At 69.7% G+C, this 448147-nt stretch carries 443 protein-coding genes, 4 tRNA genes, 3 rRNA genes and 32 pseudogenes (1 of these 482 cut by a window edge); 255 read left to right on the forward strand and 227 right to left on the reverse strand.

All coding sequences use genetic code 11. The features are described 5' to 3' along the window. Positions 1-175: 175 nt before the first annotated feature. Together ACRAWB_RS11355 and ACRAWB_RS11360 are read left to right on the forward strand one after the other, a co-directional pair. Positions 176-823, forward strand: a complete 648-nt coding sequence (locus tag ACRAWB_RS11355) for an ROK family protein (RefSeq protein WP_431353425.1) — start codon at positions 176-178, stop codon at positions 821-823. 69 nt (positions 824-892) lie between these two features. Next, positions 893-1381 (forward strand): YajQ family cyclic di-GMP-binding protein, encoded by a 489-nt coding sequence (locus tag ACRAWB_RS11360; protein WP_363806851.1) that lies wholly within the window; start codon positions 893-895, stop codon positions 1379-1381. Here ACRAWB_RS11360 and ACRAWB_RS11365 read toward each other — a convergent pair. Then, positions 1368-2363, reverse strand: coding sequence for an alpha/beta hydrolase (locus tag ACRAWB_RS11365; protein WP_431353426.1), 996 nt, complete (start codon positions 2361-2363; stop codon positions 1368-1370). The two genes, ACRAWB_RS11360 and ACRAWB_RS11365, sit on opposite strands and share 14 nt — an antisense overlap. 77 nt (positions 2364-2440) lie before the next feature. Between ACRAWB_RS11365 and ACRAWB_RS11370 the strand changes: the two genes are divergently transcribed. Then, the gene (locus ACRAWB_RS11370; protein ID WP_431353427.1) at positions 2441-2671 is read left to right on the forward strand and encodes a hypothetical protein; all 231 of its coding nucleotides are present in this window, start codon (positions 2441-2443) and stop codon (positions 2669-2671) included. Positions 2672-2908: 237 nt separating this feature from the next. On the opposite strand, the gene ACRAWB_RS11375 is transcribed toward ACRAWB_RS11370, so the two are convergent. The 4 genes and pseudogenes from ACRAWB_RS11375 to ACRAWB_RS11390 all read right to left on the reverse strand — a co-directional run bounded on the left by ACRAWB_RS11375 (position 2909) and on the right by ACRAWB_RS11390 (position 6782). Continuing rightward, a complete protein-coding gene (locus ACRAWB_RS11375; RefSeq protein WP_431353428.1) occupies positions 2909-4279 on the reverse strand; it encodes an FAD-dependent oxidoreductase in 1371 nt (456 codons plus the stop codon). A gap of 30 nt (positions 4280-4309) precedes the next feature. Next, positions 4310-5363, reverse strand: a pseudogene (locus ACRAWB_RS11380) (polyprenyl synthetase family protein). A gap of 194 nt (positions 5364-5557) precedes the next feature. After that, a pseudogene (locus ACRAWB_RS11385) lies at positions 5558-6331 on the reverse strand (demethylmenaquinone methyltransferase); the annotation flags it as partial. Positions 6332-6395: 64 nt separating this feature from the next. Continuing rightward, positions 6396-6782, reverse strand: a complete 387-nt coding sequence (locus ACRAWB_RS11390) for an SHOCT domain-containing protein (RefSeq protein ID WP_431353429.1) — start codon at positions 6780-6782, stop codon at positions 6396-6398. A 125-nt stretch (positions 6783-6907) separates the two neighbouring features. On the opposite strand from ACRAWB_RS11390, the gene ACRAWB_RS11395 reads away from it, so the two are divergent. After that, positions 6908-7762, forward strand: a complete 855-nt coding sequence (locus ACRAWB_RS11395; protein ID WP_431353430.1) for a polyphosphate kinase 2 family protein — start codon at positions 6908-6910, stop codon at positions 7760-7762. Here ACRAWB_RS11395 and ACRAWB_RS11400 read toward each other — a convergent pair whose 3' ends face one another. Beyond that, entirely contained in the window at positions 7763-8989 is a 1227-nt protein-coding gene (locus ACRAWB_RS11400) for an isochorismate synthase (protein WP_431353431.1), read from the reverse strand. Between the two features lie 291 nt (positions 8990-9280). On the opposite strand from ACRAWB_RS11400, the gene ACRAWB_RS11405 reads away from it, so the two are divergent. Together ACRAWB_RS11405 and ACRAWB_RS11410 are read left to right on the forward strand one after the other, a co-directional pair. Beyond that, a complete protein-coding gene (locus ACRAWB_RS11405) occupies positions 9281-9814 on the forward strand; it encodes a GntR family transcriptional regulator (RefSeq protein ID WP_431353432.1) in 534 nt (177 codons plus the stop codon). Then, positions 9814-10515 carry a GntR family transcriptional regulator gene (locus ACRAWB_RS11410; protein ID WP_431353433.1) on the forward strand — a complete coding sequence of 234 codons (702 nt, stop codon included), beginning with the start codon at positions 9814-9816 and terminating at the stop codon, positions 10513-10515. The genes ACRAWB_RS11405 and ACRAWB_RS11410 overlap by 1 nt, the downstream gene beginning before the upstream one ends. Before the next feature lie 4 nt (positions 10516-10519). On the opposite strand, the gene ACRAWB_RS11415 is transcribed toward ACRAWB_RS11410, so the two are convergent. The 4 genes from ACRAWB_RS11415 to ACRAWB_RS11430 all read right to left on the reverse strand — a co-directional run bounded on the left by ACRAWB_RS11415 (position 10520) and on the right by ACRAWB_RS11430 (position 11707). After that, positions 10520-10786, reverse strand: a complete 267-nt coding sequence (locus ACRAWB_RS11415) for a glutaredoxin family protein (RefSeq protein WP_431353434.1) — start codon at positions 10784-10786, stop codon at positions 10520-10522. Positions 10787-10862: 76 nt separating this feature from the next. After that, positions 10863-10961 (reverse strand): 30S ribosomal protein bS22, encoded by a 99-nt coding sequence (locus ACRAWB_RS11420; protein WP_003792170.1) that lies wholly within the window; start codon positions 10959-10961, stop codon positions 10863-10865. A gap of 70 nt (positions 10962-11031) precedes the next feature. Next, a complete protein-coding gene (locus ACRAWB_RS11425) occupies positions 11032-11244 on the reverse strand; it encodes a helix-turn-helix domain-containing protein (RefSeq protein WP_431353435.1) in 213 nt (70 codons plus the stop codon). Positions 11245-11281: 37 nt separating this feature from the next. After that, positions 11282-11707: an ArsR/SmtB family transcription factor gene (locus ACRAWB_RS11430; protein ID WP_431353436.1), complete on the reverse strand. Its 426-nt coding sequence runs from the start codon at positions 11705-11707 to the stop codon at positions 11282-11284. A gap of 83 nt (positions 11708-11790) precedes the next feature. Here ACRAWB_RS11430 and ACRAWB_RS11435 point away from each other — a divergent pair, with 83 nt between their 5' ends. Together ACRAWB_RS11435 and ACRAWB_RS11440 are read left to right on the forward strand one after the other, a co-directional pair. Continuing rightward, a complete protein-coding gene (locus ACRAWB_RS11435) occupies positions 11791-13227 on the forward strand; it encodes a TrkH family potassium uptake protein (RefSeq protein ID WP_431353437.1) in 1437 nt (478 codons plus the stop codon). Next, on the forward strand, positions 13220-13891 hold the full coding sequence (locus tag ACRAWB_RS11440; RefSeq protein ID WP_064110725.1) for a potassium channel family protein: 672 nt from the start codon (positions 13220-13222) through the stop codon (positions 13889-13891). Before ACRAWB_RS11435 ends, ACRAWB_RS11440 begins: the two co-directional genes overlap by 8 nt. A gap of 14 nt (positions 13892-13905) precedes the next feature. Here ACRAWB_RS11440 and proC read toward each other — a convergent pair whose 3' ends face one another. Then, a complete protein-coding gene (gene proC, locus ACRAWB_RS11445; RefSeq protein ID WP_431353438.1) occupies positions 13906-14751 on the reverse strand; it encodes a pyrroline-5-carboxylate reductase in 846 nt (281 codons plus the stop codon). A 23-nt stretch (positions 14752-14774) separates the two neighbouring features. On the opposite strand from proC, the gene ACRAWB_RS11450 reads away from it, so the two are divergent. Then, positions 14775-15737: a cation diffusion facilitator family transporter gene (locus tag ACRAWB_RS11450; RefSeq protein WP_431353439.1), complete on the forward strand. Its 963-nt coding sequence runs from the start codon at positions 14775-14777 to the stop codon at positions 15735-15737. After that, entirely contained in the window at positions 15734-16435 is a 702-nt protein-coding gene (locus ACRAWB_RS11455; RefSeq protein WP_431353440.1) for a glutamine amidotransferase, read from the forward strand. The genes ACRAWB_RS11450 and ACRAWB_RS11455 overlap by 4 nt, the downstream gene beginning before the upstream one ends. Before the next feature lie 22 nt (positions 16436-16457). Here the strand turns inward: ACRAWB_RS11455 and tadA are convergent, their stop codons facing one another. Continuing rightward, a complete protein-coding gene (gene tadA, locus ACRAWB_RS11460) occupies positions 16458-16925 on the reverse strand; it encodes a tRNA adenosine(34) deaminase TadA (protein ID WP_431353441.1) in 468 nt (155 codons plus the stop codon). Positions 16926-16963: 38 nt separating this feature from the next. On the opposite strand from tadA, the gene upp reads away from it, so the two are divergent. Both upp and ACRAWB_RS11470 read left to right on the forward strand, forming a co-directional pair. Next, positions 16964-17596, forward strand: a complete 633-nt coding sequence (gene upp / locus ACRAWB_RS11465; RefSeq protein ID WP_064110720.1) for a uracil phosphoribosyltransferase — start codon at positions 16964-16966, stop codon at positions 17594-17596. A 381-nt stretch (positions 17597-17977) separates the two neighbouring features. Continuing rightward, positions 17978-18724 carry a winged helix-turn-helix domain-containing protein gene (locus tag ACRAWB_RS11470; protein ID WP_431353442.1) on the forward strand — a complete coding sequence of 249 codons (747 nt, stop codon included), beginning with the start codon at positions 17978-17980 and terminating at the stop codon, positions 18722-18724. Positions 18725-18809: 85 nt separating this feature from the next. Here ACRAWB_RS11470 and ACRAWB_RS11475 read toward each other — a convergent pair whose 3' ends face one another. The 4 genes from ACRAWB_RS11475 to ACRAWB_RS11490 all read right to left on the reverse strand — a co-directional run bounded on the left by ACRAWB_RS11475 (position 18810) and on the right by ACRAWB_RS11490 (position 22334). Further along, a complete protein-coding gene (locus ACRAWB_RS11475) occupies positions 18810-19637 on the reverse strand; it encodes an ABC transporter permease (RefSeq protein WP_431353443.1) in 828 nt (275 codons plus the stop codon). Beyond that, complete coding sequence (locus tag ACRAWB_RS11480) at positions 19634-20680, reverse strand: ABC transporter ATP-binding protein (protein WP_431353444.1); 1047 nt, start codon at positions 20678-20680, stop codon at positions 19634-19636. The genes ACRAWB_RS11475 and ACRAWB_RS11480 overlap by 4 nt, the downstream gene beginning before the upstream one ends. Before the next feature lie 112 nt (positions 20681-20792). Beyond that, on the reverse strand, positions 20793-21467 hold the full coding sequence (locus ACRAWB_RS11485; protein ID WP_431353445.1) for a PadR family transcriptional regulator: 675 nt from the start codon (positions 21465-21467) through the stop codon (positions 20793-20795). A 66-nt stretch (positions 21468-21533) separates the two neighbouring features. Then, complete coding sequence (locus tag ACRAWB_RS11490) at positions 21534-22334, reverse strand: class I SAM-dependent methyltransferase (protein WP_431353446.1); 801 nt, start codon at positions 22332-22334, stop codon at positions 21534-21536. Between the two features lie 317 nt (positions 22335-22651). Here ACRAWB_RS11490 and ACRAWB_RS11495 point away from each other — a divergent pair, with 317 nt between their 5' ends. The 3 genes from ACRAWB_RS11495 to ACRAWB_RS11505 all read left to right on the forward strand — a co-directional run bounded on the left by ACRAWB_RS11495 (position 22652) and on the right by ACRAWB_RS11505 (position 26176). Beyond that, on the forward strand, positions 22652-23116 hold the full coding sequence (locus ACRAWB_RS11495; protein WP_431353447.1) for a MarR family winged helix-turn-helix transcriptional regulator: 465 nt from the start codon (positions 22652-22654) through the stop codon (positions 23114-23116). A 130-nt stretch (positions 23117-23246) separates the two neighbouring features. Further along, positions 23247-25679 carry a transglycosylase domain-containing protein gene (locus ACRAWB_RS11500; RefSeq protein ID WP_431353448.1) on the forward strand — a complete coding sequence of 811 codons (2433 nt, stop codon included), beginning with the start codon at positions 23247-23249 and terminating at the stop codon, positions 25677-25679. Continuing rightward, positions 25676-26176 carry a TetR/AcrR family transcriptional regulator gene (locus ACRAWB_RS11505; RefSeq protein ID WP_431353449.1) on the forward strand — a complete coding sequence of 167 codons (501 nt, stop codon included), beginning with the start codon at positions 25676-25678 and terminating at the stop codon, positions 26174-26176. The genes ACRAWB_RS11500 and ACRAWB_RS11505 overlap by 4 nt, the downstream gene beginning before the upstream one ends. Positions 26177-26183: 7 nt before the next feature. On the opposite strand, the gene ACRAWB_RS11510 is transcribed toward ACRAWB_RS11505, so the two are convergent. The 4 genes from ACRAWB_RS11510 to ACRAWB_RS11525 all read right to left on the reverse strand — a co-directional run bounded on the left by ACRAWB_RS11510 (position 26184) and on the right by ACRAWB_RS11525 (position 30528). Then, the gene (locus ACRAWB_RS11510; RefSeq protein ID WP_431353450.1) at positions 26184-26627 is read right to left on the reverse strand and encodes an SRPBCC family protein; all 444 of its coding nucleotides are present in this window, start codon (positions 26625-26627) and stop codon (positions 26184-26186) included. Between the two features lie 74 nt (positions 26628-26701). Next, positions 26702-28402 carry a glycoside hydrolase family 13 protein gene (locus ACRAWB_RS11515; RefSeq protein WP_431353451.1) on the reverse strand — a complete coding sequence of 567 codons (1701 nt, stop codon included), beginning with the start codon at positions 28400-28402 and terminating at the stop codon, positions 26702-26704. 9 nt (positions 28403-28411) lie between these two features. After that, positions 28412-29320 carry a Gfo/Idh/MocA family protein gene (locus ACRAWB_RS11520; protein ID WP_431353452.1) on the reverse strand — a complete coding sequence of 303 codons (909 nt, stop codon included), beginning with the start codon at positions 29318-29320 and terminating at the stop codon, positions 28412-28414. Further along, positions 29317-30528 carry an ROK family protein gene (locus ACRAWB_RS11525; protein ID WP_431353453.1) on the reverse strand — a complete coding sequence of 404 codons (1212 nt, stop codon included), beginning with the start codon at positions 30526-30528 and terminating at the stop codon, positions 29317-29319. The genes ACRAWB_RS11520 and ACRAWB_RS11525 overlap by 4 nt, the downstream gene beginning before the upstream one ends. Positions 30529-30667: 139 nt before the next feature. Between ACRAWB_RS11525 and ACRAWB_RS11530 the strand changes: the two genes are divergently transcribed. From ACRAWB_RS11530 to ACRAWB_RS11585, 12 genes are all read left to right on the forward strand, one after another. Continuing rightward, positions 30668-31420: an amino acid ABC transporter ATP-binding protein gene (locus ACRAWB_RS11530; protein WP_363806805.1), complete on the forward strand. Its 753-nt coding sequence runs from the start codon at positions 30668-30670 to the stop codon at positions 31418-31420. A gap of 66 nt (positions 31421-31486) precedes the next feature. Next, positions 31487-32425 (forward strand): glutamate ABC transporter substrate-binding protein, encoded by a 939-nt coding sequence (locus ACRAWB_RS11535; RefSeq protein ID WP_431353454.1) that lies wholly within the window; start codon positions 31487-31489, stop codon positions 32423-32425. A 92-nt stretch (positions 32426-32517) separates the two neighbouring features. Then, positions 32518-33162 carry an amino acid ABC transporter permease gene (locus ACRAWB_RS11540; protein WP_431353455.1) on the forward strand — a complete coding sequence of 215 codons (645 nt, stop codon included), beginning with the start codon at positions 32518-32520 and terminating at the stop codon, positions 33160-33162. Beyond that, on the forward strand, positions 33159-34112 hold the full coding sequence (locus ACRAWB_RS11545) for an amino acid ABC transporter permease (RefSeq protein WP_431353456.1): 954 nt from the start codon (positions 33159-33161) through the stop codon (positions 34110-34112). The genes ACRAWB_RS11540 and ACRAWB_RS11545 overlap by 4 nt, the downstream gene beginning before the upstream one ends. Beyond that, a complete protein-coding gene (locus tag ACRAWB_RS11550; RefSeq protein ID WP_431353457.1) occupies positions 34105-35100 on the forward strand; it encodes an asparaginase in 996 nt (331 codons plus the stop codon). Before ACRAWB_RS11545 ends, ACRAWB_RS11550 begins: the two co-directional genes overlap by 8 nt. Beyond that, entirely contained in the window at positions 35097-35954 is an 858-nt protein-coding gene (locus ACRAWB_RS11555; protein ID WP_431353458.1) for a copper homeostasis protein CutC, read from the forward strand. The genes ACRAWB_RS11550 and ACRAWB_RS11555 overlap by 4 nt, the downstream gene beginning before the upstream one ends. Continuing rightward, complete coding sequence (locus ACRAWB_RS11560; RefSeq protein ID WP_431353459.1) at positions 35951-36853, forward strand: ROK family protein; 903 nt, start codon at positions 35951-35953, stop codon at positions 36851-36853. The genes ACRAWB_RS11555 and ACRAWB_RS11560 overlap by 4 nt, the downstream gene beginning before the upstream one ends. A 139-nt stretch (positions 36854-36992) precedes the next feature. After that, positions 36993-37448, forward strand: a complete 456-nt coding sequence (locus ACRAWB_RS11565; protein WP_431353460.1) for a MarR family winged helix-turn-helix transcriptional regulator — start codon at positions 36993-36995, stop codon at positions 37446-37448. Between the two features lie 20 nt (positions 37449-37468). Next, complete coding sequence (locus ACRAWB_RS11570; protein WP_431353461.1) at positions 37469-37891, forward strand: organic hydroperoxide resistance protein; 423 nt, start codon at positions 37469-37471, stop codon at positions 37889-37891. A gap of 1 nt (position 37892) precedes the next feature. Continuing rightward, complete coding sequence (locus ACRAWB_RS11575) at positions 37893-38870, forward strand: zinc-binding dehydrogenase (protein ID WP_431353462.1); 978 nt, start codon at positions 37893-37895, stop codon at positions 38868-38870. Between the two features lie 44 nt (positions 38871-38914). Continuing rightward, complete coding sequence (locus ACRAWB_RS11580) at positions 38915-41047, forward strand: S9 family peptidase (protein ID WP_431353463.1); 2133 nt, start codon at positions 38915-38917, stop codon at positions 41045-41047. 13 nt (positions 41048-41060) lie between these two features. Beyond that, positions 41061-41678, forward strand: coding sequence for a GyrI-like domain-containing protein (locus tag ACRAWB_RS11585; protein ID WP_431354506.1), 618 nt, complete (start codon positions 41061-41063; stop codon positions 41676-41678). Here ACRAWB_RS11585 and ACRAWB_RS11590 read toward each other — a convergent pair. Continuing rightward, on the reverse strand, positions 41675-42499 hold the full coding sequence (locus ACRAWB_RS11590; protein ID WP_431353464.1) for an aldo/keto reductase: 825 nt from the start codon (positions 42497-42499) through the stop codon (positions 41675-41677). The two genes, ACRAWB_RS11585 and ACRAWB_RS11590, sit on opposite strands and share 4 nt — an antisense overlap. 59 nt (positions 42500-42558) lie before the next feature. Between ACRAWB_RS11590 and ACRAWB_RS11595 the strand changes: the two genes are divergently transcribed. Continuing rightward, on the forward strand, positions 42559-43101 hold the full coding sequence (locus ACRAWB_RS11595; protein WP_431353465.1) for a type 1 glutamine amidotransferase domain-containing protein: 543 nt from the start codon (positions 42559-42561) through the stop codon (positions 43099-43101). Positions 43102-43119: 18 nt separating this feature from the next. Here the strand turns inward: ACRAWB_RS11595 and ACRAWB_RS11600 are convergent, their stop codons facing one another. After that, positions 43120-44796 (reverse strand): cell wall-binding repeat-containing protein, encoded by a 1677-nt coding sequence (locus ACRAWB_RS11600; protein WP_431353466.1) that lies wholly within the window; start codon positions 44794-44796, stop codon positions 43120-43122. Between the two features lie 209 nt (positions 44797-45005). Here ACRAWB_RS11600 and ACRAWB_RS11605 point away from each other — a divergent pair, with 209 nt between their 5' ends. Next, positions 45006-45287 (forward strand): hypothetical protein, encoded by a 282-nt coding sequence (locus ACRAWB_RS11605; protein WP_064110694.1) that lies wholly within the window; start codon positions 45006-45008, stop codon positions 45285-45287. A gap of 60 nt (positions 45288-45347) precedes the next feature. Here the strand turns inward: ACRAWB_RS11605 and ACRAWB_RS11610 are convergent, their stop codons facing one another. The 3 genes from ACRAWB_RS11610 to ACRAWB_RS11620 are packed head-to-tail and all read right to left on the reverse strand — an operon-like array spanning position 45348 to position 46592. Beyond that, positions 45348-45758, reverse strand: coding sequence for an SRPBCC family protein (locus tag ACRAWB_RS11610; protein ID WP_431353467.1), 411 nt, complete (start codon positions 45756-45758; stop codon positions 45348-45350). After that, complete coding sequence (locus ACRAWB_RS11615; protein ID WP_431353468.1) at positions 45755-46102, reverse strand: ArsR/SmtB family transcription factor; 348 nt, start codon at positions 46100-46102, stop codon at positions 45755-45757. Before ACRAWB_RS11615 ends, ACRAWB_RS11610 begins: the two co-directional genes overlap by 4 nt. A 4-nt stretch (positions 46103-46106) precedes the next feature. After that, positions 46107-46592 (reverse strand): hypothetical protein, encoded by a 486-nt coding sequence (locus tag ACRAWB_RS11620; protein WP_431353469.1) that lies wholly within the window; start codon positions 46590-46592, stop codon positions 46107-46109. 118 nt (positions 46593-46710) lie between these two features. Between ACRAWB_RS11620 and ACRAWB_RS11625 the strand changes: the two genes are divergently transcribed. Continuing rightward, a complete protein-coding gene (locus tag ACRAWB_RS11625) occupies positions 46711-47859 on the forward strand; it encodes a zinc-dependent alcohol dehydrogenase (RefSeq protein ID WP_431353470.1) in 1149 nt (382 codons plus the stop codon). Positions 47860-47872: 13 nt separating this feature from the next. Further along, entirely contained in the window at positions 47873-48439 is a 567-nt protein-coding gene (locus ACRAWB_RS11630) for a hypothetical protein (RefSeq protein WP_431353471.1), read from the forward strand. A gap of 148 nt (positions 48440-48587) precedes the next feature. Here ACRAWB_RS11630 and ACRAWB_RS11635 read toward each other — a convergent pair whose 3' ends face one another. From ACRAWB_RS11635 to ACRAWB_RS11645, 3 genes are all read right to left on the reverse strand, one after another. After that, positions 48588-50561, reverse strand: coding sequence for an ABC transporter ATP-binding protein (locus ACRAWB_RS11635; protein ID WP_431353472.1), 1974 nt, complete (start codon positions 50559-50561; stop codon positions 48588-48590). 1 nt (position 50562) lies between these two features. Further along, entirely contained in the window at positions 50563-52296 is a 1734-nt protein-coding gene (locus ACRAWB_RS11640; RefSeq protein WP_431353473.1) for an ABC transporter ATP-binding protein, read from the reverse strand. Positions 52297-52412: 116 nt separating this feature from the next. Beyond that, on the reverse strand, positions 52413-52967 hold the full coding sequence (locus ACRAWB_RS11645) for a dihydrofolate reductase family protein (RefSeq protein ID WP_431353474.1): 555 nt from the start codon (positions 52965-52967) through the stop codon (positions 52413-52415). 100 nt (positions 52968-53067) lie between these two features. On the opposite strand from ACRAWB_RS11645, the gene ACRAWB_RS11650 reads away from it, so the two are divergent. Further along, complete coding sequence (locus ACRAWB_RS11650; RefSeq protein ID WP_431353475.1) at positions 53068-53859, forward strand: MBL fold metallo-hydrolase; 792 nt, start codon at positions 53068-53070, stop codon at positions 53857-53859. A 10-nt stretch (positions 53860-53869) separates the two neighbouring features. Here ACRAWB_RS11650 and ACRAWB_RS11655 read toward each other — a convergent pair whose 3' ends face one another. Continuing rightward, complete coding sequence (locus ACRAWB_RS11655) at positions 53870-55501, reverse strand: RecQ family ATP-dependent DNA helicase (RefSeq protein ID WP_431353476.1); 1632 nt, start codon at positions 55499-55501, stop codon at positions 53870-53872. 38 nt (positions 55502-55539) lie between these two features. After that, positions 55540-56055 carry a DUF2231 domain-containing protein gene (locus ACRAWB_RS11660; protein ID WP_431353477.1) on the reverse strand — a complete coding sequence of 172 codons (516 nt, stop codon included), beginning with the start codon at positions 56053-56055 and terminating at the stop codon, positions 55540-55542. Between the two features lie 97 nt (positions 56056-56152). On the opposite strand from ACRAWB_RS11660, the gene ACRAWB_RS11665 reads away from it, so the two are divergent. Next, the gene (locus tag ACRAWB_RS11665; RefSeq protein WP_431353478.1) at positions 56153-57121 is read left to right on the forward strand and encodes an SDR family NAD(P)-dependent oxidoreductase; all 969 of its coding nucleotides are present in this window, start codon (positions 56153-56155) and stop codon (positions 57119-57121) included. 16 nt (positions 57122-57137) lie between these two features. Here the strand turns inward: ACRAWB_RS11665 and ACRAWB_RS11670 are convergent, their stop codons facing one another. Further along, positions 57138-58148 carry an SDR family NAD(P)-dependent oxidoreductase gene (locus tag ACRAWB_RS11670; RefSeq protein WP_431353479.1) on the reverse strand — a complete coding sequence of 337 codons (1011 nt, stop codon included), beginning with the start codon at positions 58146-58148 and terminating at the stop codon, positions 57138-57140. A gap of 166 nt (positions 58149-58314) precedes the next feature. Here ACRAWB_RS11670 and ACRAWB_RS11675 point away from each other — a divergent pair, with 166 nt between their 5' ends. Together ACRAWB_RS11675 and ACRAWB_RS11680 are read left to right on the forward strand one after the other, a co-directional pair. Beyond that, positions 58315-58539, forward strand: a complete 225-nt coding sequence (locus ACRAWB_RS11675) for a hypothetical protein (RefSeq protein WP_363806774.1) — start codon at positions 58315-58317, stop codon at positions 58537-58539. Between the two features lie 75 nt (positions 58540-58614). After that, positions 58615-58980 (forward strand): hypothetical protein, encoded by a 366-nt coding sequence (locus ACRAWB_RS11680; protein WP_431353480.1) that lies wholly within the window; start codon positions 58615-58617, stop codon positions 58978-58980. 2 nt (positions 58981-58982) lie between these two features. On the opposite strand, the gene ACRAWB_RS11685 is transcribed toward ACRAWB_RS11680, so the two are convergent. After that, entirely contained in the window at positions 58983-59984 is a 1002-nt protein-coding gene (locus tag ACRAWB_RS11685) for a quinone oxidoreductase family protein (RefSeq protein WP_431353481.1), read from the reverse strand. A gap of 7 nt (positions 59985-59991) precedes the next feature. Beyond that, the gene (locus tag ACRAWB_RS11690; RefSeq protein WP_431353482.1) at positions 59992-60285 is read right to left on the reverse strand and encodes a GNAT family N-acetyltransferase; all 294 of its coding nucleotides are present in this window, start codon (positions 60283-60285) and stop codon (positions 59992-59994) included. A 167-nt stretch (positions 60286-60452) separates the two neighbouring features. Here ACRAWB_RS11690 and ACRAWB_RS11695 point away from each other — a divergent pair, with 167 nt between their 5' ends. The 3 genes from ACRAWB_RS11695 (at position 60453) to ACRAWB_RS11705 (ending at position 61719) form a co-directional block, all read left to right on the forward strand. After that, complete coding sequence (locus ACRAWB_RS11695; RefSeq protein WP_431353483.1) at positions 60453-61232, forward strand: dienelactone hydrolase family protein; 780 nt, start codon at positions 60453-60455, stop codon at positions 61230-61232. Next, positions 61229-61618 carry an MmcQ/YjbR family DNA-binding protein gene (locus tag ACRAWB_RS11700; RefSeq protein WP_431353484.1) on the forward strand — a complete coding sequence of 130 codons (390 nt, stop codon included), beginning with the start codon at positions 61229-61231 and terminating at the stop codon, positions 61616-61618. Before ACRAWB_RS11695 ends, ACRAWB_RS11700 begins: the two co-directional genes overlap by 4 nt. 28 nt (positions 61619-61646) lie before the next feature. After that, positions 61647-61719, forward strand: a tRNA-Arg gene (locus tag ACRAWB_RS11705). Between the two features lie 318 nt (positions 61720-62037). Here ACRAWB_RS11705 and ACRAWB_RS11710 read toward each other — a convergent pair. Beyond that, positions 62038-62643, reverse strand: a complete 606-nt coding sequence (locus tag ACRAWB_RS11710; RefSeq protein WP_431353485.1) for a hypothetical protein — start codon at positions 62641-62643, stop codon at positions 62038-62040. Between the two features lie 258 nt (positions 62644-62901). Between ACRAWB_RS11710 and ACRAWB_RS11715 the strand changes: the two genes are divergently transcribed. Beyond that, positions 62902-63522 carry a DUF433 domain-containing protein gene (locus ACRAWB_RS11715; protein ID WP_431353486.1) on the forward strand — a complete coding sequence of 207 codons (621 nt, stop codon included), beginning with the start codon at positions 62902-62904 and terminating at the stop codon, positions 63520-63522. A gap of 32 nt (positions 63523-63554) precedes the next feature. After that, a complete protein-coding gene (locus tag ACRAWB_RS11720) occupies positions 63555-63941 on the forward strand; it encodes a hypothetical protein (RefSeq protein ID WP_431353487.1) in 387 nt (128 codons plus the stop codon). A gap of 267 nt (positions 63942-64208) precedes the next feature. Here ACRAWB_RS11720 and ACRAWB_RS11725 read toward each other — a convergent pair whose 3' ends face one another. The 4 genes from ACRAWB_RS11725 to ACRAWB_RS11740 form a co-directional block, all read right to left on the reverse strand. Continuing rightward, entirely contained in the window at positions 64209-64499 is a 291-nt protein-coding gene (locus ACRAWB_RS11725) for a hypothetical protein (RefSeq protein WP_431353488.1), read from the reverse strand. Between the two features lie 115 nt (positions 64500-64614). Further along, a complete protein-coding gene (locus ACRAWB_RS11730; RefSeq protein WP_431353489.1) occupies positions 64615-65871 on the reverse strand; it encodes an arginine deiminase in 1257 nt (418 codons plus the stop codon). A gap of 19 nt (positions 65872-65890) precedes the next feature. Further along, positions 65891-67375 carry a basic amino acid/polyamine antiporter gene (locus tag ACRAWB_RS11735; RefSeq protein ID WP_431353490.1) on the reverse strand — a complete coding sequence of 495 codons (1485 nt, stop codon included), beginning with the start codon at positions 67373-67375 and terminating at the stop codon, positions 65891-65893. A gap of 40 nt (positions 67376-67415) precedes the next feature. Continuing rightward, on the reverse strand, positions 67416-68462 hold the full coding sequence (locus ACRAWB_RS11740) for a LacI family DNA-binding transcriptional regulator (RefSeq protein WP_431353491.1): 1047 nt from the start codon (positions 68460-68462) through the stop codon (positions 67416-67418). A 110-nt stretch (positions 68463-68572) separates the two neighbouring features. Here ACRAWB_RS11740 and ACRAWB_RS11745 point away from each other — a divergent pair, with 110 nt between their 5' ends. From ACRAWB_RS11745 to ACRAWB_RS11760, 4 genes and pseudogenes are all read left to right on the forward strand, one after another. Continuing rightward, complete coding sequence (locus ACRAWB_RS11745; RefSeq protein WP_431353492.1) at positions 68573-69496, forward strand: carbohydrate ABC transporter permease; 924 nt, start codon at positions 68573-68575, stop codon at positions 69494-69496. Then, positions 69496-70437: a carbohydrate ABC transporter permease gene (locus tag ACRAWB_RS11750; RefSeq protein ID WP_431353493.1), complete on the forward strand. Its 942-nt coding sequence runs from the start codon at positions 69496-69498 to the stop codon at positions 70435-70437. Before ACRAWB_RS11745 ends, ACRAWB_RS11750 begins: the two co-directional genes overlap by 1 nt. A gap of 51 nt (positions 70438-70488) precedes the next feature. Beyond that, positions 70489-71835 (forward strand): ABC transporter substrate-binding protein, encoded by a 1347-nt coding sequence (locus ACRAWB_RS11755; RefSeq protein ID WP_431353494.1) that lies wholly within the window; start codon positions 70489-70491, stop codon positions 71833-71835. Positions 71836-71902: 67 nt separating this feature from the next. Then, positions 71903-73665, forward strand: a pseudogene (locus ACRAWB_RS11760) (glycoside hydrolase family 35 protein). 114 nt (positions 73666-73779) lie between these two features. Here the strand turns inward: ACRAWB_RS11760 and ACRAWB_RS11765 are convergent. Both ACRAWB_RS11765 and ACRAWB_RS11770 read right to left on the reverse strand, forming a co-directional pair. Then, positions 73780-74316: a hypothetical protein gene (locus ACRAWB_RS11765; RefSeq protein ID WP_431353495.1), complete on the reverse strand. Its 537-nt coding sequence runs from the start codon at positions 74314-74316 to the stop codon at positions 73780-73782. Positions 74317-74413: 97 nt separating this feature from the next. Then, on the reverse strand, positions 74414-75316 hold the full coding sequence (locus ACRAWB_RS11770) for an SDR family NAD(P)-dependent oxidoreductase (protein WP_431353496.1): 903 nt from the start codon (positions 75314-75316) through the stop codon (positions 74414-74416). Here ACRAWB_RS11770 and ACRAWB_RS11775 point away from each other — a divergent pair. After that, entirely contained in the window at positions 75282-75869 is a 588-nt protein-coding gene (locus tag ACRAWB_RS11775) for a TetR/AcrR family transcriptional regulator (protein ID WP_431353497.1), read from the forward strand. The two genes, ACRAWB_RS11770 and ACRAWB_RS11775, sit on opposite strands and share 35 nt — an antisense overlap. Here ACRAWB_RS11775 and ACRAWB_RS11780 read toward each other — a convergent pair. Continuing rightward, on the reverse strand, positions 75825-76595 hold the full coding sequence (locus ACRAWB_RS11780) for a COG4705 family protein (protein ID WP_431353498.1): 771 nt from the start codon (positions 76593-76595) through the stop codon (positions 75825-75827). The genes ACRAWB_RS11775 and ACRAWB_RS11780 overlap by 45 nt on opposite strands. 87 nt (positions 76596-76682) lie before the next feature. Here ACRAWB_RS11780 and ACRAWB_RS11785 point away from each other — a divergent pair. Then, positions 76683-77372 (forward strand): annotated as a pseudogene (locus ACRAWB_RS11785) (FadR/GntR family transcriptional regulator); the annotation flags it as partial. A 67-nt stretch (positions 77373-77439) separates the two neighbouring features. On the opposite strand, the gene ACRAWB_RS11790 reads toward ACRAWB_RS11785, so the two are convergent. From ACRAWB_RS11790 to ACRAWB_RS11835, 10 genes are all read right to left on the reverse strand, one after another. Continuing rightward, positions 77440-78273: an amidohydrolase family protein gene (locus ACRAWB_RS11790; protein WP_431353499.1), complete on the reverse strand. Its 834-nt coding sequence runs from the start codon at positions 78271-78273 to the stop codon at positions 77440-77442. Further along, positions 78270-78608, reverse strand: coding sequence for an L-rhamnose mutarotase (locus ACRAWB_RS11795; protein WP_431353500.1), 339 nt, complete (start codon positions 78606-78608; stop codon positions 78270-78272). The genes ACRAWB_RS11790 and ACRAWB_RS11795 overlap by 4 nt, the downstream gene beginning before the upstream one ends. Further along, positions 78605-79783, reverse strand: a complete 1179-nt coding sequence (locus ACRAWB_RS11800; RefSeq protein WP_431353501.1) for a mandelate racemase/muconate lactonizing enzyme family protein — start codon at positions 79781-79783, stop codon at positions 78605-78607. The genes ACRAWB_RS11795 and ACRAWB_RS11800 overlap by 4 nt, the downstream gene beginning before the upstream one ends. Before the next feature lie 28 nt (positions 79784-79811). After that, on the reverse strand, positions 79812-80717 hold the full coding sequence (locus ACRAWB_RS11805; RefSeq protein ID WP_431353502.1) for a carbohydrate ABC transporter permease: 906 nt from the start codon (positions 80715-80717) through the stop codon (positions 79812-79814). A 2-nt stretch (positions 80718-80719) separates the two neighbouring features. Next, on the reverse strand, positions 80720-81661 hold the full coding sequence (locus ACRAWB_RS11810; RefSeq protein WP_431353503.1) for a carbohydrate ABC transporter permease: 942 nt from the start codon (positions 81659-81661) through the stop codon (positions 80720-80722). 1 nt (position 81662) lies between these two features. Then, complete coding sequence (locus tag ACRAWB_RS11815; protein WP_431353504.1) at positions 81663-83036, reverse strand: ABC transporter substrate-binding protein; 1374 nt, start codon at positions 83034-83036, stop codon at positions 81663-81665. Positions 83037-83124: 88 nt separating this feature from the next. Further along, the gene (locus ACRAWB_RS11820) at positions 83125-84075 is read right to left on the reverse strand and encodes a sugar kinase (protein ID WP_431353505.1); all 951 of its coding nucleotides are present in this window, start codon (positions 84073-84075) and stop codon (positions 83125-83127) included. Beyond that, complete coding sequence (eda, locus tag ACRAWB_RS11825) at positions 84072-84677, reverse strand: bifunctional 4-hydroxy-2-oxoglutarate aldolase/2-dehydro-3-deoxy-phosphogluconate aldolase (RefSeq protein ID WP_431353506.1); 606 nt, start codon at positions 84675-84677, stop codon at positions 84072-84074. The genes ACRAWB_RS11820 and eda overlap by 4 nt, the downstream gene beginning before the upstream one ends. Continuing rightward, a complete protein-coding gene (locus ACRAWB_RS11830) occupies positions 84674-85435 on the reverse strand; it encodes an SDR family oxidoreductase (RefSeq protein WP_431353507.1) in 762 nt (253 codons plus the stop codon). Before ACRAWB_RS11830 ends, eda begins: the two co-directional genes overlap by 4 nt. Further along, a complete protein-coding gene (locus ACRAWB_RS11835; RefSeq protein WP_431353508.1) occupies positions 85432-86448 on the reverse strand; it encodes a zinc-dependent alcohol dehydrogenase in 1017 nt (338 codons plus the stop codon). The genes ACRAWB_RS11830 and ACRAWB_RS11835 overlap by 4 nt, the downstream gene beginning before the upstream one ends. A gap of 130 nt (positions 86449-86578) precedes the next feature. Between ACRAWB_RS11835 and ACRAWB_RS11840 the strand changes: the two genes are divergently transcribed. Next, complete coding sequence (locus ACRAWB_RS11840; RefSeq protein ID WP_431353509.1) at positions 86579-87583, forward strand: aldo/keto reductase; 1005 nt, start codon at positions 86579-86581, stop codon at positions 87581-87583. Positions 87584-87711: 128 nt separating this feature from the next. Continuing rightward, positions 87712-90318: a right-handed parallel beta-helix repeat-containing protein gene (locus tag ACRAWB_RS11845; RefSeq protein WP_431353510.1), complete on the forward strand. Its 2607-nt coding sequence runs from the start codon at positions 87712-87714 to the stop codon at positions 90316-90318. Positions 90319-90375: 57 nt separating this feature from the next. Here ACRAWB_RS11845 and ACRAWB_RS11850 read toward each other — a convergent pair whose 3' ends face one another. The 5 genes from ACRAWB_RS11850 to ACRAWB_RS11870 form a co-directional block, all read right to left on the reverse strand. After that, a complete protein-coding gene (locus ACRAWB_RS11850; protein ID WP_431353511.1) occupies positions 90376-91593 on the reverse strand; it encodes an ROK family transcriptional regulator in 1218 nt (405 codons plus the stop codon). Beyond that, positions 91590-92384, reverse strand: a complete 795-nt coding sequence (locus ACRAWB_RS11855) for a substrate-binding domain-containing protein (RefSeq protein WP_431353512.1) — start codon at positions 92382-92384, stop codon at positions 91590-91592. Before ACRAWB_RS11855 ends, ACRAWB_RS11850 begins: the two co-directional genes overlap by 4 nt. An 82-nt stretch (positions 92385-92466) precedes the next feature. Beyond that, the gene (locus ACRAWB_RS11860) at positions 92467-93255 is read right to left on the reverse strand and encodes a carbohydrate ABC transporter permease (RefSeq protein ID WP_431353513.1); all 789 of its coding nucleotides are present in this window, start codon (positions 93253-93255) and stop codon (positions 92467-92469) included. Next, on the reverse strand, positions 93248-94228 hold the full coding sequence (locus ACRAWB_RS11865; RefSeq protein WP_431353514.1) for a carbohydrate ABC transporter permease: 981 nt from the start codon (positions 94226-94228) through the stop codon (positions 93248-93250). The genes ACRAWB_RS11860 and ACRAWB_RS11865 overlap by 8 nt, the downstream gene beginning before the upstream one ends. Before the next feature lie 2 nt (positions 94229-94230). Continuing rightward, the gene (locus ACRAWB_RS11870) at positions 94231-95607 is read right to left on the reverse strand and encodes an ABC transporter substrate-binding protein (RefSeq protein ID WP_431353515.1); all 1377 of its coding nucleotides are present in this window, start codon (positions 95605-95607) and stop codon (positions 94231-94233) included. Positions 95608-95824: 217 nt separating this feature from the next. On the opposite strand from ACRAWB_RS11870, the gene ACRAWB_RS11875 reads away from it, so the two are divergent. The 5 genes from ACRAWB_RS11875 to ACRAWB_RS11895 all read left to right on the forward strand — a co-directional run bounded on the left by ACRAWB_RS11875 (position 95825) and on the right by ACRAWB_RS11895 (position 100671). Beyond that, positions 95825-96592, forward strand: a complete 768-nt coding sequence (locus tag ACRAWB_RS11875; protein WP_431353516.1) for a VOC family protein — start codon at positions 95825-95827, stop codon at positions 96590-96592. Further along, complete coding sequence (locus ACRAWB_RS11880; protein WP_431353517.1) at positions 96589-97539, forward strand: aldo/keto reductase; 951 nt, start codon at positions 96589-96591, stop codon at positions 97537-97539. Before ACRAWB_RS11875 ends, ACRAWB_RS11880 begins: the two co-directional genes overlap by 4 nt. A 37-nt stretch (positions 97540-97576) precedes the next feature. Further along, a complete protein-coding gene (locus ACRAWB_RS11885; protein WP_431353518.1) occupies positions 97577-97939 on the forward strand; it encodes a tautomerase family protein in 363 nt (120 codons plus the stop codon). A gap of 2 nt (positions 97940-97941) precedes the next feature. Further along, a complete protein-coding gene (locus tag ACRAWB_RS11890) occupies positions 97942-99324 on the forward strand; it encodes a GH1 family beta-glucosidase (protein ID WP_431354507.1) in 1383 nt (460 codons plus the stop codon). A gap of 216 nt (positions 99325-99540) precedes the next feature. Continuing rightward, positions 99541-100671, forward strand: a complete 1131-nt coding sequence (locus ACRAWB_RS11895) for an MFS transporter (protein WP_431353519.1) — start codon at positions 99541-99543, stop codon at positions 100669-100671. Here ACRAWB_RS11895 and ACRAWB_RS11900 read toward each other — a convergent pair. From ACRAWB_RS11900 to ACRAWB_RS11910, 3 genes are read right to left on the reverse strand one after another with little or no spacing between them, the layout of a single operon-like run. Then, entirely contained in the window at positions 100668-101570 is a 903-nt protein-coding gene (locus tag ACRAWB_RS11900; RefSeq protein WP_431353520.1) for a helix-turn-helix domain-containing protein, read from the reverse strand. The genes ACRAWB_RS11895 and ACRAWB_RS11900 overlap by 4 nt on opposite strands. Positions 101571-101621: 51 nt before the next feature. Continuing rightward, a complete protein-coding gene (locus tag ACRAWB_RS11905) occupies positions 101622-101888 on the reverse strand; it encodes a DUF3072 domain-containing protein (RefSeq protein ID WP_431353521.1) in 267 nt (88 codons plus the stop codon). 60 nt (positions 101889-101948) lie between these two features. After that, positions 101949-102881: a LysR family transcriptional regulator gene (locus ACRAWB_RS11910; protein ID WP_431353522.1), complete on the reverse strand. Its 933-nt coding sequence runs from the start codon at positions 102879-102881 to the stop codon at positions 101949-101951. A 70-nt stretch (positions 102882-102951) separates the two neighbouring features. Between ACRAWB_RS11910 and ACRAWB_RS11915 the strand changes: the two genes are divergently transcribed. Both ACRAWB_RS11915 and ACRAWB_RS11920 read left to right on the forward strand, forming a co-directional pair. Beyond that, positions 102952-103872: a DMT family transporter gene (locus ACRAWB_RS11915; RefSeq protein WP_431353523.1), complete on the forward strand. Its 921-nt coding sequence runs from the start codon at positions 102952-102954 to the stop codon at positions 103870-103872. A 48-nt stretch (positions 103873-103920) separates the two neighbouring features. Next, positions 103921-104121 carry a hypothetical protein gene (locus ACRAWB_RS11920; protein WP_431353524.1) on the forward strand — a complete coding sequence of 67 codons (201 nt, stop codon included), beginning with the start codon at positions 103921-103923 and terminating at the stop codon, positions 104119-104121. 6 nt (positions 104122-104127) lie between these two features. Here the strand turns inward: ACRAWB_RS11920 and ACRAWB_RS11925 are convergent, their stop codons facing one another. The 4 genes from ACRAWB_RS11925 to ACRAWB_RS11940 all read right to left on the reverse strand — a co-directional run bounded on the left by ACRAWB_RS11925 (position 104128) and on the right by ACRAWB_RS11940 (position 106829). Continuing rightward, positions 104128-104658, reverse strand: coding sequence for a hypothetical protein (locus ACRAWB_RS11925; RefSeq protein WP_431353525.1), 531 nt, complete (start codon positions 104656-104658; stop codon positions 104128-104130). Positions 104659-104670: 12 nt separating this feature from the next. Next, positions 104671-104946 (reverse strand): hypothetical protein, encoded by a 276-nt coding sequence (locus ACRAWB_RS11930; protein WP_431353526.1) that lies wholly within the window; start codon positions 104944-104946, stop codon positions 104671-104673. A gap of 42 nt (positions 104947-104988) precedes the next feature. After that, positions 104989-105642: a class I SAM-dependent methyltransferase gene (locus ACRAWB_RS11935; protein ID WP_431353527.1), complete on the reverse strand. Its 654-nt coding sequence runs from the start codon at positions 105640-105642 to the stop codon at positions 104989-104991. A 212-nt stretch (positions 105643-105854) separates the two neighbouring features. After that, the gene (locus ACRAWB_RS11940; RefSeq protein ID WP_431353528.1) at positions 105855-106829 is read right to left on the reverse strand and encodes an EamA family transporter; all 975 of its coding nucleotides are present in this window, start codon (positions 106827-106829) and stop codon (positions 105855-105857) included. Between the two features lie 91 nt (positions 106830-106920). Between ACRAWB_RS11940 and ACRAWB_RS11945 the strand changes: the two are divergent. Next, positions 106921-107444: pseudogene (locus ACRAWB_RS11945) on the forward strand (CGNR zinc finger domain-containing protein); the annotation flags it as partial. Positions 107445-107448: 4 nt separating this feature from the next. Here the strand turns inward: ACRAWB_RS11945 and ACRAWB_RS11950 are convergent. From ACRAWB_RS11950 to ACRAWB_RS11965, 4 genes are read right to left on the reverse strand one after another with little or no spacing between them, the layout of a single operon-like run. After that, complete coding sequence (locus ACRAWB_RS11950; protein WP_431353529.1) at positions 107449-108390, reverse strand: EamA family transporter; 942 nt, start codon at positions 108388-108390, stop codon at positions 107449-107451. 4 nt (positions 108391-108394) lie between these two features. After that, positions 108395-109714, reverse strand: coding sequence for an LLM class flavin-dependent oxidoreductase (locus ACRAWB_RS11955; protein WP_431353530.1), 1320 nt, complete (start codon positions 109712-109714; stop codon positions 108395-108397). An 8-nt stretch (positions 109715-109722) separates the two neighbouring features. Further along, complete coding sequence (locus ACRAWB_RS11960; RefSeq protein ID WP_431354508.1) at positions 109723-111039, reverse strand: O-acetylhomoserine aminocarboxypropyltransferase/cysteine synthase family protein; 1317 nt, start codon at positions 111037-111039, stop codon at positions 109723-109725. A gap of 58 nt (positions 111040-111097) precedes the next feature. Further along, the gene (locus ACRAWB_RS11965; RefSeq protein WP_431353531.1) at positions 111098-111748 is read right to left on the reverse strand and encodes a DUF1345 domain-containing protein; all 651 of its coding nucleotides are present in this window, start codon (positions 111746-111748) and stop codon (positions 111098-111100) included. 113 nt (positions 111749-111861) lie between these two features. On the opposite strand from ACRAWB_RS11965, the pseudogene ACRAWB_RS11970 reads away from it, so the two are divergent. Further along, positions 111862-113753 (forward strand): annotated as a pseudogene (locus tag ACRAWB_RS11970) (FAD-binding monooxygenase). Positions 113754-113756: 3 nt separating this feature from the next. Here ACRAWB_RS11970 and ACRAWB_RS11975 read toward each other — a convergent pair. From ACRAWB_RS11975 to ACRAWB_RS11990, 4 genes are read right to left on the reverse strand one after another with little or no spacing between them, the layout of a single operon-like run. After that, positions 113757-114326 carry a hypothetical protein gene (locus tag ACRAWB_RS11975; protein WP_431353532.1) on the reverse strand — a complete coding sequence of 190 codons (570 nt, stop codon included), beginning with the start codon at positions 114324-114326 and terminating at the stop codon, positions 113757-113759. Continuing rightward, entirely contained in the window at positions 114319-115536 is a 1218-nt protein-coding gene (locus tag ACRAWB_RS11980) for a glutathionylspermidine synthase family protein (RefSeq protein WP_431353533.1), read from the reverse strand. The genes ACRAWB_RS11975 and ACRAWB_RS11980 overlap by 8 nt, the downstream gene beginning before the upstream one ends. Positions 115537-115596: 60 nt before the next feature. Continuing rightward, positions 115597-116307: an IclR family transcriptional regulator gene (locus ACRAWB_RS11985; RefSeq protein ID WP_431354509.1), complete on the reverse strand. Its 711-nt coding sequence runs from the start codon at positions 116305-116307 to the stop codon at positions 115597-115599. 28 nt (positions 116308-116335) lie between these two features. Further along, entirely contained in the window at positions 116336-116806 is a 471-nt protein-coding gene (locus ACRAWB_RS11990) for a hypothetical protein (RefSeq protein ID WP_431353534.1), read from the reverse strand. A gap of 228 nt (positions 116807-117034) precedes the next feature. Between ACRAWB_RS11990 and ACRAWB_RS11995 the strand changes: the two genes are divergently transcribed. The 3 genes from ACRAWB_RS11995 to ACRAWB_RS12005 are packed head-to-tail and all read left to right on the forward strand — an operon-like array spanning position 117035 to position 118487. Further along, positions 117035-117703 carry a glycoside hydrolase family 6 protein gene (locus tag ACRAWB_RS11995; RefSeq protein ID WP_431353535.1) on the forward strand — a complete coding sequence of 223 codons (669 nt, stop codon included), beginning with the start codon at positions 117035-117037 and terminating at the stop codon, positions 117701-117703. An 11-nt stretch (positions 117704-117714) separates the two neighbouring features. Continuing rightward, a complete protein-coding gene (locus ACRAWB_RS12000) occupies positions 117715-118053 on the forward strand; it encodes a glycoside hydrolase family 6 protein (RefSeq protein WP_431353536.1) in 339 nt (112 codons plus the stop codon). Further along, entirely contained in the window at positions 118050-118487 is a 438-nt protein-coding gene (locus ACRAWB_RS12005) for a hypothetical protein (protein ID WP_431353537.1), read from the forward strand. Before ACRAWB_RS12000 ends, ACRAWB_RS12005 begins: the two co-directional genes overlap by 4 nt. A 6-nt stretch (positions 118488-118493) precedes the next feature. Here the strand turns inward: ACRAWB_RS12005 and ACRAWB_RS12010 are convergent, their stop codons facing one another. From ACRAWB_RS12010 to ACRAWB_RS12040, 7 genes are all read right to left on the reverse strand, one after another. Further along, positions 118494-119372, reverse strand: coding sequence for an alpha/beta fold hydrolase (locus ACRAWB_RS12010; RefSeq protein WP_431353538.1), 879 nt, complete (start codon positions 119370-119372; stop codon positions 118494-118496). Positions 119373-119415: 43 nt separating this feature from the next. Continuing rightward, positions 119416-120048, reverse strand: coding sequence for an HAD-IA family hydrolase (locus ACRAWB_RS12015; RefSeq protein WP_431353539.1), 633 nt, complete (start codon positions 120046-120048; stop codon positions 119416-119418). Between the two features lie 80 nt (positions 120049-120128). Beyond that, positions 120129-121259: an NAD(P)/FAD-dependent oxidoreductase gene (locus ACRAWB_RS12020; RefSeq protein ID WP_431353540.1), complete on the reverse strand. Its 1131-nt coding sequence runs from the start codon at positions 121257-121259 to the stop codon at positions 120129-120131. Between the two features lie 5 nt (positions 121260-121264). Then, positions 121265-122281 carry a Gfo/Idh/MocA family protein gene (locus ACRAWB_RS12025; protein WP_431353541.1) on the reverse strand — a complete coding sequence of 339 codons (1017 nt, stop codon included), beginning with the start codon at positions 122279-122281 and terminating at the stop codon, positions 121265-121267. Further along, positions 122278-123048: an amino acid ABC transporter ATP-binding protein gene (locus tag ACRAWB_RS12030; RefSeq protein WP_431353542.1), complete on the reverse strand. Its 771-nt coding sequence runs from the start codon at positions 123046-123048 to the stop codon at positions 122278-122280. The genes ACRAWB_RS12025 and ACRAWB_RS12030 overlap by 4 nt, the downstream gene beginning before the upstream one ends. After that, the gene (locus ACRAWB_RS12035; protein ID WP_431353543.1) at positions 123045-123833 is read right to left on the reverse strand and encodes an amino acid ABC transporter permease; all 789 of its coding nucleotides are present in this window, start codon (positions 123831-123833) and stop codon (positions 123045-123047) included. Before ACRAWB_RS12035 ends, ACRAWB_RS12030 begins: the two co-directional genes overlap by 4 nt. A 21-nt stretch (positions 123834-123854) precedes the next feature. Next, on the reverse strand, positions 123855-124721 hold the full coding sequence (locus ACRAWB_RS12040) for an ABC transporter substrate-binding protein (RefSeq protein ID WP_431353544.1): 867 nt from the start codon (positions 124719-124721) through the stop codon (positions 123855-123857). Positions 124722-124907: 186 nt separating this feature from the next. Here ACRAWB_RS12040 and ACRAWB_RS12045 point away from each other — a divergent pair, with 186 nt between their 5' ends. After that, positions 124908-125996, forward strand: coding sequence for a LacI family DNA-binding transcriptional regulator (locus tag ACRAWB_RS12045; protein ID WP_431353545.1), 1089 nt, complete (start codon positions 124908-124910; stop codon positions 125994-125996). An 18-nt stretch (positions 125997-126014) separates the two neighbouring features. On the opposite strand, the gene ACRAWB_RS12050 is transcribed toward ACRAWB_RS12045, so the two are convergent. Further along, the gene (locus ACRAWB_RS12050; protein ID WP_431353546.1) at positions 126015-126230 is read right to left on the reverse strand and encodes a hypothetical protein; all 216 of its coding nucleotides are present in this window, start codon (positions 126228-126230) and stop codon (positions 126015-126017) included. Positions 126231-126315: 85 nt separating this feature from the next. Here ACRAWB_RS12050 and ACRAWB_RS12055 point away from each other — a divergent pair, with 85 nt between their 5' ends. Next, complete coding sequence (locus ACRAWB_RS12055; RefSeq protein WP_431353547.1) at positions 126316-127266, forward strand: helix-turn-helix domain-containing protein; 951 nt, start codon at positions 126316-126318, stop codon at positions 127264-127266. On the opposite strand, the gene ACRAWB_RS12060 is transcribed toward ACRAWB_RS12055, so the two are convergent. The 4 genes from ACRAWB_RS12060 to ACRAWB_RS12075 all read right to left on the reverse strand — a co-directional run bounded on the left by ACRAWB_RS12060 (position 127239) and on the right by ACRAWB_RS12075 (position 128685). Next, the gene (locus ACRAWB_RS12060) at positions 127239-127508 is read right to left on the reverse strand and encodes a hypothetical protein (protein ID WP_431353548.1); all 270 of its coding nucleotides are present in this window, start codon (positions 127506-127508) and stop codon (positions 127239-127241) included. The two genes, ACRAWB_RS12055 and ACRAWB_RS12060, sit on opposite strands and share 28 nt — an antisense overlap. A 132-nt stretch (positions 127509-127640) precedes the next feature. Continuing rightward, positions 127641-127814, reverse strand: coding sequence for a CsbD family protein (locus ACRAWB_RS12065; protein WP_431353549.1), 174 nt, complete (start codon positions 127812-127814; stop codon positions 127641-127643). A gap of 90 nt (positions 127815-127904) precedes the next feature. Continuing rightward, entirely contained in the window at positions 127905-128372 is a 468-nt protein-coding gene (locus ACRAWB_RS12070; RefSeq protein ID WP_431353550.1) for a MarR family winged helix-turn-helix transcriptional regulator, read from the reverse strand. A gap of 7 nt (positions 128373-128379) precedes the next feature. After that, positions 128380-128685 carry a hypothetical protein gene (locus tag ACRAWB_RS12075; RefSeq protein ID WP_431353551.1) on the reverse strand — a complete coding sequence of 102 codons (306 nt, stop codon included), beginning with the start codon at positions 128683-128685 and terminating at the stop codon, positions 128380-128382. Between the two features lie 135 nt (positions 128686-128820). Here ACRAWB_RS12075 and treY point away from each other — a divergent pair, with 135 nt between their 5' ends. Both treY and treZ read left to right on the forward strand, forming a co-directional pair. Further along, positions 128821-131085, forward strand: coding sequence for a malto-oligosyltrehalose synthase (gene treY / locus ACRAWB_RS12080; RefSeq protein WP_431353552.1), 2265 nt, complete (start codon positions 128821-128823; stop codon positions 131083-131085). Next, complete coding sequence (gene treZ, locus ACRAWB_RS12085) at positions 131082-132800, forward strand: malto-oligosyltrehalose trehalohydrolase (protein WP_431353553.1); 1719 nt, start codon at positions 131082-131084, stop codon at positions 132798-132800. The genes treY and treZ overlap by 4 nt, the downstream gene beginning before the upstream one ends. On the opposite strand, the gene ACRAWB_RS12090 is transcribed toward treZ, so the two are convergent. Next, positions 132785-133177, reverse strand: a complete 393-nt coding sequence (locus ACRAWB_RS12090; RefSeq protein ID WP_431353554.1) for a nuclear transport factor 2 family protein — start codon at positions 133175-133177, stop codon at positions 132785-132787. The genes treZ and ACRAWB_RS12090 overlap by 16 nt on opposite strands. Before the next feature lie 66 nt (positions 133178-133243). Here ACRAWB_RS12090 and ACRAWB_RS12095 point away from each other — a divergent pair, with 66 nt between their 5' ends. From ACRAWB_RS12095 to ACRAWB_RS12115, 5 genes are all read left to right on the forward strand, one after another. Continuing rightward, positions 133244-133723: a MarR family winged helix-turn-helix transcriptional regulator gene (locus tag ACRAWB_RS12095; protein ID WP_431353555.1), complete on the forward strand. Its 480-nt coding sequence runs from the start codon at positions 133244-133246 to the stop codon at positions 133721-133723. 142 nt (positions 133724-133865) lie between these two features. Beyond that, positions 133866-135902, forward strand: coding sequence for a glycogen debranching protein GlgX (glgX, locus tag ACRAWB_RS12100; RefSeq protein WP_431353556.1), 2037 nt, complete (start codon positions 133866-133868; stop codon positions 135900-135902). Then, a complete protein-coding gene (locus ACRAWB_RS12105; protein WP_431353557.1) occupies positions 135902-136759 on the forward strand; it encodes a serine/threonine-protein kinase in 858 nt (285 codons plus the stop codon). The genes glgX and ACRAWB_RS12105 overlap by 1 nt, the downstream gene beginning before the upstream one ends. Before the next feature lie 23 nt (positions 136760-136782). Further along, positions 136783-138540, forward strand: coding sequence for a glycoside hydrolase family 15 protein (locus ACRAWB_RS12110; RefSeq protein ID WP_431354510.1), 1758 nt, complete (start codon positions 136783-136785; stop codon positions 138538-138540). 47 nt (positions 138541-138587) lie between these two features. Then, positions 138588-139058: a GNAT family N-acetyltransferase gene (locus tag ACRAWB_RS12115; RefSeq protein WP_431353558.1), complete on the forward strand. Its 471-nt coding sequence runs from the start codon at positions 138588-138590 to the stop codon at positions 139056-139058. Positions 139059-139064: 6 nt separating this feature from the next. Here the strand turns inward: ACRAWB_RS12115 and ACRAWB_RS12120 are convergent. Together ACRAWB_RS12120 and ACRAWB_RS12125 are read right to left on the reverse strand one after the other, a co-directional pair. Further along, positions 139065-141406 (reverse strand): annotated as a pseudogene (locus tag ACRAWB_RS12120) (ATP-binding cassette domain-containing protein). Positions 141407-141442: 36 nt separating this feature from the next. After that, complete coding sequence (locus ACRAWB_RS12125) at positions 141443-142012, reverse strand: dihydrofolate reductase family protein (RefSeq protein WP_431353559.1); 570 nt, start codon at positions 142010-142012, stop codon at positions 141443-141445. Between the two features lie 47 nt (positions 142013-142059). On the opposite strand from ACRAWB_RS12125, the gene ACRAWB_RS12130 reads away from it, so the two are divergent. Beyond that, positions 142060-143070, forward strand: coding sequence for a PHP domain-containing protein (locus tag ACRAWB_RS12130; RefSeq protein ID WP_431353560.1), 1011 nt, complete (start codon positions 142060-142062; stop codon positions 143068-143070). 3 nt (positions 143071-143073) lie between these two features. Here the strand turns inward: ACRAWB_RS12130 and ACRAWB_RS12135 are convergent, their stop codons facing one another. The 3 genes from ACRAWB_RS12135 to ACRAWB_RS12145 all read right to left on the reverse strand — a co-directional run bounded on the left by ACRAWB_RS12135 (position 143074) and on the right by ACRAWB_RS12145 (position 146121). Next, positions 143074-143772, reverse strand: a complete 699-nt coding sequence (locus ACRAWB_RS12135) for a hypothetical protein (protein WP_431353561.1) — start codon at positions 143770-143772, stop codon at positions 143074-143076. Between the two features lie 139 nt (positions 143773-143911). Next, positions 143912-144412, reverse strand: coding sequence for a MarR family winged helix-turn-helix transcriptional regulator (locus tag ACRAWB_RS12140; protein WP_431353562.1), 501 nt, complete (start codon positions 144410-144412; stop codon positions 143912-143914). Positions 144413-144435: 23 nt separating this feature from the next. After that, a complete protein-coding gene (locus tag ACRAWB_RS12145) occupies positions 144436-146121 on the reverse strand; it encodes an MDR family MFS transporter (protein ID WP_431354511.1) in 1686 nt (561 codons plus the stop codon). A gap of 228 nt (positions 146122-146349) precedes the next feature. On the opposite strand from ACRAWB_RS12145, the gene ACRAWB_RS12150 reads away from it, so the two are divergent. From ACRAWB_RS12150 to ACRAWB_RS12165, 4 genes and pseudogenes are all read left to right on the forward strand, one after another. Continuing rightward, the gene (locus ACRAWB_RS12150) at positions 146350-147045 is read left to right on the forward strand and encodes a phosphatase PAP2 family protein (protein ID WP_431353563.1); all 696 of its coding nucleotides are present in this window, start codon (positions 146350-146352) and stop codon (positions 147043-147045) included. A 70-nt stretch (positions 147046-147115) separates the two neighbouring features. After that, positions 147116-147808 carry a M23 family metallopeptidase gene (locus tag ACRAWB_RS12155; protein ID WP_431353564.1) on the forward strand — a complete coding sequence of 231 codons (693 nt, stop codon included), beginning with the start codon at positions 147116-147118 and terminating at the stop codon, positions 147806-147808. 88 nt (positions 147809-147896) lie between these two features. Then, positions 147897-148025 carry a hypothetical protein gene (locus ACRAWB_RS12160; RefSeq protein ID WP_431353565.1) on the forward strand — a complete coding sequence of 43 codons (129 nt, stop codon included), beginning with the start codon at positions 147897-147899 and terminating at the stop codon, positions 148023-148025. Next, a pseudogene (locus tag ACRAWB_RS12165) lies at positions 148010-148525 on the forward strand (RNA polymerase sigma factor); the annotation flags it as partial. The gene ACRAWB_RS12160 and the pseudogene ACRAWB_RS12165, both read left to right, overlap by 16 nt. A 224-nt stretch (positions 148526-148749) precedes the next feature. Here the strand turns inward: ACRAWB_RS12165 and ACRAWB_RS12170 are convergent. Continuing rightward, a complete protein-coding gene (locus tag ACRAWB_RS12170; RefSeq protein WP_431353566.1) occupies positions 148750-148923 on the reverse strand; it encodes a hypothetical protein in 174 nt (57 codons plus the stop codon). Positions 148924-149391: 468 nt separating this feature from the next. On the opposite strand from ACRAWB_RS12170, the gene ACRAWB_RS12175 reads away from it, so the two are divergent. Next, positions 149392-150012 (forward strand): LamG domain-containing protein, encoded by a 621-nt coding sequence (locus ACRAWB_RS12175; protein ID WP_431353567.1) that lies wholly within the window; start codon positions 149392-149394, stop codon positions 150010-150012. 179 nt (positions 150013-150191) lie between these two features. Next, positions 150192-150473, forward strand: a complete 282-nt coding sequence (locus ACRAWB_RS12180; protein WP_431353568.1) for a hypothetical protein — start codon at positions 150192-150194, stop codon at positions 150471-150473. 13 nt (positions 150474-150486) lie between these two features. On the opposite strand, the gene ACRAWB_RS12185 is transcribed toward ACRAWB_RS12180, so the two are convergent. Next, the gene (locus ACRAWB_RS12185; protein ID WP_431353569.1) at positions 150487-151605 is read right to left on the reverse strand and encodes a S1C family serine protease; all 1119 of its coding nucleotides are present in this window, start codon (positions 151603-151605) and stop codon (positions 150487-150489) included. 423 nt (positions 151606-152028) lie between these two features. Between ACRAWB_RS12185 and ACRAWB_RS12190 the strand changes: the two genes are divergently transcribed. Next, positions 152029-152253, forward strand: a complete 225-nt coding sequence (locus ACRAWB_RS12190; RefSeq protein WP_431353570.1) for a hypothetical protein — start codon at positions 152029-152031, stop codon at positions 152251-152253. A 129-nt stretch (positions 152254-152382) separates the two neighbouring features. Beyond that, complete coding sequence (locus ACRAWB_RS12195; RefSeq protein ID WP_431353571.1) at positions 152383-154674, forward strand: helix-turn-helix transcriptional regulator; 2292 nt, start codon at positions 152383-152385, stop codon at positions 154672-154674. Positions 154675-154726: 52 nt separating this feature from the next. On the opposite strand, the gene ACRAWB_RS12200 is transcribed toward ACRAWB_RS12195, so the two are convergent. Together ACRAWB_RS12200 and wecB are read right to left on the reverse strand one after the other, a co-directional pair. Further along, entirely contained in the window at positions 154727-155293 is a 567-nt protein-coding gene (locus ACRAWB_RS12200; protein ID WP_431353572.1) for an RNA polymerase sigma factor, read from the reverse strand. A 93-nt stretch (positions 155294-155386) separates the two neighbouring features. After that, the gene (wecB, locus tag ACRAWB_RS12205) at positions 155387-156553 is read right to left on the reverse strand and encodes a non-hydrolyzing UDP-N-acetylglucosamine 2-epimerase (RefSeq protein WP_431353573.1); all 1167 of its coding nucleotides are present in this window, start codon (positions 156551-156553) and stop codon (positions 155387-155389) included. 100 nt (positions 156554-156653) lie between these two features. Between wecB and ACRAWB_RS12210 the strand changes: the two genes are divergently transcribed. After that, a complete protein-coding gene (locus tag ACRAWB_RS12210; RefSeq protein ID WP_431353574.1) occupies positions 156654-156944 on the forward strand; it encodes a GNAT family N-acetyltransferase in 291 nt (96 codons plus the stop codon). Here the strand turns inward: ACRAWB_RS12210 and ACRAWB_RS12215 are convergent. The 5 genes from ACRAWB_RS12215 to ACRAWB_RS12235 all read right to left on the reverse strand — a co-directional run bounded on the left by ACRAWB_RS12215 (position 156904) and on the right by ACRAWB_RS12235 (position 161800). Further along, entirely contained in the window at positions 156904-157275 is a 372-nt protein-coding gene (locus tag ACRAWB_RS12215; RefSeq protein ID WP_431353575.1) for a hypothetical protein, read from the reverse strand. The genes ACRAWB_RS12210 and ACRAWB_RS12215 overlap by 41 nt on opposite strands. Positions 157276-157335: 60 nt before the next feature. Further along, positions 157336-158484: an ROK family transcriptional regulator gene (locus ACRAWB_RS12220; protein WP_431353576.1), complete on the reverse strand. Its 1149-nt coding sequence runs from the start codon at positions 158482-158484 to the stop codon at positions 157336-157338. A 67-nt stretch (positions 158485-158551) separates the two neighbouring features. Then, entirely contained in the window at positions 158552-159418 is an 867-nt protein-coding gene (locus tag ACRAWB_RS12225; protein ID WP_431353577.1) for a carbohydrate ABC transporter permease, read from the reverse strand. Continuing rightward, positions 159415-160389: a carbohydrate ABC transporter permease gene (locus ACRAWB_RS12230; RefSeq protein ID WP_431353578.1), complete on the reverse strand. Its 975-nt coding sequence runs from the start codon at positions 160387-160389 to the stop codon at positions 159415-159417. Before ACRAWB_RS12230 ends, ACRAWB_RS12225 begins: the two co-directional genes overlap by 4 nt. A 4-nt stretch (positions 160390-160393) precedes the next feature. Next, positions 160394-161800: an ABC transporter substrate-binding protein gene (locus ACRAWB_RS12235; RefSeq protein ID WP_431353579.1), complete on the reverse strand. Its 1407-nt coding sequence runs from the start codon at positions 161798-161800 to the stop codon at positions 160394-160396. Between the two features lie 121 nt (positions 161801-161921). Between ACRAWB_RS12235 and ACRAWB_RS12240 the strand changes: the two genes are divergently transcribed. From ACRAWB_RS12240 to ACRAWB_RS12260, 5 genes and pseudogenes are all read left to right on the forward strand, one after another. Next, on the forward strand, positions 161922-162974 hold the full coding sequence (locus tag ACRAWB_RS12240; protein WP_431353580.1) for a zinc-dependent alcohol dehydrogenase: 1053 nt from the start codon (positions 161922-161924) through the stop codon (positions 162972-162974). Continuing rightward, on the forward strand, positions 162974-163771 hold the full coding sequence (locus ACRAWB_RS12245; protein ID WP_431353581.1) for a sugar phosphate isomerase/epimerase family protein: 798 nt from the start codon (positions 162974-162976) through the stop codon (positions 163769-163771). The genes ACRAWB_RS12240 and ACRAWB_RS12245 overlap by 1 nt, the downstream gene beginning before the upstream one ends. After that, positions 163768-165048, forward strand: a complete 1281-nt coding sequence (locus ACRAWB_RS12250) for an MGH1-like glycoside hydrolase domain-containing protein (RefSeq protein WP_431353582.1) — start codon at positions 163768-163770, stop codon at positions 165046-165048. The genes ACRAWB_RS12245 and ACRAWB_RS12250 overlap by 4 nt, the downstream gene beginning before the upstream one ends. Continuing rightward, entirely contained in the window at positions 165045-165806 is a 762-nt protein-coding gene (locus ACRAWB_RS12255) for a ThuA domain-containing protein (RefSeq protein WP_431353583.1), read from the forward strand. Before ACRAWB_RS12250 ends, ACRAWB_RS12255 begins: the two co-directional genes overlap by 4 nt. Further along, a pseudogene (locus ACRAWB_RS12260) lies at positions 165803-166926 on the forward strand (glycerate kinase). The gene ACRAWB_RS12255 and the pseudogene ACRAWB_RS12260 overlap by 4 nt, the downstream one beginning before the upstream one ends. A 13-nt stretch (positions 166927-166939) precedes the next feature. On the opposite strand, the gene ACRAWB_RS12265 reads toward ACRAWB_RS12260, so the two are convergent. The 4 genes and pseudogenes from ACRAWB_RS12265 to ACRAWB_RS12280 all read right to left on the reverse strand — a co-directional run bounded on the left by ACRAWB_RS12265 (position 166940) and on the right by ACRAWB_RS12280 (position 170602). Next, the gene (locus tag ACRAWB_RS12265; RefSeq protein ID WP_431353584.1) at positions 166940-167989 is read right to left on the reverse strand and encodes a lipoate--protein ligase family protein; all 1050 of its coding nucleotides are present in this window, start codon (positions 167987-167989) and stop codon (positions 166940-166942) included. 9 nt (positions 167990-167998) lie between these two features. Further along, positions 167999-168217 carry a hypothetical protein gene (locus ACRAWB_RS12270; RefSeq protein WP_431353585.1) on the reverse strand — a complete coding sequence of 73 codons (219 nt, stop codon included), beginning with the start codon at positions 168215-168217 and terminating at the stop codon, positions 167999-168001. Between the two features lie 71 nt (positions 168218-168288). Then, positions 168289-169623 carry an alpha/beta hydrolase gene (locus ACRAWB_RS12275; protein ID WP_431353586.1) on the reverse strand — a complete coding sequence of 445 codons (1335 nt, stop codon included), beginning with the start codon at positions 169621-169623 and terminating at the stop codon, positions 168289-168291. A gap of 104 nt (positions 169624-169727) precedes the next feature. Then, positions 169728-170602 (reverse strand): annotated as a pseudogene (locus ACRAWB_RS12280) (alpha/beta fold hydrolase). 73 nt (positions 170603-170675) lie between these two features. Between ACRAWB_RS12280 and ACRAWB_RS12285 the strand changes: the two are divergent. From ACRAWB_RS12285 to ACRAWB_RS12315, 7 genes are all read left to right on the forward strand, one after another. After that, on the forward strand, positions 170676-171107 hold the full coding sequence (locus tag ACRAWB_RS12285) for a MarR family winged helix-turn-helix transcriptional regulator (protein WP_431353587.1): 432 nt from the start codon (positions 170676-170678) through the stop codon (positions 171105-171107). 5 nt (positions 171108-171112) lie between these two features. Then, the gene (locus ACRAWB_RS12290; protein ID WP_431353588.1) at positions 171113-172411 is read left to right on the forward strand and encodes an MFS transporter; all 1299 of its coding nucleotides are present in this window, start codon (positions 171113-171115) and stop codon (positions 172409-172411) included. A 20-nt stretch (positions 172412-172431) separates the two neighbouring features. Next, complete coding sequence (gene pip, locus ACRAWB_RS12295) at positions 172432-173385, forward strand: prolyl aminopeptidase (protein WP_431353589.1); 954 nt, start codon at positions 172432-172434, stop codon at positions 173383-173385. Positions 173386-173389: 4 nt separating this feature from the next. Next, complete coding sequence (locus ACRAWB_RS12300; protein ID WP_431353590.1) at positions 173390-174040, forward strand: nucleoside/nucleotide kinase family protein; 651 nt, start codon at positions 173390-173392, stop codon at positions 174038-174040. A gap of 18 nt (positions 174041-174058) precedes the next feature. Continuing rightward, positions 174059-174304: a glutaredoxin family protein gene (locus ACRAWB_RS12305; RefSeq protein ID WP_064110614.1), complete on the forward strand. Its 246-nt coding sequence runs from the start codon at positions 174059-174061 to the stop codon at positions 174302-174304. 64 nt (positions 174305-174368) lie between these two features. Further along, the gene (locus tag ACRAWB_RS12310) at positions 174369-175340 is read left to right on the forward strand and encodes an aldo/keto reductase (RefSeq protein ID WP_431353591.1); all 972 of its coding nucleotides are present in this window, start codon (positions 174369-174371) and stop codon (positions 175338-175340) included. Between the two features lie 31 nt (positions 175341-175371). Beyond that, on the forward strand, positions 175372-176232 hold the full coding sequence (locus tag ACRAWB_RS12315) for an aldo/keto reductase (RefSeq protein WP_431353592.1): 861 nt from the start codon (positions 175372-175374) through the stop codon (positions 176230-176232). A gap of 16 nt (positions 176233-176248) precedes the next feature. Here the strand turns inward: ACRAWB_RS12315 and ACRAWB_RS12320 are convergent, their stop codons facing one another. The 5 genes and pseudogenes from ACRAWB_RS12320 to ACRAWB_RS12340 all read right to left on the reverse strand — a co-directional run bounded on the left by ACRAWB_RS12320 (position 176249) and on the right by ACRAWB_RS12340 (position 179658). Further along, a complete protein-coding gene (locus ACRAWB_RS12320; protein ID WP_431353593.1) occupies positions 176249-176506 on the reverse strand; it encodes a hypothetical protein in 258 nt (85 codons plus the stop codon). A 215-nt stretch (positions 176507-176721) separates the two neighbouring features. After that, positions 176722-176958, reverse strand: a pseudogene (locus ACRAWB_RS12325) (winged helix-turn-helix transcriptional regulator); the annotation flags it as partial. A 4-nt stretch (positions 176959-176962) separates the two neighbouring features. Further along, positions 176963-177418 (reverse strand): VOC family protein, encoded by a 456-nt coding sequence (locus tag ACRAWB_RS12330; RefSeq protein ID WP_431353594.1) that lies wholly within the window; start codon positions 177416-177418, stop codon positions 176963-176965. Positions 177419-177475: 57 nt separating this feature from the next. Next, a complete protein-coding gene (locus ACRAWB_RS12335) occupies positions 177476-178135 on the reverse strand; it encodes an MOSC domain-containing protein (protein WP_431354512.1) in 660 nt (219 codons plus the stop codon). Between the two features lie 38 nt (positions 178136-178173). After that, a complete protein-coding gene (locus tag ACRAWB_RS12340; RefSeq protein ID WP_431353595.1) occupies positions 178174-179658 on the reverse strand; it encodes a peptide MFS transporter in 1485 nt (494 codons plus the stop codon). Between the two features lie 138 nt (positions 179659-179796). Here ACRAWB_RS12340 and ACRAWB_RS12345 point away from each other — a divergent pair, with 138 nt between their 5' ends. From ACRAWB_RS12345 to ACRAWB_RS12355, 3 genes are all read left to right on the forward strand, one after another. Then, positions 179797-180231 carry an Lrp/AsnC family transcriptional regulator gene (locus ACRAWB_RS12345; RefSeq protein ID WP_064110605.1) on the forward strand — a complete coding sequence of 145 codons (435 nt, stop codon included), beginning with the start codon at positions 179797-179799 and terminating at the stop codon, positions 180229-180231. Positions 180232-180324: 93 nt separating this feature from the next. After that, positions 180325-181059 (forward strand): response regulator transcription factor, encoded by a 735-nt coding sequence (locus ACRAWB_RS12350; protein WP_431353596.1) that lies wholly within the window; start codon positions 180325-180327, stop codon positions 181057-181059. Beyond that, positions 181056-182483: a sensor histidine kinase gene (locus ACRAWB_RS12355; protein WP_431353597.1), complete on the forward strand. Its 1428-nt coding sequence runs from the start codon at positions 181056-181058 to the stop codon at positions 182481-182483. The genes ACRAWB_RS12350 and ACRAWB_RS12355 overlap by 4 nt, the downstream gene beginning before the upstream one ends. 17 nt (positions 182484-182500) lie before the next feature. Here the strand turns inward: ACRAWB_RS12355 and ACRAWB_RS12360 are convergent, their stop codons facing one another. Both ACRAWB_RS12360 and ACRAWB_RS12365 read right to left on the reverse strand, forming a co-directional pair. Then, the gene (locus ACRAWB_RS12360; protein ID WP_431353598.1) at positions 182501-183334 is read right to left on the reverse strand and encodes an aldo/keto reductase; all 834 of its coding nucleotides are present in this window, start codon (positions 183332-183334) and stop codon (positions 182501-182503) included. A gap of 19 nt (positions 183335-183353) precedes the next feature. Next, positions 183354-186998, reverse strand: coding sequence for a proline dehydrogenase family protein (locus ACRAWB_RS12365; RefSeq protein ID WP_431353599.1), 3645 nt, complete (start codon positions 186996-186998; stop codon positions 183354-183356). An 85-nt stretch (positions 186999-187083) separates the two neighbouring features. On the opposite strand from ACRAWB_RS12365, the pseudogene ACRAWB_RS12370 reads away from it, so the two are divergent. Together ACRAWB_RS12370 and ACRAWB_RS12375 are read left to right on the forward strand one after the other, a co-directional pair. Beyond that, positions 187084-188672 (forward strand): annotated as a pseudogene (locus tag ACRAWB_RS12370) (phytoene desaturase family protein). Positions 188673-188756: 84 nt separating this feature from the next. Continuing rightward, positions 188757-189308 carry an SRPBCC domain-containing protein gene (locus ACRAWB_RS12375; protein ID WP_431353600.1) on the forward strand — a complete coding sequence of 184 codons (552 nt, stop codon included), beginning with the start codon at positions 188757-188759 and terminating at the stop codon, positions 189306-189308. 7 nt (positions 189309-189315) lie between these two features. Here ACRAWB_RS12375 and ACRAWB_RS12380 read toward each other — a convergent pair whose 3' ends face one another. Continuing rightward, positions 189316-190278 (reverse strand): DNA-3-methyladenine glycosylase family protein, encoded by a 963-nt coding sequence (locus ACRAWB_RS12380; protein ID WP_431353601.1) that lies wholly within the window; start codon positions 190276-190278, stop codon positions 189316-189318. 86 nt (positions 190279-190364) lie between these two features. Here ACRAWB_RS12380 and ACRAWB_RS12385 point away from each other — a divergent pair, with 86 nt between their 5' ends. Then, positions 190365-191735, forward strand: coding sequence for an FAD-binding oxidoreductase (locus ACRAWB_RS12385; RefSeq protein ID WP_431353602.1), 1371 nt, complete (start codon positions 190365-190367; stop codon positions 191733-191735). A gap of 15 nt (positions 191736-191750) precedes the next feature. Here the strand turns inward: ACRAWB_RS12385 and ACRAWB_RS12390 are convergent, their stop codons facing one another. After that, on the reverse strand, positions 191751-192296 hold the full coding sequence (locus ACRAWB_RS12390; RefSeq protein WP_431354513.1) for a thioesterase family protein: 546 nt from the start codon (positions 192294-192296) through the stop codon (positions 191751-191753). Between the two features lie 104 nt (positions 192297-192400). Next, on the reverse strand, positions 192401-193123 hold the full coding sequence (locus tag ACRAWB_RS12395) for an SDR family oxidoreductase (RefSeq protein ID WP_431353603.1): 723 nt from the start codon (positions 193121-193123) through the stop codon (positions 192401-192403). 96 nt (positions 193124-193219) lie between these two features. Here ACRAWB_RS12395 and ACRAWB_RS12400 point away from each other — a divergent pair, with 96 nt between their 5' ends. Further along, the gene (locus ACRAWB_RS12400; protein ID WP_431353604.1) at positions 193220-194116 is read left to right on the forward strand and encodes a LysR family transcriptional regulator; all 897 of its coding nucleotides are present in this window, start codon (positions 193220-193222) and stop codon (positions 194114-194116) included. On the opposite strand, the gene ACRAWB_RS12405 is transcribed toward ACRAWB_RS12400, so the two are convergent. The 3 genes from ACRAWB_RS12405 to ACRAWB_RS12415 are packed head-to-tail and all read right to left on the reverse strand — an operon-like array spanning position 194109 to position 196617. Then, positions 194109-194441 carry a nuclear transport factor 2 family protein gene (locus ACRAWB_RS12405; protein WP_431353605.1) on the reverse strand — a complete coding sequence of 111 codons (333 nt, stop codon included), beginning with the start codon at positions 194439-194441 and terminating at the stop codon, positions 194109-194111. The two genes, ACRAWB_RS12400 and ACRAWB_RS12405, sit on opposite strands and share 8 nt — an antisense overlap. 24 nt (positions 194442-194465) lie before the next feature. Continuing rightward, positions 194466-196265, reverse strand: a complete 1800-nt coding sequence (gene menD / locus ACRAWB_RS12410; RefSeq protein WP_431353606.1) for a 2-succinyl-5-enolpyruvyl-6-hydroxy-3-cyclohexene-1-carboxylic-acid synthase — start codon at positions 196263-196265, stop codon at positions 194466-194468. Beyond that, positions 196258-196617 carry a PLD nuclease N-terminal domain-containing protein gene (locus ACRAWB_RS12415; protein ID WP_431353607.1) on the reverse strand — a complete coding sequence of 120 codons (360 nt, stop codon included), beginning with the start codon at positions 196615-196617 and terminating at the stop codon, positions 196258-196260. Before ACRAWB_RS12415 ends, menD begins: the two co-directional genes overlap by 8 nt. Positions 196618-196659: 42 nt before the next feature. Between ACRAWB_RS12415 and ACRAWB_RS12420 the strand changes: the two genes are divergently transcribed. Further along, complete coding sequence (locus ACRAWB_RS12420) at positions 196660-196959, forward strand: DUF4229 domain-containing protein (protein ID WP_431353608.1); 300 nt, start codon at positions 196660-196662, stop codon at positions 196957-196959. Here the strand turns inward: ACRAWB_RS12420 and ACRAWB_RS12425 are convergent. The 3 genes and pseudogenes from ACRAWB_RS12425 to ACRAWB_RS12435 all read right to left on the reverse strand — a co-directional run bounded on the left by ACRAWB_RS12425 (position 196947) and on the right by ACRAWB_RS12435 (position 200031). Continuing rightward, positions 196947-197930: a 1,4-dihydroxy-2-naphthoate polyprenyltransferase gene (locus ACRAWB_RS12425; RefSeq protein WP_431353609.1), complete on the reverse strand. Its 984-nt coding sequence runs from the start codon at positions 197928-197930 to the stop codon at positions 196947-196949. The two genes, ACRAWB_RS12420 and ACRAWB_RS12425, sit on opposite strands and share 13 nt — an antisense overlap. 26 nt (positions 197931-197956) lie before the next feature. Further along, positions 197957-199110, reverse strand: a pseudogene (locus tag ACRAWB_RS12430) (AMP-binding protein). Positions 199111-199119: 9 nt separating this feature from the next. Continuing rightward, positions 199120-200031 carry a 1,4-dihydroxy-2-naphthoyl-CoA synthase gene (locus ACRAWB_RS12435; protein ID WP_431353610.1) on the reverse strand — a complete coding sequence of 304 codons (912 nt, stop codon included), beginning with the start codon at positions 200029-200031 and terminating at the stop codon, positions 199120-199122. 56 nt (positions 200032-200087) lie between these two features. Between ACRAWB_RS12435 and ACRAWB_RS12440 the strand changes: the two genes are divergently transcribed. After that, positions 200088-201080: an o-succinylbenzoate synthase gene (locus ACRAWB_RS12440; protein WP_431353611.1), complete on the forward strand. Its 993-nt coding sequence runs from the start codon at positions 200088-200090 to the stop codon at positions 201078-201080. A 6-nt stretch (positions 201081-201086) separates the two neighbouring features. Here ACRAWB_RS12440 and ACRAWB_RS12445 read toward each other — a convergent pair whose 3' ends face one another. The 11 genes from ACRAWB_RS12445 to ACRAWB_RS12495 all read right to left on the reverse strand — a co-directional run bounded on the left by ACRAWB_RS12445 (position 201087) and on the right by ACRAWB_RS12495 (position 214673). Further along, positions 201087-202106 (reverse strand): HAD-IIA family hydrolase, encoded by a 1020-nt coding sequence (locus tag ACRAWB_RS12445; protein WP_431353612.1) that lies wholly within the window; start codon positions 202104-202106, stop codon positions 201087-201089. Next, positions 202081-202923 (reverse strand): hypothetical protein, encoded by an 843-nt coding sequence (locus ACRAWB_RS12450; protein ID WP_431353613.1) that lies wholly within the window; start codon positions 202921-202923, stop codon positions 202081-202083. Before ACRAWB_RS12450 ends, ACRAWB_RS12445 begins: the two co-directional genes overlap by 26 nt. Beyond that, entirely contained in the window at positions 202833-203576 is a 744-nt protein-coding gene (locus ACRAWB_RS12455) for a hypothetical protein (protein WP_431353614.1), read from the reverse strand. Before ACRAWB_RS12455 ends, ACRAWB_RS12450 begins: the two co-directional genes overlap by 91 nt. A 347-nt stretch (positions 203577-203923) precedes the next feature. Then, positions 203924-204039: ribosomal RNA gene (gene rrf, locus ACRAWB_RS12460) — 5S ribosomal RNA — on the reverse strand. A gap of 133 nt (positions 204040-204172) precedes the next feature. After that, positions 204173-207286: ribosomal RNA gene (locus tag ACRAWB_RS12465) — 23S ribosomal RNA — on the reverse strand. Between the two features lie 410 nt (positions 207287-207696). Then, positions 207697-209220, reverse strand: a 16S ribosomal RNA gene (locus ACRAWB_RS12470). The 16S, 23S and 5S rRNA genes sit together here, the layout of an rRNA operon. A gap of 697 nt (positions 209221-209917) precedes the next feature. Beyond that, the gene (gene ccsB / locus ACRAWB_RS12475; RefSeq protein WP_363806585.1) at positions 209918-210985 is read right to left on the reverse strand and encodes a c-type cytochrome biogenesis protein CcsB; all 1068 of its coding nucleotides are present in this window, start codon (positions 210983-210985) and stop codon (positions 209918-209920) included. Positions 210986-210994: 9 nt separating this feature from the next. After that, positions 210995-212623 (reverse strand): cytochrome c biogenesis protein ResB, encoded by a 1629-nt coding sequence (resB, locus tag ACRAWB_RS12480; protein WP_431353615.1) that lies wholly within the window; start codon positions 212621-212623, stop codon positions 210995-210997. Continuing rightward, positions 212607-213347, reverse strand: coding sequence for a cytochrome c biogenesis CcdA family protein (locus ACRAWB_RS12485; RefSeq protein WP_431353616.1), 741 nt, complete (start codon positions 213345-213347; stop codon positions 212607-212609). The genes resB and ACRAWB_RS12485 overlap by 17 nt, the downstream gene beginning before the upstream one ends. A 1-nt stretch (position 213348) precedes the next feature. Then, positions 213349-213963 (reverse strand): peroxiredoxin family protein, encoded by a 615-nt coding sequence (locus tag ACRAWB_RS12490; RefSeq protein ID WP_431353617.1) that lies wholly within the window; start codon positions 213961-213963, stop codon positions 213349-213351. Continuing rightward, on the reverse strand, positions 213960-214673 hold the full coding sequence (locus tag ACRAWB_RS12495) for a histidine phosphatase family protein (RefSeq protein ID WP_431353618.1): 714 nt from the start codon (positions 214671-214673) through the stop codon (positions 213960-213962). Before ACRAWB_RS12495 ends, ACRAWB_RS12490 begins: the two co-directional genes overlap by 4 nt. Before the next feature lie 152 nt (positions 214674-214825). On the opposite strand from ACRAWB_RS12495, the gene ACRAWB_RS12500 reads away from it, so the two are divergent. Beyond that, on the forward strand, positions 214826-215587 hold the full coding sequence (locus ACRAWB_RS12500) for a JAB domain-containing protein (RefSeq protein ID WP_431353619.1): 762 nt from the start codon (positions 214826-214828) through the stop codon (positions 215585-215587). Here ACRAWB_RS12500 and aspS read toward each other — a convergent pair. Then, complete coding sequence (aspS, locus tag ACRAWB_RS12505; protein WP_431353620.1) at positions 215517-216839, reverse strand: aspartate--tRNA(Asn) ligase; 1323 nt, start codon at positions 216837-216839, stop codon at positions 215517-215519. The genes ACRAWB_RS12500 and aspS overlap by 71 nt on opposite strands. Positions 216840-216903: 64 nt before the next feature. Here aspS and ACRAWB_RS12510 point away from each other — a divergent pair, with 64 nt between their 5' ends. After that, complete coding sequence (locus ACRAWB_RS12510; protein ID WP_431353621.1) at positions 216904-218088, forward strand: acetyl-CoA C-acetyltransferase; 1185 nt, start codon at positions 216904-216906, stop codon at positions 218086-218088. A gap of 35 nt (positions 218089-218123) precedes the next feature. On the opposite strand, the gene ACRAWB_RS12515 is transcribed toward ACRAWB_RS12510, so the two are convergent. From ACRAWB_RS12515 to ACRAWB_RS12525, 3 genes are read right to left on the reverse strand one after another with little or no spacing between them, the layout of a single operon-like run. Beyond that, positions 218124-219251: a bifunctional 2-methylcitrate synthase/citrate synthase gene (locus tag ACRAWB_RS12515; protein ID WP_431353622.1), complete on the reverse strand. Its 1128-nt coding sequence runs from the start codon at positions 219249-219251 to the stop codon at positions 218124-218126. Positions 219252-219308: 57 nt separating this feature from the next. Next, positions 219309-220208, reverse strand: a complete 900-nt coding sequence (gene prpB, locus ACRAWB_RS12520; RefSeq protein WP_431353623.1) for a methylisocitrate lyase — start codon at positions 220206-220208, stop codon at positions 219309-219311. Between the two features lie 3 nt (positions 220209-220211). After that, positions 220212-221783, reverse strand: coding sequence for an MmgE/PrpD family protein (locus ACRAWB_RS12525; RefSeq protein WP_431353624.1), 1572 nt, complete (start codon positions 221781-221783; stop codon positions 220212-220214). Between the two features lie 31 nt (positions 221784-221814). On the opposite strand from ACRAWB_RS12525, the gene ACRAWB_RS12530 reads away from it, so the two are divergent. Next, a complete protein-coding gene (locus tag ACRAWB_RS12530; RefSeq protein ID WP_431353625.1) occupies positions 221815-222453 on the forward strand; it encodes a LysE family translocator in 639 nt (212 codons plus the stop codon). 47 nt (positions 222454-222500) lie between these two features. Here ACRAWB_RS12530 and ACRAWB_RS12535 read toward each other — a convergent pair whose 3' ends face one another. Both ACRAWB_RS12535 and ACRAWB_RS12540 read right to left on the reverse strand, forming a co-directional pair. Then, on the reverse strand, positions 222501-223031 hold the full coding sequence (locus ACRAWB_RS12535) for a YbhB/YbcL family Raf kinase inhibitor-like protein (RefSeq protein WP_431353626.1): 531 nt from the start codon (positions 223029-223031) through the stop codon (positions 222501-222503). A gap of 35 nt (positions 223032-223066) precedes the next feature. Next, a pseudogene (locus ACRAWB_RS12540) lies at positions 223067-223863 on the reverse strand (polyprenol monophosphomannose synthase). A 147-nt stretch (positions 223864-224010) separates the two neighbouring features. Between ACRAWB_RS12540 and ACRAWB_RS12545 the strand changes: the two are divergent. Both ACRAWB_RS12545 and ACRAWB_RS12550 read left to right on the forward strand, forming a co-directional pair. Next, complete coding sequence (locus ACRAWB_RS12545; RefSeq protein WP_431353627.1) at positions 224011-224898, forward strand: rhodanese-related sulfurtransferase; 888 nt, start codon at positions 224011-224013, stop codon at positions 224896-224898. Positions 224899-225009: 111 nt separating this feature from the next. Continuing rightward, positions 225010-226596 (forward strand): cation:proton antiporter, encoded by a 1587-nt coding sequence (locus ACRAWB_RS12550; RefSeq protein ID WP_431353628.1) that lies wholly within the window; start codon positions 225010-225012, stop codon positions 226594-226596. Positions 226597-226683: 87 nt separating this feature from the next. Here the strand turns inward: ACRAWB_RS12550 and ACRAWB_RS12555 are convergent, their stop codons facing one another. After that, positions 226684-228111, reverse strand: a complete 1428-nt coding sequence (locus ACRAWB_RS12555) for an LssY C-terminal domain-containing protein (protein WP_431353629.1) — start codon at positions 228109-228111, stop codon at positions 226684-226686. 45 nt (positions 228112-228156) lie between these two features. Between ACRAWB_RS12555 and ACRAWB_RS12560 the strand changes: the two genes are divergently transcribed. From ACRAWB_RS12560 to ACRAWB_RS12575, 4 genes are read left to right on the forward strand one after another with little or no spacing between them, the layout of a single operon-like run. Continuing rightward, positions 228157-228933: an isocitrate lyase/PEP mutase family protein gene (locus tag ACRAWB_RS12560; RefSeq protein ID WP_431353630.1), complete on the forward strand. Its 777-nt coding sequence runs from the start codon at positions 228157-228159 to the stop codon at positions 228931-228933. Positions 228934-228969: 36 nt separating this feature from the next. Further along, positions 228970-229992 carry an MDR family oxidoreductase gene (locus ACRAWB_RS12565; RefSeq protein ID WP_431353631.1) on the forward strand — a complete coding sequence of 341 codons (1023 nt, stop codon included), beginning with the start codon at positions 228970-228972 and terminating at the stop codon, positions 229990-229992. A 36-nt stretch (positions 229993-230028) separates the two neighbouring features. Then, positions 230029-230427, forward strand: a complete 399-nt coding sequence (locus tag ACRAWB_RS12570) for a DUF1304 domain-containing protein (RefSeq protein WP_431353632.1) — start codon at positions 230029-230031, stop codon at positions 230425-230427. A gap of 18 nt (positions 230428-230445) precedes the next feature. Further along, positions 230446-230835 (forward strand): DUF1304 domain-containing protein, encoded by a 390-nt coding sequence (locus ACRAWB_RS12575; protein ID WP_431353633.1) that lies wholly within the window; start codon positions 230446-230448, stop codon positions 230833-230835. Positions 230836-231083: 248 nt separating this feature from the next. On the opposite strand, the gene ACRAWB_RS12580 is transcribed toward ACRAWB_RS12575, so the two are convergent. Continuing rightward, complete coding sequence (locus ACRAWB_RS12580) at positions 231084-231470, reverse strand: hypothetical protein (protein ID WP_431353634.1); 387 nt, start codon at positions 231468-231470, stop codon at positions 231084-231086. 108 nt (positions 231471-231578) lie between these two features. Here ACRAWB_RS12580 and ACRAWB_RS12585 point away from each other — a divergent pair, with 108 nt between their 5' ends. The 6 genes and pseudogenes from ACRAWB_RS12585 (at position 231579) to ACRAWB_RS12610 (ending at position 236535) form a co-directional block, all read left to right on the forward strand. Beyond that, entirely contained in the window at positions 231579-232760 is a 1182-nt protein-coding gene (locus ACRAWB_RS12585; protein WP_431353635.1) for an ROK family transcriptional regulator, read from the forward strand. 138 nt (positions 232761-232898) lie between these two features. Beyond that, complete coding sequence (locus ACRAWB_RS12590; RefSeq protein ID WP_431353636.1) at positions 232899-233687, forward strand: substrate-binding domain-containing protein; 789 nt, start codon at positions 232899-232901, stop codon at positions 233685-233687. Next, on the forward strand, positions 233684-234013 hold the full coding sequence (locus ACRAWB_RS12595; protein WP_431353637.1) for a D-xylose-binding protein: 330 nt from the start codon (positions 233684-233686) through the stop codon (positions 234011-234013). Before ACRAWB_RS12590 ends, ACRAWB_RS12595 begins: the two co-directional genes overlap by 4 nt. 129 nt (positions 234014-234142) lie before the next feature. Beyond that, positions 234143-234972 (forward strand): annotated as a pseudogene (locus ACRAWB_RS12600) (ATP-binding cassette domain-containing protein). Beyond that, the gene (locus ACRAWB_RS12605; RefSeq protein ID WP_431353638.1) at positions 234969-236255 is read left to right on the forward strand and encodes a sugar ABC transporter permease; all 1287 of its coding nucleotides are present in this window, start codon (positions 234969-234971) and stop codon (positions 236253-236255) included. Before ACRAWB_RS12600 ends, ACRAWB_RS12605 begins: the two are co-directional and overlap by 4 nt. A 43-nt stretch (positions 236256-236298) precedes the next feature. Further along, positions 236299-236535: a hypothetical protein gene (locus ACRAWB_RS12610; protein ID WP_431353639.1), complete on the forward strand. Its 237-nt coding sequence runs from the start codon at positions 236299-236301 to the stop codon at positions 236533-236535. A gap of 117 nt (positions 236536-236652) precedes the next feature. On the opposite strand, the gene hemL is transcribed toward ACRAWB_RS12610, so the two are convergent. The 11 genes from hemL to hemE form a co-directional block, all read right to left on the reverse strand. Next, positions 236653-237969 carry a glutamate-1-semialdehyde 2,1-aminomutase gene (hemL, locus tag ACRAWB_RS12615; protein ID WP_431353640.1) on the reverse strand — a complete coding sequence of 439 codons (1317 nt, stop codon included), beginning with the start codon at positions 237967-237969 and terminating at the stop codon, positions 236653-236655. Next, complete coding sequence (gene hemB, locus ACRAWB_RS12620) at positions 237966-238892, reverse strand: porphobilinogen synthase (RefSeq protein WP_431354514.1); 927 nt, start codon at positions 238890-238892, stop codon at positions 237966-237968. Before hemB ends, hemL begins: the two co-directional genes overlap by 4 nt. Before the next feature lie 96 nt (positions 238893-238988). Beyond that, positions 238989-239783 carry a uroporphyrinogen-III synthase gene (locus ACRAWB_RS12625; RefSeq protein ID WP_431353641.1) on the reverse strand — a complete coding sequence of 265 codons (795 nt, stop codon included), beginning with the start codon at positions 239781-239783 and terminating at the stop codon, positions 238989-238991. Further along, positions 239780-240781 carry a hydroxymethylbilane synthase gene (gene hemC / locus ACRAWB_RS12630; RefSeq protein ID WP_431353642.1) on the reverse strand — a complete coding sequence of 334 codons (1002 nt, stop codon included), beginning with the start codon at positions 240779-240781 and terminating at the stop codon, positions 239780-239782. Before hemC ends, ACRAWB_RS12625 begins: the two co-directional genes overlap by 4 nt. Continuing rightward, on the reverse strand, positions 240778-241959 hold the full coding sequence (locus ACRAWB_RS12635) for a ferrochelatase (protein ID WP_431353643.1): 1182 nt from the start codon (positions 241957-241959) through the stop codon (positions 240778-240780). The genes hemC and ACRAWB_RS12635 overlap by 4 nt, the downstream gene beginning before the upstream one ends. Then, the gene (gene hemQ, locus ACRAWB_RS12640; RefSeq protein WP_431353644.1) at positions 241956-242687 is read right to left on the reverse strand and encodes a hydrogen peroxide-dependent heme synthase; all 732 of its coding nucleotides are present in this window, start codon (positions 242685-242687) and stop codon (positions 241956-241958) included. The genes ACRAWB_RS12635 and hemQ overlap by 4 nt, the downstream gene beginning before the upstream one ends. 49 nt (positions 242688-242736) lie before the next feature. Next, complete coding sequence (locus tag ACRAWB_RS12645) at positions 242737-242952, reverse strand: DUF3618 domain-containing protein (RefSeq protein WP_431353645.1); 216 nt, start codon at positions 242950-242952, stop codon at positions 242737-242739. After that, on the reverse strand, positions 242942-243361 hold the full coding sequence (locus ACRAWB_RS12650) for a phage holin family protein (RefSeq protein WP_431353646.1): 420 nt from the start codon (positions 243359-243361) through the stop codon (positions 242942-242944). The genes ACRAWB_RS12645 and ACRAWB_RS12650 overlap by 11 nt, the downstream gene beginning before the upstream one ends. Positions 243362-243397: 36 nt before the next feature. Continuing rightward, positions 243398-243706, reverse strand: coding sequence for a hypothetical protein (locus tag ACRAWB_RS12655; protein WP_431353647.1), 309 nt, complete (start codon positions 243704-243706; stop codon positions 243398-243400). 34 nt (positions 243707-243740) lie between these two features. After that, complete coding sequence (gene hemG / locus ACRAWB_RS12660; protein WP_431353648.1) at positions 243741-245294, reverse strand: protoporphyrinogen oxidase; 1554 nt, start codon at positions 245292-245294, stop codon at positions 243741-243743. Next, positions 245291-246427, reverse strand: coding sequence for a uroporphyrinogen decarboxylase (hemE, locus tag ACRAWB_RS12665; RefSeq protein WP_431353649.1), 1137 nt, complete (start codon positions 246425-246427; stop codon positions 245291-245293). The genes hemG and hemE overlap by 4 nt, the downstream gene beginning before the upstream one ends. An 81-nt stretch (positions 246428-246508) precedes the next feature. Here hemE and ACRAWB_RS12670 point away from each other — a divergent pair. From ACRAWB_RS12670 to ACRAWB_RS12690, 5 genes and pseudogenes are all read left to right on the forward strand, one after another. Next, a pseudogene (locus tag ACRAWB_RS12670) lies at positions 246509-247815 on the forward strand (glutamyl-tRNA reductase). 20 nt (positions 247816-247835) lie between these two features. Next, entirely contained in the window at positions 247836-248459 is a 624-nt protein-coding gene (locus ACRAWB_RS12675; RefSeq protein WP_431353650.1) for a GNAT family N-acetyltransferase, read from the forward strand. Between the two features lie 75 nt (positions 248460-248534). Next, complete coding sequence (locus ACRAWB_RS12680) at positions 248535-249923, forward strand: glycine--tRNA ligase (protein ID WP_431353651.1); 1389 nt, start codon at positions 248535-248537, stop codon at positions 249921-249923. Between the two features lie 29 nt (positions 249924-249952). Next, positions 249953-251230 (forward strand): alpha/beta hydrolase, encoded by a 1278-nt coding sequence (locus tag ACRAWB_RS12685; RefSeq protein WP_431353652.1) that lies wholly within the window; start codon positions 249953-249955, stop codon positions 251228-251230. Positions 251231-251241: 11 nt separating this feature from the next. After that, positions 251242-253806 carry a bifunctional lysylphosphatidylglycerol flippase/synthetase MprF gene (locus tag ACRAWB_RS12690; protein WP_431353653.1) on the forward strand — a complete coding sequence of 855 codons (2565 nt, stop codon included), beginning with the start codon at positions 251242-251244 and terminating at the stop codon, positions 253804-253806. Between the two features lies 1 nt (position 253807). Here ACRAWB_RS12690 and ACRAWB_RS12695 read toward each other — a convergent pair whose 3' ends face one another. Continuing rightward, the gene (locus tag ACRAWB_RS12695; RefSeq protein WP_431354515.1) at positions 253808-254863 is read right to left on the reverse strand and encodes a PrsW family glutamic-type intramembrane protease; all 1056 of its coding nucleotides are present in this window, start codon (positions 254861-254863) and stop codon (positions 253808-253810) included. Positions 254864-254992: 129 nt separating this feature from the next. Between ACRAWB_RS12695 and ACRAWB_RS12700 the strand changes: the two genes are divergently transcribed. The 3 genes and pseudogenes from ACRAWB_RS12700 to ACRAWB_RS12710 all read left to right on the forward strand — a co-directional run bounded on the left by ACRAWB_RS12700 (position 254993) and on the right by ACRAWB_RS12710 (position 258452). Beyond that, entirely contained in the window at positions 254993-255394 is a 402-nt protein-coding gene (locus ACRAWB_RS12700) for a hypothetical protein (protein WP_431353654.1), read from the forward strand. Between the two features lie 16 nt (positions 255395-255410). Beyond that, positions 255411-257383, forward strand: a pseudogene (locus tag ACRAWB_RS12705) (M13 family metallopeptidase). A gap of 160 nt (positions 257384-257543) precedes the next feature. Continuing rightward, positions 257544-258452 (forward strand): serine hydrolase, encoded by a 909-nt coding sequence (locus tag ACRAWB_RS12710; protein WP_431353655.1) that lies wholly within the window; start codon positions 257544-257546, stop codon positions 258450-258452. Between the two features lie 6 nt (positions 258453-258458). Here ACRAWB_RS12710 and ACRAWB_RS12715 read toward each other — a convergent pair whose 3' ends face one another. The 5 genes from ACRAWB_RS12715 to ACRAWB_RS12735 all read right to left on the reverse strand — a co-directional run bounded on the left by ACRAWB_RS12715 (position 258459) and on the right by ACRAWB_RS12735 (position 263311). After that, positions 258459-258932 carry a GbsR/MarR family transcriptional regulator gene (locus ACRAWB_RS12715; protein ID WP_431354516.1) on the reverse strand — a complete coding sequence of 158 codons (474 nt, stop codon included), beginning with the start codon at positions 258930-258932 and terminating at the stop codon, positions 258459-258461. A 16-nt stretch (positions 258933-258948) separates the two neighbouring features. Further along, complete coding sequence (locus ACRAWB_RS12720; protein WP_431353656.1) at positions 258949-260643, reverse strand: ABC transporter permease; 1695 nt, start codon at positions 260641-260643, stop codon at positions 258949-258951. Next, a complete protein-coding gene (locus tag ACRAWB_RS12725) occupies positions 260640-261581 on the reverse strand; it encodes an ABC transporter ATP-binding protein (RefSeq protein ID WP_431353657.1) in 942 nt (313 codons plus the stop codon). Before ACRAWB_RS12725 ends, ACRAWB_RS12720 begins: the two co-directional genes overlap by 4 nt. 54 nt (positions 261582-261635) lie before the next feature. Further along, a complete protein-coding gene (locus ACRAWB_RS12730) occupies positions 261636-262628 on the reverse strand; it encodes a hypothetical protein (protein ID WP_431353658.1) in 993 nt (330 codons plus the stop codon). A 65-nt stretch (positions 262629-262693) separates the two neighbouring features. Beyond that, positions 262694-263311, reverse strand: coding sequence for a hypothetical protein (locus tag ACRAWB_RS12735; RefSeq protein ID WP_431353659.1), 618 nt, complete (start codon positions 263309-263311; stop codon positions 262694-262696). Positions 263312-263383: 72 nt separating this feature from the next. On the opposite strand from ACRAWB_RS12735, the gene ACRAWB_RS12740 reads away from it, so the two are divergent. After that, entirely contained in the window at positions 263384-264724 is a 1341-nt protein-coding gene (locus tag ACRAWB_RS12740) for an MATE family efflux transporter (protein WP_431353660.1), read from the forward strand. A gap of 19 nt (positions 264725-264743) precedes the next feature. On the opposite strand, the gene ACRAWB_RS12745 is transcribed toward ACRAWB_RS12740, so the two are convergent. Both ACRAWB_RS12745 and ACRAWB_RS12750 read right to left on the reverse strand, forming a co-directional pair. Further along, entirely contained in the window at positions 264744-265955 is a 1212-nt protein-coding gene (locus tag ACRAWB_RS12745; RefSeq protein WP_431353661.1) for an amidohydrolase, read from the reverse strand. Between the two features lie 23 nt (positions 265956-265978). Further along, positions 265979-267049, reverse strand: a complete 1071-nt coding sequence (locus tag ACRAWB_RS12750; RefSeq protein WP_431353662.1) for a LacI family DNA-binding transcriptional regulator — start codon at positions 267047-267049, stop codon at positions 265979-265981. Between the two features lie 70 nt (positions 267050-267119). On the opposite strand from ACRAWB_RS12750, the gene ACRAWB_RS12755 reads away from it, so the two are divergent. Continuing rightward, positions 267120-268385 (forward strand): MFS transporter, encoded by a 1266-nt coding sequence (locus tag ACRAWB_RS12755; protein ID WP_431353663.1) that lies wholly within the window; start codon positions 267120-267122, stop codon positions 268383-268385. A gap of 169 nt (positions 268386-268554) precedes the next feature. Here the strand turns inward: ACRAWB_RS12755 and ACRAWB_RS12760 are convergent, their stop codons facing one another. Next, on the reverse strand, positions 268555-269601 hold the full coding sequence (locus tag ACRAWB_RS12760; RefSeq protein WP_431353664.1) for a lactonase family protein: 1047 nt from the start codon (positions 269599-269601) through the stop codon (positions 268555-268557). 58 nt (positions 269602-269659) lie between these two features. Between ACRAWB_RS12760 and nucS the strand changes: the two genes are divergently transcribed. From nucS to ACRAWB_RS12780, 4 genes are all read left to right on the forward strand, one after another. Then, the gene (gene nucS / locus ACRAWB_RS12765; protein ID WP_363806523.1) at positions 269660-270355 is read left to right on the forward strand and encodes an endonuclease NucS; all 696 of its coding nucleotides are present in this window, start codon (positions 269660-269662) and stop codon (positions 270353-270355) included. Beyond that, a complete protein-coding gene (locus ACRAWB_RS12770) occupies positions 270355-270780 on the forward strand; it encodes an SseB family protein (RefSeq protein ID WP_431353665.1) in 426 nt (141 codons plus the stop codon). The genes nucS and ACRAWB_RS12770 overlap by 1 nt, the downstream gene beginning before the upstream one ends. 37 nt (positions 270781-270817) lie before the next feature. Then, positions 270818-271495 carry an HAD hydrolase-like protein gene (locus tag ACRAWB_RS12775; RefSeq protein WP_431353666.1) on the forward strand — a complete coding sequence of 226 codons (678 nt, stop codon included), beginning with the start codon at positions 270818-270820 and terminating at the stop codon, positions 271493-271495. 97 nt (positions 271496-271592) lie between these two features. Then, a complete protein-coding gene (locus tag ACRAWB_RS12780) occupies positions 271593-272042 on the forward strand; it encodes a hypothetical protein (protein WP_431353667.1) in 450 nt (149 codons plus the stop codon). A gap of 93 nt (positions 272043-272135) precedes the next feature. Here ACRAWB_RS12780 and ACRAWB_RS12785 read toward each other — a convergent pair. Next, positions 272136-274039, reverse strand: a pseudogene (locus ACRAWB_RS12785) (BglG family transcription antiterminator). Between the two features lie 161 nt (positions 274040-274200). Here ACRAWB_RS12785 and ACRAWB_RS12790 point away from each other — a divergent pair. The 10 genes from ACRAWB_RS12790 (at position 274201) to ACRAWB_RS12835 (ending at position 283042) form a co-directional block, all read left to right on the forward strand. Beyond that, the gene (locus tag ACRAWB_RS12790) at positions 274201-274509 is read left to right on the forward strand and encodes a PTS sugar transporter subunit IIB (protein ID WP_064110532.1); all 309 of its coding nucleotides are present in this window, start codon (positions 274201-274203) and stop codon (positions 274507-274509) included. A gap of 64 nt (positions 274510-274573) precedes the next feature. After that, positions 274574-274840 (forward strand): HPr family phosphocarrier protein, encoded by a 267-nt coding sequence (locus tag ACRAWB_RS12795; RefSeq protein WP_064111988.1) that lies wholly within the window; start codon positions 274574-274576, stop codon positions 274838-274840. Positions 274841-274842: 2 nt separating this feature from the next. Continuing rightward, a complete protein-coding gene (ptsP, locus tag ACRAWB_RS12800) occupies positions 274843-276519 on the forward strand; it encodes a phosphoenolpyruvate--protein phosphotransferase (RefSeq protein WP_431353668.1) in 1677 nt (558 codons plus the stop codon). Between the two features lie 27 nt (positions 276520-276546). After that, positions 276547-278160, forward strand: coding sequence for a PTS mannitol transporter subunit IICB (locus ACRAWB_RS12805; protein ID WP_431353669.1), 1614 nt, complete (start codon positions 276547-276549; stop codon positions 278158-278160). Beyond that, positions 278157-278594, forward strand: a complete 438-nt coding sequence (locus tag ACRAWB_RS12810) for a PTS sugar transporter subunit IIA (protein ID WP_431353670.1) — start codon at positions 278157-278159, stop codon at positions 278592-278594. The genes ACRAWB_RS12805 and ACRAWB_RS12810 overlap by 4 nt, the downstream gene beginning before the upstream one ends. Further along, positions 278591-279763 (forward strand): mannitol-1-phosphate 5-dehydrogenase, encoded by a 1173-nt coding sequence (locus ACRAWB_RS12815; protein WP_431353671.1) that lies wholly within the window; start codon positions 278591-278593, stop codon positions 279761-279763. Before ACRAWB_RS12810 ends, ACRAWB_RS12815 begins: the two co-directional genes overlap by 4 nt. A 133-nt stretch (positions 279764-279896) precedes the next feature. Further along, on the forward strand, positions 279897-281033 hold the full coding sequence (locus tag ACRAWB_RS12820) for a type III polyketide synthase (RefSeq protein ID WP_431353672.1): 1137 nt from the start codon (positions 279897-279899) through the stop codon (positions 281031-281033). A gap of 13 nt (positions 281034-281046) precedes the next feature. Beyond that, a complete protein-coding gene (locus ACRAWB_RS12825) occupies positions 281047-281574 on the forward strand; it encodes an isoprenylcysteine carboxyl methyltransferase family protein (RefSeq protein ID WP_431353673.1) in 528 nt (175 codons plus the stop codon). Next, the gene (locus ACRAWB_RS12830; protein WP_431353674.1) at positions 281571-282611 is read left to right on the forward strand and encodes an NAD(P)/FAD-dependent oxidoreductase; all 1041 of its coding nucleotides are present in this window, start codon (positions 281571-281573) and stop codon (positions 282609-282611) included. Before ACRAWB_RS12825 ends, ACRAWB_RS12830 begins: the two co-directional genes overlap by 4 nt. A gap of 149 nt (positions 282612-282760) precedes the next feature. Then, a complete protein-coding gene (locus tag ACRAWB_RS12835; RefSeq protein ID WP_431353675.1) occupies positions 282761-283042 on the forward strand; it encodes a ParB family protein in 282 nt (93 codons plus the stop codon). Between the two features lie 283 nt (positions 283043-283325). Here the strand turns inward: ACRAWB_RS12835 and ACRAWB_RS12840 are convergent, their stop codons facing one another. From ACRAWB_RS12840 to ACRAWB_RS12850, 3 genes are all read right to left on the reverse strand, one after another. Continuing rightward, the gene (locus tag ACRAWB_RS12840; RefSeq protein ID WP_431353676.1) at positions 283326-285326 is read right to left on the reverse strand and encodes a beta strand repeat-containing protein; all 2001 of its coding nucleotides are present in this window, start codon (positions 285324-285326) and stop codon (positions 283326-283328) included. Positions 285327-285419: 93 nt separating this feature from the next. Next, complete coding sequence (locus tag ACRAWB_RS12845) at positions 285420-286391, reverse strand: hypothetical protein (protein WP_431353677.1); 972 nt, start codon at positions 286389-286391, stop codon at positions 285420-285422. A 51-nt stretch (positions 286392-286442) separates the two neighbouring features. Continuing rightward, positions 286443-287645: an MFS transporter gene (locus tag ACRAWB_RS12850; RefSeq protein WP_431353678.1), complete on the reverse strand. Its 1203-nt coding sequence runs from the start codon at positions 287643-287645 to the stop codon at positions 286443-286445. 105 nt (positions 287646-287750) lie between these two features. Between ACRAWB_RS12850 and ACRAWB_RS12855 the strand changes: the two genes are divergently transcribed. Then, positions 287751-288185 (forward strand): MarR family winged helix-turn-helix transcriptional regulator, encoded by a 435-nt coding sequence (locus tag ACRAWB_RS12855; protein WP_431353679.1) that lies wholly within the window; start codon positions 287751-287753, stop codon positions 288183-288185. Positions 288186-288218: 33 nt separating this feature from the next. Here ACRAWB_RS12855 and ACRAWB_RS12860 read toward each other — a convergent pair whose 3' ends face one another. After that, on the reverse strand, positions 288219-288722 hold the full coding sequence (locus ACRAWB_RS12860) for a hypothetical protein (protein ID WP_431353680.1): 504 nt from the start codon (positions 288720-288722) through the stop codon (positions 288219-288221). 46 nt (positions 288723-288768) lie between these two features. Here ACRAWB_RS12860 and ACRAWB_RS12865 point away from each other — a divergent pair, with 46 nt between their 5' ends. Further along, entirely contained in the window at positions 288769-289131 is a 363-nt protein-coding gene (locus ACRAWB_RS12865; RefSeq protein WP_431353681.1) for a nuclear transport factor 2 family protein, read from the forward strand. Between the two features lie 9 nt (positions 289132-289140). Here ACRAWB_RS12865 and crcB read toward each other — a convergent pair whose 3' ends face one another. From crcB to ACRAWB_RS12880, 3 genes are read right to left on the reverse strand one after another with little or no spacing between them, the layout of a single operon-like run. Further along, positions 289141-289518 (reverse strand): fluoride efflux transporter CrcB, encoded by a 378-nt coding sequence (gene crcB / locus ACRAWB_RS12870; protein ID WP_431353682.1) that lies wholly within the window; start codon positions 289516-289518, stop codon positions 289141-289143. Further along, on the reverse strand, positions 289515-289961 hold the full coding sequence (locus ACRAWB_RS12875; RefSeq protein ID WP_431353683.1) for a fluoride efflux transporter FluC: 447 nt from the start codon (positions 289959-289961) through the stop codon (positions 289515-289517). Before ACRAWB_RS12875 ends, crcB begins: the two co-directional genes overlap by 4 nt. Further along, positions 289961-290485, reverse strand: a complete 525-nt coding sequence (locus ACRAWB_RS12880; protein ID WP_431353684.1) for a universal stress protein — start codon at positions 290483-290485, stop codon at positions 289961-289963. Before ACRAWB_RS12880 ends, ACRAWB_RS12875 begins: the two co-directional genes overlap by 1 nt. An 88-nt stretch (positions 290486-290573) precedes the next feature. Here ACRAWB_RS12880 and ACRAWB_RS12885 point away from each other — a divergent pair, with 88 nt between their 5' ends. Genes ACRAWB_RS12885 through ACRAWB_RS12900 form a run of 4 tightly spaced genes read left to right on the forward strand, consistent with a single transcriptional unit; the run spans position 290574 to position 292999 of the window. Then, positions 290574-291002 (forward strand): phage holin family protein, encoded by a 429-nt coding sequence (locus ACRAWB_RS12885; RefSeq protein ID WP_431353685.1) that lies wholly within the window; start codon positions 290574-290576, stop codon positions 291000-291002. Further along, positions 290999-291277 (forward strand): hypothetical protein, encoded by a 279-nt coding sequence (locus ACRAWB_RS12890; protein ID WP_431353686.1) that lies wholly within the window; start codon positions 290999-291001, stop codon positions 291275-291277. The genes ACRAWB_RS12885 and ACRAWB_RS12890 overlap by 4 nt, the downstream gene beginning before the upstream one ends. Further along, the gene (locus ACRAWB_RS12895; RefSeq protein WP_431353687.1) at positions 291267-292322 is read left to right on the forward strand and encodes a YihY/virulence factor BrkB family protein; all 1056 of its coding nucleotides are present in this window, start codon (positions 291267-291269) and stop codon (positions 292320-292322) included. Before ACRAWB_RS12890 ends, ACRAWB_RS12895 begins: the two co-directional genes overlap by 11 nt. A gap of 20 nt (positions 292323-292342) precedes the next feature. Then, positions 292343-292999 (forward strand): NUDIX domain-containing protein, encoded by a 657-nt coding sequence (locus ACRAWB_RS12900; protein WP_431353688.1) that lies wholly within the window; start codon positions 292343-292345, stop codon positions 292997-292999. A gap of 9 nt (positions 293000-293008) precedes the next feature. On the opposite strand, the gene ACRAWB_RS12905 is transcribed toward ACRAWB_RS12900, so the two are convergent. The 3 genes from ACRAWB_RS12905 to ACRAWB_RS12915 all read right to left on the reverse strand — a co-directional run bounded on the left by ACRAWB_RS12905 (position 293009) and on the right by ACRAWB_RS12915 (position 296727). Next, entirely contained in the window at positions 293009-294049 is a 1041-nt protein-coding gene (locus ACRAWB_RS12905) for a hypothetical protein (RefSeq protein WP_431353689.1), read from the reverse strand. A gap of 334 nt (positions 294050-294383) precedes the next feature. Beyond that, complete coding sequence (locus ACRAWB_RS12910; RefSeq protein ID WP_431353690.1) at positions 294384-296060, reverse strand: hypothetical protein; 1677 nt, start codon at positions 296058-296060, stop codon at positions 294384-294386. 7 nt (positions 296061-296067) lie between these two features. Continuing rightward, positions 296068-296727: a response regulator gene (locus tag ACRAWB_RS12915; protein ID WP_431353691.1), complete on the reverse strand. Its 660-nt coding sequence runs from the start codon at positions 296725-296727 to the stop codon at positions 296068-296070. 139 nt (positions 296728-296866) lie between these two features. Between ACRAWB_RS12915 and ACRAWB_RS12920 the strand changes: the two genes are divergently transcribed. The 4 genes from ACRAWB_RS12920 to ACRAWB_RS12935 all read left to right on the forward strand — a co-directional run bounded on the left by ACRAWB_RS12920 (position 296867) and on the right by ACRAWB_RS12935 (position 299211). Further along, positions 296867-297484 (forward strand): hypothetical protein, encoded by a 618-nt coding sequence (locus ACRAWB_RS12920; protein WP_431353692.1) that lies wholly within the window; start codon positions 296867-296869, stop codon positions 297482-297484. 78 nt (positions 297485-297562) lie between these two features. After that, positions 297563-298300 carry a YcnI family copper-binding membrane protein gene (locus ACRAWB_RS12925; protein WP_431353693.1) on the forward strand — a complete coding sequence of 246 codons (738 nt, stop codon included), beginning with the start codon at positions 297563-297565 and terminating at the stop codon, positions 298298-298300. Further along, positions 298297-298983 carry a copper resistance CopC family protein gene (locus ACRAWB_RS12930; RefSeq protein ID WP_431353694.1) on the forward strand — a complete coding sequence of 229 codons (687 nt, stop codon included), beginning with the start codon at positions 298297-298299 and terminating at the stop codon, positions 298981-298983. Before ACRAWB_RS12925 ends, ACRAWB_RS12930 begins: the two co-directional genes overlap by 4 nt. Positions 298984-299070: 87 nt before the next feature. Next, on the forward strand, positions 299071-299211 hold the full coding sequence (locus tag ACRAWB_RS12935; RefSeq protein WP_167552380.1) for a hypothetical protein: 141 nt from the start codon (positions 299071-299073) through the stop codon (positions 299209-299211). Here ACRAWB_RS12935 and ACRAWB_RS12940 read toward each other — a convergent pair. Then, the gene (locus tag ACRAWB_RS12940) at positions 299208-299345 is read right to left on the reverse strand and encodes a hypothetical protein (RefSeq protein ID WP_363806481.1); all 138 of its coding nucleotides are present in this window, start codon (positions 299343-299345) and stop codon (positions 299208-299210) included. The two genes, ACRAWB_RS12935 and ACRAWB_RS12940, sit on opposite strands and share 4 nt — an antisense overlap. A gap of 87 nt (positions 299346-299432) precedes the next feature. Here ACRAWB_RS12940 and ACRAWB_RS12945 point away from each other — a divergent pair, with 87 nt between their 5' ends. Both ACRAWB_RS12945 and ACRAWB_RS12950 read left to right on the forward strand, forming a co-directional pair. Continuing rightward, complete coding sequence (locus tag ACRAWB_RS12945) at positions 299433-300620, forward strand: MarP family serine protease (RefSeq protein WP_431353695.1); 1188 nt, start codon at positions 299433-299435, stop codon at positions 300618-300620. Between the two features lie 41 nt (positions 300621-300661). Then, positions 300662-301680, forward strand: a pseudogene (locus ACRAWB_RS12950) (NADPH:quinone reductase). On the opposite strand, the gene ACRAWB_RS12955 reads toward ACRAWB_RS12950, so the two are convergent. Beyond that, positions 301664-302911 carry an MFS transporter gene (locus tag ACRAWB_RS12955; protein ID WP_431353696.1) on the reverse strand — a complete coding sequence of 416 codons (1248 nt, stop codon included), beginning with the start codon at positions 302909-302911 and terminating at the stop codon, positions 301664-301666. The pseudogene ACRAWB_RS12950 and the gene ACRAWB_RS12955 sit on opposite strands and share 17 nt — an antisense overlap. Positions 302912-302999: 88 nt before the next feature. Between ACRAWB_RS12955 and ACRAWB_RS12960 the strand changes: the two genes are divergently transcribed. From ACRAWB_RS12960 to ACRAWB_RS12980, 5 genes are all read left to right on the forward strand, one after another. Further along, positions 303000-303545 carry a TetR/AcrR family transcriptional regulator gene (locus tag ACRAWB_RS12960; RefSeq protein ID WP_431353697.1) on the forward strand — a complete coding sequence of 182 codons (546 nt, stop codon included), beginning with the start codon at positions 303000-303002 and terminating at the stop codon, positions 303543-303545. A 31-nt stretch (positions 303546-303576) separates the two neighbouring features. After that, positions 303577-304317 carry an AzlC family ABC transporter permease gene (locus ACRAWB_RS12965; RefSeq protein ID WP_431353698.1) on the forward strand — a complete coding sequence of 247 codons (741 nt, stop codon included), beginning with the start codon at positions 303577-303579 and terminating at the stop codon, positions 304315-304317. Continuing rightward, positions 304314-304619, forward strand: a complete 306-nt coding sequence (locus ACRAWB_RS12970; RefSeq protein ID WP_431353699.1) for an AzlD domain-containing protein — start codon at positions 304314-304316, stop codon at positions 304617-304619. Before ACRAWB_RS12965 ends, ACRAWB_RS12970 begins: the two co-directional genes overlap by 4 nt. Before the next feature lie 62 nt (positions 304620-304681). Beyond that, positions 304682-305617 (forward strand): S1C family serine protease, encoded by a 936-nt coding sequence (locus ACRAWB_RS12975; RefSeq protein WP_431353700.1) that lies wholly within the window; start codon positions 304682-304684, stop codon positions 305615-305617. Positions 305618-305649: 32 nt separating this feature from the next. Continuing rightward, positions 305650-306051 carry a hypothetical protein gene (locus ACRAWB_RS12980; RefSeq protein WP_431353701.1) on the forward strand — a complete coding sequence of 134 codons (402 nt, stop codon included), beginning with the start codon at positions 305650-305652 and terminating at the stop codon, positions 306049-306051. Between the two features lie 114 nt (positions 306052-306165). On the opposite strand, the gene ACRAWB_RS12985 is transcribed toward ACRAWB_RS12980, so the two are convergent. The 4 genes from ACRAWB_RS12985 to ACRAWB_RS13000 form a co-directional block, all read right to left on the reverse strand. After that, entirely contained in the window at positions 306166-307260 is a 1095-nt protein-coding gene (locus ACRAWB_RS12985) for a substrate-binding domain-containing protein (RefSeq protein ID WP_431353702.1), read from the reverse strand. A gap of 62 nt (positions 307261-307322) precedes the next feature. Beyond that, the gene (gene mmsB / locus ACRAWB_RS12990; protein WP_431353703.1) at positions 307323-308666 is read right to left on the reverse strand and encodes a multiple monosaccharide ABC transporter permease; all 1344 of its coding nucleotides are present in this window, start codon (positions 308664-308666) and stop codon (positions 307323-307325) included. Positions 308667-308668: 2 nt separating this feature from the next. Beyond that, the gene (gene mmsA, locus ACRAWB_RS12995) at positions 308669-310216 is read right to left on the reverse strand and encodes a multiple monosaccharide ABC transporter ATP-binding protein (protein WP_431353704.1); all 1548 of its coding nucleotides are present in this window, start codon (positions 310214-310216) and stop codon (positions 308669-308671) included. 98 nt (positions 310217-310314) lie between these two features. After that, positions 310315-311505 (reverse strand): ROK family transcriptional regulator, encoded by a 1191-nt coding sequence (locus ACRAWB_RS13000; RefSeq protein WP_431353705.1) that lies wholly within the window; start codon positions 311503-311505, stop codon positions 310315-310317. A gap of 97 nt (positions 311506-311602) precedes the next feature. On the opposite strand from ACRAWB_RS13000, the gene ACRAWB_RS13005 reads away from it, so the two are divergent. From ACRAWB_RS13005 to ACRAWB_RS13040, 8 genes and pseudogenes are all read left to right on the forward strand, one after another. Beyond that, a complete protein-coding gene (locus tag ACRAWB_RS13005; protein ID WP_431353706.1) occupies positions 311603-312244 on the forward strand; it encodes a LysE family translocator in 642 nt (213 codons plus the stop codon). Between the two features lie 21 nt (positions 312245-312265). Beyond that, complete coding sequence (locus ACRAWB_RS13010; RefSeq protein WP_431353707.1) at positions 312266-313081, forward strand: shikimate 5-dehydrogenase; 816 nt, start codon at positions 312266-312268, stop codon at positions 313079-313081. A gap of 78 nt (positions 313082-313159) precedes the next feature. After that, a complete protein-coding gene (locus tag ACRAWB_RS13015; protein ID WP_431353708.1) occupies positions 313160-313402 on the forward strand; it encodes a DUF6458 family protein in 243 nt (80 codons plus the stop codon). Positions 313403-313424: 22 nt separating this feature from the next. Beyond that, a complete protein-coding gene (locus tag ACRAWB_RS13020) occupies positions 313425-313877 on the forward strand; it encodes a MarR family winged helix-turn-helix transcriptional regulator (RefSeq protein WP_431353709.1) in 453 nt (150 codons plus the stop codon). Between the two features lie 38 nt (positions 313878-313915). Then, positions 313916-314314, forward strand: a complete 399-nt coding sequence (locus tag ACRAWB_RS13025; protein WP_431353710.1) for a MerR family transcriptional regulator — start codon at positions 313916-313918, stop codon at positions 314312-314314. 133 nt (positions 314315-314447) lie between these two features. Further along, positions 314448-314705, forward strand: coding sequence for a hypothetical protein (locus ACRAWB_RS13030; RefSeq protein ID WP_431353711.1), 258 nt, complete (start codon positions 314448-314450; stop codon positions 314703-314705). Between the two features lie 38 nt (positions 314706-314743). Then, positions 314744-315297 (forward strand): annotated as a pseudogene (locus ACRAWB_RS13035) (dihydrofolate reductase family protein). Positions 315298-315387: 90 nt separating this feature from the next. Then, positions 315388-317322: a PKD domain-containing protein gene (locus ACRAWB_RS13040; protein WP_431353712.1), complete on the forward strand. Its 1935-nt coding sequence runs from the start codon at positions 315388-315390 to the stop codon at positions 317320-317322. A gap of 6 nt (positions 317323-317328) precedes the next feature. Here ACRAWB_RS13040 and ACRAWB_RS13045 read toward each other — a convergent pair whose 3' ends face one another. Then, a complete protein-coding gene (locus tag ACRAWB_RS13045; RefSeq protein ID WP_431353713.1) occupies positions 317329-318261 on the reverse strand; it encodes a hypothetical protein in 933 nt (310 codons plus the stop codon). A 157-nt stretch (positions 318262-318418) separates the two neighbouring features. Between ACRAWB_RS13045 and ACRAWB_RS13050 the strand changes: the two genes are divergently transcribed. From ACRAWB_RS13050 to ACRAWB_RS13065, 4 genes and pseudogenes are all read left to right on the forward strand, one after another. Further along, positions 318419-319240, forward strand: coding sequence for a hypothetical protein (locus tag ACRAWB_RS13050; RefSeq protein ID WP_431353714.1), 822 nt, complete (start codon positions 318419-318421; stop codon positions 319238-319240). After that, positions 319237-319695 (forward strand): phage holin family protein, encoded by a 459-nt coding sequence (locus ACRAWB_RS13055; protein ID WP_431353715.1) that lies wholly within the window; start codon positions 319237-319239, stop codon positions 319693-319695. Before ACRAWB_RS13050 ends, ACRAWB_RS13055 begins: the two co-directional genes overlap by 4 nt. Then, a pseudogene (locus ACRAWB_RS13060) lies at positions 319692-320269 on the forward strand (DUF3618 domain-containing protein). The gene ACRAWB_RS13055 and the pseudogene ACRAWB_RS13060 overlap by 4 nt, the downstream one beginning before the upstream one ends. An 80-nt stretch (positions 320270-320349) precedes the next feature. Further along, a complete protein-coding gene (locus tag ACRAWB_RS13065; protein ID WP_431353716.1) occupies positions 320350-321402 on the forward strand; it encodes a YihY/virulence factor BrkB family protein in 1053 nt (350 codons plus the stop codon). Here ACRAWB_RS13065 and ACRAWB_RS13070 read toward each other — a convergent pair. From ACRAWB_RS13070 to ACRAWB_RS13090, 5 genes are all read right to left on the reverse strand, one after another. Further along, positions 321399-322142 (reverse strand): GGDEF domain-containing protein, encoded by a 744-nt coding sequence (locus ACRAWB_RS13070; RefSeq protein WP_431353717.1) that lies wholly within the window; start codon positions 322140-322142, stop codon positions 321399-321401. The two genes, ACRAWB_RS13065 and ACRAWB_RS13070, sit on opposite strands and share 4 nt — an antisense overlap. Beyond that, positions 322139-322702 carry a PAS domain-containing protein gene (locus ACRAWB_RS13075; RefSeq protein ID WP_431353718.1) on the reverse strand — a complete coding sequence of 188 codons (564 nt, stop codon included), beginning with the start codon at positions 322700-322702 and terminating at the stop codon, positions 322139-322141. The genes ACRAWB_RS13070 and ACRAWB_RS13075 overlap by 4 nt, the downstream gene beginning before the upstream one ends. A 70-nt stretch (positions 322703-322772) precedes the next feature. Then, complete coding sequence (locus tag ACRAWB_RS13080; protein ID WP_431353719.1) at positions 322773-323534, reverse strand: EAL domain-containing protein; 762 nt, start codon at positions 323532-323534, stop codon at positions 322773-322775. A gap of 79 nt (positions 323535-323613) precedes the next feature. Next, positions 323614-324201: a GNAT family N-acetyltransferase gene (locus ACRAWB_RS13085; RefSeq protein WP_431353720.1), complete on the reverse strand. Its 588-nt coding sequence runs from the start codon at positions 324199-324201 to the stop codon at positions 323614-323616. Then, complete coding sequence (locus tag ACRAWB_RS13090; protein ID WP_431353721.1) at positions 324198-324899, reverse strand: hypothetical protein; 702 nt, start codon at positions 324897-324899, stop codon at positions 324198-324200. The genes ACRAWB_RS13085 and ACRAWB_RS13090 overlap by 4 nt, the downstream gene beginning before the upstream one ends. Positions 324900-325012: 113 nt before the next feature. On the opposite strand from ACRAWB_RS13090, the gene ACRAWB_RS13095 reads away from it, so the two are divergent. From ACRAWB_RS13095 to ACRAWB_RS13120, 6 genes are all read left to right on the forward strand, one after another. Then, a complete protein-coding gene (locus ACRAWB_RS13095; protein ID WP_431353722.1) occupies positions 325013-326401 on the forward strand; it encodes an APC family permease in 1389 nt (462 codons plus the stop codon). A 93-nt stretch (positions 326402-326494) separates the two neighbouring features. Continuing rightward, positions 326495-327880 carry a ferredoxin reductase family protein gene (locus tag ACRAWB_RS13100; protein WP_431353723.1) on the forward strand — a complete coding sequence of 462 codons (1386 nt, stop codon included), beginning with the start codon at positions 326495-326497 and terminating at the stop codon, positions 327878-327880. Continuing rightward, positions 327877-328389 carry an FMN-binding protein gene (locus ACRAWB_RS13105; protein WP_431353724.1) on the forward strand — a complete coding sequence of 171 codons (513 nt, stop codon included), beginning with the start codon at positions 327877-327879 and terminating at the stop codon, positions 328387-328389. Before ACRAWB_RS13100 ends, ACRAWB_RS13105 begins: the two co-directional genes overlap by 4 nt. Then, entirely contained in the window at positions 328386-329138 is a 753-nt protein-coding gene (locus tag ACRAWB_RS13110; protein ID WP_431353725.1) for an FAD:protein FMN transferase, read from the forward strand. The genes ACRAWB_RS13105 and ACRAWB_RS13110 overlap by 4 nt, the downstream gene beginning before the upstream one ends. Before the next feature lie 104 nt (positions 329139-329242). Further along, positions 329243-329854, forward strand: a complete 612-nt coding sequence (locus ACRAWB_RS13115; protein ID WP_431354517.1) for a response regulator transcription factor — start codon at positions 329243-329245, stop codon at positions 329852-329854. Then, entirely contained in the window at positions 329851-331062 is a 1212-nt protein-coding gene (locus ACRAWB_RS13120; RefSeq protein WP_431353726.1) for a sensor histidine kinase, read from the forward strand. Before ACRAWB_RS13115 ends, ACRAWB_RS13120 begins: the two co-directional genes overlap by 4 nt. A 58-nt stretch (positions 331063-331120) precedes the next feature. Here the strand turns inward: ACRAWB_RS13120 and ACRAWB_RS13125 are convergent, their stop codons facing one another. After that, the gene (locus ACRAWB_RS13125; RefSeq protein WP_431353727.1) at positions 331121-333382 is read right to left on the reverse strand and encodes an FUSC family protein; all 2262 of its coding nucleotides are present in this window, start codon (positions 333380-333382) and stop codon (positions 331121-331123) included. Positions 333383-333445: 63 nt separating this feature from the next. Beyond that, positions 333446-334486 carry a DNA topoisomerase IB gene (locus ACRAWB_RS13130; RefSeq protein WP_431353728.1) on the reverse strand — a complete coding sequence of 347 codons (1041 nt, stop codon included), beginning with the start codon at positions 334484-334486 and terminating at the stop codon, positions 333446-333448. Between the two features lie 520 nt (positions 334487-335006). Here ACRAWB_RS13130 and ACRAWB_RS13135 point away from each other — a divergent pair. Together ACRAWB_RS13135 and ACRAWB_RS13140 are read left to right on the forward strand one after the other, a co-directional pair. After that, positions 335007-335224: pseudogene (locus tag ACRAWB_RS13135) on the forward strand (helix-turn-helix transcriptional regulator). A 12-nt stretch (positions 335225-335236) separates the two neighbouring features. Beyond that, on the forward strand, positions 335237-336226 hold the full coding sequence (locus ACRAWB_RS13140; protein ID WP_431353729.1) for an NAD(P)-dependent alcohol dehydrogenase: 990 nt from the start codon (positions 335237-335239) through the stop codon (positions 336224-336226). Positions 336227-336272: 46 nt separating this feature from the next. Here the strand turns inward: ACRAWB_RS13140 and ACRAWB_RS13145 are convergent. Beyond that, a tRNA-Leu gene (locus ACRAWB_RS13145) sits at positions 336273-336355 on the reverse strand. A 142-nt stretch (positions 336356-336497) separates the two neighbouring features. On the opposite strand from ACRAWB_RS13145, the gene ACRAWB_RS13150 reads away from it, so the two are divergent. The 7 genes from ACRAWB_RS13150 (at position 336498) to pknB (ending at position 345377) form a co-directional block, all read left to right on the forward strand. Next, positions 336498-337214 (forward strand): FhaA domain-containing protein, encoded by a 717-nt coding sequence (locus ACRAWB_RS13150; protein ID WP_431353730.1) that lies wholly within the window; start codon positions 336498-336500, stop codon positions 337212-337214. Further along, a complete protein-coding gene (locus tag ACRAWB_RS13155) occupies positions 337211-337807 on the forward strand; it encodes an FHA domain-containing protein FhaB/FipA (protein ID WP_431353731.1) in 597 nt (198 codons plus the stop codon). The genes ACRAWB_RS13150 and ACRAWB_RS13155 overlap by 4 nt, the downstream gene beginning before the upstream one ends. A gap of 3 nt (positions 337808-337810) precedes the next feature. Beyond that, a complete protein-coding gene (locus ACRAWB_RS13160) occupies positions 337811-339061 on the forward strand; it encodes a Stp1/IreP family PP2C-type Ser/Thr phosphatase (protein ID WP_431353732.1) in 1251 nt (416 codons plus the stop codon). After that, positions 339045-340445: an FtsW/RodA/SpoVE family cell cycle protein gene (locus ACRAWB_RS13165; RefSeq protein WP_431353733.1), complete on the forward strand. Its 1401-nt coding sequence runs from the start codon at positions 339045-339047 to the stop codon at positions 340443-340445. The genes ACRAWB_RS13160 and ACRAWB_RS13165 overlap by 17 nt, the downstream gene beginning before the upstream one ends. Position 340446: 1 nt before the next feature. After that, the gene (locus ACRAWB_RS13170; RefSeq protein ID WP_431353734.1) at positions 340447-341901 is read left to right on the forward strand and encodes a peptidoglycan D,D-transpeptidase FtsI family protein; all 1455 of its coding nucleotides are present in this window, start codon (positions 340447-340449) and stop codon (positions 341899-341901) included. Then, positions 341898-343604: a serine/threonine protein kinase gene (locus tag ACRAWB_RS13175; protein ID WP_431353735.1), complete on the forward strand. Its 1707-nt coding sequence runs from the start codon at positions 341898-341900 to the stop codon at positions 343602-343604. Before ACRAWB_RS13170 ends, ACRAWB_RS13175 begins: the two co-directional genes overlap by 4 nt. Positions 343605-343682: 78 nt before the next feature. After that, on the forward strand, positions 343683-345377 hold the full coding sequence (gene pknB / locus ACRAWB_RS13180) for a Stk1 family PASTA domain-containing Ser/Thr kinase (RefSeq protein WP_431353736.1): 1695 nt from the start codon (positions 343683-343685) through the stop codon (positions 345375-345377). A gap of 21 nt (positions 345378-345398) precedes the next feature. On the opposite strand, the gene ACRAWB_RS13185 is transcribed toward pknB, so the two are convergent. Next, complete coding sequence (locus tag ACRAWB_RS13185) at positions 345399-346037, reverse strand: anthranilate synthase component II (RefSeq protein WP_363806426.1); 639 nt, start codon at positions 346035-346037, stop codon at positions 345399-345401. A gap of 156 nt (positions 346038-346193) precedes the next feature. Beyond that, positions 346194-346964 (reverse strand): class E sortase, encoded by a 771-nt coding sequence (locus ACRAWB_RS13190; RefSeq protein ID WP_431353737.1) that lies wholly within the window; start codon positions 346962-346964, stop codon positions 346194-346196. 109 nt (positions 346965-347073) lie between these two features. Between ACRAWB_RS13190 and ACRAWB_RS13195 the strand changes: the two genes are divergently transcribed. Continuing rightward, the gene (locus ACRAWB_RS13195) at positions 347074-347334 is read left to right on the forward strand and encodes a cell division protein CrgA (RefSeq protein WP_064110473.1); all 261 of its coding nucleotides are present in this window, start codon (positions 347074-347076) and stop codon (positions 347332-347334) included. Between the two features lie 211 nt (positions 347335-347545). Here ACRAWB_RS13195 and ACRAWB_RS13200 read toward each other — a convergent pair whose 3' ends face one another. The 3 genes from ACRAWB_RS13200 to ACRAWB_RS13210 form a co-directional block, all read right to left on the reverse strand. Further along, positions 347546-347761 (reverse strand): rhomboid family intramembrane serine protease, encoded by a 216-nt coding sequence (locus ACRAWB_RS13200; RefSeq protein WP_431353738.1) that lies wholly within the window; start codon positions 347759-347761, stop codon positions 347546-347548. Continuing rightward, a complete protein-coding gene (locus ACRAWB_RS13205; RefSeq protein ID WP_431353739.1) occupies positions 347659-348210 on the reverse strand; it encodes a rhomboid family intramembrane serine protease in 552 nt (183 codons plus the stop codon). The genes ACRAWB_RS13200 and ACRAWB_RS13205 overlap by 103 nt, the downstream gene beginning before the upstream one ends. Before the next feature lie 214 nt (positions 348211-348424). Beyond that, the gene (locus tag ACRAWB_RS13210; RefSeq protein WP_363806421.1) at positions 348425-348964 is read right to left on the reverse strand and encodes a peptidylprolyl isomerase; all 540 of its coding nucleotides are present in this window, start codon (positions 348962-348964) and stop codon (positions 348425-348427) included. Positions 348965-349087: 123 nt separating this feature from the next. Between ACRAWB_RS13210 and ACRAWB_RS13215 the strand changes: the two genes are divergently transcribed. Both ACRAWB_RS13215 and ACRAWB_RS13220 read left to right on the forward strand, forming a co-directional pair. Further along, positions 349088-349669: a hypothetical protein gene (locus tag ACRAWB_RS13215; RefSeq protein ID WP_431353740.1), complete on the forward strand. Its 582-nt coding sequence runs from the start codon at positions 349088-349090 to the stop codon at positions 349667-349669. 75 nt (positions 349670-349744) lie between these two features. Next, positions 349745-349951 (forward strand): PspC domain-containing protein, encoded by a 207-nt coding sequence (locus tag ACRAWB_RS13220; RefSeq protein WP_431353741.1) that lies wholly within the window; start codon positions 349745-349747, stop codon positions 349949-349951. On the opposite strand, the gene ACRAWB_RS13225 is transcribed toward ACRAWB_RS13220, so the two are convergent. Then, on the reverse strand, positions 349942-350364 hold the full coding sequence (locus ACRAWB_RS13225) for an NUDIX hydrolase (RefSeq protein WP_431353742.1): 423 nt from the start codon (positions 350362-350364) through the stop codon (positions 349942-349944). The two genes, ACRAWB_RS13220 and ACRAWB_RS13225, sit on opposite strands and share 10 nt — an antisense overlap. Positions 350365-350412: 48 nt before the next feature. On the opposite strand from ACRAWB_RS13225, the gene ACRAWB_RS13230 reads away from it, so the two are divergent. Continuing rightward, entirely contained in the window at positions 350413-351276 is an 864-nt protein-coding gene (locus ACRAWB_RS13230) for an Fpg/Nei family DNA glycosylase (protein WP_431353743.1), read from the forward strand. Here ACRAWB_RS13230 and ACRAWB_RS13235 read toward each other — a convergent pair whose 3' ends face one another. Then, complete coding sequence (locus tag ACRAWB_RS13235) at positions 351277-351711, reverse strand: rhodanese-like domain-containing protein (protein ID WP_431353744.1); 435 nt, start codon at positions 351709-351711, stop codon at positions 351277-351279. A 92-nt stretch (positions 351712-351803) separates the two neighbouring features. Between ACRAWB_RS13235 and ACRAWB_RS13240 the strand changes: the two genes are divergently transcribed. Next, on the forward strand, positions 351804-352268 hold the full coding sequence (locus ACRAWB_RS13240; protein ID WP_431353745.1) for an Lrp/AsnC family transcriptional regulator: 465 nt from the start codon (positions 351804-351806) through the stop codon (positions 352266-352268). Between the two features lie 13 nt (positions 352269-352281). Here ACRAWB_RS13240 and ACRAWB_RS13245 read toward each other — a convergent pair. The 10 genes and pseudogenes from ACRAWB_RS13245 to dnaA all read right to left on the reverse strand — a co-directional run bounded on the left by ACRAWB_RS13245 (position 352282) and on the right by dnaA (position 363190). After that, positions 352282-352354 (reverse strand) — tRNA-Ala (locus ACRAWB_RS13245). Positions 352355-352365: 11 nt separating this feature from the next. Next, positions 352366-352442: transfer RNA gene (locus ACRAWB_RS13250), tRNA-Ile, on the reverse strand. A 50-nt stretch (positions 352443-352492) separates the two neighbouring features. Then, positions 352493-352906, reverse strand: a complete 414-nt coding sequence (locus ACRAWB_RS13255; protein WP_363806414.1) for a DUF3566 domain-containing protein — start codon at positions 352904-352906, stop codon at positions 352493-352495. Continuing rightward, positions 352896-355445 (reverse strand): DNA gyrase subunit A, encoded by a 2550-nt coding sequence (gene gyrA / locus ACRAWB_RS13260; RefSeq protein ID WP_431353746.1) that lies wholly within the window; start codon positions 355443-355445, stop codon positions 352896-352898. Before gyrA ends, ACRAWB_RS13255 begins: the two co-directional genes overlap by 11 nt. Positions 355446-355488: 43 nt before the next feature. Further along, a complete protein-coding gene (gene gyrB, locus ACRAWB_RS13265) occupies positions 355489-357492 on the reverse strand; it encodes a DNA topoisomerase (ATP-hydrolyzing) subunit B (protein ID WP_431353747.1) in 2004 nt (667 codons plus the stop codon). A 122-nt stretch (positions 357493-357614) separates the two neighbouring features. Further along, positions 357615-358091, reverse strand: coding sequence for a DUF721 domain-containing protein (locus tag ACRAWB_RS13270; RefSeq protein WP_431353748.1), 477 nt, complete (start codon positions 358089-358091; stop codon positions 357615-357617). A 4-nt stretch (positions 358092-358095) separates the two neighbouring features. After that, a pseudogene (gene recF / locus ACRAWB_RS13275) lies at positions 358096-359264 on the reverse strand (DNA replication/repair protein RecF). 7 nt (positions 359265-359271) lie between these two features. After that, positions 359272-360159 (reverse strand): phosphogluconate dehydrogenase (NAD(+)-dependent, decarboxylating), encoded by an 888-nt coding sequence (gene gnd / locus ACRAWB_RS13280; protein WP_431353749.1) that lies wholly within the window; start codon positions 360157-360159, stop codon positions 359272-359274. 37 nt (positions 360160-360196) lie between these two features. After that, positions 360197-361342 (reverse strand): DNA polymerase III subunit beta, encoded by a 1146-nt coding sequence (gene dnaN, locus ACRAWB_RS13285; protein WP_431353750.1) that lies wholly within the window; start codon positions 361340-361342, stop codon positions 360197-360199. 414 nt (positions 361343-361756) lie between these two features. Further along, entirely contained in the window at positions 361757-363190 is a 1434-nt protein-coding gene (gene dnaA / locus ACRAWB_RS13290; RefSeq protein WP_431353751.1) for a chromosomal replication initiator protein DnaA, read from the reverse strand. Positions 363191-363636: 446 nt separating this feature from the next. On the opposite strand from dnaA, the gene rpmH reads away from it, so the two are divergent. The 8 genes from rpmH to ACRAWB_RS13330 all read left to right on the forward strand — a co-directional run bounded on the left by rpmH (position 363637) and on the right by ACRAWB_RS13330 (position 370996). Further along, a complete protein-coding gene (rpmH, locus tag ACRAWB_RS13295; protein ID WP_064110460.1) occupies positions 363637-363774 on the forward strand; it encodes a 50S ribosomal protein L34 in 138 nt (45 codons plus the stop codon). A 70-nt stretch (positions 363775-363844) separates the two neighbouring features. Beyond that, a complete protein-coding gene (gene rnpA, locus ACRAWB_RS13300) occupies positions 363845-364279 on the forward strand; it encodes a ribonuclease P protein component (protein ID WP_431354518.1) in 435 nt (144 codons plus the stop codon). Next, entirely contained in the window at positions 364182-364529 is a 348-nt protein-coding gene (yidD, locus tag ACRAWB_RS13305) for a membrane protein insertion efficiency factor YidD (protein WP_431353752.1), read from the forward strand. The genes rnpA and yidD overlap by 98 nt, the downstream gene beginning before the upstream one ends. Continuing rightward, positions 364522-365490, forward strand: coding sequence for a membrane protein insertase YidC (yidC, locus tag ACRAWB_RS13310; protein WP_431353753.1), 969 nt, complete (start codon positions 364522-364524; stop codon positions 365488-365490). Before yidD ends, yidC begins: the two co-directional genes overlap by 8 nt. Positions 365491-365503: 13 nt before the next feature. Then, a complete protein-coding gene (locus ACRAWB_RS13315; protein ID WP_431353754.1) occupies positions 365504-366085 on the forward strand; it encodes a protein jag in 582 nt (193 codons plus the stop codon). 14 nt (positions 366086-366099) lie between these two features. Continuing rightward, the gene (rsmG, locus tag ACRAWB_RS13320; protein WP_431353755.1) at positions 366100-366726 is read left to right on the forward strand and encodes a 16S rRNA (guanine(527)-N(7))-methyltransferase RsmG; all 627 of its coding nucleotides are present in this window, start codon (positions 366100-366102) and stop codon (positions 366724-366726) included. Positions 366727-369140: 2414 nt separating this feature from the next. Further along, on the forward strand, positions 369141-370034 hold the full coding sequence (locus ACRAWB_RS13325; RefSeq protein WP_064110456.1) for a ParA family protein: 894 nt from the start codon (positions 369141-369143) through the stop codon (positions 370032-370034). After that, positions 370034-370996, forward strand: coding sequence for a ParB/RepB/Spo0J family partition protein (locus ACRAWB_RS13330; protein ID WP_431353756.1), 963 nt, complete (start codon positions 370034-370036; stop codon positions 370994-370996). Before ACRAWB_RS13325 ends, ACRAWB_RS13330 begins: the two co-directional genes overlap by 1 nt. Here the strand turns inward: ACRAWB_RS13330 and ACRAWB_RS13335 are convergent, their stop codons facing one another. From ACRAWB_RS13335 to ACRAWB_RS13360, 6 genes are all read right to left on the reverse strand, one after another. Then, on the reverse strand, positions 370997-371953 hold the full coding sequence (locus ACRAWB_RS13335; protein WP_431353757.1) for a D-alanine--D-alanine ligase family protein: 957 nt from the start codon (positions 371951-371953) through the stop codon (positions 370997-370999). It abuts the gene before it with no gap. A gap of 34 nt (positions 371954-371987) precedes the next feature. After that, on the reverse strand, positions 371988-373313 hold the full coding sequence (locus ACRAWB_RS13340) for a PLP-dependent aminotransferase family protein (RefSeq protein ID WP_431353758.1): 1326 nt from the start codon (positions 373311-373313) through the stop codon (positions 371988-371990). A 138-nt stretch (positions 373314-373451) separates the two neighbouring features. Further along, complete coding sequence (gene trxA, locus ACRAWB_RS13345; protein WP_020076187.1) at positions 373452-373778, reverse strand: thioredoxin; 327 nt, start codon at positions 373776-373778, stop codon at positions 373452-373454. A 14-nt stretch (positions 373779-373792) separates the two neighbouring features. Then, a complete protein-coding gene (trxB, locus tag ACRAWB_RS13350) occupies positions 373793-374779 on the reverse strand; it encodes a thioredoxin-disulfide reductase (protein ID WP_431353759.1) in 987 nt (328 codons plus the stop codon). A gap of 82 nt (positions 374780-374861) precedes the next feature. Continuing rightward, positions 374862-376469: a murein biosynthesis integral membrane protein MurJ gene (gene murJ, locus ACRAWB_RS13355; protein WP_431353760.1), complete on the reverse strand. Its 1608-nt coding sequence runs from the start codon at positions 376467-376469 to the stop codon at positions 374862-374864. Further along, positions 376462-378702 (reverse strand): DUF6049 family protein, encoded by a 2241-nt coding sequence (locus tag ACRAWB_RS13360; RefSeq protein WP_431353761.1) that lies wholly within the window; start codon positions 378700-378702, stop codon positions 376462-376464. Before ACRAWB_RS13360 ends, murJ begins: the two co-directional genes overlap by 8 nt. Before the next feature lie 95 nt (positions 378703-378797). Here ACRAWB_RS13360 and ACRAWB_RS13365 point away from each other — a divergent pair, with 95 nt between their 5' ends. From ACRAWB_RS13365 to dnaB, 6 genes and pseudogenes are all read left to right on the forward strand, one after another. After that, entirely contained in the window at positions 378798-380222 is a 1425-nt protein-coding gene (locus tag ACRAWB_RS13365) for a CCA tRNA nucleotidyltransferase (RefSeq protein ID WP_431353762.1), read from the forward strand. Positions 380223-380438: 216 nt separating this feature from the next. Further along, a complete protein-coding gene (gene rpsF, locus ACRAWB_RS13370) occupies positions 380439-380810 on the forward strand; it encodes a 30S ribosomal protein S6 (RefSeq protein ID WP_018189014.1) in 372 nt (123 codons plus the stop codon). Positions 380811-380814: 4 nt separating this feature from the next. After that, positions 380815-381320: pseudogene (locus ACRAWB_RS13375) on the forward strand (single-stranded DNA-binding protein). 81 nt (positions 381321-381401) lie between these two features. Continuing rightward, positions 381402-381665: a 30S ribosomal protein S18 gene (rpsR, locus tag ACRAWB_RS13380; protein WP_018189012.1), complete on the forward strand. Its 264-nt coding sequence runs from the start codon at positions 381402-381404 to the stop codon at positions 381663-381665. A gap of 11 nt (positions 381666-381676) precedes the next feature. Then, complete coding sequence (gene rplI, locus ACRAWB_RS13385; RefSeq protein ID WP_064110448.1) at positions 381677-382129, forward strand: 50S ribosomal protein L9; 453 nt, start codon at positions 381677-381679, stop codon at positions 382127-382129. Positions 382130-382482: 353 nt separating this feature from the next. Beyond that, entirely contained in the window at positions 382483-383856 is a 1374-nt protein-coding gene (dnaB, locus tag ACRAWB_RS13390; RefSeq protein ID WP_363806387.1) for a replicative DNA helicase, read from the forward strand. 29 nt (positions 383857-383885) lie between these two features. Here the strand turns inward: dnaB and ACRAWB_RS13395 are convergent, their stop codons facing one another. From ACRAWB_RS13395 to ACRAWB_RS13410, 4 genes are all read right to left on the reverse strand, one after another. Further along, entirely contained in the window at positions 383886-384479 is a 594-nt protein-coding gene (locus ACRAWB_RS13395; RefSeq protein ID WP_431353763.1) for an SDR family oxidoreductase, read from the reverse strand. After that, positions 384416-384715, reverse strand: coding sequence for an SDR family NAD(P)-dependent oxidoreductase (locus ACRAWB_RS13400; RefSeq protein ID WP_431353764.1), 300 nt, complete (start codon positions 384713-384715; stop codon positions 384416-384418). Before ACRAWB_RS13400 ends, ACRAWB_RS13395 begins: the two co-directional genes overlap by 64 nt. Then, positions 384712-385785, reverse strand: coding sequence for an alkene reductase (locus ACRAWB_RS13405; protein ID WP_431353765.1), 1074 nt, complete (start codon positions 385783-385785; stop codon positions 384712-384714). Before ACRAWB_RS13405 ends, ACRAWB_RS13400 begins: the two co-directional genes overlap by 4 nt. Positions 385786-385914: 129 nt before the next feature. After that, on the reverse strand, positions 385915-386793 hold the full coding sequence (locus ACRAWB_RS13410) for a DUF5996 family protein (protein WP_431353766.1): 879 nt from the start codon (positions 386791-386793) through the stop codon (positions 385915-385917). Positions 386794-386904: 111 nt separating this feature from the next. Between ACRAWB_RS13410 and ACRAWB_RS13415 the strand changes: the two genes are divergently transcribed. Beyond that, the gene (locus tag ACRAWB_RS13415) at positions 386905-387429 is read left to right on the forward strand and encodes a hypothetical protein (protein ID WP_431353767.1); all 525 of its coding nucleotides are present in this window, start codon (positions 386905-386907) and stop codon (positions 387427-387429) included. A gap of 150 nt (positions 387430-387579) precedes the next feature. On the opposite strand, the gene ACRAWB_RS13420 is transcribed toward ACRAWB_RS13415, so the two are convergent. Further along, positions 387580-388089, reverse strand: a complete 510-nt coding sequence (locus ACRAWB_RS13420; RefSeq protein WP_431353768.1) for a Pr6Pr family membrane protein — start codon at positions 388087-388089, stop codon at positions 387580-387582. 97 nt (positions 388090-388186) lie between these two features. On the opposite strand from ACRAWB_RS13420, the gene ACRAWB_RS13425 reads away from it, so the two are divergent. Together ACRAWB_RS13425 and ACRAWB_RS13430 are read left to right on the forward strand one after the other, a co-directional pair. Further along, positions 388187-388789, forward strand: a complete 603-nt coding sequence (locus ACRAWB_RS13425) for a DUF308 domain-containing protein (RefSeq protein WP_431353769.1) — start codon at positions 388187-388189, stop codon at positions 388787-388789. A gap of 26 nt (positions 388790-388815) precedes the next feature. Further along, positions 388816-389118: a hypothetical protein gene (locus tag ACRAWB_RS13430; protein ID WP_431353770.1), complete on the forward strand. Its 303-nt coding sequence runs from the start codon at positions 388816-388818 to the stop codon at positions 389116-389118. A gap of 6 nt (positions 389119-389124) precedes the next feature. Here ACRAWB_RS13430 and purB read toward each other — a convergent pair whose 3' ends face one another. Both purB and ACRAWB_RS13440 read right to left on the reverse strand, forming a co-directional pair. Further along, on the reverse strand, positions 389125-390504 hold the full coding sequence (purB, locus tag ACRAWB_RS13435) for an adenylosuccinate lyase (protein ID WP_431353771.1): 1380 nt from the start codon (positions 390502-390504) through the stop codon (positions 389125-389127). Positions 390505-390573: 69 nt separating this feature from the next. Next, positions 390574-390960: a phage holin family protein gene (locus ACRAWB_RS13440; RefSeq protein ID WP_431353772.1), complete on the reverse strand. Its 387-nt coding sequence runs from the start codon at positions 390958-390960 to the stop codon at positions 390574-390576. A 103-nt stretch (positions 390961-391063) separates the two neighbouring features. On the opposite strand from ACRAWB_RS13440, the gene ACRAWB_RS13445 reads away from it, so the two are divergent. The 13 genes and pseudogenes from ACRAWB_RS13445 (at position 391064) to ACRAWB_RS13505 (ending at position 402732) form a co-directional block, all read left to right on the forward strand. Continuing rightward, the gene (locus tag ACRAWB_RS13445; protein WP_431353773.1) at positions 391064-392173 is read left to right on the forward strand and encodes a histidinol-phosphate transaminase; all 1110 of its coding nucleotides are present in this window, start codon (positions 391064-391066) and stop codon (positions 392171-392173) included. A gap of 4 nt (positions 392174-392177) precedes the next feature. Continuing rightward, positions 392178-393317: a pyruvate dehydrogenase (acetyl-transferring) E1 component subunit alpha gene (gene pdhA, locus ACRAWB_RS13450; protein WP_431353774.1), complete on the forward strand. Its 1140-nt coding sequence runs from the start codon at positions 392178-392180 to the stop codon at positions 393315-393317. A gap of 398 nt (positions 393318-393715) precedes the next feature. Beyond that, positions 393716-394674 (forward strand): annotated as a pseudogene (locus tag ACRAWB_RS13455) (alpha-ketoacid dehydrogenase subunit beta). 45 nt (positions 394675-394719) lie between these two features. Beyond that, positions 394720-396126 carry a dihydrolipoamide acetyltransferase family protein gene (locus ACRAWB_RS13460; RefSeq protein WP_431353775.1) on the forward strand — a complete coding sequence of 469 codons (1407 nt, stop codon included), beginning with the start codon at positions 394720-394722 and terminating at the stop codon, positions 396124-396126. A gap of 98 nt (positions 396127-396224) precedes the next feature. Continuing rightward, complete coding sequence (locus tag ACRAWB_RS13465) at positions 396225-397130, forward strand: metal ABC transporter solute-binding protein, Zn/Mn family (RefSeq protein ID WP_431353776.1); 906 nt, start codon at positions 396225-396227, stop codon at positions 397128-397130. Beyond that, positions 397127-397987 (forward strand): metal ABC transporter ATP-binding protein, encoded by an 861-nt coding sequence (locus tag ACRAWB_RS13470; protein WP_431353777.1) that lies wholly within the window; start codon positions 397127-397129, stop codon positions 397985-397987. The genes ACRAWB_RS13465 and ACRAWB_RS13470 overlap by 4 nt, the downstream gene beginning before the upstream one ends. Further along, positions 397984-398876, forward strand: a pseudogene (locus ACRAWB_RS13475) (metal ABC transporter permease). Before ACRAWB_RS13470 ends, ACRAWB_RS13475 begins: the two are co-directional and overlap by 4 nt. A 6-nt stretch (positions 398877-398882) precedes the next feature. Further along, positions 398883-399299, forward strand: a complete 417-nt coding sequence (locus ACRAWB_RS13480) for a Fur family transcriptional regulator (protein WP_431353778.1) — start codon at positions 398883-398885, stop codon at positions 399297-399299. Between the two features lie 140 nt (positions 399300-399439). After that, positions 399440-399676, forward strand: a complete 237-nt coding sequence (gene rpmB / locus ACRAWB_RS13485; protein ID WP_018188988.1) for a 50S ribosomal protein L28 — start codon at positions 399440-399442, stop codon at positions 399674-399676. Positions 399677-399678: 2 nt separating this feature from the next. Next, a complete protein-coding gene (gene rpmG, locus ACRAWB_RS13490; RefSeq protein ID WP_285114818.1) occupies positions 399679-399846 on the forward strand; it encodes a 50S ribosomal protein L33 in 168 nt (55 codons plus the stop codon). Between the two features lie 2 nt (positions 399847-399848). After that, a complete protein-coding gene (gene rpsN / locus ACRAWB_RS13495) occupies positions 399849-400154 on the forward strand; it encodes a 30S ribosomal protein S14 (RefSeq protein ID WP_431353779.1) in 306 nt (101 codons plus the stop codon). A 211-nt stretch (positions 400155-400365) separates the two neighbouring features. Beyond that, on the forward strand, positions 400366-400650 hold the full coding sequence (locus ACRAWB_RS13500; RefSeq protein ID WP_018188985.1) for an HU family DNA-binding protein: 285 nt from the start codon (positions 400366-400368) through the stop codon (positions 400648-400650). Positions 400651-400821: 171 nt separating this feature from the next. Beyond that, positions 400822-402732: a cytochrome c oxidase assembly protein gene (locus tag ACRAWB_RS13505; protein WP_431354519.1), complete on the forward strand. Its 1911-nt coding sequence runs from the start codon at positions 400822-400824 to the stop codon at positions 402730-402732. On the opposite strand, the gene ACRAWB_RS13510 is transcribed toward ACRAWB_RS13505, so the two are convergent. Then, a complete protein-coding gene (locus tag ACRAWB_RS13510) occupies positions 402729-403772 on the reverse strand; it encodes a hypothetical protein (protein WP_431353780.1) in 1044 nt (347 codons plus the stop codon). The genes ACRAWB_RS13505 and ACRAWB_RS13510 overlap by 4 nt on opposite strands. A 94-nt stretch (positions 403773-403866) precedes the next feature. On the opposite strand from ACRAWB_RS13510, the gene ACRAWB_RS13515 reads away from it, so the two are divergent. Together ACRAWB_RS13515 and ACRAWB_RS13520 are read left to right on the forward strand one after the other, a co-directional pair. Then, positions 403867-405180: an ATP-dependent DNA helicase gene (locus tag ACRAWB_RS13515; RefSeq protein ID WP_431353781.1), complete on the forward strand. Its 1314-nt coding sequence runs from the start codon at positions 403867-403869 to the stop codon at positions 405178-405180. Between the two features lie 16 nt (positions 405181-405196). Then, positions 405197-405550, forward strand: coding sequence for an FHA domain-containing protein (locus ACRAWB_RS13520; RefSeq protein ID WP_431353782.1), 354 nt, complete (start codon positions 405197-405199; stop codon positions 405548-405550). Positions 405551-405574: 24 nt separating this feature from the next. On the opposite strand, the gene ACRAWB_RS13525 is transcribed toward ACRAWB_RS13520, so the two are convergent. Next, positions 405575-405934, reverse strand: a complete 360-nt coding sequence (locus ACRAWB_RS13525) for a hypothetical protein (RefSeq protein WP_431353783.1) — start codon at positions 405932-405934, stop codon at positions 405575-405577. 214 nt (positions 405935-406148) lie between these two features. Continuing rightward, positions 406149-406562, reverse strand: a complete 414-nt coding sequence (locus ACRAWB_RS13530; RefSeq protein WP_431353784.1) for a DUF4383 domain-containing protein — start codon at positions 406560-406562, stop codon at positions 406149-406151. A 451-nt stretch (positions 406563-407013) separates the two neighbouring features. Between ACRAWB_RS13530 and ACRAWB_RS13535 the strand changes: the two are divergent. Then, positions 407014-407993 (forward strand): annotated as a pseudogene (locus ACRAWB_RS13535) (serine hydrolase domain-containing protein). 3 nt (positions 407994-407996) lie between these two features. On the opposite strand, the gene ACRAWB_RS13540 reads toward ACRAWB_RS13535, so the two are convergent. The 5 genes from ACRAWB_RS13540 to ACRAWB_RS13560 are packed head-to-tail and all read right to left on the reverse strand — an operon-like array spanning position 407997 to position 411178. After that, positions 407997-408380, reverse strand: coding sequence for a flagellar assembly protein FliW (locus ACRAWB_RS13540; RefSeq protein WP_431353785.1), 384 nt, complete (start codon positions 408378-408380; stop codon positions 407997-407999). Continuing rightward, positions 408377-409249 carry a flagellar hook-associated protein FlgL gene (gene flgL / locus ACRAWB_RS13545; RefSeq protein ID WP_431353786.1) on the reverse strand — a complete coding sequence of 291 codons (873 nt, stop codon included), beginning with the start codon at positions 409247-409249 and terminating at the stop codon, positions 408377-408379. Before flgL ends, ACRAWB_RS13540 begins: the two co-directional genes overlap by 4 nt. A 14-nt stretch (positions 409250-409263) precedes the next feature. Then, on the reverse strand, positions 409264-410490 hold the full coding sequence (gene flgK, locus ACRAWB_RS13550; protein ID WP_431353787.1) for a flagellar hook-associated protein FlgK: 1227 nt from the start codon (positions 410488-410490) through the stop codon (positions 409264-409266). Next, entirely contained in the window at positions 410454-410687 is a 234-nt protein-coding gene (locus ACRAWB_RS13555) for a flagellar basal body protein (RefSeq protein ID WP_431353788.1), read from the reverse strand. The genes flgK and ACRAWB_RS13555 overlap by 37 nt, the downstream gene beginning before the upstream one ends. Further along, entirely contained in the window at positions 410687-411178 is a 492-nt protein-coding gene (locus ACRAWB_RS13560) for a flagellar protein FlgN (RefSeq protein WP_431353789.1), read from the reverse strand. Before ACRAWB_RS13560 ends, ACRAWB_RS13555 begins: the two co-directional genes overlap by 1 nt. A 390-nt stretch (positions 411179-411568) precedes the next feature. On the opposite strand from ACRAWB_RS13560, the gene ACRAWB_RS13565 reads away from it, so the two are divergent. The 21 genes and pseudogenes from ACRAWB_RS13565 (at position 411569) to ACRAWB_RS13665 (ending at position 431228) form a co-directional block, all read left to right on the forward strand. Further along, positions 411569-412393 (forward strand): sigma-70 family RNA polymerase sigma factor, encoded by an 825-nt coding sequence (locus ACRAWB_RS13565; protein ID WP_431353790.1) that lies wholly within the window; start codon positions 411569-411571, stop codon positions 412391-412393. 82 nt (positions 412394-412475) lie between these two features. After that, positions 412476-413321 (forward strand): flagellin, encoded by an 846-nt coding sequence (locus ACRAWB_RS13570; RefSeq protein ID WP_431353791.1) that lies wholly within the window; start codon positions 412476-412478, stop codon positions 413319-413321. 84 nt (positions 413322-413405) lie between these two features. After that, complete coding sequence (gene fliD, locus ACRAWB_RS13575) at positions 413406-414791, forward strand: flagellar filament capping protein FliD (RefSeq protein WP_431353792.1); 1386 nt, start codon at positions 413406-413408, stop codon at positions 414789-414791. Continuing rightward, the gene (gene fliS, locus ACRAWB_RS13580; protein WP_431353793.1) at positions 414788-415219 is read left to right on the forward strand and encodes a flagellar export chaperone FliS; all 432 of its coding nucleotides are present in this window, start codon (positions 414788-414790) and stop codon (positions 415217-415219) included. The genes fliD and fliS overlap by 4 nt, the downstream gene beginning before the upstream one ends. 4 nt (positions 415220-415223) lie before the next feature. Next, a complete protein-coding gene (locus ACRAWB_RS13585; protein ID WP_431353794.1) occupies positions 415224-415511 on the forward strand; it encodes a hypothetical protein in 288 nt (95 codons plus the stop codon). 356 nt (positions 415512-415867) lie between these two features. Then, complete coding sequence (gene flgB, locus ACRAWB_RS13590) at positions 415868-416209, forward strand: flagellar basal body rod protein FlgB (protein ID WP_363806347.1); 342 nt, start codon at positions 415868-415870, stop codon at positions 416207-416209. A gap of 22 nt (positions 416210-416231) precedes the next feature. Next, positions 416232-416624: a flagellar basal body rod protein FlgC gene (locus ACRAWB_RS13595; protein WP_431353795.1), complete on the forward strand. Its 393-nt coding sequence runs from the start codon at positions 416232-416234 to the stop codon at positions 416622-416624. Beyond that, on the forward strand, positions 416624-416929 hold the full coding sequence (fliE, locus tag ACRAWB_RS13600; protein ID WP_363806346.1) for a flagellar hook-basal body complex protein FliE: 306 nt from the start codon (positions 416624-416626) through the stop codon (positions 416927-416929). Before ACRAWB_RS13595 ends, fliE begins: the two co-directional genes overlap by 1 nt. Continuing rightward, complete coding sequence (fliF, locus tag ACRAWB_RS13605; protein WP_431353796.1) at positions 416929-418530, forward strand: flagellar basal-body MS-ring/collar protein FliF; 1602 nt, start codon at positions 416929-416931, stop codon at positions 418528-418530. Before fliE ends, fliF begins: the two co-directional genes overlap by 1 nt. Then, positions 418527-419536 (forward strand): annotated as a pseudogene (fliG, locus tag ACRAWB_RS13610) (flagellar motor switch protein FliG). The gene fliF and the pseudogene fliG overlap by 4 nt, the downstream one beginning before the upstream one ends. A 405-nt stretch (positions 419537-419941) precedes the next feature. Further along, a complete protein-coding gene (locus tag ACRAWB_RS13615; protein WP_431353797.1) occupies positions 419942-420130 on the forward strand; it encodes a hypothetical protein in 189 nt (62 codons plus the stop codon). A 5-nt stretch (positions 420131-420135) separates the two neighbouring features. Then, a pseudogene (locus tag ACRAWB_RS13620) lies at positions 420136-421439 on the forward strand (FliI/YscN family ATPase). Between the two features lie 429 nt (positions 421440-421868). Further along, positions 421869-422531 carry a C40 family peptidase gene (locus ACRAWB_RS13625; protein WP_431353798.1) on the forward strand — a complete coding sequence of 221 codons (663 nt, stop codon included), beginning with the start codon at positions 421869-421871 and terminating at the stop codon, positions 422529-422531. Beyond that, positions 422528-423991 carry a flagellar hook-length control protein FliK gene (locus ACRAWB_RS13630; RefSeq protein ID WP_431353799.1) on the forward strand — a complete coding sequence of 488 codons (1464 nt, stop codon included), beginning with the start codon at positions 422528-422530 and terminating at the stop codon, positions 423989-423991. The genes ACRAWB_RS13625 and ACRAWB_RS13630 overlap by 4 nt, the downstream gene beginning before the upstream one ends. Positions 423992-424003: 12 nt before the next feature. Then, entirely contained in the window at positions 424004-424465 is a 462-nt protein-coding gene (locus ACRAWB_RS13635; protein ID WP_431353800.1) for a flagellar hook assembly protein FlgD, read from the forward strand. A 33-nt stretch (positions 424466-424498) separates the two neighbouring features. Continuing rightward, positions 424499-425670: pseudogene (locus ACRAWB_RS13640) on the forward strand (flagellar hook protein FlgE). A gap of 99 nt (positions 425671-425769) precedes the next feature. Continuing rightward, entirely contained in the window at positions 425770-426519 is a 750-nt protein-coding gene (locus ACRAWB_RS13645) for an ABC transporter permease (protein ID WP_431353801.1), read from the forward strand. Positions 426520-426646: 127 nt separating this feature from the next. Then, positions 426647-427657, forward strand: coding sequence for a hypothetical protein (locus ACRAWB_RS13650; protein WP_431353802.1), 1011 nt, complete (start codon positions 426647-426649; stop codon positions 427655-427657). Beyond that, positions 427657-428649, forward strand: coding sequence for a hypothetical protein (locus tag ACRAWB_RS13655; protein ID WP_431353803.1), 993 nt, complete (start codon positions 427657-427659; stop codon positions 428647-428649). Before ACRAWB_RS13650 ends, ACRAWB_RS13655 begins: the two co-directional genes overlap by 1 nt. Beyond that, positions 428604-429587: a SpaA isopeptide-forming pilin-related protein gene (locus ACRAWB_RS13660; RefSeq protein WP_431353804.1), complete on the forward strand. Its 984-nt coding sequence runs from the start codon at positions 428604-428606 to the stop codon at positions 429585-429587. Before ACRAWB_RS13655 ends, ACRAWB_RS13660 begins: the two co-directional genes overlap by 46 nt. 135 nt (positions 429588-429722) lie before the next feature. Continuing rightward, positions 429723-431228: an alpha-N-arabinofuranosidase gene (locus ACRAWB_RS13665; protein ID WP_431353805.1), complete on the forward strand. Its 1506-nt coding sequence runs from the start codon at positions 429723-429725 to the stop codon at positions 431226-431228. Between the two features lie 13 nt (positions 431229-431241). On the opposite strand, the gene ACRAWB_RS13670 is transcribed toward ACRAWB_RS13665, so the two are convergent. The 3 genes from ACRAWB_RS13670 to ACRAWB_RS13680 are packed head-to-tail and all read right to left on the reverse strand — an operon-like array spanning position 431242 to position 433230. After that, positions 431242-432084 carry a flagellar motor protein MotB gene (locus tag ACRAWB_RS13670; protein WP_431353806.1) on the reverse strand — a complete coding sequence of 281 codons (843 nt, stop codon included), beginning with the start codon at positions 432082-432084 and terminating at the stop codon, positions 431242-431244. Position 432085: 1 nt separating this feature from the next. Then, positions 432086-432904 (reverse strand): motility protein A, encoded by an 819-nt coding sequence (locus ACRAWB_RS13675; RefSeq protein ID WP_431353807.1) that lies wholly within the window; start codon positions 432902-432904, stop codon positions 432086-432088. Continuing rightward, entirely contained in the window at positions 432904-433230 is a 327-nt protein-coding gene (locus ACRAWB_RS13680) for a flagellar FlbD family protein (RefSeq protein ID WP_431353808.1), read from the reverse strand. The genes ACRAWB_RS13675 and ACRAWB_RS13680 overlap by 1 nt, the downstream gene beginning before the upstream one ends. A 136-nt stretch (positions 433231-433366) precedes the next feature. Between ACRAWB_RS13680 and ACRAWB_RS13685 the strand changes: the two genes are divergently transcribed. Together ACRAWB_RS13685 and fliN are read left to right on the forward strand one after the other, a co-directional pair. Next, positions 433367-434251, forward strand: a complete 885-nt coding sequence (locus ACRAWB_RS13685) for a flagellar motor switch protein FliM (RefSeq protein ID WP_431353809.1) — start codon at positions 433367-433369, stop codon at positions 434249-434251. Positions 434252-434254: 3 nt separating this feature from the next. Next, positions 434255-434971: a flagellar motor switch protein FliN gene (fliN, locus tag ACRAWB_RS13690; protein WP_431353810.1), complete on the forward strand. Its 717-nt coding sequence runs from the start codon at positions 434255-434257 to the stop codon at positions 434969-434971. Positions 434972-434975: 4 nt separating this feature from the next. Here the strand turns inward: fliN and ACRAWB_RS13695 are convergent, their stop codons facing one another. Together ACRAWB_RS13695 and ACRAWB_RS13700 are read right to left on the reverse strand one after the other, a co-directional pair. Continuing rightward, a complete protein-coding gene (locus ACRAWB_RS13695; RefSeq protein WP_431353811.1) occupies positions 434976-435119 on the reverse strand; it encodes a hypothetical protein in 144 nt (47 codons plus the stop codon). Continuing rightward, positions 435086-435910: an AsnC family transcriptional regulator gene (locus tag ACRAWB_RS13700; protein ID WP_431353812.1), complete on the reverse strand. Its 825-nt coding sequence runs from the start codon at positions 435908-435910 to the stop codon at positions 435086-435088. Before ACRAWB_RS13700 ends, ACRAWB_RS13695 begins: the two co-directional genes overlap by 34 nt. 275 nt (positions 435911-436185) lie before the next feature. Here ACRAWB_RS13700 and ACRAWB_RS13705 point away from each other — a divergent pair, with 275 nt between their 5' ends. Genes ACRAWB_RS13705 through ACRAWB_RS13725 form a run of 5 tightly spaced genes read left to right on the forward strand, consistent with a single transcriptional unit; the run spans position 436186 to position 442686 of the window. After that, a complete protein-coding gene (locus ACRAWB_RS13705; protein ID WP_431353813.1) occupies positions 436186-437478 on the forward strand; it encodes an MFS transporter in 1293 nt (430 codons plus the stop codon). Between the two features lie 3 nt (positions 437479-437481). Further along, positions 437482-439155, forward strand: coding sequence for an amidohydrolase (locus ACRAWB_RS13710; RefSeq protein WP_431353814.1), 1674 nt, complete (start codon positions 437482-437484; stop codon positions 439153-439155). Beyond that, positions 439145-440770: a thiamine pyrophosphate-binding protein gene (locus ACRAWB_RS13715; RefSeq protein WP_431353815.1), complete on the forward strand. Its 1626-nt coding sequence runs from the start codon at positions 439145-439147 to the stop codon at positions 440768-440770. Before ACRAWB_RS13710 ends, ACRAWB_RS13715 begins: the two co-directional genes overlap by 11 nt. A 10-nt stretch (positions 440771-440780) precedes the next feature. Further along, positions 440781-441752: an agmatinase gene (gene speB, locus ACRAWB_RS13720; RefSeq protein WP_431353816.1), complete on the forward strand. Its 972-nt coding sequence runs from the start codon at positions 440781-440783 to the stop codon at positions 441750-441752. Further along, positions 441745-442686 (forward strand): NAD(P)-dependent oxidoreductase, encoded by a 942-nt coding sequence (locus ACRAWB_RS13725; protein ID WP_431353817.1) that lies wholly within the window; start codon positions 441745-441747, stop codon positions 442684-442686. The genes speB and ACRAWB_RS13725 overlap by 8 nt, the downstream gene beginning before the upstream one ends. Before the next feature lie 63 nt (positions 442687-442749). Here the strand turns inward: ACRAWB_RS13725 and ACRAWB_RS13730 are convergent. Beyond that, a pseudogene (locus ACRAWB_RS13730) lies at positions 442750-443489 on the reverse strand (formylglycine-generating enzyme family protein). A gap of 64 nt (positions 443490-443553) precedes the next feature. Here ACRAWB_RS13730 and fliO point away from each other — a divergent pair. The 6 genes and pseudogenes from fliO to ACRAWB_RS13760 all read left to right on the forward strand — a co-directional run. Beyond that, positions 443554-444063, forward strand: a complete 510-nt coding sequence (gene fliO / locus ACRAWB_RS13735; protein ID WP_431353818.1) for a flagellar biosynthetic protein FliO — start codon at positions 443554-443556, stop codon at positions 444061-444063. Continuing rightward, complete coding sequence (gene fliP / locus ACRAWB_RS13740) at positions 444060-444887, forward strand: flagellar type III secretion system pore protein FliP (protein ID WP_431353819.1); 828 nt, start codon at positions 444060-444062, stop codon at positions 444885-444887. Before fliO ends, fliP begins: the two co-directional genes overlap by 4 nt. Next, a complete protein-coding gene (locus ACRAWB_RS13745; protein ID WP_363806324.1) occupies positions 444884-445159 on the forward strand; it encodes a flagellar biosynthetic protein FliQ in 276 nt (91 codons plus the stop codon). The genes fliP and ACRAWB_RS13745 overlap by 4 nt, the downstream gene beginning before the upstream one ends. Continuing rightward, positions 445159-445920: a flagellar biosynthetic protein FliR gene (locus ACRAWB_RS13750; protein WP_431353820.1), complete on the forward strand. Its 762-nt coding sequence runs from the start codon at positions 445159-445161 to the stop codon at positions 445918-445920. Before ACRAWB_RS13745 ends, ACRAWB_RS13750 begins: the two co-directional genes overlap by 1 nt. Continuing rightward, positions 445917-447008 carry an EscU/YscU/HrcU family type III secretion system export apparatus switch protein gene (locus ACRAWB_RS13755; RefSeq protein ID WP_431353821.1) on the forward strand — a complete coding sequence of 364 codons (1092 nt, stop codon included), beginning with the start codon at positions 445917-445919 and terminating at the stop codon, positions 447006-447008. Before ACRAWB_RS13750 ends, ACRAWB_RS13755 begins: the two co-directional genes overlap by 4 nt. A 59-nt stretch (positions 447009-447067) precedes the next feature. Continuing rightward, positions 447068-448147, forward strand: a pseudogene (locus tag ACRAWB_RS13760) (flagellar biosynthesis protein FlhA); it runs 914 nt beyond the window's last position.

A 448147-nucleotide genomic window follows, 5' to 3' on the forward strand; every position in this document is an offset into this window, starting at 1 on the left:
AGACCACGATCGCCGCGATCGTCGCCTCCGTCGACTCCCTCATCGACCAGCTCGGCGAGGACGCCGCGCACCTGACGGGCGTGGGCGTCTCGGTGTCGGGCGACATCGACACCAGCACGGGCACCGTCCGCCACTCCCCCTGCTCGACTGGACCCAGGTCGCGCTCGGCAGCGAGTTGGAGGCGCGGATCGGTCTCCCCGTCACAGTGGAGAACGACGTGCGTGCGCTCGCGAAGTCCGAGCACTGGTTCGGCGTGGGCAAGGACGCGACCTCGTTCGCGATCGTCACCATCGGCGCCGGGATCGGCTGCGGCATCTACGTGAACGGCGACGTGGTGGTCGGATCCCACGGCGTCGCGGGCGAGATCGGCCACCTGCCGCTCGCGTCGTCGGACGCGATCTGCGTGTGCGGTCGGCGAGGCTGCGTGGAAGCGGTGGCATCGTCGCACGCCATCCTCGAGGCGGTCCGCAGCGGACGCTCCGAACCCGACCTCACCCTGGCCGACGCGATCCGCCTGGCGCATGAAGGGGACCCGGCCGCCGTCGAGGCCTTCGAGCGCGCTGGCACCGCGATCGGCGCCGCGCTGGCCGCCACCGTCAACCTGTTCGGTCCGGAGGTCGTCGTGATCGCCGGCGAGGGCGTGATGGACTACGACCTCTACGAGCGCCGCTTCCGCGAGGAATTCCTCGCGCACGCCTTCGGCGCCGCGGCGAACTGCCGCCTGGTGGTGCGCCGCCACACTTTCACGGACTGGGCGCGCGGCGCGGCTGTCGCCTCCCTCCGCGATGCGATCGCGGTGTCCGCCGGGTCACACGTCGAGTGACGGCGCTTTAGACTCGAACTGCCCGCATGCGGGCTCCGTTCCAGCAAGCCACCGATTGGGGAAGAGAAGATGGCAGACTCCTCGTTCGACATCGTCAGCAAGGTCGACAAGATGGAGGCGGACAACGCCGTCAACCAGGCCCGCAAGGAGGTGGACCAGCGCTACGACTTCAAGAACGTCGGGGCGTCGGTCGAGTGGAGCGGCGAGAAGGTGCTGCTGAAGGCCAACACCGAGGAGCGCGTCAAGGCGGTGCTCGAGGTGCTGGAATCCAAGTTCATCAAGCGCGGCATCACCCTCAAGTCGCTCGACACCGGAGCCCCCTACCCATCGGGCAAGGAGTTCCGCATCGAAGTCGGGCTCAAGAACGGCATCGAGCAGGATGCGGCCAAGAAGATCAACAAGATCATCCGCGACGAGGCGCCCAAGAGCGTGAAGTCGCAGATCCAGGGCGACGAGCTGCGCGTCAGCTCGAAGAGCCGGGACGACCTGCAGGCGACCATGGCGCTCCTCAAGAACGCCGACCTCGACGTCGCCGTGCAGTTCGTCAACTTCCGCTGAGGTAGCCGCGCATCCACCGCTCCACCGCCGCGTACGCCGCGCAGCGGACAGGTGGAGCCGACAGGAACACGTCGTGCAGCGCATCCTGGACCCACGACACCGTCACCGTCGGCGCGAGGCCCAGCGCGCGCTCGGCGATGTCGCGCACGACGAGCACGACGTCCGACTTCAGCATGTCGGGCGTCCAGTACGGCAGCAGCGTCGACCGCGCCGAGAGCAGCGTGAGCACCGGCGCGTCGATGTGCAGGCCGGCGGCGACGCGGGCGTGCCCGGCGAGCACGGCGGTCAGCCAGGCCGGGTGGACGCGGAAGCCGCGCACCGGGCGCCAGGCCAGGTCGTAGTCCCACTCGCCGTCGAGGGTGCGTGAGACGGTGCGGGTGTAGAAGCCGAGATCGACGTTCGGCATGGTCGCCTTCGGGTCGATGCGGGCGCGGAGGTCGACCAGCGGCGTCAGGGCCGCCCGGCCCGCCGACCGTGCCTGGAACTCCAGCCACGGGCTGTTCAGGATGAGCGCCTGCGCCCGTCCCGGATGCCGGTCGGCCCACAGGCTCAGCGTCAGCCCGCCGGTGGAGTGGCCGACGAGGATGAGGCGGCGGCGCCCGCGCGCGTCCTCCCCGTGGCCCATGGCGTCGAGGGCCGCGGCGATGTCCTCGTCGTAGATCGCGAGGTCGTCGACGAACCCGGGCGTCTGCCCCTCGCGGAGGCTGCGGCCGTACTTTCGCAGGTCGAGCGCGTGGAAGCGGGCGCCCTGGTCGTGCCAGAACCGCGCCAGCTCGGTTTGGAAGAAGTAGTCCGACCAGCCGTGCACGTACAGCACGTCGGCGTCGGCGGCCGGGCCGCGGTGGAGGTGGAGACGCGGCGGCGGCGAGTAACGCACGAGGGTGGCGACGACCTCACCCTCGGCGTCCCGCCCGAGCGGCAGCGTCAGCTGCTCGAACGGCGCTCCGAGGATGTCCGGGCGCCATTCGTGCGTGGTCGTCATCCCCCCAGCGTGCCAGGCGCGGGGCGATGGCGACTACTGCCTAGTGCGTGGGCCGCTGGGCTCCGTACCGTTCGGGCATGACCGTCGACGCCCAGGCATCCCCGCTGCGGGCGCGGCGCATCCCCGCCGGGATCGCCGTGCCCGTGGTCGCTCTGGGCGCGGACGCCGACATGCTGCTCGGGACGCGCGTCCTCCCGCGGCCGCGTGGCTGGCGGTGTTCGGGGCGCTCGCGGTGGCCGCTGCGGTTGCGCGGCGGCGGTCAGCGGGCCCGGCGATGCGGGTGCTCGAGCCGTCGGCGATGGCGGTGATGTGGGCGCTCGCCCTGTTCCATCGGGCCGCGCCGACCGCCGTATCGGCTCACGCCGGGCACGGCGGGGCGTGGCTCCCGGTCGTGCTGACGGCGGCGCTCGTCGTGCTGTGCGTCGCGGTGCCTGGCCGGCAGCTTCCGGACGCTGGCGCGGGGCCGGTCGGGTCGTGCGTGGCTGGACGCAGCATCCATAACGGGGATGTGCGTGGCCGCCGCCGTCATGCTCCTGTGACGGCGCTCAGTCGACGGCGGGGACCCCGTTGGAGACGCGGACCATCTCGTCGCGCGGCACGACCTTGATGCGCGCGCGGCCCTGCTCGGCGCCGAGCGACTGCTCGTGGGCGTCGAGGTTGTGCCAGCCGTCGAGGTTCGTGTATTCCACACCCCGCTCGCGCAGAAGGTTCTCCACAGATTCCTCGGACGGGTCTGCGGGGGACCACCAGTTGCCCTGATCGTTGATCACATGCTTGATCGTCTCCATGGCATCCGACTTCGTGTGACCGATGAGTCCGACCGGACCGCGCTTGATCCACCCGGTCGCGTACACGCCGTACATGCGCTCGTTGTCACCCTTGCGCAGCACCTGGCCCTCGTGGTTCGGGATGACGCCGTGCTTGCGGTCGAAGGGGATGCCGGGCAGCGGCGAGCCAAAGTAGCCTACCGCGCGGTAGATCGCGTCGATCTGGAGCTCGCGGATCTCGCCGGTCCCGCGCACGCCGCCCTCGCCGTCCGGCTCCGTGCGCTCGTAACGGAACGCGCGGACGTTGCCGTGGTCGTCGCCGACGACCTCCAGCGGCTTGGCGTAGAAGTGCAGATGCAGGCGGCGGGAGGCGCTGCCGACCTCGCGCTGCCGCCACTGCTGCAGCACGCGGTCGATCACCATGACCTGCTTGTTGCTCGCGATCGCGGCCTTGGACTGCTCGTCGTAGTCGAAGTCCTCGTCGTACAGGATCATGTCGACATCGCGCAGCTCGCCGAGCTCGCGCAGCTCCAGCGGGGTGAACTTCACCTGGGCGGGGCCGCGTCGACCGAACACGTGCACGTCGGTGACGGGCGAGCTCTTGAGCCCTTCGTAGACGTTCTCGGGGATCTCGGTGGGCAGCAGGTCGTCGGCGTGCTTGGCGAGCATGCGCGAGATGTCGAGCGCCACGTTGCCGTTGCCGATCACGGCCACCGACTTCGCCTCCAGCGGCCAGGTGCGCGGCACGTCCGGGTGTCCGTCGAACCAGCTGACGAAGTCGGCCGCGCCGTAGGAGCCGTGGAGCTCGATCCCGGGGATCTCGAGGTCGGCGTCGCGGACGGCGCCCGTGGCGAAGATGACGGCGTTGTAGTGGCGCTTGAGGTCGTCGAGCGTGATGTCCTTGCCGTACTCGACGTTGCCGAAGATGCGGATGTCACCGCGGTCGAGCACTTCGCGGAGGGCGGTGATGATGCCCTTGATGCGTGGGTGGTCGGGGGCGACGCCGTAGCGGACCAGGCCGTAGGGCGCGGGCAGCTGCTCGAACAGGTCGATCGAGACGTCGAAGCCGCGCTCGGCCTTCAGCAGGATGTCGGCGGCGTAGATGCCCGCCGGGCCGGCGCCGACGATGGCCAGTCGCAGTTTGGTCATTCGTTGATTCCTTCTGGTGTTCCGTACGGCTCAGCTGGAGCGCTCGACGATGGTGTCCGCGAACCGGACGAGGGCCTTCTTCACCGGGCCGTCCGGCAGGGGCGCCAGCGCCTCGACCGCCTCGCGCGCCCAGCGGTGCGCCTCGTCCAGCGTCTGACGCGTCACGTCGTGCTCGCGCAGCGCCGCGATCGCGTCCATGGCGGCGGGCGTGACCTCGCCGTCCTCGGCCGAGCCGATCACGTCCCGCTCGAGGCGTTCGAGCAGGGCGGCGGCGTCCGCGTCGGAGGCGGCGCGCTCGCGCAGCCGCAGCACCGGCAGGGTGGCGACGCCGGCGCGCAGGTCGTTCCCGGGGTCTTGCCGGTCTCGGCGACGCCCTCACCGGAGAGGTCGATGACGTCGTCGATGAGCTGGAAGGCGACGCCGATCTTCTCACCGAAGACGACCACCGGCTGCTCGTAGGCGCTCGGCGCGTTCGAGAACACGACGCCCATCTGGGCGGCGACGGCGATGAGCGAGCCGGTCTTGTCCGCGAGCACCTGGATGTAGTGTTCGACCGGGTCGTCGCCGTCCTGCGGGCCGATGGTCTCATGCAGCTGCCCGAGGCACAGCCGCTCGAAGGTGTCGGCCTGGAGCTGGATGGCGCGCTCGCCCAGCGCGGAGACGAGCTTGCTCGCGCGGGCGAAGAGCAGGTCGCCGGTGAGCACGGCGACCGAGTTGCCCCAGACGAACTGAGCGCTCGGGACCCCCGGCGCATCTGCGAGTCGTCCATGACGTCGTCGTGGTAGAGCGAGGCGAGGTGGGTGATCTCGACGGCTTCCGCGGCCTGGATCACGTTCGCGTTGGTCCCGTCGCCCAGCTGGGCGGCGAGGAGGGTGAGCATCGGGCGGACGCGCTTCCCGCCGGCCTCCAGCAGGTAGCGCGCGGTGACATCAGCGAGGCCGTCCGCGAAGTGCATCTCGCGGTGCAGGCCCTCCTCGACCAGGGCGAGGCCGTCGTCGACGGCGTTGGCCAGCTCGCGGTCCTCACCGCGGACGAAGATCCGCTCGGTGAAGCCCAGTTGGCCGGTCAGCGACGGACGCCGCACGGCCGGGACACTTCGTGGCACTACTCCCCCTCGGACGGGACGGTGGACGCAGAGGATTCGGAACCGGCGGACGCGCCGGATGCCGGGTCGGCCTTCGGCTTGGGCGCGGGTTTCGGCTTCGGCGCGGCCTTCGGCTTCGAGGCAGCCTTCGGCTTCGGCGCGGTGGATGCGGCGGCCTTCGGCTTCGGCGTGGTGGATGCGGCGGCCTTCGGCTTTGCGGCTGCCTTCGGCTTCGCCGCCGGCGCCTCTTCGACAGTGACCGGTCGCTCCGGCTTGAAGCCGCGGTGCAGCGCCACGATGCCGGCCGTCAGATTGCGGTACGCCACCCGCTCGAATCCGGCCTCGCGCAGCCATGCGGCGAGCGCGCGCTGGTCGGGCCATGCCTGGATGGACTCCATCAGATACTCGTACGCGGCCGGGTTGGAGCTGGCCACACGGGCGAGCACGGGCATCCCGTACTTGAGATATGCCGAGTACCCGGCACGAACGGGAGAGAGAGGAGGCTGCGAGAACTCGCACACCACGACGCGGCCGCCCGGCTTGACGACGCGGTAGAACTCGGCGAGCGCCTTCTTCGGGTCGACGATGTTGCGGAGGCCGAAGGAGATCGTCACGGCGTCGAACGAGTCGTCCTCGAACGGCAGCGCGGTGGCGTCCGCCTGGACGAAGCGGACGAACGGGTTGTCCGCCTGGCGCTGCCGGCCGACCTCGATCATCCCCTCGGAGAAGTCGGCGGCGACGACGGAGGCGCCATTGCGGGCGAGCGACGCGCTGGACGTGCCGGTCCCGGCCGCCACGTCGAGGATCGTCTCACCGGCGCGCGGGTCGACGGCACGCGTCGTCGCCACGCGCCACAGCGCCGCATTGCCCACCGACAGGACGGCGTTGGTCCGGTCGTAGCGCGTCGACACCTGGTCGAACATGGCGGCGACCTGGGCGGGCTGCTTGCTGAGGTCGGCCTTACTCACTCCACCAGCTTAGGCTGCGGCGTCCGACCGTTGCAGTCAGGGGCCCCGAACGCACGCCGAACGCTCAGAACCGCTGCCCCAGCGCCTTCGCGCGCAACGCGTCGAACTCACCCTGGGAGATGACGCCCTGATCGAGCAGCGTCTGCGCCTGCTGGATGTCCGAGGCGGGCGTCGCGGACGCCGTCGGGTGCTGCCCCCAGCTGTCGTCCTCCGGAACCTTCCCATCGCGCGCCATGTTCCGCTCCGCCATCCCGCGTCCCCGCGCGATGAGGTACACGAGCACCGCGAGCACCGGGAAGAACACCAGGAAGATCACCCACAGCGCCTTCGCCCAGCCGTTCAGGGACGGATCGCGGAACAGGTCCACCAGCACCAGGAACAGCAGCATCAAGAACGCGACGAACGCGAAGATCCAGAAGGTGTACAGGAACACACTCCAGAACGTGTCCATTGGAGACCCCTCTCATCGCGCACACCGTAGTGCCGCGCACCGGCGCTCGGCTAGCGGGGATTTTCGCCGGGCCACAGCGGTCGCGGCGGGTCTACCATGGGCGTCCCGGCGACGAGGAGGCGGCGATGGGCGACAAGAGCGACTGGACCGACGATCCCTACGAGCTGCTGAGGGTGAAGCCGGGCTTCACCCTGGCGGATCAGCCCACCGACGCGACGCCGGGATTCCGCGGCGACAAGGCGGACGGCGAGAAAGTCCTCGCAGAGGACGCCGGCGTGCTGGCCGGCCTCCAGGAGTTGCTGTTCGCCTGCGGGCGGGAGGGCGAGCCGCGCTCTGTGCTGCTCGTGCTGCAGGCCATGGACACCGCGGGCAAGGGCGGCATCGTGTCCCACGTCATCGGGTCGATGAATCCGGGCGGCGTCCATTACGCGGGCTTCGGCAAGCCGACGCCCGAGGAGCTGGCGCACGACTTCCTCTGGCGGGTCTGGAAGGAGGTCCCCGCGGCGGGTCAGGTCGGCGTGTTCGACCGCTCGCACTACGAGGACGTCCTCATCGGCCGCGTCCGCGAGCTCGCCCCTCCGGAAGAACTGGAGCGGCGCTACGGCGCGATCAACGCGTTCGAGAAGGAGCTTGCGCAGTCCGGCACCACGGTGATCAAGGTCATGCTGCACCTGAGCAAGGACGAGCAGAAGAAGCGCCTGACCTCGCGGCTTGAGCGCCCGGACAAGTACTGGAAGTTCAACCCCGCCGACGTCGACGAGCGCCTGCTCTGGGACGACTACCAGGAGGCCTACCAGGTGGTCTTCAACCGGACCACGTCTGCATACGCGCCATGGTTCGTCGTGCCCGCCGACCACAAGTGGTACGCCCGCGTCGCGGTGCAGCAACTGCTCATCCGGGCCCTGTCCGACCTCGACCTGGAGTGGCCGAAGCCGGACTACGACGTGCAGGAGCAGCTGCGCCGCCTCGCGGAGTCCTGACTAGCCGAAGGCCTCGACGATCGGCCGGAACTTCATCGTCGTCTCGGCGAGCTCGCGGTCGGGGTCCGAGTCCGCGACGATGCCGGCGCCCGCGTACGCGGTCAGGTCACCGCTCGGGTCGACCTGCGCGCAGCGGAGCGCGATCGCCCACTCGCCGTCCCCGTCGCCGCCGACCCAGCCGACCGGACCGGCATAGCGCCCGCGGTCGAAGGGCTCCAGCTCGCGGATGAGCGCCAGTGCCTCCGTGCGCGGGGTGCCGGCGACGGCGGCGGTCGGGTGCAGCGCAGCGGCCAGATCGAGGGAGCTCGATCCGTCGCTCAGCATCCCGGCGATGTCGGTGGCGAGGTGCCAGAGATTGGGCAGCTTGAGGGTGAACGGCTCATCGCTCGCGGCGAGGTCGGCGCTGTGCGGGCGCAGCGCATCCATCACACTGGTCACCGCATAGCGGTGCTCGCCCTGGTCTTTGGCGCTGGCGACCAGCTCAGCCGCCGCAGCGGCATCCTGCTCGGCATCGGGGCCGCGCGAGATGGTGCCGGCGAGCACGCGCGCCGTGACGGTCCCGTGGTGCACGCGCACCAGCGTCTCGGGCGACGAGCCGACGAGCCCGTCGACCGCGAAGGTCCAGCAGTCCGGGTAGCCCAGCGCGAGGTCGACGAGCGCGCGCCGTAGGTCGGATTCGACGGGCAGGTGGCCGCGCAGGTCGCGGGCCAGCACCACCTTCGAGAGGTCGTCCTCGCGGATGCGCTCGACCGCGGCCGCCACGGCCGACCGGTAGCCGTCGTCGCCGAGCTGTCCGGGCAGGAGGCTGAGGCGGTACTCATCGCCGAACGCGGTCGGGCGCGGCAGCGCCGGCGCGACCGGGTCGCCCGCGCGGCGGATCCGGGTGACCCAGCTGCGGCTGCCGCGGCGACCGATGACCACCTCGGGGACGATGAGGGTGCTCGTCGCCGCGCTCTCATCGTCGAACGCGAAGGTGCCGAAGGCGACGAGCCCGGTGCCGGGGGTGCGCACGGCGTCGTCGACTGAGGCTGCCGCGGCGACCTCGCGCCACGCGGCCGAGGCCTGCTGGATGCGGTCCGGCCCGGTGAACTCCAGCCTCAGCACCTCGCCGATGCCGGCCATCCCCTCTCCCTTGCGCAGCCACACGAGGGGCGTGCGGGAATCGAGGAAGGGGATGAGCTGGCGGACGTCATCGAGGGGTGCGGTCTCGGCCTCGAGGACCGTCACGCCAGTCTCCCGCCGAGCGGTCGGGGCTGATCTCACCGGACCAGCCTACGCCCGCGGGACTGAGCGCCCGGTGGGGGAAGGATGTGCATGGGATGCACGCTTTCGACACCCGGTACATCAGCGCCCGACCTGAGCGACCGGGATGTAACATTCATCTATGCCCGTGCCCGTGACCGGAGCTGCCAGCCCCCGGCGGCTCATCCGCGACGAAGTCTTCGTGCGCCTCCTCGACGCGATCGTCGACGGCGACCTCCTCCCCGGCGAGCAGCTTTACGACGCCGAGATCGAACGGTGGGTCGGCGTCTCGCGCACCCCGTCCGCGAAGCCCTCAACCAGCTCGCCACGATGGGTCTGGTCGAGATCCTGCCGCAACGCCGCACCCGCGTCACCCCGATCGAGCCGGAGCGTTTGCGCGACCTCGTCGCCACCGTCGGCGTGCTCGTCGCGGGTGTCGTCCGGGATGCGACGCCGCTGCTGACGGACGCCGACCGCGACGAGCTCCGGTCGGCCGCCGACGGCGACCCCGCGTCTGTCGTGCGTACGGGGCTGTCGGCCGACGGCTTCCTCGGCGTCTTCGTGCGCCGCCTCGACAACGGCACCGTCGCGCGCCTGCTCAAACGGCACCTGCCCGAGGTGCAGCGCGCGCTCAACGCCGCCCCCTCCGAGGCCGCCTTCCAGAAGGCCCGCTCCTCGGTGTCGACCCTCGCCGACGCCGCCGTGGCGGGCAAGGCCGACAAGGCCGGCCGCGCCGCCACCGAGCTGTTCGACACCGCGCTGGTCACCCTCGCCGACGAGTTCGCCGCATCCCAGAAGGAGCTCCGCTGATGCCGCTGCCCGCGAACGACACTGCCCCCGTCGAGCGTCGGTTGCTGCGCGACGTCGTCTACACACGTCTCTACGACGGCATCCTGGACGGCACCCTGGAGCCGGGCGAGACCCTGCTCGACGAGAAGCTGACGGCCTGGCTCGGCGTCTCGCGCACGCCCATCCGCGAAGCGCTGATGAAGCTCGCCGACATCGGACTCGTCGAGATGGCGCCCAACCGCTACACGCGGGTCGCCCCGATCGACCTCAAGGCGATCGACGAGGCCATCTACGCCACCGGTCTGCTCCACGAGCACGCGGCGCGCACGATCGTCCCGACGCTCGACAACGCGGCCGTCGCCAAGCTCGACAAGGCCCAGAAGACGGTGCGGAAGGCCGCGAAGGCCCGCGACCTCCCGGCGCTCGGCCACGCATTCAACGACTTCTTCCTCGAGCTCGAGCGGGCCGGCGGCAACGACGTCCTCGTCTCCATGAGCGAAGGACTCAGCCCGCAGCTGCTCCGGTACATCTCGGCGTGGCAGACGCCGTTCGGCATCGACGACCTCCCCGAGGCCCTGGCGGGCATCGCGGCGGCGGCGAAGGACCGCGACGGCGCGAAGGCGGGCGATCTGGTGAAGGCGCTCTACGCGGCGCCGCTCAAGCAGTTCCTCGACGACTATCGCCGCAAGGACGCCGACATCGAGCGGACGCCCGTCTTCTGACCGATCAGGACGCCGCCTCCAGCAGCGCGGTGCGTAAGCGGGACGGGTCCACGCGCCAGTAGGTGTGGACGCGGCCGTCGATGAGCACGACCGGGATCTCCTCCACGTACTTCTCGTACAGCTCCGCATCCTGCAGGATGTCACGCTCCTCGACCCCGACCTCCGGCTCGCCGGACGGCAGATCGGCGATCACGCCGTGGATGACCTCCCTCGCGTCGTCGCAGAGGTGGCAGCCCGGTTTGCCGATGAGGGTCAGGGAGACGCTGGACACGTCTCCACTCTATGCACAGGACACAGCAAAAAGCGCCGGGCCGATCGGACCGACGCTTGAGCTGCAGGCCGGAGGCCTACTTCTTGTTGCGACGCTGGTGGCGCGTCTTGCGAAGAAGCTTGCGGTGCTTCTTCTTCGCCATACGCTTGCGACGCTTCTTGATAACGGAACCCACGTGGACCTCACAAAGAATCAGGGGCATGCCGCGGGGCGCGCGGCGACACGAAGTGACAGTCTACCCGACGTCACGCCGAGTCCGCGACGCCGCCTTCGTGGACGGTGGCCGTCTGCAGCAGATGCGCGACGGCGGACTCCGGAACACGGAACGATCGACCGAAGCGGATGGCCGGCAGTTCGCCCGCGTGGACCATGCGATAGACGGTCATGCGGGAGACGCGCATCATGTCGGCCACCTCGGCGACCGTCAAGAAGCGCACGTCCTTCAGATCGTGTGCCATCGTGTCCCTTTCCTGACCGCCATGGTACCCGGCGGGGTCAGTCCCTGCGCCACTTCTTCGGCGTCACGCGCTCGGTCGCCGAGGTGACGCGGTGGCGGGTGTCGGCGAGCACCTTGCCGACGGAGCTGGCGAAGTCGCGGGTCTCCTGGGCCAGCTGGACGCTCAGCTGGAGGTCGTCGTCGGATGCCGTGAACGGAATGATCCAGTCTTCGACCGACTCCAGCGGCCGCGAATCGAGGCGGTAGTAGCGGTGCTGGCCCTCCTCACGCACGGCGACGAGCCCGGCCTCCCGCAGCACTTTGAGGTGCTTGGACACGGTCGGCTGGCTGAGCTCGAGGGTCGCCACGATCTCCGACACGGATATATCGCCCGCGGCATGCGTCGCATCCGAGCTGCGATCGAGCAGTACGCGCAGGATCTCGCGCCGCGTCGGGTCGGCGATCACGTCGAAGATGTCGGCCATGTTCCCCAGGCTAGTCATTCCCCCGGCGCAGTACCATGTCCGAAGCCCGCCCCCGAAGAGGAAGACGACGGGAAGGACGCGACATGAGCACCACTCGGGCGGTCCGTGGCGGCGCCCTGACGTCCGTCGGACCGGTCCGCGCCGTGATCAACGGCTTCGCGGCCCGCAGCCCCTCGCGGTTCGCGATCGTCGTGTTCGCGGCGCTGGTCCTGCTGTTCACGCTGCTGTTCTCGCTGCCGATCTCGTCCGCGAACGGCAGGTGGACGCCGCTCGCCGACTCGCTCTTCACCGCCATGTCGGTCATCTGCGTCACCGGCCTCTCGACGGTCGACATGGCGACGCACTGGTCCTACTTCGGCCACCTGCTCGTTTACCTCGGTGTGCAGATCGGTGCGGTCGGCGTGCTGACCATGGCGTCCATCCTCGGGCTCATCGTGTCGCGCAAGCTCGGGCTGCGCGCCAAGCTCATGGCCGCCAGCGACAGCAACCCGTTGCGCGTCCACGCCGGGCCGGTCGCGGAGGGGCAGGCCGTGCGGCTGGGCGAGGTCGGCAAGCTGCTGACCACCGTGGCGCTGAGCATGGTCGTGATCGAGTTGGGCGTCGCGCTGCTGCTCTTCCCACGGATGCTGATCGCCGGCATCGACGTCGGCACGGCCGCGTGGGAATCGCTGTACTACTCGGCGATGGCGTTCACGAATACGGGCTTCACGCCGAACGCCGAGGGCATCGACGCCTTCGCGACCGATTACTGGTTCCTCTCGGCACTCATGGTCGGCGTGTTCCTCGGCGCGATCGGCTTCCCGGTCATCCTGGCCATCGCGTCCAACCTCCGGAAGAGGCGGCGCCGCTGGTCGATCCACGTGAAGCTGACGCTGCTCACCTCGGTGATCCTGCTGGTGGCGGGCGCGGCGCTGTACATCATCCTCGAATACGACAACCCGAAGACCTTCGGGCGGCTGGACGCGGGACATACCGTCTTCCAGTCCTTCTTCCTCTCCACGATGGCGAGATCGGGCGGATTCTCGACCATCCCGATCGACGACCTCCACGGGTCGAGCCTGCTCGTCACCGACATGCTGATGTTCATCGGCGGCGGGTCCGCGTCCACCGCGGGCGGCATCAAGGTGACGACGCTGGCCGTCCTCTTCCTGGCCGCTTTCGCGGAGGCCCGTGGGGTGGATTCGATGGATGCGTTCCGCCGCCGCATCCCGATCGACGTCCTGCGGCTGTCTGTCGCCGTCGCCCTCTGGGGTGCGACCATCGTGGCGGTCTCGACCATCCTCATCCTGCAGATCACGAAGGCGCCGCTCGATCACGTGCTGTTCGACGTCATCTCCGGCTTCGCCACCTGCGGTCTGTCGACCGGCCTGACCGCGAGGCTCCCGGACGCCGGCGTCTACATCATGGCCGCGACGATGTTCTGCGGACGCGTTGGTACAGTGACACTCGCCGCCGCCCTGGCGCAGAGCCAGCGCCGGCAGCTGTACACGAACCCCGAGGAGAGGCCGCTCGTTGGTTGACCGGATCAAGCACAACGCGCCCGTCCTCATCATCGGCCTCGGCCGCTTCGGTGCGGCGACCGCCGGCGAGCTGGACCGGCTCGGGCGCGAAGTGCTCGCGATCGACACCGACGCGGGGCTCGTGCAGAAGTGGGCGGACCGGGTGACGCACGCGGTCCAGGCGGATGCGCGGTCCATCGAGGGTCTTCGGCAGATCGGCGCGGAGGACTTCTCCATCGCCGTCGTCGCCGTCGGGTCGTCGATCGAGTCCAGCGTGCTCATCACCGCCAACCTCGTCGACCTGAAGGTGCCGCAGATCTGGGCGAAGGCGATCTCGCGGTCGCACGGCACCATCCTGGAACGGATCGGGGCCAACCACGTCATCTACCCGGAGGCGGAGGCCGGCGAGCGCGTGGCGCACCTCGTCTCGGGCCGGATGCTCGACTTCATCGAGTTCGACGACGACTTCGCGCTGGTCAAGATGTACCCGCCGAAGCCGATCCGCGGCCTGCCCCTCGGCCAGTCCGGGGTGCGCTCGAAGCACAACATCACGGTCGTCGGAGTCAAGCCGCCCGGACGCCCGTTCACCTACGCGACCGCCGACACCGTCGTCACCGACCACGACCTCGTCATCGTCTCCGGCGCCTCCGCCGACATCGAGCGCTTCGCCGCCCTCGAGTCCTGACCTCTGCCCGCGGGCTAGCCGGCGGCCAGTTCGCGGGCCCGAGCCAGGGCGGCGTCAGTGGCTCGGGCGAAGAGGGTGGGGAGGTCGGCGTCGGCCAGGACGGCGATCGCGCGCTCGGTCGTGCCGTTGGGGCTGGTGACGCGGCGGCGCAGCTCGGCCGGGTCCTCGCCGGAGGAGACGAGCAGCTGGGAGGCGCCGAGGAAGGTTCCGTTCACCAGGGTCGCGGCCTGCTCGGGCGTGAAGCCCTTCTGCACGGCGGCGTCGGTCAGCGCCTCGATGAGGAGGAAGACGTAGGCGGGGCCGGAGCCGGAGATCGTGCTCAGCGCATCCAGCTGCGACTCCGGCACCTCGACGACCTCGCCGACGGTCTCGAACAGGGCGCGCACGACATCCAGGTCCGACGGATCGGTCCGCGATCCGGCCGAGACCCCTGTGACCGCCTGCCCCACCACGGCGGGAGTGTTCGGCATCGCCCGGACGACCGACACGGAGTCCGGCAGCAGCGACTCCATGGTCGCCGCCGTCACTCCGGCCGCGACGCTCACGACGACCGTGCCCGGCGCGAGCGAGTCGCTGATCTCGGCCAGCAGGTCGCGCACCATCGCCGGCTTCACCGCGACGAGCACCACCTGCGCGCCGTCCACCGCCAGGCGGTTCGCATCGGCCTGGGCCTCGGTCGCGTACGCGGTGACACCGGGCGTCCCGGCGAGCTCCGCCGCCTTGGCCTCCGACCGGTTGGTGACCCGAATGCCCGCCACCTGCACCCCGGGCGCCAGCAGCCCGCTCAGGATGGCACGGCCCATCGAGCCGGCCCCCAGCATCGCGATCGTCGGCAGGGTCACGTTCTGCGTGTCGTCCATGGCTCCATCCTAGGATTGGGGGCATGAGCGCATCAGGTGGGACCAGAGCCATCGTGGCCGCGTTCGCGGCCAACCTCGGAATCGCCCTGACCAAGTTCATCGCGTGGTTCTTCTCCGGGTCGTCGTCGATGCTGGCGGAGGGCGTCCACTCGCTCGCCGACTCCGGCAACCAGCTGCTTCTGCTGCTCGGCGGCCGTCAGTCGCGGCGGAAGGCCGACCGCGAGCACCCGTTCGGATACGGCCGCGAGCGCTACGTGTACGCGTTCGTCGTGTCGATCATCCTGTTCTCCGTGGGCGGCGTGTTCTCGATCTACGAGGGCGTCGAAAAGCTCACCCACCCGCACCCGCTCGAGAACGCGTGGCTGCCGATCCTCGTGCTGCTCATCGCCATCGCGCTGGAGTCGTTCTCGCTGCGCACCGCGGTGCACGAGTCGCGCCCGCACAAGCAGGGGATGACGTGGCCGCAGTTCGTCCGCCGCGCCAAGGCCCCTGAGCTCCCGGTCGTGCTGCTGGAGGATGTGGCCGCCCTCACCGGTCTGGTGTTCGCGCTCCTCGGCGTCGGGCTGACCATCATCACGGGCAACAGCGTCTGGGACGGCATCGGGACGGTGCTGATCGGCCTCCTGCTGGTCACGGTCGCGATCATCCTGGGCATGGAGACGAAGAGCCTGCTCGTCGGCGAGGGCGCCAGCGACCAGGACGTCGCGGCGATCGAGAAGGCCGTGACCTCGGGCGACGACGTCGAGCGCATCATCCACATGAAGACGCTGTACCTCGGCCCGGACGAGCTCATGGTCGCCGCAAAGCTCGCCTTCTCGGGCGAGCACCGTCTCGCCGAGGTCGCCGCCGCGATCGACGACGTCGAGCGTCGCATCCGCGAGGCCGTCCCCGCCGCCCGCGTCATCTACATCGAACCGGACGTCTGGATCGACCCGAACGACCGGGCGCCCGCCACCGACACCATCGTCATCAAAGGACTCGAGTGACCCGCACCGCCGTCATCCTGCAGCACGACCCCAGCATCCACCTCGGCAACATCGGCCCGGTCCTCGTCGAGCACGGCTACGAGCTCCGGATCGTGGATGCGAGCACCGAGGATGTGACGGCGATCGACCCGGCGGAGGCCGACCTTGTGGTCGTGCTCGGCGGCGAGATGGGCGCCTACCAGACCGACGAGTTCCCGTTCCTGCAGGCCGAGAAGGACCTGCTCCGGGCCCGGATCGAGGCCGAGCGGCCGACACTCGGCGTCTGCCTCGGGGCCCAGCTCATGGCCGGCGCGCTCGGGCAGCGCGTGTACCGCGGTGACACCACCCAGATCGGTTACCGACGAGTGGAGCCGACGGAGGCTGGCGTGGACTCGCCCATCCGCCACTTCGACGGCGTCCCGGTCGTGGAGTGGCACGGCGACACCTTCGAGCTGCCGGAGCAGGCGACGCTGCTCGCGTCGTCCAGCGACTACTCGAACGAGGCGTTCGCAATCGGCGACTTCGCGCTCGCGGTGCAGTTCCACCCCGAGGTCACCGACGAGATGCACGAGGCGTGGGTCGCCGACGGGTACAACGAACTCGACGAGCTGGCCATCGACCCGGAGGCGCTGCGCCGCGACCGCGAGCTGCACTCGGCGCGGATGCAGGAGGCGTCCCGCGCGGCCTTCTCGGAGTGGCTGAGCAGCCTGAAGCGGTAACGGTAGAGGCAGGCCCGAGCGCTCAGCGCTTCGCGCGGAAGAAGTCGAGCAGCACCTCGCCGCACTCCTCCGCGAGAACACCGGCGTACACCTGCACCTGGTGGTTCAGTCGCCGGTCGCGCAGCACGTCGTACACCGACCCTCCTGCGCCGGCCTTCTCATCCCACGCGCCGAAGACGACGGTCGGGACGCGCGCCGCGAGCACCGCGCCCGCGCACATCACACAGGGCTCGAGCGTCACGACGAGTGTGCATCCCTCGAGGTGCCAGTCGTCGCGCGTCGCGGCTGCGTCCCGCAGGGCCAGCACCTCCGCGTGCGCCGTCGGGTCGTGCCGCAGCTCGCGCTCGTTGCGGCCGCGGCCGATGACGCGGCCCTCCTCGTCGAGCACCAGCGCGGCGACCGGGACGTCGCCGGTGACGAACGCGAGCCGGGCGTCGTCGAGCGCGGCGCGCATCCACTGCTCGTACGAGCTGGGGACGGTCAGGCTCACGGGGGCTCCTCGGGGATGTTTCGGCTAGCCTTGAGCCTATGCGAGTGCACGTTGCGGACCACCCTCTCATCACCCACAAGCTGACGGTGCTCCGCGACGCGTCGACCCCGTCGCCGGTGTTCCGCCAGCTCACGGAAGAGCTCGTGACCCTGCTCGCCTACGAGGCCACGCGCGGCGTGCGCGTCGAGCCGGTCGAGATCCAGACTCCGGTCACCAAGACGACCGGCGTCGCGCTGAGCGAACCGCGTCCGCTGGTCGTCCCGATCCTGCGCGCCGGGCTCGGCATGCTCGAGGGGATGGTGCGGCTCATGCCCACCGCCGAGGTCGGGTTCCTCGGGATGGTGCGCAACGAGGAGACGCTGGAGCCGACGACGTACGCCGAGCGCCTGCCGATGGACCTGTCCGACCGCCAGTGCTTCGTGCTCGACCCGATGCTCGCGACGGGCGGCTCGTTGGGCGCCGCGATCGACTTCCTCTTCCAGCGCAACGCGGTGGATGTGACCGCCATCTGCCTGCTCGCGGCCCCCGAGGGTCTGGAGGCGCTGGAGAAGGCGACCGAGGGCCGCAATGTGACCATCGTCCTCGGCTCGCTGGACGAGCGGCTGAACGAGAACGGCTACATCGTGCCAGGTCTGGGCGACGCCGGCGACCGCCTCTACGGCACCGTGTAGCGGTCCGCAACATTACGTAATCATTTGACACGTCGAGTCATGATCGGTTTTACTGTCCTGCATGACTGACAACGCGCGTACCCTGACCTCCTTCGAGGCCCTTGGGAATGCCGGCATGATGATGGCCGGCCGCGACGCAGTCATGTGTTGCCGAATGTGCCGCTGATCTGACGACCATTCGCCGAGCAGCCGCCCTCCGACCGCACCCGGTCGTGACCTGGCGAACGCTCCCCGGGATCGCCGCAACCAGGCTCCCGCGCATCAGCCCTTTCTGACAGGGCACAACACGACACTCCCGCGAATCCCTGCACCTCCGCTTCATCGGCGGAGCATCGTCGCACATCGGGACGCGGAACATCATCATCGAAGGACTTGATCCCCATGTCTCTGGCTACCATCGACACCACCTACGCCCGCACCGCCACCGTCTCGCCCGTCGCCCCGGTCCGTCCGGCCCCCGTCGCGCCGGCCGCGGCCGCCGCCGCCGAGTCCGCTCCGCGCATCCGCGCCGTCCCGGAGGGCACCGAGGCTCGCGGCTTCGTGCTCTACGTCGGGATCGACGAGGCCAAGGCCCTCGCCGACGGCACCGACCTCGGCCGCATCGTGGAGGCGCTGAAGCGGCTGACCGCCGAGATCGCCCCCTCCGCCGAGACCTACGCCGCGGTCGCCCTGGCCCCCGCCGGCGCCGGCGGACGCGACGTGGATGTGGTCCGCCTCGCGCTGCAGGACCCGTCGGCGGTCGCCAAGCACCGCCAGACCGTGACGGTCGACGAGGACGAGGACCGTGCCGCTTCCGGCGTCGTCGTCGACATCTCGCGCAAGCGCCTGGTGCTCGACAACCAGACCGTCGCGCTGACGTACAAGGAGTTCGAGCTGCTGCAGTACCTGGTGCTGCGCGAGGGCCGGACGATCGAGCGCTCGGAGCTGATCAGTTCGCTGTGGAGCGACGCGGACGAGGACGAGGTGCCCAACGAGCGCACCATCGACGTCCACGTGCGCCGCCTGCGCTCCAAGCTGGCTCGCTACGAGGACATCGTGCGCACGGTCCGCGGCGTCGGCTACCGCTTCGACCGCCACGCCGACGTCTCCATCCGCTACGCGAGCGCCCCCTCCCCCGACCTCTTCTGAGCCCACCCCCGCAGCCCGCGCGCACAGGAAGAACGTCGCGATCCGGAGCGGACCACGACGTTCTTCCTGTGCTCGGCGGCTGCGGCTAGGTGGTGCGCTGGTAGGTGCGGAAGGCGGATGTGGCCCAGGCGGCCATGACGACCGCGAGCGCCAGCAGCAGGGCGGCGTGGAACCACAGGGTCGACCAGTCCGGGGTTGCACTCAGCGCCTGGCGGCCGACGATCACCGCCCACTCGAACGGGTTGTACGCGGCCACGTTCTGCACCCACTCCGGCGACAGCTTCGTGTTCATGATCGCCGAGCTGAGGAACATCAGCGGCAGCGTGATCAGCTGCGATATGCCGATCAGCGCCGTCTGCTCGCGAGCCAGCAGCGCCACCGCGTTCGACAGCGAGCAGAACACAGCGGTCAGCAGCACCACTCCGAGCAGGAGCAGCAGGATGCCGACCACCCCGCCCTCGAAGCGCGCCCCCGCCCAGAAGGCGATCCCGACCACCACGAGCGACTGCGCCACCGCGAGGATCGACTGGTACACCAGCGTCGAGACGATCATCGCCGCACGGTTGGTCGGCGACGTGAGGAACCGGTCCATCACGCCGCGGTCCATGTCCTGGATGTAGACGGTGCCCGACCACGCGCTGCCGAACAGCGCGAGCATCATGACGACGCCCGGTGTCAGGTACTCGAGGTAGCTCTGCCCGGCGTTGCCGAAGCCGGGGATCTCGATGACCGATTTGAACAGCTGCCCGAACAGCAGCAGCCAGATCACCGGCTGGACCAGGTTCATCACCAGGAACGCCGGCATCCGCCAGGCCGCCCGCAGCTGACGGCCGGTCAGCAGCAGGGTGTGGGTGAGGAAGGTCGGCCCGGTCCGACGGAGCGGGCGGGACGGTGCGAGGGTTGCGGCGGTCATGATGCGTCCTCCAGGACGAACTCGGCGGACTCCTGCGCCCGCGTGAAGGTGCGGCCGGTGTGCCGCAGGTAGACGTCGTCCAGGCTCGGCCGGGCGACCGTGGCGGAGGCGACGGCGACGCCCGCGGCCTCCAGCGCCGCGAGGGCGAGCGGGAGCGTGGCGGCGCCGACGTCGGCGCGGGCGCGCAGGGTGCGGCCGTCGCCGCCCACCTCGCGCAGCGCATCCACCCGTTGCAGGGTGGAGAGCCCGGCGAGTGGATCGGCGTCACCGGCCAGCTCGACCACGATGGCGTCGCCCCGGAGTCCGTTCTTCAGCTCCTCGGGCGTTCCCCCGGCGACGACCCGGCCGTGATCGACGATCGCGAGCCGGTCGGCGAGGCGGTCCGCCTCATCCAGATAGTGCGTCGTCAGCAGGACGGTCAGGTTCTCGGCCGCCGTCATCCGTTCGAGCTCCAGCCAGAGCTCGGCGCGCGCCTCCGGGTCGAGCCCGGTGGTCGGCTCATCCAGGAAGAGCACCTGCGGACGGTGCATGAGGCCGATCGCCACATCCAGCTTGCGGGCCATGCCGCCGGAGTAGGTCTTGACCTGCCGGCGCGCGTGCTCGGTGAGTCCGAAGCGGTCGAGCAGTTCGCGGGCGCGCGCCGCCGCATCCCGCCCGGGCATGCCCTGCAGGCGGCCGGCCAGGAGGAGGTTTTCAACCCCGGTGTCGGACGGGTCGGAGACCGGCTTCTGTGCGACGTACCCGATGGCCCGGCGTACGCGGGCAGGATGGCGGATGACGTCGATCCCGGCCACTGACGCCGAGCCGGAGTCGGGCCGTGCGAGCGTCGACAGGATCTTCATGGTGGTCGACTTGCCGGCGCCGTTCGGGCCGAGCAGCCCGAACACGGTCCCGGACGCGACCTCGAAGCCGAGGTCGTCGAGCGCACGAACGGGGGCTTGCCCCTGCCGCCGCTGTAGGTCTTCACGAGGTGGGCGGCGGCGAGTGCCGGCCCGGTTGCGGATGCCATGGTGGCTTTCCTCTCTGATCTGATGGTCAGCCACCGCAACGGGATATCCTGGAAGGAGCCCTCGGTGACTGTTGACGCAGGTTCCGAATGGAACGACTGAAGGTGTGGATGGCCGGAGAGTTGCCGCTCTCCGGCCATCGTTCTGTCTAGGCGCGGTACAGGGCGGCCGCCTCCTCCCCGAAGAAGCCGGCGGCGATGCGCTCGCTCAGCTCCTCCATCCCGACACCTTCGGCGAGCAGCCGGTGCAGCTGCTCCCAGCCCTCGTAGCCGCCGATCGAGCGGTCGCGGATGCGCGCGGCCAGATCGGCGACGAAGGCACGCTCGGCCTCGAGGACAGCCAGGCGGTAGTCGGACTCCACCATGAAAAGCTCTGGGAGCCCGCGGACCTGCTCGTGCAGCGTCCGTCGCGCCGCGAGGTCTGCGTCGATCCGGTCGCGGCGGCTCTCGAGCAGGTCGGCGGCGACCTCCGGGGGCAGCATCGGCAGCAGCGACAGCCCGGTCTCGATCGCCGGGTACTCCTTCACCGGCACCTCGATGAGCTCCCGCAGCCACTCCTCCGCCTCGGCGCGGCCGGAGTCGGTGATCGCGTAGACGACGCGCTCCGGACGGTTGCCCTCGCGCTCGGTCTGCGCCACCTCGATGAAGCCGTGCTTCTCGAGCGACTTGATGACGGCGTAGAGGGAGCCGAAGTTGAGGCGGATGCTGTCCTCCTTGCCCCGCTCCCGCATCGTGGTCGTCATCTCGTACGGGTACATCGGGCGCTCCCAGAGGCAGGCGAGCACGGCCAGGGCCAGCGGGTTGGACACCGCGCGCTTGGACATGGTCACCTCCACTCGCATCTGATTACTCTGAGTAGAGTATTCGATCCAGAGTGAATCTGTCCAGAGCTAGGCGGGATAGGCGCGATAGAAGAGTGTCTGCAACGGGATCTCCACCGGAGCCGGGCCGTACTCCACCTCGAGGCGCCGGGCGAGTTCGCGCAGGAGGGCCGGGATGTCGGCCGATCGCCGGCGCAGCTGGTCGGCGACCGGGTTGCCCAGGAGCAGTCCGTCGGCGAAGGCCGACCACGAGGCCACCCTCGAGGTGTGCGGGAGCACATCCACCCGGATGCGGCCGAACCCGGCCGCCTGAGCCTCGTCGCGCAGGTAGCCGACGTCGCTCAGTCCGAACGGCACCTGGTAGAACGTCGGAGGGTCGGCCGGGAAGGTCTCGGCGAGCAGCTGGTGCGTGATCGCGGCGAACCGGTTCTTCGCGTGGCTGTCCCAGACAGAGAAGTGGAAGACGCCTCGTGGAGCGAGCACGCGACGGGCCTCGCGGAAGCCGGCTGCGAGGTCTGGCAGGAACATGACGCCGAACTGGCACGCGACCGCGTCGAAGTCGCCCTCATGGAAGTGCAGGTGCTGGGCGTCGGCGACGTCGATGCGGGTGGATGCGGGCACCTTCTTGTGCGCCAGGTGCAGCATCGCCTCGTTGAGGTCGGTGACGACGAGCTCCGCGCGCGGGCTGTAGCGCGCGATCGCGGCGGACGAGATGCCGGTGCCGGCGGCGGTCTCGAGGATGCGGCCCGGCTCGGTCTCGGCGACCGCTCGCCCGAGCACGTCGGCGTAGTACTCGAACAGCACCGGCCCGAGGCCGGCGTCGTAGTGCGCGGGGATGTCGCCCCGGAAGGCCGCGGAGTCGTCGGTCACGCGGCGAGGATACCGCTCAGGTCATCGCTCGGGAGTGCATAGGAGATTCGCAGAAAAAATAACGACTTGATAACTAGATGCCGTTACCTCTTCGTTATATAGTTCAAGAGCAATGGTTGTTTGCTGTGGCAGCCATCGCGGAATGTGATTGCAGGACACTCTTGGTGCAAGGGAGAGGGCCGGCCGCTAGCCTCTGCGGCCGGCCCTCGATCTTTGCGCGGTGACCTCTCCATCCGCTTCCCGCCCGTGGTAACACGGATGTCGACGTACCCTCATGATGAGAAGATGCGAATGCATCGAGCATGAGGAGGAGAGTCATGACCGAGACCGCGACGCAGGGCTCACCCGGCCGCTCGCGCATCAGCGCGGTGGCGGCGTGGGAGTCGCTTTTCCGTGCGCAGGTCGCCGTCATGCGCACGCTGGCGGCCGAGTTCCCGACGCGGGACATCTCGTTCAACGAGTACGACGTGCTCTTCAACCTCTCGCGCCAGCCGAACCGCGAACTGCGGCTGCGCGACCTCAACAAGCACGTGCTCCTCACCCAGCCCAGCGTCAGCCGGCTCGTCGATCGTCTCGTCGCGCGCGGCCTCGTGGCCAAGGAGCCCGAGCCCTCGGACGCCCGCGGCACCGTGATCCGCCTGACCGATAAGGGATTCGAGATGTTCCGCCGCGTTGCGGTCGACCATGTGAAGACGATCAACGCGCGGGTCGGCAGCCGGCTGACCACCGACGAACTCGAGACGCTGGCTCAGCTCTGCGACAAGCTGCGCGAGAGCTCCTGACGCAACCGTCCACAGGTCCGGCGGCATTCGTTCTCTCCACAACCTGGACGTCGACCTCCCGGAGCGGTCACGACCGACGCGTATCATTGCCGCCACGGAAGAATGGTCTCGACGAGGGAGAACGTGACGCATGAGATGGGGATGGGCGCCTGCCCTTGCGGGATTCGTCGCGCTGAGCGGTCTGGCCGGCGTGCTCGCAGCAGCGGCGGTCACACCGGCGGTCGCGCTGACCGGCTCGGCGGCAGACTCCACCATCAGCGTCTTCGACGGCCTGCCTGAGTACATCAAGGTCGAGCCGCTGGCCCAGGCGTCGACGATGTACGCGCTGAGCAACGGGCAGCAGGTGCCGATCGCGACCTTCTACTCCCAGAACCGCATCGAGGTGGGCTGGGACGGCATCTCCCAGAACCTGAAGGACGCGGCGATCGCGACCGAAGATCCGCGCTTCTACGAGCACGGCGGCGTCGACGTCACAGGAACCCTGCGCGGCGCCGTCCTCACGGCACTGCACAAGTCGGTGCAGGGCGGTTCGTCCATCACCCAGCAGTACGTGAAGAACATCCTCGTGCAGCGCTGCGAGAACAAGCAGCCCGACCCGACGGCGACCGACGCGGTGCAGAAGAAGCAGCTCACCGCCTACGAGGCCTGCTACAACGACGCCACCAAGGTCGACCCGTCCCGCAAGCTCAAAGAGATGCGGTACGCGATCGGGCTCGAGAAGGAGTACTCGAAGAACGACATCCTGCAGAGCTACCTGAACATCGCGCTCTTCGGCGGCCGGGTCTACGGCGTGCAGTCGGCGGCCGAGTACTACTTCGGGGTCGGGGCGAAGGATGTGAACCTGCAGCAGGCGGCGACGCTGATCGCCATCCTGAACAACCCGGACAACCTGCGCATCGACAAGCCGAACAGCAAGGAGAACGGCGCGGCCGACGGGTACAAGGAGACCCTGGACCGGCGGAACTACGTGCTCGACCGGATGCTCGCCAACGGCAAGATCACCAAGGAGGAGCACGACGCCGCCCGCGCCACGAAGGTCGAGCCGAAGATCACGCCGACCCAGAACGGCTGCATGACGGCGCAGCAGTACAACGCGGCGTTCTTCTGCGACTACGTCGAGCGCGTCATCGAGCAGGACCCGATCTTCGGCAAGACCGAGGACGACCGCTCCAACTTCCTCACGCGCGGCGGGCTCAAGATCTACACGACGCTCAACCTCGACCTGCAGAACCAGGCGCAGGCGGCTGTGAGTTCGTACATCCCGCCGGCCGACCCGCGCCTCGACCTCGGCTCCTCGAACGTGGCGGTCGAAGTCGGCACGGGCCGGGTGGTCACCATGGTTCAGAACCGGCCGTACGACAACACGGCGGAGCCCGCTCCCTCGACCACGGCGGTCAACTACAACACCGACTACGCCTACGGCGGGTCGGAGGGCTTCCAGACGGGATCGGCGTACAAGGTCTTCGACCTGCTCGAATGGCTCAATGAAGGGCACTCGCTCTACCAATCGGTGAGCGGGACGCAACACGTCTTCCCGCAGACCTCGTTCCACTCCAGCGACCCGTGCAACGACATCGGCGGCGCTCCGTGGAACGTCTCCAACGACGAGGGCGAGTCGGTCTCGTCGACGAGCGTCATGAACGCGACCGCGCAGTCCATCAACACGATCTTCGCGAAGATGGCGACCTCGCTCGACCTCTGCGGCATCAAGCAGCGCGCGCAGGACCTGCTGGTTCACGGCGCGGACGAGGCGGCCAACCCCTACATGGCCAACCCGTCCTCGGTGCTCGGCACCAACTACATCGCACCGCTGACCATGGCGACCGCCTACGCGGGCCTCGCCAACAACGGCGTCGCCTGCAGCCCGATCGCGATCGACAAGATCATCAACGGCGACGGCAGCGCGCATGCGGTACCGAAGTCGCAGTGCTCGACGACTCCGATCGACCCCCAGGTCGCCGCGGCGGCGATCTACGCGCTCCAGGGCGTGCTGCGTGGCGGCGGCACCGCGGCCTCCGCGAACCCCGGCGACGGCATCCCCGTCTTCGGCAAGACCGGAACGACGGACGACTCGATCGAGAACTGGCTGGTCACATCCACCACGAAGGTCGCGCAGGCCACCTGGGTGGGCAACGTGCAGGGCGGAGTGGCACTCCGCAGCGTCAGCTTCCAGGGAATCGGCGGAGGCAACGTCAAGTTCGCCATCGCGAAGCGGGTCATCGCCGCGCTGAACGCCGCGTACGGCGGATCGGCGTTCCCGTCGCCCGCCGGCAAGTACACGACCGCTCCCCCGGCGCCGAAGCCTCCGACGACGGCGCCCGCCCCGGGTGCGCCGACGGCACCGGCACCCGGAGGCGGAGGTCGAGGGGGCGGCGGTCAGGGCGGCGGTCAGGGCGGTCCCAACCCCCGAAGAAGCCCTGAACAGCGCAACAGCTGCCTAGTCATCCGGCACGATATTCGGACTAGTGTTATCGCGTGGGCCGCACTCCAGATCCGAACCGCAAGCCGGAACTCCTCGCGCGCATCATGGACCATGTGGCGACCGAGCCGCTTTCGCGCATGACGTTCCGCAGTCTGGCGAGCGCTCTGGGCGTCAGCACCTACTCGTTCGTGTACCACTTCGGGTCGCGGCAGGAGATGATCGACGCCATCCTCGAGGAGGGCGTGCGCCAGCAGTCCGAGTCGCTGATCGGCGTGGATGTGACCGCTTTCGACCGCGATCAGTTCCGGGATTGGTACAAGGAGGCCTTCCGGCACTCGCTGCGCGAGAACAACCGGACGGCGCTGCGACTGCAGTTCGAGGCGGGCGCGCTCGAGCCGATCGACCCCGACATCGGGCAGCGCGTCACCGTCGCGTTCACCCAGTGGCGCGACACCGTGAAGTCATGGCTCAAGAAGCAGGGCATCGAGAGCCGCCGCGCCGGAGTCCTCGCGCACTGGCTGGTCGACTCCGCCGCCGGCCTGCACTTCGGCTTCCTGATCAGCGGCGACCGCAACGGCACCGTCCAGGCGTTCGACGTCTTCCTGACGGCGTTCCTGCGCGAGGCCTTCGGCGACTGACCGGCCGTCAGTCCTGATCGCGCTCGGCGACGGTCTTCACGCCGGCGAGCATCTGAGCCCAGTTCCCCTGCGCGTGCTCGGCGGCCTCACGGGTCGGGTTGTTGTCCTGATCGAGGGTGATGCGCGTCCCGCCGGGGATCGCATCCACCTCGAACCGGAGCGTGTGGTAGTTGTCGGGCTCGTCGGGCAGACCACTGAGCGGGCTGAAGTGCGTCAGCACGATCCGCCACGGCTCCTCGCGGTTCTCGAGCTCGATCACCCGCCCGTGATCCTCGAACAATTTCCCCTGCCATTCGCCGCGCCAGACGATCTTCGAGCCGACACGCCAGTCCGAGACGACCTCCGCCCCGAACATGATCTCGGGCCGCGCGCCGTTCGACGTGAGCACCTTCCACACCGTGCTGCGCGGGGCCGCCACGTCGATCTCCGCCCGTGCCACGTACTCGCCCATTTCCCCTCCCGGTTCGTGCCGCCTATCCCACACCCGCAGGAGCGGCCGCGCAAGACCGGCGCTGTGGCACCGCGTCAGCCGCGGGAGAGGACGACCGCCTCCCAGGGCCGCAGCACACCGCGCGGGGCGGCCGAGGCGCCGAGGTTCGAGAGCACCGGCTCCGCGTCCGACCAACCGGGCAGCTTGGCCGGGTCGAACGTCGCCTCGTCGCCGGTGAGATTCGCCAGCACGAGCAGCGCCCTGCCGCCGAGGGCGCGGGTGTACGCGAAGATCTGCGGATGCTCGGGCAGCACGAGCGTGTAGTCGCCGCGCGCCACCACGTCCGACCGGTGCCGGAGGTCGATCAGCGCTCGGTAGTGCGCGAAGACCGAGTCGTCGTCGGCGACCTCGGCCTCGGCGTTGATCTCGGCCGCGTTGGGGTTGGACGCGATCCACGGCGTCCCGGTCGTGAATCCCGCATTCGGGCCCGCGGTCCACTGCATCGGAGTGCGGGCGTTGTCGCGGCTGGTCCGCCGCAGCGCCGCCAGCACGACCTCTGCCGGGGCGCCCAGGATGTCGACCGCCTCGGCGTAGTGGTTGAGCGATTCGATGTCGCGGAAGTCGTCGATCGACGCGAACGGCACGTTCGTCATCCCCAGCTCTTCGCCCTGGTAGACGTACGGCGTCCCTCGCATCAGGTGGAGAACCGTTCCCAGCGCCTTGGCGGACGGGACGCGGTGCTCGCCGTCGTCGCCGAACCGGCTGACGACGCGCGGCTGGTCGTGGTTGTTCCAGTAGAGGCTGTTCCAGCCGACGTCCGCGAGCCCTTCCTGCCACTTCGACAGGTTGCGCTTGAGGTCGAGCACCGACGCCGGCCGGTGGTCCCACTTGCCGCCGGGGCCGTGATCGAGGTCGACGTGCTCGAACTGGAACACCATGTCGAGCTCACCGTTCGCCGGGTCGGTGAAGCGCCGCGCCTGCTCGACGTCGACGCCGGGCATCTCGCCGACGGTGAGGTAGCGGTCGCCGCGGCCGAGGAACACCCGCTGGTGCATCTCGTGCAGGAACTCGTGGATGCGCGGCCCCTGACCGAAGTAGGGGTACGCATTCCCGTACAGCGCGCCTTCCGGCACCTCGCCGTCGGGGAGGTCGGTGACCTTCGAGATGAAGTTGATGACGTCCATCCGGAAGCCGTCGACCCCGCGGTCGAGCCACCAGTTCATCATGTCGTAGACGGCCTCGCGCACCTCCGGGTTCTCCCAGTTGAGGTCAGGCTGTTTGCGGGAGAAGAGGTGGAGGTAGTATTCGCCGGTCTGCGGGTCGAGCTGCCAGGCGGGCCCGGAGAAGAAGGAGCCCCAGTTGTTCGGCTCTGCGCCGTGCTCGCCCGGCTGGTGCCCGGCGCGCGCCGGGCGCCACCAGTACCAGTCGCGCTTGGGGTTGTCGGTCGAGGACGCCGACTCGATGAACCACGGGTGCTCGTCGGAGGTGTGGTTGACCACCAGGTCCATGACCAGCTTCATCCCGCGGGCGTGCAGGCCATCGAGCAGTTCGTCGAAGTCCTCGAAGGTGCCGAACAGCGGATCGATCGCGCGGTAGTCGCTGATGTCGTAGCCGTTGTCGTCATGCGGCGACGCGTAGATCGGGGACAGCCAGACCACGTCAACACCGAGGGTCTTGAGGTAGTCCAGGTGCTCGATCACGCCGCGCAGGTCGCCGATCCCGTCGCCGTCGCTGTCCGCGAAGCTCCGCGGGTAGACCTGATAGACGACCGCCGACTGCCACCACTTGTCGTTCACGCGCCCACCCTACCCGAGCGGTACGCGCCGTCCCGTCCGCGCCGACTCGCGTGCGGCGAGCGCGACCCGCAGCGCGTCGACGGCGACGGCCACGGGGGCGGTCGCCGGCTCGGTTCCCTGCTCGATGCAGCCCAGGAAGTAGCGCGCCTGCTCGGCGAAGGCGTCCCCTGCGGAGGTGTCGGCCGTATCCACTGCGACGTCCCCGACGACCTCCAGCGTTGAGCGGAACGGCGCACCGGCGGGCAGGTCCGACGCGTGCAGCAGCTGCGCGATCCCGCCCTCCGCGTATTCGACGGTCGTGACGACCGGGGTGCCGAAGCCGTCGCCCTCGAGCGGGACGCTGGTGACCGCGACCGCGCGCCCGAGGTAGGCGTTCGCCTGGTCGATGTCGTGGATGCCGAAGTCCACGAGCATGCCGCCGGACCGCTCCTCGTCCTTCAGCCAGTCGTAGCCGACAGGCGCATCCGAGATGCGGGAGGCGCGCACGACCCGCGGCCGGCCGACCGACCCGGCGGCGACGCGGGCGGCGAGCGCGGCGTAGCCCGGGAAGAAGCGGACGACGTGCGCGACCATCAGCCTCCCCGCCGCTCGGGATGCCGCGTCCACCACTCGCTGCGCGTCCTCCAGCGTCAGCGCGATCGGCTTCTCGAGCAGGACGTGACGCCCGGCCTCCAGCGCTTCGATGGCGAGCAGCGCGTGCGACGGCGTGGGCGTGCAGATAGACACGATCGTCAGGTCGGGATCGGCGAGCGCAACGGCGAGCGATGTGGCCCAGCGGGCGCCCGGCGCATCCCGCAGCTCCGGACGCCGCCGCGGCGAGACGACCCACCGCACCGGCACGCCGACCCGGGCCCAGGCCGTCGCGTGCGCTTGCCCCATCCGTCCTGCACCGACGACGGCGACGCCATGCGCGGTCATCGCACGACGAGGTCGACGCGCGACGGGTCGAACAGCGCGTCGAGGATGAGCCGGCCGGCACCGCGGATGCCCGCGTTCTCCTTGGCCGAGCTCACGGCGATCTCGAGCTGGTCGGTGATCATCGGCAGGCAGTCGGAGTAGATGGCCGATCGCACCCCGGCGACGAACGCCTCCGCCTCCCCCAGGATGCCGCCGAGCACGAGCCGCTGCGGGTTGAAGAAGTTCATGATCGTCGCGAGGACGCCGCCGGTGCGCAGGCCCGCCTCCCGCAACTCCTGTGTGGCGCGGGGATGCGCGTCGCGCGCGAGCGCCAGCACCTCGCGGGTGTCGGCGATGTCGACCCCGGAGGAGCGCAGGGCCTGTACGATCGCGGCGCCACCGGCCACCGCATCCAGGCAGCCGATCCGCCCGCACGAGCACAGTACCGCCGGGGCGCCCGGGACGGTGACGTGGCTGATGTCCCCGGCCATCCCGTGGAAGCCGTGATAGACGCCGCCGAAGGCGATGATGCCGCAGCCGATGCTCGACCCCGCCTTGACGAAGACCAGCTCGCCGACATCCGCGCCCCCGGCGGCGAGGGTGTCGTACTCCCCGAGCGCCATCAGGTTGGCGTCGTTGTCGACGGCGGCCGGGAGACCGGTGATGCGGGTGAGCTCGGCCGCGACGTCCACGCCGTTCCAGCCGGGCATGCGCGAGGGCGAGACCATGCGACCCGTGGTCGAGTCGACCGGGCCGGGCAGGCCGATCCCGAACCCGCGGAGGGTCTGCCCGGGTTGCGCGTGCTCGGCGGTCAGCTCTGCGGCGACCTCGGCGATCCAGCCGAGCACGGCCGCCGGGCCTGTGCTGATGTCCATCGACTCGTTCCGGGAGGCGAGGAGGCGGCCGCCGAGGTCGATGAGCCCGAAAGTTGCATGGTGCGAGCCGAGGTCGGCAGCGCAGACGACGCCGGTGGACGCATCCACTTCGAGGGCGCGGGGGCGGCGCCCTCCGTGGGAGACTCCGGCACCCGCCTCGCGCAGGTAGCCGGCGGCGATGAGCGCGTCCACGCGCTGCGAGACAGTCGACGGAGAGAGGCCGGTGCTGCGTGCGATGTCGGCGCGCGACCGCGAGCGGCCGGAGCGGACGAGGTCGAGGATGCCGCCGGGGGTGCCCGGACCGGCGTGGACCGGCGTCCCCTCGACCGTGCTCGGCCCCATCGTGCTCACCATCGGCGCGTCCCCTCGTTTCGTAGAGAATACTGTACCGACTTCGTTCGATATCGCATTAACTAATTTCGATATTGCGATTATTGGCGGTTACTTAGTACGCTCATCGAAACCTGCCCGACAACGATGCGAGGAACCACCGATGACAGCAACGGACGCCCGGCCGATGGTGAGTCTGCGCGCGGTCGACAAGCACTTCGGCGACCTCCACGTGCTGCAGAACATCGACCTCGACGTCGCCGAGCGCGAGGTCGTCGTCGTGGTCGGCCCCTCCGGGTCGGGCAAGTCGACCCTGTGCCGTTCCATCAACCGGCTGGAGACGATCGACTCCGGCGAGATCCGCGTCGACGGCGAGCTGCTGCCGGAGGAGGGCGCACCACTCGCGAAGCTGCGCGCCGAGGTCGGCATGGTCTTCCAGTCGTTCAACCTGTTCGCGCACCGCACGATCCTCGACAACGTCACGCTCGCTCCGCTCAAGGTCCGCAAGCTCGGCAAGGACGCGGCGCGCGCCCAGGCGATGGAACTCCTCGACCGCGTGGGCATCGCCGACAAGGCGGACAGCCACCCCGCACAGCTCTCCGGCGGACAGCAGCAGCGCGCCGCCATCGCCCGCGCACTCGCCATGCAGCCGAAGGTCATGCTCTTCGACGAGCCCACCAGCGCGCTCGACCCCGAGATGGTCGGCGAGGTGCTGGATGTGATGACCTCCCTCGCCAAGGAGGGCATGACGATGATCGTCGTCACCCACGAGATGGGCTTCGCCCGCCGTGCCGCCGATCGCGTGGTCTTCATGGACCGCGGGCAGATCGTCGAGCAGGCGCCGCCCGCCCAGTTCTTCGACTCGCCGGCCACCGCGCGGGCGCAGTCGTTCCTGGCCTCCGTGCTGTCGCACTGACAGCGCGGGGCCGCGCACCACCGCTCCACATCACACCCCCGCCCACATCAGAAAGGGATGCATCCCATGACCCGCAGCATCCGCAGGAAGAGCGCCGTCGCCGGCGTCCTGCTCGCCGCCGTGACGCTCGCCGTCACCGCGTGCTCCGGAAACACGGCACTGCCCGGCAGCGACGCCAGCTCGACCGCGTCCGGAGACTCCGTGCTGGCCGGCGCGCCCGTCGCGAAGGCCGACCTCATCCTCTCCGGCTCCACCATGGAGAAGATCAAGAAGCGCGGCAAGCTCATCGTCGCCGAAGCGCTCGACGCCCCGCTGCTCTCGCAGCAGGACCCGACCGACCCCAGCAAGGTGAACGGCTTCGACGCCGAGCTCGCCAAGCTGCTCGCGACCTACATCATCGGCAAGCCGAACGTGGAGATCGTCCCGCCGGCGTCGGAGACCCGCGAGGCGATGCTCCAGAACGACACCGTCGACGTGGTGTTCAACACGTACACGATCACCGAGGAGCGCGCCAAGCAGGTCGACTTCGCCGGTCCGTACTTCGAGTCCGGCCTCGCGGTCGCCGTCAAGAGCGACAACAAGGACATCAAGAGCTACAAGGACCTCGACGGCAAGAACGTCATCGTCGGCGCCAACACGCCGGCCGTGACCGAGGTGCCGAAGATCGCCCCGAAGGCGACCGTCACCGCGTTCGGGACCGACCCGGCCGCCGTGCAGGCGCTCATCCAGGGCCGTGGCGACGCCTATGTGCAGGACTACACCCTGCTCGCCAGCGACGCCGCGAGCGAGAAGCAGATCAAGGTCGTGGGCCAGCCCTTCACCAAGGAGCCCTACGGCATCGGCCTCAAGCACGGTGACGACGACTTCAAGAAGTTCGTCAACGAGTGGCTGAAGACCATCCAGAAGGACGGCCAGTGGGGCAAGGCGTGGAAGACCACGCTCGGCACCGTGACCGACTCCGACGTGCCGACGGCCCCCGAGATCGGCTCGGTCCCCGGCTCCTGACAGACCGGCCGGATGCGCGTGGAGGCGACCCCCACGCCCGCGCGCATCCGGCCTCCCACCCCCTTCTTCCACCCGCGCTCGACGAGAGAACGATGAACCCCCTGATCGACAACCTGGGACCGCTGGTCCAGGCGCTCGGCACCACGCTGCTGATGGCCGTCGTGGCAGGCGTCGGCTCCATCGCGCTCGGCGTGCTGGTGACGATCGCGCGCGTCAGCCCGATCCCGGTGCTGCGCGCCGCGGCCTTCCTCTACGTGCAGTTCTTCATCAACGTCCCGCTGCTGGCTCTGCTCCTGCTCGCGGTGTTCGCGCTGCCGGATGCGGGCATCCTGCTGCCGCTGACGCCGACCGCGATCATCGTGCTCACCGTGTACGAGGCGGCCTACGTGGCGGAGGCCGTGCGCTCCGGAGTGAACACCGTCCCGGTCGGTCAGGTGGAGGCGTCCCGCGCCCTCGGGCTGACGCTCTGGCAGTCGCTGCGGTACGTCGTCGTGCCGCAGGCACTGCGCGCCGTCGTGCAGCCGATCGGCAACGTCATGATCGCGCTCGCGATGAACACCGCCCTCGCCGCAGCGGTCGGGGTCGTCGAGCTCACCGCCGAGGTCAACAAGGTCAACCTCGTCGCGGCGCAGCCCATCCTGATCTTCTCGAGCGCCGGACTCGTGTACATGGCCATCGCCCTCGCCATCGGCCTCGCCGCCGGCTGGGTCGAGCGGAAGGTGGCGATCACCCGATGACCGCGCAGCTCATCCCCGACCGTCCGGCGCCGATCCGCGCCAAGCGCACGAAGCGCCGCTACGACGCCGCCTTCATCTACGACGTCCCCGGACCGCGCGGGCGTCGCAACATCCTCGTCGGGTCGATCGTCAGCGTCCTGATCTTCGCCGTCGTCGTCGGCCTGGGGCTCTGGCAGTTCGCCTCGCACGGTCAGCTCGATCCCGCGCGCTGGGCGCCGTTCACCGAATGGGCGATCTGGCAGTACCTGCTGGTCGGCCTGCTCGGAACGCTGGAGGCCGCCGCGATCGTCGCCGTGCTCGGGGCGTTCCTCGGCGTGCTGCTCGCGCTCGGCCGGGTCAGCCACGTCCGCTGGGTCCGGTTCGTCTGCGGGCTCTACATCGAGATCGCGCGCACGGTGCCCGTGCTGCTGGTGATCTACCTCATGCTCTTCGGCCTGCCGCAGATCGGCATCAACCTGCCGACGCTGTGGAAGCTCGTCGTGCCGCTGACCATCGCGAACGCGGCCGTCTTCGCCGAGATCGTGCGCGCCGGCATCCTGAGCCTGCCGCGCGGGCAGCGGGAGGCGGCGCTCAGCCTCGGGATGCGGCCCACGCAGGCCATGACGTACGTGGTGCTGCCGCAGGCGATCCGGAACGTGACACCGTCGCTGGTGACACAGTTCGTGAGCCTCCTCAAGGACACGTCGCTCGGCTACATCGTCGCGTTCACCGAGCTGCTGTACCGCGGCCAGGTGCTGGCGTCGTACCTGCACCTCCTCATCCCGACCTACGTCGCCGTGACCGTGATCTACCTGATCGTCAACGGCAGCCTGTCGGCGTTCGCCTCGCGGCTGCAGCGCGGGTCGCGCCGCCGCACCACCGCGCCGCCGACCCTTCCGTCCCTTCCCGTCGTCGCCGCCGTCGAGCACGACGACGACGCCGCCGTCACCCCGAGAGCCGATCATGCCTAGCGCCGCCCCCACCGTGTCCACCCTCGCCGAGCTCGCCCTGGTGCGGCGATCGGGACTGATCGAGAGCCGGCACTTCGGCAGCCTCGTCGCCCTCGACCCGGCGGGAAACCCGCTGATCGAGCTGGGCGACCCGGACGCGGTCGTGCTGCCGCGCAGCACGGTGAAGCCGCTGCAGGCGCTCGCGTGCCTGACGGCGGGCGCGCCGCTGACCGGTCCGGAGCTGGCGATCGCGGCCGGCAGCCACACGGGCGAGGACGAGCACGTGCGCCTGGTGCGCTCGCTGCTCGCTCGGGCCGGCGTCGACGACGCGGCACTCGGCTGCCCGGTCGACCGGCCGGAGGACGAGGCGACGTTCGAGCGGATGCTGCGCGACGGCGAGGGTCGGTCGCGGGTCCGGATGAACTGCTCCGGCAAGCACGCCGCGATGCTGCTCGCCGCCGCGACCAACGGCTGGCCCACCGACGGCTACCTCGACCCGTCTCACCCGCTGCAGCAGCACGTCCGCGCCACGATGGCCGAGGCGACCGGCGTGCCGGTCGGCCACGACGCGATCGACGGCTGCGGCGCACCGTTGTTCGGCACCAGCGTGCGCGGCATCGCCCGCGCCTTCGGCCGCCTCGTGCAGGCCGAGCCCGGGACGCCGGAGCGCGCGGTGGCGGACGCCATGCGCGAGCACCCCTACTACGTCGGCGGCAGCGGTCACCAGAACACGACGCTGATGGAGACGGTCCCCGGCGCGCTCGCGAAGGGCGGCGCCGAGGGCGTGATCGGTGTCGCGGCGGCCGACGGCACTGCGGTCGCGATGAAGATCGTGGACGGCAGCCCGCGTGCGACGACGCTGATCGCGCTGCGCGTGCTGGAGGCGCTGGGCACCCCGATCGCGGACGCCCGCGCCCTCGTCGACCTGCCGGTGCTCGGCGGCGGCGTCCCGGTCGGCGCGATCGAGCCCGGCGCGGACCTCACGGCCGCGCTGGAGCGCGTCGCGTGACCGTCGTCGAGATCTGCCTGGACGACCTCGCCGGCGTCCGCGTCGCCGAGGAGGCGGGAGCGGACCGGGTGGAGCTGTGCGCGGCACTGTCCGAGGGCGGCATCACCCCGTCGGTCGGGACCGTCGCGGGCGCGCTTCGCGCTGCGACGCGGATCGGCATCCAGGTGCTCATCCGACAGCGGCCCGGGGACTTCGTCTACGACGAGGACGAGGTGCAGGCGATGGTGGACGACATCCACTCGCTGCGCGTGCTGCCTCACTCGGCGTATGTGGCGGTCGGATTCGTCGTCGGGGCGCTGCGTCCGGACGGCCGGATCGACGTGGACGCGACGCGTCGGCTCGTGGCGGCGTGCGGGGACGCGCCGGTGACGTTCCACAAGGCGTTCGACCAGGTGCCGGACCGCACGGAGGCGCTGGAGCGGTTGGTGTCGCTCGGCGTCGCGCGGGTGCTGACGTCGGGTGGCGCGGCGACCGCGGCGGAGGGAGCGGAAGCCCTCGCGTCGCTCGTGGCGCAGGCGGGCGACCGGATCGCGGTGCTCGCCGGAGGCGGGGTGCGGCCGGGCAACGCGGCGGATCTGGTGGCGCGGACGGGCGTTCGGGAGGTGCACCTGCGGGCGCAGGAGTCGGTCGCGACAGCCGCGGCGGGTGCGCCGACGGCGTACGACGCGGGGACGCGGGAGGTCACGTCCGCGGAGGTCGTGCGGGCTGTGGTGGAGGCGGTCGGTGGTGTAGCTCATGCCACGGGGCAGGGCGGCGGAGACCCCGAGGCGGGCCGCACTGGCGCCGGCGCGACGCGCGGTGGTGCCGGCGGCGGCCGCTCTGACGAGCACGCCGCCTCGGAGGGCGCCGCGTGAGCGGGTCGCCCGTCGTCCTCGCCGTGGACCTCGGCGGGACGGCCATGAAGGGTGCGGTCGTCACGGAGGACGGCACCGCCGTCGCCGAGTCGACGCGTCCGACTCCCGCCGACGGCATCCTCGGCTCGCTCGTCGCCATGCTCGAGGAGCTGCGGCGGACCGCGGGCGACGACGGTCACGACGTGGTCGGTGCGGGGGTGGCGACGCCGGGGATGCTCGACGAGCAGCGCGGGCTCGTGCACTATGCGTCCAACTTGGGCTGGCGCGACGTGCCGCTCCTCGACATCCTCCGCTCGGAACTCCGCCTGCCCGTCGCCGTCGGCCACGACGTGCGCGCGGCCGGCCTCGCGGAGCGCAGCACCGGCGCGGCCCGCGGCTTCGGCGACTTCGCCCTTGTGCCGATCGGCACCGGCGTGGCCGCCGCCCTCGTCTCGTCCGGCGGCGCCGTGACCGGCGCGACCGGCGCCGCCGGCGAGTTCGGCCACATCCCCGTCATCCCCGGCGGTGAGCCCTGCACCTGCGGCCAGCGCGGCTGCCTCGAGGTGTACATGTCCGGCGCAGGCGTGGCGCGGCGCTACCGCGCGGCCGGCGGTGCCGACCTCAGTACGCGGCGGGTCGTCCAACGGCTGGGCACCGACCCGATCGCGGACCGCGTGTGGTCGGAGGCGCTGGACGTCCTCGCGCAGGGCCTCAACATCCTGACCCTGCTGCTCGACCCCGGCCTGATCGTGCTCGGCGGTGGGGTCTCCCACGCCGGGGATGCGCTGTTCGGACCCCTCGGCGAGCGGATGTCCGCCGGTCTCGCCTGGCGCGACCGCCCGCCGGTCGTGCGCAGCGCCCTCGGCGGCGACGCCGGCCGCGCCGGCGCCGCCCTGCTCGCCTTCGCCGCCGCCCGCTGACGCGCGCCCTCTCTGCTTGACGGATCGCGGATGCGTCTGCTCGGCCCAACACGCCGCTATGACCGTTGGTTTAACGGCGTGTTGGGCCCAGTAGGTGAGTTGAGTTGTGCACAACTGAATTGTGTGCAATCGTGAAGGCATGCCCGTTACGGACGAGATGGTGTGCTTCTCGCTCTACGCAGCGACCCGCGCCACGACCCAGGCGTACCGCACGCTGCTGGAGCCGTGGGGCCTCACGTACCCGCAGTACCTCGTGCTCATCACCCTCTGGGTGGAGGGCGACCAGACCGTGTCGTCGCTCGGCGACCACCTGCAGCTCGACTCCGGGACGCTGTCCCCGCTCCTGCGCCGCATGGAGCAGTCCGGGCTGGTGAAGCGCGAGCGCCGCGGCGACGACGAGCGCGTCGTGACCGTCACCATCGGCGAGCGCGGCCGCGAGCTGCGCCCGGAGCTGGCGCACATCCCGGCCCGGATCGCCGCGGGCACCGGCCTGCCCGATCAGGAGGCCGCCACCGCCCTCATCGACACCCTCCACCGTCTCACCGAGACCATGCACGCCGCCACCGCGGAGCGCACGGTCGCCCCGACGAACTGAACCCCCTCAGAAAGGAACTCATGAACGTCCTCTACACCGCGGAAGCCCTCTCCACCGGAGCCGGCCGCGACGGCCGTGTCGCCACCAGCGACGGCACCTTCGCGCTCGACCTCGCCATCCCGAAGGAGATGGGCGGCTCGGGCTCCGGCACCAACCCCGAGCAGCTGTTCGCCGCGGGGTATGCGGCGTGCTTCCACTCGGCGCTGCAGGCGGTCGCCCGCAGCCAGAAGGTGAAGATCGACGACTCGTCGGTCGGCGGCCGCGTGCAGATCGGCCCCAACGGCCAGGGCGGCTACCAGCTCGCGGTGCTGCTCGAGGTCGTGCTGCCGGGTCTGGAGGCGGAGCAGGCGCGGGCGCTCGCGGATGCGGCGCACCAGGTCTGCCCCTACTCGAACGCCACGCGCGGCAATATCGACGTGCAGATACTGGTCTCGGAGGACTGACATGAAGGCGCTCATCCACCACGAGTTCGGCGACCCAGCCCAGGTGCTGGCCACCGAGGAGCGTCCGCTCCCCGAGCCCGGCCCCGGAGAGGTCCGCGTCCGCCTGCTGCTCTCCCCCATCCACAACCACGATCTGTGGACCGTCCGCGGCACCTACGGCTTCAAGCCCGAGCTGCCCGCGCAGGCCGGCACCGAAGCGCTCGGGGTCGTGGACGCGCTCGGCGAGGGCGTCGATCAGCTCACGGTCGGCCAGCGGGTCGTCACCGGCGGGACGTTCGGCGTCTGGAGCGAGTACTTCGTCACCCGAGCCGCCGGGCTCATCCCCGTCCCGGACGGGCTCCCCGACGAGTCCGCCGCGCAGCTGGTCTCGATGCCGTTCAGCGCGATCAGCCTGCTGGAGTCGCTGGACCTGAGCGAGGGCGACTGGCTCATCCAGAACGCCGCGAACGGGGCCGTCGGCCGGATGGTCGCGCAGCTCGGCGCCGCCCGCGGGCTCAACGTCGTCGGGCTGGTCCGCCGGTCCGCCGGCGTCGACGAGCTCCGCGCGCAGGGCATCGACCGGGTCATCGCCACCGACGACGACGGCTGGCGCGACCGCCTCGCCGAGATCACCGGGGGCGCCCCGATCCGCGTGGGCGTCGACTCGGTCGGCGGGTCCTCCGCCGGCGACGTGCTGTCGACGCTCGCCGAGAACGGCACGCTCGTCGTGTTCGGCGCCATGGCGTCCCCGACCCTCGAGCTCGCGTCGGGCGACATCATCTTCAAGCAGGCCACCGTGAAGGGGTTCTGGGGCAGTGTCGTCAGCCGCGAGATGCCCGCCGACATCCGCGGCCGGCTGTTCCAGGAGCTGTTCGCGCACATCCTCGACGGGACGCTGACCCTCCCGGTCGCGAGCATCCACTCCTTCGACGAGATCGCGTCGGCTGTCGCCGCGAGCGGCGAGGCCGGCCGCGTCGGCAAGGTGCTGCTGCGTCCCTGACCGCGACCCCGGCAGGGGTGGGCTGCGCCCGATAGCCTGGGCTCATGCTCACCCCGCCGGTCACGCCGAAGAAGCCCGTCGAACGCACCCACCACGGCGACGTCTACGTCGACGACTACGAGTGGCTGCGCGAGAAGGACGACCCGGCGGTCACCGCGCACCTCCACGAGGAGAACGCGTACACCAACGCCCGCACCGAACACCTGTCCGTGCTGCGCGAGCAGATCTTCGACGAGATCAAGGCCCGCACCCGCGAGACGGACATGAGCGTCCCGGTGCGCGAGGGCGACTGGTGGTACTACACCCGCACGGTCGAGGGGAAGCAGTACGGCATCCACTGCCGCGCCCCCATCGCCTCCGCCGATGACTGGGTGCCGCCGGTGCTCGACGAGGACGCGCAGCAGAACGGCCTCCCCGGCGAGCAGATCCTGCTCGACGACAATGTCGAGGCCGAGGGCCACGACTTCTACGCGCTCGGCAGCTTCGACGTCAGCGCCGACGGCACGCGCCTGCTCTGGGCGGTCGACACCGAGGGCGACGAGCGCTACACGCTCCGCGTCCGGTCGCTCACCGACGACGGCGCCGCCTTCCCCGACGAGATCGCCGGGACGGCCGGCGGTGCGCTGTTCGACCAGACCGGCGCCTACGTCTTCTACACGACGGTCGATGACTCCTGGCGCCCGGACACCGTCTGGCGTCACCGCGTCGGCGACGGCCCGGACGTCGATGACGTCCAGGTCTTCCACGAGCCGGACGAGCGCTTCTGGATCGGCGTGGGCCTCACCCGCAGCCGACGGTTCCTCGTGATCGAGGCCGGCTCCAGCATCACCAGCGAGGCGTGGCTGCTGCGCTCGGACGACCCGACCGGCGAGTTCCGCGTCGTCTGGCCGCGGAAGGACGGCGTCGAATACGACGTCGAGCACGCGGTGGTCGGCGGCCACGACCGGCTGCTGATCGTGCACAACGACGACGCCGTCAACTTCGAGCTGGTCAGCGTCTCGGCCGACGACCCGCAGGGCCCCAAGCGCATCCTGCTCCCCCATGACCCCGCTGTGCGGCTGGAGGGTGTGGATGCGTTCCGCGACTTCGTCAGCGTCGAGTACCGACGCGAGGGCATGACCCGCGTCGCGGTGGCACGGCTGCCCCACGACGGCGTGCCCAAGGACGACACCCCGCACGAGCTGCACTTCGACGAGGAGCTGTTCACCGTCGGCGTCGGCGGCAACCCCGAGTGGACGCAGCCGTTCCTCCGCCTCGGCTACGGCAGCTTCGTCACGCCGTCGACCGTCTACGACTACGACGTGGCGACCGGCGAGCTCGCCCTACGCAAGCAGCAGCCCGTGCTCGGCGGCTTCGACCCGTCGCTGTTCGAGCAGCGCCGCGAGTGGGCCGTCGCCGAGGACGGGGCGCGGGTCCCGATCTCGCTCGTCTACCGCCGCGACCTCGTCACCCCGGGCGAGCCTGCACCGTTGGTCCTTTACGGCTACGGCTCGTACGAGGCCAGCATGGACCCGTCGTTCGGCATCCCGCGCCTGAGCCTGCTCGACCGCGGCGTCGTCTTCGCCATCGCTCATGTGCGCGGCGGCGGCGAGCTCGGCCGGCTCTGGTACGAGAACGGCAAGGAGCTGCACAAGAAGAACACCTTCACCGACTTCGTCGCCGCCGCCCGGCACCTGGTCGACCGCGGCTGGACCGAGCCGTCCCGGATGGCGGCGCAGGGCGGCAGCGCCGGCGGCCTGCTGATGGGCGCGGTCGCGAACCTCGCGCCGCGCGACTTCGCCGGCATCCTCGCCGAGGTGCCGTTCGTGGACCCGCTCACCAGCATCCTCGACCCGTCCCTGCCGCTGACGGTGATCGAGTGGGACGAGTGGGGCGACCCGCTGCACGACCCCGAGGTCTACGACTACATGAAGTCGTACTCGCCGTACGAGAACGTGCATCGGACCACGTACCCACGCATCCTCGCGATCACGAGCCTCAACGACACGCGCGTGCTCTACGTCGAGCCGGCGAAGTGGGTCGCCAAGCTGCGCGAGGTGGGCGCGGACCCGCTGCTCAAGATCGAGATGGCCGCGGGCCACGGAGGCGTCTCCGGGCGGTACGCCGCCTGGCGCGAGCGGGCGTTCGCCCTGGCGTGGCTGCTCGACGTCGTCGGCGCCCATCCGTCGGGTGAGTAAGCGGGGTGGCGTGGTGAAGGCGGACCTGAAGAAGGAGCTGGGCGCCTACACAGCGACGCGCGGTCGCTTCGACGTCGTCACGCTGCCGCCGCTCCGGTACCTGATGATCGACGGCCACGGCGACCCGAACACCGCCGACCGGTATCGGGATGCGCTGCAGACGCTGTACCCCGTCGCCTACGCCGTGAAGTTCCTCAGCAAGCGCACGCTCGACCGCGACTACACCGTGATGCCGCTCGAGGCGCTGTGGTGGGCGGACGACATGGCGGCGTTCACGAGCGCCCGCGACAAGTCGCAGTGGGACTGGACACTGCTGAACCTGCTCCCGGACTGGATCACCGACGCCCATGTGGAGGAGGCCCGCACGACCGTCGCCGCGAAGGGGTCGGCGCCGCTGCTCGACGAGCTGCGCGTCGAAACCCTCGACGAGGGCCTGTGCGTTCAAACGCTGCACCTCGGCCCGTATGACGATGAGGCGCCGGTGCTGGACGAGCTGCACACCAGGTACATCCCGGACCACGGCCTCCGCATGACCGGCCGCCACCACGAGATCTACCTCGGCGACGCCCGCCGGACGGCACCCGAGAAGCTGCGCACCATCCTGCGGCAGCGGGTGGAGCGGGTGTCCTAGCCCAGGTCGTCCGGGTCCTTCCCCGTCCGCTCGCCCGACTCCAGCGCGGCGATCGCGGCCAGGTCGTCGGCGTCGAGCTCGAACCCGAACACGTCGAGGTTCGAGCGGATCCGCTTCGGCGAGGTGGACTTCGGGATCACCACGTTGCCGAGCTGCAGCTGCCACCGGATGACGATCTGCGCCGGGCTGACCCCATGCTTCGCGGCCAGCCGATCGAGTGTCGGATCGCCGAGGATGCGCCCGCGCGCGAGCGGCGACCACGCCTCTGTCACGATCCCATGCGCCGCGTCGTACGCGCGCACCTCGGCCTGGGGCAGCCACGGGTGCAGCTCCACCTGGTTGACCGCGGGCACCGTATCCGTCTCGCGCGCCAGCCGCTCCAGGTGATGGATGTGGAAGTTCGCCACCCCGATCGACCGCGCCCGGCCCTCGTCCCGCACCCGCTCCAAAGCGCGCCAGGTCTCGACGTAGCGGTCGCTCTTCGGCGCCGGCCAGTGGATGAGGAACAGGTCGATCGTGTCGAAGCCCAGACGTTCGAGGCTGGCGTCGAACGACCGGAGCGTCGAGTCGTACCCGTTCTCGGTCCACCACACCTTGCTGGTGACGAAGACCTCCGACCGGTCCAGCCCGCTCCGCCGTACGCCCTCGCCCACGCCGCGCTCGTTCTCGTAGAACGCCGCGGTGTCGATGTGGCGGTACCCCGCGTCCAGCGCCGTCACCACCGCGTCCGCCGTCTCGGCCTCCGGGATCTTGTACACGCCGAAGCCCAGCTGCGGGATGGTGGTGCCGTCGTTGAGAGTCAGCTCCGGGATGCTCGCCATGGGTTCATTCTGCCCCGCCGCGCGCGTACAGGTGGGGGCGAGACAGAAGGAGAACACTCATGGCATTGAATGGAAAGACGATCGCGTTCCTGGTGGGCCCGGAGGGCATCGAGCAGGCCGAGCTGGTCGAGCCCTGGTCGGCGGTGAGCGACGCAGGCGGCACGCCGAAGCTGATCTCGAAGGAGGACGGCACGGTTCAGGCGTTCAACCACCTGACACCCGCCGACACCTTCCCGGTGGATGTGACGCTGGATGCGGCGAGCGCCGACCAGTACGACGCCCTCGTGCTCCCGGGCGGCGTGGCCAACGGCGACCAGGTGCGTACCTTCCCGGAGGCCGTGTCCCTGGTGAAAGCGTTCGCCGACGCCGGCAAGCCGATCGCGGTCATCTGCCACGGCGGCTGGGTGCTCATCGAGGCGGGCGTCGTGTCCGGACGCACGCTGACATCCTGGCCGAGCCTCCAGACCGACTACCGCAACGCCGGCGCGACCTGGGTCGACGAGCAGGTGCACGTCGACGAAGGACCGTTCACCCTCGTCTCGTCGCGCAAGCCCGACGACCTGGAGGCGTTCAACCGCGAGCTGCTGAAGGCGTTCGAGTAGAGGCCTCCGGCTCGGTGCTCAGCCCTGGCAGGCGGCGATGCCCGTCGTCAGCCAGGGCTGCACTTCGCGGTCGCCGAGCGCGACGATGATCCCGGCGGATCGCGCGAGCATCGTGCTGAGGACCGACTGCGCGAGACAGCTCCCCGTGCTCAGCACCAGCGGCGCGTGCGTCCGGCCGCTGAGCGGCGCCACGACGAGGGCATCCGGGAAGCCGAGGCCGCTCGCGATGTAGACGGTGGTCGTCTGCGGCACGCTCGCCGCGATCGCCGCGGAGGTGCCGAACCGGTCCCCTCCCGCGAGCCGGGTAACGGTCGTGCTCGACGCGAGCCGACCGGCGATGCCGTCGCTGATCGCGACGGGACCTCCGGCGATGGCGACGTGCGTCGTCCCGAGCTTCGCGAGCTCGGCCAGGGTGAGGTCGTCCGGAGCGGCCTGGGCGCCGTCGGTGAGCAGGACCGGCTCGCCCTGGGCGGCGGCCGCGGACGCCGCCGCGAGCGCGTCGGGGAAGGCTCGGCCGGTCGCCAGGTAGAGGCTCGCCGCCGTGTGGAAGGCGTCGTCCACGACGGCGCGCGAGGTCGCGTAGCGGTCCGCCCCGGCCAGTCGGTCGACGGTGTGGGCGAACGGCAGCGCGCGGAGCTGGTCGAGGACGGACTCCGCGAGGGCGTTCGGGCCGCCGACCGCGACGATACGTGCCGGGTGGAGGCGGCTGAGCTCATCCAGCGTCTGCTGGTCCACAGCTCCGGAGCGGGTCAGGAGCAGCGGTCCGCCCTCCTTGGCCGCCGCAGGACCGGCCGACAGCGCGTCGGGGAAGTCGATCCCGGACGCGACGAACGCGACGGGCGCCCCGGCCGTGGCATCCGGGAAGCCGGACTTCGAGGCCGCCACCGCAGTGGCGAACCGGTCGGCTCCGCTCAGCTCGGTGATGGGTTGCGTCTGCGGGTACCAGACGTCGACCGGTCTGACATGCTGCTCGATCGGCGGACTCCCCGGCGGTGTGGTCGTGACGGTCCCTTCCAGGACCCATCCGACATCGGCCACGGTCGACGTCAGGGTGTGCTGCGTCGCACCGGGAATGGCCGGAGCGTTGATGCCCGACGAGTAGAGGTGCGAATACCGGGCCCACCGGTAGGTGTCCGGTCCGGGGCTCTGAGTCGAGAAGCCGATGGAGAGCGTGTTGCCGACATACGAGGAGCCGCTGAGGGACGCCTTCCAGGCGGGCCGCGCCGCCGGGACCGTCACGTTCGAGCATGCGACCTGGGCCCACGTCGGAGTGGCGTACAGGTTCCAGAGCCGGACGCAGAGCGTGAGCGGCCCGGTCGCCGGCGTCGTGAGCGAGATATCGAACCCCTGCGTGCCGCTCAGCTGCGGGTAGGCGTGGTGGACGTCCGGCCGGGACACGGCGAAGTACTCGTGCTCGGCCCATCCGATCGTGACGGGAGAGCCGCCCGGGGTGGCGACGGTGAACTCCGCCTGGAGGTCGCCGAGGCCGTTCGCCGACCCGTCGGCGAGGTCTCCCGCCCAGCCGATGACGTGAAGGGAGGGGGTGTCGCTCCCCTCGCTGTAGGAGACGGCGACGCGATCGATGCTGCCGACCGCCTGCAACGGGTGCAGGGCGTACCCCTGCGCGGGGATGGCGGGGATCAGGGCCACCGCGCCGGCCGCGACGACAGAGATCAGGATCCTGGACAGCTTCACGCGCGCACCTCTTCCGGCGACGTGAGCGGGTCCCCAAGCTCCGCTCACGAAGTGCGCGGTCGTCATCGCCAAGCACACCCTAGCCAGCCGCGGGCGCAAACGGAACGACCGGTGAGCGTTCCCTGGCAATGGCCTCCACGGAGGTTGCCCCCATTCGGGGGATGCGGGAACGTAGGTGGCTCCTGGAAAACACGACGGAAGGAGAGCGCATGCTCACCCTCACGGAGAACGCCAGCACGATCGTCAAGACGCTGACCGACCAGTCCCCGGACGAGACCGCGGGCCTGCGCATCAGCAGCAGCAACCCCGACAGCACCGCCTTCGCAGCGGCCGTCACCCCGGAGCCCGAGGCGTCCGACCAGGTGGTGGAGTCGGGCGGAGCCCGCATCTTCCTGGAGACCCAGGCGGCTCAGGTGCTCGACGACAAGGTCCTGGACGCCCAGGTCGACGAGCAGGGCGGCGTCAGCTTCGCGATCGGAGCGCTCGCCTGAGCGCAGCCGTCGCAGACGCGAGGAGGCCCGGAACCGTTCGGTTCCGGGCCTCCTGCCGTCTCACTCGCCGAGCACGCGGCCGACGGCGGCGACCACTCCCGGCCAGCCGCGGCCCATGCCCTCCAGGGCCGTGCGGCCGAGCGGCGAGTCGAGGTCGAATCCCTCGTGCCGCAGGAACAGGCGCGTGCCGGATCCCTCGGGCACCAGCGTCCACGTGATGGTCGTGTCGATCACGCCCTCGCCGAAGCTGTAGCGCAGCAGGCGCTCGGGCTGCACCTCCAGCACCTCGCAGCGCTGGGCACCCCAGTCGCCCATGTCGAGCGTGAAGCGGTGGCCCACCTCGGCGCGCACGTCGCCCGGAGCCCACCAGCGCGCGATGAGGTCCGGATCGGTCATGGCTCGCCAGACGGCGGCGGGTGGATGGGGCAGGAACTCGTCGCACTCGATGGCGGGGGCGGTGGTGTCGGTCATGATCGTCCTTCGTCGGTGGATGTCGTGTCCGGCCCGACCGCGTCGGTGTCGAGCAGGTCGCGCAGTGCGCGCATCCGCCCGCGCCAGTAGTGCTCGAACGGATGCAGCCAGTCGTCGACCTCCCGCAGCCGCTCGGCCTCCAGGTGGTAGACGCGATGCTGACCGCGCCGCTCGTCGCGCACCAGTCCCGACCGCACCAGCACCTGCAGGTGCTCGGACACGGCCGGCCGGCCGATCGCACGCCCCTCGGCGAGCTCGGTGACGGTGTGCGGACGCTCGAGGAGCGCGGTCAGGATGTCGCGTCGGACCGGGTTGGCCAGCACACTGAAGACGTCGGTGGACACCCCGTCAGGATACGTCGGATTTCTCCGACGCGTCAACATTCTCCGACGCGTCGGGAGTCGTAGCGGACGCGGACGCGTCGGCACTCGGCGACGCATCCGACGACGGAAGGTCGTCGGCGATGATCGGATGCGGCGCCGTGCGGTCCTCGGGCAGGCCCCACAGCGGCTCGCCCTCCCCCGCATCCAGCAGGAACTCGACCGCCGACGTCCAGAACGGGACGATCTTCATCGGCGGGATCTCCTCCTCGCCCGGGAAGTGCGCCGCGAAGTGGACCTCCGGGTCGCCGTTGATCGGGTCGGACGCGGTGATCAGTCCGTAGTAGTTCTCGTCGTCCACGACCCGCCAGCGGCCGGTGCGGCCGTGCTCCGGCTCCAGCTGGACGGTGTACCCGCCGTACTTGAATTCGGGGCCGGGCGGCAGCGTGGCGCGCGCATCCTTCGTCATGCTCCCGTTGTACGACCGCCGCAGCTCGGAGGGCAACTCGTTCACTTGCCTAGGGAAACGGTGTAAGGGCCCGGGGGTACACCGGGACTCGAGCGTGTCAACTCCTCGACGCGACCTCGCGGGCGGCATCCACTGAGGTCCATCCCATTCGGAGAGGAGCCTCATGCTGGCGATGACATACCGCGGACCGTACAAGGTCCGCGCGGAAGAGAAGGACCGGCCGAAGATCGAGCATCCGGGCGATGCCATCGTCCGGGTGACCCTGGCCGCGATCTGCGGATCCGACCTGCACCTGTATCACGGCATGATGCCGGACACCCGGATCGGCCACACGTTCGGCCACGAGTTCATCGGGGTGGTGGATGAGGTGGGCTCGGACGTCCAGAACCTGAAGGTGGGCGACCGGGTGATGGTGCCGTTCAACATCTTCTGCGGCAGCTGCTACTTCTGCGTCCGCGGGCTCTACTCGAACTGCCACAACGTCAACCCGAACGCCACGGCGGTCGGCGGCATCTACGGCTATTCGCACACCACGGGCGGGTACGACGGCGGCCAGGCGGAGTACGTCCGAGTCCCGTTCGCGGACGTCGGGCCGACGATCATCCCGGACTGGATGTCGGACGACGACGCCGTCACGCTCACCGATGCGTGCCCGACCGGGTACTTCGGCGCCCAGCTCGCCGAGATCGAGGAGGGCGACACGGTCGTCGTGTTCGGATCGGGGCCGGTCGGACTCTACGCGGCGAAGTCCTCCTGGCTGATGGGCGCGGGACGCGTGATCGTCGTCGACCACATGAACTACCGCCTTCAGAAGGCGCAGGAGTTCGCGCAGGCGGAGACGTACAACTTCGTCGAGGTCGGCGACATCGTGCGCAAGGTGAAGTACCTGACGGACGGGCTCGGCGCCGACCGAGTGATCGACGCCGTCGGCGCGGAGGCGGACGGGGCGGTCCTCCAGCACATCACCGCATCCAAGCTGAAGCTCCAGGGCGGTTCGCCGGTCGCGCTCAACTGGGCGATCGACTCGGTCCGTAAGGGCGGGACCATCTCGGTGATGGGCGCCTACGGGCCGCTGTTCAGCGCGGTCAAGTTCGGGGACGCGATGAACAAGGGCCTCCGGATCAACACCAACCAGTGCCCGGTGAAGCGGCAGTGGCCGCGGCTGTTCGAGCACGTCCGCAACGGCTACCTGAAGCCGTCCGAACTCGTCACACACCGCATCCCGCTCGAGCACATCCAGGACGGGTACCACCTGTTCTCGAACAAGCTCGACGGCATCATCAAGCCGCTCGTCGTTCCGAGCGCGGCCTAGGGAGGAGAGCACCATGCCATACGTGGCCGATGACCACACGAAGAAGTACGACCCCGAGGCCCTGCGCCAGCGCATCCCGGGCTGGGGCGTGGACAGCGACCCCGCTGATCGCCCCTCGCATCCGCGCGAAAGCGTCGAGCCGGAGTCGACCGGTGCGCACTGGACGTTCCCGCCGCGCCAGGAGCCGGTCGGCAAACGGGAGCGCTCGGTCGAGCACACCACGATGCCGCCGGTCTTCGGAACGGCCCAGCCCCTGCACGGCGTCTCTGGCGCCATCCGGCGCTTCGCCTACGACCGGTACAGCGAGGGCCAGACCGCCCATTGGCTGCTCTTGGTGGTCGGCGATCGGGTGGATGCGATCAGCTCGCACGTGAAGTCGCTCGCCAGCCGCCGGCCCGACGACCCGATCACCGAGTCGGGAGTGCTCTCGGAGGCGGGACACCATCCGCTCTCGTCGCGCTTCGGTCAGAACCGCGCGGACGTCCGGCACACCTGGCTCGACCCGATCATCGTGGCCGGGCCCTGGGTGCTGGCGGGAATCGTCGCGGTGCGGACGGTCGCCAAGATCGTGAAGCGGTAGGGCCCCGCCCGGCTGGAACGGCTGTTCTAGCCGCACGCAGCGGCGGCGGCGTCAAGCGCGTGACGCGCTTGCGCCGCCGCCGTTGTATGGGTTGCGGTGCGCGGGCCGCCCAACCCCGCTAGCGGCTCGCGCACTACCTCGTCGGCGCTTACGGTGCCGCGACTTCCGCCTGCTCCTGCTCCTCGCGTGCCTCCTCCGATTCCGCGTCGTCGCCGCGGAACTGGGTCATGTAGAGGTCGTAGTACGCGCCGCGCCGCTCGAGCAGCGTCGCGTGATCCCCCTGCTCGACGATGCGTCCGTGCTCCATCACCAGGATGGTGTGCGCATCCCGGATCGTGGAGAGCCGGTGCGCGATGACGAACGACGTGCGGTCGGTCCGCAGGGCGGCCATCGCATGCTGCACCAGCAGCTCGGTGCGCGTGTCGACCGAGGAGGTCGCCTCGTCGAGGATGAGCAGCGACGGGTTGGCGATGAAGGCGCGCGCGATGGTGATCAGCTGCCGCTCGCCGGCCGACACGTTGCCCCCTTCGGCGTCGATGACGGTGTCGTAGCCGTCCGGCAGCTGCCGCACGAAGCGGTCCACCATCGTGGCCTTGGCCGCGGCGATCACCTCATCGTCGGTCGCGTCGAGACGGCCGTAGCGGATGTTCTCGCGGATCGTGCCCGAGAACAGCCAGGCGTCCTGCAGCACCATCCCCACCTGGCCGCGCAGTTCGGCGCGCGACAGGTGGGTGGTGTCGATGCCGTCCAGGCGGATGGTGCCGCCGCTCAGCTCGTAGAACCGCATGATCAGGTTGACCAGCGTCGTCTTGCCGGCGCCGGTCGGTCCGACGATGGCGACGGTGCTTCCCGGCTGCACCTTGAGGGAGAGGTCCTGGATGAGCTCCGTCTCGGGGTCGTACGAGAAGTCGACGTGGTCGAGTTCGACGCGGCCGTCGGCACGCTCGGGAAGGTGCTCGGTCGCCGTGTCCGGCGTCTGCTCCTCGGAGTCCAGGAACTCGAACGTCCGCTCCGCCGACGCGACACCCGACTGCAGCATGTTGGCCATGCCCGCGATCTGTCCGATCGGCTGCGAGAACTCGCGCGAGTACTGGATGAACGCCTGCGCGGCACCGAGCGTGAGGCTCCCGCCGGTGACCATGAGCGCACCGATGACCGCGATCAGCACATAGGAGAGGTAGGAGACGAAGTTCATCGACGGCATGATGCTGCCGGACACGAACTGTGCCCCGACCTGGGCGCCTCGCAGGGTCGAGTTGCGGCTGTCGAACTCAGCCAGCATGACCTCGTCACGGCCGAACGCCCGGACCAGCTCGAGCCCGGAGTAAGACTCCTCGATGTGGCCGTTGAGCGCGCCGGTCGACGCCCACTGCGTCCGGAACAGCTTCTGCGACCGCGAACCGATCACGCCCGCGATGACGCCCGACAGCGGGATCGAGATCAGGGCGATGAGCGCGAGCTGCCAGGAGACGATGAACATCGCGATGCCGATCCCGACGACCATCAGCACCGACTGGATCAGCTGCGAGAACGCCTGCTGGAGCGCCGTCTGGATGTTGTCGACGTCGTTCGTGACGCGCGACATGAGGTCGCCGCGCTGGCGCGTGTCGAAGTAGCTCAGCGGAAGGCGGTTGAGCTTCGCTTCGACGTCCTTGCGCAGGCCGTAGATCACCCGCATCACGAGCGCGTTGAGGAGGTAGCCCTGCCACCACTGCAGCAGCGACGCGACGAGGTAGAAGGCGAGCACGATCGTCAGCAGCCGGCCGAGCTCCACGAAGTCGACGCCCTGCTTGGTGACGACCACGCCCTGGAAGATGACGTTGGTTGCATCACCGAGGATCTTCGGCGCGATGACGACGAGCACGACCGACACGACCGTGAGCAGCGTGACCCACGCCATCCCGAGCCATTCCGGCTTGAGCAGGCTCATCAGTCGCTTGAACGACGGCCAGAAGTTCTCCGCCTTCTTGGCCGGAGCGCCGCCGAACATGTCGCCGTCGCCCTCGCCGGGCGTGAAGTCGTACTCTTCTTCGAGCTCATCGAGGACGATGTCCTTCGCCGTCGGCTCCTGCCCCGGCTGCGGGCGTCCGCCGCGCTCCTTGCGTTCCGTGGTGCGCGCCATCTCAGGCCACCTCCAGGCTCAGCTGCGACTCGACGATTTCGCGGTAGGTCTCGTTCGACTCGAGCAGTTCGTCGTGCGTGCCCTGTCCGACGACCCGGCCGTCGTCCATGACGATGATGGTGTCGGCCTCGCGGATCGTCGAGACCCGCTGAGCGACGACGATCACCGCCGCATCCCCTGTGGAGTCGGCCAGCGCGCGTCTCAATCGGGCGTCGGTCGCCACATCGAGTGCCGAGAACGAGTCGTCGAAGAGGAACACCTTCGGGCGGGCGACGAGCGCCCGGGCGATGCACAGCCGCTGGCGCTGTCCGCCGGAGACGTTCGTACCGCCCTGGGCGATGCGCTCGTTCAGGTCGCGGTCCTTGGCGCGGACGAAGTCCTCCGCCTGGGCCACGCGCAGCGCCTCCCACAGCTCCTCGTCGGTCGCGTCGGGTCGGCCGAAGCGCAGGTTGGAGGCGATCGTCCCGGAGAAGAGGTACGGACGCTGCGGGACGAGGCCCAGCACGCCGGCGACCTGCTTCCGGTCGAGCTCGTCCACCGGCACGCCGCCGATGCGGACGCGGCCCTTCTGCGGCGTGAACAGGTTCGCGATGACGGACACGAGCGTCGTCTTGCCCGAGCCGGTCGACCCCACGATCGCCGTCACCTTTCCGGCCTCGGCCGTGAACGACACGTCGCTCAGGACCGGCTTCTCGGCGCCCGGGTAGCCGAACGTCACATCCTGCACCTCGACGCGGCCATCCACCGGCAGCGCCGACGCCCCGGCACCCTCGGCCGTCGAGCTCGGCACCGCGCTCAGCACTTCGTCGATGCGCTCGGCGCAGACCATCGCGCGCGGGATCATCATCGCCATGAAGACGCCCATCATGACCGCGACGAGGATCTGCAGCAGGTACTGCAGGAACGCGGTCAGCGCGCCGATCTGGATGTCGCCCTGGTCGACCCGGTGACCGCCGAACCACAGCACGGCGACCGTCGCCGCGTTGAGGATCAGCATGATGATCGGGAACATCAAGACGAAGACGTTGCCGACCTTGACCGAGATGCGGGTGAGCGCGGCGTTCGCATCGTCGTACCGCTGCGTCTCGAACTTCTCGCGGACGAACGCGCGGATCACGCGGATGCCCACGATCTGCTCGCGGATCACGCCGTTCACCCCGTCGATCCGCTCCTGCATGACCCGGAACATGGGGAGCAGGAGGGTCACCAGGATGCCGACCACGATGAACAGCACGGCGACCGACACCCAGATCAGCCAGGACAGGCCCGCGTCGACGCGCACCGCGAAGATGATGCCGGCGATGCACATGATCGGGGTGGACACCATGAAGTTGAACGTCATCAGCAGCAGCATCTGGACCTGCTGCACGTCGTTCGTGTTGCGCGTGATGAGCGTCGGGGTGCCCCAGCGGGCGAGGTCGAGGGACGGCAGCGCGTCCACCTTGCGGTAGAAGGAGCGCCGGATGTCGGCGCCGGCCGACATCGAGGCGCGGGCACCGAAGTAGGTGGCGGTGACGGCGGCGATCACCTGCACGAAGCAGACGATCAGCATCATGCCGCCGGTGCGCCAGATGAAGTCGGTGTCGCCCGTGACGACGCCCTTGTCGATGATGTCGGCGTTGAGCGTCGGCAGGTAGAGGGCGGCCATGGTCGCGATCAACTGGAGGATCACGACCCCGGTCACCGCGCGCCAGTACGGGCGCACGAAGCGGAGTGAAAGACGAAGCAGAGTCACAGTGGTTCCCGGTGTGCTGTGGGTGGGTGTGGTGCCGATCATCCTCGGCACCACCGACGCTATTCGTTAATGAGGACGGCTGGCGACCTCAATCGTGACGCGGTGCGGAGGCGGCGTCAGGCGGCGGTGTAGTGCAGGTGGAGGACGCCGTTGTCGTAGGCGTCGTGGTGGCGCAGCCGCAGCTTCGCCGGGGCGCTGCCGTCGGGGAACAGGCGGGCGCCTGTGCCGCGGACGACGGGATAGACGAACAGGTGCAGCGACCCGAGCAGTCCGTCGCCGAGCAGCGACCGCACGAGCGAGCCGGAGCCGCTGACGTAGACGCCCTCGTACTCATCGGCGAACTCACGGATGCGGTCGGCGTCGTACGCGCCGAGCGACCGCGAGTTGGACCAGGTGCGCTCCGCCGTCTCGTCGTCGAGCGACGAGCTGACGACGGCCTTCGGGCTGTCGTTGAAGAACGGGGCCCCAGGGTCGTCGGCGGCGGTGCGCTGAGACCAGGCGGGAGCGAACATCTCGAACGTGCGCCGCCCGAGGAGGATCGCGCCGGACTGCCGTGTGATGCGCCCGATGGTCTCGCCCATCTCCGGATCGAAGCCGAACTCGGCCGTCCACGACGGATCCTCGAAGACACCGTCCAGCGAGACGAACTCGTGCACAGCGATCGCGCCCATACGATTCCCCTTTCCCGCGGAACAGCTTAGGGGTGGGCGACGATTCCGCCTCCCCTGTCAACCCCTCCGCCGGCCTCGCCCGCGCGCGTACGACGGCACTATGACGGCCACGATCCCCCTCGCCCCCGGCCACCGGAAGGGCGCGCCGCGCCTGACCCCGCAGGTCGTGCCGGGCGTTCATCGCGTGGAGCACGCCTTCACGAACTGCTACCTCCTCGCCGACGGCGACGCCTGGACGCTCGTCGATGCGGCGTTCCCGAAGACCTGGGGTCCGCTGGTGCATGCGGCCCACGAGGTCGGCCTGCGGATGCGCGACCTGCAGGGCATCGTGCTGACCCACGGCCACTTCGACCATGTCGGTTTCGCGGAGCGGGCGATCAAGGAGCTGGGAGTCCCGGTGTTCGTCCACGCGGAGGACCGCCGGCTAGCCGCGCATCCCTACCGGTACAAGCGGGAGCACACGCCGTTCGTCTATCCCTTCCTCTATCCCCGGTCACTCGGTGCGGTGGGCGGGATGCTGAGGGCCGGTGCGCTGAGCGTCAAGGGTGTCGAGGATGTGTCCGAGCTGCCCGGTGATGGGATGCTCGACCTGCCCGGCCGCCCGGAGGTCGTCTTCACCCCTGGGCACACGTTCGGGCACTGCGCTCTGCTGCTGCGCGACCGCGAGACGCTGCTCAGCGGGGACGCGATCGTCACACTCGACCCGTACAAGGGGATTCCGGGCGCGCAGATCATCGCGGGGGCCGCGACAGCGGACTCGGCGATGGCGCTCCGGACGCTGGACACGATCCTCGCCACCGGCGCCCGCACCATCCTGCCGGGCCACGGGGAGCCGTGGCGGGACGGCGTGGAGGCGGCGGTGGCGTCGGCGCGCGCGATCGGACGCAGCTGACGCACCGGCCCTACGCCGCTGCGCCGACCACCTCCAGCAATCCGCCGTCGCGCACAGCGGCCAGCGATAGGACCTTGTACCCGGCCTCATCGAAGAACACCGTCAGCCGGTCGGCCTCGGTGTGCATCACGACGCCGTCGCCCCAGCTCTCGTGGCGCACGCGCGCCGCGAGCGGGAACGGGTCCTCCCCCGCCGCGTCATGCTCCTCGGCCCAGCGGTAGGCGCTCCCGGACGTGCAGGTGTCGCAGTTGCCGCACGGTTCCGGAAGCTCCTCCCCGAAGTAGCCGAGCAGGAACTGCCGACGGCACATGCCCGTCTCGGCATACTCCTGCATGAGCTGCGATCGGGAGTGCTCGATCCGCTGGCGCGCCTCCGCCTCGGAGACGGCTCGGGATGCGGCTTGGCCGGGCCTCACATCCTCCGCGCGCAGCTCGTCGTCCGAGCCGGTCAGCACGTTCGCGTCGCGCAGGAGCCCGAGCAGCCGACCCAACGAGCGGACGCTGATGCCGGTGGTCTCCGCGAGCTCTGCCCGGCTCAGACCCCGGTGTGCTCTGACGGCGGCGAACACGCTGGCCAGTTCATCCTCGTCTGGCCCGCCTCCGGAGAAGAACTTGGTCAGCGCGAAATCCTCGGGCCGGTAGTGCAGCGTCACGACCGCGGGCTCGCCGTCACGACCGGCGCGGCCCGCCTCCTGGTAGTAGCTGTCGAGCGAGTCGGTGACCGACGCGTGGATGACGAACCGCACGTCGTGTTTGTCGATGCCCATGCCGAACGCACTGGTCGCGGTGACCACCCGCGCGCGGTCGTCCATGAACCGCTCGTACACCTCGTCGCGCTCGGCGCGCCGCAGTCCTGCGTGATATGCCGCTGCGGGGATGTGCTCCGCCTCGAGCTGTTCGGCGTACTGCTCGGCGTCCTTCCGGGTGGCGGTGTAGACGAGCCCCGATCCCTCCAGCTCGCCGACGTGCGCCAGCACGGCCGCCCGCTTCTCCGCGTCGTCCTCGTACCGGCGCACCTCGAGCCGCAGGTTGGGGCGGTCGAACCCGGTCGCGAACAGACGCGGGCGGCGCATCCCGAGCCGTTCCGCGATCTCGGCCCGCACGGGCGGCGCGCCGGTCGCGGTCATGGCCACGACCGGGGGATGCCCGAGCTCTTCGATCACGTCGCCGAGCAGGAGGTAGTCCGGGCGGAAGTCGTGGCCCCACGCGGAGACGCAGTGCGCCTCATCGACGGCGAACAACGAGACGTCGAGGCCGCGGAGGCGTTCGCGCACCTCCGGATTGGCCAGCTGCTCCGGTGCGAGGAACGCGAACCCCGGCTCGCCGGACTCAAGCGCCTCCCAATCGCGCTCCCGCTCCCGCTGTCCGGCCGAGGAGTTGATGGCGAAGGCGCGCGGGACGTCCTTCGCCTCTCCGAGGGCGCGGACCTGATCCTCCTGCAGCGAGATCAGCGGCGAGACCACGATGGTGACCCCGCCGAGGATCGTGCCGGTCACCTGGTACAGCGACGACTTGCCGTACCCGGTCGGCATGATCGCGAGGACGTCGCCGCCGTCGAGCAGCACCTCCATCGCCTCGGCGAGCCGCGGACGCAGCTCCGGCCAGCCGAAGGAGTCGCGGGCGACCTCTGAAATGCGGGACATGCGGCCACCGTAGCCGCTCGGGCTGTGCGTGCTCGACGTCATCGGGTGTATGCGCGCTCCTGATCCGCCTCGTCGGCCACGCGGACGCCGTGGCGGTAGGCGAGCTCGCCGCCGAGGGCCCCGGAGACACCGACGACGAGGATGCCGATCAGCGCGAGGATGAACCCGCCGACGCTGGGCTCGTCCGGTTTTGGGAGGCGCACGAGCGCACTCACGATGAAGAGCACGATCGCGGTCGAGTTGAAGGCGAGGTGCCAGACCGCGGTGCGGCGCACCTTCGTCCGCTCCGGCAGCTGGGAGAAGTCCATCAGACCCAGCACCGCGGCGATCAGGGCACCGATGACGCCGATCACCACGAGCCACAGCGCACCCGTGGCGAGAGCTCCCGGGGCGGCGCCGAGCAGGGCCGCGATGTCGAACACGACGGCGGCCGTCCATGCGCCGATCGGGATGGTCACGACGGTCGCGTGGAACGGGTGGCCGTAGGGTCCCGCGATCACGGAACGCGGCCGCTTCGCGCGCCGGAACTCCTGTTCGCTGTCGGTGGCGGTCATGGCGTTCTCCTCTTCTGGTGGTGCACGCATCGTCGGCTCGCGAGGAGCGCTCGGCAATCCCTTTTCACTCGGGAGGTGCGCGCGTAGGGTCGCGCCCATGAACGCATCCCCCGTCGTCGTCATCACCGGAGCTTCCAGCGGTCTCGGCCGCGCCACCGCGCAGGCGTTCGCGAAGCGGCACGCGAGGCTGGTGCTGGTCGCCCGCGGCGCCTCCGCCTTGGACGAGGTCGCCCGCGAAGCGACCGCCCTCGGGGCGCGCGACGTCGCAACGGTCGCCGGCGACACCAGCGACCGCGCGACCACCGACCGGGCCGTCGACACCGCCATCGCCCGCAACGGACGGGTCGACCTGTGGATCAACGCCGCCGCCGTCACCGCCTACGGCACCTTCTGGGAGCAGCCGCCCGCCGACTTCGAGCGCGTCCTTCAGGTCGACATCACCGGGTACGCGAACGGCGTGCGCAGCGCGCTGCGGGCCATGATGCGGCAGCGGTCCGGGCTCATCGTCAACGTCGCGTCCATCCTGGGCGAGGTGCCGCAGGCGTACGCGGCCGCCTACTCGATGTCGAAGGCGGCGGTCATCGCGCTGGGCCGGAGCCTCCGCGCTGAACTGTCGCTCGCGAAGTCGCCGGTGCATGTGGTGACCGTGTTGCCGCCGACGCTCGACACCCCGATCTTCCACCACTCGGCCAACGTGACCGGCCAGGAGCTGAGGGCGCTGCCGCCGGTGTACCCGGCTTCCGACGTGGTCGACGTGATCCTCGCGGCGTGGAAGCGCCCGGGAAAGCCCGAGCGCACGGTCACCGGCCCGGGCAAGGTGCTCGTGCGTCAGCACAAGCGGCGTCCCGTCGCCGTCGAAGCGGCCCTCGCGAGGCAGACGCAGGCGCTCCAGCTCGGGAAGCCGGCGGCGGACACGACCGGCAACCTCTACACGCCGTCGGGTGAGCCGCACACCGTGAGCGGTGGATGGGGCGGGAGGCGCCGCAAGGCCGGCCGCGTCCTGCTCGCGGCAGCGCTCGCGGCCGGGGCGGCGTACGTCATCCGGGCCAAGCGCTCGGAACGCTGACCTCCCGCCCGCCGGGTTACTGCACCGACCAGCCGCCGTCGCTCGGCAGCACGGCGCCGTTGATGTTCACGCCGTCGTCGCTGAGCAGGAAGGTGATGGAGGCGGCCAGTTGCTCCGCCGTCGCGATGGTCGGGATCTGCTGCTGGAACGGCGTCAGGCGTGCTGTCCCCGCTTCCGACGGCTTGGCCGGCATCGGGATGCCCGTCGCCACGCCGCCCGGCGCGACGGCGTTGACACGGATTCCCTGCGGGCCGTACATGAACGCCGTGCTGCGGGTGAGGCCGACGACGCCGTGCTTCGACACCGTGTACGCGGTGCCGGACGCGTTGCCGCGGAGCCCCGCTTCCGACGCGACGTTGACGATCGAGCCGCGGCCCGCCTCCAGCATCGCCGGAAGCACCGCGCGCGTCAGCTTGAAGCCGCCGGTCAGGTTGATCCCGATCGTGCGGTCCCAGACGGCGTCGGAGGTCTCGTGCGCCGGTGAGAAGTCGTCGTTGACGCCCGCGACGTTCGCCAGCCCGTCGATGCGGTCGCCCGCGGCCGCGACGATGGCGTCGATGTCCTCCTGCTTCGTGATGTCGCCGACCACGGTCACGACCGTGCCGTCCGGCAGGGAGGATGCGAACTCGGCGAGGCGGTCGGCCGAGACGTCGACGGCCACCACACGTCCGCCTTCGCGGGCGATGCGGGACGCGGTGGCGCGCCCGATGCCCGACGCGGCACCGGTGACGATCACCGTTCGGCCGTCGAAGCGCCCCGGCGTGACCCTCTCGACCCAGCCGGTCTCCACGTCCTCCGGCATCACACCGTCGTTGGCCTGGAGCACCAGCTCGTCGACCACGGACTGCGGTAGCTGTCCCTGACTCATCGCCACGAGCTGCTGCAGCGGGAGACCGCGCACCGGCGCCAGCATCTCCTCGCCGACTCCGGCCTGCGCCAGGAATCCGTGGATCAGCGGCGCTCCTTTCGGGTGCTCCAGCCATTCGCCGATGGTGCTGTGCGCGGTCAGCGGTTTCGGATCGGTCATCGTCGTCCCTCCTCGTTCGGGTGTTCGTGAGGTGATTATGGCACCTAGTGCCACATTGTCGCTGGGAGAACCCACCCAGGATGCGGGGGCGCACCAGGGCTTGCCATCGCCGCCGGAGGGCGTATCGCTGTGCGTACAGCATCCGCGGAACCGGGAGGAGGCGACCATGGACACCGTTCTCGCCGTGCTCGAGCGCGACGACGTCGCATACGAGATCGAGTTCGAGCGCACCAGCGAGCCGCCCTTCGAGTTGCGGTTGCCGTCACATATCGGCGGTGCGGCCGTCGTGGACGTGTTCGACCTCTGCGACTCGACGCTGTGGCCGGAGCTCATCCGGTACCGGTTCACCGAGTGCGTCCCGGTGGTCATCGGCTCCGTCGACGACTTCTGACCCCCGCTGGGCCGCGCGCCTCCGGCGGTTTTTGGTGGATTCCCGGGCCTCCGGCCGCTGGCTATGCTGTGCGCCATGAGCACCAAGAGCCGGCAGGGGCCGCACCAGGAGGAGACGCTGCAGCTGGGCGACAAGCGCGGGCTGTGGGGCGCGTTCGCCGGGCTCATCACCGCGGTGCTGATCGCCTATCCGCTGTCGGCGTGCATCGCGTTCGCGACGCATCCGCAGACGCAGCGGCTGTTCGGCGGAAGACTGGAGTCGGCGTCGGCCGGCGGATTTGCAGCCTTCTGGTGGGTGCTCGCCCTGGGCTGCCTCGCCCTGCCGTTCCTGGTCGGCTTCGGCATCGCCCGCCTCTCGGGGAGGGCCGTGATCGTCATGGTCACGATCGTGGTGCTGTTCATCATCGCCGTGGTGGTCCTGGGGCAGATGTTCGTCTTCTGACGTCAGCCGACGGCGAGCACGACCTTCGTGCCGGGTTCCGCCGCCTCTGCGGCGCGGTGCGCCTCCCAGAGCTGGTCGAACGGGTGGATACGCGGCTCGGCCGTCGTCAGCTCGCCCGACGCCGCGGCGGCGAGCAGGCCCGACAGCATCCGCCGGTACGCGTTGCGGCGCGTCGCGACGTAGAGCGGGGCGCTGCAGACGCGCTCCCAGCGGTGGCCGGCTGCGCCGAGCCCGCCACGGAGGGAATCGGCGCGCTCGTGGCCCGGGCGGCCGGTGAAGGCGGTACGGACCACGACACCGCCCGGCGCGAGCGCATCGCGGACGCGGTCCGTACCGGTGTGGTCGATCACCGCGTCCACAGGGCCGCCGGCCGCCTGGACCACGCGATCCGGCCAGTCCGGGGCAGTGTGGTCGACGACCGGGATGCCGAGCGCCCGCGCGCGGTCGGCCGTGCGCGCCGAGGCGGTGCCGACGACCGTAAGACCGTCGCGCAATGCCAGCTGCGCGGCGAGCGAGCCGACGGCGCCGGACGCGCCCTGCACGAGCACCCGACGCGGCGAGCGCGCCAGCTCCAGCGCGTGCGCCGCGGTCACCCCGTCGAGCGGCAGGACGGCCGCCGCAGCCGGGTCCATCCCCTCCGGGAGCGCCACCAGCAGCGTCGGCGCAACGGTCACGAAGGTCGCGTGCGCGCCCATCCCGGGCAGCACGCCGACGACCGTCGCACCCTCGCGCAGGCCCAGCGCCACCGATACCGCGGACTCGGTCAGCAGCTCGCCGACGAAGTCGTAGCCGCCGATGAAGCCGGGCGACGGATGCAGCACATAGCCGCCGCGCCGGGCCAGCACATCCGTCGATCCGAGCGAGGCGTGCGTCACGCGCACGACGCCCTCGTTGCCGCGCGGCGGGCGGATCGCCTCGCGCGCCAGCACCATCGCGGTCGCGTCGCCGAACCGCGAGACGCGTGCGACGAGCCGGGCGGGCTCTCCGGCGGCCGGTCCGCTCATGCCGCGATCAGCCGGCGCGGCGCTGCAGCAGCGCGGACCGCTCGGGGTGCGCCTCGAACCAGTCGGCGACGTACCAGCACATGGGCACGACGTGCCGCGACCCGTTCTTCTCGATGTCGTCGACCGCGTACTCCACCAGCTGCGCGGCGTAGCCCTTCCCGCGGTGATGCGGCACGGTGAAGGCGCGGGTCAGCGAGATGGAGTCGCCCAGGATGCTGTAGTCGAGCACCCCCACCAGCTCGCCGTCGACGTGCATCGCGTAGCGGCCGGCATCCGTCTGATCGCTGAACTCGGTGGCCATGCGCCCATCGTACGTCCGCGGCCCGCGGGCGGAACCGGGGTAGGGTGAAAAGCGTGGGATCCCGACCCGCACCCGAGGGCTCCCGCGCGTTCCGCGACCAGCCACAGCACGCCAGGCCGCCGGCGGCGCCCGCCGTCCGTGCGACGTGACGATCCTGGAGTCCCACCTTGTCGCTCGACACCCCGTCGCCCGCTCTCGCCCCCGCCTTCCAGACGCTGCTGGAGCGCGTCCCGATCGGGGAGCACGCCGTCATCGAGGCCGAGACGGTGTCATATGAGCACGAGGGGGTGCCGCTGGAGGGCTACCTGTCGCGGGATGTGCAGGCCGACGAGCGCCGGCCGGCGGTGCTGGTCCTCCACGACTGGCACGGCGTCGGCGACAACGTGCGGATGCGCGCCCAGATGCTCGCGCGGCTCGGCTACGTCGCCTTCGCCGCCGACCTGTACGGCGCGGGCGTGCGGCCCACCGGCGACGACGCCCCAGCCGAGGCCGGCAAGTACTACCGCGATCTGCCGCTGCTGCGCTCGCGGGTGGCGGCGGCGTTCAGCTGGCTGCAGCAGCATCCCGCCGTCGACCCTGCGCGACTCGCGGTGATCGGCTATTGCTTCGGCGGGACGGCGGCCCTCGAGTTCGCGCGGACCGGCGCGCCTCTCCGCGGCACGGTGTCGTTCCACGGCGGCCTGATCGCCCACGACCCGTCGGACGCCGGCCAGATCGCCGCATCCCTCCTGGTGCTCACTGGCGGCGCCGACCCCGTGGTCCCCGACGAGGCGGTGGTCGCGTTCGAGCAGGAGCTGCGCGGAGCACCGCACGTGGACTGGCAGATCACCACCTACTCGGGCGCACCACATGCCTTCACGATCCCGGGCACCGACCGCTACCGGCCGGTGGCCGACGCGCGCAGCTGGCGGGCGATGGTGTGCTTCCTGGATGAGGTGTTCAGATGAGCGACCACCCATTGCTGTTCGAGGAGGGCGACCCGCTGGTGGACCGCATCCGCGCCCTCGCGCTGCGCCTGCCCGAGGCCGTCGAGACGGTGAACCACGGCCGTCCGTCCTGGAAAGCCGGCGAGAGCGGGCGTGCGTTCGCGGTGCTCGGCGCGGCGATGAGCCGCCCGGACACGCTCGTCTTCCGCCCCGACCCCGCGGAGGCGCCCGCGTGGCGCCAGGACCCGCGGGTGTTCGTGCCGAAGTACTGGGGCCCGAGCGGTTGGCTCGCGATCGACCTGGACCGGGACGCGTCGGACTGGTCGGAGACCTCGGAGCTGATCGAGACGTCCTACCGCCAGGTCGCGCTCTGCCGTCAATTGGCGGTCTTGGATGCGGTCATGTAAGCTCGTATCCGGCCTGCTTGCGGGCCATGCGCCACTAGCTCAACGGATAGAGCATCTGACTACGGATCAGAAGGTTGGGGGTTCGAATCCCTCGTGGCGCACTGTGCTTGTCGAGCATCGTGCTTCAGGCACACAGGACTGGTTGAGACAGTAGAAAAGCCCCGCCGAAAAGGTTAAACACCGAAACAGCGGGGCTTTTGCTTGTCCAGAGACGTTCTCTCAGCCCCGTGTGTGAGCGCGGAGCGATCAGAAGTAGGTAGCTCGGAAGCAGCTAGCCCGACTACGAATGCAGCTATTCTCGCGATCGACGCCCGGTGATCCCAGATTGTCGCGAAAGCGATGTTATCGAAGTGCCTTCACGTCGCTCACGCGGCGCTCCGAGCCATGTCTCCGTGGTTCTGAGGGGCGCCTGTTGATACTCAATCAGGGGTCGGCACGACGGTCCCAACTTGCTGTCCGGTGTCGGCCGCAGACTCCGACTCAAGCAGGGCGGCATACTCGTCGGGGTCTGCAACCCACTTGGCGCCGCGCACCAGGATCTGTCCACCAACGATTCCCGCTGAGATTCGCGATTGCTCGACGCCCCACTGCTCCGTGAGATCCATCAATTCTTTGACCTCCATGCCCAGCCGTCGAGCCAGCGGATGCGTCGCCGCATACGGATCGGCAAGAAGCAGCGTGACCGCCTTTACGGCTTCTGTCTGCGCGGCGGGTTCGGGCGGGTCGCTAACAGCCGCCGTGGCGACGGCCTGCACAGCGGGAACAAGTTTCGACTGGAAAGCCCCGCGTTCCTGCAACTCCTTGGCGTCAGCGGCCTCCTTGCGCATCTCGCGGCTCAGTTGGTGCGCTTTTGCAGCAACAAACACAGCAGCGGCCCCCACGCCGAGCGTGGCTAAGAGGGACAACAGGGTGAGCCCGAACTGAAGCCAGTCAAACCAACTGGGGCTCTGGTCGGCGAGCAGACCTGCGATTCGTGAGAGCTCGCAAGCAACGGCGTGCGGCGAGCAGTCGATGGCTGCAAGCATGACCGAATCGTATCGGTGGCTACTCGTGGCCCAGGCACGACTTTGCGCCCACCCGAACGAGCGAGCGGGACGCTACCCGGGCGATACGCCGGTGGCGGCCCGGCGAAGCTCGAGTCCCAATGGCCACGTCTCGCGGGGAGACACGAAGGCGTGCCCCTCCGTCTGAGACATGCGCGGGGTTAGACACGAGCACAGGGCAGAAACCCTGGGCAGCCCGAGTCGCTATCATCAGATCAACGCAGGCCAAGGAGGGGGACGATGGCGTTTCCTGTACCGCTCGCCGGCAAGCTCAGCGGAGCGACCCGCAGCCAGCTAGCGCACTGGCGACGGACCAACATTCTGGTGCCTGAGGTGCGCTCCAGCGGCCGCCCTCTGCTTTATTCATTCCGTGACATCGCGGCCCTCAGAGCCTTCGCAAGGCTCCGACAGGAAGCCTCCCTTCAGCAGATCCGCAAGGCTCTCAATTCGCTCCACGCCCTGGACATGTTCGAGCATCCGTCTGCATATCGGCTTGCCCGTGAAGGCGGGACCATCGTCCTTCAAAGAGACGACTCAAAGCCAGTGGATTTGGTCAGGCATCCCGGGCAGATACTCATCGCCAACTTCGAGGACGTGCTGTCAGAATTCGAGAACATCGCGGGGGAGCGGGTGGTTGACCTAAGGCGTCCAGGTAAGCATCTTCAAGTGGAACCCGAACGACTTGGCGGGTGGCCAACAATAGAAGGCACCCGGGTCCCATTCGATGCCGTCGCCGACCTGATCGATGACGGATCGGTCTCTGCGGATCAGGTGGGCTATTACTACCCCGAGGTGTCCACTGAAGCCGCTATGTCGGCACTTGAATTCGCGCGCAGTCTAAGAGAGCCGCACGCGGCGTGAGATTCTACCTAGATGAGTGCGTAAGTCCGCGCGTGCTCGAGCCGCTTCGTCAGGTCTTCGCCCAGCATGAATTCCTTGATTATCAGGGCACCGGGCTCGCGGGCATGAAGGACGTACCGCTGTTCCATGAGATGCGGGCGCGCGCCGTGGATGTCTTCCTGACGATCGACCGATCACAACTCGGGAAGCCCGAAGAGCTAGAAGCAATTCGCGCTGGCGGATGTCATTGGGTCGGGTTCTCCGCGGGCTCAGGCAAGGGAGTGTCGCAGGTAGCACGTACTGGCGCGATGCTACTTGAGACGGTGGCATACATTTCGGACAATGCACCGACAGTCCCAACCGCCTATCGCCCCAAAGCCACCGGGCGCCAACCCAACCAGCTGTTCGTCTCAGTGAGGCCGCTGAGCGAGTTGCCGTAGTGTCGACTACTTCACTCGCAGCGCGCCATGCTCCGACCGTCCGGAGGACACAACGTGCGCCGGATCGCGCAGCAGTGACCGTTTATCGGGCCATGGAGCCTCCTCAACCACGTGCTGTTCAGCACAGAGTCATCAGCCCAGAGTCCCTGGATCACTGAACGGCAGCGGTGTTGCCACACGACGACTGGACGGCCTACAGAAGCCACGCCAGGCCGGTAGGTCAGCACGACCCTTCCAAGGGCGTATCCGCACCTTCGTGCCCAAGCGTCAATCCGTTAGGTTATCGAACTCCCACCAGTGGACGTTTGACAATGCATCGCGCAGCCGGGGCTCTGGATTGCCTAGGCTGAAGCCGCGACTTGCTGTGTGACGGTCAACCTCGGGCAGATCCGCCAGATAAGCAGCCGCGCTGTATCTCAGGTCGCCGGCTTGGGGACCGTGGTCGTAGACCTCTACCGCTACTTCGCGATTGTGGATGTACACCCGATATGTCGTGACCTTCGCGGCCTCATCGGCTCCGGTACGGCCGTTCAAGTAAGCAAGCACTTCTTCGTCCATGGCCGTCACACTATCGAAAGAGGACCACGACCGAGCATTGTGCGTGCAGATGTCCGAGCGCACTTGACGACGGACCAGCGGCCCTCGTTTCGGCGGGGCGTACTTCGCCCCCGGGTCAGAACTCCACCGCATCCCGCACGATAGGGCACGTCATGCAGTGCCCGCCGCCGCGGCCGCGGCCGAGCTCGGCTCCGACGATCGGGATGACCTCGATGCCCGCCTGGCGCAGCAGCGCGTTCGTCGACGTGTTGCGGTCGTAGGCGTAGACCACGCCGGGGCGCAGGGCGACCGCGTTGTTGCCGCTGTCCCACTGCTGGCGCTCCGACTCGTAGTTGTCGCCGGCCGTCTCGATCACGCGCAGCGCCGGGAGGCCCAGGGCCTCGGCGACCACCTCGACGAACGTGCGCGAGCCCTCATCCACCACCCGCACGCCGGGAGGCGCGTCGTCGGGCAGCAGGGTGAAGGTGTGGACGTCGTCCATGATCTTCGGGTACAGCGTGACGACGTCCCGGTCCGCGAACGTGAACACCGTGTCGAGGTGCATCGCCGACCGCAGCTTGGGCATCCCGGCGACGACCACCCGGGATGCTGCGCCCTGCTCGAAGAGCGCCGCGGCAACCTGCGTGATGGCGTGCCGGGAGGTGCGCTCGCTCATCCCGATCAGCACGACGCCGTTGCCGACGGGCATGACGTCGCCGCCCTCCAGGGTCGCCTGTCCCCAGTCGGCCTCAGGGTCTCCCCACCAGACGGTCGCGTCGCGGAAGTCGGGGTGGAAGCCGTACACCGCCTTCATCAGCAGCGTCTCGTCGTGGCGCGCGGGCCAGTACAGCGGGTTGAGGGTCACGCCGCCGTAGATCCAGCAGGTGGTGTCCCGCGTGTAGAGCGTGTTCGGCAGCGGCGGCATCAGGTACTCGCGCACGCCGGTGGACTCGCGGGCCAGCGCGACATAGTCGGTCCGGTAGTCCTCCGGCAGGTCCGAGGTCGCGAGGCCGCCGATCAGGTAGCGGGCCAGCTCCGAGGGCGCCAGGGACTCCAGGTACGCGCGGGTGCCCTCCACCAGACCGAGCCCGACCTCGCCGGGCACGATCTTGCGGTCGAGCAGCCAGGCGCGCGCATCCGGGTCCGCGACCGTCTCCGCAAGGAGCTCGTGCAGCTCCACGACCTCCACGTCGTTCGACCGCAGGTCGGCGACGAAGGCGGCGTGGTCGCGGATGGCGTTGTCCACCCACATCACGTCGTCGAAGAGCAGGTCGTCCGCGTTGCCGGGCGTCAGCCGATGGTGGGCGAGCCCGGGCGAGCAGACCAGCACCTTCCTCAGCCGACCGACCTCCGAGTGGACGCCGTAGCCTTGCGCGCCTGGCGTGTCCGTCATGATTCCTCCCGCCCCTCGCTCACAGGACGATCCAGCCGAGGGCGAGAGCGAGGATGGCCGCCGCGGCTCCGACAAGGGAGATGACCAGGATGACGACCTCGCGCCCGGAGAACACGCGCCGTCCCTGCTCGCGGCGGGCCATAGCGAAGAGGATGGTCGCCGGCGCGTAGATGACGAACGAGACGAGGACGAACTTCAGCCCGGCCGCGAAGATGAGGTACAGGGTGTAGACGGTCGCCAGGATCGCCACCGTCAGGTCCCGCCCGCGGCCGCTCGGCTGATCACGATACGTGTCGCGTGTGAGCACGAGCTTCAGCGCGTAGGCCGCGACGAAGAAGAACGGGATGAGTGTCAGGGCGCTCGTCAGGTCGAGCGCGAGGTTGAAGGCGTCCTGCGAGAAGTAGGTGATGATGAGCACCGCCTGCACGAAGATGGCCGTCACCAGCAGTGCCGGAACCGGGACGTCCGCGCTGTTCGAGCGCGACAGGAACCGCGGCATGTCCTGGTCCTTCGCGGCGACGAACAGCACCTCGGCGGCCATCAGCGACCAGGCGAGGTAGGCGCCGAGCACCGAGACGATGAGGCCGATGCTCACGAACCAGGCGCCCCAGGGACCGACCGCCGCCGCGAGCACGCCGGCCATCGACGGCTGGCGCAGCTGGGCGATCTCGCCCATCGGCAGCACCCCGTACGACACGATCGTGACCGACGCGAAGATCGCGAAGACGCTGAGGAAGCCGAGGATGGTCGCGCGTCCCACATCCGACCGTCGCTTCGCGTGCCGGGAGTAGACGCTCGCTCCCTCGACGCCGAGGAACACGAAGACGGTGACCAGCATCGTCCCGGTCACCTGGTCGAAGAGCGAGCCGGCGTAGTCGGCTCCCGCCCAGTTCTCCGCGAAGACCTGCGGCTTGAGCGCGAAGAGCGCGAGCAGGATGAACACGACGATCGGCACGATTTTGGCCACCGTGACGATGCGGTTGATGACCGCAGCCTCGCGGATCCCGCGCCGGATGAGGAAGAAGAACGCCCACAGGCCGACCGATGACACGGCGATCGCGACGAGGCTGTCGCCGTCGCCCAGGGCCGGGATCACGGCGCCGACCGTCGACATGATGAAGACCCAGTAGAAGACCAGCCCCATGGCGGCGCTGGCCCAATAGCCGATCGCCGAGAAGAAGCCGAGGTACTGCCCGAACCCCTCCTTCGCGTACGCGTAGACGCCGGCGTCGAGCTGCGGCTTGCGGACGGCGAGCATCTGGAAGACGAACGCGAGCATCAGCATCCCGAGGCCGGCGATGGTCCACGCGATCAGCGAGCCCGCGACCCCCGTCTCCTGCGCGAACCGGCGCGGAAGCGAGAACACGCCCGCGCCGACCATCGAGCCGACGACCATGCCGGTCATCGTCAGCATCGAGAGCTTCACCGCAGGCGCCTGCTGCGGCTGCTTCACATCCGTCGTCGCCATTCCCCCGACCTCCCCATGGTCGCTGACGGGCGACATCTAACTCTCCGGCCGGGACGCGCGTCAAGAACCGATTGCGCTACTCCGCCGGCGGCGCGGTGCTCGCACGCACGACCAGCCGTGTCGACATGACCGACGAGCGGACGGGCTCCGGGCGCGCCTCGATCTCGGCGATCAGGAGCTCCAGGGCGCGGCGCCCGATCGCTTCGAACTCCTGGTGGACCGTGGTGAGCGGCGGCCAGAAGGAGTCGGACTCCGCCATGTCGTCGAAGCCGACCACGCTGACGTCCTCGGGCACGCGGCGACCGGCCTCGTGGAGGGCGCGGAGCACGCCGAGCGCCATCTGGTCGTTCGCCGCGAAGACCGCCGTGATCTCGGGACGGGATGCGATCTCCTGGCCGTGGCGATAGCCGGCCGCCGTCGACCAGTCGCCGCGGAACACCTCCGGGACCGGCGCGCCGGCCTGCTCGAGCGTCCGCCGCCAGGACTCCTCTCGACGGGCCGCCGAGTACGACTCGGCGGGACCGGAGATGTGCCAGACGGTGGAGTGGCCCAGGCCGAGCAGGTGCTCGGTCGCCTGGCGCGCGCCCTCGGCCTGGTCGGTGTCCACCTGCGGGTAGTCTCGCCGCTCGGTGGAGTCGACCACGACGACGGAGAGGCCCGACGGCAGCTCGACGTCCGACCGATCGGCGATGTGCGCCTCGAGCACGACGATGATCCCGTCGACGGCCTGCTCGAGCAGGCGGGAGAAGGCGGCGCTGACATCCTGCTGGGTCGGCCGTTCGACCGGGACTACGGTGATCGAGTAGCCGGCCTTCGCCGCCGAGACAGCGATCGCATCCAGGGTGCGCATGTTGCCGTACGAGGAGAGCGTGAACATCATCACGCCGATGTTGCGGAACTGACCCGAGCGAAGCGCGCGGGCGGCCCGGTTGGGGCGGTAGCCGAGCGCCTGCATCGAGGTGAGGACGCGCTGCCGCGTGGTCTCCTCCACATTCGTGAGCCCGTTCGCGACACGCGACACCGTCTGGGTGGACACCCCCGCGTGCGCCGCCACATCGCCCAGCGAGGGGCCGCGCTTGCGGGTCGCCGTAGCGGGCGGGGTGTCGGCGATGGGCTCGGTCATGGCTCCACTTTCTCACATCGGAGTTGCGCTGTGTTGACGTCAACATGTTAGAGTGGCGCCCACGATGTTGACGTAAACATCTGAACCGACCCAGAACCCACGGGGAAGACATGACAACGACGTCCCTCACGCAGGCGACCACGCCGGGCGGCACGCGCCGCCTCCGCCGGCCGCGCCGCGACTGGCGAGGCTGGGCCTTCGTCGCACCTTTCATGATCGTGTTCGCGGCCATGATCATCGCCCCGGTCGTCTACGCGATCTACCTCAGCCTCTTCCGGCAGCAGCTCATCGGCGGCAACGCGTTCGTCGGCCTCGGCAACTACGTGGCGGTCTTCCAGGACGAGAAGTTCTGGGCCTCCCTCGGCCGCGTGACCATCTTCCTGGTCGTGCAGGTGCCGATCATGCTCGTGCTCTCGCTGGTCGCCGCTCTCGCGCTCGACAGCGCGCGCCTCCACGGAGCCGGGTTCTTCCGGATCGCGCTCTTCCTCCCGTACGCGGTCCCCGGCGTCGTCGCGGCGCTGATCTGGGGCTTCATCTACGGCGACCAGTTCGGACTCACCGCGAGCCTCAACCAGCTGCTCGGCACCGGGCTCGCGCCGCTCAGCGGGCCGTGGGTGCTCGCCTCGATCGGCAACATAGTGACCTGGGAGTTCATGGGCTACAACATGCTCATCTTCTACGCCGCGCTGCGCGTCATCCCGGGCGAGCTGTACGAAGCGGCCGAGATCGACGGCGCCGGCGCGTTCCGCACGGTGTTCAGCATCAAGCTCCCAGCCATCCGCGGTGCGCTGGTGATCGCGACGATCTTCTCGATCATCGGCAGCTTCCAGCTCTTCAACGAGCCGAACCTCCTGAAGCAGCTGGCGCCGAACGCGATCAGCAGCTCCTTCACCCCGAACATGTACGCCTACAACCTCTCGTTCGCCGGGCAGCAGTTCAACTATGCGGCGACCGTCGCGATCGTCATGGGCGTCGTCACCGCGGTGATCGCCTACGTGGTCCAGCTCCGCGGCTCGAGGAAGGAGCTCCGCTGATGGCCTCCGTGACCGACACGCGCAGCCCGCGCACCCGCACCCGCACGGCGCCGTCCCGTGCCGCCGCCCGCAGCAACGCCGGCGCCTCCTCCGGCCGCCGGATCCGCAAGTCGCCAGTGCTGACCATCGTGATGATCCTCTTCGTCATCTACTCGTTCGTGCCGCTGGTCTGGCTGATCGTCAACGCGACGAAGAGCCAGCCCGACCTGTACTCGTCGTTCGGGCTGTGGTTCGGCAAGGACTTCAACCTCATCCAGAACATCGTGGACACCTTCACCTACCGCGGCGGGATCTTCGTGCAGTGGCTCGGTAACACGCTGCTCTACGTGGTCGTCGGCGCGGGAGGCGCGACGCTGCTGGCCACGGTCGCCGGCTACGGCCTGGCGAAGTACGACTTCCCGGGCAAGAAGGCGGTCTTCGCCGTCGTGCTCGGCGCCATCGCGGTCCCCGGCACGGCGCTGGCCGTCCCGACCTTCCTGATGTTCAGCCAGGCTGGTCTCACGAACACGCCGTGGGCGATCATCCTGCCGTCGCTGATCAGCCCGTTCGGCCTCTACCTGATCTGGACCTACGCCACCGAGGCCGTCCCGACCGAGCTGCTGGAGGCGGCGCGGATGGACGGGGCGAGCGAGTTCCGCACGTTCTTCACCGTCTCGCTGCGGCTCCTCGCCCCCGGGATCGTCACGGTCGCGCTGTTCGCGATCGTCGCCACCTGGAACAACTACTTCCTGCCGCTCATCATGCTGAGCGATCCGACCTGGTACCCCCTCACGGTCGGGCTCAGCCAGTGGAGCGCGCAGGCGACCGGGGTCGGCGCCCAGCCGATCTTCAACCTCGTGATCACCGGATCGCTCATCACGATCGTCCCGATCGTGGCCGCGTTCCTGGTGCTCCAGCGCTACTGGCAGTCGGGTCTCGCCGCCGGGAGCGTCAAGCAGTAACCGCATCCACCATCCATGCATCGCATTCCACGAAGAAGTGAAAGGGAACCCATGAAGCGCACACTCGCGTCCCGGACTCTGCGCCGGGCCGTCGCGGCGGCGGTCGTCAGCACCGTCATCGGCGTCTCGCTCGCCGCCTGCTCCGGCGGCACGTCGTCGGGCGGCGGCAGCGCCTCCGACATCGACGCGGCCCTCAAGCAGGGCGGCACCATCACGTACTGGTCCTGGACCCCGTCGGCCGAGGCGCAGGTCGCCGCGTTCGAGAAGGAGTACCCGAAGGTCAAGGTCAAGCTGGTCAACGCCGGCACGAACACGACCGAGTACACCAAGCTCCAGAACGCCATCAAGGCGGGATCGGGCGCCCCGGACGTCGCACAGGTCGAGTACTACGCCATCCCGCAGTTCGCGCTCTCGGACTCCCTGGTCGACCTGACGCAGTACGGCTTCGACAAGCTCAAGGGCGACTACACGCCCGGCCCGTGGGGTTCGGTGAACGTCGGCGGCAAGCTCGTCGGCCTCCCCCAGGACTCCGGCCCCATGGCGATGTTCTACAACAAGACCCTCTTCGACAAGTACGGCATCGAGGTGCCGAAGACCTGGGACGAGTACGTCGCCGCCGCGCAGAAGCTGCACGCCGCCGACCCCAACGCCTACATCACCAGCGACTCGGGCGACTCCGGCTTCACCACCTCGATGATCTGGCAGGCCGGCGGCCGTCCGTTCACGGTCGACGGCACGAAGGCGACCATCAACCTCCAGGACGAGGGCACCAAGAAGTGGACCGCCACGTGGGACAAGCTGGTCGAGGGCAAGCTGCTCTCCACCGTCCCCGGCTGGAGCGACGACTGGTTCAAGGCGCTCGGCAACGGCTCGATCGCGACCCTCGTCACCGGCGCGTGGATGCCCGGCGTGCTCGAGTCGTCGGTGAAGGACGGCTCCGGCCAGTGGCGCGTCGCGCCCATCCCGACCTATGACGGCAAGCCGGCGAACGCAGAGAACGGCGGCGGCGGCCAGGTCGTGCTCAAGCAGAGCAAGAACCAGGCGCTCGCGGCCGGGTTCCTCAAGTGGCTGAACAACGACGAGGACAGCATCAAGGTCTTCCTGGAGTCGGGCGGCTTCCCGTCCACGACGAAGGACCTGAACTCGTCCGACTTCCTCGCCACCGCCCCGGAGTACTTCGGCGGCCAGAAGATCAACGAGGTGCTGGTGGACGGCGCCAAGAACGTGTCGACCGGATGGCAGTACCTGCCGTTCCAGGTCTACGCGAACAGCATCTACGGCGACACCGTCGGCCAGTCCTACACGTCCAACTCCAGCCTGAACCCCGGCCTGCAGGCCTGGCAGAAGGCGCTGGTCGACTACGGCAACCAGCAGGGCTTCACCGTCAGCGGCAAGTAGCCCCCGGCGCGTGGCCGGTCGCGACGCGCGGCCGGCCACGCGCATCCACCCACTTCGCAGGAGAATGATGACCACCTTCGAGATCGCGGGAGACGACTTCGTCCTCGACGGCGAGCCCCACCGCATCCTCTCGGGAGCGATCCACTACTTCCGGGTGCACCCGGACGACTGGGCCGACCGCATCCACACGGCGCGCCTGATGGGGCTCAACACCATCGAGACGTACGTGCCGTGGAACGCGCACGAGCCGCAGCCCGGCCAGTGGATCACCGAGGGCGGTCTCGACCTGTCCCGTTTCCTGCGCACCATCGCCGACGAGGGGATGCACGCGATCGTGCGCCCCGGACCCTACATCTGCGCCGAGTGGGACAACGGCGGGCTGCCCGCGTGGCTGTTCACCGATCCGTCGGTCGGTATCCGCCGGTCGGAGCCGCAGTTCATCGCCGCGGTCAGCCGGTACCTGCGGAACGTGCTCAACATCGTCCGGCCGCTGCAGGTCACCGAGGGCGGGCCGGTGCTGCTCGTGCAGGTGGAGAACGAGTACGGCGCGTACGGCGACGACGCCGACTACCTCTCGGAGCTTGTGCGGGTCATCCGCGACGCCGGGATCGTCGTGCCCTTGACGACCGTCGACCAGCCCGAGGACGACATGCTGCGCAACGGCTCGCTCCCCGGGCTGCTGAAGACCGGGTCTTTCGGCTCCCGGTCGCGTGAGCGCCTGGCGACCCTGCGGCGTCACCAGCCCACCGGGCCGCTGATGTGCTCCGAGTTCTGGGACGGCTGGTTCGACAGCTGGGGCACGCACCACCACACCACCTCCGTGGAGCAGTCCGCCGGCGACCTGGACGACCTGCTCGCTCTCGGCGCCTCGGTGAACCTCTACATGTTCCACGGCGGCACCAACTTCGGCTTCACCAACGGCGCCAACGACAAGGGCGTCTACCAACCGATCGTCACGAGCTACGACTACGACGCCCCGCTCGACGAGGCTGGCGAGCCGACCGAGAAGTTCTGGGCGTTCCGGGATGTGATCGCCAAGTACGCCCCAGTGCCGTCGCTGGAGCCGGTGGCCGCGGCCGCGGCGCCGTCGTTCACCGTGCCGTTCGACGCGGCGGTGCCGCTGTGGGCGGTCGCGGACCGGCTGGGCGAGTGGTCGCACGTGGACGCGCTGCCGACCTTCGACGAGCTCGGCCACTACAGCGGCCTCGGTCTGTACCGCACCGAGATCGACACCACCGAACCGGCGGTGCTCGAGTTCGGCGAGGTCCGCGACCGCGCCTACGTCTCGGTCGGCGACAGCCGCCTCGGTGTGCTGGCGCGCGACCACCACGACACCGCGATCTTCTCTCGCCCTCCCGCGGGACCCTGACTGTGCTGGTCGAGGACCAGGGCCGCGTCGACTACGGCCGCCGCATCGGCGAGCCGAAGGGCCTGATCGGCCCGGTGCAGCTCAATGGCGAGGAGCTGCAACGCTGGAGCGTGCTCCCGCTGGAGCTCTCGTCCATCTCACCGGTAGCCGACGCGCTGGCGACTTCGGATGTGCCTCCGCCGTCGCGCCTGGCGGGCCCGGTCTTCGCGCGCGCGGTCTTCGACCTCGACGAGCCGGCTCCCCTGTTCCTCGACACGACGGGATGGGGCAAGGGCGTCGCGTGGATCAACGGCTTCAACCTCGGCCGCTACTGGACCCGTGGGCCGCAGGAGACGCTGTACGTGCCGCGCGGGGTGCTGCGCACCGGGGGCAACGAGCTGATCGTGCTCGAGCTCGAGTCGGCGGCCGAGGCGGTCGCGGCGTTCGTCGCCGAGCCGCGGCTGGGGCACACGGAGTTCTGACCGCTATCGATTCCGACGGGATGATTCAGCTAGAATCGATGCTGCAAGCTGCAGTAGCGGCTTGAAGTAGGCCTGGCAGTCAACCGGACGGTTCGACCAGCCAGGCTCGCGTCTTCAAAGGACGCGATGCTCGGCGATCATCGGACCGGCTCGACGTTTCCACTCTCCACCTGCATTGCAGCACCAGGCCAAGGCATCGCTCACCCACAGCAGGGCGTGCTCGCCGGGGTCGGCGTGGTAGTAGGCAAGGTCGTATCGGCTGTTCCGTAGCAACGCCTCGCGAATCACGCGGCGGTCGTAGGGTTCGATGGGCGGATGCCGTTCCAGGACGAGCGAGTGCGCGCCTCCGGCAACGAGGTCATCGACGAGCGCTTCTAAGCATGCGCCACGGGCGATCCGCTCACCTTCTCCGCGGACGGTATAGATGAGCACACGGACGCCGAGCTCCGCCATCCGCGACAGCAACAGGCGGCGCCGGGAGTCGGATTCCTGGTTGAAGTGGATGCGGCGCTGCCCGGGTTTGAGCAGTTTGCGCAGAGACTTCTCCACCTGCTTCGCCTCCGCGGGCAGAACGACCGTCGCAGCGATGTGGTAGCCCTTCGCCTTGCATTCGTCGACGAAGACTCGAGCGCCGGGGGCGACAGTGGTCATACTCGTGCCCCTTCAGCCCGACTCGTTCCAGGCTAACGAGCACGCCCCTGCGGCCGGCCGCGGTGGCCGCAATCGCGGCCACCGCAGCCTTGGGCGCTCAGGCGGTCCAGCCGCCGTCGATCGTGACGGACGAGCCGGTCATGTAGCCGGACGCGTCGGACGCGATCCACGAGACGAGCTCGCCGACGTCGGAGCTGTGGCCGAAGCGGCCGAAGGCGGTGAAGCCGGCCAGGTAGTCGCCGGCCTCGCCCGATGCCGGGTTGCCCTCGGTGTCGATCGGGCCCGGCTGGATGACGTTGACCGTGATGCCGCGGCCCGCGAGGTCGCGCGCCAGGCCCTTCGTGAAGCCGACCATCGCGGCCTTCGTCAGGCCGTAGACCGCGCCGCCGCTGAACGGGATGCGCTCGGCGTTGACGCTGCCGATCGTGATGATCCGGCCGCCGTCCGCCAGCAGCGGGATGGCGGCCTGCGTGGCGTAGACCGTTCCCCGGATGTTGAGGTCGATCGTCGCCTCGATGTGCTCGTCGGGCGTCTCGGTGAAATGCTCGAACCATCCACCTCCGGCGTTGTTGACGAGGATGTCGAGGCCGCCGAGCGCATCGACCGCGTCGCGGACGCCCGCGCGGGCGGTGTCGGCGTCGGAGGCGTCGGCGTGCACGGCGACCGCGCGTCCGCCGGCGGCGACGATGTCGGCCACGAGGGCGTCGGCCCGCTCGCGCGAGGCGCGGTAGGTGACGGCGACCTCGGCGCCGTGGGCGGCGAGCGCGCGGGCGATGCCCTCGCCGATGCCGCGGGCTCCCCGGTGACGAGCGCCTTCTTGCCGGCGAGGGTCTGGGTGGTGGCGATGGTGGGGTTCATGAACTGCTCCATTTCTGTTCGAGACGGTACATAAAACACCGCCATTGCTCCCACATTCCCAAAATGAGAGAATTCTTTTCAGATCAGTACAGAAAGAGGTGAGCGGGATGGCCGGACGCGGGCGACCGCGCGGATTCGACACCGACGAGGCTCTGGACGCGGCGGTCGAGGTGTTCTGGCGCCAGGGTTACGAAGGCACCACCCTCGACGACCTCACCTCGGCCATGGGCATCAACCGCCCTAGCCTCTACGCCGCCTTCGGCAACAAGGAGGAGACGTTCAAGCAGGCGGTCGCCCGCTACGCCGAGGTGGACATGGCGTACGTGGGCGACGCCCTCGAGGAGCCGACCGCGCACGCGGTGGCCGAGCACTACCTCCAGAGCAACGTCCGGGCGATCACGACGCCGGGCAAGCCCGCCGGCTGTCTGTCGATCCAAGGCGGCCTCGCGGGGAGCGCGGAGGACCAGCGGATCGTGCGGTTCCTCGCCGACAGCCGCGCCTCGGGCGAGCACCGGCTTGCCGAGCGCTTCCGCCGGGCCGTCGCCGAGGGGGACCTCGACGCGGACGAGCGCCCGGCCGACCTCGCGAAATACCTGGTGACGGTTAGCGCCGGGCTGGCCGTGCAGGCCTCGGCGGGCGCGAGCCGCGCGTCACTCCAGCGCGTCGCCGAGCGCGCCCTGCGCGCGTTCCCCTGAGCCGGCCGACCGCGGCCGCCGGCTGAGCACGGCGACGCACACCACGATCGCCGCGAGCAGGGCGAGGCTGACCGGCCCGGTCCCGAGGGCGAGTCCGCCGCGGGCGTGCGAGACGGCGAGGCCGTCCGAGATGGAGGCGCCGAACGGCCGGGTCAGCACATATGAGGTCCAGAACGCGGCGGTCGCGCCGAGTCCCCACCGCCGGTACGCGACACCGGGCAAGGCGAACAGGATGCCGAACACCAGCGCCGAGAGCCAGTACCCCATCCCGAACGTGACCGCCGTCAGGTCGCCGACGGCCGTGCCGAGGGCGAAGGTCGCGAGCACCGCGCACCAGTAGAACACCTGGCGCGGGAAGGTGTCGATGCTGTGCACCGAGAGCGTCCGCTGCGTCGCGTACCAGAGCACGAACACCGCCGCGAGGACGACGGCGAACACCACGGTCGACACGAGATACGGCACGCCGAGCTCGACGTGGAGCACGTCCGCGACCATCGTGCCGAACACCGCCACCATGAGCACGGCGAGCCAGTACACCCACGGGATGTAGCGGCGCACCGCGAACTGCAGCACGAGCGCTCCGGCGAACACGACGAACGCGCCGCCGACCGCGATGAACGGGTTGATGGTCTTCACCAGGAAGTCGGACGCGGTCTCGCCCATCGCCGTCGTCAGCAGCTTGGTCACCCAGAACAGGGCGGTGACGGCGGGAACGGTGTTGCGCATCCTCACAGCATCCCGAACCGCGCGACGCCGCCGCTGGGGAAACCCTGCTTCCGCCTGAGAGCTCTCCCACGCGGTAAGGTCATACCTATGGTGACCGACTCCAACGCCGCGGCCCGGCTCATCCCGCAGCGGCTGCCCGCCGCCCGGCTCGGCGTCGCCGTCGTGGCCGAACTGGTCGAGCTCATCGTCACCGGCCAGCTGAAGGAGGGCGACCTGCTTCCCCCGGAGGGCCCGCTGAGCGAGCACTTCGGCGTCAGCCGGACGGTGCTCCGCGAGTCCGTGAAACGCCTCGAGGAGAAGGGGCTGGTGATCGTGTCCCAGGGACGCGGCACCCAGGTCCAGGCGCCGGGCTACTGGAACATGCTCGACCCCGTGGTGCTCTCGGCGCTCATCGATAACGACGAGAGCCTGGGCGTGCTCGACGAGCTCACGGTGGTGCGCGCGAGCCTGGAGGCGGCGATGGCGGGCGCGGTCGCGCGGTCGCACACGGCCGAGGGGTTGCGGCGCCTCGAGAACGCGCTGACTGCGATGAGGGAGAGCGAGTCGGAGACGGACTCCTTCCGGCAGGCCGATGTCGTCTTCCATTACGCACTGATGGAGATCTCCGAGAACCGGCTGGCCGAGAACATCGCCAAGCACCTGTACAAGCGGGCGGTCGAGTCGAGCCGCTATCAGGGCATCAACCCACCCGATGCCGTGGCGCTGACGCTCGACGAGCACGCCGCGATCGTCGAGGCGATCGCCAACGGGGATGCGGCGGCCGCCGAGCGCGCGATGCACGACCACATCCACATCTCGTGGGAGCGCCGCCGCCTGCCGGACCACGCCCCGGCTCGCGCAAGCCTCAGCCGAGCGAGTAGAAGCGGACGGCGTTGCCTCCGAGCAGCGCGTCCCGTTCATTCGCGGAGAGCTCGCCCACCAGCTCGTCGAAGGCAGTCCGCCATGCGGGCGCGCCGCCGCCGAGCTCGGCGAGCGGCCAGTCGGAGCCGTAGAGCAGACGGGCGGGACCGAACGCGTCCACAGCCGTCTCGAAAAGAGGGCGGACATCGTCGGCGGTCCAGCGTCCAGGCGCAAGACCGGAGGTAAGCCCGGAGACCTTCGCAGTGACGTTCGGATTCGCCGCGAGAGCGCGCAGCCCTGCCTGCCAGCGCGTCGCATCCGCATCCTCCGCGAGCGGACCGCCGAGGTGGTCGAGCACGAAGGCGACACCGTCATGCCGTGCGGCGACGCGCGCCGCCTGGTCGAGCTGCCAGTCGCGCACCACCAGATCGAACGTCAGCCCTTCACTGCCGAGCACGTCGAGGCCGGCGGCCACGTCCGCCCGCAGCAACCACTCCGGGTCATCGTCGATGTGCACGAGGTGCCGCACCCCCACCACGGGCACCGGCCCGGCACGCAGCTCGGCGAGCTGGGCGCGCACGTCGCCGGTCAGGTCCACCCACGCGACCAGCCCCGCGATCACCGTGGGGTCGCTGCGCGAGAGGCGGATGCTCTCGTCGAGGCTGTTGCTCGCCTGCACCAGGACGGCCCGGTCCATCCCGGTCGCCCCGACCATCGCGCGCAGGTCGTCCGTGCCGAAGTCCCGGTCGATGGCGGACATCGTCGCCGGGTCGATCCAGTCCTGCGGGTCCGTTGCGCGGTTCCAGAGGTGGACATGCGCGTCGATCCGCGCCGTCACGCCAGGTGCCACACTTCGTCGATCGGCTGCCAGAGGGATCCGGGGTCGCGTTCGTCCGCGATCCGCACCTGGCAGGGGTCGGTGTGCGTCCACCACTCCTGCGAGACCGGGTCGTCCGCGATCCGCTGCAGGTCCGCCGCGTGGTCGTCGCCGGTGTACTCGTAGTAGGCGAAGAGGATGTCGCCGAACACGAAGATGCTGTAGTTCCGGATGTTGCTCTCGGTCAGCTTCGCCTCGACGCCGGGCCATACGGCGCGATGCAACGCCAGATACTCCTCGCGCTTCTCGGGCCGGACGCCGACGACGAACGCGAACCGCTGCGGCTCGCCGCTCACGAGACCGGCCTCAGCGGCACGGTCGGGTCGTCGATCACGTCGGGTTCGGCGACCAGCCGTAGCGCCGCCCGTTCCGGACGGATGTGCGGACCGGTGGCGGGAGGCGCCACCGCATCCCCCGCGCCCGCCAACAGCGCCTCGTCGACGATGATGCCGATGCCCGGGCGGTCGCCGAGGACGATGCCGCCGTCGTCGAACTCCTGGTCCACATCCAGACCGATGGGGAACGAGAGGTCCTGAACCTCGTGGGTGAGCAGGTTGGGCACGGCGGCGGCCGCGTGCGCGACCGGATTCGTGTTGTAGGTGACCGGGCTCACCGGCAGGTCGTGCCCGTGGGCGAGCGTCGCGACCCGCAGGAAGTGCGTGATCCCCCAGACGTTGCCGACCTGGACGATGTCGACGGCCCCGCTGTCGAGCAGCGGACGGTACTGCTCCAGGCCCGTCAGGTTCTCACCGCTGGCGATGGCAGCGCGGATCTTGCCGCGCAGCGACGCCATGCCGGCCGCGTCCCACCGCCGCAGCGGCTCCTCCACCCAGGTCAGGTCGAGACGTTCCTCGATCGCACCGACGTAGCGGGCGGCCTGCGCATGGTTCCACGACTCGTTGACGTCGAACATGAGCGCCGGGTGCTTGGAGTTGCGGCTCAGGATGTCGCGCAGCAGCTCCAGCCGCGGCAGATCCCGGTCGAGGTCGCGGCCACCCTTCAGCTTGCCGGCCTTGAACCCGCGATCGGCGAATCGTCCGTACAGGTCGGCCAGCTCGTCGTCGGTCAGCCCGTACTCGAGGCCCGAGGCGTATCCGGGGACGAACCGCTCGCGGGCGCCGAGCATCCGCCACAGCGGCTCCTCGGCGGCCTTCGCCTTGAGGTCCCACAGCGCCATGTCGATGGCGCCGATGGTGCCGAAAGTGGAGCCGGAGTGCCCTGCCTTGAACACCCAGTCGAGCATCCGGTCGTAGAGGGCGACCACCGAACGCGGGTCCTCGCCCTCGACCGCGGGGAAGACCCGCGCGATGTCGGGGTGCGCCCCGACGCCGACGCCTTCGATCCCGCTGTCGGTCTCCAGGATCAGCACCGGAACCGGCGTCGTGTTGCCGGATTGCACGCCGTTGACGTCCCCGGTGACGCGGCCCCAGTCGTGCACGGTGTTCAGACTGCGGTAGCCCGTGATCTTCATCGGTGGTTCTCCTTCGGTGCGGGTGCGCTCATTCCTTGGTCCCTCCCGCGGTCATCCCGGACACCAGGAACCGCTGCGAGAACAGGAAGACGATGAGGACGGGCAGGATCGAGACGATCGTCGCCAGCGCCAGGGTCGGCAGCTGGACGGAGTCGGACCCCGCCGAACTCGGGTTGAAGGCCGGCGTCGCCGCGAGCAGCGAGGTCAGGCCGACCTGGATCGGATAGCCGTCGCTCGAGGGGAGCATCACGAACGGCAGGAAGAAGTTGTTCCAGTTCTGGACGAAGCTGAAGAACGCCACCAGGGCGACGATCGGAGCGGCCAGCGGCAGCGCGACCCGGGTGAACACCTGGAACTCGGTGCATCCGTCGATGCGCGCGGCCGCGAGGAGGTCGCGCGGGATGCTGGTCGAGAAGTAGATGTACGTCAGGTACACCCCGAACGGGAAGAACGACATCGGCAGGATCACAGACAGTGGATTCCCGATCAGGCCGACGGTGTTCAGCTCCAGGAAGATCGGCAGCACCAGCGCCGTGCTCGGGATGAGCATGACGACGAGGGTCAGCACGAGCAGCGCCTTGCGGAGCCGGAACTCGGTGAGCGCCAGCGCGTAGCCGGCCGGGATGCTGACGATCAGCGTGATGACCAGCGCACCGATCGAGTACAGGGCCGAGTTGCCGATCCACAGCGTCACGGCGCCGTCCTGGAAGCCGAACAGCTGGTTCCAGTTGGCCACGAAGTCCGCCCACGACCCGATCGAGAACGGGTTGGCGACGGTCAGAGCCTTGGACGACTTCGTCACAGCGAAGAGCAGCCAGACGATCGGGATAGCGAAGAACAGGACGAAGAGGACGAGGATGACGCCGGCGATGGATCGCCCGCTCCAGCCGCGCAGGTTGACGCGCCGCCGGCGTTCTGCGGTGAGTGCGGTCATGGTCATTCCTTCTCGAACAGGCCGCCGCGGGTGACGAACACCCAGGACAGCAGGAGCGCGACGATCAGCAGGAGGAGCGAGATCGCGGCGGCGCCGTTGAAGTCGTTCTGCTGGAACGCGTACTGGTAGGCGAGCTGGTTGAGCGAGTAGTCGTTGGGGACGACCGCGTTGCTCGCCTGACTGAGCAGTTGCGGCTCGACGAAGAGCTGCGTGCCGGCTGCCAACGACATCACTCCCATGTAGGCGATCCACTTGCGGAGTATCGGCAGTTGGATGCTGATCGCGATCTGCACGGCGTTCGCGCCGTCGATGCGTGCGGCCTCGAGCACTTCCGTGCTGATGTTGTTCAGAGCGCCGTACATGATCACGATCCAGCCGCCCGCTCCCGTCCAGAACGCGATGATCGCGAAGATGAGGGGAAGGTTCCCGGGCTGGATGACCTCCACGAAGCTGTTCATCCCCATCAGGCGCAGCAGCCCGCTCACCGGGCTGGCCGTCGGGTCGAGGACGAACAGCCAGAGCAGGACGCTGGACGCACCGGCGAGAGCGCCCGGCAGGTAGTAGATGAAGCGCAGTCCGGTGCTCGCCCACCGCACCCGGAGGGAGTGGACGACGAGCGCGAGCAGCACCACGAAGATCAGGAGGGCGATCAGCCAGATGACGAGGTAGAGCGTCACGTGCAGCACGGCCGGCCAGAACCGGAAGTCCGTCACTGCCGTGATGAAGTTGTCCAGGCCCGCGAAGCCGCCGTCCGCCTTGGTGAAGGCGAGCATCACGGTGTAGAGGGCGGGCAGGATCCCGAAGGCGATGGCGAGCAGGGTGTAGAGCGAGACGAAGACGTAGCCGATCGGCGTGCGCCCCGGTGCCCGTCCGCTGCGACGGGCCGACCGCCGGCGCTGTGACGCGCCGACGGCCAGCTGGTCGCTCGGTGGAGCGAGGGTCATGTCAGTTCACCTTGTATCCGTTGACCTTGGCCTGGTTCGCGATGGCCTCCTGCCAGGTGGGCAGCAGGCTCACGATCGACTTCCCGGCGGTGATGGCCGGCGTCATCGTCTTGGCCCAGACGGCCTCCTGGCTGAACGAACCGTAGCCCCAGCCGTCCCACACCTGCGAGCCGGCGGTGGCCACCGGAGCCAGCGAGGTGGCGTAGTACTTGCTGGCCTCCTGCTTGGTGATCCAGCCCTTGGCGGCGGGCGCGTAGGCCGGGTAACCCGGGGCGACCTCCACCTGGTAGTCGTCGGACGTGGTCACGAACTGCGCGAACTTCTCGGCCGCCTTCAGGTTCTTGGAATGGCTCGAGATGAACCACGTTCCGCCACCGACGTTGCCGGTGACCGCCTTGGTCTCGCCCTTCCACGGCAGCGGGTCGGCCACGCCGAGCTCACCGGCGGGGACGTTCAGCGACTGCGGGTTGTTGAAGATCGCGCCGGCGTACCAGGCGGGACCAGGCATCATCAGCACCTTGCCGGTGTAGTTCTTCACGAACTCCGGGGTGAAGACGCTCACCACGGGAACCGTCTTGTTCTCGCGCAGCGTGTCGAGGAGGCTCGCCGCGCGCTTGCACTCCGTGCTGTCCGTCTTCACCGTGACCGACTTGGGCCCGGTGACGTCGTTGGCCTGGCACTTGCTGGCCCACATGAAGACCTCGGGGGTCCAGGCGTCACCGGCGGTGCCGATGATGTAGCCCGGGTGCTCGGTCGCGACCTTCTCGCCGAGAGCCTGGTACTCCTCCCACGTCGTGGGAACGGTGTACCCGAACTTGTCCATCAGCGTCTTGTCGTACCAGAGCACGGCCTGTGCGAGGTCGTTCCGGAGGCAGTACACCTGGCCGTCGACGGTGCAGGGATTGAGCGCGCCCTCGGTGAAGTTGTCGAGGGTGTCCTTGGGGACGAGTCCCTTGTCGAGCACCGCGGCGAAGGCCTGCTTGCCATTCGTCTTCTGGCTCGCCCAGGACGCGTCGTTGTTCTGGCTCGAGAAGACCACGTCCGGCCAGCCGCTGCCTGCGCGGTCGAAGAGCTGCATCTTCGTCCGGAACGAGTTGGAGCCGTTGGCCGACCCGTCGTAGGTCACGACCTTGATCTTGGTGTCCGGGTTCGCCTTCTCGAATGCCTTCGCCGCGGCCTGACGGTCCGCGTCCACCCAGACGGTGATCGTCGAGGAGGTGTCCTGCTTGGCTTCGGGAAAGCCGTACGACCCGTTCGCCGAGCTCCCACCGGTGCTGCAACCGGTGAGAGCCAGGAGCGCCGTCGCGGCGCCAAGTGCGGCCACGGTCAGCGCCGAGCGACGGCGTGAACGCACCACAGTGTGGATTCCGACCATGAGATGTCCTTGTCTTGTCGACTTCGTTGACGACTCCGAGGAGGCGTAATCCGACTATAGAGCATACGTATTACGTTTGCCAAGCTTCCTACCGAGAGACAGGATCCGATGCCTCGAGCAGCGCGAGTTCGTCCGTTCTCGGCATGCTCTCCCAGTCCCCCAGACCCATGCACGCGAAGGCCCCGGCGGCGGTCGCCACCGTGAGGCAGTCGCGGAGGCCGTCTCCCCGGAGACGTGCCGCCAGGAAGCCGGCCACGAAGGCGTCCCCGGCGCCGACGGTGTCCACGACCGGGACCTGCAGCGCCGGATACTCGACGAGCGGGCCGCCGTCGGAGGCGACGCTTCCGAGGGCGCCGCGCTTGAGGACGGCGGTTGCCGGCCCGAGCGCGTGCATCCCGTCGATCAGCGCCGCGGGATCCGTGATCGGTTCTCCGAGAAGGAGGGCCGCCTCGTCGTCGCCGGCGAAGACCACGTCGGCGGACGCGGCGATCTCCCGATACACCGGGCCCGGGTCGCCGGTCGGCCAGAGGACCGGGCGATGGTTCACGTCGAACGAGATCGGGACGCCGCTGGACCGCGCTACGGCGAGCACCCGGCGCACCGTCTCGCGCCCCGATTCCGAGATGGACGCGGTGATGCCCGTGACGTGCACCAGGGCGGCGGCCTCGATCAGACCGTCGTCGATGTCGGCCGGCTGCAGACCGCTGCCCGCGCTCCCCGAGCGGTAGAACCACACCTTCGTCGTGTGCGGCGTGCGCTTCTCCTTGAGCATCAGCCCGGTCGGGCGGTCGGGGTCGGCGATCGGACGAGCATCCACGCCCTGACCGCGGATGTCGCGCACGACCCTCCGCCCGATCCCGTCGGCGCCGACGCGCCCGACCCAGACCGCGGGGACGCCGAGCCGGCTCAGGCCGATCGCGACGTTGCTGTCGGCACCACCGGTGCCGATCCTTGCCGTGTCGACGTCGGCGAGCCCGCCGATCTCGGCCGCGCGGAAGAGGCCCATGGTCTCGCCGAAGGTGAGGACGTGTCCCGTCATCGCACCACTCCGACGGCGGCCCGGCACAGCGCCTCGATGGCGGCGAAGTCGCCGGCGGCGATGGCCGTGCGGGGCACCATCCAGCTGCCGCCGACCGCGATCACCGAGGGCAGCGCAAGATACGCGGGGGCGCGGTCGGCGTCGATGCCGCCCGTCGGGACGAATTCGAGCTCGGGGAAGACGGACGACAGCGCCGAGAGGGCGGCGGGACCGCCGGACGATTCCGCCGGGAAGAACTTCAGCGTGCGCAGGCCGAGGGACCGAGCGCGCATCGCCTCGGTCGCGGTCGCCACTCCCGGCACGGCCTGCACGCGGCGGCGCTCGCACACCGCGACGACGGCGTCGGACAGGCCGGGGCTCACGACGAAGGCCGCCCCCGCGTCGATCGCCGCCTCGGCCTGCTCCGGCTCGAGAACCGTTCCGACGCCCACGGTGATCCCCGGGATCGCGCTCATGGTGCGCAAGGCGCCGAGGGCCGCGGCGGTCCGCAGCGTGATCTCGGCCTGCCTGATGCCGCCGGCGACCAGGGCGCGGGCCAGCGGCTCCGCGTCGCGCGCGTCGTCGATCACCACGACCGGCAGGATCGGTTCGAAGTCCGTCATCGCCCGAGCCACCCTCCATCGACGGGCAGGATCGTGCCCGAGACGTAGCGGGCTGCATCCGAGGCGAGGAACACCGCTGCACCGCCGAGGTCTTCGGGCGTGCCCCACCGCCCGGCCGGGATCCGCTCGAGGATGGACCGCGAACGATCCGGATCGTCCTGGAGCGCCTGGGTGTTGTCGGTCGCGATGTAACCGGGCGCGATGCCGTTCACCGTCACGCCCCTGCCTGCCCACTCATTGGACAGCGCGCGGACCAGGCCGGCGACCCCCGACTTCGCCGCCGCGTAGCCGGGGACGGTGATGCCGCCCTGGAACGACAGCAGAGAGGCCGTGAAGACGATCCGCCCGCTGCCGGCTTCGAGCATCCGGCGGCCCAGCGCCTGGCTGAGCACGAAGCCGCTGGTGAGATCCACCTCCAGCACCTCGTCGAACCAGTCGAGCGGATGCTCGGCGGCGGGTGCGCGACGGATGGTGCCCGCATTGTTGACGAGGATGTCGGCGGCCCGATCGCGCTCGGAGAGCCCGGCGGCGAGGGCGGTCACCTGTGCACGGTCGGCAAAGTCGACGCGGTGTCCCTCGAAGCTCCGCCCGAGCGAGCGCACCCGGTCGCCGATGGCCGACGACGCCGGGTCCAGCGTCGCGGACACCCCGATGATGTCGGCGCCCGCCTCCGCCAGCGCCTCCGCTATCGCGAACCCGATCCCCCGCTTGGCTCCGGTGACGACAGCGAGCCGGCCGGTCAGGTCGAAGCCGTTCATCGGGCGACCTCCACGAGGATCTTCATCGCGCCTCCGGACTCCAGCGCCTCGAATGCGGACGCGGTCTCGGCCAGCGGCACGACCCGGGTGATCAGACGGTCGGCAGGGATGTCCCCGGCCGCCACGAGCTCGATCGCCTTCTCGAAGTCCTCGCGCTGGTACACGCGTGCTCCGAGGATGCGCAGCTCGCGCCAGAAGAGCCGGTGCAGGTCGATCGGCCGCGGCTGCGAGTGGATGGCGACGACGACGAGCGTGCCTCGCACCTTCGCGAGCGACGTCGCACCCAGCACGGCGGCCGCCGAGCCGGAGACCTCGAACACGACGTCGGCGCCCGCTCCGCCCGTCCACTCCTCGACCCAGGCGACCTGGTCGACGGCGCTCGGGTCGAGGGTGCGGAGACCCATCGCCTCGGCGGCCGCGCGGCGTCCGGGGTCGATCTCCGCGATAACCACCTCGGCGCCGAAGGCGGTCGCGACCGTGGCGATCAGCACGCCGATCGGCCCCGCACCGATGACGACCGCCCGGTCCCCGGGGGCGAGCTCGGAGCGGCGCACGTCGTGAACCGCCACCGCGACGGGCTCGACCAGCGCCGCATTCCGCAGCGACACTCCGTCGGGCAGGCGGACGAGCGTCGACGCCGGGACGTTCCAGCTCTGCTGGAGGGCGCCGGGGCTGTCGATGCCGATGAAGTCGAGGTTCTGGCAGATGTGCTCGTTGCCGGCCAGGCAGGCCGGACATGTACCGTCCCACGCGAGCGGCATGACGGTGACGGCGTCGCCGACCGCCCATCCCTCGACACCCGGCCCGATCTCCGCGATGGTGCCGGACATCTCGTGGCCGATCGTCGCCGGCTTCGTGACCCGCGCGTCCATGTCGCCGTGGAAGACGTGCAGATCCGTGCCGCAGATGCCGACGTAGGCCACGGCGACGCGGACCTCCCCCGGCCGGAGCTCGGCCGCCTCCCGCTCCTCGATCGTGATCGTGCGCTCGCCTACGTAGTTCGCCGCCAACATCGCCGGCCGCTCCTTCCTGCCACCGCCGTCCTCGTCGGACCGGGAGTGACGTCCTCGTCTCGAATTATCCAAACATAATACGTATGCTGAAAGGAAGCGATCCTGCTCCACCGACGAAGAAGGCCCCGCGATGACCTCGACACTGCCCACCCGCTCACTGCGGACCGGAACCGCCCTCACCGAGCTGGGGTTCGGCGCCGCCCAGCTCGGGAACCTCTTCCGCGAGACCACCGACGAGGAGGCTCGGGACGCGGTGACCGCCGCCTGGGACGGCGGACTGCGGTACTTCGACACCGCACCGCACTACGGGCTCGGGCTGTCGGAGCAGCGGCTGGGCAGAGCCCTCGCCGCCAGGCCGCGCGACCGCCTGGCCCTTTCCTCCAAGGTCGGCCGGCTGCTGGTCGAGAGCCCCGGCACCGCAGACCGGCTGGACGACGACGGGTTCGTCGTGCCGGCCGCCACGCGGCGAGTGTGGGACTTCAGCCGCGACGGCATCCTCCGCTCGGTGGAGCAGTCGCTCGCCCGCCTCGGGACCGACTGGCTCGACATCGCCTATCTGCACGACCCCGACGACCACTGGGAGTCCGCCTCCACCACCGGGATCGACGCCCTCGTCGAGCTGCGGGAGCAGGGGGTCGTCGGTGCGATCGGCGCCGGGATGAACCAGTCGGCCATGCTCGCGGAGTTCGTCCGCCGCACCGACGTCGATGTCGTGATGGTCGCCGGGAGGTTCACCCTGCTCGACGGCGCCGCGCTGGGCGGCCTGCTCCCCGCCGCGCAGGAACGGGGCGTCGGGGTCGTCGCCGCCGCGGTCTACAACTCGGGACTGCTCAGCTCGGAGCAGGTCGATCCGAACGCGCATTTCGACTACGGCTCGGCTCCTGCCGAGGTGATCGAGCGCGCTCAGCGCATCGCAGACGTCTGCCGCGCCCACGGCGTCAGCCTTCCGGCCGCGGCCGTCCAGTACCCGCTCCGGCATCCGGCCGTCGTCTCCGTCGTGACCGGGATGCGCACCGCGGCCCATGTTCGCAGCACACTCGAGCGCTACCGCGCCGACATCCCCGAAGCCCTCTGGGAGGAGCTGGATGCCGCCGGACTGGCCCCCGATCCGGCCATGGCCGCTACGCAACGGTAAACATCATACGTCTCTTGATTTAAACATCATACGTATGCTAACCCTGTTCTGGGGGCATCGAGGCCTCCCACGAACAGGAAGCGATCGAATATGACATCGACGTCAGTCTCGCGACGATCGACGACCAGGTGGAGGGGAGGCCGGCACTGCTGGCCATCCTCGGCGCCGGCGTCGTCATCGCCTCCGCGCTCATCCCGCTCCGGGCCGAAGCCGCTCCATCGACCATCTTCTACGCAGCCCCCGACGGCAAGGACGCCGGGCACTGCAGCCAGTCCATGCCCTGCTCGCTGGAGCGGGCGCAGCACGTCCTCAAGCCGTCGATCAAGCACGGCGACGTCACCGTCCAGTTGGCGGACGGCACCTACCGACTGGACAAGCCCCTGACCTTCGACGCCGGCGACGGCGGCGGGCAGAACACGGTCACCTGGACGGCGGCGCCCGGTGCCCACCCCGTCATCACTGGGGCCTCCGCCGTCACCGGCTGGACCGCGTCCTCGGCGGGCGCGGGCATCTGGGAGGCGCCGACCCCGGCCGGCCTCGACACGCGCCAGCTCTACGTTAACGGCACCATCGCGCCGCGCGCATCGATCCGCCTCGCGAACTCGGACGTGACCCCGACGGCCACCGGGCTGACCATCAAGAACCCCGCGCTCGGCTATCTGGCGAGCCTGCCGGACCAGTCGCGCATCGAGTTCGAGTCGCTGGGCGACTTCACCAACCGCTACTCGCCCGTGCAGAGCATCAGCAGCACGGAGATCACGATGGCGCAGCCGGCGTGGGACAACAACACGTGGGGCTGGGACACCGTCCAGAACTCGTTCCTTGCGGGTCCCAGCTGGTACCTGGACAACTCGCTCGCGTTCCTCACGCGACCGGGCCAGTGGTACATCGACCCGAGCGGCGGGAAGCTCTACTACAAGCCGGCCGCTGGGGTGGACCCCAACTCGCTCGACATCGAGCTGCCCCGCCTGCAGTCGCTGATCAGCATTGGCGGCACCTATGACCAGCCGGTCAGCGGGCTCGCGTTCTCCGGCATCCAGTTCTCGGGCACCTCGTGGCTCGGACCGTCGACCGACGGCTACGCCGACCAGCAGAACGGCCTCTTCATCAAGGGCACGTACGACTACCGCCCCGCCGACGCCTTCACCAGCTGCTCGCGCGGTTGCGAGATGTTCGAGCGGGCGCGCACTAGCTGGTTCCAGGAGCCGTCCGCCGTGCAGGTCTCGGCCGCCAGCCGGGTCTCCTTCACCGGCAACACCTTCACCAACCTCGGCTCCTCGGCGCTCGGCATCGGGAACGACGCCAACGCGACGACGACCGGTGTGGGATACGGCGCCAGCGACATCCAGGTGGTGGGCAATCGCTTCATGGAGGACAGCGGCCACGGCGTGGCCGTCGGGGGCGTGCTGCCGGACGCTCACCACCCGAGCGACCCGCGGATGACGAACCAGGACATCACGATCCAGGACAACACGATCGACCACGTCTCGGTGGACTACAAGGACAACAGCGGCATCCTGAGCACCTACGTCACGCGGGCCAAGATCCTGCACAACGAGGTGTCCAACGTCCCCTATGACGGCATCGACACCGGGTACGGCTGGGGCATCAACGACGCGGGCGGCTCGAACGACTACGTCGACCGCGGCTACTACAAGTGGAACACGCTCTACACGACGCCCACAACACTGAAGGACAACACCGTCGAGGGCAACCTCGTGCACAACACGAAGGCGCGCTTCGCCGACGGCGGCTCGGTCTACAACCTCTCCGCCAGCCCCGGATCGGTGGTCGACAAGAACTACCTGTTCAACATCTCGGGCGTCGGGCTCTACCTCGACGAGGGATCGCGCTCGATGCTGTACCAGAACAACGTGGTGCAGGGCGGCTCGTTCGTCTTCACCAACGCGTACAGCCTGCGGAACAACACGAGCGACAACACCATCCGCGACAACTGGTACAACTCGGGCGGCATCTCGGCACCGAACGCCGCCGCGCACAACAACACGCTGGTGAACAACGTGAAGGTGACCGGCACGAACTGGCCGGCGGGAGCGCGCGACGTCATCTGCGCCGCGGGTGTCGCGCCGCAGTACCGCACGTCGCTCAACGCCAACCAGTTCGGGTTCGTCGGGTGCCCGGTGGATGCGCCGGTCTCCGGCCTGTCGACGGCGGGTTCCTCCGCAGTCAGCTCCTACTTCGGGCAGGCCGGTGACGCCTACGGCATCGCCGCCGCTGGAGCGGACGTCTGGGGCGCGGGCGGCCAGCACTCCGACCAGTTCGGGGCGATCTACAAGGCCGGGTCGTTCACCGCGAACGCCACGGTCTCGGCCCGGGTCGTGTCGGTGAACGACGCGAACTCCTCGGCGAAGTCCGGGGTGATGGTCCGCAACGACATCACGAAGGCTGGCGCATCGGCCGGCTACGCGGTCGTCGCGGTGACCGCACGCAACGGTGTCGTGTTCGAGTGGGATGCCAACGGCGACGGCTACCTGGACTCGGAGGCGAAGGCGTCCGTCGACGTCTTCCGTCCGATCTGGGTGCAGCTCACCCGGACTGGCTCCGCGTTCACCGCGTCGTACTCGTACGACGGCGCGAACTACGTGCCGATCGGCGCGCCGGTGACCCTCGCCTCGGCGACGGCAACGCAGGACGCGGGGATCTTCTCCACCTCGCACGATGTCACCCAGTCGGCGATCAACCAGTTCGACGGACTGTCGATCACGGCCGAGTAGTACCGCACAGCGTGAGGGCGGCGGAGACATCCGCCGCCCTCACTGCTGCCCGGGCGGCTACCGCCCCGGCGCCGCGTGCGGCGTCAGCGCGTGCTGCAGCGCGAGCGTCGCGGCACCGCCGGCCGCCGCATCCAGCCCCGGGTCCGCCAGTTCGATGAGCACCGGGTGGATGCCGCGCGTGCGGGCGAACTGCGCCACGTACTCGCGGATCTCCCGCACGTAGATCGCGCCGGCGTCCGCGAAGCCGGGGCCGGCGAGGACGATGCGGTCGAGGTCGAGCACGTTGACGATCGAGAGCACCGCCGCCGCCACGTAGCGGGCGGACCGCTTGATCAGCTCGCAACAGCGTGGCTCGCCCTGGGCCGCGGCCCGCGCGATCGCCTCGAAGTCGCCGCGGAACCGCTGCGGGTCGCCGGTCAGCCCCAGCTGCGCGGCCAGGTCCGCATCCTTCAGCGCCTCGGCGACCACCGCGCGCGGCGCCGCCAGCATCTCCAGGCAGCCGCGGGCGCCGCACCAGCATTGGGGACCGTCGATGTCGATCACCATGTGACCGATCTCGCCGACGTTCGACGAGGCGCCGCGAGCGACGCTGCCGCCGACCATGAGGCCCAGGCCGAAGCCGTTCGACAGGTAGAGCGTGGCGAAGTCCTGCGTCGCCGGGATGCGGCCGGCCCAGTACTGGCCGAGGGCCGCGCAGGCGGCGTCGTTGTCGCGGACCACCGGGAGGCCGATCTTCGGCTCCAGCGCCTTGTTGAGCGCGAACGACTCCCACTCGGTGGATGTGATGGAGAGGCGTTCGGCGCCGGCGCCCAGGTCGAGACCGGCGCCGGCGACGCCCACTCCGACGACGGACTCCGGCTGGATGTCGAGCTGCACCAGGAGCTGGCCGAGTTCGCGCGCGATGCGCACCACATCCTCCATCGGATCCGCCTGCTCGATGCCCGGCGAGACCAACCGGCCGATCACGTTGCCGGAGAGGTCGGTCACGACGTACGTCAGGCGCCCGGCATCGAGCGAGAGGCCGACGGCGTACCGCGCGTTGGCGTTCAGTTCGAGGAGGCTGCTGCGCTTGCCCCCGGTGGACTCGCTGAACCCGGTCTCGATGACGAGGCCGTCCTCGATCAGCGACTTCACGATGCGGGTGATCGACGTGGCGGTCAGGCCGGAGCGCTCCGCCAGCTCTGTGCGCGTGACGGTGCCGCCCGAGCGGACCATGTCGAGGATCGCGCTGCGCGTGTTCGCCGACGACGGCCCCAGCCGCCGCGCCGCGCTCACGACGTCTCCCGGACGACGACCACGGGCTCCGGCGCCGCGACCGGACGGACGCCGCCGTCGTGGATGGCGGCGAGCGCCGCCGAGCCCAGCAGCGCCCCGATCTCACGGCCGTGCCGGTCGATCGCCGTGATCGGGCGGCTCGCGCTCTGACACACGAGGGAATCGCTCCAGCAGATCAGGGCCACCGCCTCCGGCACCGGGATGCCGTGCTCCTCGAGCGCGTCGAGCGCCGCGACGGCGTCGTGGTCGGTGTCGAAGACGAGTGCGATCGGGTCGTCGACGGAGCTCTCCGCGCCGAGCCGGATGACCTCGCCGACCACGTCGGTCGCCTGCACGGTCTCGATCGCGCGCTCTCCCGAGCGCACCCCGCCCACGAGCGGCTCCGGCACGAGCTGGCTGGTCAGGTAGACCCAGCGGCGCGCCGGATGCGCGTCCAAATAACTGATGAGGGCACGGGACGCCGCGGCCGGATCCACGGTCACCGCCGGGTAGTCGAGGTCGCCGTCCGCGGGAGCGAGCACGACGAACGGCATGTCGATCTGCCGCAGCAGCCGGATGCGCGCGTCGGCCTCGTCCGCACCCAGCACGATCACGCCGGCGATGCCGCCGACGCGCGCCCACAGGCGGTACGTCTTCAGCTCCGACTCCTCGTCGTCGACCGACCGCGTGATGAAGCGCATCCCTGCGGCGAGCAGGGGCGCCGCGATCGAGCGGACGATCGCGGAGGCGAGTGGGTCGCGGTCCCGGCCGTGCCGGATCACGAGCCCGATGGACGCCGACGCATCCGTCATCGCACCGCACCCCCTTCCGTCCTCGGCACTGCGACCTCTAGGCAGTCTGCCCGATCCACCGCTCCCTCCACGACTCGACCCGTCACTTGATCGCGCCCGCCGCCATCCCGCGCTCGAACTGACGTTGGAGCGCGATGTAGGCGATGATCGTCGGGATCGCGGTGATCACCGAGGCGGCGAGGATCTTCGGCGTGTCGTCGTTGTACTGGCGGCGGAAGAACTCCGGCAGCTGGGTGACCACGCCCATCCCGTCGTCGATGAGGAAGACCTTCGGCAGGAGGTACGAGTTCCACGCGTAGATCAGCACCAGCACCATGAGGGCCACGGCGATCGGACGCGACAGCGGCACGAGGATCGACCAGAACACGCGCCAGGTGCTCGCGCCGTCGATCCGCGCGGCCTCGAACACCGCGTCCGGGATGCCGTCGACGTACCCGCGCGCGATCAGCACGGTGAACGGGATCTGCAGCGCGGCGATCGGCAGGATCACCGACCAGTAGGTGCCGAGCAAGCCGAGCTTGACCGCCGTCGTATAAAGAGGAGCGATCAGCACGACCTCGGGCAGCGTGAGGGCCGCCATCATCAGCCAGAAGTAGACCTCCTTGCCGCGCACCCGCAGCTTGGAGAACCCGAACGCGGCCGCGAGGGTCGCCAGGTAGACGATGGCGATGGAGACGACCGCGATGATGATCGTGTTGAGGAAGAACTTGGGGAAGCCGGGCACGTTCACGACGGCGACGTAGTTGCCCCAGCCGGAGCCCTCGAAGCTCGTCTGCAGCATCGCGATCAGCGGGATCACGAACGGCACGACGGCGACGGTCAGCACCAACTGCAGGAGGATGCGCGAGCGGCGGGAACGGGTCTCAAACATCGGCGGCCTCCTTGCGGCGCGGCTTGATCCGGGGAAGGCGTTCGCGTCCACGAAGCTGCATGAAGACGGACACGGCGATCGCGATGATCAGCACCAGGATGGACAGCGCCGACGCGTAGCCCAGGTTGCGATCGCTGCTCGCCGTCTCGGCGTAGATCATGGTTCCGAGGAATTCGGACGAGTGCGCCGGGCCGCCCTGCGTGATCAGCCACGGGCTGTCGAAGAGCTTCAGGGCGGTGATGAAGTTCAGGATGGCCAGCGACACGATGATCGGCCGCAGGCTGGGCAGGACGATCGAGAACAGGATGCGGAAGTTGCCCGCGCCGTCCAGCCGCCCGGCCTCGATGAGCTCGGGGTCGATCTGCGCCATGCCGGCGTAGATGAGGATGAAGCCGTAGCCGATCGCGCCCCAGCATCCCACCATGGTCACGACGAGCAGCGAGGTCGTCGACTGCCCGATCCACGGCTGCTCGAGGCCTGCGAGCCCGAAGAAGCCGAGGATCTTGTTGACCGTGCCGTCGCTCTGCCAGACCTGGACGTGGGCCGGGGCCAGGGTGGCGGGCGCCACCACGACGGGGATGACGACGAGCACCTTGTAGAGGTTCGCGAAGCGGATCTTGGAGTGCATGGCGGCGGCGAACAGAGTCCCGCCGGCCACCTGCACCGCGAACACCACGACGAAGTAGATGAGCGTGTTGCGCAGCGCGGTCCAGAGCACCGGGTCCGCCAGCGCGGTGATGTAGTTGCCGAAGCCGACCGGCGTCATCAGCGCCCGGCCGCCGGGCCAGTCGAAGAACGACAGGTAGCCCGAGTAGATGATGCTGTAGTAGATCAGGCCGACGGAGATGGCGAACGCCGGAAGGATCCAGCGCACGCCCCCGGGGAGGAGGCGGGCGCGCCGCTTGGCGCGCCCGCCCCTCTGCACCGCAGGGGTCTGTCGGGCGGATCCGATCTCGAGATCCGTGACGGCCATGATTACTTCGTGCCGACCTTGCTGGCCTCGGAGGAGGCCTGCTGGTCGTCGGCGATGCTCTTGATCGACTTGCTCACCGAGGGGTCGAGCACCTGCTGGATGGCGACCACGATCGCGTCGAGCGACTTCTGAGTGGTCTGCCACTGGCGGGACTCGGTGGTCTCGCCGCTCTCCGTGATCAGCTTCTCGATCGCGGGACGCTGCACGGCGTCGTCGACGAGCTTGATGTTCGACCAGTCGGGGGTGGTGCCCTTCAGCGCCGGGAGCAGGTCGAGCGCGTTCGCGACGTTCTGCTGGCCGGTCTTGTTGAGCGTCATCCACGAGACGAAGGTCTTCGCCGGGCCGATGTTCTTCGACTCGGAGTTGATCGCCAGACCGTAGTCCGCCTCGCCGAAGTAGGTGCTCTTGTGGCCTTCGCCTGCGACGTCGGGGAACTGCGCGGGCAGCTGGACGAAGCAGGTCGGGTTGGTCACGCCGGCCGCCTCCATCGAGGCCTTGCAGGACTCGGCGCCCGCGTACTGGGTGTACCAGAAGCCCATCTGGACCATGGCCGCGTCGCCCTTCATGAACTCGTTGTTCGCGAGCGGGTACTGCGGGCCGTCGAGCGCGTTCGGCGCGATGATGCCGTCGTCCTTCATCTTCTTGATGATCTCGAGCACCTTCTGGCCCTGCTCGTCGTTCCACTTCGCCTTGCCGGTGGCGGCCTTGATGAAGAAGTCCGGGTCCACCGTGTTGGCGATCGAGTGGTACATCTCCGTGGGGAAGGTGTCGGTGCCGCCCGCGCCCATGGTGAAGCAGGTCTTGCCGATGGCGGTGACCTTCTTGCAGGTGTCGACCCAGGACGCGTAGTCGGTCGGGACCTTCGCGCCCGCGCTGTCGAGGATGTTCTTGTTGTACCAGAGGAAGCCGGCGGACATGCCGCCCAGCGGGATCGAGACGAAGCGGCCGTCGGAGCTGGTCAGCTGCTTCACGTAGGAGCCGCCGATCTTGTCCTTCCAGCCGTCGCCGAGGGTGTCCTTCGCGAGCGACGTCAGGTCGAGTGCGTACGGACCCCACAGGTCGGGCGAGCCGCCGGCGGGTGACAGGTCGAAGACGTCCGGGCCCTTGCCGGAGTCGAGGGCCGGCGTGATGGTGTTGCGGTAGTCGACGTTCTCGAAGTTCTTGTAGGTGACCTTGATGTCCGGGTACTCCTTGTTGAACTCCGCGATGTACTTCTCGGCCACCGGGGTGTCGGGCGTCCAGCCCCACCAGGTGACGCTTCCGGACTTCGCGGGCTTGACGTCCGAGCCTTGATCGCCGGACGAGCCGGTGCAACCTGTGATCGCCAGGGCGGCGGCCGCGGCCACCGCTGCCGCGGAAATGAACCGCGTTCGCATCATTGTGATTTCCTCCACCTCGTTGTGCTGTCCGTGCATCAGCGGCGCACGTTGGGGGCGAGCCTACACACGGTTCGCGACGCGATGCAATAGTTCGAACCTTTTTGTCACAAACTTTGAAACGGCATGTATGGTGTCGTCTACTGCCGCTTTCTCTCGGCCTGAATGCTTAGTTGCATACGTTGAGATAGTGAGCTTTCAACGTAGAAAGGACTGTCCCTTGGCCATCGAATCCGTGCTCCTGAACGTCACAGACATCGCGCGTTCCGTCGACTTCTACCGGCGTCACTTCGACGCGCAGGTGATCGAGCAGAGCGACGATCGGGCGGTGCTCGACGTCGTCACCGCCGCGCTCGTGCTGAACCGCATCGACTCCCCCGCCGAGTCGACCTGGGTGGGCGACGACCTCCAGCGCGGCTTCCGTCACGTCGGCTTCAAGGTCTCCGACCTCGACGCCCGCGTGGACGCCCTCCACGAGGCCGGCGTGCCCTTCCACCTCGAGCCGATCCACGCCGAGGGGGATGTGCGCATCACCTTCTTCTACGACCCGGACGGGACGCTGCTCGAGCTCGTCGAGGGCCCGCTCCAGTACCACGAGGTCTACGACCGGGAGGCGGTCGAGCAGGACTGGGGACTCGGCGACCCGGAGCGTCCGCGGTTCGACCACGTCGCCGAGACCGTCGAGGACCTGGAGGCGACCAAGGAGCACTACGGCAAGCTCGGCTACGGACTGATGTCGGGCATCCACCAGCCGAGCGACGACCGCGGCTTCGAGATCAACTTCCTCCGCCACGGCGACAGCTCGCTCGAGATCTTCACGTACGAGAAGGCCGAGAAGGCGTCGCGCACTCCGCAGCTGGACGCGCCCGGCTTCGTCGCCGTCGCCTTCGAGGGCGAGCAGGCGCCCGGCACCGCGGTCGGCACCGCCGGCGACCGCGAGGTCTACAGCGGCCCCGATGGCCTGCTGTACGTGGTCGCGAACGCATGACCGCATCCACGTCGCTGCGTCCGCTGGGCGTGACCGGGCTCTCGGTGAGCCCGGTCACGCTCGGCGGCGCGCCGCTCGGCAGCATGCCGGAGAACTTCGGGCACGAGGTGGCCGAAGCGGATGGGATCGCGATCGTGCAGGAGGTGCTGCGCAGCGGCATCCGGACCATCGACACGTCGAACGGGTACTCCGACGGCCGCAGCGAGGAGCGCATCGGCAAGGCCATCGCCGCGTCCGGCGGTCTGCCCGACGACGTGCTGGTCATCACCAAGACCGATCAGCGCGACGGCGACTACAGCGGCGAGCGCGTGCGGCGGTCGATCGCGGAGAGCTCCGAGCGGTTGGGGATCGCCCCGCTGCCGCTGGTCCACCTTCACGATCCCGAGTTCCACGACTTCGAAGCGATGACTGCTCCGGGAGGGGCGGTGGATGCGCTGGTCCGGGCGAAGGAGCGCGGCGAGGTGGGTCACATCGGGCTCGCCGGCGGGGATGTACGCGTCATGCGCCGTTACCTCGACCTCGGCGTGTTCGAGGTGCTGCTGGTGCACAACCGCTGGACCCTCGTCGACCGCAGCGCCGGCCCGCTGCTCGACCGCGCAGCCGAGCTGGGGATGGGCGTGGTCAACGCCGCCGTGCTGGGCGGCGGCATCCTGGCCGACGAGTCCGGACGGAAGACCGACTACGGCTACCGGCCCGCCTCGGCCGAAACCCTCGACGCCATCGCCCGGATGCGAGAGGTGTGCCGCCGCTGGGACACCACCCTCGCCGCCGCCGCCCTCCGCTTCTCGACCCGCGACGACCGATTCGCGAGCACCATCGTCGGGATCAGCAGGCCGGAGCGCATCCCGCAGACCCTCGACGCCGCGGCCCTCGACCGCCCGCAGGAGTTCTGGGACGAGCTCGAGCGGCTGCTCCCCTCCCCCGCCACCTGGCTCGACGCCGACTGAGTCACGCCATCCACCATCCACGAACGAAAGAAGCCCCATGCCACTCGTCCGAATCGACATGCACACGCCCCTCGCCGATCTGCGACCGCAGATGAGCGAGGCCATCAACTCCGCGCTGGCGGACGGCTGGGGCATGCCGGCCGACGACCTGTTCCAGATCTTCACCCTGCACGAGCAGGGCGACCTGTTCTACAGCCGGACCTTCCCGGACGCCGACCGCAGCGACATCGTCTTCATCAGCATCCTCGCGTACAACGGGTACTCTCCCGAAGTGAAGCAGCGCGGAGCCGAGTTGATCGTCGAGCGGCTTTCGGCGCTCGGAATCAAGCGCGACGACATCCTCATCTCCCTCTATGAGAACGGCGACGGCGACTGGCTCGCCCCGTCCAAGGAGCAGTGACCATGCAGAGAAGCGACCTCCCCGACGGCTTCGTCGTCGGCAGCGCGACGGCCTCGTACCAGATCGAAGGCGCCACCCACGAGGACGGCCGCGGCGAGAGCATCTGGGACGCGTTCGCCCGCGTCCCGGGCGCGATCGCCGACGGCAGCACGGGCGACGTCGCCGACGACCACTACCACCGCTGGGCGGAGGACGTCGCGCTGATGGCCGACCTCGGCCTCGACGCCTATCGGTTCTCGATCGCGTGGCCGCGCATCCAGGCCGACGGCACTGGACCCGCGAACCGGGCCGGCCTCGACTTCTACCGCCGGCTCGCCGAGTCGCTGCGGGAGCGCGGCATCACCCCGTGGGCGACCCTGTACCACTGGGACCTGCCGCAGGCGCTGGAGGACCGTGGGGGCTGGCTCGACCGCGACACGGCCATGCGGTTCGCCGACTACGCGGCGCTCGTCGCCGAGGAGCTGGGAGACGTGGTCACCGACTGGATCACGCTCAACGAGCCGTGGTGCTCGGCGTTCCTCGGGTACGCGAGCGGGCACCACGCGCCCGGGCGCACCCTCGGCACGCGTTCGGCGCATGCGGTGCACCACCTGCTCCTCGGCCACGGCCACGCACTGGAGGCGCTGCGCGCGACCGTCCCGCAGGCGAACGTCGGAACCACCCTCAACCTGTACTCGGTGCAGCCGGCCAGCGACACCGACGCGGACGCCGACGCAGCACGCCGGATCGACGGGCTCAGCAACCGCCTGTTCCTCGAGCCGGTGCTGACGGGCTCCTACCCCGCCGATGTGCTCGACGACCTGGGCGAGACGCAGTGGTTCGCCGAGCACGCGACCGACGACGACCTGAAGCGGATCTCGGCGCCGATCGACTTCCTCGGCATCAACTACTACAGCCGCCACACGGTCGCTTCCGGGTCGAAGCCCGCGGCGGACGCACCGGCGAGCGCCTACCCCGGCAGCGAGCACGTCCGGTTCGTCAAGACGGGCGCACCGGTCACCCAGATGGGCTGGGAGATCCACCCCGACGGGATGGTCGACGTCCTTCGTCAGGCCAACGCGATCGCGCCCGACCTTCCGCTGTACATCACCGAGAACGGCGCCGCCTACCCCGACCGGGTGGACGCGGACGGCGAGATCGACGACGGCGCGCGCACCGACTACCTGGAGGCCCACTTCGAGGCCGCCCGGAACGCGGTCGCCGAGGGCCTGCCGCTGCGGGGCTACTTCATCTGGTCGCTGATCGACAACTGGGAGTGGGCGTGGGGCTACTCCCGCCGCTTCGGGATCGTCCACGTCGACTACCAGACGCAGAAGCGCACGCCCAAGCGGAGCGCCCGCTGGGTGCGCGACTTCCTCCGGGACGCCGTGCCCGCCTCCCGCTGACATCCATGGGTCGCGACATGCCGTCATCCGCTCGGGATGGCGGCGTGTCGCGTCCCGCCGATTCCGGACGGGCGATCAGGTCGCGCGGACGATCGGTCGGGTGCGTGGACGCGCGCGTCGCCAGGCTGGGAGCATGAGCATCGACACCTCCCCTCTCCCGGGACCGCGTCCGTCCCCGCCGTCTCCGGCGCCGTCCGCCGCGCGTCGTGGGGCGGCGTGGTCGCCCTGATGCTGGGCGTCTTCGCGCTGGTGACCAGCGAGTTCCTGCCCGCCAGCCTGCTGTCGCCCATCGCGGCGGGCCTGGGGGTCAGTGAAGGGACCGCGGGGCAGGCAGTCACGGCGACCGCCCTGATCGGCGTGGTCGCCGGACCCGCGATCGGTCCGCTCGTGCCCCGCCTCGACCGGCGCATCCTGCTGGTCGCGTTGGCCGTGCTGGCCGCGCTGTCCAACATCCTCGTCGCCGTGGCGCCGCAGTTCTGGCTGCTGCTCGTGGCGCGCGTGCTGCTCGGGATCGCGATCTCCGGCTTCTGGTCGATGGCCGTCGCCGTTGCGGCGCAGCTGGTTCCGCAGGAGCACCTGGGCCGCGCGATGATGATCGTGAACACCGGCGTCTCCCTCGCGACGGTCGTCGCCGTCCCGCTCGGCGCCTTCCTCGGCGCGGTCTGGGGTTGGCGTGCCGTGTTCGTCCTCGTCGCGGCGATGTCCGTGGCGGCCGCCGTCGCGCAGCTGCTCCTGCTGCCGAAGATCGCGCCCGCCTCCGGGTCCGGGGTCCGGACGCTGTTCGCCGTCCTCCGCTCGCCGGTCATGATCGTCGGGCTGCTCGGCATGGCCCTGCTCGCCGGAGGCCACTTCGCGGGCTTCACCTACATCCGGCTGGGCGCCGCGGACATCCCCGGGCTGACGGCCGCAGGCCTGGCAGTGCTGCTGGCGGCGTACGGTCTCGGCGCCTTCGCCGGGAACATCGTCGCGGGCATCGTCGCCGACCGCCGGCTCCGCACGGCGCTGGTCGTCATGCCTGCGGTGCTCGGAGGGGCCGTGACGGTGTTCGCCCTGCTGCCGGACCAGGTTCCGCTCGCCTTCGCGGCCGTGGTGCTGTGGGGCTTCGCCTTCGGCGGCGTGCCGACCCTCGTGCAGACCTGGGCGGCCCGCACCGAGCCCGAGCGGATGGAGGCGGCGGGCGGCCTGGTCGTCGCCGCCTTCCAGCTGGCGATCGCCCTGGGCGCGGCCGTGGGCGGGCTGCTCGTGGACGGCGCGGGTGTCAAGGAGGCGCTGGTCGCAGGCGGGATCGTGGCCGTGCTCGGCGGGGTGCTCCTCGGGACCGCCCGCCGGCGCGGCCCGGCGGCCTAAGCGCTCAGCGCGGCGGGCGCGGCCGTGGCGGTCGAGCCCGCCGCGGCACTCCGCCGCCACGCCGCCGGGCTCACCCCGGTGACGCGGCGGAAGGCGCGGCTGAAGGCGACGTCCGACCCGTAGCCCAGGCGGTGCGCCACCTCGCCGACGCTGAGCCGGTCATCGCGCAGCAGCTCTGCGGCCTGCTCCACGCGGACCGTCGCCAGGTAGCGGCTCGGCGAGTCGCCCACGAGCTCCCGGAAGCGCTCGGCGAACACGGTGCGGGACGCGCTGGCGACGCGCGCCAGCCGGTCCACCGTCCAGGGCTCCCCCGGCGCCTCGCGCATCGCGGTGAGTGCCCGGGCGATGTGCGGGTCGCGCACGCCGACGAGCCACTGATCGGACGCGCATCCGTTCTCCACCCAGGACCGGACGGCCGCCGTGGCGATGATGGACGCGATGCGGCTCGCCATCAGGCAGTTGCCCGCGCGCATCCCGCCGAACTCGAGCCCGAGGGTCTGGATGAGCGGTCCCATGTGCGGCTCGCGCACGACGAAGCCGCACGCGGTCAGTGACGCGGGGAGCGCCGACGCGAGCGGGAGTCCCGGCGCCGTCGTCGTGTCGAGCTCGCCGGACGCGACGACCGAGTCGTGCTCGGCCCGCACGCGGTGCGCCTCGGACCGGGGCAGCATGAGGAAGTCGCCGGCCTCGAGGCGCAGCGGCGCCGCGCCTCCCGACACCTCGACGACGCCAGAGACGACGTAGTGGAATCGGACCTGTCCCGGCGTCACGGCGACCGCGGTGCCGGACGGGAGTTCTCGCTGCTCGAAGTCCAGCAGCGTCCACTCGAGACGCGCCAGCACGCGCTCGAGGTCTTCGGCGGCGGCTCGCGCCGCGCCGGGCAGAGGCGCGTCTGTCATGGAGGGGGCAACAGCGGGGCGGCGGACGCCATTCCCGCCGCTCCCGACGGATCAGCCCTGCCCGCGTCCAGTCTTCTGCTGCAGGCGGTCGATGTGCTCCGACGCCTGCGCCTTGGTGAGGTCGGCGGGAAGCTCCTCGCCGGCCTCGCGGGCGAGCGTGTCGAGGTAGCTGCGCTGGGAGGCGGTCATGGGCTCGTCGCCGGTGACCCACTCCGACGGGTCCTTTGCGGCCGGGTTGCTGTCGTCGTCGTCGCGGCGCGCGCCGAGCACGTCGCCGGAGTCGTTGGTGGTGCCGTTGGGGTCACTGCTGTCGGTCATGCGGCAGACAGTACGCCGCGCGGCCGACACCGACGCCGGGGTTGACGAGACAGCGGCGAGTCATCCGCGCGGTGCGGTGGACGGCCGGATGCTGCTCTGCGCCGCGGCCCGCAGCTCGGCGGCGATGATGTCGAGTCCGGCGTCCTCTCGCAGGGCGGAGCGACGAGCCGCGTGGGTGAACCGCGCGACCGGCGCGGCGAGCGGAGCCAGCACCACACCGTCCGGGATGCGGTCGACGGTCAGATCCGGGACCAGCGCGACGCCCGCACCGGCCGCGACGAACGCCAGCTGCACCGCGAAGTCGACCGACCGCACGGCGATCCGCGGCCGGAACCCCGCCAGTCCGCACGCGCGCTCGACCATCTCGTAGCAGCTGAACGCGGCATCCGGAGCGATCCAGCGGCGCTCGGACAGCGCGGCGAGCTCGACCGCGCCGCCGTCGTGCGGGGCCAGCGGGTCATCCGACCGCAGAGCGAGCCAGACGGGCTCCTCGGCGATCGGCTCGGCCAGGATGCCGTCGGGCAGCTGCCGCGGGATGTTGGAGTAGGAGTGCACGACCGCGAGGTCGGCGGAGCCCGCGGCGAGCGCCGCCAGGGCGTCCTCCGGCTCGAGCGTGGCGACCTCGAGCTCCAGGCCGGACCCGGCCGCGTCGAGCGCCGCCCAGGCGCCGGCCACGAGCGTCCGGGCGGCCGAGGGGAAGGATGCGACCCGGTAGGCGCCGGTCGCTCCGCGCCGGACGGCGTCCACCTCGAGCTCCGCGAGCGAGAGCCGGTCCATGACCTCCCGTCCGTGACCGGCGAGCAGCACACCCGCCGGCGTGAGCGCCAGCCGCCGCCCGCGCCGCTCGGTCAGCGGCACGCCGAGTTCCCGTTCTAGCGCGTTCAGCTGCTGGGATACGCCGGGCGCGGTCAGGTGCAGGGCCTCGGCCACGGCGGCGATGGTGCCGAGGCGTTCGAGTTCGGCCAGCATCCTGAGCTTGCGGACGTCGATCATCACCCCAGCTTACGGTTCGGGTAACGAATAGTCACTGGTGCTTATGCATCCGAGCCGCGACAATCGGACCATGAGAATCGATCGCGCGGTGTGGGCGGGCCTGGCCGTGGTGCTCCTCTGGGCGAGCGCCTTCCCCGCCATCCAGGTCGCCGCACCCGCGCTCGGAGTGGTCGGCCTCTCCGTCGTGCGGCTGGCCGTCGCCGCCGTCGCCTTGCTGCTCGTGGCCGCGGTGGCGCGAATCCGCCCTCCTCGTCTCCGCGATCTCGGCTGGGTGGTGGCGGCCGGATTCTTCGGTATGACCGCGTATCAGCTGCTGTTGAACGAGAGCGAGCTGCACGTCCCCGCCGGAACCGCCAGCATCCTCGTCGCCGCCGCACCCCTCGTCTCCGTCGCCGTGGCCCGGGTGCTCTTCGGCGAGCGCACCAGCCCGCTCACCATCGCAGGCGGAGCGGTCGCACTGGGCGGAGTGGTCATCGTGTGCCTCTCCCGGGCCGGGGTCAGCCTCACTGCGGCCGTCTGGATCGCGGTCGCCGCCATGATCGTGCAGGGCATCTACCATCCGCTGCAGCGCCCGCTGCTCCGCACGCGGACCGGGCTGGAGGTCGCGACGTACACGATGGTCGCGGGCACCTTGATGACCCTTCCGTTGGTCCCCTTCGGATGGGAGGCGCTGCTGACCGCTCCGGCATCCGGATGGGTCGCAGCCGTCTACCTCGGGTTGCTGCCCTCGGCGGCCGGGTTCGTGCTGTGGGGTTACGCCGTGGGGCGGCTTCCGGTCGCCCTCTCGACCTCGCTGCTCTACCTCGTCCCGCCCGTGGCGGTCCTGCTCGCGTGGATCTGGCTGGGCGACGCTCCGGTGCCGATGGAGCTCCTGGGCGGTGCGGTCGTCATCTCCGGTGTGGTCCTCATCTCGCAGGGCCCGCGCCTCGCGCGCCGGATCCGCGCGGCCGATCCGGAAGGACGATTGCCGCGCCCACGCGCCAGGGCGTAGCGTGCCGCTGGGCCGGCTCGCCGGTGAGCCGGGAAGGGAGGGGTTCCCATGCTGGTCACGGGTTCATCGCAGGAGGGTTTTGACGCGGCGCTCGAGGACGCGATCCTGCAGCAGCCGACGCAGGGCGACGTCCCTCGGCGCTACGAGATCGTGCGGTCGTGGGTGGACGTCGGCGGTATCGCCGGCACCTGGTACCGCTGCGATGTCGCGGTCACCGGGCCCGACGTCCCCGATCCCGATCAGGTCTGACGCCGGCTAGCGGCGCAGGACGCTCGGGCGCGGAAGTTCCAGCTCCTCGAGCAGGTCGCCCAACATCCGGTCGAGCTCGAAGCCGGCCTGTGTCACCTTGTTGTTGCCGAAGCTGGCGAGGCGGCTGCTGGGCTGGTCGACGCTGAGCACCGTGCCGCCCGCGCGTGTCGCGTGCAACTCGACCCGCAGCGGCGTGTACAGCAGCGTCCCCGCGTCGTGGCGGAACATGCGCGCCGCCGTCGCGTAGTCGCCGATCAGGTACACGGCGCTCGCGATGTCCGCGCCGCCGACGCGCATGACCGGCGTTGGGTGCTCGGTCCAGAAGCGCACGAAGCGGTGGATGCCGGGGCCGGCCGTCTCGAGCGTCAGCCGGCGCCAGTCCGCGCCCTGCGACAGCAGTTCCCGCAGGTGGGCCACGTCGAGCGGCGGCACCTCAGCCTCGAAGGCGCGGCGCAGGGTCCCGAAGGCGACCGCGGCGTCGAGCTCGATGCGGTTCACCGGGACGGGGACGATGCGCTCGGTCGCGGGGAGGGCCATCACCCCATTCTTTCAGCCCAGCCCGGTGACGCCTCGCTTCGGCGGCACCTCGGGCAGCTCCTCGGCCGAGCCGTCACGGCCCAGACGCGCGAAGTACGCGCGCTCGCGCTCCAGGGTGTCCGTCTCCGGCGCCCCGTACCGCGCCGGGTCCGGGCGGTCGGCGTCCTGCTCGATCGTCAGCAGCCCGTCCGGGTCCTTCGGGTCGCGCACACCGGTCAGGCGCACGTCGATCGTCGACTTGTCCTCGTCATGGCCGCGCCGGTCCTCGTCCCTGCCTGTCGCATCCATGTGCCCACCTTCGGCGCGGAACCCGGGTGCGGCAAGGGGTTGTCAGGCGGGCTTGATCGCGCGCAGCGTGTAGCTGAGCGGGGCGACGCCGTCGAGGGCGGCGAGCACGAACTCGCCGTCGCGCTCGGCCATCTGCCCGGGCAGCGCCTCCCAGGGGACGCTGTCGTGCTCCTCCAGCAGGTCGATCCGCAGGCCGGCGCGGATCAGGGCGGTGACGATCTCGCCCAGGGAGTGATTCCACTCGTAGGTGCGGGTCTCGGTCAGCGGGCGGGCCGTGTCGACGTACGTGGAGTCGTCGTCCCACTCCAGCGGCTGTTCGCGCTCCCAGTACGGGAACCGCAGGTGCAGGTCGTCGTCCAGACGCTCGTCCATCGACCAGAGGATCGGATGGCCCTCCCGCAGATGCAGCGTGCCTCCCGGCGCCAGCAGAGACGCGACGACCTGCGCCCAGCGGTCGGCGCTCGGAAGCCAGCACAGAGCGCCGACGCCGGTGTAGACGAGGTCGAACGACCCGGGCGTCAGCATCTCCGCGGCGTCGTAGACGTCGGCCACGACGAAGTCGACGTCGTCGCCCGTGTCGGCGACGAGCCGGCGCGCCTCGTCGATCGCGTTGGGCGAGAAGTCGAGACCGGTGACGCGGGCGCCGAGCCGCGCGAGCGACAACGTGTCGGTGCCGATGTGGCACTGCAGGTGCACGGCGCGCAGACCCTCGACCGAGCCCAGGCGGGGAGATCGAACCGGACGACCCCCGAGATCGCCGAGCGGTCGGCGATGTACTGCGAGATCCGGTAGCCGTGATCGCCGCGGTCGGCATGCAGGGTGGCGCGGTCGTCCCAGTTGGCGCGGTTGGCGTCGGTGTAACCGGACATGGACGGCTCCTTCCGCCCGGCGGCGCCGAGCCTGTCAGCCTAGCGGAAGGCCTCCGCGCGAGCGCGAGCCCGCGACCGCGATCGCGCCCCCTCCCGCCGCGGTGCGTCGCCGCGATCGGCCCGCACTAGTGCGATCCCGCCTAGGATGAGCAGACCTCCGAGCAGCTGCGCCGGCCCCAGCTGCTCGCCGAGCAGCAGCCACGCGTACAGCGTCGCCGCCACGACCTCCAGGAGGCCGGTGAAGGAGGCGAGCCGCGACCCGAGGAGTTCCGTCGCGGTGATGCTGGAGGCGTACGCGAGGGCGGTCGCGATGACCCCGACGATGAGCAGCGGCACCCACCACGGCGTCTGGCCGCCGAACAGCGGAACGTCGGCGAAGCTCACGGTCACCGGCAGCACGCCGGTCAGCCCGACGAGCCCCAGCGCGAGCGCGCCGAGCAGCAGCCCTCCGGCGGCGAGCGCGACCGGCGGCAGCCCGTCGCTCGGGCGCGCGGCGATCACGTAGAAGGTGGCGCAGCCGACCATGGCCGTGATGGCGAGCAGCAGCCCTAGCGGATCGAGCGCGCCCCCGCCGCCCGGCGCGACGACGAGCACCAGACCGGCGATCGCCACCACCGACCCGATCAACACGACCAGAGCGGGCGCCTTCCGCGTCCGGGCCCACGCCACGGCGACGAGCAGCACGGGCGCCAGGTACTCCACGAGGATGCCCGTGCTGACCGGGATGCGCTGGATCGCCGCGAAGTACAGCACCTGCGTTCCGGCGACGCCGACCAACGCCATCCCGAGCAGCCTCCAGCGCCCCCGCCAGACCGCCCGCCACTTACCGCGCACGGCGACCAGCGCGAACGGCAGCAGGACGAGTCCGCCGATCGCCGCGCGAGCCGTCACGGCTGCGACCGGCGACCATCCGCTTTCGAGCAGCGGCTTGATGAACGCGCCCGACATCCCGAACGAGGCAGCGGCGACCACGGCGATGAGAAGGCCGACGGAGGCCGGGTGTCGCTGCTGCATGTGACTCACCTGTCAGGATCGTAAGGGATGATGGTCCTGACGCTAGACCCGTCCGGCGTAAGGAGTCAACTTGCATTTTGCCCCTGACACAGTGGATGCGCTGGAGTTCGCCGTCGCCCTCTGCGACACCGACCCCGGCGCCTCGCGCAGCGGCGAGGACGAGCTCGCCACGACCGAACAGCTCGCCACCCTGCTCCGCGAGAACCGGTACTCGGGCCGCGTCGACGGCGACGAGGCGGAGCTGCGCGAGGTGCGCGCGACGCGGGACCGCATCCAGCGCACCTGGGCCCTCGACCGCGACGCCGCCGCCCTCGAGGTCAACGCCATGCTCGCGGAGGCGCGAGCCCTCCCCTACCTGATGCGGCACGACGGCTTCGACTGGCACCTGCACGCCACGGCCCAGGACGCGCCCTCGCGGAGCGCATCCGCGTCGAGATCGCACTGGCCCTGGTCGACGTCATCCGCTCGGGCGAGACCGGGCGGCTGCGCATCTGCGAAGCGGACGACTGCACGGGGCTGGTGCTCGACCTGTCCCGCAACGGATCGAAGCGGTTCTGCAGCGTCCGCTGCGGCAACCGGATGAACATGATCGCCTTCCGTGCGCGGAAGGAGCAGGGGCCTAGCGAACGGTCTCCAACTCGGCGGCGCGAGCGGGCTCGACCTCCGGCCCGCCCCACCGCACCAGCACCACCCCGGCGAGGATGCACGCGCCGCCGACCAGCTGCAGCGGCCCGGGAACCTCGCCGAGCAGCAGCCACGCCAGCGCCGCCGCGAACACCACCTCCGTCAGCCCGGCGAACGATGCCAGCCGCGATCCCAGCCGCCGCGAGCCGGCGAGGCTGAGCGAGTAGGCGACCGCGGTCGCCACGACGGCGACGATCAGCATCGGCAGCCACCACGGCAGCGTCGCGCCGCCGAGGACGACCGGAGCCGACGAGACGGTCAACGGGAGCAGGCCGGTGACGCCGACCACAGCCGTCGCCACCGCTCCCACCAGGAGGCCGCCGCTCACCAGTGCGAGCGGCGGCAGCCCCGGCGCCGGTCGCGCCGAGATCAGGTAGTACCCGGCCAGGCACACGGCCGCGGCCAGCGCGAGCGCAACGCCCACGGCATCCATCGCCCCGCCCGAGCCGAACGGATCGACGACCAGCACGACCCCGATGACGCTCGCCGCCGCCCCCGCGACCACCACCGCGCGCACGCGAACCCCGCGCACCCAGCCGAGGACGACGATGAGCACAGGCGCCGAGTACTGGATGAGCAGTGCAACGGCCACGGGAAGCCGCTGGACCGCCGCGAAGTAGAGCACCTGCGTCCCGGCGACCGCGATCAGCCCGTAGCCGAGCACCAGCCGCCACTCGCTCAGCAGCGGGCGGAGGCTCCCGCGCAGCGCTACGAGCGCCGGCACCACGAGCAGGGCCCCGCCGGCCGCGACGCGCACGGCGACCGCCGCCGCGGGCGACCATCCCGCATCCAGCAGGGGCTTCAGCAGGATGCTGCTCGTGCTGAACGACAGTTGCGCCGCCAGCATGATCGCGAGGCCGACGGCCGGGCGCGCCACCGGGTCAGAAGTCCGAGAGGTTGGCGCGGATGCCGCCGTCGCCGAACTCGCGGCGCAGGATCCCGCGCCGCCGCAGCACCGGGACGAGCTCGTCCAGGTAGCGGTGCAGCGTCACCGGGTGCAGGTCGCCCGAGAAGATGAAGCCGTCGTTGTCGGCCTCCTCCCCGATCTCCTCGATGAAGTCGGCGATCTGCTCCGCCGTGCCGACGAAGCCCGCGCGATCCGCGATGCGGCCCTTGACCACCTTCGGCGCGATCAGTTCGCGCAGCGTGACGCCCTCCCGGATGCCCTGCTTGCCGAACAGTCCCTTGATGCTGCCCTGCGACACATGGTCGCCGAAGATCGAGACGTCGAACGGCTCGTCGAGCGACAGCACGGTCAGGTCGGTCTCGAGGTCGCTGGACTGACCGGCCAGCGCCCGGTACAGCTCCTCATCGGTGGGATGCTTCGACGCCTCGACAACGCGGCGTCCCTCCTCATCGCTCGGCACGACCTCCGGCTTGAAGACGAACAGCACCTTGATGGCGTCGGGGTTGCGTCCGGCGGCCAGGGCCGCCTCGCGCACCTTGAGCCGGTAGTCGCGGATGTTGCCCGCGTCGAGCGGGGCGAGGGCCAGCTGCACGTCGGAGTGGGTGCCGGCGAAGGCGATGCCGCGCGGGGATCCGCCGGGCGAGACGATCGCCGGGTCGCCCTCGGCGAAGGGGATGGCGTTGAGCGGTCCGGCGAGCTTGAAGTACTCGCCCTCGTGCTCGAACGGCCGGATCTTCGAGCCGTCCGCGAAGTGCCGGGTCGCCGCATCCTGGATCAGCGCGTCGTCGTCCCAGCTGTGCCACAGGCGGCGGATGACGGTCAGCCACTCCTCGGCACGGTCGTAGGCGGCATCGTGCGACAGCGCGGGCAGGCCGAGGTGGCGGGCGCTGCCCACGTCGGTGACGACGTTCACGCCGAGCCGGTTGTCGCTCAGGTGGTGGAGGCTCGCGAACTGGCGCGCGGCGACGTAGGGCGGGTAGGCGCCCGCGTTGATCGTCGGGGCGACGCCGAGGTGCCGGGTTGCCGAAAGCAGGAACGGCGACAGCATGAGCGGGTCGTGCTTGGGGCCGCCATAGGCCTCGCGCACCCGCAGGTCCAGCGTCTCGGGGAAGCCGAGCGACAGCGCGTCCTCGATGATGACCAGGTCGAGGCCGGCCTGCTCGAGTTCGCGGGCGGACTGCTGGTAGAGGTCGGGACGGGTCCAGTCGTAGCCCCAGTCCCAGTAGGGGTGGCCCCACCCCTGCGGGCCGAACCCGCGGCTGAAGAACCAGCCGAAATGCTGCAGGCGCGCCATGTCTCTCCTTACCGTCCCGCCGCGATCGCGTCCGCGACGACCGTGTCGGCTGCCGCGACCGCCGCGAGGCCGCGGGCCAGGTCCTCGATCAGATCGTCCGCATCCTCGAGCCCGATCGACAGGCGCAGCAGGCCCGCGCCGATCCCCAGCTCGTCGCGGACGCCCGGCGCCAGGTGGCCATGGGTGGTCGTCGCGGGATGCAGGATGAGGGACCGCACGTCGCCGATGTGGGTCATGCGGCTGAACAGCTCGACCGCGTCGTAGAAGCGCGCGGCGGCCTCCGTGCCGCCCGAGAGGGTGAAGCCGAGCACCGCGCCCTGGCCGCGCGGAAGGTAGCGCTGCGCGAGGGCGTAGGCGGGATGCGACGGAAGCCCGGCGTAGTCGACGCGCACCACCTCGGGCTGCGCCTCCAGCCAGCGCGCCACCGCGAGCGCGGTGTCCGACTGGCGCTGCACCCGCAGCGACAGGGTCTCGATGCCCTGCTGGATGAGGAACGCGTTCATCGGCGACAGCACCGGCCCGAACAGGCTCGCCACGACCGACCGCGAGAACGCGATGTACGCGCCGGCGCCGTGCGCCTCCACGTAGCTCGACCCCTCCAGCCACTCGTCCGGTCCGGTCAGGTGCGGGAACGGCGACGTCGCCCAGTCGTAGCTGCCCTGGTCGACGACCACGCCGCCCAGGGTCGAGCCGTGGCCGCCGAGGTACTTGCTCGCGGAGTGCACCACGATGTCGGCGCCGTGCGCGCCCGGACGCAGCAGGTACGGGGTGGCCAGGGTGTTGTCCACGATCAGCGGCAGGCCGTTCTCGTGGGCGACCGCGGCGACGCCCTCGATGTCCAGGATCTCGTTGCCGGGATTCGCGATCGACTCCCCGAACAGCACGCGGGTGTCCGGACGGATGCGCCGCCGCCACTCCGCGAGGTCGGTGGGGTCGTCGACGAACTCGATCTCGATCCCGAGCCGGCGCAGGCCGTTCTCGAACAGGCCGCGGGTGCCGGAGTAGATGCTCTGCGCCGAGAGGATGTGGTCGCCGGCCTGCACCAGGCCGAGCACTGCGACGGTCAGGGCCGCCTGGCCGCTGCCGACCGCGATGGCCTCGCGGCCGTGCTCCAGGGCGGCGACCCGGCGCTCCAGCGCAGCGGTCGTCGGGTTGCCGGAGCGGCTGTAGGTGTAGCCGGCCTCATCCCCGCCGAAGCGTCCCTCCGCCTGGGCGAAGCTCTCGAACTCGAACCCCGCGGTCAGGTAGATGGGCGTGACCCGGGCGCCGTGGGCGGCGTCGCGGGACTCCCCCGCGTGGACCTGGGCTGTGGTGAACTCCGGCATCCCTTTATGGTGCGGTCCGGCGGTCATGCGTGCGAGTTTGTTGCGGAAAACTACGGCCTCAGCCGGAGGCGGTGAGGGTGTTGAGGGCGAGGACGATGATGGCGCCGTTGTAGAAGAAGCTCAGCACCGAGTGCTGGACGACGGTCCAGCGGACGCGCGGAGAGAGGATCTTGGCATCGGAGGCGGCGAAGGTGGTCCCGACCGTGAATGCCACGTAGACGAAGTCGCTGAGGCGCGGGTGTTCGGTACCGGGGAGGGAGAGCGCCGGCTCCGGCGAGCGGCGGTGCCGGCGCAGGTAGGCCTGCGCGTAGCCCCAATGCAACAGCACCCACGACAGCAGCATGGCCGCGATGCCGGCGATGGTCGCAGCGACCTCGTCGGGACCGAACGAGTAGTTGAACCTCACCTGCGCCGCCCCGGCGATCCCGCACAGGCTCGCGAGCACGGTGCAGGAGGTGGCGACGAACCCGCTCACCCGGCCGACGAGGAGGCGCGAGGTCGACGATGCGCTCGGCGGCCTCCGCGAGCGCGACACGATGGTGACCGCAATGGCGACCGCGATCACGTACGCGAGGGCGAGCGAGCACCACCAGAGCAGCAGGGCCAGCGTCTCCTCCGCGGACGGCGCGACGCCGACCACGACGCCGAGGAGGACGAGTGCGACCTGCGCGGCGATGTTGACGCCGCAGACGAGGGGGATCAGTCTCACTCCTTGGAAGACGCTCGCGCCCGCCGATCGTGACGCTGGTACACTCGCCACATCGATATGCGAACGCGACGTTCGCATAGTGAACGAACGACTTACGACGAAGTGAGGACCCCGTGCAGTTCCACCACCACGGCTACGTCTCCGGCGACCCGCGCATCCACGAGCCGGAGGGCACCGGGATCGACCGACCCGACGAGCTGCCCGACCACGTCGACGTGCTCATCGTCGGCTCCGGCCCCGCGGGCATGATCGCGGCCGCGCAGCTCGCGCAGTTCCCGGGCGTCGTGACCCGGCTCGTCGAGCGCCGGCCCGGGCGCCTCGCCATCGGCCAGGCGGATGGAATCCAGGCGCGCAGCGTCGAGACGTTCCAGGCGTTCGGCTTCGCCGAGCGGATCATCGCCGAGGCGTACCGCATCACCGAGATGGCGTTCTGGAAGCCGGACCCGGCCGATCCCTCGCGCATCGTCCGCACGGCGCGCCCGGTCGACGACCCGACCGGCGTGAGCGAGTTCCCGCACCTCATCGTCAACCAGGCCCGCGTGCTCGACTACTTCGCCGAGGTCGCGGCGAACTCCCCTCTCGGCTCACGCCGGACTACGGCTACGAGTTCGTCAGCCTCGAGGTCGGCGAGGGTGACCATCCCGTCGCCGTCACCCTTCGGCGCACCGCCGGATCCGACGAGGGCGCCGAGCGGGTCGTGCACGCGAAGTACGTCGTCGGGGCGGATGGTGCGCGCAGCAAGGTCCGGGAGGCGATCGGCTGCCACCTCGCCGGCGACTCGGCTAACCACGCCTGGGGCGTCATGGACGCGCTGGCCGTGACCGACTTCCCGGACATCCGCACCAAGTGCTCCATCCAGTCGGAGGCGGGCAACATCCTGCTCATCCCGCGCGAGGGCGGCTACCTGTTCCGGATGTACGTCGACCTCGGCGAGTTGCAGGCCGGGGACAACCGCGCCATCCGGTCCACCACCATCGAGCAGATCATCCAGAAGGCCAACGACATCCTCCACCCGTACACGCTGGACGTCCGCAACGTCGCCTGGCACAGCGTCTACGAGGTCGGCCACCGACTCACCGACCGCTTCGACGACGTGCTGCCCGACGAGCTCGGGATGCGCACCCCGCGGGTCTTCATCACGGGCGACGCCTGCCACACCCACAGTGCGAAGGCCGGCCAGGGCATGAACGTCTCGATGCAGGACGGCTTCAACATCGGCTGGAAGCTCGGCCATGTGCTCGACGGCCGCGCGCCCGAGTCGCTGCTCGCCACGTACTCCGCCGAGCGCCAGGTCGTGGCGAAGGACCTCATCGACTTCGACAAGGAGTGGTCGACCCTCATGGCCAAGAAGCCGGAGGAGTTCGCCAGCCCGTCCGAGCTCGAGGACTTCTACGTGCGCACCGCCGAGTTCCCGGCGGGCTTCATGACGCAGTACGCGCCGTCGCTGATCGTCGGCGAGGCCGAGCACCAGGACCTCGCGACCGGTTTCCCGATCGGCAAGCGCTTCAAGTCGGCGCCGGTCGAGCGCGTCTGCGACGGCAACCCGGTGCACCTCGGACACCACGCGCGCGCGGACGGCCGGTGGCGCATCTACGTCTTCGCCGACGAGGCTGCGGCGGGCGCACCGTCGCACGTCGCTGACCTGGCCGAGTGGCTGTCCTCCTCCCCCGAGTCGCCGCTCGCTGCGACGCCCGAGGGCGCGGACCCGGACGCGTGGTTCGACGTGAAGGTGATCTACCAGCAGGACCACACGGCGGTCGACCTAGGCGTCGTGCCGCCGCTCTTCCTGCCGCGCGTCGGGCCGTTCGGGCTGATCGACTACGAGAAGGTCTACGCCGCCGACCCCGCACACGACATCTTCGGCGAGCGCGGCATCGACCGCGGAGGCGCGATCGTCGTGGTGCGGCCGGACCAGTACGTGGCCCACGTGCTGCCGCTCACCGCGACGGACGAGCTGGCCGCGTTCTTCCGTCCGATCGTGCGGAGCGCGGCGCTGGCCCGGTGACGCTCAGCCCCCGACGCTGCCCTCGCGGGCCCCGCCGATCCCGGACTTGCCCGAGCTGCCGAATCCTCCCTTGAGCGGCGCCCGGTCGCCCGCGGCGGCGCCGGCGGGCGCGCGCTGGACCACATCCGGCTGGAGGTTGGCGCTCGTCCACGAGAAGCCGCCGTTGCGCACCGGCGTCCAGGAGGCGACCCGGCTGCTGTTCCAGATCGAGGCGCCCCACAGGATCGGGCCGATCCAGGGCGCGTGATAGTGGCCGGGGTAGGCGGCGGATGACTCGCAGAGCGATTCCGGGTCGTCGTCGACCTGGTTGCCCTCCGCGCGGAGCTGGTCCAGCTGCGCGGTGACGTCGGCGATGCAGTCCTCGCGCGTCCGGTACTCGGGGCGGCGCGCGTCGTCGGGCAGGACGTAGGTGGAGCCGTCGCTCGCGGTCCGCACCGTCCCCTCGTCGTCGGCCGCGCATCCCGCCAGCAGCAGAGTCGCCGCAGCGAGCGTCGTGACGCCGAAGGCCGCGCGCGGGAGAGCACGGTTGGCGGCCGCGATGCCGCTCAAGGCGATGGGGCGACGACTACGCACGTCCGTCCTCCTGCATGCTGGGCTCCTCGATGTAGTGCGGCACGAACTCCGCCAGGTCGCCGGTGATCGGGCCGCTCGTCTCGCGCAGGTCGATCCCGGCCGGGCTGTCACCGACGACCCAGGAGCCGATGACGGCCGTCTTGCCCGGGATGGGCGCGAAGGCCGCCCGGCGCTGATAGACGAAGCCCTCGTCGCCGTACGGTCCCGGCTCCTCCGCCACCACATCGCCCGTACCGTCCAGGATCGTGACGTTAGCGCCCTCGCGCCCCAGCCGCGGCTTGCGGACGAACGGCTCGCCGGTGAGCGGCGCCGCGTCGGCGAACGACGGGAGCAGGTTGGGGTGGCCCGGGAACAGCTCCCACAGCACCACGAGCAGCTGCTTGTTGCTGAGCAGCAGCTTCCACGCCGGCTCGATCCACTGCGTGGTCCCGCGGCTCTGGAGCAGGAAGCCGCCGAACTGCTCGTTGACCATCCACTCCCACGGGTACAGCTTGAAGATGTGGCGCACCGGCTCGCCGTCGGCGTCGAGGAACTGCGCGGCGTCCACATCCCACTGCAGGTCCTCGATGTAGACGAGCTTCGGGTCGAACCCGGCCGCCTGCGCGGTCTCGGCCATGTAGGCGACGGTCTCGAAGTCCTCGACGATCAGCTGCCCGTCGCCGGAGTCGTGGAGGGACGCGAGGTGCAGCCGCGCGCCAGGGGCGACGCCCCAGCGGGCCGAGCGGATGTGCTCCCACTGCTCGACGAGCTGTTCGTGGAGCGAGTTGAACTGATCGGCGCCGTCGCCGCGGACCTCGGTCAGCCACTGCCACTGCGCCACGGCCGACTCGACCAGCGAGGTCGGGGTGTCGGCGTTGAACTCGAGCAGCTTCACCGAGTCCGCGCCGTCGTAGGCGAGGTCGAACCGGCCGTAGACGGTCGGGTCATCCTGGTCCCAGGACTCGGCGACGAGGTCCTGGAACCGCGACGGGATGCCGAACTCGGCGAAGCGGCGTTCCCGCACGACGTGCTCGACCGCGTCCATGCACCGGTCGAAGAGCTCCTGCGTCGCCGCCTCGATGCGCTCGACCTCCGCCATGGAGAACGCGTAGGCCGCCGACTCGTTCCAGTACGGCCGTCCGCCCTCAGAAGGGAGGTCGTAGAACGTGAACCCGATCTCGTCGAGCCGCGCCCGCCAGTCCGGCCGGGGCGTCGAATCCACGCGTCGCATGCACCGCCCCTTCCGCCGGCCCCCGGCGCTCGTCCACAGCGTAACCGAACGGGGCGATGCTCAGCGGAGGTCGGCCTCTATCGCCGCCGCCGCCTCCCGCAGCCGCGCGCCCAGCCGGGCTGTATCGACCTCGCTCGCCATGTAGACGACGGCCAGCGCCGCGACCGGCTGGCCCGGCGCCTGCACCGGGGCGGCTACCGAGGCGAGCCCGACGATCACCTCGTCGTGGCTCGTCGCGTAGCCGCGCGACCGGGCCTCCGCCGCCTCGTCCCGCGCGTGCTCGCCGGGCAGCATCCGCCATTGCGCCTCGGTGAGCACCGACTGGATGGCGATGCCGGGCGCCCCCGAGGCCAACGGATGCCGGGTGCCGGGTCGCTGCGCCACGCTCGCGTGCGCGTGCGTCGGCTCCACGGTCACCAGGGTGACCACGTCGTGCCGGTCGAGCACGGCGAGGAACGCCGTCATGCTGAGCTCGTTCGCGACGGCCGTCAGCTGCGGAAGGGCGGCCGCCTGGAGGTCGCGCGAGACCGCGCGGGCCAGCGTCGCCATCCGGGGTCCGAGTTCGACGGCTCCGGCCGCGTCGCGCACGACCAGCCCGTGATCCTCGAGCGTGCGCAGGATGCGGTACGCGATCGAGCGGTGCAGCCCGAGCCGCGCGGCGATCGCCGGGATGCTCAGCGGCTCGCCCGCGTCGGCGAGCAGTTCGAGCATCCGTATGCCGCGGGACAGCGTCTGCAGGGGAGGCGCGGTCGTCCCGGCGCCGTCGTCGATGGGGGGCACCGTTCGATTATAGAAACGGTCAGGCCGAGACGGTCTGCCGGGTGTTCACCACATCCACGCGCGCGTCGATGAACGAGTGCACGCTCTCCTGGATGTGGAACTGGGTGTGCGAGAGCCGCGCCTCGCGCGAGCGCAGCAGCGCCCGAGCGGCAGCACGCCGCGACCGCACCCGGCCGAGGCCGATGGTCGCGCCGAACAGGACGACGACCGCCGCGGCGGCGGCGATCGCGTCGGTGACGCCCGCCCAGCCGGCGGGGAGCAGGGTGAGCGCGGCCAGCCAGCCGCCGGCGATCACCGCGAGCAGCACACCCGCCGTCCACAGGGTCGTAGCGGCCAGGCGCAGCGGGTGCGCCGCGAGCACGGCGCGCGCCTCGGCGGTCTCGCGCTCGTGCTGACGGCGGCGCTCCTTCGCCCAGTGCAGGTCGCGCTCGTGGCGGCGCGCGAGCAGCTGAGCCTTGTCGTGGGCGCGGTTGTAGGAGGTGGTGTGCACGATACGTCCTTTGCAGCGTTCGGGTTCTCCTGCGGGCCGGGGTTCGGGTCCGGCATCGCAGGGCTCAAGGGAGTAACTCGGGTGTGACAGACGCGAGCATAGCCAGAAAGCTCCGTCTGTGGGTCGTTTGGAGGACAGGAGGCTGTACCCCAATTCAGGCGACACGGAGAGTGCGCACCCGGCGCTGTTATGGTGTGGCTTCCGAAGCGGCACGGAACGGGGGATGGGATGCGCAGACCGATCGTCGTCGCGGCGCTCGTCGTAGCCGCCGTCATCATCGCGGCGGGGGTCGTCTTCGGGCTGACGCGCCCGCCGTCCGCCCCGGTCGCCGCCACTCCCTCCGCGACGGCGACGCCGAGCGCGAGTCCTCGCGCCTTCGCGTCCTCACAGCTCTACCTCGACCCCAACACCGAGGCCGCCGCAGCAGCGAAGCGCCTGGAGCAGCAGGGCGACACCGAGGGCGCGCTCATCGCGGGCCGGATCGCCTCCGTCCCGACCGCCGTTTGGCTCGGCGAGTGGTTCGTCGGCGACCGGTTGGTGACCGAATTGACGAACGACGTCGCCGACGCGAAGAAGCAGGGGGCGACTCCCGTCTTCGTGGCGTACGCCATCCCGAACCGTGACTGCGGCGGCTACTCGAAGGGCGGCCTGGCGACCGACCAGTACCTGCCGTGGATCCGCACCATGGCGGCCACGCTCCGCGGCAGCCACGCGGTCGTGCTGCTCGAGCCGGACTCGCTCGCCATGCTGGCCGACGCCAAGTGCGACGGCTCGGCCGAGGTGCGCCTGCCGCTCCTGAAGGCGTCGGTCGGCATCCTGGAATCGGCCGGCGTCGCCACCTACCTCGACGGCGGTAACGCCCGCTGGCTCTCCCCTCCGCGCAAGCGGTGTGGCTGAAGAAGGCGGGCGTGGACAAGGCGCACGGCTTCTTCACCAACGTCTCCAACTTCGACAAGACGCAGAGTGAGCGCGACTACGCCGGCAAGCTCTCGTCGAAGATCGGGTGGAAGCACTACATCATCGACGTGTCCCGGAACAGCAACGGCTGGACCGGCACCTGGTGCAACCCCTCCCGCGCGAAGCTTGGCCAGGATCCGGAGGTCACCGAGGGTGGCGACACCCGGCTGGATGCGCTGCTGTGGGTGAAGCATCCCGGCGTCAGCGACGGCACCTGCAACGGCGGCCCGGCCGCCGGCGTCTGGTGGCAGGCCGGGGCGGAGGCGCTGGTGACCGGGGGCAGTCCGTGAACGCCGGGACGGGCGTGGATGCGTGCGCCGAGCTTGCCGACGCCTGCTCGCGCGTCGCGGCGCGCACCTCGAACCCGCGCGAGTTCCTTCGCCGGCTCGGCCATGAGGTCGCGGGCGTCCGTCGCGGCGTGCTCTGGCCGGTCGACGCCGGCCGCGGCGGCTCCAACCGCATCCGCGGGCGCGGGTTCCGTCGGCACGTCGACGACGGCACCGACGGTCAGGCGCGGCACTTCGCCGGGATCGTCGCCGTCGCCGCCCGCATCGGTCCGCGGCTGACGCGCTGGCTGTCCATCCACGTCGGCCGTGACGCGCCCGACTCGGCGGATGGACGCCTCACCGATCACGCACTCGACTTCGTTCGTCTCCTCCGGTCGGGCGAGCTGGCCCCGCAGGACGCGGACGCCTGGGTGCGCAGCACGATCTGCGGCCGCTGAGCCGCCTCAGCTCGCGGGCGGCAGGTGCGGGCTGCGATGCACCTCCCACAGCCGCGCGTGACCGGGTGAGTCCGGATCGTCGACGATCGGCTGGTCGGCCATGAACAGCCGGATGGCGTGCGCCAGTTCCCCCGGGTGGCTGAAGTTGATCGCGTGGGCGGCCCCTTCGATCGCGACGAGCAGGACGTGATTGTCCGTCCGCTCCGCGATCTCGCGCACGCGCTGGTGGTGCGGCATCAGCGGGTCGCGCTCGCCCAGGACGACGAGGGTCGGGATGCGGAGGTCGAGCAACCGCGCGAGCGACGGATACTGCGTGAGCGCCCGGAACATCCTCACCGTGCTCGGCACCCCGAACCGCAGGTAGTCGGGTGCCGCGACGGTCACCATCCGGGGCGGTTCCCGGACGCCGTCGCGCGACAGCTGCCCGACCGCGCGCCGCAGCGGCTGATTGTGCACGCCGCCCGCGGGCGACACGAGCACCGCGCGCTCGATCCGGTCCGGGTAGTGGTGGGCGAACTCCAGGATGACCGGGCACCCCATCGAGTTGCCGACCAGCGTGACCTTCTCGATCCCCCGGTCGTCGAGGAACCGGGCGGCCGCGTGCGCGAGGTCGGGGATGTCGAGCCCGTTCGGAGCGCGGCCGCTGCGGCCGAACCCGGGCAGGTCGGGGACGAGCGTGTGGAAGTCGTTCGCCAGGCGCTCCGCCGTGGGCAGCAGGTACCGCCCGGACAGGCCGAACCCGTGCACGTGCATCATCGCCGGAGCGTCCGGCGGGCTCACCGATTCCCGGTAGAAGACGTCGATGCCGTCGACCGTCGTCCAGCGCTCCGCGAGGCCCGACGCCGGGCGCCGCGGCAGCTTGCGTGGAGCGCTCTTCGTGCTCATAGTGCGATCATGCGCGCCCGGATGGGCCGGCACAATGCACGGATCAGCGGGCGACGACCGCGGTCAGGTCGGCGTAGTCGTGGAGCCGCGGCAACCCGGCGGTGATGCCGGACTCGTGCCCGCCGACGACGACGACCTGGGCGCCAGAGGCGACGGCCGCGGTCAGCCCGGCCTCCGCATCCTCGAACACAACGCACTCCCCGATCGGCACGCCCAGCCGTTCGGCGGCGAGCAGATACCCCAGCGGGTCGGGCTTGCCGCGCTCGACGTCCTCGGCGGCCACGAGCACCGCGGGGACGGGGACGCCCGCCGCGCGCATCCGGGTCACCGCGAGGTCGCGCGGCGCGCTGGTCACGACCGCGATCTTCGCCCCGTCGTCCGCCAGCGCCGTCAGGAAGGCCGCAGCACCCGGGATCTCGACGATCCCGTCGGTGCGCGTCAGCTCCTCGGCGACGAGCCCGGTCGCGAGCTCCGCGCGCTCGGCGTCGGTCAGCCGCGGCAGGAAGTGGGCGATCGTGTCGCCGGCCTGACGCCCGTGCGCGAACGCGAGCAGTTCGACCGGATCGAGACCGTGCCGGCGGCAGAACTCCGTCCACACGTGCTCGACGACGGCGGTGGAGTCGACGAGCGTGCCGTCCATGTCGAACAGGAACCCGGCCGCCTCGATCTCGTGCACGGGTCGAGTCTAGGAGACGCCTTCCGAGGCGGCCGGGTCGTGCGCGGAGGGGGCCATCCCACCTGCCCCCTCCGCACGTCTCACACGAGCGCGGCCGAGAACCGCGCCGGGCGGAACGTCTCCAGCAGCGGCGACTTCTCGCCGGTGAGGATTTCGCGGGCGAGCAGTTCGCCGGCGATCAGGCCGAGTGTCGCGCCGCTGTGCGTGAAGGCCACGAAGTAGCCGTCGATCTGCTCCAGCTCGCCGAGCACCGGCTCGCCGTCGCCCGGGATGGGCTTGCCGCCGATGCCGAAGCCGTCCAGCTCCAGGGTCGGGTTGCCGGCGAGGACGCGGGACGCCTCCACCAGCAGCCGGTCGACGATGCCGTCGGGGACCGTGATGGAGCCGTCGTCGCCCACGATCAGGGACTCCTCCGACCACGCCGAGTCGAGCGCGAGCGCGCCGGACGGGGTGGGGCGCACGGCGACGTCCGGGGTGTTCAGCACCGCGGTGAGCTGCGTGTCGACCGGCTTGGTCCAGACGAGGAGCGCGGCGGGGCTGCCGTCCTCGATCGCGACGCCGTGCTCGGCGACCTGCGCCGGGACGCCGGGGCCGGTGGCGAGCAGCACGGCGTCGGCGTCGAAGCGGCGACCGTCGGCGGCGACCGCGCCGACCGCACGGCCGTCTTCGACCACGACGTCGACGTGGCCGGCGCCCGTGATCAGCGAGCCGCCGCGCGCCGTGAACTCGGCGGCGAGGTGCTGGATGAGCGACGGCAGGTCGAGCCATCCCTCGCCCGGATTGAAGATCGCACCCTCGGACGCGATCGCCGCCGGGTCGACACCGGGCGTCACCGAGGCGACCTCGTCGGCGGTGACCCACTGGGCGTCGTAGCCGATGCTGCGCTCGTGCTCGATGATCGGGCGGAAACTCTCGCCCTCCGGCGCCCAGGTCAGGCCGCCGTCGAAGCGGAGGAACGCCGACACGTCCTCGCGGGCGGCGAGGGTGCGGTACCGGTCGATGCCGAGCTGGCGCAGCGCGTGGTACTCCGGCGAACGCAGACCGGCGGTGTTCAGCCAGGAGAGGGAGCGGCCGCTCGCGCCGCTGGCCAGCTCGCCCTCGGTGAGCAGGGTCACCTCGGCGCCCTGTCGGACCAGCTGGGTGGCGGTCGAGACGCCGAGCACGCCGCCGCCGATGACGACGATGCGGGAACGGATGGATGTGGCGGTCATGGTGCTCACTTTCGGTTCTGCGAGTGGATGGTGTCGATCAGGTCGAGGACCGCGAGGCTGTCCAGCGGGTCGACCGGAAGGGGTGCGCCGTCGCGGAGCGCGGCGGCGAGCTGTCGGTAGAAGTCGGCGTAGTCGCCGGGGGCGAGCGCGACCTCGTCGGGGTGCGCGTCGCTGCCGACGCGGGCCGGGGAGTCCGCGCGGCCGAGGCGAGGGTCGCCGGGGCGCATACCGCCGGCGAGCTGCGGCTCCTGCGGGTCGAGGCCCCAGGAGACGAAGCCGGAGCGGGAGCCGAGCACGCGGAAGCGGGGTCCGGCGATCGGCGCGACGGCGCTCATCCAGAGGTGGCTGGTCGTGCCGGACGCGTGCTCCAGGACGACGAACACGTCGTCGTCGGCCGCACCGCCGCGGCGGTTGCGGACCTCCGCGTGGGCGAGGTCGGCCGGGCCGAACAGCAGCTGCGCCTGGTCGATCAGGTGCGCGCCGAGGTCGAACAGGATGCCGCCTCCCTCGCTCGCGCCCGTGGTCGACTTCCAGGAGTCGTCGGCCGCGGGCTTCCACCACTCGAACCGAGACTCGAAGCGCCGGACGTCGCCCAGCGCGCCCTCGCCGACGATGCGGCGGAGGGTGAGGAAGTCGCCGTCCCAGCGACGGTTCTGGAACACCGTGAATGGAACGCCGGCCTCGGATGCCCGCTCGACCAGTGCCCGCCCCGACGCGGCGTCCGGCGCGAACGGCTTGTCGACGACGGTCGCGATTCCCGCGTCGACCGCGGCCGTCGCGTGGGCGACGTGCAACGGCGTCGGCGAGGCGACGACCACCAGGTCGAGACCGGGATGCTCGAGCAGCGCATCCACATCCGCCACGTCGACCGCGGACGGATGGTCGGCCGCCAGCCGGTCGGTCTGCGAGGTGACGACCGCGGCCAGTTCGAACGCGGGATCCGCCGCGAGGAACGGCGCGTGGAACACCCGCCCTGCGACCCCGTACCCGATGAGGCCGACGCGGAGCGGTGCGCCGCTCACAGCACCTCCGACAGGAAGCGCTGCAGGCGCGGGCTCTGCGGACGGTCGAACAGGTCCTCCGGGCGGCCGGCCTCGACGACCTTCCCCTCGTCCATGAAGACGACCTGGTCGGCCACCTTGCGGGCGAAGTTCATCTCGTGGGTGACCACGACCATGGTCATGCCGCGACGGCCCAGGTCGGCCATGAGGTTGAGGACGCCCTTCACGAGCTCGGGGTCGAGCGCGCTGGTGACCTCGTCGAAGAGCATGACCTCCGGCTCCATGGCGAGAGCGCGGGCGATCGCGACGCGCTGCTGCTGGCCTCCGGAGAGGTCGCGCGGCCGGTGATCCATCCGCTCGACGAGGCCGACCTCGGTCAGGCGCTCCTCGGCGATCCGGCGCGCCTCGGACTTCGGCATCCCCTTCACGCTGTGGAGCGCCAGCATGACGTTCTCGAGCGCGGTGTGATCGGGGAAGAGGTTGAAGTGCTGGAACACGAGGCCGATCCGGCGGCGGAGCGCGTCCGGCTTCGTGCCCAGGATGCTCTGGCCGTCGAGCCGGACGTCGCCGCTCTTCGGCTCGTGCAGCCGGTTGATGCCGCGGAGCATCGTCGACTTGCCGGAGCCCGAGGGCCCGATGATGCAGGTCGTGGTGCCGGCGGGGACCGAGATGGACACGCCGCGGAGCACGTCGATGTCGCCGTAGGCCATCGTGAGGTCGACCAGCTCGAGCGACGAGCTCGTGAACTCCGGAACCGCCTGCGCGGGAAGGGGCGAGGTGTACGTCATGTGTTGCTCCCGAGGGTGATGGGCGCGGGCGGCTGGACCTCGTCCAGCTCGTCCAGTCCGCTCTTCGGCGGCGCCGCCTTCCGGCGTCCGGTGCGGAACCGGTTGTCGAAGTAGTTGACGAGGTGAGTGAGCGGAACGGTGATGACCAGGTAGAACAGTCCGGCGAGCACCAGCGGCGACAGGTTGCCGGTGAGCACCGCCGCATCCTGGCCGACCCGGAACAGCTCGCGCTCGCCGACCAGGAGGCCGAGGAAGTACACGAGGCTCGAGTCCTTCACGATGGCGATGAACTGGTTCACCAGCGCAGGGAGCACCCGGCGGACGCCCTGCGGCACGACCACCAGCGCCATCGCCTTGGCGTAGCTGAGGCCGAGCGCGCGGCACGCCTCCAGCTGCCCCTTGTCGACGCTCTGGATGCCGGCGCGGAAGATCTCGCCGATGTACGCGGCCGCGATGAGCGACAGGGCCAGGATGCCGAGCGGGTACGGCGACGGTCCGAAGATCGACTGCGAGAACCGAGCGAAGCCCTGGCCGATGAGCAGGATGGTGAGGATCGCCGGCAGGCCGCGGAAGATGTCCGTGTAGATGCGGGCGGGGATGCGCAGCCAGCGGGAGGTGGAGATCCCCATGACGGCGACCACCATGCCGAGCACGACGCCGATGACGGTCGCCGCGATCGAGATGATCAGCGTGTTGACGAGTCCGACGCCCAGCAGCTGCGGGAAGACCTGCAGCATCGACGGGATGTCGAAGAAGGTGTGCGTGATGGTGGTGAGCCAGTCCATGGGGATCTCCCTACGGGGTGCTTACTTCGACGGGGTGGGCGTCGAGGTCTGCTCCGCCTTCGGCAGGTACTGCTCGGGCATCGGCGAGCCCGGGAACCACTTCTGGTAGAGCTTCTTCCAGGTGCCGTCCTCCATCGCCTCGTGGAGCGCCTTGTTCAGGGCGTTCTTGAGGGCCGGGTTGCCCTTGGCGATGGCGAAGCCGGCGGGTGCGTCGAACGACGGGATGTCATCGGCGTCCTTGAGCGCGGGGTACTGCGCGACGTAGCTCTTGGCGGCCTCGTAGTCGAGGAAGTGCGCGTCCACCGAGCCGCTGTTCAGAGCCGAGACGGCCGCGTTGTTGTCCGGGAAGCGCACCAGGCTCGCCTTGGGGAAGTTCTTGACGGCGTACGCCTCCTGCAGGGTGCCCTGCACGACGCCGATGCGCTTGCCCGCGAGGTCGGCCTTGGACTCGATGCCGCTTGCCTTCGTGGTGAGGACGGTCAGGTAGCCGGCGAGGTAGCCGTCGGAGAAGTCGACGGTCTTCTTGCGCTCGTCGGTGATGCCGATGGCGGCGACGCCGACGTCGAACTGGTGGTTCGCGACCGCGGCGAGGAGACCGGAGAAGTCCTGGCCGGTGAAGACCGGCTTGCCGATGTCGGCGCGCTTCGCGACGTCGGTGAACAGCTCGACGTCGAAGCCCGTGAAGTTCCCGCTCGCGTCGGTGAACGTGTACGGCTTCGAGTCGCCGAGGCTGGCGACGCGGACGGTGCCGGGCTCGATCAGGTGGTACGGGTTGTCCTTGGTGGACGCGCCCGAGGCGCCACCGGCGCTGCAGGCGGCGAGGACCAGGGCGGCGGAGGCTGCGGCGGCGAGCAGCCCCGCCGGCCGGAGGAGTGTGCGTCGTTTCACTGCGGGGTCCAATCGTTGGGGGCGGGGACTGCGAGGAAGGGGACGTGCGATCCTCGTCGATCTCCTGGTTGCTGAGACCGGTCTCTGGCGATTACGCTGAGACCGGTCTCAGTTGGTTTTCTGGGACGCTACAACACGTTTCCCGGGTTCGTCAACACCGGGAGCGCGACCAGGAAGGGTCAGCGAATGTCCCCACGCCCCGCGTCCCGACGCGCCGTCACGGTGGCCGACATCGCCCGCGCGGCGAAGGTCTCCAAGGCGACGGCCGCCCGCGCGCTCGGCGACTACGGGCAGGTGAGCGACGCCGTCCGATCGCGCGTGCAGGCAGCGGCCGAGGAGCTGAACTACCGCCCGAACGCGCTGGCCCGCTCGATGAACACCGGCCGCTCGAACACGATCGGCGTGGTCGTCGGCGACATCGAGAACCCGTTCTTCGCCCACGCCATGCGCGGCATCTCCGACGTCGCCAGCAAGGCCGGGTACGACGTCATCCTCACCAACTCGGATGAGGATGTGGACGCCGAGGAAGCCGCCGTGGACCTGCTCCTCGACAAGCAGGTGGATGCGCTGATCGTGGCGCCGGCATCCTCCGCTCGCGTGGCCCACCTCGCGACCGTCGGGGCCGCGGGCCGCCCGCTCGTGCTGCTCGACCGCCGCGACCAGGACGGACGCTACGACTCGGTCACCGTCGACAACCGCACGGCGGCCGCCCGCGCGACGGCGGAACTGCTCGCCGAGGGCCACCGCCGGATCGCGTTCATCTCGACCCACGACCACCCGGCCGGGGTCTACATGCCGGGCGACACCATCACGATGTCGAGCGTCGCGGACCGCGTGGCCGGGGTCATGGAGGCGCTGACCGACGCGGGCATCCCCGCCCCGGAGCGCAACATCCGGCTCGACGCGCGTCGCCGCGGTGTGGATGCTGTGGCCCGGGAACTGCTCACCGGCCCCGACCCGGCGACCGCCGTGATCGCGTCGGACAGTCTCATCGCGATGACGGTCTTCCAGACCATCCGCACCCTCGGGCTCCGCATCCCGGACGACGTCTCGCTGATCGCGTTCGACAACCCGGAGTGGACGGGCATCACCACACCGCCGCTCACCGTCGTCGAACAGCCGATCTACGAGCTGGGCGCCGCCGCCGCGCGCCTCGCGCTGCAGCGTATCAGCGGCGAGCGGGTGGATGACGAGGCCGTCGTCTTCGACGCGGGCCTCGTCCGCCGAGCCTCCGTCGCTCCCCCGCGGGCCCCGGCGCGCCTCCCCGCTTCCTAGCGCTTGCGCGGAGAAGGGTCAGCGGCCGGTCTCGCGGGCGGCCTGCGCACCGCGCAGGTCGCTGAGGGCGCGGTCGGTCTCGCGGGTGACCGTGCCACCGCGGGCGAGGATCGCCGCCGGCAACCACTCGCTCATGCGGAAGCGGCGCCGGGCAACCGGCTCCCCGCCGTTCACTCGTGCCGGGCGTGCCACCCAGCCGTGGTCCATCCCCTGTGTCCATGTCGTGTTCGCCATGTCCCCTACGTTACGAACGTAAAAATTCGGACACGAGATGGCTTCAGGTCTATCTTCGTAAAAATTCGGCCAGTACACTGACGGCATGATCCGATCCGTCGCGGTCCCCCTCATCGACGACTTCGCCATGTTCGAATTCGGCGTCGTCTGCGAGGTGTTCGGCCTCGACCGCAGCTACGCCGGGCTGGAGCCGTTCGACTTCCGCGTCTGCGCGATCGACCCCACGAAGCCGATCGTCAACCCGACCGGCGTCACCCTGACCGCGCCCTACGGGCTCGAGGCCATGGACGATGCCGATCTCATCGCCGTCCCCGCCGCCACCGTGCGCGACGAGTACCCGCCGGAATTCCTGGATGCGCTCCGCCGTGCCTACGACCGCGGCGCCATCCTGCTCAGTGTGTGCTCCGGCGCCTTCGCCCTCGGCGCCGCCGGCCTGCTCGACGGTCGCGACGTCACGACGCACTGGCGCTATGCCGAGGCCTTGCAGCGCCGCTTCCCGGCGGCCCGCGTCGACCCGGACGTCCTCTTCGTCGACGACGGCCGCATCATCACGAGCGCGGGCACCTCCGCCGGGATCGACGCCAGCCTGCACCTCGTCCGGCGCGAGCTCGGGAGCGCGGTCGCCAACACCATCGCGCGCAACATGGTCGTCCCGCCGCAGCGCGACGGCGGCCAGCGCCAGTACATCGACAAGCCGGTCAGCGACTGCGAGGACGACACCTTCAGCGAACTGCTCGACGAGCTCACCGACCGCCTCGACGAGACCCACACCGTCGGGACCCTCGCCGAGCGCGTCCACATGTCGACGCGCAGCTTCTCCCGCCGGTTCGTCGCCGAGACCGGCGTGCCTCCCATGCAGTGGCTGACCACTCAGCGCATCCTGCACGCCCGCCTGCTGCTCGAGACCACCGATCTCCCGATCGACGAGGTGGCCCGGCGCTGCGGCTTCGGCAGCGCCACGCTGCTCCGGCATCACTTCGACGCGGAGGTCGGGGTCCCTCCGACCCGCTACCGCGCCGCCTTCGCGCGCGCCTGACGAGGCGGCACCAGGTCATCGCCGCGGTAGTGCCGCAACAGCCGCCGGTTGCGCACCGCCAGGTCGATACAGAGGGCGACGGTCACGAGCCCGCACACCACCACTCCCCAGGCCCGCGGGTTCTCACCCTGCGTCGGGATGGCGACCGCCAGAGCCACGGTCGCGATCAGCGCGAGCGCGGCCAGCACGCCGCCGATGCCGGCCAGCCGCCGGGCCCGAGCGCGCTCCGATCGGTCTCCCATGAAGCGGAAACTACTCCGCCGCGGCGGTGTACGAAAGATGAACGTGCGCTGAACCCGGGATGACGCCCCATCGCTCCCGGAAACGACGACGTCCCCGCACGGCCGCACCGCGCGGGGACGTCGATGACAGGATCAGTCCTTGAAGGCGTCCTTGATCTTCTCGCCTGCCTGCTTCACGTCGGCCTTGGCCTGGTCGCCCTTGCCCTCGGCCTCGAGGCGCTCGTTCCCGGTCGCCTTGCCGGCGGCCTCCTTGGCGTTGCCGCCCAGCTTCTCGCCGGCGTTCTCAATCTTGTCGTCGAGTCCCATGACGTCCCCTTTCGTGGTTCGATTCGCCACAGACGTTCCCACCGACCGGGAGGCGGGTCTAGCCCTGCTCAGGCAGGTCCCACCGAGCACTCAGGCAGGCGCCTCCTGCCGGTCCAGCGCGTCGATCGCGTCAGACATCCTGCCCAGGAACTCGACGACGATGCGCGCATCCCTGGGACTCAGCAAGGCCGCGACCGCGACGAGCTCGTCCCGCACGTCGCCCAGGATGGCGCGCTCCAGCTCGTCCTGCGGAACCACCGGCACGACGATCCGTGCCCGGCGATCGAAAGGGCTGGCCTCGCGCCGGACGTGCCCGACCCGCTCGAGACGGTCCAGCAGCGCGGTGACCGACGAGCTCTGGATCCCCAGGTACTCGGCGAGTTCCTTCGGCCCGACCGACCGGCCCTCCTCGGCGGCGCGCAGCAGGTAGCGCATCGCGGACACGTCGTTCTCGCTCATCCGCAGCATGCCCTCCGACCGGCGCCGCAGGGCCGATGCGGCGGCACCGAAGGCGCGCATGGCCTCCAGCACCGCGAGGCCGCGCGTATCGGACGTCACGGGCTGTCTAGCTCTTGGCCGCAGTCAGAACCGGCTCGGGCATGACCAGCAACCCGTTCGGCCGGTGGGTGCCGTCCATGAGCGCATCCAGCCACTCCCTGTTGAGCGGCGCGATGGTCGACTCGTCGTAACGGAACCGGATCGGCACGCCGTTGTCGACCCAGATCGCCTCGCGGCCGCCATCGCCGTCGGGGATCCAGCTGAGAGTGAACGACTCCCGCCGACGGAGCTTCGTGGTTATGACGACCTGCAGGTGCGACAGCACCCGGTCGCCGAAAAGATAATCCGTCCCGCCGTAGTTGAGCACGCCCATCGTGTTGCTTCCCCTTCTTGCACACCCAGCTCTACGGACGTACGTGTAGTTAGTCTAATCATATTTCTCGCCTGTCTAGCAATCTTCCGTGCGAGGGATTTCAAGGCCTGCTGGCAAACGCCGCGCTCCCGGAGAATGAACCACGTGAGCACCTACCGCCTTCAGATCTCCCCCGACTTCACTCTCCGCGACGCCACGCAGGTGCTCGACCACATCCAGCGTCTCGGCGCCGACTGGGTGTACCTCTCGCCGCTGCTCGAGGCCGAGCCCGGCTCGATGCACGGCTATGACGTCGTCGACCACAGCCGGGTGGATGCGTCCCGCGGCGGTCCGGATGCGCTGCGGGAGTTCTCCGACGCGGCTCACGCGCGTGGCCTCGAGGTGCTCGTCGACATCGTCCCGAATCACATGGGCGTCGCCACGCCCGCGGTGAACGCCTGGTGGTGGGACCTCCTCGCTCACGGCCAGGAGTCCCGCTATGCGCCGTACTTCGACATCGACTGGGAGTTCGGCCACGGCAGGCTCCGGCTGCCCGTCCTCGGCGACGGCCCGGACGAGTTGGATGCGCTGCGCGTCGAAGACGGCGAGCTCCGGTACTACGATCACCGGTTCCCGATCGCGCCCGGAACCGACGAGGGCACCCCGCGCGAGGTGCACGACCGGCAGCACTACGAGCTGATGTCGTGGCGGCGGGCCGACGCCGAGATGAACTACCGCCGCTTCTTCGCCGTCACGACCCTGGCCGGCCTGCGCGTCGAGGACCGGCAGGTCTTCGACGACACGCACCGCGAGATCGGCCGCTGGCTGCACGAGGGCCTGGTGGACGGCCTTCGGGTCGACCACCCGGACGGCCTGCGCGACCCCGGCCAGTACCTCGAGCGGCTTCGGGCACTGGCAGGCGACGCCCCCATCTGGGTCGAGAAGATCATCGAGGGCGACGAGCGGATGCCCGACTGGCCCGTCCAGGGCACCACCGGGTACGACGCGCTCGGAGTGATCGACCGGGTCTTCGTCGACCCCGCCGGCGAGGGACCGCTTACGGCGCTGGCCGGCGAGCTGGACGAACGCGAGGAGAACCAGGACTGGACCGAGCTGGTCCACCGCCGCAAGCGCGCGGTTGCCGACAGCATCCTGCGCTCGGAGGTGCTGCGGGTGGTGCGCGAGCTGGGCGAGGGCACCGACGAGGAGACCGCGGACGCGGTCGCCGAACTGGCGGCCTGGTTCCCGGTGTACCGCAGCTACCTGCCGTTCGGAGCCGAGTACCTGGAGGAGGCGCGCCTCGCGGCAGCCGAGTCGCGGCCCGACCTCGCGCCCGTCATCGCCCGCATCACGGACCGTCTCGGCGAGCGCTTCGAGCAGACCACCGGCGCCATCATGGCGAAGGGCGTCGAGGACAACGCCTTCTACCGCTTCACCCGGCTGACGTCGCTGACCGAGGTCGGCGGCGACCCGTCCGAGTTCGCGCTGTCGCCGGAGGAGTTCCACCGCCGGCAGGAGGACCGGCAGCGGAGGCTTCCCGATTCCATGACGGTCCTCTCGACGCACGACACGAAGCGCGGCGAGGACACCCGCGCACGCATCGCGGTCCTCGCAGAGCTGCCCGGCCGGTTCGAGCGCTTCCTGCGCACCGTACGCGAGCGGGTCGGCTTCGGCGACGGCTCGCTGGAGAGCCTGCTCTGGCAGGCCGTCGTCGGCGCCTGGCCGGCCTCGCGAGAGCGGCTGCAGGACTACGCGCTGAAGGCGGCGCGCGAGGCAGGCGCGTCCACCTCCTGGACCGACCCGGATGAGGCGTTCGAGTCCCGCATGAGGGCGGCGATCGACGCCGCCTTCGACGACGAGCGAGTCCGCGCGGAGGTGGAGGCGCTGGCCGCCGCGCTCGACGCGCCGGGCGCGAGCAACGGCCTCGGCGCGAAGCTGCTCCAGCTCCTGAGCCCCGGCCGCCCGGACGTCTACCAGGGCTCCGAGCGCTGGGAGCGGTCGCTGGTCGACCCCGACAACCGCCGTCCCGTCGAGTTCGACGTCTCCGCCGGCCTGCTGGCGCACATCGACGAGGGATGGCTGCCCGAGATCGATTCGTCGGGCGCGGCCAAGGTGCTGGTCACCTCCCGGGCTCTCCGCCTCCTGCGCGACCGCCCGGAACTGTTCACCGGCTACCGTCCTGTGTACGCCGAGGGCTCGCGTGCCGGACACCTCGTCGGCTTCGACCGCGGCGGCGCGATCGCCCTGGCTACGCGCCTCCCCGTCGGCCTCTCCGCCACCGGCGGCTGGGCCGACACGACCGTCGACCTCGGCGACGAGCCCATGCGCGACGAGCTGACCGGTCGCGACTTCCGCGGCCGGGTGCCCCTCGCTGCGGTCTTCGACCGCTACCCCGTCGCCCTTCTGGCGGTGACCCGTTGAGCGGGTGGAGCGAGCGCCGCTTCCCGGTCTGGGCGCCCACCGCCCGGACCGTGGATGTGGTGATCGACGGTCTCGGGACGTTCCCGCTGAGCTCGGTGCCGGCGACCGCCGACTCCCCCACCGGCGGCTGGTGGCAGCTGGCCGAGTCGCCCGGCCTGCCGGACGCTCCCGTCGACTACGGGTTCCTCGTGGACGGCGACGGACCGTTCCCGGATCCGCGATCGCGACGGCAGCCACGCGGCGTGCACGAGCTGAGCCGCGAGTTCGACCCGCACGCGCACGTCTGGGCGGACGGCACGTGGGAGGGGCGCGACCTCACCGGCGCGGTCATCTACGAACTCCACGTCGGCACCTTCACCCCGGAGGGGACGCTCGACGCTGCCCTCGGCCGGCTCGACCACCTGATCGACCTCGGCGTGTACGCCATCGAGCTCCTGCCCGTGAACGCCTTCAACGGCACGCACAACTGGGGCTACGACGGCGTGCTTTGGTACGCCGTGCAGGAGCAGTACGGCGGGCCCGAGGCGTACCAGCGTTTCGTCGAGGCCTGCCACCGGCGCGGGCTCGCGGTGATCCAGGACGTCGTCTACAACCACCTCGGGCCGAGCGGCAACTACCTCCCGAAGTTCGGCCCCTACCTCGGGCAAGGCGCCAGCACCTGGGGCGTCAACGTCAACCTCGACGGACCACTGTCGGACGAGGTGCGCCGCTACATCCTCGACAACGCCGAGTACTGGCTGCGGGAGATGCATGTCGATGGCCTGCGGCTGGATGCGGTGCACGCCCTCCAGGACCACACCGCGACGCACCTGCTCGAGGAGCTTGCGGTGCTGGCCGACGAGCTCGCCGGCGAGACCGGCCGTCCGCGCACCCTGATCGCGGAGAGCGACCTCAACGACCCGAAGCTGATCCGCCGCCGCTCCCATCACGGCTTCGGCCTGCACGCCCAGTGGGACGACGACGTGCACCACAGCATCCACGCCAATCTGACCGGCGAGGCCACCGGCTACTACGGCGACTTCGCCGACCCGGGCGCCCTGGTGAAGGTGTTCGAGCGCGGTTTCTTCCACAACGGCACCTGGTCGAGCTTCCGTGAGCGCCATCACGGGCGGCCGCTGGACCCGGACATCCCGCTCACGCGCCTCGTCGCCTTCAGCCAGGACCACGACCAGATCGGCAACCGCGCAGCAGGCGACCGCCTCACCGCGACCCTCGACTCCGGCCGCCTCGCCGTCGCCGCCGCGCTGACCCTGCTCGGTCCGTTCACCCCGATGCTGTTCATGGGCGAGGAGTGGGCGGCGACGACGCCCTGGCAGTTCTTCACCTCGCACCCCGAACCCGAGCTCGGGAAGGCGACGGCGGAGGGCCGCTTCGCCGAGTTCGCGAAGATGGGCTGGGAACGGGACGTCGTGCCCGACCCGCAGGACCCGGAGACGTTCCAGCGCTCGAAGCTCGACTGGTCGGAGGTCTCGCGGCCCGGCAACGCACGGATGCTGGACTGGTACCGGACGCTGACCGCGCTGCGCCGCGACATCCCGGCCGACGCGCCGGCGACGTACGTGGCCTACGACGAGGGCGTCTTCCGCTTCCGCAGGGGTGACCTCCTGGTCGAGGTGAGTCTGTCGGGAACCGGCCTCGGCGAGCCGCCGGCCGGGGCGGTGGCGGCGTTCGGGGAGGCGGTGCGGGTCACGCGCGCAGGTCAGAACGGTTCGTAGCAGTCGTAGGTGGCGATGCGGGAGACCCGGCCGGCCCGGGTCTCGACGAACTGCGCGATGTGCGCGGTAAGCACCTGCCCGTCGGAGAACGGGCCGATGTTCCGCGCCACCTCGCCTGTCCAGGTGAGCCGGACGATCGCCGTGTCTCCTACCTCGTAGGAGGTGTGGACGTCGTACCGCTGGCGACGGAGCAGGCCGGCGCCGCGGACCGAGTCGGCGACGATCGTCGCAAGGTCGAGTCGTCCTCCCTCCGGCTTGATCCGGTTCGGGTACTCGTCCGTGACGGCGTCGTCGGTGAAGTGCTCACGGAGCGCATCTCCCGCCGCACCGCCCTCGAGGGCGCGGTGGAGACGGCGGAGGATCGCGAGTGGAGTCATATCCACAACCATAGTTGTGCATACCGGTTTTCACAACCATGGTTGTGAAACCGATAGGCTGAGGCGATGGACGCCGCCCCCGAGGACTTCGATCTCCCCACGCTCGCGGCCCTCGCGGGCGCCGCGGCGAGCACAGCGGTCCAGCGGCGCCTCGCGCAGCAGGGTCACGGTGAGCTCCGGCTCTCCTATGGTTACGTCATCCAGCGTCTCCTCGGAGCGAACCCGACCGTCGGCGAGCTGTCCGAAGCACTTGGCGTGACCCAGCAAGCGGCATCCAAGACCGTGGCCGACATGGAGTCGGCCGGCCTCGTCGAGCGCGCGGCCGACCCCGCAGACGGACGGGTGCGCCGCATCCGCCTCAGCGAGCGGGGCCGCTCGGTGCTGGAGGCCGCGCGAGAGGCGCGTCGCGAGCTCGAGGCAGAACTGGGTCTGGACGCCGGCGAACTCGCTGCAGCGCGGACAGCCCTCCTCCGGCTGCTGGACCGTTCGGGAGGTCTCGACGCAGCACGCACACGCCGGGTCCGACCGCCGGAGGACATCGCCTAACGTCCGCGCCGTCCCCTGTCAATGCCTGGAGAACCGCGCACCCCCGCAGGTATCGTGGCGTTCTACCGCCGATCGGAGACACCGTGTCCCTGCCCTGTCCCCTCCCCCGCCCGCACCGCGCGTCCCGCCCCGGGACTGCCGCGTGAGCGGCGATTCCGCGCCCTATCCGCTCGGGATCACCCTGCGCGAGGGCGGCGCCAATGTCGCCGTCTACAGCGAGCACGCCGACAAGGTGATCGTCTCGCTGTTCGACCACCGCGGGCGCGAGAAGCAGACCGTCCTGGCTGACCGCACCGGTCACGTCTTCCACGGCTTCGTCCCCGGGCTCGTGCCCGGCACGCGCTACGGCCTCCGCGTGGACGGGCCGTGGGATCCGGCCAACGGCCTCCGCTTCTCCCCCGCCAAGGTGCTGCTGCCGCCGCACACCCGAGCCGTCACCGGATCGTGGGACAACACCCAGGCCGTGTTCGGGCACCAGCTCGGCCGGCCGAAGCGCCGCAGCGACACCAATGGCGCGCGGCATGTCGCGCTCGGCGTCGCCGTCGACCGGCAGGAGTTCGACTGGGGCGACCACGAGCGACCCCGCACGCCACTCAGCGAGACGATCATCTACGAGATGCACGTGAAGGGCTTCACCAAACTCATGGAGTGGGTGCCCGAGGAGTTCCGCGGCACCTACGCCGGGCTGGCCCACCCCGCTGCCGTCGAATACCTCAAGAACCTCGGCGTCACCGCGGTCGAGCTGCTGCCCATCCACCAGTTCGTTCAGGATGCGCACCTGCTCGAGAAGGGCCTGCGCAACTACTGGGGCTACAACTCCATCGGGTTCTTCGCCCCGCACAACGAGTACGCCGCGACCGGTGACACCGGCCACCAGGTCGACGAGTTCAAGGGCATGGTGAAGGCGCTCCACGCGGCCGGCATCGAGGTCATCCTCGATGTCGTCTACAACCACACCGCCGAGGGGAACGACCTCGGGCCGACGTACAGCTTCAAGGGCATCGACAACCCGTCGTACTACCGGCTGGTCGAGGGCGACGGGGCGCACTACTTCGACACGACCGGCACCGGCAACAGCTGGAACGTCAGCCATCCCGCCGCGCTGCAGATCATCATGGACTCGCTGCGCTACTGGGTCGAGGACTTCCACATCGACGGCTTCCGCTTCGATCTGGCCACCACCCTGACCCGCCAGGGCGGCGACGCGAGCCTGCACAGCGCGTTCCTGACGCTCATTCAGCAGGACCCCACGCTCGCGCAGGTCAAGATGATCGCCGAGCCGTGGGATGTCGCCGGCTACCAGCTGGGCGGCTTCCCGGCCGACTGGTCGGAGTGGAACGGCAAATTCCGCGACGACGTCCGCGACTTCTGGCGCGGGGAGCCGGGCGTGCTGTCCACTCTCTCGCAGCGGGTGCTCGGCAGCCCCGACATCTACGAGGATTCGCGCCGCGCGCCGCTCTCGAGCGTCAACTTCGTCACCGCACACGACGGCTTCACCCTCGCAGATCTCACCAGCTACAACGAGAAGCACAACGAGGCGAACGGCGAGGACAACCGCGACGGCGAATCCGACAACCGCTCCAGCAACTACGGCGTCGAAGGCCCGACCGACGACCCGGGGATCAACGCCTTCCGCACCCGGCAGCGCAAGAACTTCCTCGCCACACTGCTGCTTTCCGCGGGCGTGCCGATGATCCTCGGCGGGGACGAGATCGGCCGCACCCAGCGCGGCAACAACAACGCGTACTGCCAGGACAACGAGATCTCCTGGTTCGATTGGGAGAACGCGGACTGGGAGCTGCACGAGTTCACGACCAAGCTCATCCACCTGCGACGCAACGAACCCGCGCTGCGGCCCGAGTGGTACCGGCACGCGCCCGACGTCGGCGGCCCGGATGTGGTGTGCATCCTCCGTGCAGACGGCGAGCCGTTCGCCGACGAGGACTGGGGTGACCCGCTGGCGCGCTCGATCGCGTTCGAGCTCCGTCACGAGGGCGCGGACTCGTTCCTGCTCATGCTCAACGGGGCCGGCAACGGTGTGGAGTTCGTGCTGCCCGATGCGCAGGGCTCGGCCTGGGAGCTGGAGCTGTCGAGCGATCCCGAGCTCACGCTCGGCGACGGGGCCAGCGTCATCCTGGGCGAGTCGTCGTTCGCGCTGCTGAGGTCCCGGAACAGCTGATGCCCGAGTCCACCATCCCGGCACTGCTCGGCCGCTATCGGCCGCAGCACGTCATCGGCCGCGGTGGCGAGGCCAGCATCTTCAAGGCGACCGACGAACTGCTCGGCCGCCAGGTCGCCATCAAGCTCTACCGCTCCGGCGGCGAGGAGGAGATGGCGCAGTACCGCACCGAGCAGGCGGCGCTCGCCCGGCTCAGCCACCACGGCATCGTCTCGCTGATCGACGCCGGCATCGACTACACCGCGCCGAAGGACCCGCGGCCGTTCCTCATCATGGAGCTCGTCGCGGGGACCGACCTCGCCGCCATGCTGGCCCAGCGGGAGCTCTCCCTCGAGGAGATCGCTGAGGTGGCCTACGACATCTCGGAGGCGCTGGAGTACGTCCACGCCAACGGCGTCGTGCACCGCGACATCAAGCCGTCGAACATCATGCTCGTCTCGTACGGCACGACGACGTTCCGCGCCCGCGCACGACTCACCGACTTCGGCATCGCGAGCGGCATCCGGGACGCACCCTCCACTCCCGAGGACGGCAAGACGACCGGGACCGCCGCCTACCTGAGCCCCGAGCAGGCGCTCCGGCGCCCCGCGACGCCCGCCAGCGACATCTACTCCCTCGGCCTCGTGCTGCTGGAGTGCTTCACGCGCTCGGTGGCGTACCCGGGCGACGCCGTGGAGTCGGCGATGGCACGGCTGGATCACGAACCGCCGGTGCCCGGCGACCTGCCGGGCGACTGGTCGCGCATCCTGCACGCCATGACCGCGAGCGACCCGGCCGAGCGACCCACCGCGCAGCAGCTGACGCCGGTCTTCCGCGAGGCCGTCATCGCCGCCACCGGTCTCCAGCCGAAGGCGTGACCGAAGGCGTGACGAAGCCCGGGATGGACGCGCCGGCCATCGAGGATCACGCCGCTCTCGGCGACGGACGCACGGTCGCCCTCGTCGACCGTTCCGGGACCGTCGACTGGCTGCCCATCCCGAGTCTGGACTCCCCGCCCGTCTTCGCCTCCCTGATCGACCCCGAGCGCGGCGGCCGGATGCTGCTGCACCCGGTCGCGGACTTCACATCCCGCCGTCGTTACCTGCCGGGCACCAACGTGCTCGAGACGACGTTCACGACGGCGAACGGCTCCGTCCGGGTCACCGACGCGCTCGTCACCGGCGTCGCCGGCCGGCTGCCGTGGCTGGAGTTCGCCCGCCGCATCGAGGGCGTCTCGGGCACGGTCGTCATGGATTGGTCGGTGGAGCCCGGCACGGTGCTCGGGATGTCGAGCCCGTGGGCCGAGCACATCGACGGCAACCGCATCCTGCGCGTCGGAACGGTGAACATCGGCGTCACCGGGCTGGACGACACCGAGGAGGACGCGACCGCGCCACGCTTCGGCGGCCGCATCCGCGTGACCGAGGGGTCCCGGCGCACGCTCACGGTGGTGGCGACGCACGACGAACCGCTGCACCTGCCCGAACCCGGCAACGTCGACATCGGGATCGACCGCACCGTGTCGAACTGGGAGCTGTGGTCGCGGACCTTCTCGTACGACGGTCCGTGGGCGGACGCCGTCCAGCGCAGCGCGCTCGCGCTGAAGCTGCTGCTCTACGCACCGACCGGCGCCATCGCGGCCTCGGCCACCACCTCTCTGCCCGAGACTCCGCGCGGAGGAAAGAACTGGGACTACCGGTTCGCCTGGGTGCGCGACACCGCGTACGCGCTGCGCGCGCTCGCCCGGTTCGGGCTGCGCGAGGAGACGCACGCGTCGATCTCGTGGCTGCTGCGGGCGGTGAAGGGCGACCACGCCGAGCTGCGCATCCTGTACGGGCTGCGTGAGGAGTCGTCGGCCGAGCCGCAGGAGCACGACGTGCCCGGGTGGCACGGCATCGGACCGGTCGTCACCGGCAACCGCGCCGCCACGCAGCTGCAACTCGGCGTGTACGGCGACCTGTTGAGCGTGGCGCTCGCGTACGCCGCCGAGGGCAACGTGCTCGACGTCCCGACCCGCCGGCTGGTCTCCGATGTCGCGGACCGCGTCTGCGACGTCTGGCGGCAGCCGGATTCCGGGATGTGGGAGCTGACGGAGCTGCGCCATCACACATCGTCGAAGATGGGCTGCTGGCAGGCGCTCCAGGCGGCGCTGCAGCTGGCCGAGCTCGGGCAGGCACAGGGCAACCCGGCACGTTGGCGACGCGAGGCGGACCTCATCCACGCCTGGGTGGACGAGAACTGCTGGTCGGAGCGGCTGGGCGCGTACACGATGGTGGCGGGCGAGGACGAGTTGGATGCGTCCGTGCTGCTGCACGCTCCCAGCGGTTTCGATCGCGGAGAGCGGATGCGGTCGACCATCGCCGCGCTGCGCCGTGAGCTCGGGCACGGGTCGCTGCTGCACCGGTTCACCGGAGCGGAGGCGGAGGGCGAGCGCCCGTTCGTCGCGTGCTCGTTCTGGCTCGCGGCGGCCCTCGCCTGCGTCGGCGACCTTCGGGAGGCGACGGAGCTGATGGACGACCTGGTGGCGCGCTCGAACGACGTGGGCCTGTACGCCGAGATGATGGATGAGGACGGCAGCTTCTGGGGCAACTTCCCGCAGGGGCTGTCGCACCTCGGCCTCATCGACGCCGCCCTGACCATCGCCGACCTGAGCCGGTGACCCGCCGGGAAACGCGCCCGAAATACGGCCGCGATACGCTCTCGGATGTGACCGCTTCCATCGTCGTCAGCCGCGCCGACTTCGCCGACCCCGCCCTCGCGGTGTTCCTGCAGGAGCACCTGGACGACATGGAGACCACCTCACCGCCCGAGAGCCGCCACGCCCTGGATCTCTCCGGGCTGCAGCATCCCCACGTCCGGTTGTGGACCGCGAAGGACGCCGGGGTGATCGTCGGAACGGTCGCCCTCGCCACACTGGAGCCCGGCCACGACGAGCTGAAGAGCATGCGCACCGACCCCCTCCGCCGGGGCCAGGGCATCGGAGCGCTGCTCCTCGAGGCGGCCCTCGCCGACGCGCGCTCCCGGGGCGTGCAGCGCGTCTCGCTCGAGACGGGCTCGATGGACTTCTTCGCACCCGCCCGCCGTCTCTACGAGCGCGCCGGCTTCCGCCCGAGCCCGCCGTTCGGAACTTACACCGACGACCCCAACAGCGCCTACTTCACCCTCGACCTCTCGTAGCGCCGCTCACGCCCCGACGTACCGCGCCAGGTGCTCACCCGTCAGCGTCGACCGATGCGCCACCAACTCGGACGGCGTCCCCTCGAACACGATCCGCCCGCCGTCGTGCCCCGCTCCCGGCCCGAGGTCGATGATCCAGTCCGCGTGCGCCATCACCGCCTGGTGGTGCTCGATGACGATGACTGATTTGCCGCTGTCGACCAGGCGGTCGAGGAGCCCGAGCAGCTGCTCCACGTCGGCGAGGTGCAGGCCCGTGGTCGGCTCGTCGAGCACGTAGACCCCGCCCTTCTCGCCCATGTGCGTCGCAAGCTTGAGCCGCTGCCGCTCGCCGCCGGACAGCGTCGTGAGCGGCTGGCCGATCGTCAGGTAGCCGAGCCCGACGTCCGAGAGTCGTTCGAGGATCGCGTGCGCCGCCGGCAGCTTGGCCTCTCCCTCGGCGAAGAACCGCTCCGCCTCGGCGACCGGCATCGCCAGGACCTCGCTGATGTCGCGACCGCCCAGCTTGTACTCCAGCACCGAGTCGTCGAACCGCCTGCCCTCGCACACCTCGCAGACCGTCGAGACACCCGCCATCACCCCGAGGTCGGTGTAGATGACGCCGGCGCCGTTGCAGTTCGGGCAGGCGCCCTCGGAGTTCGCGCTGAACAGCGCCGGCTTCACTCCGTTGGCCTTCGCGAACGCCTTGCGGATCGGCTCCAGCATCCCGGTGTAAGTCGCCGGGTTGCTGCGCCGCGATCCGCGGATCGCCCCTGATCGACCGACACGACCCCTTCCCGCGGCGCGACCGACCCATGGATGAGCGAGCTCTTGCCCGATCCGGCCACCCCGGTGACGACCACGAGCACCCCGAGCGGGATGTCCACATCCACGCCCTGCAGGTTGTGCTCCGACGCACCCCGCACCTCGAGCGCGCCTGAGCCGGAGCGCACAGCCTCCCTGAGACGAGCCCGGTCGTCCAGGTGCCTCCCCGTGAGCGTTCCGCTCGCGCGCAGCGCCTCCACCGTGCCCTCGAACACCACCTCGCCGCCCTGCGACCCCGCGCGCGGACCGAGGTCGACCACATGGTCGGCGATCGCGATCGCCTCCGGCTTGTGCTCCACCACCAGCACCGTGTTGCCCTTGTCGCGCAACTGCAGCAGGAGCTCGTTCATGCGCTGGATGTCGTGCGGATGCAGCCCGACCGTCGGCTCGTCGAACACGTACGTGACGTCGGTCAGCGACGACCCGAGGTGCCGGATCATCTTCGTGCGCTGCGCCTCTCCTCCCGACAATGTGCCGGAGGCGCGGTCGAGCGAGAGGTAGCCGAGCCCGATCTCGACGAACGAGTCGAGCAGGTGCTGCAGGTTCTTCAGCAGCGGGGCGACGGACGGCTCGTTCAGCGACCGCACCCAGTCCGAGAGGTCGGTGATCTGCATCGCACACGCGTCGGCGATGCTGATCCCGGCGATCTTCGACGAGCGCGCACCCTCGCTGAGTCGCGTGCCACCGCATTCCGGGCACGGCGCGAAGGTGACCGCGCGCTCCACGAAGGCGCGGATGTGCGGCTGCATGGCGTCCACATCTTTGGACAGCATCGACTTCTGCACCTTGGGCACGAGCCCTTCGACGGTCAGATTGATGCCGCTGATCTTGACCTTCGTCGGCTCCTTGTAGAGGAAGTCCTGGCGCTCCTGCTCCGTGTAGTCGCGGATCGGCTTGGCGGGGTCGAAGAAGCCGGACTCGCTGTAGATGCGCACGCCCCAGCCGTCGGCGGTGTAACCGGGGATGGTGATCGCGCCTTCGGCGAGCGACTTGCTGTCGTCGAACAGCTGCGTCAGGTCGATGTCGCTGACCGTGCCCATTCCCTCGCAGCGCGGGCACATGCCGCCGAGCTGCGAGAACTCGCGCACCTCGGTCTTCTCGCCCACGGTGATCGAACCCTTGCCCGCGACCGACGGAATGTTGAACGAGAACGCCTGCGGCGACCCGACATGCGGCTCCCCGAGCCGGCTGAACAGGATGCGCAGCATCGCGTTGGCGTCGGTCACCGTGCCGACGGTCGAGCGCGCGTTGGCGCCCATCCGCTCCTGATCGACGATGATCGCGGTGGTCAGCCCCTCGAGCACGTCGACGTCGGGCCGCGCCAGAGACGGCATGAACCCCTGAACGAACGCGCTGTAGGTCTCGTTGATCATGCGCTGGGACTCGGCGGCGATCGTGCCGAACACGAGCGAGCTCTTGCCCGACCCTGAGACACCGGTGAACACCGTCAGGCGCCGCTTCGGCAACTCGACGCTGACGTTCTTGAGGTTGTTCTCGCGGGCGCCCTGCACGCGGATGGTGTCGTGAGTATCGGCCGGTGCGGTCATTCTGTTCCCCTCGCTTGGTACGTGACCCACCGTATATCAGTCCACCGACACCGGGCCAGAGACTCTGTACCTCAATCGCGCGAACTGACCGATCGCCTCCGCCGACTCCAGGTGGAGGCGATCCGACTCCACCCGTCGCGGGAGGAGCGGAGCACCGCCGGTCAGCGCCACCGGCGCGATGGAGATCGCGATCTCGTCGAGCGCGCCCGCGTCGAGGAACTGCCCGGCCAGGTCGCCGCCACCGACCACCCAGATGTCACCGTCTCCTGCCGCCTCGCGGATCGTCGGCAACGCGTCCGCCACCGAGCCCGACACGAACCGGATGTCCGCCCCCTCCGGCACCGGCAGCTCCCGATGCGTGAACACGAAGCACGGCCGCTCGCCGTGGAACTCATTCCAGCGCTCCGGATGCGCCAGGATGTCGGTCTCGGCCAGCACCCACTCGTACGTGGTCCGCCCCTCCACCATCACCGTGGCGTCGGCCGGCAGCAGTCCCTCCGCGGGCTCCTCCCCGCCCGGCACGGCGAAGAGCCAGGTCAGCGAATTCTGTTCGTCGGCGATCCAGCCGTTGATGGTGGTCGCGGTGTCGAAGACGATCCTCCCCATGCCCGCGACGGTACCGGATGCCACCGACGCGGTGGGAGCATGGGCGCATGGATGCCGTCGACGCCCTGAACGAGATCGCCTTCTGGCTGGAGCGGGAGCTCGCCCCGAGCTTCAAGGTGCAGGCGTTCCGCCGCGCCGCCGCCACGATCGACGGCATCGGCAACGAGGAGCTGGCCGCGCGCGTCGCCGACGGGCGGCTCAAGCGGACCAAGGGCATCGGCGACCGTACCTTCCAGGTGATCGCGCAGGCGGTCGAGGGCGAGGTGCCCTCGTACCTCGCCGATCTCCGCGAGCGCAACGCCGCTCCCCTCGACACCGGCGGCGCCGAGCTGCTGGCCCAGCTGCGCGGGGACCTGCACAGCCACACCGAATGGTCGGACGGCACCGTCCCGATCGAGGTCATGGCCGCCGCAGCAGCAACGCTCGGCCGCGAGTACCAGGCGATCACCGACCACTCCCCCACCCTCACCGTCGCGAGCGGCCTCAGCGCCGAGCGCCTGGAGGAGCAGCTGGACGTCATCGCGGGACTCGACACGGGCGCGTTGACGCTGCTCACGGGCATCGAGGTCGACATCCTCGAGGACGGCACGCTCGACCAGACGCCCGAGCTTCTGACCCGGCTGGATGTGGTGGTCGGCAGCGTCCACTCCAAGCTCCGCTCCGACCGGCGGACGATGACGAAGCGCATGCTCGGCGGCATCCGCGACCCGCACACCAACGTGCTCGGCCACTGCACCGGACGGCTGGTGCAGGGCTCGCGTGGGACGCGTCCACCGTCCGAGTTCGACGCCGACGCCGTGTTCGCCGCCTGTGTCGAGAATCAGGTCGCCGTCGAGATCAACTCGCGACCAGAGCGCCAGGACCCGCCGGACGACCTCATCCAGCGCGCCCTCGACGCCGGATGCTTCTTCTCGATCGACACGGACGCGCACGCGCCCGGCCAGCTCGACTTCCTCGCCTACGGCGCAGCGCGGGCGACCGCGAACGGCGTCCCCGCCGAACGCATCATCACGACGTGGCCGCTGGACCGCCTCCGCATCTGGCTGGCGAAGGAGTAGCGGTCAGAGCCCCCAAGCGGAGGCCGGCGCCTGCACGATCTGGACCGGGCGGGTGCTCCAGTGCGTGCCGTTGCCGTAGTGGCTGGTCGCCCACGGGCTCGCCCAGATCGCGGCGGCGGTGGTGTCGGCCGAGACGCCGGCCTGCAGGCCCGCGACGATGTCGGGGTAGCCGCGCTGCAGGTTCTTGGCGCAATACTCGGCGGCCGTGACGAGGTCGGGGTAGCTGCCGAGACCGGCGCCGCCGCCCGAGCCGTAGCCGTTGTTGAGGGGGTTGTTGCGGTTCCACCAATCCGGCGGGCCATTCTCCTGGCGCATCCAGCGCAGCATCACGGTGACGTTCGCGTCGGTCTGCGGCCAGCCGCCGAACATCAGCACCAGCTTCGCCCACGCCTCGTTGGTGCCGACGCGGGCGAGCGTCTGCAGTCCGTCGGTGGCGCTCAGGTTCTCACGGTTGACGACCGGGGCGGCGATGGTCGCATCCACCAGCAGTTCCTGTGGCGGCGCGGACGCGCGCTCGGTGCCTGTGGACTCGCCCGGGGCGACCGTGGTCGACGGCGCCACCCGCAGCGACGAGGCGAGCGCGGCGTCGGTCGGGACGATCGAGAACCCGCACACCAGCCCGATGACCGCCAGCGTCACGCCGACGCGATGCCCGAGCGGGAGCGCCGGCCGGCGACGCGACCGCGGCAGCCGGATCCTCACCCGCTGCGTCGGCACGGCGGCGCGACGGCCTGCCGAACGACGGCCGCGGGGGCGGGGGAGGTGGATGCGGGGGGCATACCCGACGAAGGGTACCAGCGTCCCGCTGAACCGTCACCCGGAAGCCGGCGGCGGGATTCGCCTAGCGCGTGACGTCGTTCAGCCGCTCCAGGAGCTCCGCGAGGCGTCGGACGTCCTCTTCGCCCCAACGGCGCAGGCCGCGGTACAAGGTGGCCTGGTCCGCCGCGCGCACCTCGTTGACCTTTTCGATCGCCTCCGGCGTCGCTGCGATGAAGCTGGCGCGACGGTCGGCCGGATCGGGCTGTCGCTCGACGAAGCCGATGTCTTCGAGGAATCTCAGCTGCCGGCTGATCACGCTCTTGTCGGTGTAGAGCATCGACGCCAGCGCTCCGGCGTGGATGGGGCCGTTGCGCACGATGGTGGTCAGCAGCTTGTACCCGCCTGGCTGCAGATCCGCGTGGATGCGCACAGCGCGATCCCGCATCGCCGTGCTCACCTGGTTGAACAGTCGCGTGAACTGCTCCTCGACCTCCGCGATCGCGCGGTCGGTCGACCCGGTCGCCTCACCGGCGGCCGGGAGGGTGGCGGCGTCTCCCGCCGCCACCCGTCCGGTGTTGTCCATGGCCGCGATCATAACGCGCCTGTCTAGCGGCCGTTCTCAGCGGCAGAGGCACGTTCGCCCTCGCCTCGCACGGCCGTGATCGAGCCGGTAGCGGGGGCGCCGATCAGCGCCTCGGCGACCTCGAACGCGTTCTCCTCAGCGGACTCCAGCGGCGTCTCGCCGCCCGACTCGTTCTCCTTCATCCGCTCGATCGCCGTCTTGGTGCCGAGCGTGATGTTCGGCAGGAAGAGGATGGCGATGATCGTGACGATCGCGAGCGGGACGGCGATCAGGAAGATGCCCGCCACGGCCTGGCCGTAGACCGACTCGACGATGGTGCGGACACCGGCCGGGAGGGTGTCGACCTGAGGCAGCTGGCCGCTCGCGAGCGACTTCAGCGCCGCGACGCCCTTCGCTCCCGACTTCGCGGCGGCCGCCAGCAGGTCGTCCTTTCGATCGCTCATCAGGTTGACTACCGTCGAGCCGAGCACGCTGCCCATCACCGAGACGCCGATCGTGCCGCCCAGCGAGCGGAAGAAGGCGACATTGGAGCTGGCCGCGCCCAGCTGCTCCGGCTGTACCGTGTTCTGCACGATCAGCACGAGGTTCTGCATGACCATCCCGACGCCCGCGCCGAGGATGAGCATGTAGACCGAGAGCACGACGTAGTTCGTGTCGAAGGAGATCGTGCTCATCAGGTACAGACCGACGGCCAGCAGGATCGAGCCGACGATCATGTAGCCCTTCCACTTGCCGAACCGGCTGATGAGGTTACCCACGATCATCGAGGAGAGCAGCAGGCCGAAGATCATCGGCAGCGTGAGCAGACCGGACTCGGTGGGCGTCGCGCCGCGAGCGAGCTGCATGTACTGGCCGAGGTAGACCGAGGTGCCGAACATCGCGACGCCGACCGAGATCGACGCGATCACCGCGAGGGTGAAGGTGCGGTTCTTGAACATCGCGAGCGGGATGATCGGCTCCTTCACCAGGAACTCGGTGACCAGGAAGGCGAGCAGCAGGGCGACGGCGCCGCCGACCATCCAGTAGGTCTGTGCGCTGTTCCAGTCGAAGTCCTTGCCTGCGAGCGAGACCCAGATCAGCAGCAGGGAGACACCGGCGGCCAGGAACGCGGCGCCGAGGTAGTCGATGCGCACCTTACGGGCGGGACGCTTCGGCAGCTTGAGCGTGATCTGCAGCAGGATGATGGCGACGATCGCGACCGGGACGCCCACGAAGAAGTTCCAGCGCCAGCCGACGGAGTCGGTGAGCAGACCGCCGATCAGCGGGCCGCCGACCGTGCCGACGGCCATGATCCCGCCGAACAGGCCCATGTAGCGACCGCGCTCACGCGGGCTGATGATGTCGGCCATGATGATCTGGCTCAGCGCGGTGAGACCACCCGCACCCAGGCCCTGCACGACGCGGAAGCCGATGAGCATGTCGGTGTTCTGCGAGAACCCGGCGAGCGCCGAGCCGACGACGAAGAGACCGAGCGCGAGCTGGATGAGCAGCTTGCGGTTGAGCAGGTCGGCGAGCTTGCCCCAGATCGGCGTGGACACGGTGGTGGCGAGCAGCGTGCTGGTGACGACCCAGGTGTAGGCGGTCTGGTCGCCGTGCAGCTCGGAGATGATGCGCGGCATCGAGGTCGAGACGACCGTGCCCGCGAGGATCGAGACGAACATTCCGAGCAGAAGCCCGGACAGGGACTCCAGCACCTGGCGATGCGACATCGCCGCGGGTGAGGCATCCCGGGAGAGAGTGGTGGACATGCGGATCCTTCGACACAAATTGGTTGACTGCGATCAACCATAAATACTTAGGTGACCAAAGTCAACTAACAGGATGCATCGCTGCATTATTTCCTTGGTTGCAAATTTTTGCCAAGCGCCTGAGCATCCTCGAAGCAGAGGCGGGAGCTTGCCCAGCTTCAGAGGCCGACGCGTCCCTACTCTCGAAGGATGCCCTCCCGCCGCGCCCGCTCCTGGTCCCTGCACACGCCCGTCCACTGGATCGTGTGGACCGTGGCGCTGTTCGTGCTCACGATCGGCCTCGGGCTCGCGGCCAAAGCCGTGCCCGGCCTGCGCTTCCAGGGCCTGGACGCGGCGGTCAACCGTGTCAACTCGCCTCTTCTCGACAACGCAGCCCTCGCGCTGGACGTGCTCGACCATCCGGTGGTCGTGGCGCTCATCCTCGCCTTGGTTTTCGTCGTGCTGCTCTTCGTGGGATGGCGGCGCGCCCTGGGCGTGTGCGTAGCGACCGGCGCAGGCTGGCTGACCACCCTGGTCGTGAAGACGGTCGTGGCACAGCCCCGTCCGACCACGGTCGGCCTGACGCACCTCCTCAACATCTCGCCCGCCACCCTCAGCTACCCGAGCGGGCACGTGGTGTTCGCCGCGGCACTGGTGACCGCGCTGGCGATGGCCGTCCGCGGCGTGCCGCGCGCGATCGTGATCGCGATCGGCGCGCTCTTCGTGCTCGCCGTCGGCTGGTCGCGGCTCTACGTGGGAGTCCACTACGGGACGGACGTCATCGGCGGCATCCTGAACGGCGTCGCGGGCGCGCTCCTCATCGCCGGACTGTGGAACCTCGCCACGCGCCGCCTGGGCCGCCGGCCGGTGGACACGCCGCAGCGCGAATACGCAGTGCCTCAGTAGTCCGACGGAACCGCCGGGCGCACCAGGACCGGGATCGTGAAGTCACCGATCCCCTCCTGAAAGGTGCGCCATGCTCCGTCGCCTCTCCACCACCGCGCTCGCGACCGTCCTCTTCGCCACGCTGAGCGGGGTGGCGTCAGCCGAGGCCGCGACCGCGTCGGTTCCGGCCCCCGCGCTGCGGGTGGTCCCGGACACGCGCGCCGAACTCCGCGAGCTGCGGCCTGCCGTGCCAGTGGAGGATGTGGTGGAGGTATCGCCGCACGAGGCAGTCGAGCCCGCGGCCGCTCCCGTCGAGCCTGAGCCCGCTCCGGCCCCCGCGCCTGCGCCGCCGCCCCCGCCCGTCGCCGTCTGGCCGGTCGCCGGCGCGGCGGACATCTCCGACTACTACGGGCCCCGGGAGGCGCCCGCTCCCGGCGCCTCCACGTTCCACCAGGGACTCGACTTCGCCGCGCCCGCCGGGGCGCCGGTCGTCGCGGCGGCCGCCGGAACAGTGACCCATGTGGTCCCCGTCGACGCCGGCGGCTGCGGCGTCGAGGTCGTCATCCAGCACGACGCTCAGGCCGACGCCGTGACCACCCGGTACTGCCACCTGCTCGAGGGTTCCACCCTCGTCGGCGTCGGGCAGGCGGTCGCCGCCGGCGAGCCGATCGCGGCCGTCGGCAGCACCGGCGTCTCGACCGGACCGCACCTCCACTTCGAGGTGATGGACCCCGCCGGCAACAAGCACGACCCTCTCGGCTGGCTCCACCGGCACGCTCACTGAAATTTCACTCCACTCGCGTCATGAACCGCCCCTGATGCGCGTCTCAGTGAGTAAGACCCCCTTTCTGCCCGTTAGGAACCCGACTCTCATGACCCGCGAACTCGACGACCTCTCCGACGCGGAGCTGATCGAACGCGCCCGCGAGGGCGACTCCCCGCCTACGGCGTCCTCTGGAAGCGCCACTGGAACGCCGGCCGCGCCATGGCCGCCTCCGTGACAGGCCGGTTCGAGCCGGACGACCTGGCTTCCGAGGCGTTCGCGCGCATCCTGAAGTCGATCGAGAAGGGCAGTGGACCGCGGTCCGGCTTCCGGTCGTACCTCGCGACCACGGTTCGCAACGTCGCCATCGACTGGTCGAGGCGCAAGGCGACTCCCAACATCGAGGACCCCGACGTCGTCGAGGACTGGACCTACAGCGAGCTCACCGCCCTGGACCGCATCGAGCGCGACACGGTCGCCGAGGCCTTCTACACGTTGCCCGAGAGCTGGCAGGAAGTGCTCTGGTACACCGTGGTGGAGGACATGCAGCCGCGCGACGTCGCCCCGCTCCTCGGTCTCACCCCTAACGCCGTCTCCGCACTCTCCGCTCGCGCACGCGAGGGCCTGCGGCAGGCGTGGATCACGGCGCACCTCGCGGAGGCCGACGCGAAGGATCCAGCACACAAGTGGACGGTCGCCAAGCTCGGCTCCTACGTTCGCGGCCGGCTCTCGCGGGCCGACCACCGCCGCGTCGTCGCGCATCTCGAGCAGTGCGAGCCGTGCACCAAGGCCGCGACCGAGGCCGACCACGTCGGCTCTCGCCTCGCGCTCGGGCTGCTCCCGCTTTTCCTGGGCGTCTCCGGAGCGGCGGCCTACAGTGCCTGGACGTCCGGGCAGTCGAGCGGCGCGGTGGCCGCGACGCTTTCTGCGAACGCGCTCGCCGGGCGCAGCGGGCGCCTGCGTCACCTCCTCCAATCGGCCGCCTCCGGGTCGTCCCTCGGGGTGACGACGGTCGCCGCCAGTGTCATCACCGCCGTTGCGCTCACCGCGGCGGTAGCCGGATCGGCCGGCCCGAACGTCTCCGCGGCGTCGGCCGAGAGTCGGCAGGAGCCCTCGGACGCTCCGGATGCGCGCACGCACACGCAGGACGCGCAGGACAGTCCGGCCACGCGGCCGGAGGCGCCTGATCTGCCGAGCGCATCGCGGGACGGCAGCCAGGGAGGTGCGACTGAGCCGAAGGTCGGCGACCTTGTCGCTCCGGGTACGGCGACCGCCGGCGATGACGATCGCACCACGCCACCGCGAGATGTCACGCCGCCGCACGAGGTCACCGCACCCGGCGAGGTCACCCCGCCCAACGAGGTCAACCCGCCCAACGAGATCAACCCACCCAACGAGATCAACCCACCAACGAGATCGACCCGCCAACCCAAGTCAACCCGCCAACCGAAGTCGACCCGCCCACGGAAGTCACACCACCCACCCCGCCCAACGAAGGCACGCCACCCGACGATGCCGCGCCACCGTCCGGCTCGATCACCCCACCGGCCGTCGACGGCCCGGAAGACCCCTCGCCGTCGTCCCCGACGGGCTGCGAGGCGGCCGTGCGGGCGATCCCAGCCGACGACACGATTTTCGCCTACCGCCTCGACGAGCCCGACGAGACGACCAGCGAAGTGGACTTCATCCACGGCGTCACGGCACGCTACGAGCAGCCGCGCTCGGCACCCGGATGGTCGCTCAGCGACGGTGTCCTCCGCCCGGCCACCGATGAGTTCACGGTGCAGGTGTGGTTCCGTGCCGACAGCGGCGGCGGCCGCCTTCTCGGTTACAGCTCCGACGTCAGCGGAACCTCCTGGGCGTACGACCGTCACCTGTTTCTCACCGACGACGGCCGGGTCGTCTTCGGCGTCTTCCCCGGCGCCGTCCGCACGATCAGTTCCACCGCGTCCTACACCGACGGAAGCTGGCACCAGGCGACCGCCAGCCTCTCGAGCGAGGGCATGGCGCTCTTCGTGGACGGACAACGCGTGGCGTCCGACCCCACGGTCACGAAGGCTCAGGCGTTCGCCGGCTACTGGCGCATCGGCGGCGACAACCTCGATAACTGGGGACCCGAGACGCCGAGCACGCGCGCATTCTCCGGAACGCTGGCATTCGCCGCCGTCTACCGCACCGCGCTGACGGCCGAGCAGATCCGCATGCAGTGGGAGCTATGCCGATGACCGGATCGCGTCATGACCAGAGGCGAACCGCGTCTTAAGTACTGGAGAGCGCGTTTCGGGCTTCGCGTTCTCCTGGGCGACGTTTCGGAGCGTCCCCCATCAGGAGCGGCCCGGCTCGTGCGTCGGGTGCCGGGTACGGGCCGCTCCTCCATCAACGATGCGACACCGGAGAGGATGCCATGAGGTCCCCAGCCTGGAACCCGCGCGAGCGGGCAGCCGAACTCGTGAGCGCGAGCACCGACGGCTGGCGTGGAGAACTGGTCACTCCGCTCATCCCACGCGACCCTTCGTCGCCCCTGCGGTCGGCCCTTCTCAACGAGCGAGCCGACCGGCTGACAGAACTGCGCGACCTCGACTTCCGCGTCTACGACACCGTGCGCGTCGAAGAGATGGGCCCCGGCGACAGCTACCGCATCATCGACCGCTTCAAGACCGCCCTCGAACTCGAACGTCCCGCCTGAGCGCCCCCACCGGTCAGCCCTCCCCCAGCCTCACCGTCGTCGTCTTCTCGTCTCCGTTCCGCAGATAGGTGACCTTCACCTCGTCGCCGGGCTTGCTCGTCAGCTGGATCGCGGTGAGATCGTCGATACTGCCGACGGATTTGCCGTCGACCTCCGTGATGATGTCGCCCGGCCGGATCCCGGCCTGCGCCGCCGGGCCGCCGGGCGTGACCGTCTGCACGTACAGGCCGCTCTGCTCCGAGCCACTGGATCCGGGCTGGATCGGCGTCACACCGATCCCGAACGTCGGATAGGTGACCTTGCCCGTCTTGATGATCTGCTCGGCGATCGGCAAGGCGACCGCCTCCGGAACGGCGAACCCGATCCCGACGCTGCCGCCACCTGCGACGCCCGTCGCGCCCGGTACCGTGGCGATCGCCGAGTTCACACCGACCAGCCGACCGTCGCAGTCGACGAGCGCACCGCCCGAGTTGCCCGGGTTGATCGAGGCGTCGGTCTGGATGGCGTTCGCCAGCACGGCGTTCCGGTCGCCGTCGCCCTGCACCGGCACCGTCCTCCCCAGCGCGCTCACCACGCCGGTCGTCACCGTGCTCGACAGCCCGAGCGGCGCACCGAGCGCCACGACCGGCTGACCCACCTGCAGCGACGACGAATTCCCCTGCTGGATCACCGGCAACGACGACGCGTCGACCTTGACGACGGCGATGTCGGCGCGCGGGGAGCGGCCCACGAGCTTTGCCGGATGGGTGGACCCGTCGTTGAACAGCACCACGATCTCGGCGCCCTCCGCGGCCGGAGCGATGACGTGGTTGTTGGTCAGGATGTACCCGTCCGCCGTGATGATCTCGCCGCTGCCCGTCCCGCCCGAACCGTCCGCCGCCGTCACCCCGATGGTGACGATCGTCGGCAGGACGTCCCGCGCGACCCGCTCGGCGTCGCAGACGGAGGGATTCTCCACGGGGGCCGTCGGCGCTGTCGCGAGACCCCGGATGGTGCCCACCGAGCGGATGGCAAGGCCGCCCAGGGTGCCGGCCCCGAGAAGGATGACCGCACCGAGCACCGCGAGGAGGACGATGGCCCAGACCGGGAAGCGGCCGGGCTGATGCGGGCGATCGCCGTCTGCCGATGTCATGGAGCTGCCTCCCTTCGCGCTCCCGCCCATGCTGACCACGGAAGGTTGCGCTTGGCTAGACAGTTCTGTCAGGAGGCGGCCGAGCACAGTCTTCGAGCCCTCTCATCCCTCTAGCCATCAGCGCGGCGACGAGTCCAAGCTGAATCTGTTTGCACGTCTTCAAAGGCTGGGGGAAGGGGTGAAGGCGGTGAGCGAAGACAGGGACAAGTCACGAGACTCGAACGCGGCAGGCTGGGAGTACCTGCTGAGCCGGCCCGAGGTCGACCACGTCGAAGTGGTCGAGGACGTCATACGAGTACGCCTGAAGTCGGGCGTAGAACTCGAATGGCCCGTGGAAGATGGCTAGTGCGCGGGCACCACGCGCGTGCAACATTGGCCTCGTCGCGCCAGGGAGCTAGGGACCTCTGGTGGAGGGAGACGATCATGAAGGAAGACAACGAGTACAACCACCCGCCGCACGCACCGCGGCTCCGGGAGCATGTCGGGCTGATCCGGTGGAGCCGTGACGATCACGGCGACTGGGTCACCGAGACGATCACCGGCCAGTTCGCCGGTGGAGACTCGCACCGCTGGACTCTTCGCCTGTATTCGGGCATCGAGCTGGAATACGACCTGGAGGACTGGGCGCCGTACCAGCCCCGTCTCTGAGAAGAGAAGCATCGACATCGAGAGATGGGGTGGAGGGTCTGCCCGGACGAAACCCGAAACGGCCGGACACCCTCCACCCCTGTGAGAGAAGCCACTGCCCGTAGAAGCTTCCAGAACTAGAGACGCAGCATGACCCGCAACCATGACGCGAAATCGACACATGGGTTGCCAGTGCGCTTCGACATGCTGGTCGGACGACGCGAAGAGGCCTCGCTGATCCGCCGCCTGCTGCAATCCTCTACTCGGTTGGTCACGATCACCGGAGGTGCCGGGGTCGGCAAGAGCAGGCTCGCGATCGCGGCTGCAGAAGGGGTCGCGCGTTCCGTGTCCGGAGTCTGGCACGTGGACCTGCGCGAGCGCGGGATCGATGTGGCGACCGCCGTCGCCCATCAGCTGAAGGTCCCCACCGAGGACGACCCCGAGGAGGCGGTCACCCACGCGCTCGCCGGGGAGGACGCACTGCTGCTTCTCGACGACGTCGATGAAGTGCTGGCGTCGACCTCCGCGTTCGTGGACACCGTCCTCGCGGCGTGCCCCGGCGTCCGCTTTCTCGTCACCAGCCGCGAGCCGCTGGCGTCGACGGCTCAGACCGTCGTGGCTCTCGACCCGTTCCCGGCTGCCGACCTGACGACCACGAGCGACGCCGTTCGGCTGCTCTCCGATAGGGCGTCCGCGGCCGATGCGCTCTTCGCGTTGGACGAGCGCACGACAGCGCCCATCCTTCGGATCTGCGCGTCGACGGGCGGTGTCCCGCTGGCGCTGGAGCTGGCGGCGGCGCAGCTGCAGTTCATGGACGCGGATACGCTCGCCCGCCGCATGGATGAGCAGCTTGATGCGCTGGAGCCGGCCGATGCGCCCCAACGATCCCTCCGAGCCTCGGTCGAGGACAGCTGGGACCGCTGTTCCCCCGCAGAGCGTCGGGCGTGGAGCGACCTGGCGGTGCTCGCCCCGGGATGGGACCTCGAACTGGGTGAGGCGATGGCGCTGCCCGGGGCGGGCGGCCCTCGCGAGGCGCGCGCGGTGGTGCGGCAGCTGATCCGCCGATCGGTGGTCCACCGCCGGCGCGTGGAGGGAGGCGTGCGCTACGAGCTGCTGCCCGCTCTGCGGGAGTTCGGCGCAGAGCGCGCCGAACATACTGACGAGGCGAGACGCACCTTCGTCGCGGCAATGCTCTCGCGCCTCCATGATGCCGAAGACCACTGGTTCTCGAGCCGCCAGCCGACTATCGCGCGCCGCCTGCGCGGGGACATCCCGAACATCCGCCGGGCGGTGGCGACGGCCGCAGAGGACGGCCGGACCGACACCGCGATCGAAGTGGCCGGGACGGCGTGGCGCCAGGCGTGGTTTATTCATGGCAGCGCCGACGAACTCGCGACCTGGCTGGGCATCGCGCTCGATTCGGGAACTCCTTCGCCGTATTGGGGATCGCTGGGCCACGCGTTGCGCGCCTTCGTCTTCTCGGTGACGGAGAAGCCGGGGCTCGCCGGGAAGGAGCTGCGGGCGGCCGCGGCCGCCCGAGACCGCATCCCGGACGTGGATGGACGCATCTGGCGCGAAGCGGCCACCGCCGTCGTCAGCGCAGAGGAAGCGGCCGACCTCGACGACGCGGATGCCGTGCTCATCCTGCAGGGACTGATGGACGACCTCGGCGAGGATGCGTACCGGTTCGGTCGCCTGAACACCCCGCAACGGCTCGCGGCACGTCTGCACGCGCTCAGGCGTTCGGAGGAGGGCGACGCCGTGGACGACGGCATCCTCGAGCGCGGGCTGCTCGTCGGCGAGCGCTTCGAGCGTTCGTTCGCGCTCACCACGCGGGCGACGGCGAGCGCGGTCGCCGGAGACGTGGAGGCGACCGACCGGGACGCGCGCGACGCGCTGGTCCTCAAGCGCGGCCTGGGGAACGGGCTGGGCGTCGCGCAGGCCCTCGAGCTGCTGGCCGAGGTCGCCCGGGAGCGGGCAGACGCGACCAGGGGCGCCACGCTGCTCGGTGCCGCCTCGGCTCGGTGGCGGGATGTGGGGTCGATCCGGACGAACTACCCGCCCTACTTCATCGACCTCGGTGAGACAGAACGCGGGCTGCGGCACCGGCTCGGCATGGAGTCGTTCGAGAAGGCCTACGCCTACGGCGCCGCCCTCAGCGAGGAGGAGAGCATCGACTACGCCCTGCACGGCGTGGTGGAGGCGCACGCTCGAGCGGGGGTTCCGGCGTCGGTGGCGGCCACGGCGCGGGCATCGGTGCTCACCCCGCGGGAGTCGCAGGTGGCGTCCTACGTGGCCGATGGCGAGACGAACAAGGCGATCGCGCGGCGGCTGTTCGTCTCCATCCGGACGGTCGAGACGCACGTGCAGAATGCGCTGGTCAAGCTGGGGCTGCGGTCGCGGACGGAGCTGGCGGTCTGGTACAGGGAGCAGACCCGGTGAGACCGCTCACCCGGGAGGCACGGCGTAGGCACGCACCTCCCGGGGCGGACGACTAGGCGGCCAGGGCGAGCTCGGCCGGGCGGGTGGTGGTCTCGGCAAGGGCCTCGCGCAGGCCCTTGCGGGCGCGGGCGGCGAGCGCGGTGGCGGCACCCACGGTCATGCCCATCGCACGAGCGGCGTCCTGGAGGGAGTGGCCCTGCAGGGTGGTGAGGAAGAGGATCTGCTGCCAGCGCTCCGGCAGGCTCCGGAACGGACCCTCGCACTCGCCAAGGTCGGCGACCTCGAACTCGTAGCTGCCGGCGACGGAGTCGTCGACGATCGGCACCAGCTTGACGCGGGAGTCACGGGCGCCCCAGGTGGCGGCGACGTTGCGGACCGCGGTCCGCAGGTACTCCGCGAACCCCTGACGCGGACCGTTGCCGTTTCGGAGCGAGGTCAGCACCTTGGCGAACGCCTCCTGCACGATGTCCTCCGCGTCGTAACGGCTGGTGACCGTGCGGGCGATGTGGTGGGCCCAGCCCTGGTAGCGGCTCCAGAGCTCGCCGTAGACCGAGGACTCGCCGGCGCGGACGCGGTCCAGCAGGTGCAGGTCGGTGGGGCGGGCGGTGGTGTCGGTCATCGCGGTCTCCTCGGTCGTGTGGCCCGGACCGGGAGCTCCCCGATCCGATGACCCCAGACTCCGTCGGGTGGTCATCGGACCGGATCGGGAGGACTACGGAGCCGCTACCGAGACCGCCTCGGCCGAGAAGTCCGGGAGCCGGACGCCGCCCGCAAGCAGCTCGTCGAGCGCTGCGACCGTGCGCTCGGTGGCGTGTCCGTCACCGAACGGGCTCGCTACCTGCGCCATGGCGGCGTGGCGGGCAGGGTCGTCGAGGAGCGCTGCGGCCTCCTCGACGATGGTCTCGACGTGCGTGCCGACCAGCCGGGAGGTGCCCGCGAGCACGGCCTCGGGCCGCTCGGTCGTCTCGCGCAGCACGAGCACCGGCGTCGCGAGCGCAGGTGCCTCCTCCTGCACTCCGCCCGAGTCGGTGAGTACCAGGGTGGCGCGGTCGAGGAGGTGCACCATGTCGGTGAACGCCACCGGCTCGGTGACCAGGATGTTGGGCGCGGTGCCCAGCGCGGCCAGGAGGTGCGTGCGCACCGCGGGGTTCGGGTGGGCCGGGAGGACGAAGTCGTGACCGGGGAAGCGGCCGGCGAGCACGCGGACGGCGGAGCCGATGCGCTCCATCGGCGCGCCGTGGTTCTCGCGGCGGTGCGCCGTCACGAGCACCATCGGACGCTCGCCGTCGGCGGCTTCGGCGACGCGCACGTCCTCGAACTCCGGCTCGCGCCCGAGCATCAGGTGCAGGGCGTCGATGACGGTGTTGCCGGTCACGGCGATGCGCTTCTCCGACACACCCGAGGCGAGGAGGTTGCGGCGGGCGTGCTCGGTCGGAGCGAGGTGCAGGCTCGCGATCTGGCCGATGATGCGGCGGTTCGCCTCCTCCGGGAACGGGTCGAACAGGTCGCCGCTGCGCAGACCGGCCTCGAGGTGCACGACGGGGATCTTGCGCTCGAACGCGGCGATCGCGGCGGCCATGGCAGACGTGGTGTCGCCCTGGACGAGGACGGCGTCCGGCGTCTCACTGTCGAACAGCGGCTGCAGGCCGGACATGGTGCGCACGGTGATGTCGTGCAGGGTCTGGTTCGGCGACATGATCGCCAGGTCGTGGTCGGCCTCCACCTCGAACACCGTGTTCACCTGGTCGAGGATGCTGCGGTGCTGGCCGGTCAGCACGACCACCGGGCGGAACAGCGGCGACTCCTTCAGGGCGCGCACGACGGGGGCCATCTTGATCGCTTCGGGTCGGGTGCCGTAGACGAGCATCACCGTGATCACGTGGGTCTCCTCCTGAAGGGGAGTTCGGGTGCCCCTTCATCTACAGAGACGTGGAGACGCCCCGGAACCTGACGCGATCGGGAGCGGGTAGCGTGGCGTCATGACCACGACCCTGAGCGTCGAGAACCAGCCCGACCAGTCCCGCTACGCCCTCCTGCAGGACGGCGAGGTGATCGGTGTCGCCGAATACGACCTGCGCGATGACGCGATCGTCTTCACGCACACCGAGGTGGACCCCGCCAGGCGCGAGAAGGGCATGGCGTCGACCCTCGTGCAGACGGCGCTCGACGACGTGCGGGAGAACTCCGACCGCCGCGTGATCGCCTCGTGCCCCTACGTGCGCAGCTGGCTCAGCGAGCATCCCGACTACGCGGACCTGCAGTCGCGCTAGCGCGTCCGTCGTCGCTGGGGTCGCGCCCCTCGACCCGCTGGCCCTGCCCGGCGCGTCCGAGGTCGATCGTGATCTTTCCGCCCTGCCAGCCGTCCTCGCCTCGGTCGCCGGGAAGCGGCGCGGGAGCGGGCAGCAGGGTCTGGCGGTCCATCTCCTGCTGTGCTTCGTGGCGAGCGGGAGCGAAGATCTCGTCGAACGACCCGCCGATGGCGCCGCTCATCGTGCCGGAACCGCGGCGCGCCTTGTTCGACAGGTCGATCCAGCCGAGCTTCACGGCGACGACGATCACGGCGACGAACGCCACGATGATCCCCACGACCCACCAATTCACGCCATCCAGGGTACCGGAGCGCCTGTGGGCTTCCTGGGCAGCGACGGTGAGTGAGGCCTCTCAGACCGCGAACTGGTGGTTGATCGCTTCGGCGGAGTAGAGCGCATCCGTCACGATGCGGGCCATGCCGATGAGCCCGGCGTCCGCGCCGAGCGCGCCCAGCCGGATGTCGAGATTGCGCGTCGCCCGCGGGAGCGAACGGGGGTACAGCGTCTCGCGCAGACCGCCGAGGAGTTCGCTCGACGCGAGGTCGCCGCTGACGATCAGCAGGCCCGGGTTGATCATCGAGACGACCGTGGCCATGACCTCGCCGATACGCCGACCGGCCTCGTGCGTCAGCGCAAGCGCCTCGACGTTGCCGGCGCGCAGCAGCCGGCCGACATCCCGGCCGGAGGCGGCTGGAAAGCCGCGCTCGGTCAGGGCCATCGCCACGGCGCGACCGCTCGCCACGGCGGCCAGGCAGCCGCGCGAGCCGCACTGGCAGATGGCGTCCTCGCCCGCGAGCCGGATGTGCCCGATGTCACCGGCGCCGCCGTCGATGCCGTGGTACACCGATCCGTTGATGACCAGACCGGATCCGATACCCGTGGAGACCTTCACGAGGCACACGGCGTTGCTGTCGGGGAAGTTGGTGGACTGCTCGCCGAACGCCATCGCGTCCGCATCGTTCTCGACGAAGGTCGGCACCGGGAGCGCATCGCTGAGGTGATCGGCGATGGGATAGCCGTCCCAGCCCGGCATGATGGGCGGCTGCGCCGGCCTGCGCGTCTTCGGGTCGACCGGGCCGGGCACGGAGATACCGGACCCGACGACCTTCCGGTCGTCGGCGGAGGTGTCGATCAGCTGCCGGATGGAGGCCGCGAGCGCATCGAGAACCGCTTTCGGGCCGTCACCGATGGCGACGTCCAGGGTGTCGGTCGCGAGCACCCGCCCGGCGAGGTCGGTGAGCGCGGTGCGCGAGTGCGCGGTATCCACGGCCGCCACCGCGAGCAGCGACCGCTCCGAGTGGAAGGCCAGCCGGTCAGGCCGCCGCCCACCGGTCGCCCCGCCGCCGCCCGCCACTTCGGTGACGAGGCCGGCGTCCATCAGGGCGTCGACCCGCTGGGCCACCGTGACGCGGGAGAGGCCGGTCACCTGCTGGATGTCGCGACGCGTCGTGGCCTGGGAACGGCGGATCAGCTGCAGCACATCTCCCGGGCCAGAGCTCATCGGCCGCCTTTCCTCCGGGGGACCCACCTTCGCTTTCCCATCGTACGAGGTCCGCTCGCGTTGTCGGTCACCCCTTGTCAGCTCCGCTCGTCAGGCCCTCGGTGAGCGAGCGCTCGGCGAGTCCGTACAGCACGATGATCGGGACCGTCAGCAGAACCGAGCCCGCCATGAGGACCGTCTTGGATACCTCGATGCCGTTCGACAGCTGGGACAGGCCGAGCGAGACCGTCCAGAGGTCGCGGTCGGCGGCGAGGAACAGGAGGGCGAACAGGAACTCGTTCCAAGCGATCATGAACACGTACAGGCCGGTCGACACGATGGACGGCATCGCCAGCGGCACGGTGATCTTCCAGAGGATGCGGAGTCGTCCGGCACCGTCCATCATCGCGGCCTCCTCCACGCTCTCCGGGATCGACCGCATGTAGGAGCGCAGCATGTGGATGGAGACCGGGATCGTCTGCGCGATGTAGACGATCACCAGCGTCGCGAGGGATTCCCGGATACCCAGGGCCGAGAAGCCGACGAACAGCGGGATCGCGATGATGATGGTCGGGAAGAGGTAGACCGCCAGGAACAGGGCGCTGATCTGCCTCCGGCCGAAGAACTTCAGCCGGGAGACCGCGTACGAGCCGGGCACCGAGACGACAAGCGTGATGATGACCGCGGCGATGGCGACGAGTGCGGAGTTCATCATGAACTGAGCGAAGCCCTGGCCGCCGTCCTCCTCCGGCTTGAGCACCTGCGCGTAGGTGTCGAGCGTGAAGTTCTGGATCGGGATCCAGAGCCGTTCGGGATGCAGCAGCACCTGCTCGATCGGCACGAAGCTGAGCTCGAGCATGTAATAGAACGGGAAGACGGTCGCGACGACGAGGACGGCGATCACGACCCAGCGGAGCGTTCCGAACGTCCGCTTCTGCACGAGGATCCGGCTCATTCGTCGTCACCCTTTCCGGCGAAGAACTTCACATAGACGAACAGGAACACACCGAGGATCGCCGACAGCACGATCGCGTTGGCGGCAGCGCCTCCGATGTCGAAATTGCCGACGAGCGTGTCGTAGACGCGCACGGCCGAGACCTCGGTGCCGGCGGCGCCGCCCGTCAGCAGGTAGACGTCGTCGAACTTGTTGAACGTCATGATGAGTCGCAGCACCGACAGCAGCGAGATCACCGGGAGCAGCTGAGGCAGCACGATGTGACGGAAGTTCTGCCACGGCGTGACACCGTCGACGAGCGCCGCCTCCTCCACATCCCGCGGCAGCGCTACGAGGCGCGCGGTGATGAACAGGAAGGCGAAGGGGAAGTAGCGCCAGATCTCGAAGACGATGACCGTGATGAGCGCGTACGGAGCCTTGCCCAGGAAGTCGATCGGGTGCTCCCAGCCGAACCACTCCTTGCCGAGCGTGTTCACGATGCCGAACTGCGAGTTCAGCATGATCTGCCAGACGAAGGTCACGGCGACCACCGGCGCGACGTAGGGCAGCAGCATCAGCGAACGCGCCACGCCGCGTCCGCGGAACGGGGAGCGGAAGGCGAGCGCGGCCACCAGGCCGACGACGATGGACCCGGCCGTCGAGAAGACCGAGTACACGATGGTCGTCCACAGCGACGTCCAGAAGCCCGGATCGGTGAAGACGTCGACGAAGTTCTGAAGCGTGAACGAGTTGAGCAGCCCGTTCTCGGCGATGCTCGTGAAGTCCGTGTCCTGGAACGCGAGGATCAGGTTCCAGATCACGGGGACGATCACGATCGCCAGGATGATGATCGTGGTCGGCAGGACCATCGAGAGGCCGGCGCGGTTGTCCCGGCTGGCTATCGTCCCTCGGCGCAGGCGGCCCCGCGTGGGAGCCGCCTGCGTCGGGGTGGGAGCCCCTTGCTTCGAAGAGCGCGGTGCGAGTTGCGTCATGGAGTCACTTCTTCAGCTTGGCCTGCAGCTGCTCGACGGCGTCGTTCGCGGACTTCGCGGCGTCGCTCGCGCTGGTTCCCGAGCCGAGGCTCGCCACGGCCTTCGAGATCGGCAGCTGCGTGTTGACCGGTCCGAGCAGCGCGCCCTGGCCCTGCGGGATCGCCCAGCGGTCGATCTCCGAGGGAACCTTCAGCAGCGCGTCGATGGTCGCGGCGTCGTAGATGTCGGACAGCTTCTTCTTGGTGTCCACGCCGGTTTCGAGGTTCTTCCAGCCGTCGCTGTACTCGGTCGCATTCGCCGAGGTGCCGGTGCGGAGCGGGAACTTGCCCTCCGGAGCCATGCCGAGCCACTTCAGGTAGCCGTCGGAGAGCATGTACTCGATGAACTTCTCCGACGCGGAGGCGTTCGCCTTCTTGGTGACGAGCCAGGACGTGGCCTCGCCATAAGTGGCGCCCTTCGTGCCGTCGGGGCCCTCGATGGAGGTCACGATGCCGCTGTTCTTGGCGAGCCACGTCGGGTCGGAGGCGCACTCGGCGCAGGTGGGGAGCGCGTCGTTCCGCAGACCGCCCAGCTCGTCGAGCAGGTACGTGGACCAGTCGACCATGGCCGCCTTGCCTGCGAAGTAGGTGGCGCGCGTGGTGTCCACCGTCTGGGTGCCCTGGGGCGAGTACTTCTGCGCGAGGTTGCCGTAGAGGTCCCACGTCGTCTTGCAGGCGCTCGAGTCGAGCCCGACCTTGCCGCTCTTGTCGACCAGCTGGCAGTCGTTGCCGAGGGCAAGGGATTCGAAGGTCTGCGAGGTGAAGACGTCGGCCGGGTCCGTCGCCAGCGTGATGCCGTAGTCGCTGCCCGAGGTCAGCGTCTTGGCCGCCTTCTCGAGGTCGGCGTACGTCGTCGGGGGCTTCAGGCCTGCCTTCTCGAAGAGGTCCTTCCGGTACACGAGGATCTGCGCGTACGCCGAGTCCGGCACCGCGAGCTGGCGGTCGCCGTCCTTGTCGAGGGCGAGGGCGGAGCCGACGAACGTCTTCTCGCCGAGCGCCTTGACGACGTTGGCCGCCGCATCCGGGTGCAGGAGCTTCTGCGAGTCGAGCTGGCGGACGAGCGAGAGCGGGATGGCGCCCATCACATCCGGGAGCTTGCCGGAGATCGCCGCGGAGGCGACCAGCTGCGGCAGCTGGTTCTCGTCGACCGGGACCAGCTTGACCGTGATGCCGGTCTTCTTGGTGAACCCGTCGATGATCGCCTTCGTCGTGTTGACGCGATCAGGCTGGTTCTCCTCGGACCAGACCGTGATGGTCTTGCCCTTGTCGTCGGCGCCGTTGTTCGAGTTGCCGGAGCATCCGGCGAGGGTCGCCGCGCCGGCGACCAACAGCGTCGCTCCGGCGACGATCTTCGTGATGCGCGACGTCATCATCGCGTCTCCTTTCGGGGGGTGGGGTGCTTGGAGCGTAACTCAACTTATGCATAATGTCTATGCACAAGTGGGCTAACCACGATGCTAATGTAGTCGCCATCTCGAAACCAAGGACGCTCGCATGAACAGACTTCTCCGCTTCGCCGCTCCTCACGCCGTGGAGGTGATCGACCTTCCCCGTGCCGAGCTCTCGCCGGGCGAGGTCCGGGTCCGAACGCTGTACTCGGGCATCTCCGCGGGCACCGAACTGACCGCGTACCGGGGCACGAATCCCTACCTGACCTCGCAGTGGGACCCGGAGATCCGACTCTTCCGCGGAGGGGCGGATAGCGGTCAACTGGCGTACCCCCTCGACGGCTGGGGCTACTCCGAAGTGGGCGAGGTCATCGAGATCGCGGAGCCCGAGGGCGGCCTGCCGGCCGACGCACCGCGCGTCGGCGACCGCGTGTGGGGCATCTGGGGCCACCGGGCCGAGGGAGTGCTCACCATCGAGGCACTGCGGGGCCACGTCCTCCCCGAAGGTCTCGACCCGGTGGCTGCGGCGTTCGTCCGCGTCGGCGCCATCGCGCTGAACGGCGTGCTCGCCGCGGACCTCGGCGTCGGCTCCACGGTCGTGATCTTCGGACAGGGCGTCATCGGCCTCCTGGCGACCCGCTTCGCCGCCCTGAACGGCGCGACCGTCTTCGCCGTCGACGGCATCCCCGCCCGGCGTGAGGCCGCCCTCCGCTGGGGTGCGACGCACGCGCTCGCCCCGGACGCGGACCTCGCGCTCACGCTCCGCGAGCTCACCGGCGGCGCAGGCGCCGACGCCGCGATCGAGCTCAGCGGCAACTACCACGCATTGCACTCGGCGGTCCGCGCCGTCGGAGCGGACGGCACGGTCGTCGCCTCCGGCTTCTACCAGGGCGAGGCGACGCCGCTGCACCTGGGTGAGGAGTTCCACCACAACCGGGTCCAGCTGCTGGCCTCGCAGATCGGGTCGGCGCCGAACCGCCTCCGCGCCCGCTGGGACGTGCCGCGCCTGCAGCGGACCGTGGTCGACGCACTCGCCGACGGTCGCGTGGATGCCGCATCCCTCGTCACCCACCGCTACCGTCTCGACGACGCCGCGGAGGCCTACCGCCTTCTCGACACCGACCCGCCGGCCGCCCTTCAGGTGGTGCTGGAGTTCTGATGAACGCGATCACCGTCCAGGAACAGCACCTGCCCGGCGACAGCCTCGAGAGCAAGTTCGAGACCGCGCTCGCGTGGGGATTCGACGGCATCGAGCTGCGCAGCCGTGGCGACTTCCACTTCGCCGGCCGCCTGCCCGAACTGAAGCGCGCCGCAGCCGCCGGCGTCGTCATGCCGACCACCTGCGTCGAGATGTCGCACTTCATCGGCGCCTTCGACCGCGATCTGCGCGAGGACGCGATCGCGCAGCTCACCTCCCAGCTCACCGTCATGGCCGAGATCGGCGGCGTCGGAGTGATGACCCCGGGGTCGTACGGGATGTTCTCCCGTCGACTCCCACCCTTCGAGCCGCCGCGCACGCCGGAGGAGGACCACGACATCCTCGTCGACGCGCTGGGCCGGCTCGGCGAGCATGCCAAGCGCGAGGGCGTCGAGCTGTTCCTGGAGCCGCTGAACCGCTACGAGGACTACCTCGTGAACACGCTGGCGGGAGCCGCAGCGCTGATCCAGGAGGTCGGCTCACCGGCCGTGCGGATCGTCGCCGACACCTACCACATGAACATCGAGGAGGCCGATCCGGCCGCCGCGCTGCTGGAGGTGGCGCCGTATATCGGTCACCTTCAGGCCAGTGACTCGAACCGGCTGGAGCCGGGCGCGGGCCACGTGGACTGGGCGCTCTTCGGCGCCACGGTCCAGGCGATCGGCTACGAGCGTTCGATCGCACTCGAGAGCCGCCTGTCGGGCGACGCCGCCACCGTGCTCCCGGCCGTACCGCCGATGCTGCGGCGGTACCTGTGAAGGCCGTCGCGCCGGCGGCCTCGCGCATCCTCTTCGGCAACTGGCGCGGTTCGTACACGGTGCCGGCCGGCGGCCTGTACCCGCACCAGTGGAGCTGGGACTCGGCCTTCATAGCCATCGGCCTCCGCCATCTCTCTCCGCGGCGAGCGCAGCAGGAGCTCGACACCATCCTGAGCGCGCAGTGGGACGACGGCCGCTTGCCGCAGATCGTCTTCCACTCGGGGCGCGACGACGGCTACTCCCCCGGGGTGAGCTTCTGGAACAGCAGCAGCATCCCGGGTTCACCGCCGGTCCAGACCTCCGGTCTGATCCAGCCGCCGAACCACGCCATGGCCGTCCTGATGGTGCACGAGTCGGATCCACACGAGTCGGGCCGACGACGCTTTCTCGAGCGCGCGTACCCGCGACTGGTGAGCTGGCACCGGTACCTGCGCGAGCGGCGCGGAACCGGTTCGGGCCTGGCTCGCATCGTGCACCCCTGGGAGAGCGGGATGGACAACTCGCCGTACTGGGACGCGTGCCTGCGCGGCATGACCCAGACCTACGGCGGCGAGATCCCCCGTCCCGATCTGCTGCACGCGGAGGCCGAGCACCGGCCGTCCAACGGCGAGTACGGCAAGTACCTCTACCTCGCGGCCCGCTATCGGGATCACGACTGCGACGACGCCGATCCCGATTTCCCGTTCCAGTTCGAGGATCCGGCCTTCAACGCGCTGTGGGCGCGGTCGGAGCTCTCGCTCGCGGCCATCGCCGAGCTCATCGGCGCCGATCCCGAGCCTCACCGGGCGGAGGCCCGCCGCATCGCGAGCAGCCTGGAGGAGCTGTGGTCCTCCGCGCTCGGCTGCTACGTGGCTCGGGATGCGAGCACTGGCGAGTTGCAGCCGTACCGGACCGTCTCGGGGCTGACCCCGCTGCTCCTCCCCGACCTGCCGCACACGGACGAGCTGCTGGACCTGCTGCGCGGGCCGCATTTCCGGCTCGGCGAGGTCGCGATGGTGCCGAGTCACGACCTGACCGCGCCTACCTTCGACTCGGCGCGCTACTGGCGCGGCCCGTCGTGGTTCAACACCGCCTGGCTGATCGCCGAGGCCCTGTACGAGCGCGGCTGCACGGCCGAGGCGGAACAGCTCTCGCGGAACATGGACGACGGCGCGCTGGACCACGACTTCCCCGAGTACCTGGACCCGTACTCGTCCGCACCGCGCGGCACGCGCCGGTTCAGCTGGACCGCCGCGCTCGCCCTCGACCTCTCCCAGAAGATCGGAGCCTCCCGGTGACCACCATCCGCGCTACCGTATGGAACGAGAACGTCCATGAGACGACGGAGCCGCACATCATGCCGTTCTACCCGCGCGGCATCCACGGCGAAGTCGCGTCGGCGCTGAGCGAACAGCTCGGAGCGGAGGTCGAGGTGCGCACCGCGACGCTCGCGGAGCCCGAGCACGGGCTCACCGAGGAGGCGTTGTCTTCCACCGACGTCCTCTTCTGGTGGGGACATCTCGCGCACGACGAGGTCGACGACGCCGTCGTGGATCGCGTCCAGCGCCACGTCCTCGGCGGGATGGGCCTGGTCGTCCTCCACTCCGGCCACTTCTCCAAGATCTTCACCCGGCTGATGGGCACTACCTGCTCGCTGTCGTGGCGCGATGACGGCGACCGCGAGGCCGTGTGGACGACTGCGCCCGGGCATCCCATCACGGCCGGCGTGCCCTCGCCGCTCGTCATCGACGCGCACGAGACGTACGGCGAGCACTTCGACGTGCCCGAGCCGGAGGAGACGGTGTTCGTCAGCGCGTTCAGCGGCGGCGAGGCCTTCCGCTCCGGCCTGGTGTACCGCCGTGGCCGCGGCCGCATCTTCTACTTCAGCCCCGGCGATCAGAAGTACCCGGTCTACCGGCACCCGGCGGTCCGGCGCGTGCTCGGAAACGCCGCACGCTGGGCCTCCGGCGACGGCGAGCACCGTACACCGGCGGTCTCGCATCCCCGGCGCGGTGAGCTGATCGAGGCGCAGGCGGGGACGACGACCGCGTCATGACGCCGCGCATCGTCGTCGCACCGGACTCGTTCAAGGGGTCGGCGGAGGCTTCTGCCGTGGCTGAGGCGATCGCCGACGGATGGCACTCGGTCCGGCCCGAAGACGAACTCGTCCGCCTCCCCATGGCCGACGGCGGCGAGGGGACCGTGGACGCGTTCCTCGCCGCCGTCCCCGGGGCAGAGGATCGCGCGACCACGGTGGACGGGCCGGACGGACGCCCCGTCTCCGCGCGGTGGGCCCTGCTGCCCGGCGGCGACGAATCCGGACCGACGGCCGTGGTCGAGATCGCGCAGACCAGCGGCCTCGGACTGCTCCACCCCTCCAGCCGCTGGGGGCGCACACGCGCGGCCTGGGTCAGCTCATCGCCGCCGCGCTCGAGGCGGGCGCTGTCCGCATCCTGGTCGGACTCGGCGGAAGCGCCACCAGCGACGGCGGAGCGGGAGCCCTCCAAGCGCTCGGCGCATCCCTCCTGGGCTCCGACGGACGCCCGGTGCCACCGGGCAATGCGGGACTGGCCGACCTCGCGCGCGTCGAACTGAACGCCCTACCGTCTCTTCCCATTCACGGCGTGACGCTGCTGACGGACGTCCGCAGCCCCCTGCTCGGCGACCGCGGCGCAGCTCGGATGTTCAGCCCACAGAAGGGCGCGATGCCCGCTGACGTCGAGAGGATCGAGGCCGGACTCGCCGCGTTCGTGCAGCGGGTGGCCGAACAACGGCCCGACGCCGTCGCCGTGAGCGAGCGCCCCGGAGCGGGTGCCGCGGGCGGAACAGGCTTCGGTCTCTCGCTGTGGGGTGCCGACATCCGCCCAGGTGCCGACGAGGTCGGCTCCCGAGTGGGCCTACCTCAGGCGATTCGCGAGGCGGATCTGGTGGTCACGGGCGAGGGCAGCTACGACGCGCAGACGCGCGAGGGCAAGGTCGCCGCTCATGTCGCGTCCCTCGCACGCGCCGAGGGAACACCCGTCGCGCTGGTGGCCGGAATGATCGCCCTCGAGCCGGACGGATTCGCCGACGATGTCGACCTAAGCGAACTCGCCGGCTCAGCCGACGCGTCCCGCGCCGACGCCGTCCGCTGGGCCCGCCGGGCAGGCGAACTGCTCGCCTCTCGCTGGGGATGAGGCCGCCTTCCGGTCACGGGACGCGGTACAGCCACTCCTCCGTGTCGAACTTCTCGGCGACCAGCTTCTCCGCCTCGGCGTACTCGGCGTCGGTGAGGTCGCCGTCGGTCGCGCCGTAGAGGTTCTTGAAGGTCAGCTTCATCTGCTCGATGATCTCGGCCCTGCTGAGGCCGGTCTGGCTCCGCAGCGGGTCGACGCGCTTGGCTGCGCTGGTGATGCCCTTGTCGCTGATCTTCTCGCGGCCGATGCGCAGCACCTCGGTCATCTTCTGGCCGTCCATGTCGTAGCTCATCGTGACGTGGTGGAGCACAGCGCCCGAGCCGAGCCGCTTCTGGGCGGCGCCGCCGATCTTGCCGGACGGGCTCGTGATGTCGTTGAGCGGCTGGTAGACCGCGTCGATGCCGAGCGACTTCAGCGCGATGATCGCCCACTCGTCCAGGAAGGCGTAGCTGTCGGCGAAGCTCATGCCCTGCACGAGGTCGGCCGGCGCGTAGATGGAGTAGGTGACGACCGACCCGGCCTCCATGAACATGGCACCGCCGCCGGAGATGCGGCGGACGACCTGGATGCCGTACTTCTCCGCGTTCTCGGGGTCGACCTCGTTCTTGACCGACTGGAAGCTGCCGATCACGACCGCCGGCTCGTCCCACTCCCAGATGCGGAGCGTCGGCCCGCGGCGGCCCTCCCCCACCTCGGTGGCGAGCACTTCGTCCAGCGCGAGATGCATCTGGGGCGACACGGCCTTGGCGTGCACGATCTGCCAGTCGTAGTCGCGCCAGCTGGTCGCCTTCGCGAGAGCCCGTCGAACTGTCACGGCGACGGCCTCCGGCGAGAAGCCGAGCAAGCTGGCGCCCTCGGGAAGCGCCTCCTTGACCGCGGCGGCGATCGTCTTGGCGTCGGCCTCGGCGGGGAGGCCGTTCACAGCCTCGTTGATCGCCTCCAGGGCGGTGTCCGGCTCGAGGAAGAAGTCTCCGGCGAGCTGGAAGTCTGCGATCCGGCCGTCGACCACCTCGAGGTCGACGACGACGAGCTTGCCACCCGGGACCTTGTACTCACCATGCATGCCTTCAGCCTACGACCGGGGCGGGGGTGCGCTTCCCGTCTTCTCCCACTCGTCGAGCTGGCGTTCCGGTTGCCGGATCATGCTGACCGCCAGTCCGATGAGCACGAGCACCAGCAACATCCCCAGGATGAGGAGGATGGCGAAGCCCACCTCCTCATGGTTCTGCACGGTCGCGGGGTTGTCGACGGGCGCCAGCCGTAGCAGCCCGAAGGCGAAGTCGAGTCCCATGGCGCACCTCCTCGGCGCCAGTGTGGGACGGTCGAGTCGGTTTGGCCAGACGGCCCTCGGGAGCCGCGCACTCAATAGGTGCGAGGCTGGGTCGAGGTGCTTCCCGGAGAGACCTCGTGCGAGATCGCCCGCGATGGCTCGGGAACGGTCGCCGACGCGATGTTCGCCAGCGACTCCGTTCCCTTGTCGAGGTAGCCGAAGCTCTCGCGGTGCTCGACGAAACGCGCGACCCGATCGACGACGTCGGCGATTTTCGCCCAGACCGAGGACTCGATCTTGTCGTTCCAGGCGGAGTGGAGGATAGGCGCGTGCCCGGTCACGGCCTTCAGCTTCTCGCGCTCGTCGCCGTCGCAGCCGAACAGGGTCGCGCCGAACGTCGGAGCGCGCGGGTCGGTGCGCGAGAAGCGACCCAGCCTCGCCTGCGGATCCTTCGCCGCTTCGCAGGCGTACACCACCCTCGAGTTCAACTCGGCCGCGCCGCCGATCGTCTTCTCGATGCCGGCGGAACCGAGGAGCACGACCGAGCTCACGCCCAGTTCGTTGCTCGCCAGCGCATTCGCCGTCAGGGTGGTGCCGTAGGAGTGCGCCACCACGTTCAACGCGATCCCGGCGATGTTGTTCGCCCGAGTCGCACGGAAGCCCGTGATGTCGCGCACCAGGTTGGGCGCTCCCTGCTCGGCGTACTCGCCGCGGGCCGCCTCGATGCTGGGCGGCGGCGGCGGCGGCCGGTAGCCCATCCAGGCGATGACCGCCCGGTGCTTCGGAGCGCCGGCCGCGCCCTGCTGCGCCCAGAGGTTCTGCGCGGCGAGCGACCACAGCTGCATGTCGGTCGTGTACGTGCCCATGCCGGGCACCTGCCACGTGACGTCGGTCGCCTTGTCCAGCTCCCCGACGCTGATCGCGGCGAGCGGAGGCTGGTCGCCCGTGAGCGTGACCAGCTGGCGGCGCGGCTTGGCTGGCTTCAGAGACTTGGCGATGGCTTGGAAGGCGGCGAGCGACGTCTTGGCCGCTTCGTCGTTCGGCGCCTTCTTCACGCGCTCCTCGGCGACGGTGGTGCGAAGAGCGAGGGCCGTGCGGTTGAGCGTGTCGCGGATCGAGTACGGCAGGCCGTCGAGGTTGCCGGCGGAGGGCGGCAGCGACGCGAGGATCCTCGGCTTGTCCGCGGCCGGCGCGACCGCCCACGCCTCGGCGATCTCCTTCGGGGAGACCTTCTGCACCCGGTCCAGATCGGCTTCGACCTTGGCGTCGATCGCCCCCAGGCCCTCCTGCGAGAGCGGCGCGACAGCGGCCGTGATGACCGGCGCGGCATGCGGAGGCGTGAAGACGGCGATGCCGATGACCGCCCCGACCGCCAGCCCCAAGCCGAAGGTCCGCCGGACGATCCGTGCGCCTCTGCCCTTCTTCACGCGCGCGGCCTCCCGTCAGGGCGGCGACGCCGGCCCATCCGGATTCGCCCGTCCACTGATTACGACGAGGTCTCAGCGGGATCGTGACGCGACCCGCCGGGGCGTCAGGCGCGGCTCGGGAAGCGCTCCAGCAGCCACTCCGTGAGGTCGGCGAAGACCTCGGCCTTGTTGGTCTCGTTGAAGACCTCGTGCCGCGCGCCTTCGTAGACGATGGTCGTCACGTCCGACAGCCCGGAGCGGCGGCGGAAGGCGCGCTCCAGCTTGCGGGCGCTCGCGGTGCCGCCCAGCGGGTCGTCCGATCCCACTTGGATGAGCACCGGCAGATCGTGGGCGAGGTGCCGCGCGGGGCGGCCGAGGAGCCTCGCGGCGTCCAGCGTCCCGAACAGCTTCTGCAGCGGAGTCAGCGTCGTCAGCGGGTCCTCGACGAACGCCCGCGCCACCTCGGGGTCACGGCTCAGCCATTCCGCTCCGGTGGTGCCCAGGTGCGCGTGCCGCTTGTTGAGATCGCCGCTGTTCATCGACCCGGGCATCCGGTACGCCGTGCCCGACAGCACCATCGCGTCGTACTCGTCGCTGTAGCGGTTGAGCAGCAGCTGCCCGATGAGCGACCCCCAGCTGTGACCGACGTAGGCGAGCGGCAGGTCCGGGTTCTCGGAGCGGATGAGGTCGCTGAACGCGTGGACGTCGCGGATGGCCGCCCGCAGGCCCCGGGGCCGAGACGGCCGAGCCGACTCGCGTCGCCGTGCCACTGGTCCATGCCCGTGCGGCCGTGGCCCAGGTGGTCGTCGGCGTAGACGAGGAATCCGGCTGCGGCCAGGTGCTCGGCGAGCGCGCGGTAGCGGGCGGCATGCTCCCCGACCCCGTGCGCGAGCTGCACGACCGCCGCCGGTCGTGAGCCCTCGGGATCCGGGGCGTACACATCGAAGTGGATGCGGACGCCGTCCACGTCCTGGAAGGTCCTGTCCTGCTGGGTCTGCACGGGGTCATTCTGGCGTACGCCGTCGGCGAAGGGGGTTTGTTTAGCCTTGCTAATTTGTTAGGCTAACTATGTAATGAATGGACGGATCTCGACTCACGACCTGAGCAGCGTCCTCCGGATCGCGGTGGCGCGGCTTTCGCGGCGCCTCCGCGCCGAGAAGGAGGACCACGAGCTCAGCGACGCGCAGACTGCCATCCTGGGCTACCTCGTGCGCGAGGGCTCCGGCACCATCGGCCGTCTGAGCGAGTTCGAGCGGGTCAAGCCGCCGTCGATGAACCGCACGGTCAACCGCCTCGAGGAGGCCGGCTACGTCGAGCGCACCGCCGACGCGGCGGACGGCCGCAAGGTCGTCGTCATCCCGACCCACCGGGGCGTCGAGCTCGTGGCCGAGACCCGCCGGCGCCGCGACGCCTGGCTGCACCAGCGCCTGCGCACTCTGACTGCGGAGCAGCGCGCGACGCTGGCCGAGGCCGCCGAGATCATGCGGGAGCTCGCCGACTCGTGAGTTCCATGTTCCGCTCCCTCGCCGGGGTCAACTACCGCATCTGGGCGGCCGGCGCGATCGTCTCCAACGTCGGAACGTGGATGCAGCGCACCGCGCAGGACTGGATCGTCCTGACCCAGCTGACTCACAACAACGCGTCCGCCGTCGGGTTCGTCATGGCGCTGCAGTTCGGCCCGCAACTCCTGCTCCTGCCGGTCACCGGATGGGCGGCCGACCACCTCGACCGCCGCAAGCTGCTCATGGCCACACAGGGCGCCATGGGCCTCCTCGGGCTCGGCCTCGGCATCCTCACCGTCACGGGCGCCGTCGAGCTCTGGCACGTCTACCTCTTCGCGCTGCTGCTGGGCGTGGTCGCCGCCTTCGACGCGCCCGCGCGCCAGACCTTCGTCTCGGAGCTCGTCGCCGGACCGAATCTGTCCAACGCCGTCGCGCTGAACTCCGCCTCCTTCAACGCAGCCCGGCTCATCGGCCCGGCGGTCGCGGGCCTGCTCACGGCGGTCGTCGGCGCCGGCTGGGTCTTCCTGATCAACGCCGCCACCTTCGGCGCGGTCCTGCTGTCGCTCGCGCTGCTGCGTCGAGAGCAGCTGTACCGCGCCGAGCGCGCAAAGCGGTCACGCAGCGGACTCGTCGACGGCTTCCGGTACGTGCGACGCCGCCCGGACATCATCGTGATCCTGATCATGGTGTTCCTCATCGGCACCTTCGGACTCAACTTCCCGATCTTCATCTCGACCATGTCGGTCAGCGTGTTCCATCAGGGCGCGAGCGAGTTCGGCATCCTGTCGTCGATCATGGCCGTCGGGTCCGTGGTCGGCGCGCTCCTCTCGGCACGCCGCGACCGACCGCGCGTCTCGCTGCTGTTCGCCGGCGCCGCCTTCTTCGGCCTCGGCTGCGCGGTGGCCGCCGTCATGCCGACCTACTGGCTATTCGCGATCGCGCTGATCGCGATCGGCGTCTCGTCGCAGACGCTGATGACGACCGCCAACGGCACCGTGCAGATGACCACCGATCCCGTCCTCCGCGGACGCGTCATGGCCATCTACATGGCGATCTTCATGGGCGGGACGCCGATCGGCGCGCCCATCGTCGGCTGGGTCGCGGACACGTTCGGCCCGCGCTGGGCGCTGGGCGTCGGTGCAGCGAGCGGATTCGCCGCGGCCCTGGTCGGCGTGTTCTACCTGGTGAAGTACCGCGGGCTGCGTCTCCGGTTCGAGGGGATGCGCCCCAGCTTCGTGCTCGCTCCGCGCGAGGTCGTGCGGGAGGAGCTGGAGGAGACCGAGGTGACGGCCACCCGCACGTCCTGACGGTGCGATACGGTGCGGGGATGTTCCCCGTCACCGAGCCCTTCGCGCAGGGTCACGTCGAGAATCCCGACGGCGACAGCATCTACTGGGAGACCAGCGGCGATCCGCAGGGCGTGCCTGTCCTCTGGCTTCACGGAGGCCCCGGCTCCGGACTCGGCACCGGCAACTATCGCAAGCGCTACGACCCGGAGGCCTTCCTCTTGGTCGGAATCGAACAGCGCGGCTGCGGTCGGAGCACTCCGCTCGTCGTGGACGCGCTCGACCGCCTCCCTGCGAACACCACCGACGGACTGATCGCCGATATCGAGCTGGTCCGCGAACACCTCGGGATCGACCGCTGGGTGGTCACGGGCGGCTCGTGGGGGTCGACTCTGGCGCTCGCCTACGCGCTCGCGCATCCCGACCGCGTCCGGGGCATCGTGCTCGGCGCGGTCACCACGACCGGCGGGGACGAGGTGGACTGGATCACCGAGACCATGGGCCGCATCTTCCCGGAGGCGTGGGAGCGGCTGGAGCAGGCATCCCACCGCCGCCCCGGCGAGCGCGTGGTCGAGGCCTACGCACGCGTGCTCGCGACCGGCACCCCCGCCGAGCGCGCGGCGGCCGCCGACGCGTGGGATGCGTGGGAGTCGACCCACGTGTCCCTCGATCCGAACTTCGCCCCCGGCCCGCTCCACGAGGACCCGGTGCAGCGCCAGGTGTTCGCGACCCTGGTCACCCACTACTGGGCGAACGATGCCTTCCTGCCCGGCGACCGCGCCATCCTGAACCGCGTGGACGAGCTGGCGGAGATCCCCGCGGTTCTCATCCACGGCCGCCACGCCGTGAGCGGCCCGGTCATCACGCCGTGGCTGCTGCACCGCCGCTGGCCGGCCAGCCGGCTCATCGTCGTCGAAGGCGAGGGACACGGCGGCCCGGAGTCGTCGGAGCGGATGGCCGAGGCGATCAGCTCGTTCGCGGCGCAGGGAGAATAAGACAGTGACCCTCGACCTGACCGCGCTGGCCCAGCGCGCCCTCGCGCTCGTCCCGGACGGCGGGCGCGCCGTCATCGGCGTCGCCGGGAGCCCCGGCTCCGGCAAGACGACCCTCGCCCGCGCCGTCGCCGACCGTGCGAACGACCTGGCTGCCCCGGGCACCGCCGTGCACCTGCCGATGGACGGCTTTCACCTCGCCAACGCGACGCTGGACGCCCTCGGTCGCCACGACCGCAAGGGCGCGATCGACACCTTCGACGGCTGGGGCTTCGCCGCCCTGCTCGCGCGGGTGCTCGCCGAGCGGACCAACGTCGTCTACGCTCCCGCTTTCGAGCGGACCGTGGACGAGCCGGTCGCGGGTTCCATCGCGATCGCGCCGGAGACCCGGCTCGTGGTCGCGGAGGGCAACTACCTCCTGGTGGACGACGACCCCTGGTCGCGCATCCCCTCGCTCCTGGCCGAGAGCTGGTTCGTCGCGACCCCGGAGGACGAGCGGATGCGCCGCCTCGTCGACCGTCATACGCGCCACGGCCGCAGCGTCGAAGCGGCGACCGCGTGGGCCCGCGACGTCGACGGCGCGAACGCCGTGCTGATCGAGGCGTCCCGCCCGCGCGCGACCCTGGTGGTGGACGGCACCGCCGGACTCTCAGCCTGAGTTCCGTAGGGTGGAGGCATGACCTCCCCCGCCCGCGTGACCGTGTACGGCGCCGACTGGTGCCGCGACTGCATCCGCTCCAAGTCCCTCCTCGACCGCCTCGGCACCGACTACGAGTACATCGACCTCGTCGCCCGCCCGGAGGAGGCGGACCGCGCCCGCGAGATCAGCGGCCGCACGAACATCCCGGTCATCGTCCTGCCGGACGGCCGCCACCTGGTCGAGCCGACCGACCCCGAGCTGGAGGCAGCGCTCCGCGGCTGAGCGTCTTCTCAGTGACGCGTCATCCAGTTGGACATCCGCCCACCGCAGGAGTTGGCTGGCGGATATGGAGTACACACACCTCGGCCGGTCCGGCCTGAAGGTCTCCCGTCTCGTCCTCGGCACCATGAACTTCGGGCCGCAGACGAGCGAGGAGGATTCGCACCGGATCATGGACTCCGCGCACGACGCGGGAATCAACTTCTTCGACACCGCCAACTCGTACGGGCAGCACCTCGGCAAGGGTGCGACCGAGACCATCATCGGCAACTGGTTCAGCCAGGGCGGCGGGCGGCGCGAGCGCACCGTCCTCGCCACCAAGCTGTACGGCGACATGGGCGACTGGCCCAACGAGGGCCGGCTGTCGGCGCTCAACATCCGCCGTGCCCTGGATGCGAGCCTGCAGCGGCTGCAGACCGACTACATCGACCTCTACCAGTTCCACCACGTCGACCGGGACACTCCCTGGGACGAGATCTGGCAGGGCATCGAGACCGCCATCGCGCAGGGCAAGATCCTGTACGCCGGGTCCAGCAACTTCGCCGGGTGGCACATCGCCACCGCCCAGGCGGAGGCCCGGAAGCGCAACCTGCTCGGACTGGTGAGCGAGCAGTCCATCTACAACCTCCTCACCCGCCAGGTGGAGCTGGAAGTGCTGCCCGCCGCGCAGGCGAACGGCGTCGGCGTGATCGCCTGGTCGCCGCTGCAGGGAGGCCTGCTCGGCGGCGTCGCCCGCAAGCAGAACGAGGGCAAGCGGCGCCTGGAGGGCATCGCCGGCAAGACCTTCGAGAAGCACCGCGAGGCGATCGAGGCCTACGAGGCGTTCGCGGACGAGCTCGGCCACGAGCCGGGCGACCTCGCTCTCGCCTGGCTGCTCACACGCCCCGGCGTGACGGGCCCGATCATCGGCCCGCGCACGCAGGAACAGCTCGACGGCGCCCTGCGCGCGCTCGACATCCACCTCGACGACGCGGCGCTCGCGCGGCTCGACGAGATCTTCCCGGGGCACCGCACGGCGCCCGAGGACTACGCCTGGTGACCCGGGTCGCGACCGGAACGAAAGGACAGCAGTGAAGACACGCACCATCGGAGACGTCCAGGTCTCGGCCATCGGCCTCGGCGGGATGCCCATGTCGATCGAGGGACGCCCGGACCGCGAGCGCTCGATCAAGACCATCCACGCCGCGCTCGACGAGGGGATCACCTTCATCGACACGGCGGACGCCTACCACCTGCACGCCGACGAGGTCGGCCACAACGAAGAGCTCATCGCGGAGGCACTGCGCACCTGGAGCGGGGACGCCTCGTCGGTGCTCGTCGCCACCAAGGGCGGCCACCTCCGCCCGGGCGACGGCTCGTGGACCGTCAACGGCAGCCCCGAGTACATCAAGAGCGCTGCGAAGGAGTCGCTGCGCCGGCTCGGCGGCGACGCGATCGGGCTGTACCAGTTCCACCGCCCGGACCCGGACGTCCCGTACGCCGACTCGGTGGGCGCCGTCCGCGACCTCCTCGACGAGGGGGTCATCCGCATGGCAGGCATCTCGAACGCGAACCCGCAGCAGATCCGCGAGGCGAACGACATCCTCGGCGGCCGGCTGGTGTCCGTGCAGAACCAGTTCTCGCCGGCGTTCCGCTCCAGCGAGCCGGAGCTGCGCCTCGCCGACGAGCTCGGCATCGCGTTCCTCCCGTGGAGCCCGCTCGGCGGTATCACGTCGGCCGCCGACCTCGGCAGCCGGTTCGAGCCGTTCAACCAGGTGGCCGAGGCACGCGGCATCAGCCCGCAGGTCGTCGCGCTCGCCTGGCACCTGGCGCAGAGCCCGCACGTCATCCCGATTCCCGGCTCGTCGCGCCCGGAGACCATTCGCGACTCGGTGACCGCGGTGGATGTCGAGCTCACGCCCGAGGAGCTGGCTCAGCTGAACGCAGCCTGACCCGCAGCCCGGTGCGTCAGGCCGCCGACGCCTCGGCGGCCTCCGCACCGGGCACCTGGTCGAACCGGAAGGTGCGCCGGAACCGGTCCACCAGCTCGGCACGACCGGCCAGCACGTCCAGCCGCGGAGAGCCCTCGCCGAGCAGGGCCGCCAGCTGGCCGGGCTGCAGCTGGAACTCCAGCACGTCGTCCGGCGACGGCACGGCGAGGCGGCGCTGCGGATGCGGCAGCGCCTCCGGACCGACGTCGAGCACATCGAGCGAGCCGCCGTCCACGATCGCACTGAGGGACGCCTCCCCACGTGCAGCAGGTACTCGGTCGCCGGCAGCCGCTCCGCATCCGAGCCGCGGAAGGCCGCGCGCAGCGTCACGGCCAGCGCGTCGGCTGTGAACACGTCGCCCGCAGCGGGCTCGTCGGCGGGCAGCGCCCATCCCCACCGCTCCAACGCCAGCACGACCGGCTCCAGCTCGCGGCCCAGTGGCGTCAGCTCGTAGCCGCCGCGCACCGCCGGCACGCGACGCACGACGCCCGCCTCCTGCAGCTCCTTCAACCGGTCGCTGAGGATGTTGGTCGGGATGCGCGGCAGCCCGGCCTTGAGGTCGCTGTAACGGCGCGCACCGGCGAGCAGGTCGCGGACGATGAGCAGAGCCCACCGCTCCCCGACCCGCTCGAGAGCGCGCGCCGTCCCGCCGGACTGGCCGAAGCCGCGCGGGGACCGTGCAGCCATCCGGTCAGGCCTGCGCCGCCGCGCCGGCTCCCTGCTCGGCCAGGTAAGCCTCCGGGCCCTTCTCGACGGCCGCCGGGACCATGTAGAGGAAGGACAGCAGGTTGCCGTCCGGGTCCTCGAGGTCGCGCGAGTACATGAAGCCGTAGTCCTGCGCCGGGCGCGGCTCGCTGCCGCCCGCCTCCAAGCCCTTTGCGACGATGGCGTCGACCTCCTCGCGCGAGTCCTGGCTCAGTGCGATGGATGCGCCCGCCTCGGTGTGCGGGTCGATGATCTTCTTGTCGGTGAAGGTGGCGTAGAACTCGCGCGTCTGCACCATGAAGTAGATGGTGTCGCTGAGGACCACGCACGCCGCGTTCTCGTCGGTGAACATGGGGTTGATGGTGTACCCGAGGGCTTCGTAGAAGGCCTTCGCGCGGTCGAGGTCGTCCGTCGTGAAGTTGACGAAGATGTTGAGTGACATGGTGAGCTCCAAAGGGTGTCGAGCGATCCGAACACGCTTAGCTTGCTCTTTGCAAGTTCACTTGTCAATAGCAAGTAAAGGACGCGAGCGGATCTTCTCGATCGCCTCGCGCATCTCGCGTGCCAGATGGACGCGGCCCTCCTTCTCCGCCCGCTCAAGCGTCTCGGCCTGAGCGGCGTCCGCGCCCGAGAACCACGACGCGATCGTCACGCCGTGACCCGGTCGCGACACCACCCGGATCTCGTCGCCGGCGCCGACGCTGCCCGACTTCACCACGGAGAGATAGGCTCCCGGACGACCCTCGTCGGCGAACCGCTTGACCCAATGCGGCTCGCGCATCCTGCGCTGGAACGTCGAGCACGGGGTTCGCGGGCAAGTGACCTCGAGGACCAGCTCGTCACCGATGGCCCACCGCTCGCCGATCTCGGCGCCGTTCACGTCGATTCCGGAGGTGCGCAGGTTCTCACCGAACAACCCGGCCGGGATGTCCCTCCCCAGCTCCTCCGCCCAGAACGCGGCGTCCTCCTCCGCGTAGGCGTACACCGCCTTCGAGGCGCCGCCGTGGTGCTTCCGGTTCGCCTGCACATCGCCGTGGAGGCCGAGCGGACGCACGCGCAGCCGCTTCTCCACCGGCCGCTTGTCGATCGCAGTGACGCCGACCACCCCCGAGTCGTGGAGCAGCTGCTCCACGACGCACACCGCGCGAACCTCGGCCATCGACTCCGATCCCATCGGGCCAGTATCGCAGGCGCGCGTCAGCGGACGCCCCGCATCATCCGCAGCACCCACCGACTGATCAGCGCCAGGAGGACGCCGATCACGACCGCGACGCCGCCGATGAGCGAGAAGTACAGCGCCTCCGTGTCGGGGTTGTAGAGCTTCGCGAGCTGGCCCGCCATCGCCGTGCCGAGCGCCACCGACAGGAAGTACAGCGCCACCATCTGCGCCTGGAATTTGCGCGGCGCGAGCTTGGTCGTCACCGACAGCCCGGGAGGCGAGATCAACAGTTCCGCGATCGTGAAGACGAAGAGGATGCCGACCATCGCGAGCAGCGGAGTGCTGTTCTCGCCGCCGCCCGACCAGAACAGGAAGAGGAAGAACGCCAGCCCCATCAGCACCGTCCCTGCCGCGAACTTGATCGGCGCTGAGGGCTGCTTCGCCCCCCACTTCGTCCAGATCGCCGCGAAGACGCCCGAGAACACGATGATGAAGATCGGGTTGATGGACTGGACCCACGACACCGGGAACTCCCACCCGAACAGGTTCCGGTCGAGCCGCTTGTCCGAGTAGATCGTCACCACCGTGAACTGCTGCTGGTAGAGCGACCAGAAGGCGGCGTTGGTGATGAACAGCGGGATGAACGCCACCAGACGGCTGCGCTCGTCGCTGTTCACCAACTTCGAGCTCATCATCACGGCGAAGTACGCGATGGCGGCGACGATGGTCACACCGATCACCCACAGCGCGAGGTTGGACGCGTTCACCACGCCCGTGAAGACCAGCACCAGGATGACGACGAGAGCGGCCGCGCCGATCCCGATCATCAACGGGTAGCGCGAGCGGGGAAGCGGGTTCGGGATGACGCGGGACGCATCCGGAAGCCGCCTGCGTCCGATCGAGTACTGGATGAGGCCGATCGCCATCCCGACCGCGGCCAGCCCGAAGCCCCAGTGGAAGCCGAGCGTGGTCTGCAGCAGTCCGGTCAGCAGCGGTCCGAAGAACGCGCCGAGGTTGATGCCGAGGTAGAACAGCGAGAAGCCGGCGTCGCGGCGCGGGTCCTTCTCCTCGTACAGCGTCCCGACGATGCGGGTGGCGTTCGCCTTGAGGCCGCCGCTGCCGAGCGCGACGAGGAGCAGACCGACGAGCACGCCGCCGACGCCCGGGATGAGCGCCAGCGAGATGTGGCCCGCCATGATGACGACCGCACTCCAGAACAGGACGCGCTCAGAGCCGAACAGCCGGTCGGCCAGCCACGCGCCGAGGATCGTCGACAGGTAGACGGCGCCGCCGTACGCGCCGACGATGCCGGCGGCGGTCGCCTGGTCGATGCCGAGGCCGCCCTGCTCGGCGGAGTAATACAGGTAGATGAGCAGGATGCCCTGCATCCCGTAGAAGGAGAACCGCTCCCACATCTCCACGCCGAAGATGTTCGCCAGCGCGCGCGGCTGCCCGAAGAAACCGTGGCTCGCGTCGTCTTCGCGCCTCGCCGGCGCGGTATCCGTGTCGCTCATGGCGCCCATGGTGCCACCCTCACGTCGCGCGCGATATGCCCGGCTCGGCCCGGCGGCCCAGCGTCGAGACATGGAGTCGTCGGCCTGACGCGCACGATTTGGCCGCAATTCCGGAATTCACGCAACGAATCCCCATAAGCTCTGCGCATGGACAACCTCGATCGCAGCATCCTCGACCTCCTGCGTCAGAACGCGCGCGCCGGGTACGGCGACATCGGCTCCGTCGTCGGGCTGTCGGCGTCGGCCGTGAAGCGGCGCGTGGACCGGCTGGTCGCCGACGGGGTCATCCGCGGGTTCACCATCCAGGTCGACCCGGCGATCGACGGCATGAGCACCGAGGCCTACGTCGAGCTGTTCTGCCGCGGCACGGTGTCGCCGGAGGAGCTGCTGCGCATCCTGTCCGCCGTGCCGGAGGTGGTGGATGCGGGGACCGTGACCGGGAGCGCCGACGCGATCGTGCACATCCGCTCGCGCGACATCCCGAGCCTGGAGGCGGCGCTCGAGAAGGTGCGCCTCGCGCCCAACGTCGACCACACCCGCAGCGCGATCGTGCTCTCCCGCCTGATCAACCGCGGAAGCTGAGCTGGACAACGCCTGCGAGAACGTTCAGCGCCCGCGGTACGCCGGGCGCCCGCATCCGAGCGCGGACACGGGCAAGAGTGGCACGATGGGCGCATGAAATTGCTCGTTGTCGAAGACGATCCGGACATGGGGGGTCTGGTCCAGCGCGGTCTCGCGGCCGAGGGCTATGACGTGACCCTCGTCACGAACGGCGTGGACGCGATGATCGCGCTCCGCTCCGACGCCTTCTCGGCCGCCGCGATCGACGTCATGCTGCCCGGGATGAGCGGGTTCGAGCTGTGCCGCCACATCCGCGAGGCGTCGAACCCGATGCCCATCCTGCTGCTGACCGCGCGCGACGCCATCGAGGACCGCGTCCACGGTCTCGACTCCGGTGCCGACGACTACCTGACGAAGCCGTTCGCGTTCGCCGAGCTCGCCGCTCGCGTCCGTGCCCTGCTGCGCCGAGAGCCGACCGGGATGCGTCCCCAGGTCACCGTCGGCCGCCTCACCATCGACTCGCACGAGCACCAGGCCCTCGTCGCCGGCCACGAGATGCCGCTGAGCCGCCGCGAGTTCACACTGCTCCGGCTGTTCGCCACCAACCCGGACAAGACGCTCTCGCGCTCCGACATCCTCGAGTCGGTGTGGGGTACGACCGAGAACATCGGCACCAACGTCATCGACCAGTACGTCTCGTACCTGCGCAAGAAGCTCGACGCGGCGGGGGCCGGCCTCTCGATCGTCACCGAGCGGGGCCGCGGCTATCGCCTGGATGCACGTAACGCCGCGGACGCGAAGCGCTCGACCGCCGACTCCCCCGCGCACGACGCAGCCTCGGCCCCGTGAACCGGCTGCGGCGCCTGTCGATCACGGCGCGGATCACGATCGGCAGCCTGCTCGTCGCCGCTCTGTTCGCTCTCGTCGCGGTCGTCATCATCCGCATCGGCGTCTCGTCGATCCTGCACAACGCGACCGTCACCCTCCTGTCGAACGACGTCGCGGCGCCCGCTGAGGCCCTTCCGAGCAAGCCCGGCGGTCCGTTCGACCTCCCCGGAGGCGGGCAGGAGCTCGCGATCGTCTCCGCGGACGGAACCATCCTGGCCTCCACGCTCCCGGAGGCCCTGGAGGAGCGCATCGACGACCTGACGGAGCAGGGCGATCAGTCGCGGGAGGTGCAGGCGGGTGACGAGCACTATCTCGTGCTCACGCGCAGCGTCAACACGTCGACCGGGGTGATGCACGTGGTGGCGGCGCGGAACGAGGAGACGACCGCGCTGGTCGTCGACCGCCTGACCGCCGCCCTTCTCGCCGGCGCCGGCGTGCTGATCTTCGCCTTCGGCGCGGCGTCGTGGTTGCTGACGCGCACCGCCCTGCGCCCGGTGAGCCGGATGCGCGAGCAGGCGGACCGGATCGCCGCCTCCACCCCCGACGAGGCCGGCCTGCTACCGGTCGGTCCCGCTCAGGACGAGCTGTCGGAGCTCGCGACGACACTCAACGACCTGATCCTCCGACTGCGGGCCTCGGCGGACCGTGAGCGCCAGATGGTGTCGGACGCGAGCCACGAGCTGCGGACACCCCTGGCGGTGCTGCGCGGCCAGCTGGAACTGGCGGAGCTGGATGCAGGCGACCCGGACGCGCTGCTCCACGACATCCGCTCGTCGCATTCCACCGCGATCCGGCTGGGCCAGCTGGCGAACAACCTGCTCGAGCTGTCGCGCATCGAGGCCGGCCCGTCGAGCGGGCGCATCGACTGGCGCACGCTCGTCGACGAGCTGACGGACGCGATCGACCGGGCGCGCCTGCTGGTGAGCAGCGACGACGATTCGGCGGGGATCTCGGTGGACTTCGAGTACGACCCCCGCCGCCGGCCCGCGCCGGGTTCCCGGGTGGCGCTCTCACCGACGGACTTCGGACGCATCCTGGACAACCTGCTCGGCAACGCGATCACGGCGATCCGCGCGGCCGGAGGGGAACGGCCCGAAGCGACCGTCACGGCGACGCTGGTGCTGGAGCCCGATGCGGACGGCGACGGCGAATCCGTCGTTCTGACGGTGCGCGATACGGGCCCCGGCATGCCGGAGGAGTTCATCCCGGTGGCGCTGGACCGCTTCACCCGCGCGGACAACGCCCGGACCGGTCAGTCCGGCGGCGGCCTGGGGCTCGCGATCGTGGGCGCGTTGGCGGACGCGGCCGGCGGCCGGGTCGTGCTGGCGAACGCGGAGCCGTCCGGGCTGACGGTGACGGTGACGTTGCCCATCCGGCGCGACTAGGGCGTCACCGCCCGCGGTCAGTGCCCGGTGCGGTCCGAGTCGACGCCCGCGTCCGGACCCTCGTCGAGGGCGTCGAGCGCCGCGAGGTCGTCGGCGTCGAGCTCGAAGTCGAACACCGCAAGGTTCTCGGCCATCCGCTCGGGGTTGCGGGACTTGGGGATCGCGACCAGCCCGTTCTGCACGTGCCAGCGCAGGACGATCTGGCCGGGAGTGCGCCCGTGCTTCTCCCCGATTTCCGCGAGGACGGGCGCAGCCAGCAGGTCGCCGGTCCCGCCGATGGGACTCCACGACTCGGTCACGATCCCGTGCTCGGTGTCGTACGCACGCTGCTCTCTGCGCGGGATGGCCGGGCTCAGCTGGATCTGGTTGACGGCCGGGGTCACGCCCGTCTCGGAGACGATCCGGTCGAGATGCGCCGGCTTGAAGTTGGAGACGCCGATCGCGCGCGCCTTTCCCGCCTCCCGCAGCCGGATGAACGTCTCCCACGTCGAGACGTACTGGTCGCGCTGCGGCAGCGGCCAGTGGATGAGCAGCAGGTCGACATACTCGAGCCCCAGCCGCTCAAGGCTCACATCGAGCCCGGCGACCGCCCGATCGTCGCCCTGGTAGTTGCCGTCGAGCTTGGTCGTGACGAACCATTCCTCGCGCGGCACCCCGCTGGCGGCGAGCCCGCGCCCGACACCGACCTCGTTGCCGTACTTGGCCGCAGTGTCGACGTGCCGGTAGCCGATCTCGGCGGCGGCGACGACCGCCTTCTCGACCTCGCTGTCGTCCAGGGGCCACGTGCCGAGCCCGAGCTGCGGGATGCTGCCACCGCTGTTCAGAGGAAGCGAGGGTATCTGGTTCGTCATGGCTGTCACAGTACGCGGATCAGATGACGCCGTCGGAGAGCGTCGTCGGGTTGCCGAACCGGTGGTTCGTGATCGAGATCGCCTGCTCGTGCAGGAACGTCAGCACCTCGATGCGTCCGGACGGTGTGACCGGCCCGTCGTAGATCGCGACATCGGGGCTCCCACCGAGCGCCGCGGCGAGCGCCACCCGGTCGCCGCCGATGAGCCGGATCCGGTGCGCGGCGATGCGTCGTGCGCGGACGCGCGAGAGCCAGTGGGCGTCCGACTCCACGGTCACCTCGACATCCCGCTCGCGCAGGAGCGCCGCGGTCGCCTTCGGCAGTTTCACCGGCGTGCTCACCGTGAACGGTGACCGGGCGACGGTTCCCGCCGCCATGACGCGCAGCAGTTCGGGCAGCGAGCTGCCTTCGGAGAGCCGAATGGCGACCGGCACCGGCCGGTAGCGGAACAGGTTGCGTTCGACGCCGAGTCCCGAGACGTCCTTCACCCGGTGGTACTCGTTCGCCACGGCGATCGCGTCGCTGAGCGCCGACCGCCGGACCAGGTCGAACGACGGGTAGTCCATCGACGACTGCCCGGATTCGATAAGGTCGGACACGCGCGGCTCCAGCCCGCGCAGGTGAAGGCTCGAACTCGAGTTCCCCGCCTCCGGCACCCATGACCCCAGCCCGAGCAGATAGTTCGGCCCTCCGGCCTTGGCGCCCGCCCCGACCGACGACCGCTTCCATCCGCCGAACGGCTGCCGTCGCACGATGGCGCCGGTGATGCCCCGGTTGACGTAGAGGTTGCCCGCCTCGACGGTGTCGAGCCACAACGCGAGCTCATCGGAGTCGAGCGAGTGCAGCCCCGCCGTGAGCCCGTACTCGACCGCGTTCTGGTAGCGGATGGCCTCTTCGAGGTTCCGAGCGGTCATGACGCCGAGCACCGGGCCGAAGAACTCGGTGAGGTGGAAGTACGAGCCGGGTTGCACTCCCGTGCGAACCCCCGGCGACCACAGGCGACCGGTGTCATCGAGCCGCCGGGGCTCGACCAGCCATTCCTCCTCGGCGCCGAGCGTCGTGAGCGCGTGCAGCAGCTTGCCGGCTGCCGGCTCGATGAGCGGACCCATCTGACTGACCGGATCCTGCGGATACCCCACCCGCAGACTGGTGACCGCATCCACCAGCTGATGGCGGAACCGCTCCGACGTCGCCACCGACCCGACCAGGATGACGAGGCTCGCCGCCGAGCACTTCTGCCCGGCATGCCCGAACGCGCTCTTGACGATGTCGGACACCGCCAGGTCGTAGTCGGCACTGGGCGTCACTATGATCGCGTTCTTGCCGCTGGTCTCCGCCAGCAGCGGCAACTCCGGCCGCCAGGAACGGAACAGCTTGGCCGTCTCGTACGACCCCGTGAGGATCACCCGGTCGACCCGTGGATCCGAGATCAACTGCTGCCCGAGGTCGTTCTCGGCCACATCCACCAGCGCGAGCAGTTCGCGCGGGATGCCGGCCTCCCACAGCGCCTCGATCATCACCGCTGCCGACCGCCGCGCCTGCGGTGCCGGTTTGATGATGACGCCGCTCCCTGCGGCGAGCGCCGCCAGCACCGAGCCCGCCGGGATCGCGACGGGGAAGTTCCACGGCGGCGCGACCACCGTCAACTGCGACGGGATGAACCGGGCGCCCTGGACGTCGTCCAGTTCGCGTGCCCGGGTCGCGTAGTAGTGCGCGAAGTCGACGGCCTCGCTGACCTCCGGGTCGGCCTCCGCGATGGTCTTGCCCGTCTCGGAGGCCATGACCTCGATCAGCCGATCGCGATTCGCCTCGAGGGCATGCCCTGCGCGGTCGAGCAGCACCGCCCTCTCCTGCCCGGAACGGCGCCCCCATCCCGCGCCCGCCTCGGTCACGATCTGCATGATGCGGTCGAGCCGATCGGCCTCGGTCACCGCCGCAGCCGCGATCGTCTCCTCGCCGAGGGAGGACGCGGCTGCACGCACGAGGATGCGTCTGCCCCACGCCCGGTTCGCCGCACGCGACGGGTCGGTGTCGGGAGCGTTGTGGAACCCGTCCCGCGTGCCCGCGGGCGCCTCCGCAGGCGGGAGCTCCACGCCGCCCGACCCACGTGTGAGACCGAGCACGACGTTGGTCAACCCGGCGTCGACCTCGGCACCGGCCGGCTCGACCGGAGGCGCGGGCGGCCGCGTGAACGACGGCGCCGTGGCGTCCTCCCATTCCTGCGTGCGGTCCTGCCGTCGGTTGGGCAGCGGCGCGGCGCCGCGCGGGCCTTCGTTCTGCTCGAGCTCCGCGACCGACGCGAGGAAGCGCTGCTTCTCCCGCTCGAACAGTCGTGGATCGGAGCCGAGTTCGAACACAGCCGACATGAAGTTCTCCGGGCTCGCGTTCTCCTCCAGCCGGCGGATCAGGTACGAGATGGCGACGTCGAATTCGCGCGGATCGACGACCGGTGTGTACAACACCAGGCGGCCGACCGTCCGGGTGACGACCTCCGCCTGCGCAGTGGCCATACCGAGCAGCATCTCGAAGTCGATGTGGTCGGTGACGCCCCGTCGCGAGGCGAGCAGCCAGGCGTACGCGATGTCGAACAGGTTGTGCCCGGCGACACCGATCTTCACGGCGTCCGCGTGCTCGGGCGTGAGCGCCCAGTCGAGCACGCGCTTGTAATTGGCGTCGGTCGACTGCTTGCTCCCGTACGTGGCGAGCGGCCAGTCGTGGATGGCCGCATCGACGCGCTCCATCGCCAGATTGGCGCCCTTCACCACACGGACCTTCACCGGGGCGCCGCCCTGGATGCGCCGCTGCGTGGCCCACTCGGTCAGCGTCTGCAGCGCGTCGAGCGCGTCCGGAAGGTACGCCTGGAGCACGATGCCCGCCTCGAGACCGAGGAACTGCGGCTTGCTCAGGAGGGTCGTGAAAACGGCCATCGTCAGGTCGAGGTCGCGGTACTCCTCCATGTCGAGGTTGATGAACTTAGGGGTCGGCGACGCTGCCGCCAGCTCGTACAGCGGCGTGAGCCGGTCGACCACGCGCTCGACCGTCTCGTCGAACGCCCACATCGAGAGCTGCGACGCGATCGACGACACCTTGATGGACACGTAGTCGACGTCGTCCCGCGCGAGGAGCGTACGGGTGCCGGCGAAGCGCCGCTGCGCCTCCTTCTCGCCCAGCACGGCTTCGCCGAGCAGGTTGAGGTTGAGCCGCGCGCCGTGCCCGTCGGCATCGCCCGACTGCCGAAGTTGCGCGATCGCAGGCCCCAGCTTCTCGGGCGTCGCATCCACCACCAGGTGCCCGACCATCCGCCGCAGCACCCGGCGCGCGATCGGGATGACGACCCACGGCAGCACTGGGCCGAAGACCCCGCCGAGCCAGATGGCGAACCGCAGGTACCAGGGCAGGAACCGCGGGATGCGCTTGGCCACCCGCTGCAGGTTGTACCCCGCGACGAAGAGGTCTTGCGGTCGGGCGACACCGTCGACGAACCCCACCGCGAACTCCAGCCCGTCGGGGTCGCTGAGCACACCCGCCAGGCGTTCCGCCGCAGGGTCTTGGGGGGCTGAGGACGCGTTGCGCGCGCTCTCGGCGAGCCACTGCTGCACCAGCTGGACCGCCTCGTGAGCGATCGCCGCCGGCCGCGTCTCAGCGCCGTCTGTTGCATCGACCATGCTGACGACACTATTACCCGGCGCTGAGCGCTCAGCGGACCGACGTGAAGATGTGGATAACTCGTCCGCCAGTAGAGTCGAACCCATGAACGACCGCTCCACGCCGACCACCGCCGCGACCCACGACGTCGTGATCGTCGGCGGCGGCCACAACGGCCTGACCGCCGCCGCCTACCTCGCCCGCGCCGGCAAGACCGTCATCCTCCTCGAACGCCTCGAGGACGTGGGCGGCGCCGCGGTCAGCGCACAGGCGTTCGCGGGCGTGGAGGCACGTCTGTCGCGCTACTCCTACCTCGTCAGCCTGCTTCCCCAGCGCATCATCGACGAGCTCGGACTCGACATCCGCCTCGCGCGCCGCCGCTACTCCTCCTACACGCCCGTTCCCGGCGATCCGGACGGCGCCGGCCTCCTGATCGACAACACCGACGAGGCGGCGACCGCCGCATCCTTCGCCCGCATCGGAGCGGCCGACGACGTCGACGGCTTCGACTCCGTCTACCGCAGCACCGGGGAAGTCGCGCAGGCCCTGTGGCCGACCGTCACCGAACCGCTGCTCACCCGCTCCGAGGCCCGGGCGCTCGTCGGCGACGACGAGCTGTGGGAGGCGTTGATCGAGCGCCCCATCGGCGAGTTCATCGAGTCGCGCGTGCACAACGACCTCGTGCGCGGCGTCGTGGCCACCGACGCACTCATCGGCACCTTCGCCAGCGTCTCCGATCCCGCGCTCGCGCAGAACCGCTGCTTCCTCTACCACGTCATCGGCCAGGGCACCGGCGAGTGGGACGTCCCGGTCGGCGGGATGGGCGCGGTGACCGGCGAGCTGGCCCGCGTCGCGCGCGAGTCGGGCGCTCGCATCGTCACCGACGCCGAGGTCACGCGCATCGACCCGGACGGCACCGTCGAGTACGTCCGCAACGGCCACGAGCGCCGGGTGACCGGCGAGAACGTCCTCGTCAACGTCGCCCCGGAGGTGCTGGACCGCCTGCTCGGCGAGTCGCCCGAGCCGCCGCGTGAGAAGGTGGAGGGCGCACAGGTCAAGGTGAACCTCCTCCTGAAGCGGCTCCCCGCCTCCGCGACGAGTCGATCGACCCGAAGGCGGCGTTCGGCGGCACCTTCCACATCAACGAGACCTACACGCAGCTGGAGGAGGCGTACTCGGGAATGACCCGCGGGGTGATGCCCGAGCTCCTTCCCTGCGAGATCTACTGCCACACCCTCGCCGACCCGAGCATCCTCGACCCGGAGCTCGCCGAGTCGGGCGCCCAGACCATCACGGTCTTCGGGCTGCACACCCCCGACCGCTGGCTCAACGACGAGAACAACGATGCGACCCGGCAGCGGCTCCAGGATGCGGTGCTCGCGTCCTTGAACTCCGTGCTCGCCGAGCCGGTCGAGGATCTACTGCTCACGGACGCCGACGGCCGTCCCTGCATCGAGACGAAGACGACGCGGGACCTCGAGCAGGCACTCAACCTGCCCGGCGGCAACATCTTCCACGGCCCGCTTTCGTGGCCGTTCGCCGAGGACGATGACCCGCTCGACACCCCGGCGCAGCGCTGGGGCGTCGCGACACGGCACCCGCGCATCCTGATCTGTGGATCCGGCGCGCGGCGCGGCGGAGCGGTCAGCGGCCTCGGCGGCCACAACGCCGCCATGGCCGTCCTCGAAGGCTGAAAGCTCTCGAAGCGTCCCTCTGCCGAATCGGCAGGAGCGTGACTAAGGTGTGGATCACCAGAGGCTGAGCCGACGGAGGTCACGATGATGCCGCAGCCGACAGGACGACTGGTCCGCAAGGACGACGGGGTCTACCTCGTCCTCGACAGGATGTTCAAAGCGCCGATCGAGAACGTCTGGACCTACTTCAGCCGAGCCCCGCGCCTGGCCGAGTGGCTGGGCGACTACACCGGCTCCGGGGCGACCGGCGCGGTCAAGCTCCGCATCACCGCGGACGGGGACGGCGCCGAGTGGCAGGACGTCACCGTGATGGAGTGCGCCGCACCGCACCGGCTGCACGCGGACGTCGGCCCCGCCGGGTCGTCGCGGAGGATGTTCGCCCACCTCACCGAGGCCAGCGGGCACACCACCGTGACGGTCGGCCGCCGGCTGCGCTCGCTCACCGAGGAGGCGGACGAAGGCCCGCGCTGGGACTACTACCTCGACCGGCTCGTGGCCGCCCACGATCACAAGCCGGCGCCCGACTGGAGCAGCTACGGGCCGGCGATGATGGAGCACTACCGGACGCTGTGCCGCGAACTCGACCGCGACCTGCGCTCCGAGACGGCCGCCGCGCGCGCCGCGAGCGCCGGCTGACCCGGCGTCAGTGCCAGCGGTGGTCCTGCAGGGCCATCCGCGGCCCACGGCGCTGGAACCGGAACCCGCTCGCGAAGATCAGGCGCACCACGCGCTGACGGTGCCCGGCGTACGGCTCGAGGAGTTCGAGCATTTCGTCGTCGTCGACCCGTCGGCCGATCAGCGCTTCACCCACCTGGTGGGCCAGGTGGTAGTCGCCGACGCTGACGAGGTCCGGGTGGCCGTGCGAACGCTGCAGTGTCTCGGCCGCCGTCCACACGCCGACGCCCGGGATGGTCTGGAGCGCCGCCTGCGCCTCCTCCAGTGTCGCGGCTCGCTCGACCGCGCGCTCCAGCGACGGCGCGACGGCGAGCACCGCCTGCACAGCGCGCGCTCTCCGCGGGTCCACGCCCGCTCGATGCCAATCCCAGGACGGGATGCCGCGCCACTGCTCCAGCGTCGGCGTCACCCGCATTCCGTCGGGAGCGGGCCCTGGCGCAGGCTCGCCGTACCAGCGCAGGAGGCGCGACCACGAACGGTAGGCCTCCAGGCTCGTCACGCGCTGCTCGATGATCGCCGGCAGGAGCGCTTCCAGCATCCGTCCCGTGCGCGACAGTCGCAGCCCGGGATTGCGGTGGAGGCTGTCGCGCAGTAGCCGGTGGCCGGCGACGTCGATCCCGGTCCAGTCGTCGTCCCGGCCGAGGAGCCGCGGGACCGCCTCGATCGCCCAGCCGGCGCCCGGCCCCCAGGCCGATGCCGCCACACCGCCGTCGGCCGAGGGTCGGTTCAGACGTAGTGTCGCCGCCCCTTCCGGCGTGCGCCAGGTCCGCCACATGCCACGCAGATCCCAGACCGTCGTCGGATCGTACGGGCCTCGGCCGAGCATCGCGAGCGTGCCGGCGAAGTCGAGCCGGAAGCCCGGACGGTACACCGTCTCCGCGTCCGGCGCGGTCGACGAGGACGCGCGCGGAGCGGGCAGGACGGCGGTCATGCAGGAATCGTACGTCACGCGTCTGACGGTGTGGATCAGGCCGAGGGGCTACCCGCATGTCGGTGGGCTCCCCTAGATTTCCGCCCATGGGAATCGAACTCGACACGTTTGCTGTCGCGCGCCTGCGCGACGCGATAGCCGGAACCGTGTACGTCCGCGGCGACGAAGGCCTCGCCGCTGAGGTCGCCTGCTTCAACACCGCCATCCGTCACGACCCGGACATCGTGGTCGCCGTCACGGACGACGAGGACGTCGTGGAGGCGATCGCCTTCGCTCGCGACGCCGGGCTGCCGGTGCGGGTCCAGGCGACCGGCCACGGCGCCGAAGCCCCGATCGTCGGCGGCATGATCATCTCCACCCGTGGCCTCGACAGCCTCTCCATCGACGCGGATGCGCGGCTCGCTCGGATCGGCGCCGGGCTGCGCTGGGCGCCGGTCATCGTCGCGGCGGCCGAGCACGGCCTCGCGCCCGTGACCGGCTCCTCCACCAGCGTCGGCGCCGTCGGTTACAGCCTCGGCGGCGGTCTCGGGCCGATGGCCCGCACCTACGGCTTCACGGCCGACTGGGTGCGCGGGTTCCGCGTCGTCACGGCGGATGGACGCATCCTCACCGCCGACCGCAACACGAACTCCGACCTGTTCTGGGCTCTGCGCGGCGGCAAAGGCGGCCTGTGCGTCGTCACCGAGATGACGCTCGAACTCGTCCCGCTGCGCGCCCTCTACGGGGGCAGCGTCTTCTTCGAGGGCGGAGCCATCGAACCGGCCCTGCGTGCCTGGATCGACTGGTCCGCCGAGCTGCCGGATGAGGCCACCACCTCGGTCGCGCTGCTCACCGTCCCCGACATCGAGGGCCCGCCGCCGCCCCTGCGTGGACGCACCGTGCTCAGCGTCCGCTTCGCCTACCCGGGCGACGGCGCCGATGGCGAGCGGCTGTTCGCACCGATCCGCGCCGCGGCCCCGGTCTACCTCGACTTCGTGGCCGAGATGCCGACGACGGCCGTGGCGAGCATCCACAACGACCCCGAGCAGGGCGCGCCTACGTGGATCCGGGGTTACATGCTCGATACGTTCGACCAGGATGCCGGGGATGTGATCCTCGAGCTGGCCGGACCGGGTTCCGGTTCGCCGTTCCTCTCGGTCGAGCTGCGCCAGATCGGCGGTGCGACAGCGCGCGACACCGACGACGGCACCTCGATCGGCGGGCGCGATGCCGGCTACACGCTCGCTCTGCTGGCCGCCGATCCATCGACGTTCGCAGAGGCGGCCCCCGCGCGGGCGAAGGCGATCTCCGACGCGCTGGCCGACCGCATCTCGGCGGTCACGAACGTGAACTTCATCGGCGACCTCTCCGACCGCGCCGCGTTCGAGACCGGATGGCCGGCGCCGGTGCAGGAACGGCTCACCGCCGCCCGCCTGCAGTGGGACCCGGACAAGGTGTTCGCCTTCGGCCCCGCCTGACGACCGGGGCGCCGGTCACTCGCTCCAGATGCTCGGCGCCTCGGCACGGGTCGACGGCAGTGCCGCGTCCGCGCCCCACTCCACCAGCCACTCGGGGACGGTGGCGTCCGTCGGGGACGGGCCCACCGCATCCAGGAGCTCGGCGATGCTGACCACACCTCCGGAGCGCTTGAGGAACCGCCCGCGGATGAACGCCTGCGTGTAGATCTCGCCGTCGACCGTGAACCGCTGCTCGACGTACACCGCCTTCTCGTCGAACCCGAGGATGCGCGACTCCACGATGAACGGCTGCCACAGCTCCAGCGACTTCCGGAAGGAGATCGTCTCCGAGGCGACCACCGGATACCACCCGCGGCGCTTGAAGATCGCCCAGACCCCGTTGCGCTGCAGCAGGTCGAACCGGCCGATGTCGGCGATGGACAGGTACACGCCGTTGTTCATGTGCTTCAGGATGTCGAGATCGGTGGGAAGGACGCGGAACTTCGTGCGCGCCACATCCCAGTGCCCCAGCCGCGGGCCGAAGCGGGAGATGATCGCGTGGAGCATCGTCCGGAAGATCATGTGCACGCCGCCATGGTAGTGATCCGCAGGAGGATCGGCGCATCTGTTGTGCGGAGTCTCCAACGTCCCCGGTCGGGCGATGGAGGCGAATTGTGCGCTTCGCATCAGGCGACCAGCGTCCCTCCGTCCACCACCGAGACCGTGCCGGTCGACCAGTCCTGGTCCATCAGCGCGACGAACGCTTTGGCGATGTCGCCCACCTCACCGACTCGGCCGAGGGGCAGGCCGGCGGCCGTCTGCCGGTACATCTCCTCGCGAGCGTCGTCGTCCACCGCACCCCACAGCGGCGAGCGCACCACACCCGGCGCGACGGCGTTGACGCGGATCGGCGCCAGTTCGACCGCGAGGGAACGGACCGCGGAGACCATGGCACCGGAGGCCGCCGTGCCCAGCAGCCACCCCGTGCCGCCGCGCCACGCTGCGGACCCGCTCATGAGCGAGATCGAGCCGCCGTCGCGGATCAGGGGCACCGCATGACGGACGGCGTTGAACGCGTGCACGACGCGGAGGCCGAAGAAGTCGAAGCCGAGCTGCGGACGGTAGTCCGCGAGCGGCACCGAGCTCAGGTTCTCCGCCGCGGTGTAGACCAGGTGGTCGAAAGGCCCGATGCCGGCGAAGAACCGGCTCAGATCATCGTCGGACGACGCATCCACGACGAACCCGCTCGCACGCGCTCCGAGCTCCGCCAGCGCGCTCTCGACCGCGGCCGCGCGCCGTGAACCGACGACGACCTCCGCACCAGCGGCCACCGCCGCCTTCGCCGTCGCCAGCCCGATGCCGGAAGTTCCGCCGATGATGACGACCCTGCTGTTCTCATTCACTGTCATGCTTCGAGGATGCGCTGTGGCCGCGGGCCGCGTCCAAGACCTCCTGCGTCTCGGGAGATACCCCACGGGTATGAGATAAGCGAGTAGGGTGCGATCGTGGCCGACCTGGATCTGCGCAAACTGCGCTACTTCGTGACCCTCGGGCAGGAGCTGAACTTCGGCCGCGCCGCCGCGCGGCTCCATGTCGCCCAGCCCGTGCTGAGCCGGCAGATCGCCGCTCTGGAGCGCGAGCTCGGCGTCCAGCTCTTCGAACGGTCCACCGCGGGGACGCGCTTGACCGATGCCGGCAGTCTGCTGCTGGGCGAGGCGGAGCTGACCCTCTCGAACAGCGTCGCCCTCATGCGCCGCGCGCGGCAGCTGGGCCGCGGCGAGCAGCGCTTCACCATCGCGTTCATGCCCGGGATCATCGTGACACCCCTGAGCCGCGCGCTGTCCGATCGCTTCGACGGCCTGACGATCGACGTCCTGCGCGTGGAGTGGGACACGCAAGCGACCGTTCTGCACGACGGCTCCGCGGACGTCAGCATCATGCGCCTGCCCGTGGATACGCGGGGCCTCTCCGCGCTGCCGCTGTTCTCGGAGGCCCGGCTGGTCGCCCTTCCGGCTGGACACGCACTGGCCTCTCTCGACAGCGTGACCGTCGACGACCTCGCACGGTTCGACCTCCTGCAGGATCCCGATGCCGTGCCGGAGTGGAGGGATGCGGCCCGGCGGCTCAGACCCGGAGCGCTCACTCGCGACCGTTCCGGGCTTCCCGTCGTGAACACCGTCGAGGCGAAGCTCGAGCACGTCGCCGCCGGCCGTGGCCTCGTCGTCCTGCCGCGCTCGACCGCGGACTATTACACGCGCCCCGACGTCGTCTACCGGGAGGTGGTGGACCTTCCGCCCGGCGAGGTGGTGATCGGATTCGCGGCCGGACGCACGACTCCGCAGATCGAGGCCGCGCTCCAGCTTGCGAGGCGGGTTCTTGTCGCTCCGGCGGACGTCAGCTGATGCGGAGGTCGGCGATACGGCCGTCGCGCAGCTCGAACCGCATCGGGCCGGTCCCGTTGTAGCCGTCGCCGGTCACCTTCAACGTGACCATGTACGTGTCCGGGTCGGGCCCGGCGCTCCAGTCGACCAGTTCGAAGTGCGAGCGGACGCCGATGTTGTCGGTACTGTCCCACTTGCGCACCCCGTGGTGGCCGGTGAACTCACGACCCCAATCCATCAGGGTGGCGTCGTCGGTGAACGCGTTCACGAACGCGTCGGTGTCGCCGCGGTTGGTCGCGTCGATGAAGATCCGGATCGCCTCGGGGAGTTCTTGTGCTGTCGTCACGGGACGATTGTCGCCCCGAAGGGGTCAGCGCGGGAGGGGCACTTCGAGCAGGCTCACTCCGGCGGGCGGTGCGGAGAGCGCCTGGTCCAGCTCGCCCTTGGTGCGGGCCACCGAATGATGCCAGCCGTAGGCGCTCGCGAGAGCGGCGACGTCGACGGTCTGCGGAGTGTAGAGGACGCGGTCGAACGCCTCGGCGGGGGCGGTCGCGGCGACCTCGAGACCGTCGAAGATGGTGCCTCCGCCGTCGTTACCGACGATGACCTGCAGGTGGGGCCGCGTCTCGCCGACCCCGAACAGCAGCGAGCCCGCGTCGTGCAGCAGAGCGAGGTCGCCGAGGAGCACCCGGGTCACGCCGCCCGGTGTCCCCGCGTCCTGCGCGGCCCGCTGACTGGCGAGCGCGATGCCTGTCGCGGTGGCGATCGTCCCGTCGATCCCTGCGAGGCCGCGGTTGGCGTGGACGGCGATCCGCTTCCCGGGGACGATGCGGTCGACATCCCGGATCAGCCGGGAGGCGCCGAGCACCAGCCGGTCGTGCGGCCACGTGTAGCGCCAGACGGCTTCCGCCAGGAGCGCACGGGTGATCGGCGCGCGGACGGCCGCCAGCTCGGCCTTCGCGAAGTCGAGCGCGTCGGCGGGATCGAACGAGCGGGCCTTCTCGAGGTCGGGCGCCACGGCGGCGGGATCGGCCTCGCGCTCGGCGAGTTCTGCGATGCGACGGCTGGCGAACACCCAGCGGCCGACCCATCCGCGCACCTCGGGCGAGCGGACGTCGATCGACTCTCCCGGACGCACGCCGCCGACGACGCTGGCCCGATGGCCGGGGTTGTACGCCTGTGCTCCGGTGGGCGCGACGACGATGACGTCCACACCCGGACGGGTCAGCAGCGCCGGCACCTCCCGGCTCAGCGTCGGGTGGCCGAAGACGATGGCGCGCTCGACGGCGGCTCCGAAGTCCTCCTCGCGCAGCAGTTCGCGGTACGAGACGACCAGGTTCGGGCCGAAGCGGGCACCGCTCGACACCTCGGCCAGCAGCGGCAGTCCCGCCTCGCGGGCGAACGCCTCGGCGGCCGCACCCGCATCGGCTCCGGCGACCACGACGGTCCGGGGACCGGCTTCGATCGTGCGCGTCTCGCGTCCGAGCGCCGCGGGACTCGCTGTCTCGGGCAGCGTGCCGGCGACGGGCTCGGGCAGCGCCGGCACGGTGACCGACAGCGGTTCGCGGAAGGCGGCGTTCAGGTGCACCGGTCCGGGATCGGCGGTCTCGGCGCCCACGGCGGCCCGGACCGCCGCTTCGGCGAGCGCCGCAGCGCGCTCGGCGTCGTCGGGGTCACCCGTGGGCGCCTGGACGTCGACCGACCAGCGGACCGCGGCTGCGTACAAGCCGTCCTGATGGGTGGTCTGGTTGGCGCGGATGCCGCGCAGCTCCTCCGGCCGGTCGCCGGTCAGGACGATGAGCGGGATGCCCGCCTCGTGCGCCTCCAGCACCGCCGGGTGGAGGTTCGCGGTCGCCGTGCCGCTCGTAGTGATCACGACGGCGGGCGCGCCCGTCTCGCGGGCGAGACCGAGGGCCAGGAAACCGCCGGAGCGCTCGTCGATGCGCACGTGCAGCCGGGCCGATCCCGACCGCTCGAGCTCGGCAGCGACCAGCGCGAGCGCCTGCGAGCGGGAGCCGGGGCTGACCACGAGGTCGCGCACGCCGTTGCGCACGAGCGCCGTCAGCAGGGTCAGCGAGAAGTCGGTGGCGGGATTGCCCGTGCCGAACCCGTCGGCGGACGTGGTCGCGCCGGTCTCGGGATGCTCGCCCGCTGCCGGGCGGTCACCCATCCCGGCGGCCGGTCTGGTCGTTGTTGTCCGGCCCGTTGTCATCGAGTTCGGCGAGCTCCTTCTCGAGCTGCCGGATGCGCTCTTCCTGGTCGTGGTCGAGCCGCAGCTTGCCCAGGAACTCGGGGTCGTCGTCCGGCGCGCTCACACGACGAGTGATCTCGCTGCGACGCCGGCCCCGGCCGATCAGGAACCAGAGGATGCCGCCGATGACCGGGAACAGGATGATGATGAGCAGCCACACGGGCTTGGGAAGGCCACGCACCCGCGAACGGTCGAAGAGGGCGCAGTCTGCCACCGAATAGATGTAGAACACCACGGCTGCGACGCCGAGGGCTATCCAGAGGCGAACCATGGGTCAATCGTAACTCTCAGAGACGGTCTCTAAGCTGGGAGGGTGAAGCGGATTCCCTCCTGGATTACCTACACCGTGCTGCGCCTCCTGGTGTTCGCGGTGCCGCTGGTGATCCTGCTTCTCGTCGGCCTCGTCTGGTGGCTCGCGGTCATCGCCGCGGCCCTCATCGGCCTGTGCCTGTCGTACATCTTCCTGAGCCGTCCGCGGAACGCCGTCTCGTCGGATCTGTACGCCGTCCGCCATCGTGACAAGCCGGCGACCTCGGAGGACGACGACGTCGAAGACGCCGCGGTCGAGGACGCCGCCGCTGAGCCGCGCGAGCGCGGCGATCAGAAGGCGTAGGCGACGCCGAGCGCGATCCCGACCAGCAGCCCGGTGATGCTGGTCAGCTGCAGCGCGGTGACCAGCTCCCGCGGCGAGCGCCCGAACAGCGTGATGATGCACGCCGGGATCGCAGCCAGCAGTGCGAACATCCCGAACCACGCCAGTGGGTAGAACACCGCCAGCACGCCGAGGATGCCGAACGGCACGAGCAGCAGGACGCAGAACACGATCCGCGAGGCGACCCGGCCGAGAAGGACCGCAAGCGTCCGCTTGCGCGCCTGCCGGTCGGGCTCGATGTCGCGGATGTTGTTGACCATCAGGACCGCGCAGGCGATGAGGCCGGCGATGACGCCTCCGTACCAGGCCTCTTGGTTCACCGTGCCCGCGAGCATGTAAGTCGTGCCCGCGGTGGCGACCAGCCCGAAGAAGATGAAGACGAAGACCTCGCCGAGGCCGTAGTACCCGTACGGCCGCCTGCCGCCGGTGTAGAACCATGCGGCCGCGATAGCGGCGGCGCCGATGAGCAGCACCCACCAGTGCTGGGTGAGGATGACCAGGATGACGCCGGCCACGGCCGCGAGTCCGAAGAACGTGAGCGCGACCGTCAGCACCTTGCGCGGCGCCGCCTTGCCCGATCCCGTCAGGCGCCCCGGCCCGACGCGGTACTGGTCGGTGCCGCGCACGCCGTCGGAGTAGTCGTTGGCGTAGTTCACCGCGATCTGGAGAAGGACGGCCACCGCCAGGCACAACAGCGACCGAATGGGATGCCAGACACCCGGCCCCTCGACGACCTTCGCCGCTCCGACGCCGATGAGCACCGGAGCGACCGCAAGCGGAAGGGTGCGCAGCCGCGCTCCGGCGATCCAGTCGGCGGTGGTGGCGGGCCTGACGGCCGCCGCGGCGGCACCGGGACGACCGCTCCGGCCGCCGCGCGGACCGCGCGCCATCGGCGGAGCTATCCGCTGCTGACGTGGCTTGTTCCGACTCATCACAGAGCGAATCGTAACAACATCGGCTATGCCCCTCGCCCCTGCACGAGCGCAGCGAGCGCCACCCGGTCCGGCTTCCCGCTCGCCAGCCGCGGCATCCGGCCGACCTCGACCACGCGCGCCGGAGCCGCGGCACGCCCGAGCGACCCGGCGACCGTCTCCCGCAGAGCTTCCAGCGATAGCGCCGCTTTTCCTTCGATCACGACCACGGGGACCTCCCCCAGCGCTCGTCATCTGCCCGGACCACGACGGCCTGGCCGAATCCCGGGATCCCCTGCACCGCGCGCTCCACCGCATCCAGCAGCACCTTCTCGCCTCCCGAGATGATGACGTTATCGGAGCGGCCGAGTACGGTGACCCGTCCCTCCGGCGACACCTCTCCCAGATCACCGGTGCGGTACCACCGTGTGCCGGCGTCCTCGTGGAAGGCCGCCGCCGTCCGCTCCGGATCGCCGACGTACCCCTCGGCGAGCGTGGGACCGCCGATCTCGAGCATCCCGTCCTTTTCGCGAACGGCCGTGGTCCCGATCGGCATCCCGTCGTACACGCACCCACCGGCCGTCTCGCTCGACCCGTAGGTCGCAAGGACGTGCGCCCCGAGCGCTTCAGCCCGCTCCCGCAACTCCGGCGTCAGCGCCTGCCCGCCGACGAGGATGCCGTCGAACCGGCGAAGCGCCGAAGCGACCGTCCGCGACCCGCCCTCCGCGCTCTCGACGAGCCGCGCCAGCTGAACCGGTACCAGTGAGGTGTAGCGCAGGTCATGCTCCAACTCTCCGGCCGCGGCCGCGAACCGCTCCGCGTCGAAGTGCCCGCCGTAGTAGTAGACCGGCTCGGTCTCGGCTGCCAGGGACCGCACGAGCACCTGCGCCCCCGCGACATAGTGCGCCGGCAGGGCGAGCACCCACTGTCCCTGCCCGCCCATCGCCCCGGCCGAAGCTGCTGCGCTAGCCAGGAGCGCGTCGGTCGACAGCGCCACCCGCTTCGGGACTCCGGTCGACCCCGACGTTTCGATCACCAGGGCGACGTTCTGAGCAACGTTGTCGCCCTCCTGCGGCCACCGCGCCCCGGCGTCACCGGCCCGCGGAACCACCGCCGGCCCAGCGCCCGTCAGCGCATCCCGCAGCGCGACGAAGACCTCCTCCGGCCGCGCCGCATCGACGACCTTCAGCGCTCGCGTCATCGCCCTGCCTCAGTACTGCCAGGGGAACGGCGACCAGTCGGGTTCGCGCTTCTCGAGGAACGCATCCCGACCCTCGACCGCCTCGTCCGTGCCATACGCCAACCGGGTCGCCTCGCCGGCGAATACCTGCTGGCCGACCAGTCCGTCGTCGACTGCATTAAAGGCGAACTTGAGCATGCGGATGGCCGTCGGCGACTTCGTCAGGATCTCGTTCGCCCATTCGAGCGCCACCGACTCCAGCTGCTCATGCGGAACGACCGCATTCACCGCGCCCATCTCATACGCGCGCTGCGCCGAGTACTCCCGCGCCAGGAAGAACACCTCGCGCCCGAACTTCTGACCTACCTGGCGCGCGAAGTACGCGGACCCGTATCCGGCGTCGAACGACCCGACATCGGCATCCGTCTGCTTGAAGCGCCCGTGCTCGGCGCTCGCGATCGTCAGGTCGCAGACCACGTGCAGCGAGTGACCTCCGCCCGCCGCCCATCCCGGCACCACGGCGATGACGACCTTCGGCATGAACCGGATCAGGCGTTGCACCTCGAGGATGTGCAGTCGGCCGCTCCGCGCCACGTCGATCCCCGAGGCGGTCTCGCCCTCTGCGTACTTGTACCCGTCGCGCCCCCGAATGCGCTGGTCACCGCCCGAGCAGAACGCCCACCCGCCGTCCTTCGGGCTCGGTCCGTTACCGGTGAGCAGCACGACGCCGATCCGCGGGTTCGTGCGCGCATCTTCGAGCGCCGCATACAGCTCGTCGACCGTGTGCGGCCGGAACGCGTTGCGCACCTCGGGCCGGTTGAACGCGACGCGCGCGATCCGCCCCGAGTTGTCGTGGTGGTAGGTGATGTCGGTGAGTTCGCCGAAACCGGGGACCTCACGCCACGCGCCGGGGTCGAAGAGTTCTGAGACGTCCGCTTGCATGGATCCAGCCTACGGTTCGGCCTAGCGCTCGCCCCTGCGCGTGCCAAACTTGTGGAATGCTGCCGGACCTCGCCGACCTGTTAGCAACTCTCCGGGTCGTGTCACTGCCGATGACGACCCGGTTCCGGGGCATCACCGTGCGCGAGGCCGCGCTGTTCGAGGGGCCGCAGGGCTGGACGGAGTTCTCGCCGTTCCTCGAGTACGACGACGCCGAGTCCGCCGCCTGGTTGCACGCCGCGATCGACTTCGGCTGGCGGCGGACGCCTCCCACGCTGCGAGACCGGGTCCCGGTCAACGCCACCGTCCCCGCAGTTGCGGCCGACGACGTGCCGGCCGTGCTCGCCCGCTACCCCGGCGCGCGCACTGCGAAGGTGAAGGTCGCCGAACCGGGCCAGACCCTGGCCGATGACGTGGCGCGGGTCCGCGCCGTGCGCGAAGAGCTCGGCCCCGAAGGTCGTGTGCGGATCGACGCCAACGCGCTGTGGAATCTGGATGAGGCCGAGCACGCCATCCACGCGCTCGCCACGTTCGACCTCGAATACGTCGAGCAGCCGTGCGCCACGGTCGACGAGCTCGCCGAGCTGCGCAAGCGCATCCACTACATGGGCATCCCGATCGCGGCGGACGAGAGCGTGCGCAAGGCCGCCGATCCGCTTGCGGTGGCGCGAGCAGGCGCTGCGGATGTCGTGATCGTCAAGGCGCAGCCGCTCGGCGGCGTGCACACCGCCCTCCGGATCGTGGACGACGCCGGCCTGCCCGCCGTGGTGTCCAGCGCGATCGACACCTCCGTGGGCATCGCCATGGGCGCGCACCTGGCCGCCGCCCTGCCGGAGCTCGAGTTCGACTGCGGCCTCGGGACGGTGGCGATGTTCGTCGAGGACGTCGCCGACGAACCGCTGCGACCGGAGGCGGGAAGCATCCCCGTGGTGCGCCCGACGGTGTCCTCGAAGCGGCTGCAGACTTTGCAAGCGGACGACGACCGGACCGACTGGTGGCGCGAACGCGTCACCCGCTGCCACCGAGTCCTCGAGCGCTCGCTGGCCCTCTGACGCGACTCAGGCGTACAGGCTCTCCGGCACCTCGAGCCCGTAGATCGCGCGACCCGAGTTCCAGATGGCCGCACACGCGGCGCGCAGGAGGTCGGTCCGGTCGCTCCCTTCGGACACGATCCGGACCTCGTTGCCGTCGATCACAACGGTGGTGTCTCGGACGCTGACCGCGCCCGACTTCGCCACGCGCGTCTCCGGATAGGGCTCGCTCAGCCCGCGCAGGTCCTTGAGGATGTAGGTCGGGCGCGAGTCCGCGTCGGCAGAGATAAGCTGCTTGCCGCCGTCGATGCCGGTCAACACGAGAACCGACTCGATCCCCGCGCGGTTGGCGCCGAGGATGTCGGTGTCGAGCCGGTCGCCGATGAAGAGCGGCTTCTGGGCGCCGAATCGTGCGACCGCTTCGTCGAAGATGGCGCGCTCCGGCTTACCCGCGACCAGCGGAAGGCGGCCGACCGCGGTGTGCACAGCGGACACGAGCGTTCCGTTCCCCGGAGCGATGCCGCGCGCGACCGGAATGGTCCAGTCGGTGTTGGTCGCGATCCATGGGCGCTCGGTGTCGCTCCGCCCTTGCAGTGCGAAGGACGCCTCCGCCAGCTCCGCCCACCCGATCTCGGGCGCGAAGCCCTGGATCACAGCGGCGGGATCGTCGTCGGCGGAACGCGTGACCGTGAAGCCCGCCTTCTGCACCTCGTCCACGAGACCGTCGCCGCCGACGACGAGGATGCTCGCGCCGGCGGGAACGTGCTGGGCCAGCAGCCGGACGGCCGCCTGCGGAGACGTCACCACATCGGTCGGCTTCACGTGGAGGCCCAGCTCCGTGAGGTGTTCAGCGACCGCGGCGTCAGTCCGTGACGCGTTGTTCGTGATGTAACCGACCCGGACGGTTTCAGCGGCAGCGTTCAGGCTCTCCACCGCGTGAGGGATGGCGTCCGGTCCTTTGTAGACGACGCCGTCGAGGTCAGCAAGGACGAGGTCGACGCCGTCGAGCGGCGTCCGCGTCTCAGTGCTCCGGCGAAACAGCACCATCGTGCGCGTCGTCCTCTCCGTCGTCGTCGGCCGCGGCGTCGCTGTCGCCGTCCGCGTCATCGCCGGCGTCCGCCTGACCAGCGAGGTTCGCTTCGTCATCGCTGTCGTCGCCGGCGTCGAGGACGATGTCCTCCTCGATGATGTCGATCGTCTCGTGCTCGTCGACGGTCTCGGCCTGATCGAACGCCGCCTCCGCCCGGGCGGCGCGCTCGCGCCACTGGGAGGCCTGGTCGTCGCGACCCAGCTCTTCGAGGACTTCAGCGTACGCGTGGAACAGGTCCGCGCTGTAGCTGAAGGCGCGGTTCGGGTCGAGCTGCGGGATCTCCAGTTCAGCCAACGCGGCCTCCGGCTGCCCCAGGTCGAGACGAGCGCCGGACATGGCGATCGCCAGCGACACCTGGACGTCGTTCGGCAGGGTCGACCGGTCGACCGATCGGCCGAGCTCGAGCGCGCGGTCGGGCCGGCCGACGCCACGCTCGCTGTCGACCATGAGCGGCAGCTGGTCGTTGGAGCCGGAGATCCGCCGATACGTGCGCAGCTCGCGAAGCGCGAGCGCGAAGTCGCCGGTCGCGTAGGCGGTGATTGCAAGCGTCTCGCGGACCACGGCAACCCGGCCGGCGCGACGGGATGCGGACACCGCGTGCTTGTGGGCGAGCTCGGGGTCCTCCTCGATGAGTCGCCCGGCCATCACCAGGTGCTTGGCGACCCAGTCCGCGTTGTCCTTGCTCAGCGTCTTGAGTTCGACCCGCGCTTCGCCGGGAAGCTCCCGCGCCTGAATCTCGTCCGGGATGAAGGGGTCGTCGTGTCGCGGACGCACCGACTGCAGCTCGCGAGCGCGCAGTTCGCTTTCCGTAAGCTCGCGCCGCTCATCACGAGCCTCGCGATCACCACGCGCCGGACGACCCTCTCGGGTCCACAGCTTGTCGTCCCGTCCACCGCGGCGATCGCCGCCCTGCGAGCGTCCGTCGTGCCCACGGTAGCCGCCGCGCTCAGTGCTGCGTCCGGCGTACCCGGCGCGGTCCCCACCGGCGCGGCCGCGGGGCTCGCCACTGCGCTCACCATCTCGACCTCGGAACCCGCCACGGTCGCCCTGCGGACGCGAAGCGCCGAAACGGGCGCCGTCCCGGTCTCCGCCGCGGTAGCCACCGGAACGCTGACCCTCGCGGTCGCCACCGCGGTAACCGCCGGCCCGCTCCCCAGATCGCTGACCATCACGATCACCACCCCGGTAACCACCAGAGCGCTGACCATCACGATCACCACCCCGATAACCACTAGAACGCTGCCCGTCCCGGTCATCACTCCGGTAACCACCGGAGCGCTGACCATCACGGTCACCACCCCGATAACCACCAGAGCGCTGACCATCACGGTCACCACCCCGGTACCCGCCAGAACCCTGGCCATCGCGAGATCCGGACGGTCGTCGGTCGGCGCCCGAGCCGCCACGGTATCCGCCGCGCTCTCCACCGCTTTGGCCGTCGCGGCGATCGCCGCCCGACCGCCCGGGACGGGAGCCCTCCGCGTTGCCGCGCCAGCTGCCTCCTCCGGTAGCGGACCTATCACGGGACGCTCCGCCCGTCCGCGGCTTGCCGGCACCGTCCGTGCGAGGACGTCGCTGACCGTCGCCGGCGCCGCTCGGACGCGCGGGATTAGAGCGGCGCGGCCGCTCGTCGCGCGGGTTGTCGTCTGCCGGTGTGTCGCTCACGGCTACTCCTGTCGATTCGGCGGGGTCTCGCCAGCCTATGCTCCGTGCGGTGAACGACCCCGTTAACGCGAAATGGCCACCCATCACTGGGTGGCCATCTCACAAAGAAGTCCGGCGGTGTCCTACTCTCCCACAGGGTCCCCCTGCAGTACCATCGGCGCAGAGAGTCTTAGCTTCCGGGTTCGGAATGTAACCGGGCGTTTCCCTCTCGCTATGGCCGCCGAAACACTATTGATGTATCAAAGTGAACGTCGAGCGTTAGCTCGAATCAGTTCTCGACCGTACATCGAGAACCACATAGTGGACGCGAACAATCTTGGCCCCTCATAGCTGCCTTACAACGTTTATGAGAGTGGTGATTATCAAGTTATCGGCTTATTAGTACCGGTCAGCTCCATGGGTCTTTAGTCCCCACTTCCACATCCGGCCTATCAACCCAGTAGTCTAGCTGGGAGCCTCTCGCCCGAAGGCATGGAAATCTCATCTTGAGGCCGGCTTCCCGCTTAGATGCTTTCAGCGGTTATCCATCCCGAACGTAGCTAACCAGCGGTGCTCCTGGCGGAACAACTGGCACACCAGAGGTTCGTCCAACCCGGTCCTCTCGTACTAGGGTCAGATCCTCTCAAATTTCCTACGCGCGCAGCGGATAGGGACCGAACTGTCTCACGACGTTCTAAACCCAGCTCGCGTACCGCTTTAATGGGCGAACAGCCCAACCCTTGGGACCTACTCCAGCCCCAGGATGCGACGAGCCGACATCGAGGTGCCAAACCATGCCGTCGATATGGACTCTTGGGCAAGATCAGCCTGTTATCCCCGAGGTACCTTTTATCCGTTGAGCGACAGCGCTTCCACAAGCCACTGCCGGATCACTAGTCCCGACTTTCGTCCCTGCTCGACTTGTCAGTCTCACAGTCAAGCTCCCTTGTGCACTTACACTCGACACCTGATTGCCAACCAGGTTGAGGGAACCTTTGGGCGCCTCCGTTACTTTTTGGGAGGCAACCGCCCCAGTTAAACTACCCACCAGGCACTGTCCCTGAACCGGATTACGGTTCTAAGTTAGATATCCAGAGTGACCAGAGTGGTATTTCAACAATGACTCCACCGACACTGGCGTGCCGGCTTCAAAGTCTCCCACCTATCCTACACAAGCCACACCGAACACCAATACCAAGCTGTAGTAAAGGTCACGGGGTCTTTCCGTCCTGCTGCGCGTAACGAGCATCTTTACTCGTAGTGCAATTTCGCCGAGTTCGCGGTTGAGACAGCTGGGAAGTCGTTACGCCATTCGTGCAGGTCGGAACTTACCCGACAAGGAATTTCGCTACCTTAGGATGGTTATAGTTACCACCGCCGTTTACTGGGGCTTAAATTCTGAGCTTCGCCGAAGCTAACCCTTCCTCTTAACCTTCCAGCACCGGGCAGGCGTCAGTCCGTATACATCGTCTTGCGACTTGGCACGGACCTGTGTTTTTAGTAAACAGTCGCTTCCCACTGGTCTCTGCGGCCTTCAAACGCTCCCGGAGCAAGTCCGTTCACGCCTCAGGCCCCCCTTCTCCCGAAGTTACGGGGGCATTTTGCCGAGTTCCTTAACCACGATTCTCTCGATCTCCTTGGTATTCTCTACCTGACCACCTGAGTCGGTTTGGGGTACGGGCGGCTGGAACCTCGCGTCGATGCTTTTCTCGGCAGCATAGGATCACCCATTTCGTCAATGAAGACTACGCATCGTGCCTGGGCCTATATGAGGGACGGATTTGCCTATCCCTCGGCTTACACACTTACACCGGGACTACCATCGCCCGGCTGGGCTACCTTCCTGCGTCACACCTGTTAATACGCTAGCCGCACCAGCATGGGGTCGAGCGTTAGGCCCGGACCTTCACCCCGAAGGGATCCGTGTCCAGGATTAGGACTCTTAGCACCACTGGATTAGCTTGGGCGGTTCTTCGCCGGTACGGGAATATCAACCCGTTGTCCATCGACTACGCCTGTCGGCCTCGCCTTAGGTCCCGACTTACCCAGGGCGGATTAGCCTGGCCCTGGAACCCTTGGTCTTTCGGAGGACGGGTTTCTCACCCGTCTTTCGCTACTCATGCCTGCATTCTCACTCGTGTGGCGTCCACGGCTGGTTTACACCGCCGCTTCACTCGCCACACGACGCTCTCCTACCCATCAACACGGCTGGACCACGAAGGCCTACCAATAATGTCAATGCCACAACTTCGGTGGCGTGCTTGAGCCCCGTTACATTGTCGGCGCGGAATCACTTGACCAGTGAGCTATTACGCACTCTTTCAAGGGTGGCTGCTTCTAAGCCAACCTCCTGGTTGTCTGTGCAACTCCACATCCTTTCCCACTTAGCACGCGCTTAGGGACCTTAGTTGGTGGTCTGGGTTGTTTCCCTCTCGACGATGAAGCTTATCCCCCACCGTCTCACTGCTGCGCTCTCACTTACCGGCATTCGGAGTTTGGCTGACGTCAGTAACCTTTTGGGGCCCATCGGCCATCCAGTAGCTCTACCTCCGGCAAGAAACACGCAACGCTGCACCTAAATGCATTTCGGAGAGAACCAGCTATCACGAAGTTTGATTGGCCTTTCACCCCTATCCACAGCTCATCCCCTCAGTTTTCAACCTAAGTGGGTTCGGTCCTCCACGACGTCTTACCGTCGCTTCAACCTGGCCATGGATAGATCACTTCGCTTCGGGTCTAGGACATGCGACTGAATCGCCCTATTCAGACTCGCTTTCGCTACGGCTACCCCTCACGGGTTAACCTCGCCACATATCGCTAACTCGCAGGCTCATTCTTCAAAAGGCACGCTGTCACCCCTACAAGGAGGCTCCAACGGTTTGTAAGCAAACGGTTTCAGGTACTATTTCACTCCCCTCCCGGGGTACTTTTCACCTTTCCCTCACGGTACTTGTCCGCTATCGGTCATCTGGGAGTATTTAGGCTTATCAGGTGGTCCTGACAGATTCACACGGGATTTCTCGGGCCCCGTGCTACTTGGGATACTCTTCGCGCCATTGGACCATTTCGGTTACGGGGCTGGCACCCTCTGTGGCTGGCCTTTCAAAGCCATTCACCTATGATCCTTTGTAACGCTCGCTGTTCGGCAGAAGCAGCAGAAAAGTCCCACAACCCCGACCATGCAACGCCTGCCGGCTATCACACATGATCGGTTTAGCCTCTTCCGGTTTCGCTCGCCACTACTAACGGAATCGCTTTTGCTTTCTCTTCCTGTGGGTACTGAGATGTTTCACTTCCCCACGTTCCCTCTACCCGCCCTATATATTCAGGCGGGAGTCACTGGGTCACCCAAAGGGCCCAGCGGGGTTTCCCCATTCGGAAATCCTCGGATCAAAGTTCGTTTATCAACTCCCCGAGGCTTATCGCAGATTACTACGTCCTTCTTCGGCTCCAGATGCCAAGGCATCCACCGTTTGCTCTTAGAAACTTGAAATCACATGAGTTTGAATCGATCGGCTCACCTAAGTGAGCAGATTGACCAATGATCTAATAAATCAGATCATCTTTTGTGATCCGAACCCGAAGGTTCGAATCTAAGATGCTCGCGTCCACTGTGTAGTTCTCAAAGTACGGGCGGTACCTTCTCTGCCGGCTATTGATGCCGACTAGAAAAGGTCCAGAGGATTCGGTTCTCATCTTTTCCGATGAGGTCCGGTCCCTCAGGACCCAACAGCGTGCATGTGCGGGGCTTCCGGGTCCGAGCTGTTCCTACCTACAAGAGGCGTACTGAACTCGAGCCGTTCGGCTCCGCACCAATGTCAATGTTCCACCCATGAGCTAACCGGCTGAGACGTTCGCTCAGATCCGGCGCCTGGACACCCGAGGGTGCCAGATGCTCCTTAGAAAGGAGGTGATCCAGCCGCACCTTCCGGTACGGCTACCTTGTTACGACTTAGTCCTAATCACCGATCCCACCTTCGACGGCTCCCTCCACAAGGGTTGGGCCACCGGCTTCGGGTGTTACCGACTTTCATGACTTGACGGGCGGTGTGTACAAGGCCCGGGAACGTATTCACCGCAGCGTTGCTGATCTGCGATTACTAGCGACTCCGACTTCATGAGGTCGAGTTGCAGACCTCAATCCGAACTGAGACCGGCTTTTTGGGATTCGCTCCACCTTACGGTATTGCAGCCCTTTGTACCGGCCATTGTAGCATGCGTGAAGCCCAAGACATAAGGGGCATGATGATTTGACGTCATCCCCACCTTCCTCCGAGTTGACCCCGGCAGTCTCCTATGAGTTCCCGCCATTACGCGCTGGCAACATAGAACGAGGGTTGCGCTCGTTGCGGGACTTAACCCAACATCTCACGACACGAGCTGACGACAACCATGCACCACCTGTTCACGAGTGTCCAAAGAGTTGACCATTTCTGGCCCGTTCTCGTGTATGTCAAGCCTTGGTAAGGTTCTTCGCGTTGCATCGAATTAATCCGCATGCTCCGCCGCTTGTGCGGGCCCCCGTCAATTCCTTTGAGTTTTAGCCTTGCGGCCGTACTCCCCAGGCGGGGCGCTTAATGCGTTAGCTGCGACACGGAAACCGTGGAATGGTCCCCACATCTAGCGCCCAACGTTTACGGCGTGGACTACCAGGGTATCTAATCCTGTTCGCTCCCCACGCTTTCGCTCCTCAGCGTCAGTTACGGCCCAGAGAACTGCCTTCGCCATCGGTGTTCCTCCTGATATCTGCGCATTCCACCGCTACACCAGGAATTCCATTCTCCCCTACCGCACTCTAGTCTGCCCGTACCCACTGCAGGCCCGAGGTTGAGCCTCGGGTTTTCACAGCAGACGCGACAGACCGCCTACGAGCTCTTTACGCCCAATAATTCCGGACAACGCTCGCACCCTACGTATTACCGCGGCTGCTGGCACGTAGTTAGCCGGTGCTTTTTCTGCAGGTACCGTCACTTTCGCTTCTTCCCTACTAAAAGAGGTTTACAACCCGAAGGCCGTCATCCCTCACGCGGCGTTGCTGCATCAGGCTTTCGCCCATTGTGCAATATTCCCCACTGCTGCCTCCCGTAGGAGTCTGGGCCGTGTCTCAGTCCCAGTGTGGCCGGTCACCCTCTCAGGCCGGCTACCCGTCGTAGGCTTGGTGGGCCGTTACCTCACCAACTACCTGATAGGCCGCGAGTCCATCCTTGACCGAAATTCTTTCCACGCACAGGAGATGCCTCCGTGCGTCATATCCGGTATTAGCTTCCGTTTCCGGAGGTTATCCCAGAGTCAAGGGCAGGTTACTCACGTGTTACTCACCCGTTCGCCACTAATCCCCTGGAGCAAGCTCCAGGTTCATCGTTCGACTTGCATGTGTTAAGCACGCCGCCAGCGTTCGTCCTGAGCCAGGATCAAACTCTCCGTAAATGTTTAGCTCCGCGGTCGCAAGCGACCGGGAAACATAGTGCAGACTCGGGCCGGAATAGGCCTTCGTACTGCGAGTTTGTCTTGACTAGTTTCGAATATCTACTGACATTCTGTTTCTAATCCAAAGGAATCTCGCATCGACCGCTAGACTAGGTCTAGATGATCAATGCCGAGGTTGTTTGGCATTTGACATTGTGCACGCTGTTGAGTTCTCAAGGATCGGACGCTCTCGCCTTTCAACCTTCCGGCTGTCTCTGCGAGGCAACTTCTCTACCTTACCACTCTCAGTCAGTTTGTCAAGTCGGCCGTTTCGCGCTCTTTCGTTCATCCATCGTGGGATACATCCGATTTGCACGACCCGAACCGGTTAGACCTGCTCAGTGAGTGGGTGTTAATCCTAAGCGCAGCAAGCGAACTTATTCAAGTTCAGGATTGCCGCTAGGCTTTGGATTTGGTCCCGCTTGAGGCCGGGGAGCTCTTCCGCTCTCCCGCACCTTTGGGGTGACAAGTAAGTACTTTACGCAGGCCTCCCGGGGCTCGCAAATTCAGCCCACATCCCGGGCGTGTCGCGCTTGACTTCCGCGGAATCACGCGGATCTTCCCGGTCGCGGCCGGCTCTTCCTCCCCCGAAACGAGAAGAACCCCCTCGGAATCCGTTCGGATCCGAGGGGGTTCTCGTCGTTTCAGGTCTAGTCGATCACAGACCCGAGTAGGCGTGCAGTCCGTGGAAGAAGACGTTCACGATGCCGAAGTTGAACAGCACCGCGGCGAAGCCGATGATCGCCAGCCATGCCGAGCGCGATCCACGCCACCCGCGCGTCGCCCGCGCGTGGATGTATCCGGCGTAGATCACCCAGATGATGAACGTCCAGACTTCCTTGGTGTCCCAACCCCAGTACCGGCCCCATGCCTTCTCGGCCCAGATGGCTCCGGCGATCAGCGTGAAGGTCCAGGCGATGAAGCCGACGATGTTGATCCGGTACGCCAGGTTCTCCAGAGCGACCGAGCTCGGGAGGGTGGCGAGGAACCGGAACTGTTGCGGCCGCGACTCCGCGACCTGGCGTTCGCGCCGGTACTGCAGCAGCTGCAGTCCCGAGAGCGCGAACCCGAGAGCGAAGAACGCCGTGCCCAGCACGGCCACGATGATGTGGATGACGAGCCAGTACGACTGGAGCGCCGGCTGCAACGGCACGACCGGGACGTAGTAGCGCAGCAGCGCGATCCCCTGCAGGACGAGAACGAGTCCCAGGACGAACGTGCCGACATACGTGATCGGCCACTTCAGGTTCGCGATGAGGAACACCCCGATGATGACGAGAGTGCCCGTCATCGAGAACTCCCACATGTTGGCCCAGGGCACACGGGCTGCGGCGATGCCGCGGAGGACCACTGCCACCAGGTGGAAGGCGAAGCCGATGGTCGTGAGCACGAAGGCCCACTTGAGGGATGCCCCTCCCCCGGTGCCGTTCATCACGTCGTCCTCGACGCGGGTGCTGATGCGCGACGACAACCGGCCGAGCGCAGACGACGGAGGCGGCGTCGGCTCGGGCGGCGCACCGCCGATCACCGAGGCTGCGGGAGCGCCGACGGGAGTCGCGACCTCGGCGCGGCGTGCCACCGCGCTCGGGACCACGGCTGCCTCGACAGCGGTCGCTCGCGCGCCGCGCCGGGCGAGGTCGAGCGCGAAGGCGATGAACGCCGCCGCGTAGAGACCCATCGCCGCGTACAAGAACACGGTCGATAGTTGAGCCAAGGTTTCGGTCACGATCCCAGCCTAAGTCGTCGGAGGCCCGGTGAGGGCCCGGGTGTGCTGATCGGCCACGGCCGTCACCGCCGCCAGGAGGTTCGGATCCTCACCGCGGGCAAGGCCCGCGTACTCGAGGGTGAGCGATCCATCCGGATTCTCGATCGCCTTCACCCAGAGCCGGCGGCGCGGGACGAAGAGCGACGTGAGGAGGCCGACGAGGATGAGCACCGCGAAGAGCAGCACCCAGATCTGAGCCGGGTCGTGATGCACCTCGAGGGTGGCGAACCGCTTGACCCCGTCGAGGGAGATCGTCCCGAGTCCGTTCGGGAGCTCGACCGTCTGGCCGGGCTTCAGCTCGAGGGCCTTCGTCTTGGTCGGTGGTCCGGCCAGCTGCTCCAGCGTGTCGGTGTTCAGGCTGTAGACCGACTGCGGCACACCGTCGTCGACACCGAGGTCGCCGGCGTAGACGTTGAGGCTCAGCACCGGGTCGTCGAGCCCGGGGAACTTGGATGCCAGCGCGCCTTGAGCCGTCTGACTGGCGGTGACCGTCGGGTAGAAGAACCCGATCATCCCGACCTGTTCCTTGAGCCCATCGGGGATCTTGACGAACCCGAGAGACGTCAGGTTCGGGTCCGCTTGCGGGATGAACGGCACCGAGTCGTTGAAGACGACCTTGCCGGCGGTGTCCTTGACGGTGATGGTCGGTGCGTAGCCGTTGCCGAGCAGGTAGACGTTCGTGCCGCCGATCGCCAGCGGCTCGTTCACCTTGATCGTGGTGTCGTCCTTCGCGTCTCCCGGACCTGTAGTTGTCACGTGCGCCGTGTAATCGAGGGGCGTACCGATCGCATCCTGGTTCTTGGTCTCGTACCGCACATCCAGCTTGTTCACCGCGATCGAGAAGGGCGCCAGCGAGGCATCGCTGAAGAAGCGCCCGGGGTTGAACGAGTTGTACGACGGCAGGCTGTTCACGAAGCTCTGCCCCTCGACCACGATCTTCTGACCCGTGTAGCCGAAGCCGCCACCGACACCGATCGCCAGGAGCACCCCGAGCAGAGCGATGTGGAACACCAGGTTGCCGGACTCGCGGAGATAGCCGCGCTCGGCGGAGACCGACGTGGACCGCGCATCCTGACACAAGGCGACGCGATAGCGGTTCGCCTTGAGGACGTCCCGGGCCGTCAGGATCGGATCGGCGCTCGCCGTCCGGAGCTCCGCCGGAAGCACGCGGGATTGGAACCCCGCCATGCGCGTCAGGCGCACGGGCGTCTTCGGCGGCTTGGCGCGCATCGCCTCGAAGTGGTGCTTGGTGCGCGGGATGATGCACCCGATCAGGGATGCGAACAGCAGCAGGTAGATGGCCGAGAACCACACCGACGTGTAGACGTCGAATGCCTGCAGCTTGTCGAGCACCGGCGCAAGCGACGGGTTGTCGGTGAAGTACTTGGTGACGCCGTTCGGGTCCGAGCTGCGCTGCGGGACGAGGGATCCGGGAACCGCCGCGATCGCCAGCAGGAGCAGCAGGAACAGCGCGGTGCGCATGCTCGTGAGCTGCCGCCAGAACCAGCGCAGCCAGCCCATCGGGCCGAGCTTCGGCTGGTTGACGTCCGCATCCTCCCTCGGGGGAGCTGCGTCGATGTGATCAGAGGGCCGGCTCAAAACCTTGGATCACCGCCAAGAACTGGGACATGAGCTCGCTCCACAGACCGGTCACCATGAGGATGCCGATGACGACCAGGAGGGCGCCGCCGATGATGTTGATGGCCCGGATGTGGCGCTTCAGGAAGGCGACGGAACCCGCGACCCAGTCGAACCCGAGGGCGACGAGGAGGAACGGGATGCCGAGGCCGATGCAATAGAACAGGCCGAGCAGAGCGCCGCGCCACGGCGAACCGCTCCCGACGCTGAGGGCGCTGATCGCGGCGAGCGTCGGGCCGATGCAAGGCGTCCATCCCAGCCCGAAGACGATGCCGAGCAAGGGGGCGCCGATGAGTCCGGTGGCTGGGCGCCACGTCGGCTTGATCGTCCGTTGCAGGAACGAGAACTGGCCGATGAACACCAGACCCATCACGATGACCAGGCCGCCGAGGATACGGACCACGACGTCCTGCCACCGCACGAGCCAGTAGCCGAGGGCGCCGAACGCCGCGCCGTACGCGATGAAGACGATCGCGAAGCCCAGGATGAACAACGCGACTCCGGTCAGCAGCCGCGACCGGTCGCGCTTCGCTCCCGGGTCGCTGATCCCGCCGACATACGCGAGGTATCCGGGGACCAGTGGCAGGACGCAGGGCGACGCGAACGACACCAATCCTGCGAGGAGTGCGATCGGCAGGGCCAGCAGGAGCTGACCGCTGAAGACGATCTGACCGACGCCGCCCACGTCAGTTCTCGGCCACGGCGTCGGAGATGAGCGTGTCGAGGATGCTCTTGTCGGGGATGGCGCCGAGGATACGGGCGGCCACGCGGCCCTCTTTGTCGACGACCAGCGTCGTTGGCGTCGCCTTGGGCGGAACCGTCTTGCTGAAGGCCAGGAGGACCGAACCGGTGTCGCGGTCGAGCACCGACGGGTAGGTCACTCCCTTGTCCTTCTCGAAGCTCGCGGCGGTCTGCACCGAGTCGTACAGGTTGACCCCGAGGAAGCCGACGCCCTGGGCGGCGTACTTCTCGCTGAGCGACTGGAGGTCGGGCGCTTCGACGCGGCACGGCGGGCAGCCCGCGTACCAGAAGTTGACGACGAGGACCTTGCCCGCGTAGTCCTTCGAGGTCACCGTGTCGCCGTTCTGCAGCTTGCCGCTGAAGGAGACCGGCTCGCCGCGGTTGCCCGCTGCGTACTCGCTGACGGTGCCGTCGCCGGCGATGTAGTTCTGGCCGCTGCCTGAGCGGTACTGATTCGCGAGGCTGTCGTTCGACGTGCAGCCGGTCAGTGCGATGGCGGCCACGGCGACGGCGGCACCCACGGAGAGGATGCGCGAACGGATGCGGGATGCGGCGGTCATACGGCGCCCACATCCGTCGCGCCGACGAGCAGCGCGGCGGCCGGCTCGACGTATCCGGCCTCGGCGTACCGCCGTGAGGCCTCGCTGCGTCCGGGATGGACGGCGACCGGGCCATCGCCGGGACGCGCATCCACCGGCTTCTTCTCGGGCTCGGCGGCGAGCTCGAACGTCGTGATGCTCGAGAGGGCGCAGCGGCGCTTGCGCGGATCGTGCGGGTAGCGCTGACCGGTGATCGACAGGTGGGCGACCCAGACCGGGAGCTGGTGGCTCACGAGGATGACGTCGCCGTCGTCGACCGAGGCGAAGGCGTCATCGATCGCGGCGAGCATCCGGCGCTCGATGCTCGTGTAGGCCTCACCCCAGCTCGGCCGCAGCGGGTTGACGAGGAAGGGCCAGTACTGCGGCTTGCGCACGGCCAGCTTCATCTTGGTGCCCTCGAAGCGGTTGGTGGGCTCGATGATCCGCTCGTCGATCACGGGCTCCAGTCCGAACGCCTCGGCGATCGGCGCCGCCGACTCGCGAGTGCGCTGGAGCGGGGAGACGCGGAGGGCTCGAACAGGGCGGTCACGGGCGACGAGTTCGTCGGCCGCGGCCTGCGCCATGCGGTGGCCGAGTTTGGAGAGGCCGAACCCCGGCAACCTGCCATACAGGATGCCGTCGGGATTGAACACCTCGCCATGACGGACGAGGTGGACCTGGCTCGCTACCACCGCTCCAGTCTACGGAGGGGTTTGCCTTGAATTCACTGAGCGCGGGCGCGCCTGTGGAGGGCGAACTGTCCACAGGCGCGAGGGCGAGCGAGTTATCCCCAGATTCGTTCCTTGCTGCTCTCTCAGGTTGCGCGGCTTCCTAGCGTCGAGTCATGGCCAACGAGGAAGAAGAGGGAGAGGCTCTTGCAGACATTCCCACCCACGACCGCCCACGAGAACGGATGCGACGCCTCGGGATCGGATCGCTCACCGATGACGAAGTGCTCGCACTCGTGCTCGGGTCCGGGCAGACCGGGCGCAGCGTGCTCGCGCTCGCACGATCGGTGCTCCGGAGGACGGGCGGCTTCCCGGGATTGGCGACCATGGACTTCGCACGGCTGGAACGCCTGCCGGGAGTCGGTCCCGCCACCGCGGGACGGCTGGTCGCCATCACCGAGATCTGGCGGCGAGCCGGCGCGCCCGCCGCGTGGACTCGGCTGGTCGACCACAAGACCGTGGCGGAGGTCGTGCGCCCTGAGCTTCTGCACCGCGACAGCGAGCGGTTCGTCGTCGTGGTCGCAGACCGTGCGGCGCGTCCCATCGAGCTCATCCTGCTCCGCGACGGCGGGGTGGATGAGACCTCCATCCAGCCGGCAGATGTGCTGCAGGCGGTCCTCACCCGTGGCGGACGGTCGTTCGCCGTCGCCCACAATCACACGTCGGGGCTTCTCGACGCATCCGTCGCAGACCTCATGCTCACCCGCCGCCTCGACCAGGCGGCCGCGACCCTCGGACTCCGATTCCTGGGCCACATCCTGGTGGCCGGCGACACGTGGACCGCTCTGTCAAACACCGGTTCGGGAGCTACGGGGTCAGGCGCGTCGGTCCGCGGAAGAGATAGGTCGTCTCGCGCAGGTTCGAGAGGTGCAGCATGAGCATCAGGACGCGGGCCAGGCCCATGCCGAACCCACCGTGCGGCGGGATTCCGTAGCGGAAGAACTCGAGGTCGATCTCGTTGGGGTCGAGTCCCTTGTCACGCGCCTGTGCCTCGATGATGTCGACGCGGTGCTCGCGCTGGGCGCCGGTGGAGATCTCGACGCCGTTGAAGATCAGGTCGTAGCTCTTGGTCAGCGACGGGTCGTCCTCGTGACGCATGTGGTAGTACGGCCGGATGGTCGCGGCGTAGTCGGTGAGGAAGACGAACTCGTGGTCGTAGGTCTCCTTGACGTACGAGGAGATCTGACGCTCGCCCTCCGGGTCCATGTCGTCGTCGGCACGCGGGACCTCGTAGCCGCGCTCTGCCACGATGCGCTTGGCCTCCGCCAGCGGGATGCGGGGGAACGGCGTCGCCGGCACGGTGACCTCGACGCCGAACAGGCGCTCGATCTCCTCGCCGTGCTTCTCCTTGACTGCGGTGAAGCCTGCGACGAGCAGTTCCTCGTGCACCTTCATGACATCCTCGTGGCTGTCGATCCAGCTGATCTCGGTGTCGACGCTCGTGAACTCTGTGGCGTGACGGCTCGTGAAGCTCGGGTCGGCGCGGAACGCCGGGCCGATCTCGAACACGCGGCCGAAGCCGGCGGCCTGCGCCATCTGCTTGAAGATCTGGGGGCTCTGGGCGAGGTAGGCCGTGGTCTCGAAGTACGGGAGCTCGAACAGCTCGGCGCGCGACTCGGACGCGGACGCCATGAGCTTCGGCGTGTGGATCTCGATGAAGCCGTTCTCGACCCAGTACTGGCGCAGCGCGTGCTCGAAGGTGGTCTGCACACGGAAGATGAGGTTGTGGCGCGGGTCACGCAGGTCGAGGAAGCGCCAGTCCATGCGCTTGTCGATGCCGCTGTCCGCCGCGATCGGCGTCTCCGGGATGGCCGCGGTCTCGACCTCGAGCGAGGTCAGGCGGATCTCGATGCCGCCGAGCTTGACCCGCTCGTCGTGCTTCAGCTCTCCGGTGGCGCGCACGAAGGTGCCCTGCGAGAGGCCGGAGATCGTGACAGCGGGCTCGTCGGCGACCACGGCGCCGTCTTCGCCGACGGTGCGCGGGTTGACCAGCTGAACCGCGCCCGACTCGTCGCGCAGCACGACGAACTGCACCTTCTTCTGGTCGCGGACGGTCTCGACCCATCCGGCGACGCTCACGGGGCCGTCCGGAAGGGCGGCGAGGTCTTTGATCAGAACGCGTGCTGTCACGAGCCCCAAGCCTACCCGTGCGCCGGGTGTGAGAATGGAGGGACTAGGCACGAAGGAGTAGCCCATGAGTTCCGACGACGTCGTCATCCTGTCCGCCGCCCGAACGCCTCTCGGCAAGATCAAGGGGACGCTCGCGTCGCTGAGCGCCGTTCAGCTCGGCACGATCGCGGTCCGTCAGGCGCTCGAACGCTCCGGCGTAAGCGCGGACGATGTGGACACGGTGATCTTCGGGCAGGTGCTGCAGGCGGGCGCCGGCCAGAACCCCGCACGGCAGACAGCGATCGGCGCGGGAATCGGGTGGGATGTCCCCGCCACGACCATCAACAAGGTCTGCCTGTCCGGGCTGGCGGCGGTCATCGACGCGGCCCGTCTCATCCGGACCGGCGAGGCGACGGTGGTCGTCGCCGGCGGCCAGGAGTCCATGACCAACGCGCCACACATCCTTCCCGGCTCACGGAACGGATGGAACTACGGCTCGATCCAGGCCCTCGACTCGGCGGCCTACGACGGGCTGACCGACGCCTTCGACGGGGAGTCGATGGGTGCGTCGACCGAGAAGTACACGGAGCGACTGGGCCTGCGTCGGGAGGCGCAGGACGAATTCGCGGCGCGCTCCCACCAGCGGGCCGGCAAGGCGGCCTCGGACGGCACCTTCGACGACGAGATCGCGCCCGTCAGCATCCCGCAGCGCAAGGGCGACCCGATCGTCATCAGTACCGACGAGGGCGTCCGCCCGGACTCCACGGCGGAGACGCTGGCCGGGCTGCGGCCGAGCTTCGCAGAGGACGGGACACTGACCGCGGGCAATTCGTCGCCTTTGAGCGACGGCGCGGCCGCGCTCGTGCTGACCAGCCGCGAGAATGCGGAACGGCTGGGGCTCGAGTGGCTGGCGCTCGTCGGGGCGAGCGGCCAAGTGGCCGGGCCCGACAACTCGCTGCATTCGCAGCCGTCGCGCGCGATCGACGCGGCGCTGCGTCGAGCGGGATGGAGCGTGTCCGAGTTGGATCTGATCGAGATCAACGAGGCTTTCGCCGCGGTCGCGTTGCAGTCGATGTCCGACCTCGGGCTCGATCCGGCCAAGGTGAACATTCACGGCGGGGCGATCGCTCTCGGGCACCCCATCGGGGCATCGGGTGCGCGGCTAGCTGGGCATGCGGCCCACGAGCTCGCGCGCCGAGGGTCCGGCCGGGCCGCCGTCGCGCTGTGCGGTGGTGGCGGGCAGGGCGACGCGCTTCTCCTTTACCGCTGAGCCGGAGCGCCCGGTGGGCGTCGCCCGAAGCGCGGTCAGCGCTCGAGGTGGCGCTCCTCCGGGCCGGTGTACTGCGAGAGCGGCCGGATCAGCGAGTTGGCGGCGTACTGCTCGAAGACGTGCGCCGTCCATCCCGCAACCCGGGCCGCCGCGAAAAGCGGCGTGAACGTCTCCGTGTCGAAGCCCATCAGGTTGTAGGCGGGTCCCGACGGGTAGTCGAGGTTGGGCTTGATGTTCTTCCGCTCGGCCATCGCGTTCTCGAGGGCGTCGTAGAGGTCGAGGAGATCCTGCCGGTCGTAGTGGTCGACCAGGGTTACGAGAGCGGCGCGCATGGTCGGCACGCGGGAGTCGCCGTTCTTGTAGACGCGGTGGCCGAAGCCCATGATCTTGCGCTTCTCGGCGAGCGCGGCGTCCAGCCAGTCCGCCGCGCGGTCGGCGCTCCCGATCTCGTCGAAGGCGTGCATGACGGCCTCGTTGGCTCCGCCGTGCAGAGGTCCCTTGAGGGCGCCGATGGCACCGGTGACCGCCGAATAGACATCGGACAACGTGCTCGCGATCACGCGTGCGGTGAAGGTGGAGGCGTTGAAGGAGTGCTCCGCGTACAGCACGAGCGAGACGCGGAACGCGTCGACCACCACGTCGTCCGGCACCTCGCCGAACGTCAGCCAGAGGAAGTTGCGCGAGTAGTCGAGGTCGTCCCGAGGCTCCATCGGCTCGAGCCCCCGGCTCCGGCGCTGGATGTAGGCGACGATCGTCGGCAGTTGGGCGAGCAGATAGATCGCGCGTCCCTCGTTGAGGTCGCGGTCGAGGATGCCGTCGGTCTGCTGGAGGGTCGCGTCCAGGCCGCCCAGCTGGCTCACCGCGGTGCGGAGCGCATCCATCGGGTGCGCCGAAACGGGGATGTCGTCGAGCGCACGGCGCGTGCGGTCGTCGAGGCGCCTGAGGGAGCGCTCCAGGGACTCGAACGCGACGAGTTCGTCGGCGGTCGGAAGCTCCCCGTGCCAGAGCAGCCACGCGACCTCCTCGAAGGAGCAGTACCGGGCGAGCTCCTGGACCGGATAACCACGGTAGAGAAGGGAGTTGGTCTGCGGGTTCACGGAAGAGATCGTCGTCGTGTCGACGACGACTCCGGCCAGTCCCTTGTGGATCTCCGGGTCGGACATCTGAGCTCCTTCGCTGCTGTCGGGGTCGCCGTGCCGGTGGGCCGCCTGAGGCGGTGGCTAGCGGCGCACCTCGAAGTTGTACACCGAGGTGTCGAACGCGTTGTAACCCTCGTAGTCAATCAGGTCGTACAGGTCGGCGCGATGTTGCATCTCGCCCAGGATCGGCTTCAACGTGCCCTCGCCCAGCAGCTGGTCCAGTCCGCGCTCCGCCGCGCCCATCGCCAGCCGGAGCAGGGAGACGGGCCAGATGACGATGTTGACGCCGACGTCGCGCAACTGGTCGACGGTGAAGAGGTCGCTCTTCCCGAACTCCGTCATGTTGGCGAGGATCGGCACATCCACGGCGGCGCGGACGGCCTCGAACTCGGAGAGGTCCGCCATCGCCTCCGGGAAGAGGGCGTCGGCACCGGCGTCGACGAGCGCCTTGGCGCGGTCGATCGAGGCCTGCAGTCCCTCGACGGCACGGATGTCGGTGCGCGCCATGATGAGAAGGTTCGAGTCGCGGCGCGCGTCCACCGCGGCGCGGATGCGCTTCAGGGCGGTGTCCTCGTCGACGACCTGCTTGCCATCGAGATGGCCACAGCGTTTGGGGTTGACCTGGTCCTCGATATGCAGGCCGGCGACCCCGGCGTCTTCGAGCGCCTGCACGGTTCGTGCGACGTTCATCGGTTCGCCGAAGCCGGTATCCGCGTCCACAAGCGCCGCGAGGTCGGTCATCCGCGCGATCTGCGCAGAACGAGCTGCGACCTCGGTCTGGGTGGTGAGACCGATGTCGGGAAGTCCCAGCTCGGCGGACAGGACGGCTCCGGAGATGTAGACGCCTTCGAAGCCCTTGCGTTCGATCAGGCGGGCGCTCAGCGGATTGAATGCCCCCGGCATCCGGACGAGCTCGCCGGACGCCAGTCGGGCACGGAAAGCGGCGCGCTTCTCGTGCGCCGGGATGGTGGAGTAGAGCATGGGTCAGAAAAGTCCCCTCGGAGCAGGGATCGCGTCCAGCAGTCCCGGTCGGGCGGTGATGGTGAGAGCGCCGAGTTCAGCGGCGTTCAGCTCGGGAAGGCGCTGCGCCAGCGCAAGGAAGCGGTCGATCTCCGCCTCCTCCAGGACGCCGGTGGCCAGAGTGCGGAACTTCGAGACGTAGTCGTCGCGGGCGAAGGGACGCGCCCCGAGCGGATGCGCGTCCGCGACGGCGATCTGGTCCTCGATGACCCGGCCGTCGGCCAGTCGGATGACGACCCGCCCGCCGAACGCCTTCTCGTCCGGATCGGTCGAGTGATAGCGGCGGGTCCACTCGGCGTCCTCCGTGGTGGTGACTTTGCCCCACAGCTCCACCGTGTCGGGTCGAGCCGCGCGGCTGGGAAGGTAGGAGTCCACGTGGTGCCAGCCGCCATCCTGCAGAGCCACGGTGAAGATGTACGGGATGCTGTGGTCCAGCGTCTCGCGGGACGCGGTCGGGTCGTACTTCTGCGGGTCGTTCGCTCCCGATCCGATCACGTAGTGGGTGTGGTGGGAGGTGTGGATGACGATGCTCTCCACGCGCGACGGGTCGGCCACCTCCGGGTGCTCCCGGTGCAGTTTGCGCGCCAGGTCGATCCACGCCTGGGCCTGGTACTCGGCCGAGTGCTCCTTGGTGTACGAGTCGAGGATCGCGCGCTTCGCCTCTCCGCGGCCGGGAAGATGGACGTCGTACGAGGCGTCCTTGCCGTCGAGCAGCCAGGCGATGACGCCGTCCTCGCCTTCGTAGATGGGAGTGGGGCTCGTCTCGCCGCGAAGCGCTCGGTCGATCGCCTCGACCGCCATCTTCCCCGCGAAGGCCGGCGCGTGCGCCTTCCAACTCGAGATCTCGCCCTTGCGCGACTGCCGCGTAGCAGTGGTCGTGTGCAGCGCCTGGCCGACCGCCTGGAAGATCGTCTCGGCGGGAAGGCCGAGCAGGGTGCCGATGCCGGCGGCCGCGGACGGCCCGAGATGCGCGACGTGGTCGATCTTGTGGCGGTGGAGGCTGATGGCGCGGGCGAGGTCGATCTGGATCTCGTAACCCGTGGCGATCCCCCGGACGAGATCGCGGCCGGTCAGCCCATAGGCACGCGCAGCGTGCTGCGCGACCGCGGTGATCGGGGGGATGTTGTCACCCGGGTGCGAGTACTCGGCGGCGAGGAACGTGTCGTGATAGTCCAGCTCTCGCACCGCCACGCCGTTCGCCCAGGCCGCCCACTCGGGAGAGACCCGCGTGGTGGGCCACTCGCCGAAGACGGTCGAGCCGTCCTGCGGATGCTGCGCGGAGTCCGTCAGTTCTTCGAGCTGGCGCGACGGAATAGGGTGCGCGAGCGCCTGAGACCGGGCGGAGACGACGGGCTTCCGGGTCAGCGACGCTGCCGCCACCGCGGCGTTGTCGATCACGCGGTTGATCACCATCTCGGTGACCTCGGCTTCAACCTCCACCGGGTCGGTCGCCACCTCGGCGATCTTCCAGGCGAGCTGGTCCTGGCGAGCCAGGTTCTCCTCGCTGCTGTGCACACGGACGTTGTGGAGCTTCACGTTACGAACCTACCTCCCCTACGCTCGGCACATGGTTCCCGGCCCTTCCCTGCTCGCCTTCGCGCTGGCGTCGCTCGCCCTCATCGTCATCCCCGGGCCGAGCGTGCTGTTCGTGATCGGCCGGTCCCTGGCGCTGGGCCGCCTGGGCGGGCTGCTGAGCGTGCTCGGGAACGCGCTGGGGATGCTGCCGCTGGCGATCGCGGTCGCGCTCGGGATCGGTGCGATCGTGGCGCAGTCCCTGGTGCTGTTCACAGTCATCAAGTTCGTCGGTGCGGCATACCTGGTGTACCTCGGCGTGCAGGCGATCCGGCACCGTCGCCATACGACGGTCACGCACGAGGCGACCCCGCCGCAGAAGTCGCGCTGGCGCATCCTGAGCGAAGGGTTCGTCGTCGGGCTCACGAACCCCAAGTCGCTGGTGTTCTTCGTCGCGGTGCTTCCGCAGTTCGTCGACTACCACGCGGGCGCGATCCCCCTGCAGCTGTTCGAGCTGGGTGTGGTCTTCCTGGTGCTGGCTCTGATCTTCGACAGCGTCTGGGCGCTCGCGGCCGGGACGGCGCGGCAGTGGTTCGGCCGTTCGCCCAAGCGGGTGGAGCGGCTGGGCGCGACCGGAGGCGTGCTGATGATCGGGCTGGGAGGGGTGCTCGCCTTCACCGGCGTCAAGCACTGACGAGCACGCGCCAGTGCCTGACGCCGAGAGGCGGAGCTGGGACGGCTTCAGATGTCGCCGGCGGTCGCGATCGGGGCGAGCACGGCGCGCGCTAGCGAGTGGAAATGCGCGTTGAAGCCGAGCACGGCGGGCGTGGACTCCGGGTCCAGGTCCAGGTGCTCGACATCCAGGGCATGCACGACGATGTCGTAACGGTGGGTTCCGGTTCCGGGAGGGGGACCCGCGCCGGTGAAGCTCTTCGACCTCATCTCGTTGGAGAGCATGGCGGCGCCCTGGGGCAGGTTGGCGCCGCCCTCGGCGCCCGCGTTCGACGGCAGCTCGGTCACCGACGCGGGGATGTTGTAGACGGCCCAATGCCAGAAGCCCGAGCCGGTGGGCGCATCCGGGTCATGGATGGTCACGGCGAAGCTCTTCGTCTCAGCCGGGAAGCCGGACCAGGACAGCTGCGGCGAGATGTCGCCGCCTCCGCCGCCCGCGCCCCAGTGCTCGCGAGCGAGAGGAGTGCCGTCCGCGACGTCGTCGCTCGACACGGTGAACATGGGGACAGCGCCGAAGCGCTCGAGGGGATCGTGTGCCATGGCGTCAGGCTACGCCCGCCGACCGAGCACTCCCGCTATGCCCGCGTGGCCGGCGCGACGGGTCGCGACGGCGTCCGCTTGCGGAAGCGTCGCGGAAGGCCGGTCAGCCCCCAGAGCGTCACGCGCGCCATCGCCTCCACGACGATCCCGCCGCCCATCTTGGAGGCTCCGCGCTCTCGCTCGACGAAGGTGATCGGCACCTCTACGATCGAGAGTCCAGCCTCGTAGGCCCGGCGGGTCATGTCGATCTGGAAGCAGTACCCCTGACTGTCGGTGCGCTCGTACTGCAGAGCGCGAAGGGCGTCGGCGGTGAAGGCGCGATAGCCGCCGGTCACATCCTTGACCGGAAGTCCCAAGGCGAGACGCGAATAGGCGCTGCCGCCCCGCGAGATGAACCGGCGGCCTGCGGGCCAGTTCACGACGCCGCCCCCTCGACCCAGCGCGAGCCGAGAACGACGTCGGCGCCGGGCAGATCGCCGGCGCCCGGGGCCTCGTCCGAGTCACCGCGGAGAGCCCCGAGGAGGCGCGGCAGCTGCTCGGGCTGGTGCGAGCCGTCCGCGTCCATCTCGACGATCGCCGAGTAACCGGCATCGAGCGCCCAGGTCATGCCGGCGCGGTAGGCGGCGCCGAGGCCGTCCTTGCCTGCGCGGTGAAGCACATGGACACTGGCGTCGGTCGCGGCGAGCGCGTCCGCGAGTTCACCCGTGCCGTCGGGCGACCCGTCGTCGACGATCAGCACATCGGCATCGGGTGCCGACACGCGTACGCGTCCGACGATCGAGCCGATGTTCTCGCGCTCGTTGTACGTCGGGATGATGACGAGGGTTCGCACGACCCGCCTTTCTGTCAGGGGCGAGCCCCACGCATGCATTCACCATGTCGCACCAGTCTGAACGGCAGGCGAACGAACCTTCCGGCGCTCACAGGTCAACGATCCTACGATCATCGGGCGGCCGGAAGGCTCGCCTACGATAAGGCGGTGGCCGTCCCGAAAGTGCTCCTCTTCTACGTCTTCGCCCCGCTGGCCGACCCGGATGCGGTCCGCCTGTGGCAGCGGGAACTCTGCGAGCGCCTGAATCTCCGCGGCCGAATCCTCCTGTCCACGCAGGGAATCAACGGCACCCTCGGCGGCGAACTCGATGCGCTGAAGCGGTACGTCCGCGTCACGAAGGAGTACGCCGCCTTCCGCGAGCTCGACGTCAAATGGAGCGAAGGTTCCGGCCTTGATGCGGACAATGCGAGCGTCGATTTTCCGCGGCTCTCGGTGAAGGTCCGGGAGGAGATCGTGTCGTTCGGAGCGCCCGACGAGCTTCGCGTGGACGAGAACGGCGTCGTGGGCGGGGGCGCTCGGCTCGACCCGCAGGCGCTCCACGCGCTCGCCGCCGAGCGCGACGATCTGGTGTTCTTCGACGGCCGTAATCGGTTCGAGGCGGGCATCGGGCGGTTCAAGGATGCGGTGGTCCCCGATGTGGCGAACACCCGCGAGTTCGTGGAAGCGCTCGACAGCGGCGCCTACGACCATCTGAAGGATCGCCCCGTCGTCACCTACTGCACCGGCGGCATCCGGTGCGAAGTGCTCTCCTCTCTCATGGTGTCGCGCGGGTTCCAGGAGGTCTACCAACTGGACGGCGGCATCGTCCGCTACGGCGAGACGTTCGGCGACGACGGGCTGTGGGAGGGTTCGCTCTACGTGTTCGACGGGCGCGGGTCGACGACGTTCAGCGACCATGCAGCCGTGCTCGGCCGGTGCGTCGCGTGCGGCCACCCGACGAGCAGGATGCGCAACTGCATCGACCCCTCCTGCCGTGAACAGCTCGTCGTCTGCGAGGACTGCGGGTCGGGCGCCTGCGTGGTCCACGCGGCCTGACGGCCCTCCTCCGGCTCGGCGAATCTCTCCACATCGCCGACAGCGAACGGGTTCTCCCCAGCCTCGCGGAAATCTTGGCGCGGGTCTTGCGTTGCCGCCATCATGAACAGCATGGATCCGGTAGCCACCATCGTCTGGATCGTGTCGTTCGTCGTCGTCACGGTCACGGTCACCGGCCTGTCCCGCAGGGTGGGCTGGTCGGCCCCTGTCGTGCTGGTGTTCGTCGGTGCGGCGGCGTCGTTCATCCCCGGGGTTCCCGAGGTGGTGCTCGAACCGGAGGTGGTGCTGTTCGGGCTCCTGCCACCGCTCCTGTTCGCGGCGGCGATCCAGACGTCCATCGTCGACGTCCGGGCTAGGCGCGACGGCATCCTCCTCCTCTCGGTCGGGCTGGTGGCATTCACCGTGCTCGTCGTCGGCTTCGCCACCTTCCTGGTGGTGCCGGCGATCACACTGGCCGCGGCCTTCGCGTTCGGGGCGGTCGTCGCGCCGACCGACACGGTGGCCGTGCAGGCGATCGCCGGGCGCGCCCGCCTCCCCCGGCGACTCATCACCGTCCTCGAGGGCGAGAGCCTGCTCAACGACGCGACTGCCCTCGTCGCGCTGAACGCCAGCATCGCGGCCATCGTCAGCGTGGTGAACCCCTGGGCCGTCGGCGGCGACTTCGTGCTCGCGGTGGTCGTCGGGGTCGGCGTCGGGCTCGGCCTGGGGCTCCTGCTGGCGATGATCCGCAAGCAGCTGCGGTCGCCGGTTCTGGACACGTCGCTCGCGCTGGTCACTCCCTACCTGGCGTTCATCCCGTCCCAGCTGCTACACGGCTCGGGGGTGCTCGCGGTTGTGGTCGCGGGTCTCTACCTCGGCTACCGCTCCCCGACGATCCAGACGGCCGAGGCGCGGATCGCAGAGACGATCAACTGGCGGACGATCAGCTTCCTGCTCGAGAACGCGGTCTTCCTCTTCATCGGACTCGAGCTGCGGACGATCCTGACCGGGGCGTTCACCTCTGGAATCACGGTGCCGCAGACGATCGTGATCAGCATCGTCGTGCTGCTGGCGATCTTCCTCGCGCGTTTCGTGTGGATGATCGGCACGACCTGGCTGTACCGCAACGGGCCGCAGCGACTCCGGGAGCGTGGATGGTCGTGGCCGACGGGCATCGCGGTGTCGTTCGCAGGGATCCGCGGAGTGGTGACGCTGGCCGCAGTGTTCCTGCTGCCGGAGGTGACGCCGCATCGGGAGTTCCTGCAGTTCCTGGCGTTCGTGGTGGTGGTCGCGACCCTGCTGGAGGGACTGGCACTGCCCTGGGTCATCCGCCGGCTGAAGCTGCCGCCGCCGGACTTCGCGCAGGAGGCGAGCGAGATGCAGCGGCTGCTGGCGGAGGCCCAGTCGGCCGGGCTGGAGCAGCTGGAGGCGCAGGTGACGGGTGACGAGGACGAGCGGGTGATCTCTCGGCTGCGGATCAACGCGCTGTTCCTCTCCGACGCGCTCGAGAACCCGTCGCCGGATGAGAGCTCCGACCTTCCGATGGAGTACCGCCGACTGCGCCGGACGATGATCGTCGCCGAGCGGCAGGCGGTGCTCGAGGCGCGGGCGGAGGGGCGGTATCAGGAGCCGGCCGTGCGGTCGGTGCTGGCCTTCCTGGACGCGGAGGAGTCGGCGCTCAAAGCGGGCGGGACCGACGGGAAGAAGTCGCTCATGTAGGGCGCGAGGCGGCGAGGGCGGCGGCGACGAACGCGGCGGGGGCGCAGGCTGCGGGGGCGCAGGCTGCGACGAGGGTCCGTGCGAACGTCAGCGGACGATCGTGTCGTCGCCGGGGGCGTCGACCGCGGCGCGGACGGCCGGGTCGAGCAGCAGGGCGGCTCCGCGTCCGCGCTGTGCGCGGGGGCGGCGCGCCCACAGGCGGGAGCTCTTCGAGGAGAGCGCGATCACCACCAAGATGTCGAGCGCCAGGCCCAGCAGGTTGTTCTTGAGGGAGATCTGCGGGCCGCCGTTGAAGAAATCGATCGCTGAGAAGACGATGATGAGCGAGCTGTAGGTCATCGCCGCGATGCGCGCCCAGTTGCTGCCGAAGAAGACCAACAGCGCCAGGAGGAAGTACAGCACGAGCCCCGCGCCGAAGAGGCCCATCACGATGCCGAGAACGAGGCTGACGGTCGCCTGGTCCGCGCCGTCCACCTGCTCCGCGGCGCTCAGCTGCGAGGCCACGAAGCGGTTCCACTCGATCAGGTTCAGGGCGATGTAGCCGACGCCGGCCACTACGCGAAGCATCATCAGCAGCACACCGAGGGTGGTCGGGACCGGTCGGCGTTCGGCGAGCGCGATGCGGCGGGCGTCCGCGTCCGCCGCGACCGAGACGCCTTGCGCGTCCACCTCGACGCCGGTGAGGTCCACGATCGGGAGGTCGCCGTCCGTCTCGATGGTGTCGCCGCCCCCATTCCGGGAGTGGTAGCCGGTCGAGAAGTCGCGGATCACCGTCACCGCGACGCCGATGTCCGCGTCCACCAGGGTGGACACGATGTGATCCCGCTCGATATCGGTGTTCGCGTCGATCTTGTGCGTGATCTGCAGCGTGAACAGCGAGAACCCCACCGAGCGGTCGAACGTCCCCGCCGCCAGCCACTCGACCCGACGGCCGCCGGGCAGCAGCCAGCCTTCCGGGCAGCGCCAGAACCGGACGTGGTGACGTTTGGCGGGGTTCCCCTTCACCTCCTGCTGGTACGCGACATCCTGCTGCCGCCCGAACAGGAACAGCGGGCTCACCGGGGCTTCGTCGTAGCTGCGCCGCAACAGCGTCGAGGAGATGATCCGGCCGCTCGACCGCAGCGTGACGTCGTCGGCCCGCGTCCACCCCGCGGCGCGCATGGCGTCGTCGAGTTGAGCCTCTGAGCCGAGGAGGGCGAGGTTGATCGGGTCCCCGAGCAGCCCGTCGCTCGTCCGTGCGCGGCCGATGAAGTAGTCCGGCACGTAGATCTCGGTCAGGATGCGGTGCAGCCGCGGCAGCACGAGGTACGCGAGCACGATCCAGAAGATCAGGAAGAAGAGGATGAGGAACCAGCCCCACTCGAAGCTCTCCGTGAGCACGAGCCACGCCAGCCAGACCGCGGCGGCCCCGCCGAAAACGAAGAAGGCGTAGTCGAGCACCGAGCTGAAGGACGCGCGGCGACGCGGCGCCGAACGGCTCTTCGGCACCTCCAGCGGCTCCCCCGTGCGGGCCATGGCGCCATCCTAGAGCGCCGGGCCGCGCCGACGTAGGGTGAGCACATGACCGACATCCAGGCTCGCGGCGCCGAACTGCGCCGGCTGCACGACGCCCCAGAACTCCTCCAGGTCGTGAACGTGTGGGACGCGATTAGCGCCCGCGTCATCGCCGACCTCCCCGACACACGCGCCCTCGCGACGGCCAGCCACTCCATCGCGGCGACCCTCGGGTACGAGGACGGCGAGAAGATCTCCCTCGACCTCATGCTGGACATGGTGGGCCGCATCGTGAACGCGACCGACCTGCCGGTCAGCGCCGACCTCGAAGGAGGCTACGGGGACACGGGCGAGACCATCCGCCGGGCGATCGGCGTCGGCGTGGTCGGCGCCAACCTCGAGGACCGGATGCGCCCGTTCGACGAGGCTGTCGCGTCCGTCCGGGCCGCCATCGCCGCGGCGGACGCCGAGGGCGTGCCCTTCGCGCTGAACGCGCGCACCGACGTCTTCGTGCGCAACGCATTCCCCACCGACGACGAGAAGATCGAGGAGGCGGTACGCCGCGGCCGCGCCTTCCTCGACGTGGGCGCCACCTGCGTGTTCGTGCCCGGCAAGCTCGACGAGCGGACGGTGCAGCGCCTGGTCGGCGGCCTCGGCGAGCGCCGCCTCAGCGTCATCGCCGTCCCCGGTTCGCTGACGCCGGCCCGGCTGCAGGAGCTTGGGGTGGCGCGGGTCTCCTACGGTCCGTGGACGCAGCGCGTCGCCCTGACCGCGCTCCGCAACACGGCTCTGGAACTGTATGCGGGAGGGGTCCTGCCACAGGGCACGCAGCCGCTCAACTGAGGGAAGGGAGCAGAACGCCCGGCGTAGGGTGACCCCATGAGCGACTTCCGGGCGATCGTGATCGAGCAGCAGGTCGACGGCGGGCGGATCACCGCCCACACCGCGGAAGTCCGGCGCGTGACCGACGCCTTCCTCATGCCAGGGGACGTGACGATCGCCGTTGAGTTCTCCGACCTCAACTACAAGGACGGCCTGGCGATCGCGGGGCGCCCCGGCGTCGCCCGCACGTCCCCGCTGATCCCGGGGATCGACATCGTGGGCACGGTGGAGGAGTCCGCAGATCCGCGCTGGCGGCCCGGGGACCGGGTGGTTCTGAACGGCGCGGGCCTCGGCGAGTCGCACCACGGCGGGCTCGCGGAGAAGGCACGAGTGGGCGGGGATGCACTCGTCCGCATCCCCGACTCGATCACGTCCGAGCAGGCGGCCGCCATCGGCACGGCCGGCTTCACCGCTATGCTCGCCGTCCTGGCTCTCGAGCGCAACGGCGTCGATCCGACGGAGGTCGCGGAGAGCGGCAGCAGCATCCTCGTCACCGGCGCGGCGGGCGGAGTCGGCTCGGTCGCGGTGGCCCTGCTGGCGAAACTGGGTTACCCGGTCACCGCATCCACGGGCCGTGTGGAGGAGGCCACCGATTACCTGACCGATCTCGGCGCCAGCGCGGTGATCGACCGCTCCGAGCTGGATGCGCCGGGCAAGCCCCTCCAGTCGCAGCGCTGGGCCGGCGCGATCGACTCGGTGGGCAGCCAGACCCTCGCGACCGTGCTCGCGCAGACGCGCTACGGCGGAACCGTGGCCGCGTGCGGCCTGGCGCAGGGTCCCGACCTTCCCACGACCGTGCTGCCGTTCATCCTGCGCGCGGTGACGCTCGTGGGCATCAACTCGGTGGAGGCGCCACCCGCGCTCCGCGAGACGGCCTGGCGCCGGCTGGCGAGCGACCTCGACGAGGAAGCCCTCGCGGCGATGACGCGGTTCGTCACGCTGTCCGAGGCGGTTCCGGCGGCCGACGACATCCTCGCCGGGCGGCTGCGAGGCCGGACCGTGGTCGACGTCCGCGCGTGAGCCGGCGCGCGGTGGACCGCTCGGTATGCTGACGCCATGATCGTCCTCGCCACCGTCGTGGTCACGCTCGCAGCCGCGCTCCATATCGCGATCTTCTTCATGGAGAGCATCGCCTGGACCCGACCCTCCGTGTGGAAGCGCTTCGGGCTGAAGAGCCAGGAGGCCGCCGAGACGACCCGCCCGATGGCCTACAACCAGGGCTTCTACAACCTGTTTCTGGCGATCGGGGCGATCGTCGGCCTGATCCTGTACGGCGTCGGGCAGCACATCGCGGGCATCACCCTGATCATCTTCACCGCGGCGAGCATGCTCGCCGCCGCCATCGTGCTCATCACGACGGGACGCGGCTACCTGCGCCCCGCGTTCATCCAGGGCATCCTTCCGCTGATCGGCCTGGTGCTGCTGCTGGTGGGCCTGTTCAACGGCGAGAGCTGAACGGCGTAGCCTTCCGGCATGGCCATCGTCGGCAGCATCCTGATCGCCGTGGCGGCGGTCGTGCACCTGGTGTTCTTCGCGATGGAGAGCATGCTGTGGTCGTCGCCCGGGGTGTGGCGCCGCTTCGGGCTCGGCTCGCAGCGCGACGCGGACATCGTGCGGCCGATGGCGTACAACCAGGGCTTCTACAACCTGTTCCTGGCGGGCGGCGCCGTGGTCGGGCTCGCCCTCTACTGGACGACCCTCCACGAGGTGGGCTTCGCACTGGTCTTCTTCTGCGGCGTCTGCATGGTGCTCGCCTCGCTGGTGCTGGTGACGACGGGCCGCCGGTTCTGGGGTGCGGCACTGCTGCAGGGGACGCTGCCCCTGGTGGGCCTCATCCTCTTCGTGATCGCGGAGACCCGCTAGCACCGGGACGCACGCCGACGATCAGCCGTCGGCCCGCCCGGACGACGTGGTCGAGCCGACCGGTGGCGCACTCCTCCATGACCTCGGCCATCGTCAGCGCGGCAGCGCGCGCGTAATCGCGGACGGTCATCGCCGGAGCGGCGAGCGGGGGAGGGCGTGCGGACGAGTCATCATGCCCGTCAGTGTCGCCGCGCGGGCGAGCCCGGCGGATCGGTGGGGCTACGCAGCCACTACCGAAGCCTGCCGCGTCAGTCGATGACCTCGCCGTCGGCCGTGAGCTCGCTGCCGTCGACACGCAGCGCCTCGACGAGCCGCGCCGCGTGCGGGGTGGTGACGATGACGCGGGAGTACTCCTCCCCGTCCAGGTCGATGACCACCGCGGCGCGCGTCTTGCCCTTGATGAGCAGGAAGTCTTTGCCGCCGTGGAACTTCCACGTGCCGATGGACAGGGTGAGCGGCACGGCGGCACCGGGTGCGCGGATGCCGCGGATCCAGATCCAGGGGTCCTCCGTGATGGCGACCGAGCGGATGCTGTCCCGCGGCACGGTCAGGTCGTCGCGCTTCACGGCCAGCACCTTCTCCGCCCGCGTGAGGCGGATCTCCAGGCGATCGGGGTGAACGTGCAGGTCGGCCATAGCTCTATCCTGCCAAGCCGAACGCTCCGGCGGGTCATAGGAACCTCACAAAGCGATCACGTTCACATTCACGAAACGCTTCATGCGCTGCCATGTATCCTTCTCGACGTGGCAACGCAGCGACGAACTCCGGGCTCGCAGACTTCACTTCGTGAAGCCAACCGAGCCCGCATCGTCGACGCCATCAAGAAGCACGGCGGCCTCACCCAGGTCGAGCTCGCGGGTGCGACGGGCCTGTCCGCCGCGACGGTCTCGAACATCGTCAAGGAGCTGTCGACCTCCGGCGTGCTGCATACGACGCAGAGCATCCGCTCCGGCCGCCGCGCCCAGCACGTCACCCTGGCGCACGCACTAGGGCTGGTCGTCGGCGTCCACTTCTCCACCCGGCACCTCCGCGTGGCGCTCGCCGATGTGGCCCACACCGTCGTCGCCGAGAACCACATGCCGCTCGCGCGCGACCATCGCGCCGACAACGAGCTCGACAAGGTCTCGTTGCTGCTCAACGACATGCTGGAATCGGTGGATGCCACCCGCGACGATCTGCTGGCCGTGGGCATCGCGGTGCCCGCGCCGATCGACCGCGCGACAGGCACCATCGCCCGAAGCGGGATCATGCGCGGCTGGGACGGCGTGACCATCGCCGAGTCGCTGGAGCGCCGGATCAAGCGACCGGTGTTCCTCGACAACTCGGCCAACCTGGCGGCGCTCGGCGAGTCGCGGTTCGGCGCGGGACGCGGCAAGCGGAACACGATCACGCTCGACGTGGGCGACGGGATCGGCGCCGGCCTCATCCTGAACGGCCAGGTCTTCAGGGGCAACCACGGCGTAGCCGGCGAGTTCGGTCACACCACGATCCGCGAGAACGGACCGCTCTGCCGCTGCGGCAACCGGGGGTGCCTCGAGGCGCTGGCGGGCGGGCCGGCCATCCTGGACGAGCTGCGCGACCACCTCGGCAGCCTGAAGCTCGGCGACGTGGTGATCCAGGCGATGGCCGGGGACGCACGCTGCATCCGCGCGATCGCGGACGCGGGCCGGCACATCGGCGTGGCGACCGCGAACCTGTGCAACCTCCTCGACCCCGAGCGGGTCATCGTCGGCGGCGAGCTCGCGCGGGCGGGCGAGTTGCTGCTCGGCCCGATGCGCCACTCCGTCGAGCGCTCGATCATCGTGAACCCGGACCTGATGCCGGACATCGTCCAGGCCCAGCTCGGGACGCGCGCGAGTGCCCTGGGTGCCGTCGCGTACGCCGTCGACTGCGTCTCGATCACCTCCGACGGCGTCTCGTACTGAACGCGCTCTCAGGATGCCCCCGAAAACGGGCTCGAACCGTTATCGAAAGTCTTGACTTCAAGTCTTGACGCCAAATCCCCCACCTGGCACACTCAACCCAGCCGCCAACGAAGGCGGTCCCGAATCGGAGGTTTTTCAATGAAGATCGCCACCAAGAGAGCGGTCATCGCGTCGGCCGCGATCCTGCTCACAGCCGTCACCCTCACAGCGTGTTCGAACGGCTCCGGAAACAGTTCGGGCGGAAGCACGAAGGACGCCGCCAACGCCCAGATCGGCCTTCTCCTTCCCGACTCCGTGACCGCCCGCTACGAGGCCGCGGACAAGCCGTTCTTCGAGGCCAAGGTCAAGGAGCTCTGCTCCGGCTGCAAGGTCCTCTACGCGAACGCGGACGGCGACGCCAGCAAGCAGCAGCAGCAGGCGGAGTCCATGCTCACCCAGGGCGTGAAGGTGCTCGTCCTCGACCCGTTCGACGGTGAGGCGGCCGCCTCGATCGTCGGCGAGGCGAAGGCGAAGAACGTTCCCGTCATCTCCTACGACCGACTGATCAACAGCAAGGACAGCGACTACTACATCTCGTTCGACAACGAGAAGGTCGGTCAGCTGCAGGGCCAGGCGCTGGTCGACAAGCTGAAGAAGGACGGCGTGGCCTCGGGCGCCGGCATCCTGATGGTCAACGGGTCGCCGACGGACAACAACGCCACCCTGTTCAAGAAGGGCGCGCACAGCGTCATCGACTCGAGCGGCTACAAGGTGCTCGCCGAGTTCGACACCCCCGGATGGGACCCCGCGAAGGCCCAGGACTGGGTGGCCGGCCAGGTCTCGCAGTTCAAGGACCAGATCAAGGGCGTCTACGCCGCTAACGACGGCACCGGCGGTGGCGCGATCGCGGCCATGAAGGCGGCCAACGTCAGCCCGCTCCCCCGGTGACCGGTCAGGACGCGGAGCTCGCGGGCATCCAGCGGATCCTCGCCGGCGACCAGTACATGACCGTCTACAAGGCCCTCCAGCCGGAGGCCGAGAAGGCAGCAGAGCTGGCCGTCTCGCTCACCAAGGGCGACAAGCCGAAGGGTGACACCACCGTCAACACGGCGGGCGGCGCGGCGATCCAGTCGTTCCTGCTGACCCCGGTCGCGGTGACGGTCGACAACATCGAGAGCACGGTCGTGAAGGACAACTTCTACGGCTCGGACTCCGTGTCGAAGATCTGCACCCCCGACTACAAGGCAGCCTGCGACAAGTACGGCATCAAGTAACCCGATAGGACGATCCCGGCCCGGGTCGCGCACATCCCTCCGGATGGCGCAGCCCGGGCCGGGTGGTTCCGCTCTAGCCTGAGAAGCAGGAAGCATGCTCCGCACAGCTCGAAGGAGAACGCCGTGACCATGGAATCCCCCACCCTGGACGAGGAGCGGTCGACCCGCCGGCCCGTCCTCTCGCTCCGCGGGGTCTCGAAGGGGTTCGGCGCCGTCCAAGCGCTCACCGACATCCACCTCGACGTCTACGCCGGTGAGGTCGTCGCCCTGGTCGGCGACAACGGCGCGGGCAAGTCGACGCTCGTCAAGATCCTCGCGGGCGTGCACCCGCAGGATGCCGGGACGATCGAGTTCGACGGACAGGAGGTGAGCATCCCCACACCCGCCGCGTCGCGCGAACTCGGCATCGCGACGGTGTTCCAGGACCTCGCCCTGTGCGACAACCTCGACGTCGTCTCGAACCTGTTCCTCGGCCGCGAGATCGCCCGCGGGACGCTCGACGAGGAGGAGATGGAGAAGCGCTCGTGGAGCCTGCTCCGCCAGCTCTCGGCGCGCATCCCGTCGGTCCGCATCGCGGTCGCATCCCTCTCCGGCGGTCAGCGCCAGACCGTCGCCATCGCCCGCTCGCTGATCGGCGAGCCGCGCGTGGTCATCCTCGACGAGCCGACCGCCGCGCTCGGCGTCGCGCAGACGGCAGAAGTGCTCAACCTGATCGAGCGCCTGCGCGAGCGGGGCTGGGCGTCATCCTGATCAGCCACAACATGGCCGACGTGCAGGCCGTCGCCGACCGGGTCGCGGTGCTGCGGCTCGGCCGCAACAACGGCGACTTCCGGGTTCCGGAGGTCAGCTACGAGGAGATCATCTCTGCCATCACCGGCGCCACGGACAACGTCGTCGTCCGCCGCGCGGAGCGGCTGATGGAGGCCGAAGACGCTACGGAACGGAGCCCGGAAGCATGACCAAGGCAGACCAGCCCACCGGGGCGGCGGAGCGCATCGACGGCGAGGCGCCGGCGCAGCTCGCGGCCGACCTCCAGGATGAACGACTCATCCGCGACGAAGGACTGCTCGGCGCCGTTCGCGCGTTCGGCCGCCGCGTCCGCGTCGGCGACCTGGGGTCGCTCCCGGTCGTCATCGGGCTCGCGGTGATCTGGGTCGTCTTCCAGATCCTCAACCCGAACTTCCTCAGCGCCAACAACCTCGTCAACCTGACGCTGCAGTGCGCGGCGATCGGCACGATCTCGATCGGCATCGTGCTAGTGCTGCTCCTCGGGCAGATCGACCTGTCCGTCGGCTCGGTCAGCGGCGTCGCGGCGGCCATCCTGGGCGTCGGTTTCACGCAGCTGAACTGGCCGCTGTGGCTCACGGTCATCGTCGCGATCCTCGCCGGATCGGCGATCGGCCTGCTGTACGGCTTCCTGTTCACGCGGTTCGGCGTCCCGAGCTTCGTGATCACGCTGGCCGGTCTGCTCGGCTTCCTCGGCCTGCAGCTCTGGATCCTCGGGCCGAACAGCTCGATCAACATCCCCTACGACTCGTGGATCGTGCAGTTCGCCCAGCAGTGGTTCCTCCCGCCGTGGGCGGCCTACGCGCTCGCGGTGATCGCGGCGGCCGGGATGTTCTACTCCGACCTGCGGCGCAACATCCGCCGCCGCAAGGCGGGGCTGTCCGAGGGGTCGATGACCATCGTGGCGGTGAAGGCGCTGCTGCTGCTCGCCGGGCTGTGCATCAGCGTCTGGTACCTGTCGACGGACCGCGGAACGGGCGCGATGTTCCTGTTCTTCGTCGTCCTCGTCGTGCTGATGAACTTCTTCCTGACCCGCACCCGCTGGGGCCGGTCGATCTTCGCGGTCGGCGGCTCGGTGGAGGCGGCACGCCGCGCCGGTATCAAGGTGAACCGCGTGTTCATCAGCGTGTTCGTGCTGACCTCGACGTTCGCGGCGGTCGGCGGTCTGCTCGCGGCGGCACGCCTCGCCTCGGTGAGCGCGTCCTCCGGAGGCACGGACACCAACCTGAACGCGATCGCGGCGGCGGTCATCGGAGGCACGAGCCTCTTCGGCGGCCGCGGATCGGCGTGGTCGGCGCTGCTCGGCATCCTGGTCATCCAGTCGATCTCGAACGGCCTGACACTGCTGAACCTCGACTCGTCGTACCGCTTCATGATCACCGGCGCGGTGCTGCTGCTCGCGGTGATCATCGACTCGCTGTCGCGCCGGTCGCGCGAGTCGCACGGCCAAGCGTAGCGACGCGGTCCCGCACGAGAGGCGGGCGTGGGAGAGTGGTGGGGTGACCCGCACCACCACCTTCCGCGCCCGCCTTCTGCGTTCCGGCGCCGAACCGCAGACGGTCACGGTGCGATCGTCGTCGGATGCGCCGCCGCGCACGCTGCGCCGCGCGGCGGGCGGTGGCGGGACGCTGAACTTCGACGTGTACGCCCTACTGGACGCCGACGGCTGGCCGGCGAGCGCGACGTACACGTACGTCGCGTCGCTGTCCCGGGAGCCCGCCGCCCCCGACGCCTGACCCGCTCCGCCCCTCCCGTGAAGTGCAGCTAGTTGCGCAGTTCGACGGCGTGTCGACCGCAAGAAGCTGCACTTCGGCGGAGGTGGGAGTGGGGATGGGGGCGGCGCCCGGGGCGGGTTACGCCGGGGTGGCGGAGGCGGCGGCGCGGGCCGCGGCGGGGAGGGCGTCCAGGATGCGCGAGACCGCCGCGTCGTCGTGCGCGGCCGTGACGAACCACGCCTCGAAGACGCTCGGCGGCAGCGAGACGCCCGCGTCGAGCATCGCGTGGAAGAACGCCCGGTAGCGGAACGCCTCCTGACGCTGCACCTCCGCATACGTCCTCGGCGCCTCGGCGAAGTCGCCGAAGACGAAGCTGAAGAGGTTGCCCGCGTGCTGCACCCGGTGGGCGACGCCCTCGGCCGCCAGAGCCTCGGAGACCGCGGCCGAGACGGTGCCGGCCACCGCATCCAGACGCTCGTAGACGGCCGCGTCGGCGTGAGCCAGGGTGGCCAGGCCCGCAGCGACGGCGACCGGGTTCCCGGAGAGCGTCCCGGCCTGGTACACCGGGCCGGCCGGGGCGAGGAAGTCCATGATCTCCGCGCGTCCGCCGAGCGCCGCCAGCGGCATTCCGCCGCCGATGACCTTGCCGAAGGTGACGAGGTCGGGCGTGTAGCCGCGGTCGAGGCCCCAGTAGCCGGCCGCGCTCACGCGGAAGCCGGTCAGCACCTCGTCGAGGATGACGAGGGCGCCGTACTCGTGCGCGAGCTCGGTGAGCGCCGCGTTGAAGCCCGGCTCCGGCGGGACGACGCCCATGTTCGCGGCGGCGGCCTCGGTGATGACGGCCGCGATGTCCGGGCCCTGCGCCTCGAAGACGGCGCGGACCGCATCCAGGTCGTTGTACGGCAGGACGATGGTCTGCGCCGCCGTCGCCTCGGTCACACCGGCCGAGCCGGGCAGAGCCAGCGTCGCGAGACCGGAGCCGGCCTGCGCCAGAAGGCCGTCGGAGTGGCCGTGGTAGTGCCCGGCGAACTTGATCAGCAGCGGGCGGCTGGTGAAGCCGCGGGCGAGACGGATCGCGCTCATCGTCGCCTCGGTGCCCGTGGACACCAGCCGCAGCTTCTCGACGAACGGGACGCGGCCGATCACGGCCTCCGCGAGCTCGGTCTCGGCCGGAGTTGATGCGCCGAAGGACAGACCGCGCGCGGCCGCCTGCTGCACCGCCTCCACGACGGCGGGATGGGCGTGGCCCAGGATGGCCGGACCCCACGACGCGACGAGGTCGACGTACTCGCGGCCCTCGGCGTCGGTCACGTACGGCCCGCGGGCCGAGACGAGGAACCGCGGAGTGCCGCCGACCGAGCCGTAGGCGCGCACCGGCGAGTTCACGCCGCCGGGGATGACGCGCTGGGCGCGCGCGAACTGCGCGGCGTTCACATCGCTCGTCGTGTCGGTCATCGCAGCCACCCCGCCACCTCGGTCGCCCAGTAGGTCATGATCGCGTCGGCCCCCGCGCGCTTCGCGCCGACCAGCGTCTCCTCGATGATGCGGTTGCGGTCGATCCAGCCGTTCGCGGCCGCCGCCTCCACCATCGCGTACTCCCCCGACACCTGGTACGCCCAGACCGGCACGTCGCTCAGCTCGGCGACGTCGCTGAGCACGTCGAGGTAGCTGAGCGCCGGCTTCACCATCAGGATGTCGGCGCCCTCCTCGAGGTCGAGGCGCGCCTCGCGCAGGCCCTCGCGGCGGTTGGCCGGATCCTGCTGGTAGGCGCGGCGGTCGCCCGAGAGCTGCGAGTCCACGGCCTCACGGAAGGGCCCGTAGAAGCCGGACGCGTACTTGGCCGCGTAGGCGAGGATCACGACGTCGGAGTGCCCGGCGTCGTCCAAGGCCTCGCGCACGGCCGCGACCTGGCCGTCCATCATGCCACTGAGGCCGAGGAGCTGGGAGCCGGCCTCAGCCTGGGCGACGGCCATGTCGCGGTAGCGGAGCAGGGTGGCGTCGTTGTCGACGTGACCCTGCTCGTCGAGCACGCCGCAGTGGCCGTGGTCGGTGAACTCGTCGAGGCAGAGGTCGGTCTGCACGACCAGGGCGTCGCCGACCTCGTCGGCGAGCACGCGCGTGGCGACGTTGAGGATGCCCTCGGGGTCGGTCGCGGCCGAGCCGACCGCGTCCCGGGTCTCGGGGACGCCGAACAGCATGAGCCCGCCGACGCCGGCCTCGGCCGCCTCGTTCGCGACCCGCTTCAGCGAGTCGAGGCTGTGCTGCGAGACGCCGGGCATCGAGCCGATCGGGACGGGCTCGGTGGCGCCCTCGCGCACGAACAGCGGGAGGATCAGCTCAGCGGGGTGGAGGCGGGTCTCGGCGACCAGCCGGCGCATCGCCGGGGTCTGCCGCAGCCGTCGGGGGCGGATGACGGGGTGCAGTTCACTCACTCACATCAGCCTACGCCTGGCTCGCTGAGCGGTTTCCGAACGCTAGTCGTCGGCGGCGGATCGCGCGACGGCGACCTGGACGACCGCGTCGATGAGGGAGGCGGCGGTGCGCTCGGCGGCGATGACATCCACCCGCAGGCCGAAGGCCCGGGCATCGCGGGCCGTCTGCGGGCCGATGGCGGCGATGAGGGTCGACTCGGGAACCGGTCCCAGCTGCTCCTGCACCTGCTCGGCGACCGATCCGGACGTGACGAGGATGGCCTGGAACAGGCCGTCACGCACATCGGTGACGACGCTCTCGGGCACGGGGACGCCGACGGTGCGGTACGCGACCACCGACTCCACGTCGTGCCCGATGCGGCGAAGACCCTCGGTGAGCAGCGGCTTGGCGATCTCGGAACGGAGCGTGAGTACGCGCAGCGGGAACGCGCCCTGTGTGGCGGCCTCCCACTCGGCGAGCAGGCCGCGTGCGGAGTTGTCCTCCGACGGCACGAGGTCGACGTGGTAGCCGGCCGCTGCCAGTGCGGCGGCGGTCGTCTCGCCGACGGCGGCGACCCGGGTGGTCGGCGGAACGACCGCGCGCTGGGCGCTGAGGACGTCGACCGTGGTGGCGCTGGTGACCGTCATCCAATCGAAGTCGCCGTTCGCGAGGCGGGCCAGTGCGGCCTCGAGCGCCGGGGCGTCGGCGGTCGGGGCGAAGTTGATCATCGCGGCGACCACCGGGGACGCGCCCTTCGAGCGCAGGTCGGCGGCGACGGAGTCGCCCCACGGGCCGCCGCGCGGAACCAGCACCCGCCAGCCGGCGAGCGGTTTCGGGGTCGGCGCCGTGTTCGTCATCGGGTGCTCCCCAGCGGCGCGAGGTCGGCCGCGCCGGCGTCCAGCAGCTCGGCGACCACGCGGGCACCGACGTCCTGCGCGGCCTCCTCGAGGTGGGCGGCGCTGAGCGAGTCAGGGGTCGCGGCGTGGGATGCGGTCAGCTGCGCCGTTCCGTCCGGCCGGTACACGGTCGCGGTGAGGAACAGCAGTCCGTCGTCGACCAGCGCAGTGGCGCCGATCGGCGCCGCGCATCCCGCCTCGAGTCCGGCGAGCACGACGCGTTCGGCCACGACCGAGGCGTGGCTGGTCACGTGGTCGACGGCCGACAGGGCCCGGGCGACGGGGCCGCGTCCCTTCTCGTCGCCGGCGCGCACCTCGAGCGCGAGCGCACCCTGCCCCGGGGCGGTCGGCATGAGCGAGAGGGAGAAGTAGTCGGTCACGGCGTCGAGGCGGCCGAGACGGGTGAGCCCGGCGGCGGCGAGGACCACCGCATCCAGCTCGCCGGCGGCGACCTTGCCCAGGCGCGTGTCGACGTTGCCGCGCAGGTCGACGACGTCGAGGTCGGGACGCTGCGCCTTCAGCTGAGCGACGCGGCGGGGCGAACCGGTGCCCACCCGCGCGCCCTCGGGCAGCGTCTCGAGCGTCAGGCCGTCACGGGCGCAGAGCGTGTCGCGGGCGTCGGCGCGCTTCGGCACCGCGCCGACGACCAGCCCGGGAGCGGGCGCGGTCGGAAGGTCTTTGAGGGAGTGGACGACGAGGTCGACCTCGCCCGCCCGAAGGGCGTCCCGCAGGACCGTCGCGAAGACACCCGTGCCGCCGAGCTGCGCCAGCGACTCTCGCGACGTGTCGCCCTGCGTGGTGACCGTGACGAGCTCGACGTCCAGTCCGGTCGCCCGGGCGATCGACTGCGCGACCGCCGTCGTCTGCGCCACGGCCAAGGCGCTGCCACGCGTCCCGACCCGCAGCACGCCGTCGCGGCGCTCGGCCGCGCCGTCGACCCTCGTCACGGTCCCGGTCACGGCGCCAGCCCCGCAGCCGCCGGCTTGAAACCGAGTCGGACGTTCTCGCAGCACCCCGGACGGCACACGTCGTACCAGGGGCCGAGCGAGGTGACGGCGGGACGCTGGTCGACGGGGACGCCGTCGCGGCGCTCCAGGACCAGGTCGACGAGACCCTTCACGAAGGTCGCGTGGGTGCCGGGGGTGGGGACGCGGACGGCCACGAGGCCGTTCTCGTCACTGGTCTCCATGGCCTCGTTGTCGAGGTCCCAGAGCACTTCCATGTGGTCGCTCATGAAGCCGAGCGGCACGATCACGACGGCCTTGACGCCGGTGGCGGGAAGCTCGGCGATGCGGTCGTTGATGTCCGGCTCGAGCCACGGCATCGAGGGCGGGCCGGAGCGGGACTGGTAGACCAGATCCCACCCGACGGTGCCGCCGGTCGCGGCGTGCGAGACGACCTCCGCCACGGCCAGGTGCTGCGCGGCGTAGGCACCACCCTCCCCGAACCCGCGCTCGGCAGGGCCGGACTTCGCGGCGTCGCTCGACGGGATGGAGTGCGTCGAGAACAGGATGCGCACCTCCTTCGCCGGGTCGAGGCCGGGCAGCTTCTGCTGCAGCTCGTCGATGGCGTTCTTCACGCCCTCGATGAACGGCTCCACGAAGCCGGGGTGGTCGAAGAACTGGCGCACCTTGTCGATCTCGATGCGGCCGAGCAGGCCGGTCGACTCGAGGGCGGCCGCGTAGTCCTCGCGGTACTGGCGGCAGCTCGAGTACGAGGAGTAGGCGCTCGTCGCGATGGCGATCAGCTTGGTGAAGCCGCGCTCATGGGCCTCGCGCAGCGCGTCGGCGAGGTACGGGTCCCAGTTGCGGTTGCCCCACAGCACCGGCAGTTCGATGCCGCGCGAGGCGAGCTCCGCCTCCAGCGCCGCCTTCAACTCGCGGTTCTGGTCGTTGATCAGGCTGACGCCGCCGAAGTGGCGGTAGTGGTGGGCCACCTCCTCCAGACGCTCCTCGGGGATGCCGCGCCCGCGGGTGACGTTGCGGAGGAACGGGATGACGTCGTCCTGGCCCTCGGGACCGCCGAAGCCGGCGAGCAGGATCGCGTCGTAGGCGACCGGCTCGGTCACGTGCTCCGGCCCGGACGCCGCGGCCGGGGTCGCGCCCAGCACGCGCTGGGCCGTCTGCGCATCCGTCACTGCAGGACCTCCACGAGCTCGGCGGCCGTGATGCGCCGGCCGGTGTAGAACGGGACCTCTTCGCGGACGTGGCGGCGGGCCTCGGTGTACCGGAGCTCGCGCATCATGTCGACGAGATCGGTGAGCTCGTCGGCCTCCATCGGCAAGATCCACTCGTAGTCGCCGAGCGCAAACGAAGCGACGGTGTTGGCGAGCACATTGCGGAACGCGGCGCCCTTGCGCCCGTGCTCAGCGAGCATCTTGCCGCGGTCCTCGTCCGGGAGCAGGTACCACTCGTAGCTGCGCACGAACGGATAGACGCACAGCCAGTTGCGCGCCTCCTTGCCCCGCAGGAAGCCGGGGACGTGCGCCTTGTTGAACTCGGCGTCGCGGTGCACGCCCATGGCGTTCCAGGTGGGGAGGAGGGTCTTGAGCAGGCGGGTGCGACGCAACTGGCGGAGACCCCACTGCAGCGTCTCGGCCTCCGGGCCGTGCAGCCAGATCATCACGTCGGCGTCGGCGCGCAGGCCGGAGACGTCGTAGAGGCCGCGGGTGGTGACGCCCTGCAGCTCGATGTCGGCGATCACGCCGTCGAGCTCCTGCACGGCCTTGGGCACGTCGGTGCCGTCGAGGTCGTCGGGACGGGCGGGGTCGCGGCGCAGGACGGCCCAGAGCGTGAAGCCGGAGGGGGTGTCGTTGGGGGTTTCGGGGGCGGACGACTCTGCCGGAGCGGCAGCCGGGGTACTCATACCCACAGTCTCCCTCGCAAACCTGGGAAGGCCAAAAACGGGCGCCGGCTCACCGGCGGACGAGGCTCACGACGCCCCAGACGATTCCCGCCACGGCGACCGCCGCGCCCACCGCGATGCCGACCAGCGCGACGGGGTTCTCCGCACGCAGACGCTGGATGCGCTCGGCCGTGCGCTTCGGCACGTTGAGTTTGTACTCGATGGCGTCCACGGTCGCCGCGAGCTGCGCCCGCGCCCGCTCGACGTCGCTGCGGTCAGTTGTCATACTTCCCCAGTCCCTTCAGCGCGTCGGCGTCCAGCTTGACGCTGTCGATGGTCTGCGACGGGGCGACGCCGTCCATCCTCTTGAACGAGCGGACGCCGATGAGCACGAGTACGACGGCGATGATCACCAGGGCCCCGAAGACGATCAGCGCCGCAGCCCAGGCCGGGAGCGCGACCGCGATGCCGAGGATGGCCGCTGCGATGAGGACGCCGAGCGCGTAGAACAGCAGGAGCGCCGCTCCCACGAGGAGGCCTATGCCGACCCCGGCATACTTGGCCTTCTCGGCGAACTCGGCCTTGAGGTGGTTCAGCTCGGCCTTGAGGAGCCCGATGACGAGCTTGGGCAGGTCGGAGACCAGCTGCCCCAGGGACTTGGCCCGCGCGCTCTCGGCGCGTTCGCGGTCGGTCATCGCGTCTCCCCTCGTCGTTTCCGTACAGTACCCCCGTCAGGGCGTGGTGTTGCTGCGTCCCTGCGCCGAGGCCACCGGGGGCGCCTGGTACGGCGCCTTGGCCTCACGGCGGCGGTCGTTCGCCCGGACGACGAGCTTCTTGACCGTGATGTACGCGGTCTCCGGGAACTCGCCCACCTTGTCGGCGACGAAGTCCTGGGCGCTGTGCACCTGCTTCTGCACCGTCGGCGACTCCCAGACCTTGGTGGCCGCGGCCTTGATCTGCTCGTAGCGCTCGCGCCCAGCGCGGGCGCCGAGCACGAAGCCCACCGCCGCTCCGGTGACGAAGAGGATCTTGCCGCGCATCGCGCCTCCCAGTGTCTCGATCAGTCCGTGTCGATCAGTCGGTCTGCGGGTCGTCGGCCGCCAGGGCGGCTGTGAGCCCCTTCCAGCGAACGCCTCGCACACGCTCAGCGGTGCGTCGCGCATCCGGGATGACGGAGGCGAGGCCCGTACCGGTCAGCCAGGACCCGGTGACCTCGAGACCCTCGACGCCGTCGACCTCGGAGCGGACGCGCTCGATGCGTTCCCGCTGCCCCACTGTCGCATACGGCAGGGCGTTCGTCCAGGGGGTGCGCGCGAATGCGGTCACGGAGGATTCCGCGATCGGAATATTGAGCAGGCGGGAGGCGTCAGCGATCGCCTGGGCACGGAGTTCGGCGTCGGCGAGCGCGACCGTCTCGGCCGGGCGGCCGGCGCGTCCATAGGAGAGGCGGACCACGTGGCGTCCCGGCCCGGCGGCCTCGGCGACCCACCCCCACTTGGCGCTGGAGTGGGTCATCGCCTTTGCGCGGACGTCGGCGCCGGGCACATCCGCCACGAGCACGCCGGTGCCGACCGGCGTGGACGCCAGGCGGTCGTCCTCGACGACCAGGGTGACCAGCTCGACACTGGAGGCGGCAGGCCAGGCCAGCTCGGAGAGGCCGGTGAGGCCGACGGAGGCGAGGAGAGGCAGGGCGGCGTCGGCGGGCGCGGCGAGCGCGAGCGCGTCGGCCACCCGTTCCTCACCGTCGGCGGTCCGGATGATCCAGCGACCGGGACGCTCCTCGTCCTCGTCGTCGCGGGGCGTCCACGGCTCGATCGTCACGACGCCCGCTGCGGTGCGGATGAGGCCGCCTCGCGCCTCGATATCGGCAGCGAGCGTCTGCGGCAGTCGCCACATCCCTCCGCGGATACCGCCGACCGCGCTGCCCGCCTTGGACGCCGCGCGCAGCTCCCCGACGGCGCCGGAGAGCGAGCCCAACCGGGTCAGCGCAGCGTTCAGGCCTGGCGCGACGACGTCCACATCCAGGTCGTCGGGCGATGCCGAGTAGACGCCGGTCGCGACCGGCGCGACCAGGAGTTCGAGCACCTTCTTGCCCATGCGCTTGCGCACGAGCGTGCCGAGCCGCCGCTCCGTCCCGATCTTGAGGACCGGCATCAGGCGGTCGAGGTAGGCGCGGAACGCGCCGCCCGCGCCGATGGCGGCCACCACATCCGAGGCCAGCGGCGAGCTCGGGATGCCGAGGAGCCCGGCCTTGGGCAGCGGCACGGACGTCGAGCCGTGGCGCACCCACGCGCCGGAGGGGTTGGGCTGCACCACGTCATCGTCGAGCCCGAGGTCGTGGAGCAGTTCGGCGACGTGTCCGCCACGGGTGGCGAAGCTCTCAGCGCCGGCATCCAGCGTCATCCCGCCGAGTTCGAGCGGTGCGACGCTGCCGCCCACCCGGTCGGCCGCCTCCAGCAGCGTCACCTCGAAACCGGGCCGGGCGCACTCGCGCGCCGCGACCAGGCCGGCCATACCGCCGCCGATCACGACCACGCGTGTCGGCGGCGCCTCGACGGCGTGCCGGATCTCCTCGCCGAGCTCGTCGTGCGTGAGCGGTTCGCCGGGGAGGATCGGCTCGTCGCTCATTCCGGGCGCCACCCGTGCACGAGCTCGACCACGCGGGTCAGCACTGTCGGGTCGGTCTCCGGCGGAACGCCATGGCCGAGGTTGAGCACATGGGCGGGGGCTTCGCGGCCGCGGTCGAGCACATCGAGGGCGTGGGCCTCGAGCACCGGCCACGGCGCGTCGAGCATCGCGGGGTCGACGTTGCCCTGCACTGGGACCACGTGACCGAGGCGGCGGCTGCCCTCGTCGAGCGGGATGCGGTAGTCGATGCCGACCGCGTCCGCGCCGACCTCGTGCATCGCCTTCAGGAGCTCGCCGGTGCCGACGCCGAAGTGGACGAGCGGCACGTTGCGGACCTCGGCGATCGGGTCCTCGGCGCCGTCGACCGCGGGGATCTCATACGTCACGTCGCGCACGTGCGACAGCGCGCGGGCCGAGGCCGGCGCGACATGCGCGACGTAGTCGTGCAGCGACAGGGAGCCGGCCCAGGAGTCGAACAACTGCGCCGCGCTGGCGCCCGCAAGCACCTGCGCACGGAGGAAGGCCCCGGAGATGTCGGCCGTCCAGGCCATGAGCCGCTGCCAGGCCTCAGGGTCGGCGTGCATGAGCGTGCGGGCGCGGATGTGGTCCTTGGACGGGCCGCCCTCGACGAGGTAGGCCGCGAGAGTGAACGGAGCGCCCGCGAAGCCGATCAGCGGGGTGTCGCCGAGCTCGGCGATGGTCAGCCGCACGGCCTCCTGGATGGGCGCGAAGACGTCGTCGCCCAGGGACGCCGGGTCGATCGCGGTCAGCCGGTCGACATCAGCCGAGGTGCGCACCGCCTCAGCGAAAACCGGCCCCTTGCCCGGCTGGATCTCGACGTCGACGCCCGCCAGCTTGAGCGGCACGACGATGTCGCTGAAGAAGATGCCCGCATCCACGCCGTGGCGGCGCACCGGCTGCAGGGTGATCTCGCTCGCCATGGCCGGGTCGAGGCAGGCGTCGAGCATGCGCGTGCCGACCCGGAGTTCGCGGTACTCCGGGAGCGACCGTCCCGCCTGGCGCATGAACCAGACCGGCGTCACCTCCGTGCGCTCGCCCTGATAGGCGCGGACGAGGGGGCTGGACGCGGTGCGGCCGGCGGAGAGGGGATGCTCGGGTGCGAGGGTGGTCACCCCACGATTCTGCCAGGGCCCTCCCTGACAGCCGGCTGGGGCCGATTCGAGGTTGCCGAAGCGCAAGCGTAGGCTTCGTCTGTGCTTCTGTGCTTCTCGTCGAGTCACCGCACGGCTGACTTCGACCTCCTGGAACGGCTCGAGCGTCACGCTCCGGCCATCACCGCCGCACTCTCGGAGCACAGCGACATCGTCTCGGGCTCGGTCGTCCTCGCGACCTGCAACCGTTTCGAGGCGTACCTCGACATCGACGAGCCCCTTCCCGCCGCCCGCGCCGTCTCCGCCGAGGCCGTGCTGGACGCGGTCAGCAGCGCCGCCGGAATCGACCCCGACCAGCTCCGCGCCGCCAGCGCCGTCTACAGCGAGCACGCCGTCGCCGAGCACCTGTTCGCCGTGACCAGCGGGCTCGAGTCGGTGGTCGTCGGAGAGGGCGAGATCGCCGGACAGGTGCGCCGGGCGCTCGAGACGGCCCGCACCTCCGGGTCGGTCACGAGCGAACTGGAGCGCCTGTTCCAGGTCGCCTCGCGCACGTCGCGCGGGGTCAAGAACCGCACCGGCATCATGACCGCCGGCCGCTCGATGGTCCGCCTCGCTCTCGACCTCGCCGAGAGCCGGGTCAGCGACTGGGGGCAGACGCGCGTGCTGCTCGTCGGCACCGGCAAGTACGCCGGCGCGAGCCTCGCGGCGCTGCGCGACAAGGGCGCGACGGATGTGCGGGTCTACTCCCCTCCGGACGCGCGCCGAAGTTCGCGGCGTCGCACGACATCCTCCCCGTGTCGGCCGACGGGCTCCTCGACGCGCTCGCCGAGAGCGACCTCGTCGTCACGTGCTCGGCGGTCACCGACTACGTGCTGACCAACGCCATCCTGGACGAAGCGCTGGCGCTCCCGGGCGCCGTCGAGCGCCGCCTGGTCGTCGACCTCGGCCTCCCGCGCAACGTCGACCCCGCCGTCGCCGAGCTCGCGGGCGTCGAGCTGCTGGATCTCGAGACCATCAGCCTCCACGCCCCGCTGAAGGAGCTGCACGCCGCCGACGACGCACGCAGCATCGTGGATGCGGCCGCCGCCGAATACAAGGCGCGGACCGCCGAGCAGGAGGTCACCCCGGCGCTCGTCGCTCTCCGCAAGCATGTCTTCGACGTGCTGGACGCCGAGATCGAGCGCGCCCGCAGCCGCGGTGACGCCAGCGAGCAGACCGAGGCGGCCCTCCGCCACCTCGCCGGGGTGCTGCTCCACACGCCATCCGTGCGCGCTCGCGAGCTGGCCCGCCAGGGCGACGCGCAGTCGTTCATCGAGGGCGCGGCCGCGCTGTTCGGCGTGGACGTCGACGCCGAGGCCGCCGCCCGACCCCGCCTGACCGCCGTCGACGACGAGTCTGCGGCATCCTGACCCGACCTGAAGGAGCGACCGTGAGCGACGAAGCCACCACGACCGCCGTCGAGCCGCACGGCGCGACCAACCTCCCGTACGCCGCCGAGGCGCTGCACACCGAGCGGCTGCTGCTGCGCCCGCTCAACACGGGAGATCTGGAGGACGCGCACGCCTACCAGAAGCTGAAGGACGTCGTCCGCTACCTCTACTGGGAGGTGCACGACCACGACGAGTCCGCGGAGCACCTGCGCAAGCGCATCGCGATGAACCGCCTCGCCGAGAACGGCGACGGCATCGTCTTCGCGGTCGAGCTGGCCGACCCGACGGGCGGCCCGGGCCGCGTCATCGGCGACATCAGCCTGTTCCTCAAGAACGCGAACTGGGGCAAGTTCGAGATGGGCTGGGTGTTCCACCCGGCCGCGCACGGCCACGGCTACGCGACCGAGGCGGCTCAGCGCGTCCTCGAGCTGTGCTTCGACGAGCTCGGTGCCCACCGAGTCTTCGCGCAGCTGGACGCCCGCAACGACGCCTCGGCCCGCCTCTGCGAGCAGATTGGGATGCGGCAGGAGGCGCTGCTGCGCGAGACCGAGATCTTCAAGGGCGAGTGGGCGGACACGGCGGTGTACGCGATCCTGGAGCAGGAGTTCCGCAGCGCACGCTGACCGCTCGCGACGGCGCGCGCCGCTTCCTCAGTAGGATGGACGGGTCCCACCTACCCGCATCGCACAGGGAGCACCATGGCCGCACCGTCGAGACTGGATTCCGTCATCACGCTGGCGCAGCACCGCGGATTCGTCTTCCCCTCCGGCGAGATCTACGGCGGAACGCGTTCGGCGTGGGATTACGGTCCCCTCGGCGTGGAGCTGAAGGAGAACATCAAGCGCGAGTGGTGGAACTCGTTCGTGCGCGGTCGCGGCGACATGGTGGGCCTGGACTCGGCGATCATCCTGCCGACCGCGGTGTGGCAGGCGTCCGGTCACGTGCAGGTCTTCAGCGACCCGCTGACCGAGTCGCTGATCACCCACAAGCGCTACCGCGCCGACCACCTGTTCGAAGCGTACGAGGCCGAGCACGGCCACCCGCCGGCGAATGGCCTCGACGACATCCCCGACCCGGACCACCCCGACAAGGTGGGCCAGTGGACGCCGATCCGCCAGTTCTCGGGCCTCATGAAGACCTACCTCGGCGTCGTCGACGACGAGTCGGGCCTGCACTACATGCGCCCGGAGACCGCGCAGGGCATCTTCACCGACTTCGCCTCGGTGCTGCAGACCTCACGCAAGAAGCCGCCGTTCGGCATCGGCCAGATCGGCAAGGCGTTCCGCAACGAGATCACGCCGGGCAACTTCATCTTCCGCACGCGTGAGTTCGAGCAGATGGAGATCGAGTACTTCGTCGAGCCGGGTACCGACGAGCAGTGGTTCGACACCTGGATCGACCTCGCCTGGGAGTGGTTCACCGACCTCGGCATCAAGCCGGAGCACATCCGCCGGTTCGAGCACCCCAAGGACTCGCTGGCCCACTACTCGAAGCGCACGATCGACATCGAGTACAAGTTCGACTTCGTCGGCAGCGAGTGGGGCGAGCTCATGGGCGTCGCGAACCGCACCGACTTCGACCTGAAGACGCACATCGAGCACTCGAGCAAAGACCTCAGCTACTTCGACCAGAACAAGAACGAGCGCTACGTGCCGTACGTGATCGAGCCGTCCTTCGGTCTGACGCGTGCGCTCATGGCGTTCCTGGTCGACGCGTACGACGAGGAGCAGGTGCCCAACGCCAAGGGCGGAACCGACAAGCGCACGGTGCTGCACCTCGACCCGCGCCTGGCGCCGGTCAAGGTCGCGGTGCTGCCGCTGTCGCGCAACGAGGCCCTGTCGCCGCTGGCCCGCGGGCTGGCCGACCGGCTCCGCAAGCGCCGCAACGTCGACTTCGACGACTCGGGCGCGATCGGCCGCCGCTACCGCCGGCAGGACGAGATCGGCACGCCGCTCGCGGTCACGGTCGACTTCGACTCGCTCGAGGACGACGCGGTGACCGTGCGGGATCGCGACTCGATGCAGCAGGAGCGCATCCCGCTGGAGGGCCTGGACCGTTACCTGGCGGAGCGGCTTAAGGAGATCTGAGCCGCGACGCCCCCGGGGAGGTCGATCACGTGGATCCGCTCAGCATCCGCATCGTCGACGGCCCCGTGCTCCCGGTGTGCCTCGCCCTGAGCGCGGCCTTCGTGCTCTACCTGCTCATCCGCCCGGTCACCGTGCGGTGGGCGCTGACCGCGCTGCTCGGCATCCTGGGCGGCGCCGTGGTCGCGGTCGGTGTCTACGCACTGCTGAACGCCGTCGATGCGTTCGGCAGCCCGTTGCCCCACGAGGTCGCGTTCTGGGCGATGGGCACGTTCGCCGCGATCGGACTCGCCGTTGTGAACCTGTGGCGGTCGCGCTGGTGGCGGAAGCTGATCGCGTCCGTCGGCATCCTGCTGTTCGCGATCACGGGCGGGCTCGGGATCAACGCGTACTACGGGCTCGACCCGACGCTGAGCTCGCTGTTCGGCATCACGGACGCCGGGCACATCCACGTCGGCCCGCACACCAGCACGGCCGACCCGACCCGGCCTCTCTACGAGACGTGGAAGCCGCCGACCGACCTTCCCGCCAAGGGACAACAGGGCAGCGAGGTCATCCCGTCCGCCGGGTTCGCTGCGCGGCCTGCGGGCATCTACCTGCCGCCGGCCGCTCTGGTGAAGGACCCTCCCCCGCTGCCGGTGGTCCTGTTCATGATGGGCTACCCCGGCAACCCCGATCCCAGCTACATCGGCGGCGTGCTCGACACCTACGCCGCGCAGCACGAGGGCCTGGCGCCGATCGCCGTCGTCGCGGATCAGATCGGTACGCAGGGCGATCCGGCCTGCGCCGACTCCACCACCTTCGGCACCGCCGAGACCTACATCGTGGATGAGGTGCCCGCCTGGATCCGCGGCCACCTGGGCGTGCTTCAGGATCCGAAGTACTGGACCATCGGCGGTTACTCCAACGGCGGCGCCTGCGCGTTCAAGTACGCGGCGCAGTATCCCGACCGGTTCGGCAATCTGCTCGTGGTGTCCGGCGACGAGTACCCGGGTGTGGAGATCCAGCAGCAGACGATCGACCAGGTGTTCGGCGGGAACGCCTCCGCGTTCGACGCCGCCAAACCGACGTCGATCCTCGCGGCGAACCCCGGCAGGTATTCCGCGATGACGGCGGTCTTCACGGTCGGCGGCGACGATCCGACCTTCCTTCCGGGCGTGCAGCGGATGTCGCAGGCGGCCCGGGCGGCGGGGATGCAGACCACCTACTACGTCGTCCCGGGCGCGGGCCATGTGGTCGACGCGCTGGAGGGCGGGCTCACCAAGGACTTCTCGATCCTCTACCCTGTGCTGGGACTGAGCCCACCGTGACGGAGGCCCGCATGAGCACCGCAGACACCGCGAACGCGGCGGCCGCGTCGTCCTCGTCGACGCCGCCGGCGCAGAAGGGCGACCGCGGCGACGGCTTCGGACGTGCGGTGCTGCGCTACGCGCGGATCGCGCCGGCGAGCATCGCGCTGGCCGTCATCGTGCTGGTCAGCTCCGTCATCACCGGGACGCTGTGGAGCGCGGCGACCACCGGCGGCGACTCGTTGGTGTGGGCGGCGGGCGTCACCACGACGGTCCGCGCCGGCTTCTGGTGGACACCGGTCACGGCGCTGTTCGTGCCGGAGGACCCCATCCAGCTCGTCATCGCGATCGTCTTGGCGCTCACGGTCATGGCGGCGGCGGAGCGGCTGCTCGGCACACCGCGGACGATCCTGGCCTTCTTCGTCACCGGCGTCCTCGCGGTGCTCGGTGGCGTTCTGCTGCAGTGGGGCGCGGCGAGCGCCGGGGAGATCTGGGCGACGGTCACCGAGTTCGACTTCACCCTGGATCCGACGGTCGGCATCGTCGGCACGCTCATCACGGCGAGCGCCTTCGCCAGCTCGCTGTGGCGGCGGCGGATCCGGCTGCTCACCTTCGCGGTGGTGCTCGCCTTCGTGCTCTACAACGGCGATCAGAACAATGTCTACCGACTGATCGCGGCCCTCCTCGGCCTGCTGCTCGGCGTGGTCCTGCGGCGCGGTCCGCTCCGTCGCCTCCACCGCAGTTCGCACGGGGAAACGCGCAACCTGGTCGCGGCGATCATCGCCATCACCGCGTTCGGGCCGCTGCTCGCGCTGCTGCCGCCCGGCGGCTTCGGGCCGCTCTCGTTCGTCGCGTCGCTGTTCGAGCAGCCGGCCGTGGATGTCGCCGACGTGCTCAGCCGCTGCGACGTGTCGTACTCGAGCAACTGCCGCAGCGAGCTGTTGATGGTCTCGGTGCAGGGTCCCGGGCCGCTGCTGCTGTCCGTGCTCCCGCTCGTCCTGCTCCTGCTCACCGCGATCGGTCTGCGGCGCGGTCGCCGGTTCGCGCTGCTGCTCGGCATCGTCGTCAACGCGGCGATGCTGGTGCTGCCGTTCACCGTGCTGGGCGGTGACATCCAGCTGCAGGTGGACAGCATCGCGGCGCTCGGGCCGGCGATCGAGATCCTGCTGTGGCTGCTCGCGGCGTTGCTGGTGCCGATCACGTCCATCGCGCTGCTGATCGCGACGCGGCGGCAGTTCCAGCTGCGGTCACCGCGGGAGGCGGTCGCCCGGTTCACGATCGTGGTGGTCTGCTCCTTCGCCCTGCTCGCGCTCGTCTACCTCGTGGCGGGTCTGTGGTCGTTGACCGAGTTCGTGCCGGACGCGACGGTCGCCGACGTCTTCGCCTCCACGCTCCGCCGTTTCGTCCCCGCCGGATTCCTGTCCGCCTTGGGAACGCCGATCATCCCGACGGTGCCGATCGTCATTTTGATCTACCAATGGGTCGGGCCGGTGTTCTGGACCGTCTTCGTCTTCGCCACCCTGCAGCTCTACCGTTCCTCGTTCACCGGGCGGACGCTCGCCGACGAGGAGCACTTTCGCTCGCTGCTGCGCGAGGGCGGCGGCGGGACGCTGGGCTTCATGGGGACCTGGCCCGGCAACGTCTACTGGTTCAGCGCCGACGGGGAGTCGGCCATCGCGTACCGGGTGATCGGCGGCATCGCGATCACCCTCTCCGACCCGGTGTGCCGCCCGGATCGGGCCGAGCGCACCATCGCCGAGTTCGTCCAGTTCTGCGACGTGAACAGCTGGACGCCGGTGTTCTACAGCATCCACGAGCAGTACCTCCCGGTGTTCGACGCGCTCGGCTGGCCGTCGATGTCCGTCGGCGAGGAGACGCTGATGCATCCGCAGACCTTCGACCTGGTCGGGAAGCCCTGGCAGAAGGTCCGGCAGGCCCACAACCGCGGCGTCAAGGCGCAGATCTCGACGCTCTGGACGAGCTGGGACGACCTGTCGCCGCTGATCCAGACACAGATCACGGCCGTCAGCGAGCAGTGGGTGTCGGAGAAGGAGTTCCCCGAGATGGGCTTCACGCTGGGCGGGATCGCCGAGCTGAAGGATCCGGACGTGCGGCTCTACCTGGCGTTCGACCCCGGCGGCGGCCTGCAGGCGGTCACCAGCTGGCTGCCGAGCTGGCGTGACGGGCGCGTCATCGGCTGGACCATCGACTTCATGCGGCGGCCGGACGGCTCGATGCCCGGGATCATGGAGTTCGTCATCGCCTCCGCGGCGCAGCGGATGCGCGAGGACGGCGTCGAGGTGCTGAGCCTGTCCGGTGCGCCGCTCGCGACCAAGCCGTTGTCCGACGGCGACCCGGAGGAGCGGACCGCGATGGACCACCTGCTCGCGTTCCTCGCCCGGACTCTGGAGCCGGCCTACGGATTCGCGTCCCTGTTCTCGTTCAAGAGCAAGTTCAACCCGACCTACGAGACGATCTACATGGCGTATCCCGACTCGCTGGCGCTGCCGGCGATCGGCAACGCGATCGGCAAGGCGTACCTGCCGGACGCCAATGCGCGGGAGTACGTGGCTCTGGCCCGGACGCTGGTGCGCTGAGCTAGGCGGTGTCGCGGCGGATGCGCCGCGAGATGAGCAGCCAGGCCAGGCCGCTGCCGACGACGAACAGCAGCTCGAAGCCGAGCAGCGCGAGGCCCGCGAGCGCCGGGTTCCACGGAAGGGTCTGGGCGAGCCAGGTCGCGCCGTTGAACAGTCCGTGCGCCGCCGCGACACCGAGATACGCGAGCACGACGCCGAGCGTCAGCCGGAACCGTCCGTTGCGCGCCGCCGCGAAGACCGCGGCACCGAGCAGCGCGGAGAAGACGGGATGCAGGAACGGCCCGGTCAGCTCCCGGCCGATCGTCGTGCCGACGAAGAGCCCGAAGCCGCTGCCGTTCTCCTGCCCGCGGGCGAACGCCTCCTGCAGGTAGCCAAGGTTCTCGATCACGCTGAACCCGAGGCCGACCGCCCCACCCACGAAGAGGCCGATGCGCGCGTTCTTCACCGGGAGCTTCAGCGCCAGCAGCACCACGGCCGCGATCTTGACCAGCTCCTCGACCACGCCCGCCGTCACCAGCGCGACGCCGCTCGGGTGCGCGGCCGTCCCTCCTGCCGCCACGTCGATCAGGCTGTTCACGGGACCGGCGACCAGCGTCGCCGCCAGGCCGCCGACCCCGGCGATGATCACCAGCCGGGACGCGGTCAGTCCGTCCTCGGGCCGCAGCCGGTAGCACATCATGTACAGGATGACGGCCGCCACGGTCGCTGCGCCGGTCACCAGCAGGTAGGGCGAGAGCACGACCGGGCCGTCGTCGGCCGCGTGCGGCGCGATGGCGGACAGCAACAGGCTGAAACCGATCAGCCAGAGCCAGATGAAGACGCTCGCGCCGGCGATGATCCAGCCGCCGAAGCGCCCGATCCACTTGTGCGGCGGGCGCGGGCGGCGCACGGGTTGCACCGGCTGCATCGGCGCCACCGCGGCGAGCGGGTACGTGTAGGCGGTCCATCCCGCACCGCTCCACCACCGGAGGAACCGCGCGTCCTGCGGGTCGGCGTACCAGCCCGCGGGCGGGAGCGCGCCGTGCTGCTCGGCGGGCTGGTGGTGCGAGGGGGCCATGGTCACGGCGCCAGCCTACGGAGTGGAGCTGTGCTCTCTCTCGACCCCGTCCGGGCCACACGGCGAGCCTGACCGCACGTGGAACCGCGCGCTGGGACACTGGAGTCTGAGAGCACCAGAAGGACCAGCATGCGTTTCACCACTCCAGGCCGCAAGGCCGCCGTGATCGCGGTGCTCGTCGCCGTGAACCTGCTGCTCGCCCTCCTCGTCGACGCCCTGCACTCGCAGGCCGGGTCGATCGTCCTGACCGTCCTCCAGCTGGCCGCTTGGTACCTCGTGAGCCGGATGTTCCGCGGCCCCGGCGAGTCGGTGCGTGCGGCGCGACCGTGGTGGCGGATGACGAACCGGCCACTGCTGAGCGGCGTGCTCGCTGTCGTCTACGGCGTGCTCGCGCTGGTCAACGTCGGGTTCTCGTTCGCCGGCTACGGCAGCCTGTCGGGCACCGTCTCCATTCTCGCCGAGCTCGTGCTCGCCGGCCTGTTCACGGTCTCCTTCCGACGCCTCTCGTCGCTGGCCCGCGCTGCGGCCTGACCCGTAGGCTGGGCGCATGACGCTCGACTCCGGTATCCGCACCGACGAACTCGACCCCGCCGTCCGCCCGCAGGACGACCTCTTCCGTCACGTGAACGGCAAGTGGCTCGACCGCACCGAGATCCCGGCCGACAAGGCGCGCTGGGGTTCGTTCATGGTGCTGGCGGAGGAGTCGGAGAAGGCGGTCCACGAGATCGTCGAGCAGGCGCAGAACGCCGACGAGGGCACGGAGGAGCGGAAGTTCGGCGACCTCTACACAAGCTTCATGGACGAGGAGCGGATCGACGCCCTCGGGGTGGAGGCGATCCGCGACGAGCTGACCTTCGCCGACGGCGTGGACAGCATCCCGAGCCTGCTCTCGACCATCGGCAAGCTCGAGCGCCGCGGCCTCGGCGGGTTCTATCAGCTGTTCGTCGACAACGACCCGGGCGACCCGGAGCGCTACCTCGTCTTCCTGGAGCAGTCCGGCATCTCGCTGCCCGACGAGTCGTACTTCCGCGAGGAGCGGTTCGCGCCGGTGCGCGAGGCGTTCGTCGCACACATCCAGCGGATGTTCGAGCTCGCCGGCATCGACGACGCGCCGACCCGTGCTCAGCGCGTCTTCGACCTCGAGACGGCCATCGCGGCGCAGCACTGGGACAACGTCGCCTCCCGCGACTCCGAGAAGACCTACAACCTTTACAGCTGGGCGGACGCGAAGGCCGTCTTCGACGGCGGCGCGACCGGCCAGGCGGCGGACCTTGACGTCTGGGCCGACGCCCTCGGCGCCCCCAGGGCGCGCTGGCCGAGGTCGTGCTGCGGCAGCCGTCGTTCACCGCCGGCCTCGCGGGTCTGCTCACCGAGGACCGCCTGGACGCCTGGCGCGACTGGCTGACCTGGCAGGTCATCCACGGCGCGGCGCCCTACCTCTCGGGCGACTTCGTGGAGGCGAACTTCGACTTCTACGGCCGCACCCTGACCGGAACCCCGCAGATGCGAGCCCGCTGGAAGCGCGGCGTCTCGCTCGTCGAGGGCGCGATGGGCGAGGCCGTCGGTCGCATCTACGTCGAGCAGCACTTCCCGCCCGCGGCGAAGGAGCAGATGGACGCGCTGGTCGCGAACCTCATCGAGGCCTACCGCCAGAGCATCCAGCACCTCGAGTGGATGGGCGAGGAGACGCGGAAGCGCGCGCTGGACAAGCTCGAGAAGTTCACGCCGAAGATCGGCTACCCGGTGAAGTGGCGCGACTACTCCAGCCTCGTCGTCGATCCGACGAACCTCGTCGGCAACGTCCGCGCGGCGGCGCTGTTCGAGTTCAACCGCGAGCTGGGCAAGATCGGCAAGCCGATCGACCGCGACGAGTGGTTCATGACCCCGCAGACCATCAACGCGTACTACAACCCCGGCTTCAACGAGATCGTCTTCCCGGCGGCGATCCTGCAGTTCCCGTTCTTCGATCCGGAGCGGGACGCGGCGGCCAACTACGGCGCCATCGGCGCGGTCATCGGGCACGAGATCGGCCACGGCTTCGACGACCAGGGCTCCAAGTTCGACGGCGACGGCCGCCTCGAGGACTGGTGGACGGAGGCGGACCGCGCGGCGTTCGAGAAGCGCACCGCGAGCCTGATCGAGCAGTACAACGCGCTCGCTCCCGCCCAGGTGCCCGAGCACCACGTCAACGGCGCGCTCACCATCGGCGAGAACATCGGCGACCTGGGCGGCCTCGGCATCGCCTGGAAGGCCTACCTGCTGTCGCTGAACGGCCAGGAGCCTCCCGTGGTCGACGGCCTGACCGGCGCCGAGCGGTTCTTCCTCTCGTGGGCGCAGGCCTGGCAGCAGAAGGGACGCGACGAGGAGGTCATCCGCCTGCTCGCGATCGACCCCCACTCGCCGAACGAGTTCCGCTGCAACCAGATCGTGCGCAACATCGACGCCTTCTACGAGACGTTCGATGTCGCCGAGGGCGACCGCCTGTGGCTCGCCCCGGCGGAGCGCGTCACCATCTGGTGACCTCCGCGCGCTCCTCCCGACCTCGCTGCGCGTGTCCCCCGAGCACGGGGTAACATCGTCCCTGTCGTCTTCGCACACACCCTCGCGAAGACGGCCGGCGGGGCCGGGAGGGGCGCCGCGGCGACGGCACAACCGACCGGAAGAAAGACCCCGCACCACCGTGACGATCCAGGCTCAAGAGTCCGCCCGCCGGGCACGCCAGGCGTCCACGCGCCGCGGGCGGCATCGGGCGCCTGGGTCGACGGAGACCTTCAGCCGCGGCTTCGACGCGCTGGGCCGACTGGCCGTCGCAGGCGTGCAGGTCTCGGCCCGGGCGACCGACCTGTCGACCGGCACCGTGCTCTTCTCCGTCGACGACCACGTCGTGATGCCGACGGCGAGCATCGGCAAGGTGCTGCTCCTGGTCGAGGTCGCCGCACGGCTGCAGTCCGGCGAGTTGAGCCCGCTGGCCCACCTGGACCGCGATCCGCGCGACATCGCCGGCGAGTCGGGCATCTGGCAGCACCTCCATGTGCCGTCCCTGCCTGTCGCCGACCTGGCGGCCCTCGTCGGGGCGACCAGCGACAACCTCGCCACCAACGTCCTGCTGCGCCGCGTCGGTCTGGAGGCTGTGAGCGCCCGGACGGAGTCGCTTGGCCTCACCCGCACCGCACTCCTCGACCTCGTGCGCGACCACCGCGGTCCGGACGACGCGCCACAGCTCTCTGTCGGCAGCGCCAACGAGCTCACCTGGCTGTTCTCCGCGCTCGCCCGCGGCGAGATCGTCAATCCGGCGACGAGCCAGCGGGTCATCTCCTGGCTGTCGCTCAACAGCGACTTCTCGCTGGTCTCCAGCGCGTTCGGGCTCGACCCGCACTCGCACCGGCACCCGGAGCACGGCATCCTGCTCGTCAATAAGACCGGCACCGACGACGGCGTGCGCAGCGAGGTCGGCGTGCTGCGGGGTCCGCGCGCAGGGGTCACATACGCGGTGTCGACCTACTTCGACGACACCAGCCTGCCTGAGCGCCTTGCCGTGATCGAGGGGATGCGAGCCGTCGGGCTCGATCTTCTCGAGTACGTCTTCTGAGGGCGCTCAGTCCTGCCGGGCGCTGCGGACCTGCTCCCACTCCGCGATGAGCTTGGGGAGACGTCCCTGCACGAAGCGGTAGAAGCCCGCCATGTCGCGCAGGCGCTCGGTCGCGGGCGACTCCGGGTCGCCCACCGCGGCGAGCCCCGCCTCCGCCTGGTCGGCGAGGGCGCCGTAGATCGGGCTGTTGCGCGCCATGAGCGCGTACCAGTCGCTCGGGATCTCGTACCGGTCCCTGCGGCTGCCGTTCTGCGCCAGCCGCCGGATGATGCCCAGCGTCTGCAGATAACGGACGGCGCCGGAGATGGCGGCGGCGCTGACGTCGAGACGTTCTGCCAGCTCGGCGGCCGTGAGCCCAGGCGACTCCGTGACGGTGAGCGCCATGAGCACGCGCGCCGGCATCCTCGGGAACCCGGCCGCGGTCAGGACGGCGGCGGAGTGCTCCATCACCTCGGCGAGCGCCGCCTCGTCTCTGGCCATGGGCACCGTCCCGTCTCTATCCGATGGCGAAGTCGCGTCGGCGGATCAGCGCCGCAGCTGCCGCGAGGGCGGCGATCGTGATGCCGAGCATCCAGTATCCCCCGGTCCAGTCGACGTCGCCGACCACGACCGGGGCGTCGGCGAACGGCGAGAGGTGGCGGATGCCGTCGGGAAGCTTGACGAGCACGCCGAAGATGCCGACGAACGCGCCGAGGCCCAGGGCGGTCCACCCGACCGGGACGGTCCAGCTCGGCAGCACGACGAAGAGCAGCGTCAGCACCCCGAGGTAGACGACCGCGACCGGGAACTGCGCGGCGGCTGCGGCGAACGACGCGCCCATCGTGGATGCATGCTCACCCGCCGCCAGTGCAGACAGGCCCGACGCGAGCGCCGCCGCCAGAAGCACGGCGACGACGGCTACGACGCCGACCACCACGAACGCGAACAGCCAGCGGAGTCGGGATACCGGCGTGGCGACGACCGTCTCGGCGGTACCCGACGCCTCCTCCTGACGCAGCCGGATCACCGCCTGCACCGCGCAGGCCGCCGCCAGGACACCGACGACGGAGAAGATCGCGGAGATGAAGAGCTGCGCGAGTGGACCGCTGCCGCCCGAGCCCATGTGGGACAGGGCGTCCCGGATGCCCGACAGGTCGGGGTTGTTGGCGAAAGAGCTGTTCACGACGTTCCCCAGGGCGCCCGCGAGGACGCCCGTCAAGGCTCCGCCGATCGTCCAGCCGAGGATGACCGGCCATTGCAGGCGCCAGGCCAGGCCGCCCATGCCCGAGAGAAGCGGGGATGCTGTGGCGCGGGCGGCCCTTTCCGGCACGACGCCCGCGCCGGTGTCGCGCACCGCCTGCAGCCCGAAGACGGCGACGACGAGCGCCGCCGCGAGGGCGAGCTGGAGCAGGACCGGGACCAGGTCGTCAGCGGTGTACGCCGCCGTCTGCTCGCCCCAGCCGATCGGGCTGAGCCAGGTGGGCCATCCCGATCGCAGCCGCAGGCCATCGCCGTACGGCGTCCCGATCGCGTCGCCGACGCCCCGCAGGAGGTAGGCCAGCACGACCACCGCTGACGCGTAGCCGTTCGCCGCACGAGACGTGCTGAAGATCTGCGCCAGCAGCAGGCCGACGCCGAAGAAGGCGAGCCCCGCGCCACCGGTGGCGGCCCCCGCGACGAACGACCCCGCTGCCGGAAGGCCGGCCGCGATGAACCCGAGCGCGACGACAAGGGTCAGCAGGATGTTCGTCACGACAGCGAGCACGACCGTCGCGCCGGTGGGGAGACGTCGCCCTGCCGGTGTGGAGGCGATCAGCTCGGCCCGCCCCGACTCCTCTTCGGCGCGCGAGTGCCGCACCGCGAGGAAGGTATTCATCAGCCCGGCGACCAGCGCCAGGAATGTGTAGATCTCGAAAAAGGTGAGCGCACCGAGCCCCGCGCCCCGCGGGAGCCCGCGCAGCAGGAGGATGGCGGGATTCGCCAGCGCCAACCGGATGAGTTCGGCCCTGCCGGCCGCATCGGCGTACGTCTGCTGGATGCTCGCCGCCGAGAACGCCGCGAGGACGCCGATGACGACGAGCCAGACCAGCAGCTGCCAACGATCGCGCCGGACGCGCTGCCTCAGCAGTGCGACCATGACCGCGAGGGAACTCGGTTGCGATGCCTCGGCGCCGGTGTGCGCGGACCGGACAGGAGCGGTCGCGGTGCTCATCGCCGTGCCTCGACGGACTCCGGCGCGGCCTCGGTGAGGTCGTCGCCGTAGTGCCGCAGGAACAGCTCCTCGAGTGATGGGGGCGCGACGGTCAGGCCGCGGACATCGAGGCGGGCGAGTTCTGCGAGAACCGGCGCGAGGGCGTCGCTGTCCGCGGTGAAGCGGACGCGCCCGTCCCGCACAGCGAGGTCGTGGGCGCTCGGGAGCTGCGCCAGCGCCTCCTGCGGCACGCCGTCGGCGCGGAAGGACACCTCGGTGCGGGTCAGGTGTCGGAGTTCGTCGAGCGTCCCGCTCTCGACCGTACGGCCTGCCCGGATGATGGTGACCCGGTCGCACAGCTGCTCGACCTCGGACAGGATGTGGCTGGAGAGCAGCACGGTCGCCCCCTCCGAAGCGATCCGCCGGATCTCACTGTTGAAGACGGCTTCCATCAGCGGATCGAGCCCGCTCGTCGGCTCGTCGAGGATGTAGAGGTCGGCAGGAGTGGCGAAGGCGGCGACGAGCGCGACCTTCTGCCGGTTGCCCTTGGAGTAGGCGCGGCCCTTCTTGGTCGGATCGAGCTGGAACACGTCCAGGAGCCGCTTGCGCCGTGCCGCGTACGCCGCCTTGTCGGTGGTGCCGCCGCGAAGGCGTGCGAGAAGGTCGATGGCCTCCCCGCCGGACAGGTTGGGCCACAGGCTGACATCGCCCGGCACATAGGCGATGCGCCGGTGCAGGTCGACCGCATCCTTCCACGGGTCGCGGCCGAACAGCGCCGCGCGGCCGCCGTTCGGTCGCGCGAGACCGAGCAGCACCCGGATCGTCGTGGACTTCCCGGCGCCGTTCGGGCCGAGGAAGCCGTGGACGGTCCCCTGCGTCACACTCAGGTCGAGACCATCGAGGGCGCGCACGCGTCCGAATCGTTTTTCAAGTCCGGAGACGTCGATCACCGCATCCATGGGCGTGATCATACGCTCGTTTCAGTAATTCGTGAAAGTTGTGATTTCAGCGAATCAGGCTTGTGAGCAGTCGATCGTCTCAATGCCCGCGTAGTCGTAGTCGGACGCGGAGTCGGGGATCGTGATGGTGACCGGAACGCCGGCCTCGAGGTCGACGACGGTGCTCCACTGGTCCAGGTCGTCGCCGTCCGGGCTGTCGGAGAAACCTGCGGTGATCTGCGCGCCGGTGCAGGACTGGCCGGCGGTGAGCTCGAAGGTCCAGCCGTCGACGTTATGGACGTGCACGCCGTCGACGTCGTAGTCCTCGGCAGACGCAGCGTCGCCGCCCTGAGACGGATCGTCGGAGGGATCGTCGAACGGCGCCGCGGTGGAGCCGAGGCCGGGATCTGCAAGCCGCGCCGACTGGTGCGCGACCGCGAAGATGGCGACGAAGACCACGATGAGGATGACGAGGGCCGCCGCGATGCTGCCCAGCGTGATGCCGACGATGGCGCCGGTGGAGAGGCCGCGGCGGGCGGGCGGCGGTGCGGGGTACCAGGGGGCGGCGGGGTACGGCGGCTGCGGAGGGACGGTGGGCCCGTCGGCCGCATACGGCGACTGCGGTGCCGCGGTCGGGCCGCCGGGCGCATAGGGCGGCGGCGCCGCGGTCGGCCCACCGGTGGCAGAGGGCGGCGGCGCAGCGGTCGGCCCACCGGTGGCAGAGGGCGGCTGCGGCGCAGCGGCCGGGCCACCGGCTGCGTAAGGCGCCTGAGGAGCAGCGGTCGGGCCGCCGACCCCATATGGCGGCTGCGGAGCAGCGCTGTCGGGCGGCGGCGCATATCCCGAGTGCTGCGGCGACGCGTCCACCGGCGCCGTCGGCGCGTGTGCCGCACCCGGCGCCTGCCACGCGGACGCCGCGAGCAGCGCATCCCGCGCCGCCGTCACCGCGTCACGCCGTTGGACGTCGTCCCCCACTTCGGCGATCTTCGCCTCGTACGCTCGCTGAACCTCGTCCACCGTCGCCGTCGGTGCCACCCCCAGCACATCGGCCGCCTCGTTCGGACTCACCGCTCCCCCTTCGCCCTCGACGCGTCTGGGTCGATCGTAGTTCGCCGCGGGCTGCGGGGCGTGTGTCAGACCAGGATGCCGCTCAGGCCTCGCACCGACCCGTCCCGGTCGCGACGCCCACGGCGCTCGGCGGTGGCGATCTCGCCGAGTTCGCGCACCGCCCGGTGGTAGTAGCCCGCCGCGACGCCGGCGCGGTACAGCCCCGGGCGCAGGTCGGCCTCGTTGCGCAGGCGGATCTCGGCCTGCGCCGCCTCGATCGGAGAGATGATCTTCACACCCGCGCGGTACCGGATGAGCCGGTGCACCCACTGGTCGAGCAGGTCCGGCAGACCCCCAGGCACCCGGTCGTGCTCGGCCGCGAGCGAGCTGCGCACGCGCCCCGAGGCCTGTGCGTCCGATCCGGCGGCCACCGCCTCGCGCTCAGCGCGGCGCCGGTCCGCCGCCATGACCGACAGCAGGTCGTCGTGCCGGTTCGCCTGCCGCGACAGCACCTCGAGCTCGTCGAGCGCCGCCGCGAATTCCTCCTCGTACCCGACGTACGACTCGGGATGCGCCGCCCGGTCGCCGGCCAGATCGGCGCGCGCGGTGGTCGCCTGCGCCTTCGTGAGCACCGTTCGCCCGTTGCGCACCCGCTCAAGCCGCCAGGTCCAGGTGGCGAGGGGTTCCGGCATCAGGTGGCTCATGCGTCCACCGTACGGTCGACCACCGACATCGGTGGCAGCGGCGCCGCGCGTCGGTGGGCGGGGCTAGCGTGGATGGTCGTGAGCACCATCCTGCGCCGTCCCGTCGATCGCGAGATCCTACGGCTCGCCGTCCCGGCCCTCGGCGCGCTGGTCGCCGAGCCGGTGTTCCTGCTGGCCGACTCCGCCATGGTCGGGCACCTGGGCGTGGATCCCCTGGCGGGGCTCGGGATCGCCAGCGCGGTGCTGCAGACGATCGTCGGGCTGATGGTCTTCCTCGCGTACAGCACCACCCCGGCGGTCGCGCGGCGGCTCGGTGCGGGCGACCTTCGTGGCGCGGTCGCCGCGGGGGTGGACGGTTGCTGGCTCGCGCTCGCGCTCGGCGTCGTGCTCGCCGCGGCGGGATGGGCGGCGTCGCCGTTCCTCGTGAGCCTGTTCGGCGCCTCGCCCGGCGTGACGGACCAGGCGGAGCAGTACCTCACGCTGTCGATGCTCGGGCTTCCTGCAATGCTGATCGTCTACGCGGCGACCGGCCTGCTCCGCGGCCTGCAGGACACCCGCACGCCGCTGGCGGTCGCGGTTGCGGGCTTCGCGGCGAACATCCTCCTCAACTTCGTGTTCATCTACGTCGCCGGGCTCGGGATCGCGGGCTCGGCCCTCGGAACCGTCGCGGCGCAGTGGGGCATGGTCGCCGTCTACGCCGTGATCGTCGCCCGGCATGCGCGCCGCGTGGGCGCGCCCCTCCTCCCCCACCATGCCGGGATCGGGCGGACGGCCCGGGCGGGCGGCTGGCTGTTCCTGCGCACCGCCAGCCTCCGCGCTGCGATGCTGCTCGCGGTATTCGCGGCGACGCAGCTCGGGCCGGACGAGCTCGCCGCGTTCCAGGTCACCATGACGGTCTTCGCGACGCTCGCCTTCGCGCTCGACGCCCTGGCGATCGCCGCGCAGGCGCTGATCGGGAAGGGGCTGGGCGAGGGCGACCTGGAGAGCGTTCGCGCGGTGCTGCGCCGATGCATCCAGTGGGGCATCGGTGCGGGTGCCGTGCTCGGGGTCGTGACGATCGCGCTGAGCCCGTTCGCCGCGGCGCTGTTCACGAGCGAGGCGTCCGTGGCCGCACTGCTGCCGCTCTCGCTCGCGATCGTCGGCCTCGGTGCGCCGCTCGGCGGCTACGTGTTCGTGCTCGACGGCGTGCTGATCGGCGCGGGCGACGCGCGCTACCTGGCGCTGACCGGGCTGATCAACGTCGCGGTGTTCGTGCCGCTCGCGGTCGCGGCAGCCGCGTGGGGCGCGCACGACGCTCTCGGGCTGGCTGCCCTGACGGCTGCGTTCGCGCTGGGCTACCTGGGGGCGCGCGCCGTGACTCTGGGCCTGCGTGCCCGTGGGCGGGTGTGGATGCGCGCAGGCGCCACGATCTGACGCCCGCGCGCAGCCGGCGTCAGGCGGCCAGCCACTGCCGCGCGGCCACCACCAGCGCCCGAACGCCGGTGTCGATCGTCGGCTGCGGCAGCGGCGCGAAGAAGGGCGAGTGGTTGGTCGGGATATCGGTCTCCACCGTCCCCGCGGCCATCGCGGCGAACACCGTCTCCGGGTCCGCGCCGCCGAGCATCCAGTAGACCAGCGGTGCGCCCGCGGCGGTGGCGAGATTTCCGACATCCTCGCTGCCGGAGAGCGCGCCCGGCGCCAGCACCTTGTCCTCGCCGAACTCGGCGGCGAAGGCGGCGTTGACGCGAGCCGTCGCGTCCGGCTCGTTCACGGTCACCGGGTAGCGCTCGCCCCATTCCATGTCGGGCGCCTTGGGCGCTCCAGACGCCTCGGACTCCGCTCGGATGATGCGGTGCACGCCGTCGAGCACGCGCTGCCGCACGTCCTCGTTGAAGCTGCGCACGCTGATCCCGAGTGTGGCCTCGGCGGCGATGATGTTGTTCTTCGTGCCCGCGTGCAGGCTGCCCACGGTGACGACGGCGGTGTCCTGCGGCGCGATGTCGCGCGAGACGACGGTCTGCAGTCGCATCACGGTCGCCGCTGCCATCACGACCGGGTCGATGGTGGTCTCCGGGCGAGAGCCGTGGCCGCCGCGTCCGTGCAGCGTCACTTCCATGGTGTCCACCGCGGCCATCGCAGCGCCGGGGTGGGCTCCGACCATGCCTGCAGGCGCCGGCAGCACGTGCTGGCCGAGCACCACATCCGGGACCGGGATCTTCTCGTACAGGCCGTCCTCGACCATCACCTGCGCGCCGCCGCCGTGCTCCTCGGCGGGCTGGAACAGGGCGACCAGCGTGCCGGACCACTCCGAACGCGAGTCGTTCAGCGACTCGACCGCACCGAGCAGGCAGGTGATGTGGATGTCGTGGCCGCACGCGTGCATCAGCGGCACCGTGTTGCCCGCCGCGTCCGTCACCGTCTCGGTCGACGCCCACGGCAGTCCGGTCTGCTCACGGACCGGGAGCGCATCCATGTCGGCCCGCAGCAGCACCGTCGGGCCCTCGCCGTTCCGGAGCACGCCGACGACACCGGTCGTGGCGATGCCGGTGTGGACCTCGAGTCCGAGCTCCGTCAGGTGGTCGGCGACGATACCCGCGGTGCGGTGCTCGGTGAAGGCGAGTTCGGGGTGGGCGTGCAGGTCGCGGTACAGCGCTTCGAGATCCATACCGCCAGCCTACGACCGGGCCGCTAGCCCTTCCGCGGAGCCGCCGTGGTGTTGCCGTGGTGGAACACGCTGGTGAAGGTGGAGGGCTGCGGCTCGCCGCCCTCGAGCATGTCGACCACGGCCCGACCGGCGGCGCGGCCCTTGTCGACGGCCGGCTGCACGAGGGTGGTGAGGTCGTACGGCCAGAGCCCGTCGACGCGGACGCCGTCGAAGCCGACCACGCTCACGTCTCCCGGGACCGTCAGCCCGAGCTCTTCGGCGGCGCGGATGACGCCCGCGGCCAGCAGGTCGCTCTGCGCGATGATCGCGGTCGGGCGCCGGGCCGGGTCGGCCAGCAGCGCGCGGCCTGCGGCGCGGCCCTCCTCGACGAAGGACCCGCGGGTCACCCAGCCACCCGCGTCCGGGAAGACGTCGCGTGCACCCATCAGGCGCTCGATCGCGGTGGTGGAACTGGCCGCGGTCATCCGCTCGACCGTCAACGCACCGCGGGCCCGGTCGCGGGTGAGCGACAGGGTGACCACGGCGACATCGCGGTGACCGAGGTCGTACAGGTGCTGCGCGGCGATGCGGGTCGCCTCGCGGTTGTCCTGGCCGATGGTCGGCACGCCGTCGGCCGGATCGCCCTCGATCGCGACGAGCGGGATGCCGCGCTGGCGGAGCGTGGCGACCGACTCGTCCAGCCGCGGGCTGCAACCGATGAGCACCACCGCATCCATCGGCGCGTCCTCGATGCGCTGGGCTGCGTCCCCGGCGTCGGTGAGGATGAGGAGGCCCGCATCGATCGCGCCGATCTCCTCCGTGATGCCGTCGAGGAGGGCGATCTTGATCGGGTCGCGGAACGCGTCGCGGACGCGCTCCTCCATGACCACGCCGACGATGCCGGAGCGACCGCGGCGGAGGGAGCGGGCCCGTGGATCGGGCCCTGCGTAGTTGAGGCGTTTCGCGGCCTCGAGCACGCGCTCGCGTGTGGCGTCGGAGACCGGACCGGTTCCGGAGAAGGCGAGCGACGCCGTGGAGTTGGACACGCCGGCTAGGCGGGCGACGGCGGCCAGCGTCGGCCGGACGCCCGCAGGGGCTGTGCTGGGTTCGTTCACGTGTGGTAGCTTAGTCGAATCGTTTCGATCGAAACGATTCGAGCCGACGAAACCCCCAGGAATCGCACCGATGTCACAGCCGACCTCCACCCCGACGCGCACCCGCCGAGAGCTGAGCGCCTGGCGGAACGCGATCTTCGTGATCTTCATCCTGAGCGGCCTCGCGATGGCCACCTGGGTGGCGCGCATCCCGGGCGTCCGCGATGACCTCGGGCTCGGCAAGGACCCGTCCGCAGTCGGTCTGCTCATCCTCGGGATGTCGATCGGCGCGATCGCGGGGCTCTCGGTCTCCTCGCCCGTGCTCGTACGGTTCGGACCGCACCGTGGCATGGTCGGCGGACTCGTCATCGTCGCGATCGGGACGCTCGCCATCGGGTTCGGCTCGACGACGTTCCACAGCGTCCCGCTCGTCGCAATCGGCCTCGTCCTGCTCGGCTTCGGCAACGGCATGGTCGACGTCATGATGAATGTGGAGGCGACGGCGGTCGAGCGGGAGATCGGCAAGACGCTGCTCCCCCTGATGCACGCGTGCTTCAGCCTCGGCACCGTACTGGGCGCGGCCATCGGCGCACTGGCGGCCTGGCTGGCGGTGCCGGTCGCGTGGCACCTGCTCGGGATCGCGGTGGCGATCGTCGTGGTCGCTCTCATCGCCATCCGCTACATCCCGCGGGAGGCGGAGCTCGGCGACGAGGCGGCGGCCCCGACTGAGCGCATCCCCTTCGGCGAGCGCATGCGCACGTCGCTGGCGGTGTGGGCGGACTGGCGTCTCATCCTGATCGGCGTCGTGATGCTCGGGATGGCGTTCGGCGAGGGCTCTGCGAACGACTGGATCTCGCTAGCGGTGGTCGACGGTCACGGCCAGTCGAATTCGATCGGAGCGGTGGTTTTCGGCTTCTTCGTGGCGGCGATGACCGTCGGACGAGTGGTCGGCGGCCCGATCGTGGACCGCATCGGCCGCGTGGCCGCCATCCGCATCACGGCCGGGATGGGCGCGGTGGGACTGGTGCTGTTCATCGTCGGCGGCCCGATGTGGGTCGTTGTTATCGGAACCGTGCTGTGGGGCTTCGGCGTCTCGCTGGGCTTCCCGCTCGGGATGTCGGCAGCGGCGGATGGCGCGGCGAACCCCGCCGCGCGTGTATCCGCGGTCGCGATCATCGGGTACTGCGCGTTCCTCGCGGGGCCGCCGCTGATCGGCTTCCTGGGGCAGCACTTCGGGCTGTTGAACGCGCTGTTCCTGGTGCTCGCGCTGCTGGTGGCCGCGTTCTTGGCGGCGCCGGCCGTCCGTCCGGTGGCCGCTCCCGCCCCGGCCCGCGAGCCCGCCTCCGACCCCGCCTAGCGGCCCGCCGAAGTGCAGCTAACTGCGGCCGACACGCCGCGGAGCTGCGCAAGAAGCTGCACTTCGCGCGGTGGGTGCAGTCCCGAAGCGCGCGAGTTGCTGGTAGGTGCGGTCGACACGCCGTCGCCCACCGCAACGACGAGCAACTGACGGGAGTGGGGTCCCGGGGTCAGGGGAAGGCGATGCGGACGGGGGTCGGGACCGGGGAAGCGCCGAGCAGCGTCAGGCCGCGAGATGACTCGTCGAACGCGAAGACCCTGATCTCGTCGCTGTCCTGACAGGCGGCGAGCACGCGGTCGCCCTCAGGCGCGATCACGAGGTCGCGCGGCGTCCGGCCGCCCACCGGCACAGAGGCGACGAGCGAGACCCGCGACGCCGTCGGGTCGAACGCGAACACGGCGATAGCGTCATCGCCGCGGTTGCTGACGAGCACTGTGGTGCCGGAGGCGCTGATGCAGACGGCCGCCGGCGCGTTGTCCCCGGTCGCGCCGTCCGCCCGCGTCGTGGTGCTCTGCACCCGGACGAACCGGTCGCCCTCGCGCCGCAGGACGTCGAGGCTGGAGTCGAGCTCGTTGACGAGGAGGGCGTGCGTCCCGTCGGCGGTGAACGCCAGGTGCCGCGGCCCGGCCGATCCCACCACCACGGTCGCCTCGGGCCGCAGGGTGAGCTCGCCCGAATCCGACAGTGCGTACCAGCGCACCTCCCCGAGGCCGAGGTCGACCACCACGACGTCGCCGGTCACCGGGTCGATGCTCAGCTGGTGGACGTGGGGTGCGTCCTGGCGCTCCGGCTCGGGGCCGCGGCCCTCGTGCTGCACGAACGCGGTCCGCTCGCCGAGGCCGCCACCGTCGCCCAGCGCGTAGACGGACACTGTGCCGCTCCCGTACGTTCCCGTGACGAGCAGCGGGAGGGCGGGGTGCACGACGAGGTGCGCCGGCGACGCTCCTCCGCTCGACGCCGAGCCGAGCTCCGTCAGCGCACCGTCGGATGCACGTGAGAAGGCGACGACGCTGCCGTCGGGCTCGTTCTCGCTCACCGCATAGACCGCCGCGCCACCCCGCGCGACTGTCACCCACGAGGGATTCGTCACCCGCGCCAGGACGCGGACGTCCGTCACCGCCGTCCCGTCGAATCGCGCCGACAGCACCCCTTCCGCGTGGCCGTGGACGTGCGGAAGGGTCTCGGTGTACGTGCCGATGAGGAGTTCGCGGGGCATGCGCCCATCCAACCACCGGCCGCACACGAAGGCCGATGACCCCAAGTAGGATTGCCCGGTGCGTCTCGTCATTGCCACCTGCTCCGTCGACTATGCCGGCCGGCTCAGCGCGCACCTGCCCCTGGCCACCCGCCTGCTGATGCTGAAGGCGGACGGCAGCCTCCTCGTCCACTCCGACGGCGGCTCGTACAAGCCCCTCAACTGGATGAGCCCGCCCTGCACCCTCACGGTCGACGAGCCGGACGAGCTGCAGCAGGCGGCAGGCATCCGCGAGGTGTGGCGCGTCACCCAGGCGAAGACAGCCGACATGCTCGTCGTGTCGATCCACGAGATCCTGAGCGACACCGCCCACGACCTCGGCGTCGACCCCGGGCTCCAGAAGGACGGCGTGGAGGCGCACCTGCAGAAGCTGCTCGCCGAGCAGATCCATCTGCTGGGCGACGGTCACGTGCTGGTCCGCCGCGAGTACATGACCGCAATCGGGCCGGTGGACATCCTCGCCCGCGACGGTCAGGGGGCGGCGGTGGCGGTCGAGCTGAAGCGTCGCGGCGACATCGACGGCGTCGAGCAGCTGACCCGCTACCTCGAGCTGATGAACCGCGACCCGCACCTGGCGCCCGTGACCGGCGTCTTCGCCGCGCAGGAGATCAAGCCGCAGGCGCGCACGCTGGCCGAGGACCGCGGCATCCGCTGCCTGGTGCTCGACTACGACGCCATGCGCGGCCTCGACGACAGCGACAGCAGGCTGTTCTGATGGCCCGCCCCGCACCGCGCTTCCCGCAGAGCTACGAGAACGGCCCCGTCAAGAAGGCGCTGGCCGCGATCGCCGCCGAGCCGACCCTCGAGAACCTGGATGCGCTGCTCGCCGCGGCGACGAAGGGCGGCCTCGTCGTGGATGTGACCGGCTCCACCCCGCAGGACACGCGCCTGCGCACGATCAGCTCCACCACCGGCGAGGCGGTGCTCCCGCTCTTCACCTCGATGAACGCGCTCCGCGCCGCCGTCGCGCAGACCGCGGAGGGCGAGGGCGCACGCGTCCAGGCGGTCATCGTGCCCGCACTCGAAGCCCTCGGCTTCATCCGCACCGCCGACTTCGTGGCCGTGCAATTCGACCCGGGAGCGGAGCACACCATGGTGGTCGCACGCTCCCACATCGAGTCCGCCCTCAGCGAGCGCTGACGCAGGCCCCAGATACCTAACATACAGTAGGACCGCTATGACCAACCCGACCCCCACCGTCACGCGAACCTGGACCTGCATCCTGTTCGACCTCGACGGCACCCTCACCGACTCCGCCCCCGGCATCACCTCCTCGCTCGCGCGCATGTTCGCGACGCTGGGCCGGCCGGTACCCACCCCCGCCCAGCTGCTCGAGTACGTCGGGCCGCCGCTGCTCGACTCGCTCGAGAAGTTCGGCGGCATGACCGAACCGGAGGCGCGCGAGGCGCTTGCCGTCTACCGCGCCGACTACTCGGAGCACGGCGCACTCGACTCGGCGGTGTTCCCCGGCATCCGCGGGCTGCTGGAGCGCGTGCACGCGTCCGGCATCCCGATCGCGCTGGCGACGAGCAAGCCGGAGATCCAGGCCACGCGCATCCTCGAGCACTTCGGCCTCGCTCAGTACTTCGACGTCATCACCGGCGCGACCGAGGATGAGAGCCGCAGCGCGAAGGCGGACGTGGTGGCCGAGGCCCTGCGCCGCCTCGGCGAGCGCGGCGTCGACCTCGACCACACCGTGATGGTCGGCGACCGGGCGTACGACGTGGAGGGCGCCGGCGCTCACGGGCTGCCGACGATCCTCGTGGAGTGGGGGTACGGCTCCCCCGCCGAAGCCACGGGCGCGATCGCTGTCGTGCACTCGGCCGACCAGCTGAGTCAGCTCCTGCTCGGCTGAAGGAGAATTCCGTGCAGGCACTGTCCCGCGCGGGGCGGCGTGCGCGAGTAGGCTGTCTGGTTGCGATACCGCACCTCATACAGCACTAGGAATCAACATGCGCACACGTAATCCGTTCGTTCCGGCCGCCATCGTCGCGGCCCTGACCATCGCCACGCTGGCCGGCTGCTCGTCCAACGGCAACAGCAACTACGTCACTCCGGAGACGCCGGGGGCGTCCTCGTCGTCGAAGGTCGTCGGCGACGCCGACGCGAACTCGGGCCAGAAGTCCGAGGAGCTGCCCGCCGACTTCCCGAAGGACGACGTGCCGCTCGTCGAGGGCACCGTCGTGGTCGCCCGCGGCGACAAGACCAACGGCTGGTCGGTCACCGTGCAGCCGAAGGGCAAGAACGGCTTCGCCGACGCCACCTCCGCGCTGAAGGAGAAGGGCTACACCGAGCAGGCCGGCGCGACCGACTCCGCGGCCGTCTACACCAACGACAAGTACACCGTCGCGGTGAAGACCCCGGGCGTCTCGGTCACCTACGCCGTCACCGCCAGCCAGTAACACCCCCGGGCCCCGCCGCTAGCCGTCGAGCACAGGAAAAACGCTCCGAATCCGCGTGGATCGGGGCGTTTTTCCTGTGCTCGGCGGTTGGGGTCAGGCGTCGATCATGCGGACGAGCTCGTCGATGAACGCGGTGAACGTGTCGGCTCGGCGGATCAGGGCCAGGACCGCTTCGCGGTCGGAGAAGACCTCGACGAACTGGTCGAAGACAGTCTGGAAGGACGCGCGTCCCTCCGCCGAGAAGGCGATGAACGCGATCACGTTCACGCGCGCGTCGCCCCAATCGATCGCGGTGTCGTTGACCACAATCGCGATCGCCGTCCGCTTCGCGCTCATCGTCATGGAGTGCGGCACCGCCAGCGAGTCGGTGAACGCCGTCGACGACATCTGCTCCCGCTCGACCGTCTGATCCACGTATTCCTGGTCGATCGCCCCGGCCGCGATCATCCGGTCGCCGAGGGCGCGGATCATCGTGATCGGGTCGCGCGCGTAGAAGTTGCGCAGGAACAGGCTCTCGTCGAAGTACTCCAGCAGCTCGCTCTTGATGCGCGCCCGGTGGCGCTGCCGGCGGATGCGGGAGGCGGCCTGCCGTACGTGCTCCACATCCGTCTCGGTCAGGAACGGCTGCACGATGACCGTGTTCTCGCGCCGGACCAGCGGGTCGATCGTCGTCAGCACGAGATCGGCGTCGATCGCGTCCCAGTCGGCGTCGGTCGACGTGATCACGCTGGTGATGTCGAGCTCGTCGCCGAGCGTGCTCTCGAGCCGGTCGCGCAGCAGGATGTGCATGTCGTAGTAGTTGGGACACACCACCGCACAGGTGACCGCATCCCGCCGCCGCGACTGCTGCTCCAGGTAGGCGCCCACGTGCATCGCGATGTAGGCGATCTCGTCGTCGTTGACGGCGATCCCCTCGGCGGCCTGCAGCCGGCTGGCGATGTAGACGGCGAGCTCGTAGATCATCGGATACGAGCTCTTGATGGAGCGGGTGAGCGGGTTGCGCGAGTAGGTGTTCTCGTGAGCGCGGGCGATCAGGTTCTGGACGTGGAGGGTCAGCCGGACGATGAAGTCCTCGTCGTGCAGGTCGATCAGGTACTCGGTGGAGGCGCGGTCGATGATGCCGCGGACCACCTCCAGGTCGGCGGGGCTGACGAACTCCGCGACCGTGTCCCGTCCGGCGCCGGGCGCGATGACGCGCGTCCGCATCAGGATGGCGAGGTAGCGCAGCTCGGTGGGGTCCAGTGCGGTGCCGAAGTGCCGTTCGATCAGCTCGCCCAGATCACGCGCGAGGGAGCGGATGGTCTCGCTCGCCTCCGGCTCCTCGACCGTCGGCAGCACCCGGTTCTTCGCGACACGGTCGAGTGCGACCGCCATGTGCAGCAGCACGTCGTTGATGCCGTACTCGTTGACGAAGAAGCCCCGCGCGTCCAGCATCGCCACCAGGTCGGACTTGAACTCGGCCAGCCCCTGCGAGCCGAATGCCTCCTGGATGCGCGCCACGTCCACCACGCTCTGCCGCATCTCGTCGCGGAACAGGCGGCTCAGCAGCTTGCGCCGCGCGATCTCCGGCCCGAGCAGCTGCACCGTGGCGCCGTGCCGCTCCAGGGACAGCTCGGTGCCGGCGAGCAGCCCGCGCATCCGGGTCAGGTCGGACTCGATGGTGGAGTCGGAGACGAACAGGCTCTCGGCGGTCTCGTACACGTCGACGCCCTCGGGCTCGTCGAGCAGGCGTCGCACCAGGAAGACCAGCCGCTCCTGCGGCGACCCGGCGGTGCCCGCCTCCGAGGTGCCGTCGCCGGCGAGGTAGGCGGCGTACGCGTCCGTCTTGACCCGATAGCCGCTCGGTCCCGACTCGACGAGCTCGCCGAGGGCGGCGGCGTACGACCGGATGCTGCGGGTGGTCACGCCGATGTCGCGCGCGAGCTCCCCGCCGTCACCCAGGCAGCACGACGCGCGAGGATGTCGAGCATCCTCGTCTGCTTCGCCGAGAGCGCCACCGGGACCACCTTCCGAGACGAGTCAACCACCTCGCGGGTGCGCCGCCGGGGGTTCCGCCCATCTTTCCGCACCCCCGGAAGAAACGCTGCTGGAACCGCGACTCCGGCCGGAGAGACCATGATCGACGTCCCATGAGCTCCACCCCGGAAAGGCAAGATCGATGAGGATCGTGGTCGTTTGCGGCGCCGGCGCGTCCAGCACCTTCGTTGCCGTCAAGCTGCGCAGCGCCGCCCGGACCCGCGGGACGATCGTCGAGGTCGAGCCGGGAAGCGCCAGCCAGCTGGACTCCCTGGACGGTGTGGACGTCGTCCTGGTCGGCGCGCACCTCGAGTACGCCGTCCCCGGCCTGCGCGAGCGCGCGGCCGCCACCGGCACGGCCGTCGCCGTGCTGCCTCCTGTCTCCCCCGCAGCCCTCGACGGCGAGCGCGCGCTGGACCTGGCCCTCAGCGCTAAGGCGACGACACTATGAGCAGAGCCATTCGAAGAATGGGGGCGGCCATCCCGGCCGGTACGGAGCGAAGGAGATCATGACCATGGCTGAACGGATCATCACCGTCGGATCGGCGCACGGGCTGCACGCCCGCCCGGCGAAGCTCTTCGTCGAAGCGGTCAACGGCTCGGGCGCGAAGGTGAAGCTGACGAAGGAGGGCGGCAAGACCGTCGACGCCGGCAGCATCCTCGGCGTGATCTCGCTGGGCATCGACCACGGCGACAAGATCGTGCTCACCACCGACGCGGACAACGGCGAGGCCGTCCTCGACGACCTGGCCGAGATCCTGGCCACGGACCACGACGCCTGATCATGAGCGAATCGTCCACTCTCACCGGCGCCGGCATCGGCCAGGGCGTCGCCATCGGTCGCGTCCTGCGGATGTCGGCCCCGCTGCCCGAGCCGGCCGACCAGCCGAGCACGCGCACTCCGGATGAGGAGAAGGCGCGTGTCCAGCAGGCGGTGGCCACGGTCGCCGCCGACCTGCGCGAGCGCGCCTCCACCGTCAGCGGTACCGCCGCGGACGTGCTCGAGGCGCAGTCGATGATGGCGGAGGACTCCACCCTCGCCGACGACGTCGCCTCCCGGATCGACGGCGGCAAGACCGCCGAGCGCGCCGTGTTCGAGGGCTTCGCGGTGTTCCGCGACATGCTGAAGGACCTCGGCGGCTACATGGGCGAGCGCGCCGGCGACCTCGATGACGTCTCCCAGCGCGTCGTCGCAGCGCTGGAGGGCAAGCCCGCGCCGGGCGTCCCGCACTCCGACGAGCCGTACATCCTGGTCGCCCACGACCTCGCGCCGGCCGACACCGCCCTGCTCGACCTGACGAAGGTGCTCGGCCTGGTGACGAAGGAGGGCGGACCGACCTCGCACACCGCGATCCTGGCGCGCGAGAAGTCCATCGTCGCCGTCGTGGGCGCCGCCGGCGCGGACCAGCTGGCCGACGGCGACGAGGTCGTCGTGGACGCGGCATCCGGCACTGTCACCGTCGCACCGACCGACGACCAGCGCGCCGACGCCCAGCGCCGCATCGACGAGCGCGCGGCAGCGCTTGCCGGCGGCGTCGAGCCGGGCGCTCTGGCGGACGGCACGGCCATCCCGCTGCTGGCGAACCTCGGCTCGGCCGAAGGCGCCGAGGGCGCGGTCGCGGCGGGCGCCGAGGGCGTCGGACTGTTCCGCACCGAGTTCCTGTTCCTGGACGCGCGCATGGCGCCGACCGTGGAGCAGCAGCGCGAGCAGTACGTCAAGCTCCTGAGCGCGTTCGGCGGCGGCAAGAAGGTCGTCGTCCGCGTGCTCGACGCCGGCGCGGACAAGCCGCTCGAATTCCTCAACGACGCTCATGAGGACAACCCGGCGCTGGGCCTGCGCGGCCTGCGCTCGCTGCGCGCCAACGAGGACATCCTCCGCGAGCAGCTGACCGCCCTCGCCGAAGCGGATGCGCAGACCGACGCCGACCTCTGGGTCATGGCGCCGATGGTGTCCACCGTCGAGGAGACGCGCTACTTCACCGAGCTGGGCCGGGAGTACGGCCTCAAGACGGTCGGCGTCATGGTCGAGGTGCCGTCGGCCGCGCTCCTCTCCGACCGCGTCCTCGAGGTGGCCGACTTCGCCTCCATCGGGACCAACGACCTCACGCAGTACACCCTCGCGGCCGACCGCCTGCTCGGCTCGGTCGCCGGCTTCCAGGACCCGTGGCATCCCGCCGTCCTCCGCCTGATCGGCGAGGTCGGCGCGGCGGGCGTCGCGCACGGCAAGCCGGTCGGGATCTGCGGCGAGGCGGCAGCGGACCCGCTGCTCGCCGTGGTGCTCGTCGGACTCGGCGCCACCACCCTGTCCATGTCGCCCGCGGCCCTGGCCGACGTGCGGCTTTCCCTCAAGCGCTACACCCTCGGACAGGCCCGATCCCTGGCCGAGACCGCCCTGGCCGCCGATGGCGCGGCCGAAGCCCGGGAAGCGGTCCGCGCGGCCGCCGAGCGGTTCACCTCCTAACCCCCACCACCAGAAAGAGGCACCCAAATGACGACGGCGACAGCGACGACGCCGAAGAAGCCGAGCAGCGCACGTGTCCACGTGCAGCGGTTCGGCACCTTCCTCTCCAACATGGTCATGCCGAACATCCCCGCGTTCATCGCGTGGGGGTTCATCACGGCCCTGTTCATCGCGACCGGATGGCTGCAGAACACAGGATGGGCGATCAGCCCGATCCTCGGCGGCTTCGGCGACCAGGCGAAGATCGGCTGGCAGGGCGCGGCGACCGTGCTCTCGCAGGACCCGAGCGGCCACACCTTCCAGCAGTACGTCGGCCTGGTCAGCCCGATGATCACGTACCTGCTCCCGCTGCTCATCGCCAACACCGGCGGCCGCATGGTCTACGGCGTCCGCGGCGGCGTGGTGGGCGCGATCGCGACTATGGGCGTGATCGTCGGATCGACCATCCCGATGTTCATCGGCGCCATGATCCTCGGCCCGGGCGCCGCGTGGGTCATGAAGCAGGTCGACCGCCTCTGGGACGGCAAGATCAAGGCCGGCTTCGAGATGCTGGTCAACAACTTCTCCGCCGGCATCGTCGGCATGCTGCTCTCGATCGCCGCCTTCTTCGGGATCGCGCCGATCGTCGAGTGGCTGAGCTCGGTCCTGGGCGGCGCGGTCAACTGGCTCGTCTCGGCGCACCTGCTGCCCTTCGCCAGCATCCTGATCGAGCCGGGCAAGGTGCTGTTCCTCAACAACGCCATCAACCACGGCGTGCTCACCCCGCTGGGCGTCGAGCAGGCGCAGCAGACCGGCAAGTCGATCCTGTTCCTGCTGGAGGCCAACCCCGGCCCCGGCTTCGGCATCCTGATCGCGTACTCGATCTTCGGCCTCGGCATCGCTCGTGCGAGCGCCCCGGGCGCCGCGCTGATCCAGTTCGTCGGCGGCATCCACGAGATCTACTTCCCCTACGTGCTCATGAAGCCGGCCATCATCATCGCGGCCATCCTCGGCGGCATGACCGGCATCGCCACCAACGTCACCTTCGGGTCCGGCCTGCGCGCCCCGGCGTCGCCCGGATCGATCATCGCGGTGCTGCTGCAGACCCCGGCGGACAGCTTCGTCGGCGTCACGCTCTCCGTGGTCCTCGCGGCCGCCGTGTCCTTCATCGTCGCGTCGATCATCCTGCGGGCCAGCCGCAAGCGCGACCTCGCCGCGGGCAACGCGGGCGACCTGTCCGCCGCCGTCGCTCAAACCGAGGCGAACAAGGGCAAGGAGTCGTCGATCCTCGAGGGCCTGGTCCAGGAGGGCGAGCACGACACCGGCGACGCCCAGGGCGACGCCACCAAGCGACTGGTGCAGAACATCGTCTTCGCGTGCGACGCTGGGATGGGTTCGAGCGCGATGGGCGCGTCCGTGCTGCGCAACAAGATGAAGAAGGCCGGCGTCGAAGGGGTGACGGTGACCAACCAGGCCATCAGCAACCTCGACGGCACCGCCGACCTGGTCATCACGCAGCGCGAGCTCACCGACCGCGCGAAGGGCCAGTCGCCGAACTCGCTCCACGTCTCGGTCGACAACTTCATGAACAGCCCCAAGTACGACGAGGTCGTCGACCTCGTCACCAACCAGCAGAAGACCCCGGAGGACGCCACCAAATGACCGACACGATTCTCGACCGGGCGAACGTCGTGGCCGCGGGTACCGCGACCACGCGGGAGGACGCGATCCGCGAGGCGGGTGACCTGCTGGTTCGGGCCGGCGCCGTCGAGCCGGGTTACGTCGACTCGATGCAGGACCGCGAGAACACCGTCTCCACCTTCATGGGGAACGGCCTCGCCATCCCGCACGGCACCAACGAGTCCAAGGACGAGATCAAGCGGTCGGCGCTGTCCTTCATCCGCTACTCCTCGCCGCTCGACTGGGGCGGCGAGGAGGTGCGGTTCGTCGTCGGCATCGCCGGGCAGAACAACGAGCACCTGGAGATCCTGTCCAAGATCGCCATCCTCTTCTCGGAGGAGGACGACGTGCAGAAGCTGCTGGACGCTCCGGATGCGGATGCGCTGTACGCGCTCTTGGGAGATGTGAACGAGTGAAGGCCGTCCACTTCGGTGCGGGAAACATCGGACGCGGCTTCGTGGGGCTCCTGCTCCACGAAGCCGGGTACGAGGTGGTGTTCGCCGACGTCAACGCCGAGCTGATCGACGCGCTGGCCGCGGCCGACTCCTACGACGTCCACCTCGTGGGCGAGGAGTCGGAGACGAAGACCGTCACCGGTTTCCGCGCGATCAACAGCGCGACGGACGAGGAGGCGTTGGTCGCCGAGATCGCGACGGCGGACGTCGTCACGACCGCGGTCGGGCCGCGCATCCTCCGGTTCGTCGCGCCGGTGATCGCCCGCGGGCTCGCCGCCCGCGCGGAGGACGCACCGCGACTCGCCGTCATGGCGTGCGAGAACGCGATCGGCGCCTCCGACCTGCTGGCCGCCGAGCTGATGGACGGCCTCCCGGACGACGACACTCGCGAAGAACTCGCCGCGCGCGCCGTCTTCGCGAACACCGCCGTCGACCGGATCGTGCCGGCCCAGGCGCCGGACGCCGGGATCGACGTCACGGTTGAGACGTTCTACGAGTGGGTGGTCGACCGCACGCCGTTCGGCGGTCACGAGCCGCGCATCCCGGGCGCGCACTTCGTGGACTCGCTGGGACCGTACATCGAGCGCAAGCTGTTCACGGTGAACACGGGTCACGCGACCGTCGCCTACACGGGCTTCCTGAAGGGCGCGACGACGATCAGCGAGGCGATCGCCATCCCCGAGGTGCGCGAGGTCGCCGAAGCAGCGCTGCGCGAGACCTCGGCGGCGCTGTCGGCGAAGCACGGCCTGTCGGAGGAGGACCTGGCCGCGTACCGGGCGAAGATCCTCGGCCGGTTCGCCAACCCGTATCTCGTGGACGAGGTGACCCGCGTCGGTCGCGAGCCGATCCGCAAGCTCGGGCGCAACGACCGGTTCGTGGGTCCGGCGTCCGACTACGCGGAGTACGTGGGCGGCGTCCCCGAGGCGCTGGTCGCGGCGATCGGCGCTGCCCTGCGCTTCGACGTCCCCGAGGACACCCAGAGCGTCGAGCTGCAGCGGCTGCTCGACGAGGCGGACGCGGCTGCGATCGTCGAAGAGGTCATGGGTGTCGCCCCCGGCGACCTCCTCCACGCGCCCCTCACCGCCGTGGTCGTGGCCGCCCAGCAGGACCGCCGCGACGAATCCCTCTGACCCTCGGCCCGCGAGCACAGGAAAAGCGCTCCGGATTCCCCCGATCCGGAGCGTTTTTCCTGTGCTCGGGGCTGGGGCTGGGTGTTCGCCGACCAGCGGTGTCGGGGGCAGAGGGCGGTGGTACGTTTCGCTTGTGAGCCGAATCGTGTCGGTCGCGCCGGTCCTCCCGGCGCGCAGCTACAGCCAGGGGGAGATCACCGCTGCGCTGCTCGCGATGATCACATCCGACCCCGCCCGCCAGCAGGTGATGCGCCGCATCCACGCGTCGTCCGGGGTGCAGACGCGCAGCCTGGTGATGCCGCTGGAGCAGTACAGCTCGCTGGCGTCGTTCCAGGAGTCGAACGACTACTTCATCGCCGAAGGCACCTCGCTCGCCGAGCGCGCCCTCACCGCGGCGCTCTCCTCCGCCGGACTCGAGCCGACCGAGGTCGACTTCCTCCTCTTCACCTCGGTGACCGGCATCGCGGCGCCGTCGATCGACGCCCAGCTCGTCTCGCGCCTCGGACTGCGTACCGACGTCAAGCGCCTGCCGAGCTTCGGGCTGGGATGCGTGGCCGGGGCCGCCGGGATCGCCCGCGTCAACGACTACCTGGCCGGCCACCCGGATGAGGTCGCCGTGCTGCTGTCGGTCGAGCTGTGCTCCCTGACCGTGCAGGCCAGCGACGACTCCATGGCGAACATCGTGGCCAGCGGACTGTTCGGCGACGGCGCCGCCGCGGTCGTCATGGTCGGCGACCGGCGCGCGGACCAGCTGGGCCTCGCGGGCCCGGAGGTCGTGGACTCCCGCAGCCACATCTATCCCGACACCGCGGATGTGATCGGCTGGGACATCGGCGGGACGGGGTTCCGCATCGTGCTCAGCGCGGGCGTCCCGGAGGTCATCGAACGGAACTTCGCCGGCGACGCACGCGGCATCCTCGCGGCGCACGGCCTCGAGGTCTCGGACGTCGGCGCGTGGGCCGCACACCCCGGCGGACCGAAGGTGCTGGAGGCGTTCTCGCAGGCGCTCGACCTGCCTGAGGGAGCACTCGACGCCAGCTGGCGGTCGCTCGCCAACGTGGGCAACCTGTCCTCGGCCGCGGTGCTCCACGTTCTCGCGGAGCAGTTGGATGCCTACGCCACCGGAACGATCGGGCTCCTGTTCGCGCTGGGGCCGGGGGTGACCAGCGAGCTGGTGCTTCTCCGGTGGGCGGACGGCGAGCGCCGGGCGGCTCCGGCGGCGGTGAGCGCTGCTGCGGCGAGCGCTGCGACGCCGGCGATCGCCTCATGATCCGGACAGCGTCGTGATCTGGTACACCGTCCTCATCCTCGCGACCGGCGCGGAGCGCATCGCCGAGCTGATCGTCTCGACGCGCAACGCCAAGTGGTCGTTCGCTCGCGGCGGCGTCGAGTTCGGGCGGGGTCACTTCCCGCCGATGGTCGCCCTGCATACCGGGCTGCTGCTCGCCTGTCTCGCGGAGGTGTGGTTCCTCGACCGTCCGTTCATCCCGTGGCTGGGCTGGCCGATGCTCGTGCTGGTCCTGGCCAGCCAGGCGCTTCGGTGGTGGTGCATCGTCACGCTCGGACCGCGCTGGAACACCCGCGTGATCGTGGTGCGCGACCTCCCGCTCGTGCATCGCGGCCCCTACCGCTGGTTCACGCATCCCAACTACGTCGCGGTCGTGGTCGAGGGCTTCGCGCTTCCGCTCGTGCACACCGCGTGGATCACGGCCCTCGCCTTCACCGTGTTGAACGCCTGGCTGCTCGTCGTGCGCATCCGCTGCGAGAACCGCGCGCTGGCCACCGTCCTCGGGGAGCCTGCGCGCGCATGAAACCGGATGTCGTCGTCGTCGGCGGGGGGCCGATCGGGCTGGCGTGCGCGATCGAGGCGCGGATCGACGGCATGGACGTCGTCCTCGTGGAGCCGCGCGTCGGGCCCATCGACAAGGCGTGCGGCGAGGGGCTGATGCCCGGTGCGCTGGCAGCTCTCCACCGGATCGGTGTCGACCCGGCCGGCCGTCGACTCGACGGCATCGCCTACGTGGACGCCGCTTCGCGCGTCGAGCACCGGTTCGCCGAGCGTCCTGGCCGGGGCGTGCGACGGACCGTCCTGCACCAGGCGATGGCAGACCGCGCCGACGAGATGGGCGTGCACCGCATCCACGCCAAGGTCACCGGCGTCACCCAGCGGCGGGACGGTGCGACGCTCGACCTCAACGACGGGGAGACGGTCGACGCCCCCTGGGTGATCGCCGCGGATGGGCTCCACTCCCCCGTGCGGCGGATGGTCGGACTGGAAGGGCGATCGCAGCCGGGTTCCCGCCGGCGCTTCGGGCTGCGGAAGCACTTCGCCGTCGAGCCGTGGACCTCGCTCGTGGAGGTGCACTGGTCGGACGGCGCGGAGGCCTACGTGACCCCGGTGGACGAACGGACCGTCGGCGTCGCCGTGCTGGGCGCGCGGCCGTTGGATGTGGACGCGGTCATCGCGGGCATCCCCGAGCTCGCCGGGCGTCTCGACGGGATCGCCGCGGTCTCGGAGCCGCGTGGTGCCGGTCCGCTGCTCCAGCGGGCGCGATCGCGGTCGACCGGACGCGTGCTGCTCGCCGGCGACGCCTCCGGCTATGTGGACGCGCTCACCGGCGAGGGGATGCGTGTCGGCTTCGCGCAGGCGCGCGCGGCCATCGCCGCGGTGCGCTCCGGGGACATGGAGCGGTACGAGCGGGCGTGGCGCGCGACGACGCGGGACTTCCGGATGCTGACCTCGGCGCTGGTGGTCGCGGCGCGGTCGCGTTATCGGCCGCGGATCGTGCCCGCCGCTGTGCGACGTCCTGAGCTGTTCGGTTCGGTCGTCGAGCGCCTGTCGCGCTGAGGTTTGCTATCGCGTGCACTACGTGCATCGCATGCGAAATGTGGCTTATAAAGCATGCTTAGCCCTGTGGATTGTGGCCGTCAGAGGGGTGGAACGATTAGTATGTGTCTCAGATAGACATCGACATCCGATATGCCGGAAGGTGAGACATGGGCCATTCAGCATCCACCCCATCGGAGGACGCGACGACGACGCCGAAAGTCCCGAAGAAGAGGACGACGGTGACCTTCTACTTGACCGACGCCATGCGCAACCGCGCCCGCGCCGCCTACCGGCAGACGTCGTACGACGAGCGCGACACCAGCTGGTCCGAGATGATCAACAAGGCCCTGCTGGCCGAGGTGCAGCGCCGCGAGCGCGCCTACAACGGCGGCCGGGCCTTCGTCGGCAACGACGAGCCGCTGACCCCGGGGCGGCCGATCGGGTATTGAGAGGCGGCGGCCCTACAGTTGCGAGCGCGATTCACCAACCCCGCGAAGGAAGGCCACGAGCGGTTCGGACGCGATGGCCGGCTCGTTGAGCGCCAGCTCGAGTTGATTCACCTAAGCCGGAGTGAGCTCGAACAGGTCCTCTTTCTGCACCGTGCCATTCTTCCAGCGCGCCCGATTGCGACGAGCGCGGTGACCGCAATGAGCCGCGCCCGCACCCAGGCATGACGAGTTCCCGGCACGTCGGCGGCTGGGGTGCCGACGTGCCGGGAAGCTGTCGCCCGACTCAGCGGGTGTGGTGACGGCGCGGGCGGTTGGCCGCCGTGAACGCCAGCATCACACCGAGCAGAGCGAGGAGCGCGCCCAGGGCGCCCAGACCGAGCTCGTTCGAGCCGGTGGAGGCGAGGGAAGCGCTGCCGCTCAGACCACTGGTACCGCTCACGCCACTGACGCCGCTCACCCCGAGCATCGTCGCGGCGCCCGCCGAAGCGGTCACCGTCCCGCGGTCGGGGCCGGCCGCGACGGGCGTGGTCGGGGTCGTCGGAGTGGTGGGCGTGGTCGGGTCGGTGGGAGTGGTGGGCGTGGTCGGGTCGGTGGGAGTGCCCGGGGTGGTGGAGCCAACCGTCGAGCTGTCGCCGACCACGCTGATCGCGTTGCCGCCGACCGTCACCGGGACGTCAACACCGATCGGCAGGTCGACCCCGCCGATCAGGCCGCCGCCGTCGGTTCCGCCCGTGGTCCCGTCACCGGCCGATCCACCCGTAGCCGGAGCCGTGGTGGTGGAGCCGGTCGACGTGGAGTCGCCCACGACCGAGACGGCGTTGCCGCCGGCGGTCACCGGGACCGCCGCGTCGACCGGAGCCTGGACGCCGGTGAGGAGACCGCCGTCGGAGGTCGAGCCCCCGGCGGTCGTGCCACCACCCACAGCCGGAGCCGAGGTGGACGCGCCCGAGGTGGTCGAGTCGCCGATCACCGACACCGCGTTACCACCGGCGGTCACAGGCACCGCGGCGACGATGGGCGCCTGGACGCCCGCAAGCACCCCGTCCGAACCACCGGACGTTGCGGTCGTGCTGCCGGCAGCTGGAGCCGACGCGGTGGAGCCCGAGGTCGACGAGTCACCGATCACCGACGCAGCGTTGCCGCCCACCGTCACCGGCATCGCAGCACCGACCGGAGCCTGGACAGCGGTCAGCAGGCCGCCGTCCGAACCACCGGACGTCGCGGTCGAACCACTACCCGCGGCCGGAGCCGAAGCAGTCGAACCCGAAGTGGTCGAGTCGCCGATCACCGAGACGGCGTTACCACCGGCAGTCACCGGGACAGCCGCGTCGATCGGAGCCTGGATGCCCGAGAGCACCCCAGCATCCGAAACGGCGCCTGACGTTGCCGTCGAACCGCTGCCCACGGACGGAGCTGAAGCAGTCGAACCCGACGTCGACGAGTCACCGACGATCGACACCGCGTTACCGCCCGCAGCCACCGGCACCGCAGCACCGACCGGAGCCTGGATGCCCGACAGCACACCACCGTCCGAGCCACCGGACGTCGCGGTCGCGCTGCCACCCGCAGCCGGAGTCGAGGTCGTCGAACCCGCGGACGACGAGTCACCGACCACCGACACCGCGTTACCGCCGGCGGTCACTGGGGCGGAAGCCGAGACGACCGCCTGGATGTCGGACAGCAGGCCGCCATCCGAGCCGGAGCCGGTCGCGGTCGCGCCGGAGCCCGAGCCGGTCGAGCCGCCGTCGGCGCTCGAGCCGGTCGAGCTGGAGTCGCCGACGACGGAGATCGCGTTGCCGCCCGCCGTCACCGGCACATGCACCGCCACCGGCGCCTGGATGCCGGAGGCGACGCCGTCCGAGCCGGGCGAAGTGGCGGTGCTCCCCGCCCCCGCGTCGCCGGATCCGGCGGCGGTCGAGTCCGTGCTGGCGGCGTCGCCGAGGACGCTGATCGCGTTGCCCGAGACGTCCACGGGGACGCTGACGGAGGCCACAGCCTGATCGCCGCTCAGGACGCCACCGACCGCATCCGGGGAGATGGTCGCGGAGGGCGCGGGCGCCGCCGGGGTGGATGCCGTCGAGCCGGAGCTGGACGAATCGCCGACGACCGCGATGCCGTTCCCGGCGAGCGAGACGGGGATCGAGACACCGACGACCGCCTGGTCGCCAGTGTCGACGCCGTCGCCGCCTGGATTCTCGGCCGCGTTCGCGGCGGCCGTTCCGGCGAGCCAGAGGCCGCCGACGCAGAGGGTGAACCACATCCCTCTGGAGACGTACTTGTTCATGAGGAAGCCTTTCCGAAATGAGTGGGAGGGCCCGGGCGCGCACAGAGGCGCCGGGCACGGTCGCGTGCTGCCAGATGGCAGCCGGGGACCCACTCAGTCGGGGCTGATGTCGTGGTCGGCGACGGGGCCGGCGGGGACCACGTCACCCGCGGCCGTGCCGCTGAGCCCGCTCCGGAGGGAGCCGGGCAGGAAGAACCGATCCGCGGTCGCCGCGGCAGAAGGCGCAGCGCCGCCGGGGGCGCCCGAAGCGCCCGAAGTGCCGGCGGAACCGCCGGTGGGCAGACCCCCGCCCGGCACACCGCCAGGCGTCGAGGGGTCGCCGCCGAGCGGTCCGGTCGGCGACGAGGCCGCACCTGCCGCGACGGGCAGCGCAGCGGCGAAGGCGCTGAAGGCACCCAAGCCCACTGCGGCGGAGCCGAGCGTTGCGCCGAACGGCGTCGAAAGGCCCTGGGACGGGGAGAGCAGGTTCACCGCGCCCGACACCGCCGGTCCGGGCTCAGGAGCGGGTGTCGGACTCACCGAAGTGCCCGGCAGGCCCGGCACCCCAGGCAGGCTCGGCAGGCTCGGCACGAGCGGCGTGACCGCCGTGTCGACCGCGCCCACGACATCCGACACCGCCTGGTCGACGGCACCCGCGACGGGCTCCGTCACCGACGCGACCGGTGCCGCAGGGAGAACGTCCCCCACGACCGGCACCGCCGCAACGACCTCGTCCACGGTCGACGCCACCGGCTCCACGACGCTCTGGACCGGCGCCTGATCGGCCACCTTGTCCACGACCTCGGTCACGGGAGCGACGACCGCCGAGACGACCTCGTGCACGGGCTCCGGGACGGCCGGAGCAACCGCCTGTGTCACCGCGCCGACCGTGTCGCCGACGCTGCCGGTGACGCTCGAAACGAGAGATCCGACGACGGGAGGCGGCGCGGGCTCGGCCGCCGACGCGGACGGCCCTCCCGCCAGGAAGCCCAGCACGGTCAATCCGGCACCGGCGATCAGGGATCCGATCAGCACGCGCGCAGGGGTGATGAAGCGGTGATGCGCCAACTCGGCCACCTCCGGCATACGATCACCCCCTGACCGTTCGAGACGAGGGCGAGTGTACGCCGCGGTCTACTAGACAGGAAGAGCGGATTCCGAAGCGGTGTCCGCCGGGTGTTCGGTTCGCGAACGGCCCCGCCGGGCAGCTCCGGCGGCGAAAGCCACCACGATGAGTGCGCCGACGGTCATCGCGGCACCCACCCAGAGCGGCGACGTGTAGCCCAGTCCGGCCGCGATCGTGAGGCCGCCGAGCCAGGCGCCGAGCGCGTTGCCGAGGTTGAAGGCCGCGATGTTCGCCCCGCTCGCGAGAGTGGGCGCGTGCGAGGCGTACGAGAGCACGCGCAGCTGCAGGGCCGGCACGGTGGCGAACCCGAAGGCGCCCATCAGAACGAGCGCGATCACCGCTCCGACCGGGAGTCCGGCGACCAGGGCGAAGGCGACGAGGACGACGGCGAGCGCGGCGAGCAGCCAGAGCAGCGTCCGGTCGATCGAGCGGTCCGCGAGCCGTCCGCCAACCCAGTTGCCCGCGAACAGACCCAGCCCGAACAGGATGAGGAGCCACGGCACGGCAGCGGACGGGAAGCCCGACACCCCGGTCAGCGTGTAGGCGATGTAGGTGAAGGCGCCGAACATCCCGCCGAAGCCGAGGACGGTCGCCGCGAGCGACAACCACACCTGACCGGAGCGGAATGCGGACAGCTCACCCCGGAGTCCGGCCGTCGGCCTGTCGGCCGCGCTCCGCGGCACCAGGATCGCGATGCCGATCAGCGCGACGACGCCGATGACAGTGATCGCCCAGAACGTGGAGCGCCAGCCGAGCGCCTGGCCGAGCAGCGTCCCGAAGGGCACGCCGAGCACGTTCGCGGCGGTGAGACCGGTGAACATGACGGCGATCGCGCGCGCCTGCTTCTCTGGCGCGACGAGGCCCGCGGCTACGACCGACCCGATGCCGAAGAAGGCGCCGTGGCAGAGCGCTGCGAGCACGCGGCCGCCGAGCATCACGCCGTAGGAGGGGGCGAGCGCCGACAGGAGGTTGCCCGCGATGAAGAGGACCATCAGCCCGAGCAGCGCCGCCTTGCGCGGGATGCGGGTCGCGGCGGCCGTGAGGCCGAGCGCGCCGACGACGACCGCGAGCGCGTAGCCCGAGATCAGCCAACCGGCGGCGGCCTCGTCGACGTGGAAGTCGGCCGCGACCTCGGGCAGGAGCCCGGCGATGACGAACTCGGTGAGTCCGATGCCGAACCCTCCGAGGGCGAGGGCGATCAGGCCGGCGGGCATGGTGACTCCTTCAGGATGAGGTGGGGTGCGCTAGTCTGTTAGTTGCAGACGCGTCATAAATAGTTGCACGTGCAACTAAAGAGCGCAAGTGCGGAGGGAGACGACATGGGCATCGCCGACGACGCCGTGGAGGTCCGCGCCCACGGCTGGCGCACCCTCGCGGCCCTGCATGGCTACATCGAGGCCGAGCTGGAGCGCGAGCTGACCCGCACTGTCCGGCTCTCCGTCGTCGAGTACACCGTCCTCGACGCGCTCGCACGTCAGGACGGCTGGCACATGCGGATGCAGCAGCTGGCCCGCGCGAGCGCGCTCAGCCCCAGCGCCACCACCCGCCTGGTGAACCGTCTCGAGGAGCGCGGGCTGCTCACGCGCATCCTGTGCGCCGACGATCGCCGCGGCATCTACACCGAGCTGACGACCGATGGGCACCGGCTGCTCGACGAGGCCCGGCCGGTGCACGACGTCGCGCTGGCCCGCGCCCTCGACGGCGCACGCGACATCCCGGAGCTCGCTCCGCTGGTGGATGCACTCCCCAGCTGAGCGCGCAACCCGCCTGACCTCGACCGGCACCGCTCAGCGCAGCACCTCCACCAGAGCCACCCACGAGAACAGCACTGTGGTGACGATGGCGAGGATGGTGCCGACCGCCACGACGACGAGTCCCACCTGGGCGGGATGCAGCCCGATGAGCAGCACTCCCCCGACCGCGTAGAGCACGGGCGGCACCGCGAACAGGGCGATGCGCTCGGCGGTGTACCGGCCGAAGCCCGTCTGCACCGCGTCCCGTCGGACCGCGAGCGCGGAGCGCACGACGATGAAACCGCACAGCACGGTTCCGACCAGCACCTGGATGCCGTACCCGATCGGCTCCTGGCCCGGGATGAGCGCGAGGCAGCAGAGCGCGACGCCGAGGATGAGCGCGGCGATGGATGCGCTGGCGCGGGCCGCGAGGCCGCGTGACTCCGCGATCATCCGGATGTTCACCGAGAGCGCGACGATCAGAAGGCCGCCCAGTGCCGCACCCGCTCCCGCGACGGCGACGTTGAACTCGGACCACGCGTCGAACGGCTCCAGCATGCGGCCCAGCGTAGCGGTGCCCCGCGCCAGGGCGTATAACGGGGGCATGGCGGACGCGATCACCAGCTGGATCGACCTGTACCGACGCGCGTGGGAGAGCAACGACCCCGACGACATCCGTGCCCTGTTCACCGAGGATGCGAGCTACCGCACCGAGCCGTTCGCCGAACCGTGGGACGGCTACGAGGAGATCGTCGAGGGCTGGCTCGATGCCCAGGACGACCCGGGAGCCGCGACCTTCGAGTGGCGGCTGCTCGGCCAGGACGGCCCGGTGTACTTCGTCGAGGGCGTCACCGACTACCGCGACGGGCCGATCTACAGCAACCTGTGGATCATCCGCCTCGCCGAGGACGGACGCGCCGAGGAGTTCACCGAGTGGTGGATGGAGCAGGAGCCCGACCAGGGCTGACCGCCGTCGTCACGCCAGCTGGCCCAGCCACAGTCCGAGCCCGGCCGCGGCGAGCGCGAGGACGAGCATCCCGACGCCGTTGACGAGCGCCGCCCGGTAGCGCCGCTGCTGCGCGAGCCGCACGGTCTCGTAGCTCGCCGTGCTGAAGGTCGTGTAGCCGCCGAGGAAGCCGGTGCCGAGCACCGCGCGCCACTCGGGCGTGAGGCCGTGGGCGAGCGCGAGCCCGGTGACCAGACCGAGCAGGAACGACCCCGTCACGTTGATGGTCGTGGTGCCGATCGGGTATCCGACCCGCAGCCACGAACGCAGCAGCCCGTCGAACACGAGCCGTGCGACCGCGCCGACGCCCCCGGCCGCCGCGACCGCGAGCACGAGCAGGGCCGTCACGAGCTGCCCCCGGCGGCCCGGCGCCGTCCGATGGCGGACGCGAGCGCGATGCCGGCGACCGTCGCGAGCGCCCCGATGACGATGGTCGTCGCCGCGTACAGGATGCTGAGCCCGACGCTCTGCGCTGCGATCAGCCCGTCCGTGTCCACCGCGAGCGAGCTGTAGGTCGTGTAGCCGCCGAGGATGCCCGTCCCGGCGAACAGGCGCACGTCACGTCTGGTGCCCTCATCCGGACCGCGCAGCGCGAGCGTCTGCAGCAGCCAGCCGAGCACGAAGGCACCGGTGACGTTGATGAGCAGGGTGATCAGCGGCACACCGCCGACCGGCGGCACGGAGAGCGTGAGGAGGTACCGCACCGCGGTGCCGAGGGCGCCGCCGGCGAAGACGAGCAGGATGGAGCGCGGCCGCAGATGCAGTGGGCTCCTGGGACGATCGGCCGGCACTAGACCGGCGTGTCTTCCCACGGGAAGCCCTGGGCTCCCGGCTGCGGGTTGAGCGGGACCACGATGACGGGACGGTGCTGGCGATGTGCCAGGTGCACCGCGACCGAGCCGTTGAAGAACTCCCGCAGGCTTCCTCGCAGCCCGGCCTCCCGCGTCCCGACGACGATGTAGCGCGCGTCGATGTCGTCCGCCAGCCGCGCCAGGGACCACGCCGGATCGCCCGCGAGCTGCTGCAGCGAGTACGGGATGCCGCGTCCGTCGAGCACCGAACGGATGTGCGCCTCGAGCTCCGGGTCGAACCGCTCCTCCTCGGTCTCGGGAAGGTCGGGGTCGTACGGAAGGGCGACCACCGTGCCGTCGACGTAACTCGAGACGACATAACGGTCGGGGTCGACGTTCGCGCAGACGAGCGGGACGTCGAGATCGTCGGCCAGACGGGCCGCCTGCTCCAGCACCGCCACCGGCTGCCCCGGGACCACCGCCGCCAGGATGCCGCCGCGCCCTGCCCGCTCGTTGCCGCTCATGCCCCTAGTGTGCACCATCTCACGGGTTCACTCGTGCGGGCCGCTGGGGTACGTTCGGCCTACCAGCGTCTGAGAGGAGCCCGACCCGATGGCCGACACGCCACCGCTGCCGCGCGAGCGCCGCCGCACCACCCGGGGCCTCCGTCCGCTCCCCGAGCTGACCAAGGATCTGGTGGCGCAGCTGCGGCGCCTGGTCGCGACAGAGCTCGCCCTCTTCAAGGCCGAGATGGCTGCGAAGGCCAAGGCCGCCGGGATCGGCGCCGGGCTGCTCGTCGGCGCTCTGCTGTTCCTCTTCTTCGCGTTCGGTGTGCTGATCACCGCCGCCGTGCTCGGGTTCGCGCTCATCCTGCCGGCCTGGCTGGCGGCGATCATCGTGGGCGTCATCCTGATCATCATCGCCGTGGTGCTCGGACTGATCGGGATGCGCAGCCTCAAGAAGGGCGTGCCCCCGATCCCGGATGACCTCGGCAGCGAACTGAGCGCCGACGCGAAGGCCCTGAAGGGAGAGCAGCCGTGACCGACGAGACGACGCCCTCGATCAGCCGCCAGGGTCAGCGCCCCGCCGGACGCCCGCCGGTGCCGAAGGGCGCGGGCATCAACACGTTGAAGCTCGACCTTGAGGTCACCCGCGACGAGCTCGCGAGCACGCTCGACGACCTGTTCGCGACGTTCAACATCCGGGTGCAGATCCGATCGCATCCCGTCTTCTTCGCCGGCTTCTTCCTGGCACTGACCGGAGCGGCCGCGGGCATCGCCACTCTGCTCATGCGGAGGCGCGGGCGTGCCGACTGACCGCGGAGGCGTGGGCAGTGACCGGGCGCAGGCGGTTCGGCGGATCGAGGACCGCAACAGCCTGCCCTGGTACCGGCTGCCGTGGGGATTCATCCTCAAGCGGACGATGCGCAGCTTCTCGACGGACCAATGCACCGACCTCGCGGCCGGCCTGACGTACTTCGCGGTGCTGTCGCTGTTCCCCGCACTGCTCGCGCTGGTCAGCCTGCTGGGGATCGTCGGCCAGAGCAAAGCGGGCATCGACGCCCTGTTCGGCATGGTCGACGACCTGGCGCCGGGCATCGCGGATGTGCTGAAGGGACCGATCCAGGGGCTCGCATCCTCGCCCGCCACCGGCTGGGCACTCGTCATCGGAATCGTCGGCGCCGTGTGGTCGGCGTCGGGCTACGTCGGCGGCTTCGGCCGGGCGCTCAACCGCGTGTACGGGGTGCAGGAGGGACGCACGTTCATCGCGCTGCGACCCGTGCAGCTCGGCGTGACCCTGCTGGCGCTGGTGCTGATGTCGCTGCTGGCGCTGATGCTCGTGGTCTCCGGCCCCGTCGCCGAGTTCCTGGGAGGCTTGATCGGACTGAGCGAGGCCTTCGTCGTCGCGTGGTCCATCATCCGCTGGCCGATCGTGATCGTGGTGATCGTCCTGCTGGTGGCGGTGCTGTACGCGGCGACGCCGAACATCAAGCACCCGCGGATCCGCTGGCTGACCCCCGGGTCCATCGCCGCGATCGTGGTGCTCGGGATCGCCTCGGCGGGTTTCGCCTTCTATGTCGGCAACTTCGGGAACTACGACCGCACGTACGGCGCCCTGGCCGGGATCATCGTCTTCCTTCTCTGGATCTGGATCGCCAACAACGCGCTCCTCTTCGGCGCCGAGCTCGACTCCGAGGTGGAGCGGGCACGGGAGCTGGTGGCCGGCATCGAGGCGGACGACGTGCTCCGGCTCCCCATGAAGTCGGACAAGGCGCTGCTCAAGGCGCGCGAGGCGCACGCCGGCGACATCCTGGCCGCGCGCGATCTCCGACGCCGGTACCGGACGGGCGTCAAACACTGACACCGCGCTAGCCTCGAAGAATGAGCGACGCGCGACCCGGCCACGACCTTCCCGACAGCCGCGGACGTACGGGCTTGCACTCCACCGGCCGCGAGCTCGTCGGCAACGCGAACGTGCGCATCCGGGACGTGGAGGTCACCTCCGACGGCTGGCACGTGCTCCGCCGCACCACCTTCGACCACCGCGGCCGCGACGGGAGCTGGACGACGCAGACCCGCGAGACCTACGACCGCGGGAACGGCGCGACGGTACTGCTGTACGACCCGATCGGGCGCACCCTGCTGCTCTCGCGCCAGTTCCGCTTCCCCGCCTACGTCAACGGGCATCCGGACGGGATGCTGGTCGAGTCGGCCGCCGGGCTGCTCGACGGCGACAGCCCCGAGGACGCGATCCGCCGCGAGGCCACGGAAGAGCTCGGGGTGCGGATCGGCAACCTGACGCACCTGTTCGACCTGTACATGAGCCCGGGATCGGTGACCGAGCGCGTCCACTTCTACGCGGCGCCTTACGTACCGGCCGACATCGACGGCGGCGGGGGCGTCGCCGACGAGGGCGAGGAGATCGAGCCGGTGATCGTCCCGTACGACGAGGCGCTGGCGTGGGTGGCGGACGGCCGCATCGCGGACGGCAAGACCGTCATCCTCGTGCAGTGGGCGGCGCTGAACCTGTTCGGTTGAAGCGCCGGCTCAGCCGTAGCGGAGGGTGGCGCCGTCCGACTTGAGGAAGTCGATGTGCAGGTGGTTGCAGGTGTCGTCGAACGGCTTGAAGTTCGAGAGGTCCATCGACGAACGGCAGCCGATCTGACCGAGGCCGGTGCCGTTCGGGACCAGCGGGTCGAGGATCTTGATCAGCTCGACCGACTTGGCGTCGCCACCGGTGAGGGGCGAGCCGTTGAGCAGGTAGAAGTCGACCGCGTGGCCGCCGCCGTCGGCGTAGTGGGCGGACGAGGTGCCCGCGCCTTCGATCTGACCGGTGCACCGGCGGTTGATGTCGCTGATGCCGACCTGGTTGAAGTTGTCGAGGGCGACCGAGATGGCCTGCAGCACCCGGTAGTCCACGCCGCAGCCCGGCACCGCCTGGCCCTCGGCGAGGTCGGCGATCTCGGGGATGTGGTTGGGCGTGGAGCCCACCAGGCGTCCCGCTGCGACGGCGCCCATGATCTGGACGGCGAGCGCCTGCACGGTCGGCGAGACGGTGGAGTTCGTGGTCGAGTCGAGCGCCTGCGGGCTCTCCTGGATGGCCAGGCCGTCGCGGGCGACGACCTGCGTCACACCACCACCGCCGGTGAGGGTCTGCACAGCGAGCGCCGTGCGCGCGGCGCCGACGGTCGAGCCCTCGCCCGTCGTGGCGTACGCGGGGAGTGCGGCGGTGCCGAAGAACGCGGCGAGCGCCAGCATGACGACCGCGTGCACGCCCCAGCGGCGGCGCTCCGGATGGGCGGAGCGGACGCGCGGCGCGCGGACGGGACGCTCGGAGCGGGCGACACGTGCGGCCTTCGGGGCGCGCTCGGCGCGCTTGGGCTTGACGACGATGCGCTCGCGGACGGCGCGTTCCTGGATGGCGTGGCCCTGGGCGGCACGGGCCGGGACGGCGCGGGCCTTCTTGCGCGGCCGGCTGCGCTCCGCCTCGAGGGCGGCGCGGCGGCTCAAGGGCTGCGCGGCTGTCAGCTGCTCGGGCGTCGTGAACGCGCTGACCGGGTCGGCCGAGAGCTCCGTCTGCTGTTCCACATCCACCACGATGGGTGCCTTGGCTGCGCGGCGAGGCCGCACGGAAGGAGTGGACTGGGGCAAGCTGCTGGGTCTTCCTGGGGAGGTCGGTCGGGGTCGACGCACCGGGACGGCGCGAAAGCGTACGTTCTTTTCTACCCGATTTCGCCTGGATGTTCCATCAATGCAGACGAATAGATTCCGGCCGGGGGCTCATCCTGCGAGTTCGGGTCAGGCAGGGGCCCCCATCCGGAACCACGACGGCTGGAAGTCGCCGTCCTTTGCAAACCTAGGCGTGTCGAGGCGATGGGGTACCGCGTGGTACGGCTGGTACGACGCTGCTCCCAGCGTCCGGTCAGGGGATGACGACGACGAGTTCGACACGCCCGGCGAGTTCGCGGAGAGCGACCGTCCCGCGCTCTGCGAGCTGTCGCAGACCGATGCCCGGTCCGCGCGTGTCGAGGGTTCCGCCGGAGACGATCACGACGTCGACGCCGTCCCGTCCACTGGGGCGGAGCGCGACCTCGACGAGGGAGCCGTCGCCGTGCCGCACGGCGTTCGCGAGCCCTTCCGAGACCGCGTCGACGACCGCGGACGCGCGTGCCGGGTCGGCCAGGCGCTCCCAGACGCCGTCCCCGTAGTGAACGCGGAGCTCGATCGCGGACGACCAGCTCTCGACCAGTGCACGGACCTCGTCGGCGGCCTGCGGATCCTCGTGGCCGCCTCGGAGAGCATCCCTGGCGCGTCCGACCACCTCGGCGATGCGCAACGCGGCGGTCTCGGGGCCGGCCGCCGGCGCCGCCGTCAGCGCGAGCGCCCCCGCGATCAGCTCCGACTGGACACCCGCGTGCAGGAGCCGGGCGAGCGACGCCCGCTCGCGGTCGTACTCGGCACGGATCCGCGCGGCGACGGCGACGTTCGCCTGCAACGCCTCCTCCAGCTCCGCCTGGTCGCTCCGAACGCGCAGCGTCAGCGACGAGACGAGAGCGACGCCGAGCGCGATGACCGGATACGTCAGCGCCTCGAACCAGGCCGACGATCCGTCGAGCCCGCTCATCATGAGCCCGAGGGCGCCCGTCAGCGTGACGAGGATGCCGATCGCGATGGAGAGGAGGATGAGCGTCGCAAGTCGTAGCGAGGGCCGCGAGGGCAGCGGCACGAGGGTCGCCGCGGCCCCGGCGGCCAGCAGGACCACGAGACCGGTCGCGAGCGGAAGCAGGCTGGACAGCCCGAACAGGGTGAGGCCGAAGGGGACGACCAGAGCGGTGTACAGCAGCGCGGTGCTCAGCGGCGGCGCGGCGCGCATCCCGCCGATCACCGACGAGGACCACTCGCCACGTCCGAGCGGCGGCGCGTCCGGCACGCCCTCGACCGGCTCGTCGCTGTAGACGCGGTGGCTCGCCGGACGCACGACGTCTTCGGCGAGGGTGCGCAGCACGCGTGCCGCTTCGCGCGGCTCCAGTCGCTCCTCGGACGCGGCGGCGGCCGCTTCCTCCATCGCCGACAGCACTTCGTCGACCGCGGTGCTCCGCAGCCGGCCGAGCCGTTCGGCGGCGCATTCGACGTCCAGTTCCGACGCCCGCTGCGCCGCGCGGAGACGACGGAACACCCCGCGGTGCTCACGCACCAGGTCGACACCGACGGCCGTCAGCGCGAAGACGACGACGCAGACCACGAGGTTGACGAGGATCCGTGCGCCCAGGTCGCCGGGCGCGACCGGGATGCCGAGCAGGCCGCCGGCCTCGAGGAAGATCAGCGGGCGGACCGCGCCCACCACGCCGAAGATCGCATACACCGCGAGCGCGCGTCCGCGTCCCCGGACCACGCGCAGCACCGCCACCCCGAGGAGCAGCAGCCCGCCGATGATCGCATGCTGGAGGGCGGCGACGGCCAGCACCGCGAGCGGTCCGCCCGTCACGTACTGGAGCCCGGACATCACCGTCAGGGCGAACGGCAGGGTGAGCAGCCAGGTCCACCAGCTGATCGCGTTGGGGCCGTACGAACGCTGAACCGATCGGCGGAACGTCGTCATCCGGCGGTCAGAGCCCGGTCGCCGGATCGCCGAAGGTCGCCGCGTACAGCGTCGCGGCCGCCACCCGCGGCGTCGTCCGCTCGCCGCCGGCGAGTCCCAGCGCGGCGAAGACGCGCTCGACGCTCTTCTCCACCGCGCGCACGGTCACGTTGCGCCGCCGGGCGATCTCCGCGTTGGTGAGCCCGGCCGCGAGCAGCCGTGTCGTCTCGAGTTGGGCCGCCGTCAGCGCCAGGAGGCGGGAACGCGCGTCCGTTCCGGCGTGCTCGCGGGCGACGGGCCGATCGGCGAGCACGGCCTCCGCGGCGTCGACGAGCTCGGCCACCGACTCCACTGCGGCCTTGTTGACGAAGGAGGCGTGCATGACGGTGCTGCGCGCCTGCGCGGCGGCTGCGTCCCTCGACAGGTTGCTGAGGAACGTCACCGCGAGGTGGGGAGCACGCTGCTGCAGGATGGTCGCCAGCTCGACGCCGTTGGGCCGGCTCCCGAGGTCGATGTCCGTGACCAGGAGGTCGGGGTCGGTCGCTGCCGCGAGCTCCAGCGCCTCGGCGGCGTCACCGGCGCCCGCGGCGTCGAAACCGCGCTGGGCGAATGCGTCGACGACGAGCGAACGCATCAGGGCGTGGTCCTCCACCACCAGCACCCGCCGCCGCCACGTGTCCACCGCCACTCGCACAGGATAACGCGGCGGAGGACATGATCCTCCGGTCCGCGTCACCCCAGTAGTGGTCGGGTGCTCGCCGCGAACAGGCCGCGAACATCCGTTCCGTAGACTGGCGACGAAGAGCCTTTCGAGACGGAGGATGCGCATGGGATCGAGGTGGGCTCGCGTCTGTCGCGGCATGCTCGCCTCGGCGACCGCGATCTTCGTCGCCGCGCTCTTCCACGTCGCGGGCGGCGGTGCGGCCCCCGGGCCGGTCGCGCTCGCGCTCAGCCTGGCTTTCGCGACCCTCGCCTCCATCGCCCTCACGGCACGCCGGCTCTCGCTGTGGCGCCTCACCGTGGCGGTCGGGCTGAGCCAATTCCTCTTCCACGCGTTGTTCTCGCTCGGCGAGGGGAGCGCGCGATTCGCCGCTCCGGGTGGGATGAGCCACCTCCACGCCGGGATGCACCTCGTCATGTCGACCGGTTCGATGCCGGCCGCGCACGATTCGGACCTCAGCCCGTCGATGTGGCTCACCCACGCCACGGCCGTTCTGATCACCGTGGTGGCCCTGCGCTTCGGAGAGCAGTCGTTCTGGGGACTGTTCCGGACGGCAGGCGTGCGGGTCGCTCGCGCGGCGGACCGACTGGTCGTGCTGCCTGTGCCGGTGCCCACCGCCGTCGTCGCGGTCGCGGCCGCCGAGCCGGCGCGGCTGCGCGACCTCGGCCTCCCGCTCGCCCGGCTGCGCCACCGCGGACCGCCGGCGATCGCCTGCGCGTTCTGACAGCATCCGGAGCCTCCGGACGCTGCCGGTCACGCGCGCACAGCGCTCACCGACGATCCGATCGCTCAAGGGAAACCCATGAAGAAGTCCACGTTCGCCGCGTCCGTCGCGGCGGCCTCCACCGCTCTGCTCCTGCTCTCCGCGCCGCTCGCGGCCAGCGCGCACGTCCACGTCGACCCCGACCAGGCCGCGCCCGGAAGCTACACCAACCTCACGTTCAAGGTGCCGAACGAGTCGGCGACCGCCGGCACGGTCAAGCTGGTCGTCGACCTGCCGACGGCCACCCCGTTCACCTCCGTCAGCTACCTCCCACTGGCCGGATGGACCACCACCGTCGACACCGAGAAGCTGGCCAAGCCGGTGAAGACCGACGACGGCACGATCACGGAGGCGCCCGTGCGGGTCACCTGGACCGCCAACAGCGGCGTGCAGGTCGCCCCGGGGCAGTTCCAGCAGTTCACCGTCTCGGCGGGCGCCGTGCCCGACACCGGTTCGATCGAGCTCCCGGCGCACCAGCACTACTCCGACGGCACGGTCGTCGACTGGGATCAGCCGACCCCGGCGTCCGGCAAGGAGCCCGAGCACCCCGCGCCGACCCTGTACATCGACACTCCGGCGCCGTCCGAGGACGGCTCGAGCGCGCTGCTGGCGACGGACGCGCCGAAGCCGCAGGCCGCCGACTCCGGAACGACGGCCACGGTCGTCTCGATCGCGGTCGGCGTCGGCGGGCTCGCGCTGGGCGCGATCGCCCTGGTCATCGCCGTCTTCGCGCTCACCCGGGCCGGGCGCGGCGCCGAGCGTAAGGTGCAGGGATGAGGACCAGGCTGCTCGCCGGGGCCGCCGGCATCGCCGCGGCCGCCGCTCTCGTGCTGGTCCCCGCCTCGGTCGCGGCGGCGCACGACTACGTCGTCAGCAGCGACCCGGCCGCCGACTCCACCGTGACGACGCCGCTGGAGTCGGTGACTGTCACCTTCAACGACCGCGTCCTCGACCTGTCCGGGGACGGCTCGACGAACCTGCTCACCGTCACCGGGCCGGGAACCGAGGCGCGTCACTTCGAGACGGGATGCGCGACGGTCGCCGACACGAAGGTGAGCGCGCCGGTGGCGCTCGGAGCTGCGGGTTCGTACACGGTCACGTACCAGGTCGTGTCCGCAGACGGGCACACCGTGTCTGAGTCGTATCCGTTCACCTACCAGCCGCCCGCCGGCACCAAGGCGGCACAGGGGGCGGAGGCGTCGCCGTGCGGTGCCTCCGCCCCGAGCGCCGCGGCGACCGAGGGAGCGGCCGGTTCCGGCGGCGGGTCCACGGCGTCGGCGACGGCCACCGCATCCACACCTCAGCCGACGGCCGCGTCGAACGGCACCGACCTGGGGCTGGTCATCGGCATCGCGATCGGGATCGTGCTGCTGGCCGTCATCGGCGTGGTGATCGTGCTCGTGACCGCGCGGCGCAAGCCACCCGCTGGCCCGGCGGGCGGGTCCGATTCCACAGCCTGAGGGGTGAACGTTACGCCTCTGGTGCCGAGCTGCGAAGCGGTCCCGTAGGGACTATCCGCGCCCGGCCCGCAGGCGTAACGTTCGCGCATGGCCAGACAGAGCGACCAGCAGACCGCCGACTTCCCGGACGTCGTCCCCGAGGAGCAGATGGATCCGGACATCGTTCCGGCGCCGCAGCCTGCGCCCGACTCCGTCGACGACGGTGACGAGGAGGACGGCCGGCTCTAAGCAGGCTCCTCGCCCTCCTCGCGGATCTGGCCCTCCTCGGGGTCGTGCGCGGTGAGGTCGGCGCTCGTGTACTGGCGCTCACCGGGGTCGAGGTCTTCCCGTTCGTCGTCGCCATTGGCGCGGGGATCGGACATGGTCGCTCTCCTTCTGTGTAGATCTAGGACGGTACCCCTTAGCAAGAGTTGAGCAGTCGTCCAGTCTCGTGGGGCACAGTGGCCCTCGTGGAGACCGTGGTGGACGTCGTGCTCGTGGTGCTCGCCGTCCTGGCGATCGCCGCCGGGTGGACGAAGGGCGCCATCCGCTCCGCCGGCACCCTGATCGGCCTCGGGGTCGGGCTTTGGCTGGGTCTCATGCTCGCGCCGGTCGTCGTCGGCTGGTTCGCCGATGCCGGCTTCGGCGGGGCGACCCAGCGGTCCGTCGTCGCTGCGGTCGTCATCCTCGTCTGCGCGGGCGTCGTATACGCCCTCACCGGTGCACTCGCCGGCATCGTCGGCAAGCTGCTGCGCCACGGTCCCGTCCGCTGGCTCGACTCGCTCGTCGGCGCCGTCCTCGGCCTGGCCACCTGGGCCGTCGTCGTCTGGCTCCTCGCCGGCTTCGCCATGGCCACCAGCCTCGCCACCGTCGTGCAGGCCGCCAGCTCGTCGCGCGTCGTGGCGACCCTGAACAGCGTCGCGCCGCTCCCCTCCTCCACCGTGCTCGGAGCCATGGACGACGCCCTCGCCGGCGCCGGCCTGCCGAAGGTCTTCGAGGGCGGCGAGACGATCCGCGCCGTCCCCGAGCCCGACGCGTCCATCCCGCCGGCTGTCTCGCGAGCCGAGCAGTCCGTGGTGACCGTGCTGGCCTCCAAGCCCGCGTGCGGCCTGGACTCGGAAGGCAGTGGATGGGTCGTGCAGCGCGGCCGGGTCGTGACCAACGCGCATGTGGTCGCGGGAGCCTCCTCCGTCGTCGTCCGCGAGTCGGGCAGCACATCGGTCGAGCGGGCGACCCTGATCGCCTTCGACCCGTCGCGCGACCTGGCCGTGCTCGACGTGACCGACCTCAACGCCGCGCCGCTCGACATCGGTCCGGACCTCACCGCCGGCGCCGCAGCGTACGCCGCCGGCTACCCCGGCGATGGCCCGTTCACGATCTCGCCGCAGCGCGTCCGCGACCGCGTGACCGCCCGGGGCACCGACATCTACCAGAGCGGCAGCGTCGACCGCGACATCTACTCCCTGCGCGGCAGCGTCCGTCCCGGTAACTCCGGCGGTCCGCTGCTCGACACGAACGGGCAGGTCGCCGGCGTCGTCTTCGCCCGCAGCGCGACCGACCCGGACACGGGCTACGCGCTCACGCTGGCCGAGCTCCGACCGGTCCTGTCGTCGGTCGGGTCGACGCCGATCAGCTCGGGGGCGTGCACCGCGGGCTGATCGCCCTCGAAACCGGCCGCCGGACATGGTTGGCTGGAGCCATGAAGGCTGTGACCTACTCCACCACCGGCGACTCCGACGTCCTCACCCTCGGCGAGCGCGAGGAGCCGCATCCCGGCCCCGGTGAGGTGCTCGTGCGCATCCACGTCTCCGGGGTGAACCCGACGGACTGGAAGGCGCGGAAGGGCAGCGGCTCGAAGGAACTCCCCGGCCGCAGGTTCCGAACCAGGACGGCGCAGGAGTCGTCGACGAGGTCGGCGAGGGCGTCACCCGGTTTGCACCCGGTGACCGCGTCTGGGTGTGGGATGCCGCCTACCAGCGCCCGGACGGCACCGCCCAGGAGCTCGTGGTGCTGCCCGAGCGACAGGTGGTGGCGCTGCCCGACGACGTGACGTTCGATGAGGGCGCGTCGTTCGGCATTCCGGCGCTCACCGCGCACCGGGCGCTCACCTCGTACGAGCACGCGCCGACGGAGCTCGCGCCGGGGTCCCTCGACGGCCGGACCGTGCTGGTCGCGGGAGGCGCCGGCGCGGTCGGCCACGCGGCCATCCAGCTCGCGGTGTGGGCGGGTGCGACGGTGATCGCGACCGTCAGCAGCCACGACAAGGCCGAGCTCGCCCGCTCGGCCGGTGCGCACCACGTGGTCAACTACAAGGAACCCGACACCGCGCAGGCCATCGGCGCACTCGCCCCACGCGGCGTGGACATCGTGGTCGAGGTGAACGTGTCCGCGAACGCCGAGCTCGATGTGAAGGTGACCGGCGCGAACGCCACCATCGCGAGCTATGCCGACGCCCCCGGCGCCGACTCCGTGACGATTCCGGTGCGACCGAGCATGTCGAAGAACCTGCGCTGGCAGTTCGTGCTCACCTACACGGTGGCGCCGGAGACCAAGGACGCGGCCGTCCGCGCTGTGGCCGCGGCGGCGGCCGATGGAGCCCTTCGGGTCGGAGCCGAGCACGGCCTCCCGATCACGCGCTTCCCGCTCGCCGAGACCGCGGCCGCCCACGACGCCGTCGAGAACGGCGTCGTGGGCAAGGTGCTCATCGACGTGGCTTGACCGCCTGCACGGCCAGCGCGACGACCGAGGCGATCGCGATGGCGGCCGAGTAGCCGAGCGCGGTCGGCAGCAGCCCGATCGCACCGATCAGCTCGCCGGCGACCAGCGCCGGAACACCGTAGGCCAGGTAGCTGACCAGGAACACGCCCGCGAACAGCTCGGCGCGCTGATCGTTCGGAGCGAGCGGGGCCAGGATGCGCAGCATCGCCGAGAAGCCCGCGCCGAATCCGCCGCCGGCGATGGTCGCGCCGACGAACAGCAGCGGCAGGACCGCACCGGCGATCCCGACCGCGGCCACCGCGACGCCGACCAGGATGGCCGCCATCGCCCAGACCACGGTAGTGCGCGCCACGGCACGGGTCAGCACCAGTCCCGCGATCGCGCCGACGGCGGGCGGCACGGCCACGATGGCCCCGTTGAGCAGGCCGCTGTCGAGGTGGAAGACGCCGTGCAGGATGGACGGCGACAGTCCGATGAAGAGGCCTGCGAGCATCCAGGTCGCGAGGAAGAGCGGGATCGCGCCGACGAACTCGCGCCGGGCGGCCCGAGGGATGAGCAGACGCGGGATGAGGGACCGCGCCGCGCCCGGACGACGCTTGACCGTCTCGGGCGAAGCGACGATGACCAGGATGCCTGCGGCGAACAGCACCGCCAGGGTCACGAACACCAGAATCGTCGGCTGCGGCACGAACTGCACCGCCACACCGGTCAGGAACGCGCCGATCGCGATGCCACCGACGGGAGCCGTGCTGCCGATGGTCGCGCCCAGCTTCTTCTGCTTCTCGGGCGCCAACTCGACGAGGGCCGCGGTGAAGGTGCTCATGGCCGCGCCGGTCGCGACGCCCTGCACGGAGCGGGCGCCGATGATCCAGCCGATGTCGGGAGCGAAGAGGAAGACCAGCATCGCGACGACCTGCAGTGCGAGTGCCGCGATCAGGACGGGGCGCCGGCCGATGTGGTCGGAGAGCGAGCCCGCGACGAGGAGGGTGATCAGCAGCGTGACCGCGTAGATCGCGAAGGCGACCGTGAGCAGCCACGGCTGGAAGCCCCACTCCTGCTGGTACAGCACGAAGAGCGGGCTGGGCGCGCCGACGGCGAGCGCCACCGCGACGAAGGTCAGCGCGGTGCCGGCGAACGCGGCCGCGGGGCGAAGGCGGAAGCCGCGCGTGCGTCGGGCGCTGGTGCGCCGGACGGCGAGCATCCCACCGGTGCGGGTCTCGGCTGTGGTCATGTCGACTCCTTAAAGCAATTTTGATTGCTTTTGCGACTATAGAGGCGGGCTCAGGAAAAAGCAACAATATTTGCGTTAAGCTATTCCCATGGAAACGACGACCACACCGGCCAAGCGCACGGGAGGCCGCAGCGCTGCGGTCATCCACAACGTGCGCACGGCTGTCGAAGAGCTCGTCGAGGAGAAGGGCCAGGACAAGGTCACGGTCCCGATGATCGCCGAGCGCGCCGGCGTCAACCCGACCAGCATCTATCGCCGCTGGGGCGACCTCCCGACCCTGATCAACGACATCGCGACCTACCGGCTCGACCCCGAGCGTCCGCTGCCGGCCAACGGAGACCTCCGCGCCGACCTGACGGCGTGGACGCGCGAGATCGTCGAGCACTACCGCAAGCCGGTCAATGCGGCGCTGCTGCGCGGCGGTGCATCTGCGGCCGGTGAGCAGCAGTCGTACTGCCTGCGCAACCGCCGCGTGGAGGCGAACCTGCTGCTCGACCGCTATCCCGATGCCGGGGTGACGGCCGACGACATCCTGGATGTGGTGATCGCGCCGGTCATCTACCGCGTAATCTTCCTGCCCTGGACGCTGGACGATTCCACCGCCGAACACCTGGTCGCTCGACTGTTCCGCTAGCCCTGCCGCGAGGAGGTAGTGTCGGGAGGCGATGCCTGAGGAACGGACCAGCGAGGAACGCGCCGCGGCCCGCTCCGGCTGGGCCGTCGGCATCGCGACCGCTCTCTACGGCATCTCGTTCGGCGCCCTCGCCACAGCCTCCGGTCTCGACGTCTGGCAGGCGTGCGTCCTGAGTCTCGTGATGTTCAGCGGCGGTTCGCAGTTCGCGCTGATCGGGGTGCTCGCCTCAGGCGGCGCCGCCGCGGGCGGAACCGCGATCGCCAGCGCCGCGCTGCTCGGCGTGCGCAACTCCTTCTACGCGCTCCGCCTGTCCCGGATCATCGGCCCGGGCTTCTGGCGGCGGGCCGGCGCGACGCAGCTCACCATCGACGAGTCGACCGCGGTCGCAACGGCCCAGACCGAGCCGAGGGCGCAGCGGATCGGGTTCTGGGTGACCGGCCTGGTCGTGTTCATCGGCTGGAACATCATGACGCTGGCCGGCGCGCTGCTCGGCAACCTGATCGGCGACGTCAAGGCATACGGGCTGGATGCGGCCGCCGCGGCCGCGTTCCTCGGACTGCTCTGGCCGCGGCTGAAGGCGCGCCAGACCCAGGCCGTCGCTGTCGCGGGCGGCTTCGTCGCGACCCTCCTCACGCCGTTCCTCATGCCCGGCCTCCCGGTGCTCGCGGCCGCGGTGGTCGCGATCGTGCTCGGCGTGCTGAATGTCTTCGGCCGCCGGGACGACCCACCGCATCCCGAGGCGATCCCGATGGAACGGGAGGTGGAGCCGTGACCACGTGGCACGTCATCCTGCTCGCGTCGATCGCGGTGCTGGGTCTCAAGGCGGTCGGCTGGCTGGTCCCGCCCAAGGCGCTCGACCATCCCACCGTCGCGCGGGTCAGCGACCTGCTGACCGCCGCACTGCTCGCGGCGCTGATCTGCGTGCAGACGCTCGGCGCCGGACAGTCGCTGGAGCTCGACGCGCGGCTACCGGCCGTCGCGATCGCGGCCGGGCTGTACGCGCTGCGGGTGCCGTTCATCATCGTGGTGCCCGCCGCCGCGGTGGTCGCGGCGCTCATCCGGCTGTTCACGTAGGCCCTTTCCGCCCACCGCGAACCAGCAACCTCCGACCCTCCCTTCGGAGCGACACTGATGCCATGAACGAGGACGAGGTGGACGACCGGGCGGCGCTCGACGCCTACTCGGCCGCCGTCGTGAGGGTCGCGGAGACGGTGCTGCCGTCGGTCGCGGCCGTGTCCGTCCGCACGCGCTCCGGCGCCGGGGCGGGCAGCGCGTCGGTCATCAGCGCCGACGGGCACCTGCTCACCAGCGCGCACGTCGTGGCGGGCGCGACCGGCACCGAGCTGTCCTTCGCCGACGGCACCACCGTCGACGCCGAGGTCGTCGGCACCGACCCCCTCTCCGATCTCGCGGTGCTCCGCGCACGCGGTGCCACTCCCCCGCCGCTGCGCCTCGGCGACGCCGCGCGACTCCGCGTCGGACAGCTCGTCGTCGCCCTCGGGAACCCGCTGGGCCTCGCAGGAAGCGTCACCGCGGGCATCGTCTCCGCGCTGGGCCGCTCGCTGCCCACAGCATCCGGTCGCGTCATCGACGAGGTCATCCAGACGGACGCCGCGCTGAACCCCGGCAACAGCGGCGGCGTGCTCGCCGACAGCGCCGGCCGGATGGTCGGCGTCAACACCGCCGTCGCGGGAATCGGTCTGGGGCTCGCCGTTCCCATCAACGCGAGCACGCTCGAGATCGTGGAGGCGCTGAAGTCCGCGGGCCGCGTCCGCCGCGCGTGGCTCGGCGTCGCAGGCACCAAGGTGCGGCTGACACCGGAGGCGGCCGCGAAGGTCGGTGCGCCGATGGGAATCCGCATCGCCACGGTGGTGGCGGGCAGCCCCGCGGCCGAGGCCGGCGCGCGGCCCGGCGACATCGTGGTGTCGCTCGACGGCATCCCCGTGGTCGACCCGACCGGCCTGCAGCGGCTCATGGTCGAGCGCGCGATCGGCCGCCGCATGGAGCTCACCCTCTGGCGCAACGGCGCCCTGGTGGATGTGGTGGTGCTGCCGCAGGAGCTCGTCGCCTGAGGGTTGTCGGCGGCGCCCCGTAACGTGACGCCGTGAGCGCATCCTGGCACCCGGTGGCGAATGCGCAGCCCACCGAGTGGCTGCTCCGCCAGGGGGCACTCGGCACGCCGTACGGCGTCATCCGGCGGTTCGCCTTCGGCGACCCGAATCGGCCGGACATCTGGTTCCGGGTGGTCACCTGGGCGCCCACCTCCGAGGGCCGCGAGCTCATCGGATGGTGCCGCACGTTGGAGGCCGCGGCCGCCGTCGCGTGGGACCACCGCTGCGCCGCCGAGTCCTGGCGCCACCACCTCGCCGCCCGTCGCACCGACGCGGGGGCGATGGCGGCCCAGCGTCCGGCGGCCGCCGAACTGGTGCGCTACTACCGGGCTGCGCTTCGCCGCAGTCCTGAATCCGTGCTGGCCCGGATGCCGCAGCCGGCCCGGCGACCCTAACCTGTCAGTGTCTCGGCCAGGGGGACCGATCCAGTCGGGGGACGGATCGGGAAAGGGCCCGGAGCGATCACGCTCCGGGCCCTTTCATTGTTCACACGAGGGTGCGAACGGGAGTTACTTGGTCAGCGGCTCCAGGGTCGGGTCGTTGGCGTACGCCTCGGCCGCGTTCTCCTTGGTGACGATGACCGGCTTCAGCAGGTAGGCCGGGACGACCTTCTTGCCGTTGTCGTACGACTTGTCGTCGTTGATCTCGGGCTTCTTGCCCTTCTGCAGGTCCTCGACCATGGTGATGGCCTGCTTGACCAGGTTGCGGGTGTCCTTGTTGATGGTCGAGTACTGCTCGCCCGCCATGATGGACTTGACCGACTCGGCCTCCGAGTCCTGACCGGTGACGATCGGGACCGGCTTGCCTGCACCCTTCACCGAGGTGATGATGGCGCGGGCGAGGGTGTCGTTCGGGGACAGGACGCCGTCGAGCTCGGTGGAGCCGTAGTTGGCGGCGAGCAGGGTGTCCATGCGGGTCTGCGCGTTCGCCGGCAGCCAGCCCTGGGTGGAGGTCTGCTTGATCTCGGTCTGACCCGAGACGACCTTCAGCGTGCCGTCCTTGATCTTCGGCTCGAGGATCTTCATGGCGCCGTCGAAGAAGACCTTCGAGTTGGCGTCGTCCGGCGAACCGGAGAAGAGCTCGATGTTGAAGTTCTTCTTGCCCGGGTACTTCTTCGCCATGCCGTCGAGCAGGGCCTGACCCTGCAGCTCGCCGACCTTCTCGTTGTCGTACGCGACGTAGTAGTCGACGTCGTTCGTGTTGAGGATGAGGCGGTCGTACGCGATGACGGTCGCGCCGGCGTCGTGCGCGGCCTTGGCCTGCGCGGCGAGCTGGCCACCGTCGACGGCGCCGATGATGACGACCTTGGCGCCGTTGGTGATCATCGACTGGATCTGCGACTGCTGGTCGGAGACGCCCGAACCACCGGCGTACTGCACGTCGCCCTTGAAGCCGGCCGACTTGAGGCCGTCCTCGAAGAGGCCACCGGCGAGAACCCAGTTCTCCGACGTCTTGGTCGGGAGGGCGACGCCGATGGTGGCTCCCTTGTCGAAGCCCGAAGCGGTGGAGTCACCGCTCGAACCACGGCCGCTGCCGGAGCAGCCGGTCAGGGCGAGCGCGGCGGCAGCAGCGACGGCCACTGTCGCGAGTGCGATTTTGCGCATTGCAATCTACTTTCTCTGTGTGTGGGGGTGTTGCAGGTTGGAGGTGAAGCGAAAAGGGGAACCTACGAGGTAAGGGACCTCGAGGAGTCCTCGGCCTGGTCGCCGGTCGGAACGACGGCGGGCTGCTCCTCGGCCGCGGCGTCGACGCGCTGCGTCTTGTCGCGGTTGAACATCCTGCCGATGAGCGAGGGACCGCCGCGGCGCTTGGAGTAGACGTCGATGCCGACCGCGATGAGCAGGACCAGGCCCTTGATGATCTGGACCTTGTCGCTCGTGACGCCGAGCAGCTGGAGACCGTTGTTGAGGACGGCGATGACCAGACCACCGATGATGGAGCCGGCGACGGTACCGATACCGCCGGAGACCGCGGCACCACCGATGAAGACGGCGGCGATCGCGTCGAGCTCCCAGCCGAGGCCGTCCTGCGGGCCGGAGGACACCGAGCGGGCGACGGCGATCATGCCGGCCAGGGCGGCGAGCACCGACATGTTCATCATGACGAAGAAGTTGATCCGGCGGATCTTGACGCCCGACAGCTCCGCGGCGTGCGAGTTGCCGCCGACCGCGTAGATGTGACGACCGAAGATCGTGTTCCGCGTGATGAACGAGTACAGGATGATCAGCACGCCGAGGATGACACCGGCGACAGGGAACGAGGTGCCCACGCGGCCGCTGCCGAACAGCACCGCGGCATAGACGACGACCGCGTCGAGGATGACGACCTTGAACACGCTGACCCAGAGCGGCGCCTTCTCGGAGCCCATCTTGGTCTGCTTGCGGCGGGTGCGGACCTCCATCAGCGCGATGACGACCGCGATGATCAGGCCCAGCAGCAGGGTGGAGTTGTTGAAGCCGGTGTTCGGGCCCCACTCGGGGAGGAAGCCGCCGCCGATGTAGGTGTAGCCGTCCGGCACCGGGATGGTGTTCGCGTTTCCGATCAGCTGGTTGAGGCCGCGGAAGATGAGCATGCCGGCCAGGGTCACGATGAAGGCGGGGACGCCGACGTAGGCGACCCACCAGCCCTGCCAGGCGCCGATCACGACGCCGACGACGAGGCCGAGCAGGATGGCGAGCGGCCACGGCACGTTCCAGTCGTTCATCGACTTCGCGACGATGATGCCGACCAGAGCCGCGACCGAGCCGACCGACAGGTCGATGTGGCCCGCGATGATCACCATGACCATGCCGATCGCCAGGATCAGGACGTAGACGTTCTGGTTGACGAGGTTGATCAGGTTGACCGGCTCGAGGGTCTTGCCGCCGGTCAGGATCTCGAACAGCAGGATGATGACGACGAGCGCGCCCAGGATGCCGAACTGGCGTCCGGTGGACTGGCCGCCGCCGAACATCATGCCGAGGTCGCGGATGCCTCCGGACTTCTTCTTCTCTGCGATCTGCGTGCTCATGGTTATCGGGTCACCCTCTTCTTGGCGGATGTCATGCTTTTCAGGAGAGTCTCGGGGGTCGCTTCCGCGATCGGGAAGTCGGCGGTGATCTGACCCTCGAAGATCGTGTAGATGCGGTCGGAGATGCCGAGCAGTTCGGGCAGCTCGGAGGAGATGACGATGACGCCCTTCCCCTGGGCGGCCAGCTGCTGGATGATCCCGTAGATCTCGAACTTGGCGCCGACGTCGATGCCGCGCGTGGGCTCGTCCAGGATCAGGATGTCCGGGTCGGTGAACATCCACTTCGCCAGGACGACCTTCTGCTGGTTGCCGCCGGACAGGGTGCTCACGCCGCGGTTGACGTCGGGCGTGCGGATGCGGAGGCGCTTGCGGTACTCGTCGGCGACCGCGTACTCCTGCAGGTCGTCGACCACGCCGCGCTTGGCGATCTTCTTGAGCTTGGCGGCGACGATGGACTGCTTGATGTCGTCGAGCAGGTTGAGGCCGAGCACCTTGCGGTCCTCGCTCACGTAGGCCATGCCGTTGTCGATGGCCTCGGAGACGTTGCGGACCTCGATCTTGTGGCCGTCCTTGTAGATCTCGCCCGAGATCCAGTTGCCGTAGGAGTGGCCGAAGACGCTCATCGCCAGCTCGGTGCGGCCGGCGCCCATCAGGCCGGCGAAGCCGACGATCTCACCGCGGCGCACGTAGAAGCTGGAGTTCTTGACGACCAGGCGCTCGGGGACCTGCGGGTGCTGGACGACCCAGTCGCGCACCTCGAAGAAGGTCTCGCCGATGTTCGGCGTGCGCTCCGGGTAGCGGCTCTCGAGCGTGCGGCCGACCATGCCGCGGATGATGCGGTCCTCGTCGACGCCGTCCGCTTTCACGTCCAGCGTCTCGATGGAGTGGCCGTCGCGGATGATCGTGATCTGGTCGGCGATCTGCTCGATCTCGTTGAGCTTGTGGCTGATGATGATCGAGCTGACGCCACGGCCCTTGAGGCCGACGATCAGGTCGAGGAGGTGCTGCGACTCGGCCTCGTTCAGCGCGGCGGTCGGCTCGTCGAGGATGAGCAGCTTGACGTTCTTGTTGAGCGCCTTCGCGATCTCGACCAGCTGCTGCTTGCCGACGCCGATGTTCTTGATCTGCGTGTCGGGGTCGTCGCTCAGGCCGACGCGGGCCAGCAGCTCGGTGGCGCGGGTCTTCGCCTGCTGCCAGTCGATGACGCCACCGCGGCCCGGCTCGTTGCCGAGGAAGATGTTCTCGGTGATCGAGAGCTCGGGGATGAGGGCGAGCTCCTGGTGGATGATCACGATGCCCTGCTGCTCGCTGGACTTGATGTCCTTGAAGCGCTGGACCTCGCCCTGGTAGACGATGTCGCCGGTGTACGTGCCGTACGGGTAGACGCCGGAGAGGACCTTCATGAGGGTGGACTTCCCCGCGCCGTTCTCGCCGCAGATCGCGTGGATCTCGTCGGCGTGCACGGTGAGGGAGACATCCTCCAGGGCTTTCACACCAGGGAACTCCTTGGTGATCGCGCGCATCTCGAGGATGACTGCGTTCGACGGCATCGTCGCTCCTGTTCGAGCTCGGGTAATGGATGTGCCTAAGTAGTAAACGCTATGTTCTCACTTGTCGTCAAATAGTGAAGACAACGATGCGATAACAGTCAGTCGTTACCCGCGAGTGCGCCCTGGATCACAATGGCCGCGGCGCCCAGCGACTCGGCCCGGTCGCCCAGCGACGACACCCGCACCGACGTGGTGCCGGCGATGATCGGCAGCGCATTGTGCTGGATCCCGCGCCGGATCGGGTCGAGCAGCGCATCGCCGAGACCCACCAGCGGACCGCCGATCAGCACAAGTTCGGGGTTGATGACGTTGGCGATGTTGCCGATCGCCTGGCCGATGGCGGTTCCGGCGTCGCTCACCACGCGCAGCACCGCCGGGTCCTGTGCCAGGCCGCGGCGCAGGATGTCGGAGGTCGTCAGGCCTCCTCCGGTGCCGTGTCCGAGCGATTCCAGCATGACGCTGGTGGAGGCGACGGTCTCGAGGCAGCCGCGATTTCCGCAGCGGCAGATCACGCCGTGCTCGGCGACCGGCGTATGCCCGAGCTCCCCCGTGATGCCGAGGAACCCGTAGTACGGCTGCCCGTTCAGGATGAGGCCGGCGCCGATCCCGGTGCCGATCTTCACGAAGATGAGGTTGCGCTCCCCGCGGTTCGCGCCCCAGGTGACCTCGGCGAGAGCGCCCAGGTTGGCGTCGTTGTCGACGACCACCGGGAAGCCGAAGACGTCCTCCAGCTCGCGCCGCGTGATCCCGACCCACTCGGGGAGGATGGCGCCCTGGAGAACCGTGCCGGTGCGCCGGTCGATGGGGCCGGGGATGCCGACGCCCACGGCGAGGACGGACTCCCGGTCGTGGCCGCCGTCGGCGAGCATCCGGTCGAGCAGCCGCGCCGCCTCCTCGACGGCGCCGACCACGTCGTAGCCGGGCTCGAGGGCGACCTGCTCCTCGGCGATCACGTCGTAGCCGAGAGTGGAGAGGACGATGCGCACGTGGCGGCGCCCGAAGTCCACACCGACTGCGATGTCGCCGGTGTCGGTGAGCTGCACGAGGAGGGCGCGGCGGCCGCTCGACGTCACCGGACTGGTCGCGACGACGCCCTTCGTCGCCATGTCGCGGACGATGTTCGACACGGTGGCGGTGGACAGGCCGGTCCCGCGCGCCAGCTCTGCCTGGGTCGACGGTCCGTGGGCCAGAAGGAACTCGACGAGTCGTTCCTGGTTCAGATGCCGCAGGGCGCCTTGCGACCCGGGGTTGCGTGCGCCACGGGGGATCAGCCCCTGAGTGGCGGTCATGACGATAAGCGTGAACGATCGGCGTGTTGGAGTCAAGCTGTGAACGCAATCGTCCACCCCGCGATCAGGTCACACCCCGATCTCTATGATCTTCCTCATGACGATCCTGTCGCTTCTGGCCTTCGCCGGGCTGTGCCTGGTGCTCGCGCTGACGCCCGGCCCGGACACGTTCCTCGTGCTGCGCTACAGCATGGGCCGGGCGCGCGACGGCATCGCTGCCGCCGCGGGGACGGCGATCGGGTCGCTGGTGTGGGCGGCGCTGGTCGGCTTCGGGCTCGCCGCGCTGCTGGAACAGTCGGCCGAGGTCTTCCGCATCGTCAAGATCGCGGGCGGCCTCTATCTGCTCTACCTCGGCGTCTCGGCGTTCATCGCCAGCCGTCGCCAGGCGCGTCGCAGCCAGGGAGAGGTCATGGCCGAGCTTCCTGCGCCGCGCCGCAGGTCGTCGTCCAGCCTGCTCGCCGGGATGCTCTCCACGATGCTCAACCCGAAGGTCGGCCTGTTCTTCATCGCCGTCGTGCCGCAGTTCGTCTCCGCGCACGCGAGCTTCGGCGAGACGCTGCTCCTCGGGGCAATCGACGGGCTCATCGGCATGCTCTACCTCATCGCGGTCGCGCTCCTCGCGTCCCGCATGATCGCCTGGCTGCGCCGCCCGCGCGTGACCCGCGCCCTGGAGCGGACCTCCGCCGGCATCCTCGCCGCGCTCGGGATCGGAACGATCGTCGCCGGAGCCGAGGGCTGACTCCCCTGCGATGATGGGAGCATGCCCATCCTGAACAAGGACATGCAGGTCTGCATCTCGCTGGCCGGCCGTCCCAGCAACATCGGTACGCGGTTCCACAACTTCCTGTACGACGAGCTCGGCCTGAACTTCGTCTATAAGGCGTTCACCACCGACGACCTGGAGGGCGCCGTGCGCGGCATCCGGGCGCTCGGCATCCGGGGCTGCTCGGTCTCCATGCCGTTCAAGGAGGCGATCATCCCGCTGGTCGACAACCTGGAGGCGTCGGCGGTCGCGATCGAGTCGGTGAACACGGTCGTCAACGAGGACGGGTTCCTCACCGCGTCCAACACCGACTACGAAGCGGTCGCCCAGCTGCTCGCCGAGCACGAGGTCGACCCCGGGCAGAGCGTGCTCGTCCGCGGCTCGGGCGGGATGGCAAAGGCGGTAGTCGCGGCGTTCCGCGGCGCAGGCTTCGACGACCTCACCGTCCTGGCGCGCAACACGGACGCCGGGCCGGCTCTCGCCGAGCGCTACGAGTACCGCTGGGTGCAGGACGACCCGGAGCCCGACTTCGACGTCATCGTCAACGTGACCCCGCTCGGGATGCGCGGCGACCAGGAGGCGGAGCTCGCCTTCTCCCAGCCGTTCATCGATCGGGCTGCGACGGTGTTCGACGTGGTCGCGTTCCCTTCCGAGACGCCGCTGATCACGGCCGCCCGCGCCGTCGGCACACCGGTCATCACGGGCGCCGAGGTGATCGCGCTGCAGGCGGCGCGGCAGTTCGAGCGCTACACGGGCGTCGCCCTGACGCCGGAGCAGGTGGCCCGCGCCTCGGAGTTCTCGCGCGCCGAGTGATCCGGCGCCGCCGGTGTGATGCGCGTCCCGGTGTCCAGGGAGTAGCTTGAGCCCACGGACCGTGAAGGAGCGTGACGCATGGGCATCGGAAGCGGCATCTTCATCTTCGTCGTCGGTCTCATCCTGGCCTTCGCCCTGCAGGTGGAGGTCAGCTGGATCGACCTCAAGCTGACCGGTTACATCCTCATGGGTGCGGGGTTCGTCGTGTTCGTGATCTCGCTGGCGTTCGCCCTCCGGCGCCGTCCGCGGACCACCGTGCGGCGGGAGACCATCGACCCGGCGACGGGCGAGCGGGTCGAGCGCACCACCGATGAGTACTGAGTCGCGCCCATACAATGGCCGGGTGTCAGACGACGTCCTCGCCCTGGAGAACCAGGTGTGCTTCGGTCTCGCCGTGGCGGCCCGGAGCGTCATCGCGCTCTACCGTCCGGTGCTCGAGCCCCTTTCGCTGACCCATCCGCAGTACCTCGTGATGCTCGCCCTCTGGGAGCAGGAGCCCCGGTCGGTCAAGAACCTGAGCGATTCGCTGGCGCTGGAGCCGGCGACACTGTCCCCGCTGCTCAAGCGGCTGGAGGCCATCGGCTACGTGGAGCGCAAGCGCAGCCTCGCCGACGAGCGGGCGCTGGAGGTGCGCCTGACCGAGAGCGGCCGAGCGCTGCGGGCGGAGGCGGAGAAGATCCCCGGACGCATCGTCGAGCGCCTGGGGCTTCCGGCCGGCGAGCTGGCCGAGCTCCGCACGAGCCTCCACACGATCATCGCGGCCGCCGCGCGCATCCCGGAGCCGGCTGGAGCCTGACCCCGGGGTCAAGGTCTACTCTGGCGGGGGAGGATGACATGCGCATCAGCGAACTGGCCGAACAGGCCGGGGTGACGGTCAAGGCCGTGCGCTACTACGAACGTCTCGGGCTCGTCTCCCCCGCGCGCCTCGGCAACGGCTACCGCGAGTACGGCGACGACCACCTGCGGGTGGTGCGGGAGATTCGCGCGCTGGCCGCGACGGGCATCCCGCCCGGGAAGGCGCGGCCCTTCATCGACTGCCTCGGGTCGGGTCACGCCCACAGCGACGAGTGCCCGGCCTCCCGGGAGGCGTACCGGGACGGACTCGCGGAGCTGGATGCGGCCATCGCGCAGCTCGAGCGCCGCCGCGACCTGCTCGCACGCCGGCTGGCCGGTGCGGAGGACCGCGTCCCGGAGCCCGCTCACGGCTGCGGTTGCACCGTCACCCCGCTCTGAGGAGCGTCGCAGATCATCCCACGGGATGACTCTCCCCCGACCTCCGGTCGATGCCCCGCCATGCACTCCCGCGGTTGACTCGAAGACGTCGGCCGGGCGATCCGCCCCGGCCTCGACGTGAAGGGGGAGACCGATGACGACGCTGGGCCACGGAGTGCGAACCGCACCGACGCTCGCATCGCCGTCGGAACCGGTGCGGCGGCGAGCGCGGGGGCTGCTCGCCGCCGTCACCGGGAACGCGTACCTCCAGCTGGCGGTCACGCTGCTGCTGGTCGCGATCGGCCTCGCACTGCTGACCATCGGGATCGGCCTGGTGCTGAACGTCGTCCTGCCCTGGGTCTTCGACGACGAGTTCCGGGCGCTCCGGGCCCTCCTGCCGCAGCTCGGCTGAGGCTGGCCGCCGGGCGCAGCGGGTCCTAGAGTCGCGGCATGGGACGCCTGATCTTCTCCGCCATCGCCTCGCTCGACGGCTACACCGTGGACGCCTCCGGCTCGTTCGACTGGGCCGAGCCCGAACCGGAGCTGCACGCGTTCGTCAACGACCTCGAGCGCGGGATCGGCACCTATCTGTACGGCCGTCGGATGTACGAGACCATGCGCTTCTGGCAGGATCCGCCGCTGACGGGCGAGGACGGGGTGTACCAGGAGTACGCCGCAATCTGGCGGGCCGCGGACAAGGTCGTGTACTCCTCTTCCCTGGCCGAGGCGACGACCCCGCGCACCCGCGTGGTGCAGCGCTTCGACGCGGACGAGGTGCGGCGCCTCGTCGAGGACTCCGACCGGGACGTCTCAATCGGCGGCCCCACGCTGGCAGCCGAGGCGTTCGCCGCCGGACTGGTGGACGAGGTGTGGCTGTTCCTCTCCCCGTGTCGGTCGGCGGAGGCACGCCGGCGTTGCCGCACGGCCTGCGTCTCGACCTGGAATTGCTCGACGAGCGCCGCTTCGCACGCGGAGCGGTCGGCCTGCACTACGCCGTGCGATGACAAGACCTCAGTTTCTACTCCCGCATCCCGGGACGACGCACTAGCCTGTGCCCGAAGGCCCGGCGGAGGCCGGGCCGGAGGAGGCCGGCGATGACCAGACATCGCGTCCTTGCGGTCGCCGGGGCGGCGGCCGCCGTGCTCGCGCTGACCCTCGGCGTGCCGCAGAGCGTGCAGGGTATCGCGCCGGGTGCCGCGAGCGTCCACTTCACCGCGGCGGGCGACTACGCGTCCGCGACGTCCGCGCAGTCGGTGCTCACCGGCATCAAGAACGCGGCTCCGGACCTGAATCTCGCCCTGGGCGACCTCTCATACGGGACGACGGGACAGGAGCAGGCCTGGTGCGACTTCGTCACGCAGACGGTCGGCGCCGGCTTCCCGTTCGAGCTGGTCTCCGGCAACCATGAGAGCAACGGGCAGAACGGCAACATCAACGACTTCTCCGCCTGCCTGCCCAACCAGCTGCCGGGAGCCGTCGGCACGTACGGTCGCGAGTACTACGTCGACGTGCCCCAGGGAGCGCCACTGATCCGCTTCATCATGATCTCTCCCGGCCTGCCGTTCTCCAACGGCACCTGGACTTATGCCAGCGGCACCAGCCATTACACCTGGACCCAGAACGCGATCGACGGCGCCCGCGCCGCCAACGTCCCCTGGGTCGTCGTCGGGATGCACAAGCCCTGCCTCACGATGGGCCAGTACGCGTGCGACCCCGGTTCCGATCTGCTGAACCTCCTCGTCTCCAAGCGGGTCGACCTCGTCCTGACCGGCCATGAGCACCTGTACCAGCGCACCAAGCAGCTCGCGACCGGCGGAGGCTGCGCGTCCATCACCCCCGGCGTCTACACCGCGGGATGCGTCGCCAACGCCGGCAACACCCTCACCAAGGGCGCAGGCACGGTCTTCGCCACCGTCGGCACCGGCGGCAACACCAACTACGACATCAACCCCAATGACAGCGAGGCGGGCTACTTCGCCACGGCGTACGGGAGCAGCGCGGCACCGCTCTGGGGTCTGCTCGATGTGACCGCCACGTCCACCCAGCTCAATGCGAACTTCGTGCGCACGGGAGGCGCGGCCTACTCCGACAGCTTCGTCATCGGTCCGCCACCCGCCGGCAATCAGCCGCCGAACGCATCCTTCACCTCGTCGTGCACCGATCTCACCTGCTCCTTCGACGGAAGCGGGTCGAGCGATCCGGACGGCACCATCGCGTCCTACGCCTGGGACTACGGCGACGGTGCGACGGGCACCGGCGCCACCGGCTCCCACACCTACGCGACCGCCGGGACCTATACAGCGCGACTGACCGTGACCGACGATGCGGGCGCCACAGCGACGACGACCCGCGACGTCAGCCCGACCGCGCCTCCGCCGCCACCGAGCACGCTGGCATCCGACCCGTTCGAGCGCACGGTGACGAACGGCTGGGGAACGGCGCCCACAGGAGGAGCCTGGACGGTGTCCGGCATCTCGAGCCTGTTCTCGGTGGGCGGCGGCACGGCCAAGCTCTCGCTCCCCGCCGGCACGAGCAGTACGGGACGGCTGGCGGGCGTCAGCGCCACGGGCATCGACCTGCGGACGACCATCGCGCTCGACAAGCTGCCCTCCTCCGGGAGCGTCTACCTCACCCTCCAGGGGCGGCGCATCCCGACGGCGGGTTCCTACGCGTCGAAGGTGATCATCTCGTCCGCGGGCAAGGTCACCGTCCAACTCGTCCGGGTGGACCAGAACGGTGGCAACGAGGTCTCGGTGCAGGCCGGATTGACCCTGACGGGCATCACGTACACCGCAGGGACGCGGCTGGACGTGCGGGTACAGACGACCGGGACGTCCCCGACCCTGCTGCAGACCAAGGTGTGGGTGGACGGCACGACGGAGCCGGCCGCCTGGCAGCGGTCGGCGAGCGACAGCACCGCCGCGCTCCAGGGCCCAGGCGGGCTGGCCGTGCTGGGTTACCTGTCGGGCGGCGTCGCCAACGCGCCGGTGACGGTCTCGTTCGACGACCTCACGGCCGTGGCCCCGTGACCCGAGTCAGGCGACGTCCCACCACCGCAGCACGCGCAGCGCCCGGAGGGTGATCCACTGGCTCGGGAAGCCCTCCATCTCGAACTCGACGATCACCGAACCCTCATGCAGGTTCTCGAGCACCCAGCGTCCTTCGGCGTCGGCCTTGCCGCGGACCAGCTCGATCGCGTCCGCGAGCCGGGGATCCCGCCGGTCCAGCCGCCGGAAGTGCTCGAGGCCGCGCAGCACGTCGTGGTACCAGCGCACCGGATACGACAGCATCGTCATCCGCGGGTCGGGGATGGAGCCGTCAGAGCGCCGGCGGTACAGTCCGCGCTCGAGCAGGTACTCCTCGCCGGCCCGGGCGACCTCCTCCACCTGTGGATCGTCGCCGCCGGCCCGCTGCCAGTCGCGTAGTCCCTCGACCGCACAGATGGTGGAGTGATAGGACGAGACGCGCGCGCCGTACTCCGCCCAGCAGTTCCAGCCGCCGTCGTCCAACCGTGAATCGACCAGCGTCCGGGCGATCGTGTCCCCGCCTTCGCCGAAGTAGGAGGCGATCGTGAGGGTGACTCCGTTGATGCACGGTTCGGTCTCACCCTCGAAGTACGGTTCGCCGGCGTGCTCCCAGCGAAGATTTTCGCGGACCCGCCCGATCGCGGTCCGCGCCTCCAGACTCTCCGGATCCAGGCCGAAGTCGACCAGCTGCTGGAGGGTGAAGTGCGTCCCGCTCCAGGCGTCGAAGCCGTCGCGCTCCGGCGGGATCCAGCCCGGCCGATAGGTTCCGCCGTCCCAGAGACCGTCCTCGGCCTGCTCCTCGAGGAGGGTCTTTCCCCAGCCCTCGTGCGGGATCCGGGCCCGTTCGACCGCCACCTCCTCGGCTGTCGCATCCGTCAGGTCGCGGAGCGCCTGCCAGCGGATCGCGGGGTCGGATTCGAGCAACCAGTCGACGGCGTCCATGCGCGACACGCTAGCCCGAAAGCGCAGCCAGGCGCACCTACGCGCATGGGTACCCCCCGAGCGAGTGCCATGTCAATCTCTGGACCCGCCTCCACCGGGTGTCTTCAGTGGGCCGCACATCCCAACCGGACACATCCACCGAAAGGAAACGTCAGTCATGACCATGTCAGACGACCAGTCCGCGGACACACCGATCTTCGACAGCAGGCGCGACGCGCTGGAGCCGGAGGCCGGTCTGCCGGAGACGGTGCTGCCTGAAGGCACGGCCGGGACCACCGGGGGCACGAGTACGAGCTCCACCGGGGGTCAAGGCGGCAGCGTCAAGGACGAAGCGAGCCGCGTCACGGAATCGGCGAAGCAGGCCGGCAAGGACGTCGCCGGCACCGCGAAGGAGCAGGCCAAGAACGTCGCCGGCGAGGCGAAGTCCCAGGCCAGAGAGCTCTACCACCAGACGCAGCGCGAGTTGCGCGATCAGGCCGCCCACCAGCAGGAGCGGGTCGCCAGCGGTCTCCACTCCGTCGGCGACGAGTTGGACCAGATGGCCTCCTCCTCCCAGCAGGGCGGCATCGCCAGCGACCTGGTGCGCCAGGTCGGGCAGCGCGCCCATTCGATCGCCGGCTGGCTCGACCAGCGCGACCCCGGCTCGCTGCTCAACGAAGTGAAGTCGTACGCACGGCGCAACCCCGGCACGTTCATCGCCGCGGCCGCCATCGCCGGAGCTCTCGCGGGTCGCCTGACCCGTGCCCTCGCCAGCGGCGGTGACGACTCCTCGAACGGCAACAGCGGCTCAGCGAGCACCGACGCGTCGTACACCGGCACGACCGCCAGCACCGGCACGACCGCCGGATACTCCGGCAGCAGCGTCGGCTATGCCGCAGGTACCGGCAGCGCCCTCGGCGATGACGACCTGTACGACGACGGCGTCGGGACCGAGGTTCCGCCGCTTCCGGGCGCCGGGTATACCGGAGGCCGGCCATGACCGACCAGCCCAGCGCGCGGCGGGTCGCCGCGGAGGCCGCCGCGCCTCCGGTGGACGCCGCAGAGGAGCGTGCCGCGAACAGCTCGCTCGGCGAACTGCTCGGAGAGGTCAGTCGAGATCTCTCCACCCTGATCCGCCAGGAGATGGAACTCGCCAAGGCCGAGATCAAGCAGACCATCACGCGCGCCGGTAAGGGCGCCGGCCTGCTCGGCGGTGCGGGATACGCGGGGCTGATGGCCGTGTTCTTCCTGTCCGTCGCCCTCTGGTGGGCGCTCGGCTACCTGGTGGGCAACGCCTGGTCCGCCGTGATCGTCGCCATCATCTGGGGCATCGTCGCGCTGATCCTGTACACCCGCGGACGCAAGCAGCTGAAGACCGTCGAAGGCGCTCCGCAGACCGTCGAGACGGTCAAGGAAATCCCACCGACACTGAAACCGAACGGAGAGAACCGATGAGTGACGACCCGGACGTGATCCGCGCAGAAATCGAAGCCACCCGCCGCAACCTGAGCGGTGACGTGGATGCCCTGGCCGACAAGGTCACACCCAGCAAGATCGTCGACCGCCAGACCCGCAAGGTCAAGGGCGCCTGGCACTCGCTCAGCGACCGGGTCATGGGCACCGCCGACGACGTGGGCAGCAACGTGCACGGCGCCGTCTCCGACGCCGGCAGCAGCGTCGCCGACGCCGGCCGCACCGTCGTGAACAAGGCGCAGGGCAACCCGCTCGCCGTCGGCCTCATCGCCTTCGGCGTCGGAGCCCTGGTGGCCTCCCTCATCCCGGCGAGCAGCAAGGAGAAGGAACTGGCGTCGTCCGCGAAGGACGCCGCGCAGCCGCTCCTCCAGGAGGCCGCCGAGGTGGGCAAGCAGGTCGCGAACGACCTGAAGGAGCCCGCCCAGCAGGCCGTCCAGTCGGTGAAGGAGACCGCGCAGGAGGGGTGTCCACCGTCAAGGAGGAGGCCACCGACCGCGCGAGCGACGTCGCCGGCGAGGCGAAGGAATCGGGACAGCGGCTGCAGTCCGACCAGTAGTCCGTTATCCCGGAAACGCGCGGCGGAAGGCCATCCCCCGGACCTTCCGCCGCGTTTCCCTTTTAAGAGAGGACCCACCGATGAGCGATATCGGGGCCAGCAAGCGGCTGGCCGATGCCCCCGCCCCCGAGGACGACCGGAAGCCGGACAAGCCTCAGCATCTCGACAAGCCCTCGTGGAAGCTCGTGTTCAAGCGCACTCTCCGCGAGTTCAGCACCGACAAGTGCACCGACATCGCGGCGTCGCTGACGTACTACGGCGTCCTGTCGCTGTTCCCCGGCCTGATCGCCTTGATCTCCCTTCTCGGCATCTTCAGACAGGGCAAGTCGGCGACCACGGCCCTCATGGGCATCGTCACCCAGGTCGCGCCGGGCTCGACGGCGAAGCTGCTCGAGGGCCCCATCCAGAATGCCGTGAACTCGCCGGCGTCCGGCTTCGCACTCGTGTTCGGCATCGTGCTGGCGATCTGGTCGGCCTCCGGCTACGTGGGCGCCTTCTCGCGAGCCATGAACCGGATCTACGAGATCGACGAGGGCCGCCCGTTCTGGAAGCTCAAGCCGCAGCAGCTGCTGGTCACCGTCATCACCCTGGTGCTCGTGACCATCGTCGCGCTGATGCTGGTCGTCACCGGTCCGGTGACCACGGCGGTCGGCAACGCGCTCGGCCTCGGCTCGGGCGTCCGTATCGCGTGGGAGATCGCCAAATGGCCGCTGATGCTGATCATCGTGGTGGTGATCATCGCGGTGCTCTACTACGCGACCCCGAACTCCAAGCAGCCGAAGTTCCGCTGGATCAGCATGGGCGCGGTCATTGCGATCGTCGTCCTGGCGATCGCGACCTTCCTGTTCGCGTTCTACGTTGCCACGTTCGCCAACTACGAGAAGACGTACGGCCCACTGGCGGGCGTCATCGTCTTCCTGCTCTGGGTCTGGATCGCGAACCTCGCGCTGCTCTTCGGTGCGGAGTTCGACGCCGAGACCGAGCGCGGCCGCGAGCTGCAGGCCGGCATGGAGGCCGAGGAGACCATCCAGCTGCCGCCGCGGGACACCAAGCTCAGCGAGAAGTCCGAGAAGAAGGAGGAGAAGCTGATCGACGAGTCCCGGAAGGTGCGCGAGAACGCGGACCGGGACTAACCGACGGAGGTGCCGACCACGCGGTTGCCACCCGCGTTCTTCGCGGCGTACATCGCGTGGTCGGCCTCGCGGATGAGGCGGTCCGGGTTCCAGCCCGGGTCCTCGGTGCGGGCGATCGACATCCCGATGCTGGCGCTGATCGGGAAGCCGTCGGGGAGATCGGTGAAGGGCTGCTCGATGGCCTGGCGGATGCGGTCCGCGACCTCTTCGGCCGCAGCCAATTCGGGCACCTCGCACACGACGACGAACTCGTCGCCGCCATACCGGGCCACGAGGTCTTCTGTCCGGACGGTGGTCTGCAAGCGGAAGCCGACCTCGCGCAGCAGGAGGTCGCCGACGTGGTGACCCAGGTTGTCGTTGACGCGCTTGAAGCCGTCGAGGTCGATGAACAGCGTGGCGATCAGGGCCGGCGTCGTGCGGGTGTACTCGAGCAGCTGGGTCTCCAGGCGGCGCCGGTTCGGCAGCCCCGTGGTCTCGTCGTGCATGGCGGCGTGCTCGAGCTGCCGCTGCAGGCGGAGCGTCGTGATCGCCTGGGCCGCCTGTCCGGCGAGCGCGTCGGCCAGCGGGGCGGCCTCGGAGTCGAACTGGCGCGGGTGGAGGAAGAACGCGACGAAGACTCCGAACAGCACCTCGTCGTGCTGGATGGGAGCGACGAGCAGGGCATCCACTCCGGCATCGCGCATGGCATGGCCGAGAACCGGGGTGACCTCGTCGGCGGCCGTCGTGCCGCTGACGGTCATGACGCTTCGCAGGCTCGACGCCTGCGCGATGAGGGGGCGGCGTCTTCGACGGCCTGGAGGGGGTTGCTTCCTCCGGCGTGGGTGAAGGCCTCGAGGTCGTCGACGAGGAAGACCGCCGCCTGCTCCGCCTGGTAGGCCTGGGCGACCGTCGTGACCAGGATGTCGACGAGCTCCTGCTCGGTCGTGGCGGCCGAGAAGGAGATCGAGGAGTCGATGATGAGCTGGAGCCGGTTGCGGGTGCGCTCCTGCAGCACCTGCGACTGAAGCATCTCCCGCTCGTGCTCAGCCCGCTCGCTCGCGTCGACGAGGACCACGACATCGCGGCCGTCGACGGTGCGGCTGCTCGCCATCACGGCTCGGGAGGTGCCGTCGATGTTCGCCAGGCGAACAAGGCTCTCCGAACGGCCACCGATTCCGACGATACGCTGACGCAGCGACGCGTACGGCCGCCCGCTCAGTTCCTCGGGCGAGAGTCCCGTCCACTGGCGGAAGAGGTCATTGGAGTCGACGATCCTGCCTTCTGCATCCAGCTCCACGAGGGCGCAAGGCAGGTCGTCCACAGTTATGGGGCGCACTGCTCGTCATTCCCTTCACGAGGCCGGACCGCCGACGGCGGGTGGTCAGATAAACCTAGCCTACGAATGATTGCAGCCAGGCAATGAATTCACCGGGTGGACTCGGCTTGGCGATGAAGAAACCCTGCCCTCGGTCGCAGCCGACCTCGCGCACGCGATTCAGCTGCTCCGCAGTCTCGATCCCTTCCGCGACCACGCGCATGTCGCCCTCGTGCGCGAGCGCGACGGCATCCGCGACCTGGTCCCAGTCGCCGGACGCGACGAGGGTGCGGTCGATCTTGAGTTCGCGGGCGTGGACGGCGACCGCGCGCTCGATCGAGGAGTGGCCGGAGCCGAAGTCGTCGATCGAGACGGTCACACCCCATTGCTGGATGATGTCGAGCCGGCCCGCGACCGTGCCGTAGTCGGCGATGCGCTCCGCCTCGGTCACCTCGACGATGAGCTCGGCCGGCGCGAGTCCCGATTCGCCGAGCTGGCGCTCCAACTCGTCGAAGAAGCGGTCCGTCTGGAGCTGCAACGGCGAGACGTTCACGGCGACGGCCAGGGCGAACCCGCGCTCACGCCATTGCCGGCCGATGCGGCAGCACTCGCGCAGCGCGAAAAGACCGAGGTCGTGGATGAGGCCGGTGGACTCGGCGAGCGCCACGAACTCGGCGGGTGGAATGGGGCCGAGGGTGGGGTGCGTCCAGCGGGACAGTCCCTCGACGGCGACGACACGTTCGGTGGTGAGATCGACCTGCGGCTGGACGTCGATGCGCAGCTGTTCCGTCTCGATCGCGTGCGCGAGCTCGCGCGCATCCAGCTCAGCCGTCGTCACCCGCAACCTCCTCCGAAGGGTCCCTGCGATAGAACCGGACGGTGGGCACGCTGTCAACGGGGTCGGTCTGTGCGTCCCCTCAGGCGTAGGTGGCTCGTGGATCGTCGGCGAGGACGCTCATCAGAACCGAGTCGGTCCACTCGCCGTCCCAGTACAGCGTGTCGCGCTGGCGTCCCTCGACGGTGAAACCGGCCTTCTCGTAAGAGCGGATGGCCCGCGGGTTGAAGGCGTAGACGTCGAGCTGCACCCGATGCAGTCCGATGGCGCCGAAGGCATGGTCGAGGACCACGATCATCGCCTCCGTGCCGTAGCCGCGTCCCGGCTGCCCCGCTGCGAGCGCGATCCGGACGTTCATCGACGCGTTCGCTTCATCGAGCTCGTTCAGCACGATCTCGCCCACGAAGTCGCCGCTCGCTGCATCGATGATCGCCCAGTCGGCACGCTCGTCGGACGCGCCGATCCGCTCCAGGTGCGCGCGCACCCCGGCCTCGGTGAACGTGGCACGGGTGCCGGTGAGACGCAGCATCTCGCCGTCCGCGAGGCCCGGCCAGACGGCGTCGAAGTGCTCGGGTCCGAGAGGGTCGAGTCGTACACGTGGGCCGTGGAGGGTCCGCACAGAGGTGAGCTCCGCGAGGGCGACGCGCGGTTCGGCATGCCGTCCGCTCATCGCGTCCGGAACTCCCGCTCCTCCGGGCCGAAGCCCTGCTGCGGGAAGTCGGCGCGCAGGTCCCCGGTCGGCTCCTCCTGGCGAAGGGTGTCGGCGATGCTGGGGCCGGATCCCACCGGCGAGAAGGCGACGCGCTCTCCGCGAGTGCTCGACTGGTACAGCTTCCTGCGGCCGTCCACCGGGAACTCCATCTCGGCCGGCGGCTCGCCGTCCGCGAACGGAACGGCGCGCTGCGTGGTCGTCCCGTCCTCCTCCACGAAGTCGGCCAGCCGGAAGGAGAGTCCGCCGCGGTCGAACGAGACGCGGACCAGGAGGTAGGTGCGCAGCGCGTCGTCGTCGAGCCGCGAGATCTCCTTCACCAGCGCGGTGAGCTCCGGAGTCGCACCGAGGCGGCGGCCGCCTTCTCCCAGCTCGGTGGCCCAGGCCCGCACGTGGCCGACGAGGTCGGCGATGGCGGCGTCGTACGAGTCGGGCGACGCTCCGCGGATCCCGAACTCGCCCCAGTGCGCCACATACCGGTCCGCGAGGTCGTCGTGCTCCACCGCGACCACGACCGGATGCTCGGAACGAGCCGCCGCCTCCCACGCCGCGAACTCGTCGGCCGTGAACTCCTCGCGAAGTCGGCGCACCGCATCCTCGTCGTCCGGCCCCGCCGCGTGCGCGAGGATCGCCCGCTCGAAGAACGCGTTGTCGTCCACTGCCGTCTCCCTCCGACATCCCCAGCATCGCAGGGCGAACAGCGGTGGTGAAGGGAGGCCCGCGGAATCGGATAACGTTCTCTGAACATCCTCACAGCGACGAAGGAGAGCCCGTGACGACGACCGCGCCCGCATCCGCGACCAAGGGGGCCTCGCTCCGGCGAAGCCTCGGCCTCTGGGCCATCGTGGGACTCGGCCTCGGGTACATGACGCCGACGGTCGTCTTCGACACCTTCGGGATCGTGTCGGACGAGACCAAGGGCGCCGTCCCGGCCGCGTACCTCGTCGCGCTGGTGGTCATGCTGTTCACGGCCGTCAGCTACGGCAAGATGGCGGGCGCCATCCCGAGCGCCGGATCGGCGTACACGTACGTGCGCGAATCCATCCACCCCAACCTGGGCTTCATGGTCGGCTGGACCTCGCTGATCGACTACGTACTGCTGCCGATGGTGAACTGCCTGATCATCCGCCTGTACCTGGAGCAGGTCTTTCCGGCGGTGCCGAGCTGGATCTGGGTCGTGCTGTACTGCGCGGGCGTCACCACGCTCATCTACTTCACGATGCGCGGCACCTCGAACGTCAACATGATCCTGCTGGTGTTCGCCATCGTCGTCATGGCGGTCTTCGTCACCATGGTGGTCGTTCAGCTGGCGAACGGCGCGGGCGACGGCACGGTCGCGTCCGTCAAGCCGTTCTTCCACGACGGCGTCACTCTCGGCGCGGTGCTCACCGGCGCCACGGTCGTCTGCTTCTCGTTCATCGGCTTCGACGCCGTGACCATGTACGCGGAGGAGGCCAAGACGCCGCGGGTCATGCCGCGCGCCATCCTGCTCACCGTGCTCATCGGCGGCGCGATCTTCCTGGTCGCCGCGTACTTCGCGCAGCTCCGGTTCCCGACCAACGCACCCTTCGGTGAGTTCACCGACGACCCGCTGCCCCAGATCGGGCTCATCGTCGGCGGCCCGGTGTTCCAGGCGATCTTCGTCTCGGCCGGCTTCGCCGCCACGCTCGCGTCCGGGCTCGCCTCGCACGCCTCGGTGTCGCGCATGCTCCTGGTAATGGGACGCAACAACGTGCTGCCGCGCCGCTTCTTCGGCCACATCGACGGCAAGACGCAGACGCCGACGTTCAACATCATCCTGGTCGGCGTGATCTCGCTGCTGGCGGCGACGTTCTCGCTCGAGCTGATCTCCGCGTTCATCAACTTCGGCGCGCTGATCGCGTTCACGTTCGTGAACATCTCGGTCATCGCCTGGTTCGCCATCCGCCAGGGTCGGCGGCACACGGCGAAGGACATCGTGCGCTTCATCGTCCTTCCCGGCATCGGGATGCTGCTGACCGGCATCCTGTGGGTCAACCTCCACGCGGACGCCCTGATCGGCGGCATCGTCTGGGCGGTCGTCGGCTTCGCGTACCTGCTGTTCCTCACGCGCGGCTTCCGCCGGCCGGTCGCCGCTTTCGACGAGAACCAGCCGGTGACCGGTTTCAACAAGGCGGTCTGACCTCTCGCGGTCTGGGCGAGGCCATAGGCCTCCTTCAGCCCGTCCACAGCCGACGTAAGAATCCCGCAAGAATGCGCATGCATTCTTGGAGGCATGGATCACACGTTGAGCGCCACCGCGCCGGCCCCGCAGATGCGCCGCCGGCCGAACGGCCGGATGGGACGACGCCGCGGCGGCGCGTTCGCAGTCCGCGCGGCGCTCGCCCTCGGCGTCGTGGTGGTGCTCGGAATGTGGTGGTTCACCGTCCCCGCCGGGTACGCCGCCACCCCGGCGAACGCGCTGACGTCGTTCGGTGAGTTGGCCGGCATGGTCGGCGGGTTCCTCGTCTGCGCGCAGGTGCTGCTGATCGCCCGGGTGCCGTGGTTCGAGAACGCGGTCGGCCTCGACAAGCTGGTCTCCTGGCACCGGTCGCTCGGCGCCTCCGTGCTGTTCCTCATCGTGGCGCACGTGCTCTTCCTCGTCCTCGGCGGGGAGCTCGCCGACCGGAACCCGCCGTGGACGGAGTTCGTCTCCATCCTGAACTCCTACCCGGACATGACCACCGCGCTCGTCGGCACCATCGCCTTCCTGGTCGTCGGCCTGACCAGCGCCCGGCTGATCCGCACGAAGCTGTCGTACGAGGTCTGGTACTGGCTGCACGTGACGACGTACGTCTCGATCTTCCTCACGTTCCTGCACCAGCTGAGCGGCGGGGCGCACTTCGTCACCCAGCCGGTGAACCGCGTCCTGTGGCTCGTCCTCTACCTCGGAACGGCGTCGGCGGTGCTGACCTGGCGGTTCATCCTCCCCGGACTGGACGCCTGGCGCCGACGGATGCGGGTCGCCGCCGTCGTGCCCGAGAGCGAGGGCGTGAACAGCGTCTGGCTGACCGGGCCGCGCGTCGCCGACCTGGATGTGCAAGCGGGCAACTTCCTGCTGTTCCGATTCGTCAGCCGCGGCCACCTGGGCACCGCGCATCCGTACTCCGTCTCGGCGGTGCCGGCCAACGGGTACCTGCGGATCACCGTGGGGGCACTCGGCGACCACTCCAGCCGCCTGCCGCACCTCCGGCCGGGTTCGCTCGTCTTCGCCGAGGGGCCGTTCGGCCGCTTCACCGCCGACCGCGCGAGCCGCCCGCGCATCCTGCTCGTCGCCGGGGGCGCCGGCATCGGACCGATCCGCGCCCTGACCGAAGAGCTGGTGCGGCGCGGCGCACAACCGGTCGTTCTGTACCGCGCCCGCTCCGCTCGACACCTCGCCCTGCTCGGCGAACTGCAGGCGATGCCCGGCGTGACCGTGATCCCGTTGGTCGGCCGCCGTTCGGAACTGGGCTACGACCCGCTCGCCGCGGAGCCTCTGCACCGCCTCATCCCCGACGTCCACGACTGGGAGGCCTTCATCTGCGGCCCCGCGGGGATGGCGGACCGCGTCCAGGCCTCCCTGCGAACCCTGCGGATGCCGAAACGCTTCATCCACCGAGAAGAACTGAGCATGTCATGAGCAGCAACTGGCGCGGAACCGCCCTCTTCGCCGTCATCCTCGTCGTGATGGGGGCGACGGTCGGTCTCAAGCTCTACGGGGTGGGCGAGCAGGTCGCCGCCGCACCCGTCGGGTCCACCACGGCCGGGTCGACGACCTCCGGCAGCACGAGCAGCGACTCGGACACCTCCTCGGCGTCGTCCGGCGACTCCTCGACCCCGAGCGCGACCCCCTCGGCGGGTGGCTCCGCCTCGACCGGCACGAAGACCGTGACCGGGGACGCCGTCGACACGCGCTACGGGCCGGTGCAGGTCAAGGTGACCTTCTCCGGCACGACGATCACCGCCGTAGACACCGTGCAGGCACCGAACAGCAACGGCCGCGACATGGAGATCAACGACCAGGCGCTGCCGATCCTGCAGCAGGAAGCCCTGTCCTCCCAGTCCGCCAACATCGACACCGTGTCGGGTGCGACCTACACGTCGGAGGGCTACATTCAGTCTCTGCAGTCGGCGATCGACCGACGATGAGGTTCCTCGAGACCGTCATGGGCATCCCCATGTCGATCGACTTCCGTGGCGACGTGGACGCGGCAGCCGCCACCGAACGCGCCTTCGCGGTGCTGCGGGAGGCGGACGCGCGTTTCAGCACTTACCGCCCCGACAGCGAGGTGAGCCGGGCCAACGAGGCGGGCGGCGCGTCGGCCGAACCCAGCGCGGACTTCCGCGAGGTCGTCGCCCTCGGCGAGGAGGTGGCCCGTGCGTCGGACGGCGCGTTCCGCATCCGGCGGCCCGACGGCACCTGGGACCTCGACGGCGTCGTGAAGGGGTGGGCGGCCGCCCGGGCCGCACGCGTCCTGGACGCCGCGGGGATCCGCGACTACTGCCTCAACGCGGGCGGCGATGTCGTCGTGTCGGGAAGCCCGGGCGACGGCCGCCCGTGGGGCGTCGGCATACGCTCGCCGCACACCCCCGGCGACATGCTCGCCGTGCTCGCGGTGACCGACGCGGGCGTCGCGACCTCTGGGCTGTACGAGCGCGGACCGCACATCGTGGACGGGCGGGACGGCTCCATCCCGACTGGTCTCCTCAGCGCGACCGTCGTCGCGGACGACCTGGCGACCGCCGATGTGCTCGCGACAGCCGTCTTCGTCCTGGGGCCAACCGGCCTACGCTGGGCGCTCGAGCACGGTGCGCGCGGGGTGCTCGCGCTGGAGTCCTCGGGCCGCCTCGTCGGCGTCGGCGACCTGACGTTCGCGCCGCCCGCCCGCAGCGCATGAACGCTCCAGCCGAACCGCTCCTCTCGGACCCGCGCTCCTACACTGTGGATGTGGACGAACGGGTGCGTGTTCTGATCGCCGAGGACGACAGCCGCCTCGCCGGGATGCTGGACGCCCTGCTCCGGTCGGAGGGGTTCGACGTCGAGCTGGCGCGCGACGGCCAGCGGGCGCTTCACCTCGGGCTCACCTCGGCCTATGGCGCGATCGTGCTCGACAGGGGCCTCCCCGCTCTGGAGGGGCTGGACGTGCTGCGCAGGCTCCGCGAGAGCGGCGTGACCACGCCGGTCCTGGTGCTGTCCGCCCTCGGCACGGCACCGGACCGGGTCGACGGGCTCAACGCCGGTGCGGAGGACTACCTCGCGAAGCCGTTCGACATCGACGAGCTGGTCGCGCGCGTCCGCGCCCTCACCCGCCGGGCGTCCGCGGTCGTGCCGACCGTTCGCTTCGCCGGCGGGCGTCTCGACACAGAGAGCCGTACGGTGACCCTCGACGATGGGGAGCGCACTGCGCTCTCCGAGCGTGAGTCCGCACTACTGGAACGCCTCGCCCGTCGCCCGACCCAGGTGTTCTCCCGCGCCGTGCTGCTGGAGGAGGTATTCGCCGACGCCGACGACCCCGGTGTGGTGGACACGTACGTGCACCACCTGCGCCGCAAGTTCGGCCGATCTCTGATCGAGACGGTGCGCGGCGTCGGGTACCGGATGGGGGCGCTGTGACGGGCGTGCGCGACGATCAGGAGCTGCGCTCCGCGTCACGGCGCCTGGCGCTGCAGTTCGCGCTCATCATCCTCGGCTTGTTCGTCGCTCTCGGGGTCGTCGTGTACACCGTGGTCGCCGCGGGCCAGGCGGAGGCGGCGAAGCGTGTGCTCGAGGACGCCTCGATGGTGGATTCGGTGCACGACGCGCCCCGCAACCTCCTGGTGACCGTCGTCATGCCGCAGGGACGCGACAGCTCGCCGAACATGCCGGACGGGCTCCCGGACGAGGCGGCCCTGCAGTCGGTCATCGCCAACGGCGGCTCCGTCTCCGGAACCGTCGAGGCGGGCGGTCAGCGCTACCTGGTCGAGACGGACCTGCGCCGCGGCAAGGTCGTGCAGATCGCGTACGGGCTCGGCGAGCAGCAGGAGGAGCTGAACCGCCTCGTCGCCGCGCTCATCATCTCCGGTCTGATCGCGACGATCGCGGCGGCGGGTATCGGCCTGTTCCTGGCACGGAGGTCCATCCGTCCGCTCGCGGACGCGCTCGCTCTGCAGCGGCGGTTCGTCGCGGACGCGGGCCATGAGCTCCGCACCCCGCTCACCCTGCTCAGCACCCGAGCCCAGCTGTTGCGTCGACAGGTCGCCGGGGGCGCCGCGTCCGAGGAGGACGTGCGGTCGGGGTTGGATGAGATCGTCGACGACAGCCGGGCGCTCACCGAGATCGTGCAGGACCTGCTGACCGCGGCCGACCCGCGCCAGACCGCCGAGAGCGAGGGTGTGGACCTCGGAGAGGTGACCCGTGCCGTCGCCCGGTCGGCTGAGCCGAGCGCGGCCGAGCGCGGCCTCCGCGTCGAGGTCGAAGCCGCGCGGGATGCGGTCGTCACGGGCGCGCCCGTCTCGCTTCGGCGCATGGTCGTCGCCCTGCTCGACAATGCCCTCGATCACGCCGTCTCGCGGGTGCTGCTGTCCGTGACGGTCTCACGGGATCGTGTCGAGTTGACCGTGCAGGACGACGGGCCGGGTTTCACGGCGGGCATGGAGAACCGGGCGTTCGAGCGCTTCGCCACCGCCCGGGATGCGCAACCCGCGGGCGACCGCACCCGCCACTACGGCCTCGGACTGGCGCTGGTGTCGGAAGTGGTGAGCCGGCATGGAGGCACCGTCACGACCGCCAACGCTGCGGAGGGCGGCGCCGTGGTGACTGTTCGGCTGCCGCGCGCCGACTGACCGCTCGCGCGCTGCCGGTCAGCGGGACACGTCGTCGCTGACGGCCGCTCTCCGCTGATCAGCGGGACACGTCGTCGCTGAGCACGCCCACCGGCGCGACGATCGCCGTCTCGAGGCGACTGACCACCTCCAGGTAGTCAGCCGTCCAGATGAGCCTGACCGCCGTGGCGGTGTCGTGCATGTCCGCGCTGGTGCGCTGCGAATCCAGCACCGCCCCGGCGAGCTGCTGCACCATCGCCGGGTCGGCCGGTCGCGGCTCCGGCAGGACGCCTCGAGCGAGCAGCTGGTCCGCGAGCTCGGCGTACCAGGAACGAAGCCGCGCCAGCGCCTCATCGAGCGCTTCCTTCGCCTCGGCCGTGTGGCCGTCCGCCGCCGGCTGACCGCGCCACAACTCCACGATGGCGTCGCTCGCCTGCCGTACGCCCGCGACCCCGGTCACCGATGCCGACACCTCCGCAAGAGGACGCCGCTTGGCCCCGCGCTCCGCGAGATAGGTCCGGAACGCGTCATCCAGCCGCCGCGACGCCGCTGCCGCTCGGGTCTCCTGCGCCCGCGGGTCGCTCGACGCGTCCCGCTGCCCCACGCCGTACGCCACCGCCGACTCGAGGTACTGCACGCTCTCCCGGTACGCGTCGCTGAGCGCGCGTCGTAGCGACGCCGCCGCACCCCGCGGCCAGAATAGAGCGCCCACGACGAGGCTGACCGCACAGCCGAGCGCGACGTCCTCGATCCGGATGAGCCCGACCGTCCATCCCGTCGGCGCGATGATATTGAAGAGGAGAACGAGCACGACCGTGAACGCCGCCTGGCCGGCTGCGAACGAGATCGCCGCCGGCGCCACCCCGGCGATCAGGATCCCGATCGGCAGAACGATCCAGAGCACCACCGGCTCTTTACCGATCAGCAGGAGGAGGCCGGCGCCGAGGATCACGCCGACCACCGTCCCGAGCACCCCGCGGAGCACGTTCTGCCCGGTGCTCAACGCGTTGGACCGGAGGACGGACAGCGTGCCGAGCACCACCCAGAACGAGTGCTCTACCCCGGTGAGCTTCGCCAGCAGCACCGCGAGCGCCAACGCGATCGCCCCGCGGATGCTGTTGCGCAGCCACACCGAGTTCCACACGACGAATCCGCTCGCCCGTTCGGCCGCCGCTGCGACCGGCCCGCTCAGTCCGCCCGGCTGATGCCCGAGCATCCTCTGCCACCAGCCCCGCCGCTCTGCGCGGGCAGTGAGCACGATGTTCCGCCCGACCATCGCGGCCGCGTAGGCGAGCTCCTGCGCGCGGAACCCGGGATCGAGCGTCGTCATCATCTCCTGCGCGACGCCACCGGCGCCCGCCGGGACCGCCGGTTGAGCCAGCATCGCCGCCTCTACGGCGACGCGCGCCTCGGAGAGTCGGCGCAGCGCGTCCTCCAGCGGCGCCGGGTCCGCACCGTGCTGGGCGAGCACCAGAGCGCCGGCGTCGAGAACGTCGGCCGCGGCGGATTTCACCGTCCACGCCGCGGCGTGCGTGGCCGACTGGATCGCCACCCGCGGACCATCGAGCCGGTCGTACTGCGTCATGACCGTGTCGAGCCACACCAGTTCGTCGACCAGCCGAACGATCGTGCGCGCCGGTGTGCTGAGTCCCGTCGGACGGTAGGGCGCGGCGAGGAACGCCTCGTGCAGCGCGCCGACCGCGGAGTCCGCTTCGGCGGTCGCGCGGTCGCGCTCGGCGGCGAGCGCCGCGTCCCCGTCGCCACGGAGGAACGCCGATTCCGCCCGCAGCCGCGCGGCGAGCGCGTCGATCGCCTTGACGGCCGGGCCTCGAAGCGGCTCTCGCGCCGGCGCAGGCCAGAGCACCGTGACCGCGACGATGCAGACCACCGAAGCGATCCCCCACCCGGCCAGCCGCGGCGGTATCGACGCGACGGTGCCGGGCAACGTGACCGGCAGGATGAACGCGAGCAGGAGCGACGTGCTCGCGGATGCCGTCACCGAGCTCACGGACCCCGCGAAGAGCACGAGCAGCGCGACGACCCCCATCCCGATCGCGGACAGCCAGACCGGCTCGGAGGCGAGCGTGCCGAGGCACACCAGCGCCGCGCCGACCAGCGCGAGGGCGACCATCGCCTGCACACGCTCGCGCAGCGTGCCGCCGAAGTCGACGAACAGCAGCATCGCGAACGTCCCGAACGCCGAGAAGAAGGCGACATCCGGGTTGCGGACCACCTGCGTTCCGAGCGCGAACAGCAGCGGCATCACGATCGCCGCTCGCCCGGCGCGCCGCAGCGCACTGAAGCCGGGATCGTGCCGACCCAGCCAGCGCACGATACGCATCCGGCACCTCCCTTCGCTGTTCAGGCTCAGATTAGGCGGCGGGATCGCCCCGCGGGGAGCAGGTCATGAATCTGTGGAAAGAAGCCCTTCGTACACCGCCCTGCGCAGAACTTCCGCGCGCAGGATCGCCTGCAGCGCATCCGTGCCCGCCTCGGCCGAGGCCGCCGACACCGCCTCTCTCACGGGTGCAGAACCGCCCACGAGCGTCGCCGACGGGTGCACGTACGAGCGCCGGGCGACGGCGAGCGTGTCCCCGAGCAACTGCGCGGCCGCATGGTACGGCGCGAGATCGTCGCGTACGCGCTTCTCCGCGTCGAACCGCGCCCCTCCGGCGACCGCAGCGGCCGCCACCGTGGCGCCCCACGTGCGGAACGTCTTCGCGCTCGACGCGGTGCCCGAGTGCGCGTGGATGTAGGAGTTGACCGTGACACTGTCGATGCGCCGCGGTGTCGGTCGCTCGGCCGTGGAGAACAGCGCCGCGTCGTCTCCGTCGTCGTAGGCCAGCCGGCCCCGGATCACCCCGGCGACCGCCGCATCCTCGACCACGATGTGGTGCGCGATGTGCTCTTTTCCGACGAAGTCGAAGGCGAGCGCATCGCCATCGACGCTCACGTGCGCCCGGGTCAGCGTGGTCAACCCGAACGTGTGGTTGTCGCGCGCGTACCGGTCCGTGCCGACACGGAACAGTCCCTGGTCGAGCAGCCGGACCGCCGCGGCGGTCAGCGGGACCGCGGGCGAGGGCGCGTCCGCCGCGCCGAGGTCCGCCTCCACCCGTTCGCGCAACGCCGGGAGCACCGCCGCGAAGTCCATCAGCGCCGCGAACTTGTGGCCCTCCGCCCGCGCGACCGCCTCCGGGGAATAGAGGTACTGCGTGCGCCCGCGCGCGTCCACGCCCGTCGCCTGCAACGGCGCGTCGCCGGTCGGAGCCGCCCACACGTGCGTCCATGCCGGCGGGATGCGGAGCGCAGCGAGCCGGGCGAGAGTGGCCGCATCTCGAACCTCGTCGCCCGAGTCGTTCACCCACACGGGCGGCCGAATACCGAGCCGGTGCAGCCCCGGCGGCCGCACCACATGGCGGGCGGTCGGCACGCTGGGAGTCTGCACACCGCTACTCTGCCCGATCGGCCGCCCGACGGCCATCGCTGATGTAAATAATCCTTGACACGATGTCACGTGCGCTTTACAGTCACCATGTAAACAAAGTTTGACAGGAGGTACGTCGTGTCCTACGACGAGAAGAAGACCTGGGTGTTCCTGGTCACGGCCGTGGTCGGGTACGCGGTGTATCTGATCCTGCTGGCGGTCCTCGGCCCTGCCGCCTACGTCCCCCTCTTGCTCGCGACGGTCGGGGGCGCCATCCTCGTCAACATCGTCGCGAACATCGCCATCGGCATCGCCAATCGGCGCGACGCGGGCAAGCGCGACCAGCGGGATCGAGAGGTCTACGCCTTCGGCGAGCGCGTCGGCAACGCCTTCGTCGTCATCGGTGCGATCGCGGCGCTCATCCTCGCGCTCGTCGAGGCGCCCTGGTTCTGGATCGCCAACGCCGTCTACCTGGCGTTCGTGCTCTCTGCCGTCACGAGCGCGCTCCCCGGCTCGCCGCCTACCGCCGCGGGATGCCCGCATGGTGAAGCCGACGCGGGTCACCAACTCGCTCCGTTCGCTGCGCTTCGCCGCCGGGGAGATGACCCAGGCCGAACTGGCCGATCGGGTCGGGGTGACGCGCCAGACCATCATCGCCATCGAGCAGGGGCGCTACTCCCCTCTCTCGAGATGGCATTCCAGCTCGCACGGGTCTTCGGGGTCCCGCTCGACGATGTCTTCCAATACCCCGAGCAGTGAGGGGAAGCGGTCATGCAGAAGGACACGATGCGTGCCGTCGTTCAGAACGCGTACGGCCCGCCGAGCGAACTGCGCGAACGCAGAATCCCGGTTCCGACACCCGGCGACGGCGAGGTGCTGGTTCGCGTCCGCGCGGCCGGCGTCGACGCCGGGACATGGCACCTGACGACTGGGCGGCCCTACCTCATGCGGCTCATGGGTTTCGGATGGCGGGGTCCGAAAGCCCGCGTGCGCGGTCTGGCGTTCGCCGGTGAGGTCGAGGCGGTCGGCACCGGGAACCCCACCGTTCCGTGGCACGTCGGCGACCCTGTCTTCGGCTCCGCGGACGGCGCCCTGGCGGAGTTCGTGGTGGCGAAATCGACCGGGTTGGTCCGCATCCCAGACGGCATCGGGCAGGTGGAGGCCGCGGCCATTCCGATCTCCGCGGTCACCGCACTGCAGGCGATGGATGCGGCCGCACCCTCGCCCAGCGACCACATCCTCGTCATCGGGGCGGCAGGCGGAGTCGGGCACTTCGCCGTCCAGCTGGCCGTCGCGCGGGGAGCGCGCGTCACCGGCGTCTGCAGCGGCCCCAAGGCCGACCTCGTGCGTTCCCTCGGCGTCGAGGAGGTCGTCGACTACACCACCATGGACATCCTCACCTCCGGGCGCCGGTTCGACGCGATCATCGACACCGCGGGCAACCGTCCGCTCTCAGCGTTGCGCCGCATCCTCTCCCCCACAGGCACGGTCGTGCTCGTCGGCGGGGAGGCCGGTGGACCGCTCCTCGGCGGCATCCAGCGCACGATGGTGGCGAGCCTGCTCGACCGTTTCACCCGGCAGCACCTCGTCGGACTGATCGCCCACGAGCGGCAGCAGGACCTCGAAACGCTGGCCGGCCTGCTCGCCGACGGCACCCTCCGCCCGGTGATCGACACCGTCTATCCCCTCGAGCAGACTGCAGAAGCGGTCGAGCACATCGGCGCGGGACGGGCTCGCGGAAAGGTCGTCGTGACCCTTTAGACGAAGAAAAAGGCCCCCGACTTATCGGGGGCCTTTCGTCCGTCCGTGCGCGAGGGGGACTTGAACCCCCACGCCCTTGCGGGCACTGGCACCTGAAGCCAGCGCGTCTGCCAATTCCGCCACTCGCGCGAACCCAGGAACTCTAACACGACGCCAGGACCGTTCACGAATCGGGGCGTACGTCCGGAGGCTGATCTTCACCCGATCGCCAGGGGGTTTTCCAGGGTTCCGACTAACATGCATGTAGTCATCGAGCCGGAAGCGGGAGAGCGTGGGCATTCTGGACAACTTCGAGCGGGGGCTCGAGCGTGCCGTCAACGGCGCGTTCGCGAAGACCTTCCGTTCCGGGCTGCAGCCGGTCGAGCTCACCAGCGCCCTCCGCAAAGAGCTCGACACGAAGGCTGCCGTAGTCGCGCGCGACCGCGTCCTCGCGCCCAACCGCTTCGTGCTCCGCATGTCGGGCGACGACTACACGCGCATGCGCTCCATGGGCGCTGCGCTCACCGACGAGCTCATCGACTTCGTCACCAAGCACGCCGCCGCACAGCATTACCAGTTCGCCGGCGGCATCTCGATCGACCTCGAGAAGGACGACGACCTCTCCGTCGGGATGCTGCAAGTCGAGTCCGAGAACGTCAAGGGCGACGTCGCCTGGACTCCGGTGCTCGACGTCAACGGCACCCACTACCCGCTCACGCACTCCCGCACGGTCGTCGGTCGGGGGGCGGACGCGGACATCACCGTCGATGACACCGGCATCTCCCGCCGCCACGTCATGATCACCTGGGACGGCAACCGCGCTCAGGTGGAAGACCTCGGCTCGACCAACGGCACGAAGCTCGACGGACAGCCCCTGCGGAAGGCCATCCTCGAGCCGGAGTCGGTCATCACGCTCGGCCGCACCCGCATCGTCTTCCGTGTGCTCCCGCAGGCGGCGCCCGGCGGAGCGCGACGCAGTGACGCCGGCAACTTCTGGAGTCCGTCGTGAACCCCAGTGAGCTGACCCTGCTGGTGCTGCGGTTCGGCTTCCTGCTCCTGCTCTGGCTGTTCGTCTTCGGCATCGTCTACGCCCTGCGCACCGACCTGTTCGGGCAGCGCGTCCGCAAGCTGCCGGAGTCGCAGGCCGCGGCGCCGGCCGGGCCGTTCCCGTCGAGCCCCGCGCCCGCCCCCGCCCCCGTTCCCTCCACGATCCCGGCCGGACCGACCGAGCCGGTCATGAAGGCCGCGCCGGTCTCGTCGCTCCCGTCGGGCGCGAACCGCGCGAGCACGCACACCAACGCGAGCGTGCAGACCGCCGGCCGACTCGTCATCACGTCCGGGCCGCGCGCCAGCACGGAGCTCCCGCTCGGTCGCGACCCGATCACGATCGGGCGGTCCAGCGAGTCCAACCTCGTCATCCGCGACGACTACACCTCCACCCACCACGCCCGCCTGCTTCTCTGGAACGACGAGTGGATGATCCAGGATCTCGACTCCACCAACGGCACGTTCCTCGACGGCCGCCGGGTGACCGTCCCGACCCAGGTCCCGCTCGACACGCCGATCAAGATCGGCACGACCACGTTCGAGCTGCGGCGGTAACCGGTGGCGGCGAACAAGGCGGCGGCCGTCTCCCACGTCGGGAAGATCCGCTCGAACAACCAGGACTCCGGGTACGCCGGACGGGACCTGTTCGTCGTCGCCGACGGCATGGGAGGCCACGCCGGCGGTGACGTCGCCTCCGCGATCGCCGTCAACCGCATCCGCGAGGCCGACCGTGAGTACGAGTCGTCCTCCGAGGCGGAGTTCGCCCTGCAGTCGGCTCTCATCGCGGCCAATTCGCTCCTCGCCGAGACCGTCTTCGAGCATCCCGAGCTCACCGGGATGGGCACCACCGTCAGCGCGATGGTGCGCGTCGGCGACCAGATCGCCTTCGCCCACATCGGCGACTCGCGCATCTACCTCTTCCGCGACGGCGAGCTGAAGCAGGTCACCACCGACCACACCTTCGTGCAGCGTCTCGTCGACTCCGGACGCATCACCGAGGAGGAGGCGATGGTCCATCCCCGCCGCTCCGTGCTGATGCGGGTGCTCGGGGACGTGGACGCGTCCCCCGAGATCGACACCTGGACCCTCGACACCAAGCCGGGCGACCGCTGGCTGATCTGCTCGGACGGCCTGAGCGGCGTGGTCAAGCACGACGACATGCTCGCCACTCTCGCCTCGAAGGACGGCCCGAAGCAGGTCGCAGAACGTCTCCTCAAGCAGAGCCTGGATGCGGGAGCGCCCGACAACGTCACCGCCGTCGTGCTCGACATCGCGGACACCGCCCGCGGCGAGGTCATGAAGGATCCGGTGACGGTCGGGTCCGCCGCCTCGCCGCTGCAGTTCGGCGCCGAGCCGAAGCCGACCACCCGTGCCGCGCGACTCCCCGGCCTCCGACTGCACCCCATCCGCCCGGCCACCGGTCCCACGCACTTCGAGCCGCAGTCCGAGGACTACCTCGACGAGCTCATCGAAGAGGATGCGCGCCGCGCCCGCCGCCGGCGACTCACCTGGATGATCGGGCTCATCCTCCTGGTCCTGGCGATCGTCCTGGCGATCGTCGTCGGGTACCAGTGGACGCAGTCCCGCTACTACGTCGGGATGTCACCCGACGGCAAGGTTGCGATCTACCAGGGCGTGCAGCAGGGCATCGGGCCGATCAGCCTGTCGCACCTGTACCAGGAGTCCGACGTGACGGTCGACGACCTCCCGGCCTACGACCAGCAGCAGGTCGAGCAGACCATCAACGCCGACGACCTCCAGGCGGCGAAAACGATCGTGGAGCAGCTGAGCGATGCCGGCAAGCAGTAGCGCCCGGGCGCCCCAGCGACCCCGGACCGCCACCGGTCCGGTCAAACGGCTGCGCCTGCCCGCGAAGCTCCGCAACCTGGAGCTCTTCCTCCTCGTCATCGCCTGCGCGATCAACGCCGCCGCGGTCGTGCTCGTCCAGCTCGGCGCGCTCGGCCACGTCGACCTCACCCTGGTCTATCTGGGCGCCGGCCTGTCGGCGCTCGTGATCGGCATGCACATCGCGCTGCGCTTCGTCGCACCGCAGGCCGACCCGTTCCTCCTGCCGATCGCGACGCTGCTGACCGGGATCGGCATCGCCGAGATCTACCGCATCGACATCCACTACAAGGATGCGGGCTGGGACAGCGCTGGGGTCAAGCAGATCGTGTGGGCGGCGATCGCCATCGTGGCCGCCATCCTCGTGGTCAGCCTCATCCGCAACCACCGCATCCTGCAGCGCTACACCTACGTGTTCGGTTTCGCGGCACTGATCCTCCTGCTTCTCCCGATGCTCCCGGGCATCGGCAAGGAGATCAACGGCGCCCGCGTGTGGATCGGCATCGGACCGTTCAGCTTCCAGCCCGGCGAGATCGCGAAGCTCTGCCTGGCGATCTTCTTCGCCGGATACCTCGTGCAGACGCGGGACTCGCTGTCGGTCGTCGGCAAGAAGTTCCTCGGCATCCGGTTCCCGCGCGCCCGCGATCTCGGCCCGATCCTCGTCGTCTGGCTCGCATCGATGGCGGTCATCGTCTTCCAGCGCGACCTCGGCACCGGCCTGCTGATCTTCGGACTCTTCCTCGTGATGCTGTACGTGGCCACCTCGCGCATCAGCTGGGTGATCCTCGGTCTCCTGCTCGTCGTGGGCGGAGCCGTGGTCGCCAGCCAGATCCTCCCGTACGTCCACGACCGGTTCGCGAACTGGCTCACGCCGTTCACGACCGGCCGGTACGACGCGGAACTCGGCGGCAGCTACCAGCTCGTCCAGGGGCTGTTCGGCCTCGCGCACGGCGGCCTCATCGGCACGGGACTCGGCCAGGGTCAGCCCTGGATCACGCCGATCTCGCAGAGCGACTACATCATCGCGAGTATCGGCGAGGAGCTGGGCCTCGCCGGCCTGTTCGCGATCTTCGCCCTCTACCTGGTGTTCGTCGCGCGCGGTCTGCGCATCGGCTTCGCGGGGCAGGACGACTTCGGCAAGCTTCTCGCGGTCGGCCTGTCGTTCACCGTGGCCCTGCAGTGCTTCATCGTCATCGGCGGTGTGACCCGCGTCATCCCACTGACCGGCCTCACCACGCCGTTCCTCGCAGCGGGAGGGTCATCCCTCGTCGCCAACTGGATCATCGTGGCGCTCCTGCTGCGCCTGTCGGACACCGTCCGCAATCAACCTCGGCTGGTGGTGAGCTGACATGAACCGTGAGATCAAGCGCGTGAGCACGATCGTGCTCGGGATGTTCCTCGCGCTGCTCGTATCGACCTCGATACTGCAGGTGTTCTCGGCGGACACCCTCAACACGGATGCACGCAACACCCGTGCGCTCAACGACAGCTACTCGGCGCAGCGCGGCGCGATCCTCGTCAAGGGTCAGCCGATCGCGCAGTCCGTGCCGTCGAACGACGTCTACAAGTGGCAGCGGGTCTACAGCAACGGTCCGCTCTACTCGGCGGTGACCGGCTTCTTCCCGATCAACGGAGAGCCGACCGGTCTCGAAGGCGCGCTCAATGCCAAGCTCAGCGGCTCTGCCAACTCGCAGTTCTTCGACCGGATCAACGCCATCCTGACCGGCAAGAACCCGCAGGGCGCGACCGTCGAGACGACGATCGACCCCGTCGCCCAGCAGGCGGCGTGGGATGCGCTCGGCGACCTGCAGGGGGCCGTCGTGCTGCTGCAGCCCAAGACGGGCAAGATCCTCGCGATGGTCTCGAAGCCGACGTACGACCCCAACCAGCTCGCCTCGCACGACGGCAAGGCGGTCGACACGGCGTATCAGGGACTGCTCGCCGCTCCCGGCGACCCCCTCATCAACCGCACGATCGGCGGTGACCTCAATCCGCCCGGATCGACCTTCAAGCCGGTGATGAGCTCGGCCGCGTTGGGCACCGGCCAGTACACGAAGGACAGCCAGCTCCCCAACCCGGCGTCGCTGCCGCTCCCGGGCTCCCCCACCGTCGTCAAGAACGACTCCCTGACCACCTGCGGACCGGGCGCGACGGTCTCGATCGCGACGGCGCAGATCCTCTCGTGCAACATCCCGTTCGCCGAGCTGGGCATGCAGCTGAAGCCCGAGGTCATCAAGGACCAGGCGGACAAGTTCGGCTTCAACCAGCCGCTGAGCATCCCCATCCCGGTCGAGAAGAGCGTCTATCCGCTCTACACCGATGCGGCGGAGCGCGCGCTGGGCTCCTTCGGCCAGAAGGACGACCGGGCGACGCCGCTGCAGATGGCGATGGTCTCCGCGGCCATCGCGAACGGCGGGACGCTCATGACGCCCAACCTCGTCGACTCGATCCGGTCGGCCGATCTGCAGACCGAGGAGAGCTTCCAGCCCAAGGAGTTCTCCCGCCCGCTGAGCCAGCAGAACGCCGACACCATCAAGCAGATGATGGTCGACGGCGTCGATCACGGCGTAGCGAGCAATGCAAGAATAGGTGGGGTTCAGGTCGGCGGTAAGACGGGCACGGCGCAGAACGGGAACGACGATCCCTACACGCTGTGGTTCACCGGTTTCGCGCCGGCGAACGACCCGGAGTTCGCTGTGGCTGTAGTTGTCGAAAACGGTGGTGGACAGGGTCAGAGCGGCACGGGAAACTCCATCGCCGCTCCGATCGCGAGGAAAGTACTAGAGGCGGTGCTGAATAAATGAGACCCACAGCAGGGCTCACCTTCGGAGGACGTTACGAGCTGCAGTCGCGGATCGCGATCGGCGGGATGGGCGAGGTCTGGCAGGCCACCGATCTCGTCATCGGGCGCACCGTCGCCATCAAGATCCTGAAGGACGAGTACCTCGGCGACCCCGGCTTCCTCGAGCGCTTCCGCGCGGAGGCGCGGCACGCCGCCCTCGTCAACCACGAGGGCATCGCCAACGTCTACGACTACGGCGAGGAGGAGGGCAGCGCCTACCTCGTGATGGAGCTCGTCCCCGGCGAGGCCCTGTCGAGCATCCTGGAGCGGGAGCACGTCCTCAGCACCGACCGCACGCTCGACATCGTCGCCCAGACCGCCGCCGCGCTGCACGCCGCCCACGCAGCCGGGCTGGTCCACCGCGACATCAAGCCCGGCAACCTCCTCATCACGCCGGACGGCCGCGTCAAGATCACCGACTTCGGCATCGCCCGCATCGCCGACCAGGTCCCGCTCACCGCGACCGGCCAGGTCATGGGCACCGTGCAGTACCTCTCGCCGGAGCAGGCGTCGGGCCACCCGGCGTCGCCGACGACCGACATCTACTCGCTCGGCATCGTCGCGTACGAATGCCTCGCCGGGCGTCGCCCCTTCACCGGCGAGTCGCAGGTCGCGATCGCCATGGCGCAGATCAACGAGGCGCCGCCGGAGCTCCCGGCAACGGTCGCCGAGCCGGTCCGCAATCTGGTCTTCGCCTGCATCGCGAAGAACCCGGCCGATCGCCCGGCCTCGGCCGCGCACCTCGCGCGCGCGGCACAGGCCCTGCGCCGGGGAGACATCCGCGCCGCCGCCGCGTCCGTCCCGGCCATCCTCGGGGGCGCCGCCGCGACCGACGCGGCCACCGTGCTCATGCAGTCGCCGCCCGCGGCTCCGACCGCTGCGACGACCGTGCTGCCGGCGACCGCCGTCGCGCCGGTCGTCGAGGAGACCACCACCAGCGAGCCCGTCGAGGAGCGCAAGCGCAGCCGCTGGACGTGGCCGCTGATCGCGCTCATCGCGCTGCTGGCGCTCATCCTGATCGGCACGATCATCACCCTGGTCGCGCAGCCGAAGGCCGCACCGTCGCCCACCCCGACCGCCCCGCCGGTCACCCAGTCCTCCACGCCGTCGCCGACCCCGACGCCCACGAGCAACACGGTGCAGATCACCGAGAGCGACTTCCTCGGGTTGACCGCCGACCAGGCGCGCCAGAAGCTCCAGGACCTCGGGATGGTCGCCGACGTCTCGCAGGGCAACGCGGCGACGACGCAGGACCAGGCCAACAAGGTGTACTCGGTCAACCCGACGGGCCCGGTGCCGAAGGGCTCGACGATCGCGGTCAAGGTCTACGGCCCCGTCGCGCCCATACCGACCCCGACCGACACCGTCTCAGCGAACCCGCCGTCGGGTGAAGGCACCCCGCAGTCGCAGGTCACGGTGAACTTCGGCTCGGCCACGTGCCCGGCCGGCCAGAACCTCGTCGGCCGCCGTCTGTACGTCAACGGTCAGCCGCAGACGCCGGTCAACGACACCAAGATGGTGTGGTCGCCGAGCGCCGCTGGCAACTACCAGCTGACCTACACGATCTTCTGCGGTGAGTCCGTCGAGTCGGGCCAGTCGCCCGCTCTGCCGTACGAGGTCGTCGCCTCCACCTCGACGCCGAACCCCGGCGGCAACGGGAAGTGACGCGGGTCTCCCCTCGGGGAGATACCCAGCCACGCCCCGCTACACTATCCGGAGTCATGCACCGAGAAGGAGTCCGCGTTGAGCCCAGATAGCCGCCTGCTCGCAGGCCGATATCAGGTGGGCGAACTCATCGGTCGCGGCGGCATGTCCGACGTGCACCGCGGCACCGACTCGCGGCTCGGCCGCACCGTCGCGATCAAGCTCCTGAAGCCCTCGCTCGCGACCGACCCGGCGTTCCGCACGCGCTTCCGTCAGGAGGCGCAGGCCGCCGCGCGCATGACCCACCCGACGATCGTCCGCGTGTTCGACGCCGGCGAAGAGACGGTGCGCGAGCCGAACGGCCACGAGGCGCAACTGCCCTTCATCGTCATGGAGTACGTCGACGGCGTCCTCCTCAAAGACCTGATCAAGCGCGGCCCGCTCGAGGTGCAGGAGGCCGTGCGAATCACCGAGGGCATCCTCACCGCCCTCGAGTACTCGCACCGCGCCGGCGTCGTGCACCGCGACATCAAGCCGGGCAACGTCATGATCACCAAGACCGGTCAGGTCAAGGTGATGGACTTCGGCATCGCGCGCGCGATCAGCGACTCGTCCGCGACCGTCGCCCAGACGACCGCCGTCCTCGGCACGGCCAGCTACTTCTCGCCCGAGCAGGCGAAGGGCGAGTCGGTGGATGCGCGCACCGACCTGTACTCCACCGGCGTCGTCCTCTTCGAGATGCTGACCGGCCGCCCGCCGTTCCGGGGAGACACCCCTGTCGCCGTCGCGTACCAGCACGTCAGCGAGACCCCGGTCGCCCCGAGCACCGTGAATCCCAAGGTGTCGCCGGCGATGGATGTAGTGGTCGCCCGAGCGCTCACCAAGGACCGCTTCGAGCGGTACCAGACCGTCGCCGAGTTCCGCGCCGACCTCGAGGAGGCCGCCGCCGGCCGCATCCCGAAGCGCAAGCACGAGGACGAGTTCGCCGAGACGCTGTTCGGCGCTCCGCCGAGTTCCGTCTCCGGCCCGGAGGCGGCGTTCCGTCAGCTGGCCGAGGACCAGACCATGACGCGCACGCAGCGGCGCCCACCGGTCATCTGGATCTGGGCGGGCATCGCGATCATGGCCGTGGTCATCGTCGCCGTCCTCGCGTGGGTGCTCCGTCTCGCGCCGAGCACCACGATGCCCGACACCTCCCGCAAGGTCCCCAACCTCTCGGGTCAGACGCTCGACAAGGCCACGGCCCAGCTCGACGACATGAAGCTCAAGTGGGTCCAATCCACCGAGTCCAGCCCGACGTACGCGCAGGGCCAGGTCATCCGCACCGATCCCGGTGCCGGCATCGTGGTCGCCACCGGCGACACCATCACGGTGTACGTGTCGACGGGCAAGAAGACGGTCACGGTGCCGGATGTGCACAACATGACGGTGGATGCCGCGACCGCAGCGCTGCAACAGGCCGGCCTCACCGTCGGTCCGACGACGTCGGAGAACTCGCCGAGCGTGCCCGCGAACGTCGTGATCACGACCGATCCCGCACCGAACGCCTCCGCGCACGAGGGCGATCCCATCGGTCTGCACGTGTCGAGCGGCAAGGTGACGCTCACCGACCTGACCGGTCAGACGATCCAGGCGGCGACGGGCATCCTGTCGCAGCTGGGCCTGACCGCGAACCCGAAGCCGGATCCCAGCTGCCCACAGGACAAGGGCGCGACGATGGTGCACACCCAGTCGGTGGCGCCGGGAGACGTGCCGCAGGGCACGACGGTCGACCTGACCTACTGCTCCGGCTGACGCGCTGGGAGCGCTCCGGGTTCAGCCCAGTTTGACCAGCGGGCTGAGCGAGCGCGACGCCTCCGCGGCGCCGGCCAGTCCGGCGACCTCGAGCCAGTTGCCCAGCATCCGGTAGCCGCCCTCGGTGAGCACCGACTCCGGGTGGAACTGCACACCGTAGATCGGCGCCTCGCGGTGCTGCAGCGCCATGATCACGCCGCCCGCGGTGCGCGCGGTCACGTTCAGGTCGTCCGGGAGCGTGCCGTTGACCACCGCGAGCGAGTGGTACCGCGTCGCCGTGAACGGCTGCGCGACACCGTCGAACAGCGGGCTGTCGTCGTGCCCGACCTGCGAGGTCTTGCCGTGCATCAGCTCCTCGGCGTTGGTCACCACGCCGCCGAAGGCCTCGGCGATCGCCTGGTGCCCGAGGCAGACGCCCAGGAGCGGCTGTCCGGTGGACAGCGCCTGCTCGACGACCGGGATGGAGACGCCCGCGTCGGCCGGCTTGCCCGGCCCGGGAGAGATGAGGACGGCGTCGTACTCGGCGAGCTTCGCCGGAAGATCCTCGACCGCGATGTCATCGTTGCGGACGACCTCCGTTTCGGCGCCGAGCTCCTGGAGGTAGCCGTTCAGCGTGTACACGAAGCTGTCGTAGTTGTCGATGACGAGGACGCGGGTCACGTGCCCACGGTACCTTCCTGTGGACCGACGAGCGAATCCACCCAAGGGAACACCCAGGTAACAAGGGCGAACAGCACGACCGCGATGAGGATCAAAAGAAGCAGGAGCCGCACCCACCAGGGTCCGGGCAGGAGGCGCCAGAGCGCTGCGTACATGTCAGCCTCCCTGTCCGACCGCGGCGGCGATCTCGCTCGGAACGTCCTGCGGCGGCGAGTACGACTGGTAGACGCTGTACGCGATCAGCCGCTCGCCCGCGGCGAAGGGCGGGTTGCACGTGGTGATGGTCATGAACCGCTCGACCGGGGTCGCGCCGGGCTGCCGCGGGACCGGCAGCAGCACGCCGACCGCCGAGGGCTGCACGTACTCGAAGTTGCGGAACGTGTACGTGTACCAGCCGTCCTTGGTCTGGATGTAGATCCGGTCGCCGATGCGCAGCTTGGACAGGTTGATGAAGGTGTTGCCCCACCCGGAGTCGTGGCCGGCGACGGCGAAGTTGCCGACCTGGCCGGGCATCTGCGTGTCGATGTAGTGACCCACGCCGGCGGTGTAGCTGTTGAGAACCCGCTCCGTGTCGACGGTCTGCCGGATGGTGCGCTTCCAGTCGCCGCCGAGGCGCGGCACGTACATCACCGCGAACGGCTCGTACGGGGCCGGCTTGGCCAACACGGGAGGATCGGCCTGCGCGGCCTCGGTATCGGGCGTGGGCTTCGGCGCCTTGATCGCGTCATCGATCCACTTCTGGCTCTGCTGCGCGGCGGCCGACGTCTGCTGGTTGGAGGTGACGAGGTTGTTCCACCAGATCTGCCAGCCCAGGAACAGCAGGACCAGCACGCCACCGGTGATGAGGAGTTCACCCAGCACACCGAGCACGGTGGGACGCCGCCGCGGCCGGCGTCGCCGGCTCCTGCGCGTCTCCTCGGTGGTCATGTGTCACATTCTAGAGAGCGGTGACTGGGAATCGACACGCAGTCCACAGGCCCCTCCCCCGTACGGGGGCCTCAGGAAGCCCCCGCCTTCCCCGCTACACTGTGGTGCTATGGCACGCAGCAAGTCGAAGACGAAACCCGAGCGACCCGCCCGCGCTGAGCGCACCGCAGCGGCGTCCGGAGAAGAGGCGCCGAACCCTGTGTGGTTCAAGCCGCTGATGTTCGGCTTCATGCTGCTCGGCCTCATCTGGATCATCGTCTTCTACGTCAGCCAGAACCAGTACCCCATCCCGGCCCTCGGCGCCTGGAACATCCTCGTCGGCTTCGGGATAGCCTTCATCGGCTTCCTCATGACCACCCGCTGGCGGTAGACCTCTCGCATCCCGTGCCCCGAGCCCGGGTCGGCACTGAGCCGGCCCGGGCTTCGTGTTTTCCACAGTTCTCCACAGGACACCTGTGAACAGTTGCCGCCGGTTCGCCTGCGATTTCCCCAGTGTTAATAAGCCTGTGGAGAGTTACAGCCGTGTAATTACCCACAGTGTTAATAAGCCTGTGGATAACTTATCCACGCGATGTGGGTAATTACACGAAGAAGTGGATGAGGCTCAGCGCCACGAAGACGACGCACAGCGCCACGAGAAGGGGCAGCTGCCACCGGCGCCGCTGGACCTGCCGCGTCTCCACGAAGATCAGGCCTACCAGCACGCCGCCGATGAGTCCGCCGACATGGGCCTGCCAGGCGATGTTGAACCCGGGGAGGAACCCGATGCCCAGGTTGATCGCGAGCAGCACCAGCATCTGGGTGGCGTTGCCCCCAGTCGTCGTTGGATGATGAAGAAGGCGCCGAAGAGTCCGAAGATGGCGCCGGACGCCCCGACCACCGGCACGACGGGTGACGCGATCAGCAGCACGCCGAGGGAACCGGCGAAGCCGCTGATCAAGAACAAGGCCAGATAGCGGACACGTCCCAGCATCGGCTCGAGCACGGAGCCGAAGATGAACAGCGTGTACATGTTGAGCAGCAGGTGCAGGATGTTGGCGTGCGCGAAGATGCTCGTGAACATCCGCCACGGTTCGAACGCCCCGGACACCGAGGCGGGATACGAGTACGCGCCCGCATAGCGCAGGGCGTTCGTCACCTGGAAGCCGAGTAGATCGCCGACGGTCTGCACGATGAAGACCAGGACGCACACACCGATGATCGCGTAGGTCACAACGGGCGCGTTCTGCCCGGTGAGTCGCGTCATCCACGCAGGCTTGGTGTGCGGGTGCGAAGCGCGCTGCTGCGCCATGCATTCCGGGCACACCACACCGACCGCGCCAGGGGTCTGGCACTCACCGCAGATGGTGCGGCCGCACCGCTGGCAGGCCACATAGCTCTCGCGATCGGGATGGCGGTAGCAGTAATTGGCGCGCGCGCCGACGGGCTGAGTCATCGTTCTACTCCGCCCGCCTCTCTGTTCAGACCTTCTCGATGTCGATCGACTCGATGACCACGTCGTCCAGCGGCCGGTCGCGCGCGTCGGTCGGAACCTCCGCGAGCTTGTCGACGATCTTGCGCGACGCGTCGTCGGCGACCTCGCCGAAGATCGTGTGCTTGCCCTGCAGCCACGTGGTCGGCGCGACCGTGATGAAGAACTGCGATCCGTTCGTACCGCGGCCACCCTGGACGCCGGCGTTCGCCATCGCGAGGATGTACGGCTGGGTGAAGTCGAGCTCCGGGTTGATCTCGTCGTCGAACTGGTAGCCCGGGCCGCCGACGCCCTGACCGAGCGGGTCGCCGCCCTGGATCATGAAGCCGGGGATGATGCGGTGGAAGACCACACCGTTGTAGAGAGGAGCGTTCGTCTTCTCGCCCGTGGCGGGATGCGTCCACTCGATCTCGCCCGTCGCCAGACCCTCGAAGTTGCGCACCGTCTTCGGTGCATGGTTACCGAAGAGGTTGACCTTGATGTCTCCGTAGTTAGTGTGGAGCGTGGCGACAGCGGTGTGCTTAGACATGGCACCAATTCTTGCACAGGGCGTATAGGCGACCTGGGCAGCCGGAAGAGCTCTCGGGCCATCCCCAGCCCTTTCGGTGGCAAGATGGAGTCAGTCGCCACCGATGACTCGACGGAGGAACAGATGAGCCTGACACGGAAGCGCCAGAAGGAACTCAAGCGACTGCGCAGCGGAGCCGAGGAGCTGTGGAGTCAGCAGCAGGAGGTCCTGGCGAACGCCAACGCGCTTGCCGCGGAGGCCCGCAAGCAGGCGGCCTATTACACCCGCGAGGAGATCGGGCCCCGCGTCCGTGAAGGGTACGACCAGTACGTCGTTCCCACGGCACAGGCGGCGAAGGACACCGCGGGCCGCTACGCCGGTCAGGCTCGGGAGAAGGTCGTCCGCGACGTCATCCCGGCCGTCGGCACCGTCGTCGGCACCGCGCTCTCGGTGGTCGACCACGCGCGCGCCGCCCGGTCCGCCGCATTCGCCGGCGACTTCCAGAAGGCGCGCAAGGAGCTCTCGAAGAAGGTCAAGGTGGAACCTCAGAAGTCGGGCCCCGGCGCCGGCGGCGTCATCGCCATCGGTTTGGGACTCATTGCGGCCGTGGGATTGCTCTACGCCGTCTGGCAGACCTTCCGCGCCGACGACGAGCTGTGGGTGGCCGACGAGGAGCCGACGACTCCCGCGTCTTCCACCGACTCCGCGGCCGAGCCGCAGCAGTAGCGGCAGCCGACCCCAGGGTCGATTCGGGGGTTTCCCCGATGGCGACGCCGCACGCCCGCTGCGAGGCTGGAGAGCATGAACACTCTCTTCCGACCCCGTGATGAGCGCATCCTCGCCGGCGTCTGCGCCGGCCTCGCCTGGCGGTTCGGGTTGCGCCCGTGGACCGTGCGCATCCTGTTCCTGCTGTCCTGCCTGCTTCCTGGCCCGCAGTTCCTCGCCTACATCGTGTTGTGGATCCTGATGCCGTCCGAGCAGAGCCGCCCCGCGAACACTCAGGCCTGATCGAGTCCGGCGAACCGGAGCGCGATGTCGACCAGTTCCACCCGGCGTTTCGGGATGCTGCCGAGCGGGAACCACGCCGCCTCGTCGGTCGTGCCGTCCAGCTCGTTCGTGAGGGTGCCTCCGACGACGCTCGCCCGGTAGATGATCCGGAGCGCGTGGAGCGGGCCGGCATCCGGCATGAAGCGGTGCTCGGGCGGGATCACCTTCGAGTCGATCCCGAGCAGGTCACCGGCTTCGGCCGCGTACCCAGTTTCCTCCGCGATCTCTCGCACGACCGCGTCCGCCGGGTCCTCCCCTGGATCGATCCCGCCCCCGGGCAGGGTCCAGCCGGATCGGCCGCTCTCGTTCCAGTGCGCGAGGAGGATGCGGTCGCCGTCGGTGATGACGCCGTAGGCCGCGACTCGGATATCCACCGCCTCACACTACTGCCGTTATCGGTGGTCGGGGGCAGACTAGGGGTGATGCCCGAACTCCCGGAAGTCACCGCCCTCGCCGCCGATCTCGACCGTCGGCTGAAAGGCCGTGTCATCGATCGGCTCAGCATCGTCGCGTTCTCCGCGCTGAAGACCTTCGACCCGCCCGCCGACGCCCTGCACGGCCTGACCATCGACGGCGTCAGCCGGCACGGCAAGTTCCTCGACATCGCCGCGGGCGAGTTGCACGTGATCATCCACCTCGCGAGAGCCGGCTGGATCCGCTGGCGCGACAAGCCGCCGCCCCCGCCGACCGGGCGCCTGGGCAAGGGGCCACTGGCCGCGCGCCTGGTGCTCGACGACGGCTCCGGCCTCGACATCACCGAAGCGGGGACGAAGAAGAGTCTCGCGATCCTCGTGGTCCCCGATCCGTCGGAGGTGCCGGGCATCGCGCGCCTCGGCCCCGATCCCCTCGACGCCGCGTTCACCGAGGCGGTCTTCGCCGACATCCTCGCCGGGCAAGGCCGTGCCCAGATCAAGGGAGTGCTGCGCAACCAGTCGCTCATCGCCGGAATCGGCAACGCGTACTCGGACGAGATCCTGCACGTGGCCAAGATGTCGCCGTACAAGCCGGCCAACATGGGCGCGGACGACGTCGCGCGCCTCTACGAGGCCGTCCAGTCGACGCTGCGGGACGCGCTAGCCCGCGCGGACGGCCTCGCCGCGTCGGAGCTCAAGAGCGAGAAGAAGTCGAACCTCCGCGTCCACGGCCGCACCGGAGAAGCGTGCCCGGTGTGCGGAGACACGATCCGTCAGGTCATCTTCCACGATTCGACGTTCCAGTACTGCCCCACCTGCCAGACCGGCGGTAAGCCTCTCGCCGACCGCGTCCTGAGCCGACTGCTCAAGTAGTCAGCACGCGCAGTCGATACCGCCGAGCGGGGCGGTGAGCTCGTCGATCGCGCGCACGACCGGACCGGCGTCATCCACGACCGGGTATCCCTCGCGCGCCCAGTACTCGAAGCCGCCGATCATCTCGCGCACCTCGTAGCCGAGCAGGGAGAACGCGAGTGCCGCGCGGGTCGACCCGTTGCAACCCGGACCCCAGCAGTACACGACGACCGGAGTGTCCGGCGCGATCAGCTCGGGCGCCCGGTCGGCGATCTCGGCAGTCGGCAGGTGGATGGCTCCTGCGACGCGCCCCTGCTGCCAGGCCGCCTCGCCTCGCGAGTCGACCAGCACGAAGTGCTCCCCCGCGTCCATGGCCGCCTTCACATCGGAGGGGTCGGTCTCGAACTGGAGCTTCGCGGCGAAGTGGCGGGCGGCTTCGGAGGTCGTCGTGATCATGCATCGAGCCTAGAAAGGCGATCGGCCCGATGGAACAGATGATCCACGGCACTCTCACCTTCCCGCCGTCGATTCCGTGCCAGAATCGCGGCATGGCCGTCACTCTTCCGTTCACCGCCGACAGCGTCGATCGTGCGCTCCTCGCCGAACTCCAGCGCGACGGCCGGCAGTCGATCGCCGAGTTGGCCCGACGCGTCCACATGTCGAACAGCGCGGTCGCCGAGCGTATTCGCCGGCTCGAGGAGGCCGGGGTGATCGCGGGCTACCGAGCGGTGGTCGATCCCGACCGGCTCGGGTACGGCATCCTGGCGTTCCTGCGCCTGCGGTACCCGAGCAGCCAGTACCAGCCGCTGCACGACCTCCTCGCCGACATCCCGGAGGTCGTGGAGGCGCACCATGTCACCGGCGACGACTGCTTCATCCTGAAGGTGGTCGCGACGTCCATGCGGCACTTGGAGCAGGTGAGCGGACGCGTCGGTACCCTGGGGAGCGTGACGACCAGCGTCTCGTACTCGAGTCCGTTCCCGACGCGGCCGATCGTGCCGCCGGGAGACTGATGAGGGGAAAGTGTGGAGCCTAGGAGATTCGAACTCCTGACATCCTGCTTGCAAAGCAGGCGCTCTACCAACTGAGCTAAGGCCCCGTAGAAGGTGATGGTGGGGATACGAGGACTTGAACCTCGGACCTCTTCGTTATCAGCGAAGCGCTCTAACCGCCTGAGCTATATCCCCGAATGGGCAGATACGAGACTACCCGATCGGCCCTGTCATTGCGAAATCGGTCAGTTGTTGGTGAACCCGACCAGCAAGCCGCCCGTGATCTTCACCGAGAGGTTGTAGAGCAGGGCGAACACCGCGCCGAGAGCGGTCACCACGACGATGTCGAGGATGGCCACGATCAGCGAGAAGCCCATGACCTGGCCGAGGCCGAGGATCGAGCGGAGGTCGCTGCCGCCCGCGCCGGAGATGTCCTTGAACAGGCTGTTCACCTGGTCGAAGATGCCGGTGCGGTCGAGCACGGTCCAGACCAGGAAGGTGCCGACGATCGCGATGATCGCCAGGCAGATGCCGGCGAGGAACGAGAGCTTCACGGTCGACCAGAAGTCGATGTAGACCAGCTTGAGCCGCACCTGCTTGGCGGATGCGGGTCGGCGGGTCGACTTCTTGGCGAGCTTGTCGGCGACGCTACTGCTCATCTACGGTTTCTTCCTTCCCGACCGCCTCGGCGTCCTCCGCGGGACTGGAGGACTCGAGGTCGCGTTCGGTGTTCTTCGCCAGAGCGATGATCTTGTCCGACTCGGCGAAACGTGCAAAGACGACACCCATGGTGTCACGGCCCTTGGCGGGTACCTCGGCCACGGCAGAGCGTACCACCTTGCCGCTGGCAAGAACCACAAGGACCTCGTCGTCTTCGCCGACGATGAGAGCGCCCACCAGGTCGCCCCGGTCGTCGTTCAGCTTGGCCACCTTGATGCCCAGACCGCCGCGGTTCTGCAGTCGGTACTGGTCTGCGGACGTGCGCTTCGCGTACCCGCCCTCGGTCACGACGAAGACGTAGCCCTCGTCGGAGACGACCGATGCGTCGAGCAGGCTGTCCTCTCCACGGAAGTGCATTCCGATCACGCCCGAGGTCGAGCGGCCCATCGGCCGCAGGGCCTCATCCGAAGCGGTGAAGCGGATCGACATGCCCTTGCGGGACACGAGCAGGAGGTCCGAGTCCTCCTCCACCAGCAGCGCCGACACGAGCTCGTCGCCCTCGCGGAGCTTGATCGCGATGATGCCGCCGGTGCGGTTGGTGTCGTACTCCGACAGCGCCGTCTTCTTGATCAGGCCTTCGCGCGTGGCGAGCACCAGGTACTTCGCTGCCTCGTAGTCGCGGATGTCCAGGATCTCGGCGATCTGCTCATCCGGCTGCATGGCGAGCAGGTTCGCGACGTGCTGGCCCTTGGCGTCGCGGCCGGCCTCCTGCACCTCGTAGGTCTTCGCGCGGTAGACGCGTCCCTGGTTGGTGAAGAAGAGGAGCCAATGGTGCGTGGTCGTGACGAAGAAGTGGTCGACCACATCCTCACCGCGCAGCTGGGCGCCCTTGACGCCCTTGCCGCCGCGGTGCTGGCTGCGGTAGTTGTCGCTCCGCGTGCGCTTGATGTACCCGCCACGCGTGACGGTGACCACCATCTCCTCTTCGGGGATGAGGTCTTCCATGCTCATGTCGCCGTCGTAGCCGAACATGATCTCGGTGCGGCGGTCGTCGCCGAAGCGGTCGACGATCTCGGTGAGCTCTTCGCTGACGATCGTGCGCTGACGCGCCGGGTCGTCGAGGATGGCGTGGTACTCGGCGATCTGCTTCTCGATCGCCTCGGCCTCCTCCATGATCTTCTGGCGCTCGAGGGCGGCCAGCCGGCGCAGCTGCATCGCGAGGATCGCGTCCGCCTGCACGTCGTCGACATCGAGCAGGCTCTTCAGACCCTCGCGCGCGTCGTCGACCGTTGCCGACCGGCGGATGAGGGCGATGACCTCGTCGAGGGCATCCAGCGCCTTGAGGTAGCCGCGCAGGATGTGTGCGCGCTCCTCCGCCTTGCGCAGACGGAACCGGGTGCGGCGCACGATCACGTCGATCTGGTGGGCGACCCAGGCGGTGATGAAGCCGTCGAGCGACAGCGTGCGAGGCACGTTGTCGACGATCGCGAGCATGTTCGCGCCGAAGTTCTCCTGCAGCTGCGTGTGCTTGTACAGGTTGTTCAGTACGACCTTGGCGACGGCATCGCGCTTCAGTACGATGACGAGGCGCTGGCCCGTGCGTCCGGAGGTCTCGTCGCGAATGTCCGCGATGCCGCCGATGCGACCCTCCTTGACCAGGTCGGCGATCTTGATCGCCAGGTTGTCCGGGTTGACCTGGTACGGCAGCTCGGTGACGACGAGGCAGACGCGGCCCTGGATCTCCTCGATGTTGACGACCGCACGCATCGTGATCGAGCCACGTCCGGTTCGGTATGCGTCCTGGATGCCCTTGGTGCCCAGGATCTGCGCGCCCGTCGGGAAGTCCGGGCCCTTGATCCGCTTGATGAGCTCGTCCAGCAGCTCCTCGCGCGGAGCATCCGGGTTCTCCAGATGCCAGAGCGCCCCGGCGGCGACCTCGCGGAGGTTGTGCGGCGGGATATTCGTGGCCATGCCGACCGCGATGCCCACCGAGCCGTTGACGAGCAGGTTCGGGAAGCGGCTCGGGAGGACGGCCGGCTCCTGGGTGCGGCCATCGTAGTTGTCGACGAAGTCGACGGTCTCCTCGTCGATGTCGCGCACCATCTCGAGCGCGAGCGGGGCCATCTTCGTCTCGGTGTATCGCGGCGCCGCGGCGCCGTCGTTACCCGGCGAACCGAAGTTGCCCTGGCCGAGGGCCAGCGGATAGCGGAGGCTCCACGGCTGGACGAGGCGGACGAGCGCGTCGTAGATCGCGGTGTCGCCGTGCGGGTGGAACTGGCCCATCACGTCGCCGACGACACGGGCGCACTTCGAGAACGCCTTGTCGGGACGGTACCCGCCGTCGAACATCGCATAGATCACGCGGCGGTGCACCGGCTTCAGGCCGTCGCGGACCTCCGGCAACGCGCGGCCGATGATGACCGACATCGCGTAGTCGAGGTACGACCGCTGCATCTCCGACTGCAGGTCGACCTGGTCGATCCTGCCGTGGATGCCGAAGCCGGCTCCGTCGCCCGACACGTTTTCTTCGTCCGTCACAGTCTTCTCTTCCTCGTAGTACCCCGCCTCTGCCGCTCGCGCGTCAGATGTCGAGGAACCGCACGTCCTTGGCGTTCTTCTGGATGAAGGAGCGACGCGACTCGACGTCCTCGCCCATCAGGGTGGCGAAGACCTCGTCGGCCACCGCCGCATCGTCGAGCGTCACCTGAAGCAGGGTCCGCGTCTCGGGGTTCATCGTGGTCTCCCACAGCTCCGAGTAATCCATCTCGCCCAGACCCTTGTAGCGCTGCACCCCGTTGTCCTTCGGAATGCGCTTACCGGCGGCAAGTCCCTCGGCCATCAAGGCGTCGCGCTCGCGGTCGGAGTACACGTACTCGTGCTCCGCGTTCGACCACTTCAGTCGGTAGAGCGGCGGCTGCGCGAGGTACACGTAGCCAAGCTCGATCATCGGGCGCATGTAGCGGAACAGGAGTGTCAGCAGCAGCGTGGTAATGTGCTGGCCGTCGACGTCGGCGTCGGCCATGAGCACGATCTTGTGATAGCGCGCCTTCTCCGGGTCGAAGTCCTCGCCGATGCCGGCGCCGAACGCCGTGATCATCGCCTGGACCTCGTTGTTGCCGAGTGCGCGGTCAAGCCGGGCCTTCTCGACGTTCAGGATCTTGCCGCGCAGCGGAAGGATCGCCTGCGTCTCAGGATTACGACCCTGCACGGCGGAACCGCCGGCCGAGTCGCCCTCGACGATGAAGATCTCCGACACCGTCGGGTCCTTCGACTGGCAGTCCTTGAGCTTGCCGGGCATCCCGCCGCTCTCGAGCAGACCCTTACGGCGGGCGGTCTCGCGGGCCTTGCGGGCCGCGATGCGTGCGGTCGCCGCCTGAAGCGCCTTGCGGATGATGTCCTTCGCCTGGTTCGGGTTGCGGTCGAACCAGTCGCCGAGCTGGTCGCCGACCACCTTCTGTACGAAGGCCTTGGCCTCGGTGTTGCCGAGCTTCGTCTTGGTCTGGCCCTCGAACTGCGGCTCCGACAGCTTCACCGAGATGACCGCGGTGAGACCTTCGCGCACGTCGTCGCCGGAGAGGTTGTCGTCCTTGTCCTTCAGGATGCCCTTCTCGCGGGCATACCGGTTGACCAGCGTCGTCAGCGCTGCGCGGAAGCCCTCTTCGTGGGTTCCGCCCTCGTGCGTGTTGATCGTGTTCGCGTAGGTGAAGACGCTCTCGTTGTAGCTCGTCGTCCACTGCATGGCGACCTCGAGCGCGATCTTGCGCTCGGTGTCCTCCGACTCGAACGAGATGATCTCGTCGTGCACGACCTCCGCCTTCTTGGCCGAGTTGAGGTATTCCACGTAGTCGGTCAGACCGCGCTCGTAGAGGAAGACGTCGTGCCGCGCGGCGAACTCTTCGTCGTCGACCTCGCCTTCGACGGGCTCGATCGCCGGCGGCCGCTCGTCGGTGAGCGCGATGCGGAGGCCCTTGTTGAGGAACGCCATCTGCTGGAAGCGGGTGCGCAGCGTCTCATAGTCGAACTCGACGGTCTCGAACGTGTCGGGGCTCGGCCAGAACGTGATGATCGTGCCGGTGCGGTCCGATGCCTCGCCCTGCTCGAGCGGCGCCTGCGGAACACCGTTGCGGTAGCTCTGACGCCAGGCGTACCCCTGACGGTGGACCTCGACGTCGAGACGGGTCGACAGCGCGTTCACGACCGAGCTGCCTACGCCGTGCAGACCGCCCGAGACCGCGTATCCGCCGCCGCCGAACTTGCCGCCGGCGTGCAGGATGGTCAGCACGACCTCGACTGTCGACTTCTTCTCGACCGGGTGCTCGTCGACCGGGATGCCACGACCGTTGTCGTCGACGCGCACGGCGCCGTCGGAAAGGATGGTCACCTCGATGTTGTCGGCGTGACCCGCCAGCGCCTCATCGACGGAGTTGTCGACGATCTCGTAAACCAGGTGGTGGAGGCCGCGGGGACCGGTGGAACCGATGTACATTCCGGGTCGCTTGCGGACGGCTTCGAGACCCTCGAGGACCTGGATCTCATTCGCGCCGTACTCGTGTTGTGTCCCGGCCGCGTTCGGTTCCATCGTCATATGAAATTAGGCTCCTGACCGCACTCAGTAGTGACAATCCATTCTACCAAGAGCCGGGGGTCAAAAGTCCCGGAAACGGCCTTCTGACGCATTTTCTGCGTCAGGTCGACCTCTTTGTGGCCTCAGCCGTAAGTATCGCGCGGGCCACGCCCTGGAATCGACCTGGGGCCTCTTTTCCAAGAGGGGGCGTCCGGCCCTTGGAAACGGATCGACTCGATCTCGGCCTGCGGGAACCGCTCCGCGATGCGCGCCAGGAGCTCCGAGCGCATCATCCGCAACTGCGTCGCCCACGCGGTCGACTCGCAGCGGACCACGAGGACGCCGTCGGAGATCTGCTCCGGGACGGCGTGCTTCGCTGTCTCTTCGCCCGCCAGTTCGCGCCACCCTTCGAGGACGTCGGACTGGGCGAGCGCCGAGGTCCAGCCGAGCTGAGCGGCGAGGGCGTCCACCACATCGCCGACGCCATGCGGATCGCGACCGGACCCGAAGGGGCGGCTGAGCCCGTCCGCCTGATCGTCTCGCGTGGCCCGCTTGCGCCGCGCAGGTGTGCCGGTGAACAGCGACTTGAGTCGCAGGTAGACGGCGGATGCCTCGCTCACTCGCTCAGGCACCGGCCGGCTCCACGATCGTGCCGGCCTCGATGCGGACCGTGTGAGCGGTGAGCTCGTCCGGAACGTCGTCGTAGACCGCGGCTGTGATGAGCACCTGCTCGTAACCGGATACGGCGGTTGCGAGCATCCGGCGTCGGGCCTGGTCGAGCTCCGCGAAAACGTCGTCGAGGATCAGCACCGGATCGCCGGTCGTCGACTCGCGGCGCAGCAGCTCGGCCGAGGCCAACTTGAGCGCCAGGGCGAACGACCACGACTCCCCGTGGCTGGCGTACCCCTTGGCCGGGAGGCCGTTCAGTTCGAAGAGCACGTCGTCGCGGTGCGGGCCGACCAGGGTGAGACCGCGCTCGAGCTCCTTGCGGCGCACGGCTGTGAGCGCACGCCGGAAGGCGTCCGGGGTAGCGACACCGGCTGACCCCGTTACCGCGTCATCGCTGGCGATGTCGTCGTCGTCCTCGACGTGAGCGCCGAAGATCGTCAGCTGCGGTGCCAGCCGAGGATGGTGGTCGTCGCCGGCGACCGAGCGGTAGGCGGCCACCAGGGGATCGCTCAGCCGGCCGACCAGGTCGAGCCGCGCATCCATCAGCTCGGAGCCCAGCTGGATCAGCCGCTCGTCCCAGATGTCGAGCGTGCCGAGCTGGTCCTCGCGCACGCGCGACGCACGTGCTGACTTCAGCAGGGTGTTGCGCTGCTTGAGCACCCGTTCGTAGTCGGCGATCACGCCGGAGAAGCGCGGATTCCGCTGGATCAGCAGCTGATCGAGGAAGCGGCGGCGGATGCCGGGCTCCCCCGGACGAGCGCGAGATCTTCCGGAGCGAAGAGAACGCTCGAGAAGTACCGGGGCAACTCGCGCGGCTTGATCGCCGCTCGGTTGACCTGCGCCCGGTTCGGAGACGACCGGTTGAGCTGCACCTCGACCAGCAGCTCGCGTCCGTCGTGCTGGATGCGCGCCCGCACGATGGCGGCGTCGGCATCCTTTCGGATCATCGCCTGGTCGCTCGACACCCGGTGCGACCCGAGGGTGCTCAGATAACCGAGCGATTCGACGAGATTGGTCTTTCCCTGGCCGTTGCGGCCGACGAACAGATTCGCGCCGGCCGCGAACGGCACCTCCGCGGTGCGGTAATTGCGGAAGTCGGTCAGGGAGAGGTGTGTGACACGCAAGAAGGTTTCAGTCCACGGCCTTCACGGCGTGACCGCCGAACTGGTTGCGCAGAGCGGCGACGGCCTTCATCGCGGGCGAGTCCTCCTGGCGGGAGACGAAGCGCGCGAAGATCGAGGCGCTGATCGTCGGCACGGGGACGGCGTTGTTCAGCGCCTCCTCGACGGTCCATCGACCCTCGCCCGAGTCCTGCACGTAACCCTCGATGTGCTCGAACTCCGGGTCCTGCTCGAGCGCGCGCACCAGCAGGTCGAGCAGCCAGGAGCGCACGACCGTGCCGCGCTGCCACGCCTTGAAGGTGCCGGTGACGTCCTTGATGATGTCCTTGCGGGTGTCGAGCAGTTCATAACCCTCGGCATAGGCCTGCATGAGGGCGTACTCGATGCCGTTGTGCACCATCTTGGCGTAGTGCCCGGCGCCGACCTCGCCGACGTGGACGAAGCCCTCGTCGCGCGGACCCTCCGGACGCAGCGCGTCGAAGACCGGCATCACACGCTGGACCTGATCCGCGGAGCCGCCGACCATCAGGCCGTAGCCGTTCTCGAGACCCCAGATGCCGCCGGAGACCCCGACGTCCATGAAGTCGACGCCCTTCGGCGCAAGGAGCTCGGCGTGCTTGAAGTCCTCGGTGAACTTCGAGTTGCCGCCGTCGATGACCAGGTCGCCCTTCTCGAGCAGCGGCTCGAGCTCCCGGATGACCGAGTCGGTGATCTCGCCGGCGGGCACCATGACCCACACCGTGCGGGGCGCGGGGAGGGCGGCGACCAGGTCGGCCACGGTGGGAACGTCGGAGACGTCCGGGTTCGTGTCGTATCCGGTGACGTCGATGCCGTTCTTCTCGAGACGGGCACGCATGTTGTTGCCCATGCGTCCGAGACCGATGAGGCCGATGTGCATGATTGTCCTTCTCTTCTTTCCTCGTACCGGCGCCGGGTCAGCGGAGGAGCAGGTTCGGCTGGAGCAGGTACTTGTAGGAATCCGCTCCTGCCTGGTCCTTCGAGGTCTGGCTCGTGATGAGCACAGGGCCCGGCTTGTTGGGGTTCTCGGTCTTGGTGAAGGAGATGCGCACGAATTCCGAGTGCACCGCCCCCAGACCGTCCAGCAGGAACTGCGGCTTCAATGAAACCACCGTCTCCTGGCCAGTGAGAAGAGCGTCGATGCTCTCGGAAGCCTGCGCCTGCTCGGAGCCGATCGCTTCCAGCGTCAGCCCGTCGGCGGTGAAGGTGTAGCGGAGCGCAGCCTCGCGCTCCAGCACGAGGGCGACGCGGCGGGTCGCCTCGATGAGCTCGGCGGTGTTGATCACCGCGTAGTTGTCGACCTGCTCGGGGAACAGCCGGCGCACCGGCGGGAAGTTGCCCTTGATCAGCAGCGAGGTGACGGTCTTGCGGTCGGCGGTGAACGCGATCAGCTCGCGGTCGTCGCGGTTCGTGATCGAGATGGACACGTTCCCGCTGTGCCCGAAGGTCTTGCCGATCTCAGTCAACGTGCGGGCGGGGACCAGTGCGGTCACCGGCTCGCCGGAGGTGGTGCCGTTGTCCCAATCGATCTCGCGCACGGCGACCCGGTAGCGGTCGGTCGCCACGAGGCCGAGGGTGTTGTTACCCACCTCGAGCTGCACGCCGGTGATGACCGGTGTGACGTCGTCGCGGGAGGCGGCGACGCCCACCTGAGCGACCGCTTCGGCGAATTCCTCGGCGGGAACGAGTCCCGCTTCTCCGCTCACCTGCGGAATGCTCGGGTATTCCTCGACAGGCATGGAGAGCAGCGTGAAGTTCGCCGATCCCGCGCGCACCACGATCTTCGATTCCTCGGTCGAGAACCGCACGGGCGCGTTCGGAAGCTTGGAGGCGATCTCCGCCAGAAGCCGGCCCGAGACGAGCACGCGACCCGGCTCTTCGACCTCCGCCGCGATCTCGGTCTGTGCCGACACCTCGTAGTCGAAGGACGACAGCTGGAGTCCGTTGTCCGTCGTCTCGATTAGCACACCGCTCAGGATGGGGAGGGTCGTCCGCTGCGGAAGGAGCTTCACCGCGAAGGAGACGGCCTCGCTGAACACATCCCGATTGGCTTGGAACTTCACGAAGTCTCCTCTGGCGGGTTGACGGTCGGACGTGACAAATCCTAGCGCCTGGCCTGTGACGGCGAGGCGGCGGTGCGCTCGACCCCCGAAGGTTGTCGTCTGCCCCTCTATGAGAAGAGTTAAAGAGTAATCGTGTTAACCGCTGTGGAAAATGTGGATAACTCTGTTGATGCCAGGCGAACACTGGGAACCACAGCCCGGTGACTTGTTGATGACCTGAGGATTCCGCCTGTTGACAGGCGAGGGGCGGGATGGCGCCGAGGCGGTGCAATTCACAGGACGTCGATCGTCGTCCCCATTAACGGCCCCGTTGTCCGGAAGCTCTCCACAAGTTATCCACACGTGTTAATAACGAATTGTCCCCACTCTGGGGATGGATTTGTGGATAAGTGATGCGCTAACCGGACGGCGCGCCTACTTGCCGTAGCGGTGGTTCTGCTTGATCCGGCTGGTCAGCTCGGTGACCTGGTTGTAGATGGAGCGCCGCTCCTTCATGAGCTCGCTGATCTTCTTGTTCGCGTACATGACCGTGGTGTGATCGCGGCCGCCGAACAGCTGGCCGATCTTCGGCAGCGACAGGTTCGTCAGCTCACGACAGAGGTACATAGCGATCTGCCGGGCGGTGGCCACGGCTTGCGAGCGGCTGGAGCCGTAGAGGTCGTCGACGCTGAGCTTGAAGTACTCGGCGGTGTTCGTGATGATGTCCGTCGGCGCGATGACGTTGTCGTCGTCCAGCGTGATCAGGTCCTTGAGCACCGTCTGCACCAGCGGCATGTCGACCGGGGTGCGGTTGAGGCTGGCGAAGGCCGTGACGCGGATCAGCGTACCCTCGAGCTCCCGGATGTTGCTCGACACCTTCGTCGCCATGAATTCGAGGATGTCGTCCGGAACCTGGATCTTCTCGCTCTGCGCCTTCTTGCGGAGGATCGCGATGCGGGTCTCGAGGTCGGGTACCTGCACGTCGGTGATGAGGCCCCACTCGAAGCGCGACCGCATGCGGTCCTCGAACCCGGTGAGCATCTTCGGCGGCAGGTCGGAGGTGATGACCACCTGCTTGTTGTGGTCGTGGAGCGTGTTGAAGGTGTGGAAGAACGCCTCCTGCGTCTCCACCGCCCGCTGCAGGAACTGGATGTCGTCGATCAGCAGGATGTCGATGTTCCGATACCGCGCCTGGAAGGACGAGCCGCGGTTGTTGGCGATCGAGTTGATGAAGTCGTTGGTGAACTCCTCGCTCGACACGTATCGGACGCGGATCCCCGGGTACAGGCTCATCGCGTAGTGGCCGATGGCGTGGAGGAGGTGCGTCTTGCCGAGCCCGGAGTCGCCGTAGATGAACAGCGGGTTGTAGGCCTTCGCCGGCGCCTCGGCGACCGCGACCGCCGCGGCGTGCGCGAAGCGGTTGGACTGTCCGATGACGAAGTTGTCGAAGCTGTACTTGGAGTTGAGGCGGGTGTCGCCGCCGCGCGGAGGCGCGGTGATCTCGGGCGCGGGCTGGCTGACCAGCGGCGGGGCGACCTGCTCGACATAGGCGGGGGCGGACTCCGGCTCGACCGACGCGCTCATCGACTCCTGCTGGATCTCCGGGTTGACGACGATCGCGAACGTGTTGACCGCCAGGGCGTCGTCGAGTCCGCTGATGGCGTTCAGGAGGGGAAGCCGGCTGCGCTGCTCGATCATCCCGCGCGTGAACTCATTGGGCACCTCCAGATAGAAGGTGCCGGCCATGATGCCCTTCGGCTCGACCAGGCTGAGGAACCCGTAGAGCTGCGGGGTGATCCGATCGTCCGTCTCGAGCTTTCCGAGCACGTCCTGCCATGCCGCAGCTATGGGCTCTTCGCTGCCTGCCATCGTTCCCCGTCTTCGTCTGTTTTGCGGATGCCGTCAGCCCGACGTGGGGACGAGTCGACCCCCGGTGACTCTCGTCGGGTTGGCGGCTTCGGATGCCGCCGGTGGGTATTCACAGAGTTATCCACCGCTGTGTGAGCAATACCGTAGCGATCTCCGGCCAGAATTGGCATGGCCTGGGGATAACTTTCGACCTCACGGTAACTTGTCCACAGAAGCTCGATCAAATCCGATCCGCGGCATACGTCGGCGCGTCGGACATCGCTTCCCTGCCAATACCGTGCATAATCAGTGGATTTGAGTCGATCGGTTTGACCTCATCCATTGTGAGGCCGTAGTTTTAATCAGTTGACTTGCAGCCATTGCGGCTGCCCTCAAACTTTCCTGGTCCCCGTGCTGGCATCCCATCTCAGCACAGGCCTGCGAAGAGATCACCCACGGAGATAGATATGAGCAAGAGAACGTTCCAGCCGAACAACCGCAAGCGCGCGAAGACCCACGGTTTCCGCCTCCGCATGCGCACCCGTGCCGGCCGTGCCATCCTGTCCGCGCGCCGCAGCAAGGGCCGCACCAAGCTCTCCGCCTGATCCTCTTCCGGCAGGGGGCCACTCGGTGCTCGCGAAAGCCAATCGCATCACGCGGGGGGCGGACTATCGGGTGACCGTTCGTCGTGGTGCTCGCTTCTCCGGAGCGAGCACTTTGACGTACATCCGCCCCAATCCCGACTCCGACACCGTGCGGTTCGGCTTCATCGTGAGCAAGGCGGTCGGCAATGCCGTCACGCGCAACCTCATCCGGCGCCGGCTGAAGGCCGCGGCCTACGACCTGCTCCCCGGTTCGCACCGGCGGAGTCGCAGTCGGCCGGCCTGGATGTGGTCGTGCGTGCATTGCCAGCCTCCGTACAAGCGCCGTGGGCTAGCCTGCACGAAGAGCTCTCCCGGGCCTCGGCCCGTTTCACCAGCCGCAGTCATCTCAGTAAGGGCAGCGTCCGTCCATGAACACCGCGATCGCAGCAGTGCTCCTTGCGCCGCGGAACGCCGCGGTTCTCCTGCTGCGCGCGTATCGGGCCGTGATCTCCCCGCTCTACGGTGACGTCTGCCGGTACTACCCGTCCTGCTCGTCCTATGCACTGCAGGCCATCCAGCAGCACGGTGTCGTGGTGGGGTCGTACTTGGGGATCCGTCGGATCCTCCGCTGCCATCCGTGGGCAGCGGGCGGAGTCGACGACGTCCCGCCGGCCAGGAAGCAGCGGTACCGGGTCACTCCGTTCGGTTTCGTCGTGCCGACAGGCCACCTCTCGTCTCACCAGCCATCGAAGGGCTTAGCAACGCGTCATGCCTGATCTCATCGGAATCGTCCTCTGGCCCATCAAATGGGTCGTGGAGCTGATCCTCGTCGCCTTCCATTGGCTGTTCACCCAGATGGGTCTCGACCCCGCGGCCGGCATCACCTGGGTTCTCGCGATCGTCGGCCTGACGGTCGTCGTCCGCGCGGCACTCATCCCGATCTTCGTTCGGCAGATCAAGAACCAGCGACGGATGCTGGAGATCGCGCCGCAGCTGAAGAAGATCCAGGACAAGTACAAGGGCAAGAAGGACCAGTTCTCCCGCGAGGCCATGTCGCGCGAGACCATGGAGCTGTACAAGAAGACGGGTACGAACCCGCTGAGCTCGTGCCTCCCCCTGCTTCTGCAGATGCCGGTGTTCTTCTCGCTGTTCCAGGTGCTCAACGGAGCGCAGAGCGGCCACGCCGGTGTCGGCCCGCTCAACGAAGAGCTCGCCCAGCAGTTCGGCAACGCCACCCTGTTCGGCGTCGCTCCCCTGCACCAGAGCTTCCAGGGCGCGATGAACGCCAACCCGCCGCAGGTCGCCGTCATGATCATCGCGGCCGTTATGGTTATTCTGATGACCGGCTCGCAGTTCCTCACGCAGCTGCAGATCGTGTCCAAGAACATGTCGCCGGAGACCAAGGCGAGCCCGCAGTTCAAGCAGCAGCGCATCCTGCTGTACCTGCTCCCCTTCGTCTTCCTCTTCTCCGGCTTCGCCTTCCCGCTCGGCGTCATGTTCTACTGGCTCACCTCGAACCTGTGGACCATGGGTCAGCAGTTCCTGGTCATCCGCAACATGCCGACCCCCGGATCGGACGCGGCCAAGGCCCGCGAGGCCCGTCTGGCCAAGAAGGGCAAGCTGGTTCAGGCGGATGGCGCGACGGTGCTCACCGTCGAAGAGCAGCCCAAGAAGCAGCCGACGCAGCGCGTTCAGCCCGTGAGCAAGACGCGCGCCAAGAAGCAAGCAGGAAAGTAAGGACCGCGCACCGATGACCGACCTTCAGACCTCCTCCCCCGAGCCCGCCGACCTGACCGGCACGGACGCTGTGGACGCGGAGGACGTCTCCAACTCTGTGGATGCCGTGGTTTCGGAAGATGCGGAGTCCGCTGAGCCGGCGGATCTCGACCGCGAGGGCGACATCGCGGCCGACTACATCGAGGAACTGCTCGACATCGCCGACATCGACGGTGACATCGACATCGACACCCGTAACGGCCGCGCCTACATCTCGGTGAACGCCGAGGATGGCACCAACCTGTCACTCCTGGCGAAGGCGGACACCGTTGCGGCCCTGCAGGAGCTGACCCGCCTGGCGGTCCAGAACCAGACCGGCGGGTACTCGCGACTCATCCTTGACATTGCCGGCTCGCGCGATGCGCGCCAGGCCGAGCTCGGCATTCTGGTCGACCGTTCGATCGCCAAGCTGGACGAGGGTGCTGCCGAGGCAGCCCTCCCGCCGATGTCGTCGTATGAGCGCAAGCTCGTCCACGACATCGTCTCCGAGCGGGGTTACGTCTCCAACTCGCGCGGCGAGGGCCGCGACCGCCACACCGTCATCACAGCCGCGTAGTTTCACGTGAAACAGTGACAGACGTCGAAACCGAGCCTGCCGCAGCCGCTGCTCTCTTCGGCGACCGCATCGAGGTCGCCCGCCGCTTCACGCAGAACCTCGCCGATCAGGGCGAGGAGCGCGGCCTCATCGGACCGCTTGAACTCCCGCGTCTGTGGTCTCGTCACATCCTGAACTGCGCGATCGTCGCTCCCCTTCTGCGGCCCGGTCTGGTCGGCGACGTCGGCAGTGGAGCAGGCCTCCCCGGGCTGGTGCTCGCCATCGCGCGACCCGATGTCTCGTTCGTTCTGATCGAGCCGATGGAGCGTCGCATCGCCTGGCTGAGCGAACAGGTCGGCGACCTCGGTCTCGACAACGTGGAAGTGGTTCGAGCGCGCGCCGAGGACGTCCGCCTCGCGTCGCCCCTCGACCAGGTGACCGCCCGCGCGGTGAGCGCCTTCCGGAAACTCCTCCCGCTGACCGCTCCCCTGCTGAGGGACGGCGGAGAACTCGTGCTCATGAAGGGCGCCGGCGCGCCGGCCGAGGTGGAAGCCGCGACTAAGGAGATCCGCAAGTTCAAGGTGCACGACATCGAGGTGTTGACCCTCGGCGAAGGTGTGCTGGACGAGGTCACGAGGGTTATTCGGGCGACTGTTCGGTAGATCCCGACTCGGAGAACGGCGCTTAGGGTGCCGCTCCTGACGCCGAAGCGGTGAGTTCTGTTCGCTGAGAGACGTTCTAAGCGTCGATGCAAGTCGTGCGAGTGCGGAGAAGAAGGGCCTTCCGACGGTGGAGGTGGACGGATTCGGGTAACTCGCCGCGGAGGAGGACCACTCGGCCATGGCTGGACCGACACGCTGGCGATAGCTATGACCACGACGGTTGGCTTTGCCTTCCACAACTGACAATCAGACCTTCGCGGGCGGATATGCGCTCCTCGGATGCGGGCTTTTGAAAGCGGTGGTGCGCCAAACAGCTAGCCTTGAGAATCGCGGCAACGATCGTGTTCGCGCCCGATTATTCTGCCCTCGGGTTCCAACGACTCCGGTGGTCACAGTCGGTTCCTTTCCAATGAAGACCGCAGCCACCGTCGCCGTGAGCTGTCCATTGCGATGATCGGGGCGCAGTTTGCGGTCCGGCATGCACGCGGTCGACGAGGTTGCCACGGGTACACGAAGGTCGGCCGGCGTCGGTATGTGGATCTTGGGGCTGGGCTGCGCGGATCCGGCATACGTCGATACTCACCGTCTCACGTGAAACGGCGCTCTCCCGAGGCCGGGTCCGATAGGTTATTGCGCCTCTACCGGCGACGGGAGCTCACCCCGACGTCGCGACCATTGCGCAGAACGTCCCCGTTAGGCCCGTCGATCGACCGGATCGCTCCGCGCCAATCCTGTGACACGCTGCGCCCCGGGTGTCGACTGGGTAACTCGACGTGCGCTAGTTCCACGTGAAACGCATCTGTCCGGGTCCGATCACGCCTCGGGATGTGGGAGCGGTCGCGGAAGCAGACCCGGGGTGTCGTTTCACGTGAAACGCTGGCGAGAAGCGCCACATCCCGCGGCGGTCCTTCGAAGGGACATAGAGCTCGCCCGTCCCGCGCGATTACGGCCAGGAATCTGCCGCAACCGCCGCTCCCGGCAAACGCGTCGGTCGGCAGCGACTCCCCCGGCAAGTCATGACCGCACCACGAGGCGCAGCCGGTCCAAAAGGTGCTGACCTGCAGCATGCCTGCCGTTCCCCGGCTCACGCCCGGGTTCGTGCCAAGGAGATTACTGGGAGGTACAGCGGTCTCGGCATCGGCGCACAAAGATCAAACCAGGGCACGACTCAGCCGCATGTCATAGGAGACGCGAGCGTCATGCCGCGCGGGCCCGTGCATGTGCCGCGGCTGGATCGACCAGTGATCGCCTTCAGAGGACGCAGCCCTGAAGGTCAATATCCCCCAATGATCGGACGCGACCCCACACTCCCAGGATCATTACCCCGCCGGCCGGGAGGATGTCGTTTCACGTGAAACGCGGTCGCTTGGACCCGCCAAGACGACTTTAGCGCAGGCGTCCTAGGGCGACGCCTGCCTGAGGGGTATCCACGCGGCGATAAGGCTCCCCCGCGGCAGCGCACACGATTCTCAGCGCAGCCTTCCCGCCTGGACCGAGGCTATGGGTGACCCACCTTCGCCCCACTGACCACAGCGACCGCGGTTCAGGTGAATGGTTACCCACCGAACGCCAGTCATCTGAGGCACCGGCCCGCAGACTTCACCTATCCAGGGTGCCAGCACTGCCCTGGAACACTCCCGTCCTGAATCACGCGTCGCGACTGTGGGCCGGCGGTCGGAAGGCGTGGGCGGTAAGCCCTAGGGAGTGAGCCGGACTCACCGAAGGAGCCGGAAGCGGCAAGCTCCGCGCTTCCCTACTTCCGCCCTGGGAGGCGGGGTGTCTCACCTGAAACGAGGCGGCTCGGGTACCTGGCTGCAACGATGCTGCGGGCCCGAGTGATGACGATAACCGCGCTGGAGGTGGAGGTCGATCGACCACGTGCTTCCCTCATCGCAACCCGCCGCCCGCACCGCCAACACTCCTGTTTAACGTGAAACGCTCCAAGCTGTAGTGCGGGACGCGCGGCAGTGTCCCGACCACGCCAAGCGACATTCACGCGAAGCCGGACGCAGAAGGCATGAGCCCACAGTGGACCCAGTGGCTGGGCCGCGATTGAGGCGAGTCGGGATATCGGGCGGCTCCGGCCTCACATATCCGACGGGGCCACCGACGGACTCGCCCTTCCTCTCGCGTGATCGACTTCGTGTCGGCCCAGACCCCGCAGGACACCGACCTCCGCGGATCGACCCGGCTCGTTTCACGTGAAACACCACAGTTCCTCCCCGCACCCCACACGCATCGCGCGCCGTGTAAAGAAGCGTCGGATGCCCGGGTTAGAGTTGAACATCGGTTGCGCTGCGGGTGTGCCGAACGACCGACCCAGAGCCGGTGCGAAGCACCAAGGAGCGACGAGGTTTCACGTGAAACAACCCCACGCCGACGACCGCGGCGGAGTAGGTGAGATCGGGAGCGAGATGGAGACGGAGACGCCGGTGGCATTCGACGGGACCACTCCCCTCGCTCAGGAGATTCAGGATCTCGCGCGCCGGCGGCAGGCGATCGCTGCAACGACCCTCCCACTTCCCTCGAAGACGCGCATCTTCACCATCTCCAACCAGAAAGGCGGCGTCGGGAAGACGACCACCGTCGTCAACCTCAGCGCAGCCCTGGCGAAGTCGGGTGCGCGCGTTCTGGTGATCGACCTCGATCCGCAGGGGAACGCATCCACGGCACTCAGTGTGGAACACCGCGAGGGCACGCCGAGCGTCTACGACGTGGTCGTGAACGACCGGGAACTCGAAGAGGTCATTCAGAAGAGCCCCGAGTTCGATGGACTGTTCGTCATCCCCGCCACCATCGATCTCGCGGGCGCTGAGATCGAGCTGGTGTCGATGGTCGCGCGTGAACAGCGACTTTCGCGTGCGCTCGGACGCTTCCTGGACGAGTACGACATCGACTACGTTCTCATCGACTGCCCCCCGTCGCTCGGGCTGCTCACGATCAACGCGTTCGTCGCGGCGACCGAAGTGCTCATCCCGATCCAGTGCGAGTACTACGCGCTCGAAGGCCTGAGCCAGCTTCTCAAGAACATCCAGCTGATCGAGCGGCACCTGAATCCGAAGCTGCGGGTCTCGACCATCCTTCTGACGATGTACGACTCGCGCACGAACCTGGCTCACCAGGTGGCGGCCGACGTGCGGGAGCACTTCCCCAACGAAGTGCTCGACACGATCATCCCCCGTTCGGTCCGTATCTCCGAGGCCCCGAGCTACGGACAGAGCGTCATCAGCTACGACACCAACTCCAGCGGTTCTCTCTCCTACATGGAAGCGGCCGCGGAGATCGCACGCAGAGGAGTACCCCGCTAATGGCAGCGAAGCGCACCGGACTGGGCCGAGGCATCGGCGCCCTCATCCCCACCAGCGACCAGGCCAGCCGGCCGGTGGACGTGTTCTTCCCCGACAACTCGGCGGGGATGGGGACCGCTACCGCCGTTGCAGAGCGCGAGGATGACCTGGTCGCCGTACCCGGCGCCCGCCTTGCCAGCCTCTCCCCCGACGACATCGTCCCGAACCGCGCGCAGCCGCGCGCCGAGTTCGACCGCGAAGCACTCGACGAGCTGGTCGCGAGCATCCGCGAGGTCGGCGTGCTGCAGCCGGTCGTGGTGCGCCCGATCTCCGACGAGCCGGGGCGCTACGAGCTCATCATGGGCGAACGGCGCCTGCGCGCGACGAAGGAGCTGGGCCTCGACAGCATCCCGGCGGTCGTCAAGGACACCGCCGATGAGGACATGCTCCGGGATGCGCTGCTCGAGAACCTGCACCGCAGCCAGCTGAACCCGCTTGAAGAGGCGTCCGCCTACCAGCAGCTGCTCGCCGACTTCGGCATCACGCAGGAAGAGCTCGCCACCCGGATCGGCCGCTCGCGCCCGCAGATCACCAATACGATCCGCCTCCTCAAGCTGCCCGCCGTCGTCCAGGCCCGCGTCGCCGCCGGCGTGCTCAGCGCGGGTCACGCGCGGGCGATCCTGTCGCTCGGCGACGACCACGAGGCGATGATCCGGCTCGCGGACAAGATCGTCAACGAGGACCTGTCGGTGCGACAGGCGGAGGCGGCAGCGAGCAAGACGCCGAAGCCGGCCCGCCAGAAGGCGACAGCCGGTCGCCACCGCGGACACCTGGATGAGATCGCCGGCACCCTCGGCGACCGCCTCAACACGCGCGTGAAGATCACCTTGGGAGCTAGAAAAGGCCAGATCGTGGTGGATTTCGCCACGATCCAGGACCTCAACCGCATCCTCGAGGAGATCGGCCAGCCGAGCTACAGCTGATCAGGCGTCGGCGATCGCTGCGAGAGCCAGCGCGGCGTAGACGTCGCCCGGTTCGCGACCGGACGCGGTGATCGCCTGAGGCATGATCGACGTCTCGGTGAGCCCGGGAAGGACGTTCGCTTCGAGGAACCACGGCGTCCCCTCCGCGTCGACGATGAGGTCGATACGGGACAGATGCCGCAGGCCCAGCGCGATGTGAGCGTCGACAGCGGCCTGCGCGGCAGCTTCGGAGACTCGCGAGTCCAGGCGAGCGGGCACGTAGAACCGGGTCTCCCCCGCGTTGTACCGCGCGTCGAACGTGTACGCGCCCTCGACCGGCTCGATCTCGACCGCCGGCAGCGCGGACGGTCCGTCCCCGGTGTCGACCACGGCCGCAGACACCTCTACTCCGTCGACCTTCTGCTCGATCAGGGCGACATCAGCGTAGGTGTACGCGTCGACCATCGCCCGCGGAAGCTCCTCCGCAGCCGTGACGATCGTGACGCCCTGGGCAGAGCCGCCCTGCGCCGGCTTGACCACGACGGGAAGGGTCAACCCGGCGAGCACGGTCTCGAGCACACTGCCGGCACCGAGCTCGCGGAAGGTCTCCTGCGGAAGAGTCACCGACGCCGGAGTGGGCACGCCGGCTCGCTCCACGATGGTCTTCGCGGTCGGCTTCGACCACGCGAGGCGGGAGGCGGCCGCGCGCGAACCGACGAACGGTACGCCGGTCAGCTCTAGGAGCCCACGAAGAGCGCCGTCCTCACCACTCGCTCCGTGCAACGCCGGCCACACCACGTCGGGGCGGCTCTCATCCAGGAACGCGAGCAAGGACGCATCCGGGTCGCGCAGGGAAACCCGGTGGCCCAGCGCATTCAGGCCGTCCGCGACCCGGCGCCCGCTGCGCAGAGAGACATCCCTCTCATGCGAGATGCCGCCAGCGAGAACGACGATCTCCAGTACGTCATTTTGTGCCATGATCAGGCCTTTCTCGGCGCTAAGGACCGGCTCGTCAGCGAAGATCGGTGGGAGGGTTGGCGCTGGTGCGGCTGCGACGCCGCGAGGCGTCCAGCGGGCCGGTGCCGGCGAAGGTGTCCAGCAGGTCCTGCTCCCCGCCGATCACGTTGGCGAGCCGCCGGACCCCGACCCGGATGTTCTCCGGGGTCGGGTAGCAGAACGACAGTCGGATGTTCTGGGCGCCCGATCCATCGGCGAAGAACGCGGTGCCGGGCGTGTACGCCACCAGCTCGGTGACGGCGCGCGGAAGCATCGCCTTGGAGTCGAGGTGCGGAGGCAGGGTGACCCACACGTAGAACCCGCCGTTGGGGTTGGTCCAACTCAGCTCGGGCAGGTGCTCCGACAGCGCCGAGACCATCGCCTCCTTGCGCTCGCGGTAGACGCCGCGGAAGGTATCGATCTGCCCCTTCCAGTCGGCGTCGCTGAGGTACTGCGAGATCACGAGCTGACTGAACGAGCTCGGGCTCAGGACCGCCGCCTCGTTGGCGAGGATCAGCTTCTCGCGGATGGCATGCGGGGCGAGCGCCCAGCCGACCCGGAAGCCGGGGGCGAGCGTCTTCGAGAACGTGCCCAGGTAAACGACGCCGTCCTTCTCGACCGAGCGCATGGCCGCCGGTGGCTTCTCGTCGAAGTACAGGAGCCCGTACGGGTTGTCCTCCAGGACGAGGATGTCGTTCTGGCGCGCGATCTCCAGGATCTCGAGGCGGCGTTCCCAGGTGAGGGTCACGCCGGCCGGGTTGTGGAACGTCGGCACCGTGTAGAGGAACTTGAGGGTGCGCCCTGCGGCCTTGAGACGGGCGATGTGCTCCCGCAGCGCCTCCGGGATGAGGCCGTGCTCGTCAGAGGGGACGTGGTCGACCTCCGCCTGGTAGGACTTGAAGATGACCATGGCGGTCACGTAGCTCGGACCCTCGGCGAGGACGACATCCCCCGGGTCGAGGAAGAGCTTGCTGAACAGCTCCAGCGCGTGCTGCGAGCCGGTCGTCACGATGACGTCGTCGGCGCTGCCGCTGATACCTTCGAGCGCCATAACGTCCAGGATCTGCTCGCGAAGGGCCGGAACGCCCTGCCCGGAGCCGTACTGCAGCGCGACGGCCCCCTGCTCGCGCATGACCCGATCCATCGCTCCGACCACCAGGTCTTGCGGGAGGGCGGAGACGTACGGCATGCCGCCGGCCAGCGAGACCACCTCGGGGCGGCTGGCGACGGCGAACAGGGCTCGGACCTCACTGGCGGCCAGGCCGCTGGTGCGCTGCGCGTAGTGGTTGTACCACGGGTCCAGATTGTTGCCCCGCTGCTGCGAGGTCCCCTGTTCGATCACGTGTGGATTCCGTTTCTCTGCCGTTCAGCAATGCTATGGGGGCGGTGCACCGGCGGGAAAATCGGTGACCGTCAGCGGGTACGAAAAAGACCCGCCCGGCGGGTGAGCGCCGGACGGGTCTGAAGAGGACGGGTCGCGCTACGCGAGGTAGGCGGCCAGGTCGGCCTCGAGGGCGGGCTTCGGCTTGGCGCCGATGACGGTCTTGACGACCTCGCCACCCTGGTAGACCTTCATCGCGGGGATGGAGGTGATCTGGTACTTCGCAGCGGTCTGCGGGTTCTCGTCCACGTTGAGCTTGACGATCTCGATCTTGTCGGCGTGCTCGGAGGCGATCTGGTCGAGGATCGGGCCGACGGCGCGACACGGACCGCACCACTCAGCCCAGAAGTCCACGAGGATGGTCTTCTCGCTGTTGAGGACGTCCTGCTCGAAGCTGGAGTCCGTGACCGAACGTGCTGCTGACATTGTCTTGTTTCTCCTTATGCGGTGGTCGTGAGTTCGAGGTCACCCGACGCGCCATCCGCTGCGCTGTCGAGCAAGTTCTTAGGGAGTGTGGTCAGGTAGTGCTCCGCGTCGAGCGCGGCGACCGTACCGGACGCCGCGGCGGTGACCGCCTGGCGGTAGGTGGGGTCGATGACGTCGCCCGCGGCGAAGACGCCCGGCAGGTTGGTCTTCGAGGTGCGGCCCTGAACGGCGATCGTACCCTCCGGGGTCAGGTCGAGCTGACCGTGGACCAGATGGACGCGCGGGTCGTTGCCGATCGCGATGAAGAGACCCTGCAGGTGCAGCTCGCTCTCCTCGCCGGTGACCAGGTTGCGGAGCTTCACATCCTGCACCTGCTCGTCGCCGCCGATGCCGATGACCTCGGAGTTCCAGATGAACTCGATCTTGTCGTTGGCGAACGCGCGGTCCTGCATGATCTTGGAGGCGCGGAGGCTGTCACGGCGGTGGATGATGTACACCTTGTCTGCGAAGCGCGTCAGGAAGGTGGCCTCCTCCATCGCCGAGTCGCCGCCGCCGACCACGGCGATCGTGCGCTGGCGGAAGAAGAACCCGTCGCAGGTGGCGCACCAGGAGACGCCGTGTCCGGACAGTCGCTCCTCGTCGGCCAGACCCAGCTTGCGGTAGGCCGAACCGGTCGCGAAGATCACGGCCAGCGCCTCGTGCACCGCGCCGGAGCCGAGGGTGACCTTCTTGACCTCGCCGGTCAGGTCGACCGACACGACGTCGTCGAGGACGATCTCGGTGCCGAACTTCTCGGCCTGCGCCTGCATCTTGAACATGAGGTCCGGTCCCATGACCGCCTCGGGGAAGCCCGGGAAGTTCTCGACCTCGGTGGTGTTCATGAGCTCGCCGCCGGCCTCGACGGAGGAGGCGATCAGCAGCGGCTTGAGGTTGGCGCGGGCCGCGTAGATGGCCGCGGTGTAACCGGCAGGGCCGGAACCGATGATGATGATCTGCCGCACAGCGGAACTCCTGATCTGTCCTGACACCTTCGTCTGGAGGTGTCGACGTGTAGAACACATCCTAGGCGGATGCTATTCCGTGTCACCTGGACGCGCGAGTGCGCCCTCCGAGGCGGCTCAGGATGGGCGCGAGACCGGCCTCGAGGTCGGGCGAGCGGAGGATGACGAGGAAGCCCACGTACACCACCAGCATGACTACGCCGATGACCGCCGTCGCGATGATCGCGGAGATCGGGCCGCTGACCGGGAAGGCGCCATGGCTAACGCCGCCGAGGATGAGGAGGAACCCGGCGCCGGCGGCGATGGACGCGAGGCCGGCGAGCACGAAGCGCCACAGCGATCCGAGGATGCGGGTGCCGTCCACTCCCCCGGTCCGCCGCCGCAGCAGCGCGAACGCGAGCACCGCCTGCACGACGCTGGCGAGGGAGACGACCAGCGCGACCGAGGCGGCGCGCGTCTCCGGCGGAACGAGGAAGCAGAGCAGCACACCGACGACGATGACAGCGACCTGCGCGAGCGTGAACAGGAACGGCGTCCGCGTGTCGCCGAGGGAGTAGAACGCACGCTGGGCCATGAAGACCAGGGAGAACGGCACCAGCCCGACGAGGTAGGCGATGAGGACGAGGCCCATGGCCTGGTAGTCCGAGGTGAACACACGCGCGATCGGGTACGCGGTGACGATGAGGGCCGCGGACGAGAACACGATCAGGAACATGATCGTTCGGGCGGCGGACGAGAAGTCCTGGCGGAAGTCCTGGACGGACCCGCGGTGCGCATGCTCGGCCATCCGCGTGTAGAAGGCCGTGACGATCGAGACGGCGATGATGCCGTGCGGCAGCATGAAGATGAGCCACGCGTTCTGCATGGCGAAGGAGCCGGCGTACGCGGCGCCCGCGGAGTTCGAGACGTTCAGTTCGATGACGCCTGCGACCTGCGTCGCGATCAGCATGGCGAACGTCCAGCCGGCCGCCTTGCCTGCGGTGCCGAGATCGACGCCCCGCCAGCCGAAGTCGAAGCGGAACCGCAGCCCGACACGGCGCCAGAAGACGAACAGGATGAGCGCCTGGGCCGCGATGCCGAGGGTCGCCCCTCCCGCGAGGAGGGCGATCATCCCGAACGACCACTGGCTATGGGAGTTACCGGTCGCGAAGGCCCCGAAGGCCAGGATGAAGGCCACCAGCATGACGATGGCGACGATGTTGTTGACGACCGGCGCCCAGGTGAACGGGCCGAAGGACTTGCGTGCATTGAGCACTTCACCGAGCAGCGTGTAGAGGCCGAGGAAGAAGATCTGCGGAAGCGACCAGTAGGCGAACGCCGTCGCCAGCGCGCGCTGGGACTCAGGCACACCGAACAGCGCGACGAGAACAGGCGCCAGGAAGGTCGCGACGAGAGCGACACCCGCGAAGACGACCATCCCGAGCGTCACGAGCTTGTTGATGTACGCGCGACCGCCGTCGGGGTTGACCGAGGCGCGCACGATCTGCGGCACCAGGATGGCGTTGAGGATGCCCTGGGCGATGATCGCGTAGAGGCTGTTCGGGATGGCGGTGGCCGTGCCGTAGGCGTTCGCGGCGAACGAGACGACGCCGATCGCCTGGACCAGGAGCCACGCCTTGGCGAAGCCGAGGAGCCGCGAGACCAGCGTGCCGGAGGCGAGGAGCGCGCTGGCGCGGCCGACGCTAGCCATCGGTCGCCTCACGATCGGCGGTCTCATCGGTCTCATCGGTCTTTGCGTCCCCGTCCTCAGTGCTCTTCGACCGCCGACGCAGGATGTTGCGCACGATCCCGAAGCCGAACAGAAGGACGAGCAGGATGCCGAAGATCAGCGCGCCGATGCCCTCCCAGTCGGCGTGCACGTCCACTGTCACGGACGTCGGGTCGCCGATCGGCACCCCGGTCGGGCTGTAGAGCTGCAGCGAGAGCACGACCTGGCCGTTGCCGACCTTGGCCTTCACCGGGATGAGGACCGTCGCGCGGGAATCCTTGAGGATCCGTTTGGTCGTCGACTGGTCGACCTCGAGGCGGCTGTTCGACGGTGAGGCGGTCAGCACGATGGTCGCCGCGTCGTCGGGCAGCTCGTTGCTCACCGTGAACGGGATGGAACCCTGAGCGCTCACCAGGTTGACGTTCTCGGTGGGCAGGATGTGGATCGAGTGGAGGGTGGCCACCGTCGCCTTCCGGGAGGCCGCCACCGCCGCGGGCCAGTCCGCCCGCGGGTTCTGCCACGACACCGCGAGTAGCGATAGCAGCTCGGCCCGGGTGCGGCCGGTGAGCCGCGTCGGGTCGTCCAGCACCGTGGCGAACTGGCCGAGCGATCCCTCGTCCTGCACCAGCGCCCGGATGCCCGCGACACGGTCGGCCGACTCGGGGGCATCCACCAGATCGAGACCGGCGCTCGCAGGGGCCTGCGCCACCGACGAGAACGAGGCAGGCGCCGACCAGGGGGACGAGAACAGGGCGTTCAGCGTCCGCTCCAGCTGCGTGCCGCTCGACGGCCAGGAGCGGTCGAGGGCGACGAGCAGGCGCCGCGCGTCGCCGGACTCCTGGCTGATCAGCTCCAGCTGGGCGTTGACCTTCGTCATCGCCGAGTTCCAGGCGATGTCGCTCGGCGCGGAGACGGCCTGCGCCAGGGCGTCGCTGAGGGCCTGATCCGATGCGAGGATGCGGTCATTGCCACCGCCGACGGGCGCGGAGGGCGTCGTCGCCAGGTCGGATGCGTTCGTGTTGTTGCCGGACACGATCGTCGTCGTGAGTCCGGCAGCCGCCAGCGGAGCGAGGTCGGCGCGGCGGACCGTCTTGTCGCCCGGCCAGGTGATCCCGGTGAGCGTGTAGTCCCAGGCGAGCAGCGCCTTCAGGTCGGGGAGCACAGGACCCGGCGTCGCCGTCGGCGAGGGCGTCGGCGAACCGGTCGTGTGAGGAGTGGGCGTCGGGCTCGCCGTGGACGGCTCACCGACGGGAGTCGGCGCTGGCGTGAAGTTCTTGGGGTCGATCGCGTACGCGAGCGAGGTGGGCGCCAGCGGCGCGGGAAGCCCGGCCTGGATCTGCCCTACGGTGTCCGCATCCGCGTAACCGAGAGAGAAGGTGTCGTTGGGCAGCTCCGACAGGCGGGTCAGCCAATCCAGCGCGCTCGCCGGAGCGGCGTTCCCGAGCACCCGGATGGACGCGATGATCATCGGATCGATGCCCACGGTCACCGTGGTGTGGCCGACCAGACCGTCGAGCTCCCGGGTGAGGATGCCGTTCGGCGCCGTATAGGTGGCGAGGTCGTCGGCGGCGATGAGGCCGTCCGAGCCGGAGGGCGTGACGATCGGGAGGGCGACGTTGATGCTCGACTGCGTCGCGGTCCCACCCGGGTACCAGACGACGGAGCCGCGCGGCTCGGCATCCGCCTGTCCTGCCCGCACGGTCGCGCCCATCCCGAACACCGCAGAGGATGTGCGGGTCGAGAAGGGGAGGGAGGCGGCGGGGACGGTGACCCGCATCACCGTGCTCGAGCCCGGTTCGAGGGTGTTGAGCTGCGCCTGGCCGACAGGGACCGCGTCCGCCGGCTTGTCCGTCGACGCGAGCCAGGTCGCCAGCGCCTTTCGGCCCTCCTGCGGAGTCGGGTCGATCCACAGGCTGACCGAGCCGGAGGTGTAGGCCGTGTCGGTCGGATTGGAGACCGTGATCGAGACACCGAGGTCCTTGCCGGCGGTGATCACTCCCCCGTCGTCGGCCGTGAGTGTCGCGGTCAGGGCGGAGCCCGAAGCGGAGACGGAGGGCGCAGGAGTCGGACTCGGCGTCGCGGCCGTCCCCGGCAGGGGCGAGCCCGTCACGGCGGTGAGCGTCGCCAGTGCGCCGACGGCCAGAGTGGCGGCGAGCAGGCGGACACGGGCGCGGAACGACGCACCCCCGCGGAGGGTGGAGGAGGCTGCGCTCATGCGTCGACGCGCGATCCCGACTCGGCCTCCATGACGACGATTGTAGAGGCCACCCCCTGAGAGGCCGGCGAGCGGGGCCGTTAAACTGGGGCACCATGCAGAGCGTCGCCGAATCCCTCGAACGCCTCGGCGACCTCGCTCGTACGCCGTCGGTCGCCCGTCTCGCCGACGCCTTCGCGGCCGCCGGGCACGAGCTGGCCCTGGTCGGCGGACCGGTTCGGGATGCGCTCCTGGGCCGTCCGGTGCACGACCTCGACTTCACGACGGATGCGCGGCCCGACGACATCCTGCGCATCGTCTCCCCCATCGCCGACGCCGTGTGGGACGTCGGTCGCCAGTTCGGGACGATCGGCGCGCGTCTCGGCGACGACACGGTCGAGATCACGACGTACCGCAGCGACAGTTACGACGGCACCACCCGCAAACCCGAGGTGGAGTTCGGCGACACGCTGGAAGGCGACCTGATGCGTCGCGACTTCACCGTCAACGCACTCGCCCTGCGGCTCCCCGAGGTGCGACTCGTCGACCCGTCGGGCGGTGTCGAAGATCTCATCGCCGAGGTTCTGCGCACGCCGAGCACTCCGCAGATCTCCTTCGGTGACGACCCGCTGCGGATGATGCGCGCCGCGCGCTTCACGGCCCAACTCGGTTTCGCCGTGGACGAGGAGACGCGTGAGGCAATGGCGGCGATGGCCGACCGAATGGAGATCGTGAGCGCGGAGCGCATCCGCGACGAGTTCGGCAAGCTGCTGATGGCGGACGAGCCGCGGGCCGGACTGGAGCTGCTGGTCGAGAGCGGTCTCGCCGAGCTCGTGATCCCCGAGATCCCAGCCCTGCGGCTGGAGGCCGACGAGCACCACCACCACAAGGACGTCTACCAGCACAGCCTCACCGTGCTCGACCAGGCGATCGGATACGAGAAGGAGCGGCATCCGGGAGAGGCGCCCGACGTCGTCCTCCGCCTGGCCGCCATTCTGCACGACATCGGGAAGCCGGCCACTCGGCGCTTCGAGCCGGGCGGCGCCGTCAGCTTCTATCACCACGACGTCGTCGGCGCGAAGCTCGCGAAGAAGCGTCTCACCGCGCTGCGCTTCGACAAGGCCACTATCGACGCGGTCGCCCGCCTGATCGAGCTGCACCTGCGGTTCTTCGGCTACGCCGACGCCGCCTGGACCGACTCCGCGGTGCGGCGCTACGTCCGCGACGCCGGGCCCCAGCTGGAGCGCCTGCACATGCTCACCCGCGCCGACGTCACGACGCGCAACCGCCGGAAGGCCGACCGGCTCGGGTTCGCCTACGACGACCTGGAATCGCGCATCCGCGAGCTGCAGGAGCAGGAGGAGCTGGATGCCGTCCGGCCCGACCTCAACGGCGAACAGGTGATGAGCATCCTGGGTCTGCGGCCGGGAAGAGAGGTGGGGCAGGCGATGAAGTTCCTGCTCGAGCTCCGCCTCGACGAAGGGCCGGTCGGCGAGGAGGAGGCCACGCGTCGCCTGCTCGCGTGGTGGCAGTCGCGCTGAGCCGCGCCTGTCCACAGGTGGGGCTGCCTCCCCGTTATCCACAGATTTCCGGCGACCGTCTCCGGCGCGGTCTGCCCCGGCGAGAGTTGGAGCATGACCGACACATCCGTTACCCTTGATAAGTTGCCCGGGCGGAAGCCTGCCCTGGGCGCGTCTATGACACCCTCCTGCTGCAGAACGTCTGCAGCCGCTGAGACCAGAGGAGGTGGGTTAGTCATGCATCAGTACGAGTTGATGGTCATCCTCGATCCCGAGATCGATGAGCGCACCGTGGCTCCGAGCCTTGACAAGTTCCTCAACGTGGTTCGCAACGACGGCGGAACGATCGACAACGTCGACATCTGGGGACGTCGTCGCCTGGCCTACGAGATCAACAAGAAGTCCGAGGGCATCTACGCCGTCGTCCAGCTCACCGCTGAGGGCGACACCACGAAGGAGCTCGACCGCCAGCTGAAGCTCAGCGAGGCCGTCATGCGCACCAAGGTCCTCCGCGCCGAGGAGGCGATCGCTCAGGTCGCCGCCGCTCAGAAGCGTGCCGACGAGAAGGCCGCCCGCAAGGCCGCCACCTCCGAGAAGGCCGGCGCCTAGTCCCATGGCCGGCGAGACCGTCATCACCGTGGTGGGCAACCTCACGGCCGACCCCGAGCTGCGTTACACGCAGAACGGGCTGGCAGTCGCCAACTTCACCATCGCGTCCACCCCCGCACGTTCGACCGTCAGGCGAACGAGTGGAAGGACGGCGAGGCTCTGTTCCTCCGCGCCAGCGTCTGGCGCGAGTTCGCGGAGCACGTCGCTGGTTCGCTGACGAAGGGGTCGCGCGTCATCGCGCAGGGCCGCCTGAAGCAGCGCTCCTACGAGACGAAGGAAGGCGAGAAGCGCACCAGCATCGAGCTCGAGATCGACGAGATCGGCCCGTCGCTGCGTTACGCCACCGCGCAGGTCACCCGCGCCCAGTCCTCCGGCGGTCGTCCGGGCGGCTTCGGCGGCGGTGCGCCCGCTGTCGAGGAGCCGTGGGCCGCGTCGGCTCCGGCGGACCCGTCCGCCGGTGCGGATGTCTGGAACACTCCGGGCTCCTACAACGACGAGACCCCCTTCTAACGAGACTCGCCTCTCCGCAGAGGGGCACACATCATCAGCCCGCCGGTGACAGCATCGGACGGGCGGAAAGCAAAGGAAACCATGGCTGGAAAGTCGAGCGGCGACCGCCGCAAGCCGATCCGCAAGGGCAAGGACGGCAAGAACGCCGCTCCCGCGAAGTCCGTTCGCGTGGGCGTCATTGACTACAAGGACGTCGCCACCCTGCGCAAGTTCATCTCGGAGCGTGGAAAGATCCGCGCCCGCCGTATCACCGGTGTCTCCGTCCAGGAGCAGCGCCTCATCGCCCGCGCCGTCAAGAACGCGCGCGAGATGGCGCTCCTCCCCTACGCCGGCTCTGGCCGCTAAGGAGCAACGACATGTCGAAGGTTATTCTCACGCACGAGGTCACCGGCCTCGGTTCGGCCGGTGACGTCGTCGACGTCAAGAACGGCTACGCCCGCAACTACCTCGTCCCTCAAGGCTTCGCGATCGCGTGGACCCGCGGTGGCGAGAAGCAGGTCGAGCAGATCAAGGCCGCCCGCGCCGCGCGCGAGCTGCACACGATCGAGCAGGCTCAAGACCTCAAGGCGAAGCTCGAGGCCACCCGCGTCAAGCTGACCGTGAAGGCGGGCCGCGAGGGCCGTCTGTTCGGTTCGGTCAAGACCGGCGATGTCGCGGACGCCGTGAAGGCGGCCGGCATCGGCGAGCTCGACAAGCGCAAGATCGAGCTCCCCAACCCGATCAAGGTGGTCGGCGACCACGAGGCGACCGTGCGTCTGCACGACGACCTCTCGGCCGTCATCTCCCTGCAGGTGGTTGCTGCCAAGTAAGACAAATAGGCACGAGTGTAGCGGCGGGCGAGTCCCGCCGCTACTTCTCGTTAAGGGGACTTTGTGCACAGGTTCCCCCACCCGGTACAGAGCTTGAACACAGGCTCGAAAGAACTTTTACACACAGCCTGGGGAAATCAAAAAGCCCGGTCAACAGCGATTTATGCGGACAAGCTCATTTGTTGTCCACAGGTTTCCACACACCTTCTACACACACTCCACGGCGTTTCGCGCAGATTTTCCCCAGTCTTATCCACAGGCTGAGTTGTGGATGGTGAACCGACGTTCATAGGGTGTCGGAGGTCGTCCCGAGAATGAGTCGAGGGAACCAGTGCGAACAGTGAGGAGAGAACGTGACGATCGCCCATATCGGTCTCGCCGACGGTCGTGACCCGGGCGAAGCCCGCTCTCCCGAGCGCACCCCTCCGCACGACCTGCTCGCTGAGCAGAGCGCCCTCGGCGGCATGCTGCTCAGCAAGGACGCGGTGGCCGATGTGGTCGAGGTCGTACGCGGCACGGACTTCTACATCCCCAAGCACGAGATCATCTACGACGCGATCCTGACGCTGTACTCGCACGGCGAGCCGACCGATGTCATCACCGTCACCGACGAGCTGACCAAGATCGGCGAGCTCTCCCGCGCAGGCGGCGCCGAGTACCTGCACACCCTCACCAGCCTCGTCCCCACCGCGGCAAACGCCGGCTACTACGCCAACATCGTCGCCGAGAAGGCGCTCCTCCGCCGCCTGGTCGAGGCGGGCACCCGCATCACGCAGATGGGCTACAAGGCCGAGGGTGAAGTCCTCGACCTCGTGAACAACGCCCAGGCCGAGATCTACTCCGTCACCGGCACACAGGAGACCGAGGACTACGTCCCGCTCACCGAGGCGGTGACCGTCGCCATCGACGAGATCGAGGCGGCGAAGCACAAGGACGGCTCGATGACGGGGGTCCCCACCGGCTTCTCCGAACTGGACGAGCTCACGAACGGCCTTCACCCCGGCCAGATGGTCATCGTCGCCGCGCGACCCGCTCTCGGAAAGTCGACGCTCGCGCTCGACTTCGCCCGGGCCGCCGCGATCAAGCACGACATGCCCACCATCTTCTTCTCGCTCGAGATGGGGCGCAGCGAGATTGCGATGCGCCTCCTCTCCGCCGAGGCATCCGTCCCCCTGCAGAACATGCGCAAGGGCACGGTCGACAACCGCGACTGGACGACTATCGCCTCCACCCGCGGCCGCATCAACGACGCCCCGCTCTACATCGACGACAGCCCCAACATGACGCTCGTCGAGATCCGCGCCAAGTGCCGTCGTCTCAAGCAGCGCGTCGGCCTCAAGATGGTCATCATCGACTACCTGCAGCTGATGACGAGCGGCAAGCGCGTCGAGAGCCGCCAGCAGGAGGTCAGCGAGTTCTCGCGAGCCCTCAAGCTGCTCGCGAAGGAGCTCCAGGTCCCGGTCATCGCGCTGTCGCAGCTGAACCGAGGCCCCGAGCAGCGCGCCGACAAGCTCCCCGCGCTGAGCGACCTCCGAGAGTCGGGCTCGATCGAGCAGGACGCCGACGTCGTCATCCTGCTCCACCGCGAGTCCGCCTACGAGAAGGACAACCCCCGCGCCGGCGAGGCCGACCTCATCGTCGCCAAGCACCGAAACGGCCCCACCCGCACGGTCACGGTCGCCTTCCAGGGCCACTACTCGCGCTTCACCGACATGGCGCCGGTCTAGAGGATCCGCATCCGCAGCCGAGCGGCCGGTCAGTGCGACCGGGTCGTCCAGCCCGCCTGCTCAAGCGCGGCGGCGGCCGCCTGTTCCGGCGGCAGAGTGCTGTCCCACCGTGCGGCGTCCAGGCGGGCGCCGGTCACAGCTGCGGAGGCATCGGAGGCGAGCCACAGCAGGGGCTCGACCATCACCTCGGGCCGAAGCAGACGTGTGCGCACCGCCTCGGAGACGCCCTCGGGGATCATGCCGGTGTCGGTGGCGCCGCCGGGCAGCAGTCCGTTGACCGTGACGCCCGTCCCGGCCAGGTCCTGAGCCCAGATCACCGTCTCCGATTCGAGCGCGGCTTTCGACGGACCGTACGGCGAGAAGCCGGCGCGGCGCATGGTGTCGTGGTTCATGGTGATGTTGACGATGCGACCCCAACCCTGGTCCAGCAGATATGGCACCGCCGCCCTCGCCATGAGGAAGGGACCGTTGACGTTGGTGTCTACGATCGTCCGCCACGTATCGCTGTCGACCTCCCAGAAGCGTGTGGGCTCCGTCAGGAACGCGTCGCTCACGTACTTCATGCCGCGCCCGGCCTTGTTGACCAGGATGTGGAGGCTCCCGAACGCGGCGACAGTGTCCACGACCAAGCGCCGGCAGTCCCCTCCCGGGTGACGTCCGCCTGCATCGCCAGGACGCGCTGGGCGCCGAGAGCCGCGTTGATGTCGTCGGCGACCGCCTGGATCTCTTCCGGCTGACGTGCCGCCGAGATGACGACGTGCGCACCGGCGCGGGCCAGGCCGTACGTCATCGCCCGACCCAGCCCCCGGCCGCCACCCGTGACGATGGCGACGCGGCCCTCCAGCGACCCTGCAGTCACGCGCTCAGCCGCGGGTAGTCGGTGTAGCCCGTGGCGCCGGAGCCGTAGAAGGTCGACGCGTCGGGCTCGTTCTCGGGGTGCTCGCCCTTCCAGCGCTCGACGAGGTCCGGGTTGGCGATCGCCAGGCGACCGACGGCCACGGCATCCGCGTGCGCATCTTCCACCAGCGCGATCGCCTCGTCGCGGCTCGTCACCGAACCGAAGCCGCTGTTGACGATGAACGGGCCGCCGAAGCGCTCGCGGAGATCCTGCACGAGAACGCCGGTGGGCTCGCTGTGCAGAACGCTCACGTAGGCGAGGCCGAGCGGTGCGATCCCGTCGACCACGGCCTCGTAGGTGGCGGTGGCGTCAGCGAGGTCCGTCTCGAACACATCCTGGATGTTGTGCATCGGCGACAGGCGGATGCCCACCCGGCCCGCACCCACAGCCTCCGCGATCGCCGTGGTCACCTCGACGACGAAACGGGCCCGCGCCTCCGGGCTGCCGCCGTACTGGTCGTCGCGGACGTTCGACACCGGCGAGAGGAACTGGTGCAGCAGGTAACCGTTGGCACCGTGCACCTCCACACCGTCGAGCCCCGCGGCGATCGCGTTCTTCGCCGCCGTCACGAACTCGTCGCGCACGATCGCCAGCTCCTCCGTGGTGAGCGCGTGCGGCACCGGGTAGGCGACCTTGCCGCTCGGGCCGTGGGCCTCACCGTGGATGGCGACGGCGCTGGGGCCGACGACGCGGTCCTGGCCGTTGATCGACGGATGCGAGACGCGTCCGCTGTGCATGAGCTGCATCACCATCCGGCCGCCCTTGCGATGCACGGCGTCGGCGACGGCGCTCCAGGCGGCGATCTGCTCGTCGGTGACGATGCCGGGCTGTCCGGGGTATGCACGCGACTCGTGGCTCGGATACGTGCCCTCCGAAATGATCAGGCCCACGCTCGCCCGCTGGGCGTAGTGCTCCGCCACCAGCGGACCCGGGACGCCTGCGTCGCCCGAACGCGTGCGGGTGAGCGGTGCCATCACGACGCGGTTGGGAAGGTGGAGGTCGCCGAGCGAGACGGGCGAGAACAGATCCATCGAGAGGATGCCTTTCGGTAGTGGAAAGCGAGACGGCCGGTCGGATGCGACAGGTGCACTCCCGAACGGCCTCTGGGCCGAACAGTACGCTCGGCCGCACTATTCCGACGTCGAGCTGATGTAACCGCCCTACGCGGTGAGCGCGGGCCACTCCCCCAGGTCCGAGGCCGCCCGGTACGTCGCCTCCAGGAACGCCTGCACCAGCGCGTCCGGGTCGTCAGCAGCTCGGACCACCTCATACGGCAGCAGGAACTCGCCCAGTTCCTCGCTGAAGTACGCGCCCTCCGGCACCTCGGCCTCGGCGAAGCCCGCCGGCGCCGGGTACGCGTACGAGTAGTACGCCCCCTCCGCGCCTCCGCCGGGCCAGAACCCGGCGCTGCTGAGCTCGTGCGAATAGCCCTCGTGCATCACGCTGTCCGGGCAGTTCGGCGCACCGCCTGGGTGCATGGGCGCCGTGCGGCCCGAGAAGCGGGTGACGGCCAGGTCCATCGCGCCCCAGAAGTAGTGCACCGGGCTCACCTTGCCGATGAACCGGGACCGGAAGCGCTGGAGCTGCGTCCCGGCGTCGATCAGCTGGCGCCAGAACGCCTGCGCCTGCTCGGCGTCGTACGTGCAGTGCTCGGTGTCGTCGGCGAACGGGATGGCGACCTCCACCTCGTTCGGGACCGGATGGATCTCGACCGCGACACCCAGCTCGCCCAGTGCGTCCATGGTCGCCGCGTAGAACGACGCGACCGACTGCCCGGCGAGCGGGAGGGAACGGCCGTCGCCGTCGCTGGTCCGCAGAACCAGCCGGTGCTCGACGAGGTCGAACTCGATGTCGAGGATTCCGGCGGCCACAGGGATCGGCCCAGTGGAGAGCCCGCGCGCGCTCAGATACAGCGTCACGTGCCACCAGTGGTTCACCGGCGGTGTCAGTGCCATCCGGATCTTGCCGACGATCTGCGTCCACATGTGGAGCGTGTCCCGGGTGTCCTGCCAGGAGTCGACGGCGAGTTCGGTGCGCATGCGGTCCTTCCGGTCGGCGGGCCCCTTCAGCCTAGGCGAGCCCTCCGGGCTCCTTCCAGATCATCCTCGCGAAGGACGCCGCCTTCTCCATCCCGGGAGTTCAATAGGGATATGACGGAGATCCTCCTCCCCCTGCTCCAGGGTGCGGGCAGCGTGGCGCTCGCGTTGGTGGCGTTCGCGCTCGCGTTCACCTGGCCGTCGCTGCTGCGGCCGATCCTCGGACTCCGAACCGAGGGTGCGCGGGCGGGTGCCTTCGCTCTTCTGGGCGTCGTGCTCCTGCTCGCCGCAGCCGTGATCTACGTCATCCCCGGCGTTCTGCTCCGCGATCCGCTCGGTCTGCTTCTGGCCTTCCCTGTCGCGACCCTGTGGCTCGTGGGTGCGGTTTCGCTCGTCATCCGGGGGCTGGTGGTCGGTGGCGCCACCCGAGCCGTGTCCTCCGCGTTCGCGGTCGTCGCGACCGGCGGGACACTCGCAGGGATCGCTTCCGCGATGCTCGCCCAGCACGGCGTCGCCGATACGGTCACGCCGACTGGCGCCTTCCTGCTCGCCGTCGGAGGACTCGCGGCGGTTATCCTGTGGGCGCGCGCCGAGGATCGGGAGCCGCGTCACCCGCGCCCGAAGGCGAAGGCCGTCTGACACCCCAGCGACGCGAGACCCAGACCACCCCGTAGCCGGCCGCAAGGATGACGACCGCGATCAACACCACGTAGAACGCCACCGACAGGTAGCCGTTCGGACTGGTCGCCGGGTTGAGGAACGGATACGGGTACCACGGCGACTTCCCGGTCACGGGCTCGATCGCGAAGGGTGCGCGCACCAGGGTGTAGACCGCCCACACGATCGGGAACACGGCGATCCCCACACGGCCCGCAGGCGCAGCGGGGTCCGGCCCGGCGCGAACAACCAGTCGATCAGCAGATACGCGGGCGCGATCACGTGCAGCACCTCGTTCGACCATCCGACGGTCGTGCCCTGCGGGAGCGGGATGTTGCGCAGCAGGAGGTTGTAGACGACGCCCGTGGTCACGAGATAGGTGGTGGCGGCGGCCCGGAGCCCGGTGAACCAGGCGGGGTCGTCACCCGTGCGCACGAGGAGCAGGACGGCGCCGATCCCGAGCACGACGATCCCCAGCACGTTCGAGTCGATCGTGAAGAAGCTGAAGAAGTTGACAAGCAGTGCGGGGACGCTGCCCCCGTGATCGCTCGTGTTCCGGATGCTGGTGGCCAGCTGGGCGACGACGGCCGCGACCATGAGCAGGAAGACCACCGCGCGCAGCGCCGCGAAACCGATCCGCATGCCGCGATGCTAGCGGCGGAGGGCTGCCCGATGGGGCGAACGCGCAGGAACCCGCCGACTAGACTGGAGGGCGAATCCGTACGAAAGAGGTCGCCGAATGGCTACCGCCGTCCCTGCCCAGGGTCCGAGCATCCACGCGCACAGCCGGTACTGGGTCGTCCCCGCCGTCCGGGCGCTCGTCGCGCTCGCCGCGGGCGCGGTCATCACCTTCACCCGGGACGCCCACACCGCCACCTTCGGACTCGTGGTCTTCGGCGTCTTCGCTCTTGTGGACGGGCTGGCCACGGCCATCCTCAGCTGGATGCTGGCCGGCCGCCGGCTGACCCGCACCCTCTTCGCGGTGCAGGGAGCGATCGGCGTGCTCGCCGGCGTGCTCGCCCTGTCCCTCACGGGTGCCGGCCTCGGCCTCTTCCTCTACCTCGTGACCGTGTGGGCGGCGCTCACCGGCTTCCTCGAGCTCTACAACGGCATCCGCGAGCGCCGCCGTGACGCCGCCGCGCGTGACTGGCTCACGATCGGCGCCCTGACCGCGATCCTCGCGCTCGTGCTGCTGTTCATCCCCGCCGACGCCGTGCTCGCCATCGGGCTGTTCGGCGCGTGGGCCGTGGTCGTCGGTGTCTTCCAGGGCATCGGCGCGGTCACCCTGCGTGGCGCCACGCGTACCGGCGACGCATCCCGGGGAGCGGAGAGCGGATCGTGACCTCGCGCGACAAGAAAGACCCCCGAGTGACCCAGAACCTGCAGCCTTCCCGCCGCGACCGCTTCCTGCCGGTCGAACTGCTCGCCATCTCCGCCGGTCTCGCCGTCTTCGTCGGCCTGATCGTGTTGATTGCGACGCGAGAATTCGTGCTCGCCGGAGTGGCGTTCGGCGTGACGTTCATCGTGGCGCTGGTGCTGCTGGCGCTGTTCGCGCTCGCGTTCAAGCCGACCGAGGCCGAGGTGGAGGACATCCACGAGCAGGACGCGGAAGCGCGCGCCAAGGCCGCGCAGGCCCGTCCCGATGGGGAGGACCGCCCGCGCGGCCACTGACCTCGACTACAGGTAGTCGACCAGCTCCGAGGCGAGCCCGACGTACCCGGCGGGCGTGAGCGCGAGGAGGCGGTTCTTCGCCGCCTGTCCGATCTCCAGACCCCGCACGAACTCGGTGAGCGCAGCGTGGTCCACGCGCTTGCCGCGCGTCAGCTCCTTGAGCAGCGCGTACGGGTCCGAGATCGTCGACCGGCCGGCGGTGACCTCGGCGCGGATCACGGTCTGGATGGCCTCGGCGAGCACTTCCCAGTTCGCGTCGAGGTCTTCCGCCAGCGCGGTCCGGTCGATGGCGATCTGCCCGAGGCCGCGCTCGATGTTGTCGAGCGCGAGGAGCGAGTGGCCCAGCCCGACGCCGATGTTGCGCTGCGTGGTCGAGTCGGTGAGGTCGCGCTGCAGCCGGCTCGTCACGAGCGTCGCGGCGAGGGAGTCGAGGACGGCGCTCGACAGTTCGAGGTTGGCCTCGGCGTTCTCGAAGCGGATCGGGTTGACCTTGTGCGGCATCGTCGACGAGCCGGTCGCCCCCGGCTCCGGGACCTGGCGGAAGTAGCCGAGCGAGATGTAGGTCCAGATGTCGGTGCACAGGTTGTGCAGGATGCGGTTGGCGTGCGAGATACGCGAGTACAGCTCCGCCTGCCAGTCGTGGGACTCGATCTGGGTGGTCAACGGGTTCCAGTCGAGGCCGAGGCTTTCGACGAACTCACGCGAGATGCGGGGCCAGTCGGCGTCCGGGTCCGCCACCAGGTGCGCTGCGAAGGTGCCGGTGGCGCCGCTGAACTTGCCGAGGTGCACTCCGGACTCGATCTGGGTGCGCACGCGCTCAAGGCGGTGGACGAAGACGGCGAGCTCCTTGCCCATGGTCGTCGGGGTCGCGGGCTGGCCGTGCGTGCGGGCGAGCATGGCGTCGTCACGATACTGCTTCGCCTGCGCCGTCAGCTCGCCGATGACGGCGCGGAACTTCGGCAGCCAGGTCTCGCGCACCGCCGCGCTCACCGTGAGCGCGTAGGAGAGGTTGTTGATGTCCTCGCTGGTGGCGGCGAAGTGCGTCAGCTCGGCGATGTGGTCGAGTCCCAGCGCGTGCAGGCGCTCGCGGACCAGGTACTCGACCGCCTTCACGTCGTGCCGCGTGGTCGCCTCGAGCTCGGCCAGACGGTCGATCTCGGGCTGGCCGAAGTCTTCGGCGAGAGCCCGGAGGGCCCGCTTCTGCTCGTCGGTCAGGGGCGAGGAGCCGAACATGCGGTGGTCGGTCAGGTAGATCAGCCACTCCACCTCGACCTGCACGCGGGCGCGGTTCAGACCGGCCTCGGAGAGGTGGTCGCCGAGTCCGAGGACGGCGGAGCGGTAGCGGCCGTCGAGCGGGCTGAGCGGCTGGGGAGGCAGGGCGGACATGGTGCTCCTCGCGGGATCAGGCGGCGGGTACCCCACCATTCTCCCGCACGCGCGAGCGGGCCGTGGACCTCAGTCCCGGCGGGCGGGCCGGAAGATCAGCCCGAGCAGCCACGCGATGATGCCGAGGACGAGCGCGCCGAGGACACCGGCCCAGAAGCCGTCGATGTGCAGTCCGAATCCCAGAGCGTCGCTGATCCACGACACGATGAAGAGGAGGAACGCATTGACGAGCAACGAGATCAAGCCCAGCGTCAGGATGTACAGCGGGAACGCGACGATGCGGATGACCGTGCCGACGATCGCGTTGACCACGCCGAAGATCAGGGCGATCAGCAGGTACGTGAGGATGAGCGCGGTCGTGTCGGGCGCGTAGGGCTTCACGGTGACGCCGCTGACGATCAGCGTCGTGAGCCACAGGGCGACAGCGTTGATGATCAGTCTGAGCAGGAATCGCATGCCCACATCCTGGCAGTGCGAGCCGGGTGGGGTACAGGGGTGGCGTTATCCACAGATCCGGGTAATTCCCCTCGGGGTATGCGGGCGCGGCTAAGTTGGGTCTGTGAGTTCCGAAGACACGCTCGGCGTGAAGCTCCGCCCGGAGATCGTCAGCGTCCCGCCTTATAAGCAGGGCCGACCGGCACCGGCCGACGGCTTCAAGCTGTCGAGCAACGAGAACCCGTACCCGCCGCTCCCCTCGGTGGTGGACGCCGTGGCGGCGACCCTCGGTCAGCTGAACCGTTATCCCAACGCCACCGGAGGCGATCTGCGCGCACGGCTTGCTGAGCGGCACGGCGTCAGCGTCGACGAGGTCCATCTGGGCAGTGGATCCGTCGCCCTTCTCGCCCAGCTGATCGCGGCGGCGGCCGGCGTCGGCGACGAGGTCGTGTACGCGTGGCGGTCGTTCGAGGCGTACCCGGGGCTGGTGACGGTATCCGGCGCGACGAGCGTGCAGGTGCCGGTGCGCGCCGATGGCAGTCATGAGCTGGAGGCGATGGCCGAGGCGATCACCGACCGCACCCGCGTGGTCATCGTGTGCTCGCCCAACAACCCGACCGGCACGGTCGTGACCGGCGCGGAGTTCGAGGCGTTCATGGAGCGCGTGCCCTCCGATCTCCTCGTGCTGCTCGACGAGGCTTACTACGAGTTCGTCACCGACGACGACGCCGTGGACGGCATCCCGCTGCTCTCCCGCTACCCGAATCTGGTCGTGCTCCGCACGTTCTCGAAGGCCTACGGCCTGGCGGCGCTGCGCGTCGGCTACGCGGTGGGGCCCGCGGCGGTGCTGGACGCCGCCCGTTCGGCCGCCATCCCTCTCTCCGTCACCGACGCGGCCCGGGTGGCCGCGCTCGCGTCCATCGACGCGGAGGACGAGCTGATGGAGCGGGTAGCGCGCATCGCGATGCTGCGCGACCGTCTGCGCGACGCACTGATCGAGCAGGGATGGGATGTCCCGGTGGCGCAGGGCAACTTCGTCTGGCTGGCCACGGGTGAAGAGACTGCCGCCGCCAACGACGCGTTCTTCGACGCCGGGCTGACGGTCCGTGCGTTCCCGCCCGAGGGCATCCGCATCAGCGTCGGCGAAGAGGAGTCTGTAGACAAACTCCTCCGGGTCGCCGGGGATATTGTGCGGAACCTACCAAATGGGCACCCCGGCAAGCGGTTAGGTTAGAACGGTGGTTGCGACGAACGAGATCCCGCGCCCGGCGAACACGGTCCAGCTGCTCACTGCTGACGGCCGTTTCCAGCCGAGCGAGACGTCGGCCGAGTACCTTCCGTATCTGGAACGACTCGACGAGAACGACTACCGACGCTTCTACCGCGACATGGTGCGCGTGCGGACCTTCGACCACGAGGCGGCCAACCTGCAGCGGCAGGGTCAGCTCGGCCTCTGGGTTCCGAGTCACGGCCAGGAGGGCGCGCAGGTCGGCTCCGCGCACGCCGCGAAGCCGCAGGACCACCTGTTCCCGTCGTACCGCGAGCACGTGATCGGCATGATCCGGGGTATCGACCCGGTCGGCATCATCGAGCTCCTGCGTGGCACGACTCATGGCGGGTGGGACCCGACCGATCCCGCGGTGGGGAACTTCCACCTGTACACGCTCGTGATCGGCTCCCAGACGCTGCACGCCACCGGCTACGCGATGGGCATGAAGCTCGACGGCGCGGTGGGCACGGGCGACGACACCCGCGACTCCGCGTCCATCGTCTACTTCGGCGACGGCGCGACCAGCCAGGGCGACGTGAGCGAGGCGTTCGTCTTCGCCGCCAGCTACCAGACGCCGCAGGTCTTCTTCCTGCAGAACAACCACTGGGCCATCTCGGTGCCCGTCAGCACGCAGTCCCGCACTCCCCTCTATCTGCGCTCGAGTGGCTTCGGCATCCCGGGCGTGCAGATCGACGGCAACGACGTGCTCGCCGCCTACGCGGTGACCGCCAAGCACCTGGACGACGCACGCAGCGGCGAGGGCCCGAGCATGATCGAGGCGCTGACCTACCGGATGGGCGCGCACACGTCGAGCGACGACCCCACCAAGTACCGCACCGCGGACGAGGAGGCCTACTGGGCCGAGCGCGACCCGATCGTGCGTTTCCGGGTGTTCCTCGAGCAGCAGGGCGTGGGGCAGGCGTTCTTCGACAGCGCGGACGAGGAGGCGGCTGACCTCGCTGCCGACGTCCGCCGCCGCACGCTGCAGCTGGGCACACCGTCGGTCGCCTCGATGTTCGAGCACGTCTACAGTGAGCCGCATCCCGTGACGGAGGAGCAGCGACGCTGGCTCGAGGACTACGAGGCGTCGTTCGGAGGTGGCGCATGAGCGACGTGAGAAGCGACGCGGAGTACGTGGAGGCCGAATTGATCGAGGGCCAGACGGACGCGGACGACACGAGCGAGTCGTCGATCGACAGCACTTCGCTCGACACCCAGGCGATCGACGTCGTCGAGATCATCGAGAGCGAGCCCGGCTCGCGCGTGCTCGAGGAGCATGTGGCCGAGCAGGAGTGGACGCGTGAGTTCGTGATCGACGACGAGGCCGCGGAGGTCGCTGAGGCGACCGAGAACGCGACGACGGAGAACGCGGCGGACGACGGCGCAACGGCTCACGGTGACGCCCAAGCGGCTGCCGAGGTCGGCCCGGAGTCGGCCGCGGCCGACCACGTCGGCGCGGAGTCGCCCGCGGACGCCCTCCCCGAACCGCGCATTCAGTCCCTCCCGATGGTCAAGGCGCTCAACGCCGGCCTGCGTCGCGCGCTCGCCGACGATCCCAAGGTGCTGATCCTGGGCGAGGACGTCGGCCCGCTGGGCGGCGTCTTCCGCGTCACCGAGGGTCTGCAGCAGGAGTTCGGTCCGCAGCGCGTCATCGACACCCCGCTCGCCGAGGCCGGCATCGTCGGCACGGCGATCGGCCTCGCGATGCGCGGGTACCGTCCGGTGCTCGAGATCCAGTTCAACGGATTCGTCTTCCCCGGCTTCGACCAGATCACGACGCAGCTCGCCAAGATGACCAACCGGCACAACGGCCGCATGCCGTTCCCGGTGGTCATCCGCATCCCGCACGGTGGACACATCGGCGCGGTCGAGCACCACCAGGAGGCGCCGGAGGCGTACTTCGCGCACACCGCGGGGTTGCGCGTGGTGGCTCCGTCGACGCCGCACGACGCGTACTGGATGATCCAGGAGGCCATCCGGTCGGACGATCCGGTGATCTTCTTCGAGCCGATGAGCCGGTACTGGCCCAAGGGCGAGGTCGACCTGCACGAGAACCCGACGCCGCTGCACGCCAGCCGCGTGGTCCGGACTGGCACCGATGCGACGATCGTCGCGTGGGCGGGCATGGTGAGCGTCGCGCTCCGCGCGGCCGAGCTCGCCGCCGAGGAGGGCCGCAGCCTCGAGGTCGTCGACCTGCGCTCGATCTCCCCGTCGACTACGCGCCCGTCGTCGCCTCCGTGCAGAAGACCGGCCGCCTGATCATCGCGCAGGAGGCGCCGGGCAACGTCTCGGTCGGATCCGAGATCGCAGCCACCGTGACGGAGAAGGCGTTCTACTCGCTGGAGGCGCCCGTCATCCGCGTCGCCGGGTTCGACGTCCCCTTCCCGCCGGCGAAGCTGGAGGAGCTGTACCTCCCCGACGCCGACCGCATCCTCGAGGCCGTCGACCGGGCGCTGGCGTACTGACGCCGCGCCCCGATCCGGGCGCCCCCTGACAGAGAGAAGTCGCACATGAGCGAGTCCCAGTTCCTCCTGCCCGACGTGGGCGAGGGCCTGACCGAGGCGGAGATCGTCTCGTGGAAGGTCGCGCCCGGCGAACAGGTCGCGGTGAACCAGGTCATCGTCGAGATCGAGACAGCCAAGTCGCTGGTCGAGCTGCCGTCGCCGTTCGAGGGGACCGTCGGGGAGCTCCTGGTCACCGAGGGTGAGACGGTCGAGGTCGGCACGCCGATCTTCACCGTCACCGCCGGTGGACAGGCGGCCGAGGCGCCGCAGCCCGAGCCCGAGCCCGCCGAGGAGGTCGCCGCGGACGCCGCCGCCACCGTCTCGCGCGAGGAGGAGCCCAAGGCGGGCGCCGTGCTGGTCGGCTACGGATCCGCGGGGCACGGCGCGAGCCGTCGCCGCCGGGTGACGCACCCGGGCACCGCGTCCATTCCCGTCTCGTTCTCGGGGAGCATCGCCCAGCCGCCGGCACCTCCTGCCCCGGCCGCCGCGCCCGCACCCCAGGCCGCTCCCGCCGCACCCGCGCAGCCCTCGGCACCGTCGCTGCGTCCGTCCGGCCCGGTCATCGCCAAGCCGCCGATCCGCAAGCTCGCCAAAGACCTGGGCGTCGACCTCTCCCTGGTGACCCCGACCGGTCCGATCGGCGACATCACGCGCGAAGACGTGCTCCGCGAGGCGACGCAGGCGAGCGTGTTCCGCAACATCCAGACGCCGGAGTGGCCCGACGACCGCGAGGACCGCATCCCGGTCAAGGGCGTGCGCAAGGCGATCGCGAACGCGATGACCTCCAGCGCGTTCAGTGCCCCTCACGTGAGCCTCTTCGTCGACGTGGACGCGACGCGCACCATGGAGTTCGTCAAGCGGCTCAAGAACTCGCCCGACTTCGCCGGCGTAAAGGTGTCGCCACTGCTGATCATGGCCAAGGCGATCATCTGGGCCGTGCGCCGCAACCCCACCGTCAACTCGACGTGGACGGACGAGGAGATCATCGTCCGCCACTACGTGAACCTCGGCATCGCGGCTGCGACTCCCCGCGGCCTCATCGTGCCGAACATCAAGGAAGCGCAGGGCATGACCCTGCTCGAGCTGGCCCGCAGCCTCGAACAGCTCACCCTGACGGCTCGCGACGGCAAGACGCCCCCGGCCGACATGAACGGCGGCACCATCACCGTCACGAACATCGGCGTGTTCGGGATGGACACCGGCACGCCCATCCTGAATCCGGGCGAGGTCGGCATCGTCGCCCTCGGGACGATCAAGCAGAAGCCGTGGGTGGTCGACGGCGAGGTGCGTCCACGCTTCGTCACGACGCTCGGCGCGTCGTTCGACCACCGCGTCGTCGACGGGGACGTCGCGTCGCGGTTCCTGGCGGACGTCGCGTCCATCATCGAGGAACCGGCGCTGCTCCTCGATTGAATTTGACAATCATTTTCAATAAGACGTAGCCTGAGCCGGTGCCCGCGTCCGCGGGCGCTTCCTCTGACGTCGCTTCCGCGACTTAGACAGGCTCCTCCATGAAGACGCGTTCCCTCGTCTCCACCCTGGCCCTCGCGGCCGTGACAGCGCTGGCGCTCGCCGGCTGCTCCTCCCCGTCGTCGGCGTCCGACGACGGCACCCTCCGGGTCGTCGCGAGCACCAACGTGTACGGCGACATCGCCGAGACGATCGGCGGCGACGCCATCCACGTCACCTCCCTGATGAACGACCCGGCGCAGGACCCGCACTCGTTCGAAGCGAGCGCACAGAACCAGCTCGCCGTGTCGAAGGCCGACATCGTCATCGAGAACGGCGGCGGCTACGACGACTACATGCAGACGCTGCTGAAGGGCTCGAAGAACGACGGCACCACGGTGCTCAACGTCGTCGAGCTGTCGGGGCTCACGGCGACCGACGGCGAGCTCAACGAGCACGTCTGGTACGACTTCCCCACCATCCACAAGTTCGCCGACGCGCTCGTCAGCGCGCTCTCCAAGGTCGACCCCGGCCAGAAGCCGACCTTCGAGAAGAACGCCGCCGCGTTCACGCAGAAGCTCGACGCGCTCGAGGCCGACGAGGCGAAGCTCAAGGCCGCGCACGCCGGTGAGGGCGTCGCGATCACCGAGCCGGTCCCGCTCTACCTGCTCGACGCGATCGGCCTCGTCAACAAGACACCCGAGAAGTTCAGCGCCGCCATCGAGGAGGAGAACGATGTCTCCCCTGTCGTGCTCAAGGCCACGCTCGAGCTGTTCAGCGGCCACCGCGTGAAGCTGCTCGCCTACAACGAGCAGACCACCGGCGCCGAGACCGAGCGGGTGCTCGCGGCGGCGAAGAGCAACGGCATCCCGGTCGTTCCGGTCACGGAGACGCTGCCCGCGGGGAAGCACTACATCGGGTGGATGCAGTCCAATCTGGACGCCATCGGATCGGCGCTGGCGAAGTGACCGAACCCCTCGACCTCGTCACGCCGCCCTCCGACCGCGAGGTGGTCCTGCGGCTGCGCGACGCCTCCCTCGGGTTCGGAGACCGGACGCTGTGGAGCGGCCTCGACCTGGACGTGCACGCCGGCGAGTTCGTCGCCGTCCTCGGCCCCAACGGATCGGGCAAGACGAGCCTGCTGAAGACGATCCTCGGTCAGCAGCACCTCGACTCCGGCGAGATCGCCTTCGAGGGGCACTCTGTGCGCCGCGGCGACCGGCGCATCGGCTACATCCCGCAGCAGAAGCTCATCCCCTCCGGCACCCCGATGCGCGCCCGCGACCTCGTCGCACTCGGCGTGAACGGGCACCGCTGGGGCCTTCCCTTTCCGCGCCGCAGCGACCGCGAGCAGGTCGACCGCCTCATCGACGCCGTCGGCGCCCGCCGCTACGCCGACGCCCCGGTCGGGTCGCTCTCCGGCGGCGAGCAGCAGCGGCTCCGGGTCGCGCAGGCGCTCGCCGGCGACCCCGCCCTCCTGCTGTGCGACGAGCCGCTGCTCTCGCTGGACCTCCAACACCAGCGCGGCGTCAGCGAGCTGATCGACCGCCGCCGCCGTGATCACGACAGCGCGGTGGTCTTCGTCACGCACGACGTGAACCCGGTCCTCGGGATGGTCGACCGCGTCCTCTACCTGGCCGGCGGCCGGTTCCGCACCGGCACGCCGGACGAGGTGCTGCGCAGCGACGTTCTGACCGACCTGTACGGCACGCCGGTCGACGTCATCCGGAGCCGCGGACGCATCGTCGTCGTCGGCATCCCGGACGCCGAGACCCACGACCACCACGCGCACACGCGCGACGCGCACCCGGAGCCTGCCGCATGACGCACATGGACCTCTGGTCGCAGCTGTTCGACTTCACCGACTACGGCGAGCTGCTCCTGCTCGTGAAGAACTCGATTTTCGCGGGCGCGGTGCTGGGGATCGTGGGCGGCCTGATCGGCGTCTTCGTGATGCAGCGGGACATGGCGTTCGCGGTGCACGGCATCAGCGAGCTGTCGTTCGCCGGCGCGGCGATCGCGCTGCTCTTCGGAGTGACGTGAACGTCGTCGCCGGGTCCCTCGTCGGCTCTCTGATCGCCGCGGTGCTGATCGGCGTCCTGGGAGCGAGGGCGCGCGACCGTAACTCGATCATCGCGGTCCTCATGCCCTTCGGGCTCGGACTGGGCATCCTCGCGCTCGCGCTCTATCCCGGCCGCAGCGCCAACAAGTTCGGCCTGCTGACCGGGCAGATCGTGTCGGTCGACGACCCGCAGCTCGGCTCGCTCCTCGTGATCGGCGCGATCGTGCTCATCGCCCTGCTGCTGATCTGGCGCCCGCTGACCTTCGACAGCCTGGATGCGGATGTCGCGGCCGCCCGCGGCATCCCGACCCGGTTCGTCGCGCTCGCGTTCATGATCCTGCTCGGGCTGGCCGTCGCCGTCTCCGTGCAGATCGTCGGCGCCCTGCTGGTGCTGTCGCTCCTCGTCACTCCGGCCGCCGCGGCGATGCGCATCTCGTCGTCGCCGCTCGGCGTGCCGATCATCAGCGTGGTGTTCGCCCTCGTGTCAGTCGTCGGAGGCATCCTGCTCGCGCTCGGCAGCGCGCTCCCGATCAGCCCCTACGTGACGACGATCTCGTTCCTCATCTACGTGGTCTGCCGCATCGTCGGCGGCCGCCGTGCGCGTCGCAGGTCGTCCGCGGCTTCACGGCGACTCGTGAGCCAGGCGGGCTAGCCTGGGATGGTGAAGCGGAACACCTGGCAGCGGGAGGCCGTCCGCGAGGCTCTGTCCTCGACGGAGGGCTTCATCAGCGCGCAGGGACTCCACCTGAGCCTGCACGAGGCCGGCTCCCCGATCGGGCTGGCCACCGTCTACCGCGCGCTCGCCGACCTCGCGGCCGAGGGGGACGCGGACTCGCTGCAGTCTCCCGAGGGCGAGAGCCTGTACCGGGCGTGCACCACCGGGCACCACCACCACCTGATCTGCCGCAACTGCGGACTGACGGTGGAGATCGAGGCGGACGCGGTGGAGCTGTGGGCCCGCCAGGCGGCGGCCGCGCACGGCTTCACGCAGGCGCAGCACGTGGTCGACGTCTTCGGTCTCTGCGCGGCGTGCACGGCGAAAGCTGATTTGGCCGCCCCCGCATCCATGCCGTAGCATGGTTGTTTGGCTGAGTGGGCTCCTCCCACTCCGTTAGCCGTGTACGAAACCCCATCCCTCATCGAATGGGAAGTCGTGCGCCGACAAGTGACCTTGGGTGGTGCCGTTTCAGCACCACGGTATTGGAGAAGAAAGCAATGGCAGCAGTGTGCCAGGTGACGGGAGCCGTTCCGGGCTTCGGTCACAACATCTCGCACTCGCACCGACGCACGAAGCGCCGGTTCGACCCGAACATCCAGAAGAAGACGTACTACGTTCCGTCGCTTCGCCGTAACGTCACCCTGACCCTGAGCGCCAAGGGCATCAAGGTCATCGACGCCCGTGGCATCGAGTCCGTGGTCAAGGACCTCCTGGCCCGTGGGGAGAAGATCTAACAATGGCGAAGCAGCAGGACATCCGTCCGATCATCAAGCTCCGTTCGACGGCGGGCACCGGTTACACCTACGTGACCAAGAAGAACCGTCGCAACAACCCCGACCGCCTCGTGCTCAAGAAGTACGACCCCGTAGTGCGCAAGCACGTCGACTTCCGAGAGGAGCGCTAAACATGGCCAAGAAGTCCAAGATCGCCAAGAACGAGCAGCGTAAGGTCATCGTTCAGCGCTGGGCCGCGAAGCGTGCCGAGCTGAAGAAGGCCCTCGTCGACCCGAACGGCACCGACGAGTCCCGCGAGGCCGCCCGCATCGGCCTGCAGAAGCTCCCCCGCGACGCTTCGCCGATCCGCGTCCGCAACCGTGACGCCGTCGACGGCCGTCCCCGTGGAAACCTCAGCAAGTTCGGTATCTCCCGTGTGCGCTTCCGCGACATGGCGCACCGCGGCGAGCTGCCCGGCATCACCAAGTCGAGCTGGTAATCCGGCCCGAGTGCATGCTCTGAGGGCGTCCGGCATCCGCCGGGCGCCCTTTTGCTGCCTTCCGCGCCCAAAACCCCCGGAAATCCGCGTGTTTCCGGGGGTTTCTGATACATTCGAGGCGGTCAACCGACCAAACGTAATGGCCCAGCGTGGCCTCAACCGTTCCACAAGAAAGCTGTAGAACCAGCACAAGGTCCGAGGAGGACACTCAATGGCTGACAACCTGAACAAGACCGAGCTCGTTGCCGCCGTCGCTGCGGCGTCGGGTCAGAGCCAGGCCACCGTCTCGAGCGTCGTCGACGCTTTCTTCAGCACCATCTCGGAGACCGTCGCCAAGGGCGGCAAGGTCACCATCCCGGGCTGGCTCGCCGCCGAGCGCAGTGAGACCGCTGCCCGCACCGGCCGCAACCCGCAGACCGGCGAGGAGATCTCGATCCCGGCCGGCCACCGCGTCAAGCTGACCGCGGGCTCGAAGCTCAAGGCTGCCGTCAAGTAGTCTTCGCAACGCTTGTCGAGGGCGGTGCCGCGTTGCGGTGCCGCCCTCGTCGTGTCTGCGGCCTTCCCTGCTGTGGGCGGCCGTCCAGGAGGATGGACGTAGGCTGGACGGGTGCCACGAATCCTCCGCGTGATCGGCCCTGCCGCCCTGCTCCTCGCAGGCGTCGCGGCCATGATCCTCGCACTCGCGTTCGGCGGCGGGGCGAACGCTCCCCTGCTCGCGGACCCGGGCGCGCTGGTGCGCTGGGGGCTTCCCGCCGCGACCCTCGTGGTCAACCTGAGCCTCGCCGGCACCGTCGGCGCGCTCGTGCTCGCGTGCTTCGCGTTCGCGCCTGACCGCGACGAGTACGGCAAGGCGCTCGACTTCGCCGCCGGCAGCGCCGGGGTCATGACCGTCGCCTCGGCCGTGACCGGCCTCTTCACCTTCGTCAGCGTCTCGAACGTGCCGTGGTCGTTCGACGCGACCTTCACCAACGGCCTCAGCTCGTTCGTCACGAGCGTTTCCCTCGGTCAGGCCTGGCTGGGCATCACCCTGATCGCCGCCGCCGTCACCGTGCTGTGCTTCGCCGTCCGCAATCAGACCGCGATCGTCTTCGTGACGCTCCTCGCCATGGCCACCGTCGTTCCCATGGCGCAGCAGGGGCACAGCGCAGAGGCCGCCGGCCACGACGCCGCCGTGACCTCCTTCGGTCTGCACGTGCTCTTCGCCGCGATCTGGCTCGGCGGTCTGGTGACGCTCATCGTCGTCAAGCAGACCCTCGGCAACGGCCGCCTCGTGACGGTACTGGAGCGATACTCCACCGTCGCGCTCGTCTGCTTCGTGGTGGTCGCGGCCTCCGGCTACGTCAACGCCGAGCTGCGGGTGGGCACGCTCGCCGAGCTCGCGACGCCGTACGGCATCCTGGTCCTGATCAAGGTCGCGGCGCTCGTCGCCCTGGGGCTGTTCGGACTCACCCAGCGCCGCTACCTCATCGGGCGCCTCAAGACCTCGGGCGAGCCGCGCAGCTTCTGGTGGATCGTCGTGGCCGAGCTCGCGTTCATGGGCATCGCCTCCGGTGTGGCGGCCGCGCTCGCGCGCACGGTGACGCCGGTGCCGCAGACCCGCGCGGCGACGCCCACGCCCGCCGAGATCCTGACGGGCGAGAAGCTGCCGCCGGAGCTGACCTGGGGCCGCCTGTTCACCTCGTGGAACTTCGACCTGCTCTGGGTGCTCGCCTGCGGTTTCGCGCTGTTCTTCTACTTCGCGGGCGTCTGGCGCCTTCGCAAGCGCGGCGACGCTTGGCCGATCTACCGCACGGTCCTGTGGACGCTGGGCATCGCGCTCCTCTTCTACATCACCAACGGCGGCGTGAACGTCTACGAGAAGTACCTGTTCTCGGCGCACATGTCGGCCCACATGGTGCTCACGATGGCCGTCCCGCTCCTGCTCGTCCCGGGCGCGCCGGTGACGCTTGCGGCCCGCGCGATCCGCAAGCGGCGCGACGGCTCGCGCGGCGGACGCGAGTGGATGCTGCTCGCTGTGCATTCCCGCTTCGCGGCCGTGATCTCGAACCCCATCGTCGCGGCGGTGCTGTTCGCCGGATCGCTGTGGGCGTTCTACTACACGCCGATCTTCCGCTGGGCGACGACCGACCACATCGGGCACGAGTGGATGATCGTGCACTTCCTCATCACCGGGTACCTGTTCGTGCAGTCGCTGATCGGGATCGATCCGGTCAAGTACCGGCTCCCGTACCCGTTCCGGCTGCTGCTCCTGCTGCTGACGATGGCGTTCCACGCCTTCTTCGGGCTGTCGATCATGCAGATGCACGGCCTGATGCTCGCCGACTGGTTCGGGGCGATGGGCCGCACCTGGGGCGACTCCCCGCTGGTCGACCAGCAGACCGCGGGCGGCATCGCGTGGAGCATCGGCGAGATCCCGACGGTCATTCTCGCGATCGTGGTGGCCGTCCAGTGGAGTCGCAGCGACGAGCGCGAGACGAAGCGGCGCGACCGCAACGCCGACCGTACCGGCGATGCCGAGCTGCAGGCGTACAACGAGCGGCTGGCACGCATGGCCGACCGCGATCGCGCCGTCCGCTAAGGACCCTGCGCCACCACGATGGCCAGGGACCCGTCCGGGCGGATGGTGACGCGGCTGAGCTCCATCGAGAACCGCACGTCGTCGCTGCGCTGAGAGACGGTCCCGTCGAACAGCGATTGCACGGTCACATCGATATGGGCGACGCCGACCATCTGCCCCGTCTCCCAGGCGTCGTCGCCAGGGCGGAGCTGGACCGCGGGGTAGGTGACCATCGACCACGCCGGGTCGCCCTGAACGCGGTCGTCGATCTCGACGCCGAACGGGCAGCCCGCCGGCTGCAGCACCTTCTGGGCGGCGCACGCGTCCAGGAAGGCGTTCACCTGCTTCTGCACCTCGGCCGTGAACGCGCGCGTCGGCTGCGCATCCACGACCGTCTCGGTCACCGTCCCGGGCGCGGGAGCGGTGACGACGGGGGCTGCGCGGACGTACTTCGACGCGTGTGAGAGCTCGAGCGGTGCGAGGGGCAGGACGACGTAGTCGGCGGAGACGCTGAAGGTGCCGGGCTGATCCGGTGAGGCGGCGCGGGGGTGGACCGTGTGCCGGCCGACCCGGAAGTCGTCGGCGTGAGCCACGGTGATCCGGGACACGCCGACCGGCGTGGAGTCGAACCTCCACGTGGGCAGAACCCCGAGAACCGACCCCGCCTGGCGCACGCGGAAGGACGCGGTCACCGGCCGTCCGTCCGCTGTCGCCTTCACGACGACGGTGTGGACGTGGTCCGGTCCCTCGGTGTCGGAAGCGACCGTCACGTCCCGGATGGTGGGAAGGATGTCCGAGCGCAGCAGCTCCCGCGACGCCGCGGGAGACAGCCCGGCGGCCCGCAAGGCGCTCGCCGTCGGCGCCGCGCCGGGCATCGCCAGGGCCTCGGGCAGGCTGTGGGCGGCGATCGAGGAGGCGAACGCGCCGACGAACCCCGTCGGGCTGTAGTACGCCCGCTGCACCGCGCCGAGCGCCGCGACGAATGCCGCGATCAGCAGCACGCCGATCCCCGACCAGAGCAGGACGACGCGCGTGAGCGTGCGCGAGTCCCCCACAGCCATGCAGCCATCCTAGGGTCCTGTGGATGAGCGGCAGCCGCGCCGCCCGCGGGGTTAGAGTAGTCCGGCACGCCGGGCGAGACGGAAAGGGGAAGGCATGGGCCGTCTCTCCCTCTCGTCCGAGCAGCAGGCCGTATTCGACCTCATCGAGAACACGCGCGAGCACGTCTTCGTGACCGGCCGCGCCGGCACCGGCAAGTCGACGCTGCTCAACCACCTGTCGTGGAACACCGAGAAGTCGCTCGTCATCTCCGCGCCTACGGGCGTCGCGGCGCTGAATGTCGGCGGGCAGACCATCCACTCGCTGTTCCGCCTGCCCATCGGCGTCATCGCCGATCACGCGATCGACCAGAGCGCCGAGTTGCGCAAACTGCTCAACAGCATCGACACGCTCGTGATCGACGAGGTGTCGATGGTCAACGCCGACCTGATGGATGCGGTCGACCGCAGCCTGCGGCAGGCCCGGCAGCGTGCGGGCGAGCCCTTCGGCGGGGTGCAGGTGGTGCTGTTCGGCGATCCCTACCAGCTCGCGCCCGTGCCGGGCGACAGCGAGGAGCGGGCCTACTTCGCCGACACCTACCGGTCGATGTGGTTCTTCGACGCGAAGGTCTGGCAGGAGACGGACCTGCGGATCGTGGAGCTGCTGCAGGTGCACCGTCAGCACGAGTCCGACTTCCGCTTCATGCTCAACGCCGTGCGTCACGGGCAGGTGACGAAGGAGATCGCCGACCGGCTGAACGAGGTGGGCGCACGCCCGGCGCCGGACGACGGGACGATCACGCTCGCCACCCGCAACGACACCGTCAACCGGATCAACGCGCAGGCGCTCGGCCGCCTCCCCGGCCGCGCCCTGACGGCGAAGGCGGAGGTCAGCGGTGACTTCGGCGGCCGGAACTATCCCGCCGACGAGACCCTGGAGCTCAAGGTCGGCGCGCAGGTGATGTTCCTGCGGAACGACGTCGGTCAGGGCGACGGGCCGCGCTGGGTGAACGGCACCATCGGCACCGTCACGAAGATCGACTCCAACGTCTACGTCGAAGTCGACGGCGAGGTGCACGAGGTCGAGCCGGCGATCTGGGAGAAGTTCCGGTACACCTGGTCGCCCGAGACGAAGAAGCTGACCAAGGACGTCGTGGCCGAGTTCACGCAGTTCCCGCTGCGGCTGGCCTGGGCGGTCACCATCCACAAGTCGCAGGGCAAGACCTACGATGCCGCGATCATCGACCTCGGCACGCGCGCCTTCACCTCGGGCCAGACCTATGTGGCGCTGAGCCGGATCACGACGCTCGAGGGCCTGTACCTGACCCGGCCGCTGCGGCCGAGCGACATCACCGTGGACCCGGACGTCGAGCGCTTCATGCGCGACGCGCGCCCGGTGACGATGCCGGTCGCCCAGGCGGCGGCCCGATGATCGGAAGGGGACGGACGTGGCGGTGACCTTCGTCATGGACTTCAGCGACGGCCAGCACGTCGAGACCAGCGGCAACGGCGTCATCGGCCGCAACCCGGCCGTTCACGCCCCGGGCACCGAGATGGAGGACCCGGGTCACGTCGAGCTGATCACGGTCCAGGACGACGCCAAGTCGGTCTCCCGCGCACACCTGGCCTTCGGGCAGTACGACGGCGTGTTCTGGGTCATGGACCTGGGCTCGGCGAACGGCACGACGATCACCTACCCGGGCGAGGGGACGTTCGCGTGCGATCCGAAGACCCGGCACGAGGTCGACCCGGGATCGGTCGTGCGCTTCGGGAGCGTGTCGTTCGCGCTGACGCGGCGCTGACGCCCTCCGCGCCGCCCAGCGGGGTCAGTGGTGGTGGTGCACCGTCACGGCGGCGACACCCGCATCCGTGAGCGTCAGCGCGGGGATGGTGATCGCGCTCACCGCGCACGCGCTCAGCACGAGTCCGAGGAAGAAGCGCAGGAAGCTGTTCCGACCGCTGGTGGGCCGATGCCGCCGGACGACCACTGCGGCGGTCGCGGCGACCGCGACGTCGAGCAGAGAGGCGACGCCCATCGGCACGAGCGGCAGGGCGATGGCGGTGCCGCCGGAGGCTGTTGCGCCCGCGATGGCGAGCGCGGCCCACATCCCGACCGGCAGGAGGGCCAGTGCCGGGATGAGGCGGAACGCCGGGGGAAGTCCTTCGCCAGCGTCGCCGCAGCCCACACCAGCTCGCCGACGGCGAGCACGAGGAAGGCTGCGAGCAGAGCAGGGGGTGCGCTGGGGGCGAGGGCCGCGTGAAGCAGCCCCGCCCCCAGCGCGGCCACGGCGAGGAACGCGCGCGTCGCCGGGCCCACCGCGACGGCCCGAGGGGCCGAGGCGACGGGGGCGACGCGCAGCGTCTCCGTGATCCTGCTCATGGGAGCCGTGGCCCCGCCGATCAGGCGGCGGCCGGGGTGGCGCGGGTCGCGCGGTCGGCGCCGAGGCCGGTGCCGAGCAGGACGATCGCGCTCACGAGGTGGAGGAAGTGGTCGGGGGTGTTCAGGGCCAGGATGTTGGCGCCCGTCCCCACGAGGAAGAAGCCGACGATGCCGAGCAGCAGGTACACGGCGCCGACAGTGATGTTGACGGCCTTCGCAGCCGCGACCCGGGTGAGGCCCGCGATCAGCAGAGCGGCACCGATGAGGAGGTGCGCGATGTTGTGCAGCGGGTTCACCTCGAAGATGCCGAGCAGCAGGCCGCCCTTGGTGGCGACGAAGCCGACGCCGCCGGTGACCGCGAAGCCGAGGAGACCGACGAGCAGGTAGACCGCACCGAAGATGGTGGCCACCAGACGATTCGGTGAGTTGCGCATTGTGTCGTTCCTTCCTTAGGACGGCGCACGGACGCGCGCCTCACTTTCCCTTCGAAGCGTCGTCCGAATCGGATTGCGGCCAAAGCCCCTTGCGCGACGGCAAGGAATCTGCCGCACGTTACAATCGCTGGACACGCAGCACCGAAGGCGGGGAGTACGGATGCGACGAGACACCAGGTTCGGGCGACTCGCGCTCGCGGCGACCGCGGGGCTCGTGGCTCTCGTCCTGGCGGGCTGCACGTCGTCGCCGGGGAGCGCGAACGCGCCGTCCCAGCAGCCGGGCGGCTTCTCGAAGGACGTCGAGAAGCGGCTGGAGACGGCCGTGACGGATGCGATGACGCTGGCCGATGCCTCCGCCGGTTTCGCGGGCGTCTGGGCGCCCTGGGCGGGCAGCTGGACGACGGCGCAGGGGACGACCACCCGCGCCGGTTCGACGCCGGTGACGACGGACATGACGTTCCGCATCGGGCAGAACACGACCCCGATGACCTGTACCGTCCTGCTGGAGCTGGTCGACGAGGGCCGGATCGAGCTGGACGACGCCCTGACCAAGTGGCTGCCCGGCATGGTCGGCGTCGACGGCGTGACGATGCGCGAACTGTGCCAGAACACCTCCGGCATCAACGACCACACGGGCGCGCTGAACCCGAAGTTCCTCATGAACCCGACCCGTCAGTGGCCCCCGCTGGAGCTCGCCAGCGATGGGATCGCCATGGAGCGCTACGGCACGCCCGGCGAGAAGTACGGCCCCTCGGCGACCAACGCGATCCTGGTCGGGATGGCGTTGCAGAACGCGACGAGCAAGAGCTGGCAGCAGCTCTACAAGGAGTACGTCTTCGACAAGCTGGGCATGACCAAGAGCGTGCTGCCCGACAACGGCACGCTGACTCCCCCGGCCCCCACCCGGCCGGATACTCGGTCGGCCTGGATGGAGCGGGCGCCGTCGTCTGCAAGCCCATGCGGGACGTCACGAAGATGTCGCCGTCGCTCGGCTGGACCTCGGGAGGCGTCGTCTCGAACCTGGACGACCTCCGGTCGTTCGGCCAGGCGCTCGCGAAGGGAAGCCTTCTGAGCGAGAAGTCGCGCGCCGCCCAGGTGGACGCCGTGGTCAACGGCGAGTCGTGGCAGCGCTACGGTCTCGGCGTCCAGCTGCTCGGCCCTCTGCGCGGAAGCAGCGGAGCCGTCCCCGGCTACCTGTCGGCCGTCTTCTCGGACCCGAAGTCCGGGCTGACGATCGTCGTCGCCCTGAACAACTCGACTCCGGGTGCGCCGTTCGCCCAGTCGCTGGCGCAGCGGCTGGCATCCATCGCGTCCAAGCTCCCGCCGAAGCAGAAGGGCCTGAAGGCGGTGGCGTCTCTGCCCTGGTCGGAGCAGCAGACGATCGACGCCATGACGAAGACGGCGCCCTGCCCCGCCAAGAAGGCTGGCTGAGCCCTAAGCGCCCGCCAGGGCCGCCAGCTCGGCACGCACCGGGAACGCGTCGTCCTCGAGTACGAGCTGCAGGGCGGCTCCTGTCGCGCGGTTGACGATGACCGGCGCGAGCAGGTTGACTGTGCTGCCCTCGTGCGACGGCGTCACGACGACGAGCAGCAGCGCCTCCTCGGGCTCCGAGATGCCCAGCTCGGCGGCGCGGTCGTCCGGCAGTTCGGGCGAGTAGCCGGGAAGGTGCCGCGAGGCGTCGATCGTGAACAGCCGGATCTCCGGTCGCTCGACCGAGGCGAGCGTGTAGAGGCCGTCGGCGCCGGCCACCGGCTCCAGGGTGAAGACGTCAAGCGGCTCCAGGCCGGGCGGCGGGGCGAGGAAGCGGACCGCGCTCATCGGAGGAAGTCCATCAGCGTCGGCTGCAGCACGCGCGCCGTGACGGCGATCGCGGTCTGGTAGTTCACGTCCTGGGTCTTGAGGTCGAGGATGACCTTGCTGAGGTCCACATCCTCCAGCGACGAGCGCTGGCCCTCGAGAGCGTTCGCGCCGACGGCGAGGGCGTCCTTCGCCTTATCGATGCGGGTCTGGCGTCCGCCGACCTCCGCGTGCTCTCCCACGATCGCCTTCATCCTGTCGTCGATCTGTGCCAGCCGCGGAGTGACGTTGACGCCGTTCCGCAGGTCGCTGGCGACGTTGTCGATCAGCGCGAACACCGAGGAGGCGCCGGTTCCGAAGGCCGCCGCTCCGTCCGCATCCACCCGCACCGTGGTGTCGGGGCCGATCCTGCGCTCCACTGTACTTCCCGCCGCACCCGTGAACGAGTAGTCGGGCTGGAAGGCGACGCCCGCGTCGGAGTTGCCCGCGAAGACCGTGCGGCCCAGGTAGGTCGTGTTCGCGAGCCCCAGGAGGCTCTGCTTGATGCCGTCGAGCTCCGTCGCGATCGACTCCTTCGCCTCGGTCGACATCGAGCCGTCGTTGGCCCCCTGGACCGTCAGGTCGCGGAAGCGGTGCATCAGCGTCTCGACCGACGTCAGCGCGGAGTCCGCCGTCGTCAGCCACGCGTCGCCGTTGCTCACGTTGCGCTGGTACTGGGAGGTCGCGGCCGCGTCGGAGCGGACGCCCATGGCGCTCGCCGTGGCCGTCGGGTCGTCCGACGGCTTGTTGAGGAGCCGTCGGCTGGTCGCCTGGTCGTAGAGCTGCGCCTGCCGCTGCAGGCTGAGCTGCAGGTTGCGCTGCGCGTTGAGCGTCTGGGTCGCGTTGGTCACTCGGCTGATCACGGTCATCTCCCGACGAGTCCGGTGTGGTTGATGAGCACATCGAGGGCTTCGTCCACGGCGGTCATCACGCGCGCGGCGCCCTGGTAGGCGTGCTGGAAGGACAGCATGTTCATGTTCTCCTCGTCCAGGTCGACGGAGGCGCCGGCCAGCTGCGCGTTCGTGGCGGAGCTGGTGGCCATGTCGGCGAGGTCGGACTGCTGCTGCTCGGTCTTGCTGGCGACGCCCACGCGGACGACGAAGGCCGACCACTGCTTGTCGACCGCGTTGGTGCCGGTGCCGAGCTGGCTGATGGCGTCCGCGATGCTGCCGTCCGCTCCCCCGGCCCCCGCGGCGCCGGTGGCGATCTGCCCGACGCCGGTTGGGACCACGGAGAGGCCGAGCGCGGCGGGCTTGGTCGGGTCGATGGCGAAGAAGTCGAGGCCGGTGGCGCCGGTGGGCGTCGTGCCGGTCTGGTGGACCGCGTTCACCCGCTGCGCCAGGGTGACCGCGAAGGCGTTGTAGCTGGCCGCCGCCTCGGCCAGTACGCCGCCCGTTCCGTTCGCGTCGGCCGGGGCGAGGGTGGAGAGCGCGCCGGCGATCGAGCCGCCCTCCATCGCGATAGCCGCGCCAGGACGGTACGCCCACTCCAGCCGGGGCGGGTCGCCGGCGGCATCGGCCAGCCGGTTCGCGCCGGCGGCCTTGACGGCGTTGGCCGTGGTGCCCGAGACGAGCGCGTTGCCGCCGACCAGCACATCCACGGTGCCGTCGTCGTTCGGCCGCACGACTCCGCCTGCCAGCTTGGCGATGGAGGTGGTCAGCAGGTCGCGGCGGTCCATCAGCTCGTTCGCCGACTGTCCACCGGCGAGGGCCGAGCGGATGCGCCCGTTGAGGTCCGCGACCTCGGTGGCGGCGCTGTTGAGGTCGTTCACCATGCCGTCGACGTTCGACCGGAGGGCGGTCCACTGATCGTCGACCGCGCGGTAGCCGGTCTGCAGCTGGGTGACCAGGCTGCCCGCCTGCCCGAGCAGCACCCCGGCGGGTGCCTGCTCCCCCGCCTGGTTGGCGACGTCGCCCCAGGCGGACCAGAACTTCTGCAGGGAGGCGGAGAGCCCATTGGTCCCGGGCTCGTTCAGCGACGTCTCGAGCGCGTCGAGAGCGGCCGCCCGGGTGTTCGTGTAGCCCGAGAGCGCGGTGGTGCTGCGCACGCGGGCGTCTACCGCGGCGTCGTCGAGCCGCTGGATGCCGTCCACGCTGACGCCCTGCCCGGGGCGGACTCCCCGCTGAACAGTCCGACCGTGTTCAGCGCAGGGACGCCGGAGGTGTTGACCCGCTGGCGGGTATAGCCGGCGGTGTTCGCGTTGACCAGGTTCTGGCCCACCACATCCAGCCCGGCCTTGGCGGCGACGAGCCCGGTGTAGGCGGTGTTGAGGCCGCTGAACGTGCTCATCAGGCCTCCGTGTCGAAGAAGCGCGCGGTGTCGCCCAGGCTGCCGGTGCCGCCCGCGCCGTAGACGCCGGGGTCGTCGCCGGCGCCGGAGAGCGAGCTCAGCGTCTCCTGCGTCGACCGGGCGGCCTCCCGCAGCAGACGCTCGTTGGTGTCGCGCACCTCGGCGATCTGGGCGGTGAGCTCGGTCATGGCGGCGAGATGCGAGCCGAAGATGTCGGACCAGATGCCGTCGGGCGCGGCGGTGGCGAGCTCGCGGAGGGTCGCATCCGGACCCAGCCCCCACTCCTCGGCGACGGCGGCGACCTCGACGGTGCGCGCCAGGCCGACGGCGCGCATGCGCTCGATGACCTGCTCGACCTCACGGGTGGCGTGCGAGATCCACCGGGACTTGCCGGCGATCAGCAGCAGCTGCTCCTCCTCCAGCTTGAAGAGCAGGAGCTCCAGCAGCTCGCGCTCCTTCCACAGCTGGGCAGAGAGCTCGCTCGCGGCCATGTCGCTACCAACTTCCTCGTGAGTCGATGTGCGCACCTGGTCTCCTCGGGTCTGAAAGGCGGTGGATGTCATCCCCGCCACACCAGACCATCGGCACGCTTGCGCCCGATGTTAGGCGCGGCGGCACGCGCGCGGCGATCACGACCTACCGGACTGCGGACACTGCCAGCATTCCCCGTACTGGGGGTACGTGCTGCCCCGTAATGGGGGCAGGAAGCATGCATTCTGAGCAGACCCGAATTGTTACCGTGAACAACGAAAGACCCCTAGCACCTTCGCTCGGCACCCGACTAAGCCCGAGCGTCCACCGCACCGCCCGAGTACCGAGAGACGTCCTTCCCGAAAGAGGACGTCGCAACGTATCCGTCCGATGAAGAGGGGTCGCCCAGCGTGAACCGGAACGAACGCAACGCGCTCGTCGTCGAGAACCTGCCGCTCGTCGGCTACCTGGTCTCCGACTTGTGCTCGCGCGCGACGCACCTGTCCCGCGACGACCTGGCCTCCGCCGGAGCCGTGGCCCTCGTCCAGGCGGCCGACGCCTATGACGCCGGCACCGGCGTCCCGTTCGGCGCGTACGCCCGCACCCGGATCGTGGGGGCGCTCGCCGACGAGCTGCGCGCGTCCGACTGGGCCACCCGCGGCGCGCGCAAGCGGATCAAGGAGACGCTGGCGGTGCAGGAGAGCCTGACCGCCTCCCTCGGCCGCGCGCCGAGCGTCGACGAGATCGCCAACGCGCTCGGTGTCGACCGCGAGACGGCCGCCGCCGGCCTGGCCGACGCCTCTCGCACCGTCAGCGCCCTCGACGAGACCATCGAGCCGCTGCTCGTGGCCGACATCCCCGGCCCCGCCGACGCGCTCCTCGCCGACGAGCAGACCGCCTACGTACGCGCCGCGGTCGCCGCCCTCCCCGACCGGATGCGCATGATCGTCGAGGCCATCTACTTCGACGACCGCACGGTCACCGAGATCGCCGACGAGCTCGGCATCACCCACTCCGCCGTCTCCCAGCAGCGCTCCGAGGCCATCCGCCTCATGCGCGAGGGGATGGCGACCCACTACGCCGACGAAGGAGACCCCGTCGTCATCGAGGCGAAGACCTCGCAGGCCCGGCGCAGCGCGTATCTCGCGCGCCTTGCGCAGCGCGCCGTCGCGAACGTGTCCCGCCTCTCCCCACGTCGCCGACCTCGGCGAAAGCGTCCTGAGACGCTTCGCTAACGGGACGGCAGCGACAGCCGATAGAGGCTGATGCGGACCACGGAAGGGCCGCGGACCACCACCCAGTCATGGAGGAAACATCATGGGTATGCAGATCAACACCAACATCGCGGCGAACAACGCCTACCGCAACCTGAACAACACGCAGAGCGACCTCTCGAAGTCGCTCGAGAAGCTGTCCAGCGGCCTCCGCATCAACCGTGCGGCGGACGACGCGGCCGGCCTCGCCATCTCTGAGGGCCTGAAGTCGCAGGTCGGCGGTCTGACCGTCGCCGCCCGCAACGCTCAGGACGGCATCAGCGTCGTGCAGACCGCTGAAGGCTCGCTCACCGAGGTCCACTCCATCCTGCAGCGCATGCGCGACCTCGCTGTGCAGGGCGGCAACGACTCGAACAACGCGACCTCGCGCGCGGCGATCCAGACGGAGGCGGACGAGCTCGGCAAGGAGCTCTACCGCATCACCAACGGCACGAACTTCAACGGCATCGACCTGCTCAAGGGCGGTACGTTGACGTTCCAGGTGGGCGCGGGCTCGACGGCGAACGACAGCATCGACGTCAACCTCGCCAACGTGGCGACCTCGGTCGGCGCGCTGGCTTCCGCTGACGGCGTGGCGAACCCGACGGGCTTCGACGTCACCGACAACGCGGCTGCGAAGACGACGATCACCGCGATCGACGGGGCGATCGACGCGATCTCGACTGCTCGTTCGACCCTCGGCGCCTCGCAGAACCGCTTCGAGTCGGCTGTCCGCAGCCTCAACGTCTCGAAGGAGAACCTGTCGGCCGCGTCCAGCCGCATCACCGACACCGACATGGCGGAGGAGATGGTGAAGTACACCCGCTCCAACATCCTGTCGCAGGCCGGCACGGCGATGCTCGCTCAGGCGAACCAGTCCAACCAGGGCGTCCTGCAGCTGCTCCGCTGATAGGCACGGCGGCCGGGCGCTGACCCCAAAGCGCGCCCGGCCGCCGCACCACACCGCACCACGTCGTAGGAGGGAGACCACCGCATGGGCATGGCTGTCGACGGGCTCATCAGCGGCCTGCAGACCACCGACCTCATCAACAGCCTCATGCAGGCGGAGGCGATCCCGCAGACCCTGTTGAAGAACAAGGTCACCGACTCCCAGACCTACATCACGGCGATGCAGACCCTGAACGGCAAGGTCGCCGCTCTGGCCGACGCCGCCGGGAAGCTGGCGAAGCCGGCCGGAACGGATCTGCACACCGCGACCTCCACCTCCACCGCCGTCACCGCGACCGCCGGAACCGGCGCCGTGGACGGCACCATCGACTTCACCGTGGACAAGCTGGCGCAGTCCCAGGTCACGGTGACCGGTCCGCTCACCCAGTGGCCGGACCAGCCGCCGACGCTCACCTTCGTCGCCGCCGACGGAACGATGAAGCAGGTCACGGCCGGCAGCTCTTCGCTCGCAGATGTGGCCGCGGCCATCAACCAGGCGGGCGTGGGCGTCAGCGCCACCCAGGTCGCCGCCGGCCTGGACCCCGCGACCGGTCAGCAGCTCTACCGCCTGCAGCTCAGCTCGACGAAGACCGGAGCCGCCGGCGCCTTCACGGCGTACCGCGGCACCCCCGCCGACGTGACGGCGGGCACCGCGACCAACCTGCTCTCCGATCCCGGCGCCGCGCAGGTGCGTGCCGCTCAGGATGCGCAGCTCACCCTCTGGGCCGGCACCGGCGCCGCGCAGACCGTGACCAGCTCGACCAACACGTTCTCGGATGTGCTCCCCGGCGTCTCGGTCTCGGTGACCGCCGCCTCCACCACTCCGGTCACGCTGACCGTGGCACGCGACGACGCGAGCCTCGCCGCGGCGGCGAAGTCCCTCGTCTCCAGCGTGAACGACATCTTCACGCTGATCGCCGACAAGCAGGCCGTCGCCACCACCACCGATTCGGCGGGTGGAACGGTCGTGACGGGCGGCGCGTTCACCGGCGACTCGACGACGCGCGACGTCAACCAGAAGCTGGTGGATGCGATCAGCGGCCCCGTCAACGGGGTCTCGCCGTCGACCTACGGCATCAGCATCCAGCGCGACGGCACGGTGACCTTCGACCAGGACACGTTCACCGCAGCGATGGCCGCCGACCCGGACGCGGTGAAGGGCGCCCTCACCACGATCGCCCAGCGCGTCGCCGACGCCTCGACGGCCGCCAGCGACACCTACACCGGCTCGCTCTCGCTGCGTATCAAGGGCGAGCAGTCGACAGTCAAAGACCTCAACGACCAGATCACCGACTGGGACACGCGGCTGGCCGACCGCCGCTCGACCCTCGAGAAGACCTATGCGAACCTCGAAGTCCAGCTGCAGCAGCTGCAGTCCCAGTCCTCGTGGCTGACCGGCCAGCTTTCGTCTCTTCCCTCTGCGAGCGCATGATGAACGTCCTCACCTCCGCGGCGGCCAAGCTGTCGGCCTACAACCGCGACAGCGTCCTGTCGGCCAGCCCGGCGCGCCTGCTCACGATGCTCTACGACCGCCTGCTGCTCGACCTCACCCGCGGCGAGGCCGCGCTCTCGGCGCAGCAGTGGCCGACCGCGTGGGAGAACCTTCGGCACGCGGACCAGATCGTCGCCGAGCTGGCGGGCAGCCTCCGTGTCGACCTGTGGGACGGCGCAGAGGGCCTGCTCCAGCTCTACGGCTACCTCGCCGATCTCATCGTGGGCGGGATGATCGAGCGCGACCCGGCGAAGGTGCGTGAGGCCATCGAGCTCGCCGAGCCGCTGCGGCAGACCTGGCACGAAGCCGCAGGGCTGCTACCGGCGGCGGGTGCGACCGACGCGGGGCGGGACCTCGGTGTCGCCTGACACGGTGCGCGACGACGGTCTCGGCTGGTCGGACGCCCTCGACCGGATGGAGAGCGAGCTGCACGGCGCTCTCGCGCAGGTGGACCCTGTCCCCTGGCGTCCGCCGATCGCTCTCGGCCCGATCCCGCCCGAGCTGCAGGAGCGCGCGGCGCGTCTGCTCGAGGCCCAGCTGCACACCATCCGGTACCTGGAGGACGTCCGTCAGACGACGGCGCGGCACCTGGCCGCCGTCCGCGCTGTACCCCGGTCCGAGGTCGGGCCGCACCCGGTGTATTTCGATCTGATCGGCTGACTCCCCCACACGTTGTCCACCTGTGGATAACTCTGTTGAGAACGCGTGGATGAATGCATTATCGGTGTGGAGGACACGCGCGGGATGTGTGGACATTCAGATTCCCAGCTTTGTAAAAGATACCTTGATCAGGGATTTTCTGGCGTCCCACGCCGATTCGAAGGTCTCTTCGAAAACACACGCTTGTAATTCACACCGGGGTACAAGCTGTGGATGACGTTGTGAGAATCGCCCACCGAACGTCCCCCGAACTAGGGCGCTAACGGCGGGGGAGAAGCGGCCGATAGCTCTTCCTGAGCACGGATCGCTCATCGACTGGCCACGGATGGGCCGCCCCACGACCCTGGAGTGCAGCTGTGCTCGAATCCGTGACCAGTGCCGCCCTCGCGAGCGCCCTCGACGGCCTCGCCGCGCGTCAACGCGCCATCGCGAACAACATCGCCAACGTCAACACGCCGGGCTACACCGCCGAGCGCGTCTCCTTCGAGGACGCCCTCGCCGCCTCCGTCGCCGATCATGACGGGCACGTCACGGCGTCCACCGCGCGCTCCCTCGAGCCGACGCGTCTCGACGGCAACAACGTCAACCTCGACACCGAGACGCTGTCGAACGTCGACACCGTCCTGCGTTTCCAGTTCGCCTCCCAGGCGGCCGGCAACCAGTTCTCGGCCGTCCGGGCCGCCCTCAAGACCACCTGACCGATCCCTCCAGGAGCTGAACATGACCTTCGACGCCATCGGGATCGCCGGAACCGGCCTGACCCTGCACCGCAAGTGGCTGGACGCCATCTCGGACAACCTCGCCAACATCAACACGGCCAAGCCGACCGACGGCGCCGCCTTCCAGGCCCGGTACATCGTGGCTCAGGAGGGGGAGGGCGTCTCGGGCGCATACGTCGCCGGCGCCGCGTACGGCAGCGCGGAGGGACGGATGGTGTACGAGCCCGACAACCCCGTCGCCGATGCGAAGGGGTACGTGCGGTACCCCGACATCGACCTGTCGGAGCAGATGGGCGCCCTGATCATGGCGCAGCGCGGCTACCAGGCCAACGCCGGCGTCGTCGACCGCGCCAAGGAGACCTACCAGGCAGCGCTCCAGATCGGGAGGAACTGATGCCCATCCCCGCCATCGGAGCCGTCTCGGGCGTCAGCGCCGCGAGCGGGCTCTCCGCGACCCAGGCCACCACCGGGACCGGCGCCGCGTCGTTCGGCAACGCGCTCACCGGAGCCGTCGACAACCTGCAGCAGCTGCAGAGCACGAGCGACACGCTCGCCATCAAGGCGGTCACCGGCAACCTCGACGACATCCACGACGCGACCCTGGCGTCCACCCGCGCCCAGGTCACCCTCGAGCTCGTCGCCGGGGTGCGCAACAAGGCCGTCGACGCGTTCAACGAGATCATGCGGATGCAGGCCTGATGCCCCAGCAGGTGACCAGTTTCTTCCGGCGGCTCGGCGACACGATCCGCGGCTTCAGCGTGGCCCAGCGGGTCATCGCCGTCATCGGCATCGCCGTGGTGGGCCTCGGCGCGACCGGTCTGGCGCTGTGGGCATCGCAGCCGTCGTACACGCCGCTGTTCTCCGGCGTGGCCGCGTCGGACGTCTCGGCGATCGTCGATCAGCTGCGCACCGACAACGTCCCGTACCAGCTGACGGACGGCGGTTCGACCATCCTCGTGCCCCAGGAGAAGGTGTACGACGAGCGGATCAAGGCCGCCTCGGCGGGCCTGCCGGCGTCGAACACGGGCGGCTACTCGCTGCTCGACAAGATGGGCGTCACTTCCTCCGAGTTCCAGCAGAACGTCACCTACAAGCGGGCGATGGAGGGCGAGCTCAGCAACACCATCGGTGCGATGAAGGGCGTCAAGACCGCCTCGGTGCGCCTGGCGATCCCCGAGGAGACGGTGTTCGCGGCCGAGAAGAAGGACCCGACCGCCTCCGTCTTCGTGGAGCCGCAGAGCGGCGTGACGCTGAGCGCGGATCAGGTGCAGGCTATCGTGCACCTCACCAGCGCGGCCGTCCCCGGCATGAAGCCGACCGATGTGGCCGTCGTGGACGCGGACGGCACGGTGCTCAGCACGGTCGGCGGCGGAGCGACCGGGGGAGCGGACAAGCAGGCGAGCGACTACGAGACCCGCGTGAAGTCGGCGGTGCAGGAGATGCTGGACAAGGTGGTCGGCGCGGGCAACGCGACGGTTGCCGTAGCGGCGGACGTCAGCACCGAGTCGGCGCAGCGGACCGAGGAGTCGTTCACGGCTCCGACCAACGCCCCGTCGCTGAGCGAGTCGACGCAGAAGGAGACCTACACCGGCTCGGGCAGCGGATCGAGCGCCGGCGTGCTCGGCCCCGACAACATCGCCGTCCCGAACGGCGGCAACGGCAACGGCACCTTCAACTCCGAGTCGAGCACGAAGGACAACGCGGTCGACAAGGTGACCGAGCAGCGCACCATCCCGGCCGGCGCCATCAACCGGCAGACGGTGTCCGTCGCGCTGAACTCCGACGCGGTGAGCGGCGTCAGCGCCAACGAGGTCCGCAGCCTCGTCAACGCGGCTGCCGGCATCGACATCAAACGCGGTGACTCGGTCAGCGTCGAGATGGTGCCGTTCAGCAAGGCCGGCGCGACCGAGGCGGCCAAGGCGCTGCAGGAGGCGAAGGATGCTGCGGCCGCCGAGCAGCTGACGAGCATCATCCGCACGACGGTCATCGCGGCGGCGGTCGTCGCCGTGGCGATCATCGCGTTCATCCTCATCCGCCGCGGACGCCGCCGCGCCGCCGAGAGCGCCGAACTGGCGCAGGACGCGGACACGCTCGCGCTCGAGGGCGGACTCTTCCCGATCGCACTGGAGCAGGCCGCACCGACCGTGCCGATGCAGCTCGACCCGGTGCCCGACCTCCCGGACCCGGGCGAGCTGGAGGCGACCCGCCGCAAGGCGGAGATCGAGGCGCTGGCCGAGCGCGACCCGCAGCGCACGGCCGAATTCCTCCGCAGCCTCATGGATGATCGGGCCGGCGTATGAACGCGACTCTGACCGGCGCGCAGAAGGTCGCCGTGGTGCTGATGAACATGGACCAGCAGCGCGCGGCACAGGTGATGAAGCAGTTCTCCGACGAGGAGGCCGACGAGATCACCGCGGAGATCCTGCGACTGCGGCGGGTGGACCCGAACGTCGCCGAGAACGCGCTGAACGAGTTCCACGACCTAGCCACCCGAGGCATGGTGACGACCCGCGGCGGCCGCGACATCGCGGTCGGGCTGCTCGAGGCGTCCTTCGGCGCCGAGCGCGCGACCGGCGTGCTGAATCGCGTGGCATCGAACCTCGCAGGCAAGCAGTTCGAGTTCCTGGACGCCGTCGAGCCCGCGCAGGTGCAGATGCTGCTCTCGGGCGAGCTGCCGCAGACCTGCGCCCTCGTGCTGGCCCACCTGCGCTCCGACCACGCCTCCCGCATCCTCGCCGGCCTGCCCGACGGGACCCGCACCGAGGTCGCTCACGCCATCGCGACCATGGGCTCGCCGAGCCCGGACGCCGTCCGTGTCGTAGCCGAGACGCTGAAGCAGCGGGCGAGTGCGGTCGTCTCGTCCCGTACCTCATCCGACGCCGTCGGGGAGTGCAGCCGCTGGTCGACATCATCAACCGTTCCGACGCGGCCACCGAGAAGGCCCTGCTGGAGGCGCTGGAGCAGCGCGATCCGCAGCTCGCCGAGGAGGTCCGCTCGCGCATGCTCACCTTCGACGACATCGTGCGGCTGGAATCCCGCGACGTTCAGCAGGTGCTGCGCGGAGTGGACGCGGCGGTGCTGGCCGTCGCGATGAAGGGCGCGACGGAGGCGGTCACCGAGGTCATCACCATGAACCTCTCGGAGCGCAACCGGGAGATCCTGGAGGACGAGGTTCGCATCCTGGGCCCGGTGCGCGTGTCGCAGGTCGAGGACGCGCGCGCCGAGATCGTGCGCGCCATCCGCGACCTGGAGGCCACGGGCGCGATCACCGTGCAGCGCGGGGACGAGGACGCGTATGTCGAGTGACGCCGCTCTCGCCTTCGAGCCGCTGACCGTCCCGGTGCTCGCCGAGACGGAGCAGGAGCGCGCCGCGATGGCGGCCGCCCGTGCCCGCGGGTACGCCGCCGGCTTCGCCGAGGGGCGGCGCGCGGCGGCGGAGGAGCAGGCGCGGTGGCTCGCCGGCGCGGAGGACGCGCGTGCGGCCGAGAGCGCGGAGGCGGCCGACCACGTCGCCGTGCTCGCGCGGGCGCTCCGCAGCGCCGCCGTGGAGTTGCGGGAGGCGACCGTTCCGGTGCTCGCCGAGGCGGAGTCCGCTCTGGTGGAGGCGGCGTTCGAACTCGCGAGCGCTGTCGTCGGCGTCGCGCTGAGCGACCGGATCGCTGCGGCGCGCGCGGCCGTCGAGCGCGTGGTGGCGGCGGCAGACGGGGAGCGGTGCCGGTCGTCCGGCTCAACCCCGCGGACATCGCGGAGCTGCGCGGGGCCGGGCTCGCCCCGGAGGATGTGCGCCTGGTGGCCGACACGACGCTCGCCCGCGGGGACGCGATCGGCGAGCTGCCCGGCGGATGGCTGGACGCTCGTGTCCGCGAGGCGCTGGCGCGCGCCCGGGAGGTGCTTTCGTGAACGCCGTGCTGACCCGTTGGGACGACGCCGTGGCCGCAGCGGATGTGGAGCGCGTGGGCCGTGTGACCGCCGTTGTGGGCCTCGGTGCCGAGATCGAAGGCGTTCCCGCGGCGATCGGCGACGTGGTCGTGATCGGCGAGGGGCCAGGCGTGCACGCGGAGGTCGTGGCGACGACGGCCGATCGTGTGCGGGTCATGCCGTACGGTCCGCTGACCGGGGTGGCGGCTGGTGCGCCGGCGCGCGCGGTCCGGGCGCCGCTCCTGGTCCCGACCGGACGCGGGATGCTCGGCCGCGTGATCGACGCCCTCGGGCGTCCCGTCGACGGGCGCGGCCCGATCGAGCCCGACGGCTTCGTCCCCTCGGCAACCGCGCGCCCGACGCGATGCGCCGCGCGCGCATCCTGCAGCCTCTCGGCCTCGGCGTCCGCGTGCTCGACACGATGGTGACCGCAGGACGCGGACAGCGTCTCGGCCTGTTCGCCGGATCCGGTGTGGGCAAGTCGTCGCTGCTGTCGATGATCGCCCGCGGCACCGAGGCGCAGGTCTCGGTGATCGCCCTGGTGGGGGAGCGCGGACGCGAGGTGCGCGAATTCCTCGAGGACGACCTGGGGCCGGCCGGCCTCGCACGCTCGGTGGTCGTGGTCGCGACCTCCGACGAGCCCGCCGTGATGCGGCTTCGTGCGGCCTTCGCGGCGACCCGGATCGCCGAGGCGTTCCGCGACCAGGGCGCCGACGTCGTTCTGATGATGGACTCGCTCACCCGTGTGGCTATGGCCCAGCGCGAGATCGGCCTGTCGGCCGGAGAGCCGCCGGCCACCCGCGGCTACCCGCCGTCGACGTTCTCGCTCCTGGCGCAGCTCCTGGAGCGGGCGGGCACGGGCGAGACGGGATCCATCACCGGGCTCTACACGGTGCTCGTGGACGGCGACGACCACAACGAGCCCATCGCGGACGCGGCGCGGTCCATCCTGGACGGACACGTCGTTCTCGACCGGAAACTGTCTGTGATCGGCCATTTCCCGTCGGTGGATGTGCTCGGTTCCGTCTCGCGGCTCGCGTCGCGGGTGACCACGCCGCAGCAGCGCGCCGCCGCGGTGGCCCTGCGCAGCATCCTCGCCGCCAGGGTCGCGGCGCAGGACCTGCTGGACGTCGGCGCGTACAAGCCGGGGACCAATCCGAAGGTGGATGCCGCGGTCGCGCACGCGGACGCGATCGACGCGTTCCTGCGCCAGGGCATCGGCGAGCCGGCCGTGCCGGCGGAGTCGTGGGCGCGCCTGGAGGCGCTGATCGGGATGCTGGGAGGAGCGTGATGGCACGGGCGTTCGCACTGGCGGGACTGCTGCGGCTGCGGCAGATCGAGAAGGAGCACGCGGCGAGCGACCTCGCCGCGGCCAACGCGCTGCGGCGGGACGCGGGGGAGCGGCAGGCGCGCGCCATCGCCGCACTGCACGCGGTTCCCGTCGACGCGACGGACGCGAGCACGCTGTTCGCGATGGCGGCGGCGCGCGCCTCCAGCCGCAGCATGCTGGCCGACCTGACCGCGCTCGCAGCGCAGGCGGAGGCGCAGGCGTCGGTCGCGCAGGACGCGTTCACCGAGGCGAAGAAGCGCGCGGTCGGGCTGGAGAAGCTGGAGACGCGGCACCGCGAGGGCGTGGTCGCCGGCGACCTGAGCGCCGAGCAGGCCGCCATCGACGAGATCGCGACCGGCGCGTGGCAGCGCGCACGCGAAGGGGAGAGGCATGACCGTCACGGATGCGATCGGCCGGATCGCGCAGATCCAGGCGACACTGGTGCAGCTGGACGGAGGGAAGACCTCGGCGGCCTCGTCGTCGTCCTCCGCGTCGTCCGCCGCGCCCGCGGTGTCGAGCACGTCGGCGACCGACTTCGCCTCGGCGCTCTCCGGCGCACTGGGCGGCTCCTCCACGGGAACGGTGACCGGTGCGGACGTCGTCGCCGACGCCAAGAAGTACCTCGGCGTCCCCTATGTGTTCGGCGGAACCAGCGCTTCCGGGCTCGACTGCTCCGGCCTCGTGCAGCGCGTCTTCAAGGACCTCGGGATCGACGTGCCGCGGCTGGTCTCCGGCCAGTCGACGGTCGGCACCGAGGTGCCGTCGCTCGCCCAGGCCCAGCCCGGCGACATCATCGTGACGAATGGGGGCGAGCACATCGTCATCTACGCCGGGGACGGCAAGGTCATCCACGCACCGAGCGAAGGGCGCAACGTCAGCCTCGTGGACAACTGGATGAGCGATTCCGACATCGTGACGATCCGCCGGGTGGTGCCGCAGGCGGCGCCGGACACGACCGCGCCACTCTCGCCTTACGGCGGGACGACGTCCTCCGCGCAGGCCGACATGCTGCGCTCGCTGTTCGCGTCGCTCACACAGGGAGGCTCGCTGTGAGCCCGGCGGCGGTCGCGGCGGCGGCACCGGCCGCGCAGCCCGCGGTGCGTGGGTCGGCGCCGACGAAGGGTTCCGGGGACGCGTTCGGCGCGTTCCTGCGCGGGGCGACGGATGCGGCGAGCCAGGATGCTGCGCCCGGCGCGAAGGCGGAAGGCGACCGTGCGCACGAGGTGCGACACGATCGCGGTCGGGCGGCGAAGGCGCATCAGACGAAGGACGCTGCGCCTGCGGAGACTCCGGTCGACGGCGCAGCCGTCGCGGAAGGGAAGCCCGATGCGGCGGCGGACGCGGTGGATGCCGGCGCGAGCGCGCTGACGGCTGCGCCCGCTCCCGAGCAGGGCGCTGTGCCCGTGAGTACGCCGACGGTCATGACCGCTGCCGCGCCGGCGGCGGGGAGCGCAGTCACGCAGGGCGCGCCCGTTCCGGCCGCGCCGGGCGTCGGCGCCACAGGGACGGTCGCCGCCGCGACGGCAGCACCGGCCTCTGTTCTCGGCGAAGCGGCCGGACCGGCGGCTCCGGCCTCGGCAGCGGTGACGGCGGAGGCAGCAGCGTCCGTCGTGATGCCGAAGGCCGCCGGAGCGGCGGACCCGTCTGCCACGCGCGCCGGCCGGTCCACGGCTGCCGCCCCCGAGCAGGTTCCGACCGCCGCGACGCCGACAGCCACAACGGGTGCAGCGGCGACGCCGACCGCCGACGGCCCGGCGCAGGCATCCGCCGATGCGTCCGCTCCCGTTGCCGACGGCACGGCGACCGTGTCGACTGCGGCTGCGCCCTCACCGGCGCCCACAGCACAGGTGCAGGCGCATGCCGCCGACACCCGCGCCCCCGCGGCTCCGGCAGCCGCAGCCGTCTCCGTGACGCCTCAGACCCAGCCGGCGGAGACCACCCCGGTGTCCCGGCCGCGCCAGTCGCTCGCCGATCCCGTCAGCGCCCCTGCGACGGCCCCCGCGACGCCGGCGCAACCGCAGGCTCCCGTAGCCGTCGACCGCCCCATCCCGGCGCAACCCGCGGCGCCGGCCGCGCCGGCCGCATCCACGCCGCCGCTCGCGAACCAGCTCGCCCGACCGGTCTTCACCCTCGCGGCCGCGGGCGCCGGTGAGCACGTCATGACCGTGCACGTCACGCCTGACACGCTGGGCCCGGTCACGGTCCGCGCCCATGTCGGCGGAGAGGGCGTCCGGGTCGAGCTCTTCGCCCCAACCGACGCCGGCCGGGATGCGCTGCGCGCGATCCTCCCCGACCTCCGTCGCGATCTCTCCGGCGCCGGTCTCAGCGGCTCGCTCGACCTCTCGTCGCAGAACCAGCCCTCGCCGCAGCGCGAGGCTCCCGGCGACGGGCGCGGCTATCCCGGCACCGCCCACGACGAGCCTCGCCGTCGGGCCACGCCCACCGCATCCACCCGATCCACCCCGGCCGCGCCCGCGGACGGGTCCACGCACACCATCGACCTGATCGTCTAGAAGGGAGCCACCGTGGCCGTCGACCCCATCACCGGAGCCGATACCGCCTCTACGGGCGGCATCTACTCCACCGCACCCACGCGCACGCCGAAGCAGTCGCTCGACAGCGAGGCGTTCATGCAGCTGCTCGTGACGCAGCTGCGCAACCAGGACCCCAGCTCTCCGATGGACACCAACCAGATGATCTCGCAGACCACCCAGCTGGCGACGATGGAGAAGCTGACCAGCATGGACACCACCGCGCAGGAGGGCTTCGCCCTGCAGATGCGGCAGGCCGCGGCCGCCCTCATCGGCCACACCGTGAGCTACATCGACAAGAGCGGCGACACTCAGACCGGAGTCGCCTCGTCCGTCTCGTACGCGGGATCCGTCCCGATCGTCTCGATCGGCGACCAGAAGATCGCGCTCGACGCCATCCTCGGCGTCGTCACCCCCACCAGCAGCCCGGCGCCGACGCCCGCGCCGACCGCCTGATCCTCACGCTCTTCCTCACGAAAGGAACCACTCATGCTCCGCTCGCTCTACTCCGGGATCTCCGGCCTCCGCTCGCACCAGACCATGCTCGACGTCACGGGCAACAACATCGCGAACGTCAACACCACGGCGTTCAAGTCGTCGGCCGTCCAGTTCCAGGACACCCTGTCGCAGCTGGTCAAGGGCGCCGGCGGCGCGCAGGCCGAGACCGGCGGCACGAACCCGGCCCAGATCGGCCTCGGCGTGCTGGTCGCCGGCATCTCGACCAACTTCACGCAGGGCGCCGCTCAGGCGACCGGACGCTCCACCGACATGATGATCAACGGCGACGGCTTCTTCGTCATGAAGGTCGGCGGCGAGACCGTCTACACCCGCGCCGGCTCGCTCGACCCGGACTCGCTCGGCCGCCTCGTCGGCCCCGGCGGCGCCATCCTGCAGGGCTGGAACGCGGTGAATGGCGTGGTCCAGCAGGGCGGCGCGCTCAGCGACATCACCATCCCGCTGAAGGCCGTGACCCCCGCGTCGGCCACGACGACGGCCAACGTGACCGGCAACCTCCCGTCGGACGCGGCCAACGGCGACCAGCTGGTGCGCGACGTCTCGGTGTTCGACGCCAACGGCACCGCCCGCAAGCTCACCCTCACCTTCACGAAGACCGCGGCCGGCTGGGATGTCGCGGGAACGGACGCCGCGGGAGCGACCGGCAACACCTCCCTCACCTTCAACAACGGCGTCTTGACGGCCGGCGGTGCGCTGACCGTCGGCGGCGTCGCGGTGAATCTCGGCTCGGTGACCGGCTTCTCCGGCATCACCAGCGTCGCCTTCAAGGACCAGAACGGCCGCGCCGCGGCACCCTCGAGTCCTTCACCCTGGACAAGGACGGCACCATCACCGGACTGTTCTCGAACGGCGACAAGCAGGCCGTCGGTCGCATCGCGCTGGCGACCTTCGTCAACCCGGGCGGCCTCGAGAAGGGCGGCGGCTCGACCTACCGCGCGACCGTCAACTCCGGTGCGGCCCAGCTCGGCGGCCCCGGCGAGGACGGCCTCGGCCAGCTGCAGGGCGGCTCGCTCGAGATGTCGAACGTCGACCTGTCGCAGGAGTTCACCAACCTGATCGTCGCGCAGCGCGGCTTCCAGGCGAACGCCCGCATCATCACCACTTCCGACGAGGTGCTGCAGGAGCTCACCAACCTCAAGCGCTAACCTCCGCCGAAGTGCAGGTAGTTGCGGTCGACACGCCGTGTCACACCGCGACTACCTGCACTTCGTGGAGTGGATGGGCGCAGGTTCTAGGCTCGGAGGGTGCCCATCCTGCGAGAGCTCGCGCCGACGATCCTCGGCGTGGCGGTGCTCGCGCTGGTCGCCGTCGGCGTGCTGGCGCTGTACCGCGTCCCGCACCGCTGGGCGCCGGCGCTCGCCATCCTGCGTGGGGCGGCGCAGCTCGCGGTCATCAGCGTCATTCTCGCGGGGGTCATCACCGATCCGCTCTGGGTGGCGCTCGCGCTGCTCGTGATGTTCTCGGTCGCCGCATCCACCGCTACCCACCGGATCGGCTGGTCGCGCGAGCACGCGCTGATGATGGCGACCGCGATGGCGACGGGCGTAATCGTGTCGTTCTCGGTCGTCTTCCTCACCGGCGCCATCGCCTTCAACGCGCGGTATGCCCTCGCGATCGGCGGCATTGTCATCGGCAACTCGATGAGCATCGCGACGCTCGCAGGGCGCCGGTTCACCGAGGCCGTGGGCGACCACTGGGACGAGGTCGAGGGCTGGCTCGCGCTCGGGGCGACGCCCCGGCAGTCGACGCTCGAGCAGGCGCGCAGTGCGGTGTACTCAGCGCTCATCCCGTCGGTCGACCAGACCAAGACGACTGGACTGGTTACCCTTCCCGGCGCGTTCGTCGGCGCGATCTTCGGAGGAGTGTCGCCGCTGGAGGCCGGACGGTTCCAGGTGGTCGTGCTCGCAGCGATCATGGCGGCGGGCGCGATCACCGCGGTGATCGTCTCCGCCTGGCTTGCCCCCGTGCGGGTGAAGCCGGCGGCGCTGCGCTGACGCCGACGAGCGCTTCCGCGTCATAAAAGCGTCGCCGCTTCGTCTTACAAGGTGTAACGAACCTGCACGCTTGGACACCACTCCGATGAACAACTCGACTCCTTCCCGGCCGCGCCGATCCAGGCGGTTGGTCGTCTGGACGCTCGCGGTCCTGTGCCTGGCGGCGGGCGTTGTCTCGGCCGCGCTCGTCGTCCCGTCTCGGATCTCATCAGCCGCGTCCACCGCTCTGTCCACGGTGTACAAGACAGGCACCAACGTCACCGACGGATCGAAGGCGGCTTCTTCGGATACGCCGGGCGGCTCCCTGACCGGCACGGCCAAGCCGGGTGACACGATCAAGTGGGTCGTGAACTACGCGAACAACAACCAGAGCGCCGCTTCCGTCAACGTCAAGGACGTGTTCTCGTCAGCCGGCTCTTTCGTTCCCGGTTCGCTCGAGATTCCGCGAACGTCGGACGCGGCCACCTCGATATCGCCGCAATACACGACCAACGGCGGATCGACCTGGACACAGGGATCACCGCCGCCGTCGGGTGTGAACGGCGTCGGGTACACAGGCATCTTGGTTCCCTCGGGCACTCAAGCACGCTCACCGGCGTTCTCGACCAACGTCGGTTCCGCCGTCTCGACCGTTGGCGGTGACGGCTACAACGCCGTCGTGCGCAACGGCCTGATCTACTCGGTCTATCACCATAATTCCGGCAATTACGTCTACTGCTCGCAGCCGTCCGGCGCCACGTGTCCCGGCTGGCCCACGGGCGCCAACGCCCAGAAGTGGTCGTCCGTCGCCGGTACCGCCATCGGCACCGGCCCGTTCCCGAATATGACGACGGCCTGGCAGAACGGGACGTGGCTCTCCGGCAACAAGCTGTATTGGCTGGCAGCGCTCACCGATGCGTCCAGTACAGGAATCGCGTGCCTCGACCTGACGGCGCTGACACCGACCAGTTGCGGATACTCTCCCATCACCACGGCGAGCGGCCCCTGGCAGCCGCTGGCGAACCTCGGCTCCTCGGGTGTTCCAGCAGGCAACGGCAACATCTATATCGTGGCGCTCGGCAATCTGACGGGGGCACGACCACGTTGTATCTCAACTGCGTCACCCCGGCCGGGGCGAACTGCGGGCAGACGGCGCTGATGTCCGGCGTGGTGACGAGCAACGCTCCGAGCACGTACACCGTGGGAAATTACGTGTTCGTGAGTGCCCAGAAGACGAACGGCGCACGGTGGAACGTGTTCTGCTACACGACGTCGGGGACACCGTGCACGGGGAGCTGGCCGCAGACCAACGCAGGGACGAACACCCAGGGTGGCGCGGTGTTCGCGCCGATTCTGTCGACGACCGGTACTCCGACAGGCATCTGCACAATCGCCAACGGTCCCGGGACGTCCTCCGACTGCTGGACCTTCACGGGCGCGGTCGCTCCCGTGAACCCGTACGCCGGGACCGGGGCCAACTACTGGGCTACGGGCGGGAACGTTTCGGGCGATGTCTTCGTGACCGGTACGAAGGTGTACGTCTCGACCGGAGACGCCATCACGTGCCGAGATTTCTCGCGCTGGTCGGGCACGGGCGCGGTACCCGCATGCACCGGCTTCACCAATCCGACCAATGGCAAGAACTACACGGTTCGCTCCGCGGCCTCCATCGCTCCCAATTGCCTGGTCGCAGACGGAGACGCGGCCTCGATCACCCTCTTCAACGGACTCACGGGCGGAGCCTGCACCACCGCGGCGAGCCCGGGGATCTTCGCGGTTTCACCGGTGGACGGATACTGCGGAAGCGGGGCGGCCGGCTTGCGAGGCTGGGATACGGTGTCCCTCGCCGGCCTGACGTCGAGCGCCTACACGGACGCAACGGTCACGGTTCAGGATCAGAACGGCACCGTCGTCCGAACGGGGACCTTGCGGCCCGGCCAATCCCTCGACCTATCGACGCTATCGAGCTCGGTGACGTCGGTCTCGGTCACGGTCGTGCTCAACGGGGTCAACGACCCGAACGGCGTCGCGAATGGGCAGGTCGTAGTCACCTGGAAGGGCGACCCGCTGCAGATGTGCTTCCAAACGGTCGTTCCGCCGCAGGCATGCGACGCGGCCCCTCGACGCTCTCGAACACCGCGAATGCCGTGACGACTGTCGGCGCGACCACCGATGGCCCAGGCGGCAACTCGACGGCGCCGGCGACGTTCAGGGTGCAGACCGCCGCCTCCCAGTGTGGGCTGACCATCGCGAAGACGTCTCCCACTCAGGTCGTACGACCGGGCGACAGGGTGACATACAACGTGACCGTCAGGAATTCGGGGACCCAGGCGTATGGCCAGGCGTCGTTCACCGACGACCTGACCGACGTGCTGAAAGACGCCACCTACAACAACGATCAGAGCGCGACGGCCGGGGTCGTCGCCTATTCGGCTCCGGTGCTGTCGTGGTCGGGTGCGCTCGCGCCGTCGGCGTCGGCGACCATCACCTACAGCGTGACCGTGCGGAGCCCCGATGCGGGGGATCTGTCGATGGTCAATGCCGTCGTCTCCCCGTCGCCGGCGAGCAATTGCGGCGCGGGTTCGACCGACCCGGCGTGCACCGTCACCGTGCGGGTCGACGTCACCGACGTGCTCTGGAAGAAAGTCGACGCGACGGCCGCCCACAATCTCCTGTCGGGTGCCGAGTGGACCCTGACGCCGGTCGATGGCAACGGGAAGCCGACCGGGGCGGCCATCGCCATCACGGACTGTGTGGCAGGCTCCTCGTCCGCATGCTCGGGCGCCGATCGCGATCCTGTCGCCGGCGAGTTCCGCGTCAGCGGTTTGGGTCCCGGCACCTACCAGCTGACTGAGACGCGAGCGCCCGCCGGCTTCCTGTTGTTGAAGACTCCGATCACGGTGGCTGTGAGCCGTACGTCGACGACAGTGGCTCTGGCCGACATCGTCAATCAGCAGGTCCCGGTCCCGGCGATCCCGTTCACGGGTGGCGCGGGCTCCGACCTCTTCCGCTTCACCGGAGGAACAGTGCTCGCTCTCGCCGTGGGCCTGGGCGTGTGGCAGCTGATCCGACGGCGCCGTCTCGTCTGATTCGTCCACGGATGGGATCGGCGCGGGATCTGCCTGCGCCGATCCCACCCTCGGTCGATCCCGTTTGACATGATCCTCGCCGATCACGGAGTATGTACATCGTTGTAGATACAACGTTGTAGAGACAGGAGTCGCATGTCCGAGACGCACATCGCCCTTGCCCGGTCCGCGCGTGTGGCGACGGTCAACCGCCGCATCTTCGGCTCGTTCGTCGAGCACCTGGGGCGGTGCGTCTACGACGGCATCTACGAGCCCGGCCACCCGACCGCGAACGAGGACGGCTTCCGCCTCGACGTGGTGGACCTCGTGCGCGAGCTCGGCTCCACCACCATCCGCTACCCGGGCGGCAACTTCGTCTCCGGCTTCCGGTGGGAGGACTCGGTCGGCCCGCGCGACAAGCGTCCGGTGCGCCGCGATCTGGCGTGGCACTCGCTGGAGCCCAACCAGGTGGGCCTCGACGAGTTCTCGCGGTGGCTGAAGCTCACCGGCTCCGAGCTGATGCTCGCCGTCAACCTCGGCACCCGGGGCATCGAGGCAGCGCTCGACCTGCTCGAGTACGCCAACCACCCGTCCGGCACCGCGCTGAGCGACCAGCGCATCGCGAACGGGACGCCCGAGCCGCACGACATCCGGATGTGGTGCCTCGGCAACGAGATGGACGGCCCGTGGCAGACCGGCTACATGACCGCCGACGACTACGGGAAGCTCGCCGCCCGGACCGCGGCGGCGATGAAGATGGCCGACAAGGACCTCGAGCTCGTGGTCTGCGGTTCGTCCGGTTCCGGGATGCCGACCTTCGGCGACTGGGAGCGCATCGTTCTCGAGCACTCCTACGACCACGTCGACTACATCTCCGCCCACGCGTACTACCAGGAGCGCGGCGGCGACCTCGGCTCGTTCCTCGCGTCCTCGGTGGACATGCAGTACTTCATCGACACGGTGGTCACCACGGCGGACCACGTCGGCAACAAGCTCAAGAACAAGAAGCGCATCCAGATCTCCTTCGACGAGTGGAACATCTGGTACCTCGACGAGCACAAGGAGTCGGAGGAGATCAACGACGAATGGCGCTACGCGCCGCGTCAGCTGGAGGACGTCTACTCGGTCGCCGACGCCGTCGTGCTCGGCAACCTGCTCATCACGCTGCTGAAGAACCACGACCGGGTGACCAGCGCGTCCCTCGCCCAGCTCGTGAACGTGATCGCGCCGATCATGACCGAGCCGGGCGGCGACGCATGGCGGCAGACGACCTTCTTCCCCTTCTCGGTGACGAGCCGCCTGGCCGCCGGCGAGGTGCTGCGCCCGACGATCGCGACCGGCACGTACGAGACCGCGGTCTACGGCGAGGCCGACGTCGTGGATGCGGTCGCGACCTTCGACGAGGCCACCGGTGCCGCCGCGCTGTTCGTCGTGAACCGCAGCCTCACCGAGACGCAGACCGTGACCGTGGATGTGCGCGACCTCGGCGTCACGACCGTCCGCGAGGCGCTGTCGCTCTGGGATGACGACGTCTACGCGAAGAACACCATCGACGACCAGACCCGCGTCGGACTCCGCCCGACGCCGTCCGCGACACTCACCGACGGCCTGCTCACCCTGGAGCTCCCGCCCGTCTCCTGGACCGGCGTCTCCCTGGGCTGACCCGAGCGGCCGCTCAGCCGTTCCCGGCGGCCGACGCCGGCGCGGTCCCGGGCTCGGGCGAGGGCGACTGCAGCGCCTGAGGGATCAGCTTGCGGACGTCGTCGGCCTGCGCCGACAGCACCACCACATCCACCCGGCGGTTCTGGGCGAAGTCGTTGTCGGTCGTGCCCGTGAAGCCGTCGACCGGACGGGCCGAGCCGAAGCTGACCGCGGCGATCCGGTTCTGGGGGAAGCCGTTCGTCTCGACCAGGTGGCGCAGGACGCTGGTCGCGCGTCCGGCCGACAGCTCCCAGTTGGTGGGATACGGCGCTCCCGGCTGGCGGAGGTCCGCGTGGCCCTCCACCGACACGTCGTAGGACGCGGGCGCGAGCACCGGGCCGATGTCGTTGAGCACCGCGACCGCGCGAGCGCTCAGCTCCGCGCGGTTCGAGTCGAAGAAGGTGGAGTTGCCGACCAGGCCGATGGTGAGGCCGCGGGAGTCGATCTTCAGCTCCACCGCGTCCTGCAGGCCGTCGCGGGTGAGGGCGGCCTGGATCTGGTCCTTCAGGTGCTTCAGGTTCTGCGCTTCCTGCTGCGCGAGCGCGAAGTCGGTCGACTTGCCCGACTCGTCCACGTGCTTCGGGGGAACGACCACGCCCTTCGCGGTGTCGACCTTCTGCGTCTTGACCTGCCCGAAGCCGGTCGCGAGGGAGTCCTTTAGCTGCTCGAACTTCTTCGCATCGACCGTCGACATGGCGAACAGCACGATGAACATGCACATGAGCACGGTGACCATGTCCATGTAGGAGGCCATCCAGCGCTCCTCGTTCTCGTGCTCCTCAGGCTCCTCGTGCTTCTTCCGACGGCGGGCGGACATGTCAGGCGGCTTCCTCGACGGGATCCTTCGAGCGGCGCGCCGCCTTGGCCGGCTTCGCCCCGGACTTGTCGGCGTCACCACCGGGGATCATCGCGCGCAGGCGCTCGCCGAGGAGGCGCGGCTGGCTTCCGGACTGCACCGCGAGCACACCCTCCATCAGCAGGTTCATGCGCTCCACATCCAACTCGGAGAGCCGGCGCAGGCGGGCGCCGAGCGGCAGCCACAGGAAGTTGGCCGACAGCAGACCCCACAGCGTCGCGACGAAGGCGCTCGCGATCAGCGGTCCGAGCTCGCCCGGGTCGGCGAGGTTTTCGAGCACGTGGGTGAGCGAGACGACGGTTCCGATGATGCCGATGGTGGGGGCGTAGCCGCCGAGCGCGCTGAAGAACTTGGCGGCGACGCGGTCCTTCTTCGAGCGGGTGGCGATCTCGTCCTCCAGCAGCACGCGCAGCTCGTCGCCGTCCGTGCCGTCGGCGATGTTCTGCAGGGCGCGCTTGAGGAACGGGTCATCGACGTTCTCCGCCTCCTGCTCCATGGCGAGGAGGCCGTTGGCGCGCGCCTTCTCGGCGAGGCCGACGACCTGGTCGATGACCTGCTGCGGCGGCTCGATCTTGCCGCGGAAGGCGCGGGGGAGCGACTTCACGGCGGTCAGGAAGTCCTTGATCGTCCCGCTCGCGATGCCCACCGCGATGGTCGCCCCGAAGACGAGCACCATGGGAGCGGGGAGGAGGAGCGAGCTGAGGTGCGCGCCCTCCATCGTCACCATCGCGACGACGGAGCCGAACGCGAGGATGATGCCGATGATGGTTGCCGGGTCCATTACTTCTTCCTTGCTCGGAGGGGGACGGGGAGGGCTTCGGGGTGAGCCTGAACCGCTTCGTCGTCTTCCAGTCCGGTCAGCGTCACGAGCCCCAGCGGCGGCGCGGGCACGGGGCGCGGGCCGGCGGCGGGGAGATCGTGGGCGAGTGAGATCACACGCGCCCGGTACGCGGCGATCTTCTCGATCACTTCGGACATGGACTCGGTGACGATGAACTTCGCCCCGTCGACCATGACGAGAGTGGTGTCCGGACTGGCGTGGATGCGCTCGATGAGGTCGGGGTTGACCGCGAACTGGGTGTCGTTCAGTCGGGTGACGACGATCATGGGCGCGAATCCTGGTCTCGGCTCCGGGTGAGCCGTCACGAGCCCACTATCGGCGCGCCGCGGTCGGTCGTTAGGGGGACCGGGTATCCTCGCGCGGCGCCTAACGGGACGGCCGTACCTGCCGATAGACGCATCCGTGACCATCCTGCAGGCCCCCGTGCCGGACGCCCCTGAGGCGCCGGTCTACGACTTCCGGCGGCCGACCACGCTCGCGCGTGAGCATTCGCGGGTGCTGGAGCTGGCGTTCGAGACGTTCGCTCGGCAGTGGGGGACGCAGCTGACCGCCAAGGTGCGCGTCCTCAGCCAGGTCGAGTGCGACACCGTCCAGATGCAGACGTATGACGAGTACGCGGCGTCGCTGCCGGCCACGACCGCGATGGTGCTGTGCGAGCTCGAGAACGTCGTGCCGAAGGCCGTCATCCAGTTCCCCACGATCGCCGCGCTCTCGTGGGTGAATGCGATGCTCGGCGGACAGGGCACGCCCGTCGACCACGAGCGCACCTTCACGCAGATCGAGCATGCGCTGGTGCGGCGGCTGATGGACGACGCGCTGGAAGACCTCCACTACTCGCTCGGCTCGCTGCTGACGACCGCGATCGGCGTGGACGCCATCCAGTACAACTCGCAGTTCGCGCAGGCCGCGGCCACCAACGAGCTGATGATCGTGGCCGGCTTCGAGCTCCGCGTGGGGGAGAACACGGCGCGCGCGACCGTCGCGCTTCCCGCTGTCGCGCTGCTGCCACAGCTGGGCGAGACGAACCCGACCCACAGCACCGAGAACGCCCGCGAGCTGGTCGACGCGCAGCTCGCGCACGTCCCGGTGGAGGTTGCCCTGCGGCTCGCCCCCGCGACCGTCCGCCCCAGCGTGGTGCTGGGGCTGTCGGTGGGCGACATCCTTCCGCTGCCGCATGCGCAGCACCGACCCTTCGACCTCACCGTCGGCGGACAGACCGTCGCCTCGGCCGGCCTCGGCTCGAGCGGTTCCCGTCTCGCCTGCGTGATCATCGACACAGAGGACTGAACCATGAGCATGACCAGCATCGCCAACGCCTCCGGACTCTCCCTCGGCCAGGCCCAGGCCGCCGCCGAAGCGCTCGCCCGCGTGCTGCCCACCGGCACGCCGCTGACCCCGCTCATCGCGCAGGGGGCGGACGTGCCCGTCGGCGTGCAGGCGGTCGTCGCGACCTTCGTCGGCGCGGTCTCCGCCGATCTGGCCGTGGTGCTGCTGGAGGCGCCGCACCTGGTGGACGAGGGCGCTGACGGCTCGCCCGTCGTAGCGCTCCAGGATGTGCTGCAGCCGGCCCTCGAGGCGGCGAGCGACACGCTCGGCGCCGGGGTGCTGGACGACGCGCGTGCCGAGGACGCAGCCGCGCTCTTCGCGGACCCGGCCACCACCGTCTTCGCGCTCTCCGGTCCGGCCGGGGTCGCAGGCTGGTTCGCGCTCCGCGGTCGCGCGGCGGTCACCGAGCGACCGGGTGGCGGCGCACTCGGCGGCAAGCTGGCGCGCATCAGCAACGTCGAGATGGCGCTCACGGTCGAGATCGGCCGCACCCGGATGGCGGTCCGCGACGTTCTCGCGATGGAGCCGGGCGCCGTCATCGAGCTGGACCGCTCCGCCGGTTCGCCCGCGGATGTGCTGCTCAACGGACGCCTCATCGCGCACGGCGAGATCGTGGTCGTCGACCAGGACTACGCGGTTCGGATCACGAAGATCCTCGACACCGCCGAAGACCTGGACTGACCCGTCACGGCCGGATGATCCGACCAAGGGTGCGCGTGTAGTCCTCCTTGATGATGTCGAGGTGCGCCCAGGTGTCGAGCGAGCCCACCTCGGGCAGCGACCGCAGCTCCTCGATCACGGCCAGGACGCCCGCCGTCGCGGTGCCCACGATCGTCGCGATGACGTCATAGGCGCCGTGCGCCGCCGCTGCGAGGTCGACCGCGGGCGTCGCCACGAGGTAGCGGTGAACGGGATCCGGCGCGCCGCGCAGCGAGATCCCGACTCCGACGGCGACGCGGTTGCGGGAGAGGCCGCCGGCGTCGATGGCCGCGATCCGGATGACGCCGGCGTCGAGCAGGCGACGGACGCGGGCGCGGGCCGACGAGGGGAGAGGCGGACGGCGTCGGCCAGGGCGCGGTAGCTCGCGCGGCCGTCATCCTGCAGGATCGCGATGAGGTCGTGGTCGAGCCGGTCCAGGCGGACGTCCGTGACCGACGCGGCGGTGATGAACTCCTTCAGCAGGGCGTCGTACGTGGTCACGCGCACCCGCCGGACGCCGGGGAGCTGCCGGATTGCGGTCAGCGTGGCCGACAACTCGTCGCCGTCGCCGTGGCGGGACTCGAACACCAGCGACGAGCCGCCGGCGACCAGCGAGACGAACACCGTGTCCGGCAGTTCGGCGATGCGCTCCGCGACCGGTCGGGCCGGCCCGTCCACCTCCACCAGTCCGTGGATGAGCACGTTGAGACCCGCGAAGCCGGGGTCGAGTGCGGCGACCACACGCAGCCCGTTGCGTCCGATCAGCGTGCCGAGGCGGCGCGAGACCACGTCCCGGGAGGCGCCCACCGCTCGCGCCAGCTCGTGGATGCTCGCCCGGCCGTCCGCCTGCAGCGCGCGCACGAGGCTGGCGTCGAGCGCGTCGTCGCGCTCCGGCGCACTTCGTTCATGGCGGATCGGCACATCCGGCAGAATACCCGGAAACGCCGCCTCCGGACCGCAGATCGTAGGCTGATGAGTGTCCGGAGCGATCATCCGCAGCACTTCCGGCGACAAACGGCGACAGATCGGCGGCGGCACGTCGCTCCCGGCGCCGAATCGCGCTTGCGCATCCCGTCCCGCGGCGTGAGACTGCACGTCGAACTTCCGTCGATCTTCACGACAAACGAGCAAAGGAGCTGTGTGTGTCTGTTTCAGCGACGCAACCCGTGGGGCACGCCCGCGCGTTGAGGGCGGGTATGGCCGCCGTGGTCGGCACCACCATCGAGTGGTACGACTTCTACGTCTACGCGACGGCGGCGGCCATCGTGTTCCCGCAGGTGTTCTTCCCCGAGGTCAACCACGCCCTCGGCACGCTGGCGTCCTTCGGGACGTACGCGGTCGCCTACTTCATGCGACCGCTCGGCGGCATCATCTTCGGCCACATCGGCGACAAGCTGGGCCGCAAGCGCGCGCTGACCCTCACGCTCTTCGTGATGGGCATCGCGACCGTGCTGGTCGGCTGCCTGCCCGGGTACGCCGCGATCGGGATCGCCGCGCCCATCCTGCTGATCCTCCTCCGCATCGCGCAGGGCCTCGCGGTCGGCGGCGAGTGGGGCGGCGCCAGTCTGATGTCGGTCGAGAGCGCGCCCGCCAGGTACAAGACCTTCTACGGCGGCTTCACGCAGCTCGGCAACCCGCTCGGCGCCCTGCTCGCCTCCGGCGCGTTCTGGATCCTCGCGGCGATGGGCGACGACGTCCTGCTCACCTGGGGATGGCGCGTGCCGTTCCTGTTCAGCATCGTGCTGATCGGCGTGGGCATCTGGGTGCGCCTCAAGGTCGAGGAGACCCCGGTGTTCGAGGAGAAGATCGAGGGCCACACGCAGTCGACGCCCATCCTGTTCGCGCTGCGAAACAACTGGCTGCCCATCCTGCTCGGCTTCTGCATCATCGCGATGTCCTCCGGCGGTTACGTGATCGCGACCACCTTCGTGCAGAACTTCGCGACGAGCCCGGAGGTCGGCCTCGACGCCGGTGTCATCCTGGGAGCAATGACGATCGCGTCGTTCATCGAGGCGCTGGTCACCCTGCCGCTCGCCATGCTCGGCGACAAGTGGGGCGGCAAGCGGATCATCATCCTCGGGTCGGTCCTCTCGTTCGTGGCCGTCATCCCGCTCGTATTGGTCATCCAGAACCACCAGGTCTTCCTGATCTACGTGTTCGTCAGCGTGATCCGGGTGACGCTGAGCGGTGCGTGGGCCCCGCTGTCGACGGTGATGACGCAGATGTTCCGGCCGCAGGCGCGCTACACGTCGATGTCGCTGTCGTACGGGATCGGCGCCGCGGTCTGGGGCGGACTGTCTCCCGCGATCGCCGCCGGACTCATCGCGGCGACCGGCACCTTCTGGTCCGCCATCTGGTTCTTCGGAGCGCTCGCCCTCATCGCGGTGATCGGGACGTGGTTCGCCCCGCAGCACTCCGACAACGCGCCGGTGACCGCTTCGTTCAACCCGCGCCTCGACACCACCGCCATCAAGACCACGAGGATCTGACCCATGCGACACCTGGCCACCTACGACGCCCGCGACTCGGCACCGACCATCGTCACGGCGGACCTCATCCTGACCGTCGACGAGGACGCTCCGCGCGCGGAGGCGATGCTGACGGCCGGAGGCCGCATCCTCGCCGTCGGCACGGTCGGCCAGGTGCAGGCGGAAGCGGAGCGGGCCGGGCTCGACCCGGTCCGCGCCGACTTCCCCGGCGCGACCATCGTCCCCGGCTTCATCGACGCGCACGCGCATCCGCTGATGTTCGGGCAGCTGTTCACCTGGGTCGACGTCAACCCGGAGAAGGCGGGTTCGATCCCCGAGATCGTGGCGCTGATGCGCGAGGGCGCAAAGCGGCTGCCGGCGGGCGTCCCGCTGCGGGGCTACGGCTACGAGCAGCGCAACCTCGCCGAGCGACGCCACCCCACGCGGTTCGAGCTCGACGAGATCGCGACCGACCGCGAGGTCTACGTCATGAACGCCTCCGGTCACGGCGGCGTGGTGAACACCTTCACGCTCGAGAAGTACGGCATCACCCGCGACATCCCGAACCCCGAGGGCGGGGAGTTCTTCCGGGACGCGGACGGCGAGCTCACGGGCGAGCTGTCGGACGCGGCGTGCAACGTCCTGACCGGGCTGCACGGCGTGAAGATCGGCCACCACGGCCCCAACTTCCACCTCGGCGACGAGCCGGCGGAGCACCAGCGGCAGCTCGACATCGCGCAGCGCGAGTTCCTGTCCGCCGGAGTGACGGCTCTGGGCGACGCGCAGGTCTCCAAGCGCGAACTCGCGGCCTACCTGGCGATGGCCGACCGCGGTGAGCTGAACGTCCGGGTGTCGATGTACTTCCTGTCCCATCTGCTCGACCATGTTCTCGACCTCGGGCTGACCGGGCCCTTCGGCAACGCGTTCCTGTCGGTCGCAGGCATCAAGCTGTATGCGGACGGCACGCTCGGCGGCTGGACCGCGTACTTCCCCGAGGGCTATGTCGGCGACCCGTGCCGGCGCGGGCAGCTCTATCACGAGCCCGCCGAGTACGCCGGTCTCGTCGCGAAGGCGCACGCGGCAGGTCTGCAGACCGCGACGCACGCCCAGTCTCCGACGGCGATCGCGATGGTGGTGGACGCGGTGGAGCAGGTGCTCGCCGACCGCCCGGATCCGGACGCGCGCCACCGCATCGAGCACTGCGGCCTGCCCGCTCCGGAGGATATCCGGCGGATGGCGCGCCTCGGCATCCGCCCGGTCAACCAGACCCAGCACTACTACAACTGGGGCGAGGGCGTAGAGCAGGCGATCGGGACGCCGGGCGAGCGGTTCAACCCGCTGGGCGAGTTCGTCGAGGCGGGCGTGCCGGTGACCATCTCCTCGGACGCCCCGGTCGCCGAGCCGCGGCCGCTGGAGGCGATCCAGGCCGCGGTGACGCGGGTCACGCGTCGCGGACACAAGCTCGGGCCGGACTCGCTCCGCATCAGCGCCGAGGAGGCGCTGCGCGGACACACGCTTGAAGGCGCGGTGTCGCTCGGACGCGAGAACGAGCTGGGCTCGCTCGTCGCGGGCAAGCGGGCCGACTTCGTCGTGCTGGGTGACAACCCGCTGGCGGTGGACGGCGACGCGATCGCGGACATCCCTGTTCTGGCGACGTGGGTGGACGGCAGCGAGAGGTTCCGTGCCGATGCCCGCTGAGACGCAGACCCGCGCCGTGCGGACGACCGGGTGGGTCGTCATCGAGACGCTTCGCGGTTACGGAATCGACACCGTGTTCGGCATCCCGGGAACGCACAACCTCGAGTTCTACCGTCCGCTGGCGGCGCTCGGCGTGCATCCCGTTACCACCCGTCACGAGCAGGGCGCCGGCTACGCCGCCGACGGCTGGTCGCTGCAGACGGGGAAGCCCGGCGTGGTGATCACCACCAGCGGTCCGGGGCTGCTCAACGCACTCTCGGCGGCGGGCACCGCGTACTGCGAGTCGCGGCCCATGATCATCCTGTCGCCCGGCCCTGCGCGCGGGCACGAGTTCGCGGACGCGGGGACGCTGCACGAGACCAAGGACCAGCTGGGCGCCGCCTCGGCGATCGTCGAGTGGGGGCGCCGCGTGCAGACGGCGGAGGAGGCGGTGGAGGCGATCCACGACGCCTTCGCACTGTTCGCGACCGGACGCCCGCGGCCGGTCTACGTCGAGGTGCCGCTCGACCTCCTGGAGGAGGTGTCCGAGTTGCCGACGTCCGCCGTGACCCCGCGTGCCGCAGCGAGCGGTCCGGCGCCGGACGACGCGGCGGTCGCCGAGGCCGCGCGGCTGCTCGCGGGCGCCGTCGACCCGGTCATCCTCGCGGGCGGCGGATCGCGTCGCGCCGGAGCAGAGCTCCGCGCCCTTGCCGAACGGCTCGGGGCTCCGGTCGTCACCACGCTCAACGCCAAAGGCGTGCTCGACGAGCACCATCCCCTGTCGCTCGGCTCGAACCTGCGTCTGGCCGCCGCCCGCGACCGGGCCCGTGACGCCGACGTGCTGCTCGTGGTCGGATCCAAGCTCGGCGAGGCGGAGCTCTGGGTCGAGCGGCTGGAGGCTCGCGGCCGTGTCATCCGCATCGACGTGCTCGAGTCCCAGCTGCAGAAGAACCAGGCCGCCGAGGTCGGGATCGTCGCCGACGCCCGCGTGGCGCTCGCCGCCATCCTCGACGCCCTGGGGTCGGGCGAGCCGCGCGCTGCGGCGGATGCCCGTGTAGCCGAGACCCGTGCGGCCGTCGCCGCGGAGTGCGCCGAGCTGTCGCCGGTCAACACCGCGATCGCCGACGCGATCGCGGCAGCCCTTCCCGCCGACGCGATCGTCACCACCGACTCGTCGCAGATCGGCTACTGGGGCCTGCTCAATAGGCTCCGGGTCGGCCGGCCGAACTCGACGCCCTACATGGCCACGTACGCAACGCTGGGCTACGGTCTCCCGGCGGCGATCGGCTCCCGAGTCGCCGCACCGGCGCGGCCGGTGGTCGCCGTGGTGGGCGACGGCGCGCTGATGTTCTCGCTCCAGGAGTTCATGACCGTCGTCGAGCAGCGGCTCGACATCACGGTGATCGTCGTCGACAACGGCGGCTACGCCGAGATCAAGCAGAACGAGGCGGACGCGGGCATCGCGCCGATCGCGGTCGACCTGGCCCAGCCGGACTGGGTGGCGCTCGCCGAAGCCTTCGGAGGGACCGGGCGCCGCGCGGCGTCCGCGCCTGAGCTGGCCGATGCGATCGCCGCAGCGGTCGGCGCCGGCGGCCTGCAGCTGATCCACGTGCCGCAGTCCGCGTTCGAGAAGTGAGGAACCATCCATGAGCACCCCCATCGGACCGTCGGACGCGTCCAAGACGCCCCGGTACGCCGGTCTCTCGACGTTCGCCCGGCTGCCGCGGATCGAGGACGTGCCGTCCGTCGACCTCGCCGTCGTCGGCATCCCGTTCGACACCGGCGTCAGCTTCCGCCCGGGCGCGCGGTTCGGGCCGGAGCACGTGCGCGCCTCCAGCCGCCTTCTGCGCCCGTACAACCCGGCGCAGGACTTCTCCGCGTGGGAGGCGGTGCAGGTCGCCGACGCCGGCGATATCGCCGTGAACCCGTTCCACATCGACGAGGCCGTGCGACAGATCGCCGAGGCGGCCACCGAACTGGGGACGCGCGCCGACCGCATCCTGACCATCGGCGGCGACCACACCATCGCCTACCCGCTGCTCCAGGCGATCAGCGCGAAGCACGGCCCCGTCGCCGTCCTGCACTTCGACGCGCACCTGGACACCTGGGACACCTACTTCGACGAGCCCATCACCCACGGCACGCCGTTCCGTCGCGCGTCGGAGGAGGGATTCCTGGATCGCACCGCGTCCGTCCACGTGGGCACCCGAGGCCCGCTGTACAGCAAGCAGGACCTGGAGGACGACGAGCGCCTGGGCTTCTCCATCGTCTCCAGCGAGTACATCGAGGAGCACGGCATCCCCGCCGCGCTCGAGCGCATCCGGACGCGGATCGGCGACCGGCCCCTCTACATCTCCATCGACATCGACGTGCTCGACCCGGCGCACGCGCCTGGCACCGGGACCCCGGAGGCGGGCGGCCTGACCAGTCGCGAGCTGCTGCGCATCCTGCGCGGCCTCACCGATCTCGACATCGTCGGCGCAGACGTCGTGGAGGTCGCACCTGCCTACGACCATGCCCAGGTCACCGGCATCGCAGCGTCCCACGTCGCCTACGAGCTGATGACCGCGATGGCCCAGGTGATCGTCCGCGAGCGCGGCCAGGGCAGCGATGACTGACTCCGCCGACCGGCCCGTCGCCGTCTACACCGACGTCGACGACACCGACCCCGCACCCGGCATCGCCCTGCTCGAAGCGCACGGCTTCGAGGTGCGGGTGCTCGGCACCCGCGACCCCGCGGCCATCATCGCGGGCGCGCAGGATGCGGTGGCCCTGCTGCCCGGCTACGCCACGGTCACCCGCGAGGTCATCGAGGCGTTGCCGCGGCTGAGGGTCATCGCGCTCATGTCCATGGGCTTCGACGAGGTGGATGTGGACGCGGCGACCGAGCACGGCGTCTGGGTCACCAACGTTCCGGGAGCGGCGACCGAGGAGGTGGCGACGCACGCGCTCGCGCTGCTGCTCGCGAGCCTGAGGCAGCTGGCGTTCTACACGGAGTCGGCGACCCCCGACCGGTGGAACGAGCGGGCCGTTTCCGCGCCGCCGCGCCTCAGCGAGCTGACCCTCGGGGTCGTCGGCCTCGGCCGGATCGGACGGGCGTTCGCCCAGGTCGCGGGACCGCTGTTCGGTCGGGTGCTCGGCTACGACCCGATGCTTCCGGAAACCCCGGAGACCGCCGCCGAACTCTCGGCCCTCGGCATCGAGCGGACGACGCTCGAGGAGGTCCGGCGCGCCTCGGACGCCCTGTCGCTGCACGTCCCGCTCACTTCGGAGACCGAGCGAATGGTCGACGCCGCGTTCCTGGACGGGATGCCGAAGGGCGCGACCCTGCTCAACGTCTCGCGCGGTGGGCTCATCGACCACGTTGCGCTCGTCGCGGCGCTCGACTCCGGCCACCTGGCGGGAGCCGCGCTCGACGTCCTCGACGAGGAGCCCCGCGCGCCGGGCATCCGCTCGTCGGCCGATCCGACGTCGTGCTCACACCGCACATCGCCTACTTCTCGCGGCGCACCGAGATCGAGTACGTCCGCATCCAGGCGCAGAACGCGGTGACCGTGCTGGAGACGGGTGCGCCGGACTCGCCTGTGAACCGACTGCCCTGACGAGCGTCGCGGTTCAGCGCAGCGGCGTCCATCCCGGGGCAGCGGCCCGTCGAGTCCCGCGCGCTCCGCGTCGGCGGCCGCCGACCAGCCCTGTGCGGCGCCCTCGGCGTCGAACCCGCCCCGCGCGAACCGCACGCCGACGTCCGGGTGCTGCGTGCGCGGAGGGCCGCCGCGACGGACGGATGCCCGGACGCTCCAGGCGTCGTCGGCGAAGCCCCCGCCGCGGAACACCCGGTAGTCGCTATAGCGTCCGGGATCGAGGAGGTCCCAGCACCACTCCCAGACATTGCCGAGCGTGTCGAACAGCCCGTTCAGGTTGGGCAGGCGCAGACCGACGTCGGCCGGCGCGGTCAGCCCGTCGGCGCTCGTCCAGGCGACCTCCGGCAGTGGGCCGTAGTGGGGGCCGGTGGAGCCGGCGCGGCAGGCGAACTCCCACTCGGCCTCGGTCGGCAGACGGTAGCCGTCCGCGTCCACGTGCCAGGTGACGTCCTCACCGTCGAAGGTGTACGCGGGATCGAATCCTTCCCACTCCGACGCGGCGTTGCAGAGCCGGATCGCGCGCTGCCAGCTGATGCCGGTCGCCGGGCGTCGAGGGTGCGCCGACGGCTCGCCGATCAGCTCGGCGACCTCCGCCTCCGTGACGGCGAAGACTCCGAGTTCGAACGGCTCCAGCTCGACGGTCCAGCGCCGCCTGAGCCGGGCGTCGTGCAGCTGCACGGAGCCCGCCGGGATGCGCGCCAGTTCGATGTCCACGCATCCAGCCTGTCACGTCGGCGCGCGCCTAACGGGGAGCCTGCGCCGGCCGATAGAGCGGTTCGTGGAGACCCTGTTCATCGCCCTGCGCGTGCTCGTCGTGCTGGGCGTGATGGTGGCGCTGCTGTGGTTCGTGCAGCGTCGCGTCACCAAGGGGCGCACCTCCGCGCGGAGGCGCCGCGGCAACGCGGTGACCGTCGTCGGCCGGCAGGGTGTAGGTCCGAAGGCGTCGGTGGTCGTCGTGGATGTGGACGGCAACCGCTTCGTGCTCGGCGTGACAGAACGCCAGGTCTCCGTTCTCCACACCTCCGACCGTCCGCAGGATGCGGACGTCACCCCGCTCGTCCGCGTGCCCGAGGCGGCGACCGAGGCTCAGGCCGAGGTCCGCACCGGAACGGACGACGCCCCAGCGCTCAGCGCGAGCACCACCAGCACCACCACGACCACCAGGCAGGATGCCGACTTCCTCACGGCGCAGGGACGCGCCTCGCTCTTCGACGAGGCACTCAAAGGCTCGATCCTGTCCCCGGCCACCTGGCGGCAGGCGAGTTCGGCGGTGCGGCCCAAGAAGTGACGGCGGGAACGGGGAGGCTTCCCCGTCTGGCCGTCGCGGGCGCGCTCGTGGCCGTGGTCGCCGTCGCGATCGTGCTGCTCGGCGCGAACGCCGCCCACGCCGTCCCGACGCCCGTCCCGACCCCGTCCGGTCCGGCGGGTCCCGGCGGCACCGGCGGGATCACCGTCGACATCAACGGCCCGAACGGCACGCCGAACGCCGCCATCCTCACCCTCGTCGGCATCACCGTCCTGTCGGTGGCGCCCGCGCTGCTGCTGATGATGTCGTCGTTCACCAAGATCTTCGTGGTGCTCGCGATCACGCGGAACGCGCTCGCGCTGCCGTCCATCCCGCCGAACCAGGTCCTGGCCGGTCTCGCCCTGTTCCTGAGCCTGTTCATCATGAGCCCGGTGCTCGTGGACATCAACAACTCGGCCGTGCAGCCCTACCTGGCCGGCCACATCGACTTCACCGGCGCCGTGCAGGCCGCCGAGGGGCCGCTACGGCACTTCATGGCGTCGCACACCCGCGAGGAGGACATCGCGCTCATGACGCGCGCAGCCGGGCGGCCGAACCCGAGCACCATGAACAGCGTCCCGATGCTTACGCTGATCCCGGCGTTCATGATCTCGGAGCTGCGGGCGGCGTTCATCATCGGCTTCGTCATCTTCGTGCCGTTCCTCGTCATCGACATGGTCGTGTCCGCGGCGCTGATGTCGATGGGCATGATGATGCTCCCGCCGGTGATGATCTCGCTTCCGTTCAAAATCCTGCTGTTCGTGCTGGTCGACGGCTGGGGGCTCATCATCCAGAGCCTGATCACGAGCTACGGAGGCAGCGGATGAACCCGGCCGCCGTCCTCGACATCGCCATGCAGGGCCTCATGGTCACCGCGAAGCTGGCCGCGCCGATCGTCATCACGGCGCTGGTCGTCGGCTTCGCGATCTCGCTCGTGCAGTCGATCACCCAGATCCAGGAGGTCACGCTCTCGTTCGTGCCGAAGGCCGCGGCGGTCGCGGTGGCGCTGATCATCTGCGGCCAGTGGATGATCTCCGAGCTGGTCTCGTTCACGCACGTGCTGTTCGACAAGATCCCGCTGCTGCTGGGCGGTGGCTGATGAACATCCCGATCGACATCGCGGCCATCGAAGCCGTGGCGCTCGCATCGCTGCGCATGGTCGCCTTCCTCGTGATCGCGCCGCCCTTCTCGTACAACGGGTTCCCGGCGCAGGTGAAGGGGATGCTCGCGATCGGGCTGGCGATCGCGGTCGCGCCGCGCGTCGGCGCCGGCTACCACTCGGGTGACACGGGCGCGTTCCTGCTCGACCTGGTGCGCGAGCTCGCGGTGGGGGCGACGCTCGGGTTCCTCGTCTTCCTCGTCTTCGCGGCCATCCAGTCGGCGGGCAGCTTCATCGACCTGTTCGGCGGCTTTCAGCTCGCTCAGGCGTTCGACCCACAGGCGATGATCAACGGCGCGCAGTTCACCCGGATGTTCCAGCTCACGGCTCTCGCGCTCCTGTTCGCGTCGGGTGGCTACCAGCTCATCATCGGCGGCCTGGTGCGGTCGTTCGACGCCATCCCGCTCGCGACCGGGCTCAGCATGGCCGACCCCGCGAAGGAGATGGTGAACGGGGTCACGCAGATGTTCCTCGCGGCCCTGCAGATCGCCGGGCCGCTGATCGTGGTGCTGTTCCTGGCGGATGTCGGGCTCGGCCTCCTGACGCGCGTCGCCCCCGCGCTCAACGCGTTCTCGCTCGGCTTCCCGCTCAAGATCATGCTGACCGTCGTCCTCTCGGCGATCGTCTTCGTCGCGCTGCCTGGCGTGGTCTCGGGTCTCACCGACACGGCCGTCAAGACGATGCTGGGGGTGGGCCGATGAGCGACGCGCAGGAACGCACCGAGAAGGCGACCGACAAGCGGATGAAGGAAGCCCGCTCCAAGGGCCGCCTCTCGAAGTCGATGGACCTCACCGCCTGGGTCGGCGTCGGCGCCGCAGCGGTCATGCTCCCCTTCACCCTGCAGCAGGGGACGACCGCGGCGATCGATCAGCTGTTCTCCGTGCGCTCGGTGATCGAGAGCCCCGACCCGGCGAAGGCGGTCGCGGCACTCGGCGACGGCTTCGGCAGCATCATGGCGACCATCGGGCCGCTGCTCGCGGTGGGCGCACTCGCCGTGGTCGGCGCGGCAGCGGTGCAGGGCGGCATCCATTTCAAGAAGCTCGAGGCCAAGTACGAGCAGTTCAACCTCGTCCAGGGTCTCGGCCGGGTGTTCGGGATGCGCGCGCTCTGGGAGGGCGCGAAGACCCTGCTCAAGTCCGCGGTGGTCGCGGTCGGACTGTACCTCGTCGTGCAGGGGCTGATGCCGGTGCTGCTGACCTCCGGTTCGATGCCGCTCGCGTCGCTGCTCTCCGCCGCGTCCGGAGGCACGGCGGGGCTGCTGCAGGCGGCGGTCGGCGCCGGCCTCGTGCTCGCGGGCCTCGACGTGCTCGTCGTGATGCGCCGCAACCGCAAGCACACGCGCATGAGCAAACAGGAAGTCCGCGACGAGAACAAGAACACCGAGGGCGACCCGCTGGTGCGCTCGCAGCGGCGTTCGCGCCAGCTCGCGATGAGTCGCAACCGCATGATCGCGGCGATCGGAGGGTCGGATGTGGTGCTCGTCAACCCCACGCACATCGCAGTCGCCGTGAAGTACGAGCCGGGCAAGTCGGCTCCGCGCGTCGTGGCCAAGGGCGCGGGCGCGATCGCGCTGCGCATCCGTGAGAAGGCGGAGGAGGAGCGCGTGCCGATCGTGAAGGACATCCCGCTCGCGCGGGCGCTGCACGCCGGATGCGAGGTCGGGGACGAGATCCCCGTCGAGCTCTACAACTCCGTGGCGCGGGTGCTCGCCTTCGTCATGTCGCTCAAGAAGCGCGGCTCGTCCGCCGGAATCCACACCATGCGTCCCCAGCTGGGAGGGCTGTCGTGAAGCAGAACAAGGGTCTCGCCGCCAAGGTCGCGGTGCCGATCGGCGTCGTCGGCATCGTGATGCTGCTGGTCGTGCCGGTGCCGGCGTGGCTGCTCGACCTCCTCATCATCGTCAACATCATGCTGGCGCTGGTCGTCCTGCTCACCACGATGTTCGTCAAGAAGCCGCTCGACTTCTCCGTCTTCCCGTCGCTGCTGCTCGTCGCGACGCTGTTCCGGCTCGGGCTCAACGTCGCGTCCACGCGGCTGGTGCTGGGCGACGGGTTCGCCGGACAGGTCATCCAGGCGTTCGGGCACGTCGCCGTGGGCGGGTCGATCATCATCGGCGCGGTGGTGTTCCTCATCCTGGTCGTCATCCAGTTCATCGTCGTCACCAAGGGAGCAGAGCGTGTGGCCGAGGTCGGCGCGCGGTTCACCCTCGACGCCATGCCGGGCAAGCAGATGGCGATCGACGCCGACCTGAACGCGGGCCTCATCACCGAGGAGCAGGCCCGCAGCCGCCGCGCCGAGGTGTCGGCGGAGGCCGACTTCTACGGCGCGATGGACGGCGCCTCGAAGTTCGTCAAGGGCGACGCAATCGCCGGCATCCTGATCATCGTCATCAACGTGGTCGGCGGCATCGCGATCGGCATGATCCAGCGCGGCATGGACCTCATGGACGCGGTCAGCCACTACACGCTGCTGACCATCGGCGACGGGCTGGTGTCGCAGATCCCGGCGCTGCTGATGGCGGTCTCGACCGGCATGATCGTGACGCGTTCGAACGCCGAGTCGGAGATGGGCACGACCGCCAGCAACCAGCTGAGCCAGTCACGCAACGCGCTGATGATCGCGGGATGCGCCGCGATCGTGCTCGCGCTCATCCCCGGCATGCCGCCGATCCCGTTCGTGCTCGTCGGGGCGTTCCTCATCCTCGCCTCGCAGCGGATCAAGACCGCGCAGGCCGCTCAGAAGAAGGCGGAGGCCGCGAAGAACGCGGTGGCCAGCGCGACCAAGAACGAGACGACCGAAGACCTGATCGAGCAGATGCGCGTCCACGCCCTCGAAATCACTCTGGCGCCGGATCTGGTCGACATCGTGAGCGGTGCGTCCGACGACCTGCTCGCCCGCGTGCGTGCGCTGCGGCGGAAGATCGCGCTG

This window comes from Leifsonia poae (genome assembly GCF_050632865.1).
In the GTDB taxonomy this organism is placed as follows: domain Bacteria; phylum Actinomycetota; class Actinomycetes; order Actinomycetales; family Microbacteriaceae; genus Leifsonia; species Leifsonia poae_B.

Coding starts and splice junctions, on each gene's coding strand:
- ACRAWB_RS11360 (WP_363806851.1), top strand. CDS start 893: ATGGCAGACTCCTCGTTCGACATCGTCAGCAAGGTCGACAAGATGGAG.
- ACRAWB_RS11365 (WP_431353426.1), bottom strand. CDS start 2,363: ATGACGACCACGCACGAATGGCGCCCGGACATCCTCGGAGCGCCGTTC.
- ACRAWB_RS11370 (WP_431353427.1), top strand. CDS start 2,441: ATGACCGTCGACGCCCAGGCATCCCCGCTGCGGGCGCGGCGCATCCCC.
- ACRAWB_RS11375 (WP_431353428.1), bottom strand. CDS start 4,279: ATGACCAAACTGCGACTGGCCATCGTCGGCGCCGGCCCGGCGGGCATC.
- ACRAWB_RS11390 (WP_431353429.1), bottom strand. CDS start 6,782: ATGGACACGTTCTGGAGTGTGTTCCTGTACACCTTCTGGATCTTCGCG.
- ACRAWB_RS11395 (WP_431353430.1), top strand. CDS start 6,908: ATGGGCGACAAGAGCGACTGGACCGACGATCCCTACGAGCTGCTGAGG.
- ACRAWB_RS11410 (WP_431353433.1), top strand. CDS start 9,814: ATGCCGCTGCCCGCGAACGACACTGCCCCCGTCGAGCGTCGGTTGCTG.
- ACRAWB_RS11425 (WP_431353435.1), bottom strand. CDS start 11,244: ATGGCACACGATCTGAAGGACGTGCGCTTCTTGACGGTCGCCGAGGTG.
- ACRAWB_RS11430 (WP_431353436.1), bottom strand. CDS start 11,707: ATGGCCGACATCTTCGACGTGATCGCCGACCCGACGCGGCGCGAGATC.
- ACRAWB_RS11435 (WP_431353437.1), top strand. CDS start 11,791: ATGAGCACCACTCGGGCGGTCCGTGGCGGCGCCCTGACGTCCGTCGGA.
- proC (WP_431353438.1), bottom strand. CDS start 14,751: ATGGACGACACGCAGAACGTGACCCTGCCGACGATCGCGATGCTGGGG.
- ACRAWB_RS11450 (WP_431353439.1), top strand. CDS start 14,775: ATGAGCGCATCAGGTGGGACCAGAGCCATCGTGGCCGCGTTCGCGGCC.
- upp (WP_064110720.1), top strand. CDS start 16,964: ATGCGAGTGCACGTTGCGGACCACCCTCTCATCACCCACAAGCTGACG.
- ACRAWB_RS11470 (WP_431353442.1), top strand. CDS start 17,978: ATGTCTCTGGCTACCATCGACACCACCTACGCCCGCACCGCCACCGTC.
- ACRAWB_RS11475 (WP_431353443.1), bottom strand. CDS start 19,637: ATGACCGCCGCAACCCTCGCACCGTCCCGCCCGCTCCGTCGGACCGGG.
- ACRAWB_RS11485 (WP_431353445.1), bottom strand. CDS start 21,467: ATGTCCAAGCGCGCGGTGTCCAACCCGCTGGCCCTGGCCGTGCTCGCC.
- ACRAWB_RS11495 (WP_431353447.1), top strand. CDS start 22,652: ATGACCGAGACCGCGACGCAGGGCTCACCCGGCCGCTCGCGCATCAGC.
- ACRAWB_RS11500 (WP_431353448.1), top strand. CDS start 23,247: ATGAGATGGGGATGGGCGCCTGCCCTTGCGGGATTCGTCGCGCTGAGC.
- ACRAWB_RS11505 (WP_431353449.1), top strand. CDS start 25,676: ATGACGTTCCGCAGTCTGGCGAGCGCTCTGGGCGTCAGCACCTACTCG.
- ACRAWB_RS11510 (WP_431353450.1), bottom strand. CDS start 26,627: ATGGGCGAGTACGTGGCACGGGCGGAGATCGACGTGGCGGCCCCGCGC.
- ACRAWB_RS11520 (WP_431353452.1), bottom strand. CDS start 29,320: ATGACCGCGCATGGCGTCGCCGTCGTCGGTGCAGGACGGATGGGGCAA.
- ACRAWB_RS11525 (WP_431353453.1), bottom strand. CDS start 30,528: ATGGTGAGCACGATGGGGCCGAGCACGGTCGAGGGGACGCCGGTCCAC.
- ACRAWB_RS11530 (WP_363806805.1), top strand. CDS start 30,668: ATGACAGCAACGGACGCCCGGCCGATGGTGAGTCTGCGCGCGGTCGAC.
- ACRAWB_RS11535 (WP_431353454.1), top strand. CDS start 31,487: ATGACCCGCAGCATCCGCAGGAAGAGCGCCGTCGCCGGCGTCCTGCTC.
- ACRAWB_RS11540 (WP_431353455.1), top strand. CDS start 32,518: ATGAACCCCCTGATCGACAACCTGGGACCGCTGGTCCAGGCGCTCGGC.
- ACRAWB_RS11545 (WP_431353456.1), top strand. CDS start 33,159: ATGACCGCGCAGCTCATCCCCGACCGTCCGGCGCCGATCCGCGCCAAG.
- ACRAWB_RS11550 (WP_431353457.1), top strand. CDS start 34,105: ATGCCTAGCGCCGCCCCCACCGTGTCCACCCTCGCCGAGCTCGCCCTG.
- ACRAWB_RS11565 (WP_431353460.1), top strand. CDS start 36,993: ATGCCCGTTACGGACGAGATGGTGTGCTTCTCGCTCTACGCAGCGACC.
- ACRAWB_RS11570 (WP_431353461.1), top strand. CDS start 37,469: ATGAACGTCCTCTACACCGCGGAAGCCCTCTCCACCGGAGCCGGCCGC.
- ACRAWB_RS11575 (WP_431353462.1), top strand. CDS start 37,893: ATGAAGGCGCTCATCCACCACGAGTTCGGCGACCCAGCCCAGGTGCTG.
- ACRAWB_RS11580 (WP_431353463.1), top strand. CDS start 38,915: ATGCTCACCCCGCCGGTCACGCCGAAGAAGCCCGTCGAACGCACCCAC.
- ACRAWB_RS11590 (WP_431353464.1), bottom strand. CDS start 42,499: ATGGCGAGCATCCCGGAGCTGACTCTCAACGACGGCACCACCATCCCG.
- ACRAWB_RS11595 (WP_431353465.1), top strand. CDS start 42,559: ATGGCATTGAATGGAAAGACGATCGCGTTCCTGGTGGGCCCGGAGGGC.
- ACRAWB_RS11605 (WP_064110694.1), top strand. CDS start 45,006: ATGCTCACCCTCACGGAGAACGCCAGCACGATCGTCAAGACGCTGACC.
- ACRAWB_RS11610 (WP_431353467.1), bottom strand. CDS start 45,758: ATGACCGACACCACCGCCCCCGCCATCGAGTGCGACGAGTTCCTGCCC.
- ACRAWB_RS11625 (WP_431353470.1), top strand. CDS start 46,711: ATGCTGGCGATGACATACCGCGGACCGTACAAGGTCCGCGCGGAAGAG.
- ACRAWB_RS11630 (WP_431353471.1), top strand. CDS start 47,873: ATGCCATACGTGGCCGATGACCACACGAAGAAGTACGACCCCGAGGCC.
- ACRAWB_RS11635 (WP_431353472.1), bottom strand. CDS start 50,561: ATGGCGCGCACCACGGAACGCAAGGAGCGCGGCGGACGCCCGCAGCCG.
- ACRAWB_RS11645 (WP_431353474.1), bottom strand. CDS start 52,967: ATGGGCGCGATCGCTGTGCACGAGTTCGTCTCGCTGGACGGTGTCTTC.
- ACRAWB_RS11650 (WP_431353475.1), top strand. CDS start 53,068: ATGACGGCCACGATCCCCCTCGCCCCCGGCCACCGGAAGGGCGCGCCG.
- ACRAWB_RS11655 (WP_431353476.1), bottom strand. CDS start 55,501: ATGTCCCGCATTTCAGAGGTCGCCCGCGACTCCTTCGGCTGGCCGGAG.
- ACRAWB_RS11660 (WP_431353477.1), bottom strand. CDS start 56,055: ATGACCGCCACCGACAGCGAACAGGAGTTCCGGCGCGCGAAGCGGCCG.
- ACRAWB_RS11665 (WP_431353478.1), top strand. CDS start 56,153: ATGAACGCATCCCCCGTCGTCGTCATCACCGGAGCTTCCAGCGGTCTC.
- ACRAWB_RS11670 (WP_431353479.1), bottom strand. CDS start 58,148: ATGACCGATCCGAAACCGCTGACCGCGCACAGCACCATCGGCGAATGG.
- ACRAWB_RS11675 (WP_363806774.1), top strand. CDS start 58,315: ATGGACACCGTTCTCGCCGTGCTCGAGCGCGACGACGTCGCATACGAG.
- ACRAWB_RS11680 (WP_431353480.1), top strand. CDS start 58,615: ATGAGCACCAAGAGCCGGCAGGGGCCGCACCAGGAGGAGACGCTGCAG.
- ACRAWB_RS11685 (WP_431353481.1), bottom strand. CDS start 59,984: ATGAGCGGACCGGCCGCCGGAGAGCCCGCCCGGCTCGTCGCACGCGTC.
- ACRAWB_RS11690 (WP_431353482.1), bottom strand. CDS start 60,285: ATGGCCACCGAGTTCAGCGATCAGACGGATGCCGGCCGCTACGCGATG.
- ACRAWB_RS11700 (WP_431353484.1), top strand. CDS start 61,229: ATGAGCGACCACCCATTGCTGTTCGAGGAGGGCGACCCGCTGGTGGAC.
- ACRAWB_RS11710 (WP_431353485.1), bottom strand. CDS start 62,643: ATGCTTGCAGCCATCGACTGCTCGCCGCACGCCGTTGCTTGCGAGCTC.
- ACRAWB_RS11715 (WP_431353486.1), top strand. CDS start 62,902: ATGGCGTTTCCTGTACCGCTCGCCGGCAAGCTCAGCGGAGCGACCCGC.
- ACRAWB_RS11725 (WP_431353488.1), bottom strand. CDS start 64,499: ATGGACGAAGAAGTGCTTGCTTACTTGAACGGCCGTACCGGAGCCGAT.
- ACRAWB_RS11730 (WP_431353489.1), bottom strand. CDS start 65,871: ATGACGGACACGCCAGGCGCGCAAGGCTACGGCGTCCACTCGGAGGTC.
- ACRAWB_RS11735 (WP_431353490.1), bottom strand. CDS start 67,375: ATGTCGCCCGTCAGCGACCATGGGGAGGTCGGGGGAATGGCGACGACG.
- ACRAWB_RS11740 (WP_431353491.1), bottom strand. CDS start 68,462: ATGACCGAGCCCATCGCCGACACCCCGCCCGCTACGGCGACCCGCAAG.
- ACRAWB_RS11745 (WP_431353492.1), top strand. CDS start 68,573: ATGACAACGACGTCCCTCACGCAGGCGACCACGCCGGGCGGCACGCGC.
- ACRAWB_RS11750 (WP_431353493.1), top strand. CDS start 69,496: ATGGCCTCCGTGACCGACACGCGCAGCCCGCGCACCCGCACCCGCACG.
- ACRAWB_RS11755 (WP_431353494.1), top strand. CDS start 70,489: ATGAAGCGCACACTCGCGTCCCGGACTCTGCGCCGGGCCGTCGCGGCG.
- ACRAWB_RS11765 (WP_431353495.1), bottom strand. CDS start 74,316: ATGACCACTGTCGCCCCCGGCGCTCGAGTCTTCGTCGACGAATGCAAG.
- ACRAWB_RS11775 (WP_431353497.1), top strand. CDS start 75,282: ATGGCCGGACGCGGGCGACCGCGCGGATTCGACACCGACGAGGCTCTG.
- ACRAWB_RS11780 (WP_431353498.1), bottom strand. CDS start 76,595: ATGCGCAACACCGTTCCCGCCGTCACCGCCCTGTTCTGGGTGACCAAG.
- ACRAWB_RS11800 (WP_431353501.1), bottom strand. CDS start 79,783: ATGAAGATCACGGGCTACCGCAGTCTGAACACCGTGCACGACTGGGGC.
- ACRAWB_RS11805 (WP_431353502.1), bottom strand. CDS start 80,717: ATGACCGCACTCACCGCAGAACGCCGGCGGCGCGTCAACCTGCGCGGC.
- ACRAWB_RS11810 (WP_431353503.1), bottom strand. CDS start 81,661: ATGACCCTCGCTCCACCGAGCGACCAGCTGGCCGTCGGCGCGTCACAG.
- ACRAWB_RS11815 (WP_431353504.1), bottom strand. CDS start 83,036: ATGGTCGGAATCCACACTGTGGTGCGTTCACGCCGTCGCTCGGCGCTG.
- ACRAWB_RS11820 (WP_431353505.1), bottom strand. CDS start 84,075: ATGACGGGACACGTCCTCACCTTCGGCGAGACCATGGGCCTCTTCCGC.
- eda (WP_431353506.1), bottom strand. CDS start 84,677: ATGACGGACTTCGAACCGATCCTGCCGGTCGTGGTGATCGACGACGCG.
- ACRAWB_RS11830 (WP_431353507.1), bottom strand. CDS start 85,435: ATGAACGGCTTCGACCTGACCGGCCGGCTCGCTGTCGTCACCGGAGCC.
- ACRAWB_RS11835 (WP_431353508.1), bottom strand. CDS start 86,448: ATGTTGGCGGCGAACTACGTAGGCGAGCGCACGATCACGATCGAGGAG.
- ACRAWB_RS11840 (WP_431353509.1), top strand. CDS start 86,579: ATGACCTCGACACTGCCCACCCGCTCACTGCGGACCGGAACCGCCCTC.
- ACRAWB_RS11855 (WP_431353512.1), bottom strand. CDS start 92,384: ATGACGGATGCGTCGGCGTCCATCGGGCTCGTGATCCGGCACGGCCGG.
- ACRAWB_RS11860 (WP_431353513.1), bottom strand. CDS start 93,255: ATGTTTGAGACCCGTTCCCGCCGCTCGCGCATCCTCCTGCAGTTGGTG.
- ACRAWB_RS11865 (WP_431353514.1), bottom strand. CDS start 94,228: ATGGCCGTCACGGATCTCGAGATCGGATCCGCCCGACAGACCCCTGCG.
- ACRAWB_RS11870 (WP_431353515.1), bottom strand. CDS start 95,607: ATGATGCGAACGCGGTTCATTTCCGCGGCAGCGGTGGCCGCGGCCGCC.
- ACRAWB_RS11880 (WP_431353517.1), top strand. CDS start 96,589: ATGACCGCATCCACGTCGCTGCGTCCGCTGGGCGTGACCGGGCTCTCG.
- ACRAWB_RS11885 (WP_431353518.1), top strand. CDS start 97,577: ATGCCACTCGTCCGAATCGACATGCACACGCCCCTCGCCGATCTGCGA.
- ACRAWB_RS11890 (WP_431354507.1), top strand. CDS start 97,942: ATGCAGAGAAGCGACCTCCCCGACGGCTTCGTCGTCGGCAGCGCGACG.
- ACRAWB_RS11900 (WP_431353520.1), bottom strand. CDS start 101,570: ATGACAGACGCGCCTCTGCCCGGCGCGGCGCGAGCCGCCGCCGAAGAC.
- ACRAWB_RS11905 (WP_431353521.1), bottom strand. CDS start 101,888: ATGACCGACAGCAGTGACCCCAACGGCACCACCAACGACTCCGGCGAC.
- ACRAWB_RS11910 (WP_431353522.1), bottom strand. CDS start 102,881: ATGATCGACGTCCGCAAGCTCAGGATGCTGGCCGAACTCGAACGCCTC.
- ACRAWB_RS11915 (WP_431353523.1), top strand. CDS start 102,952: ATGAGAATCGATCGCGCGGTGTGGGCGGGCCTGGCCGTGGTGCTCCTC.
- ACRAWB_RS11920 (WP_431353524.1), top strand. CDS start 103,921: ATGCTGGTCACGGGTTCATCGCAGGAGGGTTTTGACGCGGCGCTCGAG.
- ACRAWB_RS11925 (WP_431353525.1), bottom strand. CDS start 104,658: ATGGCCCTCCCCGCGACCGAGCGCATCGTCCCCGTCCCGGTGAACCGC.
- ACRAWB_RS11930 (WP_431353526.1), bottom strand. CDS start 104,946: ATGGATGCGACAGGCAGGGACGAGGACCGGCGCGGCCATGACGAGGAC.
- ACRAWB_RS11940 (WP_431353528.1), bottom strand. CDS start 106,829: ATGCAGCAGCGACACCCGGCCTCCGTCGGCCTTCTCATCGCCGTGGTC.
- ACRAWB_RS11955 (WP_431353530.1), bottom strand. CDS start 109,714: ATGGCGCGCCTGCAGCATTTCGGCTGGTTCTTCAGCCGCGGGTTCGGC.
- ACRAWB_RS11960 (WP_431354508.1), bottom strand. CDS start 111,039: ATGCCGGAGTTCACCACAGCCCAGGTCCACGCGGGGGAGTCCCGCGAC.
- ACRAWB_RS11980 (WP_431353533.1), bottom strand. CDS start 115,536: ATGCGACGCGTGGATTCGACGCCCCGGCCGGACTGGCGGGCGCGGCTC.
- ACRAWB_RS11995 (WP_431353535.1), top strand. CDS start 117,035: ATGCGCAGACCGATCGTCGTCGCGGCGCTCGTCGTAGCCGCCGTCATC.
- ACRAWB_RS12010 (WP_431353538.1), bottom strand. CDS start 119,372: ATGAGCACGAAGAGCGCTCCACGCAAGCTGCCGCGGCGCCCGGCGTCG.
- ACRAWB_RS12020 (WP_431353540.1), bottom strand. CDS start 121,259: ATGACCGCCACATCCATCCGTTCCCGCATCGTCGTCATCGGCGGCGGC.
- ACRAWB_RS12030 (WP_431353542.1), bottom strand. CDS start 123,048: ATGACGTACACCTCGCCCCTTCCCGCGCAGGCGGTTCCGGAGTTCACG.
- ACRAWB_RS12035 (WP_431353543.1), bottom strand. CDS start 123,833: ATGGACTGGCTCACCACCATCACGCACACCTTCTTCGACATCCCGTCG.
- ACRAWB_RS12045 (WP_431353545.1), top strand. CDS start 124,908: ATGTCCCCACGCCCCGCGTCCCGACGCGCCGTCACGGTGGCCGACATC.
- ACRAWB_RS12050 (WP_431353546.1), bottom strand. CDS start 126,230: ATGGCGAACACGACATGGACACAGGGGATGGACCACGGCTGGGTGGCA.
- ACRAWB_RS12055 (WP_431353547.1), top strand. CDS start 126,316: ATGATCCGATCCGTCGCGGTCCCCCTCATCGACGACTTCGCCATGTTC.
- ACRAWB_RS12060 (WP_431353548.1), bottom strand. CDS start 127,508: ATGGGAGACCGATCGGAGCGCGCTCGGGCCCGGCGGCTGGCCGGCATC.
- ACRAWB_RS12065 (WP_431353549.1), bottom strand. CDS start 127,814: ATGGGACTCGACGACAAGATTGAGAACGCCGGCGAGAAGCTGGGCGGC.
- ACRAWB_RS12075 (WP_431353551.1), bottom strand. CDS start 128,685: ATGGGCGTGCTCAACTACGGCGGGACGGATTATCTTTTCGGCGACCGG.
- treY (WP_431353552.1), top strand. CDS start 128,821: ATGAACCACGTGAGCACCTACCGCCTTCAGATCTCCCCCGACTTCACT.
- ACRAWB_RS12090 (WP_431353554.1), bottom strand. CDS start 133,177: ATGACTCCACTCGCGATCCTCCGCCGTCTCCACCGCGCCCTCGAGGGC.
- ACRAWB_RS12095 (WP_431353555.1), top strand. CDS start 133,244: ATGGACGCCGCCCCCGAGGACTTCGATCTCCCCACGCTCGCGGCCCTC.
- ACRAWB_RS12105 (WP_431353557.1), top strand. CDS start 135,902: ATGCCCGAGTCCACCATCCCGGCACTGCTCGGCCGCTATCGGCCGCAG.
- ACRAWB_RS12110 (WP_431354510.1), top strand. CDS start 136,783: ATGGACGCGCCGGCCATCGAGGATCACGCCGCTCTCGGCGACGGACGC.
- ACRAWB_RS12125 (WP_431353559.1), bottom strand. CDS start 142,012: ATGGGGAGGATCGTCTTCGACACCGCGACCACCATCAACGGCTGGATC.
- ACRAWB_RS12130 (WP_431353560.1), top strand. CDS start 142,060: ATGGATGCCGTCGACGCCCTGAACGAGATCGCCTTCTGGCTGGAGCGG.
- ACRAWB_RS12140 (WP_431353562.1), bottom strand. CDS start 144,412: ATGGACAACACCGGACGGGTGGCGGCGGGAGACGCCGCCACCCTCCCG.
- ACRAWB_RS12145 (WP_431354511.1), bottom strand. CDS start 146,121: ATGTCGCATCGCCAGGTGCTGGAGTCCCTGTCCGGGCTTCTGCTCGGA.
- ACRAWB_RS12150 (WP_431353563.1), top strand. CDS start 146,350: ATGCCCTCCCGCCGCGCCCGCTCCTGGTCCCTGCACACGCCCGTCCAC.
- ACRAWB_RS12155 (WP_431353564.1), top strand. CDS start 147,116: ATGCTCCGTCGCCTCTCCACCACCGCGCTCGCGACCGTCCTCTTCGCC.
- ACRAWB_RS12160 (WP_431353565.1), top strand. CDS start 147,897: ATGACCCGCGAACTCGACGACCTCTCCGACGCGGAGCTGATCGAACGC.
- ACRAWB_RS12180 (WP_431353568.1), top strand. CDS start 150,192: ATGAGGTCCCCAGCCTGGAACCCGCGCGAGCGGGCAGCCGAACTCGTG.
- ACRAWB_RS12185 (WP_431353569.1), bottom strand. CDS start 151,605: ATGACATCGGCAGACGGCGATCGCCCGCATCAGCCCGGCCGCTTCCCG.
- ACRAWB_RS12190 (WP_431353570.1), top strand. CDS start 152,029: ATGAAGGAAGACAACGAGTACAACCACCCGCCGCACGCACCGCGGCTC.
- ACRAWB_RS12195 (WP_431353571.1), top strand. CDS start 152,383: ATGACCCGCAACCATGACGCGAAATCGACACATGGGTTGCCAGTGCGC.
- ACRAWB_RS12200 (WP_431353572.1), bottom strand. CDS start 155,293: ATGACCGACACCACCGCCCGCCCCACCGACCTGCACCTGCTGGACCGC.
- ACRAWB_RS12210 (WP_431353574.1), top strand. CDS start 156,654: ATGACCACGACCCTGAGCGTCGAGAACCAGCCCGACCAGTCCCGCTAC.
- ACRAWB_RS12220 (WP_431353576.1), bottom strand. CDS start 158,484: ATGAGCTCTGGCCCGGGAGATGTGCTGCAGCTGATCCGCCGTTCCCAG.
- ACRAWB_RS12225 (WP_431353577.1), bottom strand. CDS start 159,418: ATGAGCCGGATCCTCGTGCAGAAGCGGACGTTCGGAACGCTCCGCTGG.
- ACRAWB_RS12230 (WP_431353578.1), bottom strand. CDS start 160,389: ATGACGCAACTCGCACCGCGCTCTTCGAAGCAAGGGGCTCCCACCCCG.
- ACRAWB_RS12235 (WP_431353579.1), bottom strand. CDS start 161,800: ATGATGACGTCGCGCATCACGAAGATCGTCGCCGGAGCGACGCTGTTG.
- ACRAWB_RS12240 (WP_431353580.1), top strand. CDS start 161,922: ATGAACAGACTTCTCCGCTTCGCCGCTCCTCACGCCGTGGAGGTGATC.
- ACRAWB_RS12245 (WP_431353581.1), top strand. CDS start 162,974: ATGAACGCGATCACCGTCCAGGAACAGCACCTGCCCGGCGACAGCCTC.
- ACRAWB_RS12265 (WP_431353584.1), bottom strand. CDS start 167,989: ATGCATGGTGAGTACAAGGTCCCGGGTGGCAAGCTCGTCGTCGTCGAC.
- ACRAWB_RS12270 (WP_431353585.1), bottom strand. CDS start 168,217: ATGGGACTCGACTTCGCCTTCGGGCTGCTACGGCTGGCGCCCGTCGAC.
- ACRAWB_RS12285 (WP_431353587.1), top strand. CDS start 170,676: ATGAATGGACGGATCTCGACTCACGACCTGAGCAGCGTCCTCCGGATC.
- ACRAWB_RS12290 (WP_431353588.1), top strand. CDS start 171,113: ATGTTCCGCTCCCTCGCCGGGGTCAACTACCGCATCTGGGCGGCCGGC.
- pip (WP_431353589.1), top strand. CDS start 172,432: ATGTTCCCCGTCACCGAGCCCTTCGCGCAGGGTCACGTCGAGAATCCC.
- ACRAWB_RS12305 (WP_064110614.1), top strand. CDS start 174,059: ATGACCTCCCCCGCCCGCGTGACCGTGTACGGCGCCGACTGGTGCCGC.
- ACRAWB_RS12310 (WP_431353591.1), top strand. CDS start 174,369: ATGGAGTACACACACCTCGGCCGGTCCGGCCTGAAGGTCTCCCGTCTC.
- ACRAWB_RS12330 (WP_431353594.1), bottom strand. CDS start 177,418: ATGTCACTCAACATCTTCGTCAACTTCACGACGGACGACCTCGACCGC.
- ACRAWB_RS12335 (WP_431354512.1), bottom strand. CDS start 178,135: ATGGCCGAGGTTCGCGCGGTGTGCGTCGTGGAGCAGCTGCTCCACGAC.
- ACRAWB_RS12340 (WP_431353595.1), bottom strand. CDS start 179,658: ATGGGCGCCATGAGCGACACGGATACCGCGCCGGCGAGGCGCGAAGAC.
- ACRAWB_RS12345 (WP_064110605.1), top strand. CDS start 179,797: ATGGACAACCTCGATCGCAGCATCCTCGACCTCCTGCGTCAGAACGCG.
- ACRAWB_RS12350 (WP_431353596.1), top strand. CDS start 180,325: ATGAAATTGCTCGTTGTCGAAGACGATCCGGACATGGGGGGTCTGGTC.
- ACRAWB_RS12360 (WP_431353598.1), bottom strand. CDS start 183,334: ATGACGAACCAGATACCCTCGCTTCCTCTGAACAGCGGTGGCAGCATC.
- ACRAWB_RS12365 (WP_431353599.1), bottom strand. CDS start 186,998: ATGGTCGATGCAACAGACGGCGCTGAGACGCGGCCGGCGGCGATCGCT.
- ACRAWB_RS12375 (WP_431353600.1), top strand. CDS start 188,757: ATGATGCCGCAGCCGACAGGACGACTGGTCCGCAAGGACGACGGGGTC.
- ACRAWB_RS12380 (WP_431353601.1), bottom strand. CDS start 190,278: ATGACCGCCGTCCTGCCCGCTCCGCGCGCGTCCTCGTCGACCGCGCCG.
- ACRAWB_RS12385 (WP_431353602.1), top strand. CDS start 190,365: ATGGGAATCGAACTCGACACGTTTGCTGTCGCGCGCCTGCGCGACGCG.
- ACRAWB_RS12390 (WP_431354513.1), bottom strand. CDS start 192,296: ATGATCTTCCGGACGATGCTCCACGCGATCATCTCCCGCTTCGGCCCG.
- ACRAWB_RS12395 (WP_431353603.1), bottom strand. CDS start 193,123: ATGACAGTGAATGAGAACAGCAGGGTCGTCATCATCGGCGGAACTTCC.
- menD (WP_431353606.1), bottom strand. CDS start 196,265: ATGGGTGACCGCCCGGCAGCGGGCGAGCATCCCGAGACCGGCGCGACC.
- ACRAWB_RS12415 (WP_431353607.1), bottom strand. CDS start 196,617: ATGGTTCGCCTCTGGATAGCCCTCGGCGTCGCAGCCGTGGTGTTCTAC.
- ACRAWB_RS12425 (WP_431353609.1), bottom strand. CDS start 197,930: ATGAGTCGGAACAAGCCACGTCAGCAGCGGATAGCTCCGCCGATGGCG.
- ACRAWB_RS12435 (WP_431353610.1), bottom strand. CDS start 200,031: ATGCAAGCGGACGTCTCAGAACTCTTCGACCCCGGCGCGTGGCGTGAG.
- ACRAWB_RS12440 (WP_431353611.1), top strand. CDS start 200,088: ATGCTGCCGGACCTCGCCGACCTGTTAGCAACTCTCCGGGTCGTGTCA.
- ACRAWB_RS12445 (WP_431353612.1), bottom strand. CDS start 202,106: ATGGTGCTGTTTCGCCGGAGCACTGAGACGCGGACGCCGCTCGACGGC.
- ACRAWB_RS12490 (WP_431353617.1), bottom strand. CDS start 213,963: ATGACCGCCGCATCCCGCATCCGTTCGCGCATCCTCTCCGTGGGTGCC.
- ACRAWB_RS12500 (WP_431353619.1), top strand. CDS start 214,826: ATGGCCAACGAGGAAGAAGAGGGAGAGGCTCTTGCAGACATTCCCACC.
- ACRAWB_RS12510 (WP_431353621.1), top strand. CDS start 216,904: ATGAGTTCCGACGACGTCGTCATCCTGTCCGCCGCCCGAACGCCTCTC.
- ACRAWB_RS12515 (WP_431353622.1), bottom strand. CDS start 219,251: ATGTCCGACCCGGAGATCCACAAGGGACTGGCCGGAGTCGTCGTCGAC.
- prpB (WP_431353623.1), bottom strand. CDS start 220,208: ATGCTCTACTCCACCATCCCGGCGCACGAGAAGCGCGCCGCTTTCCGT.
- ACRAWB_RS12530 (WP_431353625.1), top strand. CDS start 221,815: ATGGTTCCCGGCCCTTCCCTGCTCGCCTTCGCGCTGGCGTCGCTCGCC.
- ACRAWB_RS12535 (WP_431353626.1), bottom strand. CDS start 223,031: ATGGCACACGATCCCCTCGAGCGCTTCGGCGCTGTCCCCATGTTCACC.
- ACRAWB_RS12550 (WP_431353628.1), top strand. CDS start 225,010: ATGGATCCGGTAGCCACCATCGTCTGGATCGTGTCGTTCGTCGTCGTC.
- ACRAWB_RS12555 (WP_431353629.1), bottom strand. CDS start 228,111: ATGGCCCGCACGGGGGAGCCGCTGGAGGTGCCGAAGAGCCGTTCGGCG.
- ACRAWB_RS12560 (WP_431353630.1), top strand. CDS start 228,157: ATGACCGACATCCAGGCTCGCGGCGCCGAACTGCGCCGGCTGCACGAC.
- ACRAWB_RS12565 (WP_431353631.1), top strand. CDS start 228,970: ATGAGCGACTTCCGGGCGATCGTGATCGAGCAGCAGGTCGACGGCGGG.
- ACRAWB_RS12570 (WP_431353632.1), top strand. CDS start 230,029: ATGATCGTCCTCGCCACCGTCGTGGTCACGCTCGCAGCCGCGCTCCAT.
- ACRAWB_RS12575 (WP_431353633.1), top strand. CDS start 230,446: ATGGCCATCGTCGGCAGCATCCTGATCGCCGTGGCGGCGGTCGTGCAC.
- ACRAWB_RS12580 (WP_431353634.1), bottom strand. CDS start 231,470: ATGGCCGACCTGCACGTTCACCCCGATCGCCTGGAGATCCGCCTCACG.
- ACRAWB_RS12590 (WP_431353636.1), top strand. CDS start 232,899: ATGAAGATCGCCACCAAGAGAGCGGTCATCGCGTCGGCCGCGATCCTG.
- ACRAWB_RS12605 (WP_431353638.1), top strand. CDS start 234,969: ATGACCAAGGCAGACCAGCCCACCGGGGCGGCGGAGCGCATCGACGGC.
- hemL (WP_431353640.1), bottom strand. CDS start 237,969: ATGACCGACACGACGAGCGATGTGAACGCCGCGCAGTTCGCGCGCGCC.
- hemB (WP_431354514.1), bottom strand. CDS start 238,892: ATGCGCCGGCTGGTCGCCGAGACCCGCCTCCACCCCGCTGAGCTGATC.
- ACRAWB_RS12625 (WP_431353641.1), bottom strand. CDS start 239,783: ATGACGAACACGGCGCCGACCCCGAAACCGCTCGCCGGCTGGCGGGTG.
- hemQ (WP_431353644.1), bottom strand. CDS start 242,687: ATGAGTACCCCGGCTGCCGCTCCGGCAGAGTCGTCCGCCCCCGAAACC.
- ACRAWB_RS12645 (WP_431353645.1), bottom strand. CDS start 242,952: ATGACAACTGACCGCAGCGACGTCGAGCGGGCGCGGGCGCAGCTCGCG.
- ACRAWB_RS12650 (WP_431353646.1), bottom strand. CDS start 243,361: ATGACCGACCGCGAACGCGCCGAGAGCGCGCGGGCCAAGTCCCTGGGG.
- ACRAWB_RS12655 (WP_431353647.1), bottom strand. CDS start 243,706: ATGCGCGGCAAGATCCTCTTCGTCACCGGAGCGGCGGTGGGCTTCGTG.
- hemG (WP_431353648.1), bottom strand. CDS start 245,294: ATGAGCGACGAGCCGATCCTCCCCGGCGAACCGCTCACGCACGACGAG.
- ACRAWB_RS12680 (WP_431353651.1), top strand. CDS start 248,535: ATGGCCGCACCGTCGAGACTGGATTCCGTCATCACGCTGGCGCAGCAC.
- ACRAWB_RS12690 (WP_431353653.1), top strand. CDS start 251,242: ATGAGCACCGCAGACACCGCGAACGCGGCGGCCGCGTCGTCCTCGTCG.
- ACRAWB_RS12695 (WP_431354515.1), bottom strand. CDS start 254,863: ATGGCCCCCTCGCACCACCAGCCCGCCGAGCAGCACGGCGCGCTCCCG.
- ACRAWB_RS12700 (WP_431353654.1), top strand. CDS start 254,993: ATGCGTTTCACCACTCCAGGCCGCAAGGCCGCCGTGATCGCGGTGCTC.
- ACRAWB_RS12715 (WP_431354516.1), bottom strand. CDS start 258,932: ATGGCCAGAGACGAGGCGGCGCTCGCCGAGGTGATGGAGCACTCCGCC.
- ACRAWB_RS12720 (WP_431353656.1), bottom strand. CDS start 260,643: ATGAGCACCGCGACCGCTCCTGTCCGGTCCGCGCACACCGGCGCCGAG.
- ACRAWB_RS12725 (WP_431353657.1), bottom strand. CDS start 261,581: ATGGATGCGGTGATCGACGTCTCCGGACTTGAAAAACGATTCGGACGC.
- ACRAWB_RS12735 (WP_431353659.1), bottom strand. CDS start 263,311: ATGAGCCACCTGATGCCGGAACCCCTCGCCACCTGGACCTGGCGGCTT.
- ACRAWB_RS12740 (WP_431353660.1), top strand. CDS start 263,384: ATGGTCGTGAGCACCATCCTGCGCCGTCCCGTCGATCGCGAGATCCTA.
- ACRAWB_RS12745 (WP_431353661.1), bottom strand. CDS start 265,955: ATGGATCTCGAAGCGCTGTACCGCGACCTGCACGCCCACCCCGAACTC.
- ACRAWB_RS12755 (WP_431353663.1), top strand. CDS start 267,120: ATGTCACAGCCGACCTCCACCCCGACGCGCACCCGCCGAGAGCTGAGC.
- ACRAWB_RS12760 (WP_431353664.1), bottom strand. CDS start 269,601: ATGCCCCGCGAACTCCTCATCGGCACGTACACCGAGACCCTTCCGCAC.
- ACRAWB_RS12770 (WP_431353665.1), top strand. CDS start 270,355: ATGGCCCGCCCCGCACCGCGCTTCCCGCAGAGCTACGAGAACGGCCCC.
- ACRAWB_RS12775 (WP_431353666.1), top strand. CDS start 270,818: ATGACCAACCCGACCCCCACCGTCACGCGAACCTGGACCTGCATCCTG.
- ACRAWB_RS12780 (WP_431353667.1), top strand. CDS start 271,593: ATGCGCACACGTAATCCGTTCGTTCCGGCCGCCATCGTCGCGGCCCTG.
- ACRAWB_RS12790 (WP_064110532.1), top strand. CDS start 274,201: ATGAGGATCGTGGTCGTTTGCGGCGCCGGCGCGTCCAGCACCTTCGTT.
- ACRAWB_RS12795 (WP_064111988.1), top strand. CDS start 274,574: ATGGCTGAACGGATCATCACCGTCGGATCGGCGCACGGGCTGCACGCC.
- ptsP (WP_431353668.1), top strand. CDS start 274,843: ATGAGCGAATCGTCCACTCTCACCGGCGCCGGCATCGGCCAGGGCGTC.
- ACRAWB_RS12805 (WP_431353669.1), top strand. CDS start 276,547: ATGACGACGGCGACAGCGACGACGCCGAAGAAGCCGAGCAGCGCACGT.
- ACRAWB_RS12810 (WP_431353670.1), top strand. CDS start 278,157: ATGACCGACACGATTCTCGACCGGGCGAACGTCGTGGCCGCGGGTACC.
- ACRAWB_RS12830 (WP_431353674.1), top strand. CDS start 281,571: ATGAAACCGGATGTCGTCGTCGTCGGCGGGGGGCCGATCGGGCTGGCG.
- ACRAWB_RS12835 (WP_431353675.1), top strand. CDS start 282,761: ATGGGCCATTCAGCATCCACCCCATCGGAGGACGCGACGACGACGCCG.
- ACRAWB_RS12840 (WP_431353676.1), bottom strand. CDS start 285,326: ATGAACAAGTACGTCTCCAGAGGGATGTGGTTCACCCTCTGCGTCGGC.
- ACRAWB_RS12845 (WP_431353677.1), bottom strand. CDS start 286,391: ATGCCGGAGGTGGCCGAGTTGGCGCATCACCGCTTCATCACCCCTGCG.
- ACRAWB_RS12850 (WP_431353678.1), bottom strand. CDS start 287,645: ATGCCCGCCGGCCTGATCGCCCTCGCCCTCGGAGGGTTCGGCATCGGA.
- ACRAWB_RS12855 (WP_431353679.1), top strand. CDS start 287,751: ATGGGCATCGCCGACGACGCCGTGGAGGTCCGCGCCCACGGCTGGCGC.
- ACRAWB_RS12860 (WP_431353680.1), bottom strand. CDS start 288,722: ATGCTGGAGCCGTTCGACGCGTGGTCCGAGTTCAACGTCGCCGTCGCG.
- ACRAWB_RS12865 (WP_431353681.1), top strand. CDS start 288,769: ATGGCGGACGCGATCACCAGCTGGATCGACCTGTACCGACGCGCGTGG.
- ACRAWB_RS12880 (WP_431353684.1), bottom strand. CDS start 290,485: ATGAGCGGCAACGAGCGGGCAGGGCGCGGCGGCATCCTGGCGGCGGTG.
- ACRAWB_RS12885 (WP_431353685.1), top strand. CDS start 290,574: ATGGCCGACACGCCACCGCTGCCGCGCGAGCGCCGCCGCACCACCCGG.
- ACRAWB_RS12900 (WP_431353688.1), top strand. CDS start 292,343: ATGAGCGACGCGCGACCCGGCCACGACCTTCCCGACAGCCGCGGACGT.
- ACRAWB_RS12910 (WP_431353690.1), bottom strand. CDS start 296,060: ATGACGACGTTCCGCCGATCGGTTCAGCGTTCGTACGGCCCCAACGCG.
- ACRAWB_RS12920 (WP_431353692.1), top strand. CDS start 296,867: ATGGGATCGAGGTGGGCTCGCGTCTGTCGCGGCATGCTCGCCTCGGCG.
- ACRAWB_RS12925 (WP_431353693.1), top strand. CDS start 297,563: ATGAAGAAGTCCACGTTCGCCGCGTCCGTCGCGGCGGCCTCCACCGCT.
- ACRAWB_RS12930 (WP_431353694.1), top strand. CDS start 298,297: ATGAGGACCAGGCTGCTCGCCGGGGCCGCCGGCATCGCCGCGGCCGCC.
- ACRAWB_RS12935 (WP_167552380.1), top strand. CDS start 299,071: ATGGCCAGACAGAGCGACCAGCAGACCGCCGACTTCCCGGACGTCGTC.
- ACRAWB_RS12940 (WP_363806481.1), bottom strand. CDS start 299,345: ATGTCCGATCCCCGCGCCAATGGCGACGACGAACGGGAAGACCTCGAC.
- ACRAWB_RS12955 (WP_431353696.1), bottom strand. CDS start 302,911: ATGACCACAGCCGAGACCCGCACCGGTGGGATGCTCGCCGTCCGGCGC.
- ACRAWB_RS12960 (WP_431353697.1), top strand. CDS start 303,000: ATGGAAACGACGACCACACCGGCCAAGCGCACGGGAGGCCGCAGCGCT.
- ACRAWB_RS12965 (WP_431353698.1), top strand. CDS start 303,577: ATGCCTGAGGAACGGACCAGCGAGGAACGCGCCGCGGCCCGCTCCGGC.
- ACRAWB_RS12975 (WP_431353700.1), top strand. CDS start 304,682: ATGAACGAGGACGAGGTGGACGACCGGGCGGCGCTCGACGCCTACTCG.
- ACRAWB_RS12985 (WP_431353702.1), bottom strand. CDS start 307,260: ATGCGCAAAATCGCACTCGCGACAGTGGCCGTCGCTGCTGCCGCCGCG.
- mmsB (WP_431353703.1), bottom strand. CDS start 308,666: ATGAGCACGCAGATCGCAGAGAAGAAGAAGTCCGGAGGCATCCGCGAC.
- mmsA (WP_431353704.1), bottom strand. CDS start 310,216: ATGCCGTCGAACGCAGTCATCCTCGAGATGCGCGCGATCACCAAGGAG.
- ACRAWB_RS13000 (WP_431353705.1), bottom strand. CDS start 311,505: ATGACCGCCACTCAGGGGCTGATCCCCCGTGGCGCACGCAACCCCGGG.
- ACRAWB_RS13005 (WP_431353706.1), top strand. CDS start 311,603: ATGACGATCCTGTCGCTTCTGGCCTTCGCCGGGCTGTGCCTGGTGCTC.
- ACRAWB_RS13010 (WP_431353707.1), top strand. CDS start 312,266: ATGCCCATCCTGAACAAGGACATGCAGGTCTGCATCTCGCTGGCCGGC.
- ACRAWB_RS13015 (WP_431353708.1), top strand. CDS start 313,160: ATGGGCATCGGAAGCGGCATCTTCATCTTCGTCGTCGGTCTCATCCTG.
- ACRAWB_RS13025 (WP_431353710.1), top strand. CDS start 313,916: ATGCGCATCAGCGAACTGGCCGAACAGGCCGGGGTGACGGTCAAGGCC.
- ACRAWB_RS13030 (WP_431353711.1), top strand. CDS start 314,448: ATGACGACGCTGGGCCACGGAGTGCGAACCGCACCGACGCTCGCATCG.
- ACRAWB_RS13040 (WP_431353712.1), top strand. CDS start 315,388: ATGACCAGACATCGCGTCCTTGCGGTCGCCGGGGCGGCGGCCGCCGTG.
- ACRAWB_RS13045 (WP_431353713.1), bottom strand. CDS start 318,261: ATGGACGCCGTCGACTGGTTGCTCGAATCCGACCCCGCGATCCGCTGG.
- ACRAWB_RS13050 (WP_431353714.1), top strand. CDS start 318,419: ATGACCATGTCAGACGACCAGTCCGCGGACACACCGATCTTCGACAGC.
- ACRAWB_RS13055 (WP_431353715.1), top strand. CDS start 319,237: ATGACCGACCAGCCCAGCGCGCGGCGGGTCGCCGCGGAGGCCGCCGCG.
- ACRAWB_RS13065 (WP_431353716.1), top strand. CDS start 320,350: ATGAGCGATATCGGGGCCAGCAAGCGGCTGGCCGATGCCCCCGCCCCC.
- ACRAWB_RS13070 (WP_431353717.1), bottom strand. CDS start 322,142: ATGACCGTCAGCGGCACGACGGCCGCCGACGAGGTCACCCCGGTTCTC.
- ACRAWB_RS13085 (WP_431353720.1), bottom strand. CDS start 324,201: ATGAGCGGACGGCATGCCGAACCGCGCGTCGCCCTCGCGGAGCTCACC.
- ACRAWB_RS13100 (WP_431353723.1), top strand. CDS start 326,495: ATGGATCACACGTTGAGCGCCACCGCGCCGGCCCCGCAGATGCGCCGC.
- ACRAWB_RS13105 (WP_431353724.1), top strand. CDS start 327,877: ATGAGCAGCAACTGGCGCGGAACCGCCCTCTTCGCCGTCATCCTCGTC.
- ACRAWB_RS13110 (WP_431353725.1), top strand. CDS start 328,386: ATGAGGTTCCTCGAGACCGTCATGGGCATCCCCATGTCGATCGACTTC.
- ACRAWB_RS13115 (WP_431354517.1), top strand. CDS start 329,243: ATGCTGGACGCCCTGCTCCGGTCGGAGGGGTTCGACGTCGAGCTGGCG.
- ACRAWB_RS13125 (WP_431353727.1), bottom strand. CDS start 333,382: ATGCGTATCGTGCGCTGGCTGGGTCGGCACGATCCCGGCTTCAGTGCG.
- ACRAWB_RS13140 (WP_431353729.1), top strand. CDS start 335,237: ATGCAGAAGGACACGATGCGTGCCGTCGTTCAGAACGCGTACGGCCCG.
- ACRAWB_RS13165 (WP_431353733.1), top strand. CDS start 339,045: ATGCCGGCAAGCAGTAGCGCCCGGGCGCCCCAGCGACCCCGGACCGCC.
- ACRAWB_RS13170 (WP_431353734.1), top strand. CDS start 340,447: ATGAACCGTGAGATCAAGCGCGTGAGCACGATCGTGCTCGGGATGTTC.
- ACRAWB_RS13175 (WP_431353735.1), top strand. CDS start 341,898: ATGAGACCCACAGCAGGGCTCACCTTCGGAGGACGTTACGAGCTGCAG.
- ACRAWB_RS13190 (WP_431353737.1), bottom strand. CDS start 346,964: ATGACCACCGAGGAGACGCGCAGGAGCCGGCGACGCCGGCCGCGGCGG.
- ACRAWB_RS13195 (WP_064110473.1), top strand. CDS start 347,074: ATGGCACGCAGCAAGTCGAAGACGAAACCCGAGCGACCCGCCCGCGCT.
- ACRAWB_RS13200 (WP_431353738.1), bottom strand. CDS start 347,761: ATGCTGGTGCTGCTCGCGATCAACCTGGGCATCGGGTTCCTCCCCGGG.
- ACRAWB_RS13205 (WP_431353739.1), bottom strand. CDS start 348,210: ATGACGCGACTCACCGGGCAGAACGCGCCCGTTGTGACCTACGCGATC.
- ACRAWB_RS13210 (WP_363806421.1), bottom strand. CDS start 348,964: ATGTCTAAGCACACCGCTGTCGCCACGCTCCACACTAACTACGGAGAC.
- ACRAWB_RS13215 (WP_431353740.1), top strand. CDS start 349,088: ATGAGCCTGACACGGAAGCGCCAGAAGGAACTCAAGCGACTGCGCAGC.
- ACRAWB_RS13220 (WP_431353741.1), top strand. CDS start 349,745: ATGAACACTCTCTTCCGACCCCGTGATGAGCGCATCCTCGCCGGCGTC.
- ACRAWB_RS13230 (WP_431353743.1), top strand. CDS start 350,413: ATGCCCGAACTCCCGGAAGTCACCGCCCTCGCCGCCGATCTCGACCGT.
- ACRAWB_RS13235 (WP_431353744.1), bottom strand. CDS start 351,711: ATGATCACGACGACCTCCGAAGCCGCCCGCCACTTCGCCGCGAAGCTC.
- ACRAWB_RS13240 (WP_431353745.1), top strand. CDS start 351,804: ATGGCCGTCACTCTTCCGTTCACCGCCGACAGCGTCGATCGTGCGCTC.
- ACRAWB_RS13255 (WP_363806414.1), bottom strand. CDS start 352,906: ATGAGCAGTAGCGTCGCCGACAAGCTCGCCAAGAAGTCGACCCGCCGA.
- gyrB (WP_431353747.1), bottom strand. CDS start 357,492: ATGACGATGGAACCGAACGCGGCCGGGACACAACACGAGTACGGCGCG.
- gnd (WP_431353749.1), bottom strand. CDS start 360,159: ATGCACATCGGCCTCATCGGTCTCGGACGCATGGGCAACAACATGCGT.
- dnaA (WP_431353751.1), bottom strand. CDS start 363,190: ATGGCAGGCAGCGAAGAGCCCATAGCTGCGGCATGGCAGGACGTGCTC.
- rpmH (WP_064110460.1), top strand. CDS start 363,637: ATGAGCAAGAGAACGTTCCAGCCGAACAACCGCAAGCGCGCGAAGACC.
- yidD (WP_431353752.1), top strand. CDS start 364,182: ATGAACACCGCGATCGCAGCAGTGCTCCTTGCGCCGCGGAACGCCGCG.
- yidC (WP_431353753.1), top strand. CDS start 364,522: ATGCCTGATCTCATCGGAATCGTCCTCTGGCCCATCAAATGGGTCGTG.
- ACRAWB_RS13315 (WP_431353754.1), top strand. CDS start 365,504: ATGACCGACCTTCAGACCTCCTCCCCCGAGCCCGCCGACCTGACCGGC.
- ACRAWB_RS13325 (WP_064110456.1), top strand. CDS start 369,141: ATGGAGACGGAGACGCCGGTGGCATTCGACGGGACCACTCCCCTCGCT.
- ACRAWB_RS13330 (WP_431353756.1), top strand. CDS start 370,034: ATGGCAGCGAAGCGCACCGGACTGGGCCGAGGCATCGGCGCCCTCATC.
- ACRAWB_RS13335 (WP_431353757.1), bottom strand. CDS start 371,953: ATGGCACAAAATGACGTACTGGAGATCGTCGTTCTCGCTGGCGGCATC.
- trxA (WP_020076187.1), bottom strand. CDS start 373,778: ATGTCAGCAGCACGTTCGGTCACGGACTCCAGCTTCGAGCAGGACGTC.
- murJ (WP_431353760.1), bottom strand. CDS start 376,469: ATGGCTAGCGTCGGCCGCGCCAGCGCGCTCCTCGCCTCCGGCACGCTG.
- ACRAWB_RS13360 (WP_431353761.1), bottom strand. CDS start 378,702: ATGAGCGCAGCCTCCTCCACCCTCCGCGGGGGTGCGTCGTTCCGCGCC.
- ACRAWB_RS13365 (WP_431353762.1), top strand. CDS start 378,798: ATGCAGAGCGTCGCCGAATCCCTCGAACGCCTCGGCGACCTCGCTCGT.
- rpsF (WP_018189014.1), top strand. CDS start 380,439: ATGCATCAGTACGAGTTGATGGTCATCCTCGATCCCGAGATCGATGAG.
- rpsR (WP_018189012.1), top strand. CDS start 381,402: ATGGCTGGAAAGTCGAGCGGCGACCGCCGCAAGCCGATCCGCAAGGGC.
- rplI (WP_064110448.1), top strand. CDS start 381,677: ATGTCGAAGGTTATTCTCACGCACGAGGTCACCGGCCTCGGTTCGGCC.
- ACRAWB_RS13405 (WP_431353765.1), bottom strand. CDS start 385,785: ATGGATCTGTTCTCGCCCGTCTCGCTCGGCGACCTCCACCTTCCCAAC.
- ACRAWB_RS13410 (WP_431353766.1), bottom strand. CDS start 386,793: ATGCGCACCGAACTCGCCGTCGACTCCTGGCAGGACACCCGGGACACG.
- ACRAWB_RS13415 (WP_431353767.1), top strand. CDS start 386,905: ATGACGGAGATCCTCCTCCCCCTGCTCCAGGGTGCGGGCAGCGTGGCG.
- ACRAWB_RS13420 (WP_431353768.1), bottom strand. CDS start 388,089: ATGCGGATCGGTTTCGCGGCGCTGCGCGCGGTGGTCTTCCTGCTCATG.
- ACRAWB_RS13425 (WP_431353769.1), top strand. CDS start 388,187: ATGGCTACCGCCGTCCCTGCCCAGGGTCCGAGCATCCACGCGCACAGC.
- purB (WP_431353771.1), bottom strand. CDS start 390,504: ATGTCCGCCCTGCCTCCCCAGCCGCTCAGCCCGCTCGACGGCCGCTAC.
- ACRAWB_RS13440 (WP_431353772.1), bottom strand. CDS start 390,960: ATGCGATTCCTGCTCAGACTGATCATCAACGCTGTCGCCCTGTGGCTC.
- ACRAWB_RS13460 (WP_431353775.1), top strand. CDS start 394,720: ATGAGCGAGTCCCAGTTCCTCCTGCCCGACGTGGGCGAGGGCCTGACC.
- ACRAWB_RS13465 (WP_431353776.1), top strand. CDS start 396,225: ATGAAGACGCGTTCCCTCGTCTCCACCCTGGCCCTCGCGGCCGTGACA.
- ACRAWB_RS13480 (WP_431353778.1), top strand. CDS start 398,883: ATGGTGAAGCGGAACACCTGGCAGCGGGAGGCCGTCCGCGAGGCTCTG.
- rpmB (WP_018188988.1), top strand. CDS start 399,440: ATGGCAGCAGTGTGCCAGGTGACGGGAGCCGTTCCGGGCTTCGGTCAC.
- rpmG (WP_285114818.1), top strand. CDS start 399,679: ATGGCGAAGCAGCAGGACATCCGTCCGATCATCAAGCTCCGTTCGACG.
- rpsN (WP_431353779.1), top strand. CDS start 399,849: ATGGCCAAGAAGTCCAAGATCGCCAAGAACGAGCAGCGTAAGGTCATC.
- ACRAWB_RS13500 (WP_018188985.1), top strand. CDS start 400,366: ATGGCTGACAACCTGAACAAGACCGAGCTCGTTGCCGCCGTCGCTGCG.
- ACRAWB_RS13505 (WP_431354519.1), top strand. CDS start 400,822: ATGATCCTCGCACTCGCGTTCGGCGGCGGGGCGAACGCTCCCCTGCTC.
- ACRAWB_RS13510 (WP_431353780.1), bottom strand. CDS start 403,772: ATGGCTGTGGGGGACTCGCGCACGCTCACGCGCGTCGTCCTGCTCTGG.
- ACRAWB_RS13515 (WP_431353781.1), top strand. CDS start 403,867: ATGGGCCGTCTCTCCCTCTCGTCCGAGCAGCAGGCCGTATTCGACCTC.
- ACRAWB_RS13530 (WP_431353784.1), bottom strand. CDS start 406,562: ATGCGCAACTCACCGAATCGTCTGGTGGCCACCATCTTCGGTGCGGTC.
- ACRAWB_RS13540 (WP_431353785.1), bottom strand. CDS start 408,380: ATGAGCGCGGTCCGCTTCCTCGCCCCGCCGCCCGGCCTGGAGCCGCTT.
- ACRAWB_RS13555 (WP_431353788.1), bottom strand. CDS start 410,687: ATGAGCACGTTCAGCGGCCTCAACACCGCCTACACCGGGCTCGTCGCC.
- ACRAWB_RS13560 (WP_431353789.1), bottom strand. CDS start 411,178: ATGGCCGCGAGCGAGCTCTCTGCCCAGCTGTGGAAGGAGCGCGAGCTG.
- ACRAWB_RS13570 (WP_431353791.1), top strand. CDS start 412,476: ATGGGTATGCAGATCAACACCAACATCGCGGCGAACAACGCCTACCGC.
- fliD (WP_431353792.1), top strand. CDS start 413,406: ATGGGCATGGCTGTCGACGGGCTCATCAGCGGCCTGCAGACCACCGAC.
- fliS (WP_431353793.1), top strand. CDS start 414,788: ATGATGAACGTCCTCACCTCCGCGGCGGCCAAGCTGTCGGCCTACAAC.
- ACRAWB_RS13595 (WP_431353795.1), top strand. CDS start 416,232: ATGACCTTCGACGCCATCGGGATCGCCGGAACCGGCCTGACCCTGCAC.
- fliE (WP_363806346.1), top strand. CDS start 416,624: ATGCCCATCCCCGCCATCGGAGCCGTCTCGGGCGTCAGCGCCGCGAGC.
- fliF (WP_431353796.1), top strand. CDS start 416,929: ATGCCCCAGCAGGTGACCAGTTTCTTCCGGCGGCTCGGCGACACGATC.
- ACRAWB_RS13625 (WP_431353798.1), top strand. CDS start 421,869: ATGACCGTCACGGATGCGATCGGCCGGATCGCGCAGATCCAGGCGACA.
- ACRAWB_RS13655 (WP_431353803.1), top strand. CDS start 427,657: ATGTCCGGCGTGGTGACGAGCAACGCTCCGAGCACGTACACCGTGGGA.
- ACRAWB_RS13660 (WP_431353804.1), top strand. CDS start 428,604: ATGCGACGCGGCCCCTCGACGCTCTCGAACACCGCGAATGCCGTGACG.
- ACRAWB_RS13665 (WP_431353805.1), top strand. CDS start 429,723: ATGTCCGAGACGCACATCGCCCTTGCCCGGTCCGCGCGTGTGGCGACG.
- ACRAWB_RS13670 (WP_431353806.1), bottom strand. CDS start 432,084: ATGTCCGCCCGCCGTCGGAAGAAGCACGAGGAGCCTGAGGAGCACGAG.
- ACRAWB_RS13675 (WP_431353807.1), bottom strand. CDS start 432,904: ATGGACCCGGCAACCATCATCGGCATCATCCTCGCGTTCGGCTCCGTC.
- ACRAWB_RS13680 (WP_431353808.1), bottom strand. CDS start 433,230: ATGATCGTCGTCACCCGACTGAACGACACCCAGTTCGCGGTCAACCCC.
- fliN (WP_431353810.1), top strand. CDS start 434,255: ATGAGCATGACCAGCATCGCCAACGCCTCCGGACTCTCCCTCGGCCAG.
- ACRAWB_RS13705 (WP_431353813.1), top strand. CDS start 436,186: ATGGCCGCCGTGGTCGGCACCACCATCGAGTGGTACGACTTCTACGTC.
- ACRAWB_RS13710 (WP_431353814.1), top strand. CDS start 437,482: ATGCGACACCTGGCCACCTACGACGCCCGCGACTCGGCACCGACCATC.
- ACRAWB_RS13715 (WP_431353815.1), top strand. CDS start 439,145: ATGCCCGCTGAGACGCAGACCCGCGCCGTGCGGACGACCGGGTGGGTC.
- speB (WP_431353816.1), top strand. CDS start 440,781: ATGAGCACCCCCATCGGACCGTCGGACGCGTCCAAGACGCCCCGGTAC.
- ACRAWB_RS13725 (WP_431353817.1), top strand. CDS start 441,745: ATGACTGACTCCGCCGACCGGCCCGTCGCCGTCTACACCGACGTCGAC.
- ACRAWB_RS13745 (WP_363806324.1), top strand. CDS start 444,884: ATGAACCCGGCCGCCGTCCTCGACATCGCCATGCAGGGCCTCATGGTC.
- ACRAWB_RS13750 (WP_431353820.1), top strand. CDS start 445,159: ATGAACATCCCGATCGACATCGCGGCCATCGAAGCCGTGGCGCTCGCA.
- ACRAWB_RS13755 (WP_431353821.1), top strand. CDS start 445,917: ATGAGCGACGCGCAGGAACGCACCGAGAAGGCGACCGACAAGCGGATG.